Source organism: Pollutimonas bauzanensis (assembly GCF_900129885.1).
Classification (GTDB): Bacteria; Pseudomonadota; Gammaproteobacteria; order Burkholderiales; family Burkholderiaceae_B; genus Pollutimonas; species Pollutimonas bauzanensis.
The window spans coordinates 287,600-613,128 of sequence record NZ_FQXE01000002.1 but is presented as its reverse complement, the minus strand read 5'-3'; the positions used below and the strand labels follow the sequence as shown (position 1 = coordinate 613,128).

Sequence of the window (325,529 nt, the reverse complement as noted above, 5' to 3'; positions counted from 1 at the left end):
GGCTGCACCAAGTCGCGCATGGTGATGTCCTCGTACAGCAGCGCGCTGTAGCCCATGATGCGTATGCCCATGATCCGGTCCTGATCGGACTGGTGTTCCAGGAGGATCAGCAGATACAGCATGATGCCGTCGCGCCGCCGTACGCGCCAGACCAGATCGCCGCGCCGATCGCGCTGCCAGCCGCTGACGTAGTTGGTGGGTAGCGGCTCCAGGGTGTCCAGATCCAGCATGGCCAGCAAGGCGGGGGGCAGGATGCCCTGGAACAGGGCGCGGACCATGTGGGGGCTGCTGAACAGCTTGCGGTAGTACTGATCGTACAGATTCATGCGCGTGTCCCAATGAAAACGTATCAGGGACACTTACTTTATGCCGGATCATGGGCGATTTGTCTGGCGGTGCATGGTTTTGTTCACTAGGGGAAATACCGGCGCGAGGCCGGTAAAATAAGTCACACTGGCGTCCGCACCCGGCCGGATAGCCACGCGCCGCGGCTTCTGTTCCCGCCGAACAGGTTTTAACGGAAAATTCGATGTTTCATATTGTTCTGGTTTCGCCCGAGATACCCCCTAACACCGGGAACGTGATCCGCCTGGCGGCCAATAGCGGGGCGGCGCTGCACCTGGTGCGGCCGCTGGGGTTCGAGCTTGACGATAAAAAGCTCAAGAGGGCGGGGCTGGACTACCATGAGTGGGCGCCGATGCGGGTGCATGACACCCTGGCCGACGCCCTGACGGCCACCGGCGCCGGCGCCGCCCGCCGCTTTGCGTTGACGACCAAGGGGCGGCGCCTGATAGGCGATATGGCGTTCGCTCCAGGCGATGTGTTCGTGTTCGGCCGCGAGACGGCGGGGCTGACGCCGGAGCAGTCCGCGCTTTTCCCGCTGGAGCAGCATGTGCGCCTGCCCATGCGGCCGGGGCAGCGCAGCCTGAACCTGTCGAACGCCGTGGCGGTGACGGTGTACGAGGCCTGGCGCCAGGCGGGGTATGAGGGGAGCGTGTGAACGCCACAGAGTTGAAGCGCCGCACCGCAAACCCATGAAGCCATTTATCGACGCCCGCGGCCCGGGCTAGCGGGATTCCGTTACGGCCGCACGCATTCTTCATAGCCACGGCCCGAAATCTCAAAACCCGGCGACGTAATTTCCAAACTGCATGGCAATCGACAGTTATGGCTGCCAACCCGCGACTGCCCGTCGCGAGGGCCGGCCGGGAGCGTTAAACGGCCTTGCGGTTTCGTCGGCGGGACATTGATCCAGGACAGGGATTCTGAAAATAATAATCAAAATGTATCCGTTATATTTTACTATATACAACGATGCGTGGAGGCAAGTAACAACGCCAGTGTTTTACAGACGACGCCAGTGTCTTCAAGCCCCGCATGAATGGGTCCAGGCCGGTTCTACGGCGCCCCTGGCCTCTGCCATCAAAATGTACGGGTGACCGTGGCATTCCCTCGGCATCCGCAGGCCATTCTACAAATAATCATATGTCCTAGGGGAAGTCAATGTCAGGAAGGGTCTCGCGCCTTTGTATAGCGGCGTTCAAAAGAAAGAAACTCAGTCTCGCGATATCCGCCTTGCTTTGTCCGCCGCTGGTGGCGGCCGCGCCCTACGGCGGACAGGTCACCAGCGGGGCGGCGGCCATCAGCCAGGCCGGCGGCGTGACCGACATCCACCAGAGCACGCAGAAGGCGGCGATCAACTGGCAGGGCTTCTCGGTGGCGCCTTCGGAAACCGTCAACTTCAGGCAGCCCAACGCCTCGGCCATGACGCTCAACCGCGTGGTGGGCAATGAGCAGAGCGTGATCCAGGGCGCGATCAACGCCAACGGCAAGGTCTTTCTGATCAACTCCAACGGCGTGCTGTTCTCGCAGGGCTCGCGGGTCAATACGGGCGGGCTGGTGGCCAGCACGCTGGACATCAGCGACCGGGATTTCGAAAACGGCAACTATGTGTTCAAAGGCCGCGACGGCGGTGGCGGCTCGGTGGTGAACATGGGCACGCTCACGGCCGCCGACGGCGGCTACGTGGCCCTGCTGGGCGAGTCCGTCTCCAACCAGGGCGTGATCATGGCCACCCAGGGCACGGTCTCGCTCAATGGGGCCAAGCGGGTGACGCTCAACTTCAATGGCGATTCGCTGCTCAGCGTGAGCCTGGACGAAGGCGCGCTCGACGCGCTGGTGGAAAACAAGGGCGCGGTCTATGCCGACGGCGGCAAGGTCATCCTGACGGCCCGGGCGGCCGACGACGTGCTGGGCTCGCAGGTGAACAACAGCGGCATCGCGCAGGCGCGCACACTGGGCGAGCTGAAGGGCGACATCCTGGCCTACGCCTACGGCGGCACGGCCAATGTGGCGGGCACGCTGGACGCCAGCGCGCCCGACGGCGGCGATGGCGGCTTCATCGAGACCTCGGGCGACAGAGTCCGGATCGCCGAAACGGCGCAGATTCGGACCCGCTCGGCGCAGGGCAGAAATGGCACCTGGCTGATAGACCCGGTGGACTTCACGATTGCCGCGAGCGGTGGCGACATGACCGGGGCTTTCCTGAGCAACTACCTGAACACTCAGGGCGACTACGAGGTGCAGTCATCGATCGGCAGCAGCGGGACGAAGGGCGATATCAACGTCAACGACGCCGTGAACTGGGCGAGCGACAACACGCTGACGCTGACCGCCGCCCACGACATCAACATCAATGCGCCGATCACCGCCTCGGGCGCCGGCGCCGGGCTAATGCTGAACTACGGCGGCGAGTACAACGTCCGCACCAAGGCCAGCTATAGCGGCACGGTGCTGAACGCTGAAGGTATTCCGGTGGCGAAGCAGGATACCAGCGGCGGGGTGTATGGCAGCGTGACCTTCACGAATGCCGCCACTCAGACGAATATCGAGAACAAGACCGGACTGGTCATCAACGGGGTCGCCTACACGCTGATCCATAGCATGAACGATCTGGCGAGCATCAGCGGCGCGGACAAGTACGCGCTGGCGCAGGACATTGATGCGGCGGCCTGGAGCGCGGCCAATATGGGAAGGGCTTCGGTGGTTTCCACGCTGACCGGCACGCTGGCCGGGCTGGGGCACTCGCTCGACAACCTGACACTGAACGGATCGCTCTACGTCGGGCTTATCGGCACTGTCAATGGCGCCACCATCCGGGATATCGGAGTGGAACACGCCGATATCAGCGCAAATTCCTACGCTGGCGTATTGGCCGCCCGCATTAACGGCACCGCAGCGAACATTTCGAACAGCTATGCCACCGGGAAGTTGGCCCTCCGCGGTGCGCAGGGAGGCGGGCTGGTGGGCCTTGTCAACAGCACCGTCGGCAACCCGACCCGCATCACGAGTTCTTACGCGGACGTCGACATAACAGGGGCCACCGCAAATGCCGGCGGGCTGGTCGGTATTGTCAACCGCTCAAGCATTGTCATCGACAAGTCCCACGCCACGGGCAGCGTGACGGGCAAGGTAGCCGATGGCGACGAGACAACTCAGGATCTTGGCGGCCTGATCGGCTCTATCACCATAGTGGCCAGCAACCCGCCCAGTTCGATCGCGAATTCCTATGCCACGGGAGCCGTGACCGGCTCACAGTATCTGGGCGGGCTGATCGGGCGGATACCCGTAGGCAGCGCCGACGGCAATATGAAAGTGGCCAACAGTTTCGCCACGGGGGACGTGACCGCGACAGCGGCAGCGATCGATTACGGGGCCCAGTATGTCGGTGGGCTGATCGGCTACGCCGCCCGTACCGATATCGACAACAGCTACGCCGAGGGAGATGTCAGCATCTCGGGCCGTATAGCCCACAATGTTGGCGGACTGGCTGGTTGGCTGGAAGGAGCGATCACCAATTCTCATGCCACCGGCAATGTTTCTGCCACTGGAGACAGCAGCGATATGATCGGGGGCTTGGTCGGCACGCTGGGCACAGGGAGCAGCATCGCCAACTCGTATGCGACGGGCAATGTGAAGGGCAATGCCTCTTCTCAAGCCTTGGGAGGCTTGGTTGGGTTCGCCGGCGCCTCCTCCTCGATCTCGAAGTCCTGGGCCAGCGGGAACGTGATCGGCGGCCGGAACTTGGGCGGGCTGGTTGGCGTCGGTCATGGCGATATCTTCGGATCGTCGGCCTCGGGCGACGTCACAGCTCTGTCCTCGTACTATGGGACGGGAGCGGGGGGACTGGTCGGCGTCCTTTTTGATGGCTCCGTTACGGATTCAACGGCGACGGGCTCCGTGACGGGAGTGGACAATCTGGCGGCCCTGGTCGGAGAAACCACCGGAATCACCTCGATCACCAATTCCACGGCCAGCGGCCGCGTGACGGGAACCGGTAACAACGTGGGCGGGCTGGTCGGCTATGCCGGAGGAGTCAGCACAAGCATCAGCAGAAGCTATTGGAATATGGACTCCACGGGCCAGCGCAGGGCCATTGGCGGGCAGGCGGACGGCCTCCAGCTCGCCATGATAGACACGCAAGGCCTGACCGGCCAGCAATTCGAGGACGTCCGCTACTACCTCGACGGCACCATCGACCAGGTGCTGGCGGACAGGGCCGCGCAGGCGGCAGCCGACGAAGAGGAGGCGCGGCGGCGCGAGGCGGAACAGCGCGAGGCGGAACAGCGCGAGGAAGCGCAGCGCGAGGCTGCACAGCGTGAACTGGCACAGCGCGAGGCGGCGCAGCGGCAGGCGCGTTTCGATGGCGCCACGCAAGTGGCTGGCGGCGCCGTCGCCGGCGCTCGCCAGCAGGCGCTCTACACCCCGAACATGGAACTGGCGGGCAGCCTCATGGCCAGCCTGCCGACTTCGCTAGACCCGAACATCGTCTTCACCCCGGGGCGCTACTCGGCCGGCATCCAGAGCATAGAGGTGGACGGGCAGACCTACCAATTGGACAAAGATGAAAGCAAGGACAACGATGAAAGCAAGGACAAAGGCAGCAAGCTGTAAAGGGCAGGGGGCTTGATGAAAATTCGGCCCCTTGCCAAAAAAGCCTTGCACTTCACGGTGAAAGGCAATCCAGGGAATCGGCTGATTCCCACCTTCCAGGGCCTAAACGCCCACAATTGTAATTGAGGAGCTTCGCAATGAAAGTCAAATCCAAGCGACTTACCGTGCTGTCAGCAGCCATTTTGTGCAGCCTCGCCGCGCCGGCCAGTTGGGCCGCCGACACGGTGTGCCAATATGTAGACTCTTCCGGGCATTTCGCAGATGCCACTGCAGCGAATGTCGGCATCTACGGAGCACCCGACACGACGATCGCCGTCGCCTCCAATTTCTATGGGCCGGCGCTCGATCTGATCACGGATTTCCTGAACTCGCCTGGCGGCACATCCTACGGACTCATTGGCCTCTGCCATAATGCGACCGGGCATTTGATGGGAGAAATTCTCAAGGATCCAACCACGCATGTGAACCCGACGCACACGGCCATTACCCTGCATTCGGGAACTGTCTACAGCGCCCACCCGACGCCCGCAAGTGGAGCCGAGGCGCTTCCGCTCGCCATCGCTTACAAATATGGTCTGTTTGCGGCGGCGAACCAGGATGCGCCGGATGATCTGGTCTACGAGACATTGAACGCAACGCCTGCGCCATACTACACAATTGGATCCTCCCATATTTATGCAAACGGGATCCCGGTAATTTTCACCGATAGTACGTCGGCACCTCCCAACAGTTTAGTGACAGGTACGGCCTCGACTGGCACCTCGGACACCATTGCGACTACGGCATCGGGACATACCATCGTTCCCGCGGCTGGCGAGGTCGCTGTCGCGGACCCCGTTCCGGCGCCTTACGGCCTGGCCGCACAGAAAATCCTGACCGACATGGGCTATACGCCATGGCCTCCGTCGATTGTCCACACGCCGCTGTTTGGCAATATCGATGTGACTTACCAGGCCGTGTTCGATCCCGCCTACCCATCGATCAATTCCGGCTTCGTTGCGAAGGCCCAGATATGCAACGCCGGCTATTCCTACGTGGAGTTTACCAATGTTGCCTACAACGTGGCTCAATATGCCGTTTTGCTTGACACGGACGGCGATTCGGTGACGACGGGCGGCAATACGGCGGAACAAGCGGCCCTGGCGCTATGGACTTTCATGAACCTGTCCAATCCCAATGCCGCTAACGCTAATCTTGGGGGCGGGGCCGGTCAGACATGGAATCAGTGGCTCACTAACCACTGCTACTCCGTGATCTAAACGAGTTGCCCTGGCGGGCCGGAGACGGGCGCCGGGGCAACTCATTCCCCGATAGACCGAAGGCAGCCATCAAGTCGAAGTAGAAGGCCCCCACCGCTCCCGTCTGCATCGGCTTGGAACGGGGCTTCCAGGCCTCGTTCGTCTGGACGCCGGAGCGCTACGGCCACATGGTCGCGCAGACGCGGTTCAGATGACATGCCCATTCTGTTTGCTTTTCATTTTCAGTTCAAGGTGTAATCATGACGACAGTGTTGCGGCCGGACGACCGGCCGCGTACCCGCCTGCGCGGTTCCACGCTCTACAGGGCGCTGCGGTCAGGCGCGGCCCTGGCTGTGTTCTCTTGCCTGACGGCTCTCGCCATGGCCGCGGCCGCCAGCCCGGCGGCGCGCCAAGTGGAAAAACCTTCGCGACAGGCCGGTAAGGTGCCGGGCGCGGCGCAAGCGCGCGATGACGGCAGCCCGCCAGTGGCCCGCATGGGCTCGGCAACCATCACACAGGCCGAACTCCAGGACATGCTGCAGCAAATACCGCCGACGCAGCGCATGCAACTCGCGGCGCGCCGGGAGGCCCTGGAAGACCTGCTGTGGCAGCGCCTGGCCGAGCGGTACCTAGTGCGAGATGCGCGAAAGGCCAATTGGGCGCAGCAGCCGCAGGTCAAGGCGCAGATCGATGCGGCGGCGCGCGAACTGAGCGACCGGATCGTGGCGGCCACCTATTTGCAGCAGCAGGCCAAGGTGCCCGACGCGTATCCGTCGCAGGACGAGTTGAAGGCGGCCTACGCCAAGCTCGCGCCGCCGCCCTCGGCGCCGGCCACCTATGCCCTGGCGCAGATCTTCCTGAAGCGGCCGGCGCCGGGCGACAGTGATTCCACCAAGGCGATGGAGGCGCTGCGCGCCCAGGCCAAGGCACTGGCGGCGCAGGCGCGCGCGGCGGGCGGCGATTTCGCCCAACTTGCCAAGGCGCACTCGCAGGACGCGGCCAGCGCCGCGCAGGGCGGCGCGCTGTCACCGCAGCCGCAGCCATTGGCGCGTATGCGCCCGGCAGCGGCCAAGGCGGCCGGCACGCTGAATGTGGGCGAAGTGAGCGACCCGGTGGAAACGGCGCAGGGCTTGTTCATTTTCAAGCTGCTGGACAAGCAGGTCGAGCGCCCGATACCCCTGGCGGAATTGGAGCCCATGCTGCGCCAGGCCATGCGCGCGGATCTGGCCAGGCGGAATGAGCGGGCCTACCTGGAAAGCATCGCGGCGCGCGGCGACATGCATGTCGATGATGCCGCGCTTGCCGCCGCGGTGGAGCGCCTGCCTTGAAACAAGGCCATGGCGCAAGCCCGTGCCGCCGCGATTTCCCGGCGAATTGTTGATCTAGGACAGAGGTCTTTTTTAATCACGATTGAAATCCTCTCGATATATCCTACAATATATAACGGTGTATAGAGGCGGGTAACAACGGCGCCAGTATCTTCGGGCCTGCATCCCCTCGGCGCACCCGCAGGCCGTTCAACAATCATTATGTGTCCTAGGGGAATTTCAATGTCTGGAAGGGTCTCCCGCCTCTGTATAGCGGCGTTCGAAACGAAGAAGCCCGGCATCGCGGTATCCGCCTTGTCTTGTCCGCCGGCGGCGGCGCCCCATGGCGGGCAGGGCGGCAGCGGGGCGGCCATCAGCCAGGCGGGCGGCGGCAGCGGCCACCCCACAAGATACGGCCGGTAACGGTAAACCAAGGCAAAACCTCGCCGGACGCGCTTGGCGCGCGCCCGGTTCTCCATCCCTCTATCCGAGCGAGTCCCATGAAGCCATCTATCGATGCCCGCCGCGCAGGCCGGCCCTTGCGCGCGCCTGTCTGCGCGGCGCTGCTGTCCTTCCTCCCTGCTATGGGCATGGCCCAGACGCCGCCCGCGCCGCCCTACGGTATCGGCGACGCCATGAAAGAGGCGCAGCCCCGTCTTCCGCAGCGCCCCCCGCAAAAGACGCCCGCGCCGGCCATCATCCAACAGGAAGAAGCGCCGTTGCGCATGGGCAAGGGCGAGACGCTGTTCGTGCGCGAATTCAAGCTCGAAGGCGCCGAATTCATAGACCAGGCCGAACTGCAGGCCCAGCTTGAACCCTACAAGGGCCGGGCCCTGACGCTGTCCGAAATCCAGGAAGCCGCCGCCAAGCTGACGGTGCTGTACCGCAGCCGCGGCTACCTCGTGGCGCGCGCCTATGTGCCGCGCCAGGACGCCAGCAAGGGCACGCTGGTGATACGCATCCTGGTGGGCAAGTTCGGCCAGTTCCAGCTCAAGAACCAGTCGCTGGTGCGCGGCGGCCTGCTGCAAGGGGTGTTCGACGCGCTCAAGTCCGACCAGGCGGTATCGCAAGCCGCGCTGGAACGCGCCATGCTGCTGGTCGGCGACATGCCGGGCGCGCAGATGCCCAAGCTGACCATCTCCCCCGGCCAGGCGCCCGGCACGTCGGATTTCGATGTGGAGGTCGGCGCCGGCCCGCGCGCCGATTTCCATGTGCTAGCCGATAACCAGGGCTCGCGCTATACCGGCAAGAACCGGCTGGTCGCGGGCCTGGACCTCAATTCCCTGCTGGGCGCGGCCGACAAGCTGTCTGTCCAGGGACTGAGCTCGCAAGACAAGGGCCTGCTCAACGGCCGCCTGGCCTATGCCTTTCCGCTGACCGCCGGCGGCCTGCGCGGGGAACTGGCGGCCACGCGCACTACTTACGAGCTGGGCTCCGACTACAAAGACCTGGACGCCACCGGGGTGGCCCGCACGCTCGAAGGCACGCTTTCCTACCCGCTGATGCGTAGCCGCGAACAAAACCTCTACCTGAACCTGAATTTTGCCGCCAAGCGCATGCGCGACGAAATCGGCGCCTATGACATGGGCATAGACAAGAAAGCCCAGGTGAGCACGCTGAGCCTGCGGCGCGAAGCCTGGAGCACGCTGTTCGGGCGCAGCACCTATACCAATCTGGACGTGGGCGTGTCCTATGGCCATCTGGGCATCCCCGACAGCGCCGAGCGGGCCCTGAACAAGAGCGGCGCCGATACCGTGGGCAATTACGCGCGCCTGAACCTCGCCTTCACGGCCAGCCAGGAACTCACCAAGACGCTCAGCGCCAGCGCGACGGTAAGCGCGCAAAAGGCGCTGATGAACAAGAACCTGGACACCATCGAGCAGATGAACATTTCCGGGCCGGCCGGGGTCAAGGCCTATCGCGAAGTGGTCAGCGGCGACAACGGCTACCTGCTCAATGCCGAACTGCGCTATATGCTGCCCGCGGTCGGCGGGCTCACGCAGTTGATCGGGGTGTTCGCCGACACCGGCCGGGTCCACCTGCAGCAGGGCGACTATTCCGACATCAACGGCCAGCGGCTGTCGGACATAGGGCTGGGCTATTACGCCAGCTACAAATCGGTGGTATTCCAGGCGCAACTGGCGCGGGCCGTCGGGCCGCGCGGGGAAGCCGTGGCCGACCAGAGCAAGACCCGCCTGCTGGCCCAGGTCAGCTTGCTGTTCTGACCCGCAAAGGAGCATGACTATGATGCAAATGGATATGGAATGGCTGTCGGGCGCGATCGACTACGGCGTGATCGGGCTGCTGGCGGTGTTGAGCGTGCTCGTGGTGGCCATAGGCATAGAGCGCGCGCTGTTCTACCGCGGCATCGAACCGGGCCGGATCGGCGACATCAAGTCGCTCGAACTGGTGCTGACGCGGCGGCTTTTCGTCATCGCTTCGGTGGCGAGCAACGCGCCCTACCTGGGGCTGCTGGGCACGGTGTTCGGCATCATGCTCACCTTCTACAAGATGGGGCAGGACTCGGCCATCGATACCGGGCAGATCATGATGGGGCTGGCGCTCGCGCTCAAGGCGACCGCGGTGGGCCTGATCGTGGCGCTGGTGGCGGTGGTGCTCTACAACACGCTGCTCAGGAAGGCCAAGGTGTTGATGCTTGAATGGGAGATCGCCCGTGGACGAGAAACAGTTTGAAAGCATGAACATGATTCCCTTCATCGACATCATGCTGGTGCTGCTGACCATCGTGCTGACGACGTCCAGCTTCATCGCCGGCGGCCGGATAACGGTGAACCTGCCGCAAGCCTCGGCGAGCGCGGCGGATGCGAAGGAACTCGAAACCATAGAAATCGACGCCGCCGGGACGGTCTACTACGCCGGCGCGGCGATTGGCATCGAGCCGTTGAAGGCCAGGCTGGCGGCGCTAGACAGCAACACGCCCTTCCTGCTGCGCGCGGACAAGGCCGTGCCGCTGCAGCAGTTCATAGACGTGGCCGACGCGCTCAAGCAGCTGGGCTTTTCCCGGGTGGCGGTGCAGACCGAGGCAGGCAAGCGATGAACACCAAGGCGGCGCGGCGGGCGGGCGATGGCGGCATCCGCCCGCGCTTCACGCTGGCGCACGGCCTGGCCGTTTCCCTGCTGCTGCATGGGGCGCTGGGGCTGACGTGGCTGGCGGCGGGGCGCGCCGCGCCTCCGCCGCCGCAGCGCGCCCCGCTGATGGTCGAGCTGTTCGGCATGGTCAGCGACCGCCAGGTCCAGGAGCGGCAGGCCGGCAGCGAGGCGGACCGCCCGGCCGAGGCCCCGCAAGACGCCGTGCCGCCGGCGCCCGAGGAACCCATCCAGCAGGAAGTGGCGGTGGCCAAGGAGGAAACGCCCGAGGAAGAAGTGGCTGAAGAGCCCGAGGCCGAAAAGGAGGCGCCCGAAAAGCCGCCGGAATACACGGCGCCCAGCCCGGTGCAGGTGGAAAAGCCCAAGAAGGTCGCCAAGGCCAAGCCCCAGGCGCAGGCCCGCCCCGCAAGGCAGGCGGTCGCCCCTACGCCCCCGGCGAAGCGCGACCAGGAGGCGCGCATCCAGCAAACCATACAGGCGCGCGAAACCGAGGCCGATATGCTCCGCAGATACGTGTCCGAGGTGTCAAAGACCATCGCGGGCCATCTGGTCTATCCGCCCGCCGCCCTCAAGGCCGGCTACGTAGGCAACCCCATGATCCGCTTGACGATTACCGAGAGCGGCGACATCCAGCCCGGTTCGCTGGCGATAGAGAAAAGCAGCGGCTACGCCATGCTGGACGACAACGCGCTGCAGGCGGCGCAGGCCAGCGCCCCCTTCCCCCGGCCGCCGCGGCGGATACAGGTGAAGACCAGGCTGTTCTTCAGGGAAGACGGCTAGGGATCGGCGCTGTGGCGCGCTTTCAATCCAGCGACAAATTCAGCCGGTTGATCACTTCGTCCCAGCGCGCCTTCTCGGCCTTGATCATTGCGCTCAACTCGGCGGGCGATGACGGCGCGGGGGTGAAGTACAGCGCCGCCATCTTCTGCTTCACATCCGGCAAGGCCAGGATGCCGGTGATGGACTTGTTCAGGCGCGCGGCCACGTCGGCCGGCGTGCCGGCGGGCACGAAAATGGCGTCCCAGGAAATCGACTCGAAGCCGGGATAGCCCTGCGAGGCCATGGTCGGCAGACCGGGCAGCACGTCGCTGCTTTCCAGGCTGGTGATCGCCAGCGCCCTTACCTTGCCGGCCTTGACCTGCGGCATCGCCACGCCGGGCACCATGAAGCCGGCCTGGATGTCCCCGGCGATGATGGACGTGATGATCTGCGGGAACCCCGTATAGGGGATCTGCTGCAGCTTGATGCCCGCCTGGTGCTCGAGCATCGCCATGCCCAGGTGCGAAGAACTGCCCGGGCCCACCGAACCGTAATTCAGCGCGCCCGGCTGCTCCTTGGCCATGCGCACGAAGTCCTGGAGGTTCGCCGCCGGGGAACTTTGCGGCACCACGAGCACATTGGGGCTGGTCCCCACCAGGCTGATGGGGTCGAGATCCGTCATCGGGTCGTAGCCCAGGGTCTTCTTGTACAAGGCCGGCGCGGTCACGATGGGGCCGTTGATGGTCAGCAGCAGGGTATAGCCGTCCGGCTTGGCCCTGCTGGCGTAGCGCGTGCCGATATTGCCGCCGGCGCCCGGCTTGTTTTCCACCACCACAGGCTGGCCCAGGTCCTTGGCCAGCGGCTCGGCGATCGCCCGCGCCAGCGTGTCGGGCGAGGAGCCCGCGGGGAAGGGCACGACCAGCTGTATCGGCCGGTCCGGCCAGGCGGCGGCGCGGGCGGCGCCGCCAAGCAGCATGGCGCCGGCGGCGGCCAGGCCGAGAATGAATGAATGCAATGTGCGGCGAGCGGGGGAAAAACCGGTCATTGGGCTTCCTAGGTCAAAAGAGGTCGGCATGAAGATGTCCGTATGACGTGAACGCGCCATTCAGCGCGGCATGGAAGGGGCTTCGGCGCGCGGCTCGCGGGCCAGCAGGGTGGATACCGCCACGCGCGGCGCCAGGCCTTCGAACAGTACATTGCAGACGGCTTCGGTGATGGGCAGGTCCACGCCATGCTCGCGGCCCAGCGCCAGCGCCGCGCGCGCGCAGCGCACGCCCTCGGCGGTCATGCCGCCCGCCAGTATGCCGGCCAGCGCCTGCCCTTGCCCTATCGCCAGCCCGACTTGCCGGTTGCGCGACAGGGCGCCGGTCGCCGTCAGCACCAGGTCGCCCAGGCCGGCCAGGCCGGCGAAGGTCTCGGCCTGCCCGCCCAGGGCCAGCCCCAGGCGCTGCATTTCGGCCAGCCCGCGGGTGATCAGCGCCGCGCGGGCGTTGCTGCCCAGCCCCAGGCCATCGGATATGCCGCAAGCGATCGCCATGATGTTCTTCAAGGCGCCGCCCACTTCGACGCCGATGATGTCGGTGCTGGTGTAGATGCGCGCGTGGGCGCCATGCAGAGCCGCCAGGACGGCCTCCGCGGCCGGTGCCTGCCGCGTGGCGAGGGTGAGCGCCACCGGCAGCCCTTGCGCCACCTCGCGGGCGAAGGAGGGGCCGGACAGCACCCCCAGGCCGATGTCCGGCCAGCCGGCCAGGGCGGCCTGCGCGATCTGGTGGGGCAGCAGGCCGGTTTCGTGCTGGAAACCCTTGCAGGTCCAGACTATGTTCAATTTGGCGCCCAGGCCCGGCGCCAGGGCATGGGCCACTTGCGCGCAGATATCGGCCAGGCCGGCCACCGGCACGCCCAGGATGATCAGGCCCCGGCCGGCGTCCGCCGCGCACGCGTGGTCGACGGCCTCTTGCAGGCTGGCCGTGGCGCGCAGGGCGGGGGGCAGGGGGATGTCGGGCAGGTAGCGGGTATTGCGGTGTTCCTGGCCGATCAGGCGGGCGGCGGCAGGGTCGCGCGCCCAAAGCAGGGTATCGGCCTGCGAGCTTGCCAGCGCCGCCAGCGCTGTGCCCCAGCTTCCCGCGCCAAGGACCGCGACGCGGATACGCTGGCTGCAAGCACTCATTGGGCGCGCCCTTTTATTGGCGGGTCATGCCGGGAGGCAGGATCAGGCCCGAGTCTTCCTGGCCGCCTTGCTGTTCTTGCGACAACTGGGCGATGCGCTGTTCGTACAGGCCCTGGAAGTTGACTTCGGCCAGGTGCAGCGGCGGCAGCGAAGTGCGCGTGATGGCGTCGGCCACGTTGGCGCGCAGGTAGGGGTAGAGCATGGTCGGGCACACGATGCCGATCAATGGATCGAGCTGCTCGGCGGGAATGTTGGCCGCTTCGAAAATGCCGGCTTGCGTGGCTTCGACCAGGTACAGCACCTTGTCGCCGATGCGCGTGGTGACTGTGGCGGTGACGGTTGCCTCGTACACGGTATCGGCAAGGCGCTGGCCGCCGACGTTGATCGAGACTTCCACCGTGGGGCCTTCCTGTTCAAGAAAGATCTGGGGCGCATTGGGCATTTCCAGCGACAGATCCTTGATATAGGTGCGCTGCAGGCTGAAGCTGGGGTCCTGGCTGTCTTCTTGACTGCCTTGATTGCCTTGGCTGTTTTGTTTCTGGTCGGCCATAGTGTTTCCTGGAAAGGGGTGGGGGTTGAGCGAAGTATTGGGATCAGGCGGCCAGCAGGGGCAGCAGGCCGTTGGCGCGGTCGAGGGCGGCCAGGTCGTCGTAGCCGCCGACATGCGTGTCGCCGATATAGATCTGCGGCACCGTGCGCCGGCCGGTGCGTTCCATCATGATGGCGCGCTGTTCCGGGTTCAGGTCGATGCGGATTTTTTCGATTTCGGCCACGCCGCGCTGCTTGAGCAGCATTTCGGCGCGGACGCAATACGGGCACACGGCGGTGCTGTACATAGTTACGGTTGCCATGAAGATTCCTTGGTAGCAAAAAACGGGCGATCAGGTTTTCCGGGAGAGCGGCATGCCGTCCTTGGTCCAGCCCTGCAGGCCGCCGGCGAGGCTGACCGCCTCGTCGTAGCCCTGCTTGCGCAGCGAACCCGCCACGCGCGCGGAATCGCGGCCCTGATCGCATACAACGATAATAGGCTTGTTTTTGGGCAGGGTGCCCAGTTTGGATGTCAAATCCGCCACCGGCAAGTTGCGCGCCTGCGGTATGCTTCCGTTCTTGAAGGATTCATGGCTGCGCACGTCCAGGAAGAGGCCTTGCTTCTGGTTGGCCAGTTGCACGGCCTCCTGCACGCTGACCGTCTTGCCGCCGCCTTTCAGTATGTTGGGCAATAGCAGCATGACGCCGGACGCGAGGGCGACGAATAAAACAATGAGGTTGTTCTGATCTAGAAAAAAGTCCACGATATATCCCGAATATGCCCTTGGAAAAAGGGCAGAATCAGACGATTATAAAATGGACGGCGAATTTCAACTTTTGGGCGTTTTTTTATCATGCATAAACTTGTTCTGATGCGCCACGGCGAAAGCCAGTGGAACCTTGAAAACCGTTTCACCGGCTGGACCGACGTGGATCTGACCGATACCGGCCGCGAGCAGGCCAGGCTGGCCGGCGAACTGCTCAAGCAGAAGGGTTTCGAATTCGACCTGGCGTATTCATCGGTCTTGAAGCGCGCCATCCGCACGCTCTGGATCGCGCTGGACGCGATGGACGCCATGTACACGCCCACCGGGCTCAGCTGGCGCCTGAACGAGCGCCATTATGGCGCCCTGCAGGGCCTGAACAAGGCGGAAACCGCCCGGAAATTCGGCGAAGAGCAAGTCTTGATATGGCGCCGCGCCTATGCGATTGCGCCCGATCCCATCGCCGCGGACGATGCCCGCCATCCGCGCTTCGACCGCCGCTACGCCAAGATTTCCGCCGACAAGCTGCCCGCCACGGAGTGCCTGGCCGACACGGTGGAGCGCGTATTGCCGTTCTGGAACGAGTCCATCGCTCCCGCCGTCCGCGCCGGGCGCCGTGTGCTGGTTTCGGCGCACGGCAACAGCCTGCGCGCCCTCATCAAGCATCTGGACGGCATTTCCGATGAGGACATCGTGCACCTGAATATTCCCACCGGCCAGCCCCTGGTCTACGAACTGGACGATGACTTGCGTCCGATACGCCATTATTATCTGGGCGACCCGGCCGAGATCGAAGCGGCGATGGCCGCGGTCGCCAGCCAGGGCAAGGCCCATAAGGAATAGCATGCGGCGTGTGTCCGGTTTTGTCGTGCTGGCCCTATGGGCGGGCCTCGCCTGCGGCGCCGAGCCCACGCTTGCGCAAAGGCAGGCCGACGCAAGAAAGCAGCAGACCGAACTGCGCGAACGCATCCAGGCCCTGCAGAAAGAAATAGACAGCCAGGAATCGTCGCGCCGCGACGCGGCCCAGGACTTGAAGGCTTCCGAATCGGCCATTTCGTCCATCAACCTGCAACTGTCCGAGCTTGCCGCGCGCCAGCGCAAGACCGAGCATGAGCTCAAGGAGCTCGACGCGCAGATCGCCGGGCAAAAGCATGAACTCGGCCAGCGCCAGCAGGAACTGGGCGATCAGCTGCGCGCCCAGTACGCCAGCGGCCTGTCGCCCTGGACGGCATTGCTGTCGGGCGACGATCCGCAGGTCATAGGCCGCGACTTGAGCTACCTGGGCTATATCTCGCAAGCGCAGGCCGATGCGGTGCGCGGCGTTCGCCGCGCGCTCGACAGCCTGGCCGCGCTGCAGGCCCGCTCGCAGGCCAACCAGAAAGAATTGATCCAGCTCGCGCAGGAAACCGCCGGGCAGAAGGCGTCGCTGCAGGAGCAGAAGGCGGAGCGGCAGAAAGTGCTGGAACGCATCGAGAGCCTGCTGCATGAGCAGCGCAGCCAGGCGCAGCGCCTGGAACGCAATGACAAGCGCCTGGGCGACCTGGTCGGCGGCCTGGAAAAGGCGATAGCGAAGCAGGCCGAAGAAGCCCGCCTCGCCGAAGAAAGGCGCAAGGCGGAAGCGGCCCGCAGGGCCGAGCAGGCCAGGCTGGCCGCCCTGGAGCAGCGCCGCGCCCTGGAGCGCGAGCGCGCGGCCGCGCGCAAGGCGGAACAGGCGGCGCAGGCCGCCCAGGAACGCGCGCGGCGCCTGCGCGACGAAAAAGAAGCCGAAAAGGCCAGGCTGCAGGTCGAGGCCGCCCGGGCCCAGGCGCGCGCGGCCGAGGAGGCCGCCGCCCGCCCGCCCGCGCCCAGGCCTGAACCCGAGGCCGTGGAAGCGGAATCGATCAAGGGCTCGGTGCCGGGCGCCGGCCAGCCGCGCCTGGCTCCCGCGGGCGGCTTCGCCGGCCTGAAGAAGGGCGCGCCCTATCCGGTGCGCGGCGATGTGTTGGGGCGTTTCGGCGCGGAGCGGCCCGAAGGCGGCCTATGGCGCGGCATCGTGCTGCGCTCGCCCGAAGGCGCCAAAGTGCACGCCATCGCGCCGGGCCGGGTGGTTTACGCCAACTGGCTCAGCGGCTTCGGCAACATTGTGATCGTCGATCACGGGGCCAAATACCTTAGTGTGTATGCCTATAACCAGAGCCTATTGAAGCGCGTGGGCGACATCGTGGATACTGGCGATACCATCGCCACGGTGGGCGCCACGGGCGGCCAAGTGGACTCGGGTCTATACTTTGAAATTCGGCATCAGGGTACGCCCGTAAATCCTCTGCTTTGGTTAAGGCAGTAATTTCGGTACTATTTGCCTAACGCCATCCGCGCGCGTATGGCAAAATTGAATTTAATTTCGGGAATGTGCATGAGCACTCGCAGGTTTGGCGGTTTCGGTTTGGTGATGGCAGGCGCACTGGGCGGCGTATTGATAAGCCTGGGGATATCGGCGGCCGCGCAGCGCGGCGAGCCCTTGCCCCTCAAGGAACTGCAGCAGTTCGCCAATGTCTTTGCGGCCATCAAAAGCAGCTACGTCGAGCCCGTAGGCGACGAGCAGCTGATCAATGACGCCATCAAGGGCATGTTCAGCGATCTGGATCCACATTCCACCTACCTGGACGCCGACGCGTTCAAGGAAATGGAAGCCATTACGCAGGGCGGCTTCGGCGGGCTGGGCATAGAGATCGGCAGCGAAGAGGGCATGCCCAAGGTCATCTCGCCCATCGAAGACACCCCGGCGGCGCGCGCGGGCATCCTGGCCGGCGACATCATCACGCATATCGACGGCAAGCCAACCAAGGGCATGGCGCTCAACGACGCCATCAAGCTGATGCGCGGCGAGCCCAAAACGCCTATTGTGCTGACCATAGCCCGCCAGGGCCGCGACAAGCCCCTGGTCGTCCACATCGTGCGCGACCTGATCAAGGTGCGCAGCGTGCGCAGCAAAATGCTCGACAACAACATCGCCTACGTGCGCATAGCCCAGTTCCAGGAACGCACCGCGTCCGACCTGGCCACGCAGCTTACCGCGCTGGGCGCCAAAGCGCCTCCCAAGGCGCTGATCCTCGATTTGCGCAACGACCCGGGCGGCCTGCTCGACAGCGCCATAGGCGTGTCCTCGGCATTCCTCAAGCCCGATGTCCTGGTGGTCTCGACCAAGGGCCGCGTGCCCTCGTCCAACCGCGAATACTTCGCCAAGCCGTCCGACTACACGCGCAGCTATGCCAATGGCGGCAACGGTTCGCCCGATCAACTGTCGGGCATCGCCGGCTGGAGCAAAACGGTTCCCATGGTGGTGCTGGTGAATGTGGGCTCGGCCTCGGCCTCCGAAATCGTGGCGGGCGCCTTGCAGGATCACAAGCGCGCCAAGATCATCGGCAACCGCACCTTCGGCAAGGGCTCGGTGCAAAGCGTGCTGCCGCTCAGCGAAGACACCGGCATCAAACTGACCACGGCGCGCTACTACACGCCCGCGGGCCGCTCCATCCAGGTGACGGGGGTCGATCCGGACATCGCGGTCGATGATACCGCCCAGGGCAATCTGTTCCGCCTGCCGCGCGAGGTCGACCTGCAGCGGCATCTGGTCAACGCCGCGCTGGTCGAGGACGGCGCCGGCAGCGCCGACAGCAAGGATGACAAGATCGAGCCGAAAATGTTCGAGTTCGGCGGCGCCGACGACTATCAACTGAAGCAGGCCGTCAACTTCCTGGAAGGCCGGCCCGTCAAGAAAACCGACCCCAGCCTGGCGGTCAAGGCCGACAAGCCCGCCGCCAAAGCCGCGCTGCCCGGCGGCAAGGCCGTGCCGCCCGAGATCAAGGGCGCGCCGCCCGCCAGCAAGGCCGCGCCAGCGTCCGAAACGGAAAAAAAAAGCCCGTTGAATCCGAATGAACCCAAAACCGAGCGCTATCGGCTCACGCCGGAAGGGCTGATCAAGACGCCGTGATGGACGACCAGCAACTGCTGCGCTATGCGCGGCATATCCTGCTCGACGAATTCGGCATCGAGGCGCAGGAGCGCCTGCTGGCGGCCCGGGTCCTGATCGTCGGGGCCGGCGGGCTGGGGTCGCCGGCCGCCTTCTATCTGGCCTCCTCGGGGGTAGGGCATATCGTGCTGGCCGACGACGACGAGGTCGAACTCGGCAATCTGCAGCGGCAAATCCTGCACACCACTGATCGCATAGGCTGGGCCAAGGCCGAGTCGGGCCGGCATATGCTGGCGCAATTGAACCCCGAGGCGCGGGTCCAGGCGCTGGTTCGCCGCCTGGACGGCGAGGCGCTGGCCGAACAGGTGGCCCGGGCCGACCTGGTGCTGGATTGCTGCGACAATTTCGTCACCCGCCATGCCGTCAACCGCGCCTGCGTCGCGCAGCGCAAGCCGCTGGTGTCGGGCGCGGCCATACGCTTCGCCGGGCAGGTGAGCGTTTTCGACCTGCGCCTGGACGACGCGCCCTGCTACCACTGCCTGTTCCCGGAGGCCGACGACGTCGAGGAGCTGCGTTGCGCCACGACAGGGGTGCTGGCGCCGCTGGTGGGCATCGTGGGCAGCATGCAGGCGGCCGAGGCCATCAAGGTGCTGGCGGGCATAGGCGAGCCCCTGGTGGGCCGCATGCTGTGCCTGGACGCCCTGACCATGCAATGGAATACGGTGCGTTTTACCCGCGACCCGGCTTGCCCGGTGTGCGGCGGCCGCGATGGCCAAGGCCATGGCGGCCCGACAGCAGCTTGCCTACCGAATTGACGCGCACGTCGACATAATGGCAGCGGCCGTTATTCAGCGATGTAAAAGGCGTGCCCGGATGGAAAATATGCACGGTGCGCATGCCGGCCTGGCGCGCGCTCTTCAGGTTGCGCAGGGTGTCTTCCACCAGCACGACTTGGCTGGCCGGCACCCGCAGGCGGGCCAACACCTGCTTCATGAGCGCGGCCGAGGGCTTGGGGCGCATCTGCCCCTGTAGCGTCATGTGGTCTATGGCCCAGAGCCCCTCGAAATGATGCAGGATGCCCAGCGTCTTGAGGACTTCGCGCGCGTATTTGAGCGGCGCGTTGGTCAGCAGGATCTTGCGGCCCCGCAGCAGCTGCAGCTTGCGCCCCAGGCCGTTCTCGGAATGGACCAGCGGGGCCACTTCGAAGCCGTGGCTCAGTTCCAGGAAGGCATTGGCGTCCACGCCGTGGTGGCGCACCATGCCTATCACCGTGGCGCCGTAGCGCTTCCAGTAGGTCTGGCGCAGCGCATTGGCCGCGTCCATGTCGATGTCCAGCGTGGTGGCCACGGCGCCCGCCATCGCGCCGTCTATGGCCTTGAATATGGCCTTGGAACAATCGTGCAGGGTGTTGTCCAGGTCGAACAGCCACACGGTTTGCTCCAGCCCCGCCAGCCCCGCGAGGCGCCGCGGACGGTGCGAGGCGAGGGTGGTGCGCAAGGGCCGCATGGCCGTCAGTGCGAACTGATCATGGTGCCGACGCCACGGTCCGTGAGGATTTCCAGCAACAGGCAATGCGGCACGCGGCCGTCCACGATGTGCACCGAGGTGACGCCATTGCGCGCGGCGTCCAGCGCCGATGAGATCTTGGGCAGCATGCCGCCGGATATCGTGCCGTCTTCGAAGAGCTCGTCTATGGTTTGCGCCGACAGCTTGCGCAGCAGTTCGCCGTTTTTGTCCAGCACGCCGGGGGTGTTGGTCATCATGACGAGTTTTTCGGCGCCGAGCACTTCGGCCATTTTCCCGGCCACCAGGTCGGCGTTGATGTTGTAGGCGGTGCCGTCCTCGCCATAGCCGATGGAGGAAATGACCGGAATGAACTGGTCGTCCTGCAGCGCCTTGACGACGGCCGGCTCGATGCGGGTGATGTCGCCCACATAGCCGATGTCCAGCCACTGGCCGGGGTGGTCCTTGTCGGCCAGCATTTTCTTCTGGGCCTGGATCAGGCAGCCGTCCTTGCCGGTAAGGCCCACCGCTTTGCCGCCGGCCTCGTTGATCATCATGACGATGTCCTGCTGGACCTGGCCGCCCAGCACCCATTCAACCACTTCCATGGTTTCGGCGTCGGTTACCCGCATGCCTTGCAGGAAGGTGCCTTCCTTGCCTATGCGCTTGAGCGCCGCGTTGATTTGCGGGCCGCCGCCGTGCACCACCACGGGGTTCAGGCCCACCAGCTTGAGCAGCACGACATCGTGGGCGAAGCTGCGCTGCAGTTCTTCTTCGATCATGGCGTTGCCGCCGTATTTGATGACCACGGTCTTGCCGTGGAACCGGCGTATATACGGCAAGGCTTCCGACAGTACGTCCGCCTTGACGGTAGAGGAATGGGTTGTGGAGTCGCTGGAAGTGGTCATGTCCATTTTCAAGGTTTATCCCAGCGCCTTGTTCACGGTGCTGAGGAACGCGGTTTTGTCGTAATTGCCAAGGTAGCGCTTGATGATGTGGCCGTCCTTGTCGATGAGGAAGGCGGTGGGGGTGAGCTGGACGTCGCCGAAGGCCTTGGCGATGTCGCCCTGCGCGTCGATGGCGACGGTAAACGGCAGCTTGCGCGTGTCGGCGTAGTTCTTGACGTAATTGGGCGGGTCGTACTGCATGGCCACGGCTATGGTTTCAAAGCCCCTGGGCGACAGGTCTCTGTAGTTCTGGATGGTGTCGGGCATCTGCGCGATACAGGTGACGCAGCTGGTGGCCCAGAACTTGACCAGCACCACCTTGCCGCGCAGGTCCTTGGTGGTGATTTTCTGCCCGGTCAGGGAGGTGAAGGTAACGTCGGGCGCCGTCTTGGCCGCGCCCGCGAATTGCCAGATGCCGGCCCCTGCGAGGGCCAGCGCGACAACGATGCCTGTGAGAACTTTTTTCATTGCGACCTGCTGGTATGGCCGGCGCTCTGGACCGGACCGGTGACGACTAAGCCTGAAAAATGCCTTTTCATTGCACGGGCATGGTTTCTACGCCGCCAGAGCTCGCGGGCGCCGCAGCGGGGCTGCCGGAACCGGCGTCTTCGATGGGCGCCGGAACCTTCGGCGGGTTGAGGCTGGCCGCCGGGACGATCTGGAACAATTTTACTACTTTGTTGATGCCGCTCACGCCGGATGTGGCGGTGCCGGCCATCTGGCCTTCGTCGGCGGTGACCTTGCCCAGCAGGTAGACAATGCCGCGCTCGGTGGTGACGACGATGGTGCGGCTGGGCACGCCCTTGGTGTTGATCAGGGTGCTCCTGACCTTGGAGGTCAGCCAGGTGTCGTTGGTGCGCACGTTCAGGGGCGTGAGCGCGCCGACGCGAAGTTCGTTGACGACTTTCTTGACTTTCTCGACCTGCCTGGCGATGCTTTCGGCGCGCTGCTTGTCCTGTTCGGTGGGGACGTCGCCGGTCAGCAGCACCAGCCCGGCATAAGACGTGGCGTTGACGCGGCCCTTGTCATCGGCGAACAGCTTGCGCATTTCGCTGCCCACTTTGAGTTCGATGGCCTGGTCTTCGACCTGTTCGCCGGCCGTGCGGCGGTCGGTGGCGACGGTTGCCGTGGTGGCGGCCGTGCCGCCCACCACCAGCAGGCCGCAGCCGGCCAGGGAAAGCGCGCCGGCAAGGGCCAGGCCGGCGAGCAGGATGCGTTGCGCGCGTTGTCGTGTAGGCATTACAGCGTGTCTCCCAGTAGCAGTGCGTCGATGCCGTCGCACAGGGCGTGCAGCAGGACGATGTGCACTTCTTGTATGCGCATGGTCCGGTCTTGCGGGACGCACAGGTGAATATCCGTGTCCTGCAGGATTTCGGTGATTTTCCCGCCGCCTTTGCCGGTCAGCGCGATCACCGCCATTTCCCGGTCGTGGGCCGCCTCGATGGCGCGGATGACATTGGCCGAGTTGCCGCTGGTCGATATGGCGACCAGCACATCGCCGGGCTGCCCCAGGGCGGTGACCTGCCTTTCGAAGATGGCGTCGAAGCCGTAGTCGTTGCCGACGGCGGTGAGGATGGAAGTGTCGGTGTTGAGCGCCACGCCGCCCAGCGGCAGGCGGTCGCGCTCGAACCGGCCAACGAGCTCGGCGATGAAGTGCTGGGCGTCGGCGGCGGATCCGCCGTTGCCGCAAGCCAGTATCTTCCCGTTGTTGGCCAGCGACCCGAAGACCAGGTCGACGGCCGCCGACAGGGGCTCGGCCAGTTCGCGCGAACTGGTTTTGAGGGCATCGATCGCATCATTGAAATGCGAAGTCATGTGAGAGGTCATGTCCATGCCGGCAATTATCTCATGTTCGAATGAAAATGATGTCAACGGAGGTAACCTGGCGCAGCCGGCCGCGGCTTCATTCCCTGAAAGCGTCCTTGATCCAGGCCAGGCCTTGCGGCTCCACGGTGATGATGTCGAACCGGCAGGGGGGCGTCGCCCCGCCAAAATAGCGCCGCTTCAGGCCAGGCAGGAAATATTGCGCGGTCCTGATCAGCCGGCCTTGCTTGCCGCGGTTTACACTGGCGGCGGCGCCCCCGTATCGCCGCGAGCGCCGCTGGCGGACTTCGATGAACGCCAGGACGCCGCTGTCGGCGGCCACCAGGTCGATTTCGCCGGTTCTGCCGCGCAGATTGCGGGCCAGTATGATCAGGCCGCGCGCCTGCAGATAGCGCCGCGCGTGTTCTTCGGCGCGCCTGCCCGCCCGCTGGGCGGCGGACGGCGCCGCCGGTTCGCGCGCCGCCGCCCCGCGCTCGCGGGGAGCGGCCCGGGCCTTGCGGCGGCGCTTGCGCGCGGCGAGCCCTTGCGCGGCTCTTGCGGTTTCGTACAGCCTTTGGTCGTCCTCGGCCATGGTTCTCACCCTTACCTTGAAGGCTTGATTGCGTAGTATGAGTGAAACGCCCGACTTTTCAGACATCCCGGCGACATGGAAACGTCTCACCGAGCGTGTCGACGCCCAGCACTGGCCGGCCGCGACCTTGTACGTGGTGGCCACCCCCATAGGCAACCTGGGCGATCTGAGCCTGCGCGCCTGGCAGACGCTGGCCCGTTGCGACGTGATTGCCGCCGAGGACACCCGCGCCAGCCGCCCCCTGCTGGATGCCTGGGGGGTGGCCACGCCGCTGATAGCCGCCCACCGCCACAACGAAGCCGAGGCGGCGCAAGCGATCGTGGAGCGCCTGTCGCGCGGCGAACGGGTGGCGCTGGTGTCCGACGCCGGCGCTCCCGCCGTCAGCGACCCGGGCGCGCGCATAGTACGGGCGGCCCGCGCCGCCGGCTATGGCGTGGTCGCCATCCCCGGCGCCAGCGCGGTGATCGCGGCGCTGATGGCCAGCGGCGTCACGTCCGATGAAAACCCCGCTTTCGTATTCGCCGGCTTCATGCCCGCCAAGGCCGGCGCCCGCCAGAAGTGGCTGCAGCGCTGGTGCGCGCTGCCCGCGCCCATCGTGATGTTCGAGTCGCCGCATCGATTGGCCGCCGCCGTCAAGGATATGCTGCAGGTCTGCGGCCCGGCGCGCAGGCTGACCATAGCGCGCGAACTGACCAAGCGCTTCGAGCAGGTGGCCACCATGCCGCTGGGCGGCGCGGCGGCATGGCTGGCCGAAGATCCGCACCGCGGCCAGGGCGAGTTCGTCCTGATCGTGCACCAGGCCGAGGATGCCCGCGCCGACGAAGACATCGACGCGTCGAGTTCGGTATTGCTGGATGCCTTGCTGGAGACGCTGTCAGTGCGCGATGCGGCGCGCGTGGCGGCCAAGGTCACCGGATTGCCGCGCGATACCTTGTATGCCCTGGCGCTGGCGCGCCAGAACCCCGAGGCCTCAGCGTAGCGCTACGGCGGGCTGCAGCCCTGTCGCTTCCTGGATGCGCAGGGCGGCATTGACGGCGGCCGTGCGCGAGGGGTAGGGGCCTATCCGCACCCGGTACAGGCGGCTGCTGTTGTCCACCTGGGCCGGGCGGCTTTCGACGTGGGCGATCTGCCGGTTGAGCTTCTGCGCCAGCCCGTCGGCCGTCTGCACGACGCTGAAGGCGCCGAACTGAAGGTAGATCTGTCCCGGCGAGGCGGGCTCCCGTGATACTTGCTCTTGTGATGCTTGCGCCTGCCAGCTGCGCGGCTGCGGGACCGGCCCGGGCGGCGCGCTGCCGGCGGCGGCCGCGCTGGCCAGTTGCGGGCGGGCATCGAAGGCCCCGTCTTGCAGCACCTCCAGGGCATCGGGCGTGGCGGGGGCCGCCGCGGGCGGGGATGCGGCCCGGGCCGAGCGCACGATCTGCAAAGGCGGCGTTTCGGGGGCGGGAGCGGGTTCCAGGGGCGCCGCCTTGGGATTGCCATAGCGGTTGGCGCGGATGTCTTCGTTGGTGATGGCTTCGACGATGACCTGGCCGCTGCCGGGCCCCACCAGCCCGAGCTTGGCCGCCGCGACATAAGACAGGTCTATGATGCGCGAGCTGTGAAATGGGCCGCGGTCATTGATGCGCACGATGACCGATTTGCCGCTGCCGGCGTGGGTGACGCGCGCATAGCTGGGAATGGGCAGGGTGGGATGGGCGGCCGACATGGCGTACATGTCGTAGGTCTCGCCGTTGGCGGTCTTCTTGCCGTGGAATTTGCGGCCGTACCACGAGGCGGTGCCCTGCTGCCGATATGGCTTTTCGTCGCTGACGGGCTCATAGCGCTTGCCGAATACGAAATAAGGCCGGAAATTGGAAGGAGAGTGGGATTCCATGCGCGGAACGGCGTCGGGGATGGCGTCGATGTCGGGCGGTATGTTGGAGCCGGGCCCGTCGTCCAGATAGTAGCCTCCGCCGCCCCGTCCGCCGCCTGCTTTATGCGTGGTGGAGCAGCCTGCCAGAATGGCCAGGCCCAGGCATAAGAGGGCGGTGATCAGTATGCGGGGCTGGATCATGGCATGTCGGGCGGCGGGGGCTGGTTTCGGTGCCTTATCAAGAGGGGGGAATGGTCGGCGAAGCGCCGGGCAAGCTGCTCGGTGACATAAACCGAGCGGTGCTTGCCGCCGGTGCAGCCTATGGCCACGGTAAGGTAATTGCGCGTGTCCTGCATATAAAGGGGCAGCCAGCGCCGGATGAAGCCGGCAATGTCTTCAATCATGGTTTCCACGCTGCCGAATTGCGCCAGCCATTTGGCTACGGGTTCGTCCCGCCCCGTCAAGGGGCGCAAGGCGCGGTCGTAATGGGGATTGGGCAGACAGCGTACGTCGAAAACCAGGTCGGCGTCGCCCGGAACGCCGCGCTTGTAGGCGAACGATTCGAAGGTCAGCACCACGGGCGCCCGGTCGGCCTGGACCAGGTCGCGCACCCAGGCGCGCAACTGCCCGGGGGTCAGGTCGGAGGTGTCGATGACGTGCTCCTGCTCGCGCAGCGGCGCCAGGAGTTCGCGCTCGGTGTCTATGCATTCCTGCAAGGACGGCGATTTGCCGCCTTTCTGCAGGCGGTCGGTCAGGGGATGGCGGCGGCGCGATTCGGAATAGCGCTGTTGCAGGGTGTGGTCGTTGGCGTCCAGGAAAATGACCCGGAACGGGGTTCCCATGGCGCGCAGGCTGGTGATGACGTCCGGCAGCTCGGCCAGTTCGCCGGGGGAGCGCACGTCAATGGCGACGGCGACGCGTTCCAGGCCGCTCTCGCGCGTGCTGGCGATGAATTCGTGCAGGAAGCGCACCGGCAGGTTGTCGACGCAGGTGTAGCCGGCGTCTTCCAGCAGGCGCAGGGCGACCGACTTGCCGGAGCCGGAGATACCCGTGATAAGGACAATGTTCAGCATGACGATGGGGTTTTCCACGTTACAAGGATGCAATGAGAATCTTGCATCCCTTGAATTCTAAAGGATGGCCGCGCGTCGTTGCGTGCGTGTACTGCGTCGGGCGTCACTCCCGGCGGCTGCTCTCCATGATGGCCAGGGCCTGCCGTTCGATGAATTCGCCCATGGTGTCGATGCCGCGCAGCGCGAGAATGGTATTGCGCACGGCCGCCTCGACCAGCACGGCCAGGTTGCGGCCGGCGGCCACCTGCAGCATGACGCGGCGTATGGGTATGCCCAGGATGTCTTCGGTCTGGTCCTGCACCGGCAAGCGCTCGAAGGCGTCGGGCGTGGAGCGGATCAGGTGCACCAGCAGCTTGAGCTTCATTTTGCGGCGCACCGATGTTTCGCCGAAAATGGTGCGGATATCCAGCAGCCCCAGGCCGCGCACTTCGAGCAGGTTCTGCAGTAAAGCGGGGCAGTGGCCCTCGATCATGTTGGGCGCGGTGCGCGATAATTCGACGGCGTCGTCGGCCACCAGCCCGTGGCCGCGGGAAATCAGTTCGAGCGCCAATTCGCTTTTGCCCAGGCCGGATTCGCCGGTGATCAGCACTCCCACGCCGAGCACATCCATGAATACGCCATGGACGGTGGTCTTGGGCGCCAGCCGCTTGCCCAGGTAGATGCGCAGCAAATCGATCAGCTGGGCGGCGTCTATGGGCGTGGAAAGCAGGGGAATCTGCTGCTGATTGCAGAAATCGCGCAGATCGTCGGGCGCGGCCATGCCTTCGGCGATGAGGATGGCGGGCACGCCCCCCGTGACCAGGTCCTCGAGGTGGTGCACCCGGCGCTTGACTTCGAAACGGGTGTAGTACGAGAGTTCTTCGGCGCCGAATACCTGGATGCGGGATGGGTGGATGAGATTCAGGTGGCCGACCAGGTCGGCGCCCGACATGCCTACGTCGGGAATGAGCCGCTTGGCCGAGTCCGCCCCGGCGATCCAGGTGAACGGGATCTTGTCGGCGTTGTCACTGACGAGTTCATGGATGGTGAGCATGGCGATGGCCCTCGGTCAGGCCGGCGAGGTGGTCAGGAGCCGGTGCACGGCGGCCGGATCGGTCTCGGTGGATAGTGTCTGGCGCAGCTTGGGGTCGGACATGAGCTTGGCGATTTCGGCCAGCAGGTCCAGGTGGGTCTGGGTGGCGGTTTCGGGAACCAGCAAGATGAACAGCAGGCTGGCCATGCGGCCGTCGGTGGCGTCGAAGCGCACCGGGTCGGCCAGCCGGATGAAGGCGGCACAGGGTTCTTTCAGGTCCTTGATGCGGCCATGCGGCACCGCCACATGGTGGCCGAGCGCGGTGGAACCCAGCCGTTCGCGGGCGATGAGGCTCTGAAAAACTGCCGTGCGGGCTATTCCGTGGTGGTTTTCGAAAAGCAGACCGGCTTGTTCGAAGGCTCGTTTTTTGCTGGTGGCGGCCAGATCGAGCACGACATTCGACAGCGGCAGGATACGCGACATTAAGTTCATAGTGGACATTATATGGGCTTGGCCGCCGCGATACAAAAGCGGGATAAACCAAGGCCCCAATCACTGGACGGCGATTGAGGCCAGAATGCCAGGTTTTGCGCGGCGCTAGCCATGAGAAGCGCGGCGGGGCCGGCTCGGGAGCGGGCAAAACTGGAGGCGAGTGTTATTCCACGGCAGGGAGTTCTTGCCGCTTAACAGGCTCGTGGGCGTGATCTTGAACCTTGGATTTGTACTTGATGACTTGCCGATCGATTTTGTCGGCCAGCAGATCGATGGCCGCGTAGAGGTTTTCGTCGGTGGCTGCGCAGTGGATGTCCTTGCCACGCAGACGCATGGTGATTTCGGCAGTGTGTTTAAGGCGCTCGATCGAGAGTATGGCTTGGGTGTCTATCACGTTATCAAAATGTCGCGAAACACGCGCCAGTTTGTTCATTACATATTCGCGGATAGCGGGAGTGACTTCTAGATGACGACCAGTAATACTCAGGTTCATATGTGCTCTCCTTGCAAAAATTAAGAGTGCGCGGCATGCGCGGTCAGGATGGCGGTGTTCTCCTTGTAATGCGTTGGTAATGATTCCAGTGTATAGATTATGCAAAGTAAATCAAGTGCGCCGGAAGGCGTTTGGAAAATGCCCTCTACATCTTGAAGTTCTTGCCCAGGTAGACCTTGCGCACGGCTTCGTTGTCGATGATTTCGCTGGGGTGGCCGTTGGTCAGCACCTTGCCTTCGCTGATGATATAAGCGCGGTCGCATATGCCCAGGGTTTCGCGCACATTGTGGTCGGTGATCAGCACGCCGATATTGCGGTTTTTCAGGAAATGCACGATGCGCTGGATTTCGATGACGGCGATCGGATCCACGCCGGCAAAAGGCTCGTCAAGCAGGATGAAACGGGGGTGGGTGGCCAGGGCGCGGGCGATCTCCACCCGGCGGCGTTCGCCGCCCGACAGGGAAATGGCGGTGTTGCGGCGTATATGCCCGATCTGCAGTTCGTCGATCAGCGATTCCAGGTGCTCGCCGATAAGGGCCGAGGTCAGGGGCCGGCCGGCGTCGTCCAGCTGCAGCTCGAGCACGGCGCGTATGTTTTCCTCGACCGTCAGGCGCCGGAACACGGAAGCGTCCTGCGGCAGATAGGACAGCCCCATGCGCGCGCGCTTGTGCATGGGCATGCTGGTAATGGGCGTGCCGTCGATTTCGATGCGGCCGGCGTCGGTGGGGATGATGCCCACTATCATATAGAAGCTGGTGGTCTTGCCTGCGCCATTGGGGCCCAGCAGGCCCACGACTTCGCCGCTGTCGACCGACAGGGATACATCCTGCACGACCGTGCGCTTGCCGTAGGTTTTACGCAAGCCCGTGGCATGCAGGCTGCCGTGGGTGGCGCTGGGGGAGCGGCTTCCACCTGTGGCCGGCTTGTGGGAAGAAAACATAAAGGGCTACTTTCAGGAAACGGGTAAGGCAAAGGGGGCCAGGAGAGCGGGGGCGGGCTATTTGCGCGGCGCCGATTTCCGCTGGCATTCGGCGATCGCGGCATCGGCCTTAGCCTGGGGCCTGGCCAGCGAGCGCACGCGCCCCCCGGCGGCGGCCGAATCCGGGCCGCCGTAGGCTTCATAGGTGCCGTTCTTCTGGTGGTAGATGACGCGCTGGCCCTTGACGTTGTCAAAGGGTTTGCCGCAGATGTAGCGGGTGATGACGGCCCGGCCTATCATTTCCATGGTTTCCGCCTTGCCGTCGTATTCGGCGCGCACGCCTTGCGCCTCGAGAACCTCGAATTTCTCGGGGTTTTCTTCGCGGATCACGACCAGTTTGCCGGGCGCGACCGTGGCGGTGCCGTACTGAAAGCCCTCGGCGTCCTCGCGCATGGCCAGTTTGTCGGAATGCAGCGTCATCAGGCCGCGCGTCATGATGACATTGCCGGTGAAGACGCTTTCCTTTTTGATATCGTCGTAGTTGAGGGTGTCGGACAGGACCAGCGTGTCCGGTTCTTCCGCCGGGGCGGCCGCGCCGCCCGGGGCTTTCGCGCCGCCTTGCGCCGCCGCCGCGCCGCTTGCGGCGGACGGCTGTTGCTGGGAGGGCGCCTGGGCGTGAACCGCGCCGGCCGCACAGAGCAATACCGACGTTATCAGCCAGGCGGTGAAAGATAGGGGTCGCTTCAGATTCATGGTTTTTTTTCTGTCTTGTCAGGTTTGGCGGATTTGCCTGGCTTGGAGTCTTGACCAGAGATTTTTACGTCGGTAGCTGAAAACACTTGCAACTGGCGCGTATTGTTATCGTAACGCATGCCTTTGCCATTCATGGTGGAATTGCCGTTGACCACCAGCGCCGGCATGTCGGTGAACACCACGTTGTCGTCGGGCATGACGGTGAGCTGCTCGCTGGTGACGTCGAGCGCCGGCCTGTCCTGGTCGGGCACGCGGTGCACCCGGGCATTGCCGCTCATGACGACGCGGGAGCCGTTCTGGTCCATGATGGCCTTGTCCGAAGTGCCTATGGTGATCGGGGAATTCGGCTGCTGCCCTATGGCCTTGGGCTTGGTGATTTCGTAGGAGTCATTGTCGGGGTAGTGCTGCATGTGCCTGCCTTCCAGGCGATTGATGGCGACGCCGGCGATGTCGGTGCGCACCATGACGAAATCGCTGGCCCAGGAATCGGGCTCGTGCGTGATGCGGCGCGGCGGATCGACGAGTATGGCGCGCTGCGCATAGTCGGCCGCCCACCAGGTCCCCATGACCAGGGATAGCAGCAGCACTATGGCGATAAGGGCGGGAGCGCGTTCTTTCATGGGCTTATTGGACGGCGCCGCTCATGAGCAGGGCATTGGGGGCGAAGAAAGCGCTGAGGCGGCCCTGCGCGGCCAGGATCAGGTCGCAGCATTCGCGCACGGCGCCCGAGCCGCCGGGCTTGGAGGACACCCAGTGCGCTACCTGCGACACATAGGCGGGCGCATTGGGCACGCTGGCGGCGAAGCCCACGCGCTGCAGCGCGGCCAGGTCGATGATGTCGTCGCCCATATAGCCGACTTCGCTCAAGGGGCAGCCTTGTTCCTGCGCCAGGGCGATGATGGCCTGCGCCTTGTCGCGTATCCCCTGCTGGACCAGGGCGATGCCCAGCTCGGCCGCCCGGCGCGCCAGGATGGGGCCTTCGCGGCCGGTGATCAAGGCGACGACAATGCCGCTTTCGCGCATCAGGCGCAGGCCGTGGCCGTCCAGCGCGTTGAAGCGTTTCATCAGTTCGCCGTTTTCGCCGTACCACAGGCAGCCGTCGGTCAGCACGCCGTCGACATCGAAGGCCATGACGCGCACCTGGCGCGCGCGTTCGAGCACCGCTGGCGCGATTTTTGCCAGGATCAGGGCTTCGGCGGGATGGGAAATGCTGGGAAGTTTCATGTCGGCGGATTGGTTTCAGATGACCTTGGCGGCAAGCAGGTCGTGCATATGTAAAGCCCCTAATAATAGCCCGGTATCGTCGACCACGAGCATCTGGTTCAAACGGCCCGCGTCCATCAGCGTGGCGGCTTCGACGGCCAGCGCGCCGGGCGGCACGGTCTTGGGATGGCGGCTCATGCCATCGTCCACCGCAAGCGCGCGGATATCGCCGTGGCGGGCTATCAGCCGGCGCAGGTCGCCATCGGTGAATATGCCGACGGGCAGGCCCTGTCCGTCGACCACGATGGCCATGCCCATGCCTTTGGCGGACATTTCCACCAGCGCCTCCGGCACTTTGGTGCCGGCCTGCACGATGGGCAGGGCGCCGCCCTGGCGCATGACATCGCGCACGAAGGTCAGCAGGCGGCGGCCCAGCGCGCCGCCGGGATGCGACCGGGCGAAATCCTCGCGGCTGAAGCCGCGCGCTTCCAGGCAGGCCACCGCTAGCGCGTCGCCCAGCACCAGGGCCGCGGTGGTGCTGGCGGTAGGCGCCAGGTTCAGGGGGCAGGCTTCCTGCTCGACCTGGGCATTCAAGTGCAGGTCGGCATTGCGCGCCAGTTCCGAGCCGGGATGGCCGGTGACGGAAATCAGGCGGGCGCCCATACGTCTAACGACCGACAATATGGTCAGAAGTTCATGCCCCGCGCCGGAATACGAGATGGCGAGCACGATGTCCTGGCGGGTAAGCATGCCCAGATCGCCGTGTATGGCTTCGGCGCCGTGCATGAAGAATGCCGGCGTGCCGGTAGAGGCCAGCGTGGCGGCGATTTTCTTGGCGATATGGCCGGACTTGCCGATGCCGGTGACGACGACCCGCCCCTGGCAGCCCAGGAGCATGGCCGCGGCTTGCTCGAACGAGCCGTCCAGGCTGGCGTCCAGCGCTTGCAGCGCGGCGATCTCGGTCTTGAAGGTGCGATGGGCGGAGGCCAGCATTTCGCCCGGGGCGGGGGTGGGTGTATTTTCCATGCGATGATTTTAAACGCACGAATGGTTTCGTGGTTTATTTGTAACTGAGCGGATTGTGTAAAGCGGCCCAAGGGCTGGCCGCGTATAGTTACGGATTGCCCGGGCAGGAAGCCGCCGCCTGTGCGATCCTGGGCCGGCCCGGGCAATTTCTCCCTTTTTCTCCGCTGTTTTCAGTTTTGGCGATTTACATGCATATTGATCCTGCCGTCTACGTTCGCAACACGATTCGTAGCGTTCCCGATTGGCCCAGGCCTGGCGTGACTTTCCGCGATATTACCCCGGTGCTGCAAGACCCGCGTTCTTTTCGCGTGCTGATCGATTTATTTGTATACCGGTATATGCGGCAAAGGCTGGACCTGGTGGCCGGGGTCGACGCCCGCGGTTTTATTCTGGGGTCGGTGCTGGCCTACGAATTGAATCTCGGTTTCGTGCCTGTGCGCAAGAAGGGCAAGCTGCCGTTCCGGACCGTGGCGGAGGAATATTCGCTGGAATACGGCAACGCCACGGTGGAGATGCATACGGATTCGGTGCGCCCCGGGCAGCGCGTGCTGCTGATCGACGATTTGATCGCGACGGGCGGCACCATGGTCGCGGCGTCCAAGCTGCTGCAGCGGCTGGGCGCGAACGTGGTGGAGGCGGCGGCCATCATCGACCTGCCTGAGCTGGGCGGCTCGCAGGCCCTCAGGGAAACAGGCCTGGATATCTATACGGTGTGCAGCTTCAGCGAAAGCGCGCCCTGAGGGCGCGCTTTTCGCCGCATCAAACCAGCACGCGCTCTATGCCTCCCGCGTTGGCGTCGCGCACATAGTCCTGCATCCAGTCGGGGCCCAATATATGGCGGGCCATTTCGACGACGATGTAGTCGGCGTCCATGCCGGTATCGCCTTCGAAGCGCGACAGGCCCTGCAGGCATGAGGGACAGGAGGTCAGTATCTTGACCTCGCCGTCGAAGCCGTCCGAACGTATCGCGGCCGTGTTCTTGGCCAGTTCCTCTTCCTTGCGAAAGCGTATCTGGGTGGAAATGTCGGGGCGCGACACCGCCAGGGTGCCCGATTCCCCGCAGCAACGGTCCGTCTTGATGGCGCTGTCGCCCACCAGCGCCTTGACCGTCTTCATGGGTTCCTGCAGCTTCATGGGGGTGTGGCAAGGGTCGTGGTACATATAGCGCACGCCTTGGACGCCCTGGATCTGGATGCCTTTTTCCAGCAGGTATTCATGAATGTCGATCAGCCGGCAGCCGGGGAAGATTTTTTCGAACTCGTATCCCGCCAGCTGGTCGTAGCAGGTGCCGCAACTGACCACTACCGTCTTGATGTCCAGGTAGTTCAGCGTGGTGGCCATGCGATGGAACAGCACGCGGTTGTCGGTGATGATTTTCTCGGCCTTGTCGGTCATGCCGTTGCCGCGCTGGGGATAGCCGCAGCACAGGTAGCCGGGCGGCAGGACGGTTTGCACTCCTGCATGCCACAGCATGGCCTGGGTCGCCAGGCCCACCTGCGAAAACAGCCGCTCCGACCCGCAGCCCGGGAAGTAGAACACGGCCTCGGTCTCGGGCGTGGTGGCGGCCGGGTTGCGGATGATGGGCACGTAGTCGGCGTCTTCGATGTCCAGCAGCTTGCGCGCGGTCTGCTTGGGAAGGTTGCCGGGCATTTTCTTGTTGATGAAGTGGATGACCTGCTCGCGCATGGGCGCCTTGCCCAGGGTCGCGGGAGGCGCGGCCACCTGCTTGCGCGCGGCGCCGGCGAGGAAGTCGTGGGCGATGCGCTGCGCCTTGTAGCCGACGTCCATCATGGCCTTGCGGGTGGCCTTGATGACGCGGGGGTCCTTGGCATTGAGGAAAAACATGGCCGCCGTCGTGCCGGCGTTGAACGACTTCTTGCCCATGCCGCGCAGCAGCGCGCGCATTTCCATGGATACGTCGCCAAAGTCGATATCCACCGGACAGGGGTTGTAGCACTTGTGGCAGACGGTGCAATGGTCGGCGACGTCCTCGAATTCTTCCCAGTGCTTGAGGCTGACGCCGCGCCGGGTCTGCTCTTCGTACAGGAAGGCCTCGATCAGCAGCGAGGTGGCCAGGATCTTGTTGCGCGGCGAATACAGCAGGTTGGCGCGCGGCACGTGGGTGGCGCACACCGGCTTGCATTTGCCGCAGCGCAGGCAGTCCTTGATGGCGTTGGAGATGGAGCCGATTTCGCTGCGCTGCATGATCAGCGATTCATGTCCCAGCAGGTTGAAGCTGGGCGTCCAGGCATGGCGCAGGTCGGCGCCGGGCATCAGCTTGCCCTTGTTGAAGCGCCCGTCCGGGTCGATGCGCTGCTTGTAGTCCTGGAAGGGCTGGAGCTCTTCCTGCGTCAGGAACTCGTATTTGGTCAGGCCTATGCCGTGTTCGCCCGAGATCACGCCGTCCAGGTCGCGGGCGATCTGCATGATGCGCGCGACCGCCTCGTTGGCTTCGCGCAGCATTTCGTAGTCGTCCGAGTTGACCGGGATATTGGTGTGGACGTTGCCGTCGCCGGCGTGCATGTGCAGGGCCACGAAGACGCGCCCTTTGAGCACGCGGTCGTGTATCGCCTGGATTTCGGCCAGCACGGCGGCGCAGTCGGCTCCGGCGAAATGGCGCTCCATCAGGGCGCGCACTTCGGCCTTCCAGGAAACCCGTATGGTGTGGTCCTGGACCACATCGAACACCCGCGCATGAGCCTGTTCGGCCAGGCGTTGCGCCAGGGCCGCCGACAGCGCGCCGTCCAGGCCCAGGCCGTCGACGGTGCCCAGGCTCGGGGCGAGCGGAGCGTCGAGGTTTTCCAGCAGCCAGGTCCAGCGCCGGCGCACGGCCCGCAGGGCCTGCAGGGCATCCCGGGTGCGCTCGGCTAGCACTTCCTCGCGGGTGTGCTCGGCGTCGTCGTGGTCCTCGGATTTTCCGACAGGCAGGTCGCCGCCGAGGAAGTCTTCCAGCTTGTCCAGCAGGCGCAGCTTGTTGCGCGTGGAAAGCTCGATATTGATGCGTTCGATGTGATCGGTGTATTCGCCCATGCGGTTCAAGGGGATGACCACATCCTCGTTGATCTTGAACGCATTGGTATGGCGGGCGATGGCGGCGGTGCGCGAGCGGTCCAGCCAGAATTTCTTGCGGGCTTCGGGGCTGACCGCGACAAAGCCTTCGCCATGGCGGGTGTTGGCGATGCGCACCACTTCGCTGGCCGCCACGGCCACCGCATCGGCGTCGTCGCCGACGATGTCGCCGATGAGCACCATCTTGGGCAGGCCGCCGCGCTTGCTCTTGGTGGCGTAGCCGACGGCGCGCAGATAGCGTTCGTCCAGGTGTTCGAGGCCGGCGAGGATCGCGCCGCGTTCGCGGCCCGGGCCGTCGAGGTAATCCTTGACCTCGACGATGGACGGCACGGCGTCACGCGCCTGCCCGAAGAATTCCATGCAGACCGTGCGCGTGTGGGCCGGCATGCGGTGCAGGATCCAGCGCGCCGAGGTGATGAGGCCGTCGCAGCCTTCTTTCTGCACGCCGGGCAGGCCGGCCAGGAATTTGTCGGTGACGTCCTTGCCCAGGCCGGCCTTGCGAAAGCGCGAGCCGTCGATGACCAGGATTTCGCTGCGCAGGGGCCGCGCGCCGGGCAGGCCCTTGCCGTCGGACCAGCGCAGCTCGAAGCGCGCCTGGGCCGCATCGTGGATCTTGCCCAGGTTGTGGTCCAGGCGGGTGACGTCCAGCCAGTTGCCGTCGGGATCGACCATGCGCCATCCGGCCAGGTTGTCCAGCGCGGTGCCCCAGAGCACGGCTTTCTTGCCGCCGGCGTTCATGGCGACATTGCCGCCCGCACAGGAGGCGTCGGCCGAGGTCGGGTCCACCGCGAATACGTAGCCGGCCGCTTCGGCGGCCTCGGCGATGCGCCGGGTCACCACGCCCGCGCCGGTATGTATGGTGCGCACGGGCTCGGCCACGCCGGGCAGCGGCGTGATTTCCACGGCGCCCAGGGTGTCGAGCTTTTCGGTGTTGATGACGGCGCAGCGCCAGGTCAGGGGGATGGCGCCGCCGGTATAGCCCGTGCCGCCTCCGCGCGGGATGATGGTCAGCTCGAGTTCGATACAGGCGCGCACCAGGGCGGCCATTTCGTTTTCCGTGTCGGGTGTCAGGACGACGAAGGGGTATTCGACGCGCCAGTCGGTGGCGTCGGTGACGTGCGATACGCGCGACAGGCCGTCGAATTTGACGTTGTCCTTGGCGGTGATGCGCGACAGGGTGCGCACGATTTTCTTGCGCAGCTCGCGGGTCCGGCTGAATTCGTGCTCGAATTCGGCCACCGCCCTGCGCGCGGCCTCGAGCAGGCGCGCCACCTTGCCGTCGCGCGCGGCCGCGCTGCTGTCGCGCCGGTTGTCGATTTCGCCGAGCCGGTGATTGAGCGCCTGGATGAGCAGTTGCTGGCGCTTGGGGTTGTCCAGCAGATCGTCGAGCAGGTAGGGGTTGCGCCGCACCACCCAGATGTCGCCCAGCACTTCGAACAGCATGCGCGCCGATCGCCCGGTGCGGCGCTCGCCGCGCAGCTCGGAGAGCATTTGCCACGCTTCCTGCCCCAACAGGCGCAAAACGATTTCGCGGTCGGAATAAGACGTGTAGTTATAGGGAATTTCGCGCAAGCGTGGCGTAGCGGCGAGCGGAGCCTTGGCGGCAAGCAGATGACTGGCTAGGGGGGCGTTCATGTCTTGGAAAAAGGAGGGCCCTTAAAGACCTAGTGTAAGGGAGAATGGGGAGTTTAATCCAATTACACGCCCGGGAAGAACCAGAGGAGTGCCGCGGTCATGATGGCGTAGCGCAGGAATTTGCCCAGGGCCATGTAGAAGACGCTGGGCCCGAAGGGCAGGCGCAGCCAGCCGGCGACGGCGCACAGCAGGTCGCCGATGACGGGCACCCACGAGAAAAACAGGGCCGGGGGGCCCAGCCGGTGCAGCCAATAGCTGATGTAGTCATGCCAGCGCCCGCCGGCCTTCTTGTGGATTTTCTCGGGGTGCTTCTCGCGCCAGCGCTCGTAGGCTTTCTCGGCGCCCAGCCCCATGGCGTAGCTGATGGCGCCGCCTATGGTATTGCCCAGGGTGGCGACCAGGACGGCGGCCCAGAACATATGGGGGGCGATTTTCACGAAGCCGAAGACGGCGGGCTCGGACCCCAGCGGCAGCAGGGTCGCGGATATGAGGCTGACGATGAAAATGGCGCTCAGGCCTACGCGCGGCAGAGCCAGGGTAAGAAGTAGCCAGTGTATCGATGCGTGCATCCATGCTTCCATAGCGCGCTAGTGTATCGCTGAAATGCGGTGGCGCGCCCGGGTTTATGGCAGGTGGCCGCTATGGTATTCTGCTCGTTTACCTATCGAACCTTCTTCGTCCATGTCAACAGACTATCTTAAACGCATCCTTAACTCCAAGGTTTACGATGTCGCTGTCGAGTCAGCTCTGGAACTCGCCCCCCAGATTTCGGCCCGGATCAACAACAAGATTCTGTTGAAGCGCGAAGACACGCAGCCGGTTTTCAGTTTCAAGCTGCGCGGCGCCTATAACAAAATGGCCAACCTGAGCCCGGCCGACCTCAAGCGCGGCGTGATCGCGGCGTCGGCGGGCAACCATGCGCAGGGCGTGGCGCTGTCGGCCAAGCGCCTGGGGTGCAGGGCGGTCATCGTCATGCCGGTCACCACGCCGCAGGTCAAGATCGCCGCGGTGCGCCATCTGGGCGGCGAGGTCGTGCTGATGGGCGACAGTTTCTCGGACGCCTACGAGCACGCCAAGGAACTGGAAAAAAAGGAAAAGCTCACCTTCGTGCATCCCTTCGACGACCCCGATGTGATCGCCGGGCAAGGCACGGTGGGCATGGAAATTTTGCGCCAGCACACCGGCCCGATAGACGCCATTTTCGTGGCGGTGGGCGGCGGCGGCCTTATTTCGGGGGTGGCCGCCTACGTGAAGCAGCTGCGTCCGGAAATCAAGATTATCGGCGTGCAGACGGTGGATTCCGACGCCATGGTGCGCAGCGTCAAGGCGGGCCGGCGCGTCACGCTGCATGACGTGGGCCTGTTCTCGGACGGCACGGCGGTCAAGCAGGTGGGGGCGGAGACCTTCAGGCTGACCAGCCAGTATGTCGACGACTTTGTGCTCGTCGACACGGACGCCATTTGCGCCGGCATCAAGGATGTGTTCCAGGATACGCGCAGCGTGCTGGAGCCGGCCGGCGCCCTGGCCCTGGCGGGCGCCAAGCGCTATGCCGCCGAGCACAGGTGGAAGGGCAAGACCATAGTGGCCATCACCTGCGGCGCCAACATGAATTTCGACCGCTTGCGGTTCGTCGCCGAGCGCGCCGATGTGGGCGAAGCGCGCGAGGCGGTGTTCGCGCTGACCCTGCCGGAAAAGCGCGGCAGCTTTCTGCGGCTTTGCGAGGCGGTGGGCAACCGCAGCGTGACCGAATTCAATTACCGCATCTCGGACGCCGCCAAGGCCCATGTGTTCGTGGGCCTGCAGATCAACTCCGCGGCGGAGCCGGAAAAGCTGGCCAACAGCTTCCGCAAGAAGGGCTTTCCCACCCTGGACCTGACCGGCAATGAAATGGCCAAGACCCATTTGCGCTATATGGTCGGCGGCCGTTCGGCGCTGGCCGAGCACGAGATGCTGTTCCGCTTTGAATTCCCCGAGCGCCCCGGCGCGCTGATCAAGTTCCTGGGCGCCATGAGCCCCGACTGGAACATCAGCCTGTTCCATTACCGCAACCAGGGCGACGACTACGGCCGCATCCTGGTGGGCATACAGGTGCCGCCGGCCGACAAGAAGGCATTCAAGGGCTTCCTGGACGGCCTGGGCTACCCATACTGGAACGAATCCGACAACCCCGCCTACCAGCTGTTCCTCTAGCCGCTCCCGCCGCGGCGGGGCGCTAGCCCTCGAATAGCTGGCGCAAAGAGGCCAGGGACTGATGCAGGCGGCCGAATGCCTCTTCGCGCTGGCTGTCCAGCTGCTGGGCATGATCCAGCGTGGTTTCGACGAAACGCAAGGTCTCGCCGGGCATGCATTGCGCAATGACAGGCAGATCCACCGTGGCCACATGCGCGATCTTGGCGTAGCCGCCCGTGGTCTGCCTGTCGGCCATCAGGACGATGGGCTTGCCGTCCGGAGGGACTTGTATGCTGCCGAAGCTGGTGGCTTCCGACAATAGCTGGGTGGCGCTTTTCAATGACAGCCGGGCCCCTTCGAGCCGGTAGCCCATGCGCTCCGATTGCGGGCTTATGCGATAGTCGTCCGCGAAAAAGCCGGCTATCGACGATTCGGTGAACAGGCCGGTATGCGCGCCGCGCATGGCGCGTATGGCGGTCCTGGGCGCCAGGCCCAGAATGGCCGGCAGGTAGACCTTGATTTTCCAGAGTTCCTGTTCCAGTTCGGCCAGCCGGCCGCTGTCGGGCTGGCGGCGCATGGCCAGCACATCGCCCTTCCTGAGCGCGCGGCCGTGGAAACCGCCGAAGCCGCCGCGCAAATACGTGCTGCGGCTCGATAGCACGGTGGGCAGGTCTATGCCGCCGTTCCAGGCGATATAGGCGCGCAGGCCCGCCGTTCGCGGCCCGAAGGCCAGGACGTCGCCCGCGCGGACGACCAGGGGCCGGTTGTTGGGTACCGGCGCCTGGTTCAGGGTGGGGCTCAGCTGCGCGCCGCTGATGGCGATGCAGCCGGGCGCGTCGAAGCGCAGGGTCGGCCCCGCGAGCGTGATTTCCAGCGTGGCCTCGTCTTCCGGATTGCCGGCCAGCAGATTGGCCAGCCGATGGGCGCGGCTGTCCATCGCGCCGCCCACCGATACGCCCAGGTGCTGGTATCCGACCCGGCCCAGGTCCTGGAAGCTCGACAGCAGGCCCGGCTTGATGACGGTGATGCTCATGGGCGCCCGCGCTGCGCGGCGAGGAATTCATCGGGGCCGATGGGGACGAAGCTGACGGTGTCGCCGGGGGCCAGCAGCGCCGCGGGATCCTTGAAGGGATCGAACAGCACCAGCGGCGTGGCGCCGATGATATGCCAGCCGCCGGGCGAGGTGTTCGGGTAGATCATGGTTTGCAGATTGGCGATGGCGACCGATCCGGCCGGCACATTGGTGCGCGGAGTGCTGCGCCTGCCTATGGCCAGTTTCGGGTCGTGCACGCCGATATACGGCGCGCCGGGCGCGAAGCCCAGCATGAACACATAGGCCGGACTCTGGCTGTGCAGGCGCACGACCTCGGCTTCGGATAGCCGGCAGTGGGCGGCCACCTGGGCCAGGTCGGGCCCGTACGCGCCGCCGTAGCACACGGGTATGTCTATCTGCCGCGCCTGCGCGGTGGCCAGGCCTTGGGCCAGGGCCTGGCTCAGGACGTTTTCGATTTCGCCGGCCAGGCGCCGGAAGCTGGCGCCGGCGCTGAAAAGCCCGGGCTTATAGTGCAGGGCGACCGAGTTGAAGGCGGGGACGATGTCGCTGACCCCCTTGATCCGCGCCGCCCGCAGCGCCGCCGCCGCGGCGGCGCATCGATGCCCGGTTTCCATGCTGATCTCGCCCCCCAAGACCAGCAGCACGCTGCGGTCGCCCTGCGGCACGATTTCCCAGGGCGGGGCAGCGTCTTGCGGGGAGCGCGGCATGCGGGAGCGCGGCCTTATTTGGCGAACAGCGAATCGATATTCTTGAAAGCCTTGAATTCCAGGGCGTTGCCCGATGGATCCATGAAGAACATGGTGGCCTGTTCGCCGACTTCGCCCTTGAAGCGCACATAGGGCTCGATCACGAACTTGGTGCCGGCGTCCTGGAGCTTGCCGGCCAGCGCTTCCCAGGCGCCCATGTCGAGCACGGCGCCGAAGTGGCGCACGGGAACGTTATGGTCGTCGACCTTGCTGGTCTGCGCGCCGCCGCATTCGTCCGGCGACAGATGCGTCACGATCTGGTGGCCGAAGAAATTGAAGTCCACCCATTCATTGGAGGAGCGGCCCTCGGGACAGCCGAGCAGGTCGCCATAGAAGGCGCGGGCTTCGGCCAGATCGCGCACCGGGAAGGCGAGGTGAAAGGGAGGTAGGGTGGTTTGCGGCATGTGATATTTGCTCCGTGTGAACGGGCATTTTACGCCAGGCTGACCCGCGCCGGCGGAAAGACCAGGGAGAACAGGCTGCCCGCGCCGAAGCGGCTGTGTATGGTCAGGTCGGCGTTGTGGCGCATGGCGACATGCTTGGTGATGGCCAGGCCCAGTCCTGTTCCGCCGGTGGCGCGCGAACGGCCCCGGTCGACCCGGTAGAAGCGCTCGGTCAGGCGCGGGATGTCCTGCGAGGCGATGCCTATGCCGGTGTCCTGCACGGAATAGCAGGCGTGGCCGTCTTCGGTCAGGTACCAGCTGACGGTAATGGTGCCGTCTTTCGGGGTGTAGCGTATGGCGTTGGTCAGCAGGTTGGATACGGCCGAGGCCAGTTCGGTTTCCACGCCGGTGATGCACAGGTCTTCGGCAATGTTCTCGACGAAGACATGCTGGCCGTTGGACAGGATATGGCCCTGCTGCAGGGCGTTGCGGATGACGCTGCCCATGCGCACGGGCTCGCCGCCCGCCGTCGGGGACGATTCCAGCGTGGACAGGGTGAGCAGGTCGGCGACGATGGCCTGCATGCGCTGGGCCTGTTCCAGCATGAGGTTCTGGTAGCGGGCTTTCTGTTCGCCGCTCAGCGACTCGGCCGGCATGTCGCGCAGCGTTTCCAGGAAGCCCGACAGCACGGTCAGGGGGGTGCGCAGCTCGTGCGAGACATTGGCGACGAAGTCCTTGCGCGTGGTTTCCAGTTTTTCGACCTGCGTGACGTCGCGGGTGACGATCAGGAACTGGCCGACGCCGTAAGGGGTCAATTGCACCAGCAGGGATTTTTCCTGGCCATCGTTCTGCAGGTGCAGCAATACCGGGCCGGGCCAGGTGTTTTGCCTGGCATAGCGGGCGAATTCCGGGGCGCGCAGTATGTTGAAGATGCTGTGGCCGCGGTCGGTTTCCAGGTTCAGGCCGATATGGTCGCTGGCCGTCTGGTTGCACCATGTCAGCTGCATGGACTCGTTCAGGGTGATGGCGCCGTCGGGCAAGGCTTCCGCGGCGAGCATGATGCCGTTCACATGCTGGTTCAGCAGCGCTATGTCCTGCCTGTTCTTGCGCAGCTGTCGATAAATGGGAGCCAGCACCTCGTCCCAGGGGCCGACCGACGGCGGCGGCGGGGCGTCGATATTCTTGACCCAGCGCGAGATGCGCGAAAGCTGCAGGCCGCTGACCAGGATCATGGCGAGCAGGCCGAAGGTGAACAGCATCCATCCCGCGTTGGCCCCCAGCCACGGCGCGCACAGCCACCCCAACAACGCCCATATGCCTATCGAAATCAAAGTTTTAATCATGTCTGCGGGGTTTCATGGACAGTGGGCGGGCGGTATTCGGGCATGTCGAGGTCAAGGAAGCCTGGGCGGCAGGGCGGTGAACCGGTATCCGGCGCCGCGCACGGTTTCGATATGGTTTTCATGGCTGCTCGGTTCCAGGGCTTTGCGCAGGCGCCGGATGTGCACGTCTACCGTGCGCTCCTCGACGAACACATGATCGCCCCATACCTGGTCGAGCAATTGGGCGCGGGAAAACACCCTTTCGGTATGCGTCATGAAAAAGTGTAGCAGGCGGAATTCGGTCGGGCCGACGGTCAGGGGCACGTCGCCGCCCGCCACCCGGTGCGTCGCGGGGTCCAGGCGCAACGTGCCTATCTGGATCAGGTCGTCGGTGAGCTGCGGCGCGCGCCGGCGCAGCACGGCCTTGATGCGCGCGATCAGCTCTTTGGGCGAGAAGGGCTTGGTGATGTAGTCGTCGGCGCCGGCTTCCAGCCCTTCGATCTTGTCCTGCTCGGCGCCTTTGGCGGTAAGCATGATGACCGGGATCTGGCGGGTGCGCTCATCCGAGCGCAATTTCTTGGCCAGGGTGATGCCGGAGGCGCCCGGCAGCATCCAGTCGAGCAGTATGAGATCGGGCAGCTCGGCGCGGATGAGGGTCTGGGCCTGCTCGGCGTCGAAGGCGCGCAGCACCTTGTGGCCGGCAAAGGACAGGTTCACCGAGATAAGTTCCTGGATGGCTGGCTCATCTTCTACAACGAGTATGGTTGTGCTCATGGGGCCCGATAGAGATAAAGTAGGTCGTAGTTCGGAAAAAATCGCATGTGACAGATAATATGGCTTAAATATTTCAGGTTTGTGAAATTAAGAAAAGAGTTTTGCGCTTTTTCACTTGGCGCGCCCGAAGGGCGTCCGTATCGGCGCCCGCATAATGTTGTACGATTATCAAATCATGCAAAATACCCGTTCTTCCGCTCCAGAAACCGGCTCCTCCCATTCACAGCCCGCCGAGGCAAGCACGCATTTCGGCTTCAAGACTGTGGGCGAGAATGAAAAGGCCGGCAAGGTGGCCGAAGTCTTTCATTCGGTGGCCAGCCGCTACGACATCATGAACGATTTGATGTCGGGAGGGCTGCATCGTATCTGGAAAGCCTTCACCATAGGCCGCGCCGATGTCCGCCCGGGCATGAAAGTGCTGGATATCGCCGGCGGCACGGGCGACCTGGCCCGCGCCTTCGCCAAGCGGGCGGGCCCCGCGGGCGAAGTCTGGCTTACCGATATCAACGATTCCATGCTCAGGGTGGGGCGCGACCGCCTGACCGACAGCGGCTTGCTGATTCCGGCCGCCGTCTGCGACGCCGAGCAGCTGCCCTTCCCGGATGGCCATTTCGACCGCGTGAGCGTGGCCTTCGGCCTGCGCAACATGACCCACAAGGACCGCGCGCTGGCTGAAATGCGGCGCGTGCTCAAGCCGGGCGGCAAGCTGCTGGTGCTGGAGTTTTCCCGCGTGGCCAAGCCGCTTGCGCCGGCCTACGACTGGTATTCCTTCAATATCCTGCCCTGGCTGGGCAAGAAAGTGGCCGGCGACGAGGCAAGCTACCGCTACCTGGCCGAATCCATACGCATGCATCCCGACCAGGCCACCCTGGCGGGCATGCTCGAAGCGGCGGGCCTGTCGCGCGTGCGCTATTTCAACCTCAGCGCCGGGCTGGTAGCCCTGCACGAGGGCGTCAATCTGGGCTGAGCCCCCGCCTTCATGGCGCCCTGGCCACCCCGCATGCCGCGGGCGGCGGTTCATTCCGTCCGCGGTTGAACTTATTTTTCAGCGCGCAGTCTGACTTTATGCTAATGTTCAGCTTCCAGTAAGATGTCTGTCTTACCACTGAATTCATCAAACGAAATCCATATTTCGGCGGCGCTGCCAGCGTACCGCAAACAGGAGCACACTATATGTCCCATCGGTTTTCACGGCTTATCGCCATTGCCATGCTGGTTGTTTCGGCCGGAGCGATGCTATCGGTGTCCTTCGACGCCGAGGCGCGCCGCTTCGGCGGAGGCAAGAGCCTTGGTCGGCAATCGTCCAATGTAACGCAGCAGCGCCAGGCGGTCACGCCGCCTGCCGCCAGCAATAATATGTCCCGCGCCGCGGCGCCCGCGGCTGGCGCCGCGGCAGCCGGCACGGCCGCCAAAAGCGGCATGTCGCGCTTCCTGGGCCCGATCGCCGGCATAGCCGCCGGCCTGGGCATTGCCGCATTGCTTTCCAGCATGGGCCTGTCGGGCGCTTTCCTGGAAGCGATGTCCAGCATGCTGCTGATCGGCCTGCTGATCTTCGGCGTCATGTTCATCGTGCGCCGGCTGCGCGCCGGCGCCGCCCGTCCGGCCATGCAGCAGGCCGGCGCCAGCCATGGCCCCCTGCATCGCCAGAACGCGCAGTCTCAAGGCGCCCAGTCGCAGAACACCTGGCGCGAAGCCGGCCAGCCCGTGGCGGCGTCTTCCGCCGCCAATGCCGCGGCGATCGCCGCGGTGCCGGCCGCGCCCCTGAACGACAAATGGTTCATTCCTGGCGACTTCGACAGCTCCGCTTTCCTGGCCAACGCCAAATCGCAGTTCATCGAAATCCAGGCGGTATGGGATAGCGGCGATCTCGAAAAATTGCGCGACTACATGACCGACGACCTGATCGCCGAAGTCAAGCCTGAAATCCTGGCGCGCAGCGAAGGCACGCAGACCCAGGTGGTATTGCTCAATGCCGAGCTGCTGGGCATCGAAGCGGTGTCGGGCGGCCATCTGGCCAGCGTGCGTTATTCGGGCATGCTGCGCGAAGCCAGGGAAGCGGAAGCCTTCCGTTTCGAAGAAGTCTGGAATCTGTACAAGGCCGACGGCGCGGGCTGGCTGCTGGCCGGCATCCAGCAAATCCCGGTTGAATACGCCAGTTAAGCCCGCGGTCGGGGCGTAGCGCGGAAAAAGGGCACCTCGAAGGTGCCCTTTTCTAGTGGCGCCTTCTGCGGCGCCGAATGTCCGGCTTCGCGCTTGCCTGTGCGTAAAACCGTTAAACTTGAGCTCTTGCCTTATATGCTCACCTGAATCCGGCGCCGCCGCACAAGTCCAAACATGCTTTCTTTGCCTGCCTTTCTCGCCCCGACCGCGGTCTACGCGCGCGCGCTCAACAAGCTGCTGCGGCGCGAAGACTGGGCGCGCGAGCGCTTGAGCCGCCATTCGGGCAAGACGGCGCGGTTTGTCGTCGGCGGCCTGAAAATGAGCCTGACCGTGCAGGCCGCCGGCCTGGTCCAGCATTCCGACCCGGCCATCGTGCCGGATGTCATCCTCACCATCCCCGCCGGCAAGGTCGCCGCGCTGCCGGGCGCGCTGCGGGCGCGCGATCCGGCCCTGATCACCGAACTGATGCATATCGAGGGCGACGCCGGCCTGGCGCAGCTGGTTTCAGACCTGGCGCGCGACCTGCGCTGGGATGTCGAAGAGGACTTGTCCGGGCTGGTGGGCGACATGGCGGCGCGCCGCCTGCTGCAGGCGGGCAGGCTGCTCGCCGGCGGCATCCAGGCCTCGGCTGTCCGCCTGGCCGGCAATGTGAGCGAATTCCTGTCCGAGGAAAGCGGCATGATGGCAAGCCGTCCGGCCTTCGAGGCTGACGCCGCCCGCCTGCGCGGCATGCTCGCGAGGCTGGACCAGCTCGACGCGCGCGTGGCGCGCCTGGCCGGCGCCGGTCTGCGCAGCCCGATGCGCAAGGCCTGACCATGTTTACATTCTTCCGCCTGATCCATATCATCTTCGTGGCCTTGCGCTTCAGGCTCGATGAACTCGTCCTGTCGGGCATCAAGCATCCCGTCGCCTACGGCTTATTGCGCATCGTCCGCCTGGGCCGGGCGCCCCGGATGGCGCGCGGCGTCAGGCTGCGCGTCGCGCTGGAATCGCTGGGGCCGATTTTCGTCAAATTCGGGCAGGTGCTTTCGACGCGCCGCGACCTGATTCCGCTCGATATCGCCATCGAACTGGCGCTGCTGCAGGACCGCGTGCCGCCCTTTCCGTCGGACCAGTCCGCGGCCCTGATCGAAGCCGCCCTGGGCGCGTCGCCCCATACGCTGTTCAAGCAGTTCGACGCCGACCCGGTGGCGTCGGCATCGATCGCGCAAGTGCATTTCGCCGTCCTGCACGATGGCCGCCAGGTCGCCGTCAAGGTCTTGCGCCCCGGCATGCGCGAGATCATCGAGAAGGACCTGACCCTGCTGCGGGCGCTGGCCGGCCTGGTCGAGCGCCTGGCCGCCGATGCCCGGCGCCTGAAGCCGCGCCAGGTGGTGGCCGAATTCGACATCTACCTGCACGACGAACTGGACCTTATCCGCGAGGCGTCCAACTGCAGCCAGCTGCGGCGCAATTTCGGGCCGGGAACGGGGCGCAGCAATTTGCTGATGGTGCCCGAAGTGGTATGGGAGTACTGCGCCACGTCGGTGTTCACCATGGAGCGCATGCACGGCATACCGGTGAGCCAGATCGGCCGCCTGCAAGCCGCCAATATCGACATCAAGGACCTGGCGCGCACGGGCGTGGAAATTTTCTTCACGCAGGTGTTTACCGACGGTTTCTTCCATGCCGACATGCATCCGGGTAATATTTATGTATCGGATGCCCCTGAAACGCTGGGCCGCTATATCGCGCTGGACTTCGGCATCGTAGGTTCGCTGTCCGAGTTCGACAAAAACTACCTGGCGCAGAACTTCCTGGCCTTCTTCCAGCGCGATTACCGCCGGGTGGCGCAGCTGCATATCGAGTCCGGCTGGGTGCCGGCGAACACCCGCGAGGAAGACCTCGAAGGGGCGGTGCGGGCCGTTTGCGAGCCCTATTTCGACAGGCCTCTGTCCGAAATTTCCCTGGGCCAGGTATTGCTGCGCCTGTTCCAGACCTCGCGCCGGTTCAATGTCGAAATCCAGCCGCAATTGGTGCTGCTGCAGAAAACCCTGCTGAATGTGGAAGGAATGGGGCGCGAGCTGGACCCCAATCTGGATTTATGGAAAACCGCGAAGCCTTATCTGGAAAACTGGATGCACGAGCGCATAGGCCTGGCGGGCCTGCGCAAGCGCCTGGACAAGGAGGCAAGCCAATGGGCGCAGATTTTGCCGCAGATTCCAAGGCTGGTCTACGCCAACCTTAACAGGCCTGACACAGGGCCTAGGTTAAACTTGGAGCTTGAACGCCTGCGTCGTACGCAACAACAGACCAACCGGCTGCTGGCGGTGCTTGCGGCCGTCGTGGCGGTGGCCTTGGGTGTGGCCATTTGGGCGCTCACGCGCCATACTTAAGAGAGATTTCTATGCTTTATCCTGAATTGTTCAAATCGATGGAAGCGGTGCGCTGGAACATGGGCACCGATATTCCCTGGGACGAGTACGACGCCAGCAAGCTGACGGACGACCAGGCCTACACGATCAAAATGAACGCCATCACCGAATGGGCCGCGCTGCCGGCGACGGAAATGTTCCTGCGCGACAATCGCGACGACAGCGATTTCTGCGCCTTCATGTCGGTATGGTTTTTCGAAGAACAAAAGCATTCGCTGGCCCTCATCGAGTATCTGCGCCGCTTCCGCCCGGAACTGATGCCTACCGAAGAAGAACTGCACAAGGTGCGCTTCGAATTCGATCCGGCCCCGGCCATGGAAACCCTGATGCTGCATTTTTGCGGCGAAGTGCGGCTGAACCACTGGTACCGGCGCGCGTCGGACTGGCATAGCGAGCCTGTCATCAAGGCCATCTATAAAATCATTGCGCAAGACGAGGCGCGCCATGCGGGCGCCTACCTGCGCTACATGAAACGGGCCTTGATGCATCAAAGCAAGGAATTCGGCGCGAGCGCCCGCATCGCCTTCGCGAAGATCGGGGTGCTGATGGCGTCGGCGCACCGCACGCCGCAGGCCCTGCACCCGACCAACCTGCATGTCAACAAAGACATGTACCCGCTGGATACCGTGCAGTCCAAGCTGCCTTCGCCGGGCTGGCTCGAGAACTGGCTGGACAACCAGATCCATTTCGACAAGGAATGGGAAGGCAAGGTCAGTTCGCGGATTTTGCACAATATGTCGCTGTTGATGGAAACCAGCTTCAATACGGTGCAGGACCTGAACCGCTACCGCAAGGTGCTGCTCAAGGACGTGGCGCCGGCATAACATGGCGGCGCGTTTCGAGTCCAAGATACTGGCGCGGGAAGATTGCGTGGCGGCGCTGCGGGCCGGCGATTTCCCGCGCCCGCTGGTCTTCACCAATGGCGTATTCGACATATTGCACCGCGGCCATGCCAGCTATCTGGATGCGGCCGCGCAATTGGGGGCGACGCTGGTGGTGGCCCTGAACACCGATGAGTCGGTGCGGCGCCTGGGCAAGGGCGATGACCGGCCATTGAATACGCTGTGCGACCGCGCGGCGCTGATCGCGGCGCTGGCTTGCGTGACGGTGGTGACGGATTTCGACGAGGATACGCCCCAGGCCTTGATCGAGCAGTTGCGGCCGGATGTGATCGTGAAGGGCGGCGACTACGATATGGAGTCGCTGCCGGAGACGGCCAGCGTGAAGAGCTGGGGCGGGAAGGCGGTGGCGATTCCATTCGAATTCGAGCGTTCGACGACGCGGCTGCTCAAGAAGATCCGCGGCTGACTCCGCCGCCATTCCGACACGCCCTCAAGGTCAAAGGGCGCCATCCCGGGGCGCCTGTGATATATTCCGCAACGACAAAGGTGCTTTCGGAGTAGAACAACGCGGCCATTGCCTTATGCCGCGGCACGCTCTGCGAAAGTTAAACGGGAAACAGATGCGCACTTGCCCCAGGCAAGAACCATGCGCCCAAACTGTGCTGCCCCCGCAACGGTAAGCATGTCATCCATGCCAGCCCGACACCGGCCTTGATCACCCTTAGTCCATTCCCCGCCCCGGAATATCCCGGCGCCGCGACATGCGCGGCAAATTCCCCGGCCAGGAATGTTTTATTGCTTACAACGTGCGGGGACGCGCGTTTTCCAGGGTCTGCCATGCCTTCCACACTCAACCGGCAAACGCTTGCCGTACTTTCCTGTTTCATTTCCACAGCCGTCATCTCCACGACCGCCGCGGCCCAAGCACCGGCCCCGATTCCCAAGCTCGACCAGATCGTCGTCACCGCCAGCCGCACGGCGCAACTCGAAAAGAATGTGCTGGGCGACGTAACCGTCATCGATAAAAAAGAACTGCAGAAAGCCGGGCAGAACAGCGTCGCGGAGATCCTCGCGAAGCAGCCGGGGATGCAGTTCTACAGCAGCGGCGGCCCGCAGACCGCAACCGGCGTCTACCTGCGCGGGGCCAACCCTAGCCAGACCCTGGTGCTGGTGGACGGCATGCGCATCAACAGCTCCATCCAGGGCGGCGCCAACTGGAACGCCATCGATCCGGCCACCATCGAGCGCATCGAAATCGTCCGCGGCGCGGCCAGCAGCCTGTATGGTTCCGATGCCATCGGCGGCGTCGTCAACATCATCACCCAGAAGCCCGGTGAAGACCGGCCGCTGAGCGCGTGGGGCAATATCGGCTACGGCAGCTACGGCACCTTCAAGTCCAGCGCCGGCCTTTCCGGCGCGCAGGACGGCTGGGACTACGCCTTGTCGAGCAGCATGGCCGACAGCAGCGGGTTCAGCGCGACCAACGCCGCAAATACCCTCAGCTATCATCCCGACAGCGACGGCTATACCCAGCACAGCCTCTCCGGTTCGCTGGGCTACCGCTGGAAGCCCGGCCATCACATAGGCCTTACCGCCTACGACAGCTATATGAACGCCGACGAGGACGGCGGCAGATTCGCCGAGCCCGCCTATAGCCTCACGCGCCAGCAGGCCTACACGGCGACCAGCACCGATGACATCACCGGCTATTGGCAAAGCGTGCTGCGCTTCGGGCTCAGCAAGGAAGCCCTCGAGAACCGCACATGGGGCTCGCAATACAGCAGCCTGCAACGCTCGTACACATGGCAGAACAACTTCAAGCTGGCGCCGAACCAGCATGTTTCCGCCATCCTCGAGCGCCTCGAAGAGCGCGCGGTCCATTCCGGCAACTATACGGTGGACCGGCGCGACACCAATTCGGCCGGCCTGATCTACCGCGGCGATTTCGGCGCCAACCACGTGCAGGCCAATGTGCGCAATGACAATATCACCGGCTACGGCAACCAGGCCACCGGCGGCCTGGCCTACGACCTGGACCTGAACAAACAATGGACGGTCGGGGTCTCCGGCAACACCGGCTTCCGCGCCCCGACCTTTTCGGACATGTACTATCCCCTCGAACAGTACTACTACGATGGCTGGCCGGCCGGAAGCTTCCAGGGCAATCCCGACCTGAAACCCGAGAAATCGCGGAATATCGAGGCGCGGCTGCGCTATCAGACCGACACGACCCGCCTGGGCATCGTCGTCTACCAGAACAAGATCCGCAACCTGATCAATGGCTATGTCTGCGACGCCAACTTCGACTGCACGGCCGAGAATACCGACAGGGCCACCATACGCGGGCTGACGCTCACGGCCGAGCAGGATTACGGCAATACCACCCTGCGCGCCAGCGCCGACTTCATGAACCCGCGCAATGACAATCCGCGCGAAGGGGAATCGGGCAGCCGGCTCGTTCGCCGCGCCAAGCAAGTCTACATCCTGGGCGCCGGCCATCGCATCGATGCCTTGACGGTGGGGGCCGAGTACCAGTTCACCGGCAAGCGCTACGACGACGTCGCCAACACCAGGCTGATGGGCGGCTACAGCCTGCTCAACCTGACCGCCGCCTACGACTTCAGCAAAAACGTCGGCGTCCAGGTGCGCTGGAACAACCTGCTGGACAAGGATTACACCAGCGCATACGGCTACAACATGCCGGGTTCCAATGTGTTCGTGAATTTCGCTTTCCGGATGTAGCCGCATGCAGCCTGCCGTGCGCATGAGCCGGGCCGCCGGGCTTGCCGTCCGCGGCCTGGCCATCCTGGGGGCGCTGGCGCTAGTTCCGCCCGCGGCGCGGGCGCAGGCGGGCCCGGAGGCCCGGCAGGCGGCCGAATCCAGGCCTGCCGCGCGGGCCATTACCCTGGCTCCGCATATCACCGAACTGATCTTCGCGGCCGGCGCCGGCGATAAAATCGTCGCCACCGTCACCAGCAGCGACTATCCCCCCGCCGCGCTCGCCATCCCCAGGACCGGCGACGGCGTAAACATCAGCGTGGAGAAAACGCTGGCCCTGCGCCCCGACCTGGTGGTTGCGTGGCACCCCGCCGCGGCCGCCGCGACGCTGGCCCCCGCGCTAGCCCGGCTGGATATACCGCTGCGCTATTCCGCGCCCGACAGCCTGCGGGACATCCCCGCGGAAATCATCCGGTTCGGGAAAATCTTCGATACCGAAGCCATCGCCGGCCCCGCGGCCCAGGCGCTGGCGCAACGCCTGCAGACATTGAGCCGGCGCTACGCCTGGCGCAAGCCGGTCTCCGTCTTCATCGAAGTGGGCTCGTCGCCCCTGTACACCATAGGCGACGAGCCCGTGTTCAACGACGCCCTGCGCATCTGCGGCGGCGTCAATATCTACGCCGGCGCCACCGCCGCCGCCCCGCAGGTCAGCACCGAAGCCATACTCGTCGCCCAGCCGCAGGTGGTCATCACACCGGCCGCCGACGCGGCCCGCCTCGAAGCCGCCAGAAGCCGCTGGTCCCAGCTGCGCTTGCCCGCCGCCCTGCGGGGGCATATCTACGGCATAGACCCCGACAAGCTCTTCCGCCCAGGCCCCCGCCTGATCGACGCCGCCGAAGAACTCTGCGGCTACCTGGAACAAGCGCGTTGAATGCCGGGCCGGCCCCGCGCCTGATAGAATGAACTGCCAAACACGGGCGCCACAAATGGATTATGCTTTTCCTTTACATTGTCGCCGCCGCTTAAATACCCCGCATAAATCATGAATCAAGCTGACAGCTTTACCCTCGCAGGCCGCCGCTACACCTCGCGCCTACTCGTTGGCACGGGCAAATACAAAGATTTCGAAGAAACCCGCCTGGCCATCGAGGCCAGCGGCGCCCAGATCGTCACCGTCGCCATACGCCGCACCAATATCGGCCAGAACGCCGGCGAGCCCAATCTGCTGGACTTCCTGCCCCCTTCGAAATTCACCATCCTGCCCAACACCGCCGGCTGCTACAGCGCCGACGACGCCGTGCGCACCCTGCGCCTGGCGCGCGAACTGCTGGACGGCCACGACCTCGTCAAGCTCGAAGTGCTCGGCGACAAAGACAACCTCTTCCCCAACATGCCCGCCACGCTCGACGCCGCCAAGACCCTCGTCAAGGAGGGCTTCAAAGTCATGGTGTACTGCACCGACGATCCCATACAGTGCCGCATGCTCGAAGACATCGGCTGCGTCGCCATCATGCCGCTGGCATCCCTGATCGGCTCGGGCATGGGCATTTTGAATCCATGGAACCTGCGCCTGATCATCGACCAGGCGCGCGTCCCGGTATTGGTCGACGCCGGCGTTGGCACGGCGTCCGACGCCGCGGTCGCCATGGAGCTGGGCTGCGACGCCATCTTGATGAACACCGCCATCGCCGGCGCGAAAAACCCCGTCCTCATGGCCGGTGCCATGAACAAGGCCGTCCAGGCCGGCCGCGAAGCCTTTCTCGCGGGCCGCGTCCCGCGCAAGTTCTACAGCGCCGACCCCAGCTCTCCCACCGAAGGCTTGATCCAATCCAAGGCCTGATATCCGCATGATCCCCAATACGCTTACGATCGCCGGCGTCGACCCGTCGGGCGGTGCCGGCATACTGGCCGACATCAAGACCATGAGCGCGCTCGGCGCTTACGGCACCGCCGTGGTCGCAGCCCTCACCGCGCAGAATACCCGGACCGTCGCGGCCATCTCGCCCATACCGCCCGAATTCGTCGTCGCCCAGATCGACACCCTGTTCGCCGATGTGCGCATAGACGCCGTGAAAATCGGCATGCTCGGGCAGAAACTGGTAACGCGGGCGGTGGCCGATCGCCTGGCCCACTGGAAGCCGGCGCATCTGGTCCTGGACCCGGTCATGGTCGCCAAGAGCGGCGACCACCTGCTGGAACGCGCCGCGGTCAACGAAATGCGCGACAGCCTGTTGCCGCTGGCCACCATGCTCACGCCCAATCTTCCCGAAGCCGGGGTATTGCTGGGTTCGAGCGCGGTGGAAACGGTCAGGGAAATGCGGCGCGTCGCGGAAAAGCTGCGGCGCCTGCTCGATGACCGTGGCGAGCGCTGGATTTTCCTCAAGGGCGGGCATCTGCCCGGCAACGACACCATAGACATCCTGCACGATGGCGACCGCATGATAGAGCTTCCCGGCAGGCGCATCGAAACCGCCAACACCCATGGCACCGGCTGCACCCTGTCGGCCGCCCTGGCGGCGCTGCTGCCGCAGGTCAATGACGCGCCCGAGGCCGCCAGGCGCGCCAAAGCCTATCTGGTCGCCGCCATCGCGCGCTCCGGCGAACTCAGTGTGGGCACAGGGCATGGACCGGTGCAGCACTTTCATGCATGGTGGCCCGCGCCGGCAAATAAGCTATAGTACGTACGCTGCGGACATCGCGGCTATGGTGCTTGCCTGGCATCCATCGTACAATTTATTACCTCGTTTTTTCTTTGTAGAAGCTATGAACGTCACTGCGCTTTCAGAAATCGAACAAGCCCGATTCAACATGGTCGAACAGCAGATTCGCCCCTGGGAAGTGCTCGATCCCACCGTCTTGCAGGCGCTTTTCGAAGTCCAGCGCGAGCGCTACGTGCCCGCTTCCCTGCAAGGCATGGCTTTTTCCGATGTCGAACTGCCGCTCATCATCAATTCGGTCGATACCCGCGAAACCATGCTCACGCCCAAGGTCGAGGCCCGGCTGGCCCAGGAATTGCAGCTCCGGCCGACCGACTGCATTCTTGAGATCGGCACCGGCTCGGGCTACCAGGCCGCATTGCTGGCCCGGCTGGCCCAGCAGGTCACCAGCGTCGAGGTCGACAGCCGGCTGGCTGCCTTCGCCAAGCAAAACCTGCAGCGCAACCACGTCGACAACGTCAAGGTCGAGATCGGCGACGCCCACGCGGCCTGGGGCACCACCGAATACGACGCCATACTGCTGACCGGCTCGGTGCCTGTCGTGCCCGACGCCCTCAAGTATCAATTGCGCATAGGCGGGCGGCTGGTCGTGGTGGTGGGGCAAAACCCGGTCATGACGGCCTGTCGCATCACCCGCACCAGCGCCGCCAGCTTCGATACGAAAAGCCTCTTCGACACCGTCATCAAACCTTTGCGCGGCGCAACGGTTTCCCAGTTCAAGTTCTAGATGCCGATAGCCTCCGGATATGCGAGGCTATGCTTTGCGCTGGCCATCATCATGGGCGGCATGGCCCAGGCCTGCGCCCAGGACCTCCTTCAAATATGGCAGATGGCGCTGCAGCGCGATCCCATATACGCCGCGAACCGCGCCAGCCGCAATGCCGAGCAGGAAAAAGTCCCCCAGGCGCGGGCGCAACTGCTGCCATACAGCAGCGCCGACGGCATCGCCGAGGTGGACGACACCCGCCGCCTGCGGGGCCTGAACAACAGCTCCAGCCAGAGGCGCGCCCTGTGGGCGCTCACCCTCACCCAGCCTATCGTCAATATCGGCGCGTGGGGCGAACTCAAGCGGGCCGGCTACATTGCCAAATCGGCCGACGTGGCGCAGGCCGCGGCCTACCAGGACCTGGTCTTGCGGGTCGCGCAGGCCTATTTCGACGTCCTCGCCGCCCAGGACACGCTGCGCGCCCTGCAGGCGGAAAAAAATGCGGTCCAGAACCAGCTGCGCGCCGCCAAGCAAGGCTTCGAGCTCGGCAGCACCACCATCGCCGACACCTACGAGGCGCAGGCCCGCCTGGACCTGCTCAACGCCAGCGAGCTGCAGTCGCAGAATCTTCTGCAGGTCAGCGAGGACCTGCTGGCGAAGATCATCAACGAGCGCCCGGGCCAGCTCGCCGAACTCGCCCCGGGCACCATCCTGCCGGGCCCCAAGCCCGACCGCCTGGCCGACTGGACCATCCAGTCCTCGCACGCCAACCTGGCGGTGGCGCAGGCGGAGCTGTCCGCCAAGATCGTTGAAAAGCAGATCGACATCGCGAAAAGCGAGCACTATCCCACCTTGCGCCTGCAGGCGCAAACCGGCAGCGCCTCGGACAGCACGCTGTACAACACCGGCGGCGGCCCGCGCTCGCTCGATACCACCATAGGCCTGCAGCTTTCCATTCCCATCTTTACCGGCGGCGAGATTTCGTCCATCGTGCGCGAACAGACGTCGCGCCTGCAGCAAGCCCGCTACCAGCTGGAAGACGCCAAGCGCCAGGCCGTGCAGTCCACCCAGCAGCATTATTCCGGCGTGACCTCGGGCCTGGCGCAAATCGAGGCCCTCCAGGCCGCCGAGAAGTCCAGCCTCGCCTCCCTGCAGGCCAACCAGACCGGCTATGAAGTGGGCGTGCGCATCAGCATCGACGTCCTCAACGCCCAGCAGCAGTTGTACGCGACCCAGCGCAGCCTCTCGCGCGCCCGCTACGACACCTTGATGAACAGCCTCAGGCTCAAGGCCAGCAGCGGCATCCTCAGCGACCAGGACATCGTGGCCATCAACCAATTGCTGACCGACCGGGCCGACAAGCGCTGACAGTGTATTGTGCCGGTCAGCGGCCGGCTTGCGAGCCCCTGCCCAGATGCTTGACGAACAGCTTGGCGGCGGTGGGCAGCGCTTCGAAGGAACGCACGCAGATCTGCAATTCCCGCTTGGCCCATGGTTCGTCGATCGGGATGATGGCTATGTCGAACATCCGGGAATAACGCCGCGCGATGTCCAGGGGCAGCACGCCTATGCCCAGGCCCGAATCCACCATGAAGCACAGGCTGTCGAAGCCGGTCACCTGCACCTTGACGCTGACCGTGCGCTTGAGACTGTCGGCGGCGTTCGAAATAAGCTGGTTGATCGCGCTGCCGGTGTGCAAGCCGACGAAGTCGTATTCCAGCGCGTCGGCGAATCGCAAGCCTGGCCTGCCGATGAGCGGATGTCCCGAGGGCACGATCAGCGCCAGCGTATCCGTCTTGTAGGGCAGCACTTCGACATCATGGCCCAGGGTCGTGCCCGAGAATATGCCGATATCGGCCGAGTTCTCGTACACCGCCTTGATGATGGCCGGCGTGATTTTTTCTTCGAGGTGGACCTGGATATTCGGATAGTCGCTCAGGAAGGATTTGATGTCCTGCGGCAGAAACTGGGTGATGACCGAGATATTCGCGAAGATGCGGATGAAACCCCGCAGCCCGCTTGAATACTCCTTCATATGGACGGCGATTTCATCCAGCTCGCGCAGCGCGCGCCTTGCCATCGTCGACAGGGCGATGCCCGCCGTTGTCGGCTTGATCCCTTTATTGGTGCGCACCAGCAGCCTGGTCTTGAGCGTGGCCTCGAGTTCGCTGACCCGTTTGCTGACCGCCGCGGCGGCGATATGCTCGCGCTCGGCGGCGGCGGCTATCGTTCCCTCTTCGATCACGCTGATAAAGAGCCTTAACGAGGTGGGATCAAGATGCATAAGGGTAAAGACCGGATAGCGGCGCTATCGTCCAGGGTATGTCCACAAGCGCCCAGTATAGCGCCCCTAGGCCTTGCCATCGCGGTTCGCGATGGCGGCCTCATGATTGATAGGTTCAATTTCGGGCGCGAGGTTGCTAGACTAGCCCCCGGGATGAATCCGGAGGCGGGGGCGCAAGGCGCAAACCGCGAGCGAGTCCGGCCAGCCCGCCCGGGTAAACAGAAGCACTAGCGAGAAAACCATGTCTAAACCTCTGGACGGAATACGCGTCTTGGAACTGGGCCAATTGATTGCCGGCCCCTTCGCGGCGAAAATGTTGGCCGAATTCGGCGCCGAAGTCATCAAGATAGAGCCGCCCGTAAAAGGCGACCCCTTGAGAAAATGGCGCTTGATCCACAACGGCACGTCGGTGTGGTGGGAAGTCCAGTCGCGCAACAAGAAGTCGGTCACCCTGGACCTGCGCCAGCCCGAAGCGCAAGGCGTGGTGCGCAGCCTGGTCCAGGAAGTCGATGTCGTCGTCGAAAACTTCAAGCCCGGCACGATGGAAGGCTGGGGGCTGGGCTGGGAGGACCTCAAAGCCATCAATCCCAGGCTGGTGATGCTGCGCGTATCGGGCTATGGCCAGACCGGGCCCTACCGGGACCTGCCCGGCTTCGGCGTCATCGGCGAGGCCATGGGCGGCTTGCGCCACTTGAGCGGCGAGCCCGGAAGGACGCCGGTCAGGGTGGGGATATCGATAGGCGACTCCCTGTCCGCGCTGCATGGCGTCATCGGCATCCTGATGGCCTTGCGCGCCCGCGACCAGGAAGGCGGGGCCGGCCAGATGATAGATGTCGCGCTGTATGAGTCCGTATTCAATATGATGGAAAGCCTGTTGCCGGAATATTCGGTCTTCGGCGAAGTCCGCCAGGCCGCGGGGAGCAGCCTGCCGGGGATAGCCCCCAGCAATGCCTATCGCTGCAAAGGCAATAAATTCGTGCTTATCGCGGGCAACGGCGACAGCATTTTCAAGCGCCTGATGCAGGCGATCGGCAGGGACGACCTGGCGCAGGACCCGGCCCTGGAAAACAATATCGGCCGCGTAAAGCAGGTGGACAGGATAGATGACGCGATTTCGCAGTGGACCATCCAGTACGAGCTCGATGAAGTCCTGGACACGCTGAACGAAAATCACATTCCCGCCGGAAAAATCTACGACATCGCCGATATCGCCCATGACCCGCATTACCAGGCCCGCGGCATGATACTGGATTCCGTCCTGCCCGACGGCACGCCCATCAAGCTGCCCGGCATCGTCCCGAAGCTCGGCGGCACGCCCGGAGACGTCCGCAGCGCCGCGCCCAGCCTGGGCCAGCATACCGACGAGGTGCTGTCCCGCCTGGGCATAGACGAGGACACGCGCAAGGCGTGGCGCGAACGTGGGATTGTTTAACGCAATACAAATGGAAGGACGCACATGACAGACGGCAAGGCAAGATTGTTCATCCAGGAAGTCGCGCCGCGCGACGGCTTCCAGAACGAAAAGCAGTTTATCGACACGCGGGAAAAAATCGCTTTCATCGACCAGCTCTCGGATAGCGGCTTTGCGAAGATAGAAGTCACTTCTTTCACCTCGCCGCGGGCCATCCCGGCGCTGAAAGACGCCGACATGGTGATGCATGAAATCACCCGCAACCCGGGGGTGGTCTATACCGTGCTGGTGCCCAACGTCAGGGGCGCGGAGCGCGCCCTGGCGTGCAATGTGGACGAGGTCAACCTGGTGATGTCGGTCAGCGAAACCCATAACCAGGCCAATTTGCGCATGACGCGCGAGCAATCCTTCGCCCAGTTGAGCGATGTCATCGAGGTCGTGCGCGGCACCGACGTCGCGATCAATGTCTCTCTTTCGACCGCCTTCGGCTGTCCCATGGAAGGCGATATAAATGTCTATGAGGTTTTCGAGCTCGTGGACCGCTATGCCCAATTGGGAGTCAATGGCGTGACGCTTTGCGACACCACCGGCATGGCCTATCCCACGCAGGTGGGAAAGATGGCCAGGCAGGCCAGGGAGCGATTCAAGGGCCTGGAATTCACCATGCACTTCCATAACACGCGCGGCATGGCGCTGGCCAATACGCTGTCGGCCATCGGCGAGGGCATGGACCGGTTCGACGCCTCGCTGGGAGGCATAGGCGGCTGCCCCTACGCCCCGGGCGCGAGTGGCAATGCATGCACGGAAGAACTGGTGCATATGCTGGAGCTGATGGGCTACGACACCGGCGTGGACCTGGACAGGATACTGGGCATTTCCGGCCAGTTGCCCGGCATGATAGGCCACGATGTCCCCAGCCAGCTCCTGAAGGCCGGCCCCCGCGGCAGGCTGCATCCGGCGCCACGGCAGGATTGACGGCTGGTGTAAGCGGCGAATCTTGTATCAGATGATGGCCTCCAATCCTTTGTCGGCAATGACATTGAGCAGCTTGAGCGCGGGCCCGGCAGGATGGGTATCGCCTTGCTCCCACTTGCGCACAGTCGAGGCTGTGGTATGCAAGTGATGCGCAAATACCGGCTGACTGAATTTCAGCTTTTCGCGCAAGCGCTTGATGTCGGCAGCGCTAAACTCCCGCAGCGGCGGCGGGCTGATCGCGTCGAAATTGCGCATCGTCACCTTGCCGACCGCGCCGATATCGTGCAGTGCGGCCAGGTCGCTGCGCAGGGATTCAATGATCTTGCTTGTCACAACACACCTCCAGTAAAACGCCAGCCTGCAATGCCTTCGCCAAGTTTTCGGTCGATAGCGTCAGAAGCACCTTGCCGGCATATTGCAGCGCCTTCTTTTCCTCTTGCGTGATGTTCGCCTTGTCGTTTTTGGGGAACCCATGCAGGAATACATAGCGATCGCCGATCCAGGCCGACAACAGCGTTCGATAGCCACCGCTCTTGCCACCGCCCGGGCGGGCAACCCTCTTCTTGTAGAGGAAGCCGCCCAGGAGCGCATCAATTAGCCCGCATTTCCTTGACCGCCTTGCACAAGGCGGCATCGGACAGCTTCTCGCTCACCTGCCACCGCGCAAAGTCCTTGCGTTTGAGGACGATCATATGGATTCGACCTCAAACTATACCCGTAACGGGTATGGTTTTCCAGTAGGTCTCTTTCCAACCATGTAGGTCGTAGTCGATGGTGGACGCGGCCATGGGCATAGCCTTCAAAATAAGCATGAGAGGCTTACTTTAAAGAGTGCAGCCACGGGTGGATAGCCGCAGTTCGCACCGATGTCCATGTGGAAAGTACGTAATATGCCACCCAGACACCATCGGCAACATGAGCCCAGCTTATTTCCAGTCCAGCGGCCAGGCTCCCGAGCGCACGTTCTGCAGCCATAAGCTGCAGCTCAGCGTCTTGGCATCGGTGATGCCGCCGTTGCGGCATGCGGCCATCACGTCGTCCACCGTCATGGGGCACACTTCGAGGAACTCGTCCTTGTCCAGCTGCTGCGCGCCGGCAAGCAGCCCGCGCGCGAAAAGGATATGGATGATTTCCGTGGAGTAGGAGATGGCCAGGTGCAGCGCGCCCGCGTACGCCCATTGGGCGGCCGTATAGCCCGTTTCTTCGAGAAGCTCGCGTTTCGCGCAGGCCAGGGGGGCTTCTCCGGGGTCGAGCTTGCCCGCCGGGAACTCGGTCATCACCCTGCCTATCGGATAGCGGAACTGCCGCTCCAGCAATACGCGCTCGTTATCCAGCAGCGGAATGATGACGACCGCGCCGGGATGCACGATGTATTCGCGGCTGGCGCTGCCGCCGTCGGGCAGCCGCACGGTATCGCGGCGGGCTTTCAGGAAGCCGCCTTCGAACAGTGTCTGGCTTTCAATCAGGGTTTCGGTCAGGTGGGGGTCTGCGGAATCGGCCATGGCGATGTCGGGTAGTGGGTGGAGTCAGGCTTAGCTTAACATCGCTGTCGCCAATGCCGGCTGGCCGGCATTTCGCCAGCCGAACAAGCGAAGAGCTTGATTTTTATCGCTGCGGCTTCAATCCTGGCATAGGGGGACGAGGTATCTGGCCGCTGCGTCGAGCATGGGTTCGACCCCCAGGCCGGGACGGTCGGACAAGGTGACTTTGCCGTCGGCGACGGCAAAGCCGGGCTCGGCCAGCATCTCGCGCAATGGATTCGGATTGGAATCCACCTCGACATAGCCCTCGCCACCCAGCGCCGCCTTGAGATGCATGGACGCCATCAGGCCGATGCCGGCGCCCAGCCAGTGCGGGCAGAACCAGCGCCCATGCCGCTGCGCATATCGGCCCACCGGCAAACAGCCGCTGAAGCCTCCCCATTTGCCCAGGTCGGGCTGGATGACGCGCAATCCGCCTTCGTCGCCGGCCGCCTCGAACGCCGTTTCGCCGCGCAGGTTCTCGCCCCCGGCCAGCCTCGCCGACGTGCGCCCGGACAACGTTCGCCAAAGCGGCAGGGGAGTGTCGGCAGGAAGAGGCTCTTCGATCCACGCCAGATCATAAAGTTCCAGCCGGACGGCCATGTCGCTCGCCCGCGCAATATTCCATCCCTGATTCGCATCGATCATCAGCGTTCCGCTTGCGCCCAGGGCCGACCTCAGGGCGCGCACGTTGGCCTCATCGCGCTGGTCGTCGAAGCCCACCTTCAGCTTGAATGCGGTATATCCCTCTCTGGCCTTTGCTTCCATCACGCGCAGGGGGGCATCCGGATTGATGCCGGATGCGTACACCGCTACCGTATCGCCGCCGCCGAACAGCTTCCACAAAGCCTGTCCCGAGCGCTTCCCGATGATGTCCCACACGGCGATATCGATGCCCGCAATGGCCTGGGCCAGAGGGCCGGGCTCCCCGGATTGAATGGCCAGGATATGCACCTGGGCGTTCAGCGCATCGAAACAGGCGCGCGGCGAAGGCCACCTGCGCCCGCACAGCATCTGCTTCAGGATTTCCGTCACCAGCCGGGCCCGATGCTCGGCTCCCACGGAAGGGAAGTTGCACCACACTTCGCCCCACCCGGCCACCCCATCGCTATCGGTCAGCCGCAGCAGCAGGGCCGGCCGCTCATGCATGATGCCGAAAGAGGTGCGGACCGGCGGATTCGCCGGAGCGCGGAAAACAAACGCTTCAACCTTGCCGATCTCAAAGGAAATATCTTTTCCGCGCAGCACGCAGTGGTTCTCCAGAACAAGTGGGATCGAGCTCGAACCGCTTTCCCGGTGGAAATCGGATCAGCCGTGCAACAATACAAAAGGTAATGAAGTAAATAATACTATACTTTTGATAAGCCCCAGCCCCGCCGCATGCCGCGCAATGTCGCTTACACTGGCCGGCCCGGCCAATTGCCACCATTTCAATAGACGGCTCATCCCGATTTTTATGAATGCCCCCGAAGTCCCGAACCGGAAAAAGAAAGCCCGCAGCGCCTCCAAGAACGGCGGGCATAAAGCAATTCCATCGGGTCCCATTCCGCGCTACGTCATCATCGCGGACCGCCTGCGCCAACGCGTGGAAAGCGGCATCTGGCATGCCGGCGAAACGCTGCCGTCGCTGCATAGCCTCGCCAGCGAATTCGGAGTGGCGCGCCCAACCGCCCGGCAGGCGGTGCAGTTGCTGGTCAAAGAGGGCCTGCTATCGAGCCAGAGAGGGCAGGGGACTTTCGTGAGCGCGACCGCCACGCCCATCAAGACGACTCCCCTCGAGACATCGCTTTACGAACTCGCGCAGACCTATCGCGTCCTCGTCCCGCGCATCCTGGAGATCGACGAAGTCCCCCGCGCCCTGCCCAGCGCGATGGGCCAGCCGCCCCAATACATATACATGCGCCGGCTGCATTCTCTCGATGGCCGCCCCTACTGCGTGATTTCGCTTTACATCGCCGAACACATCTTCAAACTGGCGCCCGGGAAGTTCCGCAGCGAGCCCGTGATCCCGCTGATGGTGGCAAACAAATCGCTGGATATCGCCCAGGCCCGGCAAACCTTGAGCATCGGAACCGCCGACGCGGAAACCGCCACCCTGCTGGGCATACCCGTGGGCGCGCCCGTCGCCAATGTGATACGAACCTTCACCTCCAGCGACGGATCCGTTTTGTACTACGCGGAGGTCGCCTATCGGGGAGACGGCATAAGGCTGGAAATCGATTTGAAATCATGATCGGCTCCAGCGGAAAGCCGCCACCACATCGGCGGGCGATACAATAAGCCCTTCTTTTCGTATCGAACAGGCCCTCTGCATTCATTCCGGCGGCAACCCCCGCCATGCAGAGGCCGCAGGGCATGCGGCTTATATGCCTGTCCTGTTTACCGCCAGGTGGTCTCGTGTCTTATCCGTCCTTGCCTTATCCGCTTTCCTCCTACACCCATGGCGCCGAATTCGCGCGCCTGCTCGCCGAACGCATCCTCATCCTCGACGGGGCCATGGGCACCATGATCCAGCAATACAAACTGGGCGAAACGGATTTCCGCGGCACGCGCTTTGCGGACCATTTCAAGGACGTCAAAGGCAACAACGAACTATTGTCCCTCGTGCGCCCCGACATCATTTCCACGATCCATAGCCAGTACCTGGAAGCCGGCGCCGACGTCATCGAAACCAATACCTTCGGCGCCACTTCCATTGCGCAGGGCGATTATGGCCTGCCCGAGCTGGCCTATGAACTGAACCTCGAATCGGCCAGGCTCGCGCGCGCCGCCTGTGACGCCTTCAGCACCCCGCAGCGCCCGCGCTTCGCGGCCGGCGCTCTGGGGCCGCAGCCCAAAACCGCCTCCATCTCGCCCGACGTCAACGACCCGGCGGCGCGCAATGTCACCTTCGAGCAATTGCGCGTCGCCTACACCGAGCAGTTGCACGGCCTGCTTGACGGCGGCATAGACATCGTCCTGATCGAAACCATCTTCGATACCCTCAACGCCAAGGCCGCGATCTTCGCGGTCGAAACCGTGTTCGAAGAACGCGGCGCGCGCCTGCCGGTGATGATCTCGGGCACGGTGACCGACGCGTCCGGGCGGATACTGTCGGGCCAGACCGTCGAGGCATTCTGGAATTCGGTGCGCCACGCCCGGCCCATCACCATAGGCCTGAACTGCGCCCTGGGCGCCGCCCTGATGCGCCCCTATGTCGCCGAGCTGTCCAAGCTTTGCGATACCTATGTGTGCGTCTACCCCAATGCCGGGCTGCCCAACCCCATGGCCGACACGGGCTTCGACGAAACCCCCGCCGACACCTCCGCCCTGCTGGAAGAATTCGCGCGCTCCGGCCTGGTCAATATGGCCGGCGGTTGCTGCGGCACCACGCCCGAGCACATCAAGGCCATCGCCGACAAGGTGGCGAGCCTGCCCGTGCGCCAGGTGCCGACAGTGCCCGTCAAGACCCGCCTGTCGGGCCTGGAGGCGCTGAACATCGACGGCGACTCGCTGTTCGTGAACGTGGGCGAGCGCACCAACGTGACCGGCAGCAAAATGTTCCTGCGCCTGATACGCGAGGAAAAATACGATGAGGCCCTGACGGTGGCGCGCCAGCAGGTCGAGAACGGCGCGCAAATCATTGACATCAACATGGACGAGGCCATGCTGGATTCCGCCGCCTGCATGCACCGCTTCCTGAACATGGTGGCCTCCGAGCCGGACATCGCGCGGGTGCCCATCATGATAGACAGCTCCAAATGGGAAGTCATCGAAACCGGCCTGCGCTGCGTGCAGGGCAAGGCCGTGGTCAATTCCATTTCCATGAAGGAAGGCGAAGGCCCCTTCCTGGAGCACGCCCGCTTGTGCCGCAAATACGGCGCCGCCGCCGTGGTCATGGCTTTCGACGAAGAGGGCCAGGCCGACAACCTGGAAAAGCGCAAGGCGATCTGCCGCCGGGCCTACGACCTGCTGGTCAATGAGGTGGGCTTCCCGCCGGAAGACATCATTTTCGATCCCAACGTCTTCGCCATCGCCACCGGCATCGACGAGCACAACCACTATGCGGTCGACTTCATCGAAGCCACGCGCTGGATCACCGACAACCTGCCCCATGCCCGCGTGTCGGGCGGCATCTCCAATGTCAGCTTTTCCTTCCGCGGCAACGAAGCCATGCGCGAAGCCATCCATGCGGTCTTCCTGTACTACGCCATCCAGGAAGGCCTGACCATGGGCATCGTCAACGCCGGGCAACTGGGCGTGTACAGCGATCTGGACAAGGTCCTGCGCGACATGGTCGAGGACGTGGTGCTGGATCGTCCGCAGCCATTGGGCAAAACCGACCCCGCCGACGAACGCACACCCACAGAGCGCCTGGTCGAGCTGGCCGAGACGGTCAAGGGGTCAGGCGCCAGGAAGGAAGAAGATCTGGCCTGGCGCGACCAGTCGGTGGAGGCGCGGCTTTCCCATGCGCTGGTGCATGGCATCACCGCCTTCATCGTCGAGGACACCGAGGAAGTGCGCCAGAAAATCGCCGCCGCGGGCGGGCGGCCCATCCAGGTGATCGAAGGCCCGCTGATGGACGGCATGAATGTCGTGGGCGACCTGTTCGGCGCGGGAAAGATGTTCCTGCCGCAGGTGGTCAAGTCGGCGCGCGTCATGAAGCTGTCGGTCGCCCACCTGATTCCCTTCATCGAAGAAGAAAAGCTGCAGATCCAGGCGGCGGGCGGCGACGTGCGCGCCAAGGGCAAGATCGTGATCGCCACCGTCAAGGGGGACGTGCACGATATCGGCAAGAACATCGTCACGGTGGTCTTGCAGTGCAACAACTTTGAAGTGGTGAATATGGGCGTCATGGTGCCCTGCTCGCAGATTCTCGCCAAAGCCAAGGAAGAAAACGCCGATATTGTCGGGCTTTCGGGCCTGATCACGCCCAGCCTCGAAGAAATGGCCTATGTCGCCTCGGAAATGCAGCGCGACGACTATTTTCGCAGCCGCAAGCTGCCTTTGCTGGTGGGCGGGGCCACCACCAGCCGCGTGCATACGGCGGTAAAGATCGCGCCCAATTATGAAGGGCCGGTGATCTATGTGCCCGATGCCAGCCGTTCCGTGGGCGTGGCCACCCATTTGATGTCCGACGGGGCGGATGCCTGGCTGGCCGAGCTGGCCGAGGAGTACGAGGTGGTGCGCACTCGCCATGCCAACCGCAAGGCCACGCCCATGGTCAGCCTGGTCGACGCGCGCGCCGGCCGCCCGGCCATAGACTGGGCCAATTACACGCCGCCGCGCCCCAAGTTCATCGGCCGGCGCACCTTCAAGAACTACGATCTCACCGAGGTTTTGAAGTTCCTGGACTGGACGCCGTTCTTCCAGACCTGGAGCCTGTTCGGCCAGTATCCGGCCATCCTCGACGACAAGGTGGTGGGCGAGCAGGCGCGCAAGCTCCTGGAAGAAGGGCAGGCCATGATGAAAAAGGTCATAGACGGCCGCTGGCTGAGCGCCAACGGGGTGATCGCCTTCTATCCGGCCAATACCGTCAACGATGAAGACATCGAGGTATACCGCGACGAAACCCGCAGCGAAGTCCTGTTCACCTGGCGCAACCTGCGCCAGCAGCAGGAAAAGCGCGAAGGCGTGGATTACAAATGCCTGGCGGACTACATTGCGCCGAAATCCAGCGGCGTCGCCGACTACATCGGCCTGTTCGCGGTGACTGGCGGCCTGGGCATAGAAAAGCACGACAAGCGCTTCCTGGACGACAACGACGATTATTCCAGCATCATGCTCAAGGCGATCGCCGACCGGCTGGCCGAAGGTTTCGCCGAAACCCTGCACGCGCGGGTGCGCCGCGACCTGTGGGGCTATGTGCCGGACGAAAGCCTGCCCGACGCGGACATCATCGCCGAGAAGTATCAGGGCATACGCCCCGCGCCCGGCTATCCGGCCTGCCCCGAGCACGTGGTGAAAAAAGACATGTTCCGGGTCCTGGAATGCGAAGACATCGGCATGCAGTTGACCGACAGCTATGCCATGTACCCGGCGTCCAGTGTTTCGGGCTTTTATTTGAGCCACCCCATGTCGCAGTACTTCAATGTCGGTACCATAGGGGACGACCAGGTGAAGGACTATGCGCAGCGCAGCGGCCGCGACGAAGACGATGTGCGCCGCACTCTGGCCAGCGTTTTAAGATAAGCGCCGGGAATAGGGAGGTATATGCGCGACAAGGAAGCGGGAGCGCCGGCCGCCGGGACGCCGGCCGCCGGATCGCCGGCCGCCGGATCGCCGCCATCCGCGGAGCAGGTCAATTCCGCCCGGCGCAAGGCGCTGGGCGATTTCCTGCGCAGCGCGCGGGCGCGCGTGCAGCCTGGAACCGTTGGCCTGCCCGCCGGAGTCCGCCGCCGCACCCCGGGATTGCGTCGCGAAGAGGTCGCGCAGCTGTGCGATATCAGCGTCACCTGGTATACCTGGATAGAGCAGGGGCGCGATGTTTCGGTATCGCCCAGCGTCTGGGCCAGGCTGGCTTCGGTGCTGGGCCTGGCGCGCGCCGAACGCCATTATCTGTTCGATCTGGCCGAATGCACCGACCCCGAACACGGGCGCGGCCACGCGCATCCTTTGCCCACGGGGCTGGCCGCCTGCGTGCACAGCATCAGCGCGCCGGCCTATATCCTGGACCGCTGCTGGAACGTGCTGGCCCGCAACGACGCCTTGCTGTATCTGTTCGACGGCTGGCCCGACCGCGATGCCAGCCCCAATCTGCTGCGTTATATCTTCCAGGACCCGGCGGCGCGCGCGCTGGTCGTGGACTGGGAGCAGCGCGCCAGCCGCGTGGTGGCGGAGTTCCGGGCCGATGCCGCGGCGCACGCCGATGAGCCGGACGTGCGGGGCGTGCTCGATGACCTGCTGCAGTCCTCCGCCGTGTTCGCGCATTGGTGGACGCGCCATACCGTCGTCGACCGCGAGGGCGGGCTGCGCGAGTTCCTGCATCCTGTTTCGGGTGTACTGCGCTACCAGCAGATCACGTTCCGGCTGGCGACGCGGCCCGACTGCAAGCTGGTGATGCTGCTCGAAAACGCGGACGCCGCGCCTTCCTGATTTCATCGGCGCGCGGCCAGGGCCTCTCGCCTATCGGTTCTTGTGCAGGTTGTGGCCCGCATTGGCGGGAAGGCGGGTGAATGAGATCGCCGACGCCGCGGTGATCAGGCCGATGACCACAAACCCCCAGATGATGTCCGTCAGCGCCAGCTCCGTGCCGCCGCGCCAGGTCATGCTCAGGTTCAGGGTCACCGCGGCGCAGGCCACGCCCAGGCTGATGCCTAGCTGCTGGGCCATGGCGGCGAAGCTGCTGGCCCGGCTCATGTCATGCGCGCCCAGGTCCGCGTAGGTAAGCGCATTGACCGCCGTGAACTGCAGCGAGCGGAAGAAGCCCCCGATGATCAGGATGCCCGCCATGACCCATATGGGCGTGTCGGCCCGGAACAGCCCGCACAAGGCGATGAAGACGGCCGTCAATAGCGCGTTGATGGTCAGCACGCGCTTGAAGCCGAAGTACTGGATGATGGAAGTGGCCACGAATTTCATGATCATGGCTCCCACGGCGCTGGTGAATGTGATCATGCCCGCCGAGAACGGCGACAAGCCGAATCCCACCTGCAGCAGGATGGCCAGCAGGAAGGGGCTGGCGCCGACCGCGAAGCGGCACAGGTTGCCTCCCATTGTGGAAATCGCGAAAGTCGGGGTGCGCAGCAGGGACAGGTCGATGATGGGGTGTTCGACGCGCTTGGCGTGCCAGACATACAGCAGCCCGCAAGCCAGGCCTACGCCGACCAGCAGCAGCAACTCCACGAGGGGCATGGACTGATGGCCCATGGCTTCGAAGCCGGACACCAGCGTGGCCAGGCTGACGGCGCTGAGGATGAAGCCCAGCCAGTCCAGGCGCGGCGCGGTGACCGGGTAATCGTCGCGGATGTAGTACATCACCAGCGCGATGCCGAGGGCGCCCACGGGGATGTTGATCAGGAAAATCCAGTGCCACGAGGCGTAAGTGACCAGAAAGCCGCCCAGGGGCGGCCCGATGACCGGCCCCAGCAGCGCCGGCAGCGACAGGAAGGCCATCGCCTTGAGCAATTCGGTCTTGGGGATTTTGCGCAGCAGGATGATGCGGCCCACCGGGACCATCATGGCGCCGGCCATGCCTTGCACGATACGGGAGATGACCAGCTGGCCTACGCTTTGCGAGGCGGCACAGGCGATGGAGCTGAGCGTGAAAAGCAGGATCGCGGCAATGAAGACCCGTTTCGCCCCGAAACGGTCGGCGGCCCACCCGCTGATCGGCACGAACACCGCCACCGCCAGCAGATAGCTGGTAATGGCGACGTTCATGTGGACCACGGACGATCCCAGCGAAAGCGCCATGGCCGGCAGGGCGGTGGCCACCACGGTGGAATCCAGCATCTGCATGAACAAGGCGCATCCCACGATAAACGGTATCATGCGGATGGCGCGGCGTTCGCGCGCTGAAAGCGGGGGGGTGGCGGAACAGCGGGAGGTCGGTACGGCGGTGTCAGGCGGCATTGGGCACTCAGTTCTGCTCGAGTGAAGTAAACTTAAACTTCGTCGGTTAACCGGATTTGGTATACAAGTATTATGGCAAAGAATTTCGAATCGGAAATTACTCAATTTCTAAAAGAGTACAAAACGGAACATCCCGATACCGAGGCGCGCCAGCGCGAAGGCCGCGGGCGCCTGTGGGACAAGCACATCGACCCCGAGGTACAGGAAGGTTTCCGCGCTGTGCGCGTTCCGCAAAAACCGTACGTGTATCAAACGAATTAATAGGCTTTATGTCTTTGTCTAAGGCCGGAGCCGGGAGGCTCGACGCTTTGGTCCAGCCGGCCATAGACAGCACGCCCGACGTGGTCGACAGCGTGGCGCTGGCTCGCCTGTATGGCGAGCCTTTGTTCGCCATGCCGCAAGACCTGTACATCCCCCCCGATGCCCTGGAGGTTTTCCTGGAAACCTTCCAGGGGCCGCTGGACCTGCTGCTCTATCTCATCCGCAAGCAGAATTTCAATGTGCTCGACATTCCGATGGCCGAGGTCACCAAGCAGTATCTGTCGTATGTCGAACAGATACGCAAGCACAACCTGGAGCTGGCCGGCGAATACCTGCTCATGGCCGCGCTGCTCATCGAAATCAAGTCGCGCATGCTGCTGCCGGTCAAAAAGTCCGATACCGGCGAAGACGCCGACGATCCGCGGGCCGAACTGGTCAGGCGCCTGCTCGAATACGAACAAATGAAGCTGGCGGCGCGCATGCTGGACGCCTTGCCCCAGCTGGGGCGGGACTTCCAGCGCACGCATGTCTTCGCCGACCTGCAGGTCGAGCACGTGCTGCCCGAAGTCAGCCCCGATGACTTGCGCAGCGCCTGGCTGGACATCATGCGGCGCGCGCAGCTCAATGCCCATCACCGCATCACGCGCGAACAATTATCGGTGCGCGACCACATGAGCCAGATTTTGCGCCGCCTGAGCGACGTGCGCTTCATGGAATTCACCGAACTCTTCAGCGAACGTGTCGACCAGGGCGACGCCGTCGCCATCCTGGTCGTGCATTTCCTGGCCATGCTGGAGCTGGCGCGCGAGTCGCTGCTCGACATTACCCAGGCAGAACCCTATGCGCCTATTTATGTGCGCTTGTCCTATATCCGCGCCGCCGCCTGACATGGCGGGCACACCCCATTCCGAACGGAGATTTTCTTGAAAGTCGTTCACACCATTGAAGCATTGCGCGACCAGTTGCGCGGCCAGCTGCGCGTCGCCTTCGTGCCTACCATGGGAAATCTGCATCCGGGGCATTTGTCCCTGATGAAGCTCGCCCGCCAGCACGGCGATCCGGTGGTCGCGAGCATTTTCGTCAATCGCCTGCAGTTCGGCCCCAACGAGGATTTCGACCAGTATCCGCGCACGCTGGCCGCCGATATCGAAAAGCTGGAACGCGAGCGCGACGTGTATGTGCTGTTCGCGCCCAATGAGCGCGAAATGTATCCCGAACCGCAGAATTTCCAGATCCAGCCGCCGCCGGACCTCGGCGGCATACTGGAAGGCGAGTTCCGCCCCGGTTTTTTCACCGGCGTGAGCACGGTGGTGCTCAAGCTGTTTTCCTGTGTGCAGCCCAGCGTGGCGGTGTTCGGCAAGAAAGACTATCAACAATTGATGGTGGTGCGCAATATGTGCCGCCAGTTCCAGCTGCCGGTCAATATCCTGGCCCACGAAACCGTGCGCGACACCGACGGCCTGGCGCTGTCGTCGCGCAATATGTACCTGGAACCCGCGCAGCGCGCCGAAGCGCCGCAACTGTTCGCCACCTTGCAGGCCCTGAAGGCGCGTGTCGACCAGGGGCACAGCGACCCGGAGGCGCTGGAGCGCCAGGCGGTCGAACACCTGCGCGGCCGCGGCTGGAAAGTCGACTACGTGTCGCTGCGCCGCCAGCGCGATCTGCTGCCGCCGACGGTCGGCGAGATCCAGGCCCGCGAGCCGCTGGTGGTGCTGGCCGCCGCCAAGCTGGGCAGCACGCGCTTGATCGACAACCTGGAAATATAGCGGGCCGCGCGCCCCGGCGCCCAGCCCGCGCGCCGCATTCCGGTCCTCTGTAAGAATTGACAGCAGACCCGTGTAAGCCGCTATGACAGAATGTCGTAACCAATAATAACCGGGGATCTAGCATGGTAGAGGGTCTGAATGCGGGCGGTTCGCCGCTCTCGGTGCTGACGCCGCGCGAGCGCGATGTCATGGGCTATGTCGTGTCGGGCAAGCCCAACAAGGTCATCGCCGCCGAGCTGGGCGTGTCGCAGCGCACCGTCGAAGCCCACCGCGCCCGGATATTCCAGAAACTGCATGTCAGGAACGCGGTGGAACTCACGCGCTGCGTGTTGTCCCAGCGCGCTGTCTCGTAATGGGCCGGCGCGCGCCATCATGCGGGCCGCATGGGCCCCGCCTTACTTGCACTCGGGCGCGGGCTGGCCGGCGAGTTCATCGATGGGGTCGATGTCCTGCTGGCGGGTCAGGTGGTAGTCGAGCGTGGGCTTGATGTCGTTGATCATATTGATGCGCAGCACGTTGTCGTTGACGAAGCTCAGGTTGGCCTTGGTGGCGTCGTTGCCCGTCTGCAGCAGGATGCGCAGTGGCTGGCTGCCGATGACATTCCAGCAGCCTTGCTGGACGATATTATTCCTGGCGTCGGGGCTGTCGAGCATGACGGTGCGTGAACGCCATTGGCCGCCGGGCGCCAGGGTCAGCGTCACCCGCGTGGCCGAGCACGCGTTGCTGTTGACCAGGCAGGGCACGGTTCCCAGGAAGGTTTTCGCTTCGCTCAGGGGGCGCGCCTTGACTGCGCCGCTTTCAGCCGCCTGGGCCTGGGCCGCTTGCGCTTTCTTGCCGTCCTGGTCGGCGCCGAAGCCCAGCTGTATCTGCGCTGGCGCGCGCGCTACGCCGCGGCCCTGCGCCTGGATCTGGGCGTCGGACAAGGTGCTGTCGTGGGGGATGTCGTAATAACCTGAGGTCTTTTGCTGGGCGCAGCCGGCCATGGCCAGGGCCAACAGGGCGGCGCCGACAGGCTTGCTGAACAAGGGGCGGGTGAACAGGGCTAGGGAAGGCATGGCATTTTCCGTCATCAGAGGAGGCAGTGAGCATTCTACGCACTTATTGTCGGCGCGGTAAGTCGCCGTTGCGCCGTGGGCCCGGGCTGGCGGGCGAAGCGGCCGGGGCGGCCGGGGGGGCCGCGCATGGCGCTTGATCCCGTTTCGGTTTTTCATCACGCCGTCGGCATGTTGCCGCCTCTCGCGGCGGGGGCGGCGGCCGGCGTCTGCTGCGCGCGGGCCGCCCGTGGCTACGGCGCCGCGCTGGACGCGGGCGGCGAGCCGGATGCGGCGTGCATGCGGGCGGCCTGGCTCCATGCCCTGGGCCTGTCTCGTCCGGCTTCCACGGCTTCCACGGCTTCGGGCGTCGCCGCGCCAAGGCCGGCTTTGCCCGCGCCGCGCGAGTCGGCCGGCCTCGACGCCGCTTGCGCCGTCCTGATGGCGGCCTGCTTTGCCGCTATGCATGGCCTGCATGGCGGCACGCTGCGCTTCCTGGCCCTGGCGATGGCCGGCGTCCTGCTGTTGACGCTGGCCCTGATCGATGCCCGCAAGCGGCTCCTGCCCGATGCCCTCACTTTGCCTTTGTTGTGGCTGGGCCTGGGGCTGGCCTGGGCCGGCCAGGGGCCGGCGCTGCGCGACGCGGTCGCCGGCGCCATGCTGGGCTACGGCTTCCTGTGGCTGCTGTCCCGGCTTTTCAGCTGCCTGAGCCGGCGCGAAGGCATGGGCCATGGCGACGTCAAATTGCTGGCCGCCCTGGGCGCATGGCTGGGCTGGCGGCCGCTGGCCATGGTCCTGCTGGCGGCCTGCCTCGCCGGCCTGCTGTTCGCGATGGCGCATCAAAGAAGGCTCAGGCCCGCCGGCGCCTATCCCTTCGGTCCGTTTCTGGCGGCCAGCGGAATGGCTGCGCTGATGGCCGGGTCTGAGGTACATTGGCATTTTTGCTAGACCAAGGTTCACGAGCATGTACAAAATTGGCCTGACGGGCGGCATAGGCTCGGGCAAGAGCCGCGTCGCCGATTTCTTTGCCTCCTGGGGGGCGGCTGTCATTGACACCGACGTCATCGCCCACGAGCTTACCGCCCCGGGCGGGGCGGCTATCGAGCCGATACGCCAGCATTTCGGCCCCGATGTGATTTCCCCCACGGGCGCGCTGGACCGCGAGGCGATGCGCGAGCTGGTGTTCGCCAGCCCCGAGGCGCGGCAGCAGCTCGAAGCCATCATTCATCCCATGATAGGCGCGGTTACAAAACGAAGGGCCGATTCCGCCCAGGGATGTTATCTTCTTTTCGTCGTGCCATTGCTGGTCGAATCGGGCCGCTGGCGCGACAAGGTCGACCGCATTTGCGTGGTCGATTGCGATCCGGCAACCCAGATAGCGCGGGTCAAGGCCCGCAGCGGGCTGACGTCCGAGGCTATTGGGCGTATCATGTCCGCACAGGCGTCACGAGAGGCCCGCTTGGCCGCGGCCGACGATGTGGTGCTCAACGACGCGCACACCAGCGTCGAAGAACTTGAACACCGCGCCCATGATCTGCATCGCGCCTGGTGCATGCAGGCGCAGCAAGCATCGGGCCGGTTCGCAGGCAGTCGTCCCTAGCCATTAAGCAAGCAGTCATCCCTAGTCAATTAATAAGGTTCCTGGTCGCGTGATTCTTTATGAATATCCTTGCAATGAACGCGTTCGGTCTCTGCTGAGAGTCGAGCACCTGTTCGACAGGCTATTTTTCTTCGCCAAGGGCACGGACCCGCATTATCACCATATAGCGGTGGCTACTTTATTCGATCTGCTGGATATCTGCGATCGCACCGATCTGCGCGGCGCGGTCCTGCAGGATCTCGAACGCCAGCGCACCGCGCTGGGCGCGCTGCGCCAGCATCCCGGTGTGGATCCCGGCATGCTGGATACCTTGCTGGCCGAAATCCAGGCGGCCGCCGCCGAACTCAGCGCGCAAGGCCGTATCGGCCAGGAACTGCGCGATAACGAATGGCTGGCGAGCCTGCGCGGCCGGGTGTCGGTGCCGGGGGGGTCTTCGCAGGTCGATATGCCCTCGTATTTCTCGTGGCAGATCAAGCCGCCCGAAACCCGGTCCGATAACCTGCGCCAATGGATCATGCCTTTCATGCCCCTGTACAAGGGGCTTGCGCTTATCTTGCGCCTGCTGCGCGATTCGGGGGATGTGGTGGACGTGGTGGCCCGCCAGGGCGCATACCAGGAAATGCTGGGCGGCAAGATGTTCCAGCTCTTGCGGGTATGGGTCGATGCGGCCCTCAACGTATTCCCCGAGATGAGCGCGAACAAATATGTGATCTGGGTGCGGTTCGCCGTGCAGGACAGCGAATTGAAGCCCCAGCCGGTGACCACCGATGTGCCGTTCAAGCTGGCGCGCTGCAATGTGTAGCTTGATTGGCGCCGCTTTTCATTAAATTGTTGTTGCGTTGCATTTCAAATGCGGAATTTCGATGTCCGTCCCGGCTCCGATAGGTGAAAATGGCGGCTGTTTCGTTTGAACCGGAGAACTGTGCATGTCGGAATCAAGCTCCGAACCTTACCGCCCCAATCGCGGCCGCTGGCTGTGGGCCTTTGTCCTGGTGCTGGCCGTGGCCGGCGGCTATTGGCTTTACGCCAGGAATTCCGGATCGCAGGGGAGCAAGGGCAAGCCGGTTGCCGGCCGCGGCATGGCGGGAATGGCCGGGATGGCGGGCATGGCCGTGCCGGTCAAGGTGGCCGCGGTCGAGACCGGGCCGATAGACTATACGCTCAAGGCCATAGGCACGGTCACGGCGTTCAACACCGTAACCGTGCGCAGCCGCGTGGATGGCGAGCTGCAGAAGATCGCGTTTTCCGACGGCCAGAAGGTGCAGGAGGGCGATCTGCTGGCGCTGATCGATCCGCGCAATTATCAAGTCCAGCTGGACCAGGCGCTGGGCCAGCAGAGGCAGAATGAAGCGCAGCTGCAGAATGCGCAACGCGATTTGCAGCGCTACCAATTGCTCTTCAAGCAGAACTCCATCGCCAAGCAGCAGGTCGACGCGCAGGCGGCGCTGGTTCAACAGTACCTGGGCTCGCGCAAAAGCGACCAGGCGGCGGTCGACAGCGCCAAGCTGCAACTGAGCTTCACCAGGATCACCGCGCCTATCTCCGGGCGGCTGGGCCTGCGCAAGGTCGACCAAGGCAATATGGTCAATGCCTCGAACACCGACGGGCTGGTGGTCATCACCCAGACCCAGCCTATTTCCGTGATGTTCACGCTGCCCCAGGCGCAGCTGCCCGATGTGCTGGAGCAGATCCGCGCGGGCAGGACCCTGGCGGTCGATCTGTACGACCGCGACGATGTGCGCAAGATCGCCACCGGCGAATTGATGTCGCTGGACAACCAGATCGACATCGCCACGGGCACGGTCAAGTTCAAGGCGCGCTTCGGCAACGAAGACGAATCCCTCTTTCCCAATCAGTTCGTCAATGTGCGCTTGCGGGTCGGCACCTCGCAGGCGCTGGTGCTGCCGACCATGGGGGTGCAGCAGGGCTCGATAGGCGCGTTTGTCTATCTGGTCGGCGACGACAGCAAAGTGCACGTGCAGCCCATCGTCGTCGGCAGGGTGGACGAGAAGCGCGTCGCGGTGACGTCCGGGCTGGCCGCGGGCCAGCGGGTGGTCGTCGAAGGGGTGGACCGCCTGCGCGAAGGCGCGCAGGTGCAGGTCATGGCCGGCGCGCCGGGCGAACCGGCCGCGGCCCAGGATCCCGCCGCGCCGGCCGGCCCGCTGCCTAATACCGGGGTGCCGTCGTCCAACGCGCCGGGCGCACGTTAAGGGCGGGCCGTGAACCTCTCGCGTCTTTTCATTCTCCGGCCCGTCGCCACCACGCTGACGATGGTGGCGCTGTTCATCGCGGGCATCCTGGCGTATCGCCTGCTGCCGGTATCCGCCTTGCCGCAGGTGGATTACCCGACCATACAGGTAACCACGCTGTACCCCGGCGCCAGCCCCGATGTCATGACCGCGCTGGTCACCTCGCCACTGGAGCGCCAGTTCGGGCAGATGCCCGGCCTGACGCAAATGACCTCGTCGAGCTCGGGCGGCTCGTCGGTGATCACCCTGCAATTCGACCTGGACCTGGCCCTGGACGTGGGCGAGCAGGAGGTGCAGGCCGCCATCAACGCGGCCTCCAACCTGCTGCCCAATGATCTGCCCGCGCCGCCCATCTACAACAAGGTCAATCCGGCCGATACGCCGGTGATCAGCCTGGCGATTACCTCGCCCACTCTGCCTTTGTATGAAGTGCGCGACCTGATCGACATCCGCGTGGCGCAAAAGCTGTCGCAGATCTCCGGCGTAGGGCTGGTGAGCATTGCCGGCGGGCAGCGCCCGGCGGTGCGCATCCAGGCCAATCCGCAAGCCCTGGCCGCGCACAACCTGACCCTGGCCAGCTTGCGCGGCGCGATCGTGGGCGCCAACGTCAACCAGCCCAAGGGCAACCTGGACGGCCCGGAGCGCTCCACCACCATCAACGCCAACGACCAGCTGCGGTCCATACAGGACTACGAGCAGCTGATCGTGGCCTACGAGAATGGCGCGCCCCTGCGCCTGCGCGACATCGCGCAGGCGCAGCAGGATGCCGAGAACACGCGCCAGGCGGCATGGATAGGCGATACACCGGCGATACTGCTGAATATCCAGCGCCAGCCGGGGGCCAATGTGATCGAGGTGGTGGACAGGGTCAAGGCGCTGCTGCCATCGCTCCGGACGGCCTTGCCGGCCGGCGTGGACGTCGCCGTGGCCACCGACCGCACGCAGACCATACGCGATTCGATAGACCACGTGCAGATCGAAATGCTGCTGGCGATTGCGCTGGTGGTGCTGGTGACCTTCGTGTTCCTGCGCAGCTGGACGGCGACCTTCATCCCGAGCGTGGTGGTGCCGCTGTCGCTGGTCGGGACCTTCGGCATCATGTACCTGGCGGGTTTCAGCATCAACAACCTGACGCTGATGGCGCTGACGGTGGCGACCGGCTTCGTGGTCGATGACGCGATCGTCATGATAGAAAACATCGCGCGCCATATCGAGAAAGGCGAAAGCGCCATGCAGGCGGCCCTCAAGGGCGCCTCGCAGATCGGCTTCACGCTGGTGTCGCTGACCTTGTCGCTGATCGCGGTGCTGATTCCGCTGCTGTTCATGAGCGATGTCATCGGCCGCCTGTTCCGCGAATTCGCCATTACCCTGGCGGTGGCCATATTGCTGTCGCTGGCGATTTCGCTGACGCTGACGCCGATGATGTGCGCGCGCCTGCTCAAGCCCGAATCGGAAATGAAGGAGGGGCGCTTCCAGCGCTGGTCGGGAGCCAGCATGGACAAGCTCACCCACCGCTACGACCGCGGCCTGGTCTGGGTGCTGTCGCATCAGCGCCTGACGCTCTGGGTGGCGCTGGGCACGCTGGTCTTCACCGGCCTCTTGTATGTGCTGGTTCCCAAGGGCTTCTTTCCGCAGCAGGACACCGGCCTGATCCAGGCCATCAGCCAGGGTCCGCAAACGGTTTCCTTCGCCTCCATGGCGCAGCGCCAGCAGCAGGCGGTCGAGCGGATACTGCAGGATCCCGCCGTGGAGGCGGTGTCGTCCTTCATAGGAATAGACGGCACCAACGCCACATTGAACACCGGCCGCATGCAGATTGCCCTGAAGCCGGTTTCCGAGCGCAGCGACAACGCCCAGGCGATCATCCAGCGCCTCGGGCGCGCGCTGGAATCGCTCTCGGACATCGAGGTTTTCATGCAGCCGGTGCAGGACCTGACAGTGGACGACCGCGTCAGCCGCACGCAATACCAGATGACATTGTCCGAGCCGGATCACGCGGCGCTGCTGGAATGGACGCCCAGGCTGGTCGACGCCTTGCAGGCCTTGCCGCAGCTGGCCGACGTGGTCGACGACTTGCAGGGGGCCGGCCTGCAGACGGTGCTGACGATAGATCGCGATGCGGCGGCGCGCCTGGGCGTGAGCAACGCCACCATCGACGACGCCTTGTACGATGCTTTCGGGCAGCGCCTGATCTCCACGATCTTCACGCAGTCCACCCAGTACCGGGTGGTGCTCGAAGTGGCCTCGCAATTCCGCCAGGATCCGCAATCCCTGGCGCATATCTATGTCCCGACCGCGTCGGGTACGCCGGTGCCCATCAGCAGCCTGGCGCAAATCAGCCAAAGCAGTTCGCTCTTGTCCATAGAGCGGCTGGGGCAGTTCCCCGCGACCACGATTTCATTCAACCTGGCCCCGGGCGTGGCTTTGTCCGACGCGGTCGACGCCATCCGCCGCGCGCAGGAAGAGCTGGCCATGCCGGTGTCGCTCGAACTGAAATTCCAGGGAGCCGCCAAGGCATTCCAGGCCTCGCTGTCCTCGACCTTGTGGCTGCTGCTCGCCGCCGTAGCTACTATGTATATCGTGTTGGGGATACTGTACGAAAGCTACATCCATCCGGTCACGATACTCTCGACGCTGCCGTCGGCGGCCATAGGCGCGCTGCTGGCCCTGTTGATCACGGGCGCCGAGCTGGACATGATAGGCGTCATAGGCATCATCCTGCTCATCGGCATCGTCAAGAAGAACGCCATCATGATGATAGATTTCGCGCTGGATGCCGAGCGCGAGCGCGGCCTGAGCCCGCGCGCCGCCATACATGAAGCGGCCTTGCTGCGCTTTCGGCCCATCCTGATGACGACGCTGGCGGCGCTGTTCAGCGCCATACCGCTGATGCTGGCCAGCGGTTCGGGGTCCGAACTGCGGCAGCCGCTGGGCCTGGTCATGGTGGGCGGGCTGTTGTGCAGCCAGATCCTGACCTTGTTCACCACCCCGGTCATCTACCTGATGTTCGACCGCATCGCAAGGCGCTCCAAGGCCTGGCGCAAGGCGGGCGCAAGACGCCCGGAGCTGGCTCCATGAGGCTGTTTTCCCTGTTCATCATGCGCCCGGTGGCGACCACCCTGCTGTGCGTGGCCCTGGTGCTGACAGGGGGGCTGGCGTTTTTCTTCCTGCCGGTCGCGCCCCTGCCGCAGATGGACTTTCCCATGATCTCGGTGTCGGCCAGCATGGCGGGGGCCAGCCCCGAGACCATGGCTTCCAGCGTGGCCACGCCGCTCGAGCAGTCGCTGGGCGCGATTGCCGGCGTAAGCGAAATGAGTTCGCGCAGCTCGGAGGGGTCCACGCGCATTTCGCTGATGTTCGACATGGACAAGGATATCAATGGCGCCGCGCGCGACGTGCAGGCCGCCATCAACGCGGCGCGCAGCATGCTGCCGTCGAGCCTGCGCAGCAATCCCACCTATCACAAGGTCAACCCGGCGTCGTCGCCCGTCATGGTGCTGGCCCTGACTTCCAGGACCTCGACCCAGGGCCGCCTGTACGACCTGGCCTCGACGGTGCTGGGGCAGAAGGTGTCGCAAGTGCCGGGAGTGGGCGAGGTCCAGGTAGGCGGCAGTTCTCTGCCGGCCATACGCGTGAGCCTGAATCCGCAGGCCTTGAACAGCGCCGGGGTGTCGCTCGACGAGGTGCGCTCGGCCTTGTCCAGCGCCAACACCATGCGCCCCAACGGCGTGGTGGAAAACGATCTTTACCATTGGCAGGTCAGCTCGGGCCGGCAAATGAACAAGGCGGCGCAATACCGCCCGCTGATCGTGGCCTGGCGGGATGGCTCGCCGATACGCGTGCAGGACGTCGCCATCGTCGAGGATTCGGTCGAGGACCTTTTCAACACGGGCTTTTTCAACGACCAGCGGGCCGTATTGCTGGTCATCCGGCGCCAGGCCGACGCCAACATCATCGAGACGGTCGACGCCATACGCGACCAGTTGCCGGCCTTCGCGGCCATGCTGCCCGCCGATGTGGTGCTGACCGTGGCTCAGGACCGCACGCCCAGCATCCGCGCTTCCCTGCACGAGGCCGAGCTGACCCTGATGATCGCCGTCGTCCTGGTGGTGCTGGTCGTGCTGCTGTTCCTGCGCAATGTGCGCGCGGCGCTGATTCCGGCGATCGCGGTGCCGGCGTCGCTGATCACCACCTTCAGCCTGATGCTGTGGTTCGGCTACACCCTGAACACGATTTCGCTGATGGCGCTGATCGTCGCCACCGGCTTCGTGGTGGATGACGCCATCGTGGTGCTCGAGAACATCATGCGCCATATCGAGAAAGGCGCGCCGCCGCTGCGGGCCGCGATCCGCGGCGTCAGGGAAGTGGGCTTCACCGTGCTGGCCATGAGCCTGTCCCTGGTCGCCGTATTCATTCCCATGCTGCTGATGAGCGGCTTGCCGGGGCGCCTGTTCAGGGAATTCGCGGTCACGCTGTCGGTGTCCATCCTGGTGTCCCTGGTGCTGTCGGTCACGCTGACGCCGATGATGTGCGCGTATATATTGCGCGCCAGGGAAGTGTACAAGCCGCGCCGCTCCGGCGCGCTGACGCGGGCTTTCCAGGCCATGGGCGAAACGTTCTGGAGCGGCTACAAGCGTTCGCTGGCCTGGTCGCTGGCGCATGGCCGGACCATGATGCTGCTGCTGGCCGCCACGATAGGGCTCAATTTCTACTTGTACGCGGTCGTGCCCAAGGGCTTCTTCCCGCAGCAGGACACCGGCCAGCTGCTCGGCTTTTTCCGGGTCGACCAGGGCACTTCCTTTCACGCCATGCTGCCCAAGCTCGACCGCTTCAGGCAAACCCTGCTGCAGGACCCCGCCATTCAAAGCGTGAGCGGCTATGCCGGGGGGCGCGGCGGCAGCAATTCCAGTTTCATGCAGATCCAGCTCAAGCCCCTGGCCGAGCGCAAAGTCAGCGCCAACGAGGTGGTCAACCGTTTGCGCAGCAAGTTCCTGGGCGTGCCGGGCGCGCGCCTGACCCTGGTTCCGCAGCAGGATATTTTCGTGGGGCGCCAGAGCAGCGCGGGCACTTACGACTACACCATGATGGGCAGCGACCTGGCGCTGCTGAAAATCTGGCTGCCGCAAGTGCAGAGGGCGCTGGCGGCGCTGCCCGAGCTGGTCGATGTCGACACCGATGTGGAAGACAAGGGCAGGCGCGTGGAGCTGGTGATCGATCGCGACGCGGCGACCCGGCTGGGGGTGGACATGTCCCTGGTCGCCTCGGTGCTGAATAATTCCTTCAGCCAGCGGCAAGTGTCGGTGATATACGGGCCCTTGAATCAATACCATGTGGTGATGGGCGTGCAGGAGCAATACGCCCAGGATGCCGAATCCCTGAAACGGGTCGAGGTGGTGACCGCGGACGGCAGCCGCGTTCCCCTGTCGGCCTTCGCCCGCTTCGAGGTGGGCAGCGCGCCCCTCAGCGTGAACCACGAGGGCTTGTTCGCGGCCGAATCGATTTCCTTCAGCCTGGCGCCGGGAGTGTCCCTGGAGCAGGCGACCCGGGCGATCGACCTGGCGGTGGCCCGCGCGGGCCTGCCCACCCAGCAGATCCAGGCCGGCTTCCAGGGCACGGCGCAGGCCATGCAGGAGGCCATGAGCCAGCAGCCCTGGCTGATATTGGCGGCCTTGCTGACCATGTATATCGTGCTGGGGATACTGTATGAAAGCTATGTGCATCCCATCACCATCCTCTCGACGCTGCCGTCGGCGGGCATCGGCGCCTTGCTGGCGCTGATCATGCTGGGCGAGGAATTCACGCTGATCGCCCTGATCGGCGTGTTCCTGCTGATAGGCATCGTCAAGAAGAACGCCATCATGATGGTGGATTTCGCCTTGCAGGCCGAGCGCCGCGACGGGCTTTCTTCGCGCGAGGCGATCTACCAGGCCTGCCTGGTGCGCTTCCGCCCCATCATGATGACCACGGTTTCGGCCTTGTTCGGCGCGCTGCCGCTGGTGCTGGCCTCGGGCGCCGGCGTTGAAATGCGCCGGCCTCTGGGGCTGACCATAGTCGGCGGCCTGATCCTCAGCCAGATTCTTACGCTGTATACGACGCCGGTGGTCTATTTGTACCTGGATCGTTTCCGCCTGTGGGCCAAGCGCAAGCGCGGCGGCCTCAGACACGCTCATGGTTAAAGGGCATGCTCGACATATGAATATTCCTGCATTGATCAACTTCGTCGGCCGCGGGGCCGGCCTCAGGCCTTTGGCGGCTTGCGGCCTGCTGCTGCTGGGCGCCTGCGCGGTGGGGCCCGATTATGAACGGCCATCCATGGACGTGGGCGCCGGCTATAAAGAGGCAATGAGCGCGACCCAGGGCGGCGCCGCCGGGGGGCCGGGACCCGCGCCGGCGGCCGCGCCCGGCTGGCTGCCGGCGCGGCCCCGCGATGCGGCGCTGCGCGGGGACTGGTGGCAATTGTTCAACGACCCCGTCCTGGACGGCCTGATGGATACGCTGCAGAATTCCAATCTGGGCATTGCGCAGGCCGAGGCCCAATACCGGCAGGCGCAGGCGCTGCTGCAATCGGCCAGGTCGGGCTTCTTCCCGACCGTGGGCGCGTCGGCGTCGGCCACCCGTTCGGGCGGCGGCAATGGCGGCGGCAGCTCTGTGTCGGTGGGCGGCAATAGCACGGACAACCAATACACACTGAGCGGCAACGTCAGCTGGGAGGCCGACTTGTGGGGCAGGGTGCGCCGCACGGTCGAGTCCAGCCGCGCCGGCCTGCAAGCCAGCGCGGCCGACGTCGCCACCACGCGGCTGAGCATGCAATCCACCCTGGCGCAGACCTATTTCAACTTGCGCGTCATGGACGCGGAGCAGCGCCTGCTGCAGCAAACCGTCGACGCCTACGAAAGGTCGTTGACCATGACGCAGAACCGCTATCAGGCGGGCGTGGCGGCCCAGTCCGATGTGGCCGTATCGCGCACGCAGCTGGAAAACACGCGCACCCAGCTGCTGGCGCTGGACTGGCAGCGCGCCCAGCTCGAACATGCGATTGCCGTGCTGCTGGGGCAGACGCCGTCGAGCTTTGCGCTCAATACCGCGCAGATCCTGGGGACGGTGCCCGTGATTCCTGTCGGCCTGCCTTCGCAATTGCTGGAGCGGCGCCCCGACGTGGCCGCGGCCGAGCGCCGCGCCGCCGAGGCCAACGCCCAGATAGGCGTGGCGCAGGCGGCATGGTTTCCCGACCTGACCCTCAGCGCGCAAGGAGGCTTCCGCAGCGGGCAGTGGGCGCAGTGGCTGACGGCGCCGGCCCGCTTCTGGTCGCTGGGCCCGGCATTGGCCTTGACCCTGTTCGATGGCGGCGCCCGCCAGGCGCAGGTCGAGCAGGCCCGCGCCAGCTACGACGCCCAGGCGGCGGGCTATCGGCAGACCGTGCTGACGGCGCTGCGCGAAGTGGAGGACTATCTGGTGCAGTTGCACGTGCTGGGGCAGGAGCAGGTCACGCAAGGCCGCGCGCTGGCTTCGGCCCGCGAGTCCCTGCGCCTGACGCAGAACCAGTACGAGGCGGGGCTGATCGATTACCTGAGCGTGGTGCAGGTGGAGACCACGGCGCTGAGCACCGAGCGCGCGGCGCTGCAGCTGACGGCCGATCGCCTGGTCGCCAGCGTGCAGCTGATCGCCGCGCTGGGCGGGGGCTGGGAAGCTGGCCTCGCGGGCGTGGACGAAGGGGCCGCTTCAGGACAGTAGCGAGGCGACCCGTTGCCGGATCAAGGCGAACAGAGCCAGGGCCATGGCGGTGGGTTCCGCGTCCTTGAGCCGGATGATGGCCACCGCGGGCAAGGGTATTTTCGGCCTGACCTGCAGAATCGTCAGGCCCAGGCGCTGCGACAGGTAATGAGCGGCATCCGAGCGCAGGGCGCCCACCAGATTGGGCTGTTCCGCGATCAGCGCGCCGATTGCCGGGATAAAGCTTGTTTCCACCGCCGGGCTGGGAACAGGCAACTGGGCATCGAGCATGGCCTTGCGCAGGACGCCGCGTATCAAAGAGTCCTTCAAAGGCAGCACCCATGAGCAGGATTGCAGGTCCTTGAGTTGCAGGACTGGCGATTTATATTTGGTCTCTTTGTTGGTGATAATGCTCAGCTCGTCCGGGTACAGCACCTCGACATGCAGCAGCGCCGCTTCTTCGTCGGTGATGGGCTTGGCCGGCAGGCTGCCGATAATAAAATCGATTTCGCCGGTTTTCAGCAGCGTGAACAGGGTGTCGGCGATGCCATCGCTCATTTCCACCCTCAGTCCAGGATGCTGCGCAACCAGCTGGGCTATCGGTTTTGCCAGAAGCGATACGCCAGTATAAGAAGGGGAGCCCAGCCTCAAGACCTCGTCCTTGCCGTCGCGCTGCTGGCGGGTCTTGCTTTCCATCCGGGCGATCTGTTTGAGAACCAGCCGGGCATGGTGGACCAGGGACTGGCCGAAAGGCGTCAGCGCAACCCCTTCGCGCTTGCGCTGGAATATCGGTTCTCCCAGGGCGCTTTCCATTTCCCGGGCGATCTTGCTGATCGCGGGCTGGGACAGCGACATGCTTTCCGCCAGCATCCGGAATGAATATCCATCGGCGACGCCACAGAGCATCTCGAACTGTTTCAGCCGCAGGCGGTTTACCAGGCTGGCGCTGTTTTTCATCTTGGGTACTTAGCCAAAAGTTATAAGCATGTCATTTAAATTCACTATTCAGTTAAGTATATAGCACCTTATCCTGTCTTCTGCTTCGGCAAGACCGGACAGAAATAACGAGAGGAGATGAAGGTGAAAATATCCAGGATCTGCGGTGTGATGTTGCTGGCGGCGGCCTTGCCGCTGGCGGCCCAGGGGCAGGGCCAGCCATGGCCGAGCAAGCCGATTACCATCGTCGTGCCATTTCCGCCGGGGGGCGCGACCGATGTGATGGCCAGGCTGCTGGCGCCCAAGATCGAGCAGGCCGTCGGAAAGTCCGTCGTCGTCGAGAACAAGGTCGGGGCGGGAGGAACCATAGGCGCGCAATATGTGGCCCGGGCGAACAAGGACGGCTACACTTTTCTGTGGGGCACGGTGGCGACGCATGGGATAGGGCCGAATATTTACAAGAACCTGCCCTATGACGCCGCCAGGGATTTCATCCCCGTGGTGCATGTCGTCGATCAGCCATATGTATTGGTTGCGCATCCTTCGGCCGGGGTCTCGACGGTCGCCGAGCTGGTCGCCAAGGCGAAGTCGGACCCCGCCAGCGTTTCAGCGGCCTCCGCCGGCAAAGGCACCGGCGCTCATATGATTCTTGAAAAATTCCAGTCGGCGACGCACACGGAATTGCTGCATGTGCCATACAAGGGCGCCGGGCCCGCCATGACGGACCTGCTGGGCGGGCAGGTGCAGATAGCCTTCGACGTCATCCTTACCACGACGCCCTATATCGAGGCAAAGAAACTCGTTCCGCTGGCGGTGACGAGCGCGCAGCGCTCATTGGCGCTGCCCGAGGTGCCGACGCTGGACGAGGCCGGGATCAAAGGTTTCGACGCCGTCGGATGGAATGGCATTTTCGCGCCCGCCGGAACGCCCGCGGCCATCATTGCGAAAGTCAATGCGGCGGTGACGCAAGCGCTGCAGGCGCCGGAAATCCACGACCGTATCGTCAAGGAAGGCTCGATTCCCGTCGGCGGCTCGCCCGAGGAATTCGGCAAGTTCGTGCAGTCGGAATTGGCGAGCTGGGGCGAGGTGGCCAGGCAGTCGAATGTTGCTCTGGATTAATGGCGGTATCTATACATGAGAAGCAATGAATTGCCGGCGGCGCCGGATCCCGGCAAGAAGCCCAGGACATCGTCCGGCCCGCTGGCGGGCGTCAAGGTGCTCGATATTTCGACGGTGATAGCCGGACCCTTTTCATCCACGCTCCTGGCGGATTTCGGGGCGCAAGTGCTCAAGATCGAGATCCCCGGCGAGGGCGACCATATCCGGCAGCTTCCCCCCCATAAGGACGGCGAGTCCTTGTGGTCCAAGGTGGCCAACCGGAACAAGCGGGGCATCACGCTCGATTTGCGCCAGCCGGACGGGCTGCAACTGTTCGAACGGCTGCTGCCGCAATACGATGTGCTGGTGGAGAACTTCCGCCCCGGCACGCTGGACCGCTGGGGCCTGGGAATGGACAGGCTGACGGCATTGCGCCCCGACCTCATCGTCTTGCGCGTCACGGGTTTCGGGCAGACCGGGCCGTACCGGAACCGGCCTGGATTTGCCAGGATATTCGAAGCCATGTCGGGCTTTGTCAATCTGTGCGGCGAGAAAGACGGCCCTCCGGTATACCCCGGGTACCCGGTTTCGGACGCCTTGACCGGCGTCTTCGGGGCCTATTCGATCACCGCGGCATTGCTGCACAGGGAAAAGCACGGCGGCGGGCAGGAGATAGACCTGTCGGCGACCGAGGCCATGTTCCGGGTGCTGGATTTCCTGCCGGTCGAGTATGACCAGCTTGGGGTGGTGCGGGGCCGCCAGGGCAATCTCAACGCCTATTCCGCGCCCAGCGACGTCTACAAGACCAGGGACGGGAAATGGCTGGCGATGGCGGTAAGCGCCCCCACCGTGTTCAAGCGCCTGGCCATCGCCATAGGCCGCCCCGACCTTCTGGACAACGAGGCCTTCAGCACCAATGCCGCGCGCATCAAGAACCGGGACGGCATAGAGACCATCGTGAAGGACTGGTTCGCCGGCCGCGCCCAGGATGAGGCCGCCGCCATATTGCGGGCTCATGACGTCAGCTTCAGCCCGATCTACGACATCAGCGATGTCTTCGCCGATCCGCATTTCATAGAGCGCGAGATGATCATACCGGTCGAGGACGAGCATTTCGGCCAAATAAGAATGCAGAACATCGTGCCGCGGTTTTCCAGCACGCCTGGAAGCGTATGGCGCACCGGACCCGGAATAGGGCAGCACAACCAGGAAGTCTACGGCGGCGAGCTCGGGCTTTCCGAGGAACAGCAGGATGCTTTGCGCCGCCGGAATATTATCTGAAGCGGCCGGAAGGAGACAGGCATGGACGTCGTTTTGCCAGAGCGTTTCATCGCGAGCTTCAAGCTTGACGAGGCGCATTTGGGCCAGTACCTGGATGCCGTCGGCGGCGGGCACCCGGTGCATTCATCGGCCGCCGTTGCCCGCGCCGCGGGATTCAAGGGCGTGCCGCTGCCGGGCGTCCATGTTCTGGGAGCCGCCCTGGCCGAGTTCACCCGCCGTTGCGCCGGCATCCCCATACAGTTGCTCGATATCCAGTCGCGCTTCCTGCTTCCGGTGTATCCGGGCGATAGGCTGGGCGCAAATCTGGAGCTGGAACGCGGCTCGATACGAAGCACCGAGCGCTATCGGGCCGGACGGTATTCGGGCTTCTGCACTCTGGAGAATGGCCTGAAGGCGCTGGAAATCCATGTCGTCCTGCGCTTCATGGCAAAGAACCGGATGGATAAATAGCACAGGGGGGGCGGCGCCATCACGCCGCCGGACGCGCCGGTTTACCTGTTGACGTCGACGACGATGCGGCCCCGCACCTGCCCGGCCAGCAATTCGGCCGCTTTTTCCACGACCTGGTCCAGGCCTATGGTGGTGGCGTTGATCTGTGTCAGTTTGCCGATATCCAGGTCCTTGCCCAGCCGCCGCCAGGCTTCCTGCCGATCCGCAACGGGGCAATACACGCTGTCTATGCCTTGCAGTGTGATTCCGCGCAGGATAAAGGGCGCGACGCTCGCCGGGAAGTCCATGCCCTGGGCCAGGCCGCAGGCGGCGACCACGCCACGGTAGCGCATGCTGGCGCAGACATTGGCCAAGGTGTGGCTGCCTACGGAGTCCACCGCGGCGGCCCAGCGTTCTTTTGCCAGCGGCTTGCCCGGCTGGCTCAGCGTGCCGCGGTCGATGATCTCGGCGGCGCCCAGGTTTTTCAGGTAATCGGCTTCGTCCGGACGCCCGGTCGAGGCGACGACCCGGTAGCCCAGCTTGGCCAGTATGGAGATCGCCACGCTGCCGACGCCGCCCGCGGCCCCGGTGACCAGGATATCCCCTTTGTCGGGCGTTACGCCGTTGCGCTGCAAGGCCATGACGCACAGCATGGCGGTATAGCCCGCGGTGCCTATGGCCATTGCCTGGCTGGCGAGCATGCCCTCGGGCATGCGTATGAGCCATTCTCCATTGACCCTGGCCTTCTGGGCCAGCCCTCCCCAGTGCGCTTCGCCGACGCCCCAGCCATTCAATATGACCTGGTCTCCCGCCTTGAAATCCGCATGGGCGCTGTGCTCCACAGTGCCCGCCAGGTCTATCCCCGGCACCATGGGAAATTGGCGCACTACCGGGGCCTTGCCGGTAATGGCCAGGGCGTCTTTGTAGTTCAAGGTGGAGTAGGCCACCTTGATGGAGACATCGCCCTCGGGCAGAGCCGATTCTTCGACTTGCTTGAGCGAGGCGCGGTAAGCGGCGTCCTGTTTTTCTATCAGAATGGCATTGAACATCTGCTGCTCCTTTTCTTTATAGACCGATCGTCTATGAATGGCTGAAAAAAATCGACTCCTGGAAAATGGACCCTGCTATTCAGGCAGATTGTCCAGGAAAGTCCGCGAGAAAAGCACGAGCGCGGCGTCGCTGCGGGTCAGCCTGGCGCGCATGACGGCGCCTTCCCAGCCTATCCAGAAAAACGCGGCAAGCTGCGCGGTATCGGCCCGCGGCGCCAGCTGGCCGGCCTCTTTCGCTTCATCCAGGCAGCTGGCCAGGCGCCGCTGCCAATCCTGGAATGTCTTTTCGAGCTGGCCGGCGAAGGCCTCGTTCCCGGCGCCGAATTCCTGGCTCAAATTGCCGATCAGGCAGCCGCGGCGATAGCCGTGCCGGATCATGCCTTTGCGCGCGTCGTCGATAAACGCCGCGAGGCGCTCCAGCGGGGCGAGACTGGTGTCGGAGAACCAGCGGTCGAGCTTGCGCGCGAAGTAGGCGCCATAGGCGTCTATCACGGCCAGGCCGAATTCTTCCTTGCTGGCGAAATAGTGATAGAAAGACCCCTTGGGGATATCCAGGTGCTTGAGTATCTGGTCGATTCCGGTGCTGACGAAGCCCTGCTCCGTCAGCAGTTCGGTGCCATAGCGCACCAATGCCTGGCGGGTTTCCAGGCGGAATCGGGAAACCTTGGGAGGGCGGCCCCGGCGCGGGGCAACGGCGGTCGATATCGTCATGCCGCAATATTAGACCGACCGTCTAGAAAAATCAAAGCCTTTCCGCCGGCGGCTTCAATCCAGCAGGCGCCGTATGCCTGCGATGCCATGGGCGCCATGCCGCCGGGCCGTCTTGACGGTAGCGGCCGATTGGCCGCCGATGGCGAAGACGGGCAGGGAGGCCTGCCCGGCAAGCGCGGCGTAGCGTTCCCAGCCCATGCCGGGCCGGCCCGGGTGCGATGGCGTATCCAGCACATGGCCGAGCACGGCGAAATCGGCATTCAGGGCGCGGGCCGCAAGCAGGTCCTCGGCATCGTGGGCCGATACGCCGAGCAGGCCGGCGTGCGCGGGCGCGGGCGCGGGCAGGCCTGCCGCCCGCGCCCTGGCGTCGACGGCGCGCAGATGCACGCCGTCGGCCTGCGCCCACCAGCTTTGCGGGTGGCAACTGTTGACCAGGCAGCGCGCGCCGAATTCATGGCAGCGCCGCAGGACTTGTTGAAATGCCGCATGGAGGTCCGGGTCGGTCTGGCCGGCGGGCCAGTCGGGCTCGCGGAATTGCACCAGTCTTATGCCGCCTTCCAAAGCGCGCGTCAGTTTGTCCAGGAATACGGCAAGGCCGGCGGCGCCGCCGATGGAGGTCAGCAGATAGCGATCCGGCAGCCTCAGCCAGCGCAGCGGCGGCTCCGTGGCCGGCAGCAGCGGGCCGACCGCCAGCGTTTGCTGCGGGTCCACCCACTCCAGCCGCTGGCCCTCGATTCCTCTGGGCTCGCCCGTCCAGCCGGTGACGCGGCAAAATGCCAGGCGCACGATGTTCTTGGGATATTCGTGCGTATAGGTAACCCAGGGCGTCGCTTCCGTGACCTCGATGTCCAGCTCTTCTTTCAGTTCGCGCGCCAGCGCCTGCAGCACGCTTTCGCCCGCTTCTATCTTGCCGCCGGGCAATTCCCACCAGCCCGACCAGGGCTTGTCGGCCGGGCGCTCGGCCAGCAGCAGGGCGCCGTCGGCGCGCAGGATCAAGCCCGCGGCGACATCGATGAAAGGCTTAGACATGGGCGGCCGCCCGGCCGCCGCGGCCTGAACGATGGCGCCGGGTCGGGGCGGGCGCGCCGTCAAACATGGCGTGCCGCCCAGTCGCGCGCGAATTGCCTGGCCACGCGCCCCGAGCGCGAGCCGCGCTCCAGCGCCCATTGCAGCGCCTCGGTGCGCGAGCTTTCGATATCGGCGGGTTTGCAGCCGTGCTCCTTGAGCCAGTAGTAGACGATATCCAGGTAGTCATCCTGCTTGAACGGGTAGAACGACAGCCAAAGGCCGAAGCGTTCCGACAGCGATATCTTTTCCTCCACGGTTTCGCCGGGGTGGATTTCACCGTCGCTCTGGTGCCTGGCGCTCAGGTTCTCGCTCATGTATTCCGGCATCAGGTGCCGGCGGTTGGATGTCGCGTAGATCAGCACATTGTCGCCCGATGCGCTGACCGAGCCGTCCAGCACCGACTTCAGCGCCTTGTAGCCGGGTTCGCCTTCCTCGAAGGACAGGTCGTCGCAGAAAATGATGAAGCGTTCCCCGCGGCCGCTGACCAGGTCCACGATGTCGCCCAGGTCGCCCATATCCGCCTTGTCCACCTCGATCAGGCGCAAGCCCTGTCCGCCATAGGCGGCCAGCATGGCCTTGACCAGCGAGCTCTTGCCGGTGCCGCGGGCGCCCGTCATCAGCACATTGTTGGCCGGCTTGCTGTGCAGAAAGTGCTGGGTATTGCGGTCGATCACGGCCTTCTGGCGTTCAATATGCTGCAAGTCTTCCATGTTGATGGTCGATACATGGGCAACCGCGTCCAGCCAGCCGCGCGCGCCGCGCTTGCGCCACCGGAAGGCATGCGCCGACCAGTCGATTTCGGGCGGAGCCGGAGGAAGCCACGCTTCCAGTTGCGCCAGAACGCGTTCGGCGCGACCAATGAGCGTGCTCAGGTCTATGGCTGTCACAGATATCTCCTAGGACAAATCTCAAACAAAGCAGCATTATCGCCAATTTGGGAAGGCCTGTTGGCGTTTTCAGTTATTTTCCGTCACGTATAATCTTATCCTTGACTGGCCCGATCTTCCGATGCCATATCCATACCAACCTTAAGCCGGACCACGCCTTGAACCTTTCCGAGTTAACTGCCCCCATTGCGAACGACATGAAAGCGGTCGATGCGGTCATTCGCGCCCGCCTGGATTCCGACGTCGTCCTGATACGCACGATAGGCGACTATATCGTCGGCGCCGGAGGCAAGCGCATGCGCCCGGCCATGGTGCTCATGATGGCCAAGGCGCTGGGCTACGAAGGCGCCACCCATCACCTGCTGGCGGCGGTGGTCGAATTCATCCACACCGCCACCCTGCTGCACGATGACGTGGTCGACGAATCCGATATGCGGCGCGGGCGCAGCACCGCCAATGCGGTGTTCGGCAACGCCGCCAGCGTGCTGGTGGGCGACTACCTGTATTCGCGGTCCTTCGAAATGATGGTCGAATCGAATTCCATGCCGGCGATGTCGGTGCTGTCGGGGGCGACCACCGTCATCGCCGAGGGCGAGGTCCTGCAGCTCTTGAACGTGCACGACCCGGACGTGTCGCTCGAGCGCTACCTGCAAGTGGTGCGCTATAAAACCGCCAAGCTGTTCGAGGCCGCGGCGCAGGTGGGCGCCATTGTCGCCGGCGCCACGCCGCGGCAAGAGGCTGCGGCCGCGGCCTATGGCCGCCATATAGGCACCGCCTTCCAGCTGATCGACGATGTGCTGGATTACAACGGCGATGTCGACACCCTGGGCAAGAACGTGGGCGACGATTTGCGCGAAGGCAAGCCCACCATGCCGCTGATCCGCGTCATGGAAGTGGGCAGCAGCGCGCAGAAGCAACTGATACAGGACGCCATCCGCAGCGGCGTCGCGGATTTCTCTGCGGTAGCGCAAGCGATACACGATACCGAGGCGCTAAACTACACCCGCCAGGCAGCCGTCGCCGAAGCCGAACTCGCCCGGCAGGCCCTGGCCGAGTTTCCCATTTCCGTTCATCAGGAATCTTTGTTAGAATTTTGTTCTTTCGCGGTAGAACGCGATCACTGATAGAATCCCGTTGTTGCCTGGCAGCGATAGCTCGCTAAATCTGCCAGCCGGCAAGCTTCAAGTAAAAATCGGGGCGTAGCTCAGCCTGGTAGAGTACTGCGTTCGGGACGCAGGAGTCGCATGTTCGAATCATGTCGCCCCGACCATCACATTCAATAAAAAAGCCCTTGTTCATCAAGGGCTTTTTTATTTTGCGTCAATATTTGCCCAGTTCAGCGCAAGCATCGCGCATGATTCAAAAAACGGGCGCGGCCGCCACGGTCCCTTCATCTTCATATAAACGCATGGGCCGCCGCCTGCTTTGCCAGCCGGGGACACCGTCGGGTCAATGCAGAATGGCGAACCTCATATCACGCTGCGCCGTCCGGGAGGCGGCGGTTTTTTTTGGACTTTCGTTGTATTTAATCAAACATAACGAAATACATTTTTAGTTACCATGTGTTTATTTGTGTCGTAACACTTAACTAAAGCTGAATAAGCGGGCCGCAGCATCGATACATGGCTGAAATCGTTTCCTCCTCTTCTCCGTTAGCCGCGGCCGCGGCGCGCACGCTGCGGCTCGTCGCGCCGCTGCTGGCGCTGGCGGCGGCCCTGGCCGCGCTATCGCTTGGCGCCTATCCGGTGCCGGTGTGGGAGGTTGCAAAGTTCCTCCTCGCATGCGCGGGGCTCGCTACGATGGAGCCGGAGCGCTACGCCCTGCTGTACAACCTGATCATCGAAATCCGCCTGCCGCGTGTGCTGGCGGCGATCCTGGTCGGCGCCTCGCTGTCGGTTTCCGGAGCCGCCTACCAGGCGCTATTCCGCAACCCGCTGGTGTCGCCCGGGCTGCTGGGCGTATTGGCGGGGGCGTCCGCGGGCGCGGCAATCGGCATTCTGCTGAACGGCAACTGGCTGCTCGTGCAGGCCGGCGCTTTCATCATGGGGCTCGCGGCGGTCGGCATCGGGGTTGGCATCGGGCATCTATTTGGCGGCGGATCGATCATCATGCTGATCCTCGGGGGCATCCTCAGCGGCGCGCTGTTCACTTCGCTGCTGACGATAGTGAAGTACCTGGCCGACCCCTACAGTCAGTTGCCGGCGATCGTGTACTGGCTGATGGGCAGCCTGGGGCAGGCGAACGTCGACGACATGGCCTGGGCCGCGATTCCGATGCTGCTCGGCATCCTGTCGCTCTGTCTGATGGGGCGGGCATTGGACGCGCTGGCCATGGGGGACGACGAGGCGCGGGCGCTGGGCGTGCCGGTGACGGCGCTGCGGCTGGCGACGATCGTCACGGCCACGCTGATCTCGGCGCTGACGGTTTCGATTGCCGGCATGATAGGCTGGATCGGCCTGATCGTGCCGCATATCGCGCGCCTGCTGATGGGCCCGGGCAATGCCCGCCTGTTGCCGGCGGCGGCCTGCCTGGGGGCGGCTTTCCTGCTGTTCGCCGACGGTATTGCGCGCAATCTTTTCACGAGCGAATTGCCTATCGGCATTGTCACCGAATTGCTCGGCATTCCGGTCTTCCTGTTCGTGCTCCACCGTGTGCGGCAAGGATGGACATGATGCTCGCCGCGCGGGACATCCGTTACGCTTATCGCGGCCGCCCAGTGCTTTCCCGCGCCAGCCTGGCATTGCGGACCGGCGAGCTGGTCTGCCTGCTGGGCGTCAACGGCGCCGGCAAGAGCACGCTGCTCAGGATACTGCTGGGGCTGCAGCGGCCGGATCACGGCGCGGTGACGCTCGATGGCGCCCCGCTGGCGCAATGGGGCCGCCGGCAACTGGCGCGGCGCGTCGCCTACGTTCCGCAGATGCATATCGCGCCATTTCCCTACACGGTTCTACAGGTGGCATTGTTGGGACGCTTGCCCGCCAACGGCATGTTCAAGGCGCCCGGCGCCGCCGATCTCGACTGCGTGCGCGGCGTGCTCGAACAACTCGGTATTTCCCATTTGGCCGACCGCGTGTACACCCGGATTTCCGGCGGCGAACGGCAACTGACCCTGATTGCGCGCGCCCTTGCGCAGGAGGCGCGCCTCCTGGTGATGGACGAGCCGCTGGCCGGTCTCGATTATGGCAACCAGCTGCGCCTGCGGGACCGTCTGGAGCGGCTTGCGGCAGACGGCTACGGCGTACTGATGACCACCCATGATCCCGACCAGCCGCTGTCCGGATGCCAGCGAGTGGTGTTGCTGATCGATGGCGGCATTGCCGCGGAGGGCCCGCCCGCCGAGGTGCTGACGCCGGAGGCGATTTACCGCCTGTATGGCGTGCGCGTGGATCTGCTGCGCACATCCGACGGCCGCGGCATCGCCTTCCGGCCCAGCGAGTCCCAACAATCTTTGCTGTTTTCCGGGCTGCGGCGTCCAGTGATTGCCGCGGCGCAGGAACGGAAAACGGGTTTTTGTGTAGAGGAAAGGAGAATGAAATAATGCAACCCTGTTTGAAGCTGATCACGGTTTCGCTGCTTGTGCTGCCCGCGGTCTCGATGGCCAGGACCGACGGCGTGCAGACCTTGCCCCGGATAGAAGTCTCGCCGGGCACTTTCACCGAGAAGGAGCGTGAGACCGCCACCAGCAACTTCGTCATCGACAAAGAGGAAATCCAGAACTCTTCGGCGCAGAACCTCAGCGAACTGCTCATAGAGCAAGGCTTCGCGGTGGAGGCCACGCCGACAGACCACGGCGAGAACACGCTGCTGATCCGCGGTTTCCATACCGAACATTTGATGACGGAAGCCAACGGCAAGTTGCTGATCCTCATCGACGGCCGCCGCTCCGGCGTGGCCAACATCCGCCAGATCATGCTCGAGAATGTCGAACGGATCGAGGTCCTGCGCGGGCCGGAGATGTTCAAGTATTCGATGGGTTCTCCGGGGGGCGTCATCAACGTCATCACCCGGCGCGGCGGCCCGGAGCAGTTCGGCGGGTCGGTGCGTATGGGCTACGGCAGCTACAACGCCTCGCGGGTCGGCGTGGACCTCCATGGCCTGTCGAACAATTTCGATTACCTGCTGGGCTATGAGCACAGCGCAGCGCGCAGCGACTACAAGGATGGAAACGGCAATAAGGTGCACAACACGAAGACGGACGGGACCGAACGCTTCAACTTCAATCTTGGCTACACCTTCGACAATGGGCACCGGATCGGCGTTGACGGCTACCAGTACACCGTGGACAAGGCGCACATCCCATCCTACGTCGATGAAGAGGGCGATATCCGCGACAACAGCTACACCGACCGCGAAACCCAACTGCTGCACCTCAACTACGCGGGCGCCACCGCGGACGGGCGCTTTTCGTGGCTGGCGAGCGCCGGACAGGGCAAGGATACTTATGAAACCTACTCCGCCGAATCGAAGTATCCAAAAGGGCAGGAGGTCAAGACCGACCGGGCACAGGGCAGCCTGACCTACACTTCCAGCCACTTCGACCTCACCGGCGGCGTCGACTACATCAAGTACGATGTCAAGAATTCATCCTCGGCGCGAGGCACATTCCTGAGCGCAGGCGGGCGCGATCCGGTATGGGCGGGGCTCGGCTATCCCATGCACTCGACCAGCGATACCGCCCTATGGGGCGCGTACATGGTTGGCACGCTCAAACTCATGGAAGGCGCGCTGAACCTGTCCGGCGGCCTGCGCTACGAGCGCGCGAAGGCCAAAGACCTGGCGGTCGGGGATGAGTATTACGACCGGGTGCCGTATTTCACCAGCCGCGGCATCACGTCCCGTGACCAGCTGCCCACCCGGCGCACTTTCCACCACGTCTCGCCGACCTTGGGCGCAAGCTGGCTGCCGGCCGACTGGGTCAAGCTGCGGGCCAACTATACACAGGGCTGGCGCGCGCCATCCGGACGCCAGCTCTTCGCCAGCAGCTTCTATGAGGACTACGGCGCGCCGGGCGATCCGCGGCTCAAGCCCGAGCTCACCGATGCCTACGAGGCCGGCTTCGACATGGTGCGCCAGGACTGGAAGCTGTCGGCCACGTACTTCTACTATAAGGTCAAGGACAACGTCTACATCTACCCGGGTGTCCGCCCCGATGGAGCGGGCGTGCAAGGCCGCGTGGTGATGAACATCGACAAGCGCATCCAGGAAGGCATAGAGCTGCAGACCAGCGCGAATGTGGCGCCCATGCTTGGCTATAACAATTTCGAGCTGCGCCCGTACGTCAACATTACGCACATGATCCGCAAGAAAGAAGTGGTGGCCGAGGGGGGGCCCGGATTGCTGGGCACATGGTGGCCGATTGCCCGCATGCCGGACTCGACCGCGAGCTTCGGCATCCGTTTCCATCACCCGGCCTGGAAATTCTCCAGCAACCTGAACTTCAACTACTACGGCAAGCAATACGGCGGTCGCTCCAATGTGGGGGATGGTCCGCTGATCGGATTCGGAAAGTTCACCGTGACCAATCTCAGCATGAAGAAGCGGCTGTGGGAAGCCGGAAATGCCGGCAGTGTGGACCTGAAGCTGGACGTCAACAACCTGTTCAACAAGAACTATTCCTACCTCGGACGGATCCCGGAGGACGCGTATGCGTACCCAGGCCGGAATGTCTTCGCGACGCTGATCTACCAGTTCTAGCGCAACTGCGGGAAATCGCATGAAGGGAAACAGGAAAATGGATTTCCGGAAGCTGGCAATGGCGGCGTGCCTGTGGTGCGCATGCCTGGGAAGCGTGTTGGCGGGCGAGTCCGCGGAATGCGCGGCGGGCGATGCGCGGACGCGCAGCATTGTCGACATGGCCGGCCGCCGCGTCGTCTTGCCGAAGGATGTCCGCCGCATCGCAACCGTTGGCTCGGTGCCCGTGCTCAACGGCTATCTCTTCGCCCTGGGAGCCGGAGCGCGGATCGTGAACGGCTTGCCCTCGCGGTTCACCGCCACTGGCCGGTGGCGGCTGCACAACGCCATCGCGCCCCATCTGGCCGACCGGCCGGTGCTGCAGGGGCAGGCCACCAGCGAAGTGAGCATCGAGAAACTTATCCTGCTGGCTCCGGACGTCGTCCTCACGATGGATCCGCTGCGGGTGCGTATGCTGGAGGCGGCCAAGGCGCCCGTGGTGTATCTCGAATGGGGAAGCATGTCCGATATCCGCGCGAACATGCGGATCCTGGGCTGCATGCTGGGCTGCACACAGCAAAGCGAGGCATACCTGCGCTACTTCGAAGACACCATGGAGCGCGTGCGCCGTACGCTGGACACCGTGCCGCAGCAAGCGCGGCCGAAGGTCCTGTATTTCAATCCGCAAACGATGAGCACGCCGCTGCTGATCGCCAACTGGTGGATCGCCGCGGCGGGCGGATACAGCGTTACCGCCGGCATGGAGCCCGCAGGCAGCGCCCGCTACTCCCATGAGCGCGTGCTGGTGTGGAACCCCGACATCTTCATCGTCAACTCTCCCGAGCAGGCGGAGGCGGTGTACCGGGACGAACGCTTCTCGAGGATCAACGCGGTCCAGAACAGGCGAGTGTATGTAACGCCGATGGGCGCGCATTCGTGGGGCCAGCGCACGGTCGAGCAGCCGCTGACGGTGCTGTGGGCCGCCAAAGTCTTCCACCCGCAGCCCTTTGCGCAAATAGACATGGAGGACGAAATCCGCGATTTCTATCTCCGTTTCTTCAACTACGAACTGTCCGATGACGAAATCCGGGCAGTGCTGGAGGGCCGTTCCGGATAATGCGCGCCGCCGCGCCCGGCGGCCCCTCGAGCACGCCCGCCCCTGGAAGGCGAATCCCGCAGGGCGCCTTCCCTCGCATGGATTCATCCACCAAGGAGAACAAAGATGAATATGGAGCTACACCGAATCGATCCCGCCACCCTCGAAATACCAGCGGCCCTCGCCACAGTGCGCCGGCTGAACGACGGTTTCAAGAACTTCCAGGTTCTGCGCGCGGGATTCCGCAGCGGCCTGTTCGACTGGCTGGAACACAATGCTCCGGCCGAAAGGCCGGCGATCTCCGCCGCATTGAACCTGCGCGGCGCCCACCTAGCCGGCTTCCTGCAGGCGCTGGAGGATCTCGGCCTGCTGACGCGGCAAGGCGCCGCGTACAGCCTGGCGCCCGGCATGGACGCGGTGCTGCTTGCATCCAGTCCGTGGTGCCAGGCGGAGGTGGTCGACGATCTGTCGGCGCCGTCCAGCCGATGGTCGACTCTGGATCGCTTCCTATCCACCGAATGGACAGCCACGCCGCCGCCGATGCTGTCGCCGATGCGGCACCCCTACGCCGAAGAGGCCGAGCGGCTGGCCGAGTACCTCGATGCCCGGCTCAAGGGCAATCCGGTGCGCAGCATACTGTGCTTGGACGGCGGCGACGGCCTGTTCGCGGCGGCCGCATGCCGGCGTTTTCCTGAAGCGCGAATCAGCGTTATTGCGCCGGCCGAGGCGCAGCAGCGCTTACGGCAAACCCTTGCCGAGTGCGGGCTCGAAGATCGCTGCAGCATATTGCCGGGTACGCCGCTGGATACGCCGCCGGGAGAGCCTGTCGACCTCGCCGTGCTGTTCCATGCGCTCTATCCGGTGCGCCGGACAACCAATGACGCGCTGGCCGCCGTTGCTGCCCGCCTCGCGCCGGGCGGCGAACTGTACTGCGCGCACTGGTTCTGCCTGGAAGCATGCGAGACCGCCCCGGGCGGCCTGCGCGACCTCGACAAGGCAGTGCTGACCGACAGCCATCCGATGTGCCATGTCGAGACCTTCTGCCAGCGCTTCGGGAAAATCGGCCTGGTCGACGCCGGCCGCGATGACCTGATAGGCGAATACGGCGCCACCAAACTGCATTTCGCCCGCCGTCCGATCGGCCCATGCGATGCCGGCACCAGGCAGGACCACCGGCCGTAACTCAGCCGTCCTGGCTGGTTTTGCGCCTGGCTTCCCATTCTTCGAGCGGAATGGTCGGCATGCGCAAGGTGTCGGCCGTCCGGATATAGGTGTGGGCCTGCATCCGGCCGATGATCTCCAGGCGCGGCGTGTCGATCAGGCAATTCTCGCGGTCTAGCACTGCATTGTCGCGGATATGCATTGCCAGCACTTCGCCGAGGATCAGCGAACGCATGGGCCCAAGCTTGACGATTTGCATCAGCCGGCATTCGAGCGCCACGCGGCTCTCGGCGATGCTCGGTGTGCGGATGGCCGTCGACGGCGCGGGAGTCAGCCCGGCCTCGGCCAGCTCGTTGGTCTCCGGACCGAACTCAATCGCCGAGATATTCATCTGCCGCAGCGTGTCTTCGCTGACGAGATTGACGACGAACTCTTGCTGGTGCCGGATGTTTTCGCCGGTGTCTTTGCGATCGACGCTCGATCTGTGATTGATCGCAAAGCCGACCGTGGCGGGATCCTCGCCGAAAACATTGAAGAAAGAGAAGGGCGCGGCATTGGGCTGCCCGTCAGCCCCTATCGATGAAACCCAGGCTATAGGCCGCGGAGTGACAGTCGCCGACAACAGTTTGTAGCGCCGCTGCGGATCGAGTGAGGAGAAGTCAAAGTACACGGTTGTTTCCAGGAAGAGATGAGCGAGCGACGGGCGTCTGGCGCTTGCCGGCCCGTTTAAGGCCGCTATGCCATGATAATATATAATGCATTATAAAAGCCATTCCAACTTGGCATGAGCTTATGGAAAGTTCGCCCGATGGCAGGCGTCCGCGCTTTCATATGCTCTTCATCCGTCCAGCGCCCCGCGGCCAGGAACCTCTCATACGACCCCAAACGAAACAATGTTTAAACAGACCAGGCACGCCAATTATTGTATTAAAATAAAATATAAATTATATTATAGTGAAGCTCCGGTTCTTGGCTAAGCAAGAAGAACAGAGAAACTAGAGGACAAAATGGAAAGGCCGTTTGATGATGTGAATATCCTCGATATGACATATGGCATGGGCCGGTATGTCGGGCGCTTGTTCGCCGATCTGGGCGCTGTGGTGACGAGAATCGAACCTCCCGGCGGATTGCCTGACCGCGGGTCGCCGAGCTGTGACGGCGAGGCCATGCACGGGCCGGCGGTCTACGAATTCGAATTCCTGAACGCAAGCAAGGACAGCCGGGTCATCGATCTGCAGTCCGGCGAGGGGCGGTCTTTGTTTGCCGGGCTGGCGGAATCCGCGCAGGTGGTGCTGCTCGAGCGCGGCGGCCCTCTGTACGACGAGCTGGCATGGTTGTCATCGATCGCGCCATCGGCGGTGATCACCTCGATTTCGCCATTTGGGCGCACGGGACCCTGGGCGGATGCTCCGGCGACCGACCTTACATTGCAGGCAGCGGGCGGCATCGCATGGCTGTCCGGCAGGCTAGATAATGCGCCGCTGCGCCTGCCGGGTTCGCAGACCGCGATGATTACCGGCGTGTACGCGGGTGTGGCGACGTCTATCGCGCTATATGACTCGCTTGCCGCAGGCCGCGGCCACGTGGTCGATGTCTCGGCGCAGGAATGTATTGCGCATTCTTTACAGAACTCAATACAGATGTGGGATTTCGAAAAGAAAATCTCGATGCGCGGCGGCGAAGGAACGCGGGACGCGAGCGAGGACATGTTCGCCTGCAAGGACGGCCTGATTTTCCTCGCGGCGCCGCGCACCTTGGGCGTGTCATGGAATTCATTGGTCGCGTGGATATGTGAAACCGGACACCCGGCGGGAGCGGAGCTATCCACCGAGCGCTGGGCCGACCGTGTCTGGCGCCTGGGCGGCGAGGCGAAACGTATTCTGCGCGAAACGATCGAATCGTTCACTTGCCAGTACACGAAGCAAGAGCTGACTCAGGAAGCGATCAAACGCAAGGTCGTCATGGCGCCCGTCAATACCGTGCGCGACGTGCTCGACGATCCACAGCTTCAATATCGGAATTATTTCGAGCAGATGTCGCTTGCGCACTGCGGCGCCAGCGTCCAGTTCCCGGGCGCGCCCTATCGTTTATCCGAACCAGTGTGGTCGGTCTCTCCAAGTTCACCGCTAGGCGCGGCAACAGTTCCACGCTAGGAGCGTTTCATGCAGGCAGATTTTCTCAAAGGCATACGTTTTACCGACTTGACCTGGGCGGGCGCCGGCCCGTTCGGCACGAAGGTGTTCTCCGACTTCGGCGCGGAGGTGCTCAAGGTCGAAAGCATGACACGCCCCGATTCCGTGCGCACGGCCGGGCCTTTCAAGGACGGTGTGTCCGGCATCAACCGCAGCGGCTACTTCGCATCGCGCAACACCGGAAAAAAAAGCGTGGCGCTGAACCTGAAGACCGAGGAAGCGCGGCGCATCGTGCTGGACCTGGTAGCCGGATCGGACGTCGTCTCGAATAACTTCGGCCCCGGCGCCATGGACAGGCTGGGCTTCAGCTACGAAGCGCTGCGCGAGATCAAGCCCGATATCATTTACCTGTCGATGCCCATGTATGGCCAGGACGGGCCGCGCGCGGCATTGCTGGGTGTCGGCATGACGATCAGCGCGGTAACCAGCCTTATGTGGCAGACGGCATATGGCCCTGGCGACCTGGTGGGCCCCGGCACGCATTACCCCGATCATGCGGCCAACCCCTATCATGCGGCATTTGCCGTATTGGCGGCGCTTGCGCATCGGCGCAAGACCGGCCGCGGGATGAAGATCGACCTGTCTCAGGTTGAGTCCACCGCGAACTTCGTCGGCCCGGCGCTTGTCGAGGCGAGCGCCACTGGAGAGAATCCGCCGCAGACCGGCAATCGCAGCCGCCGCCATGCGCCCCATGGCATATTCCGCGCCCGCGGCGGCGATACATGGGTCGCGCTGGCTGTGACCAGCGACACACAGTGGCTCGCACTCGCCCAAGCCATGGGGCGCGCCGACCTGGCCGCCGACGCGAGCCTTGCGGATGCGGCCGGTCGGCTTGCGGCGCTCCAGCGCGTCGAGCAGGCCGTCGAGGCATGGACGCGAACACAGGACGCGCAGGACATCGTCGCGCTGTTGCGCCCGCAAGGCATACCGGTGGCCTCTGTCGCGAACTCGCGCGAACTCATCGAGACCGATCCGCAACTGGCGCATCGACGCTATTGGCAGCACATCGAGCATCCGGAAGTCGGGCCGGTGCTGCTCGGCTCGCTGCCGTTCACGGTGGACGGCGAACGGATCGATCTGCGGCGCCCGCCGCTGTTCGGCGAGCATACACGGCAGGTGCTGGGTGGCCTGCTCGGGCTGTCATCCGAGCGCATCGAGGCATTAAACGAACGAGGAATACTGTCATGAGCGGTACGGGAGCAACAACAAAATCGGCTTCGCCTCTGCGGCGGGCCGCGGCTGTGGTCGGCGTGGGCCATACAGACTGGACCGCGGATTGGCGGCGCGTGCGCGCGGGCGAAAGGCCCGCCGATAGCTATGGGTATGGCGCGATCGCATTCCGCGAGGCACTGGCCGATGCCGGCCTGGCCCGCGACGACATCGATGGCCTGATCGTCGGGCCGACCACCGCCTACGAACGCATGTCGGAAGTGCTCGGGATCGAACCGCGCTGGGGCGACCAGGCCGACGCTGTGCTGTCGGTCGTGCAGGCAGTCGCGGCGGTCGAAGCGGGGCTGGCCGAGACCATCGCGCTCGTCTATGGCAACGACCAGCGTTCGGCCAAGATCCAATATGGCGGCCCGCAAGCGATGGGCGGCGATGCCTTCCTGTCATATGTCTATCACGCGCCCTGGGGCCTGACGTCCCAGGGCGCGCTTTACGCCTTGACATTCCGCGCATACTGCGAAGAGCGCGGCTTCGATCCCCTGGACCTCGGGCAGGTCGCCGTCGCTCAGAGGGCGTGGTCGTCGATGAATCCGAATGCCGTGATGCGCAAGCGCATTACGCTCGACGACTATCGCCAGGCCCAGTATATCTGCGAACCTCTGCGCCTTTACGACTACTGCATGATCAATGACGGCGGCGTCGCGTTGATCATCACGACGGCCGAGCGCGCCGCGCGCCTCGCCAAGCCGGCGATCTATATCGAGGCCGTGGGCCGGCGCGACTTGAATCGCGGCGCAACCAGCCTCGAGCCGCGGCTTACCGACTTCTATCTGCCGGCGCAGCAGGACTGCGCGCGGCAGGTATACGATATGGCGGGATTCGGCCCCGAGGACATGGACTTGTTCCAGGTCTATGACAGCTTTTCGGTTCACGTGCCGCTCGCGCTCGAAGGATACGGCTATTGCCAGGTCGGGGACGCGGGGCGTTTTCTCAGGGAAGACGGCATCGGCCCGGGCGGAAAGCTGCCGACCAATACGAGCGGCGGCCACTTGTCGGAAACGTATATGCAGGGCTGGGCGCATCAGATCGAATGCGTGCGCCAGCTGCGCGGCGACTGCGGCGAGCGCCAGGTCGCCGATTGCCGCCACGCCCATTACACGTCGGATGTCGCCGGGAAGGCCGTCTCGATCATCTATAGCCGATAGGAAGGGACGCACCATGAGCCAAGAAACAGCATTATCCGCCATTCCCCCCACGCCTCAGCCTGTGATGGGCCTTTACGATGAGCCCATGTGGCAGAGCATAAGGGAAGGCGCGATGCGTTTGCAGTGCTGCAAGGGCTGCGGCCAATTCCAGTACCCGCCTGCCCCGGTCTGCGGGCATTGCCTGTCGTCGGAACTCGAATGGCAAGCGCTGTCGGGGCGCGGACGCGTGATCTCCTGGGTGATTTTCCACAAGAGCTATCTCGGCGCCTATCCGGCGCCCTACAATGTGGCGGCCGTGCGCCTCGAAGAGGGGCCTGTGCTGATTTCCAACCTGGAGCCGCCGGTTCCGGAAGGCAGCTGGATAGGCACGCTGGTAAAAATGACGTATATCACGATGGCGGATGGTTTCAGACTGCCGCGGTTCATCATGGATGGGGAAAGCCGAAAGCAGGCATGAAGGGCCGGCGGGGAAACCGTGCCGATGACTCCTGACGAGAATATTCTGCGGGCTGAGCGTATCCCGGCTCGGTCCCCTACAATATCGGGGCAATGCGCAGCCGAGGCGATGGCCGTACCATACAAGGATGCGGACAGCGGCGGGCGCGAACGGAGCGGCATGGATTATAACTACTGGGATACATATGATTTTTCTAACGAAGCTGGATCAGGTGGCGGAGCGGCTGCGCGAACGGATCATCTCGGGCGAATATGGGCGAGGCGACAAGTTGAAGCAGGCCGATATTGCGGCTGAACTGGGGGTATCGATCACGCCGGTGCGCGAAGCCCTGAAAGTGCTTGAAATGGAGGGTTTCGTTGCCAGCGTGCCGCACAAGGGCCTGTCGGTGCCCGATATCGATCCCGAGAATGCCCGGGAGATCTTCGAGTTGCGTGTTCTGCTGGAACGGGACCTGGTAGAGAGGGCCGTGGCGCGGATCACGAAGGCTCAGATCGAGGAATTGCGCGAGATGCATCGCCAACTGAGCAAGCTGGTCAAAGAGCGCGAAGTCTATCCCGTGCGGGTGGCCAATGTCCGGTTCCATTTTTACCTCTATGAAATCGCCGATCGCCCGCAGACGCTGCAGTTCGTGCGCGTATTGTGGGCCAAATACCCGTTCAATTTCCACGATGATCAAGCTGTCCGTTTCAAGCACCTTCAGCAGGAGCACGGCGAGATCATCCGCAAGCTCGAGGCCGGCGACAAGAAAGCGGCGGTCGCGGCAATGATCGATCATATTGAAACGGGCTGGGTCCGTGTTTCGAAAAATGTTCTGCCAGTTGCGCGGAAGTAGCGCCGGTTTTCGGCGCGCATTCATAAGGAAGATATCCGATGGAATCGTTGTCTACCCCTGTATGGTTTATTACGGGCTGTTCCAGCGGCTTCGGCAAGGAGCTGTCCAGGCTCGTGCTGGCGCGCGGCTGGCGCCTGGTCGCCACCGCGCGCGATAGCGCACGGATCGCCGATCTCGTGGCCGATGCGCCGGACCGCGCGCTGGCGCTGGACCTGGACGTCACCGACCCCGGCCAGATCGCCGCCGCCGTGGCGGCCGCCGAACAACGTTTTGGCCGGATCGACGTGCTGGTCAACAACGCGGGCTATGGCTACCAAGCTTCCGTGGAAGAGGGCGAGGAAGCGAAAATCCGCGCGCAATTCGATGTAAACGTGTTCGGCCTGTTCGCGGTGACCCGGGCAGTGCTGGCCGGCATGCGCGCGCGGCGCAAAGGGCACGTGATCAACATAACGTCGGTGGCCGGCTTTATCGGGTATCAGGGATCGGGCTATTACGCCGCCAGCAAGCATGCCATCGAAGGCTGGTCGGATGCGCTCGCGGCCGAGTGTAGGCCGCTAGGCATTGCAGTCACCTGCATCGAACCGGGGCCATTCCGCACGGACTGGGCGGGGCGGTCGCTGGTCCAGACGCCGAATCGCATCGAGGACTACGCCGCGACGGCCGGCGCCCGGATGCAAAGCGCCGTGCAGAACAGCGGTAAACAAGCGGGGGACCCCGCCCGCGCTGCCCAGGCTATCATCCAGGCCTACGAAAGCGACGATCCGCCGCGGCATTTCGTGCTTGGCGCGAGGGGCGTCGACGCGGTAACGCGCTCCCTGTCCACGCGCCTCGCCGAGGTCGAAGCCTGGAGAGACGCTGGAATTGCGGCGGACTTTCCTGCGGACTGAGCCGCCGGGCGCCAAGCCGATGCGCGGTTTGGCGCCTATCGCATCGGCGGCCGCCGATGCGAGCCCCTGGCCAGGCTCATCGAGCGGCAGGAACGGGGCTGCGTTGGTCGCCAGCCAGGCCGTAGAAGTCGGCGGCGGTGTCGTGAAACAACGAGGCGGTCTCCGTGGCCGAGGCGCCTGCCGCGAGGCGTTTGAAAGCGTTCCATAGAATGGAGTAATCGAAGCTGCCCTTGTCGACTGGAAAGTTGCTTTCGAACATACAGCGGCCGGCGCCGAACAACTCTAGGCAGGTTTCGGCATAAGGCCGTACGGCGGCGGCTATCTGTACCGAGCTGGGCGGGACTGGCAAGCGATGGAATTCGAACCCGAACAGCGGCATCCCGAATCCTCCTATTTTCATGAAGACGTTGGGGCAGCCGGCAAGTCTTTCCAAGGCGCCGCGCCACGCCATGAAGACATCCTGGCGTCGTCCCGTGTAGGGACCAATGGCGATAGGGCCGCCTAGATGGTTCAGCACGATAGGCGTACCGGGAAAATCGAGCGCCAGGGCGCGCAGTTCATCGAGCTGGGTATGGACCAGCCATGCGTCGAAGCTCAATCCCATGGGCGCCAGGTGGCGGAATCCCATTCGGAACATGGGGTCCGACAATACGCCGGCGGGCGGCCGGCTCGCCGATAATCGCAGCGATGGATCCGCATGCCAGACGGTGATATTGCGGATGCCGCGCAGCCGGCCGCCCGCGGCGGCTTGCTGGGCCTGAAGCGCGGGCACTACCGCCGCTCCCAGGCGCAAATCGGCGTATCCGACTATTCCCGCGCAAATATCGATGGCTCCCCCTGCGCGCTCTCCCTGCGAGCGCGCGAATTCGATTTCGCCGACAGGGCGTAGCGATTCCGCGCCGCTGGTCCGATAGCCGGTCTTGCACTCGATAAAGACCGTTGCGGTGATGTTGTGTCCCTGCCCTATATCCGCCAGCAGGTCGGAGCAGCCGTATGATTTCTCGGGAAACTCCCATAGGTGGTGGTGCGCGTCAATGATGGGCAGCCCGGGGTCGAGGATGTCTTCTCGTCGCAAGGCAAGCCAATCGGGGCGCACAGGGGTGTGAGGCGCCGGCGAAGGGTCAGGCTGGCGTGGCAAAAAATCAGGGGAAGCAATAACAGTCTCCGGGTAGGCAAGGTTGGGATGCGCAGTCTTCGCGTGTCGAATTTGCGCGGCCCCGGGTGTTGGCTGGCCGTCAAATTGTTCCGCCGCTGCGTTCATCCTGCGGGGCGTTGCATGGTCTGCAAGCGCCTTTATGGAAGGCCCTTATAATGGGCTGACAAAAGATAAAATATAATATAATTCAGATAAATACTAAAGGCATCCATTAGATATATGAATCCGACCGAAGGGCTCCAGAGCTTTGAGTTTGGCATGGACGGCGAACTGACTCGCGGGGGTGCGTTCAAGACCAAGGAAAATCAGGTTACCGAGTTTCTCCGGGAAGGCATTCTGGCCGGCTTCTTCCAGCGTGGACAAAAGCTGAGGCAGGCGGAAATCGCCAAAATGTTCAATCTTTCGATCACTCCCGTCAGAGAGGCCTTGAAACTTCTGGAGGCCGAGGGCTACGTGCATGGGGCTTCGCACCGTGGCGCGGTAGTCGCGCCTCTGGTGCTGGAGCAGGTCGAGGAATTGTACGAATTGCGCCTCGAACTCGAACTCCGGCTGGCGCGCATAGCGGCCAAGCGCATCACGGCGGAACACATAAAATCACTGGCCCGTATCAATGATGAAATGAAAGCGGCATTGAAGGCCAACGATATGCTCGCCCATCGCCGAAGCAATTTCCGCTTGCATTTTCGTTTGTATGAAATAGCCGATCAGCCTCAGACGCTGCATTTTGTCCGGATTGTATGGGCGAAATATCCTTTCGAAATGCTGGCGGCCATGCCTAATCGTCCTGCCGACGTGGTGGACGAGCATCAGATCATTCTCGACGCCTTGAAAACCGGCGATGCCAAAACGGTGGTACGGGCGCTCCAGGCTCACATCGAAAGCGGGCATCGCAAGTTCAAGAAGTGCTACGCCGACGAATTGCGCAAAAAGCTCAAGCAAGCCGGCAAGTAATTTTCAAATGACCCCCTGCTCTTGCAGGTCGGCGATCTCGGCTGCGGAGTACCCCAGCATCACGGATAATACGTGCTCGTTGTCTTCCCCATAACAAGGGGCGCCGCGGTCGATAGGGCCGCCGCTATATGCCGGCGTCTTGCTCAGCTTTACGGGAAATTCTATAACCGGCCAGCGGCCGATCTTGCTGCCGCTCACCTCGGTGAGCCATTCCAGGTGGGCCAGCTGGGGGTCGCGATCGCAGCGGTCGGCCGCGGTTTGGCAGACGCCGGCCGCCACTCCCGCCGCCTGCAGCTGATGCATGCAATGGAAAGCCTCTTGTCTTTCCGTCCAGGAACCAATCGCCGCGTCCAGGGCGTCCTGGTTTTCCAGCCGCGCCGCAAGCGTATTGAAACGCGGGTCGAAATTCAGTTCCGCCATGCCGGACACGCGCAGCAGGGCTGCCCAGTCCTCTTCGTCGAAGCAGGCGATCGCGATCCACCGGTCCTTGCCCGCGCAGCGATAGGCGCCATGCGGCGCGGCTGGCTTGTGCGGCGAACGATTGCCATAGCGCGTCCAGATGCGGTCATTGGCCGACCAGTCGAGTATGGCGGTCGCGGTTTGGAAAATCCCGGCTTCACACTGCGACGAGTCTATCCATTGGCCCTCGCCGGTGCGTTCGCGGTGATATAGCGCGCCCATCGCCGCGAGGGCGAAACCATAAGCCCCGACCCAGTCGAGATAGGAATAGCCCCATCCGGCCGGTGGCAGCGGATCGGGCAGTCCCGACATTTCCGTCGTCCCCGCGAACGACGCAGCCACCGGGCCGACCGTCCGGAAGCGTCCGTATTTTCCTATGCTGCCCATTCCCGACTGCTGCACGTAGATGATGTCGGGTTTTATGGACTTCAGGACGTCATAGCCGAGCCCCAGCCGCTGCAAGACCCCCGGCGAGAACCCTTCGGCCACGATGTCGGACTGACTTACCAGCGCTTTTGCGATCGCCAGCCCCTTGGGGTGGCGGATGTTGAGCGACATGCCGCGCTTGCCGGCGTTCTTGTTGTTGAACTGGCCGCCCATGTCCGGATCGGCGACGCCCGGAATGGGGCCCGTCGCGGCCTGCCTGGCGGCCCGCCCGCCAACGGGCGCCATGGCCGCCAGGCGGGTGTCCGGGTTTTCCTTCCATTCCACTTTGATGCTTTCCGCGCCCAGCGCCGCGAGAAAGCGAGTGCCTCCCGCCGATGCGAGAAACCAGGAGAAGTCGAGAATCCGGATTCCCTGCAGTGGAAACGGACGGCCGCGCGCGGACAGCTTGGGCGAGGGCGCGGCGGCCGCGGCTGGAAGCGCCTTGCCGGCTGCCGTCGTTTGGCCCCGGCCCGCCAATGCCTTCACTTCCTGTGTATGTTCGCCCAGCAATGGAGCGCGCTGGCCGACCTGCCATGCAGTCGCCGTACTCAGCCATTTGCTGGTCGGATAGCGGAAGCTGCGCCCGAGCTCCGGGTGCTCGATGTCGCTGAATGAATGGCGCAGCAGCCAGTGTTCGTCCTGCGCATTCTCGTGGGGCTTGCGTACGGGCGCCCACAGCAGGCCGGCGTCTTGCGCCTCGTGCCAGGGTAAATCCTTGTAGTCGTAAGACGCAATGAATTCCTGAATCACGTTCAGCGTATGCACCGATTCCTCGTCCATGGCGGCCGAGCCGGGAGTGTTGCGTGCAAGCATATCCGCGTTCTCGGGGGGCGCCTTGAGGTCGGAAGCCATGCCATAGCGATCGAGAAAGGGCACCAGCTTTGCCTTGTCGCGCGCGGATACGCCCCAGGCCATGTTCCAGCGCCCATCCCTGGTCGCGCTGATATTAGGCATTGGGTTGGGAGATTCGACGGCGTGGCGCGATGTCTGCCTGTAGAGTTCAGCATGGCGCATTACCCACGACATCAGATCGAGTTCAGTGTTCTTGGACACCGCTTCATGCACGGCGCAGGACAGATCCTGGCCTTCGCCGGTTTTTTGCCTGTGCATCAGCGCTGCCAGAATGCCGACCGCCGTTTGCTCGGCGGTTATGTGATAGGCGTGCCAGACTTGCGGGGCGATTGGCGGCAGCTCATAGTTTCCATCCGCGTCCATGTCATAGCCGCAGTTCATCATCACGCCGCCAAGCGCCAGATGAATCAGATCGGAGCTCTTGAAGTCCTTCCACGGCCCGCTGTCGCCAAAGGGGGTGATGCGCGCGCTTATCAATGATGGGAATAGCTCGTTCAGCGGCTGTTCGGGCTTGAGCTCAGACATGAGCCGCCCGCAAGTGCTGTCGAGCAATACATCGGCGCTGCCGACCAGCTGCATGAACACCCGCCTTCCCTCGTCGGTGTCCATTTCCAGGACGATAGAGCGCTTGCCCCGGTTGTACGCCCAGAAGAACAGCGATTTTTCCGGATCGCATTCATCGTCCGCGAACGGCCCGATCTTGCGGGTCGGGCTGCCGCTGGGCGATTCGACCTTTATTACCTCGGCGCCCAGGCCGCTGAGCAGCAAGCCGCAATATTCGCCGAGTTCGTCTGCGACTTCGATAACCCGGACTCCCGCCAGCATGCCTGGTTTGTTGGTGTCGACTGATTGAGCGGGATTGGATTCAGGGACGTGGGACATGGTTGCCTTTCAAGTGAGGATTTTCGGGCCAAGCGCAGGCTTCTTGAGCGCGTTCTGGGTAATAATTTATATATTATACAATGCATCAATTTAAAAATGAAAAGACAGGTTTTGCGGCCATGGCGATGGCGTTCTCAAGGTCCGCTGCCTCCGTGGACGGCATAGTCCGCCGATTTAATCGGTTGACTTTTATATAAAATATAAAATATCATGCATTATTCGTTTTTCACGAAGCATGTGCGGATATGGAAAACTACTGGAGACGAACGTAAATGAGCCCGGATTTCGAGATAATCAACTACCAGCGTTTCAGGCCCAGTCTTGTGGCGGCATCAAGGATAGAGCTGTTGCATTCGGGCATGCGCTGGGCGGAAGGCCCCGTTTATTTTGCCGATGGCGATTACCTGCTGTTCAGCGATATACCGAACAATTGCATTCTGCGCTGGGTCGAGGGCGGGGGCGTGACCACCTACCGCTACCCCTCTCATTTCTCGAACGGGAACACCCGCGATCGCCAGGGAAGACTCGTGACGTGCGAAAGCGGTTCGCGCCGCATCACGCGCACGGAATATGACGGCACCATTACCACGCTGGTCGACAGCTATGAAGGCAAGCGTCTGAATTCGCCCAATGACCTGGTGGTGCGTTCGGACGATACCATCTGGTTCACCGACCCGCCCTACGGCATTCTCAGCAACTACACCGGCGACAAGTCCGAAAGCGAACTCGGCGCCAACAATGTGTTTTGCTTCGACCCCGGAACCGGGGAGCTCAACATCGCCACAGGCGCAATGGTCAAGCCGAACGGCCTGGCGTTTTCGCCCGACGAGAAAATACTCTATGTGGCGGATACCGGGATTTCTCATCAGCAGGACGGGCCGCATCACATCATGGCGTGGGAAGTCGACGGCAAGCGGCTTAAGAATCCGCGGGTTTTCGCCGATATCGATCCGGGCGTTTCCGACGGCTTTCGTGTCGATACGGAAGGGCAGGTGTGGACGAGCGCGGGCGACGGCATTCATTGCTACGCCCCGGACGGCGAACTGATAGGAAAAATCCGCTTCCCCGAGGTGGTCAGCAACCTGACTTTTGGCGGCCGGAAAGGCAGCCGCCTGTTTGTGACGACGGCTTCCTGCCTGTACTCGGTGTTTGTCGGGCCAAGCGGCGCGCAGCTTCCTTGACCGCCGGAGCGGACTCGATTGAAAGCGTCAACCGTCACTGGATATGCAAAGGGCAAATATGAATGATTTCCGCGCGCTGAAAAACAAGATTGCCGTCGTGGGGGTGGGCAATACAAAATACGGCGACTTCCCCGATAAAAGCGACTATGGGCTCGGAGCTCAAGCCTTCAAGTCGGCAATCGCGGATTGCGGCCTGGACAAGAACCAGATCGATGGCCTGGTATGCTGCCGCGTTCCCTACTATGCGCGGATGGGCGAAGTCCTGGGCCTGAATCCTTCGTGGACCATCAGCCTGCCGGGGCATGGCCGCATGTCGGGCATGTCCATCATCGAGGCCATGATGGCGCTCGAGACCGGCGCCGCCAAGTATGTCGCGCTGATCTATACCAACATCGGCCGCTCGCGCAGGGTGAGCTATGGGGGCGAGGACAGCGCCAGCATATGGGACCCCTGGGGCTTTACGTCGCCCGGCGCCGCGCACGCCTTGATGTTCCGCATGCATATGCAGCGCTATGGCACGACGACGCGGCAGCTTGGCGAGGTGTCCGTGGCATTCCGCAATAATGCCATGCTCAATCCGGATGCGGTCATGCAAAAGCCGATCACGATCGATGACCATGAAACGGCCCGCCGCATTGTCGAGCCGTTCGGCTTGCTGGACTATTGCCTGATAAACGACGGAGCCGTCTGCATGATCATGACGACGGCGGAGCGCGCGCGCGATCTCGCAAAGCCCCCTGTATTGATTTCCGGGGTGGGCGCGCGCGATGGTTTCCAGCGCAGCTCAATATCGAATTTCGACGCGGATTTCTGGTACAGCGAAATCAGCGATGCGGGCGCGCAGGCGTATGGAATGGCGGGCTTGGGATGCAGCGATGTCGACGCCTTCATGTGCTACGACAACTTCAGCGCCACGGTGCTGTTCAGCCTCGAAGGGCTGGGCTATTGCGCAAGAGGCGAATCGGGCTCTTTTGTCGAAGGCGGGACGCTGGGGCTGAACGGCAAGCTGCCAACCAACACTGATGGCGGCCATCTTTCCAATTCCTATATGCAAGGCTGGGCGCTGAATGTCGAAGCGGTGCGGCAGATCCGCGGGGAATGCGGCGCCCGGCAGGTGCCCGGCTGCGAAGTGGTCCAGTATGTGGCGGCCACGCCTTGCACACGTTCCATTATTTATACGAAGGGCTGATTATGACGAGCATCCCCTATGACAAGCCTTTGCCAGTCCTGGATCCGCTGACCAAACCGTACTGGGATTTCGCATGGGCCCGCCAGTTGTCCGTCCAGCGCTGCCAAAGCTGCGGCGACCGCCATTTCCCGGCTTGCGAGGTATGTCCCGTATGCCTGTCCGACGACCAGCTTTGGGAAGTGGTGAGCGGGCGTGCGACGCTGGTTTCCTGGGTGCGTTTCCATCGCGCTTATTGGGATGGCTACCGCGCGGAGCTGCCCTACGACGTTTGCCTGGTCCAGCTGGAAGAGGGACCCCTCGTCTTGAGCAATTTCGGCTGCGATATTCCTGATGACGTGCATATGGGCCTGCCCATGCGCGCCGTATTCGAGCATGTAGCCGAGAGCGTGTCGCTGCTGCGCTTCGTGCCTGCATGACTGCGATGGAAATGCCTTTTTCCGAAGAACCATTGCTTCATCCGGGCGCGGTGATCGAGCGGCTCGAGGCGTCATGCCGGCGCGTTGCCACGCCTTGCGCCGGCGGGCAGATGACATGGCGCAGCTGGGGTTCGGGGCCGCTGCTGGTATTGCTGCACGGAGGCCATGGATCATGGCTGCATTGGATCCGCAGCATACCGGCCTTTGCCGCGACGCGCACGGTCCTCGTTCCGGATCTTCCCGGCTTGGGCGACTCCAGCGATTTCACCGGCGACGTGCCTGACGGCATCGCTGCCATCGTCGCCTCCGGGCTCGAACAACTGATTGTTGAAAGAACGCCATTCGATCTGGTGGGGTTTTCGTTCGGCGCGCTGGTGGCGGGGTATGTCGCGGCGCGGCTTGGGCCTCAGGTCCGTTCGCTCACCCTGGCCGGGCCCGGCGCGCTTGGCCTGGCCCGCCCCCGCATTGAACTCCTGGGCTGGACGCCGGATTTGCCTCCGGATCAATTGCGCGCGATACACAGGACCAACTTGCTGCGCTTGATGATCGCGCATCCCGAGAACCTCGACGCGCTGGCGCTGGAGATCCAGCAGAGGAACACGCTGCGGTCGCGCGTGCGCAGCCGCAAGGTCGCGAATACCGACGCGCTGGCCCGCGTGCTGCGGTCCTGTCCGCCCAAGCGGCTGAATGTCATCTGGGGAGAGCTGGACGCGGTGGCGTATCCGCATATCGAAGAGCGCGAGCGCTTTATCCGGTCTCTCTGCCCCGGGGCGACCTTCCACGTCGTGCCCGGCGCGGGGCATTGGGTGGCATACGAAGCGGCCAGGCAGTTCAACTCATTGCTTGCGCAGTATCTGGAATCCTCTCCGGAGAGCCGCTGATTTATCGGCTACCCGCGGCTCCAGGCCGGGAAGCAGGCCGCGGCTTTCGCGAGATCCAATCCTGGAACATAAAAATTATCGGAGTGGCGGATGGACCCTAGTTTGATCATTGTGGAAAATATTCTTCAGGCCCTTCTTACCGGAATTGTCGTCGGAGGGGTCTATGGCCTGCTTTGCGCGGGCCTGGGAATGATTTTCGGCGTAATGCGCGTCATCAATTTCGCCCAAGGGGAATTCCTGATGCTGGGGATGTACGCCTCCTTGTTCATCTTTACCCAGTTCGGCCTCAATGCGGCCATCGGTCCCGTGTTGGGGCCCGTCGTCAGCGCATTGCTGGCCGGCGTCCTGTTGTATGCGTTTGCGGCCATGCTTCATCCCCTGTTGCTGGCCAGGGTGACAGGCACGCGCGCCGCCGGCAGCGACGGTGATGGGCACTACCAGCAATTGACGCTGACATTGGGCTTGTCGCTGATCCTGCAAAACGGCGCGCTCATCCTGTTCGGCTCGGGCGCGAGGACCATCCAGACCTCGCTTACCTCGAGCGCCTGGGAAATCGGACCGCTGCTGGGCGACGATATCAGCGTCTTCCTGAACAAGGGGCGCACAGTCTCTTTTTTGGCGACCGTGGTGGTGGTCCTGGTGGTGGCGCTGTTCATCACCCGTTCGCGAACCGGGAAAATGTTGCGCGCCGCGGCCGACAACCCGGAGGCGGCCACATATATGGGCATTGACGTCGGAAAATCGCACCGTTACGCCTTTGGCCTGGGCGCGGCCATTACCGCCATCGGCGGGGGATTGATTGCCGTCAATTTTCCGTTTCATCCATATGTCGGCATCGAGTTCATCGTGATCATGTTCGCGGGCGTGGTGCTTGGCGGCATAGGCAGCATAGCCGGCGCATTCTGGGGGGGGCTCACGATCGGGCTGGTGCAGCAGCTGTCGGCCATCGTGCTGCCGGTGCAACTGCAGAACGCGGCGATTTTCGTCGTTTTTCTGCTCATTATTCTCTTGCGTCCCCAGGGGCTTTTCGGGAGGTCCGTAGATCGTGCTTAATGCAATTTTCTGGCGCGATAGAAGCGCGACCTTCCGAATCATTATCCTGGCGGCGCTGTATCTAGCCGTCTCCTTCTCGGTAAGCAATCCGTATTATCTTCTGATGCTCACGATCGTGCCGATCTGGGCCACGCTGGGCGTGTCATGGAATATCTTCAGCGGCTACTCCGGCCTGGTTTCGTTCGGGCACGCCGCATTTTTCGGGCTGGGCGCCTATACGGTGGCGCTGCTGTCCGAGAAGCTCGCCATTTCTCCATGGATGGGCATTCCGATAGCCACCGCGGTAGGGGCCATGGCCGGCGCATTGATCGGCGCGCTGACTTTCCGGCTCCGCGGCCATTATTTCGGCCTGGCCATGCTGGCCTATCCGCTGGCGCTGCTCTATGTGTTTGAATGGCTGGGCTATCAGGAGGTCGCGATTCCGATGCGGCGCGAGGCGCCGTGGGCCTATATGCAGTTTTCCGATACCCGCTGCTACGTTGTGCTGGCGATCGCGCTGCTGATCATTGCCCTGCTCATCAGCCTGCGCATCAGCAAGTCGCGTTTCGGCTTGTCGCTGCTGGCCATCAAACAGAACGAACTGGCCGCCGATGCTTCGGGGATCAATCCCTTCAATTGGAAGCTGATGGCGCTGGTGTTGTCCGCGGGCATAGCCGGCGCCGCGGGCGGCCTATATGCGGTGGTGCTGCTGATTGTTTCGCCGCCGGCGGTCTTTGGTCCGCTCATATCGGCGCAGGCAGTGATTTTCGCCTTGTTCGGCGGCGTGGGCACCGTTGCGGGCCCCGTGATCGGCGCCATTACGCTGGTGCCGATCAGCGAGTACCTGAGCGCCCAACTGGGTGACAAGCTGCCTGGCATACAAGGCGTCGTCTATGGCCTGGCCATCGTCCTCGTCGTCATCATGGCGCCCGAGGGGATATTGTTCAAGGCATTGGCCTTTTTCAAGCGCCAGCGGGGGGCCGGAACGACTTCCGATGCCCTCCCTCCCATGGCGCCGCCGGAAAAAGCGCTCAAGAGGACGGCATCGCCGCGCGGCAATGATATTGCCCTGTCGGCCAAGGGGGTGTCCAAATCGTTCGGCGGCCTCGCGGCGGTCCAGAATGTATCCTTCGACGTCTACCGGGGCGAGATCCTGGGCATCATAGGTCCCAATGGCGCCGGCAAGACCACATTGTTCAATTTGATAAATGGCATCATTCCGGTATCGGAAGGCAGCGTCATCCATGAGGGGCGGGATATTGTCGGCCTCCGGCCCCACGAGATCTGCAGAATCGGCATTGCCCGCACATTCCAGGTGGCGCGGCCCTTCGCCAATCTGAGCGTTCTGCAGAATGTGGTGGTGGGCGCATTCGCCGGCGAGCCGGGCGACGAGAAGGCTTATGCCTATGCGCGCGACGCGGTGGCCCGGGTAGGCCTCGAGGCCAATTCGGAATCGCTGGCAGGCGGTTTGTCGACCATACAGCTGCGCTTGATGGAACTGGCGCGCGCCCTGGCATCGCGGCCCAAGGTCCTGTTGCTCGATGAGATCCTGGCGGGACTCGGAGCCGACGAGGTCGAGCTCATGATGCATGCCATTCAGGGCATCCAGGACGAGGGCATAACAATCGTCATCATCGAACATACGATGCATGCCATGGTCCGCCTGGCCGATCGGCTTCTCGTGCTTGACCATGGAACCGTCCTGGCGATAGGCGATCCCGCCACTGTCACCAGCGAACAAGCCGTGATTGATGCCTATCTGGGCAAGAAATGGAGCGCTCATGCTAAGCGTTGAGAATTTATCCGTATCTTACGGCGGGCTCAAAGCGCTGCATCAGGTCAGCGCCAAAGTCGGCGAAAACCAGTTTGTCGCCGTCGTGGGCCCCAATGGGGCCGGCAAGACGACGTTGTTCAAGGCGATTTCCGGCACAGTGCCGATAGACTCGGGCAGGATCACCTTCCAGGGTCAGGATCTTGCCGATGTGCCGGCGTCGCGCCGCGCGCTTCTGGGCATTGCCCATGTGCCGGAGGGCCGGCAGGTATTCAAGAGCCTGACCGTGCTTGAAAACCTCGAAATGGGCGCTTGCAGCAAAGACGCCCGCGACAACTGGGCGCACAGCCTGGAGCAGATCTATGCGCTGTTTCCCCGGCTGTTCGAGCGGCGCGGGCAATTTGCGGGAACGCTGTCCGGCGGCGAGCAGCAAATGGTGGCGATAGGCCGGGGTTTGGCGGCAAGGCCCAAATTGCTGATGTTCGACGAACCGTCCATGGGGCTGGCGCCGGCCATCGCCGATGCAATCTTTGAAAAAATCGAAACGATTTACCGGGAAAACAAGATTTCGGTCTTGTTGGTGGAGCAGCGCGTGGCCGAGGCGCTTGAGAATTGCGACTATGGTTACGTGCTTCAGTCGGGAAGGGCGGTTCTCGAGGGCAAGCATAATGTGCTGATCAGCGATCCAACAGTCAAGCGCGCCTACCTCGGGATGTGATTCAAGCGTGCCGGCGCAGGCAAAACATTATGTCTAATAACTAACAGGAGATGATATGAGTTCCAAACGATTGTCAGGATTGCTCGGGCCGCTGAGCGCGGCACTGGCGGCGGCCGCGATGGCGGCGGCGCCCATGGCGGCATCCGCCGAACCCCAGGCGGTCAAGGTTGCGGTGATCGTGCCGTTGTCGGGGCCTTGGGCCCGCAGCGGAGAAGTGCATCTGATGGGGGCAAAGGCGGCCGTCGAGGACATCAATGCTTCGGGAGGCATCAAGGCGCTGGGCGGGGCGAAGATGGAACTGGTGGTGGCCGATGCGGGCGACAGTATTGAAAAGTCCAAGAACGCCGCGCAAAGACTGGTGGCGCAAGAGCCCGATCTGATTGGCGGCACCGGCGCTTTCCTGAGCTCATTTACCTTGGCGATCACTGAAGTCACCGAGCGGGCCAGTTTGCCTTGGCTGACCCTGTCGTATGCCGATTCGTTGACGAGCCGGGGCTATAAGTATGTCTTTCAGACTTCCGCGCCGGCCAGCGTGCAATCCGAAAGCATGCTTCCCATCATTACCAAGCTGGCGCAGCAAGTGACGGGAAAACCGGCGAAAACGGTCGGCATTGTCATGGACAATACGGCATCGCAGGTCAGCTTCACAAAGCCGATGCGCGAAGGCGGGCTGGAACGGGCGGGCCTGAAGCTGGTCACCGACGAAGTGTTCACACCGCCGCTGTCCGATGCAACATCACTCGTGCAAAAGCTGCGCAATACGCGACCCGACTTTGCGTTGATGATGCCCTCGACCGTGCCCGACGCGAAACTGCTGCTCGAAAAGGTCAGGGAAATGGGGCTGGGCAAGGGGCGCATTCCATTGATAGCCTCGGGCGGCAACATGGTAGTGCCCGAGCTGCTCAAGATCGTCGATAAAGAGACGCTCGAGGGCTTGATCGTCGCGGTGGCCAATTGGCCGGGAAAGGGCTCGGAGGCCTTGGTGGAGGCGTTCAAGAAACGCACTGGCGAGCCATGGATGACCCAGGACTCCCTGTCGACCTACGGCGACATATGGATATTCAAAGAGGCCTTGGAAAAAGCCGGCGTGGCCGATCGCAAGAAGGTCGCCGAGGCCATGCGGTCGATGGACACGGACACCGGCCCTTCAGCCTACTATCCGGGCGAGCGCTTGCGCTTTGATGAAAAAGGCAGGCGCGTAGGCGCCGAAGTGGTCCTGGTGCAGTGGCAGGATGGCCTGCCGGTCCCCGTGTATCCCCCCAACCTTGCGCTCGGCGAATTGAAGTGGCCTAAGCGGTAAATGCGGCGGACCCGATGAATCAAACGATACGTACGATACATGCGCACCATAGCGTGCGAAGCTATACCGATGCTCCGGTCGCCGAGGAAATGCTGGAGCAGGTGATCGAGGGGGGATATCGCTGCCCGACATCCTTCAATGCCCAGCATGTATCGGTGGTGGTGCTGCGTTCGCCCACAACGCGCGCCCGCATCGCGCAGCTCGGCGGCAACCAGGCGTGGATCGCGCGCGCTCCTGTATTCATCACCATGGTCGCGGACTTGAACAAGACCATGGCGGGCGTGAGGGCGGCCGGCGGGCAGCAGGTCGCCCATAAAAGTGTCGAACTGCTGGTTGCGTGCAGCATCGATGCGGGCATCGCGCTGGGCAACATGATGACGGCGGCGCGATCGCTGGGCCTGGGCGTCGTCCCTATCGGCGGAATTCGCCGCAATCCCCAGGCCATGATAGAACTGTTGAAGCTGCCGAGCCTGACTTTCCCCCTCTGTGGAATGTGCCTGGGCCATATCGACGAAGATGGCCCGCGCAAGCCCCGCCTGCCGATGGCCACTTTCCGGCATGACGAGTTTTATCGGCCGGAAGCCATCGAGGCAGCCATCGAGCCCTACGACAGGACACTGATGGAGCACTGGAAAGCCGTGGATCGCGCCGACGGCTCATCTTGGTCGGAAAATCTCGCCGAGCACTATACAAAAAACTATTTCCCCAATGTGAAGCCGGTAATCGAAGCGCAGGGCTTCACCCACGAAATGTAAGAGCCGGCGCCATATCCCGAAGCGCCGCTGCGGCGGCCCGGCGCTGGCAGCCCGGCCGGTCCGGTTTCGGCCGCGGCCGCGATCTTGCCGTCCGCCGAAAAAAAACATCACCGAAGGGCCGGCCGGCAAGTCCGCTACCGGCGAGCCCGAACCGCGGGCGGGCGGTTTAAGCACCATTTGTCCGGGGTTGACACTGCATTAGCGATCCGGTATCTTCCATTTATATAAAATGCATTGTGCATACTGCTTAATATAAAACAAGGAAAGAGCATGTTGAGGAAGACATTCAGGAAAGCAACATCGTTGACGAGAATCGTCGCGGTCACACTCAGTGGATGCTGCGCACTGGCGACTTTTTCGCCGGCCCGCGCTCAGGAGGAACTCAAGATAGGAATAATTGCCGCGCTCTCGGGCGGCGGCACCGCCTGGGGGCTCAGCCTGCAGCGCGGCGTGCAGATCGCATTGGATGAAGTCAATCAGCAGGGAGGGCTGAAGGTCGCGGGCAAAACCTACACGCTCAAATCGGTAGCCTATGATGATCAATACAATGCGGCGCAGGCGAGGACTGCCGCCGAGCGCCTGGTCAACCAGGAAAAAGTGAAGATCATCTTCGGTCCCGTCGGTTCGCCGGGGGCGCTGGGCTCTTTGCCGGTGACGCAGCCGGCAAAGGTGCTGCAGTTCGTCGATGGCTATGCGCCAGCCATCCTCAAGAATGAATGGAAGGGGGCTTACATCTTCCGCGTCGGCAACAGCAATCGCGAATTCGCCGAGCCCATCGTCAAATGGATAAAGCAAACCATGCCGGAGATCAAGAAGGTCGGCATGATAGTCCCCAACGATGCCACAGGGCAGGCGGCGGTCCCCATCCTTGCCGAGGCCTATAAGAAGCACGGCTACGAAGTCTGGACGGAATACTACGAGCGCGGATCCAAAGAATTCACGCCGCTGCTGGTGCGCATGATGTCCCAGAATGTCGACCTTTTCGAACTCAACAGCAATGCGCCTGGCGAAGCGGGTCTCCTGGTCAAGCAGGCCCGCCAAGTGGGCTTCAAAGGCACGATTCTGCAATCAGGCGGCGCCGGCATCGAAGAAGCGATAGAAATCGCGGGCCCCTTGGCAGAAGGTTTCTTGAAATATGACGTCATTGATTCAAGCCTGCCCCAAGTCAAGGCGTTTCTTGACGTCTACAACAAAAAATATAGCGGGATCATGGGCGGCCTGGCTCCTGTCTACTACAACGCCACGCATATAGTGCTGGAGGCCATCCGCCGCGCCGACTCCCTCGACACAAGCAAGATCCGCGACGAGATCGAGAAGCTCGGCGGCTACGAAGCTCCCATTTTCGGCAAAGTCATCTGGACCGGCAAGGACGACTACGGTGTGGATCATCAGTTATTTCATGCCTTCCTGATCAAGGAAGTGAAAGACGGCAAGGGCATTGTGAAAACTATTGTCACATCGCAATAGTCTCGCCCGCCGGGTCCCTCATCCCGCCGTCGGCAGGGGGCGGCCCGGCATCTGATCCGTAGTTCCATTCCAAGGGTTTACTCATGTTTTCGCAGACTGTCCTCGCGCAGGTCATCGTCAATGGCATAGGCCTAAGTTCGATCTACATTCTTGTGGCGCTGGGCTTTACACTGCTCTTCGGCATCATGCGTGTCGTCAATTTCGCCCATGGCGCCTTCGCCATGCTGGGCGGATATGCGCTGTATTTCGTTTACGGAGTCTGGGGCGTCCCCTACATCATCGCCGCCCCGGCCGCGGCATTGGCGGTCGCAACCAGCGCCCTGGTATTGGAACGGCTCGTCTACCGCCATTTCTACCAGAAGATGTTTCAAAGCATGATAGGTCTGCTCGGGCTGGACATGGTCCTGATGTTCACGGCCGTTTTGCTCTGGAACGCGCATGAGCGGTCGGTGCCGCCCGCGATCAGTGACATTCTGCAAATCGGCGGCGTCATAATCCCCGCCGATAAATTGCTCATCGCCGCCGTCGCGATGGCGACCCTTTTGGCTTTCTATCTGTTTACCCACTACACGCGCTACGGACTTGCCATGCGGGCCGCCGCCCAGGATGTCGAGATCGCCAAGGCTCAGGGAGTCAACACGGCAACCATTTATCGCCTGGCCTTTTTCATAGCGATTTTCATGGCGGCGCTTGCGGGAGGATTTTACGCGCAGACATATGCCCTGTCCCCCCTCATGGGCGAGCGTCCCCTGATGATGGCGTTCATCGTCGTGATATTGGGAGGCATGGGCAGCATACCGGGCGTCGCCCTCGGCGGCCTCCTGCTGGGCTTCTCGGAAAGCTTCCTTTCGACCTTCTACGGCGGATCCACATCCGTTTTTGTTTCCTTTGGCGTGGTGATCCTGTTATTGATCTTCCGGCCATGGGGCTTGCTAGGGACTCCAGAAGAATGAACACCCGCAACGCTACCGCGCAACCCATAGAAACACTTCCAGGGGCGACGTCGAGAACGCCTGCGCGCAAGCGCAACATAGTTGCCATCGCTGTTCTCGCCGGCCTGGCAGCCCTTCTGGTGCTGCCGCTCATCATTGTCGAGCGGTTTGCGCTGACCATCAGCATTATGGTTTTCATCACGGCCATAGCCGCGGCGTCCTTGCATCTCATCATACGGACCGGGCATATTTCACTTGGGCATGCCGCGTTCATGGGCATCGGGGCCTATGTATCCGCTTACACGACGATGAAGCTCGGGGTGCCCTTCGGACTGGCCATCGTGCTTGCCTTTGCGGCTCCCGCCGCGCTGGCGTTGATTATCGGTCCTCTGGTGCTGCGCCTTACCGGCAAGTATTTTGTCCTGGTGACCTTCCTGCTCGGCGAAATCATACGCATGATATTCGTTGAATGGGGAAGCGTGACCGGGGGCGGCAACGGCATATTCGGCGTGCCTGCGCCGTCTCCCGTCTTTCTCGAACCGATGGCCTTCTATTACCTTGCCCTCGGTTTTGCCATTCTCATCATCGGCTTCATCGCCAGGATACTCACTTCGGAGGTCGGCCGGACCATGGACGCCGTCCGGGAAAGCGAGCAGCTTGCGAAGTGCTCGGGCGTGCCCGTTCTGTGGCTCAAGGTCACCATATTTGCGTTGGGTTGCGGCCTGGCGGGAATCGCCGGGGCGCTTCAGGGCCATTTCCTGCGCTATATAGATCCCACCTCGTTTTCGATCATTCAATCCCTCAATCTCGTCGTCATGAATGTGATCGGCGGAATGTACACCCTGATCGGCCCCCTGATCGGAACCGTTTTCCTCGTCGTGCTGCCAGAGCTCCTGCGCGGCTATGTCGAGCTGCAGCGCATTCTCTTCGGCATCATCATTATCCTCGTGATGGCGTTTTTCCCAGGCGGCCTGGCGGACTTCGGCCGCAAGGCCGTTGCCGGATTAGGCAAACGTATGAAAGCCAGGGGGCAGCCATGACCCGATTGCTTCAAGTCTCGGCGCTTACCCGCCGTTTCGGCGGCCTTACCGCCGTGCAAGACCTCACATTCGATGTGGGCGAGCGCGAAATCCTTGGCATTATCGGGCCCAATGGCGCCGGCAAGACCACCGCGATCAACCTGGTCAGCGGCGTCATCCAGCCCAGCGGGGGGAAAGTCGTTTTCGGCGGCCAGACCATCACCGGCTTGCCCGCTTACCGGCTGGCCCGCAAGGGGCTGGTCCGCACATTCCAGTCCACCACCGTCTACGGCGAACGTTCCGTGCGTGAAAATGCCTTGCGTGGCGCCTATCTCAGTCTGTATCCGGGCTTCTTCAATACGGTTTTCAATTCGGCCAAGGCCAGAAAAATGCGCGCCCGGACCGAGGACATAGTCGACGAGCTGCTGGCATGGCTCAGCCTCACCAGCGTAGCGCACGCAGCCGCTGGCAGCCTGCCTTATGGCTATCAGAAGACTCTGGGCCTGGCTATCACCCTCGCATCGCGTCCACGGCTGGTCATGCTCGATGAGCCGGTCGCGGGACTCAGCGCCGAAGAAGCGGACCACATCCGCGACACCATCCTCAAGATCCGCAGCCGCGGCATTACGGTCATCGTAGTCGATCACAATATGCGTTTCATCAAAGGCCTGTGCGATCGGGTGCTGGTCATGAATCAAGGCCATGAACTCGCGATGGGCTCTCCGGCAGAAGTTCTCGCAAATCCCAAAGTCATCGAAGCTTATCTCGGGAGAGGCCATGCCGCTGCTCACACTAACTAATGTCCAGGTCCACTATGGGCAGATCAGAGGAACGCACGATGTCAGCCTTTCCGTCGAAGAAGGGGAGATCCTGGCTCTTGTCGGAAGCAACGGCGCTGGAAAAAGCAGCACCCTGAAGGCTATCCTGGGGATGGTGGCCTACCCCGTCGGAAGCATTATCTTCAATGGCGCGGATCTCCATAAGCTGCAGCCATCCGACATCGTCCGCCTTGGCGTGGGATACTCGCCCGAAGGGCGACGGGTCTTTCCTCAACTTACCGTCATCGAGAATCTCCGGATGGGGGCCTTCACGCGCCCCGCGCAGGAGCATGCGGAACGCATCGAACAAATGTATGCCTACTTCCCCCGCCTGCGCGAACGTTCCGGCCAGATGGCGGCCAGCCTGAGCGGCGGAGAGCAGCAGATGCTGGCCATAGGCCGGGCGCTCATGTCCCGGCCCAAGCTGTTCCTGCTGGACGAGCCCTCGCTAGGCCTGGCCCCGATCATTGTCGAGCGCATCGGCGACATCCTCGAAGAGATCCGCCAGACGGAGAAGCTGACGGTAATTCTGGCCGAACAAAATTCCCATTGGGCCATGCACCTGGCATCGCGCGCCGTGATCCTGGAACTCGGACGCAGCATCAAGACGGGACCGACGAGCGAACTCCTGCTCGACGAAAGCGTGCGCAGCGCCTATCTGGGCGTTTGAACCTGGGATAACGACGATGGCGACACGAATTTCCACTGAGGCAATATGAAGAAAATCCTGAACAATCCTTCGGATTATGTTGATGAAATGCTCGATGGGCTTTGCCTGGCGCATCCCGAATACTATGCCCGCCTCGGAGAGGCCGGCCGTGTGATTGCGCGAGCCGGCGGCCCCCGCCAAGGCAAAGTCGCCATTGTCTCCGGCGGGGGATCTGGCCATTTGCCGCTGTTCACCGGCTATGTGGGCGACGGCTTTATCGATGCCTGCGCCATCGGAAACGTTTTCGCAGGCCCGAGCATCGGCGATTGCGTGGCTGCCATGCGGGCGGCCGACGGCGGCGCGGGCGTGCTGCGCCTCTATGGCAATTACGGCGGCGACAGGATGAACTTCGACATGGCCGGCGAACTGCTGGAACTCGAAGCTATGGAAACCACCACGGTCCTGGTGGCCGACGATATCGCCAGCGCATCCAGGGCGGAACGGCATAAGCGGCGCGGTGTGGCCGGACTGGTCTATGTTTACAAGATCGCCGGCGCAAAAGCCGATCAATCCGGCGCGACTCTCGCGGAGGTATCGCGAGTCGCGCAAAAGGCCGCGCTGGCCTGCGGCTCCATAGGCGTGGCGTTGGCGCCCTGCGTAGTCCCCGAGGCAAGAAAGCCGACCTTCACGATAGACGACGATGAAATGGAAATGGGGATGGGCATTCATGGCGAGCCCGGAATATGGCGGGGGAAACTGGCCTCGGCCGACACCATGGCCGCCGAAATGCTGGAGCGGCTGTGCGCGGACATGGATATCGCCCGCGGCGAACGTGTCTCGGTGCTCATCAATTCACTGGGTGCGATTCCCCTCGAAGAACTCTACATCCTCTACCGCTATGTTGCGCGGGAGCTGGCCGCGAAGGGGCTCACGGTCGTCGCGCCCCTGGTCGGCCGCTATGCGACCTCGATGGAAATGTCGGGCGCGTCGATAACCTTGCTGCAGCTCGACAGCGAACTCGAGCAGCTTCTGGGCCGCCCTGCGAACTGCCCTTTCTGGAGGGTCTGATATGCCTCTGACCGTAGACATTCTCCGCTCCGCCCTGGAGCGCTGCGCCGCCAGGCTTGAAGAGACGGCCCCCGACCTGAACGAGCGCGACGGACAACTCGGCGACGGCGACCTCGGCGCCACATTGATGAAGTGCGCCGCGAACCTGCGGGCGGCGCTCCCGGAATTGGGAACCGACATGGGGCAGGCCTTCAAGATATGCGCGATGGCCTGCTCGCGGGCATCGGGCTCCAGCTTCGGCACCTTGCTCGCCATCGCTTTCCTGACGCTTGCCAAGCGCACGGAAAAGCAAAAGGACGTCCCATGGGCGGACCTGCCGGGCCTGTTGCAAGAGGCCCTGGACGCCATGTCCGCGCGAGGCGGCGCGGTCCTGGGGGACAAGACCGTGCTCGACGCGCTGGCCGCCGCCATCGAGGCCATGCGCAACCTCGATGATGCCCAGGCCCAATATGCGGCGGCGCGCGCCGCCGTCGCCGGCGCGCTCGACGACTTTCGCGGAAAACCCAACCGTATCGGGCGAGCCCGCATGTTCGCAGAACGGTCGGTCGGCATGGACGACCCCGGCATGATCGCCTTCCAATACATGCTGGAAAGCCTCCAGCCGGAACGGCCGGATTCCCCGGAGACAGGCTCCCATCGCAAGCCAGCCACATTTTGATACATCGATACGAAGGAATATGTCCATGAGCATCTTCATGAATGATCAGCCCGGCGGGCCAGGCCAATTCGGACGGATTTTCGCGCCCGACCAGCAATGGCTGAAAAGCCATCCGGCCGAAGCGATTCTCGATCCCGACCTGCCCATCATAGATACGCACCACCATCTCTGGGATCCCCCCGGCAACCGCTATCTGCTCGACGAACTCCTCGCCGACCTTCAAAGCGGACATAACGTAGTCTCGACCGTATTCGTCGAATGCAATGCGATGTATCGGCATAAGGGCCCCGTGGAAATGCAGCCCGTCGGAGAAACCGAATTCGTCGCGGGCATTGCCGCAATGAGCGACAGCGGCAACTATGGGCCCACCCGTATCGCCCAGGGCATCGTCGGGTTTGCCGATCTGAAGCTGGGAGACCGCGTAAGGCCCGTGCTCGATGCCCATATCGAGGCGGGCGGCGGCCGCTTCCGGGGCATACGCTACGCCACCGCCTGGAATGCCAGCGATATCATCGGAAACAGCCATTCCGCTATTGGCCCTGATAATCTGCGCCATCCCGACATCCGTGGCGGCCTCAAGCAATTGTCATCCCTGGGCCTGTCGTTCGATGCCTGGGTATTCCATAACCAGCTGGCGGATGTCGTCGACATCGCGGCAGCCTTTCCCGACTTGAATATCATTGCCGGCCACGTCGGCGGCCCGCTGGGCTACGGCCCTTACCTCGGCAAGCGCGACGAGGTCTTTGCAAGCTGGAAAGCATCGGTCACGGAACTGGCCAAGCGTCCCAATGTGTCCATGAAGCTGGGCGGCATGCTGATGCGGCTGGGCTCTTTCGACTATCTCGCGCGCCCGGCGCCCTTGTCGTCGAGCGAACTGGCGGCCCACTGGCGCCCCTACATGGAAATATGCATCGAACTGTTCGGGGCGGACCGGTGCCTGTTCGAGAGCAATTTCCCGGTCGAGAAAATGGGCACGAGCTATGCCTTGCTCTGGAACGCGTTCAAGCGTATAGCCGGCGATGCGTCGGAAAGCGAAAAGCAGGCGCTGTTCAACGGCACGGCACGGCGCGTTTATCGGCTGGATTGAAGGCCGGTTCATCGAACAACGATTGTTACGAATAATATAAATTATCTTATCCAACCGCCTCTTGGCGCGGGCCCCGCGCCAGAAGAGCATGGCATGCAAGGGACAGCAAATAATGGAAATGCATAAAAATTACGTCAATGGAAAATTCATCGCGCACGGCGGAGGCGACAGGATCGCCGTCCTGAATCCGGCGCGGGGCGACGTCGTGGGCGAAATCCCGGACACGTCGCAAGACATCGTGCAGCAGGCGATAGATGCGGCCAAAAGCGCGCAAATTCCCTGGGGCAAGCGCCCCCCGATCGAACGGGCGGGGCATCTGCGGCGCATCGCCGCGAAGATCCGGGAGAAAACCGAGGTGATTGCCACCGCGATCTCGCAAGAACAGGGCAAGGTGCTGGAGCTTGCGCGCGTGGAAGTGGCGTTTACGGCGGACTACCTCGACTACATGAGCGAGTGGGCGCGGCGGATGGAGGGCGAAATCATTCCCAGCGACCGCGCGGGCGAGAATATCTTCATGTTCCGCCAGCCCATCGGGGTGATCGGCGGCATCCTGCCCTGGAATTTCCCGTTTTTTCTGATCGCCCGGAAAATGGCGCCCGCGCTCATCACCGGCAATACCATCGTCATCAAGCCTAGCGAAGAAACGCCGAACAATGCCGCGATGTTCACTCAGTTGCTGGCTGAAACCGATCTGCCCGCCGGCGTATTCAATATGATCTACGGACGCGGCGCAACGGCAGGGCAGGCCCTGGCCGGCAGCCCCGATATCGGCATGATCAGCTTCACTGGCAGTGTCGAAACCGGATCCGCCATCATGGCCGCCGCCGCCAGAAATATCACGAAAGTCAATCTTGAATTAGGCGGCAAGGCGCCCGCCATCGTCATGGACGACGCCGATATCGATCTCGCCGTCAAGGCGATCACGGCCTCCCGCGTCATCAATAGCGGCCAAGTATGCAACTGCACCGAACGGGTCTATGTGCATAGCCAGGTGGCCGATGAATTCACGTCCAAGTTTGCCACCGCCATGCAGCGGACGAGCTATGGCGACCCTCTGGGGAAAAAGCCGGTGGACATGGGGCCGCTCATCAACGCGGCGGCCGCCCGCAAGGTCCAGGGCATGGTGGATCGCGCCATCGCAGGCGGGGCGCAAGCGGCGACCGGAGGCAGCATGATAGAACAGGATGGCGGCTTCTATTTCGAGCCGACGGTATTGGTCAACTGCCAGCAGGACATGGAGATCATGCACAAGGAAATCTTCGGTCCCGTCGCCCCTGTCCACATCATCCACGATCTGGACGAAGCCATAGCGAAGGCCAACGACTCGACCTATGGCCTGACATCATCGATCTATACGCGCAATCTGGGCAGCGCCATGCGGGCGGCAAACGAAATCCGCTGCGGCGAGACTTATATCAACCGCGAGAATTTCGAGGCGATGCAAGGCTTTCACGCCGGAACGGCGCGCTCGGGCATCGGTGGCGCGGATGGCAAGCATGGCCTCTATGAGCATACGCAGACTCACATGGTCTATATCCAGAACGAGTCCTGATCCGGGAACCTCCGCCGATTGCCGGGCGGCGCGGGCATGGGGAGCGGTCCAGTGGCTGCTCCCCATGCCCGCGCTTGAGCGCAAAGCGCAGGATCCTGTCAGGCGGTATTGAAATTCCAGCCACGGCCGGGCGCGGCGGCAAACAGAGTCCTGGTGTAGTCATGCCGGGGCGCGGCAAAGACATCGGCGGTAGCGCCGCATTCGACTATCTCGCCCCGGGACATGACGGCGATACGGTCGCATACCCTCGCTGCCACGCGCAGGTCGTGCGTGATGAACAGCATGGCGAGGTTCATGCGATCGCGGATTTCCTCGAACAGCGTCAAAACTTGCGCCTGTACCGAGACATCCAGCGCGGAGACCGCCTCGTCGGCGATGAGCAGTTCCGGTTCCATTGCCAGCGCGCGCGCTATGCAGATCCGTTGCCGCTGCCCGCCGGAGAACTCATGGGGAAACCGTGTCAGCACAGCCGGGTCCAGACGGACCAGTTCCATGAGCTCGCCCGCCCGGGTCCAGGCTTCGGAGCGCGGCATGCCGTAGTTCATCGGCCCTTCGATGATCGAATCTCCAACCCTCCTGCGCGGATTGAGCGACCTGTAAGGGTCCTGGAATACGATCTGGATCGAGCGGCGCAATGGCCGAATTTTCTTCGTCGAGAGCCAGGCCACGTCCTGGCCGTTAAGCAGGATGCTGCCCGCGTCGGGTGAAATCAGCCGCGCTATGCAGCGCGCCACGGTGGACTTGCCGGAGCCGGATTCGCCGACGATCCCCAGCGTTTCCCCGCGGCGGATTTCCAGCGTGACATTGCTGGCGGCCGGCACCCGGCTGCGCGGATAGGTCTTGCCCAGGCCTTGTGTGCGCAGCGTGACCTTGTCTTCCCGGATCGGCCTGCGCGGCCCGGGTATCAGGCTAGGCACGGCTGCAATCAAGGACTTGGTATAGTCGTGTCGCGGGTCGCTCAGCAAGGCCTTGGTCGGCCGGGATTCAACCATGTCGCCCAGCCTGAGCACGGCGACATGGTCGGTTATTTCAGCGACCACGCCAAAATCATGGGTAATGAACAGCACGCCCGTGCCATGCTCTTGCTGCAGTTCCCGGATGAGGCCAAGGATCTGCGCCTGTGTCGTCACGTCGAGCGCCGTGGTTGGCTCGTCGGCGATCAACAGCGCAGGCCCCAGGACCAGCGCCATGGCGATCATGATGCGCTGCCTCTGGCCGCCCGACAACTGATGGGGGTAGGCCCGGAATATGCGTTCCGGATCTGGCAGACGGACTTTTTCTATGATTTCAAGCACACGCCGGCGCCGGGCTCCCGGGGACATGGATGTGTGCGCGCGCAAGACCTCATCGATCTGGTCGCCGCAAGTCAATACCGGGTTCAGGGCGGTCATGGGCTCTTGAAAAATCATGGACATGCGGGTGCAGCGCAATTCCCGCAAGCGCGTCTGGCTGGCTCTGAGCACGTCTTCCCCGTTCAGCAGTATCTGGCCGTGGACCGCCGCCAGCCCTTTGGGCAGCAAGCCCATTACCGCATGGGCGACGGCCGACTTGCCGGAGCCGGACTCCCCCACGAGGCAGACGGTCTGGTGGGGGCTGACGGTGAAGCTGACACGTTCGACCGCGAACGGCCGGTCAGCCCCGTCGGGCAGCGCGATGCTCAAGTTGCGGACCTCGAGCGTGGGGCTGGACTGGTTTGGATGATTCATATTCTTTTCTTGATTCGCGGGTCGAGCGCATCGCGCAGGCCGTCGCCAAACATGTTTACCGCGAGCACGGTGAGCGCAAGGAAGATGCCTGGATAGAGGATGTTGTGCGGGAATATCCGGAACAAGGCTCGGCCTTCCGCCATGATATTGCCCCAGGTGGGGATCTCCGCGGGAATGCCGACGCCAAGAAAGCTCAGGGTCGCTTCAATCAGCATGGCGTGCGCCACGATATACGTAGCCTGTACGACCAGCGGCGATATGGTGTTGGGCACGACATGGCGAAAGATCAGCAGATAGGTCGGCGTGCCCACGGAAATCGCCGCTTCGACATACGGTTCTTCGCGTACCGAAAGCACGACGGAGCGCACGAGGCGCACGACGCGCGGGAGTTCCGTGATGGCAATGGCGAAGATCACGGTGGATAAGCCAGCCGAGAGCAGTGATACCAGCGAGAGCGCGAGCAGTATGGAGGGAATCGCCATCAGGCCGTCCATGATGCGCATGATGACATTGTCGAGCAGGCGGAAGAACCCCGCGAGCAAGCCGAGGACCAGGCCGGCCGCCACGCTCGCCGCCGCCACGCTGGCGCCGATGATCAAGGATACGCGGCTTCCGTAAAGGACGCGGCTATAGACATCCCGGCCCAGGGAGTCGGTGCCCATCCAATTGACGAAACTGGATTCGCCGCCGTCATCGAGCCGGATGGTGCTTTCATACCCGGGCGGCTTGTTGCGCTCGGATGGATTGATCTCGGCGGGGTCCATGGTGTGCAGGAAGGGAGCCGCCAGTCCGATCAGTGTCACCAACACCAGTATCAGCGCGCCGATCGCCACGCTAGGCATATACAGCAGCTTGCGCAGCGCGCTGGGGCGCGCAGATTTCTTTTCAGGCGGCGCGGGCGCGTCCATCGCGATGTTTTCGATAGAGTTCAATATCTTATCCTCGGATCGAGCACTATGTAGGAAAGGTCCACCAGAAGATTGACCCCGACGAAGACGAGGGAAAACAACAGCACGAGAGCCTGTACCGTGGGAAAGTCGCGCGCAAGCACGGCGTCCACGGTCAGTCTTCCGAGGCCGGGAATGCTGAAGACGCTTTCCGTCACCACGACCCCGCCGATCAGGAGGGCCAGCCCGAGGCCAATGACGGTGACGATAGGCACCGCCGCGGTGCGCAGTGCGTGCCGCATCAGCACGACGCGGTTGCTCAGCCCCTTGGCGCGGGCCGTGCGAATGTAGTCCTCATCGAGGACTTCCTGCACGCTGGTGCGTGTGATCCGCGCGATCAGGGCGCAGTACACGATGGACAAGGCCACGCTGGGCAGCATCAGATGCCGCAGCCATCCCCAGACGCCGTTGCCGATGCGCTGATAGCCCTGGACGGGTAGCCAATTGAGGTGAACGGCAAAGACCAGTATCAAGAGATAGCCGATGACGAACACGGGGATGGAGAATCCCAGCGCGGAGAAGCCCATCACCAGCCGGTCCACCCAGCCGCCGCTTTTGAACGCCGCCAGCACGCCGATCGGAACGGCGATCAGGACGGATATGACGATCGTGCACAGGGCGAGCGAGAGCGTTGGTTCGAGGCGATTGAGGATCAGCTCGGCGACCGGCTTCTTGAAGAAGAAAGACTCGCCCAGGTCGCCGGAAAGCGTGCGCATGGCCCATATGCCGAACTGCTTCACGATAGGCTGGTCCAGCCCCAGGTGGCTGCGGATCTGTTCGATCTGCGCGGAATTGCTATTCTCCCCGGCAATGACCGCTGCTGGATCGGTGGCGCCGAATCGCAACATCATGAAGACGAATATGGCCACTACGGTAATCACCGGAATCGTCGCAAGCAGCCGTTTGCATAAATAAATGAACATGTATCGTTCGCATTCGCTTAAATAGGATGGGTGGCAGAGTCCACGCGGCTGTCGGGCAGGCGCCGCCTGGCGCAGCAGGTCCGGACCGCCTTTAGCTGCCAGTCTTGGCGATATTCCAGAAAATCGGCACTGGCGTGCTCAGCAGGCCGGTAAGACTCTTTCTGGCCACCATGGGCTGGTACCATTGTCCGAGGGGGATATAGAGCGGGTTCTCGATTGCCCGCAGCTGCAGGGCCTCGGCGATCTCTTTCTGTTTCGCCGGGTCGGACTCGCGCGCATAGACGCTGCGCAACCGTTCGATTTCCTTGTCGCAGGGCCAGCCGAACGTGGCCTTCTCGCATGAGGCGTTCAGATAGCTCGATTCCAGCGGGTTCGCGGCGTTATTGGTCGATGTCAGCGAAATGCTCCACCCGCCTTCGGCCAAGGAGTTTTTCTTTGAGCGGCGCATCACGTTGGTTTGCCAATCCATGGACTGCATATCGACTTTCATGCCCGCGCGCTCCAGCAGCGACTTTGCGACCGGCGCAAGGTTGGCGTACACCTGGCGGTCGGTCGCGTGCAGCAGTACGATGGGTGTGCCGTCATAGCCGCCTTCCGCCAGCAGTTCGCGCGCTTTCTTGAAGTTGGAGCCCAGCAAGCCGTCCATGCCCTTTTCGGTGGCCAGCTGCGTCCCGCAGATGAAGATCGATTTGCATTCCTTGTAGTACTTCGGATCGCCGATGACCGCCTTGAGGAAATCCTTCTGGTTCAACGCGTACCACATCGCTTGCCTGACCTTCACGTTATCAAAAGGTTTTTGTACCGAATTGAAGCGGAATACATACTGATTGCCCAGGGAACTCCAATCGCCGGTCTGGATGTTGGGGTCGGCGGTGAGCATGGGCAGAAGGTCGTGAGACGGCTGTTCGATAAGATCGACTTCGCCATTGAGCAAGGCGCTCACGGCTGTCTGCTGGTCAGCGAGCGCCAACCACTCGACGCGGTCGACCTTGGCGACCTTGCCGCCCGCCATCCCGGATGGCGGTTCATCCCGCGGCTTGTATTCCTTGAATTTGACATATACGGCTTTGTTTCCAGGTGTCCATTCGTCTGCCTTGAAGATGAACGGGCCGGACCCGATGAATTCGGAAATCTGTTCTTGAGGATTGGTCTGCGCGATCCGTTTCGGCATCATGAAGGCCGGCCCGGTCGACCTGCCCAGGCCAAGCAGGACGAGGCCGGTGGGTTCGTTCACGGTGATGCGTATGGTTTTGTCGTCGACACTGGCGATGTCGGTGACGAAAGACATCATTTGCTGTCCGAGCACGTCGCGCGCCGCCCAGCGCTTTATGGATGCGACGCAGTCTTCCGCCGTTACCGGCTTTCCGTCATGCCATAAGAGCCCGTCGCGCAGCGTCATGGTATAGACGAGCTGGTCTTCGCTGAGAGTGTAGTGGTCCAGCATCTGCGGCTTGATGTCTTCCTTTTCGTCCGTGGCGAACAGGGTGTCGTAGATCATGTACCCATGGTTGCGCGTGATGTAGGCAGTGGTCCAGATCGGGTCAATGATTTTCAGGTCCGACTGCATGACCGCGCGCAAAGTGGTTTCGGCCTGCGCAGTGCCAACGATGCCGGCCATCAAGATGGCGCTGGCCAGTGAAAACTTCAATGTTTTTCGTAGCATGGCTTGTGTCTCCTTTGTTTTCCTGCCTGATCGAATCCCGTCTCTAACGGACGATTTTTCATCTGATAAAGCATTATATTTAATGCATTTAATTTTATATAAGGCCTATTTGTAGCACAGAACGGTCAATCCCTGAACAATTGGCGCCAGCGCTGCGTTTCGGATTGCATCCGCTTGTCCAGCGCCAGCGGCGTGGCGTCGGCGGGCTTCTCGGGTGTGGCGCCCAAGGCCGTGATCCGCTTGTCGAACTTCGCATCCACGACGGCTTCCTGAAGCGCGCCGGAAATTTTTTCTACGATCGCATCCGGCGTCCGCTGTGGCGCGTATAGGGCAAACCAGAGAGAAAGATCGAATGATTCATATCCCAACTCTTTAAAGGTCGGCACGTCGGGCAGGGTCGGAACTCTTTCCCTGGATGTCATCGCCAGGGCCGTCAGCTTGCCGCTTTCCAGATAGGCGTTGGTGCTGGCCGAGGAATCGCAGGTCAGGTCGACCTGCCCGCCAATGACATCGACCAAGGCGGGTCCCGATCCCTTGTAGGGGACCTCGATCAGGCCGCTCACACCAATGGCGCGCTGTATCAGCGTGCCGCACAAATGCGTGACTGAACCCGAGCCGTTATTGGCGATGCTGATTTTGTCGGAATTTTCCTTCAGATACTTGATCGCCGCAGCGGCATCCTTGGCTGGAAAGTTCCTATTGGACACGAGCATCATGGGTATATAGGCTACCGATCCGATAGAGGAAAAATCCTTCAGGGCATCATAGGAAAGCTTTTCGTTGAATACGTTGACAGTGGACTGCGACATGTTGTTGAGCAGCAGGGTATATCCGTCGGGTTTGGCTCTTGCGACTCTGGACGAGCCTATGGTGCCGCCAGCGCCGTTCTGGTTCTCGACAATGACTTGCTGGCCCAGCCGTTCGCTCAGATCGTCGGCCAGTATGCGGGCTACCGCATCGGCGGCGCCTCCTGGAGGGAAGGGCACGACCATCGAAATGGGCTTGACGGGGAATGACTCGGCTTGGACGCCAAAGGCTAATGCCGCGCTGATTGCGAGAAATAGCGCTTTAGCTGACTTCGTTTTCATGCTGTCTCCTTCTGGGGTAGTGTGAATGGTTTTTTGGGGAGGGGCTGGCGGCTGGTGTCCCCATTGTTCTCGCCGGATCGGATATCGCCCTTGACAGGCGATTCATTATCCAGAAAAACATTTTATTTAATGCATTTAATTTTATATGTTTTCCTTTGTAGCACAGTACTATTGCTGAGGCAATATCTTATGTCTGCAAGGGGACTGATCCGCGGCACTGGCGCTATACACTCCGCCCATGCCGGATGGAGGCGCGGGCGCGCCGCGCCGATCTCCCTGGCGCTGGGCAAGCGCGGGTCGGGCAGTTTATGGTTCGGCGATTTCCGGCGCGGCCTGGGAATAGCCCGGTGGTGGCGCTCGGGCAATGGCGCTCGGGCAATGGCGCTCAGGCAATGGCGCAAGGGAAGAGACAAGGCATCCGTGGATGCCTCTTGTCTTCAGCGCGCTGGTCGCTGCGTTATGGCCAGCGTTGTGGACGGCGCAAGCGCCGGGATGGCGGCGCCTAGGTTGTGGGTTGTCTACGCATATCGGCCGGCGTTGCCGGAGCCGTTAAAGCAGCTTGTCATCAATCTTTATCAAGGCGCGACAAGGACAGAATTGATCGCGACAAATAAACGTCGCTCATGGGCGCCGAACACGCAATCGGCGAATCATATGGACATTCGCCAGGCTGCGCTAATTCAGTTCAGCCAGCCGCTTGGCATGGCACATAAGTTCGTGGTCTTTCGACCGCCGCCCCAGAAGCTGCACTCCCAACGGCATATGCCCGACCGTGATCAGCGGCAGGCTCACCGCGGGAATGCCCAGAAAGCTTCCATAGACCGATAGCGTGCGGGACCCGGTGTTTTCGAGGCCCAGCGGAGCGATGCCCGAGGCTGCCGGCAGAACGAAGGCATCGTAGCGCGTGGACAAGGCCTCCAGGCGGGCCAGCAATTTCTCGCGATGCTCGATCAGAGACAGGTATCTCTCCGCGGAAATGTCCAGGCCTTGTTTCACCAGGCCATGAATTTTCTCGCCGGTTTCCGCCGGGAAGTTTTTGCAGTATTGCGAGTATGGCCAGCGCATATCACTGGCCACCATCTCCGTTGAAAGAGATGGCACGCCATCGAGTTCGCCGCAAAACGCCGCGAGTTCGGCATGCTCGTCGACCCCGGAGACCTGCACGCCAGACTGTCTCCAGCGGTTCATGCGCTCATCGAACGCCCCCAGCTCGCCTTCACTGAGCTCCTTATACCCCGCGGTTTTCAATACGGCGATTCTGGGAAGGGGATGGCCCTCCGCTCCGAGGGACGGCAGGGGGATCAGCGGCGCATTCTCCTTGGTCGGCCTGTATTTCATGATGCAATGCGCAAGCGCCCAGGCGACGTCGAGGCTTTGCGCTATGACTCCCAAATGGTCGTGGCTGTGCGAAACCGGGTGCACGCCGTGCAAAGGCAATACACCCCACGTAGGCTTGTACCCGACCACGCCGCAATAACTGGCGGGGCGAATGATCGAGCCTTGCGTCTGCGTTCCCAGCCCCGCGCAGATCATCCCGCTGGCGACCCCCGCGGCCGTACCGGAGGACGAGCCGCCGGGGGTGCGCTCGGCGTCGTGGGGGTTGGTCGTGATTGTCGCCCTGCCGATGGCGAACTCGGTGGTGCGCGTCTTTCCGAGAATGACCGCGCCGCCCGAGCGCAAGGCGTCGACGGCTTCGGCATCGGCCCGAGGCCTCCAGTCCCGGTAGATATCGCTGCCCATGCATGTGGGTAGCGAGGCCGTGTCGATGATGTCCTTGATTCCGATCGGCATTCCGTCGATCCCGGAAAGCGGAGCCTGGCGCCGGTATCTGTCTGTCGAGGCGTCGGCATGAAGTCGCGCCTGCTCGATATCCAGGCACGCGAAAGCTTTGATCCGGCCCTCTTTTTCCTGCACGGCGGCGATGAACTCCTCCAGATATTCGCGAGGCGTCATCGTGCCCTGACGGAACATTGCCAAAGCGTGCTCAAACTTCATTATTACTCTCCCCCTCAAACATTATCGGCGCCTCGTTTTCCTTACATTTCCAGGCCCTTGCTTTTGACGAGGGCGCCCCATTTATCGAGGTCTCCGGCAATTCGGGTCATGATCGCGCCGGGCTGCTGGCTGACTGGCCTCATTCCAAGGTCCTTCAGGCGTTTCTGGAACTCTTCATTCTGGGCAGCCTTGCCCAGGGCTGCGCGCAATTTCGACAATTCTTCGTCGGGCGTGCCCGCGGGCGCAAACAGCCCCATCCAGGTGGAAAACTCGAAGCCCGGAAGATTGGCGGCCTCCGCTATTGTCGGCAGATCCGGATAATCGTCATGCCGGGTGCCGCTGGCGATACCCAGCGGGACGACCTTCCCGGCCTGGATATGTTGCTTTGCCTGGGAAACCGCCTGGAATTGAACTTGCACTTCTCCAGCGAGCAGACCCATTACGGCCGGTGCCGTGCCTTTATATGGCACATGGGTCATTTCTATCCCCGTTTGCGAGCTGAACAGCTCCGTGCCCAGGTGATAGCTGCTGCCCTGTCCCGAAGTGGAATAATTCAGTTCGCCGGGCTTGCTGCGCGCGAGGGCTATCAAATCCTGCACGGTCTTGGCGGGAACCGATGGATTTACGACGAGCAGATTTTCATCGAGGGCAATCAGGTCGATCGGCGCGAAGTCCTTGAGCGGGTCAAAGCGAACCGATTTCAGGATAATCGGCGCCATCATCGTGCTGCTGCTTGCCAATAGCAGAGTATTGCCGTCAGGCTTGGCGTCCGCGGCTTGCTGGCTGCCGATCGCGCCTGTGGCGCCCGGCTTGTTTTCAACGATGACGGTTTTGCCCAGGGGCTCGGCCATATATTGGGCGGCGAGCCGGGCGACGACATCATTGGGGCCGCCGGCGGCGAACGGCACAATGATGCGCACCGTTGAACTGTTCTGGGCGAGACAGCCCAGGGATGTAACACCCAAAGCGGCGCAGGCGACGAATTTGCTCACTAGTTTCATTTTTTCATTTTTCCTATTGGTTGGTGTTGGAACGTTTCCCAAGAAGCCCATCACATTTCCGACAGTCGCGCGTAGGCGTTGACGACGTGATGCGACAGGAGCTCCGCGCAGTGGTGGGCGCTTGCTATGGATGCTGCGTCGCGCAGAGCGCGCACAATCTGTTTATGTTCGGCATTGGACTTCTTGCGGTGGTCCTTGGTGGACAGGTTCTTCACCCGCGCAAGATGCAATTTCTGGATAAGCTCGCGATAGTTCTTGGCGATCTCGCGATTGCCGGCGTACTCGATGAAGAGCCAGTGAAACTGCAGATTGGCGTTGTAGTACGCCTGGACATTGTCTTCGCTGATGGCCTGGTCCATTGCGGCGGCGCAGGGCTCGAGCTTCGCCACGAGCTCGCCGCGCCGCTCTTTGGGCAGGAGGGCCACCATTCGGCCCGCATGGTTGTCCATGAGCGCACGAAACTGATACAGGTCCCGGACCTCGTCTTCCGAGAGCTCGCGGATATACACACCCGAGTGCTTGCGCGACACCACGAGCCCCATGCTTTCGAGTTCACGCAAGGCTTCCCGCACCGGCGCGCGGGACACCTTCATCTGTTCGACGAGTTCGGGCTCGCGCAAGGCCTGGCCCGGGCTTAGCGCGCCCGACATAATCTGATTCAGAAGATAGTCGCGGACCAGCTTGCCCAACGACGTATTCTTGATTTCATCGAACTCCTCCTGCCTGACAACTGAATTCAACCATTCCATATATCTCGCCTCTTTCGTAGAATCGTATACGATTCTACGAAAGAAGAAGAATCCGGGTTTACCCTTGGGCGAGGCGGAAGTGGCGGCTTTTTCCTGAGGAAATGCGAAGGAGCAGGATGCCGGGCCGGCTTAATATTGCTGCAATGAGCACATTGGATACTGGGCGCTTCACCTTGCCATGCCATGGAGCAGCCCCATGCAAAACTATCGCACTCCCGATTCCGAAGATCTTCCGGCCAACACCTCGGAGAACGAACATTTCCAGCTCGTCGTCGAGCGAGCATGCAGCCGCCGCGGCTTTCTGAAGTCTGGCATCGGATTATCGGCCGCCGTATTCCTGGCCGGCCCCCTGGCTGTCCATGCCAAAAACAAGGGCGAAGGCAGCAATGAACAAGCGTCTTCCCTGCTAGGCTTCAGCGCCATCCCGATCTCGACGGACGACACGGTCAAAATCGCCGCCGGCTACACTGCCGCCGTCTTCGCCCCTTGGGGAACGCCGTTATTCGCCGACGCTCCCGCGTGGAAAACCGACGGCGGCGGCGACGCCGCGGCGCAGGCCCGCCAGGTCGGCGACAATCACGACGGCATTCATTTCTTCCCCATAGACGGCAGCAGCGCCGAAGGCCTGCTGGTGGTAAACCATGAGTACACGACCGTGGAGGGCGGCAACTATATATGGCTGTTCGGGGCCAAGGGCGGCAAGCCCTGGACGGCGGACAAAACCGCCAAGGCGATGAACGCCCACGGCGTCTCGGTGATCCACATTGCGCGCAACAGCGCCGGCAAATGGGAGATCAAGCCAGGCTCCCGCTACAACCGCCGCATCACCGCCTCGACTGAAATGGTTCTCACGGGCCCGGCCGCGGGCAATGATCTGCTGAAGACCAAAGCGGATCCCGGCGGAACCCGGGTGCTTGGCACATTGAACAATTGCGGGAACGGCTGGACGCCCTGGGATACCTACCTGACCTGTGAGGAAAACTTCAACAACTACTTCGGCACCACGTCGGGCAATGACTCCCGTACTGCGGCGCAAAAGCGCTATGGCCTGGCGGCCAAAAGCTCGGACTACCGCTGGGAAGAGTTCGTTGACCGATTCGACTACGCCAAGGAGCCGAATGAATCCAACCGCTACGGCTGGATCGTGGAAATCGATCCATTCGACCCTTCGTCCACGCCCAAGAAGCGCACGGCGCTTGGCCGCATCAAGCACGAAAACGCGGCCTGTGCCTTGTCTGCCGACAAGCGCGTCGTCATCTACATGGGCGACGACCAGCGCGATGATTACATTTACAAGTTCGTATCCGAGGGAATTTATCAGGAAGGCGGCGACAATTCCGCCCTGCTTGACGCCGGCAAACTGTACGTCGCCAGATTCGATGATGGCAGGGCCAGCGACGACTTCATGGGCGTAGGCGTATGGATCCCGCTGGACAAGACAGCAAACGCCACGCTTGCCGCCGATGCCCGTTTTGCCAGCCAGGCGGAAATCCTGGTCAACACGCGCCTGGCCGCGGACGCGGTGGGCGCCACCAAGATGGACCGCCCCGAATGGGTCAGCGTGCATCCGGCCAGCGGCGAAGTCTACGTTACCTTGACGAACAACGACAAGCGCGCGGCGCCTGACGCGGCCAACCCGCGCGCGGCCAATATCTACGGGCAAATCGTGCGATGGCGCGAAGCCGGCGGCGATGCCGCCGCAACGAGCTTCGAGTGGGATATCTTCGTGCTCGCCGGCAACCCGGTCAAATACACCGACCGCGGCGATCTGAAGTCGGGCTCGGCGAACATCACTGCCGGCAATACATTCAACAGTCCCGACGGCCTGGCCTTCGATAAAGCCGGCCGTTTGTGGATCCAGACCGATGGCAAGTACAGCAACTCGGGCGAATACGAGGGCCAGGGCAATAACCAGATGCTGTGCGCGGACCCCGCAAGCAAGGAAATACGCCGCTTCTTTGTCGGCCCCAGGGAATGCGAAGTCACAGGCATCACCTTCACTCCCGACAGCAAGACCATGTTCATCAATATCCAGCACCCGGGCGAAGAGGGCGACAGCCACTGGCCGGACGGCGGCGACTCGGTGCCGCGTTCATCGACCATCGTCATCACCAAGGATGACGGTGGGGTGATCGGGAGCTAGGTAGGCCAGGGGCCGCGAAAATACTGCTATGGCGAGGCTGGTTCAGCCAGGGTACGGAAGCCAGCGCCTATGGGGCCTCTTGCGGCGCCGCCATGCGCCAGAGCGAGTCAAAAAAGGAGCGGTTCAGCAAGCCCAGCTCCCGGCTCTCGATGACCAGGGCATAATTCTCCTTCTTGGACGAAACGTATGTCACAGTGTCATCATTGATGTACATCGTCATGCCAAGGTCCACGCCGCCAGGCGCGAAGCGCACCTCGCGCAGCGACTCGGAAGTCCATATGTTTTCCGTTTCACGCGAACGCGAGCGCAGGACATTCAGTTGTATGCCGCGTTTGACCCGCTCGGAAATGAAGCCCTCCATCCATTGCAGGCCGGGGACTTCGCGCAGTTCGTGCATCGAGAGCACCCCATACAGGGTCTTGCTTCGGCATTCCAGCGTGTCCCATAAAGCCCGTTCTATACCGGCGCGCCCTTCGTATAACCGGGTGCGGGGCCGGCTCGACGCCCCGCTGTATATGGAGCGAAGTTCGGGGACGAGTTCGTTGAGCATCATCCGCGTGCGTTCCCAATCGCGGATCAGTACCGCAGGATCTTCCGCCACGACCTTGCGCACGCCTTTCACCTCTTGCGTCTGGCTTAGCAGCCCGCGTCTTTCAAGCCGCTCCAGCAAGTCGTAGCCATTGGTGCGCGTGACGCCGGCGCGTACGGCGACGTCGGCCACGGGCGCCGCGCCCAGTTGCAGCGCTGCCAGGTAAAAGCGCTGTTCCTTGTCGTCCAGCCCCAGCGCCGCCAATTGTTCTATCATCGTCCGCTCCTTGTGTGTCGAGATATCTCGACAACAATATTAAGGTAAATATCAAATATATACAATGATGTATAGGTGTTTACGATAGCTTTCATGAAAATTCGTCGCAAAAAATTGACGACTATGGCGGCCCTACCTATACTGGCCGCAGTTCCACCATATTGGATAACGAAGGAGAAATGTCATGTTACGTACGGTCGCCGCCAGCTTGTCGCTGGCAATCGCTGCATGGGCTGCGTCATCTGTTGCCTATGCCGCTCCAATCAATATCGGGGTGGTGCTGCCGCTGAGCGGCGCCAACGCCCAGTTCGGCATCAACGCGCGTAATGGCATAGAAATGGCGCTCGAGGATTTCAAGAGCGGGCACGACATTGATGTAAACCTCGTCTATGCTGATGTGCCGCAGCCCAATGCCGCCGCGTCCGCGGTTCAGCGCCTCGTCAGCCGTGAAGGCGTGGTTGGCGTGGTGGGAGCGTTTGTCAGCTCGGTCACCCTTGCGGCGTCTGAAGTTACAGAGCGCACCGGCACACCGATGATCACGCACTCGTTCGCAGATCAAATAACCGGCCGGGGCTATCGCTACATTTTCCAGGTGACGCCCAAGGCGACGACTTTCGGCGAGAAGCAATTTCAGTATGCGATAGATGTTGCCGCGAAGGCCGGCAACGAGATTACCAAGGTCGCGCTCTTTTACGAGGATACCGCCTACGGCACCGCGCAGGCTGAAGGAATACGCAAGGCCGCCAAGAACGCCAATGTCGAAATCGTCATTGACGACGCGTATCCGCTAGGCATCACCGATGTCGCGCCATTGATCAACAAGCTGCGCCGATCGGACGCGCAACTGGTTTTCCCAGTCTCTTACTTTAATGATGCCTTGCTTATCATCCGCACGATGCGTCAGCAAAAAATTGACTTGCCTGTAATCGGCGGAGCCGCAGGCTACATCGTCCCCGACTTTCAAAAGGGCCTGGGCAAATTTGCCGAAGACGTGTATTCGATCGCGCCGGCCAACTACGATGCATTGCCCGATGTCGCCGAACGCTACAAGCAAAAGTACGGGGTCTTCATGGCGCACGAAGCGCTGATGTACGGTGCGGCGCTGCAGCACATGCTGCAGGCGATACTGAACGCCAAATCGACCGACTCCGAAAAAGTGCGTGACGCGATTGCGGCCCTCAGGAAATGCGACGGTTTTTCGGCTGGCATACCTGGTGGCTGCACCGCTTTCGGTGCGACGGGACTGAGCGCCACGGCTTATCCGATTTTTGTGCAATGGCGTGGCGATGGTTTGGTAACGGTCTTTCCGGACGCGGACGCCAAAGCTGCGCCCCGTTGGATAGGGAAGGAAGTGAAGTGACTTCTATCGTCTTAATGCAAAAAGGGGCCGGGTGACATGTCAGCGTTTATACAGACACTGGTTGACGGTATCTTGATTGGCGGCGTCTACGGCGTCATTGCCGTCGGGCTGTCGCTCGTCTTCGGCGTCCTCAAGATCGTCAATTTCGCACAGGCCGAATTCCTGATGGTGGGCATGTACGCCGCCTGGTTTGCCTGGTCCTATCTGGGCCTGGATCCGATTTTCGGCGCCTTCATTGCGCTAGGCGTGGGATTCTTGCTCGGCGCGCTGTGTCAGCGCTTGTTCGTCCAGTATATTCTGGACGCGTCGCCGGTGGCCCAGATTTTCCTTACGGTCGGCTTGCTTGCCGTGCTCGAAAATGGCGCCCTGCTGATTTTCGGCTCCGATTTCCGGTCGGTCAGAACTCCCTACCAGACCATGGCGTTCGAAATCGGCCCCATTTTCCTGTCTGTGCCATATGTGGTCGCTTTTGTATCGGCGCTGGCGATGTCGCTGCTGCTGGGCTGGCTGCTCAACCATACCTGGACAGGCCGGGCGATTCGGGCAACCTCGCAGAACCGCGACGCGGCGCAGCTGTTCGGCATCGACACGCGTTTTATATACACCATTGCATTCGGGCTGGGCACCGGGCTGACGGCGTTCGGGGGCGGCATCATCCTCTCGTATACGGCGGTCAGCCCCACGGCCGGCGCCCAGTTTGTCGTGCTCATGTTTACGGTGGTGGTTCTTGGAGGCCTCGGTAGCGTCCAGGGCGCGCTGGTAGGGGGCATTATCGTGGGCATCATCCAGTCAGTGTCTACACTGTTCATGCCCATACAACTACAGAATCTGGTCCTGTTCGTGGTATTCATTACGGTCCTGGCCTTCCGTCCCCAAGGGCTGCTGGGGAGGGTCGCACGATGAAGCGCTCATTATTATTGGTCCTGGCGATCTCCATAATCGCCGTCGTGCTGGCCAATGTGCTGGACCCACGCGGCTATGCGGCGCGCGTCGTATGCCTGGTGCTTCTGGCCGCGACGCTGGGCCAATGCTGGAATATCGTGGGTGGGCTGGCAAACCAGATATCTCTGGGCCACGCCGCCTTTTTTGGCATCGGGGCATATTCCTCCACGGTGTTGCAGGTGATGTGGGGGATTTCGCCATGGCTAGGTATTCTGGTCGGCATGGTGTTCGCGATGCTCGCGGCATTGCTGCTGTCCCTGCCTACCATGCGATTGAAAGGGCCTTACTTCGCCTTGGCCACGCTGGCATTCGGCGAGGCTTGCCGTATTCTGGCGACGTCAATGTCAAGCGTTACGGGCGGTCCGCAGGGGATTTCAGTTCCCTTTGTGGGCGATTCCTGGGCGATGATGCAGTTCCGCGGCGCGGGTAACTATATATACCTGTTCGTCGGCCTGTTCATCATCGTGTCGGGCGTATTTGCCTACCTGGCCTACGGCCGCATGGGTTACCTGTTGCGCGCCGTGCGTGAAAACGAGGAAGCCGCCGAGGTCTCGGGCGTCAACACCCTCAAGGTCAAGCTGATGGGCGCCCTCATTTCGGCGGCGCTCACCGCGGCGACCGGTACCTTGTTCGCGCAGTTCACTTTCTTTTTCGATCCCGAAAGCGTCTTCAGTGTTGCCCACATATCGATACGCGCCGCGCTGATTGCGATTGTGGGCGGGGTCGGCACATTGGCCGGGCCTATCATCGGGGCGTTGATCGTCGTTCCGCTGGAAGAGTTTCTGATTGGATACTTTTCGAACAATGCCGCAGGTATCGCCCCATTCATCTTTGGGGTGGCGCTGGTGGCGATCGTAGTGCTGCGGCCACGCGGGCTGGTGTCGATTTTCCAGCCGCGGCGCGGCAAGCAGCGGACAGAGGCCGATGGCAGCGCAAATGCGCTCGCCACGGCGCGGCAAAGCGCGGCGGGGAAATCATGACGATATTGCAAGCAAATCAGCTAACGGTCCGTTTCGGCGGGCTGGTGGCGGTGGATAAGGTCTCGTTCGCCGTTCAGCCGAAAGAGATCATCGGGTTGATCGGACCTAACGGCGCCGGCAAGACAACTCTGTTCAGCATGCTCGTGGGGCTGCACCGGCCGACTAGCGGGCATGTGCTTTTCGACGGGCAGCACGTCAGCGGAAAGCGTCCCCACGTTATTGCGCGTCAAGGCATGACAAAGACATTTCAAAACACGGCCTTGTTTCCGGAAATGTCATTGCTCGACAACGTGACCACCGCCGGCCTGCTACGCCATCCAGTGCGCGAGGCGCGTGCTTTGGCGCTGGACTGCCTCGATCGCGTTGGCCTGCGCAATATCGCGGACGTTGACGTGGACAGCCTTACCTTCCCTCAGCGCGCGCTTGGCGAAGTCGCCCGCGCCTTGGCAACACAGCCGCGCATTTTGCTGCTGGATGAAGTGATGGCCGCGTTGACGCCGCTCGAGATGGATACGGTCATCGCGACGTTGCGCGAGTTGCGCGATCGCGATGGGTTGACATTGATCGTTGTCGAACATCATATGCGGGCCATCATGCGCCTGTCGGAACGTCTGCTCGTATTGAACTTCGGCAAGTTGATTGCCGACGGCACCCCGGCCGAGGTGTCCGTCAACCCGGACGTTGTCGCGGCTTATCTGGGAGGCGAGCATGCTAGACATAATTAAGCTTTCGGGCGGCTATGGCCCGCGGCCGATACTGCACGACGTATCTTTGCACGTCAACGAAGGCGAGACCGTCGCGATACTGGGCGCAAATACTGCGGGAAAAACCAGCATCATCAAGGCGATTTGCGGGCTTCTGCCCCGTACGCAGGGGCGCATGACACTGCATGGCCAAGACCTTGCGCAAGTACCGGCGCACCGGCGGGTCGCCATGGGTATTGCCTGCGTTCCAGAAGGGCGCCACGTCTTTCCCGAGATGTCGGTATACGAGAACCTGCTTTTGGGCGGCTATCACCGCCGCAAGTCGGATCTCGAGGCAAGCATACAGCGTTGCTACGAGCTGTTCCCGCGTCTGCAAGAGCGCCGTGCTCAGGCGGCGGGCACACTGTCCGGCGGCGAGCAACAGATGGTGGCGATAGGGCGGGCGCTCATAGCGGATCCGCGCCTGCTGCTGCTTGACGAGCCCAGCCATGGACTGGCCCCGATGATGGTGGACGAGGTGCATAGCGCCATCATGAAAGTGAACCAGGAAGGAATTGCGGTTTTGCTTATCGAGCAGAACGTCGCCAGCGCGCTAAAGGTAGTGGGTCGAGCCTACGTGCTGGAAAGCGGGCGCATCGCCATGGAAGGCACCGCCGATCAGCTGGAATCCAACGACGAAATCCGTCGCACATATTTGGGAATTTAAGGAGTCGAATCAGATGTCGCAGTTTTTAGCAGCAGTAGTACAAGCCTCGCCCATAGCGGGAGACACGCAGGCCAGCGTCGAAAAGGCTGCCAAGCTTATCGCCGAGTGCGGACGCAAAGGCGTCGACGTCGCGGTGTTCCCCGAAGCGTTTATCGGCGGCTACCCCAAAGGCGCGAACTTCGAGATCGCCGTTGGCATGCGCACCGCCGCCGGCCGGGAAGAATTCCGCTGGTACTTTGAACAAGCCATCGCGGTGCCGGGTCCGGAAACCGAGATCTTGGCGCAAGCGGCACGCGACGCCGGCACGTTCGTGACCATGGGCGTCATCGAACGGGACGGCGGCACGCTTTACTGCACGGCCTTATTCTTTGGCAAAGACGGCGGGCTCATGGGTAAGCATCGCAAGCTTATGCCTACCGCCGCCGAGCGTCTGTGCTGGGGGTTTGGGGACGGATCGACCCTCACGGCCGTGCCGACTCCCTGGGGGAATATGGGCGCCGTCATCTGTTGGGAAAATTACATGCCCCTGTTGCGTACAGCAATGTATGACAAGCACGTGGCGATCTACTGCGCGCCGACCGCCGACGACCGGGACACCTGGGTTCCCACGATGCAGCATGTGGCGCTGGAAGGCCGCTGTTTTGTGCTTTCGGCGTGTCAGTACCTTAAACGCGGCGACGTTTCCGACGCGCTCAAGAACCACATCACGGATGCGCCAGGCGATGTCTTGATGCGCGGCGGCAGCGTCATTGTGGATCCTTACGGCAAAATCGTCGCAGGTCCCGATTTTTCGGGCGAGACCATACTGGTGGCTGAGCTCGATACCGCCGATCTGGCGCGCAGCAAGTTCGACTTCGACGTCGTGGGGCATTACGCCAGGCCGGACGTTTTCCGCCTGACCGTTGAAGACCGGCCTATGCTTGCGGTGCAGTCGGCATCCGCATCATCACAGTGAGACATTGACATGCCTTTTCACATCGAATACGAAAGAACAGTAGCGGCGCGCCGGCCCGAAGGCCACCAGCCAGCCGCGCCGCGCTATTCCTTGCGTTGGACGCGCCCAGTGCCCACGCTCGTCAGCGTCTATTTTGGTGTACAAGGAAAGTCATTGGAATGGCCTGCGGAGCAGGCCTTCTATGACTTGCTGAGACAAAAGCTGGATAGCGGCAGCGGCCCGGAATCCCTGGAAACCATGCGCTGCCATGACGATGCCGGCTACACCAATGGGATACTCGTCGCTTATTGGACGGATCCGACCCGGTATGCCAAATGGCTGATCGAGAGCGGCTTCAAGCAATGGCTGTCCGCCCAAGAGCGGCTCGAGGGCGAGTACGGCTATTGGTGCGAGGCGATAGTCGTGCCATACGACCGCCACGAAACGATTTATTCGGGGCCTGAATACCGCATCGGATTCAGCAGGACGGCGGATTCCGTCATTGTGCCCATCACCACCAACGGTTTTTTTGGCGCCGCGCGCGACCGTCTTCCGGTGTCGGCGATCGACCCCCTGGACAGCCCCTATGGGAAAAGTCCGATTCCGCGAACGGAGCCGGCTTCCCACGGCGCGCACTTGATGGTCCTGGTGCCGCATAACGTCACGATTCTGCGCTCCGGCCAGTATTGGGAGGGCGCCGGCCAGGCCCAGCTCGATGACTATATGGAAAGCCTGCAGCCAAAACTGCACCGGGGTATGAGCTACCTGGCCAATAACAAGCCTGATACGGGCTGCCTGTCGCTGCGCATCATGACGAACCTGAGCGAAGATGGCACAGCGCGCGCTGAAACTTCAGTGCTGGGCGCGTTTGTATCGTTGCAAAAGCTCGAGGAATGGGCCGCGACGCATGAAACGCATCTGGACATTTACCGCCATGCCATCGCCATGAATCGTCTTTATAAGGAAAAGCGCGAAGTCGTGACATGGCACGAGTTGTTCGTGTTGATGCAAGGCAATTGCTTCGAGTATGTAAACTGCCACCCGGCGACAGGGATGCTGCCATACGGTGAAGTCTGGCAAAGCCGCAAGGAGTAGGTCGGCGGTATTGTGTATCCTATAGACCATTTCATGGATACAGCATATGGTACATACGCCTACCGAAGTCATGTCCGACGGCGCGGCTCCCCTGCTCTTGACGCCGCTGAAGATACGCTCCCTGACGCTGCGCAATCGCATTGTCGCCTCGCCCATGTGCCAGTACGAATCGCAGGACGGCGCCCCCGGCGATTGGCAACTGGTCAACTTCGGCAAGTTCGCTGTCGGCGGCGCCGCGCTGGTGTTCGGAGAGGAAACTGCCATCGAAGCTGCGGGCCGCAAGAGCTACGCTTGCGCCGGCCTATGGAACGACTCCCACATCGCAAGCTACCGCCGCATCACGGATTTCATCAAGGCGCAAGGCGCCAGTCCCGGCGTCCAGCTGGGGCATGCGGGCGGAAGAGGCTCCTGTCATGATGCCGAGCACGATTGGCGGCGGCTGACGGACGAGGATGCGCATGCCGGCATGAAGCCATGGGAATGCCTCGTGCCCAGCGCGCTTCCTGCGCAGGGAGCGTGGCCCAAGGTCCGCGTCATGGACGCAAGCGACATCCGCGCGCATCTGCAATGCTGGCGCGACGCGACGCTGCGCGCGCTCGACGCCGGATATGAGGTTCTGGAGATCCACGGCGCCCACGGCTATCTGATTCATCAGTTTCTTTCACCCGTGATGAATCACAGAACCGACGGTTACGGTGGCAGCCGCGAGGCCAGGATGCGCATGGCTCTCGAGATCGCGGAAACGGTTCGCCGCGCCTGGCCGGCGACCCTGCCGCTATTCTTTCGGGTTTCAGCTGTCGATGGCAAGGGTGGCGCGTGGGGCATCGAGGACACCGTCGCGCTGGCCTGTGCGTTGCGCGAACGGGGTGTGGACGTGGTGGATTGCTCCTCGGGCGGCATCTCCGGCGATTCGTCCATGCCTATCGTGCGCCGTGTCCCCGGCTATCAGGTGGAGTTTGCCGCGCAGGTGCGCCGACAGGCGAATATCGCCACTATGGCGGTCGGGCTGATCACGCGCGCGAACCAGGCTGAGCAGATCCTCCGCGAAGGCCGGGCCGATCTGGTGGCGCTGGCTCGCGAATTGATCTGGGATCCCAACTGGCCGGCGCGCGCCGCCCGCGAACTGATGGGCGAGGACGGCTACCAGTTGCTGCCCGAGAGCCAGTCGAACCGGTTGATTCGAAGGGAAGTAGTGGCCCGGCTGCCGGTCAATAGCGGTATCGGCGTCGCATCCGCCGCCGATGACGAGTTGGCGCAGCGTATATAAATTCCGTTCTGCGGCGCCCGGCTGCTGTTCTTGCCACCGCTTGCAAGACCGGTCGAGCCGGCGGTTCGCATTCTTTTCCGGTTTGCGCGACAAATATCCTTGCATGAAATCTGTTCATCCATGGGGTGGCGTTTGAACGCCAGCCCTGCCCAATGCATGATTGGCAGTCATGCATTTTACAAAAATAATCAATTGAGAGGGGGCAGGGGAATCGGTAAGATGACCTGCATGCACTAAGCATATGGTGAATGCTTTGTCGTGGCTGATGGATTAAAAAAAGGATATGAGGATGGGACAGAATATTCACAACTTTGATGTGATAGTAGTGGGTTGCGGGGTGGCTGGGCTGAGCGCCGCGGTGGCGGCGGCCGAATCCGGAGCGAAAGTGGCGGTCCTGGAACGCTCGACCTATGATGAGCGCGGCGGCAATACGCGCTATACCGAGGCCTGCCTGCGCATGAAGAACGAGCAGGAAGTCTCCGGCGACTTCGAGACGCTGCTAATGGAGAACAGCGGCTACTACATCCAGCCCGATTTCCAGGCCGCCACGGTACTGGATTACGAGAACTGGCCCCCTTTGGTGCGAGCGCTGCCCTTCACTGATCCCGAGCTGATTTCCTTTTTCGTGGATTCGGTGCCCGATGTCATCGCCTGGCTCAAGAGCCACGGTATTCAGTTCGGCGGCACGGGTTTCTACGGGCTGATTCCGCGACCGTCGCCGCGCATCGCGGTGGTCGGCGGAGGCTTGCAACTGGTCGAGACCCTCACGGCATGCGCCGAAAAACTGGGGGTGCAGTTTTTCTACGAGATTACCGCCAAGGAGCTTATCCAGTCCGACTCGGGCGTGGTCTGCGGGTTGGTGGCCACGGACGTGCAAAACCAGCCTATCCGCTTTGAAGGCGGGCCGGTGATTCTGGCTTGCGGCGGCTTCCAGGGCAACCCCGAAATGGTGGTGCGCTATATCGGCGCCAAGGGCCGTTTCCTGCGGCCTATTTCGAGAGGCGGCTATTACAACAAGGGCGAAGGCATCCAAATGGCCTTGCGCGCCGGCGCCGCGCCGGCGGGCGACTATGCGGAGTATCACGGGCAGCCGATCGATCCGCGTTCCAGTGCATCGGAACCGCTGGTGATGGTCTACCCTTATGGGGTGCTGGTCAATCGGCAGGGCAAACGTTTCCTGGATGAGGCGCCCGGTCCGATCGATGCATGCTATGAGGAGGCCGTCCGCACGATTGCGGAGCAGAAGAAGGGCATTGCCTACTGCATCCTGGACGACAAGATCAACAGCATCAATAACTGGCGCCGCACGGTGCGCACGGATCAGCCGCCGGAAAGCGCAGCAGACATCAGGACGCTCGGTGACCGCCTCGGCTTCGATGGCGAGGCCGCGCAACGCACGGTCGATGAATATAACCGCTGCTGCCGGGATGGCACGTTCAATCCTGAAGCCATGGATGGGCTATCCACCGTCGGTTTGACCCCGCCGAAGTCGAACTACGCCGTGCCCCTGGATACGGCGCCCTTTCACGCGTACCCCGGCGCCCTTTCACGCGTACCCCATTACTTCGGCCAACACTTTTACCTTCGGGGGGCTCAAAGTCAATACCAATGCCCAGGTAGTGACGCAAGCCGGTTCCGCGCTCCCTGGCTTATATGCCGCCGGGGAAACGGCGGGGATTTATTACGGCCGATATCCGGGCGCCACGTCCGTGCTGCGTGGAGCGACCTTCGGTCGCCGTGCCGGAGAGCAGGCGGCCGCCCAGGTCAAGGGTTGAGCCGCGGCCACCCTATTCATATAACAAACAATCGAGGAGATTATCACATGAAGAAACTGAGTATGCTGGGGATGGTGGCCGGATTGGCCATCGGCCTGATGGCCGGCGGGGCGCAGGCGCAGAACTATCCCAACCACTCGATCAAGATCATCGTGCCATATAGCGTGGGCGGACCCACCGATACCGTGGCGCGCATCATGGCCGAAAAACTGTCCGAGCGGGTCGGGCAGTCCGTTGTGATCCAGACGCTTCTTGGCGGTGGCGGCATCGTGGGTACGGAGGCTGCTTCCCGCGCCAAGCCCGATGGCTACACGCTCTATTTCGGGGCGAACTCCATGGCTATCTATCCGCACGTGCGGCCGGCCGGCACCACTCTTTCATTCGACCCGCTGGATTTCGTCGCCGTCGGCGGTATCGCCAGATCCGCCCATGTGCTGCTCGCGTCCAAAAGCTCGGGCATCCACAGCGTGGCCGAGCTGGTCGGGAACGCCAAGAAGCAGCTCGATGAGACGGTGACATACGGTTCGGCCGGCGTGGGCGGGACGACGCACCTGCCGCTGGCATTCTTTGCGCGGGATGCGGGCATCACCTTGCTGCATGTGCCATACAAGGGCGCCGCGCCTGCGATGGTCGACCTGCTGGCCGGCCGCATTGATTTGTCGACACCAGGATATTCGGCGGCGCTGAACGAGCCGATAGATAGCGGCAAAGTCGTGGCGCTGGCGGTGACCTCGGCGCAGCGCTTGTCATTCCTGCCCAAGGTGCCTACTTTGGTCGAATCAGGCTATCCGAATATGGAATTTCCCATCTGGTACGCGCTGTTCGCGCCGAAGGGCACGCCCCAGGAGGTGGTCGATGTAATAAGCAAGGAGCTCAAGGTCATGGCTCAAGACGCCGAATATGTCAAGAAACTGGCAGACCAGGGAAACGAGGCCGCGTATGTGTCGCCTCAAGATTTGCACGACACCCTGGCGCAGCAGACCAAAGACGTGGGTGAGCGTATCCGCTCCCTCGGTCTGCAGTTCTAGGATAGGCGCCGATGACTGGGGAAAAGGTGACGCCGGCCGCCGGGGGCCTGACGGCCACGCTGGCGGCCCGGGCCGTGTCGCTGCGGTATGCGCAGCTGCCGGAAGAGGTGCGTACCGTGGCGCAGGACTGTTTGGTGGATTGGCTGGGATGTGCGCTGGGCGCCCTTGGCGAGCCCGTCAGCCAGATCGTGGCGGAGGTCGCGCTGGAAGAGGGCGGGCATGGCCAGGCGACCGTGATCGGGCGGGCCGAGCCGGCCACCCTGATGCAGGCGGCGTTGATCAACGGGGCGGTGTCTCACGCGCTGGACTACGACGATGTGAATCTGACGGTTCCGGGCCATATGTCAGTGGCCATCCTGCCGGCATTGCTGGCGCTGGCTGAACAGCGGAATGCCGGCGCTGCGGAGTTTCTGGCTGCTTTCGTGTCTGGCTATGAAACGGCCTGCCGGGTGGGGGCGCTGGTGGAACCAGCCCATTATGCCAATGGCTTTCATGCCACGGCCACTATCGGCAGCCTGGGGGCGGCGGTGGCCTGTGCCCATCTGCTGGGACTGGACGCGGAACAAACCGCTCACGCTCTGGGGGTGGCAGCCACGCAAGCCTCGGGGCTGAAGGCCATGTTCGGCACGATGGCTAAACCGCTGCATGCGGGGCTGGCTGCGCAGGCCGGCTTGCGCGCCGCCTCGCTTGCGCAGAAAGGGTTTGTCAGCCGCGCGGACGTGCTGGAATGCCCGCAAGGGTTCGCCCAGGTCCATGGCAGCGACTTTCACCCGGAGGCTGCATTGGCGCAGCCGCCGGGGGGCTTTCATCTGCTGGGCAACCTGTTCAAGTTCCATGCCGCATGCTACAGCACGCATTCGACGATCGAAGCAATAATGGCGCTGCGCGAACAGCATGGCTTACATGCCGCAAGCGTTCGAGGCATCCATGTGCTGGCGGGCGAAGGATGCCGCATTTGCAATATCCAGCAGCCGGCTACTGCGATGGAGGCCAAATTCAGTCTGCGGGCTACGGCTGCTTTTGCGGTGCTGGGTATGCCCACCCATGATCTGGATTGCTGGTCACGGGTGGCGGAGCCCGAGGTGGTGTCGATGCTCAACCGGGTGCACATCGAATTGGTGCCAGGCATGAGTCTCAGTGAATCGGTGGTGACGGTGACGCTGGAGGATGGCCGGGCGTTGCGCCAGGCATTCGATTGCGGCATCCCGATGGCCGACAAATCGGCGCAGTCCGCGCGTGTGCGGTCGAAATTCGCGGCTTTGGCCGAACCGGTATTGGGAATCGCGCGGCTGGATAGCGTGCTGGCTGCGCTTGCGCAATTGGAGCAGGCAGGAGGAATAGCTGCCCTCGCCCGGACATTACGGGTTCGCTTGGCGCAAGTCTGATGGCGCTTGCCCGGATCGGCTTGCGTTCCTGCCAGCCGTCGCGGAGGGAGGGGCCGGCTGGCGCGCGTTCGTCTGTTGAAGTGGTGTGGAGCAAATATGTCTGATGAATTGTTGGCCCTGGGTGAAATCGTCGCCGGTACGGATTGGGCTCAGGCCTCGCAACCGCAGCAATGCGCCGTCGACCAGGGAATACGGGCCTCGCTGCTGTGTGCCTTATTGGGAGTGGAGCGCGAGCAGGCGGTCTGGCCCTATCGGCCGCGAGCCGCCGATCCGGGGGTGTTTCCGGGCGATACCGCCGCTCTCCTGGGCGGACTCTTCGCCCCTTTTGATGGAATCGGCTATCTGGCAACGCTGGCGGGGGCGGCCGACCTGGATCCCATGGATCCGGGTCCGTCGCACACCGTGCTGCCAGCCACGCTGGCGGCATGCGTGGCGCGCAAAGCCATTTGCGGCGAGGCCGCGGGCGGCGCATGCGACGATGGCGACCTCGGGGCCGGGGTGCTCGCCGGTATAGAGGCCGGCTGGCGGGTCCGCCGCGCCATTACCGGCGCAAGGCCGGGGCTGGGATTTCACAGCCCGGGAGTCTTCGGCACGCTGGCCGCCGCCGCTGCGGCGGCGCGCGTGCTGCGCCTGGATGCGGCGCGATGCGGCGATGCCATGGCCATTGCCTTGACGCGCGCGTCGGGCCTGGCTGTCAATAGCGCCGCGTCCATGATAGGCATGACGCACTTCGGCTGGGGTACGCTGCATGGCCTGGAGGCGGCGCTGCTGGCCGCGCACGGCTGGTCGGCCTCGCCCGATGTGCAGCGAGCGCTGTCCACGCTGTTCGGTGAGGGCAATGCAAGCCTGGATCGCATTGTGGGCGGCGACACCAGCCTGGCGGCTGCCACGAACTTGGTTTTCAAGCATTACCCCTGCAATATTTACGCCAATCTGCTGGTGCAAATGCTGGAGCAGGTCAACGACTCTCCGTTGGAGCGCATACATATCCGGATGCCCTGGATACCGCACCTGGATTGTCCGGCGCCGCGCGATGTGCGTCAGGCGCGCAACAGCGTCCAGGCCGTGGCTGCGGTGGCCGGGGCGGGGGACACATCATATGCTGCATTCTCGGGCCCGCCCGGTCCATGGCAACCGGCGCAAGGGGTCAGACGCCTGCTGGCCAACATTGAACTGGAGATGGATAGAAATGCGCCGACCCAGCTAAATCAAGCGGTGCTGGCCGTGCGTGCCTGGCGGGGCAACCGGCTGGTACTCGACGCCCAGGGGGCCATGCGCGATCTCAAGGGATGGGGCAGCGAGCATGCCCGGCGGCTCATGCACGGGTCCGATCCACACGGCGGCGTGGATGCGCTCTACGCAGGCAGCTACCTGAGCGGGTACGCCCATGTGAAGGCTCGCTCGCTGGCCACTGGGTAATGGGGCAGGGCGCGCAGGATTACCCGCCTGCCGAACCCGGCGCCATCATTCCGGCTCGTTGTGCGTCTGGGGGATCTCATAGGCGGGCTTGTCTGCCTGTATCTCGGCCAGCAGCCATTGACGGAACGTCTCCAGGGCGCTGCTGCCCTCGTGCCGGGGCGAGGACAGCAAGTAATACGAACGGTCGGATAGTTCAGTGTTCGGAAACACTTGAGTCAGCAGGCCTTTGCGCAGGTCATCCTGGACCAGGAAGTTCTGGGCAATGGCAATCCCCAAGCCTTGCTGCGCCGCCAGGTAAGCCATGGCGGAAGATTCGAACTTCATGCCTTTGGCCGGGTTGATGTCGTGCACGCCCACGGACTTTAGCCAGACATTCCAGTCATCGGGCCGGGCCAGCGAGTGCAACAAGGTAACGTTGCGCAGATCGCCGGGGTGGTTCAGGGGCCACCTGGACAGGATTTCACGCGGCCCTCCCACTGCAATCAGCCATGAATTGAACAACTTGTCGGCACGGACGCCTTCCTTGAGATCGCCGGGAATGGTGCGTATGGCCGCGTGAATGTCGGATTGATCGAAGTCCAGGGGAGCCGTCGATGCGGTCAATCGCACATCGATCTCCGGATTGACGCTCAGGAATTTGGGCAGCCGCGGGATCAGCCAGTTCATGGCGAACGAGGTATACGCATGCAGATTGAGAACGTTCTGCTTGCCGGAGGAGCGCAACTTGCGGGTGGCCAGGTCGATGCGCGCAAATGCCCCCACCAGCTCATGCATATAGGTATGGCCTTCCGGTGTCAGCGTCACCATGCGGTGGCTGCGATAGAACAGCGGCATGCCGAACAGCTCTTCAAGGTTGCGGATATGCCGGCTTATGGCTGACTGGGTGAGAAAAAGCTCCTGCGCGGCTTTTGTGAAACTTTGATTGCGGGCTGCCGATTCGAAGGCGCGCAGGGCCGTCAAGGGTGGAAGCCGTGACATCTTTGCTCCATGTATGATTTTTACTCATGAATTGTAGCTCAAAAAGTTGATTGAACGCCTACGCTCGCGGTGTGACAATTGTGATTGAAGGCGGGAAGAATCCAGATTTTCCCGGCGCCACAGGCCGGCGGTGTACGGGACGCGAGCCTGGTCCGAGGCAGGTCTCAGGTCTGCTGCCATCGCCATAAACATAATTTCTGTTCAACTAACTGGGAAGCCAGATTCATGACCCGTTATCAACTTTTCATCAATAACGAATGGGTGGAACCGCACAGCGGGCGCTGGTTCGACTCGCTGGACCCGTTCACGGGCGAAGCCTGGGCGCAGATCCCTCGCTGTGACGCCACCGATGTCGACCGGGCTGTCAAGGCTGCCGCCGAGGCCTTTGAAGGCCCGTGGTCGAAACTGCCTGCAAGCGAACGGGGCATGATCCTGCATCGCCTGGGCGCCCTGATCGAACGGGATGCCGAGCATCTGGCCGCCATTGAAAGCCGTGACAATGGCAAGCTCAGAAACGATGTGCTGGGCCAGATCAAATACCTGGCCAAATATTTCTATTACTACGGCGGGCTGGCCGACAAGATCCAGGGGGCGGTCGTGCCCATCGACAAGCCCAAGGTCTTCAATTACATCAAATACGAGCCCATGGGCGTGGTGGCAAGCATCACGCCCTGGAACTCTTCTCTGCCACTGACAGGCTGGAAGATGGCCCCCGCGCTGTGCGCGGGCAACACGATGGTCTGCAAGCCATCGGAATTCACCTCGGCATCACTGTTTGAGTTGGCCAAGCTGGTGGCCGAAGCGGGGCTGCCGCCCGGCGTATTCAATATCGTGACGGGCTCGGGCGCCGAGGCTGGCGGCCCGCTGGTGGGCCATCCATTGGTGCGGCGCATAGCATTTACCGGCGGCGATGAGGCCGGGCGCAAAATCTACATGGCCGCCGCGGAGGGGTTGAAGCGGATATCGCTGGAACTGGGCGGCAAGTCGCCCAACATTGTCTTTGACGATGCCGATATGGAGAGCGCGGTCAACGGTGCGTTGACCGGAATCTTCTCGGCATCGGGGCAGACCTGCATAGCCGGCTCTCGCCTTCTTTTGCAGGCATCGATCCATGATGAATTTGTCCAGCGCATGCTCGACAAGATCCGGATGGCCAGGATCGGCGACCCTGCCGACCCCTCCATGGAACTTGGTCCCATCGCCACCAGGCCGCAGTTCGAGAAGGTGCTGCGCTATATCGACATTGCCCAGCAGGAGGGCGCGCGCTGTGTCGCCGGCGGGCATGCGCTCTCCGGTCCTGGTTACGGCTGCGGCCAGTTTATCGAGCCCACCGTGTTCGTCGATGTTCGCAACGACATGCGCATCGCACAGGAGGAAGTCTTCGGGCCAGTGCTGTCGGTAATCCGGTTTCAGGATGAAGAGGATGCCATTCGCATCGCCAACGACATTCGCTTCGGCCTGGGCGCCGGCGTCTGGACCAGAAGCCTGCACCGGGCGATGCTGATGGCCGATCGGATCAGGGCCGGAACAGTGTGGATCAACAATTACCGTTCCAGCAGTTACACGACGCCGTTCGGAGGGGTCAAGGATAGCGGCATCGGGCGGGAAGGCGGCATCGAGGCGGTCAAGGAATACATGGAGCCCAAAAGCGTCTGGATCTCCAGCGACTTGCCGATGCCCAGCCCTTTCTCGGGCAAGTAAACCTCTTGCCGAATATCACTTTCATAAAGTCTGCCATGGAACTCTCATTGATTGAACTCGAAACGTCGTCCGGCATTGCTACCCTTGCCTTGAATCGTCCGCAAAAGCGCAATGCCATAAGCGACGCCATGCGCGCCGAGCTGATAGAGGCGCTGGAACTGGTGGCGAACGACACCTCCATCCGCGCGCTGGTGATAACCGGGCGTGGAAATGGTTTTTGTGCCGGCGGTGACATCGCCGGCATGAAGCAGCGCCTGCAAGCGCCAGCCGGTCAGGTGGCTTTCAATGGCTGGGCCCGCCAGCAGGGCGTGCATCACGCTCAGACGCTGCTGTATGCCATGCCCAAACCCACCATCGCGGCGGTCAATGGCCCGGCCACAGGGCTGGGCGCCGACCTCGCTCTGGCCTGCGACTTCATCATGGCCAGCGATGCCGCAAGCTTCGCCTGGTCCTATATCCACCGCGGGCTGATTCCCGATGGCGGCGGCATGTACTTTCTGCCCCGCCGGGTGGGACTGTCTCTCGCCAAGGAACTGATATTCACCGGCCGCAAAGTCGCGGCGCAGGAAGCGGTGGACATCGGTCTGGTCGACCGCCAGGCCAATGCCGAAACGCTGCTGGCGCAAGCACAGGCTTGGGCCGCGGAGTTGAGCCACGGCTCGGCCCCTGCGCTGGCATTGGGCAAATCAATTCTGAATCAGTCCTTCCAATCGTCCGCGCAACAGATTTTTGCGTTGGGCAGCCAAGCGCAGGGCATGTGTTACACAAGCACCGAGCACCATCAAGCCGTGGCGGATTTTCTTGCCAGCACCGTCACCAAGGGATAAGTAGAATGGATGTACTCAAGAAATTGCTGCGGCCGCGCAGCGTGGCCATTATCGGGGCTTCCGCGGACACTGCCAAGACGGCATCGCGTCCGGTGACATATCTGGTCAAGCACGGCTACGCTGGCCGTATCTATCCCGTCAACCCCAAGGTCGCGCACATCGGTGGGCTGACCTGCTACCCCGACGTGGCGTCGCTGCCGGAAACGCCGGACGTCGCCATCGTATTGTTGGGCGTGGAACGGGCGCATTTGGCAGTGCGCGAACTGGCCCAGCGGGGCACCGCCGCCGCCATCGTGCTGGCCAGCGGCTACACCGAAGTGGGCGAGGACGGCAGCCGCCGTCAGCAACAACTGTTGGAAGCCGCCGGCTCCATGCGCATACTGGGCCCCAACACCATCGGACTGGTCAACCTGACCGACGGCATCGTGCTGTCAGCATCCGGCGCATTGGAGATGGACGAGTTTCCCGCCGGCATAATCGGGGTGGTTTCGCAAAGCGGCGGTATCCTGGGTTCATTGCTGTCGCGCGCGGCAGCGCGCGGCATCGGCTTATCCAAGCTGGTTTCCACCAGCAACGAAGCTGACTTGGAACTGGCCGACTTCATCGAATACCTTGCCGACGACGAGGCCACGCAGGTGATCGCGCTGTATGTAGAGTCGGTTCGCAACCCCAAGCGTTTCCACGCCGCCGCCCTGAAAGCCGCCCGGGCCGGCAAGCCCATCGTGGCCTTCAAGATTGGCCGCTCGGAAGCCGGCGCCCGGGCCGCTGTTTCGCACACAGGCGCCTTGGCGGGCGCTGATCGCATGTACGACGCCCTGTTTCAGCAAGTGGGCATTATCCGGGCCCAGACGTTCAGCGAGCTTATGGATATCCCGGCGGCGCTGGCGACCGGCCGGCGCCTGAAGGGCAAACGCGTCGCCATCCTCACATCAACGGGTGGCGCGGGGACTCTGGTTTCCGACAGTCTGGGCTTGGCCGGTTTTGAAGTCCCTCCGCCCGATGCTGAGACAGCCGCGGCTTTGCGCGCATTGCAAACCGGTGATTCAGCCGCGCTGGATCGCAACCCCATCGATGTCACCCTGGCCGGGCTGCAGCCGGCTCTGCTGCGCGCCGCCATACGGGCGTTGCTGGCCAGCCCGTCTTACGATGCCTTGATCATTGTCGTGGGCGCATCCAGCCTGGCGATGCCGGAACTCATGGCTGACGCTATTCGGGACTGCCTGCCTCTGTCGGATAAGCCTGTCATAGCCTTCGTGAGCCCGCACGCCCCGGAGGTCCTGGCCTTGCTCACGCGTCGCGGCGTGCCCGCTTACTTTTCGCCGGAGGGCTGCACCGCTGCCATGACCGGCCTGCTTTACGCCAGCGAGTGGCAAGCTTCCGAGCCGTCGCCCGCGATGGCGGCCCTCCAGATGCCGGCCTGCCATCCAGAAGGGGTGCAGGACGAGGCGCAGGCCAAGCAGCTCTTTGCGCATTTTGGCATTCCTTGCGTGCGCGAGAACATCGTGGCCGATAGCGCTCAGGCAGAGGCTGCCGCAAGGGCTATGGATGGTCCCGTGGTCCTCAAGGTGTTGAGCAGCGCAATCACTCACAAGAGCGAGGTCGGCGGCGTGGCGGTCAATGTGTTGCCGCAAGCCATCGGCCAGCGCCTGGCGGCGATGGCCGTCGAGGTGCAGGCCCGGTCAGGCATCCGGCCCGAGCGCTACCTGGTGCAGGAGATGGTTTCCGGCGGCGTCGAGCTCATCCTGGGCATGCACAGCGATGCCCTGGGCACCGCGATTCTGCTGGGGATAGGTGGCGTGACGGCGGAGCTTTTCCAGGATACCACCTTGTTTTTGCTGCAGCCCGGTAGCCCGCTCAGCCGCGAGGATGCCCTGTCCATGGTACATAAAATCAAGGCCTGGCCTTTGCTGGACGGGTTCAGGGGCGCTCCCAAGGCGGATATCGACGCCCTGGTCTCGGCCATCGTGGACTTCTCGAAGATGGTGCAGCAATTAGGCGACCAACTGCTGGAGGCCGAGATCAACCCGCTGTTCGTCCTGCCGGACGGGCTGGGTGTGCGGGCAGCCGACGGCATAGTGGTGATGGCCCCGGCCGTCGAAGCCAGCGGCGGCGCCGGTCTCGACCCTGTTCCTTCGGCGCTTTGCCTTTCTGGATCCTCTGCCTGATCAAGGCCTGGGCGCCGGAGGTGGGCGCTTGCCTTGCCCCAGGCTCACCAGCGCGGCATTCACTATCGCCTCGGCATCCACATTGAAGAACCGGCGCAGTTCGGCGCGCGTGTCGCTGCGTCCGAAGCCGTCGGTGCCCAGCGTGATGTATTCGCAGCCATCGGGGACATAGGCGCGTATGGACTCGGGAACCAGGCGCACATAGTCTGTTGCGGCAATGACTGGGCCGCGGCAGGCGGCCAGCAGCCCGGCGATGAAGGGCTGGCCTTGGCGGGGCTCGCCCGCAAGGCGCGCCGACAGGTGGCTGGCGCCGTCGCGCGCCAGTTCGCTCCAGCTGGTAATGCTCAGCACGTCGGCGGCGATTCCCATGGCGGCCAATTCCCGGGCGGCCTTGATGACTTCGGTCAGTATGGCGCCCGAGCCAAGCAGGGTGACGCCGCGGGCTGCGGGGCCGCCCGCGGCGCCGGCGGCTTCATGGCGCGCATACCGGTAGCCGCCGCGCAGGATGGCGTCGCTGACGTCCTCGGCCAGCGCGGTATGGGCGTAGTTTTCGTTCATGGTGGTGATGTAATAGAACACATCCTGCTGCTCGACCAGCATTTCGCGCATGCCGCGGTCGAGGATGACCGCCAGTTCGCAGGCGAAGGCGGGATCGTAGGCCTTGCAGTTGGGTATCGTGGCCGCCCACAGATGGCTGGTGCCATCCTGGTGCTGCAGGCCCTCGCCGGCCAGGGTAGTGCGCCCGGAGGTGGCGCCGATCAGGAAGCCGCGCGGGCGCTGGTCCGCGGCGGCCCAGATCAGGTCGCCGACCCGCTGGAAGCCGAACATGGAGTAATAAATATAGAAGGGCAGCATGGCGGCGCCGTGCACGCTATAGCTGGTGGCGGCCGCCACCCAGCTGGAGATGGCGCCCGCTTCGCTGATGCCTTCTTCCAGTATCTGCCCGTCCATGGCCTCGCGGTAATTCAATATGGAGCCGATGTCTTCGGGCTCGTAGCGTTGCCCCACGCTGGAATAGATGCCGACCTGCTTGAACAAATTGGCCATGCCGAATGTGCGGGCCTCGTCGGCCACGATGGGGACTATGCGCGGGCCCAGCGCGGCGTCTTTCAGCAAGGCGCCCAGCATGCGCACGAAAGCCATGGTGGTCGACATTTCGCGGCTGCCGTCGCTATGCGTCGCAAAGCGCCCATAGCTGGCGAGTTCCGGCACCGGCACGGCCGCCGCCCCGGTTTGCCGGGCCGGCAGGTAGCCGCCGAGCTTTTCGCGGCGCTCATGCAGATAGCGCATGGCGGGGCTGTCGCCGGGCGGCTTGTAGAATTCCAGCCCCTGGACCTGCGCATCGGTCAGGGGCAGCTTGAACCGGTCGCGAAACGCCAGCAGGTCGGCGTGATCGAATTTCTTCTGCGAATGCGTCGTCATGCGGCCCTGGCCGGCCTCGCCCATGCCGTAGCCCTTTTTCGTGTGCGCCAGGATAACGGTGGGCTGCCCCTGGTGCCTGGCCGCCGCGGCATAAGCCGCATGGATCTTCACCAGGTCGTGGCCGCCGCGCCTGAGCAGGTCTATCTGTTCGTCGCTCAGGCCCTCGGCCAGGCGCTCGAGGTCTTCGTTCTGGCCAAAAAAATGCTCGCGGTTGAACCGCCCGTCCTTGGCGGCGAAGGTCTGCATCTGGCCATCGACCGTATCCGACAGGGCATGGCTGAGGGCGCCGTTATAGTCGCGCGCGAACAGGCCGTCCCAATCGCTGCCCCATAGTGTCTTGATGACATTCCAGCCCGCTCCCAGGAACAGTTTTTCCAGTTCGTCGATGATGCGGCTGTTGCCGCGCACCGGGCCGTCCAGGCGCTGCAGATTGCAGTTCACGACCCATACCAGGTTGTCCAGGCCTTCGCGGGCGGCAAGCGTCAGGGCGCTCATGGATTCGGGCTCGTCCATTTCGCCGTCGCCGAATACCCCCCAGACTTTGCGGCGGCTGCAATCGACCAGGCCGCGGTGAGTCAGGTAGCGCATGAAGCGCGCCTGGTATATGGAACTGATCGGCCCTATGCCCATGGACCCGGTCGGGAATTGCCAGAAATCCGGCATGAGATAGGGGTGCGGGTAGCTGGACAGGCCGCGCGCGCCATGGCGCGGGCCGCGCAATTCCTGCCGATAATGCTCCAGGTCGGCCTGGTCCAGCCTGCCCTCCAGGAAGGCGCGCGCGTAGACGCCGGGAGCGCTATGGGGCTGGAAGAACACCAGGTCGCCGGCATGCCCGCCGCCAGTGGTGTCGCGGGCATGAAAGAAATGGTTGAAGCCGACCTCGAACAGGTCGGCCGCGCTGGCGTAGCTGGCGATATGGCCGCCCAGTTCGCCATAGGCGGCGTTGGCCCGCAGCACCATGGCCAGCGCGTTCCAGCGCATGATGGCGCCCAGGCTTTCTTCCAGCGCAAGATCGCCGGGAAAGGGCGCTTGTTGCCGCAGGGCAATGGTATTGACATAAGGCGTGCCCATGGGCGGCTTCCAGGCGATATGCGCCCGGGACGCAAGCCGGTGCAGTTCGTCCAGCATGAACCTGGCCCGTTGCGGTCCGTGGGCCTGCAGCAAGGACAGGAAGGCGTCACGCCATTCGCTGGTTTCCTGGGGATCGGCGTCGGCGTCGGCGTCGGCGTCTGCGCGAGTGGTGGTCCAGTGCTGCAAGGGGAGGGGTGCGTTCATGACAGGGGCTTCCCGCGTGGGTTGGAAGGGCAGTGTTTTTACTATTCTGGGCGATCGCGGCAAGAATGTGCTGTTAAAATCAGGCGTGAATCCCCATTGTTTCGGCATGAAATGCCGAAAAACAAATCAAATCGACGCAATGAAACTGGACACCATCGATCTCCGCATACTCGACGAGCTGCAGCGCGACGGCTCGCTGAGCAATGTCGAGCTGGCCCGGCGCGTGCATTTGTCGCCTTCGCCATGCTTGACGCGGGTCAAGGCGCTGGAAGCGCAGGGGATTATCGTTCGCTATGTGGCGCTGGCCGATGCGGCCGCCCTGGGCCTGGGACTGAACGTCTTCATTTCCATCAGCCTGAAGTCGCAGGACAAGCAGGCATTGGCAAACTTCGAGCAGCGCATCGTCGCGCATGACGAGGTCATGGAGTGTTATCTAATGACTGGCGATTCCGATTACCTGATACGCGTGGCGGTGGCCGATATCGCGGCGCTCGAGCGCTTTATCCTCGACCAGCTCACCCCTATCCCGGGCATCGACAAGATCCGTTCCAGTTTCGCGCTCAAGCAAGTGTCTTATAAAACCGCCCTGCCGCTGAAGATCGCGGGGTAATTCGCCGGCGCACTATCCTGGGAGCGCATGATGTTCGAGCTGTTTCGCCAGCGCCGAGTGGGGCGCTCGTGGCTGGTGGCGGCGCCCAACCGCTGGGATTGGGCGCTGTTGCCTCTGGTGCTGGCCGTGCTGGCGGCGCTCGCATTCGGCGCCGCGCAAATGGACCAGCCGTTCATCGCGGGCGCGGCCACCCCGATTTCGCTCTCCCCGATTTACTTGCCGTATTACCTGCTGCGCACCATTCTGCGCATGTTCATGGCGCTGGCCTGCTCGCTGCTGTTCTGCTTTGCGTACGCGGCGATCGCCGCCAAGTACCGCGCCGCCGAAAAACTGATGATTCCCCTGCTGGATATCCTGCAGTCGGTGCCGATACTCGGTTTCCAGGCAATCACGATCGCTCCCTTCATCGCCTTGTTTCCGGGCAGCTCGCTGGGCGTCGAATGCGCGGCCGTCTTCGCGATCTTCACTTCGCAGGCCTGGAACATGACTTTCAGCCTGTATGAGTCCATGCGCACCGTGCCCGAGGAGCTCAATGAAGCCGCGCGCGTGTTCCGCCTGTCCGGCTGGCAGCGTTTCTGGCGGCTGGAACTGCCTTTCGCCACGCCCGGGCTGCTATGGAACATGATGATGTCGATGTCGGGCGGCTGGTTCTTCCTGGTGGCGGCCGAGGCCATTTCGGTCGCCGGGCAGGATATCAAATTGCCCGGCATAGGCGCCTACATCGCGGTGGCCATCGCCGCCGAGAGCGGCCGGGCGATCGCCTGGGCCATCGGCGCCATGCTGATCGGCATCATGCTGTACGACCAGCTGTTCTTTCGCCCGCTGCTGGCGTGGGCCGACAAGTTCCGCTTTGAAGAAACCCAGGGCGAGACCGCGCAGCAATCCTGGCTGCTCGATTGGGGGCGGCGCAGCAGCTGGGTTCGCGCCTCGACGGAGCGCTTCTGGGCGATGCTGCGAGCGGCGCTGGGCTGGTTCAGCCTCGGTCCCGCGAGCGCCGCCGCGCCGCGCCTGGCCGCGCTTGGCCCCTTGCTGGCGCGCGCCTGGGAGGTTTTCCTGGTGCTGGCGGCGCTGGCGGCCGGCTGGCGGCTCGCGGTTTTCATCCATGTCGAGGTGGGCTGGCGCGAGGTAGTCCAGGTGGCGGGGCTGGGCCTGCTCACCCTGTTGCGGGTCGTATTGCTGATCGGGCTGGCGTCGCTCGTGTGGGTGCCGGTCGCCGTCTGGGTCGGCCTGCGCCCGCGTTATTCCCGGCGGGCGCAGGCCTGGGTCCAGTTCCTGGCGGCCTTTCCCGTGAATTTGATATTCCCCCTGGCGGTGTATGTGCTGCTCGCATTCAAGCTCAATGCCAATGTCTGGCTCAGTCCGCTGATGATCTTTGGCACCCAGTGGTATATCGTGTTCAATGTGGCGGCCGGCGCCTCCGCCATCCCGAACGACTTGCGCCTGGCCGCCGACAGCCTGGGCCTGCGCGGCTGGCTCCGGTGGAAGCGGGTCTACCTGCCCGCCGTGTTTCCCAGCTATGTGACCGGCGCGATCACGGCCAGCGGCGGTTCCTGGAACGCCAGCATCGTCGCCGAATACGTCAGCTGGGGCAAGACCACTTTGGTGGCCGACGGACTGGGGAGCTATATCAAGCAGATGACCGATGCCGGGGACTTCCATCGCATCGCGCTGGGTATCGGCATGATGTGCGTCTTCGTCATGGTATTGAACCGCTACTTCTGGCGCAGGCTGTATATATTGGCTGAAAATCGGGTCCGTTGAGGTGTCGAGGAAGAATCATGAGTACGAATGTGCTGCTGCAGCTGGATGGCGTCGCCAAGTCATTCCGGAGCGCCGACGGGGCGCCGCGCCCGGTCCTGGAGAATATCGATTTTTCCCTCGCCGAAGGAGAAATCGTCGCGCTGCTTGGCAAGTCCGGTTCCGGCAAGTCGACCCTGCTGCGGATCATGGCCGGCCTGCTGGCCGCGGATGCCGGCACGGCCAGCTACCGCGGCGCGGCGGTTCGTGGCCCGGTGCCGGGCATAGCCATGGTGTTCCAGTCATTTGCGCTGTTCCCCTGGCTGACCGTGCAGCAGAATGTCGAGCTGGGCCTCGAAGCGCAGGGCATGCCGCCGCGGGAGCGCGACGGGCGCTCGGGCGCGATGCTGGAGCTGATGGGCCTGGCGGGTTTCGGCGGCGCCTTGCCGCGCGAACTGTCGGGCGGCATGCGCCAGCGGGTGGGCATCGCCCGGGCCCTGGTGACGAATCCCGATGTATTGTTGATGGACGAAGCCTTCTCGGCGCTGGATGTGCTGACCGGCGAAACGCTGCGCGACGACATCCTGGATCTGTGGAATAGCCACCAGATTCCCACCAAGGGCATGCTGATCGTATCGCATAATATTGAAGAGGCCGTCATGATGGCCGACCGCATCATCATCCTGTCGAGCGCGCCCGGGCGGATACGCAATGAAATCAGGATAAGCCTGCAGCGGCCGCGCAGCGCGGATGCGGCTGAAGTCCGCGCGCTGGTGGACGAAGTGTATGGCTTGATGACGGCGCGTCCGGCGCAGGGAGCCGTCGCGGCCGCCGCCGTGCATCCGGGCTATCGCTTGCCTCGCAGCAATGTCAGCCACATGGCGGGCGTCATCGATTTGCTGGCGGGGGCGCCGTTCAACGGCCGCGCCGATCTGCCTCAGCTCGCCGACCAGGCGGAGCTGCCCGACGAGGAGCTGTTCCCTACCTACGAAGCGCTTGGCTTGCTGGGCCTGGCCTATGTCGAGAAGGGCGACATTGCATTGACTCCGCTAGGGCAGCGCTACGCCGCCGCGGAGCAGACGCTGCGCCAGGAAATCTTCGGCCAGCAGTTGTTGACGCATGTCGCGCTGGCCGGCCGCATCCGCCAGAAGCTGGAGCAGGAAGCTAGCGGCGCGCTGCCTGAAAAGCCGTTTCTCGACCTTCTGGAACAGTTCATGAAAGCGGACGAGGCCAAGCATGTGCTGGAAGTGGCCATAGAATGGGGACGCTACGGGGAAGTCTATGAGTACGACTTTCATAGCGGCCTGTTGAAGCTGCCGGATCAGGACGAGGAGTAATGCCCTGAAGGGCGGGGCTTGCGCTTGGGCTCGTGGTCAAACGCCGATGTCCTCGTTCCAGAGCTCGGGCTTGGCGGCGATGAAGGCGCGCATCAGTTCCAGGCAGTGGGAGTCCTGCAGCACTTCCACCTGCACGCCGCGCGAGCGCAGCAGCGCTTCCTCGCCCATGAAGGTCTGGTTTTCGCCAATGACGATGCGCGGAATGCCATACAGAAGAATGGCGCCGCTGCACATGGCGCAGGGCGACAAGGTGGTGTAGAGCACCGACTCGCGGTACACGCTGGCCGGCTGGCGCCCGGCGTCTTCGAAGGCGTCCATCTCGCCATGCAGGATGGCGCTGCCTTTCTGCACGCGCCGATTGTGTCCTCTGCCGATGATGCGGTTCTTGTGCACGATCACCGATCCGATCGGGATGCCGCCTTCGGCGAGGCCTAGCCTGGCTTGTTCGATTGCGGCTTGCAGGAAAAGGTCCATGGTAGCTCCTTGTTGTGTCGTCATGGCGGCCAGCCGCCGGTGCCGGGCAGGGGGCGCGCGGCGTTCATGAATTCCGTGTCCAGAGCCACTGGCGATCCGCGCCGGCGTTGCGCAGCGACGCGGAACCCAGGCACAGGTGGCGCACGAAATTCAGCGCGTTGGGCCAAAGCGGCGAGCCCTGCGGTTCGCCCTGGTCCCGCTCCAGGCGCCATTGCATGCCGCGTTCTATGCGAAAGGCGACGGCATAGGAAAACGGCACATCTTCTATCCATGGCATGTAGGCGGGCGGAGGGCGTTCTTCGGCCAGCACCACCAGCGCGGCGCGCGCGCCGCGGCGCAGAAGGAAGGCGGCTTCCATGAAGGCATACTCCAGGCCGTCCCGGTTGACCGACAGCGCGATGGATTCGGCCTTGCCGCCCCGCGCTTTCGACCACATGCCGGCAATGGCATTATGCACGGATAATCCGAAGGAGGTGGGCGACAGGCCTTCATGGCGCCCCATCGCCTGCAGCAGGGCGAAGCTGCGCGTGGTTTCGCCATGCTGCGAGGCAAAGACCAAGGGTATGGGCGGCCGGTTGTCGGCCAGCGGCCAGGCGCAGTCGAACACCATCCGTGCCATGGGGCTGAGGCGGCGTCTTTGCACAGGGGTCAGGAAATCCAGTGAGGGGGATTCGTGATCGCTCAGTGGACAATAAGGGTTATGGGCCCATTGCATCCAGCTTTCCGCATCGCGCATTTCCGGCGCCCATGCCCGCCATTGTCCGATCGAGAATGTCACCATAGCGCGGGATTATACCGGCCCCGGGCGGGCGGGATGGCGGCCCTCGCCGGCTGGGGCTAGTTTCCCGACACCTTGCCTATCTGCTTGATCAGCTTGGACCATTTGCCGACGTCTTCGCGTATATAGCTGTCGTATTCGGCGGGCGTGTTGACGACCACGCTGGCTCCCTGCTCGATGATTTTCTTCTGGAAGTCCGGGCTGGCGGAGGCCTGCCTGATGGCGCCATACAGGGCCTGGATCACCGGTTCGGGAGTGCCCTTGGGGGCAAGCAGGCCGAACATCGTGCCTATCTCGAAATCATCCAGGCCTTCTTCGGCGAAGGTGGGCACGTCGGGCAGCACGGGAAGGCGCTGCTTGCTGGCCACGGCCAGCGCCTTGAGCCTGTGGGCGCTGAGCATGGCCTGGGCCGAGACGTAAGTCGTGAAAGTCATCTGGACCTGTCCCGCCACGATATCGGTGATGGCGGGCGCCGCGCCGTTGTACGGGACGTGGGTCATGTCTATGCCCTTGCGTATCTTGAGCATTTCGCCCGCCAGGTGGGGCGCGCCGCCCGCGCCGCTGCTGGAGAAATTCAGCTCCCCCGGATGATCGAGGCCGTACTTGATCAGCGACGGCAGCGTATTGCCGGCGAAGTCGGGGCGGGTGATGAGCAGCATGGGCGCGAACGCCAGCATGGTCACGCCCGAGAAATCCTTGACGGGGTCATAGGGCACATGCTGGATGACCGACGGATTGAGCGTGAGATTGGTGCTGGTGAACAGCAGCGTGTAGCCGTCCGGCGCCGCCCGCGCGACGGCTTCCATGCCGATGTTGCCGCTGGCCCCGGCGCGGTTTTCCACCACGACCGGCTTCTTCAGGGCGGACCCGATGGTCGCGGCCGCCATGCGGGCCAGGATGTCCGTGCTGCCGCCCGCGGCAAAGGGAACGATGATGCGTATCGGCTTGTCCGGGTAGGGCGCCGCCCGGGCCTGCGCCGCCCCCAGGCAAAGAGACAGGGCGGCAAGGGAAAAGAGTGTGGCGAGCCAGCGCTTGGCCATGATGGTCTCCATTATGGAAATGATGTTATGCGGCTTATTCTGGCGGCGCCGGATGGCGCGATCAAGCGCCGCGGCCGAATGCTGCTTTTGAAAAAACCGAATATTTCCCGCCTTGCCGAGGCCGATCATTCAAGTTAAATGAATAGCTTCTTCGAGTTTTTCCAGTGTTCGCATCGCCTGGCAGCGTGCAGAATTCAAACCAGCATATCGTTCAGGAGAGATGTATGAAAGGCATTAAATCGGGACTGGCCGTGGCCTTGGCCTTGGTGTCGCTGGCCTCCATGGCCGCCGGCCAGACCGCCGGCTATCCGCAGAAGCCCATACGGCTGGTCGTGGGGTTTCCCGCAGGGGGGGCCTCGGACGTCGCCGCGCGCTCCATCGCCGAAGGCATGTCCTTGCAACTGGGCCAGCCCATCGTTGTCGAAAACAAGCCGGGCGCCGCAAGCAATATCGCCTCGGGCACCGTGGCCAAGGCCGCCCCCGATGGCTACACGGTCTTGTTCGGCACGATTTCGCTTGCGATCAATGGCAGCCTGTACAAGAACCCCGGCTACGACGCGGTGCGCGATTTCAGTCCGGTCACCCAGCTGTCGTCGGCGCCCTTCCTGCTGGTCGTCAATCCTTCGTCGCCGCTGCGGTCGGTGGGCGACCTGATCGCGGCCGGGAAGGCCGGCGGCGACCATCCCATCTACTATGCCAGCGCGGGCAACGGTTCGGGAGCGCACCTGTTCACCGAGTTGCTCGCCAGCCGCGCCGGCATCACGCTCACCCATGTGCCTTACCGCGGCGCCGCGCCGGCCATGGCGGACGTGCTGGGCGGACAAGTGCCGCTCACTTTCGACAACATCATGACGACTTTGCCCTTGGTCGAGGCCGGCAAGCTGCGCGCCCTTGCGGTAAGCAGCAAGCGGCGTTCGCCGGCGGCGCCGGACATACCGGCGCTGGACGAAGCGGGGGTGCCCGGCTATGACGCGACGTCGTGGTTCGGCCTGTTCGTGCCCGCCGGCACCCCGCCCGAAGTCATAGGCCGGCTGCGCGAGGCGGCCGCCGCCGCCCTCGAGACAGAGCAAGTCAGCGGCACGCTGCGCGGCGTCGGGGCGGAGCCGGTGGGGTCGCCGCCCGCCGAATTCCAGGCCTTTTTCAAGACGGAAATCGACAAATGGGCCCAGGTCGTGCGCCACGCCAAAGTCCAGATCAACTAAGGCCGGGAGCGGCCGCAATTCCTCAACTCAAAATTCGGTGTATTTATGAAAATTTGGCATCAAAGCTTTACGGTACTGGACGACCTGGGCGTCTATCATGACGCGCTCAAGGCGCATTTCGCGCGGGTGGCGCGGCCGGGCACCGAGATCGACCTGCATGGCATGCATCCGGGCACGTACCGCTCCAATTATCCGGGTTCGGATATCCGGCATGTGGCGCTTCAATATATACACGGGCTTCAGTTCGTAATGGCCGCCGTGGAGGCCGAACGCCAGGACTATGATGTCTACGCCATCAGCACCTTGCCGGAGCCCGCCTTGCGCGAGATACGCGGCCTGGTCGACATTCCCGTGGTGGCCTACGGCGAGTCGGCCATGCTGACGGCCTGCATGCTGGGGCGCAAGTTCGGCGTGCTGGTGTTCATCGACGACATGAACGAACTGATAGCCGAGAACGCCCACGGCCACGGGCTGGCCTCGCGTTTCGCGGGGGCGATGCCGGTCGGATTCTCCTTCAACGACGTGCTGAAGGGCTTCGACGACCCCAGCGAACTGATCGAACGCTTTCGCGACGCCGCGCGGTCATTGATAGCCAGAGGCGCCGAGGTGATCATTCCGGGGGAGGCGCCCATGAACATTCTGCTGGCGCAGAACGGCGTGTCGCAGGTCGATGGCGTGCCCGTCCTGGATTCGCTGGCGACATGGATCAAGCAGGCCGAGGCCATGGCCGACCTGCGCAAATTCTGCGGCACCAGAACCTGCAGGAAAGGGTATTACCACAAGCTGCCGGAGATGGACCGGGTCAACGAGATTTTTTCGTTTTACGGCCTGGACCCACTTCTACCAAAGTCTTGACGCTGGGCCGGCGGCGGGCATCGAAAACTTCCAGCAGGTAATCGATGAATGCCCTGACCTTGGGCGAGGTGAAGCGCGACTTCACGGTCACGGCGTGGAAAGTCCGCAGCTTCGTATCCCAGCCGGGGCACAGATCGACGAGCTTGCCCTCGTGGATCAGGTCCGCCACGAAAATATCCAGCACATAGATCAGGCCCACTTCCTGGAGCGCCGCCTGGATCAGCGCCTGGGTATTGTTGAAATTCAGCGCGCCCTGCGGGCGGATGACGACCTCGTCATCCGCCTGCTTGAAAAGCCAGGGAAAGGGCGTGGTGTGCCCCTCTTCGAACAGGCCCAGGCAGCGCCTGGGGTCGATGTCCCGCGGATGCGGCGCCTGCATGGCTGCGACCAGGGCCGGCGCGCCGCACACCACATGCCTGGCTTCGTAGACCGGGCGCCCGACCAGATCGGCGTCCTCGATGCGGTCCATGCGTATGGCCACGTCCGTGCCGCGCTCTATCAGCTTCTGCGGATGGTTGGTCAGGGTCACCGACACCGACAGGCCGGGATGAAGCTTGGTGAATTCGACCAGCGCGGGGCAGATCAGGCTCTGCCCGATGGCGAAGGGCGCTTCTATGCGCAGCGGCCCGGCGATGTCGCTGGCGCTGGTCTTGACGTCCGACTCGGCCTGGGCGACGGCTTTCAGGATCTCCTGGCAGCGCGGCAGAAACTGGCGGCCCTCTTCGGTAAGGTGCAGGTGCCGGGTGTTGCGCTGGATCAGCGTCACGCCCAGGTGTTTTTCGAGATTGCGCAGGCTGGAGGTCACCGTGGCGTTGGCCAGGTCCAGCGATTCGGCGGCGCGCGAAAAGCTGCCGCATTCCATGACGCGGATAAACACTTCCATCCCCCACAGCCTGTCCATAGGTCTCCTTTCACTTTTTTCTAATAGATCATTAGGCGCGAATGCCTAACTGAATTGGACGCCAGATCCTACACTCTTCAAGTGTACCGTGCGTTGCGGCAATGAATATTCTACAGGGTGGAGCAATGGAAAAGTCTTTTGATGTGGTGGTGGCGGGATGCGGCGTGGCTGGCTTGTCGGCGGCCGTGGCGGCGGCCGAGCGCGGCCTGAAAGTGGCGGTGCTCGAGCGCGCGTCCAGGCAGGAACGCGGCGGCCAAAGCCGGTACACCGAAGCCTATTTGAGGATGAAGGCGATAGACCAGGTGTCGGACGATTTCGAAACCCACCTCGCCGAGAATGTCGGTCCTTACGTCGATCCCGACATGACCGCGGAGATGGCGCAGGACCAGGCATCCTGGTCGCACATCACCCGCTCCCTGGCCCTGCCCGATTCAGACCTGATCGGCAGCTTTGCCGAACAGGTGCCGGGCACCATACGCTGGCTGCAGGGTATGGGCGTCAAGTTCGATTTCCTGCCGACGGCCTTCCTGACCAAGACCCAGCCCAGGCTCTTGCCGGTCGGCGGCGGCCAGGCGTTGGTCGATGCCTTGGCCGCCCGGGCCGAAGCACTGGGGGCGGAGTTCTTCTACAACACGACGGCGCGCCGCCTGCTGCTGGACGGGAACGCGCAAGTGGAAGGCCTGCTGGGCCGGCGGCAAGGCGCGGACAGCATACGCTTCAAGGGCGCCGTGGTGCTGGCGTCGGGCGGCTTCGAGGGCAACCCGGCGCTGCTGGCCAAGTACCTGGGCCCGCGTTCGGTATACCTGCGGCCGGTCTGCAAAGGCGGCTACTACAACCGCGGCGAAGGCATAGAGATGGCGCTGGAAGCCGGAGCGGCGCCCTGCGGCGAATTCGGCAGCTACCACGCGGAACCGGTGGATCCGCGGTCCGGGATCTCCGAACCGGCGGTGTTCATTTTCCCCTATGGAATACTGGTCAACAAGAGCGGCCGGCGCTTCGCCGACGAGGCGCCGGGGACGGTGGACGCCTGGTACGAGCGGGTCACGCGGCGCATCTATGAGCAGGAAGAAGGCATTGCCTACGTGATCCTGGACCAGGGCGTGAAGGAAGTGCCGAACTATCGCCTGGCCATACGCACGGACCAGCCCGCGATCGAAGGCGCCACGCTCGACGCCTTGGGGGAAAAGCTGGGCCTGCCGGCCGGGGCCCTGGCCGAAACCGTGGCGCGCTACAACGCCAGCTGCCCCGCCGACGGCAAATACGACCCGCTGCATCCCGACGGCCTGGCCACCCGGGACCTGGCTCCGCCGAAGTCCAACTGGGCGCGGCCGCTGGCGCGGGGGCCTTTTATTGCTTATCCTATTATTTCGTCCAATGTCTTCACTTTCGGCGGCTTGAAGATCAACGCGGCCGGCCAGGTGCTCGATACCGACGGCCTGCCCATGGCGAATCTGTACGCGGCCGGCGAGACCGTGGGCATGTACTACACCAATTACACGGGCGCGACTTCCGTGCTCAAGGGGCTGGTATTCGGCCGTCTGGCCGCCAATCATATCGCGGATTCGAAGTGAACGGATTCGAAGTGAAGGGCTGCGCCGGCCCCGGAGAAGAAATGGATATTTCCCTTAGCGCTGCAATAGTGCAAAGCCTGCTGCGCGCCCGCCAGCGAGGCCTGCCGCCCGCCGTGCTGGAAAGCACGCGCCTGCATATCGCCGATGCCCTGGGCATAGGCGCGGCGGCGCGTTCGACCGCGCTGGCCGGGCAGGTCATGGCGGCCCAGGGCCTGTTGTCGGGGGCCGGCTCTTGCCGGCTGATAGGCGGGGGCAAGGCGGCGCCCGCCGCCGCGGCCTATATCAATGCCGCGCTGATCCATATCCTGGATTACGACGATATCCACGATGTCGGTCGCCTGCACCCCGGCGCGGTGGTCTTGCCGGCGGCGCTGGCGGCCGCCGAGACGGCCGGCGCTTCGGACGAGGCATTGGTGGAGGCCGTGGCATTGGCCACCGAGCTGATCTGCCGTCTGGGCGTGGTCTGCGCCCCGCAGGGCGAGGGGCCGGGCTCGGAATGGTTCCTGACCCAGCTGTTCGGCTATGTGGCGGCCAGTGTCGCCGCCGGGCTGGCCCTGGGCCTGTCGCAGGACGCCCTGGTATCGGCCATAGGCCTGGCCTATATGCAGGCCGCGGGCGGCAAGCAGGCCGGGTTCGGCACCGGCGCCACGGCGCGCGCCGTCTATCCGGCTTTCGCCGCGCAAGGCGGCTTGCAGGCGGCCTTCCTGGCGCGAGCCGGCCTGACCGGGCCGGAAGGCGCGCTGGACGGCGCGGCGGGCCTGTTCCGCATCTACCTGGGCGGGCAATTGCAGCCCGAGCAGCGCGCCGCGCTGCTGGACTTTTCCGCATGGCATTGCGGCGCCGTGGACATCAAGCCCTGGCCCAGCTGCCGCCTGTCGCACCCTTATGTGGCGGTCGCGCTGGCCGCCCGCGCGGCGCAGCAGTCCGGCGCCATCCTGCGCGCGCGCGTGGCCGTCAATGCGTCGGCGGCGCGGCTTTGCCGCCCCCTGCCGCAGCGCCGGCGCCCGCTCACCTTGCAGGATGCGAAGTACAGCATTCCGTTCATGACGGCGTTCGCCCTGGTGCGCGGCGCGCCCTCGCTCGACGGGCTGGGCGAAGGCGCGATGCGGGACCCGCAGGTGCTGGATATGGCCGACCGCATCGGCGTCGAAGAAACCCTGCCGGACAATCCCGGCCATCCGCCGGCTGTGCTGACTCTGGAGCACGAGGGCGGCCGCGCCAGCACCTGGCGCTACGCGCCTGGAGACCTGCGCATGGACAGGGATTCCACAAGGGCGAAGTTTTTCGAATGCTACCGGTACGCGGGCCTCGAGTCCGCCGCCGGGGCGGCGTGGCAGGCGGCAATCGACGGCCATATCGGAAAGGCCATGCAACTGTAGGGCGGCGCGCCCGCCTGCCGCGGCGCAGGCATCCATCATCGGAGAGGAAAGGTTTTTTTTATGTACAGTACTGAGCTTTTGAGCGGGCGGGTGGCGCTCGTGACGGGCGGCGCGGGCGGGATAGGCCGGGCCGTATCCGAGGCCCTGGCCGGATGCGGCGCCCAAGTGGCGGCCGCCGACATCTCCGTGGCCGATGCTCCCGCCGCCGGCGGCGCCGCGCCGGCGCCCATAGAGCGCGTCGCGCTGGATGTCACCCGGCGCGCCGATGTGCTGCGCTGCGTCGACGATATCATCCAGCGCTTCGGGCGCCTGGACATCCTGGTCAACGTCGCCGGGGTGGTGTCCATGGGCAGCGCCGAGCATCTGGCCGAGCAGGAATGGGACAGGGTGATGGCGATCAACCTCAAGGGCACTTTTCTGTGCTGCCAGGCCGCCATGCCCCATATGCGGCGCCAGGGGTTCGGCCGCATCGTGAATCTGGGCTCCGTCATCGGCAAGAATGGCGGCAACCCCCGGCCGTGGCTGGACCCCCGCGAGCAGGAGCGCGCGAGCAATGTGGCTTATGGTGTGTCCAAGGCCGGCGTGCATATCATGACGGCTTTTCTTGCCAAGGAACTGGCCAGTTCCGGCGTCACGGTCAACGCGGTGGCGCCGGGTCCGGTCGCCTCGGCCATGACGAGCAATTTCCCGCAGTCATTGCGCGACCTGATCCCGGCCGGGCGCATGGGAAGCGCCGAGGAGGTCGCCGCGGCGGTGCTTTTCCTGGCGGCGCCGCAGTCCTCGTTCATTACCGGGGAAACGCTGGACGTCAACGGCGGCATCTGGTGCGATTGAAGTTTCTTTTTTTAACCAACCCATTGTGAGTATCAATATTATGCGACAGCCTCGTTCAATTTACCTGGTCCTGGATATGGAAAACGATCTGGTGCACGATGACGGTCCCAGCGCCAAAGGCCCTTTGGGCGAACAGGTGCGCCAGCGGCAAGTCGTCGCCAGGACGGCCGGCGCCATCCAGAAGGCGCGCCAGGCCGGCGTGCTGGTCGGCTTTGTGCGGGTGGGGTTCTCGCCCGACTATCACGAATGCCCGGCCGGCTCGCCGGTGTTCTCCGCTGCGCCCCAGCACGGCTTGTTCAAGCTGGGCTCATGGGGCACGGAAATCCATCCCGGCCTCGAGAAGCTGCCCGCCGACATCGATATGGTCAAGCATAGGGTCAGCCCGTTTTATTCCACGACGCTGCAGGCGCAGTTGCGGGCGCAAGGCGTGGAGCGCATTTATTGCTCCGGCGTTTCCACCCAGGCGGTGGTGCAGGCGGCGGTGCGCGAAGCCCACGACAGGGACTACGAAGTGATAGTGCTGGAAGACGCCTGCGCCGCCCACAGCGCCGAAGAGCACGCCAATTCCATCCAGAGCCTGGCGCGCTTCTGCAAGATCGAAACCACGGATAGCGTGGTCTTCGCGCATCCATAGCCTGCCGGGCAAGGGCGCGGCGTTTTACGCCGCGGCCGCCATCAATTGGTCATGGCCACGCCGGCTTCCTTGATGACGGCGCCCCAGCGCTTGAATTCCTGGCCGAAGAAGGCCTGGAATTCGGCCGGGCCGCCCATCACGGAAGGCACCACGGCGACATTCTCGAGCTGTTGCCTGACCTCCGGCCGGGCGATGGCTTTCTTGATGGCGGCGTCCACTCGCGCAAGGATTTCGGGCGGGGTGCCGGCGGGGGCGAATATGCCTACCCAATTGACGACATTGAAGCCGGGCAGTTCCTCCTGGGCCGTCGGGACACTGGCGAGAAAGCTCACGCGTTTTTCGCTGGTGACGGCAAGGGCGTTCAGGCGCCCGTCCTTGATCAGGGCATACAGAGGGGGCAGGTCCATGACGATGCCGTCGACATGCCCGGCCAGGGTATCGGTGACGGCCGGGCCGGCTCCCTTATAGGGCACATGGACTATATTGCCTTTGGACGCCTGCTTGAGCAATTCTATCGTCAGGTGGGGAAGGCCGCCGGCGCCCGAGGACGACATCGTCACCTGCTTGCCGCGCGCGAGGTCCAGCAGTTCCTTCAGGCTCTTTACCTTGAGGTTGGGGCCGACGGCGATCGCCTCGGGCGTCAGGCCCACCGTATTGATTGCGGCGAGGTCGGCCGTCGCGTTGAATGGCGGCTTGCTCATGGTCTGGGGAGACAGTACCACCGGGCTGGCGCTCGACAGAAGCAGGGTGTAGCCGTCGGGCTTGGCCTTGGCTACATGGCCCGCGCCTATCATGCCGTTGGCGCCGGCCTTGTTCTCCACCACGATCGTGGTTCCCAGCGCCTCGCCCAGCGCGGGCGCGACGAGGCGCGCCACGATATCGTTGGAGCCGCCGGGCGGATAGCCCACGATGATGGTGATGGGGTGGGCGGGAAAGTCCTGCGCCCATGCGGGCGTTGCCGCCGCGATGGGAGCCAGCGCGAGCATGGCGCAGGCCATGCGCCGCAGGGCGGCGCGGCGCGGCGTTGAAGGGTTCTTGTCCATTTGGCTGCCTCTCTCTCGGTAGATAATTATTGTGGGTATGCATGGTACGAACAGGGCGCGTTCCAGCAGTCAAAAAATTCTATAGCCCGGCCATGGCCGCGGCAATCGCCTGGCCTGAAAGCGCTATTCGAATTTTTCGAATACTCGGCCGGGCCGCCGCGGCCACGGCGGGGATCCCGGACCAGGCGCCGCTCAATGCGGCGCGCCGTCCCAGGCGCTTATCAACGCCGGCAGGAATTCCTGCCAGTCGGCGACCACGCCGATCTGCGCCGCCTGGAATATGCCGGCATCGGGATCCTTGTTGACGGCGATGATTCTGGTGTGGGGGGCGATGCCGGCCATATGCTGGGGAGTGCCGGAAATGCCGATGGCCAGGTAGATTTCCGGCGCCACATATTTGCCTGATTGGCCCACCTGCCGCGCGACGGGAGCCCAGCCGGCATCGATGGCGGGCAGGCTGGCGCCGACCGCGCCTTCGAGCCTGGCGGCCAATTCATACAAGGCCGCGAAGCCGTCCGCGCCGCCCATGCCCCGGCCGCCGGCCACCACCAGTTTTGCGCCGTCGAGACTGGCCTGCTGCTCGGCGCGCGCCGTGGCGCTGGCCGGGTAAGCCGGGCGCAGCGGCACGGCGGGGGAAATATGGCAAACGGCGGTGGCGTGGCTGTCCTGCGGCTGGCCTTGGGCGGCGTCGTCGAGCTTTCTGACTGCCGCCACGAAGGGGCCGCGCCGGCAGGCCAGGGTCATATCCAGGCGCCCGCCGAAAGCGGCCCGCTGGACAGACATGCGCCCCGCGGCGTCGAACTCGAAATGCTTGCACTTCCCCAGCGGCACCGCCTTCAGGCGCGCGGCCAGCCGGCCGGCGAGTTCTTCGCCGGCCGGACCCGCGGCCACGAGGAAAAGGCTGTCGGGCGCATGGCCCACCGGCCCTTCGCGCGCAAGGCTGGCCGCGAAGATATCGGCAAGCTGCTGCGATTGCAGCGGCTCGGGCGCGGCCCCGGCCGAGACCACCCATACCGTATCCAGGCCCAGTTCCCGGGCGCGGTCAATGGCGGCTTGCGGCGCCGCGCCGACCAGCAATGCATGGGCGCTGCCTTGGCAGCGCCGCGCCAGGGCGCTTGCGGTTTCCAGGGGCGCGTAGTCGGCGGCCGCCATGGCCGGGCCGGTGTGTATGAGGGCATAGATGGCGCGTGGCGATTCAGCTTGAGCTTGCATGGGATCCAGATGGGTTCTGCCAGGTTTTCAGGTAGGACGCCAAAGCCTGCGCCTGCTCGGTGGCCGAGCCCTGCAGCATCCGGCAGGGGGCCTGGCCGCGCGTGGCGGCCTGCGGCGGCTCGCAATGGGCCAGGACGGCGCCGGCATCCGCGTCGGGCGCCTGCGGCGTTATGACGGTGAACTGCTGCTGTTTGGCCCGCATGACGTTTTTCATCAGGGGATGGCGCAGGCGATTGTCCTTGTCGTTGCTGATGCTGGCGCACGCCGGCGCCGGCACGGCAATCGCTTCGCCCCCGTCGCTTGTGATGCGTTCGAACAGCAGCTTGCCGTCATCGCCGCGGCGGGCATGCAGGGCCAGGCTGACGAAAGGCCACTCCCAGCACTCGGCCAAGTACGCGGCGCTCATGCCGTCGTCCATATCGCCGTGTTCCCGCCCTATCAGGATGAGGTCGACGGGCTGGTCCGGCATCTGCATGGCCAGCATCGCTTGCGGCGCGAGCCATGCGGGGTTGCCGCGCTGCGCCGCCGGCGGGCGCAGGCCCAGGACCCTGTCGATGCGGTAGGCGGCCACGGAGCGCATCAGGGCGGGATCGCAGGAGCCATCGGTCACCAGCGCGGTAATGAGGGTGGCGGGGTCCCGGTCGCGGAATTTGAGGGCGGTCTCGAGGGCCGCTTCATCGAAGGGGCTGAGCTTGAAAGGCGTGGTGGGCGCGTCGACGATGTCGGCCCAGTCGCCGGAGCCGGGCCGGGCCAGCGGCTGTTTAGGGTCGGCGATGCCGGCGATCATTACGGCGATATGCATCAGGCAGCCTCGCGGCTTGCGGCGGCCATCGCCGTGCGGGCGGCGACGCGTCCGAAAATGGCGGCTTTGCCCAGCGCCGTCCCTGTCATGTAGGCCGCGCCGTGCAGGCCTCCCACGATTTCGCCGGCGGCGTACAGGCCTTCCAGCGCATCGCCGTAGACATCCAGCACGCGCATGCCAGGGTCTATGCACAAGCCGCAATAAGTGCCGAAAACCGCCGCGGTGGAAGGATAGGCGTAGAACGGCCCTTGCTCGATGCGCACCAGGTCGCCGTACTGGTGAACCAGGTGCTGGCGCCCGAATTCCGGGTCGCTGCCGGCGCTGACGTAGCCGTTGTAGGCGTTGACCGTGTCCAGCAGGGCCTGGGCGGGCACCTCGATCAGGGCGGCCAATTGCTCCAGCGTGTCCGCTTCTATCATCAGGCCTTCTTCCAGCCGGCGCTCCAGGTCGAGGATGCGCGTGAGGTTGTCGCCGCTTTCGAGTATTTTCCGGTCGAGAATCTGATAGGTGGCGCCATAGGGCTGGCGGATGCAGGCGTCGCCCAGCAATTTGTACGAGATCGATTCGTCGACGAATCGCCTGCCGTCCTGGTTCACGGCGATGGCGCCTTTGTACACCGCCAGGCAGCTGTGATGATTGGTTTCGTCGGTCGGATGCTTGCCGTAAGTGCCTTTTATATAAATCATGTCGCGGTTGTCCGCGCCTATCTGCCAGGCCATTTTCAGGCCATCGCCGACATTGCCTTCGCCGCCGATGAATACGGCCGCGTCATATTGCGGCGCATATCTGTGGACCAGCTCGGCATTGCGGCAGAAGCCGCCGCTGGCAAGCAGCACTCCCAAGCGGCCGCGCACGGAAAAGGCCTCGCCGTCCTGAAGCACCGTGACGCCTTCGACGCGCCCGCTTGCGGCGTTGCGTATCAAGCGCTGGGCGGCGGTCGACGCAAGCACCCTGACCTTGCCGGTTTCTCTTGCGCGGGCGGCGATGATGCGCACCGTGTCGGCCGGATCGACGTTGTGCACGCGCGGCACCGACTGGCCAGACGATGCCTCGATATGCCCGCCAAATTGGACGCCCGCCTGTTTCAGCCATTCATAGGTGTCGAGCTGCTTGTCCGCATATACGCGCACCAGCGCCTCATCGTTTTCGAACTGTCCCACTTCGCGCAGGTCGTTGAACAATAGCTCGCTGGAATCCTCGATCCCGTTCGCGCGCTGCAGGTCGGTGCCGGCGAACGCCAGGCAGCCGCCGCTCATCGCGGATGAACCGCCGGTTTCGGCCTGTTTCTCGAGCAGGATGACTTCGTGGCCGGCCCGGGCGGCCTCCAGGGCCGCGCAAAAGCCGGCCAGGCCGCCGCCGACGATCACGAGTTCTGTCTGTAAGTCCATGGTGCAGGTTTCCTGTTGCAAAATCGGATTCAAGCCGCGCGGTTGCCGGCCAGCGCGGCAGCGTGTCTGCCGGAGATCCGGCCCAATACCGAACCCGCCGTCAGCCCGACGCCGCCGGCATACTTCACATAATAAAGGCCGCCCACCATTTCGCCGGCGGCATAGAGGCCGGGCAGCGCCTGGTCGTCATCGTCCAGCACCTGCCCCTGGGTATTGACCTTTACCCCGGCATAGGTGCAGGTGATGCCGCAGGTGACGGCATAGGCCACGAAGGGGCCCGTGTCGATGGGGTTGGCCCAGTTGGATTTCGGGATGGACAAGCCGCGCGTCGATCGTCCGTCCTTGACCGCCGGGTTGAACGGCACGCTCTCGTCGATGGCCTGGTTGTATTCCTGCACGGTTTCCAGGAATGCCCGCTGGTTGATGCCGTCCATCCGGGCGGCAAGCTCTTGCAGCGTATCCGCCGCAAGGCGCGTCGCGTGCTTGACCCGGTATTCGTCGGGCAGCAGATCGATGCTCTTGGCATCGAATATCTGCCAGGCCACCGCGCCCGGCTGGGCCAATACGCGCGCGCCCATGCCGGAATATGTGTAATTGCGGAAGTCCACGCCTTCATCCACGAAGCGCTTGCCGTCCGCGTTGACCACGATGCCCAGCGTAAAGTAGTTTTTCTGCTGGTTCAGCAGGTTGATGTCGCCGAACGGCGGGGCGTTCAGATCGTAGAAAACCGCATGGCAGCCTGTCCAGTTGCCATGGGGCGCCGCGCCGGCGCCCAGCGCAAGGCTGATGCCGTCGCCGGTGTTGTAGCGCGAGCCGCGGACTTTGGCCAGGTCCCAGTTGGGGCCCAGGTATTTCGCGCGCCACAGCACATTGGCGTGATAGCCGCCGGTGGCCAGGATGACCGACTTGGCGCGCACGGACGCCTTGCCCGAGCCGCCTTCGGAGGCTATCGTCCAGCGGTCTCCGTCCCGCGCCAGGGCGCTGGCGCGCGCGCCGTAGCGCAGTTCGATATCGAGCTTTTCGGCCCTGGCGTAGAGCCTTTCCATCAAGCCCAGGCCGCCGCCGGAAACCTCGACCGTCAGGCCGCCCCAGAATTTCTGCTTGCCGTCTACCTTGAAGGACTGGCGGCCGTAGATGGGAACGAAGCGCACTCCCTGCCCGCGCAGCCACTGCATGGTGGGAAGGCTTTCCGATACCACGGTCTCCAGCACGTCCGCGTCGGCCCGGTAGCCGCTCATGGAAATCACTTCTTCGAAGAACTGGTTTTCCGTGTAGGTGCCGAAATCGCTGTTGCGGATTTCGTCGGGATGCAGGTCGGGGACCAGCGTCAGCAAGTCGTCCACGCCGCGGTAGGCAATGCGAAAGGCGCCGCCGGTGAAGGCGGAATTGCCGCCCCTGTGCGCTTTCGGCGCGCGTTCCAGCACCACGACCCTGGCTCCCGCTTCATGCGCGGCGATGGCGGCGCACAATGCCGCATTGCCGCCGCCGATTACTGCCACGTCATATGATTCCATATACTTTCCCCTGATTCCAGCCAGATGCGCGGCCACTGCAGGGAATCGTATAGGGGCGGGGAGCGGTCTTCCAGACCGGCGCGGCGAATTACCTTTTTAAGAAAATCGAAAAAGGCGCGAGCTTACTCGCCCACCACGCAATTGCGGCGCTGCTGTTTGGCCTGGTAGAGCCTGTCATCGGCGCGGCGCGCGACATCGTCGAAGGTTTCGCCTGCGCGAAAGCCCGCCACGCCTATGCTGACGGTAAAGGGAACTTTCTTGCCGTCGTGGTTATACACATGGGAAGTCTCGGCCTGCCTGCGGATGCGCTGCGCCACTTCCATGGCATCCTGGGGCGTCGAGCCCATCAGCACGGCCACGAACTCTTCACCGCCGTAGCGCGCGGCAAAGTCCGATTTGCGGACCTGCTGGCGCAAAATGGAGGCGAACTGGCGCAGCACCTGGTCGCCCACGGAATGGCCGTGGCTGTCGTTGATTTTCTTGAAATGGTCCATGTCCAGCATGAGCAGGGACATCGGCACCTGGTCAAGGACGCCTTCGAGCTGTTGCAGGTTATGGGCCAATGCGCCGCGGTTGAGCAGGCCGGTAAGCGAGTCGTGGGTCGCTTCGCGGTACAGCCGCAAAAGCAGGCCGAGGTGGAAATAATTGGCGGTCAGCGCCACCACCAGCAGGGCGGCCAGCAGCCAGACCTGCTCCCAGCCTTGCGGCGTCATCCAGGTGCCGGCCACATGCTGGGACAGGATATGCAGGCCCAGCAGCGTCAGCGCGGCCAGCGCGGATTCGGCCAGGGTGAAGGGGAAAATGCTGAGCGTGGCCACCAGCAGGAAGGGAATGAAGCTGTAGCCGACCAGATGGACGGCTTCGCCGGGCGGCAGGGTGATCAATACCAGGGCATAGAACGCCGCCGGCAGGGCGATCAGCAGGCCGGCGGCGATCCGTATGCGCGTGACGCGGGCGCGGCTGCGCCTGGCCAGCATGATGGTGGCGACCAGGCCGGCCATCAGGAAAAACCGGCCCGGGGTCGTATAGGCCAGCGTCGATTTGGGCAGCACGGCCGCGTCGATCGCGATCCAGAGCGGCGTGAGGATGGCGAAGATCATCCCCACCACCAGGACGCGGCTGCGCAGGTAGTCGCCGCGGGCGTAGGCAAAGTCTTTGGAGTGGCGGCGGCTGCTGAGCGTGTCCCGGATGGAACTGATGCCTATCGCCTTGATGCCGGCGAACGCGCCGGGCGCGTCGCCGATCGGGCGACGCCGTTCGTGTTGGCCATTGAGTGCAACCGGCCAGCGCTCGCCTGTGTTCGAAGAGGTTTCTGGATTCATCATGCTACACGAAAGGTCTGGTTAAGCGGCTCGCCGGGCTGATAACCATAGTCTCATGTAGGGCATTCCAAGCATTTGACTTGCATCAAGGCTTGGCGTCAGTCGCTGCTGATGATGACCTTCAGCGCTTTCTCCTTGGCGGCGTTGCCGAATACCTCATAGGCCTGCAGGAACTGCTCGAAGCCGAAGCGATGGGTGATCAGGTTTTCAGGCTGCAGCTTGCCGGACGCGACGGTTTTCAGCAACATGGGCGTGGTGTTGGTATTGACCAGGCCGGTGGTGATCGTGATGTTCTGGATCCAGAGTTTCTGGATTTCGAGGTCCACGCTGGTGCCATGCACGCCCACATTGGCCAGGTGGCCGCCGGGCCGCACGATATTCTGGCATATGTCGAAGGTCGGGGGCACGCCGACGGCTTCTATGGCCACGTCGACGCCGTCTTTGGTCTGGCCCAGCACCGCTTGCACCGCGTCGACCCTGGCGCTGTTGATGACCTCCGTGGCGCCGAACTTCTTTGCCATTTCAAGGCGGCCGTCGTCCATGTCTATCATGATGATTTTCGCGGGGGAATAGAACTGCGCGGTCAGCAGGGCCGCCATGCCCACCGGGCCGGCGCCCACGATGGCGACGATATCGCCCGGCTTGACCGCGCCGTACAGGACGCCGATCTCGAAGCCCGTCGGCAGGATATCGCTGAGCATGACCAGGGCTTCCTCGTCGCTGCCCGCCGGAATCGGGTAGAGGCTGTTGTCGGCGTGGGGAATGCGCACATACTCGGCCTGCGTGCCGTCTATCAGATGGCCGAGGATCCAGCCGCCGTCCTCGCAATGGGAATACATCTGCTTCTTGCAGTATTCGCACTTGCCGCAGGACGTGATGCAGGAAATGAGCACCCTGTCGCCTTTCTTGAAGTTGCTGACGGCATTGCCGGTTTCTTCGACGATGCCCACGCCTTCATGGCCCAGGATGCGGCCGCTGGTCACGGCCGGCACGTCGCCCTTGAGGATATGCAGGTCGGTGCCGCAGATGGTGGTCTTGACTATCCTGATGATGGCGTCGGTGGGCTGGGAAATGGTTGGAACGGGAACCGCGTCCCAGGTTTTCTGCCCGGGTCCGACATAGACGAGAGCCTTCATGGTCGCTGGTGAAGTCATGCGTATCTCCTTGTGTGCCGTGCCTGGGGGCAGAGAGCCTGCCCCGATGGCGATCATCTTCGCACCGCGGGCCCGGGCGGGGTTTGATTTGCATCAATGCGCGCTTGCCGCGTGGCGGGTCGCGGCGCCGCGGGCAGGGCAGCGGGTATGTTTCTTGCTGGCTAGGCGCGCCCATTCCCTCGGGCAGCACGGCAGGCGACCCCGCGGCCGCCATTCTTTGGACAGGAGGCAGCATGATTTACAGAGCGCAGTTCCCCCGCCATTTTTTCACCGAGCTCGACAGGCTGCAGCGCGACATGCAGCAGGCGTTCCTGAGTTCCTCGCCGAGCATACGCGGCCTGGGCAGGGGCGGTTATCCGGCGATGAATATCGGCCACACGCCCGGCTCGGTGGAAATCTATGTGTTCCTGCCCGGCATCGACCCCAAAGGAATCGAGGTGCACGTGGAAAAAGGCGTGCTGGTCATAGCCGGAGAGCGCAAGGCCGATGTCCCCGACGAGTCCGACAAGTCCATCGTGCATATCGACGAGCGGTTTGCGGGCCGCTTCAGGCGCGTCGTGGCCCTGCCGGACGATATCGATCCCGACCGGATCGAGGCGCGCTACCGCGACGGGGTCCTGCACATCTGCATACAGCGCCGCGCCACCACCCAGCCGCGGCAGATCGCCATCCAATAAAACCAGGAGCATGCCATGACAGACAATACCGTTATTGCCGGACAGCCGGATGAAAAGCCGCAAGGCGGGGACCGCGATCCGGCTCCCCTGATCCCGGCGGTCGACGTGTTCGAGGATGGATCGGGCATCACCCTGCGGGCGGACTTGCCGGGCGTGCCCAAGGACAAGCTCTCGCTGCAGATCAAGGACGATACCTTGACCATAGAAGGCGCGATTTCTCTTGGCATGCCGCAAGGCATGGAGGCCGTCCACGCGGAGATAAGCTCCGCGCGCTATGAGCGCGCCTTTACCTTGTCCAAGGAGCTCGACGCCGACAAGGTGACCGCCCAGTTCGAGGCTGGAGTGCTGACGCTGCGGATACCGAAGGCCGAGCACGCGCAGCCCAGGCGCATAGAGGTGCAGATCTCTTAGCCGCCGTCCTTGGGACCGGGCCGGCGGTCCTCGCAACAAGAACGTTCCCTTTCCAATTTAGCAAACCATTCCTGATCTGTCTTCCTTAAGATACCCAAAACAATACAAGCAATCACTGGGAGACAGTCTTGAATAATGCAGATACGCCCCTGGGCTTCATCGGCCTGGGTGTGATGGGCGAGTCCATGGCCTCGAATCTGGTTCGCAAGTCAGGATGCCTAGTTTATATCCATGACCTTCACGCCGAGCCCGTGCAGCGCGTAGCTGGCGCGGGAGGGCTGGCGTGCGGCTCGGTAGCCGAGGTGGCGCAGGCGGCAGAAATTGTTTTTCTATCCCTGCCGAGTATTGTCCAGGTGGAGCAGGTATGCCTGGGGCCCAATGGCCTGGTGGAGGCCAGCGGCAAAGTTCGCATCGTCGTCGATATGAGCACCAGCGATGTCGCCCGCACGCGTCAGCTGGCGCTGCGCTTGCGCGAGCACGGCATAACATTGATCGATGCGCCGGTGGCGCGGATGCGCCAGGCGGCCAAGGACGGCACGCTGATGATTACAGTAGGTGGCACTGACGAGGAGTTCCGGTCGGTGGAGCCCTACTTGCGCTGCATGGGGACAGACATTATCCATTGCGGCGCGACCGGCAACGGCCAGGTCGTCAAGATCATGAACAATATGGTGGTTTTCATGACCGTGCACGCCCTGGCGGAGGCTATAACCATAGGCCGCGCCGCGGGCGTCGATGGGGCGCTATTGCTGGATGCGCTCAGCAAGGGCTCGGCCGACAGCTTTGCCTTGCGCAATCCGGGGCAGAAGGCACTGGCGCCCGATACATTTCCGGAAAAGGCATTTCCCACTGAATATGCCATCAAGGACATCCTGCTGGCGCTCGAACTGGCCAGGCAGGGCGATGTCGATGCGCGTGCCGCCAAGCTTACTCATTCTCTGCTTGAACAGACCCGCGGCGCAGGCTTCGTCAAGGAATACTACCCGGTGATGGTCAAGCTTGTCGAAAAGGGTTATCAGTAGCGCTGCAAGCCATCATCAATAATCGTCACCCAATCAATAATACTGAGAGAGGCAACAATGAAATTCATTGCCAAGGCACTGCTGCGGGCCGCATTTGCCATACTGGCCGCGGTGCCCGCCGCACAGGCGGCCGGCTATCCCGCAAAGCCGATTACGCTGATTATCGGCTTTACCGCGGGAGGGCCTACCGATATCGTCGGCCGCTACCTGGCCAGCAATCTGGAAAAAGAACTGGGCCAGACCGTAGTGGTAGAAAACCGTGCTGGCGCTAATGGGGTGGTAGCCTTGCAAGCCGCCAAGCGGGCCGCGGCGGACGGCTATACGCTGATGCTGGGCAGTAGCGGAACGCTATCCATAGAGCCCGTATACAAAAAGCGGGTGGACTACGATGTCTTGAAGGACTTCACTCCGGTCGGCCTCGTGGCGAGCTATCCCTACTTGCTGGTCGTCCCGTACGATTCGCCCTTCACGAGCGTATCCGAATTGATACAGGGTGCCCGCGAGAAGGCGGAGGGCCTGTCCTTCGCTTCGGCCGGCAGCGGCGCGGTCAATCATCTGGCAGGCGAGTGGTTCAAAAGCGCCACCAAGACCGAGATCGTCCACGTTCCATATAAAGGCGATTCTGCCGCGATTGCCGACTTGGTGGGCGGGCGCGTCGACATGGCATTTCTTAGCGTTATCGCGGCCGACCCTCAAATCAAGGCTGGGAAGCTGCGTGCCCTGGCCATCGCCGCCAAGCAGCCGTTGTCCGTGGCACCGGGCGTGCCGACAGTCGAACATGAAGCGGGCATCAGCGGTTTTTCCGCCGAGCCCTGGAATGGCATCCTGGCCCCGGCTGGCCTGCCTGGCGATATTACCCGCAAGCTCAACGCAGCCATCAATAAGATCATGAGCACCGACGAGGCCAAGGCAAAATTACTGACTTTGGGTCAGTATCCGCTTACCGGGACGCCACAGGACTTCTCCAACCACATTGCAATGCAGGCGGCTCATTGGAGCCAGGTGATAGCAGCCGCCCACATCGAAAAAGCAGAGTAAACCATGACCTATCCCACATTAGCGCTACTGATCAATGGCCAGTGGCATATCGAGGGGAGGCAGACCCTGGACGTGCTGGAGCCTGCAACCGAAGAGGTCCTGGGGCGCTTGCCCATGGCGACGCCCGGCGACGTCGAGCAGGCGATCCAGGCGGCGCACGCGGCTTTCCCTTTATGGCGCCGCGTGCCGGCGCTGGAACGGGCCGGCATTTTGCGGCAGGCCGGCGCCATCTTGCGTGCGCGCAATGGCGAGCTTGCCCGGCTCATAAGCCGGGAGCTGGGCAAGCCGCTGGCCGAATCGGAAAAGGAAATTGTGACGGCGGCGGAAATGTTCGAATGGGCGGCCGAAGAGGCGCGCCGCACATATGGCCGCATCATTCCGGCCCGCGCGCCCGGCGTCCGGCAGATGGCGACGCTCGAACCGGTGGGCCCGGTAGCCGCCTTTTCCGGCTGGAATGCGCCGGCCATCACGCCGTCGCGCAAAATAGCCGGCGCTCTAGCGGCAGGCTGCACCGTCGTTATCAAGCCGGCGGAAGAAACGCCCGCCATTGCCCTGGAAATCGCGCGCGCCTTGCAGCAGGCAGGCTTGCCAGTCGGGGTGCTGAATATGGTGTTCGGCGACCCTGGCGCGATCTCCGCCCAACTGCTGGATTCTCCTCTGATTCGCGTATTGACGTTCACGGGGTCCACTTCTATCGGTCGCGCCTTGGCCGAGCGCGCGGCCAGGTCCCTGAAGCGGGTCACCCTAGAACTGGGCGGGCATGCGCCCGTCCTGGTGTTCGCCGATGCGGATATCGACGCCGCCGTGGCAGCGATCAGCGCGGCGAAGTTCCGCAACTCGGGGCAAATATGCACCTCGCCCACCCGCATGTATGTGCATGAGTCGCTGTACCGCGAGTTTACCGAGAGCCTGGTTCAGCGGGCGCGGGCCTTGCGGGTGGGCAACGGGCTGGATAGCGGCGTGCAAATGGGGCCCATGGCCAATCCGCGCCGGCTCGCCGCCATGCAATCACTTACGGAAGATGCCCGGGCCCATGGCGCCGGCATAGCAACCGGCGGCGAGCGCTTGAGCGGCAAAGGCTGGTTCTGGCCGCCCACGGTCATCACCGGCTTCGACCATGATTGCGCGGCGGCCAATACCGAACCATTCGGGCCCATGGCGCTGCTGCGCCCCTTCTCGACTTTCGACGAGGCTATCGCTCAAGCCAACCGCCTACCTTTCGGGCTGGCGTCTTATGTGTTCAGTCAGCGCGCCAAAACCATCAATGACGCCACCGACGCCATTGAAAGCGGCGTGGTGTGCGTGAACCATTGCCAGGCTTCGCTGCCCGAGACGCCCTTTGGCGGCATCAATGACAGCGGGCTGGGCCGTGAAGGAGGTCTGGAAGGCCTGCGCGAATTCATGCAGGTCAAATATATAAGCCAGCAAACACAATAATCCCGCAGGCATGGAAGGCGCGGACAGGAGACGTCATTATGAAAACTCAAGCGAAGTTCGCCATATTGGGTATGGCGGTATTACTAGCGGCGGGCTGGGCCCACGCTCAAGGCAAGATATCCGACGGCATCGTGAAGATCGGCGTGCTGACGGATCTCTCGGGCGCCTATTCGGGCAATGTCGGGCCTGGCTCGGTGCTGGCCAGCAAGATCGCGGTCGAAGAATTTGGCGGCAAAGTGCTGGGCAAACCGATTGAATTAGTGAGCTCTGACCACCTGAACAAGGCTGATGTCGCTGCCAGCCGCGCCCGGGAATGGATAGACCGCGACCAGGTGGATGTGGTGACCGAGTTGGGCAATAGCGCCGTCGCCTTGGCGGTTATGAATATAGCGGCCGAGAAACACCGCATGACCATGGTGACGGGCGCCGGCGCCACGCGCATTTCCAGCGAAAGCTGCACGCCCACCAATGTGCAATGGGTGTACGACACCTATGCCCTGGCCAAGGTCGGAACGCTGCCGCTGGTCGAGTCGGGGGTAAAAAGCTGGTACTTCATCACCGCCGACTATGCCTTCGGCCATTCCCTGGAAAATGACGGCATGCGCTTTATCAAGGAAGGCGGTGGAAAGGTGCTGGGATCGTCCCGCTATCCCTTTCCCGGCAACGACTTTGCCGCCTACTTGCTAGCGGCCCAAAGCAGCAAGGCCGACGGGGTGGCCTTTGCCAGCGCTGGCGCCGATTTGCAGAACGAGATCAAGCAGGCCAACCAGTTCGGGCTGACCGGAAAACAGAAAATAGTGGCCATGCTGATGAGCATCACGGACGTTCATGGCGTGGGCCTGGACGCCGCCAAGAATATGCATTTCGCTGAAAGTTTCTACTGGAACATGGACGATGAAACCCGCAAGTTCGCCCAGCGTTTCTACAAAGAAGCCGGCAAGATGCCTACCGCCCTGCAGGCTGGCCAGTATTCGGCGGTGCTCAATTACCTGCGCGCGGTGGAAAAGGCCGGCAGCGACGATGTGGCCGATGTCATGAAGGCGCTGCGCGCGATGCCCATTCACGACGCTTTCGCGCGCCACGCCAGCTTGCGCGCCGACGGCAAGCTCATCCACGATATGTATGTCGTATCGGTCAAGGCGCCGCAGCAATCCAAGGAGCCCTGGGATTACTACAATATTGTCAAAACAGTCCCTGGCGACCAGGCCTTCATGCCTTTGTCCGAGAGCAAATGTGCGCTGCTGAAACCATGATCGAAAAGAAGGAAAACTCATGACGCTGGAGGAGCGCATTCTGCTATTACTGCCCGAACGGGCCAACAGCAACGAGCATCTGCTATGGCGCGGCCGCCACCTGAGCGCGTCCGTATTGCTGCAGGTAGGCGCCCAGGACTACCTGCTGCGCATCAGGGAAGGGCGCGTCGCCGGCGTCGCGCGCGGTCCTTTCATCATGCCCAACTGGCAGTTTGCGCTGCGCGCCGACGAGCACAGCTGGACACAGTTCTGGCGCGCTTTGCCGCCGCCGGGCTATAACGACCTGTTCGCCATGGCGAAGGCCCAGCGCCTGCGTATCGAAGGCGATCTCTACCCCCTGATGTCTAATCTTTTATATTTCAAGGATCTGCTTGCATCGATCCGCTTGTCGGAAGGCGACCAATGAAATCACCGCTGGCCATTTTCGAGCCGATCGCGGGCCGTTACGCGCAATTGACCCTGCTGGGCAAGCCGCACCGCCTTTATATCGAAGAGGCGGGCGCCGGCATTCCGCTGTTATGCCTGCATACTGCCGGCTCCGACACCAGGCAGTATCGCGCCATTATGAACGACGCGGAAATCCTCAAGCGCTTCCGGGTGATTTCGTTCGACCTGCCATGGCATGGCAAGTCTTCGCCGCCCGAAGGTTGGCAGAATCAGCGCTACCAATTAACCTCCAGCGATTACGCCGATATCATTCTGGCGGTCTGCGATGCGCTGGGCCTGGAGCGGCCACTGGTCATGGGGTGTTCGATAGGCGGACGCATCGTCCTGCATCTGGCGCTCGAGCACGCCAGCCGTTTCCGCGGCGCCATCGGCTTGCAGTCGGGCGCCCATGTGGACCCCTATTACGACCTGGACTGGCTGCATCGCGGCGATGTGCACGGCGGCGAAGTCTGCGCAGGCATCGTCTCCGGACTGGTCGGCCCGCAAAGCCCGGAACTTCATCGGTGGGAAACGCTATGGCATTATATGCAAGGTGGACCTGGGGTGTTCAAGGGCGACCTGCACTTTTATACCGCCGACGGCGATATTCGCAAACGCGTGGCCCAGATCGATACGGGCAAATGCCCGTTGTGGCTGCTGACGGGCGAGTACGATTATTCATGCACGCCGCAAGACACCGAATTTCTGGGTCGCAGCATCCAGGGCTCACAGTGGCGGATCATGAAGGGCATGGGGCATTTTCCCATGAGCGAAGATCCCGAGCGTTTTCTCGGCTATCTGCGGCCGGTGCTGGAGCAGGCGGCCGCGGCTGAGGCCTGAGGGCTAGTCGGCCGCGCCGGGCTTCTTCATCTGTTGCGACCATTCCCAGGCGAAATCGCGCCGCAGGCTGGCGGTAAGGGCGGCGATGACCAGCATGGCGAGCAGCGCGCCCAGGGCCGCGAGGCCCATGTCTTTATGGGCGTCCCAGATATCGCCCTGGGTGCCCAGGTATTGCACGCCGAGGTCGCCGCCGAACAGGGTCGCGGCGGCCCATTCCACCAGCTCGTACAGCGCCGAAGTGCTCAAGGTGAAGTCCAGCGGCAGGAAGTAGGCCCAGAAGCCGCGAACCTCGACGATGCGCAGGAAGAACTCGCGTATGGGATAGGCCAGCAGCAGCCCGTACGAGAAATGCACCACGCGGTCATAATTGTTGCGCTGCCAGCCCAGTACGCTGTTCAAGGTGTGGCCGGTAAGCGATTGCCACCATTGGTCGTAAGGCACTTCGGAATAGGTATAGTGCGAGCCCAGCGTGTGCAGGGCAAGGAACAGCAATATCAGCATCAGGGAAGCGTTCGAGAAGCGGAACCAGCGGCGCATGCCGGCCAGCAGGCCGAAGAGCGCCAGGACCAGAACGTTTTCCAATAGCCAGTCGGAGCGGTCGTAGGGGTGGATGGCCAGCGCCAGCCACCATATGGCATAAGCCCCGGCGGCGAGCCGCAAGGCAGTCCTGCTCGATGGAAATCGCATCATGGTCATGGTTTCAGCGCATGAGCTTGCGCACCTGGTAAATAAGAATGCAGAGGGCGGCCGCGGCCAGCGCGCAAAACGCCAGGATGGCCGCGGTCATGCCCCACCGGTCCGCCAGCCGCCCGACGACGATGACGGGAATGGTGGCGCCCACATAGGCAATGGAGAAATAGGTGGCCATGTTGGCGCTGCGCCGGTGTTCGTCGGCATTCTGCGCGGCGATCATGGTGGCTGCCATGAAGCACAGGCCTTGGCCGACGCCGGCAAGCACCATGCAGGCGGTAAAGGCGGCGATGCTGCCGGTGGCTACGCCCACGCTGACGGCCCCCAGGAACAAGACCAGCATGGCCAGGCCCAGCGTCAGGCCTTTCACCGGCTTGAGATGGCGCTGCGAAAACTGCGTGGCGGCCGAGGCCAGGGACAGGATCAGGAAGGCCACGCCGGGGACGGCCGGGCCTTGCCAGGGCAGCAGATCGTACAGGAATGAAGGAATCAGGGACGCGAGCAGGCTGCCGGTGGAAAACATCAGGAAGGCGGCGATGCTGGCCAGCAGGAACGGCGTCCTGGTTTGCCGGCCGGGCAGCGCCAGCTTGGGGCTGATGGACAGGCGTGGCCGGGCGCCGGTTTGCTGACGCAGCGTATGGCGGCAGCGCCAGGCCAGATACAGGTTGGCCAGCGCCAGCGCGGCGACCACGAAGTAGGACAGGCGCAGGGGCGCGAAGCCCGTCTGCGCCAACAAGCCGCCCAGCAGCGGACCCATGCCGACCCCCAGGGCGATCGCCGCCGAGGTGGTGATGGAGGCGATGCGGCGGTCCTTGTAAGGATGCGCATCGACCAGGGCCAGGGTGCCGGCGGTGGTCAGCAAGCCGTTGGCGAATCCGATAATGAGCCGCGCCAGCAACAAGGTATTGATACTCGATGCTACGCCCGACATGATCAGCCCGGCCGTAATCATGCTCAGGGAAAGGCATAAGACGGCATATCTTCCTATGGTGTCCGACAGCCGCCCGAAGCAGAGCAGGGCGAACAGGACGCCGACCATGTAAAGCGCGTAGATATAGGTCAGGGCGCTGGGCGGCAGATGCCACTGGGCCTGGTATACGGGATACAGCGGGGTGGGCAGGGAACTCGTGGCAAAGCCCAGGCCCAGCGCCAGGCTGACGGCCAGGAAGCCGCCCCAGCGTTGCAGGCGGGGCGGGAGCTGGGCGGCTTCAGGATGCATCGTAATCAACTCGTTCAATCCTGTGGCATTCAGCGTCAATTCGACACGTGCGCTTACAGGCCGATGGGCGGGCCATGGTATAAAAAATTCAGGAGCAGGCGGCAAGCCTGGAACTTTAAAGGATTTTCCATGAAGCGTAATCTAATAGCACTAAGTGGCGTGGTCTTGTGTGCCGGTCTGGCGGCATGCGTCGCACCGAAAGACGCTCGGGAATTGTCGCAGAAAACGGTAGAGTACCGCTGTGGCGCCAGCGGCGAGCAGCCGCTGAGCGTGCAATACACCTTCCAGGGCACGGAACCCCTGGCGGCCAAGGTGGTTTACCAGAACCAGGCTGTCGACCTGACGCGGGCCACCGCCAGCAACGCCGACATGGTGGGCAACACCTTCCGCGGCAGCGGTTACACGTGGACCACCGACAAGTTCACCCTGGAGAATGTCGCCGCCGTGAACGGCAATATGCTCACGCAGGATGCGCCGCAGGCCGTGAATGGCCAGAACGCGGCGGTCAGCAACGTTCTGGTGAAAGACTGCAGGGTCGCCGGCGCTTCTTCTTAATTTCCGACGGCGGTTTTCTGCCGCCAGCCGCGCGCGCATCCCGGCCCTTGTCGCGATGCGCGCGCTGTCGTTCCTTGGGCGCAAAAAGTCCGTGTTCAGGTCATAATACGAATTTCAGGCGGACCGCCTTGCAGTCCGCGGCATTGCCGCGGCGGCGCCGCGCATGGCCTGGCATTTTCAGTAATGGATTCCAACATGGGTATTAAATTAGGCTGCATTGCCGACGATTTCACCGGCGCCACGGACCTGGCCAATAACCTGGTCCAGGCTGGCATGCGGGTATTGCAGGCCATGGGCGTGCCGCCCGGGCCATTGTCGGCCGATGTCGATGCCGTGGTCATTGCGCTCAAGTCGCGCACCGTGCCCAGCGCCGAAGCCGTCGAAGATAGCCTCGCCGCCTTGCGCTGGCTGCAGGAGCAGGGCGCGGGACAAATTTATTTCAAGTACTGCTCGACCTTCGACAGCACCAAAGACGGCAATATAGGCCCGGTGACCGAGGCGCTGATGGACGCCCTGGATACCGACTTCACCGTCGCCACGCCCGCTTTTCCAGAGAACAAGCGCACGGTGTTCAAGGGCTATCTGTTCGTGGGCGACGTTCTGTTGCACGAAAGCGGCATGCAGAACCATCCGCTCACGCCGATGACCGATCCCAACCTCGTCAGGGTAATGCAGTCGCAATGCCGGCGCAAAGTGGGGCTGATCGACTATTCCCATGTGCAGCAAGGGCCCGCGGCGGTCCGGCAACGCATCGCCGACCTGCGCCGCGCGGGCGTGGGCATAGCGATTGTCGATGCGCTGACCAATCACGACCTGGCCAGTATCGGCTCGGCCTTCAAGGATATGCCGCTGCTTACCGCCGGATCGGGCCTCGCCATCGGCCTGCCGCAAAACTTCGGCATCTCGCCCGGCAGCCAGGCAGCGGTCTTGCCGGCGCCGGGCGGCGCGCGCGCCGTGGTGTCGGGCAGCTGCTCGGTGATGACCAACGCCCAGGTCGCCGCATTCATAAAGAGCGGCCGTCCTGCCTTCGCCGTCGATCCGGCCAGGGTGGCCGCCGGCGAGGATGTGGCCAATGGCATTTTGTCGCAAGCGCTGCCCTTGCTGGATGGCGGCCCCGTGCTGGTCTATTCGACGGCCGACCCCGGCTCGGTAAAGGCGGTGCAGGAAAAGCTGGGCGCCGCCCAGGCGGGCGCCATGATAGAGCATGTGATTGCCGCGATAGCCCGCGGCCTGGTCGAGGGCGGCGTGGGGCAACTGATCGTGGCGGGGGGCGAAACGTCCGGCGCCTGCGTCCAGGCGCTGGGCATTTCGCAAATGCAGATCGGCGCGCAAATCGACCCCGGCGTGCCGTGGTGCCACGCGCATACCGATATCCCGGGGAACCAGGGCATACATATCGCGCTCAAGTCCGGCAATTTCGGCGGCGAGGATTTTTTCGAAAAGGCCTTCGCCGCTTCGGCGCTGTAAGGCGGGTTTCCGCCGTTCATTGGATGGCATGGGTTTTCAAGAGGATGCGATGCACGAAAACGAAGCGCGCGAGGAAATGTGCCGGGTCGGCAAAAGCCTGTTCGAGCGGGGCTATGTACACGCCAGCGCGGGCAATATCAGCATGCGGCTGGACGACGGCTTCCTGATCACGCCGACCGATGCCTGCCTGGGCTTCCTGGATCCGGCCGCCTTGGCCAGGCTGGATGCCAAGGGCAATCATGTCAGCGGCGACCGCCCCAGCAAAACCATCGTCCTGCATCAGCGCATATACGCGGCGGCCCGGGCCTTCGACGGCGATACCGCCTGCGTGATCCATACCCACAGCCACGCCTGCGTGGCGCTGTCGCTGGCCGCCGCCGATACGCCGGCCGATGGCGCCGGCCGTGAGCTGATGCCGGCACTGACGCCTTATTTTGTGATGAAAGTGGGGCATGTGCCGGTGATTCCCTACCGCAGGCCTGGCGCGGCGCAGGCCGCCGACCTGGTCGCGGCGGCCATAGGCGCCTACGGCGGGCGCGGCACGCCGATACGCAGCGTCATGCTCGAAAGGCTGGGCCCCAATGTATGGCACGACACGCCCGCCGCGGCCATGGCGACACTGGAGGAACTGGAAGAAACCGCCAGGCTGTGGCTGGGCTGCAGGCAGTCGCCGCGGGCGCCCGAGCCTTTGGACGAGGCGCAGCTATCCGAGTTGCGCGAGGTTTTTGGCGCCCGCTGGTAGGTATTGCCGGTTTTTTTTATGGCGCCCACTGCGCCGCGCTGCTGCGCAGTGCGCTGGCGGGGTAGTCCCAACGCATGGGCACGCCCTCCAGTTCGCAGGGCGGCTTGAGCCGCCTGGCCGGGCCCCAGTCCGTCATTTCCATTTCCGCGCCGTAGTCGGCATCGCATTCCGGCTCGAAAGGCGTGTGGCCGCCCGAGGCGCGCGCCGGCTTCCGGGCCTCTTGCGCGGCGCCCGGCTCATCCGCGCCTTGCGACGCCAGCAGCTCGCCCGTGCGCGCCAACGACAAGCGGCTGAACGAGCCCTGGCCGGTTTGCAGGCGCTGCGTCAACCCATGCAAAACGGCCGCCGCCATGAGGTAGCCGGTGGCTTGGTCCAGCGCCTGGACCGGCAGCGGGGTGGGCCGGTCGCGGCCGAAATGCGCCATGCCCGCACAGGCGATGCCATTGCTCATCTGCACCAGGCTGTCGAATCCCCGACGCGTATTCCATGGCCCGCTCCAGCCATAGGCGTCCAGGCATACGTCCACCAGGCCGGGGCGGATGGCGTGGCGCGCTTCCCGGCCCAGACCCAGGCGCTCCAGGGCATCGGCGCGATAGCCATGGACGATGACATCGGCCTGGGCAAGCAGCGCCTTCATTTGCCCGAGCTGCTGCGCCACCCGGAAATCCAGCATGGCGCAGCGCTTGCCCAGGGTCACTTCCGGAACCATGCCGGGCTCGGTCCAGGACGGCGGGTCGATGCGCAGCACTTGCGCCCCGTAGGCGGCCAGAAAGCGCGTCGAGACGGGGCCCGCCAGCACGCGGGTGAGGTCCAGTATCTTGATGCCCTTGAGCGGGCGCAGGCGCGTCCCCGCCGCGGCGCCGGCCGGGCCCGCGCCGCCTTCTTCAATGTGGAACAGGGGCTCGGCCCCGACCGCCCAGCCTTGCGGATGCGCGGCCCATTCTTGCCGCGTGCGCATCATCGCCGCGCAGCCGCCGGCCTGCACGATGGCGTTTTCGAGATCCATGGCCTGCCAGCCCGATATGGCCCGCGCGACCGCGTCATGGCTGGCGCCCGCGCCCAGCACCGAGAGCGCCGCCGCCTGGTGGTGGGGCGCGTTGGCGTGCACCCGGAGCCAGCCATCGCGGGCTTGATAATCGCCGGTGACCGGGTCTCTGACCGAAGGCAGCCGCCACCCTTGCGGCCTCAAGGAAGTGCCGAACCAGAACGAGGCCAGCCGGCGGTCTATCGCGACCGCCGGGCCGGCGCCGAATTGTTGCCGCATATAGCCGGCCAGGGCCTGCGCCGCCGTGCCGATGGCCGCCACCGCGAGGGCGGTGACGGGGAAGGCGCTGGGCAGTTCGCCCGCGCCCGTCACCTCGGGCATGCCCGAGCCGGGAACACCGGCCCCGTCGGCAGCCGGGCGCAGGGCCTGGAAAAAAGTGGCGATGATGGAGGAGTCGTTCATAGTGCCCGCCCTTGCTCGAAATATTCCACTATGTGCATGATACGTTTTCGCGCGCTCTATCCCGAATTGCGCAGGCCCGCCGCGATGCCGTTGATGGTCATGTGAATGGCGCGCTGCGTGCGGCTTTCGCCGTCGCCGCCGCGGCCGGGCCGCTGGTTCGCCGAGCGGTGGCGCCGCAACAGTTCGACCTGCAGGTGATTCAGGGGGTCGATATAGGCGAAGCGTTCGCCCAGCGCGGCTCCCAGCAATTCGTCCTCGGCCAGCAGTTCGCGCTGGGCGACGCGCTTGAACATCTCCAGCGTCAGGGCAAATTCCTGCTCTATGCGGCCAAATATATTGCCGCGCAGCTTCTTGTCCGGCACCAGGCCGGCATAGCGCCGGGCGATGTCCAGGTCGGTCTTGGCCAGCACTTGCTCCATATTGGACAGCAGGGTCCTGAAGAATGGCCAGATGCGCGCCATTTCCCGCAACTGCTCCAGGCGCTGAGCCGGGCTGTCCGGGCTGTGCTCGCAGCCATTTTCCACATACGCCAGCAAGGCGGTGCCCACGCCGTACCAGCCGGTCAGCATCACCCGGCATTGGGCCCAGGAAAAGCCCCAGGGGATGGCGCGCAAGTCCTCGATCTTCTGGCTGGGCTTGCGCGCCGCCGGGCGCGAGCCGATATTCAGGCCGGCGATTTCCAGTATCGGCGTCGAGGCGAAGAAATAGTCATCGAAGCCGGGCGTTTCATAGACCAGGGCGCGGTAGCTTTGCTGCGCCACGCCGGCCATGAAATCCAGCGCCGCGCCGAAATGGGCCATATTGTCGTCTTCGGTCTGCGCCGCCGACGGGTTGGGCGTGAGGCTGGCTTCCAGCGTCGCGGCGACGAAATTTTCCAGATGCCAGCGCCCGACTTCCGCGTCCTTGTACTTGCCTTGTATGACCTCGCCCTGTTCGGTAAGGCGTATCTGCCCATTGACGGTGCCGGGCGGCTGGGCCAGGATCGCGTCGAAGCTGGAGCCGCCGCCGCGGGCGACCGATCCGCCGCGGCCATGGAACAGCCGCAGGCGGGTCTTGCGTTTCTTGAAGACCTGCACCAGCTGCCGTTCGGCGCGGTACAGTGACCAGGTGGAGGTCAGGTAGCCGCCGTCCTTGTTGCTGTCGGAATAGCCCAGCATGACTTCCTGTATGCCGTCCTGCGCATGGCGCACCCGGGCGGCCACTTCGGGCAGATCCAGCCAGCCGGCCATGATTTCCGGCCCGCGCATCAAGTCGGGTATGGTTTCAAACAAGGGCACCACCATCAGCCCGGCATGCCGTTTATCGGCGGCATGGCGGGGGGCGGGCGAGATAAGCCCGGTCTCCTGCTGCAGCACCAGCACTTCCAGCAAGTCGCTGAGCGTTTCGGTGTGCGACACCACGACCTGCTTGATGGCTTTTTCGCCGTACTTCCGGCGGCAGGCGGCCGCCGCGCGCAAGATGGCCAGTTCCTTTTCGGTCTCGGCCGAATAGCTGATCCAGGGCGACACCAGGGGGCGGACCTGCTGGAATTCCTGGCGCAGCAGGCCGATGCGGTCCTCCTCGGACAGCGCGCTGTAATTGACGGCCTTGCCGTTGTAGCGGACTTCGGCGGCCTTGAAGAGCTCGGTCAGGACGCGTTCATGCACGTCGGAGCTTTGACGCAGGTCGAGCGTGGCCAGATGGAAGCCGAAAATACTGACCGCCTGCAGCAGGCCCGACAGGCGCAGGGCGGCGATCAGCGAGCCATGGTGCTGGTTGAGCGAGTCGGCGACGATCTGCAAGTCGTGCTGGAAGGCCTGCGGATCGGAATAAGGCGGGGCGTCGTAGGTGGGGCGCAGCGCCAGCTGGCGGCCGGTAAGCGCCAGCGATGTGGCCGCCATGCGCGCGTACAAATGGATGAAGACACGCCGATAGGGCTCGTCGAGGCGGTGCGGGGAAGGATCCTGGCTGGCCTGCGACAGGGCCAGCAATTCGGGGCTGGCCTTGCCCAGCGACTGCGAAATGGAAATCTCCGTGCCCAGGTCCTTGATTTCCAGCAGATAGTGCTGCAGCGCCCGCGTGGACTGCCTGAGCAAGGCCTGCTCCAGCGTCGATGCGTCGACATTGGGATTGCCGTCGCGGTCCCCGCCTATCCAGCTGCCCATTTGCAGGAAGGGCGGCAGCGGCGCGGTGCTCACGTCGAATACGGTGCGCCCGGGCCGGCGCAGGCGCGCCGACAAGTCCTGGTACAGGCGCGGTATCGCGGTCAGGAAAGTGCTGGTGTAGTACGTCAGGGCATTGTCGATTTCATCGAGCACGGTCAGCTTCTGCTGGCGCAGCATGCGCGTCTGCCACAGCGCGGCGACCAGCCCGGCGAGGCGTTGTTCGGTGAGCTGTTTTTCCGACGGTGTGAGCCTGTCGCCGCTGTGAGCCAGCTGCCGCGCGATTTCCCGGTGCAGGTCCAGGGTGCTCTTGCGCTGGACCTCGGTCGGGTGGGCGGTCAGCACGGGGACGATGCAGGCGTCCTCCAGGTAGCGCAGGATCTTGCGGCTGCCCACGCCTTTTTCTTTCAGCAGGTCGAGCGCGTGCTGCAGGCTGCCGCGCATCGGGCTGTCGGCATGCAGTTCGTGCTGGCGCTGGCGCCGGTTCTGGTCGCGGTCCTCGGCAATGTTGGACAGGTGCAGGAAATAACTGAAGGCCCGGGCCACCGAATTGGCCTCCCGGTCGGCCAGCTGGCCTATCTGCCGTTCGAGGATGGCGCTGTCGGCGGCGTTGCCTTCGCGGCGAAACTTGACGGCGGCGCGCCGTAGTTTCTCGACCACATTGTAGATGGCTTTGCCTTCGCAATCGTTGATGACTTCTCCCAGTGTCTTGCCTAGCAGCCGGATGTCGTTGCGCAGCGCGGCGTGCTCCGGCTCAATGGCGACCAATAAGGATGGTGTCTGGTTTTCTTTTGTCTGGGTCATGGTAAGCATGGGTTGTTGGGCGCAAGGCATGTCTCGTGCAGCGCTGTTTTCGTGGGCCGGCTAAGGGATTATCGCAGAACCCGCCCGGTGTGCGCGGCTAACACAAAACGGCGATCTGGTCCATACATTAAGTCGGGGCCATTTGAGATTTTCAAGCCCATTAGTACATAACGAATTTGAACTTTGAACTACTTTGCCGCATACGTATATTCGCCGATATATATCCGATATACATAGTTGGCAACGCATGCATTGCTTGTGCAGCCTGCCCTTTTTTTCCGCTAGGAGTACATGAATGGCCGCGGTTGGCATTACCCCTGAAAACGACAAGACCAACGGCTGGAGCCGCATCTTGCCGCCGCGCGCGCCCAAGCCCGGCCTGGAAAAAGATCTGGTGGTCGATTGGGTGGTGGTGGGCGGCGGCTTGGTGGGCCTGGCCGCGGCGCGGCGCCTGGCGCAGAACCGTCCGGATGATTCCATTGCCTTGATCGAGGCCGACCGGGTGGGCGAGGGCGCCCAAGGCAGGAATGCGGGTTTCGTGATTGATTCGCCTCATAACGTGGGCAGTTCCATGGGCGAAATGGATGCGGCGCGGGATCACGTCCGTTTGGCGCGGACCGCCATTGCCAGCCTTTCGGAGCAGGTCAGCCGGCATGATATCCAGTGCGGCTGGGACCCTTGCGGCAAGCTGCACACCGCGGTGTCCAGGGAAGGCATCGAAAAGGTGCTCAAGCCGACCGTCGCCGTCCTGCAGGCGCTTGGCGAACCCCACGAATGGCTGGAAGGGCGGGCATTGCACGAGCGCATAGGGTTCACGCATTTTTCGGCGGGCATCTATACGCCCGGCGCGGTACTGGTCAATCCGGCGGCGCTTACCCGCGGCCTGGCCGATAACCTTCCCGGCAATGTGACGCTGTACGAAGGCACGCCGGTGCTGGACGCGCAGTACGAGCCCGAGATCCGTCTGAAGACGCCGCGGGGCACGGTGCGCGCCGGGAAGCTTATCCTGGCGGTCAACGTATTTGCGGGCCAGTTCGGTTTCTTTCGCGACCGGCTGATACCGGTCGCCGCCTATGCCAGCCTGACGCGCCCCCTGGACGCGCGCGAGCAGGCGGCCTTGGGCGGGTTGAAAACCTGGGGCTTGACGCCGGCAAACGCCTTTGTGGGCGTCACCATGCGGCGCACGCGCGATCAGCGCATCTTGATCCGGCAGAATATGCGCTACGAACCGAGGTTGAGCCGCAGCGACGAGTCGCGCCGGCAGGCCCGCGCGGTTCATCAGCGTATTTTTGATGAACGCTTTCCGGGCCTCAAGGGTGTGACCATGGAGCACACCTGGACGGGCTTTATCTGTTTCTCTCGCAATGGCAGCCCCGGCTTCGGCCGGCTTGCGCCCAATGTGTACTCGGCGGTGTGCGATAACGGCCTGGGCCTGACCAAAGGCACGGTGTCCGGATTGCTGATCGCGGACAAGGCCAGCGGCGTCGATAACCCGCTGATCGCGGCCTACGAGTCGCTGGGACGGCCCAACCGCCTGCCTCCACGTCCATTCCTGGACGTCGGCGTGCGGGCGCGGTTTGGCTGGGAACTCTGGCGCCACCGCAACGAGGCGTGATTCATCATGATATTCCAGCAGTTGCTCAATGGCCTGGTCACGGGCAGCACCTATGCTTTGTTTGCATTGGGCTTCACCTTGATTTTTGGTGTCCTGCACGTGTTGAACCTGGCGCATGGCGCCGTCTTCATGGTGGGGGCTTTTGTCGGCCTGTATGCCGTGACTGTTGCCGGTCTTTCCTTGCCGCCGGCTTTATTGGCGGCCATGCTGGCCGGTGGCCTGGCAAGTGTGGCGGTCGACTGGCTGGCCCTGCGCCCTTTGCGCAGACGCGGCTCGTCGGAGTTCGCCGCTATCATTTCGTCCCTGGGTATTGCCCAGGTGTTGATGAGCGCCGGCCAGGCAGTGTCGCAAACGCAGATCATGCGTTTTCCATTCGGCACATTTCCCGTAGTCGTTTTTCAGTTTTGGGGCCTGCGCCTGTCGTTGCTGCAGATTGTGATCGTGGCGCTTTCCCTGATTCTTTCCCTGGCCTTGCTGGCATTTCTTTTCTGGAGCGGCTTCGGTCGGCAGATACGCGCGGTGGCCATTTCTGAAAAAACCTCGTCGCTGCTGGGTATTCGTCCCGGAGCGGTCTACTTCCAGACTTTTTTTATCTCGGGTGCGTTGGCGGGCGCGGCGGGCGTGGTGATCGGGCTGGCATTCAATTCCGTGCATTTCCTGATGGGGGAGCCTTATCTATTGCGCGCTTTTGTCGTGATCGTGCTGGGCGGGCTGGGCAGCATAGGCGGGGCCTTGATAGGCGGTCTGCTATTGGGCATAGTCCAGACCTTTACTGTCAGTTATCTGTCCTCGGCCTTGAGCGATGCCATTATCTATAGCCTGCTGTTCAGCATTCTGCTCGTCCGGCCGTCGGGCCTGTTTGGCAAGCTGCACATCGAAACCCGGGTGCGGCGGGCATGAGCAGCTTCTTGTCGGGTCAGTTGTCGTTATTCGAATTGGTGCTGGTCAATGGCGTGTTGGCCTACAGCCAGTACATTGCTTTGCGCGCGGGGGTATTTTCCCTGGCGACGGCGGGCTTTGCTTCGCTGGGCGCGTATGCCGCGGCCTTGCTGGCATTGCGTTTTGGCTTGCCCGCCGGGGCGGGCCTGCTGGCGGCCGCTTCGATAGGGGCGCTGGCCGGCGCCCTGCTGGCTTGGCCGCTGGCGCGCTTGCGCGGCGTATTCCAGGCCATCGCCACCTTGGCATTTGTACAAATTGTGATGTCGATAAGTTTGTACTGGGAGTCGTTGACAGGCGGCGCCTTGGGTTTGAATGGCATCCCCAATTTGGTGGGCCCTGGCCATTTGCTGGTGGTCGTCGCCATTGTGTTGTATTTGCTCAAGGCCTTGTCGGGGACAGGGATAGGGCGCGCTTTCGACACCATACGCCAGGACGAAACCGTGGCCGTATCGCTGGGGATCTCGGTGGTCAGGCATCAGCGCCTGGCGTTTGCCTTGAGCGGCGCCCTGGGCGGCCTGGGGGGCGGGCTTGTTGCCTACCGCAATTATTCCCTGGTGCCTGAAGACTTCGGCTTTCCCTTGATCATTGCGGCGCTTGGCTTCGTGGTGCTGGGAGGACGCAACGCCGTCCTGGGGCCTTTGGCGGGGGCCTTGATTTTGACGCTGCTGCCGGAAGTGGCGCGGCCATTGGCTGATTACCGTTTAGCGGTAAACGGCGCGCTGATGGTGCTGGCAATCATCTACTGGCCTTATGGCGTCGTCGATACGCTGGGCCTGCGCTGGCGGCGGCGCAAGGCGGAACGGCTTGCGGAGGCGCAGCCATGAGCGGGTTGAAGCTGGACAATGTCAGCCGTCGGTTCGGCGGCCTGAGCGCCGTCAGCGAGGTGACGCTGTCGGTATCGCCGGGGCGCATTACCGGCCTGATCGGCCCCAATGGGGCGGGAAAGACAACGCTGGTAAATCTGATCAGCGGCTTGCTGCGGCCTACGCAGGGGGTCATCAGCATCGATGGCGAAGATATTTCCGACATCGAGCCGGACCAGGTGGCGCGCCGTGGCATTGCCCGTACTTTCCAGACTATACGCTTGCTGAAAGAGGCCAGTGTGCTCGATAACGTCGTGGCGGGTTTTCATCGCCATGAGCGCAGTTCTGCGCTGTCGGCCTTGCTGGGCTTGCCGTCGGCGCGGCGCGAGACGGCTCGACTGCGCGAGCATGGCGCGGCCTTGCTGCAGCGTTTCGATATGCTGAAATACGCCAGGCAAGCGGCGGGCAATTTGTCCTACGGGCACCAGCGCAGGGTGGAAATGATGCGTGCCCTGGCCGCGCGGCCGCGGCTGTTGCTGCTGGATGAACCTGTGGCGGGCATGAACGATCGCGAAGCCTATGCGCTGGGCGGGATCTTTGCTTCACTGGCTGCTGATGGCCTGGCAGTCTTGCTGATCGAGCACAATATGCGTTTTGTCATGTCGCTATGCCAGGAGTTGCATGTCCTGGACGCCGGCCGGCTGATAGCCTCTGGCGAACCGCGCGCGCTGCGGGCGCAGGCCGCTGTTGTCGCTGCGTACCTGGGGGGCTGATTCATGCTGGAAATTGCATCGGCCGTGGTTTCTTATGGCCGTATCCAGGCGGTACGCGATGCGTCATTGCGGGTTTCCGAAGGGGAGCTGATCGCCTTGATCGGGCCCAATGGCGCGGGTAAAAGCACTTTGCTCAATGCGGCCAGCGGCCTGTTGCGCGCGCATAGCGGCAGTATCATGTTTGCCGGTCATCACATTGCTGGATGGCGGCCCGACAAAATAGCCCGCGCCGGCTTGCTGCAGGTCCCCGAGGGGCGGCAGGTGCTGGGGCCCTTGAGCGTCGAGGACAATTTATTGCTGGGCCGGCAGGCGGCGGCGGGCCGCCCGCCGCGGCATGCCCTGGACGACATCTACCGTTTGTTTCCCATTTTGCAAGAGCGCCGCCAGCAGAAAGCCGGAACGCTTAGCGGCGGCCAGCAGCAAATGCTGGCAATAGGCCGTGCATTGATGGGATGTCCCCGACTGCTGATGCTGGATGAACCCAGCCTGGGGCTGGCCCCCATTATCGTCAAGCAAGTGTTCGACGCCTTGCGCGACTTGCGTGAAACCGGCCTGACTATTTTGCTGGTCGAACAAAATGCCAGCCTGGCGCTGGCGATCAGCGATCGCGCCTACGTGATGGAGCATGGGCGCATCGTGCTGGGCGGACCCAGTGCCGAACTGCGCCACGACCCCAGAGTCATCGAGCATTACCTGCCTTCCATCGACGCGGACGCGTCCGGCGACGCGCCTGTTTTTCCTGAATGAACTTCGAAGCCCATGTCCGTCCTTTTGTCTTCTTCTTTTAGGTGAGCTGTAGATCATGAGAAAACTTTTGATATCCTTGATTTCGCTGGCGGCGCTGGCTGCCTCGGCGCTGGCCACGGCCCATGCGCATGAGGTCGTCGTGGGCGTGCCGGTTTCATCCTCCGGCATTTTTGCCTTCGCCAACCTGCCGGCGCGCAATGGCATCGAACTGGCGGCCGAAGAGGTCGCCCGGTCGGGCGAGTTGGGCGACGCCACGCTGAAACTGTTGATTGAAGATACCGCCAGCGACAAGAATCAGGCGGTCAACCTGGTCCATCGTTTTATCAATACGAACAATGCGGTACTGATACTGGGCCCCACGTCCACTGTCGAAGCGCAGGCTTATTTGCCGATTGCGCAAAGCAGGAAAATACCGGCGCTGACCCAGGCCTCGGGCGACGTGGCCCCGATAGGCGAGTGGATATTCAAGGCCAATGCGGCGCCCGCAAAAATCGTGGAAAGCCTGGCTTTGCGCTATGCCAGGGATTACCAGCCCAAGCGCGCCGCGTATATTTTCAATCGCGACAACGAGTCGTATCTACAGCAGAAAGATGGCATAAAGAGGCCGCTGGAACAGGCTGGCGTGAAAACCGTGATTGAAGAAACCATTGTGGGTTCCGATACGGACTTCAGCGCCATTGTGACCAAGGTGGTTGCGCGGGACATCGACACGCTGGTGGTGTCCACGACAGGCGAAGCCACGGCCAATATTGTCATACAGGCCAGGCAGGCGGGTTTGCCGTCTACGGTGCGTATCGTGGCGACGCCGTCGGCGGCATCGCACCAGTTCGTCAAGGTGGGCGGGCCGGCCGTGGAGGGTGTGATCTTCACTTCGGATTACTTTATCGGCAATCAGTCGGAATTGAACCAAAAGTTCGTTGCCGCCTACAAGAAGAAGTATGGCATCGAGCCCGATACCTTTGCCGCCATTGGCTATTCGAACCTGAAGACGGCCGCGGCGGCCGTCAAGAATGCCGGCCCGGACTACAGCCCCGAGTCCATACGCAGGGCGCTGGCAGGTATCAGGGATCTGCCCACCGTGCTGGGCAATGGCATTTTGACGCAGACGGCATCGCGCACGCCCATTTACGATGGCGTGGTGCTGACCATTCGCGACGGCAAGATTGTCCAGTTGTAATTGGCGTGTCTCGCGGGCGTGGCGGCCGGTCATCGCCGCCGCGTCCAGGCCAGGCGGCGGCGATCCGGCCGCGCTCCCAGGGGGAAACCGGGCTCCGCGCCAGCCTTGCCCAAGGAAGATTATGATTAGGCTTTTTAAGCGTTTAATCAGAGACAAGACATGCCGCAATATCGTTCACGCACCTCCACCCATGGCCGCAATATGGCTGGCGCGCGCGCCCTCTGGCGCGCCACCGGCATGCAGGATGGCGACTTCGAAAAGCCCATCATTGCCGTCGTCAATTCATTTACCCAATTCGTTCCCGGCCATGTGCACCTGAAAGACATGGGGCAATTGGTGGCGCGGCAGATCGAAGCCGCGGGCGGCGTGGCCAAGGAATTCAACACCATCGCGGTGGATGACGGCATCGCCATGGGCCACGGCGGCATGCTGTATTCGCTGCCTTCGCGCGAGCTCATCGCCGATTCGGTCGAATACATGGTGAACGCGCACTGCGCCGACGCGATGGTCTGTATTTCGAACTGCGACAAGATCACTCCCGGGATGCTGATGGCCGCGATGCGCCTGAATATTCCGGTGGTCTTCGTCTCCGGCGGCCCCATGGAGGCGGGCAAGGTGCTCGAGACCGGCACCCACAAGGTCCTGATGAAGCTGGACCTGGTCGACGCCATGATCAAGGCCGCCGATCCCGCCGTGACGGATGCCGAGGCGGCCGAGGCCGAGCGCAACGCCTGCCCGACCTGCGGCTCGTGTTCCGGCATGTTTACCGCCAATTCCATGAATTGCCTGACGGAGGCCCTGGGCCTGGCGTTGCCGGGCAACGGGACGGTGGTCGCCACGCATGCGCGGCGCAAAAGCCTGTTCGAAAACGCCGGCCGGCTGGTGGTCCAGCTGTGCAAACGCTATTACGAGCAGGACGATGCCTCGGTATTGCCGCGCAATGTGGCAACCTTCCAGGCTTTCGAGAACGCGATGACGCTGGACGTGGCGATGGGCGGGTCGACCAATACCGTCCTGCATCTGCTGGCCGCCGCCCAGGAAGCGGGCGTGGATTTCACCATGTCGGACATCGACCGCATTTCGCGCCGCGTGCCCTGCCTGTGCAAGGTGGCGCCGGCCACCGACAAATACCACGTCGAGGATGTGCACCGCGCCGGCGGCATTCTGGCGATACTGGGCGAGCTGGCGCGGGCGGATCTGCTGCACCTGGACGCGGGCAATATCCACAGCGGCACCCTGGGCCAGGCAATCGCCGCGTGGGACGTGAATGGCGCGGACCCCTCCCGGGAAGTGCAGGAGTTTTTCAAGGCCGCGCCGGGCGGCGTGCGCACCCAGGTGGCCTTCAGCCAGGAGCGCTATTTTCAGCATCTGGACCTGGATCGCGAGAAGGGCTGCATCCGTTCGAGGCAGCACGCTTATTCGCAGGACGGCGGCCTGGCGGTCCTGTATGGCAACCTCGCGCCCAAGGGCTGCATCGTCAAGACCGCGGGCGTGGACGAAAGCATACTGAAGTTCACTGGCGTGGCGCGCGTATACGAAAGCCAGGAAGACGCGGTCGAGGGCATCCTGGGCGATGCCGTCAAGCCCGGCGACGTGGTGATCATCCGCTACGAAGGCCCCAAGGGCGGCCCGGGCATGCAGGAAATGCTTTACCCCACGTCCTACCTGAAATCGAAAGGCCTGGGCAAGACCACGGCGCTGCTGACCGACGGCCGCTTTTCGGGCGGTTCGTCGGGGCTGGTGATAGGCCATGCCTCGCCCGAGGCCGCCGAAGGCGGCAACATCGGCCTGGTCAACGACGGGGACACGATACAAATCGACATTCCGAACCGCAAAATACATCTGGCCGTCAGCGACGGGGACCTCGCGGCGCGGCGCGCCGGGATGGAGGGGCGAGGCGCCAGGGCGTGGAAGCCGGTGAGCCGCGAGCGCGTGGTATCGCAGGCGCTGAAGGCCTATGCGGCGCTGGCGACATCGGCCGACCGCGGGGCCGTCAGGGATGTGTCGCAGCTGGGGTAGGGCAATGCTTACAAGCCGCCGGCGCACTGCACCACGGTGCCCGTGATATACGATGCGGCCGGCGACAGCAGCCAGACTATGGTTGCGGCGACCTCTTCGGGATGGGCCAGGCGCCCCAGGGGGATCTTGGGCGCGATGCGCGCCGGGCGATCGGGTTCACCCGCCGCGGCATGGATTCCGGTAAGCGTCGAGCCCGGCGCCACCGCGCAGACCCGGACCCCCGTTGCCGCCACTTCGCGCGCCAGGCCCAGGGTAAAGGCTTCGACAGCGGCTTTGCTGGCGGCATAGTGCACGTATTCGCCCGGGCTGCCTGTGCGGGCGGCCACGGAAGAAACGTTGACGATGACGCCGGCGGCGCCGCGCCGGGCGAAGCTTGCCAGCGCCGCGCGCGAACACTGCATGGTGCCGAATACATTGACCTGGAATACGCGCTCGATGGTGGCGTCGGTGGTCTTCGCGAACGGGCCGATGGGCCCGGTGATGCCGGAATTGTTGACCAGGGCCGTCAAGGGGCCGAGGCGCTGTTCGGCAAGTTCGAATATGCGCGGAATGTCTTCCGGATTGCCGACGTCGCCTTGTATGGCGACGGCCTTCCCGCCTAGCCGCAATATGGCCTGGACGACGCTCTGCGCCGCCTCCTGGTCCTTGAGGTAATTGACCGCCACGGCGTAGCCGTCGCGGGCGGCGGCGATGGCGGTCGCCGCGCCTATGCCCCGGCTGGCTCCGGTAATCAGAACGGTGTTGGTGACTGGTGCCATGCTGTCTCCCGTATCGAATGGTCGTCCAGGCACATTATGCGTCAATGCGGCGCCAGTCCGGCACTCGGCCCCCGGCTTTCAGGAATTTCCCGGCTCAGAACCTGTAGTTCACTCCCGCGGCGACGCTGCGTCCGTTGCCGGACAGGAAGGTGGGCATGGCCGCGGTGCCGGTATTGCGGATCACGTAGCTGCTGGCGTAGATCTTGTCCGACAGATTGTCCGCAACCAGGTAGGCGTTCCAGTGCTTGTCGTGCTGGTAGGCCAGCTTGAGCCCCCAGATCGCATAGGCGTCCTGTTCGGTGCCCGGAACATTGGCATGGTTGGTCGGGGTGTCGGACGGCAGCCAGCGCACATTCGGGCCAAAGCGCCAGCCGCCGATGCGATACAGCAACTCGGCGCTGACCATGTGCTTGGGCACGCCCGCGATCTGGTTGCCGTCGAATTCGCCGCCGCGGAAGCGGAAATCGCTGTATGTATAGGCGACCCGGTAGTCGAGGGCGCCGGCGCCGGGCGCGGGCAGCGAGCCGTTCAAGCCCGCTTCAATGCCCTGGTGGCGGGTGCGGCCGCGGTAATTGTAGGTGCCGGCCGAGGTGCCGTTGGCCGTGCTGACCGACATCAATTCATCCTCGACCCTGCTGCGGTACAGCGTGACGGCCCAGTTCGCGGCATATGCGCCCGCGCCCAGGCTGCCGTCGCCGCCGATTTCATAAGTGGTGGCGCGCTGCAGGTCGAGGCGGTTCATGGACGTTGCCGCGGAAAGCGGATTCAGGGGCTGCGCAACGTCGCCGTAGATGATTTCCCAGTAGGTCGGGGCTTCGTTGCTGCGGCTGACGTTGGCGAACCAGCGCAAGCTGTCCGCGGGCTTCCATATGATGCCTGCCTTGGGGCTGGCGTAGGACCAGTCCTGATCCAGCCTGGCGCCGCTGTCGCGGTCTTTGGAATCGCGTATCGCCTGGGTGTATTTCAGGTCGCCCACCAGGCTCCATTGCGGCGTCATATGCCATTCCAGGCCCAGCAGGGCGCTGCGGTTTTCCGCATGCAGGTCATAGTTGCCGAAGCGCTGCAGGCGGCTGCCGTTGTTCGGATTCACCACGTACAGCTCGCGATCCATGTCGCTGCTGGCCCAGTCCAGCGCCACGCGGTAGTCCAGCGTGCGCAGCTTGCCGGCCAGCTGCCATTGCGCGCCGTAGGTGTTGCCGTCGGTGGGCGAGGAGACCAGCGGGTTGGTGAAGGTGTCGTCGATATTCTGCCAATACACGCCGAAAGTCTGGTTCAGGTCTTCGCTGCCCCAGTAGGTCCGGTTGGCCAGGCGCAACTGCGTGGCTTCGCGATTGGGGTCGCGCTGGTAGATGTTGTTGGCCCTGTCGAATTGCTCGTTGTAGTCGCCCAGGACGCTTTTCGGGTCGCTGTACAGGCGGTCTTTGGGGATGACATTGGGGATGTCGAATTTCAGGTCCGTGTACGACAGGTAGGTGCGATTCTCGAAATTGTCGCCGCGCACCCCGAAATTGCCCTGCACGCTGGTGCGCTCGGAGCTCGAATGGTGGCGGTAGCCGTCGGATTTATCGTGGCTGACGCTCAGGCGCCCGTCCAGCTGCTCGCCCTGGAAGCCTTTGGCGGCATGCAGGCCCAGCCGGCCGAAGCTGCCGCCCTCTATGCCGATCTCGTCTTTCTGGGTGCCGGTCAGCGATTGGAAATCCAGTTCGCCGCCCAGCGTCGTGGCGCCGGCGGACAAGGCGTTGGCGCCGCGCCGCACGCTGATCAGCGAGCTGTTGCGCGGTTCCAGGAAGCCGATGACGAAGGAGCCGTCGGCTTCATTCAGGGGCAGGCCGTCCTGCAGGAGCAGCACGCCGCGGTTCACGGGGTTGCTTTGCACGCCCGAGCCGCGGATGTTCAGGCGCGGCTGGTCTATGCCGCCGAAGAATTCCTGCACCACGATGCCGGGCTGGTAGTCCAGCGCATCGCGCAGGGTCGCCAGGCGCGCTTCTTTTTGCGGCTCTATGAGATTGGTGCCGCCGGCCACGCGCTGCAGCCTGGCTTTTTCCTGCTTGATGCCGGGTTGCAGCGGCGAGGTATCGTCCTGGCCGGACACCACCACGGGCGCCAGTGTCGGGACTTCTTCGGCATGCGCGGCGGGCAGCCATAGCGAACTCAAGGCCACGCTTAGCGCGAGGCGTCGAAAGAGCGGTGTAGTTGACATATTGTTTTCTCGTCGAGGGGAAGGGATATGGATTACCAGTGCAGATAGAACATGGCTTTGGCCAGCAGGACGATGCCGACCATGTGGCAGAAGACGCTGAGGTGGATGCGCTGGAAGTGTATGGAGTGCAGCTTGCCTTTGCGGCGCAGCGTCATGGCCGTGAGGAAGTGGCCGAATACGCTGAGCGCCAGCACTATCTTGATGCTCAGCAGCAGGCCGAAGCTGCTCTCGAAAGGATGGGCCAGCGCCGCCCGGTGATGCCACGCCATGGCGATGCCGGCGCTGTACAGGACCAGCAGGACCCATGGCATGAGCTGGCGCGCGCGCACGCCGATCGCCATTTCAAGAGTGCGCATCATGTCGCGCGGCACATGCTTGCGCACGCTTTCCAGTATCAGCACTTCGAAGAACACCGTGCCGATGAAGACCAGCGCCGCAAATAGATGAATGATCAACAGCACGGGGTAGCTCATGGCGCTATGGTTTCCTGGTTGAGCAGCGTCTGGTGCAGGGAGTCGGCGGCCGCCGCGCGCGTCTGGCCGTTCATGGCGCTTTCGAAGTCGAAGGATTGCAGCTTGCCGTGGGCGATCAGCACGCAGCGGTCGACCATCTCGACGAGTTCATGGGGGTGGTGGCTGATGCACAGCAGCGCGGCTCCGGTGTCCTTGACGCATTCGTTGCATAGTTTGCTCAGCGCGGCGCGCAGGGCGGGGTCGAGCGCGCTGAAGGGTTCATCCAGCAACAGCAGGTCGGGCTGCATGGCAAAGGCGCGCGCCAGCGCGGCCCGCTGCGCCATGCCGCCGGAGAGTTCGCCCGGCCAGGCCTTGCCCACACCCGCCAGGTCCACGCGTTCCAGCCAATGGCCGGCGCGCGCACGGGCCTGCTCCCGGGAGCAGCCCGCCGCCAGCAGGGGAATTTCGATATTGTCCTGGATGCTGCGCCAAGGCAGCAGGCGCGGCTCCTGGAACACCAGCAGCGAATGCCGGTAGCTGTTGATGCAGGCGCCGCTGCTGGCCCTGAGCAGGCCGGCGGCCAGCCTGAGCAGGGTGCTTTTGCCGGCGCCGCTGGAGCCCAGCACGCCGACCCGCTCGCCCGGCGCCACGCGGAAATCGATGGCGTCGAGCACGCGCGATGCGCCGAAGCTCAGCGATACCTGGCGCATTTCAAGCATGGCTGGGCTCCTGCCATTGCGTGAGGCGGCGCTGCAGAGGCTGAAGCAAAACGAATTCCAGCGCGGCGACCAGGGCAAGGATCAGGATGACCCAGGCATAGAGTTCGCCGCTGTCGAAGGTGCTGCGGGCATTGGCCAGGGCAAAGCCGGCGCCGCTTTCGGCGCCCAGCACCTCGGCCATGACGACCAGGCGCACCCCGCCGCAAGTGGCGATCAGGAGGGCGGCGGTCAGGGGCGCGGCCAGCGCCGGCAAGTACAGATGACGCAAGCGCATCCAGGCGCCGAAACGGTAGACATGCGTCATTTCGATCAGCGACCTGTCGACCAGCAGCATGCCTTTGACGGTATTCACATACATGCCGGGCGCCATCATCAGCACGGTGATGAAAATCACCATGGACGAGCCCAGGCCGAACCACAGCATGGCAAGCACCACCACGACCACCGGCGGCATGGCCATCAGGAGCCAGCGCAGGGGTTCCAGCAGGCCGCGCAGCTTGGCGTTGTGCCCGGCCAGCACTCCCAGCGCGAAGCCGATGGCGCAGCCGGCGCCCACGCCTATGGCGATGCGGGCCAGGCTGGCATTGGCATTGCGCCAGAACGAGTCGCTGTTGACCAGGACGCCCAGGGCGCGCAGGGCCTGCAAAGGGGTCGCCATCAACATGGGACCCAGGTATTGGGCGGTCAGCTGCCAGCCGGCGAGCAGCAACAGCACGCCCAGCGCCGACCACAGCCTCGATGTGCGCCCCGACAGGCGTAGATTCGATGGCGTCATGGGCCGTAGAAGTCCGCGTCAGGCAGGCGGCCTCCGATGGCCTGCGGGTGCTGTTCGCCCAGAAGGCGGTACAGGGCTTCCAGCTGGGGGCGTATGGTGTTAGCCGGGCGGCTGTCCAGCCTGGTGACCTCGATGGCGTCTTCTATGGCGGCGACGGGCAAGTGGGGGATATGGCGGTGAACCAGCTCGGCGCAATCGCGCGGATGGCTGGAGCACCAGGCGGCCGAGTCGGCATAGGCCTGGTCGACGGCGCGGCTCAGCGCGATGTCGTGGGCCAGATGCGAATTGACCATGATGCCTGCCTGGGGCAGGTCGGCCTGGCCGGGAAAGCTGGCGCGCCAGGCCGCCTCCAGGCTTTGCGCCCGGTACAGCGGCGCGCCGCCTTGCTGCTGGTTGCGCCACATCAGCAGCGATGCGGTGGGCTCGACCAATAGGGCGTGCTGCCCCTGCCCGGTCAGCATCAGCGCGATGGCGTCCTGCGAGTCGCGCGTGCGGCGCAGGCGCACGGCTTTTTCGGGCGGCAAGGCCTGGGCCTGCAGCAGCGTATCGAGCAGCACCGCCGGCAGGTCGCGCTGAAAGGGAACCAGCAGTTCTTTGCCGGCCAGGTCGGCGAAGCCGTGCACGGCGGGGTCGCGGCTGACCAGCCACAAAATGCCCCACACCGATATGTTCAGGAGGCGCACCGGGTCGCCGCGATTGGCCATCAGGGCCGGCAGGTTGCTTGGCGCCGCGCTGAAATCGATTTCCTTCTTGGCCAGCAGCACGCGCAACTGGTCGGGATTCTGCCAGAGGCGAAATTCCAGTTTGTCGGTGTATTGCTTGAGCGCCTGGGTTTCGACCATATGCAGCAAGGGAAAGGTGACGACGGCCGTGGGGCCGGCCAGTGTCAGCTTCTCGTACCGGGCGGCGCGCGCGGGCAGGCTGGCCGCCGCCATGCAAAGCGCGCCCAGCAGTAACGCTTTGAGCAGAGGTCTGAACATAATATAAATGCGAATGATTATCAACTGCGTATAGTCGCACGATAGTCCTTGTGAATTCCATGATGCAAATCAAGTTTCCAAAAAAATTTTCCCCGATGCGAGCCGGCCCGGGATCCGCCGCGCAAACCTCGGGGCGGGCCTGCCCACGCCATCCCGGCGGGGAACGCAGCGACGCTGGCGCGCTTAGGGGGTAAACTCCTTTTTCGACTTACGCCACGCCCTTGTCGCGCATGGGCCCCAATTCAGCAAAGGAAAGAAATGAGCACATCCAAACGCCTGCGGTCTGCGAATATCACCCAGGGGGCCGCCCGGGCGCCCAACCGCTCCATGTATTACGCGCTGGGCTACAAAGAAGAAGACTTCGACAAGCCCATGGTTGGCGTGGCCAATGGCTACAGCACCATTACCCCGTGCAATAGCGGTTTGCAGAAGCTGGCCGATGCGGCGATCGACGCCATCGAAGCGTCGGGCGGCAACGCGCAGGTGTTCGGCACGCCGACCATTTCCGATGGCATGGCCATGGGCACCGAAGGCATGAAGTATTCGCTCGTGTCGCGCGAGGTCATTGCCGACTGCGTGGAAACCTGTGTGCAGGGCCAGTGGATGGACGGGGTGGTCGTCATCGGCGGATGCGACAAGAACATGCCGGGCGGCATGATGGGAATGCTGCGCGCCAATGTGCCGGCCATCTATGTGTATGGCGGCACCATCCTGCCCGGACGGCTGCACGGCAAGGACTTGAACATCGTCAGCGTCTTCGAAGCCGTGGGCGAAAACGCGGCGGGCCGCATGAGCGACCAGGAACTCAGGCAAATCGAGCTGCACGCCATTCCCGGGCCCGGTTCCTGCGGCGGCATGTACACGGCCAATACCATGAGCTCGGCCTTCGAGGCGCTGGGCATGAGTCTGCCTTATTCGTCCACCATGGCCAATGTGCACGACGAAAAAACCGAATCGGCCGCCGAGTCGGCCCGCGTGCTGCTGAAAGCCATCGAGCTGGACTTGAAGCCGCGCGATATCGTGACGCGCCAGTCCATCGAGAACGCGGTCAGCGTAGTGATGGCCACCGGCGGGTCGACCAACGCCGTGCTGCATATCCTGGCGATCGCCCACGCGGCGGGCGTCGAATGGACCATAGACGACTTCGAGCGGGTGCGCCGGCGCGTGCCGGTAATCTGCGACCTCAAGCCCAGCGGCCATTTCCTGGCGGTGGATTTCCACAAGGCCGGCGGGGTGCCGCAGGTCATGAAGATCTTGCTGGATGCGGGCCTGATCAACGGCGACTGCGTCACCATCAGCGGCCAGACTATCGCCGAAATCCTAAAGGACATACCCGGCACGCCGGGCGCCGATCAGAACGTGATCTTCCCCATAGCCAAGGCGCTGTACAAGGAAGGGCACCTGGCCATCCTCAAGGGCAACCTGTCGCCCGAAGGCGCGGTCGCCAAGATCACCGGCCTGAAGAATCCGGTCATGACCGGCCCGGCGCGCGTGTTCGAGGACGAGCAATCGGCCCTGAAGGCCATACTAGACGGCAAAATCAAGGCGGGCGATGTCATGGTCCTGCGCTACCTGGGGCCCAAGGGCGGGCCGGGCATGCCGGAAATGCTGGCCCCCACCGGCGCATTGATAGGCGCGGGCCTGGGCGATTCCGTGGGCCTGATCACCGACGGCCGCTTTTCGGGCGGAACCTGGGGCATGGTGGTGGGCCACGTCGCCCCCGAAGCCGCCGTGGGCGGGTGCATCGCCATCGTGCGCGAGGACGACTCGATAACCATCGACGCCCACAAGCAACTGCTGGAATTGAACGTGCCGGCCGATGAGATCGCCGCCCGCCTGGCCGCCTGGAAGGCGCCCGCGCCCCGCTATACCCGCGGCGTGCAGGCGAAATTCGCCTTCAATGCGTCCACCGCGAGCACCGGGGCGGTGCTGGACAACTTCTAGGCCAGGTCGAACAGCAGCACTTCGGCGCGCCGGCCCCCGGCCAGCGCAAGCTGGCTCTCGCCGGCGATTTTCACGCCGTCGCCCGCGGCCAGCGCCAGCCCGTTGAGCGTCAGTTCCCCGCGGGCGACATGCAGGTAGGCATGGCGCCCCGGGGCCACGGGGTGCTCGATGCGTTCGGCGCCGTCGAGCAAGGCCGCATACACCCTGGCGTCCTGCGCGATGCTCAAGGAACCGTCCGTGCCGTCGGGCGATGCCACCAGGCGCAGCCGGCCGCGTTTTTCGGCGTCTTCGTAGCGCTTTTCCTGGTAGCTGGGCTTGATGCCCGAAAACTTGGGCGTGATCCATATCTGCAGGAAATGCACCGGCTCGCTGCGCGAATGGTTGAATTCGCTGTGGTGCACGCCGGTGCCGGCGCTCATGAGCTGCACGTCGCCGGGGCGTATCACCGAGCCCGAGCCCATCGAGTCCTTGTGCTCCAGGGCGCCCTCCAGCACATAGGAAATGATTTCCATATCGCGGTGGCCGTGCGTGCCGAAGCCTTCGCCGGCCTGCACCGTATCTTCATTGATTACACGCAGCGTGCTCCAGCCCATTTGCCGCTGGTCGTAATATTGCGCAAAGGAAAACGTGTGGTGGCTGTCCAGCCAGCCGTGCTGGGCGTGGCCGCGATCGGCCGCCTTGCGAAGTTCCATCATGATCCGCTCCAGAAAAGAAGGAGGCTTGCTCCAATGGATGTATTTTAATATTCATTTATTGGATAGAATAGCGCAAAATACTACGTATATTGATCTATAAAATAGATATATCCAGCGGCCGGCCGGTCCCTGGATATTCACATTCACGGAGCCGGCATGCAGGTGCTCAAGACCACCCTGGAACAATGGCGCGTATTGCAGGCCGTAGTCGAGTATGGCGGCTACGCCCAGGCCGCCGCGGCCCTGCATCGCAGCCAGTCGGCCGTCAGCTATATGGTGGCCCGCCTGCAGGAGCAGGCGGGCGTCGAGCTGCTCGCCATCGAAGGCCGCAAGGCCAGGCTCACGGGCAATGGCAAGGCGCTGCTGGTCCAGGCCAGTGAGCTGTTGGCCGACGCCCACCGGCTGGAGCAGCTGGCCGCGCGCCTGGAACAAGGCTGGGAAGCCGAACTGCGGCTGGTGGTCGATGTCGCGTTTCCCACGCCTTTGCTGCTGCAGGCCTTGACGCAATTCACCCGCGCAGCGGGGCAGACCCGCATCCAATTGAGCGAAGTGGTGCTGTCGGGCGCCGACGAGGCCCTGCTCGCGCAGCGCGCGGATGTCCTGATAGGCACGCGGGTGCCGGCCGGCTATCTGGGCGATCTTCTGCTGGATGTGGATTTTGTCGCGGTGGCGCATCCGAGCCACCCCCTGCATCGCCTGGGGCGCGAACTGGACGCCGAAGACCTCAAGCGCGAGATGCAGATCGTGCTGCGCGATTCCGGCACGCTGCAGCCGCGCGACGAAGGCTGGCTGGGCTCCATGCTGCGCTGGACGGTGAGCAGCATGGAAACCTCGGCGGCGATGGTGGCCGATGGCCTGGGGTTTGCGTGGCTGCCGCGCCATCTGATCCAGAAGCGTCTGGAGGAAGGCAGCATCTGGCCCCTGCCCCTGGGCAAAGGGCAGAGCCGCCGGGTGCCGCTGTACTTGGTGTTTGGCGGCGCGGCCGGCCCGGGGCCCGCGGCGCGGCAGCTGGGCCAGGTGCTCAGGCAGGCGGCCGGGGCCATGCCCGGACTACTTGATGAAGGCGGCGCGATAGCGCAGGAGCAGCCACAGGCATAGCCCCGCCGGAACGATCAGCGAGGCATAAGCCAGGCTGTAGCTGCCGAAAACGGCGGCAATGAGGCCGAACAGCGGCGGGCCGACCACCACGCCCAGGAAGGTCATGGCCAGTGTGCCGCCGGTGGCCACGCTGGCTTGCCCGCGGGGCGCCTGCCGCGCCACCTCGGCCAGGTACACGCCGTTCCAGCCGACGGCGCTGCTGCCGAACAGGGACAGGACGATGATCACCAGCAATGGCGAATCGACATACTGGAGCAGGGCGGTGGCCAGGGAGCAGACGGCGATCAGCACGGCCAGCGCGGCCAGCATATTGGTCGGGCCCAGGAATTTGTCGGCCATATAGCCCCACAAAAGCCGGCCCGCCACGCCGGCCGCCTGGGCGACGGCCAGGGTGAAGCCCGCCACGATCAGGCCCATGCTCAAGTCCTCATGCAGGAAGGTCACCAAGTAGGTGGTCAGGGACAATTGCGTGATGGAAAACAGGAAGGACACCGCCGCCAGCACGGTCAGGCTGCGCTGGCTGAACACCAGCTTGAGCGGGCCGGCCAGCCCGTTGCCGAAGGATACGCGCTGCTTGACGTCCTTGTCGGCATCGAGCGATGCGCACAAGGGCTGGATGGCGGCCGCGCACAGCAGGCAGGCGATCGCCACCGCGACGAAGGCCCACTGCCAGCCGGCCAGCTCGGCCAGGGTGGGAATGATGACGCCGGCCAGCACGCCGCCCAGCGGCACGCCCGTCTGCTTGATGGAAAAAACCAGCGACATGCGGTGCGCGGGTGTGCTGCGCACCAGCAGGTGGGAACTGGCGGGTGTGATGGGCCCGTAGCCCAGGCCGACCAGCACCGCTCCCAGCGCCATGGCGGCCGGCGATTCTATGGCGCAGGCGGCGACGCCGGCGGCGCACAGCAGCAGCCCGATCTGGCTCAGGCGTATGGCGCCGAATCGCCTGACCGCCCCGCCCGCGAGCAGGCTGGCGGTCATGGCGCCGGCATAGGCCAGGGCGACGTACAGGCCTACATAGGCCGCCGAGATTCCAAGCGATTGCGCCACGGCTGGCGCCACTACCGGCAGTGTCAGCAAGGCCATCGCCGCGAGCGATTGCACGGTCAGCGTGGCGGCAAGTACAAAAGATGCCGATGGGGTGGAACGCATGGTCGACGGAAATCCTGTGTGGGGGTGGCGAAAAGGGCGCGGATCACGCTATTGTGTTCCCTGGGCCCGGCGTTACCTGGCGTATCATACCCTTCTGCGCCAGGGCGAACGCCCGCCTCCCCTTTGCAATGATGTGTCGAACCGGAAAGGAAAAATCGTGCTAACTCCCGAGCAACGCGCCACGCAGCGCGACATTATCACCGAGCTTTGTGTAGACAGCGTTTTCGATGCGCGGCAGGAAATCGAGCGCCGCGTGAACTTTATCGCCGATTATCTGGTGGCCAGCGGCGCGCGCGCCCTGGTCCTGGGCATAAGCGGCGGGGTCGATTCGCTGGTGGGCGGCTGCCTGTCGCAAAAGGCCGCGCAGGCGGCGCGCCAGCGCGGCCTTGCGGCAAGCTTCATCGCCATGCGCCTGCCCTACGGCGAGCAGCAGGACGAACACGATGCGCAGGCCTGCCTGGACGTGATCAAGCCGGACCAGACCGTCGCCGTGAACATCAAGCCCGCCAGCGACGCGATGCTGGACTCCCTGGTCCATGCCAAGGTGTCGTTTCGCGATGACCTCCACCAGGATTTCCTGCTCGGCAACATCAAGGCGCGCCAGCGCATGATCGCCCAGTACGCGGTGGCCGGCGCCCATGGCGGGCTGGTGGTCGGCACCGATCACGCCGCCGAAGCGCTGATGGGCTTCTTCACCAAGTTCGGCGATGGCGCGGCCGACCTGACGCCCCTGGCGGGCTTGAGCAAACGGCGTGTGCGCGCGCTGGCCAAGGAAATGGGAGCGCCGGACGCGCTGGTTTCCAAGGTGCCCACCGCCGATCTCGAAACCTTGGCGCCCCTCAAGCCCGACGAGGACGCCTTTGGCATAACCTATGGCGAAATCGACGACTTCCTTGAAGGCAAGGACGTCACGCAGCAGGTCTATGAAGTCATATTGCGCACCTACCGCAATTCCGCCCACAAGCGGTCCCTGCCGGCCTTTCCGCAAGGCCAGGCGGCCCGCTAGCCGGGGCCGGCCCCGGCGCGGCCGGCTGGATCACCGCTTCGATGCCAGCCGCCCTGGCCATGTGCACCCGGTCGAAAGCCGGGCCTGGCCCGGCCCCAGGTGCGGAGGCGTCGGAAGGGAACGGGGGGGAAGACAATGATTTTCCAGTTTAAGATGGCTACGCGGCCGAGCATGAACTCGACGAAAAGTCTCTCTCAATGGCACCCCCCCCCCATATGAAAAATACCCCTAAAAAAGTAGTCAGGTTCAACTTCTGGTCCGATGCCAGTTTCGAGGACATCCTGGGCGCCAGCCCGCAGGCCAGCCTGGAGGTATTGGATGTCCGCGGCGACGAGGAGCGCAACTGGGCGCATTTGGCGCAAGCCGACATCTATCATATTTCCTCGGCGAAAGATGAAGTGCCGCCCGCATGGCTGGTGACGCCCCAATTGATACAGCGCTGCCCCGCGCTGGTTTGCGTCTCCACCGCGGGGGCGGGCTACGACACGGTCGATGTGCAAGCCTGCACGCAGGCCGGCATCCTGGTGGTGAACCAGGCCGGCGGCAATGCCAATTCGGTCGCCGAGCACGCCATCGGCCTGATGCTCGCCGTGGCGCGGCGCATCGTCGAGTCGGATCACAGGCTCAGGACGGAAACCGGTTTTTCGCGCGAGGACCTGATGGGCCATGAGCTCAACGGCAAGGTGCTGGGCCTGGTGGGGCTGGGCCATACCGGCACGCGGACCGCCAGGCTCGGGGCCGCTTTCGGCATGCGGGTGCTGGCCTATGACCCCTACCTGGACGAAAACGCCATTGCCGCGCGCGGGGCGCAAGCCGCGACGCTGGAGCAGTTGCTGGAGGCCAGCGATATTGTCTCGCTCCACTGCCCGCGCACGCGCGAGACCTCGGGCATGCTCGGCGCGCAGGCCTTTGCGAAAATGAAGCGGCGGGCGCTGTTCATATCGACGGCGCGCGGCGGCATCCATGACGAGGCGGCCTTGCATGGCGCGCTGGCTTCCGGCCACCTGGGCGGGGCTGGACTGGACGTATGGCAGGTGGAGCCGCCGCGCGCCGACCATCCCCTGCTGTCGCTGCGCAACGTGGTCTCGACCTATCACACGGCGGGGGTCACCCATGAATGCCGCAGGAATGTGGCGACGATGGCCGCCGAGCAAATCCTGCAAGTGTGCCGGGGCGAGACGCCGGCCCGCATGGTCAACAGCGAAGTATTGCCCGATTTCCTGGCGCGGCTGCGCGCCGCGGCGGACTTTTTCGAATAGGCCGGCGCGCCGCCGGATGACGAGGCGCGGCGCTAGCGCGCGCCTTTTCTATCGACGACGGCGAATACGCCGCTGGCCCGGAATATTTTCTCGCCGTTCACGTACAGAAAACAGTCGGCGAAAGTCAGGCTCCGGCCCTGTTTCTGCACCGTCGCGCGCGCGACGAGCCAGTCGCCCACGTTCGCCGGCTTGAAGAATTCGCTGCTCAGGCTGACGGTGACTATGCCCACTTCGTTGCCGTAGGCCTGGGCGACCGCGTCGCCTATGGCGCTATCGGCGATGGTCACCAGCAGCCCGCCGTGCGTGATGCCGCGAAGATTGCTGTGTTTCCTGGAGATCCGCAGCGCAAGCTCGGTCTGCTGGCCGTTTTCTATCTTTTCGAAGAAGGGTCCGCATAAATCCGTGAAATCGCTGTTATAGCGCCGCTCGCGGTAGCCGTCTGGTATTGGTGTCATTGTTGCGCTTATGTTCGGGATGGGCTGTAAAGGCAGTCCCGATCATATCGCCATAGCGCCGCAAATGAAAATCGTGGCGGGCGGACACGGACCGGCGCGGGCCAGGTCAACTGGCCGCGCCGAGTGTCCAGCCGTTATTGCTGCGGTTTGGGCGTTGCGGCGGTGCTGCGCGGCAGGGTGGGGTATTCCACCTTGGGCTGTTCGCCGGTCAGGGTATTCAGGAAGGCGGTGATGGACTTCACCTCGTCGGCATTGAGCTCCTGGCCCAGCTGGCTCGAGCCCATGATGGCGACGGCCTGTTCGAGATCCCATACTTCGCCGCTATGAAAGTAAGGCGCGGTCAGGGCGATATTGCGCAAGGGGCCGGCGCGGAAGACATATTCGTCGGACGCCGTGTTGGTCACCGTAAAGCGGCCCTTGTCCTTCACCGGCAGCACCTCGGCGCCCGGTTTCTTCACCACGCCGAATGGGAAATACCCTTGGCCGCCGACATTGATGCCGGCATGGCACGCCACGCAGCCCTTGCTGATGAATAGGTTCAGGCCCTTCAATTCGGTGCCGTTGAGGGTTTCCTTGCCGGCCAGGTATTGGTCGAAGCGCGAATTGGGCGTGGTGAGCGTCGACTCGAAGGCTTCGATGGCTTTTGCCATGTTGTCGAAGGTGATGGCCTGCTTTTCGCCGGGGAATGCCTTGGCGAAGAATTCGACATACTCGGGAATGCTGCGCAGCGTGTCTTCGACGTGCTTGGGAGTGGCGTTCATTTCGACGCTGGCCTGCACGGGCCCCTTGGCCTGCTCCTGCAGGTCGGCCGCGCGGCCGTCCCAGAACTGGGCGATATTGAAGACCGCGTTGAATACCGTGGGCGAATTGCGCGGGCCATGCTGCCAGCCGTGGCCGATGGAGGTCGGTATATTGTCGGCCCCGCCCGTTCCCACGCTGTGACAGGTGTTGCAGCTGATGATGTGGCTTTTCGACAACCTGGGTTCAAAGAACAGCCATTTTCCCAGCTGTATCTGGTCGGGTGTCAGCTTTTTGTCGCGCACGACCACCTGCGCCTCGGGGATGGGCTGGAAAAGCTTGCTGGCGGTCGCCCGCAGTTCGGCGGACGAAGGTTGCGCGGCCATGGCGGGCGCGCCTAATGCCAGAGCGGCGGAAGCGCACAATGCGGCGGTAATGGTTTTGGACATGGTAATTCCCCGGTGTTGGATAATCACCACTATGACAACATGGTTATCCCTCTCCGGTTTTGATAAGAATCAAGATTTTGCCGTTTCGCCCGCCCCGCGCGCCGGCGCGCGGGGCGGGCTGCGCCTTCCTAATACTTGAAGTTCACGCTGGCCCAGATCGTGCGGCCGGGCTCGTTGATGGCGGTATTGGCGGCATAGCCGAATCCGGCGTTGCCGGCCAGGTTCAGATGTTCGCTATAGGTTTTGTTCAGGAGGTTGTCCACGCCAAAGGTGAAGCGCAGCCGCTTGTCGACCGCGTACCCGCCGTTCAGCGAAAAGACCCCGAAGCCGGCGCTGGGGCCGAAGTCTTTGCTGACCACATTGCCCTGGTCCAGCGCATAGCGCTTCTGCGCCGCCGCCACGCGCCACAGGGCGCCGGCGGACCAATGGCCGCTTTCATAGCTTGCGCTGAGGCGCGCTTCCAGCGGCGGGATCTGCGGCAGCGCCGAGCCGCCGCTGCGATTTTCACCCCAGGCATAGGCCAGGGTGCCGCCCACGGTCCAGTGCGCGGCCAGTTTGTACGAGGCGCCCAGCTCGCCACCCAGGATGCGCGCGTCGACATTGGCGGCCTGGGAGGTGGAGCTCATCATCGAGCTGCCCGAATAGTCGAACAGGATGAAGTCGTTCACATAGCCCGCGTATCCCGAGAACCAGGCGTCCAGCTTTTCGGTCTTGTATTGCGCGCCGAAGTCCAGCTGGGTGGTTTTTTCGGGCTTCACGCCCTGGAAGGCGTTCGCGGAGCCCGCGGGTCCGCGCGTCGGCGAAAACATCTCCCAGTAATCGGGGAAGCGCTCCACGTGGCCCAGGCCTACGTAGACCGTGGCGGGCAGCCCGTCCAGCTCGCGTTCATAGCGCAGAAAGCCGCTGGGCAGGGTGTCGCTGCGGCGCTTGCCCGCGCTGGGGTTGGGCATCTGCGCCATGCCGCTGCCCGTCGTCTTGCGGAAATCCTTGGCCGAGGCCCAGTCGACGCGCGCGCCGCCGATGACCTTGCCCGCCGCGCTGGCCTGCCAGGTCAATTCGCCGAACAGGCCCGTGTCGCTGAATTCCGCATCCTTCACCCATGGCTGGCTGTCATAGGATTGCGCCGCGGCTCCCATCGCGCTGCGCTTGCGGTGGCGGTTCTCCTGGTAGTCCATGCCGGCGACCAGGCTCAGTGTCTCGGCGAGGTCCAGAGTGCCCGCATAGCGGCCGCCCCAGGTGGCGCGGTCGACATTGGACGCCATGGGCATGCTCATGCTGCCCGAGGGCTTGAAAGGCCGCAGACTGTAGTTGTCCATGACGTGGTCGGCGTAGTTGTAATAGAGCTGCGCCTCGACTTTCTTGAGCATGCCGTCCATGTTGCGCTTTTCAAAGCGCAGGCCCAGGCTTTCGCGCTTGAACTGGCTGCCGTCCATGCCGCGCCCGGCATACCGCGCCTCGCCGTCGCCGGTTCCGGCGCTCAGCTCTATCAGGGTGTCGGCATCGGGCGTCAGCCCCAGCGCGACGTCGGTATTCCATTTGTCCCAGCGCGAGGCGACGATGTTGCCGTCGCCGTCTTTGTAATCTTGCGAATGGGAGTGGTTGGCCGTGACGCGCGCATAGAATTTTTCAGTGCCGGCGGCAAGGTCGGCGGCCTGGTCGTTGCGGCCGCGCGAGCCGCCGGTCAGGGTGCCGTCGAAAAGCACGCCGGGTTCGGTGAAGCCGGGCGCGTCGCGGTCGAACTTGATGGTGCCGGCCGAAGCGCCCGGGCCCCACAGCACGGTCTGCGGCCCCTTGATGACGGTCAGCCGGTCGAAGGTTTCCGGTGAAATATACGAAGTGGGGGCGTCCATGCGCGCCGGGCAGGCTCCCAGCATCATGGCGCCGTTGGTCAGGATATTCAGCCGCGAGCCGAACATGCCGCGCAGGACAGGGTCGCCGTTGCTGCCGCCGTTGCGGATGGCCGAGAAGCCCGGTATGGTTTTCAGGTAATCGGTGCCGTCGCTGGCCGGTATGGGCTGGCGCGGCTTCTTGGGATCGGTGACGAAGGTCAGCGGCGAGTCGGGAGAGACGCCGGTGATGACTACGGCGTCCAGCGTCGTGACGGAGGGCTCCCGGACGGCTTGCGGCCAGGCGGGAAACGAGGCGGCCAGCGTGGCAAGCAGCCAGGCCGGGCGGTTGAATACGTGCTTTTTTATCATGATGAGGCTTCTTCTGTGCTTGGATGGCCGCGGCGATGCAATGCGATGCGGGCCGCGGCTTGCGGCGCGCGCGAAGGCCTTGCGGAAAACGTCCGCGATGGCCGGATGACTGGGGGTGGATAGGCAAACGGGCCCGCCCTGGAGCGGCGGGCCTTGCCGTCAGCCTGGAAGCGAGGGCGGGGCGCGCGGCCCCAGGGGAGAGCCTTGCGCGTCCCGCGCCGGCAATCCGAGGTTGTCGAAGGGAAATGCCGGCGCCGAAAGGATGGCGGATGGCAGCGCGGCCAGCGCCGGCGCCGCGGGCGCGCCCAGCGCCTGGTGGATCAGTATGCCGAACGGGCAGTCCGTGCCGGACAAGGCGTTCTGGTGGTGTTCGTCGTGGTCGGCGAACAGGCCCGCGAAGGCCGGCGGCACGGCCGCGGCATCGCCGGCCAGGGTGCAGAAAGTGATCTCGATGCGGCCGTCGCGCAGGGCGCCGGTATGCGGCATGTAGCCGATGGGGATGAGGGAGCGCAGGGCCAGCGCGAACAGCAGCAGGCACAGCACGGCGTGTGCGCGCCAGTTTATTGCCTTGCTGCGTGAACCGATATCGACCATGGTGGCTGAATTGTAATTGGCGCGCGCGCCCGGCGTATTGTGATTTCTCAAAGACGCCGGCCTATAATCATCGGCTTTCGCATCGGGCGCGGTTGCGCCCTCAGACTTGGAAACAAATTGCATATCGGTATTCTGGCGCTGGTGGCTTTGTCCGTGCTCGGGACATCCTTTCTTTCCGGGGTTTTCGGCATGGCCGGCGGAATGGTGCTGATGGGTGTATTGATCGCCTACCTGCCGGTTTCGGCCGCCATGGTCCTGCATGGAACGGCGCAGATGACCTCCAATGGCTGGCGGGCGGTCATGTGGCGCCGCAATACCAATTACCGGATTTTCGCGCGCTATATCGCCGGCCTGCTGGCCGCGGCCGCCTTGTTCTCGTTCATAGGTTTCGTGCCCGACAAGGCCTTCGTGCTGATCGCCCTGGGCATCATCCCCTTCCTGGCGGTGCTGGTGCCGGCCAGGTTCGTGCCGCAGGCCGACGACCGGCTCGGCGCCGAGGCCTGCGGTTTCCTGAACACCTCCATGCAGTTCATGGCTGGCGTGTCGGGCCCTTTGCTGGATGTATTCTTCGTGCGCAACGAGATGGACCGCCGCTCCATCGTGGCGACCAAGGCGGCCTGCCAGACTTTCTCCCACATGGCCAAGCTGGCCTACTTCATCAATATCCTGGGCGACCAGGCGCGGGTCGATGAGTGGGCCATGGGGCTGGCGGTGGTCATGGCCGTCATGGGCACCAGCCTGAGCAGGTTCGTGCTGGAAAAATTGACCGACCACCAGTTCCGGAGCTGGACCCGCCGGATAGTCATGACGATAGGCGTGGTTTACCTGACTCAGGGGATTTATGTGTTGTGGACCCGCTAGCGGCGGGGGGCGCGTCGCCCCGGGCCTGGAAAGCCCGGGCGTAATCGAGGAATAACTTCAGGCTCGACATCTCGCGGTTCCTGCTCGACGCCATGACGATTCTGGATTCGGTGTCGGCATCGACTATGCCTTTGAATTGCACTCCTGGCGGCTTGGTATAAACATAGGTGCCGGGAACGATGGAAATGCCCAGCCCGGCGGCAACCAGCGCCAGCGTGGTGCTGTTTTCACGGACTTCCTGGACGATACGCGGCGCGAACCCGGCCCGGGCGGCGAGGGTGGTGATGTGCTCGAACAAGCCGCAGCCCAGCGCCTGCGGAAACAGGATGAAGTCTTCTTGCGCCAGTTCGCCCAGGCGCACCGTTGCGCCGCTGGCGGCGCCGCCATGGCCGTCGGCGACAGCCAGCACCAGCTCGTCGTGCCAGAGGTCGAATGCCGCTATCGACGATGGCGCCCGGAAATTGAGGGAAGGCCGCAGGAAGCCGACATCGATTTCGTTGGCGTTGAGGGCCAGCAGCTGTTCGCCGGTCGACAAATGCAGCAAATCCATTTCTATGCGCGGGTAGGCTTGGCGAAAGCCCTGTATCAGCCGCGGGAAGGCGGCAAAAATCGGCACCGAAGCGGTGAAGGCGATGCGCAACTTTCCAGCCCTGCCGTCGGAGGTCCAGGCGCACAATTCCTTGGCCGTGGCGTACTGTTCCAGGATCGCCAGCGCCTTGTCATAAAAAAGCGACCCCGCATGGGTCAGCTCGACCGAGCGCCGCGTGCGGTCGAACAAGGTCACGCCGAGGTCTTCTTCCAGCAATTTGATCTGCTGGCTGAGCGGCGGCTGGCTCATGTGCAGCCTGATGGCCGCGCGGCTGAAGCTGAGTTCCTGGGCCACGGCCACGAAGTAGTTGAGCTGCCTGAAATCCATGACTATTCGAAAATCGTATAAATGTGAGAGTTAAATAGTATTTGACCATATAAGTGCCCGACCCCCAAAATCCCCGGATCAAATCCGATATCGAAGGGCACGGGATAACATCATGAAGCTATTCACCTTACGCAGCATTTCTTTGCTGGCCGCCGCCGCGGCCGTCAGCGCCGCTCCATTCCAGTCCGCCACGGCGGCGGACTTCCCCGAGCATCCTGTCACGATCGTGGTGCCTTACTCGCCCGGCGGCGCGGTGGATATCGTGACGCGCCTGGTGACCAAGAAAATGTCGCAGGAACTGGGGCAGCCCTTCATCGTGGACAATCGCCCGGGCGCCGGCACCAATATCGGCATGGCCTATGTGGCCCGCGCCAAGGCGGACGGCTATACTTTGTATACTGCGTCCAATACTTTCACGACCAACAAGGCCTTGTATTCCAAGCTGGCCTTCGATCCCGCGACGGATTTCACAAGCGTCGGGAAGATAGGCGAGGCGCCGCTGGTCGTCGTGGTCAACAAGGACTCGCCGTTCCAGACGCTCAAGGAACTGGCCGAGTTCGGCCAGAAGAATCCCGCCGACCTGACCTACGGCACGGCGGGCGTGGGCAGCTCCGGCCACATGGCCAGCGAATTGTTGCTGCGCAGCGGCGACTTCAAGGCATTGCATATTCCCTACAAGGGCGGCTCTCCCGCCATCACCGACCTGCTGGGCGGCCGGCTGTCGTTCATGTCCATCAATCCGCTGGAAGTCATTTCGCACATCAAGGCCGGCAGCCTGCGTCCTTTGGCGGTGTTGAACAAGGCCGGCACGGTCTTGCTGCCTGAATTGGCGACCGCCGACAAGCAGGGCTTCCGCGACCTGGAAGCGACCGTCTGGTGGGGCATCGAAGCGCCGGCCGGCACGCCCGAGCCGGTGGTGCAGAAACTGAATGTCGCGCTGAATACGGCGCTGAAAGATCCCGAGGTCGTCAGCAGCCTGAACAAGCTGGGCGCCGCGCCCTTGCCCGGCACGCCCGCTGAATTCAAGTCCTTCCTGGACAAAGAGACGGCCGTGCTGACACAGGTCATCAAATCGGCCGATATCAAAGCCGACTGAGCATGCGGGCGACAAAGTTTTCAGGATCCATGTGATGAATCAAAAAAGCGCTCTTATTGTTAGTGCACACTCCGCCGACTTTGTCTGGCGGGCGGGCGGCGCGGCGGCCCTGTACGCCGAGCGGGGATGGCGGGTGCATATCCTGTGCCTGTCGTTCGGCGAGCGCGGCGAATCGGCCAAGCTGTGGAAACAGGCGGACATGTCGCTGGAAACCGTCAAGCGCATACGCCGCGACGAGTCCGAACAGGCGGCGGCGATACTTGGCGCCAGCATTTCCTTTCTCGACTGCGGCGACTACCCGCTGCGGGTGGGCGACGAGGCCCTGTTCAAGATCGTCGACGCCTATCGGCAGCTGAGGCCGGAATTCGTGCTTACGCATTCGTTCAAGGACCCCTACAATTTCGACCATCCCCTGGCGAATCACCTGGCGCTGGAGGCGCGCATCATTGCGCAGGCGCACGGCCACAATCCGGCCGAGCCGGTGATAGGCGCGCCGCCGGTATTCTTGTTCGAGCCTCATCAGCCCGAGCAGTGCGAATGGAAGCCCGAGACCTTCCTGGATATTTCCCCGGTCTGGGAAAAGAAATACCGCGCCTTCCAGATCATGGGGGCGCAGGAACATCTGTGGGAATACTACACGCGCGCCGGCTTGCAGCGCGGCGCGCAGGCCTCCCGCAATTCCAGCAAGAATATCAAATATGCCGAAGCGTTTCAGTGCGTTTATCCCCGCGTTGCCGACGACCTGCTCTGAGGGCGCGGCATGGCGGTTCTGAACAGAGGATGCAGGAATGATCAACAGCGCATTTAGCCGGACCACCGAAGAACAGGTCGCCCAGGCCTCGCAGATGGCCTGCTCCATCCTGGCCGATGTATCGGGCAGGCGCGGCTCGCTCGATGGGCGCATCAGGTCGCTGGCGCCCTCGATGCGGCTGTGCGGGCCGGCGCTGACCGTCGAGGTGCGCCCCGGCGACAACCTGATGATACATGCCGCCCTGGTCCTGGCGCAGCCGGGCGATGTGATTGTTGTCGACGGCAAGGCCAACACCACGTCGGCCCTGGTGGGCGAACTGATGTGCGCCCATGCCAGGGCGGCGGGTGTGGCCGGCCTGGTCATCGACGGGTCGGTGCGTGACGTCGGCGAACTCCGCTCGGGCAGCTTTCCCGTCTTCGCCTGCGCATCGAACCCCAACGGGCCGTCCAGGCAGCTTGCCGGGCGCATAGGCCATCCCATCTCGGTGGGCGGCGTGGCCGTCGAACCGGGCGACCTCATCGCCGGCGACGCCGATGGGGTGGTGGTGGTTCCCCGGGCCGGCGTCGCCCAGGCCTTGCTGGATGCGCGCAAGAAAATGGACAGCGAGCGCCAGCGCATGCGGGATATTGCCGAAGGCCGCCTGCTGTACGGCTGGCTCGAGGGCGCCTTGAGGGATGCCGGCGTGCTGCCGCGCGGCCTGAGCCTCGAGCAGCTGGCCGCGGAATTCGCCGCCGCCCGCGCAGGCGTTCATGCCAGCCGCGAAAAATAATACGGGATGCGTGCCAGCGCATACTGCGCGCTGGCCTCGCGAATGGCCGTCCGGTCGCCGGAAAAACGCCGGGTTTCGCTGAACATGCGCGGCGCGGCGGCGCTTCCGCCCATCTCGAAGGCCCAGGCGAAACACTGGGTGCCGGCCGGGATAGCGTCGTCGGTATCGTCGGTGACGCCCGTGTTGGCAACCGCCACGTTCGCGCGGCTGCCGCCCAGCGCCCCTTGGGCCATCTCGCGGGCGACCTCTTCGCTGGTCAGGTTGTAGCGCTCGAGGGTCTCCTGGCTGACTGACAGGCAGCGCTTCTTGGCCTCGGGGGAGTACACTACGAAGGCGCAGTCCAGCAGCTTGCCCGCGCCGGAAATGTCGGCAAGCGTAGCGGCGATCAATCCCGCCGTGCACGACTCCGCCGTCACCAGCAGCAAGGATTCGGTTCTCATGAACTGCGCTACGTCTTCTATGGTGGTCATGGCATGCGTCCCCTCAGCGCCGCGAACATGGTCTTCCTGCGGCGGGGCGCGCAGCAAGCGGCGTGCCCTGCCGCGATTCGAAACGGCTATTGTGTTTTCGGCCCTCGGGCTGGCTACCCCGCGACCGGCGTCGTGGCCTGTCCGGTATTGAAATAGCGGGTCAGGTTGTCGATGGCGTTGTCGATGGCCAGCGCGGCCATCCGCAGCCTGGTTTCGCGCGTCGCGCTGCCGATGTGCGGCGTCAGGATGACGTTGTCCAGGTCGCTCAACGGGCTGTCGACCAGGGGCTCCTGATCGAAAACATCCAGGGCCGCGCCCGAGATGGCCTTGCCTTTCAGCGCCTCGTACAGGTCTTGCTCGTCGACGACGCTGCCTCTGGATATGTTCACCAGCACCCCGGCGGGCCCGAGCGCGTTCAGCACCTGCGCATCGATGATCCGGTAGGTGTTCGGCCCGCCGGGGCAGCAGACAATCAGGATGTCCGCATACGAGGCCAGGCCCTTCAAGTCATCGAAGAAAGGCCAGTCGACCGCCTGCCGCCGCCGCCCGAAATAGGCAATTTCGAGATCAAAAGCCAGCAGGCGCCTGGCGATTTCCTTGCCTATTCTGCCCAGCCCCACGATGCCGACGCGCTTGCCGGCCAGCGAAGTCCCCAGGGGGAAAGCGGCGGCTTGCCATGCGCCGCTTCTTACGTAGCGGTCGGCTTGCGGCAGATGGCGCAGCATGGCCAGCAACAGGCCGATGGCGAGCTCGGCCACGGCTTGGTCGAGCACCTCGGGCGTGTTGGTGACGACGATGCCCCGGTTCCTGGCATAGGCCATGGGAATCCCGTCGTATCCGACGCCGTTGGTGGCGATGATGCGCAAATTGGGCAATTGCTCCAGCAGCTCTTCTGAAATACGGTAATTGGAGCGCGTGATTATCCCTTCGATCTCGCGGCGCAGCGGCGGCGTGGCGGCGAGCTCGTCGACGTCGACGAGCTGGAAAATCCGGCGCAGCTCGGCATCGATCGCATCGGGGAATACGCCGATCTTGAGCAGGGGAGGGAAACAGGAAGGAATGGTCATGGTCGGAGCCGGCGCCGGTGGAGGCATTCCAGGGGCGCCGGCCTGTCAGGCGTCGGCGTGCGCCAAGGCTTGCGGGTTGTTGATCTGGAATCCGATGCCGGACAGCTCGGCATCCAGTTGGCGGCTTTGCTCGCCGGTCAGCTCGACCAGGGGCGGGCGCACGACCGACCAGGCCGGATCCCCGGCCTGCGATGCGATGGCCGACTTCATGGCGGAAATGAGCGGCAGCTTCTGAAAGACGCCGCGCACCGTGTTGAGGTCGGCTTGCTGCGCATCGGCGCCGTCTTCCCGCCAAGTGGCGTGAAGGCGGGCAATGGCCGCCGCATTCACATTGCCGGTCGCCGTGATGCAGCCCGCGCCGCCATGGCGCAAGGTTTGCAGCAGGAAGGCTTCGCTGCCGGCGAAGACGTCGAAACCGGCCGGCTGGAACTGCTGCAGCATCGCCAGGGTGTTGTTCCAGTCGCCCGAGCTGTCCTTGATGCCGGCGATGGTCCCGGGATAGTCCTTGAGCAGTCGCTCGATCAGCGCAAGGCCGATGCCCACCTGGGATACCTGGGGAATATGGTAAAGATAGATTTTCAGCCGGGCGTCGCCTATGGCGTCGATGATGGTCGCGTAGTTCCGGTACAGGCCTTCATCGCCGACCCCCTTGTAATAAAAGGGCGGCAGCATCAAGACCCCGCCGCAGCCCAGTTCGACGGCATGCCTGGTCAGCTCGATCGAATCGCTGATGGCGCAGCAGCCTGTGCCGGGCATCATCTTGCCGGCAGGCAGGCCCTCGTCCGCCAGCAAGTCCAGGAGTTGCCTTTTTTCGCCGGTGGAAAGAGAATTGGCTTCCGAGTTCGTGCCGAACACGGCCAGGCCGACATCCTGGTCTATCAGCGAGCGGCAGTGCTTGAGGAAGCGCGGCTTGGAAATCGAATAGTCGGCATTGAAAGGGGTCAGGACGGGGGACAGGACCCCGCGTATTTTTGTGTTTGGCATATACAGTCTCCACTAGGGTGTTTTCAAGCCATTGAACCATGGAAGTATTGCTCATGGCGGGCGGAAATCAAAGTGGCTTTCGCTTGGTTCAGAAAATAGAATTTTTTTGCTTCTACATCGGCTACGATCGGACATCATGGACACAAAATACATGCAAAGCTTTGTCGCCGTGGTCGAGGCGGGCTCGTTCGCCGAGGCCGCGCGCCGGCTGGACTTGACCTCCGCGGCGATAGCCGCGCGCATCAAGGCGCTGGAGGACGACCTGGGCGTGGCGCTGGTGAAGCGTTCCGGGCGCTCGGTCAAGCCCACGGAAAGCGGCATCCGCATTCTGGAGGGCACCAGGGCCGTCATCCGCAATATCAGGGACCTGCGCGCCATGGCGGTCGATGGCGGCCAGCCGGGCGAGCTGCGGATAGGCTGTTTTGTGTCGGCCTTGACCAATGTCCTGCCGCCCATACTGAAACGGCTCTACGACGTATATCCAAACGCATCGATTTTCGTGACGCCGGGCGCCTCGATCGAGCTTTGCCGGAAAGTGGCCAGCGGCGAGCTGGACGCGGCCATCGTGGTGGAGCCCCAGTTCGCCGTGCCCAAGAACTGTATATGGCAGGCATTCATGGAAGAGCCGCTGGTGGTGGTGGCGCCCGACTTCCTGAAAGACGAGCCAGCCCATCACCTGCTGGCGACCCAGCCTTTCATCCGCTACGACCGGGCGGTCTATGGCGGCCAGTTGGCCGACCGCTACCTGAGGGACCACCAGATCCGCCCCAGGCAGCGGCTGGAGATCGATGGCATCCTGGCCATCGCCTCCCTGGTGCATGAAGGGCTGGGCGTTTCCCTGATACCGGACTGGTCGTCCATGTGGACCTCCCTGGCCATTGCCCGCGTGCCCCTGCCCGGCAGGGCGCCGGTCCGCAGGAACGGCCTGGTCTGGAATGCGCAGGGCCACCATGCCAGGATGGCCGCCTGTATCTATAGCGAGGCCAGGGCCGTCTTTGGCCCCATCCTGTAGGCCGGGCCGCCGCGCCGGCGCCCGGCGCGATTCATCGCGCCGCCGGGTCGCCGGGGCGGGCGGCGCGCAGGAAATCGAAGTCGACGCCCTGGTCCGCCTGCGTCACGGTTTCCAGGAACAGTTTTTTATATCCCCTGGCGGCGGTCGGGGGGCTGATGGGCTTGAGTTCCTGGCGGCGCCGCAGCTCGGCGTCGGACACCAGCAGCGAGATCTCCCGCCGGCTTACGCTCAGGCGGATGCGGTCGCCATTCTGCACATAGGCCAGCGGGCCGCCTATGGCCGATTCGGGCGTGACATGCAGGACTATGGTGCCGAAAGCGGTGCCGCTCATGCGGCCGTCGGAAATCCGCACGATGTCTTTCACGCCCTGGACGGCGAGTTTTTTCGGGATGGGGATATAGCCGGCCTCCGGCATGCCCGGCGCGCCTTTCGGGCCGATGTTCTTGAGCACGAGAATATCGTGCGCGGTGACGTCCAGGGCGTCGCTGTCTATCCTGTCGGCCAGGTCGGCGGCGTTTTCAAACACGACGGCCCGGCCCTCGTGTTCCATCAAGAGCGGGTCCGCCGACGATTGCTTGATGATGGCGCCGCCCGGCGACAGGTTTCCTTCCAGCACGGCGATGCCGCCTTGAGGGTAGACAGGGTCGTCCATGGTTTTGACGACGCTCTGGGCAAAGCCCGGCCCGGCCAGCTCCAGCTCCTGGCCCAGCGTCCTGCCGGTTACGGTCAATGCGTCCAGCTTCAGCAGCGGCTTGAGCTGGCGCAGCAGGGTGGCCATGCCGCCCGCCTTGTGGAAGTCTTCCATGTAGTGCTGGCCGGAGGGTTTGAGGTCCAGCAATACCGGCGTGTCGCGCCCCATGCGGTCCAGCGTCTTGAGGTCGATGTCCAGGCCCAGGCGCCCCGCGATCGCGGCAAGATGGATGATGCCATTGGTGGAGCCGCCTATGGCCAGCAGCACCCGCATGGCGTTTTCGAAGGCATCCGCCGTCAGGATCCTGTCTATGGTCAGGCCTTGCCGGGCCATGGCCACCGCCTGGGCGCCGGTCAGCTCGGCGATGCGCATCCGGTCCGCGGTAACGGCCGGCGGCGTCGCGCCGCCGGGCACTGTCATGCCCAGGGCTTCGGCTATGCAGGCCATCGTGCTTGCGGTCCCCATGACCGAGCAGGTCCCCACGCTGGCCACCAGTTGGTTGTTCACGTCGGAAATTTCCTGGTCGTCGATTTCCTCGGCGCGGTATTTCCCCCAATAGCGGCGGCAATCGGTGCAGGCGCCGACGCGCTCGGAGCGGTGCGAGCCGGTCAGCATGGAACCTGTAATGAGCTGTATTGCGGGTATCCCCGCCGATGCGGCGCCCATCAGTTGCGCCGGCACCGTCTTGTCGCATCCGCCTATCAGCACGACCGCATCCATGGGCTGCGCCAGTATCATTTCCTCGGTGTCCATGGACATCAGGTTGCGCAAATACATGCTTGTTGGATAGGCGAAGCTTTCATGTATGGATATCGTGGGGAAATCCATGGGCAGGCCGCCCGCGAGCATGATCCCGCGCTTGAGCGCCTCCAGCAGCTGCGGCACATTCCCATGACAGGGGTTGTAGGCGCTGCCCGTATTGGCGATGCCTATCACCGGCCGGTCCAGCGCCGCGTCGGAATAGCCGGCGCCTTTGATGAACGCCTTCCTCAGGAACAGGGAAAAGCCATTGTCGCCATAGCTGGTCAGGCCCTTGCGTAAACCGCTGGGGTCGAGGTCGGGCGCTGCCGGAGATTTCTTGGTCATGAACTGCTTCTTTCTCGGTTAATTAACGGTTATCTTGCCATCGTGTATGACTTTGGCCCATTGGTCGATTTCGGCCGTCAGCCGGACTTTCGATGCTTCGATGGCCAGCGGATCGGCATAGACGCCTTGCTGCAATAGCTGCTCTTTTATCTCGGGCCTGGCCAGGCCCGTCATCAAGGCCTTGTTGATTTTCTCCAGGACGGCCGCCGGAGTGCCGGCCGGCGCCATGACGCCGAACAGCGAACTGACATTGAACCCGCTGAACCCCTGTTCCTTGGCGGTAGGGATGTCCGGCAGCATGGAGACCCGCTCCGGCGTCAATACCGCCAAAGGGCGCAACTGGCCCGATTTGATGAAGCCTATGGCCGCGGGAACGGTCTCCGTCATGGTCTGGACCTGGCCTCCGACCAGATCCGTCATGGCCGGACCGCTGCCGCGATAGGCGACGTGCACGATGTCCACCCCGGCGATCTGCTTGAACAGCTCCATCGCCATGCGCTGCGGGGCGCCCGCCCCGGATGAGGCGAAATTGAGCTTTGCCGGATTCTTTTTGGCATAGTCGACCAGGTCGTTCAGGGACTTGACGGGCAGCGAGGGATTGACCACCGCCACCAGCGGTACGAAACCGACCACCCCCGCGGGCGTCAGGTCTTTCTGCAGATCGTACTGCAGTTTGCCCTTTTCCAGCGTGGCCATGACCGAATGGGAGGTCAGGGCGCCCATCAGCAATGTGTAGCCATCGGGCTTGGCCCGGGCGACTTCGGCCGCGCCGATGTTTCCGCCCGCGCCGCCGCGGTTTTCGATCACCACTTGATTGCCGATCTCGTCGCCCAGGGTCTTTCCCACGATGCGGCCGATGACGTCTGTCGCGCCGCCGGGAGGGTAGGGGATGATCAGGCGTATCGGCTTGTCGGGGTAAGCCTCGGCGGCATGCGCCGTCGCGCCGAGCGGCGCGGCCAGCGCCAGCATGGCCAGCGATGCGCCGAGCGCCAGTTTTTTGGATATGGGGCGGGGTGTCGTACGAAACATGGATGTCCCTTTAATAAGTCTTATGATGTTTCTCGAAAGGCTGCCCATCCATGTTCGCAAAGTTATGCCGGCCCAAAGCAAAAACTTTTTTTAATCAATGCAAAAAAATACGCTGCATGGCGGCAAGCGTCAAAAAAAGTAAATTCCTGTTCCCGCGCTTGCATACGGGCCGTTTTCGCTTCACCATACAGGCGGCAATCCGCCACTTACCCATGAGGTGACGCTATGACAGTTCTGGCCCGACTCTTATTGACCGCCACCGTCCTGGGCGGCCTGGCTGCGATGCCGGCCCACTCGGCGCAAACCGCCGCGGCGCCGGCCAAAGCCAAGACCGCGCAGCAAGAGCGCATGGTCACATGCAATCAGGACGCCAAGGGCAAGACCGGCGATGAGCGCAAAGCGTTCATGAGCAGCTGCCTGAAAGGGGAAACCAGCGCCTCCGGAAACGCGCTGTCGGCTTCGCAGCAACGCATGAAGAACTGTAATGCCGACGCCACGGCCAAGGCCCTGAAAGGCGACCAGCGCAAGGCATTCATGAGCACCTGCCTGAAGGCGAAATAAGGCCAGATCGGCTTCCTGCTTGAGTTCTGCGGTGATTTTCCCGCAGCGCGCCGGGTCCATGGGCCCTTGGCGCGCCGCGATGCCTATAATCATCCACTTCTCATCTAGGAATCACCATGACAATTTCCCTCTACGCCGCTTCGGTTCCCGTCTTCAAGCAAATGCTCAACAGCATGGACGCTTTCCTGGGCAAGGCGCAAGAGCATGCGCTGGCAAGGAAAATCGATCCCGATGCCTTGTTGCGGGCGCGCCTTTTCCCCGACATGTTTCCCTTGATCCGCCAGGTGCAGGTGGCCGCCGATTTCGCCCGCGGCGTGTCGGCCCGCCTGGCGGGAGCCGAAGTTCCCAAATACGAGGATGGCGAGCTAAGCTTCGACGATCTGCGCGGGCTGATAGGCAAAACGCTGGCCTTCATCGATGGCTTCGAGCCCGGCCAGATCGACGGCAATGAAGAGCGCGTCATCTTCACGCGCCAGGGCACTCCCAAGGAAAAGCGGTTCACGGGCCAGTCCTATCTGCTGACCTACGGCCTGCCGCAGTTCTTCTTTCATGTCACCACCGCCTACGCCATCCTGCGCCATAACGGCGTCGAAGTGGGCAAGCGCGATTTCATGGGCCAGTACTGAAGCCGCCGGCGCGCGCCTGCCGCATCCGGCTGGCGCGCGTAACCGATACCCAGGCGCTTTCCTGGACCAGCTTGGAGACGAGGTCCATGAAGCGCACCGATGCGTCGGGGGGAACGATGACGCCGGCCAATAGCGTCTTGAGGTCGACCAGCAAATGCATGCCCGACGGCTTGATGCTTGAGCACGTGGGGACCGCATGGGAAACCGCGATGGCGCACAGCCCGTCGGGGCGGACCGCCGGCCGGCGCGCCGCAGGGGGCGCGCCGGCCGCCGTCTTGCGCACGGCGCCCGGATGGCGCGCCGGTTCGATGAAGATGCTGGTCGTGTCGTCGGTGAATAGCGACTGTGCCAGGGCGCGGATGCTGGACACGATGCAGACGCGCGGCTGCGTGCTGGCGTGTTCGCCCCAGTCCGCGAGGTTTTCTTCCGCCGGTATGCTCCAGGACTGAAGCGTAATGGCGCCTTTTGTGGCGGGGCGGTGCCACTTTTCCGCCGCCTTGAGTATGCTCTGGCGCTGGGGGCGCTCGACGGGCGTAAAGAAGGCCTGGTTGAATTTCAAGAGCTCGATCAGATCATAGAAACTCATGTAATGGAGTATCCGCCTGTCCGGATCGAGGCTGTGATTGACTTGGATGTTCCCCATGCGCTGGCTCCTCCGCTGGCAACGATTAACGCCTGGGAACATGGTAGCCAAAAGCCGGGCGGGCAAACATTGCGCAAGCATTACCGCTAGGCAATGTATGCCGGGCGAGGGCGTCAGGCGGGCGCCTCCTGGGCCCGCATGGCGGGCGAAGCGAACGTCAGGCTGACGCTCAGTCCGGGCTCGGCATTGCGCAGTTCGAAGGACGCGTCGTGCAGCCGCGCGATGGCGATGACGGTGGCCAGGCCCAGGCCATGGCCCGGCACGTCGCGGTTCAGGCGGTAGAAACGCTCGCCTATGCGCTTGTGCTTGTCGGGCAGGATGCCCGGGCCGTTGTCGATGACGCTGATCATTGCCTGGCCGGCGCGCTGCGCAACCTCGACGCGTATACGGGCGGCGCCGCCGGCGTATTTGAGGGCGTTGTCGACCAGGCAGGCGATGGCCCCCGCCAGCAGGTCGGGATCGCCATGCACGCATACCGGACCGGCGCTGGAAAATCGCAGCGAGGCCTGCTTTTCTTCGGCCACCGCCTCGTATAGCTCGACGACATCGCGGGCGATGACGTCGATCCTGGCCGCCTCGAATTTCTTGCGTCTCGTGCCCGACTCCAGTTCGGCGATCTGCAGCAGCTTCTCGGACACCTTGGCCAGGTCCTCGATTTCGCTGGCCAGGAAGACAATGCTGTTCTTCAGTTCTTCATAGGAGCTGCCCGGACGCAGGGCGGAGCGCAGCCGCGCCAGTATCCGGGTCAGCGGGGTGCGCAGATGATGCGCCACCGCATCGGATACATGGCGCACGCCGTTCATCAGCAGCTCGATGCGGTCGAGCATGTTGTTGATATCGTGGGTCAGCAGCGCGAACTCGTCTTGCCGGTGCTGCACCGGTATGCGCTGCTTGAGCTGGCCGGCGCCGACTTGAGTGGCTGTGCGGCGGATGACTTCCACGCGCCGCTGCAGCGTGCGCCGGAACAGATAGGCCCCAAGCAGCACCAGCAGCGCCGTGACGCCGGTGGCGACCAGGCTGATGCGCTTGATCAGCTGGGTTATCTCGTGCAGATCGCGCAGATCGTGCCCGACGATCAGCTTGGAGCCGTCGGGCAGGTCGCGGGCCACCAGATAGCCGTGCGCCCCGCGCCCGCGCAGGATCACGGCATGATTCGTTCCCGCCTCTTTCAGGGAAAGCAGGACCGCATCGGGCTGGATGTTGCCGGCCAGCGCCTTTCCGCGCCGGTCGACCAGCAGGAACATCTCGGTATCGGAGTTCACATGGTCGGCCAGTTCCAGGTTGATCTCGTTGGTCAGGCCCGGCAGGCCGCCCTGGTCGAAATGGGCGCTCATCCTCTGCGCGGTGGTCGCCACCTGCCGGGAAAACTGGGATTCCAGTATGCCGACGGTCTGGTGATAGAAGAAAGCCAGCAATACCAGCGAAGTCGAAAGCGCGAACAGGCTGTAGTTGAGCGTCAGGCGGAATGCGACCGAGCCCCATACTTCATGCAGGGCCTCCAGCAGTTGGTTCTTCATGCCGGCGATGACGCCGGCGCGATGGCGCCGCCGGCCGAAATCATATAGCCCATGCCGCGCACGGTGTGTATCAGCGCCTGGTCGAAGGGGCCGTCTATCTTCTGGCGCAGCCTGCTGATCTGCACGTCGATGACATTGGTCTGCGGGTCGAAATGGTAGTCCCATACCGAAGCCAGCAGCATGGTGCGGGTCAGCACCTGGTCGGAATTCATCATCATATAGACCAGCAGCTTGAATTCGCGGGGCTGCAGCGGGATAGGCTTGCCGGCCCTGGCGACGCGGCGCCCGACCAGGTCCAGCTCCAGGTCGGCCAGTTGCAGCTGGCGCACTTCATTGTTGCTCGAGGAGCGCCGCACCAGCGCTTCGATACGGGCCGCCAATTCGGGGAAGGCGAAGGGCTTGGTCAGGTAATCGTCGCCGCCGGCCTTCAGGCCGCGCACGCGCTCGTCCAGGGCCGTCAGCGCGCTGAGCACCAGCACCGGCGTCTTCTTGCCCAGGGCGCGCAGCGTGGAGAGGATGGACAGCCCGTCGATATCGTTGGGCAGCATGCGGTCGAGAATGATCACGTCCCATTGTTCGCCGGTCGCCCGCTGCAGGCCGCTGGCCCCATCCTGGCAGATGGCCGCAAAATGGCCTTCCTCCTTCAGGCCGGTCGCGATGTACCGCGCATTGTCGGTGTCGTCTTCTATGATCAGGCAGCGCCACATTGTTCATCTTCCAGGGCAAACCGGGCAGGTTGTTGCGTTGCAGTCCGGCGCCCCGCGCGGCCCGGGGCTCGCTCGCCGGACGCCGTCTCTGTTGAACAGGGAATGTTAACGCTTAACGCGCCGCGCCGCCCGCCGCGGCGGCAAAACATTGCCGAACGGTAATGTTCCCGTAATGCCCCGCCCTACGGTTTGTCACTACCATTCCAGTCTGGCATTTTTTATGCCTGCACGCCGCCGTCATGCAAGACGATTCCGGGACGCGCCGGGGCGGCTTATCTGACAAGAATCTGGAGACAAGCATATGAGGGGTAGTAATGAGAATACGGTCTAAACAAGACCTTTGGTCGGGGGTCATGTTCCTTGGGACTGGACTGTTTTTCGCCGCGGTCGCAAGCGAGTACCAAATGGGAACGGCCGCGCGCATGGGGCCGGGCTATTTCCCTTTCTGGCTGGGCATGCTGCTGGCGCTGCTGGGCGCGGGCATCGCGCTGGGGGCGCTCTCGCCCAAGGCAGAGGAAACCGAAATCGACAAATTCGACTGGCGCATCGTCATTCTGATCGTCGGTTCCGTATCGCTTTACGGCGCTCTGCTGGAACCTTTGGGCGTATACCTCTCCACTTTCATACTGGTGATGCTGAGCAGCCTGGCGGGACATGATTTCAACTGGAAAGTCGCCGCCGCCAATGGCGTGTTCCTGGTGGTGTTTTCATATCTGGCATTCGTCAAAGGTCTGGGGCTCATCTTTCCCCTCTGGCCGTCCCTGGGCTTGAATTAAGGAACCGCCATGGAATTATTCGATCATCTGATGCTGGGGCTTTCGGTCGCCTTCACGCCGGAAAACCTGATGTACGCTTTTCTCGGCTGCCTGCTGGGCACGCTGATCGGCGTGCTGCCGGGCATCGGCCCCGTGCCGACCATCGCCATGCTGCTGCCCATCACCTATGTGCTGCCGCCCACCGCGGGCCTGATCATGCTGGCCGGCATTTATTACGGCGCGCAATACGGAGGCTCCACCACCGCCATCCTGGTGGCGCTGCCGGGCGAGACGTCAGCGGTGGTCACCGTCATCGACGGCCACCAGATGGCCCGCAACGGCCGCGCCGGGGCCGCCCTGGCCATCGCGGCGCTGGGCTCGTTCTTCGCCGGCTGCGTGGCCACGGTGCTGCTGGCGGCCTTCGCGCCGCCCCTGGCCGAGGTCGCCTTCAAGTTCGGCCCCGCCGAGTATTTCTCGCTGATGGTGCTGGGCCTGGTGGGCGCCGTGGTGCTGGCTTCGGGCTCGCTGCCCAAGGCCATCGCCATGATCATCCTGGGGCTGTTGCTGGGCATGGTGGGCACCGACGTCAATTCCGGCGTTGCGCGCTTCGACTTCGGCATTCCCGAGCTGCAGGATGGCATCGATTTCGCCATCGTGGCCATGGGCGTGTTCGGCTTCGCCGAGATCATGACCAACCTCGAGCAGAAGGAGAACCGCGTCGACATCACCGACAAGGTGGGCACGCTGTATCCCAACAAGCAGGAATTCAAGGAAGCCTGGCCCGCCGTGGTGCGCGGCACGGCCCTGGGCTCAGCGCTGGGCATTCTGCCCGGCGGCGGCGCGGTGCTGTCTTCATTCGCCTCGTATACGCTAGAGAAGAAAATCTCGAAGAATCCCGAGCGCTTCGGCAAGGGCCATCCGGCCGGCGTGGCCGGACCCGAGTCGGCCAACAACGCCGCGGCGCAGACCTCCTTCATTCCCTTGCTGACGCTGGGCATACCCGGCAACGCCGTGATGGCGCTGATGGTCGGCGCCATGACCATACACAACATCCAGCCCGGACCGCAGGTCATGAGCAGCCACCCCGAACTGTTCTGGGGCCTGATCGTTTCCATGTGGATAGGCAACCTGATGCTGCTGGTGCTCAACCTGCCGCTGATCGGCATCTGGATCAAGCTGCTGAAGGTGCCTTACCGCATCCTGTTCCCGGCCATCCTGGTGTTCTGCACGATAGGCGTGTATTCGCTCAACTACAATGTCTTCGACATTTTCCTCACGGCGATCTTCGGCTTGATCGGCTATGTGTGGTCCAAGCTGAGATGCGAAGGCGCGCCCTTGCTGCTGGGCCTGGTGCTGGGGCCCATGATGGAGGAAAACTTCCGGCGCGCGCTGCTGCTCGCCCGCGGAGACTACCTGACCTTCGCCACGCGGCCATTGTCGGCGTCGCTGCTGGTGGCCGCGGTATTGCTGGTCATCATCGTCGCCTTGCCGTCCATACGCAAGAAGCGCGAGGAAACCTTCGTCGAGGAAGGCTAGGGCCGGGGCGGGCGCGCGGAAACTGACAGAACTGTCATTTTCGCGTCAGCCTGGGGTACCCCGGGAGGGCGTAAATTCAATGGGTAAGCATGGCCGGGGATCGCGACGCATCGTGGCCTCCGGCCTTTCCCTTGGATTGTTATGGCCACTTCATCTTCCCCGCGGCGCTCCCGGCTGCTGACCGCTGTACTTTTGGCGCTGTTGCTGGGCGCCGTCCTGTCATGGTTCCTGGCAAGCCGCCAGCGCGGCGATATCGCCGCGCCGGCCGCGCCGCCGCCGATCACCGTCACGACGGTGCAGGTCGCGCAGCGGGACGTTCCCATCTATCTGGCCGGCGTGGGCACCGTCGTCGCCACGCAAAGCGTCACTGTCAAGGCCCGCATCGACGGGCAGCTGGACAAGATCGGCTTCGAGGAAGGACAGGAAGTCAGCGCCGGGCAGTTGATCGCGCAGCTGGATTCGCGCTCGCAGGACGCCCAATTGGCCCAGGCCGTGGCGCAGAAGGCCAAAGACCAGGCGCTGTTGCAGAATGCCAGGCTGGACCTGCGCCGCTATATCGAATTGATCAAGCAGAATGCGGCGCCGCGCCAGACACTGGACACCCAGCGCGCGCTGGTCGCGCAGCTGGAAGCGGCCGTGCAGCTGGATGAGGCGCAGGTCGCTTACGCCAGGACGCAGCTGAGCTTTACGCGGATCACGGCCCCGATAGGCGGGCGCGTGGGCGCGCGGCTGGTCGACCCTGGCAATATCGTGCATGCCGCCGATGCGAACGGCCTGGTGGTGATCAACCAGATCGATCCCATCTCGGTCGTGTTCACCCTGCCGGAGGAATCGTTCCAGGACATCAACCACGCCTTGCATACGGCGGCCCGGGCGCTAACGGTGGTGGCATATCCGCGCGGCGGCAAGCAGGCGCTGGGGCAGGGCAGCCTGGTCCTGCTGAACAACCAGATCGACACCAGCACCGGCACCGTGCAGCTCAAGGGCAGTTTCCCGAACCCGCGGCACGATCTGTGGCCCGGCCAGTACGTGAATGCCAGGCTGATACTGGGAGAGCGCAGGCAGGCCCTGACCATGCCCGCGTCGGTGGTGCAGCGCGGGCCCGACGGCACCTACGCGTATGTGGTGGACGCGGACGATGCCGTGCGCATCCAGCCGATACGCCTGATCGGCATCCAGGACGACACTGCGATCATAGCCGAGGGGCTGAGCGCCGGGCAGCGCGTGGTGCTGGACGGCCAATACAAGCTGCGCCCCGGCTTGCGCGTCGCTGAAACCGGCGCGCCGCCCGGCGCCGCCCGGGAACCTGCCATCCAGCGGAGCGCCAGGTGAATATCTCCGCCGCGTTCATCAAGCGCCCGATCGGCACGTCTTTGCTGGCGCTGGCGCTTTTGCTGCTGGGCGCCGCCGTGTGGCCCCTGCTGCCCGTGGCGCCTTTGCCGCAAGTCGATTTTCCGACGATACAGGTCACGGCCAAGCTGCCGGGCGGCAACCCGGAAATCATGGCGTCGAGCGTCGCGCAGCCGCTGGAACGGCAGTTCTCATTGATTTCGGGCATGACGCAGATGACCTCGGTCAGCGCCCTGGGCTCCACGCAGATCACCCTGCAGTTCGACCTGAACCGCGACATCGACGCCGCGGCGCTGGACGTGCAGGCGGCGATCAATGCCGCCACCGGGCAGCTGCCCGCCGACCTGCCCAGCCCGCCGACCTTCCGCAAGATCAATCCGGCCGATTCTTCCATCCTGATCCTGTCGGTGCAATCGGAGGCCCTGCCGCTGATCGAGGTCAACGACTATGCCGACAACTTCCTGGCGCAGCAGCTTTCACAGATAGAAGGCGTGGGGCTGGTCAATATCTTCGGCCAGCAGAAGCCCGCCATACGCATACAGGTGGATCCGGCCAAGCTGGCCGCCCTGGGCCTGAGCCTGGAGGAGATACGCGGCGTCATCGCCGAAACCACGGTGAATCAGCCCAAAGGCACCATAGACGGAAGCAGGCAGAGCTTCACGGTGTATACCAACGACCAGTTGCTGGATGCCGGTTCCTGGAACGACATGGTGCTGGCCTACCGCAACGGCTCGCCGATCCGGGTGCGCGATGTCGGCATCGCCGTGCCCGGGCCCGAAGACCTCAAGAAGGCCGCCTGGGCATTCGCCGGCAAGGCGGGCCACGCCGGCGACACGCCTGTCGACGGCCGTTCGCTCATCGTGGGCATCACCAAGCAGCCCGGCGCCAATGTGATCGAAACGGTGGAACGCATCAAGGCGGCGCTGCCGCACCTGCTGGCCTCGATTCCGCCCACGGTGCATGTCAGCACCCTGAGCGACCGCACCCAGAACATACGCGCTTCGGTCCACGAGGTCGAACTGACCTTGCTGCTTTCCATCGCCCTGGTGATAGGCGTGATATTCGTTTTCCTGCGCAGCGTGCCCGCGACCCTGATTCCCAGCGCCACGATTCCGCTGGCCCTGCTCGGCACCGCGGCCATCATGTATCTGGTCGGATTCAGCCTGGACAACCTGTCATTGATGGCGCTGACCGTGGCCGTGGGTTTCGTGGTGGACGACGCCATCGTGATGCTGGAGAACATCTACCGCCATGTCGAAGAGGGCATGTCGCCGATGGAGGCCGCCTACGCCGGGTCCAGGGAGATCGGCTTCACGATCATCTCGATTTCGATCTCCCTGATCGCGGTGTTCATCCCGCTGCTGCTGATGGGCGGCATCGTCGGCCGCCTGTTCCGCGAGTTCGCGGTCACGGTGACGCTGACCATCCTCGTATCGGTGCTGGTGTCGCTGACGCTCACGCCCATGCTGTGCTCGCGCTTCCTGAAAGCCCACCAGGGCGAATCGCACGGCCGCCTGTACCGCTGGTTCGGGCGCGGCTTCGACCTGATGCTCGATGGCTACCGCCGCGGCCTGCACCTGGTCCTGCGCCACCAGTTCATCACGCTGTGCAGCTTCCTGGCGACCCTGCTCGCCACGGTGGCGCTGTTCATCGTGATTCCCAAGGGCTTTTTCCCCCAGCAGGACACGGGCTTCATCTTCGGCTTCGCCGAGACGGCCCAGGATGCTTCTTTTTCATCGATGAACCGGCGCATGCAGGCATTGGCCGAGGTGGTCCGCGAAGATCCGGACATCGCCCAGTTCGGCATGAGCAGCGGCCAGACCACCTTCAACACCGGCACTTTCTTCATCAGCCTCAAGCCCAAGGACGAGGGGCGCACGGCCAGCGCCGACCAGGTCATTGCGCGCCTGCGCCCCAAGCTGTCCACGGTCGAAGGCATCACGCTGTTCATGCAGGCGGGACAGGACATCAACGTCGGCGGCCGGCTCTCGCGCACCCAGTACCAGTACACGGTCACCGACGCCAACCTGGACGAGCTCAACACCTGGGCGCCGCGGCTGCTGGCGCGCCTGGCCGAGCTGCCGGAACTGACCGATCTGGCCTCCGACCAGCAGAACGCCGCCGCCACCGCCACGCTCACCATAGACCGGGCGCGCGCTTCGAGCTTCGGCATTTCCCCGGCGCTGATCGACGCCACCATCTACGACGCCATAGGGCAGCGCCAGGTGGCGCAATACTTCACGCAGATCAACAGCTATCACGTCGTGCTGGAGGTGACGCCGCGCCTGCAGGAAGACCCCGGCCTGTTCAGCAAGCTGTATGTCACTTCGCCCCTCACGGGGCAGCAGGTGCCGCTGTCCAGCTTCGTCTCCATCGACACCGACAAGACGGGCTACCTGTCGATCAGCCATCAGAGCCAGTTCCCGGCCGTGACGCTTTCCTTCAACCTGGCGCCCGGCGTGGCGCTGGGCCAGGCCGTGACGGCGATCCGGCAGGCGCAGGCGGCGATGAATGTGCCGGCGGCGCTGATCGGGTCTTTCCAGGGCACGGCCAAGGCCTTCGGCGAATCGCTGGCGACGCAGCCCTACCTGATCCTGGCCGCGCTGGTGGCCGTCTACATCGTGCTGGGCCTGCTGTATGAAAGCTATATCCATCCCTTGACGATATTGTCGACCCTGCCTTCGGCGGGCGTGGGGGCATTGCTGATCCTGATGGTCAACGGCTATGACCTGAGCGTCATTGCGCTGATAGGCATCATCCTGCTGATAGGCATCGTCAAGAAAAACGGCATCATGATGATAGATTTCGCCCTGACCGCCGAGCGCGAGCATGGCCTGGAACCCCGCGAGGCGATCTACCAGGCCTGCCTCCTGCGCTTCCGTCCCATCATGATGACCACCATGTGCGCCTTGCTCAGCGGCCTGCCGCTGATGCTGGGCCAGGGGGCCGGCTCCGAACTGCGCCGGCCGCTGGGCTTCGCCATGGTCGGAGGCCTGATACTTTCGCAGGCCCTCACCCTGTTCACGACTCCGGTGATCTATCTGTACCTGGACCGCGCCCACTACTGGTATATGCGCCGCAAGAAAGCCAGCGCCGCGCGCAAGCTCAGGAAGGCGCGCAAGGGGGCCCGCGGCGCGCCCGCCGCCGGCGGCTCTTCTGAATGATCTACACTACGATGGAGTCGCAATGGTGTTTTCCATGAAAGTCCTGATCGTCGAAGACGAGCTGAAAACCGCCGACTATCTGCGCAAGGGGTTGACGGAGCAAGGCTGCGCGGTCGATGTGGCGCACGACGGCATCGACGGCCAGCATATGGCCATGCAGCATGATTACGACGTGATCGTGCTGGACGTCATGCTGCCCGGCCAGGACGGCTTCTCGCTGTTGCGCACGCTGCGCGCGGTCAAGCAGACCCCGGTGATCATGCTGACGGCGCGCGATCGCGTCGAAGACCGCATCAAAGGCCTGCACGAAGGCGCCGACGACTACCTGGTGAAACCTTTCTCCTTCCTGGAGCTGCTCGCGCGCCTGCAGGCCCTGAACCGGCGCGGCCGCAGCCAGGAGCCCGTGCAGCTGCGCATCGGCGACCTGCACATCGACCTGATCAGCCGCAAAGCCTACCGCGGCCGCACGCGCATCGACCTGACCGCCAAGGAATTCGCCTTGCTGGTGGTGCTGGCGCGCCGCCAGGGCGAGATCCTGACCAAGACCGCCATCGCCGAACTGGTCTGGGACATGAACTTCGACAGCAACACCAACGTGGTCGAGGTCGCCATCAAGCGCTTGCGCGCCAAAATCGATACCCCGTTCAGCCCCCGGCTGCTGCATACCATACGCGGCATGGGCTATGTGCTGGAACTGCGCAGCGAAGAGGCCGGCAGATGAAGCGCTCCATCACCCTGCGGCTGGTGACCATGTTCGCGCTGGCCACCCTGCTGGCGTTCTCGCTGATAGGCGCCGCGCTGTATGGAGTCCTGCAGCGCGAGCTGGCGCGCCACGAGCACGCGGAATTGCAGACCGCCTACCGCGACATGGAATACATGATCAAGCGCGCCGGGACCCCCGAACGCTGGTCGCACGCGCAGACCAAGATGGACACGCTGTCGCTGGCCAATGCCAGCATGCACTTCTGGGCCGACAGCGCGGACCCGCGCTACCGCTACGGCGACGACCTGGCCAGGATCGCCGCCATCAAGCCGGCCAGCGACGGCGTCGGCACGCTGGCCCTGCCGCGGCACGACTATCCGCTGTACACGCTGACCAGGACTATCGACGCCTACCAGGACCGGCCGGCAATAACGCTCACCGTGGGCATAGACTCCATGCCCTATGTGCATACGCTGCAGACTTTCCTGACCGCGCTGCTGGCTTTGTCGCTGGGCGCGGTGCTGCTGGTCGCCGTGCTGGGCTACTGGATCGCCCGGCTGGGCCTGCGGCCCTTGAGCCGGCTCTCGGGCGAAGCGCAGACCCTGAGCGCCAGGACGCTGTCGCAGCGCCTGCAAAGCTCGTCGCTGCCCGCGGAGCTGTCCGACCTGGCCACGGCGTTCAACGGCGCGCTGGGCCGGCTGGAGGCCGCCTACAAGCAGCTGGAGGCCTTCAATGCCGACGTGGCCCACGAGCTGCGCACGCCCTTGACCAATCTGATAGGCGAAACCCAGGTCGCCCTGTCGCGCCAAAGAACGGCGCCGCAGTTCCAGGAAGTGCTGCAATCCAACCTGGAGGACCTCGAACGCCTGCGCAGCATCGTCAACGACATGCTGTTCCTGGCGCGCGCCGACCAGGGCGAAGCCGCGACCGGCCGGGTGCAGAGCTCGATTGCGGCGGAAGTGGCGAAAACCATCGAGTTCCTGGAGTTCATACTGGACGAAAGCCACGAGACCATCAGCATCGACGGCGATATCGCGGCCGAGGCCATGATAGAAACCGCCCTGTTTCGCCGGGCCATGGCCAACCTGCTGCAAAACGCCATCGAGCATTCGCGCCCGGGCGCGCGCATCCGCGTCACCATCGAGCAGCGGCAGTCCCTGGTCCGGGTGGCGGTGTGCAACCCCGGCGAGCCGATCGCGCAAAACCATCTGCCGCTGCTGTTCGACCGCTTCTTCCGTGTCGACGCGGCGCGCCATAACGGCAAAATCCAGGGCCACGGCCTGGGCCTGGCCATCGTCAAGGCCATTGCCAGCATGCATGGCGGCGACGTCTTCGCCTCCAGCGCGGACGGCATTACGACCATAGGCCTGAGCGTGCGATCGGCATAGGGCCGGCGCGGCGTCAGGCGCCGGCATGCCCCTGGACCCACGCCAGGATGCCCGCCGCGCTCATCGCGCCCGCCTGGCGCGCCACTTCGCGTCCTCCCTTGAATAGCGCCAGGGTGGGAATGCTGCGTATGGCGTAGCCGGCCGCAAGTTCCTGGGCCTCTTCGGTATTCAGTTTGGCGACGCGCAGATTGGGTTCCAGCTGCTGAGCGGCCTGCGCATAGGCCGGCGCCATGCTCAGGCAGGGGCCGCACCACGGCGCCCAGAAATCCACGAGCACGGGGATGTCGTTGCGCGAAATATGCTGCGGAAAATTCTTGCCGCTGAGCTCCAGGGGCTGGCCCAGGAACATGTCTTTCCCGCACTTGCCGCAGGTGGGCTGGTCGCCCAGCCTGGCCTTGGGAATCCGGTTCACGGTATCGCAATGGGGACAGACGACATGTAGGGAATCGCTCATTATTGGCTCCTTGGTTTCCGGGCTTGCCTGGCGTCCGATGGTATCGGCGCTCGTTTAGAATAGCCTCTTGCCCTACCACCGTCCACCGAGGAAGCAAAGCATGGATGAATTCGACATAGTCGCCGGCGCGATCACATCGCGCCGCAGCGTGCGCGGCTTCTTGCCTGATCCTGTAAGCGTCGAGCTGATCAGCAAGATCCTGGCCACCGCCTCGTACGCGCCCAGCGGCAGCAATATCCAGCCATGGAATGTGCATGTCGTCATGGGCCCCAAGCGCGACGAGCTGTCCCGCCTGCTGCTCGACGCGCACCGCCAGAAGCTGCCCGAAGCGCGCGAATATGAATACTATCCGGTGCAATGGCGCAGCCCGTATATCGAGCGCCGCCGCGCAACGGGATGGGGGCTGTATGAAACCCTGGGCATACAAAAGGGCGACCGGCAGGCATCCGCCGCGCAGCACGGAAGAAACTACGCTTTCTTCGGCGCGCCGGTCGTGCTGGTCTTTGCGATAGACAAAGACCTGCGGCAGGGCAGCTGGCTGGATTACGGCATGTTTCTGCAGAACATCATGGTGTCGGCGCGGGGTTGCGGCCTGCATACCTGCCCGCAGGCGGCCATCGCCAATTACCCCGGCATCGTCAAGCGGCTCCTGGGCATAGGCGATGACCAGACGGTGATCTGCGCGATTTCCATGGGCTACGAGGACAGCAGCTGCCCGGCGAACCAGTTCAGGCCGCCCCGCATCGACCTCGACGAATTCGTCGTGTTCCATTCCTAGGCCGGCGCCGCAAGCCGGCGCAGCCTAGTGTCCTGTTTGGCTAATTCAAATACTCACCTTCGGCGCCCGGGCTCGCCATACTGCGTTGCAAATCCTCGCGATAGCCATTGCTATCGCTGCAGTTTGCGCCTTGTCTGACAAGCCCATGCATCCGAATGTGAGTGCACGAACTAAGCAAACAGGACACTAGTTAGCGACTATGCCGGCCGACTTGATGACCGCCGACCAGTGCTTGGTATCCGCCTCGACGGTTTTGCCGAGTTCTTGCGGCGACTGGTAGCGCACTTCGATGCCGGCGGCCCGGGCTTTCTCTATGGTTTCAGGCTTTGCCAGGCCGATTTCCAGCGCCCCGGCGAGTTTGTCGATGACGGCTTGCGGAGTCCCGGCCGGAGCGAACAGGGATACCCACGCATCCAGCTCGAAGTTGGCGAACCCCTGCTCGGCCGACGTCGGCACGTCGGGCAGCATGGGGTGGCGCGATGCGCTGGCCACGGCGATGGCGCGCAGCTTGCCTTGCTGGATATGGCCGATGACCGAAGGCGGGGTGGTGATGAACAATTGCACGCGGCCCGACAGCACGTCCTGGATGGCCGGCCCCGATCCCTTGTAGGGCACATGCACCATATCGGTGGCGGTCATCTGCTTGAGCAACTCGGTGCCCACATGCGGCACCGAGCCGCTGCCCTGGGACGCATAGTTGACCTCGCCGGGGTGGGCCTTGGCGTAGGCGACCAGTTCCTTCAGCGAATGCACGGGCAGGGAGGGATGAACCACCACGACATGCGGCGCCACCGCCACCATGGCGACCGGCGAGAAGGACTTGGCGTTCCAGCGCATGTCGGTAAACAGCGACGGGTTGCCGGCGTGGTACATGGAGTACGAAGCCAGCAGGGTATAGCCGTCGTGCGCGGCCTGGGCGACGTAGCCATAGGCAATGTTGCCGCTTGCGCCAGTGCGGTTGTCGACGACCACCGATTGGTGCAGGGCCTGGGTCAGCGGTTCGCTGGCCAGGCGCGCGGCCATGTCCACGATGCCGCCCGGCGGCACCGGCACGACGATGGTGATCGGGCGCGTGGGAAAGTCTTGCGCGGCCGCGCCTTGAATGAAGAAGGCCGACAGTGCGATGGCGAGTAGTTTGGTCATGGGGTGGCGAAGGCGAAAGTTGAGTGGTTCGGCGGTTGCGGAAAATGGCTAGCGGGACAGTTCGGCGCGAACGATGCGCGCGCCGTCGACCATGGCCTTCATCTTGCCGTAGGCGACATCGCGCGGCAGGTATTTCAGGCCGCAATCGGGCGCGATCACCAGGCGTTCGGCCGCCACGTGGGGCAGGGCGCGGCGGATGCGCTGAGCCACGAGTTCAGGGCTTTCGATATCCTGCGTGGACAAGTCCAGGACGCCCAGCATGATGGTCTTGGACGGAAGTTTTTCCAGAATGGCGCAGTCCAGGTTCGACTGCGCGGTTTCCACCGATATCTGGTCGGCCAGGCAGTCTTCCAGTTCCGCCAGGAAGGAATACCCGGCGGGGCGCTCATGGATGATGGCGGCGTAGCCAAAGCAGATATGCACCGCCGTGGTGCCGGTAACGCCTTCCAGGGCGCGGTTCAGCGTGCGCACGCCGTATTCGCGCGCTTTTTCGGAGCGGGCCTGCAGATAGGGCTCGTCGATCTGGACGACATCGGCGCCCGTGGCGAACAGATCCTTGATCTCTTCGTTGACGGCAGCGGCATAGTCGTAGGCCATCTCTTCTTCCGATTTGTAGAAATCGTTCTGCGCCTGTTGCGCCATGGTGAAGGGGCCTGGCACCGTGATCTTGATCTGGCGGTCGGTGTGGGCGCGAAGAAACTCGATATCGCGCACCTGCACCGAATGCATGCGCCGGATCTTGCCGACGATGCGCGGCACCGGATTGGGATGGCCGCTGCGATCGAGCGCCACGCCGGGGTTGTCGATGTCTACGCCCTCCAGGGCCGTGGCGAAACGATTGGAATAGCTTTCGCGGCGCGCTTCGCCATCGCTCAGTATGTCCACCCCGGCCTGTTCCTGGTCGTGGATGGCAAGCAGCGTCGCGTCGTCCTGCGCCTGCTCCAGCCATTCGGGCGCCACGCGCCAGAGTTCCCGGGCCCGGACGCGTGGAGGAAAACGCCCGCCCAGCTTGGCGCGGTCGATCAGCCAGTCGGGTTGGGTGTAGGAGCCGACCAGGGTCGTGGGTAGAAGTACGGGCATGATGCGTATCCAGGTGAATCGAGAGTCGTAAGATGATACCTGCTTCATGTCGTTTTTAGGCGGTAAATCAGCCCATATGGTTTTATGCCTGATTTTGTTGGTATTTTTTCACGCTAAGTTGAGGTTTATTCATTTAATACATGAAGCTTTCTTGTCTGGCCATGTTTCAGCGGCCATGAGCGCGCGAGGCTATTTTCCGGCCGGAATTGAGCTTTCGCATACCCGGCCATTGCGCATCCCCGCATGATCGCAGACAATCTGGCCAGAGGCAGGCATCATCATGACAGGAGCTGCATATGCGTCTTACCCGTCGAGAATGGCTGGCGGCAGCCGGTTCCAGCGCCGCATTGGCGATAGCGGGGGGCTTGCGCCAGGCTCGCGCCGCCGCCGGCGAACCTATATTCAAAACCATCCCCTCCTCGGGGGAACGCCTGCCTCCGGTGGGCGTGGGCACGGCGCGCCGCTACCAGGGGGCCGCGCAAGACGCGCTGGCCCAGCTGCGCGAGACCTTGCGCGTTTTCGCGGCTGCCGGCGGCAAGGTGATCGATACCGCGCCGTCATACGGCAACGCCGAAGAGGTGCTTGGCGGCCTGCTGGAATCGCTGGCCCTGCGCGATTCGCTATTCCTGGCCACCAAGGTGAGCAGCACGGGCCGCGAGGCCGGGCTGGCCCAGATCGAACAGTCTTTCCGCAAGCTGCGCAGCCGCCGCATCGATCTCATCGCGGTCCACAACCTCCAGGATGTGGACCGGCAACTGGCCACCCTGCGCGAACTCAAGGATGGCGGCCGCATACGCTATGTGGGCCTGACCACGTCGTTTTCCGCGCAGCACGACGAACTCGCCGCCTTGATCCGGCGCGAGAAGCCGGACTTCGTCCAGGTGGACTATGCGCTGGACAACCGCGCCGCCGCGTCCAGCGTGCTGCCTGCGGCGCAGGAGCACGGGGCGGCGGTCATGGTCAACCTGCCCTTCGGCCGCAGCAGCGTCTTTCGGGCCGTACAGGGCCGCGAGCTGCCGGCCTGGGCGGCGGACTTCGACGCCCGCAGCTGGGCCCAGTTCTTCCTCAAATACATTATTTCCCATGAGGCGGTCACCGTGGCGATCCCCGGCACGGCCACTCCCGGCTATGCGGCGGACAATACCGGCGCGGCGACAGGCCGGCTGCCCGATGCAGCGGCGCGCCGGCGCATGGAAGCGTTCATCGACACGCTGTGACAACGACACCCCCTTCTTCAGCCGCGGGCTGGCGGAAACTGGCCGGCGCGATAGATCTGCGCCCCGGCGAGGCAAAGCTGCTGGGGTGGGCGGGCCTGTACATTTTCTGCCTGATGTCGGCCTACTACGCCTTGCGGCCGCTGCGCGACACGATGGGCGTGGCCGGCGGCGTGGACAACCTGCCCTGGCTGTTCACCGGCACGCTGCTGGCCATGCTGGCGGCCAATCCGCTGTACGCCGCGCTGGTGCGCAGGCTGCCCAGCCGCCGCTTCATTCCGCTGGTCTATTTGTTCTTCATCGGCAATATCGCGGTGTTCGGCGTGTTGTTCGCGCTGGCCGGGGCGGGCTGGCAGGTCTGGATAGGGCGGGCCTTCTTCATCTGGCTGTCGGTGTTCAATCTTTTCGTCGTCTCGGTATTCTGGGCGCTGATGACGGACGTTTTCAGCCCCGCCCAGGCCAAGCGCCTGTTCGGCACACTGGCCGCGGCGGCGACGGTCGGGGCCATCGCCGGTTCGGGCGTAACGGCCTTCCTGGCCCGCCACCTGGCCACCGCCATGCTCCTGGTTCTGGCCGGCGCCTTGCTGGTGATCGCGATTGCCTGCGTATGGCGCGTGCTGGCCCTGGCGCCGGCGCGCGCGGCGGATCCGGCCGATCCGGCCGCCGCGGACGGCGGCCTGGAGGCGGTCGTCGGCGGCAGCATATTCGCGGGCATCACCCACACCTTGCGCTCGCCCTATCTGCTGAACATCGGCTTGTATATCCTGTTGTACACCATCACTTCGACCTTCCTGTATTTCGAGCAGGCGGCCATCGCGCGCGATGCCTTCCCGGACAATGCCTCCCGGACCGCCTTCTTCGCCACGGTGGACCTGATCGTCAATATACTGACCCTCGGAGTCCAGTTGTTCCTGACCGGGCGCATCCTGCGCTGGCTGGGCGTGGCCGTCGCCGCCGCCTTCCTGCCGGCCTTGACCCTCGTGGGCTTTGGCGTATTCGCGGCCTTCCCGACCATAGCCGTGCTGGTGGCGTTCCAGGTGCTGCGCCGGGTCGGCAATTTCGGCCTGGCCCGGCCCACCCGGGAGTTGCTGTTCACCGTGCTGCCGCGCGAGGATAAATACAAGGCCAAGAATGTCATCGATACCGTCATCTACAGGCTGGGCGACCAGGCCGGCAGCTGGTCGTATGCGCTGCTCGGCGCGCTCGGCCTGTCGGCCGCGGGTGTGGCCCTGGTCGCCTTGCCGCTGTCCCTGGCCTGGCTCGCCAATGGCCTGTGGCTGGGCCGCCGCCAGGAATCCATGGCGAAGCGGCGGCAGGCGGATGGCATTGAATGAAGCTTGAGGTTTAAAGTTTGAAGCTTGCGCCAGTCATTTTTTTCACTCTTACGGAGCGCGCCAATGATCGCTTTTCAACAAGTCCCCGAACCTCGCAATCCGGAACCGGTGCCGCCGGATTCGGAGCCTTCGGACCTGCCGGTGGAGCCCGATACCGACGAGCCGCAGAACCTTCCGCCCGTGCTGCGGGCCGCATATTCGGCGGCTATCAGCATGCATTGAGCCCCTGCGGCGTCGACGCCGCAGGGCTTGTTTTGGGGCTTGTTTTTTTTGTGCCGGCCCCTATTTTGTACAACGGGCGGGTAAGCATTTCCGCCCCGGGGGGCGCGGCGGCGTTCCGGTCCGATCCCGCCGGCGCTCCCGGTAAATATGGAAATATTCATATAGCGAGGTTGAAAAATGGCAAATAATCTGACTAGGTTCAATCCTTTCGGCGACTTGGCCCGTTTCGACGCGTTCCGCGATTTCGAAGACATGTTCAAAAACTTCCCCCTGGGAGGCGCCTCGGCCGGGCAGGCGGCGGTGCCGCGCATCAATCTGGACGTCAGCGAAAGCGATCAGGCTTATGTCGTCAAGGCTGAAGCGCCCGGCGCAAAGAAGGAAGACGTCAAGGTGACCGTCGACGGAAACGCCGTTACGATACGCATCGAGACCAGGCAGGAAAACCAGGAAAAACAAGGCGAAACCGTATTGCGCAGCGAGCGCTACTACGGCGTGCAGACGCGTCGATTCACCCTGGCGCACGACATCGACGATGCCAGGGCGGCCGCCCGCTACCAGGACGGCATACTGGAGCTGACGCTGCCCAAGAAAGCGGACGGCGGCGGCGCCAAGGTGCTGCAAATCACTTGACCGCCCAGCGCCCCGGCGGCGCCGGGGCGCCTGTCCTTTTCCGCGGTCGCGGCATCGAGGTCCGCGCCCGGCCCGCGCTCCATCATTCGATCCGCCATCGACACGGCGATCTCGCCGGCGAGATGATCTGGCAGCCTGATCTTCCTCCCGGACGCCATCCGCCGCTTATTTCACGCCGGCGCCGGACCTTGCGGGCGCGGCTCCCGGGGCGGACGAGCCGCCAGACGCGCCGGTGGCCGGACTGCCCGTGCTGTCGCCGCTCGCGGAGCGGTTGTTGCCGGCGCCGGCGCTGTCGTCGCCAGGCGTGGCTCCCGGCCTCCTGGCTGCGCCATCCGGCCGGGCGGGCGCCTGGTTCCTGTCGGCGTTGCCGCCCCTCGCGCCGCCGGTTCCGCCGGTATCGGTTCGAGCCCCGCTGCCGCCGGCGCGTCCGCGCTCACCGGCCGCGCCGTTTGCGCCGGCGCTGCCCGCCAGGCCGCTCGGGCTGGTGGAGCCGGACTGTGCGCCGGCATTGGCCGCGCCGGAACCGGAAGGACCTTTGCTGCCCTGGGCATATGCCGCCGGCGCCAGGGCGACAGGCAAGGAACAGAGGGCGATGGCGAGCAGTTTTTTCATGGCATTCTCCTGTCGGCTGCCGAAATGAGCCAGTCCGAGTCCAGCAAATGCTGTGCCGCGAAGGGGCCGCCCTTTTATGGCCGATCGCAAATCCCGATAGGCGCTGGCGGCATCCGTACGACGCGGAATAAGCCGAGGCGCGTCTATAATCCGCGGCATCCGCCTCCTTGCCTTACGAATGCCAGTGACTACCAAGACAGTGACGCTTCCCGCTTCGAAAAATGCCCAGTCGACCCTGCTGGCCGGCAAGCGCGTCATTTTCGCGATGGCCGCAAGCGCCGAATACGGGCGCTGCCTGGAAAAACTGTTTATTCCCCTGCTGACTGGCGTCGGGCCGGTGGAGGCCTCCATAGGCATGTCATCGGCGCTGGCGGGCCTCGCCCACGCGGCTGAGCTGCCCGACCTGGTTGTCTGCCTGGGTTCGGCGGGCTCGTGCACGCTCGAGCATGGGCGGGTATACCAGGTCGCGCAAGTGTCGTACCGGGATATGGATGCGACTGTCCTGGGCGTCCCGAAGGGAGTCACGCCGTTCCTGGATCAGCCCGCGGTCATGCCGCTGCCATACAGGATCCCCGGGATCGAAGAGGCCTCGCTGTCGACCGGCGGCGCGGTCATTTCGGGCGAGGCCTACCGCGGCATCGATGCCGACATGGTCGATATGGAGACTTACGCCATAATGCGCGCCTGCGGGCGCTTCGGCGTGCCGCTCATCGGGCTCAGAGGCATCTCCGACGGCGCCGCCGCGCTCACGAAAATCACCGACTGGACCGATTACCTGCATCTCGTCGACGAACAGCTGGCCATCGCCGTCGAGGCCTTGGCGCGGGCCATCCAGGATGGAACGCTAAAGTTGTAGTAATGAGAATTGTTTGCAATAATGCATGGTTTCGGACTGGGTCCCTTCCTGCGCCATGCCTTTCTCATACTTCCCAACCGCAAGTCGACGGCGCTTAGAAAGCGGCCGCGCGCGCATATCGGCGGTGATCGCAATGGGGCGCCGCTGGGGGCCTCTGGCCTCCCGGCTTGTCGCCGCGGTATTGGGCGGCTATGCCTTGGCAGCCTTGAGCAGCGTGGCGGCGCTCGCCCTGCCGATCGACAGATCCCAGGCGGTATTGACCGGCATGCTGCTCAGTTTCCTGGTCTATGCGCTGGCTGTCGTCTGGGTCTTTGCGGCGAGAAGCGCTGCGCGGGCGTGGGCCGGCATGGCGATCGCGGCGCTGCCCCTGGCGCTGGCGGCGTGGCCGGTATCGGGGCTTGCGTGGTAAGCGCCAGCGCCGCGGCGGCGCGAAAGGCGCCTCCCGCCGGTCTGCGGCAAAGCATGTCCAGGCTGCATATCTGGGCCGGCCTGCTTGCGGGCTGGCTGCTGTACGCCATGTTTCTGACTGGAACGGTAAGCTATTTCCGCGACGAAATTTCGCAGTGGATGCGCCCGGAACTGGCTCGGCAGACGCAGGCGCCCGACGCCGCCGTCGTCAGCCAGCGCATCGTCGACGCAATGACCCGGCTGGCGCCCGACAGCCCGCAGTGGGGCATAGACCTTCCCGACGACCGGAAAAACGTCTCCAGCGTTTTCTGGCGGAACACTGGAAAAGGCGGGCGCGCCTTCGCAAGCGCCAACCTCGATCCGCAGACGGGCGGGAAGCTGACCCTGCGCGATACGGCGGGAGGGGATTTCTTCTATCGTTTCCATTTCCAGTTCCACTACGTCTCGGTCCTGGCGGGCCGGTGGATCGCCGGCCTCTGCGCCATGTTCATGCTGGTCGCCATTATCAGCGGCATCATCACGCACAAGAAGATCTTCGTCGATTTCTTCACATTCCGCTGGGGCAAGGGCCAGCGATCCTGGCTGGATGCGCACAACGCGCTGTCCGTGCTGGGCCTGCCATTCCACTTGATGATCACCTACAGCGGCCTGGTCACATTGATGCTGATGTATATGCCGTGGGGCCTGCAAGCCGCGTTTCCCTCGGCCAGCCCGCGCGCCGCCCTGGCCGCGGAGACGACGGCATTCGTGCCGGTCGGGAAGGCCAGCGGCACGCGGGCCCCGCTGGCTCCGGTGGCGGACATGGTGCGCCAGGCCCAGGCGCGCTGGGGGGCGGGCAACGTGGGCGGGCTCGCGGTCAATCACGCGGGGGATGCCGCCGCCCGCGTGATTGTCATGCGCGGAGAAGCCGGCCGCGTTTCCACCAGCCCTCAATACATGATGTTCGAAGGAGCCAGCGGCAAGCTGCTGCAGGTCAAGGACCATGTGGGGGCGGCCGCCGAAACCCGGGGCGTCCTCTATGCGCTGCACCTGGGCCGCTATGCCGATGACTTCACCCGGGTGCTGTATTTCCTGCTCAGCCTCGCGGGCACGGCCATGGTGGGAACCGGGCTGGTATTGTGGACAGTCAAGCGCCGCCAGAAGCTGGCTGATCCGTCCCGGCCGCATTTCGGGTTCCGGCTGGTCGAACGGCTGAATATCGCCTCGATTGGCGGGCTGTCGGTCGCCATGACCGCCCTTTTATGGGGCAATCGGCTGCTGCCGGTCCAGCTTCCCGATCGCTCGGCCTGGGAGATCAATCTCTTTTTCATCGTCTGGGCGGCCATGCTGTTTTATGCCTGCGCGCGGCCCGCCCGCAAAGCATGGGTGGAGGTGCTGTCGCTCGCCGCCATCTTACTGGCGCTGACGCCAGTCCTGAACGCGATCACGACCGATCGCCATCTGCCCGCCAGCATACTGGCCGGCGACCGGGTGTTCGCCGGTTTCGACCTGGCCTTGATCGGCTTTGCCGCATTGCATGCCTGGCTGGCCATACGGACGGCGCGCCATGAGCCGCATGCGGCGCGCCATGAGCCGCATGCGGCGCGGCGCCGTCCCGCCGGCAGGCGGGAATCCCCGCCGCGGCCGCGCGCGCATGCCCAGGGTGGGGCCGGCGCCGGAGACGCGGCATGATGCCCGCCCCGGCCGATCTGTGGTCTCACGCGGCGGTATTGGGGCTGTCTATCGTGGCCTTCGCGCTGCTGGCCCTGGCCATGGAACGGCACCAGGAGGCGGTGTTCGGCCGGCGGCTTGGCGCCGCAGCCGGCGGCTGGAACCGCGCCGCCGGCTGGGCCGCCCTGGCGCTGGCGCTCGTCCTTGCCGTGGCGCTGCGAGGCTGGAGCCTGGGTCTGGTCGCGTTCAGCGGCCATGCCAGCCTGGCGGCGGGCATAGTCTATGGCATGCTGGTGTGGCAGGGGCGGCGAAAAGCGCCGCGGCGTCATGGCCCGTACCGGATGCGGGACTAGAGGCAAGCTGAAGTGGCAAGCGCTAGGGTAAAAGCGCCGGCTTGTTGACCTGCAGCCAGGCATGCACATGCGCGCGTAATGCAATGGCGTTCTCCAGGCAGGCATTGACAGCCGAGTCCGGCACAACGTCGCCTGAATAGTCTGCCAGGTTGCGTTGTTTGCGCAAGGCATCGAGCGGCCATATCTTCTCGGCGGGCCACTGCACCGTTTGTGCCAGCGTCTGGATTGCGGTTTGATGGCGCCCTGGCTTGCTGGTCAGCGTGCGATAGCCATTGGCATGTAACGCTAACATGGATAACTGCATGATGGCTTTGTAGGCGGCATCGTAGCGGTTTTCCGCGCTCAGTCCTGCCAATTGGGCTCGGCGATATTGCGGTCCGCGGCGGCCAATAGCTGGCTTGCCTGCGTCAGGTTGGGCGCTATGACTTCAAGGCTGATACCCAGCAAGTTCTGCAAGCTCATGCTCATCCCCTGTAAGGAATATCTTGGGTTTGTTTAGGACGTCACGCAAAAAGGGTTCAGTGGCGCGCGCCTTGAATTCACTGGCGCTGAATACTTTCGGGTTGATCTCTCGGCCTAGTTGGGTTTGCAAGGGCCAAGTCAGGTGGACGGCGTCGTTGAAGTTCATGTCGCCTATGAGCATCAGGTCGATATCACTGCCCGTGCTTTCGCGGCCTTGCGCGACAGAGCCAAAAATAAAGCCAATGCGCAGTTGCGAGGCCAGCGGTGCAAGCGCAGCCGCCAATACATCGGCAATGCCGGATGTCTTGCGCAATATGCTGGCCAACTCGGTGAAGATGGGACAGGCCGTATCGGCGCGATAGAGTTGCTGATTGCCGCGCTTTTCACGTAGTAACAATCCGACATCGGCGAGCCTGGCCAACTCACGGGTAACCGTGCCAGGAGACAAGCCCGTACGTCGGGCAATCTCCCGGCCATGCAATTGTTAAGCGCATGCAGTCTTATTTCACTGCATTCTGAATCTTGTTCCCCGCCGCCTGAATCTGATCCCCGGCGCTGCTCATGGTCTTGTCTACTTCCTTGCCGGCTTTTTCGGCCGGGCCTTCTTTCTGGCATCCGGCCAGGGCCAGAACCAGCATTCCCATTGCCACTGCGGCAACTGCCTTGCTTGCATAGTTGATCATTCGCTTCTCCATTAATTCGACAAGGCTACAGCATAGCCGCAAATGCCTCGGCCAGGCCGGGCTGCGTCAAAAACAGCTCATGCCGCGATCAACCGAGCGGTTTCAGCGAGCTGTCTCCGAATTGCGCAATATTACGTAAATGTACGTTGCCGTTCTAACACGGCCCACTGTTGTGCATCGTGTCCGAAAAAGATAGTCGCGCCGCTACGCTGGATGCGCTGTATTTCATCGAGTGATTTCAAGAATCCATCGCCATCCCATGTATTCCGCGGTACGGTTCGATTATCAAGATTGCTTCGTAGGCTAGCCGCATCGGATGCCATTAGAATCGCTCCGCTTTGGTCCAGAGTTACCAATGCGCCGAGGCTTCCCGGGGTATGGCCAGGCAAAGGAACCAGGACGATACGGCCATCTCCAAAGACATCATATTCGCTGTCTATCTCCTGGAATTGTGCATCGCTATCCCAGTCTACCGGGAAATAGCCTTGCCGCTCCGCATTCTGGCTGCGTGCTGCGGCAAGCTCACAGCGGTGGCACACGATTGTCGCCGAGGTAAAAAAAATATTGCAACCACAGTGGTCGGTATGGAAATGCGAATTGACGACCAAGTCAATGTCCTCGGGCCGTATCCCCAGGCTGCGCAAGCCTTCTATAACGTTTACGCCGGGTGGAGACGTGACCTCCATCGTCTTGGCCATGCCGCCAATTCGTTTAAAGGGAGCCGACGCGAGTTCCGGATGGCATCCGGTATCAAACAGAACATTTCCTTGCGGATGCTGGATCAGGAAGCATGACACGGGAAGTTCTATCATGGCATCTGGCGCCACGCCGGGAAAATATACGCTTTTCTTCATCCGCAACGTGCCACCGGATAGTGCATGAATCTTCATTGGTACATTATTCCTTGGATAAACATTGTATTAAGAAAGCTCTACGGCCCGGCGGCATCGCGCATGGTCAGGAGCTTTCCGAAGCCCGCAAAATCTGGTGGCGATAGCGCACCGGACTGGTTCCGGTCCATTGCCGAAACGCACGCGTAAATGCTCGCGTCTCGGAATACCCGAGGGACATGGCGATATCGCCAATGGATGCGTTTCCGCGCAACAGTTTGCGCAAGGCAGAATCGCGCCGGATATTTTCCTTGATTCCTCGATATGATGACGATTCATCTCTGAGCCGGCGCCGCAAAGTTTGTTCAGTCATGTGAAGATGGTCCGCCACGAGTCCGAAAGCGGGAAATTGCATTTCTTCGCCGTATTGCGAGACAAGAAAGGCACGGATTTTCCGCGTGTAGCTCTGGTCCTGATTCGGCATTGTCATGAAATTCAGCGGAGCAAAAGCAAGAAGCTCTTCTAATTCATATACATTGCGGATAATTGGCAGGCGTAAACTTTCTATCGGGAAGGAAATGCAAGTGTGTTTGACGTTGAAAACATGGCGGCACGGAAAGAGGTATTTGAATTCTTCCAGGTAATCCGTGGGACTTTCATAGGCAAATGCCGCCCAGTTCAACGGAACCGGCGAACCTGAAGCCCAGCCCAGGAACCGATGCCAGATAACAAGCCAGAATTCGAGAAAGTAGTGTGCTGGATCGAGATCTTTGCGCGTCATGTCCACCCTGAAGATGACTTCATTAGACACGTGTTCCACGCCCATGATAATGTCATCTGTAATCAGGTTGTAGAACCTTACGCCCAGTCTTAGCATTTCCTCGATGCAGGTGCAATGGAGCACGAGGCGCGCCATCATTTCAAATACGCCGCGTTTGATTCGTGTTTGTGTGAATCCCATGAATTCGTCATCGAGTTCCTTCCAGATGCATCGCACGAGGCTCGCCATCTGTTGTGCGCTGCCGCGTCCGAATGGATCCAGCACGCTGGCGGGAACGTCGGCCAAGTCCAGCAGCCTTTGTACATCGACGCCCTTGGACTGCGCGCCGCGCAAACAATTCCTGAAATAATGTGATCCGATTGTGGCCATAATATGTAGGGAGCATCACTTATGTGGGACTGACTGCAGCGCGACACGCGCGAGAGGCCGGGCCAAGCCCGGTACGTTGGTACGTATGCGGTAAATGCAGCCGCCGAGCGCTTCGGGCGCGCCCTGGGCGCCCGAGACAATATATAAAGACTTGTAATCGGCATCGCCGAAACATACGCTCGTCACCATGGGGGTCGAAAGCCTGATTCGGCAAATTTCCTTGCCGCGGGCGTCATACGCGACCACAAGTCCGGCGTGCACCAACGCGACCCAGACACTGCCGTCTTGTGCGACTGCCAGACCGTCCGGCATGCCCTCGGCCGGTGTGACGAAGTTGCGCCGGCCGGCCAGGGCGCCGTCTGGAGCGACGTCATAGACATAAACAGAATGTGCGATTGAGTCGGAGTGATAAAGTTGCGTGCCATCGGGCGAGAATCCGAGACCGTTAGAGAGGCGTATGCCTTGCGCGACTTCTTTGATCTCTCCGTTCAGATCGATGAGATACAGGCTGCCGGCCTCCGTGGATTCCAATTGCCCCAGCATCGGCACGAATGCCAGGGATCCAACATACAGCCGACCGCAATGATCCGTCACGAGATCGTTGTACCCTTGGTGCCCGTTGGCAGGATCGTTCTCCAGCAACACGATGGTGGGCTCGTCGGGCGCTTCGTCGATAAAGCGTTTGTATGCGACATTCCTGCCGCTGACGATTACGCCGCCCGATGCATGAATAGCCATGCCGCCGATGCCTCGGCGGTGGGGAACAAGCAGCTTTGGCGTGCGCAAGGCGTCAAACTGCCATACGCCGCCGATTTCCGCGTCCGTATAGAGCAGCCCGTGGTCCTGATCGAAGACCGGAGCTTCAAGCAGTCCATGGCCCTGCGAAATCATTTCTGGCGGTGTCGCTATCATATTCATCTTTAAACCTTCTTTCTACTGGCCCCTGAATCGCGGCGGCCGTTTTTCCCGGAATGCGGCAAGCGCCTCTTTGTGATCCAGACTTTGAGCAACCTTCCGCTTGAGATCTTCAAAATGTCTTTGTTGCTCGCCTTCCTGGCTTTGTATATGGGAGGTCGAGATAATGATTTCTTTCATGGCTTGCTGTGCCAGCGGAGCGCCCTGCAAGATATCTGTGCAGTAAGCCTGGACGGCATCTTCGGCAAGGATACGTGTTGCCAGTCCGCAATGCAGCGCTTCCGTAGCGGTGATGGTGCGTCCGGTAATGAACATTTCCATCGTTGCAGTCAGTCCGATGCGACGAATGAAGCGAGCGATACCTTCCTGTTCATAGACGAGCGAAAGCTTGGCGGGAGGCATCCTGAATGTGGCATGCGGCGATGCCAGCCTTAAGTCGCAGCATAGAAAAAGCTCCACCCCGCCGCCAATCAGCAATCCATCGCCGAACGCCACGGTCACTTGGCGCAGTCGTTCTAGATAGACATAAAGATCGTAGAGGGCGGCGGCGGGATCGCCAGCCGCGCCGCCCATGCAAGCGATGTCGAAGCCCGCGCAGAATACATTCCTGGCAGCCGATCGTATCAGCACGACATGCACTCTGTCATCGAGGCGGCTTTCCAATGTCGCCTTGATGATTCGGGCCATGTCAGGGGAAATTGCGTTGCGTTTGGAAGGACGGTCGAGAATGACGTGCAGGACGGTATCGTCATTGGAGTACTCGAACCGTACGTCATCTGATACTCTTGACGGTATCGAATTCGCTGTATTGGCCACTGTCAGCTCCTGGTCACGACGACACCGGCCTGCTCACGGTCCCAGGTTGCCTCGGTCCGGCCGCGCTCCTTGAGCACACTATGCTGAATTTTTTGGGTTCCGGTTTTTGGCAGTGACGCAGCGAACTCCACAAATCTGGGCACGGCGTAATACGCCAGCTTGCCTTCGCAGAATTTGATCAGGTCTTCAGGGGAAATGCATTTTCCTGGCTGCAGGACGACCACGGCCATGACTTCTTCTTCACCGACTTCGGACGGGACGCCGATAACCGCGGACTCAAGCACCTCTGGACAGGCGTCCAGGACTGCCTCTACTTCCCATGCGGAAATATTCTCGCCCCTGCGGCGAATCGCTAGCTTCGCCCGTCCGCGAAAGTAGAAAAAGCCTTCGTCATCCTGTTCGCCCAGATCGCCTGAATGAAACCAGCCGCCCTCATACGCTTTTCGCGTTGCATCGGGCAAGTTATGGTAGGAGGTTGCCTGCCCCGCGGGATGGCGAAACAATAATTCGCCGCATTGGCCGGCGGGAAGGGATTGGCCGTTTTCGTCTACCACCTTGAACTCCGCGCCTCCGACGGGTTTACCGACAGAGCCCACCCGGCCTTGGGTATTCAATAAGATTCCCGCGGCGTCGGACATTCCATACCATTCGAGGATTTTCACGGCGAATCGGGTTTCGAAGCCGCGCCACATGGCGGCGGGGGTACCCACCGATAATATGGTGCGCACCGGATTGTCCCGGTCGTCGGGCCTGGGAACTTGCTTCATCAGTATGGAGGTCATCGCGCCCAGCGTATTGACCTGAACGGCATCGAACTTGCGGCAATCATCCCAGAATTGGGACGCGCTGAAACGCTCCGCCAGGGCAAGTTTGGCATTGAGGCGGATTGATCCGATCGCGGAGATCAAAAGCGCATTGGCATGAAACAAGGGTAGACAGGCATACATCGTTTCTCCGGCCTTGACTCCCATGGCCGTCAATAAAGGAGTGAGTAGAGGCTCGTACTTGGCGGCCGCGATTCCTTTGGGCTGGCCTGTCGTTCCGGAGGTGTAGAGCAGCCCTACCGCAGCCACCGGGCGATCGACGGCCACTTTCGGTTCGGCATCTGGCGCGCCGAGAAGATCGGAAAAGTCGACGCTTTTATCGATGCTCTGGCCGGCATTGATAGTGATTAGGTAACGGAGACCGGGGGCTTGTGGGCGCGCATCCAGGATGAAGGGCAGAACATCGGGATCGCATGCAATCGCCACGACACCTGAATCCTTCAACATATGCTCCAGCGCAGGCCCCCGCTGCCAGCGGTTGAGCGGCACCACATCGGCGCCGATAAGAATCGCCCCAAAATACATCCAGAGGAATTCGGGCGAATTGCCAGCCATCAATGCAACCCTGTCCCGCGGCTGTATACCCAGGCTTAGCAGGCCATTGGCGGCGCGCTGGGCAAAAGAAAGCACTTCTTCCCAAGAATATTGAGAATCCTTGAATTTCAACCAGATTGCCGACGGGTCTTCGGCAACCCGCTGGCGGATAAGGCGCTCAATTTCCGATTGTGCACGCATTTGTATGCCCTCGCTCATTTAGACAGCGAAAAATCTTCGCCTTCATATGCGCCGTCGCGTGGTTTGCTGACCCGAATCAAGCCCCACATTTCAGTGTAGTCGGCATTCGTGGTCGTATGGTCCGTGGCGCTATACTTCGGATCACTGAAAACGACGCTATAGCCTGCCGGCACTGCGCTGCGTGTCTCAAGGATTTCTTTCAGCGTCTCGGCTTTCGTATTGCCTTTTTCTTTCATGGCGGTTTCGAACGCCCATTTGGCCATGTATACCGCATCATTGGCCAGCGCACTGTATGGAAGATTGTTGACCGGGCCTTCCAGTTTCAGGTCTTTGATAAATGCGCTTAATTCCGGGCGGGGCGTGCCGGTCCATGTCCCGACCCGGTAATTCACCGCCAGGAACTGGTCATGAACGCTTGCAGGAACCTGCTCCGTGAGGTCACCATAGAGAACGGCCGGCTCGCTGACCACCTTGGCCTTCCAGCCCAGCGTCTGCATTCCGGTCATGACAACCCGCACGCCTTCGCGCGCCCCGCTGTCAAACGCAATGGTGTCGGCGCCGGCGTCGCGCAAGCTCTGGAGTTGCGGCGCCAGATCTTTTGCTTCGACGCTGAATTGCTTGTAGCCGGCCACATCGATTCCATATTTCTTTGGAAGGTCGGCGGCGAGCGTGTCGCCCAGGGCAACTTGGGGAGGATTGGTGCTCACGAGAATGCCGACTTTCTTGGCGCCTACTTTCTTGAGCGCGGCGGCAACGGCTTCAGTCCGTTTGCTCGCCACGTCGGCTAGTTGAAAACTATAGGGAAACTTTTTTGGATCTCCTATCAGGGGGCTTGCCCCGCTGCTTATCGTAAGGATTTTTTTCTGAGTCGTGTAGGGAAGAACCGCCAGAGCCAGCCCGCTGATCACTTCAGGATAAATGACATCCACTTTTTCATCGGCCACTAACGACTTGGCGGCAAGAAGTGCGCGGCCGGGATTGCTGGCATCGTCGCGGATAATCAATTTGACCGGGCGCGAAAGAATGCCTCCATTGGCGTTGATGCGTTTCACCGCCACGTTCAACCCCTGTTCGATAAATTGTCCGTATTGAGAAAAAGCGCCGGTCTTTGAAAGAATGGCGCCGATACGGAATGGCTCGCCGCTGGGCGCCGTCTGGGCGGATGCAGCCGGAACGGCAGGCCCGAAAAACACCGCAAGCACCACGAAACCGGCACGGAGTGTCCTGAAGGACTGTGAATGAAGGCGACTGCGTCGGCCAACTGCATGATGCATGAACATTATTTTTCTCCTCGATCTAGTTATTTGTTTACAAGATTTTGTAGGGATCCCGTTGCGACCACTTTTCCCGAGTCAAGAAGATATCCTCGCTTGACCAGGCCAGTCAGCCATCCTGCCTGTTGTTCAACCACAATGACCGTCAAACCGTCCGCAGCGAGGTTGCGGATAGTGATGAATAATTCGCTTGCGACCGGCGGCGACAGTCCGGCTGACGGTTCGTCGAGCAGTAGAAGCCGCGGACGTGAAGCAAAAGCGGCCGCCAATGCGAGAGCTTGCCGCTGTCCGCCGCTAAGCAGACCCGCTTTGGTGTTACGCAGAGGTTCCAATATGGGAAACCATTGCCAGATTTCAGACAGAGCGCGTGGCGTTTGGCCTTTGATCCTGGCAAGCCGCTGGCCTAGTTCTATCATTTGCGCCACGGTCAGGGACGCCGGGAGCCGGCCGCCATCGCGAACTAGCGACAGGCCTTGCAGGGCGACGGCATGGGCCTTGAGCTTGCTGATGTCGTGGCCACCCATCTGGAGCGCACCCGTTGACTTTTCATGCAAGCGGGCCAACGTGCGCAGCAAGGTGGTCTTGCCCGCGCCATTACGGCCAAGAATACCCACCACTTCGCCGTCGGCGACATCCAGATCCACACCCCAGAGCACTTGCAGTTGGCCGTGCCATGCACACACATTTTTTACAGATAACGTCATGGGACACCTAGACAGTTCATGCGCATTTCGATTGTTCAGGCGCGTGGTTTAAATAATCGAGCAGCGTCGCCGGCAATGCTGCTGAAGTCGCCGCGTGGCAAGAAATCTGGCCAGCCTCCAACAAAGCCAAGTCGTCGCAAAACTGCATCACGAATGGCACGTTATGTTCGACAACCAGTATGGTTATGCCTCGTTTTTTCAAATTATTCAGTAAGTGCCCGAGTTGCAGCCGTTCTTCATCGTTCAGGCCGGCAGCAGGTTCATCCAGAAGCAACAGCGTTGGCTCCGCTACGACGGCACGTCCGATTTCGACAATGCGCTTCAAGCCCAGAGGCAGTTCGGCAACGGGGGTGGAAATGGCCGAAGCCGGAAGCCCGACTTCGGCAAGCATGGCGAGAGAGCGGTGCAAGTCATCATTTCCCTGCTGTACGAGCCGTGGCAACCTGAAAATAGATGCCAATATCCTGCCCGGGCGCTGGCCCAGCAGGCCCAAGGAAATGTTCTCGAGCGCGGTCGCGTCTTCGATTAACTGCGGTATCTGAAAGGTTCGGCCGATACCTGAAAGCGCTAGCTCGTGCACGGCCTTTCCCGACAGATCCTTGTCGCCGATGAAAATCCGCCCCTGTTGCGGCTGGATAAAGCCCGATATTGCATTTAGCAGCGTCGACTTCCCCGAACCATTAGGCCCCACGAGCCCGGTCAAGGCACCTTGCTTGAGGGTGAGGGTTACGCCGCTTAGAACCTGGTGAGCGCCGAATCGAACACTGATATCCTCGATGCGGACGACCATCTTCTGTTCTGTTGCATAGGCAGATTCCAGTTGCGTGACCTGGCCCGAGCGGTGGCTGTCTTGGGGCACATGCATGTCTGCCGCTGATCCCGCGGCAGTATCTTTTTTTATGCTGCCGCGCTTGAAGAGACGTCCGATGGACGGAATGAGCCCATCGGGGAAAACCAACGTGCCTATCAACAGGCCCAGCCCGAGCGTAATGGCATTGAACGGACTGAAGGGCCCCACCCAGAAACTGAGGGCAAGCAAGGGCACCATGCCGACGATCGGACCGAATAATGTTCCTGCGCCACCCAGGACCACACCAGTCAACAAGAGCAGGGTAAGGCTCATGCCGAAGGCATCAGGACTGATGAACTGCTCGGCATAAGCCAAATAGAATCCGGCCACAGCAGCGGGAATGCTGGACATGATATATACGGTCAAGCGCAGTTTCAGGGGATTGAGGCCTACCGCGCGCGCTCCCGACGGAGCATCACGCAAGGCGCGCAGCCGCGTGCCCCAGCCTGATCTCAGAAAATTCCATACTGCCAGAAGAACCAAGGCCAAGATCGCCAGGCTTAGTTCGAACATGGCGCCATCGGACAAGGGCTCGCCACCGAACTGAATAGGCAGTATCCCGGTCAAGCCATATTCTCCGCCGGTCCACGTCTCGCCAAGGACTATCAGCTGAGGCATGACAACGACCGAAAACAAGGTGATCAAGGCCAGATACCAACCGCGCACCCGCAGGCCTGAGCCCATGATCAAGAGGCCTGCGGCGGTTCCCGCCAAGATCGCACAGGGGAATGTCGCGGCGACGCCCCAGCCTTTATGGGCGCTCAGCATTCCCGCGGTGTAAGCGGACACCGCCATGATGGTCGGATAGCCCAGAATGAGTTCACCGCAATAGCCAAAAGCGATATTCATGCCGATCGCCACAACAATATATGCGATAGCGACTTCGTAGCGGCCAAGATCGAATGAGCCGCCTGAAACCAAAGGGATGGCCGCGAGCGCCAGGAATATTGCCACCACGCAGCCTGCTACGCGCAATTGCCGCCGCGCGCACCTGGCTTGCCAATTCCTGCCTTCGTCCGCGATCTCATCTACTTGCTGGATCGTCATAGCGATTTCCTTTTTTGTTGATTTGATGGTGAGTTTGCCGTCAAACCTCGCGAATCCGCGTAGAGCCGAACAAGCCAGCCGTTCCCCAGAGACCCGATGGCTTGACAAGCAGCACCACGACGACGACCAGCCAGATGAGAGGAAGCGCAAGATGCGGATTCGCCACTGCGGGCACTATCCCGCTGATGAGTCCGACGATCACGCTGCCGAAGAGCGCCCCCGCGAAACTGCCGAAACCGCTCAACGCCATGCCGGCAAAGCCATAGAACGTAAGCTCTTGCGCGGAATATGCCGATGCAGCGATCACGGGCGCAATCAGCAAGCCTGCCAAAGCCGACATGCCGCCCGCGATTCCAAAAGCGATTGCGATAATCTTTCCTGTATTGATGCCAAAAAGCTGGGCGCATTCCGGATCTTCGAGCGTGGCGCGGAAGATATGGCCCACTGAAGTACGCCTGACCACCCACTCGACCAGTATCGTTACCGCTATGCCAGTGGCGATCATCACCAGATAGATCGGCCGGATGGGAATAGAGAAAAGGAAAAGAGGATCATCTGAGACATAAGATGGAACGCGATGGGAGTCGCTGCCAAAGAGAATGGATACGGCCGAGTTCGCCGCGGTGGCCAAGCCGATAGTCGTGAGCATGGTCGTATGCGAGAAAGACCGCGTTCGTCCCATCGCGGGCAATACCGCGATGAAGTGCGTCAGCAGGCCGGCCACGATGCCGACGCCTGCCGTCGCGGCGGCGGTGATCAAAGGCGCCCAGCCCAAGTGCACACCCAGAATGAAGGCCAGGATCGTCCCCATCATCACGATGGTGCCTTGCGCGAAGTTGAATACGCCGCTGGCCGCCAGAATGATGGTGAAGCTCACGGATATCAGAATATAGATGCTTGCCAGGGCAAGCCCCGTCACTACGCCCAGCATAATCGTGGTTATCGTCATTGACGCGCTCCAGCTGTACTGTGATGAGATTGGGACTGGCCTTCCATGGCAGGCCCATTGACAACACCATTGTCGAACAGGCCTGATATTCGATCGTCTTCGTAACCGAAGCCGGCCAGGATGGCCCGAGTGTCTTGCCCGGGCAGCCGGGCAGGGTGCGGAACGGCCGATGCCGTGCGGCTGAACCGCGGGGAAGGGGCGGGCTGGACGACGCCGTCGATTTCGATCAGGGTTCGCCTGGCTTTGATGTGCGGATTATCCGCGACTTCCGCAAAGGCCAATACGGGTGCAAAACAGACCTCCGCGCTATCAAGCAGCGCACACCACTCATCGCGAGTTCGCTGCTTGAATAAGGCTGCCAGCTGTTCGCGGCGCACAGGCCACTGATCTTCATCGTATTGATCCAGCCAGCCGGGATCGTCGATCCCGAGGCGGGATAAGAACTCTGTATAGAATTTGGCTTCCAGCGGACCGACAGAAACATATTTCCGGTCCAGGGTTTCATAACAATTATAAAAATGCGCTCCCCCGTCCAGCAGATGGGTGCCGGGGTCCCCCTGAAATTTTCCTTGCGCGGAAAAGGTATAGCATTCGGCGAGCAGTGTGGACGCGCCATCGACCATTGCGCAATCGATTACCTGGCCCATGCCTGTGCGCTGGGCCTCCCACACTCCGGCCATCAAGCCATAGGCGAGCAGCATTCCGCCGCCGCCATAATCCCCTACGAGGTTCAGAGGATGTCGTGGCCGTTCGCCCGGCCGACTCATGGAGTGGGTAACGCCCGCCAGCGAAATGTAATTGATGTCGTGGCCGGCGGTTCGCGCCAACGGGCCTTCTTGCCCCCAGCCTGTCATGCGCCCATACACAAGACGGGGGTTCTGTTCGAGACATTTGTCGGGGCCCAGGCCTAAGCGCTCCATGACTCCGGGCCGAAAGCCTTCGATCAGAATATCTGCCTTTTCGATTAAATCGAGAACGAGATCTCGACCTTCGGGCTTTTTGGCGTCGATTACGATGGATTCGCGGTTTCGCAGCAGAACATTGTATTGGCTGTCTCGAGCTTCTTGGCGTTCTATACGAATCACGCGCGCGCCCAGATCGGCCAGCATCATCGCGCAAAAAGGCGCCGGGCCCAGCCCTGCCATTTCTATAACTGTCAGACCGCTCAACGTTCCCACTTGTTTTGTCTCCTTTCTTTTTTACTTTTTTGTATTGCATCGATTCTAACGCCGGGCCCATTAAGGAGCGAGGGCCAAAAACGACGCAAAAATGCACTGAATCGATCACGCGTAGCGCGCCGCAGGGCGCAGATTGTTGCAGCCACCATATCGATTCGGTGACTGCAGCCGCGCTTGAAGTGATGTTTGAATGAAATGGACGTAGCCGCGAAAGCGTGCGGGGCCCGTGTATGATCAATGCAAAGGACTATTTTTTTTCAGCCGATGCGTGGGCGCTTACACCGGCCAGACCCTTGGCGTAGCCTTTCTTCTTTTCGATATTCATTATTCGATGTATATGAATGCGTTGCGCCTGCGGCGAACCTGCGCCGTGCATTGATTCGGTCAGGTAGCCGACGGCGTTGCGTCCCAAAGTCATGTTTTCGATCAAGCGCAAAAGGCGGGCGCGATGTTCCACCGGAACATTGGAGCGGCCTTTAAGATATTTTTTGAGCAGCGGGCCTGTCACCTCGTTTTCGAAGTCCTGTTGTGAGGGCAGCGTGACCATGAGGCCGCCAGCAATGTCCTGGGCCAGGCGCGATAATTCATAAGGGAAGCGCGTTACGTTTTGCTTGCAAACATTGGCGAGCATTGCATCGTTCATGTAGATCCCCGATGCAAGCGGCTTGGCTTCGTAAGAAGAGGCTATTGCCGAAGAATAAATCGTCTCGTTGAGATGGGTCATTTCGACCAGCTTGTCCTTGATGTGCGAAGCATTCTCCACGCCGTTATACTCCGCAACGGTCGCGGCAGCCCCTATCAGCACGTCCCCCAAGCCGGTTTTACAGACATAGCTTGCCCGGTGGTAGGCGGTAAAGCGCGCCACCATTTCTTGAGCAAATTCGTATTCCCCATCCATCAGGACATGCTCCCATGGAATGAATACATTATCGAATACCACCAACGCCTCTTGCCCGCCGAATTTTGCATTGCCCTTGTCGACGTCGCCCGATTCCATCGCCCGCATGTCGCACGATTGCCGGCCATAGATGTATGTCAGGCCCGCCGCGTCAGCGGGCACAAGGCCGACTACTGCGTAGTCCCGATCGGTCTCGCTCAGGTTCATTGTCGGCATGACGCAAATCCAGTGCGAATTGAAGCCTCCGGTCATGTGCGCCTTGGCTCCCGTCACATACAGCCCGGTATCAGTGCGTCGCGTTACATGCATGAATAGGTCAGGATCGTCCTGCTCGCTCGGCCGCTTGCTTCGATCGCCCTTGGGATCTGTCATTCCTGCCCCAATGATGATGTTATTCGCTTGGGCCAGCTTCATGAATTCGATATAGCGATCATGATAGGACGTGCCGTGTTTCTGATCGATTTCGTATGTGATCGAATGGAGCACGCTGATTGTATCCAGGCCGGCACAGCGCTGAAAACAGGTACCGGTAATTTGTCCAAGGCGGCGCTGCATGCGGTTTTTCATCACGATGTCTTGAGCGGACTCGACAAGGTGCAGAAATCGGTTGACCCGGCGGCCAATCAACGGCGACTCTGCTGTTGCCAGTTCGGGATCTTCAGTGGCAAGATCATAGGTAGCCTTCAGCGCATTCATGGACGGCCGGATAATGGGGTGATCGACAGGATTCTCCACCAGCTCGCCAAAGAGATAGAGGTCAATGTCCCGATTTCTGAGGCTGTCGAGATAATCCTCGCCAGTCACTATTGGATGAAAGCGCGACCATCGTGCGCTTGCTGTTTCTTCGCGTTCCCGCAAGTCACTTGTTACTAGCATGACTATCCTCCGTAGCAGACACTCCTGGACAGCTGAAATTGCATTCCAAAGGCGGTGTCTCGGGCCATTCTATGGCTGGACGGCGAGCAGAACATAGGACGATAAATGACTTCTCTTGGCACCTTTTCCTTCAGTTGCCAGGGCAAAGCAAGGTTCTGTCGACTATCGGCGCGCATACGATGCGGCCAAAACCGGTATCCACAGTCTTCAAATAGATATATCACCTAGCCGGAAGCCATTATGCATACTTCTTCACTCCGTCCAGCTCAGCGACAGGAAGCTCATCGTGGCGGAACCTGGAAGGCCGGCCAGGAGAGCAGGATTACATCGTTCTCAAGGACTTCGCATTACCTTGGGGATTTTGCCATTCAGGAAGCGCCGAGCCTTCACCAAGCTCGTGGGCGTGACGCCGGCGGCGTATCGCAAAGCCCATGATTCAGCCGGAGCTGTCTCCAGATGACTTCTGGGTGCTTGCCTCTTATTTCCTCCTGTCGATTCGGCACGGCGCGACTTTTTTTATAGTGCGGCTTGATAATATGTTGCATATACATCATAATACTCGCCATGAAACAGATAAAGAATGCCACGAGCAGCCAGGAATTGGTTCGCGAGATTGAAAGCAAGTGTCTGCTTACACGGACACGCCGCATGTCGCGGATACTGACCAGCATCTACGATCAGGCGCTTCGGCCTTTCGGTGTCAATTCGCCCCAGTTCACCTTGCTTGTGCTGATCAGCCGCATCGGGCCGGCAAGCCGGGCCGACATTGGGCGTGAAAACCACCAGGAGCGATCGACGCTGACGCGCAACTTGCAAATCATGCTTGCGGAGGGCTGGATCGAAGAAGTCCCCACCCTGGTGCAAGGGCGAAGCAGGCCGGTGGCGGTGACGGCCGCGGGCCATGCCTTGCTGCAAAGCGCCGCGCCGGCTTGGCGTTCGGCCCAGAGCCAGGCAAATGAGGTTCTGGGAAAGCAGGGAGCGGCGGCGATTCTTGGAATCGCCCAGCATCTGGAGCCCTGAATTTTTTTTCATATTATGTTGTATATGCAATATGTGGGCGAGAAGGATTTCTTTTTTGACCGACGCGGTATCGCATACCGCGACCTTATCAATCTCTCAAGGATATATGCCATGACTATCGTCAAAGCCGCAGCCGTACAAATCAGCCCCGTGCTCTATAGCCGCCAGGGCACTGTGGACAAGGTGATCCAGAAAATTCTCGAGCTGGGCCGGCAGGGCGTTCAGTTCGCCACCTTCCCGGAAACCGTTGTGCCGTACTATCCCTATTTCTCCTTCGTTCAATCCGCCTACGACATCAAGGTCGGCAAGCAATTCCCCACCCTGCTGGATCAATCGGTTACGGTGCCGTCGGCAACGACGCACGCAATCGGGGAGGCCTGCAAGCAGGCCGCAATGGTCGTGTCCATCGGCGTGAACGAACGCGATGGCGGCACGCTCTATAACACCCAGCTGCTGTTCGATGCGGACGGCACGCTGATCCAGCGCCGCCGCAAGATCTCGCCCACCTTCCATGAGCGGATGATATGGGGCCAGGGCGATGGCTCGGGGCTGCGCGCCGTCGACAGCGCGGTCGGCCGTATCGGCCAATTGGCCTGCTGGGAGCACTACAACCCCTTGGCCCGCTACGCCCTTATGGCGGACGGCGAGCAGATACACTCGGCGATGTATCCCGGTTCATTCGCGGGAGATCTCTTTGCGGAGCAGATGCAGGTCAACATCCGCCAGCATGCGTTGGAATCCGCGTGTTTCGTCGTGAACGCCACCGCCTGGCTCGATGCCGGCCAGCAAGCGCGGATCATGGAAGACACGGGCTGCAATATCGGCCCGATTTCCAGCGGCTGCTTCACCGCCATTGTCTCGCCCGAAGGTCAATTGCTGGGCGAGCCATTGCGTTCGGGTGAAGGCGAGGTGATTGCAGACCTGGATTTCTCCCTGATCGGCCAGCGCAAGCAACTGATGGATTCCCGCGGCCACTATAGCCGCCCCGAATTGCTGAGCCTGCTGATCGACAGGACACCGGCCTCACATGTCCACGAACGTGCCGCGCATCCGCAAGCCGCCGCAGTCGAGGAAAAAGATGACCGGACGGCAGAGACCGTTTGACCGGTGCGCCGGGCATCCGAGGGCAGTAAGCGTCATCGGCTCATCTGCTCCCTTTGTGATCCAGGAAATAGCGGCCCGGCGATTTGCCGAGCGCCTTTTTGAACATGGTGACGAAACTGCCGCTGCTTTGATAGCCGAGGTCGGCGGCGACCGACTGCACGGACATGCCTTGTGAAAGCCATTTCAAGGCAAGAACGATATGAAGCTGCTGACGCCAGCGTCCGAAGCTCATCCCGGTCTCGCGCAGCAGAATGCGGCCCAGGGTGCGCTCGTTCACCGCGACGCGCCCGGCCCAGTCCTGCAGGGTGGCGCGGTCTGAGGGGTCGGCCATCAGCATCGCGGCGATCTTGCGCACCCGGGCATCCGCCGGCATCGGCAGATGCAGGCTCTCCACGGGCGCGGCGGCAAGCTCATCGAGCACCACGGTGACCAGATGCGACTCGGCGCCGCCCAGCGGATAGAGCAGGGGAAGCGCCGCGCAGCGGATCAGCAGTTCGCGCAGCAAGGGCGATATCGACACCGCGCAGCACGTCCGCGATGGCAGGGGCACCACGTCCGGTTCGGCGTACGCCATGTAGCCTTCAAATGTGCCCACGGCATTGACGTTGTGCGGCGTGCCGCCGGGAATCCAGATGCCGCATTGCGGCGGAACGATCCACAAGCCTTGTGATGCTTCGCACGTCACCGCGCCGCGCATGGCGAACAGCAACTGCGCCTTGCGGTGCTGATGGAAGGTGGACTCCATCCCATTGGTGACCCCGCTGAAGCCGATGAATGTCATGGGGCGCGGCACTTCGTCGGGATCCGCGTACGACTCGGGCACGCCTTCCAGGATAGGCATCGACAGCCCCTTTTGACGGTGAATGGCAATATGGCCAGATATCCGAATGTTATGTCATTTTTTCGTATTGTGGCCAGATTATGTGAATGATAATCTTTCTCAATACAGGCGGCCTAACCCTCGGTCGCGCCTTTCTTTTTATGGAGAACGAGCATGGATTCACTATCGACCGGCCGCGTGGCCGATGTTCTGGCAAGGCTTCATCGGGACGCCGAAGCCGCGGATCGCCAGCTCATTGAGGCCTACAGCAGCCAGGGCGCCACGCAAGAGCAGATGATTGGCCAGATACTGGAGCAAGAGGCAAAAGATCTGAAGGCGCTGTATGGGGGCCTGGCCGGCAATTTCCTGAACGTTACACCCGAGTTCGGGCGCTTTTGCTATATCGCCGCGCGCGCTTGCAAGGCGACACATATCGTCGAGTTCGGCACGTCTATGGGAATTTCCACGATCTATCTCGCCGCGGCCTTGCGCGACAATGGCGGCGGAACGTTGATCGGTACCGAACTGGAACCGGCGAAAGCGGCGCGGGCGCGCGAAAATCTTGAAGCTGCAGGCCTGGACGATCTGGCGGAGGTCCGTGTCGGTGACGCGCGCGAAACCCTCAAACAGGTCGATGGCGGTCTGGACCTGGTCTTGCTCGACGGCGCGTTCAGCCTTTATCTGGATGTGCTGAAACTGCTGGAGCCGCGGCTGAAGACCGGCGCGCTGATCGTTGGCGAAAATGCGTTCGAGCAGGCATCGGGCTATATCCAGTACGTCCGTGATCCGCGCAATGGCTATCTGTCCCAGCCCATGGCGCAAGATCCCGGGCGAGGCAATGAGCTAACCGTGGTGACGCGATGAGTCAGGTACCGAACCCATTTTCTCCCGTGACGGTGCCGGCTGCGGGAAAACGCGCGGGGATAGTGGAGTCCATGGTCATCAAACTGTTCACGCGCCAGGCGCGTGTCGAATCCGTTGAGATGGTCAATCCGAAATTCTCGATCGTCACACTGCAGCAACTGCATCGCGTCCTCAAGAAAATTGGCGCTTTACGATTGAAGCGCCAGACCAAGGCCTACTTCGCCCCGGCTGTGCCAAAGATCATCACGTGGCGGGAGCGTCGCGTTCGGGGATATCGGGCGAGGCCTTATATGGCGGCGTCACAAATCGGTCATAAATAAGATACATAAATGTATCTTGACGGATCGCTGAGCCAGACATTAAGATTCGCCAATGTATCTTAATGTCTGGAGACCAGTATGAATCGATTTGCCCTCATCCCTGCTTGCCCGGGCCGTTACCTGCAATGCGGCATTGTCTTTGCCATGTTCGGCCTTGCAACGGCGGGAGGCGCGCATGCCGCGGAAAGCGACCGGCTGAAGATAGGCGCGGGGGCGGCGGTCATTCCTCGCTTCGAGGGTTCGGACGAATATCGCGTACGGCCGGTCCCTTTGATCGATTTCCAGAAAGGGCGCTTTTTCGCCAGGACCGGCGACGGCATCGGCTTGAACATCGTCCAGACCTCTCGCTTCACGATGGGCGCGGGCGTGAACTGGATGAAGGGTTATCGGGATAGCGACGTGCCAGACGGTATCGGCAAGTTGTCCGACGCGCTGGGCGGGCGTCTTTTCGTTTCCACGCGGGTGGCGGGCGCGGTGGCCACGCTGTCCGCCACGCAGGCGATCACCAAGAGTGAGCGCGGCCTGGTCGCCAATGCGCGTGTGTCATATCCTTATACGTTGACTGAACGGCTGAAGCTCATTCCCAGCGTCTCCGTGAACTGGGCTAACGCCAAGTACATGGACAGCTACTTCGGCGTGAATGCGGGGCAGTCCGCCGCTTCCGGCCTGGCGCAGTACCGTCCCTCGGCAGGCTTCAAGGACGTCTCGCTGCGCCTCGCGGTCAATTACGAGCTGACCAAGGACTGGAGCGTGTCTGGCGCGGTCGGCGCCAGCCGCCTGCTGGGCGACGCGGCCGACAGTCCGCTGGTCGAGCGCAAGTCGCAGTTGCAGGCCATGGCCGGAGTGGCCTATACCTTTTGAATCACCCGGGCCTGCGCCGTTGCCGGTGGGTCCATGCCTTGCCGATTACCTCGGGCAACGCAAGCTCAACCGGTTCGAACCAGCGGCAAGAAGATCGCGTCGACCCAGGCTGCGCGCAAGTCCTTTGGCGGGGCGGACCTGTTCATCAAGATGTGATGCCGGATGAGGTCGTTCAAAAGCGTTTCGATAGGAGGCGAGAGCTTGGCAGGGTCGATCTCGTGGCGGTCCGCGGCGCGGCGCAGGATCAGGGCCAGGCTGTCCGTTCTGTCTCCATTCAAGGCCTGGCGCAACTCCTGGGGCGAAGCATAGGTCTCGCTGAAAGCCCCGTTCGATAGCAAAGAGAAGATCGCGCCGATGATCGCAGCGAGATCACTGACGCGATCCAGGTACTCCAGAAGCTCCGTCCGAAGATTGCCGCGATCGGGAACCGCCAGCGGGTGCTTGGCCAACTGGTGGCGGATCGCGGCGAGAGCAAGCGCGGCCTTGCCGTCCCAGCGCCGGGCCAGCACCGAGCGGCTCGTAAGGGCGCCAGCCGCTACCGCCTCCATGGTCAATCCGGCATATCCACGGTCGAGCAATTCGGCCCAGGCGACTTCAATGATCGCGCGTTCGAGATCGGCGCCACGGCGCCGGGTTTTGACAGTGCTAGATGTGCGCATACATCTCGATTCCAGGTAGCCTTTTTAGCAAGTGTACGCCAGCAGGATGCGGGATCGTATCTTAGAACCTCTGCCCAGGGTTCTCAACGACCGAGCCGCCAGTTTATCGCAAGAGGCATCGGACATCAGCCTGCGATGTTTCCGCGTATGCGCGGATGCACCGAATGATAATGCCGGTCGGGCCGTGCGGAGTGTGTGCTTGCACTCGCCAAGATTGCGAATGGCGGTCCGTGTCGGTGACGCGCGCGAAACGCTCAAGCAGGTCGATGGCGCGCCACGCTGCAGGGTGATGCATTGAACTTAGTGTCGAGCGACTTCCTTTCTTGATCTCCATCAATTCGCAAGACGCTGCGTCCGAACTCGCGCGCAAGAAGCCATTGCAATGCTGCATTCACAAGTGACAAAGCACACACGCAAGGTGGGGATGAAACTGAAATTGAGATGAGTATCGAAGCTTGAGTTATGCGTCTTTTGTGTTTAGTATCTGCGAGGGAGAGCAGGCAAGAATAAAAACAATCTCACCGTCCGTCGGGTGCGAGGAGCAAAGAGCATGAGCAGAAACACTTCATTGGCCACGGTCAGTGCTGCTTGGCAACATGTCATCGATACGGGTCGCGTTGACGAAACGATGGTGAGGCCCGAGGTAGCGCGGTCGTGGCTGCGCTGCCGCAGTCTGGGTATTGACCCGCGCGAGCCCAAGCTGCCGGTGATGCTCGATCAGCGGCGACTGGATGCGGTGCGCGAGGAAAACCGCAGCCTGATCGAAACCGCCCTGCCGTTCATGGAGTTTCTCAAGACGGCGGTCAAAGGAACCGGTTTTATCCTGGTACTGACTGAGCGCAGCGGGGTGGTGCTCGATGTCTTCGGTGATGAGGATATCCTTGCCATGGCGCGCGACAACAACTACGTGCCAGGGTGCTCGCGCGCCGAGGAGGTGGCGGGCACCAACGCCATCAGCCTTGCTTTGATCGAGAAGCATGCAGTGCAACTTACTGGCGCGGAACACTGGAACGTGCGCCATCATCTTTGGACCTGCGCTGCCGCGCCGGTGTTTTCGCCCGAGGGGATGCTGCTTGGAACAGTGACGTTGTCCGGCGAGACCACACAGGCTCATCGTCACACGCTGGGGATGGTGATTTCGGCGGCCGAGGCGATCCGTGAACGATTGCGCGAACGCGAAACTGCCGAGGAGAAACGTGGCATCAATGTCCTGCTCTCGTCGGTGCTGGGCAGTATTTCCGAGGCGATCATAACTATCGATGCGGCGGGCGTGGTGACCAACATCAATCCGGCCGCCTGCAAGAGCCTCTCCGTCATCCCCACCGAGATTCTAGGCAAGCCCATCGTCCGGCTCTTTCCCTCACATCCCGAACTCGCCAATCTGCTGCCCCTGCGGGGCGACAATGCTGCCTTCGAGGTGAGTTCGGAGCGGCCCGGCGGACGTGGCCACTTCGTCATCACGCCCTACCTGATGCACTCCGACGGTGATGTCGTGACGGGGGCGATTCTCGGACTGCGCGAGCGGCGCGAATTCCTCAACGGAGTGCGGGAGTTTTCCGGCCTCACTGCGGTTTTCACTTTCGATGATATCGTCGGCGAGTCGCCCGCGCTGCTGCGTCAAATCGAGTTCGCGCGCACTGCGGCGCGACAGAATACGCGCATCCTGATCCTGGGAGAGACAGGAACCGGCAAGGAGTTGTTCGCCCAGTCCATCCACAACTGCTCCCAGCGGCGCAACGGCCCCTTTGTTGCTCTCAACTGCGCGGCGATCCCGCGCGAGCTGATGGAGTCGGAGATTTTCGGCTATCGCAATGGCGCTTTCACCGGCGCGCGGAAGGGCGGGCAGGTCGGCAAGCTTGAACTGGCCGATGGCGGCACGATCTTTCTCGATGAGATCAACCAGATGCCGCTCGATCTGCAATCGAAGCTGCTGCGCGCGTTGCAGGAAGACACCATCACACGCCTGGGCGACACCAAGCCGATTCGCATCGACGTGCGTGTGATTGCTGCCGCCAACGAGGACCTGTACGCCAAGAGCCGTGCCGGCGAGTTCCGTCAGGATCTCTACTACCGCCTGAGTGTGGTGGAACTCAGTCTGCCTCCGCTGCGCGAGCGTAGCTGTGACATCCCGCTCATTGCTCTTCACCTGCTCGACAAGCTCGGCGAGAAGATCGGCAAGCCCGCCCTGTCGCTGTCGCCCGTTGCGATTGAGCTGCTGCGCCACTATCCCTGGCCAGGCAATGTGCGCGAGCTCGAGAACGTACTGGAAATGGGCGCCATCATGGCCGAGGGCAATGTCATCGAGCCTTCGCATCTCACATACCGCATGCGCGAGAAGCAATGTGTGGAGGCTGAGCGGCAAATGCCGGTGGCATCGAATGCCGATACGCGATCGATGCGGGACATAGAGCTGGAGCTGATCCGCAGTGCCATTGACGAGTTCAACGGCAATATCGATCTCGTCGCGCACAAGCTCGGACTCTCCCGCAGCACCGTGTATCGCCGCATGCAGCAGCACGGCATCGTCAAGTCGGTGACGGTCAGGAGAGAGACAGTCTCATATTGAGATGAATGTACGGCGCGTGATACGACCGTGTCGCGCGCCACAAACTTCATGTTCCGCTAAATTCCAATAAAAACAATGGATTGCATGATGTTCTGGACTGGCACAGGCTTTGCTTCTGTTAAGAGTGGAAACAATCCGGCATTTTGTGTCGGGTTGGATCGCATCTGAACGACTAACAGGAGGTACCTACGATGCATAACGTGCTGTTCACACCCGCCGAGCTTCGCGGCCTGACCCTCAAGAATCGCCTGGTTGTATCGCCGATGTGCCAGTACATCTCGGAGAATGGCTCGGCGAACGACTGGCACCTCATGCACCTTGGAGGGTTTTCGATTGGCGGATTCAGCCTTGTCATGACCGAGGCGACGAACGTCAATGCGGTCGGCAAAATCACCCACAAGTGTGCGACCCTATGCACCGATGACAACGAGGCGGCGCTGAAGCGGGTGATAGATTTCAACAAGAAATTCGGCGTTGCCGCCCAGGGCATCCAGCTTGCCCACGCGGGGCGCAAGGGCTCGACACAGCCGCCGGCTCTCGGTGGCCAAGCGCTGAAGCCGGAAGAGGGGGCATGGGAGACGGTGGCGCCTTCGGCGATTCCCTACGCCGCCGACTGGCATATTCCGCGCGCGCTGAACCGCATGGAAATCCGGCAAATCACGGATGATTTTGTTTCTTCAGTTCAACGTGCCCTTCGCGTCGGCTACGACCTCATCGAAATGCACGCCGGTCATGGCTACCTGGCGCATCAATTCCTGTCTCCGCTCGCCAACCAGCGTACCGATGAATATGGCGGCAGCCTGGAGAACCGCATGCGGTTCGCGCTCGAAACCTTTGAGGCGATGCGTGCCGCATGGCCGGCGGACAAACCCATGGGGGTGCGCGTTTCCGCTTGCGACTGGGTGGATGGCGGCTGGACCGTCGATGAGACTGCCATCTTCGCCAAGGAGCTCAAGAAGTTGGGATGTGACTACATCGACGTTTCGAGCGGCGGCCTTCATCCCACACAGGCGGTTCCGCTGGCTCCCGGCTACAACGCTGAAATTGCGCAGCGTATCCGGGCCGAAGCCGACATCAAGGTGATGGTCGTGGGTTTGATTGCCGACGAGCCTCTTGCCACCGGAATCATCGAATCGGAGCAGGCCGATTTCGTGTGCATGGGGCGTGGGGCGATGTGGGATCCCCGATTCCCGTGGCATGCGGCGGAAAGCCTTAGAGCCGAAGCGCCGTATCCGCCCCGTTCCATGCCGTGCCATCCCAAGTTGCGTCCGCAACTCTTCCCCGATCGTCAGGAGGCGACGGCCTAGCTACGACCAGCATAAGACATCGACATATCATCGAGGAGACACACATGAAATACAATCAACCGCATGCCACGGCGGGGTGGGGCACGATGGCCAAGGACTGGGAGCGTGCCATCGATTACCCGCGCATGGTGCGCGAGCGTTTCGAACGCGCCCAGGCGGCCGTGAAAGCGGCAGGCCTGGGAGGCGTGCTCTGCTTCAACGTCGACAACGTGCGTTATGTGACCGGCACGCATATCGGCGAATGGGCTCGCGACAAGTTCGACCGCTATGCACTCTGCCCGCGCGATGGCGAGCCCTATCTGTGGGACCCGGCGCCGCCGGCCAAGCGCATCAGCTCGCCGTGGATCGCCGAGCGCACCGCCGCACCGATCAGCAACATGCAGGGAGCCTTGCCGCCGAAGGTCGGGGCCCAACAGGATTTTGCGCGACAGATCAAGAAGATGCTCGTGCACTACGGTATCGACAAGGAGCCGCTGGGCATAGATCTGTTGGAACTGCCCATGCTGCGCGCCCTGGAGCAGGAAGGCATTGAGGTGGTCGATGGCCAGCAGGCAATGCTTGACGCCCGCGAGGTCAAGACTCCTGACGAGATCGAGTGCCTCAAGGTCGCCGCGTCGATGGTGGATGGCACCTACTATGATATTTGCAAGGCTATCAGGCCTGGCGCGCGGGAAAACGAACTCGTCGCGATTGCCAACGACCGGCTGTTCCGCCTCGGCTCCGAGCGCGTCGAGTGCGTGAATTCGGTCGCCGGTCCGCGCGGCACTCCCCATTCGCACACGTTCTCCGACCGCATCATCCAGCCCGGCGACATGATTTATCTGGACATCATGCACTCGTTCAACGGCTATCGGACATGCTACTACCGCACTTTTGTGTGTGGCGAGCCGAACAGGCACCAGATCGAGGCATATGAGACAGCCTCGAAATGGATCAGTGCCTCGATCGACGCCATCCGTCCGGGCGCGACCGTCGAGGAAGTGGCCAGCGTCTGGCCCGCGGCACATGAATTCGGCTATGCCAACGAGGACGAGGCATTCCTGCTGCAATACGGCCACGGTATTGGTTTGAGCCTGTGGGAGCGTCCAATCATCAGCCGCCGTTTCCAGGGCCAGAATACCGTGCTCAAGGAAGGCATGGTGTTTGCGGTCGAAACCTGGAAGGGCGCAGCGGATGGCTCTGGCGCAGCGCGGATCGAAGAGGAAGTGGTAGTGACGAAGAATGGCTGCGAGGTCATTACCAACTTCCCGTCGGACCGCTTGATTTCCTGCGGTCTGCCCGGTTGCGATGTCTTCTAGGATTCCCGGGCGGCGAAAGTTCGGAGGGTGTTCATCCGGACTGCGGGCGCGGCTTCGCCGTGTCCGCAGCGGGCATAGGCCTATGCGGCCGATCTCATATGCGAGGAAGTATGGCCCCCACTATTTCAACGTTTGATTTCACCAATGGCGCAGTGCTGCTCCGTGTCATCTGTGGTCTGTTTTTCTTTCCTCATATCTATTTCAAGATTGTGGGCGATCCGCCGCCGGCGCTGGGATTCTTCAGGGCAGCCGGATTCAGGCCGGCGGGAGCCTGGATGAGAATCGCAATGGTCGTCGAACTGGTGGCTGCAATAGGGCTGTTGTTCGGCATCTACACGCAATGGGCCGCGCTCGTCGCGGCGGCAAGTTTGATGGTAGCCGCGATCGCCGTGTGTTTCGCCAACAGCTGTGTGAAATGGCTGTGGAACCTCAATGGCATGGAGTTCCCTATTTTCTGGGCGCTGTCTTGCGTGGCGGTGGCGATGCTGCATTGGGGGCATGTGTGAACATGGCGCGCTTGCCTTGGCTGCTTGCCGTTCCTCAAGCTCCGCCGATTATTCTGGCACGCCCGGATTGCTGAACCTATAAAAAAAATCGGAGACAACGCAATGAATGCTTCAACCACGCTGGACGTTCGCGCCTTCATCAACGGGCGCAGCATGTCGGCGAATCAATGGGTCCTGGCTGTTCTTTGTTTCGCGATCGTCGCTATCGACGGAATGGACGTCGCGATCATGGGCTTTATCGCCCCGTCCATTCTGGCCGAGTGGAACGTTTCCAAGCCGGCTTTCGGCTTCGTCATGGGGGCCGCGCCGATTGGATTGGCAATTGGGGCACTCGCTGCCGGCTCTTCCTCCGATTGGTTTGGCCGCCGCCGGGTACTCCTCGTCTCGGTAGCATGTTTTGGCATCTGCACTGTATTCACTGCATACGCGACCAATCCGGAGCAGATGGCGTTTCTCAGGTTTTTGACGGGACTGGGGCTGGGCGCAGCCATGCCGAACACCTCGACGCTGCTCACCGAATATGTGCCCGAACGTTCCCGCTCGTTCCTCGTGGCAACCATGTTTACCGGATTCAACCTGGGCTCGGCGTTGATCGGCTTTGTCGCGGCTTACTTGATTCCGAACTACGGCTGGAAAGCGGTATTGGTGTTTGGCGGTGTCCTGCCATTGATCATGCTGCCGTTGTTGTATTTCTTTCTTCCTGAATCAGCCAGTTTTATGGCAGTCAAGAGATTCCGACCGGAGAGAATCGCCCGGGTTCTGGGGCGGGTGTGTGGCGAGAATCTCGGCCGCTACAATGAATTCGTCTGCCGGGAAAACGCGCCTCAGGGCAAGCAGCCGCTGGCCGTTCTGTTTGCCTCGGGTTATGCAGTGCGGACCTTCAGCCTGTGGATAACCTACTTCATGGGACTGCTGATTATCTACCTTGCCACAAGCTGGCTGCCGACCATGATGAAAGAAGCGGGCATGCCCATCGAACGTGCTGCGCAGGTGACCGCCATGTTCCAGCTGGCGGGCACGGTCGGGGCCATCCTCGTGGGATTGGCGATGGATCGCTCGCGCCCCAATCGGGTCATCGCCCTGGCGTATCTTGCCGGTGGCGTGTCGCTGGTCCTGCTCGGCATCAGCGGCGTCACCTCCGCCTGGATTGCGCTCCTCGTCGGCTTCGTTGGATTTTTCCTGAGCGGCGCTCAAACCGGTCTCAATGCTTACGCCCCGAGTTGCTATCCCACAATGGCCCGGGCCACCGGTGTGAGCTGGATGCTGGGGGTCGGCCGTCTCGGCAGCATCCTCGGCTCGTCCATCGGCGGGGTCTTGATGGGCCTGGGCTGGGGGTTCGAGAACATCTTCATGGCGCTGGCCGTACCTGCGGCCGTCGCCGCGATTGCCATCTTGATCAATCGGCCGGCAACGGCGAAGACCGGTGGTTGAGTCCGCCATCTGCAAGAATCTGATCCTCATGTGCCGCTTCACATGCGTGCCGAGCGCGGATATTCCTGAAGTGTACGAAATCATCCGCGATTTCAAATAGAACGCAGCGCCCGTACTGTTTTGGTATGGGCGGCGCGCTTAAAAAGGTATTACTCCGGTCCGATCACCCGGACAGATAGTTGATCAGGTTGTCAAGCACGGCAAGGAGAGTCGCGTGGCGAAAAAAAACATGGCAGAAGTTGAGCGGAACATTGCGGTGGTGGATCTGCGTTCGGCATTGGAACTGCTGGAGTCCTTGCCCGGCGAGCTCCTGAGCACCGACGTTGAAATCGATGCGAACGCCGAGATCTCCGGCGTCTATCGCCATGTCGGGGCGGGCGGCGCCTGCATGCGTCCCACGCGCAAGGGGCCGGCCATGCTCTTCAACAATGTCAAGGGATTTCCGGACTTCCGCGTGGCGATCGGACTATTGTCCACGCGCCAGCGCGTCGGATATCTGCTGGGGTGCAAGCCGGAGCGCTTGGGCTTTCTGCTCAAGGACGCGGTCCGGAATCCGGTGCCGCCGATCACGGTGGCGGGGGCGGACAAGGCGCTTTGCCAGGAAGTGGTGCATCTGGCAAGCGACCCTGGTTTCGATTTGCATACGCTCCTGCCCGCGCCGACCAATACTCCTGAGGATGCCGGCCCCTACATCACAATGGGCATGTGTTATGCCGCGGACCCGGAAACAGGGGAGTGCGATATCACGATTCATCGCCTCTGTGTGCAAGGCCGCGACGAACTTTCCATGTGGCTGACCCCTGGCCGGCATATTGAAGCCTTTCGCCAGAAAGCCGAAGCCGCAGGCGAGCCCCTGCCGATTTCCATCAGCATTGGCGTCGACCCGGCCATCGAGATCGCCGCTTGTTTTGAGCCTCCCACCACGCCGCAGGGATTCGACGAGCTGAACATCGCTGGCGCGATACGCGGGCGCGCGGTCGAACTTTCCGATTGCTTGACGATTGACGCCCGCGCGATTGCGCACGCCGAAATCGTGATCGAGGGCGAATTGCTGCCGGACCTGCGCGTGCGCGAAGACCAGAACACGAATACCGGCAAGGCCATGCCGGAGTTTCCGGGCTATACGGGAGAGGCGAAGGCCGAATTGCCGGTGATCAAGGTGCATGCCGTGACCCATCGCCGGAATCCGATTCTGCAGACGACGATCGGCGCCGGCGAGGAACACGTGAACATGGCGGGGATCCCGACCGAAGCCAGCATTCTCGATATGGTCGAACGCGCCATGCCGGGCCGCCTTCAGAACGTATATGCGCATTCCGCGGGCGGCGGCAAGTTCCTGGCGATCCTGCAGTTCAAGAAATCATCCGCGGCGGATGAAGGGCGTCAGCGCCAGGCTGCCCTGCTGGCATTCGCATCCTTCCCGGAACTCAAGCATGTGATCCTGGTGGATGAGGATGTGGATATCTTCGACACCGACGACGTGCTCTGGGCCATGCAAACACGTTATCAGGGAGACGTAAGCACTGTCTTCATACCGGGGGTGCGATGCCACCCGCTGGACCCGTCGCAGATCCCGGAATATAGCCCCAGCATTCTGACGATCGGGATGTCATGCAAGACAATCTTTGACTGCACCGTTCCATTTCATCTGAAAGCGCAATTCCAGCGATCCCGATTCCTGGATGTCGACGTCGGGCGCTTTCTTCCAGGCTGGACGCGCGAAGGGGCCAGTTCATGAGCAGGCGCCGCATCATTGTCGGGATCAGTGGCGCTTCAGGCTTCCAGTACGGGATGAAAGCGCTGGAGCTTCTCCGCGCCATGGATCTGGAAACCCATCTGGTCATGTCGAAAGGAGCCGAGCTGACGCGTTCGCTGGAAACTGGTATTTCACGCGAGGATGTCCTGGCTTGCGCCGATGTCGTGCATTCGATCTCCAATCCCGGCGCCGCCATATCGAGCGGCTCGTTCGCGTCGATCGGGATGCTGGTCGCACCTTGCTCGATGCGATCACTCGCGGCGATCGCGCATAGCCTGTCCGACAATCTGCTCACCCGCGCTGCGGATGTGACGCTCAAGGAGCGTCGGCGTTTGGTGCTGATGGCACGGGAGACTCCTCTCAACCTTGGTCATATTCGCAATATGGCGCTGGTGACCGAGATGGGCGGGGTGGTATTTCCACCTGTTCCTGCGCTGTATCAGCGGCCCGCCACCCTCGATGCGCTTATCACTCACAGCGTGGGACGGGCGCTTGATCTGTTCGGCCTGAACGTGCCCGGACTCGTTCGTTGGGAGGGCACGCATGGAGCAAGCGGGCCGGCCGCGGCGAACGCCGTCAGGAGCCTATACAACTGATTCGCACCAGGCCATGAACGATCCGCACCCACCGGAATTGCCGGACAGTATCCGAAAATTCCTATTGGCCAACCATGTCGTGGGGCTCGCGACCCTGTCGAAGGGCCAGCCTTGGGCGGCCAGTTGTTTCTATGCGTTGGATGAACAAAGCATCGCATTGATCATCCTGAGCGATGAGCATACGCGGCATGGCCAGGCCATGCTTGGCAATCGGAGCGTGGCCGGGACGATCGCGCGCCAGCCGGCATTGATTCGAAAGATTCGGGGCGTCCAGTTCGCCGCACATGCGCATCTATTGACGGGAGAAAGCAAGGAAGCAGCTCATAAGCTCTACAGCATGCGACACCCGATTGTCCGTCTCATGCGGAGTTCGGTGTGGCAGATACTGATCCAGGAGTTGAAGTTCACGGACAACGCGATGGGCGTCGGGAGAAAAACGCATTGGCGCAGGGACGGGTTTGGTTGCTGATCTTCCGTTGCCGGACATGCCTCGGTCAATGCTGAGTCGCAAGGTGAGACTAGTGTTTCAAGATGATGAGATCCGATTTTCCTGGGACCGTTTTATCGGCAAAATAGATTGTACTTTCACGTCAAATCAATAGGTTGCAGATATGCATGATTGGTGGCATGAATAATGCTTAGGTTGTTGACGTAGGTTGCGGACTGACCAACTTGTCCCGATGATTGCTGGGTACCCGAGGCGAGTCATGTGGCACTGCCAAATAGCACAGAGGAATGACATGGGTGAACCTAAGTTTGAATATCTCGTTCCGTACAGCATCGAGGAGGCGGTGGCGTTTCGCGGGAAGTATGGGAATGCCGCGCAGTTCATTAGCGGCGGAACGGAGATCGTTCCGATGATTACGCGGGGCAAGATTCAACAGGGTTTTTTGATTGAGTTGACGGCGCTTGCGGATCTGGCGGTTCTCGAACGACATGACGGGGGGCTACGCATCGGGGCTGCCGTTCCGCTTTCCCGGCTCGCGCAATCGACGCTGGTGCGCGAGCGGTGGTCTGCTCTCGCGGAAGCGTCTGCGTCGATCAGAGAGCCCCAGGTGAGGAACCGCGGCACGATTGGTGGAAACGTGGCTCATGGAGTGCCGTCGGCCGATCTCGTTCCTGCATTGCTTGCCTTTGGAGCCCGCGTCAAGGTGCAAGGTCCGAAGGCCGAGCGGGAGATGGATCTCGAGAAATTCCTGCTCGGGCCGTACAGGACGGCGCTCGAGGCCGATGAACTTGTCGTGGAGATACTGCTTCCCGAGCCGGAACAGGCGCTGGGGTCGGCTTTTTTCAAGCTCACGAAGTTCGGCGGCTCGGGCTTGTCGGTGGCGACGGTCGCCGCCGCTGTTTCAACGAGAGATGGCGTCGTCGCCAGCGCGAGGATCACGTTCGGATCGGCTGGTCCCATCCCTTGCCGGGTCCCTGCCGCGGAAGAGTTTCTCAAAGGCAAGCGGCCGGGCGATGAAGTGCTGGCGCAGGTAGGGGCGCTGGTGTCTGCCGCCGCCGAGCCCCGCGAGGGCTCCATCCGGGCCTCGCCTATGCACCGGCGCCGTGTCCTCAAGCCTCTGGCCGAGCGGGCGGTCGCCCTGGCCGTGAGACGTTCCAGCGGCCAATTCTAAGGAATGCTTCCAATGAAGATCTCGTTCAAAGTCAACGGAAAAGCCTATACGGAAGAGGCGCGTCCGGACATGACCCTGGTGATGTTCCTGCGGGACGTCCTGGGCCTTACCGGTACCAAGCACGGGTGCGATGGCGGCGAATGCGGGGCCTGCACGGTCCTTCTGGACGGCGTCCCGATGAATGGCTGCCTGGTGCTTGCTCCGGCCATCCGGGGCCGGGAAATCACGACCATCGAAGGGCTGGCGCAGGACGGCGAGCTCGATCCGCTGCAGCAGGCCTTCATCGACCATAGCGCCTTGCAGTGCGGATATTGCGGAAGCGGCATGCTGCTGGCCGCAAAGGCATTTCTGGAGGAAACGCCCAATCCGACACGGGAGCAAGTGAAGAAGGCGCTGAGCGGAAACCTCTGTCGTTGCACCGGATACCTCGGAATCATAGACGCGGTCATGACTGCAGCGAAGCGCATTCAAGGAGAAGTGCGATGAATAAACTCATCACGGAGCATGCACAGAAGGCAATCGGCCGCAGGGTGCCGCGCCACGATGCCGGCAAGCAGGTGACCGGCCAGATCTGCTATGCGGAGGATATCCGTTTGCCGGGCATGCTCCATGTCAAGTTTCTCCGCAGCCGCCACGCTCATGCCCGCATCCTGCGCATCGATACTTTGCGCGCCGCGGCGGCGCCGGGTGTCGCCGCCGTGATCACGGGCGATGATGTGCCCTTCAACCGCATGGGGGCTTTCATCCAGGATCAGCCTATTCTTGCGAATGAGCATGCCCGCTACCTGGGCGATCCCGTGGCGGCGGTGGCGGCGGCGACGCCGGAGGCCGCGGCCAGGGCGATAGAACTCATCGACGTGGAGTACGAGGTCCTGCCTGCAGTCTTCGACCCTTTTCAGGCGCTGCAGAAAGATGCGCCGATTCTGCATGGCGAAACCAATATTCTCGGAACATGGCGCCTGGATCATGGCGATGTCGATGCGGGGTTTGCGGCCTCGCATATGGTTGTGGAAGAGACCTATCGCACCCAGATCGTCGAGCAGTGCGCGCTCGAAACGCAAATTGCCGTGGTGGTTCCGAAAGAGGGCAAGGGCGTCACGGTTTATACGCCCGGCTCCAGACCATACGCCATGCGCGCGGACGTTGCGCGCGCCTTGATGGTGGATGTTTCCGACGTCCACATTCTTGCGACGCCCTCAGGCGGCGCTTTTGGCGGAAAGAGCGATGCGTGGGTGGAGCCCGCTTGCGCGGTCCTGGCGCTGAAGACCGGGAAACCGGTGCGGGCCATGTTTACCCGGGACGAGGAGTTTTTTGCCTCCACCGTTCGCCATCCGATCACGATGCGCTACCGCAGCGGCGTCAGCGCGGAGGGAAAGCTGCTCGCGCGGGAAGTGAATATGTATATGGACACTGGAGCCTATGCGGCGCTTGGCGAGGCCACGCTACGCAAAGGAACCCTTTTGAGCATCGGCCCCTATCGGGTGCCCAACGTCAGGGTCGAATCGCTGCTGATCTACACGAACAACACAGTGTCCAGCGCGATGCGTGGATTCGGCGTGCCGCAGGCCTGCTTCGCCTGGGAGAGCCACACGGAAACCATTGCCGAGCGCCTGGGGATGGATTCGTTTGAATTCCGCATGATCAACGGATATGACGAGAACGATGTGACGTCGTCCGGGCAGACCATAACCAGCGTCGCATTGAAGGAAACCATGCTGAAGGCAAAGCAAGCCTTCGGCTGGGAAAGGAGGATTTCGCAATGAAGAAACGCGGAGTGGGCATGGCAGTGATGTGGTACCCGGTAGGTCCGGGCGGCGACAATCCGAGCACCGCGCGCGTTCAAATGGATGGAAGCGCGAGGATGACCATATACGTCAGTTCGCCGGACGTCGGCCAGGGATCCTCGACGGCGCTGGCGCAGATTGCAGCGGACACCGTCGGCATTCCTCTCGAATGGATCGATGTCGTTGCCGGGGATTCCGACTATGCCCCCGAGATGGACTTCGGTTCGGTCGGGAGCCGCGTCACGTATGTGCAGGGCAATGCGGTCCGGCTTGCTGCCGTCGAGCTGCAAAAAGTGCTTGTGGCCGCGGCGCGAAAGCTCATGGGGATTGCCGAGGATCGCATCGAGATCGAACTCGGCGTGGCGTGGGACCGAAAGGGGCAGGCCGGGCCGGTCGACCTCTCTGTCGTGGCGGAACACGCGATGGGAGGCAAGGGCCCCTTGAGGGCCGAAGGCACCTTCCAGCCCGTGGGGATGAAAGACAATCGTCGCGATGGACAGGGCATCGTTTACCCGACCTTCGTCTATGCCACGCAAATGGTGGAGGTGGAAGTCGACACCGAAACGGGCGAGGTGACGCTCGAGCGGATGGTGGCTGCGCACGATTCCGGCAAGATCATCAACCCCATGCTGGTCGAAGGGCAGATCGCGGGCGGCATCGCGCAGGGGATAGGTATGGCATTGTCGGAGGAAGTCTTGCTGCGGGACGGAAAGACGTTGAACCCTTCGCTGTCGGACTACTTCCTGCCGACCAGCATGGATGTGCCCGATATCCAGTTCGTCCATGTCGAGGCCGAGGAGGAGACCGGGCCCTACGGCGCGAAGTGTGTGGGAGAGCCGGCATTGGTTCCCACGGCGCCGGCCATCCTCAATGCCATCTACGATGCGGTCGGGGTTCGTATCACATCGTTGCCCGCGACGCCGGAGAAAGTGCTCGAGGCGATTCACGAGAAATATGGAGGCGGCGGCGCGATTCCGTGGGGGAGGGGGCCAGAGCGGGCAGCCATGTTGCCGAATGGCGGCAGTCCCCCGAAGTCTGAAACTCGCCACTTTCCGGAGCGCGTCATGCACGGTTATTCGACCGAGTCTGAATTATTGCAGCGCCTTGAAGCCTGGCGTGCCGAAGGCCGCGGGGTGGCGCTCGCAACGGTGGTGAAGACCTGGGGTTCGTCGCCGCGGCCTGAGGGCAGCCACCTGGCGGTCGAAGAGGGCGGCGCCTTCGTCGGCTCGGTTTCCGGGGGCTGCGTCGAGGGTGCCGTGATCTCCGAGGCATTGGATGCGATCGCCGACGGCAAGCCCCGTCTGCTGGAGTTCGGCGTTTCGGACGAGCAGGCTTGGGAGGTCGGCCTCGCATGCGGCGGACGGGTGCAGGTGTTCGTGGAGCGGGTTGAATGAAGGCGGAACTGTTCGAGCGCCTGATCGCCTGCCGTGCAGCCAAGCTTGCAGTGTCTGTCGTGACCCGTCTCTCCGACGGCGCACAGGCGCTGGTTTGCGACCATGTCGTGAGCGGCGACCTCGAACTCGCCGAGGTACAGCGCCGGGAGCTTGGCGAGCGGCTGCGGGGCGAAAGGAGCGGCATGCTCGAGTCTTCCGACGGCGCGCTGTTCGCGCGTTGCTATGCCAAGGCGCCGCGACTGATAGTCGTGGGCGCCGTGCATATTACCCAGGCCCTCGCTCCGATGGCCGCGATCGCGGGTTTCGAGGTAGTCGTCGTGGACCCGCGGCGTGCCTTCGCAACCCCGGAAAGGCTGCCGAACGTCACGGTGACGACGGCGTGGCCCGACGAAGCGCTGGCGGGTCTCGGCCTCGATGCACGGACCGCCGTCGTGACGCTCTCGCACGACCCCAAGCTCGACGACCCGGCGCTGATCGCGGCCTTGCGCAGCCCCTGTTTCTATATTGGCGCGCTAGGGAGTACGCGGACCCACGCCAAACGCGTCGAGCGGCTGGCGCAGGCCGGATGCGCGGACGCGATCCCGCGCATCCATGCGCCAATCGGCCTGAGCCTGGGCGGACGCTCGCCGGCCGAAGTGGCCGTGGCGATCATTGCGCAGATCATCAAAGCCCGCTATGGGTGATGGCCGTGGCGCTGTTCTTGTTCCCATCGAAGAGGCGCAATCGCCATGCGCACGGCGAGTTGGCCATGCGCCCTTCGCGCGGCGCATGGGAGGCGGCATGATTTTCGGCGAGTTTCGTTGCGAGGAGGCGGAGGGCGTCATGCTCGCCCACACGATCAATCCGGGCGAAAGGAGGCTGAAGAAGGGTCATGTCCTCACTGCCGCCGACGTTGCCCTGCTCCGGCAGGCTGGTATTGCAGCCATTGCCGGCGCCCGCCTGGAAGCGGGCGACATCGACGAAAGCGCCGGCGCGGCGGAAATCGCCCAACTGCTGGTGGGGCCGAACACGGAAACGCGCCATTCCTACAACGGCCGCTGCAACGTGCATGCATCGGTGCGCGGGGTGTTTCGGGTCGATGCGCAGGCCATCGACAGCATCAATCAGCTCGACGAGGCCATAGCCATCGGCACCTTGCCGGACTATGCGCTGGCACGCCGGGGCCAGGCGATCGCCACGGTGAAGATCATCCCATTCGCCGTGACGCGCGATTTGATCGAGCGCTGCCGCGCGCTTGCGGCGGGAAGGCCGATACTGCAGCTGGCCGAAATCAAGCCGCGCCGGGTGGCGCTGATCATGGGCGAGTCGCCCGAGACGAAGGACGTCGCCTTGCATGCCGCCGCCACCCGCCGGCGGCTGGAGAGCCTAGGCAGCCGCCTGGCCTTCGCGCTGCGCTGCAGCCACGAACCGGGCGCATACGCGGCGAGCCTGCGCGAGGCGCTTGCCGCCGGCTGCGACCTGCTGCTGATTGCCGGGGCAACGGGAACCAAGGATCGTCTCGACATGGTGCCCGCCGCCGTCGTCGCCGCCGGCGGCAAGGTGGACCATTTCGGCATGCCCGTCGAGCCGGGCAATATGCTGTTGTTCGCGCATGTCGGCCCGGCGCCGGTGCTCGTGCTGCCCGGCTGTACCCGTTCGCTGCGCTCCAACGGTCTCGACTGCGTTTTGCAGCGCCTGCATGCCGGCTTGCCGCTAGGCCGCGCCGAGATCATGCGCATGGGCGTCGGCGGCCTGATCCGCAGCACTCCGGAGCCCGGGGACCCGACGGTGATCGAGGAATACGGCGGCACCCCTTCCGTGTCCACCGGCGCGCCCCAAGTCGCCGCGCTGGTGCTCGCGGCGGGCCGGTCTTCGCGCATGGGGGCGACGAACAAGCTGCTCGCGGATTACGGCGGCGTGCCCATGGCGCTGCGAGCGGTAAATGCCGCTCTGGCCTCGAGGGCGGCTTCGGTGACCGTCGTGCTCGGCTTCGATGCCGAGAACATGGAGGCTCTGCTTGCCGGGCGCGCGGTCGCTGTCGTCCGCAACGATGAATATACGGAAGGCATGTCCGCCTCGCTGCGCGCCGGGCTCGCGAATCTCCCGCCGGGAACCGCCGCGGTGGTGGTGCTACTTGCCGACATGCCGCGGGTGAATGCGTCGCACATCGACTGCCTGATCGAGGCCTTCGATCCCGCCCGGCCTTCGATCGTCGTGCCGCAATCGAACGGCAGGCGGGGCAATCCCATTCTCTGGCCACGCGAGTTCTTCGCGGCGATGCAGCGTGTGCGCGGTGACACGGGGGCGCGCGAACTGCTGGACCTCAACCGGGAGCGGATCCACACTGTTGAACTGGATGATGCCATCCATTGCGATGTGGACACGCCCGACGATCTGGCCTCGTTTGATAGGATTGGATAGCATCGGAACGACTAACAGGAGGTAGCCATGAGCGGGGAATCGGTGATGAATGCGGCAAGCGGCAAGCGGGTCGGCTGGATCGGCCTGGGCAAGATGGGTACGCCGATGGCCGCCAATCTACTGGCCGCCGGCCATCCGGTAATGGTCTACAACCGTTCCGCAGCACGCACCGAAGCCCTGGCCGGAAAGGGCGCCGCTGTGGCGCCATCGGTGCCGGCGCTGGCGCGCGACTGTGCGGTCGTCATTTCCATGGTCAGCGACGACCTCGCGCTGCAGAGCGTCACGCTGGATGCGGGCGGGCTGTTCGAGGCGGCCAGTCCGGGCATGGTGTTCATCGACATGAGCACCGTCTCGCCCATCCTGTCGGAGCGGGTCGCCGCGGCCGCTCAGGCGAAGGGCGTTCATTACCTGCGCGCCCCTGTTTCGGGAAGCACCACGACCGCGGCCGCCGGCACCCTTACTATCCTGGCGTCGGGGCCAAAGGACACCTACGACCGATGCTTGCCGCTGCTGCAGGCGATGGGCAAGAAGCTGTACTACCTCGGGCCGGCAGAACAGGCGAGGTACCTGAAAGTCGTCATCAACATGATGGCGGGCGTCACGGCGGCAATGCTGGGCGAGGCGCTGGCGCTGGGCGAGCGCGGCGGATTGGAGTGGGCCCAGATGATCGAGGTCATCAACAACAGCGTGGTCGGGTCGCCGCTGCTCGCCTACAAGGCGGACATGCTGACGAAGCGCAACTTCGCGCCTATGTTCACCGCTGCGCAGATGGCGAAGGACTTCGATCTCGCGCTGGAGGCGGGCCGCAACACCAACGTGCCCATGCCGCTCGCTGCGGTCTCGCGTCAGTTCCTGGGCGCGATGATCGCATCGGGCCGGGGCGAACTGGATTTCTTCGCCTACGTCGCCATGCTGGAAGAACTCGCCGGTCTTGGCCCCGCGGGCAGTCAGGAATAGGAGAAAGGATATGCTGAATCTGAAAGACGCTGCCCTGTTCCGGCAACAGTGCTACATCGACGGCGCTTGGCAGGATGCCGATAGCGGTGAGTCGCAATCGGTAAGCAATCCGTCGACCGGCGAGGTGCTCGGCACCACGCCTCGGATGGGCGCCGTCGAGACTCGCCGGGCCATCGCGGCGGCAGAGGCCGCCTGGCCGGCATGGCGAGCCAAGACCGCCAAGGAGCGCGCCGCGCTGCTGCGCAAGTGGTACGACTCGATGCTCGCCCATCAGGACGATCTTGCCGCGCTGCTGACCTCCGAACAGGGCAAGCCGTACGCCGAGGCGCGCGGCGAGATCCTTTATGGCGCATCCTTCATCGAGTGGTTTGCCGAGGAAGCCAAACGCATCTATGGCGACACGATTCCCGAACCCGTTGCGGGGCGGCGCCTGGTCGTCATCAAGCAGCCGGTGGGTGTGGTCGCGGCCATCACGCCATGGAATTTCCCCAATGCGATGATTACGCGCAAGGTTGGGCCGGCGCTGGCGGCCGGCTGCACCGTGGTCGTCAAGCCGGCGAGCCAGACACCTTATTCGGCGCTATCGCTGGCCGAGCTCGCCGAGCGCGCCGGAATACCGCGCGGCGTCTTCAACGTCGTCACGGGATCCGCGACGGCGATCGGGGGCGAACTCACGGCCAACCCCGTCGTACGCAAGCTTTCGTTCACCGGATCGACCGAGGTCGGCCGGGCGCTGATGGCGCAAAGTGCCGCAACGATCAAGAAGGTTTCGCTCGAACTCGGCGGCAATGCGCCATTCATCGTGTTCGACGATGCCGATCTCGACGCAGCCGTGTCAGGCGCCATCGCGTCGAAGTTTCGCAATACCGGACAGACCTGCGTGTGCACCAACCGGCTGCTGGTGCAGGCGGGCGTCTATGATGAATTCACGCGGCGGCTGAGCGACGCGGTGTCGCGGCTCAAAGTGGCCGACGGGTTCGACCCGGATGCGCAGCAGGGGCCGTTGATCGACCAGGCAGCAGTCGACAAGGTCGAGGCGCACATCGGCGACGCCGTCTCCAAGGGCGCGAGAGTGATGGTTGGCGGCAAACGCCATGTCCGCGGCGGGACCTTCTTCGAACCCACTGTTCTCGCCGACGTGACGCCAGGGATGGCGGTCGCACGGGAGGAAACCTTCGGTCCGGTGGCGCCGCTGTTCCGCTTCGAAACCGAGGAAGAGGCTGTCCGCATGGCCAACGACACGGAGTTCGGGCTGGCATCCTATTTCTACTCGCGCGACATCGGCAGGGTGTGGCGTGTCGCCGAGGCGCTGGAATACGGCATGGTGGGGATCAACGAAGGCCTGATTTCCACCGAGGTGGCGCCTTTCGGCGGCGTCAAGTATTCGGGCCTGGGGCGCGAAGGGTCGAAGTACGGGATCGACGAGTACCTCGAGGTGAAGTATCTATGCATGGGCGGAATCGGCGCCTGAAGCGCTGCCGCGCTGAAAGAAATGTCCCGCGATCTTGCTGGCCGGCCATTCCGCTGACGGGCGCCGGCGCCTCGCACATCGAGAAAATCATGACCAGAATTCCAGTAACCATCCTCACAGGCTTCCTCGGGAGCGGCAAGACCACGCTGCTGAACCGCGCCCTGCGTGATCCGCAATTGAAAGGGTCCGTCGTGATTGTCAACGAATTCGGCGAGATCGGCCTGGATCACGAGCTCATCGAGGCAAGCAGCGATTCTGTCGTCCTGCTGCGCAACGGCTGCCTGTGCTGTTCGGTGCGCGGCGACCTGGTCGAGACTCTGGTCGATCTGCATCGAAAGCGCCTGAAGGGCGAGATTTCGGCGTTCGACCATGTCGTGATCGAGACGTCCGGTCTTGCCGAACCCACGCCGGTCACCGAAGTTCTCGTCGCCGCGCCTGGGGTCAATTCGTGCTTCAGTCTGGCTGGGATCGTCGCGACCGTCGATGCCGTCAATGGACTGGTCACGCTCGACGCGCATGAACAGTCGGTGAAGCAGGTCGCGCTGGCCGATCGCATCGTGATGACGAAGTCCGACCTGCTGACCCGGCCCGACGAACTGCGGGAGCGCCTCGGTCGGCTCAATCCCGCGTGCGAGGTGCTGGACGCCCGCGACGTGGATGCCGGTGCCCTGATGCGCTTCCCCGCCGGCGACCGCCAGGAACCGGCATGGCGGAGTGTCGCCGCCTCGCATGGCGAACGGCAAGTAGGTGGCAGTGGCCCGCACGGCGAGGCGCACGGTCACGACGCGCGGATCAGGCGTTTCGCGATCGTCAGGGACGAGCCGTGGGATCTCGATACGCTCACGCTGCTGCTCGAAGCGCTGGCGACCAACGCGGGGCCGGCGCTGCTGCGCGTCAAGGGGCTCATCCACATGAAGGATTCGCCCGAACGCCCGGCGGTGATACACGGCGCGCAGGAACTTGTCCATAGCCTTTCCTGGCTCGATCGCTGGCCGAGCGAAGACCGCCGTACCCGGATCGTATTCATAACGATGGACCAGGGGGCCGAAGAAATCGGGGAACTGGTCGAGGACATCGAGCGCCTGTCGCAACGGACGCGCGCGGCGCGTTCGCGAGGCGGGCGGCAGGTGGAATTTTCGCCGGACGGGGAGAACCGATGAGTGCAATCGGCTACGCTGGCATGGAGCTGCGCGGACTTCTCCGCGGCGAGGCGTCGGATGCCGAGCTCGAAAGCGCGCGACGTGTACGGGCCGAACCGGCTCCTTTTATCTGGGACGTAATCGAATGACGCAAAAGGAAATCATCTACTTCGGCGACCCGATGTGTTCGTGGTGCTACGGATTCACGAACGTCATCCAGGAGCTGCGGGCCAAGTACCGCGACCGCGCAACTGTGACTCTGGTAATGGGCGGGCTGCGCCCGGACGGCACCCACATCGTCGACGATCGTTATCGCAACTTCCTCCGCAGGCACTGGCAGGAGATCGGCGAACGGACCGGCCAGCCGTTCGATCTCACGATTCTCGAAAATACCGGCTGGATCTACGACACGGAAAAGGCCTGCCGGGCGGTCGTGGTCGTGCGCAGGCTCAAGCCCGAAGTCGAGTGGGAGTATTTCGCCGCGGCCCAGCGCGGTTTCTACCACCACAATCACAACCCCAACGACCCGGAATCCTTCGCACGCATCGCCGAGACATTCGGCATCGACCGCGAGGTTTTCCTGGAGGCTTACTGTGATGCGACAAGTATTGAGGCCACGCGTGAAGATTTTCGCCGCGCAAAGAGCCTCGGCGTCTACAGCTTTCCGACTGTCCTCGTGCGCGACGAACGCGGACTGGCGGCCTTGACGATTGGCTATCGGCCGCTGCCGGCGCTCGTCGGCCCGCTAGAGCATTGGCTCGGACAGTGAAAGGCCTCGACGTGAGCAGCGGAAAGTCCAGTGTACAAGGTCCGTGCGCAGCTCACGGACATTTGGGCAGACTTTCCGTCAAGGATAAAATCGTTCTGCTTAGCCTCTTTTTCCTGGCGGCGCCGCGATTCACCCGCAGCGCCGCCCACGCGGTCGCCCTCCGGAGAGGAAGGTCAGAAGCGATAGCGCACGCCCGCCATGGTGCCCAACTGGGATTTCCCGGCGGCCGGCGCCGCGCCCGCGCCTCCACCCGACACGCCATAGGTGGCGTTGGTGCTGTTGTCGATATAGCCGGCGGTGAGATAGGCGGCGAGCTGGTCGTCGAACTTATATAGGCCGCGCACAGCGTAGAGGTTCGCGTGGCGGTCCTGGTCATCGTTGGCCACGCGGAACACGCTGCCGTCGATGGTCCATTTCGGAGTGAGGGCGTATTCGGCGGCCACCCACCAGGTGTCCTGGCGGACATCCGTCGCGCCGGCCTCCACCTTGCGGCCGAGCCAGCCGGCGCCGAGCTTGGCGGCCCCGAGCCGGACATAGCCGTTGGTGGTGATCCGGCGGTCTCCGTCGCCCGATGAGGCGATGGCGATCGGCGCACTGCCGTTGAAGAAGGCCGCCTGGGCGTCGGTGCCGCCGCGCTGCTTGTCGATGGCGACCGACACCCCGAACTTCGGGTCGTCGTAGCGGGCCATCGCCGACCAGCCGCGGCAGGCTGAGGCATCGGTCGCGTTCTCGCCGGCGCAGAAGCCCGAGGCCGGGACGGTGTTGTTCACCGTGTCGCGGCCGAAGGAGTAGTGGGCGCCGAGGGAGAGCTTGTCGAACTTGCCGCGCCACGCGACTGCGTTGTCCGCGCGGGCGTTGGGAATGTAGGCGTCGATCGAGCCCAGGCCGTAGATGTTGGGGCCGAGGATGTCGGCGCCGTGCAGGCCGAAGAAGAGCATCGAGTACTGGCGCCCGAAGGTGAGGCTGCCGTATGGCGTGTCGATCCCCACATAGAGCTGGCGGCCGAAAAGGCGGCTGCCCTGCCCGGACGAGCCGGTGTCGAGGAAGATGCCCATCTCGGCCTTGCCGATGGCGGCGACCGAGTCGGTCATGTTGCGCCGGAAGTCGAGCCCGACTATGCTCGGCCCGCTGCCAGTGGTGGAGGGAATGCGCCCGAGCGTCTTCCCGGAGGCGCCGACATGGGTGACGCGCTCGACGCCGCTGTCGAGTGAGCCGTAGAGCTTGAGCCCGCGGGGGAGCAGGTTGCCTTCGGCCGGCGCCGCGGCGGCCGCGGGCGTCGCCGGTTTCGCGGCGTGCGCCTGTTCCATCGATTCGAGCCTGGCCTGCAGGCTGAGGATCATGGCTCGCAGCTCCTCGATTTCGTCGTTGCTGCCGGCCGCCAGCGCGGACTGCGAGAAGGCGAGCCCTGGCGCGAGGAGCAGCGCAAGGGCGCGCTTGCGCAATGCCGATCGGTCTCGTTCTTGCTTGTTTTCTTTCATGCTTGTCTCCCTTTGTGGCCTGCACCGCCGGTGCAGTCGTGTTGTGCCGACGAAAAGTCGGCGTGAGCACCCCCCAGCCGTCCGCCGCGGCGGATTGCCGCCGTCGCGTGTCGCACGCGTGCAGGTCAGTGCCGCCGGTACTTCGCGACCGGCGCCGTAGCGGCATCGCAGAGCTTTCTGCCGTCGGTAGTCCCATGAACGGTACCGACGGGAAGATGAGGCGAATTGGCGTAGCCGATGGCATAGACGCCGGGTTCGCCGCTGCGGCACCACGCGGCGATGACGCGCTCGGTGCGGATCTCGATCTTCGCGCCCTTAGTGTCGATGACCGCGATGATGCCGTCGGCCTGTTTCTGCAGCGACACGACGGAGGAGGCCAGCAGCTTCATGCCCTGGCGTTCGAATGCCTTGTGGGCGAACGCCGATATTTCGGCGTCTTCGACGGGCAGGATGCGGTCGCGGACTTCAACCACCGTCACTTCGGCGCCGAGGGAGCGATAGAAGCTGGCGAACTCGATGCCGATCGCACCCGAACCGACGGCCAGCCGTCCGTCTGGTTCCACAGGCGCCATGGCGCGCGCGCCCGTGGCGAGAACGATGTGCGCCGCCCGGATCGCGGCCGCGTAGCCGCCGGGGCCGCCGCCCATCACGGCAAGGTCGAATTTTTCTTGGGTCATTGCGGCGCTCCCTATACCAGCAGGCCGAGAGGGGTTTCGAGCAGCGCCTTGAACGCGGCCAGGAATTCGGCAGCCACAGCGCCGTCGACGACGCGGTGGTCGACCGACAGCGTGCAGGTCATCACGGCCGCGGGCACGATCTCGCCATCGTCGACCACTGGCCGCTTCTCCGCCGCGCCGACCGCCAGAATGCACGCTTGCGGCGGGTTGATGATTGCCGCGAAGGCGCGCACGCCGTACATGCCGAGATTTGAGATCGTGAAGCCGCCGCCCTGGTATTCGTCGGGCCTCAGCTTGCCCTGGCGGGCGCGCTCGGCGAGGCCCTTCGCTTCGGCGGAAATCATGGCCACGCTCTTGGCGTCCGCCCGCCGGATGACGGGGGTGATGAGCCCATTCGAGGTGGCCACCGCCAGCGAGATGTCGATGTCGCGGTAACGGCGTATGCCTTCGTCGCTCCACGACGCGTTGCTTGCCGGAACCCGTTGCATCGCCGCAGCGACGGCCTTGATGATGAAATCGTTGATGGAGAGCTTGACGCCGGGGAGCGATCCGTTGACCTGCTGGCGAAGCGCGAGCAGCTTGTCCAGGCGGCAGTCTACTGTAAGGTAGAAATGAGGCATCTGCTGCTTCGATTCACTCAGGCGTTGTGCGATCACGCGTCGCATCGACGAATGAGGAACGAGTTCGTACCCGGCATCGATCGTCTGTGGAGTAGGCTGCGGCTGACCCGCGGGCGCATCGGTCACGATAGAAGAATTCGCTGCCGGATTTTGCGCTTCCATGGCCGCCTCGATGTCGCGCTTCAAGATACGCCCCTGCGGGCCGGAGCCGGCAATGGTGAAAAGGTCCAGGCCGTGCCGCAAAGCGAGACGGCGCGCAAGGGGGCTCGCAAAAATCCGCCTGTCATCGTGCGTGGCCGGTGCACATCCGGGCTGCTCGGCGGACGGGGTTTCGCCCGGCGCGAGCAGGGCGCCCATGGGGGCGCCAACCCTGATGGTGGCGCCGTCCGGGAAGAACGGCTTGAAAGTGCCGCCGGCTTCGGCTTCGACCTCGATCACCGCTTTGTCGGTTTCGATCTCGGCGATGATTTCGCCCTTTGCAACGGTATCCCCGTCCTTCTTGAGCCAGCGCGTCAGTATTACTTCGGTCGTCGACGACGATATCGACGGCATGATGATTGCTGTTGCCATGGTCTTTCCTGACTCGTTATTCCGTGATCGATTTGTCCACCGGCGGCTGCGCCGCCGGCAGGGGGCGGCCCATGCCGGCCATCATCCTGGTGAAGCCGGCGCGGATTTCCTCCTCTCCGACGAATGCGGCGCGCTCGAGCACCCTCGAAACGGACGGGCATGACTCTCCGCCATGGATACGTTGCACCGGCTGGTCGAGGTAGTCGAAGAAGCGCCGCTGGATCTCGTCGGTCAGCATCGCGCCGTAGGAAGCCGTCAGCGGTCCCTGTTCGAGCATGACTACGTTGTTCGTCTTGCGGATGCTTGCCCCTATAGTGGCCCAGTCGATACCGGCGCGGTCCAGAGAGCGCAGGTCGATGATTTCGGCGTCGAGCTCCATCTCATCAGCCATCTTGAGCGCAAGGGGAGTCATCGCCAGGTAGGCGAGGACCGTGAACGAGGAACCCTTGCGCACGACCTTGGCCTTGCCGAGTTCGATGCAGTAATCGAAGTCTTCCAGCGGCCCCTGGCCGGTCGCAGAGTAAAGGCCTGTGTGCTCGATGACCAGAACCGGATCCTCGCATTTGAGCGCACTGTTCATCAGGCCGACGTAGTCGAAAGGCGTGCTTGGCGCCACGATGCGCCAGCCGGGCCACATTGCGTAAACGCCGGCCGGGTCCATCGAGTGCTGTGAACCGTAGCCGGTGCCGATGGCGCACTTGGTCCGCAGCACCAGGGGCATCGCCGAGTCGCCGCCGAACATGTGACGCGCCTTGCCGATCTGGTTGAACAACTGATCGGCGGCAACCAGCGCGAAATCGGCGTACATCAATTCCACGACCGGCCGATAGCTGCCGTCCAGCGCCACGCCGCCGGCCAGGCCGACAAAGCCTTGTTCGGCGATCGGGGTTGGAACGATGCGGTCGGGAAAGCGCTCGGCCAGTCCCTTAGTGGCGCCGTTCGTGCCGCCCTTGAGCCGGTGTATATCCTCGCCCATGCAGAAGATGCGCTCGTCGGTCTCCATCCTGCGCCCCATGACCCTGGCCACGGCGTCGATGAATTTCACGTCGCCGGTCGGACCGGAGGCCGTTTCAACTTCCTCAAAGCGCGCATCCTTGAACTCGGACAGATCGCCGCGCAGGCCATGGTCGCGGAACTCGGGTTTTGGCCACAGTTCGGCGCGGATGCGGCGCTTGGAACCTTGGCCTTCGACAAGGCGCGCGATGACATCCCGCATGGCGTTCTCGCAGTGGCGGGAAATAGCCTCGTTTTCGTTCTCGGTCAAGCACTTGAGATTGATCATCTCCCGTGCCGTGCGCTTGAGAGGATCCTTGGCTATCCATGACGCTTCCTCGTCCTTTTTTCGATAGCCGAAGGCGCTGCCGGGCATGGATCCGCCGTGATGGAAATAGCGGTACAGTACCGCCTCGATGATCGTCGGCCCCTTGCCCGCGCGCATATGCTCGATGGCACTCTCGGAAGCAAGCCGTACCGCGACCGGATCCATGCCGTCCACGCGCCATGCGGGGATCGCATAGGCGCCGCCGCGCGACGATAGCCGGGTCTCCCGTGTTTCTTCCTCCAGCGTCGTGGACACGGCGTAGCCGTTGTTCTCGACGAAGAAGCAGATCGGCAGGCTCCACAGGGCCGCAAGATTCATCGATTCCGGTACAGCGCCTATATTCATGCCGCCGTCGCCGAAGTACGTGAAAGTCACTTCACCCTTGTTCCGCCGCTTTTGCGCCCATGCCAGCCCGTTGGCAATGGGCACGCCGCCACCGACGATCGCGTTCGTACCCATGGCCCCCGCCTCAGGCCAGCGCAGATGCATCGAGCCGCCGCGACCCTTGCAGAAGCCATCGGCGAGGCCAAGGATTTCGGCCAGAGTCCGGTAGAGGAAGGTCTGAACCGCGTCAGGCAATGGCGCCGTGCGCGGATCGTAGGAAGGAGAATCGATATGCCGCATCCCCTTTACGAGAAACTGGTGATGCCCGCGGTGCGAGCCGGTAATCATGTCGGCTGAATTGAGCAGCATCGCCGAGCCGACCGCCCCGCCTTCCTGGCCGATGCTGGAGTGCGCCGGGCCATGAACGAGGCCCAGCTTCTCCAGGTTCAGCACCGCCTCCTCGAAGGTCCGAATGATGTGGTGGTAATAAAGCATGCGCAGCAGTTCGGTCCTGCCCAGGCTCTTCCAGTCTTGCGGTGTCGAAGTGAGTTCTATCCACTGCTCTGCGTAGTCTAGTTTGTTGATTCCTGGCATCCTCGTTCCTCAGGGTGATGTGTAGTAACGACTCCCCCCGTGACTGGATTTACGGAAGATCTGGATTTCACCGGGGTGGCGGGTCTGGATACGCAAGATGCATGCCATTTGGCGGCATAGCGCAATGCATTGAAATAACGTAAGAAATTAAAGTTTCCACGGCGGCATCGGGCTCTGTTATTGAGACGTCAGTTGCATACTGGAATTGATTTCGCGGGAACGATGGGGCAGGCGCCGAGACGGGGCCGTTCACGATGCAGGCTCAAATTCCGGCTCAGGGGTGGGGGTTGCCGGCTCTGTCTCATGGCTGCTTGAGATGCGCTTCGCATATTGCGACGACCATGCTATTCCGACGCCTCGCCGCTGGATCCAAATTTAATGAAAAATCAATATAAAACAACGAATTACGAGAATAATCATAATATGGCACAACAATTGCCTAATGCAATGTAGCGAGATGCATCTGCAGGATGATCGCCGATGAACCAGGGGTGGAGACTGCTCCGCAGACCAAATCAAAACATGATGAGAACAAGAGGAGGAAAACAAGAATGAAGCAGACTCTCCTGAAAACAATTCTGTTCGGGGTGACTCATATCCTTCGACGGACGGCAAAGAAATATCCCTCCTTCAGGAAAGAAATGAAGCGGCGCAACTGTGTCGTCCAGATCAAGCTGAAGGATGGCAGCATCGGCCGCCATTACACATTCCAGCGCGGAACCGTCAAATCGCAAGCCGGCATCCACCCGAATCCGGATGTCAAGCTGATCTTCAAGGACCTGCCGACCGCCCTGTCGTTTCTCAAGCCTGGTGCCGACCAGGCCGAGATCCTCAACGCCGCCAAGAACTTCCGTGTCATGGTCGTCGGCCGCGACGAGCTGTGCGTATGGTTCATGCAGATGATGAACCAGCTGCAGACCGTCGGTCTCGAACTCGGCACGAAGATGCCCGACGGCACTGTGCGCTATACGACGAACACCAATGGCGGTCCGATGTTCGTCTATGTGAAGGATGGGCGCATCGTGCGCATGACGCCTATCGTGCTGGATGAGACGGACGCCCCGTCCTGGTCGATTCAGGCGCGCGGCAAGACCTTCACTCCATGGCGCAAGTCCACTTTGAGTCCGCATGCGTCGGCGCTGAAGTCGATGGTCTATTCGGACAAGCGGCTACTGTATCCGATGAAGCGCGTGGACTTCGATCCCGACGGCGAGCGTAATCCGCAGAACCGTGGCATCTCCGGTTACGAGCGAATCAGCTGGGACGAGGCTCTCGACACCGTGGCCAGCGAAATCAAGCGCATGAAGAAGGAGCATGGGCCGGGGGCGATCGCGATTCCCATGCCATCCCACCACCAGTGGGGCAACATCGGCTACTACCTGAGCGCGCTGCTGCGTTTCGGCAATCTCATCGGCTTCACCCGGGTCCATCCGAATCCTGACAGTTGGGAGGGCTGGTACTGGGGCGCCATGCATCATTTCGGCGGCTCCTTGCGGCTGGGCGTTCCGAGCTTCTACGGCACCGTCGAGGACTGCCTGCAGGAAGCGCAGCAGATTGTTTTCTGGTCGAGCGATCCGGAATCGACCAATGGCCTGTACGCCGGTTTCGAGGGTACGCAGCGACGCCTGTGGGCGAAGGAGCTCGGCATCGAGTTTGTCCACATCGACCCGCACCTCAATCCGACGGCGCAACTGCTGGGCGGCAAATGGATCTCGATCCGTCCCGCCACCGATGCCGCGCTCGCAACGGCCATCATGCACGTGTGGGTCGCGGAGGGGCTGTACGACAAGCAGTATGTCGCCGACCGCAGCACCGGATTCGACGAATGGCGCGACTACCTGCTCGGCAGCACGGACGGCGTGCCCAAGACGCCCGAGTGGCAGGAAGGCGAAACCGGTGTCCCGGCGCATGTGTGCCGCGCCCTGGCGAGGTCGTGGGGAAGCAAGAAGACCTACCTCTCCGCCGGGGGGCTCGGCGCCGGCTGGGGTGGCGCCTGCCGTTCGGCCACCGGCTCCCAATGGGCTCGCTGCATGATCCTCATGATGGCGATGCAGGGCTGGGGCAAACCCGGCATCAATTTCGGCAACCTGCAGTTCGGTGCGCCGCTCGATTACGAGTTTTATTTCCCCGGCTACGCCGAGGGCGGCATCTCCGGCGAACTGGCATTCACTGCTTCGGGCATCAACAACTACCAGCGGATGCCGCACCTGATCACCATGAACCCGGTGAAGCAGATGATTCCGCGCCAACGCCTGCCCGAGGCGATCGTCGAGGGCCATTCCAAGGGCTTCATGTGGGACGGTTCGTCGATGGAAGCGCAATTCGCGCCTTTCGAATACCCTATGCCGGGCTACTCGAAGATTCACATGCTGTACCGCTACGGCGGCTCATCGTTCGGCACGATCGCGAAATCGACCCGATTCGAGCAGTCCTATCGCCACCCCTCGATCGAATTCGTGGTGAACCAGTCGATCTGGTTCGAGGGCGACGCCAAGTATGCGGACATCATCCTCCCGGCATGCACCAGCTTCGAGCGCTGGGACATCAGCGAATGGGCCAACTGCGCCGGCTACATCCACCACAACAACGCCCAGTTGAACCACCGCATCGTCACGCTGCAGCACAAGGCCATCGAGCCGCTGGGCGAGTCGAAATCCGACTACCAGATCTACCTGGAAATTCTGCACCGCCTGGGTCTTGGGGCGATGTTCTCCGAAGGCTGCAGCGAACTCGACTGGTGCAAGCGCGTGTTCGATTCGACCGACCTGCCCAAGTACATCGGCTGGAAGGAGTTCGTGAAGAAGGGCTACTACGTCCTGCCCGCCGAGCCGGAAAAGACGCGCACCGCCGTCTCGATGCGCTGGTATGCCGAGGGCCGGCCTAAGGATATTCCCGAGCCGCATCCCCTGCCGTCGCAATTCACGGAGGAGTTCGGCAAGGGGCTGGAGACGCAGTCCGGCAAGCTGGAATTCGTCTCGTCCTCGCTCCTGCGCGGACAGGCCGACAATCCGGAGCGCCCGGCGCTCAACCGCTACATCCCCGCCTGGGAAGGGCCTCATGCGAAGGAACTGTTCGAGAAATATCCGCTGCAGATGATTTCCACCCATCCGCGCTACAGCTTCCACACCTACGGCGACGGCAAGGACAGCGTTCTGAACGACATCGATGACCACCGCATCTTCATCGACGGCTACTACTACTGGGTGATGAAGATCAACCCGGAAGATGCGGCGAAGCGGGGCATCCGTCATCACCAGCCGATTCGCGTCTTCAACGACCGCGGTTCGGTAATTTTCGTTGCGGATGTGTCGCCGCTCGTCGGTCGCGGGCTCATGAAGACTTTCGAGTCGAACGCAGACTTCGATCCGGTCCATACACACGGTACGGATGGCGTGTCGGATCGTTCCGGCTGCGCCAATGTGCTGACCTCGCCTCGCCCGCAACAGCAAGGCACCGAGGGCATGGCGGCGAACTCCTGTCTCGTGGAAATGCAGCCGTGGACGCCTCCCGCAGGCCTCAAGAGCCATGTCCAGATCAAAGGCATGCCGCCGTCGAACGAGCGTCCCGCCGCGGCCGCGAAGGCCGCGTAGGCCGTCCGGGCGCGGTGCGCTCCCGGACAAGTGACAAGATAGCCAGGATAAAGGAATTACTGCCGTGAAAAAGTGGAACCTCATTATTGACGTGGCCAAGTGCGAGAACTGCAACAACTGCATGCTGACCACACGCGACGAGCACGTCGGAAACGACTTCCCCGGATATGCCGCGCCGCAGCCGGTGCATGGTCATAACTGGATCAAGATCCACCGCAAGGTGCGCGGGCAGGACGGCATGGTCGACGCGGCCTACCGTCCGACGACCTGCAACCACTGTGATAATGCCCCGTGCATCAAGGCGGCGGGGGACGGGTCGGTGTACAAGCGCGCCGACGGCATCGTCATCATCGATCCGCAGAAAGCGCGGGGAAGAATGGACATCGTAAGCAGTTGTCCCTATAACGCCATCTTCTGGAATGAGGAGCTGCAACTCCCGCAGAAATGGATTTTTGACGCTCACTTGCTCGACCAGGGCTGGAAGCAGCCGCGCTGCCAGCAGTCCTGCCCGACCGGGGTGTATTGGGCTGTGCAGGTCGAGGATGCGGAAATGCAGGATCTGGTGAAGAAGCACAAGCTCGAAGTCCTGCGCCCCGAACTGAACACCAAGCCTCGCGTGTACTACAAGAATCTCTACCGGTTCAGCAAGTGTTTCATCGGGGGGAGCGTGGTGGCGGAGATCGACGGTATTCTCGACTGCATCCCCGGCGCGCGCATGATGCTGAAGCGCGCGGGCCAGGAGATTGCGTCAGCCCAATCGGATACCTTCGGCGACTTCAAGTTCGATGGCCTGGATCCGGACAGCGGCGATTACCAGGTAGAAGCAGTCCATCCGGACTTGGGGTCGGCGAAAGCTGCAGTGACCCTGGTGGATAGCCGCTACCTGGGGTTGCTCAGGTTGCAGCAAAGCGAATCATCTACTCGCGCCGCCGGTTGATACGGCCACTGGCGCTTTCAAGAGTGAACCAAAGTCATGACGAATAGCATGGTGGAACCGTCCCGCGCGATGGATCGAAACGAAGCCGATAGCGCGATGATCGCCGCGGAATCCAGCGGCATGCCTGGCATGCGCGGTACCGACCATATCGGCTTTACGGTGCCCAGCCTCGACGAGGCAATAGCGTTCTTTGTCGATGTCATCGGCTGCGAGCCCATCTATGAGCTCGGGCCATTTCACTCGACCGACGACTGGATGCATACGCATCTCAACGTCGATCCGAGCGCAGTAATGCGCCGCTTGCGCTTCTTGCGTTGCGCCCACGGTTCAAATTTCGAGGTCTTCGAGTACGAAGCTCCCGGGCAGCGGCTGGAACAACCGAAAAACAGCGATGTCGGCGGCCATCACCTTGCGTTTTACGTCGACGACATTGATGCGGCGGTCGCCTATCTGAAGTCCAAAGGGGTGCGCATACAGGGTGAGCCGACGCTGCGTGCCGCCGGTCCCAGCGCGGGGCAGACCTGGGTCTACTTTCTGGCCCCGTGGGGCATGCAGATGGAACTGGTGAGTTATCCAAAAGGCAAGGGATACGAAAAGGATACCGATAGGCGCCTGTGGCACCCGGCCTTTCCCGAAAGATGATTTTCCGTCCCGCCACCGGCATCGGCCGCTCATACCAGATTCCCCATCCGTTTGTAGGCACGACCGTATTCGAGAGCCTTCTTTACCGATAACCAGAGGAGACATCCATGAAACATGCATCAACCCTGCGGCGCGTGGGCGCCGCGCTGCTGACACTGGCTATGCTGCCGCCTGCGGCGGCAATGGCGCAGGGCAAGACGTTCAGGCTGACGATTGCCTCCAGCCACCCGACGACCCTGCCCTGGGTGGGGTTGATGTCGACCGTCTTCGTACCGGAAGTGACCAAGCGGGTAGAAGCCCTGGGCAAGGGCTATCGCGTCCAGTGGCAGGAGGCCTACGGCGGGCAGTTGTACAAGATGAATGCGACGCTGACGTCCGTCGAGCAGGGCGTGACGGACATCGGCTGGGTGTTCCACAACCTGGAAGCGGCGAAGATGCCGCTGGCGCAGTTCGGCACGGTCACGCCGTTCACCACGGACGACATCCGCGTGATTCTGGATGTGGCCAACGAACTGAATGAAACCATGCCCGCGCTGCGCGCCGAATGGGAGCGCAACAATACGGTATTCCTGGGGGCGACCGGGGTCGATACCTATCACCTGTTCACCAAGGCGCCCGTGAAGGCTTACGCGGATATCGCGGGCCGCCGCATCTCTGCGCCTGGGTCCATCGGCCTATGGCTGCGCGGCTCGAACGCCGTTGCCATCGACGGCAGCCTGACGTCGTACTACACGGATATCCAGACGGGTGTGTCCGACGGCGTTATCTCGATTGCCACCGGCATACTGCCCAACCGCATCTACGAGGTCGCGCCTTACGTCACTACCGTCGGGATCGGCGGGCTGTACATCGGCGGCATTGCCATCAACAAGGATACCTGGGACGGATTGCCGCCGGAGGTGCAGCAGATCGTCAAGGACGTGGGCAAGGAGTATTCGCGCGTGCTGGGCGAGACGCTGATGGAGCGCTATGAAGCGGCGCTCACGCAGATGGCCGAGCTGGGCGCGGCCCAGAACCCGCCGGTGGCGATCACGCCGCTGCCGCCGCAGGAACGCGAGGCGTGGATACGCACCATGCCGAACCTGGCGGCCGACTGGGTCAAGGCCAACGGACGGCAGGGAGCCGCGGCCAAGGACATCGTGATTGCCTACATGAACGCCTTGCGCAAGCGCGGCGTGACGCCGGCGCGCAATTGGGACCAGGAGCTTTGACACATTATGCCAGCCAAGACCAACATAGCCGAACCTGGCGGGCAGGGCGAGACGCTTGCCGGCCGGGTATTCGGGCTGATGGTGGACGGCATGAATGCCGTCGGCTCCATCCTGATCTTTTGCGTGATGTTCCTAATCTGCGCGGATGTCCTGACGCGCAACCTGCTCAACCAGCCGATCGACGGCGTGGCGGAACTGGTGTCGCTGTCGGTGATCGCATTCGTGTTCCTGCAGCTGGCCAGCACGCTGCGGCATGGGCGCATGAGCCGAGCGGACATGTTCATCGAGTCATTGCGCGCCGCCCGTCCGCGCCGCGCCGCCGGCCTGGAGGCGCTGTTCTCCCTGTGCGGCCTGCTGGTGTGCGCCGCCATCGGCTGGGCGTCCTGGCCGGGCTTCTGGCGCGCCTGGATGACCGATGAGTTTGTCGGCATCCAAGGCGTGTTTACCGCGCCCACCTGGCCGGTCAAGGGGATTGTCGTATTGGGGTTCGCCATAACCGCCGCACAGTACCTGATCCTGGTCGTGGATCAAGCCCGCACGGCGTGCGCACGCCCGGGTAGCCGGCCATGACCGGGATCGAAGTCGGCCTGTTGGCGATTGTCCTGCTGCTGGTGGCGATCTATATCGGCATGCACATCGGCATTGCGCTGATCCTGACGGCTCTGGTGGGCGTCGGCCTGCTGCGCGATCCCTGGGTTGCCATGCGCATGGCCAGCGCGGCCGCCAACGACAGCATCCGGGAGTATCTGTTCGGCGTGGTGCCGCTGTTCGTTCTGATGGGGCTGCTGGTCAGCGTATCGGGTATCGGACGCGATATCTTCGATGTGTTCGAGTGGCTGTTTCGCCGTGTGCGCGGCGGCCTTGGGGTATCGACGATCGGCGCCAATGCCGTGTTCTCGGCGATCACCGGCATCAGCATCGCCTCGGCATCGGTGTTCGCCAAGGTGGCGGTGCCTGAGATGATCCGGCATGGCTACACCCCCATGTACGCTACCGGCGCGGTGGCAGGCAGTTCCGTGCTGGGCATGCTGATTCCCCCCAGTCTGCTGATGATCATCTACGGCGTGCTGGCCGAGGAATCGATCGGACGCATGTTTCTGGCCGGCGTTATTCCCGGCATTGTCCTGGCGCTGGCATTCTGCCTGGCCACCATCGCGATGGCGCGGTTTACGCCGGACTTTATGTTCGTCAGGAACCACCAGAAGCTCGTCCACAGCGACGAGACCTGGCTCAGCGCGACGGCCAAGAGCCTGCCGATCGGCGGCCTGATTCTGCTGGTGCTGGGCGGCCTGTATGGCGGGCTGTTCACGCCCACGGAGGCGGGCGCGGTGGGGGCGCTGGGCGCGCTGGTCATTGCGCTCGGCCGTCGGCGGCTGGATCTGCCGAAATTCTGGCAGGTACTGGTGGAAACCGGGCATGTGTCGGTGTCGGTACTGTTCCTGATCATCGCCGCCAGCTTCTACAGCCGTATGCTGGCCATGACCGGCCTGCCGGGCGGGCTGACCCTGATGCTCCAGGAATGGGAGCTGGGGCCGTACGGGTTTCTGTTCGCCTACGTGCTGATCACGCTGGCGCTGGGCTGCATCATCGACTCGGTATCGATCATGCTGATCATGCTGCCCATCGCCCTGCCCATTGTGCGCGCGTTCGAGATGGACCTGATCTGGTTTGGCGTCATCACGGTGGTGGCCATCGAAGTGGGCCTGATCACGCCGCCGTTCGGCATCTCGGTCTATACGGTGCGTTCGGCGCTGGGAAAGACGGCCGCCGTCAATATCCGGCAGATCTTCATCGGCTGCATTCCGTTCATTTTGTGCATGCTGGTGCTGATCGCCCTGCTGATTGTGTTTCCCAACTGGTCGACATGGCTGGCCCGGCTATAGGCATTGTTTTCGTTTATCCGCGGGCTGCTGCAGGTGGCCGGCGAGCTTGCCTGGTTGGCGGGCGCGGGCTAGGTTTATGTCGATATCAGCACGATGCTGCGGCAGGCATCTTCGCAGGCCGCGGGCTGGTCTTCAAGGAGGCGCCGGTGGCGGAGATTCTTTCGCTGGAGGGGGTGAGCAAGTCCTTCGGTGTGCTCAAGGTCACCGAACTCATTTGCAGTTTCCCGGATATCAGGTTGAGACGAATGTTTGAAAAAGACGTTCACAAATCACCTGAATCGTGGTGCAGAGAGTCAGCTTCCTCAAAAATAGCGCCTAAAAACAGCGAACTGGATATGCACTCATTGCTGGCACGGTATTTGTTTACAAATGCTTGCACGCTGGGATTTCACCGGCGGACGACTGCCGCGGCACGTGCCAAGTTGTTGCGGCTTACCACAGCAAAGGAGGCAATGAATGAATTCAAAATTACTCGTCGCAGCGATTTGCGGTTTCTGCGCCGTATCTTCCGTTCACGCCAAGGAGGGCGGCGATCAGTACCCGAACGGCGCCGAAAACTGGTTTGCCGGGGCGGTGCCGCCGCCGGGCAACTACTTCCTGAATTATTTTGGCCATATGTCCGGAACGCTGCGCGACAACAACGGCCGCAAGGTGCTTGCGCCGAACGGCAAGGACGTCGAGATGAACGCAACCTTTAACGCGTTCCGCTTCGTCAAGGTAACTGATTTAAAGGTATTCGGCGCCAATTATGGTTGGGCGGCAATCCTTCCGGTCGTCGATCTGTCGATCAATGCGGCTGGCGCAAAAGATGGCCGCAGCGGCATCGGCGACGCCACCATCACGCCGATGATTCTCTCCTGGCATTCCCCCGAGTGGCACTACGCTCTGGGCCTCGACATCAACTTGCCGACCGGCGCGTATAGCAAGAATGGCCCACCCGGAAAGAACATCGGCGCCAACTATTACAGCATTGAGCCCATTTTTGGTGTTACCTACCTGAACAGGAACGGATGGGAGGTCTCCGGAAAGTTCATGTACAACTGGAAGACCAGGAACGACGATACCCACTATCAGTCCGGCGATGAATTCCATATGGATTACCTGGTCGGCAAGCATATTGGTCCGTGGTCGGTCGGCTTTAGCGGCTATTACCTCAAGCAGCTCACGGATGACAAGTTGCACGGGGCCAAGGTAGGGCCGGATGGCAACCGCGGCCAGGTATTTGCCATCGGTCCGAGCATCAAGTATGAAACGGCGGCAAAAACGCAGCTCATTTTCCAATGGCAGCACGAAAGCAATGTCAAGAACCGCTTCCAGGGCGACAAGTTCTGGTTCAAGTTGATTATGCCGCTCTAAGGGACTGGTTCGGTCATAACGACAGCACAAGCTGCGAGTTCTTGATTTTTTCGAAGGGTCTCCGTATTTCTGAAGTGCGGTCTCGCAACTGTCGTCGCAGTTTGTGACAAGTGTGTGAGACGACATCGTATCGCACCTGGCGAAAGGACGGGATTCTTGGGATAAACATGAGTAATTCATTGATATATAAGAAATATCATGTTCAGGATTGAGCATGGCATGGAACTTGCGTTTTGTTCATAGATCAGGGATTCATACAAAAACACCATGAGGAGGAAGATAGAGATGAATGACAAGCGTGTTGTGCATGGGCTTTCCGACCCGAAGCGTCGCCGCGTTATCAAAACTCTCAGCGCAACGGCCATGTCCGCTGGCTTGGGTAGCTTGGCGGGGTTCAGCCCGCCGGTTCTCGCCGCTGCGTCGCGCAAGGTCAAGATAGGGTTCGTGACGCCGTTGACCGGGCCGCTTGCGCCATTTGGCGAGGCGGACAAATTCGTCCTCGAAGGAATAAAGAAGGTATTCAAGAATGGGATCATGGTCGGCGACCGGATTCATCCCGTGGATGTTGTCGTCAAGAACAGCGAATCGAATTCCAATAAGGCCGGAGAAGCGGCCAGCAGCCTGATCCTCAGGGACAAGGTCGACCTGATGCTGGTCGCCTCCACCGTGGAGACGATAAATCCGGTGGCCGATCAGTGCGAACTCAACGGCGTTCCATGCATTTCTACCGTAAACCCGTGGCAGCCGTGGTTCTTCGGTCGGGGTGCCAAGCCCGAATCCGGCTTTGAGTGGACTTATCACTTCTTCTGGGGCCTCGAGGATGCTATCGGCGTCTTCCTCGACATGTGGAAGTCGCTTCCAACCAATAATGCGGTCGGCGGTCTATTTCCGAATGATGCGGATGGCAATGCATGGGGGGATGCCAAATTCGGATTGCCATCCGCGCTTGCCAAGGAGGGCTTCGATCTGACTGATCCGGGGCGCTACCAGGTGTTGAATGCGGATTTCAGCGCGCAGATCGCCGCATTCAAGAGAGCGGGTTGTGAGATTGTCACCGGCAACATGATTCCACCCGACGTCAAGACCTTTTGGACGCAGGCGCGCCAGCAGGGCTTCAAGCCCAAAGTCGCGTCCATCGCAAAGGGCGTGCTGTTCCCGTCCGCGGTCGAGGCCATGGGTGATTTGGCCGAGGGGATGTCGACCGAGCTGTGGTGGAGCCCGAACCACCCATTCAAATCGTCGCTCACCGGCGAGACGGCCGCCGAGTTTGCCGCGGCGTACGAGAACGCCACAAAGAAGCAGTGGACCCAGCCGCTCGGGTATTCCCACGCACTGTTCGAGGTAGCTGCGAGTGTTCTCAAACACACGAAAGACATCGACGACAGGGAGGGCGTCCGGGATGCCATCGCCACGACCGCCACCGAGACCATTGTAGGCCGGGTCGAGTGGGGGAAAGGCCCCGTCAAGAACGTCGCGAAGACGCCGCTGGTCGGCGGCCAGTGGGTCAAGGGCGGAAAATTCAAGTATGACCTTGTCATTGTCTCGAACAAGGCCGCGACACACATTCCGCTCGGCGGCAAGTTGGCGCTGATTGCCTGACCTTGGGCATTCCGGGAGGCGTCCTGCCTTCCGGTTTTACATAGACCGAAAAAATTGCAACGGAGGCGCCGGTGGGGGAGATTCTTTCGCTGGAGGGTGTGAGCAAGTCCTACGGTTTGCTCAAGGTCATCGACATGATCAGTTTTACGCTGGGCGACGGGCAAATGCTGGGCATCCTGGGCCCCAACGGCGCCGGCAAGACGACACTCTTCAATCTGATCAGTGGCGACGTGTGCGCCGACGAAGGGCGCGTGATATTCCGCGGCAAGGACATCGGCGCATTGCCACCGCAGCATCGCTGTCGCCTGGGCATAGGCCGTTCGTACCAGATCCCGCATCCGTTCGCGGGCATGACCGTGTTCGAGAACCTCCTCGTCGGCGCCACGTTCGGCGAAGGCATGGCGGAGCAGGATGCCGAACCCGTCTGCATTCAAATCCTCGAGAAGACTGGCCTGAAAAAGAAGGCGAATCAGTTGGCGGGATCGCTGACGCTGCTTGACCGCAAACGCCTTGAACTGGCTCGCGCGCTCGCCACCCGGCCCAAGCTCCTGCTGCTGGACGAAATTGCCGGTGGATTGACCGAGCAGGAAGCGAAGGAACTTGTAAGACTGATTCAGGAGATCAAGGCGCAGGGCGTATCGATGATCTGGATCGAGCACGTGGTGCGCGCTTTGCTCGCTGTTGCGGATCGTCTGTTGGTTGTGAACTTCGGATCCAAGCTTGCCGAGGGTGAGCCGGAGTCGGTGATGAACAACCCGGAAGTCAAGCGCGTATATATGGGTATCGAGGTATGAGCCAATTGCTTTCGACGCACGGCCTGAAGGCGTGGTACGGTGATTTCCAAGCCTTGTTCGGTATCGATTTTGAAATCCGGCCGCAAGAAATCGTCGCCATCATCGGGTCCAATGGCGCCGGAAAATCGACCTTCCTTAATACGGTTATGGGCGTGCTGGCGGCTGATCCCGCAAGCGTGCGGTTCAAGGACCAGCCAATTGGCGGCTGTAAAACCCACCGCATCGTGGCCGGCGGGATTGCCATGGTTCCGGAAGGCCGCAGGCTGTTTCCGAGCCTGTCGGTCGAGGAGAATCTGAGGATGGGCGCCTATACGAAGCGCCCCGGCCCGTGGGATCTGAAAAAGATCTACCGCCTGTTCCCGGTGCTGAAAGAAAAGCGGAGTGTCCCCGGGACGGCGATTTCCGGCGGTCAGCAGCAGATGGTGGCGATTGGCCGAGCGCTGATGAGCAATCCAGAGTTGCTGATCTGCGATGAAATCTCGCTGGGTCTCGCGCCCGCCGTCATCAAGGAGATATATGCCGCGCTGGCGGAAGTCGCACGCAACGGGCTTACCGCGATCATTGTCGAGCAGGATGTGTACACGGCGCAAAACATGTCGCAGCGGCTGTATTGCTTCCAGGAGGGAAGGGTGTCGCTTAGCGGGAATTCCTCCGATCTTACCCATGAGCAGATTTCCCATGCCTATTTTGGGGTTTGAACAATGCGCCGGCACGGAGACGAAACATGATAGTTTGGATTGATGCAATCATTCAGGGAATACTTGTCGGCGGTCTTTATGCATTGTTTGCGATGGGCCTTTCGCTGATGTTTGGCATCATGAGGCTGGTAAACGTTGCCCACGGCGACATGGTCATTCTGATGTCCTTTATCGGGCTGATGGCGGTGGAGAAACTGGGGCTGCAGCCATTCGCCGCGATGGCAGTGGTGGTGCCGGTTGCCTTCAGCATAGGCTATTTGCTCCAGCGCGGGATTCTGAATTTCACGATCGGCAAGGACCCCTTGCCTTCGCTGATTGTCACATTCGGCATATCCATCATGATCCAGAATCTGCTGCTGGAGTTCTTTTCCGCCGATACGCGCGCGATCAGCGCGAGCGGGCTCGAGTCGCGAAGCATAACGATCACCGATAACCTGGCGGCTGGTGTCCTGCCGTTGATCGTATTCGGTTCCGCAGTGCTCCTTACCATCGGGCTGCAGTGGCTTTTCGGCAATACATCCATGGGCCGCGCGTTCCGCGCGACCTCGGATGACCACGGCGCCGCAGTGCTGATGGGAATCAATAATGCGCATATCTACGCTTTGGCAACGGCCATCGCAGTCGGCATCCTCGGTATCGCCGGAATATTTCACGGCATGCGCACCACCTTTTCTCCTACCGATGGGCCGGCGCAGCTGATCTACGCCTTCGAGGCGGTCATCATCGGCGGTATAGGGTCGTTCTGGGGAACATTGGCCGGAGGAGTCCTTCTCGGCATTGCGCAATCTATCGGTTCCCGCCTCGATCCGGGTTGGGGGGTGCTGGTGGGCCATGTAGTGTTTGTCGCCATTCTGCTGTTCAAGCCAGATGGCTTCTTCCCCAGGACACGATAGCGCATAGAGAGAGGATCAAATGAACACAGCAGCGGAGTTGTCCAACGATTGTCCCGCCGACGGCCATAGCGGCAAGTATATCGTCGAGCGTTCAACACGAGCCGGCATTGCCACCATGGTCTTCTTTGCCGCATCGCTGGGCTTTTCGATTTCCATGCCCTTCTGGGCCGACGCAAGCTATCTGCGATGGCTGTCGGAGCTGGCATGCTATTTCGTCATGGCGCAAATGTGGAACCTGCTCGGCGGTTATGGGGGGCTTGTTTCGGTTGGTCAGCAGGCCTACATTGGCATAGGCGGCTATGCGCTGATCGTGCTGGCCAACATGGCAGGAATCAATCCCTTCTTCGCCGTGCTGTTGTGCGGGATTGTCGCGGCGCTGATTGCGATGCCGATATCGCAGATCGTTTTCCGCCTGCCCGGCGGAGCATTCGCCATCGGGACCTGGGCGGTGGCGGAGATTCTCCGGCTGCTTGTCGCGAATACAACAGAGCTGGGCGGTGGATCGGGCGCAAGCCTGATGGCCCTGAAGGGGTTCAGCCGCGGCTCCCGCGAGGCAATCACCTTCTGGATTTCGATTTCGGCGTCCTATGGATCGGTGCTTCTGGTGTACTTTCTGCTTCGTTCGAGATTCGGGCTGGCCCTCACGGCGATTCGCGATTCGGAAATCGCCTCGCAAAGCCAGGGTATCGATGTCAAGCGGATCAAGTTTCTGGTCTACGTGATATCCGCTTTTGGTTTCGGTATTGCCGGCGCGCTGTATTTTCTTGGTACTTTGCGCATCTCTCCGGATGCGGCATTTGGCGTGTCGTGGTCCCCGATGATTATTTTCATGGTAATCATCGGCGGTGTCGGCACAATCGAAGGACCTCTGTTCGGCGCCATTCTCTTCTTCGCTCTATCGAAGACATTTGAAGATTATGGAACCTGGTATTTGACCGTACTGGGTTTGCTGGCGGTCGTGGTGACGATCCGGTTCCCGAAAGGCGTGTGGGGATTCATCGCGGACCGGTTCGATCTGCATCTATTTCCCGTACAGCGTCGTTTGCGGTTGCACAAGCGCTCATAAAGGTTTTTCACGAGCCTCCGTGGGAATCATGCGGCGCTTACGCGTGCTCATGTTCCAAGGGCTGGAGCTCGGCGAGCACATCGGCCAAGGCGTCTTTGCGATAGTGACCAGCGGATGGAGCCTGGATTCCGGGATTGGATCATCTACCTGTCGGCGCTTTATCATAGCCTCTGCTACAGTGAACGTTCCCGCCAGCACACTATCGAGCCCGCCTTATGAAAACTCTGTTTGTGGCCAGCCTGCTTGCTTTCCTGGGCGCGCTGCTGATCACCAGCCTGTATAAACCGAAGCCTCTGGAAGCGCAACTGCTGCATCTGCAGGTCGAACAAGTCATGCCGGAAATGGCGAGCGAACTGAGCGGCGAGCCCGACGAGCTGCAGGCGCTTTTTCTTGCCTATGCAGAGGATCCGGTATTGCTTGCGAAGGCAAGGATCGCGCTTCTGCGCTATCCCGATATGGCCAGACCCATCTTCGCGATGCTCGGAGAAAGCCGGGAATTCCAGGATGTGCTTCGCAGCTACGGGGAAGATGTGACTCTGCCCATTCATTATTTCCTCACGCATGAAGTCTTCACGCTGGAGTTGATGCGCGGCATGAGCGAGACAGCCCGCTCGGCCCTGAACACTGTCCGGCGGCTGTGGAACGACAGTGCGCCCGCCGAGGCCGCAGAAGCCCCTGCGGCTCCCGAGGCCCCCGGGGCGGGGGCGGCGCTGTCGAGCGAAGAACGGGGCCGGTATGCCGTGCAATTCCTCAAGGCGGAAGGCTACGATTTCCTGGGCCAGTTCGTGATCAGCCCGGCGGGAGAGGTGGCCTGGGTCCAGACAGAACGCGTTCTCGAAGGTATCAACAGCTTCTTTGCCGGCGGCGTAAAGGGGCTGGAGACCAAGCTTCGCCGCGATGAGACGATAGCAGCGGGCGACTTAGGGTGGGCGGCCCTGGATGTGGCGATCGGTGTGAGCGCGCTCAAGGTGCTGCGCATGGGCAGGGCCGGCGCGGCGGGCGGCCGGTCCCTGACCTTTTCCGAGCGCTCGGCGGCGCTTGGGTCCGGCTTATGGCGCGGCAGCGCGGTTGGCGCAAGACTGGTGAAGTACGGCGCGCCGGCGGTGCTGGCCTATATTGCCATTCGGCACCCGAGCGTCATCAATTCCCTTCTCGGATCCGCGGCGGAAAAGCTGGGCCTGCCGGCAGGTCTGGTGCAGGTAGTGGGCTGGACTCTCGTCCTGCTTCCCATCCTGCTGCTGTTGCGGTTCATCCTGAGGCCGCTGGCCTGGGCGATGGCCGGACTCGCGGGCCTGCTTCGCTGGCTCGACAGGCTGCCGCGAAGGCGGAGGGCCGGTCCCGTATTCGCATCGGAACGGCGCGCCCCCTCGCGCGCCGCGTAAACGGCTTATGCAATATTTCACGACAAAAACACATTCCTCTCGGAGACAAACTCATGAAATCACTCGCGCTTCCGGCATTGGGCTTTTCCCTGATTGCCTATTGTGCAGGCGCTTACGCTGGCGCCGCAAACAGGGATGAATTCTTCTGGCTCGGGGAAATGAACAAGGCCTCGCTCGTCATCAATACCGACGAAGGCCTGATAGAAAAGGCGTCGGCGCCTGTTTTCGCGGAAGGCATCGACAAGGTGATCACGGCCGGCAATCAGAAAGGCGCCAAGAGGCCCTCGTCGGTCATTACCTTCGAACCGCT

At 62.9% G+C, this 325,529-nt stretch carries 297 protein-coding genes, 1 tRNA gene, 1 pseudogene and 1 riboswitch (1 of these 300 cut by a window edge); of the genes and pseudogenes, 184 read left to right on the top strand and 115 right to left on the bottom strand.

Annotated elements, in window-relative coordinates:
- Positions 1-326: Rpn family recombination-promoting nuclease/putative transposase (locus BUB23_RS05975; protein ID WP_143160889.1), on the bottom strand; the 326-nt coding region annotated here is incomplete at its 3' end.
- Between the two features lie 203 nt (positions 327-529).
- Between BUB23_RS05975 and BUB23_RS05970 the strand changes: the two genes are divergently transcribed.
- The 9 genes from BUB23_RS05970 to BUB23_RS05935 all read left to right on the top strand — a co-directional run bounded on the left by BUB23_RS05970 (position 530) and on the right by BUB23_RS05935 (position 11,386).
- Positions 530-1,000, top strand: a complete 471-nt coding sequence (locus BUB23_RS05970; protein ID WP_073102150.1) for a tRNA (cytidine(34)-2'-O)-methyltransferase — start codon at positions 530-532, stop codon at positions 998-1,000.
- A gap of 503 nt (positions 1,001-1,503) precedes the next feature.
- A complete protein-coding gene (locus BUB23_RS05965; RefSeq protein ID WP_084135791.1) occupies positions 1,504-4,953 on the top strand; it encodes a two-partner secretion domain-containing protein in 3,450 nt (1,149 codons plus the stop codon).
- Positions 4,954-5,090: 137 nt separating this feature from the next.
- Complete coding sequence (locus BUB23_RS05960) at positions 5,091-6,212, top strand: type 2 periplasmic-binding domain-containing protein (RefSeq protein WP_073102148.1); 1,122 nt, start codon at positions 5,091-5,093, stop codon at positions 6,210-6,212.
- A 239-nt stretch (positions 6,213-6,451) separates the two neighbouring features.
- Positions 6,452-7,519, top strand: a complete 1,068-nt coding sequence (locus BUB23_RS05955) for a peptidylprolyl isomerase (RefSeq protein WP_073102147.1) — start codon at positions 6,452-6,454, stop codon at positions 7,517-7,519.
- 222 nt (positions 7,520-7,741) lie between these two features.
- On the top strand, positions 7,742-7,921 hold the full coding sequence (locus BUB23_RS26975) for a hypothetical protein (protein WP_178372272.1): 180 nt from the start codon (positions 7,742-7,744) through the stop codon (positions 7,919-7,921).
- Between the two features lie 77 nt (positions 7,922-7,998).
- Positions 7,999-9,723 (top strand): ShlB/FhaC/HecB family hemolysin secretion/activation protein, encoded by a 1,725-nt coding sequence (locus BUB23_RS05950; RefSeq protein WP_073102146.1) that lies wholly within the window; start codon positions 7,999-8,001, stop codon positions 9,721-9,723.
- A gap of 19 nt (positions 9,724-9,742) precedes the next feature.
- Positions 9,743-10,192, top strand: a complete 450-nt coding sequence (exbB, locus tag BUB23_RS05945) for a TonB-system energizer ExbB (protein WP_218598875.1) — start codon at positions 9,743-9,745, stop codon at positions 10,190-10,192.
- The gene (locus BUB23_RS05940; RefSeq protein ID WP_073102145.1) at positions 10,173-10,556 is read left to right on the top strand and encodes an ExbD/TolR family protein; all 384 of its coding nucleotides are present in this window, start codon (positions 10,173-10,175) and stop codon (positions 10,554-10,556) included. Before exbB ends, BUB23_RS05940 begins: the two co-directional genes overlap by 20 nt.
- Positions 10,553-11,386, top strand: a complete 834-nt coding sequence (locus tag BUB23_RS05935) for an energy transducer TonB (protein ID WP_073102144.1) — start codon at positions 10,553-10,555, stop codon at positions 11,384-11,386. The genes BUB23_RS05940 and BUB23_RS05935 overlap by 4 nt, the downstream gene beginning before the upstream one ends.
- Before the next feature lie 22 nt (positions 11,387-11,408).
- On the opposite strand, the gene BUB23_RS05930 is transcribed toward BUB23_RS05935, so the two are convergent.
- The 5 genes from BUB23_RS05930 to BUB23_RS05910 are packed head-to-tail and all read right to left on the bottom strand — an operon-like array spanning position 11,409 to position 14,824.
- The gene (locus BUB23_RS05930) at positions 11,409-12,410 is read right to left on the bottom strand and encodes a Bug family tripartite tricarboxylate transporter substrate binding protein (RefSeq protein ID WP_073102143.1); all 1,002 of its coding nucleotides are present in this window, start codon (positions 12,408-12,410) and stop codon (positions 11,409-11,411) included.
- 60 nt (positions 12,411-12,470) lie between these two features.
- On the bottom strand, positions 12,471-13,532 hold the full coding sequence (locus tag BUB23_RS05925) for an NAD(P)H-dependent glycerol-3-phosphate dehydrogenase (RefSeq protein ID WP_073102142.1): 1,062 nt from the start codon (positions 13,530-13,532) through the stop codon (positions 12,471-12,473).
- Between the two features lie 13 nt (positions 13,533-13,545).
- The gene (gene secB, locus BUB23_RS05920; protein ID WP_073102141.1) at positions 13,546-14,082 is read right to left on the bottom strand and encodes a protein-export chaperone SecB; all 537 of its coding nucleotides are present in this window, start codon (positions 14,080-14,082) and stop codon (positions 13,546-13,548) included.
- Positions 14,083-14,125: 43 nt separating this feature from the next.
- Positions 14,126-14,383, bottom strand: coding sequence for a glutaredoxin 3 (gene grxC / locus BUB23_RS05915; protein ID WP_073102140.1), 258 nt, complete (start codon positions 14,381-14,383; stop codon positions 14,126-14,128).
- A 30-nt stretch (positions 14,384-14,413) separates the two neighbouring features.
- On the bottom strand, positions 14,414-14,824 hold the full coding sequence (locus tag BUB23_RS05910; RefSeq protein WP_073102139.1) for a rhodanese-like domain-containing protein: 411 nt from the start codon (positions 14,822-14,824) through the stop codon (positions 14,414-14,416).
- Between the two features lie 90 nt (positions 14,825-14,914).
- On the opposite strand from BUB23_RS05910, the gene gpmA reads away from it, so the two are divergent.
- From gpmA to BUB23_RS05890, 4 genes are all read left to right on the top strand, one after another.
- A complete protein-coding gene (gene gpmA, locus BUB23_RS05905; protein ID WP_073102138.1) occupies positions 14,915-15,667 on the top strand; it encodes a 2,3-diphosphoglycerate-dependent phosphoglycerate mutase in 753 nt (250 codons plus the stop codon).
- 1 nt (position 15,668) lies between these two features.
- Complete coding sequence (locus BUB23_RS05900) at positions 15,669-17,147, top strand: murein hydrolase activator EnvC family protein (protein WP_073102137.1); 1,479 nt, start codon at positions 15,669-15,671, stop codon at positions 17,145-17,147.
- A gap of 69 nt (positions 17,148-17,216) precedes the next feature.
- Positions 17,217-18,791, top strand: coding sequence for a S41 family peptidase (locus BUB23_RS05895; protein ID WP_073102136.1), 1,575 nt, complete (start codon positions 17,217-17,219; stop codon positions 18,789-18,791).
- The gene (locus BUB23_RS05890; RefSeq protein WP_073102135.1) at positions 18,791-19,585 is read left to right on the top strand and encodes a HesA/MoeB/ThiF family protein; all 795 of its coding nucleotides are present in this window, start codon (positions 18,791-18,793) and stop codon (positions 19,583-19,585) included. Before BUB23_RS05895 ends, BUB23_RS05890 begins: the two co-directional genes overlap by 1 nt.
- Here the strand turns inward: BUB23_RS05890 and BUB23_RS05885 are convergent.
- The 6 genes from BUB23_RS05885 to BUB23_RS05860 all read right to left on the bottom strand — a co-directional run bounded on the left by BUB23_RS05885 (position 19,500) and on the right by BUB23_RS05860 (position 23,615).
- A complete protein-coding gene (locus BUB23_RS05885) occupies positions 19,500-20,276 on the bottom strand; it encodes a pyrimidine 5'-nucleotidase (protein ID WP_084135789.1) in 777 nt (258 codons plus the stop codon). The two genes, BUB23_RS05890 and BUB23_RS05885, sit on opposite strands and share 86 nt — an antisense overlap.
- A gap of 5 nt (positions 20,277-20,281) precedes the next feature.
- On the bottom strand, positions 20,282-21,181 hold the full coding sequence (argB, locus tag BUB23_RS05880; protein ID WP_073102134.1) for an acetylglutamate kinase: 900 nt from the start codon (positions 21,179-21,181) through the stop codon (positions 20,282-20,284).
- A 15-nt stretch (positions 21,182-21,196) separates the two neighbouring features.
- Positions 21,197-21,688: a peroxiredoxin family protein gene (locus BUB23_RS05875; RefSeq protein WP_073102133.1), complete on the bottom strand. Its 492-nt coding sequence runs from the start codon at positions 21,686-21,688 to the stop codon at positions 21,197-21,199.
- A 67-nt stretch (positions 21,689-21,755) separates the two neighbouring features.
- A complete protein-coding gene (locus BUB23_RS05870; RefSeq protein ID WP_073102132.1) occupies positions 21,756-22,460 on the bottom strand; it encodes a BON domain-containing protein in 705 nt (234 codons plus the stop codon).
- Positions 22,460-23,053, bottom strand: a complete 594-nt coding sequence (locus BUB23_RS05865) for a phosphoheptose isomerase (protein ID WP_073102211.1) — start codon at positions 23,051-23,053, stop codon at positions 22,460-22,462. Before BUB23_RS05865 ends, BUB23_RS05870 begins: the two co-directional genes overlap by 1 nt.
- Positions 23,054-23,123: 70 nt before the next feature.
- A complete protein-coding gene (locus BUB23_RS05860) occupies positions 23,124-23,615 on the bottom strand; it encodes a YraN family protein (RefSeq protein WP_073102131.1) in 492 nt (163 codons plus the stop codon).
- Positions 23,616-23,652: 37 nt separating this feature from the next.
- Between BUB23_RS05860 and rsmI the strand changes: the two genes are divergently transcribed.
- On the top strand, positions 23,653-24,594 hold the full coding sequence (gene rsmI, locus BUB23_RS05855; RefSeq protein ID WP_073102130.1) for a 16S rRNA (cytidine(1402)-2'-O)-methyltransferase: 942 nt from the start codon (positions 23,653-23,655) through the stop codon (positions 24,592-24,594).
- Here rsmI and BUB23_RS05850 read toward each other — a convergent pair.
- The 10 genes from BUB23_RS05850 to BUB23_RS05805 form a co-directional block, all read right to left on the bottom strand.
- Complete coding sequence (locus tag BUB23_RS05850) at positions 24,586-25,668, bottom strand: septal ring lytic transglycosylase RlpA family protein (RefSeq protein WP_073102129.1); 1,083 nt, start codon at positions 25,666-25,668, stop codon at positions 24,586-24,588. The genes rsmI and BUB23_RS05850 overlap by 9 nt on opposite strands.
- Positions 25,665-26,540 carry an RNase adapter RapZ gene (gene rapZ, locus BUB23_RS05845; protein ID WP_073102128.1) on the bottom strand — a complete coding sequence of 292 codons (876 nt, stop codon included), beginning with the start codon at positions 26,538-26,540 and terminating at the stop codon, positions 25,665-25,667. Before rapZ ends, BUB23_RS05850 begins: the two co-directional genes overlap by 4 nt.
- Positions 26,541-26,643: 103 nt before the next feature.
- The gene (gene hprK, locus BUB23_RS05840; RefSeq protein ID WP_073102127.1) at positions 26,644-27,573 is read right to left on the bottom strand and encodes an HPr(Ser) kinase/phosphatase; all 930 of its coding nucleotides are present in this window, start codon (positions 27,571-27,573) and stop codon (positions 26,644-26,646) included.
- Between the two features lie 15 nt (positions 27,574-27,588).
- On the bottom strand, positions 27,589-28,044 hold the full coding sequence (locus BUB23_RS05835; RefSeq protein ID WP_073102126.1) for a PTS sugar transporter subunit IIA: 456 nt from the start codon (positions 28,042-28,044) through the stop codon (positions 27,589-27,591).
- A 163-nt stretch (positions 28,045-28,207) separates the two neighbouring features.
- Positions 28,208-28,537, bottom strand: coding sequence for a ribosome hibernation-promoting factor, HPF/YfiA family (gene hpf, locus BUB23_RS05830; protein WP_073102125.1), 330 nt, complete (start codon positions 28,535-28,537; stop codon positions 28,208-28,210).
- A 145-nt stretch (positions 28,538-28,682) separates the two neighbouring features.
- Positions 28,683-29,477 carry an LPS export ABC transporter ATP-binding protein gene (gene lptB, locus BUB23_RS05825; protein WP_073102124.1) on the bottom strand — a complete coding sequence of 265 codons (795 nt, stop codon included), beginning with the start codon at positions 29,475-29,477 and terminating at the stop codon, positions 28,683-28,685.
- 57 nt (positions 29,478-29,534) lie between these two features.
- Positions 29,535-30,209: a lipopolysaccharide transport periplasmic protein LptA gene (gene lptA / locus BUB23_RS05820; protein WP_073102123.1), complete on the bottom strand. Its 675-nt coding sequence runs from the start codon at positions 30,207-30,209 to the stop codon at positions 29,535-29,537.
- Complete coding sequence (lptC, locus tag BUB23_RS05815) at positions 30,206-30,829, bottom strand: LPS export ABC transporter periplasmic protein LptC (protein ID WP_073102122.1); 624 nt, start codon at positions 30,827-30,829, stop codon at positions 30,206-30,208. Before lptC ends, lptA begins: the two co-directional genes overlap by 4 nt.
- Before the next feature lie 4 nt (positions 30,830-30,833).
- Positions 30,834-31,433: a KdsC family phosphatase gene (locus tag BUB23_RS05810; RefSeq protein WP_073102121.1), complete on the bottom strand. Its 600-nt coding sequence runs from the start codon at positions 31,431-31,433 to the stop codon at positions 30,834-30,836.
- Between the two features lie 15 nt (positions 31,434-31,448).
- Complete coding sequence (locus BUB23_RS05805; RefSeq protein WP_073102120.1) at positions 31,449-32,438, bottom strand: KpsF/GutQ family sugar-phosphate isomerase; 990 nt, start codon at positions 32,436-32,438, stop codon at positions 31,449-31,451.
- A gap of 188 nt (positions 32,439-32,626) precedes the next feature.
- Between BUB23_RS05805 and BUB23_RS05800 the strand changes: the two genes are divergently transcribed.
- Positions 32,627-33,178, top strand: coding sequence for an adenine phosphoribosyltransferase (locus BUB23_RS05800; protein WP_073102119.1), 552 nt, complete (start codon positions 32,627-32,629; stop codon positions 33,176-33,178).
- Positions 33,179-33,197: 19 nt separating this feature from the next.
- Here BUB23_RS05800 and BUB23_RS05795 read toward each other — a convergent pair whose 3' ends face one another.
- Positions 33,198-37,142 (bottom strand): DUF3683 domain-containing protein, encoded by a 3,945-nt coding sequence (locus BUB23_RS05795; protein WP_073102118.1) that lies wholly within the window; start codon positions 37,140-37,142, stop codon positions 33,198-33,200.
- Between the two features lie 62 nt (positions 37,143-37,204).
- On the bottom strand, positions 37,205-37,723 hold the full coding sequence (locus BUB23_RS05790; RefSeq protein WP_073102117.1) for a YqaA family protein: 519 nt from the start codon (positions 37,721-37,723) through the stop codon (positions 37,205-37,207).
- A gap of 100 nt (positions 37,724-37,823) precedes the next feature.
- Between BUB23_RS05790 and ilvA the strand changes: the two genes are divergently transcribed.
- Positions 37,824-39,332, top strand: coding sequence for a threonine ammonia-lyase, biosynthetic (gene ilvA / locus BUB23_RS05785; protein WP_073102116.1), 1,509 nt, complete (start codon positions 37,824-37,826; stop codon positions 39,330-39,332).
- 22 nt (positions 39,333-39,354) lie between these two features.
- Here ilvA and BUB23_RS05780 read toward each other — a convergent pair whose 3' ends face one another.
- From BUB23_RS05780 to phoB, 5 genes are read right to left on the bottom strand one after another with little or no spacing between them, the layout of a single operon-like run.
- Entirely contained in the window at positions 39,355-40,344 is a 990-nt protein-coding gene (locus BUB23_RS05780) for a 5-oxoprolinase subunit C family protein (RefSeq protein WP_073102115.1), read from the bottom strand.
- Positions 40,341-41,072 carry a 5-oxoprolinase subunit PxpB gene (pxpB, locus tag BUB23_RS05775; RefSeq protein ID WP_073102114.1) on the bottom strand — a complete coding sequence of 244 codons (732 nt, stop codon included), beginning with the start codon at positions 41,070-41,072 and terminating at the stop codon, positions 40,341-40,343. Before pxpB ends, BUB23_RS05780 begins: the two co-directional genes overlap by 4 nt.
- Positions 41,073-41,086: 14 nt before the next feature.
- Positions 41,087-41,515, bottom strand: a complete 429-nt coding sequence (locus BUB23_RS05770; protein WP_073102113.1) for a VOC family protein — start codon at positions 41,513-41,515, stop codon at positions 41,087-41,089.
- Between the two features lie 29 nt (positions 41,516-41,544).
- On the bottom strand, positions 41,545-42,837 hold the full coding sequence (phoR, locus tag BUB23_RS05765; RefSeq protein WP_073102112.1) for a phosphate regulon sensor histidine kinase PhoR: 1,293 nt from the start codon (positions 42,835-42,837) through the stop codon (positions 41,545-41,547).
- Positions 42,838-42,888: 51 nt separating this feature from the next.
- A complete protein-coding gene (gene phoB / locus BUB23_RS05760; RefSeq protein WP_073102111.1) occupies positions 42,889-43,590 on the bottom strand; it encodes a phosphate regulon transcriptional regulator PhoB in 702 nt (233 codons plus the stop codon).
- A 175-nt stretch (positions 43,591-43,765) separates the two neighbouring features.
- On the opposite strand from phoB, the gene ubiE reads away from it, so the two are divergent.
- From ubiE to BUB23_RS05700, 12 genes are all read left to right on the top strand, one after another.
- Positions 43,766-44,557: a bifunctional demethylmenaquinone methyltransferase/2-methoxy-6-polyprenyl-1,4-benzoquinol methylase UbiE gene (gene ubiE, locus BUB23_RS05755; RefSeq protein ID WP_073102210.1), complete on the top strand. Its 792-nt coding sequence runs from the start codon at positions 43,766-43,768 to the stop codon at positions 44,555-44,557.
- A 206-nt stretch (positions 44,558-44,763) separates the two neighbouring features.
- Positions 44,764-45,750: a Tim44 domain-containing protein gene (locus BUB23_RS05750; protein ID WP_073102110.1), complete on the top strand. Its 987-nt coding sequence runs from the start codon at positions 44,764-44,766 to the stop codon at positions 45,748-45,750.
- Positions 45,751-45,924: 174 nt separating this feature from the next.
- Positions 45,925-46,563, top strand: a complete 639-nt coding sequence (locus BUB23_RS05745) for a ubiquinone biosynthesis accessory factor UbiJ (RefSeq protein WP_073102109.1) — start codon at positions 45,925-45,927, stop codon at positions 46,561-46,563.
- 2 nt (positions 46,564-46,565) lie between these two features.
- Complete coding sequence (gene ubiB / locus BUB23_RS05740; protein WP_073102108.1) at positions 46,566-48,125, top strand: ubiquinone biosynthesis regulatory protein kinase UbiB; 1,560 nt, start codon at positions 46,566-46,568, stop codon at positions 48,123-48,125.
- Positions 48,126-48,136: 11 nt separating this feature from the next.
- Complete coding sequence (locus tag BUB23_RS05735; RefSeq protein ID WP_073102107.1) at positions 48,137-48,988, top strand: ferritin family protein; 852 nt, start codon at positions 48,137-48,139, stop codon at positions 48,986-48,988.
- Position 48,989: 1 nt separating this feature from the next.
- On the top strand, positions 48,990-49,472 hold the full coding sequence (locus BUB23_RS05730) for an adenylyltransferase/cytidyltransferase family protein (RefSeq protein WP_073102106.1): 483 nt from the start codon (positions 48,990-48,992) through the stop codon (positions 49,470-49,472).
- A gap of 91 nt (positions 49,473-49,563) precedes the next feature.
- A riboswitch (cobalamin riboswitch) is annotated at positions 49,564-49,734 on the top strand.
- 109 nt (positions 49,735-49,843) lie between these two features.
- The gene (locus tag BUB23_RS05725) at positions 49,844-51,748 is read left to right on the top strand and encodes a TonB-dependent receptor domain-containing protein (protein ID WP_073102105.1); all 1,905 of its coding nucleotides are present in this window, start codon (positions 49,844-49,846) and stop codon (positions 51,746-51,748) included.
- Between the two features lie 4 nt (positions 51,749-51,752).
- The gene (locus tag BUB23_RS05720; RefSeq protein WP_084135788.1) at positions 51,753-52,655 is read left to right on the top strand and encodes an ABC transporter substrate-binding protein; all 903 of its coding nucleotides are present in this window, start codon (positions 51,753-51,755) and stop codon (positions 52,653-52,655) included.
- Between the two features lie 111 nt (positions 52,656-52,766).
- Complete coding sequence (locus BUB23_RS05715; RefSeq protein ID WP_073102104.1) at positions 52,767-53,564, top strand: thiazole synthase; 798 nt, start codon at positions 52,767-52,769, stop codon at positions 53,562-53,564.
- A gap of 7 nt (positions 53,565-53,571) precedes the next feature.
- Positions 53,572-54,402, top strand: coding sequence for a bifunctional hydroxymethylpyrimidine kinase/phosphomethylpyrimidine kinase (thiD, locus tag BUB23_RS05710; protein ID WP_073102103.1), 831 nt, complete (start codon positions 53,572-53,574; stop codon positions 54,400-54,402).
- Positions 54,403-54,487: 85 nt separating this feature from the next.
- Entirely contained in the window at positions 54,488-55,168 is a 681-nt protein-coding gene (locus BUB23_RS05705) for a protein-L-isoaspartate O-methyltransferase family protein (protein ID WP_073102102.1), read from the top strand.
- Positions 55,169-56,515: a TolC family outer membrane protein gene (locus tag BUB23_RS05700; RefSeq protein WP_073102101.1), complete on the top strand. Its 1,347-nt coding sequence runs from the start codon at positions 55,169-55,171 to the stop codon at positions 56,513-56,515.
- A gap of 16 nt (positions 56,516-56,531) precedes the next feature.
- Here BUB23_RS05700 and BUB23_RS05695 read toward each other — a convergent pair whose 3' ends face one another.
- The gene (locus tag BUB23_RS05695; protein WP_073102100.1) at positions 56,532-57,431 is read right to left on the bottom strand and encodes a LysR family transcriptional regulator; all 900 of its coding nucleotides are present in this window, start codon (positions 57,429-57,431) and stop codon (positions 56,532-56,534) included.
- Between the two features lie 241 nt (positions 57,432-57,672).
- Here BUB23_RS05695 and BUB23_RS05690 point away from each other — a divergent pair, with 241 nt between their 5' ends.
- Both BUB23_RS05690 and BUB23_RS05685 read left to right on the top strand, forming a co-directional pair.
- Positions 57,673-58,863 carry a CaiB/BaiF CoA transferase family protein gene (locus BUB23_RS05690; protein ID WP_073102099.1) on the top strand — a complete coding sequence of 397 codons (1,191 nt, stop codon included), beginning with the start codon at positions 57,673-57,675 and terminating at the stop codon, positions 58,861-58,863.
- Positions 58,864-58,887: 24 nt separating this feature from the next.
- Positions 58,888-59,817, top strand: a complete 930-nt coding sequence (locus tag BUB23_RS05685; protein ID WP_073102098.1) for a hydroxymethylglutaryl-CoA lyase — start codon at positions 58,888-58,890, stop codon at positions 59,815-59,817.
- 27 nt (positions 59,818-59,844) lie between these two features.
- On the opposite strand, the gene BUB23_RS05680 is transcribed toward BUB23_RS05685, so the two are convergent.
- The 4 genes and pseudogenes from BUB23_RS05680 to BUB23_RS05665 form a co-directional block, all read right to left on the bottom strand.
- Positions 59,845-60,150 (bottom strand): helix-turn-helix domain-containing protein, encoded by a 306-nt coding sequence (locus BUB23_RS05680; protein ID WP_073102097.1) that lies wholly within the window; start codon positions 60,148-60,150, stop codon positions 59,845-59,847.
- A pseudogene (locus tag BUB23_RS05675) lies at positions 60,131-60,509 on the bottom strand (type II toxin-antitoxin system RelE/ParE family toxin). Before BUB23_RS05675 ends, BUB23_RS05680 begins: the two are co-directional and overlap by 20 nt.
- Positions 60,510-60,743: 234 nt before the next feature.
- Complete coding sequence (locus BUB23_RS05670; protein ID WP_073102096.1) at positions 60,744-61,319, bottom strand: NUDIX domain-containing protein; 576 nt, start codon at positions 61,317-61,319, stop codon at positions 60,744-60,746.
- A gap of 117 nt (positions 61,320-61,436) precedes the next feature.
- On the bottom strand, positions 61,437-62,585 hold the full coding sequence (locus BUB23_RS05665; protein ID WP_245801173.1) for a mandelate racemase/muconate lactonizing enzyme family protein: 1,149 nt from the start codon (positions 62,583-62,585) through the stop codon (positions 61,437-61,439).
- Between the two features lie 208 nt (positions 62,586-62,793).
- Here BUB23_RS05665 and BUB23_RS05660 point away from each other — a divergent pair, with 208 nt between their 5' ends.
- The 3 genes from BUB23_RS05660 (at position 62,794) to BUB23_RS05650 (ending at position 68,411) form a co-directional block, all read left to right on the top strand.
- Positions 62,794-63,570 carry a GntR family transcriptional regulator gene (locus tag BUB23_RS05660; RefSeq protein ID WP_084135815.1) on the top strand — a complete coding sequence of 259 codons (777 nt, stop codon included), beginning with the start codon at positions 62,794-62,796 and terminating at the stop codon, positions 63,568-63,570.
- Between the two features lie 164 nt (positions 63,571-63,734).
- Positions 63,735-67,508: a methionine synthase gene (gene metH, locus BUB23_RS05655; protein WP_073102095.1), complete on the top strand. Its 3,774-nt coding sequence runs from the start codon at positions 63,735-63,737 to the stop codon at positions 67,506-67,508.
- Between the two features lie 21 nt (positions 67,509-67,529).
- Positions 67,530-68,411, top strand: a complete 882-nt coding sequence (locus tag BUB23_RS05650; RefSeq protein ID WP_084135785.1) for a helix-turn-helix transcriptional regulator — start codon at positions 67,530-67,532, stop codon at positions 68,409-68,411.
- Between the two features lie 30 nt (positions 68,412-68,441).
- On the opposite strand, the gene BUB23_RS05645 is transcribed toward BUB23_RS05650, so the two are convergent.
- On the bottom strand, positions 68,442-69,890 hold the full coding sequence (locus BUB23_RS05645) for a DHA2 family efflux MFS transporter permease subunit (RefSeq protein ID WP_073102094.1): 1,449 nt from the start codon (positions 69,888-69,890) through the stop codon (positions 68,442-68,444).
- A gap of 72 nt (positions 69,891-69,962) precedes the next feature.
- Between BUB23_RS05645 and BUB23_RS05640 the strand changes: the two genes are divergently transcribed.
- The 4 genes from BUB23_RS05640 (at position 69,963) to BUB23_RS05625 (ending at position 72,270) form a co-directional block, all read left to right on the top strand.
- Entirely contained in the window at positions 69,963-70,151 is a 189-nt protein-coding gene (locus tag BUB23_RS05640) for a DUF3460 family protein (RefSeq protein ID WP_073102093.1), read from the top strand.
- 8 nt (positions 70,152-70,159) lie between these two features.
- The gene (locus BUB23_RS05635; protein WP_073102092.1) at positions 70,160-71,038 is read left to right on the top strand and encodes a segregation and condensation protein A; all 879 of its coding nucleotides are present in this window, start codon (positions 70,160-70,162) and stop codon (positions 71,036-71,038) included.
- A 36-nt stretch (positions 71,039-71,074) separates the two neighbouring features.
- On the top strand, positions 71,075-71,917 hold the full coding sequence (gene panC, locus BUB23_RS05630) for a pantoate--beta-alanine ligase (RefSeq protein WP_073102091.1): 843 nt from the start codon (positions 71,075-71,077) through the stop codon (positions 71,915-71,917).
- Positions 71,918-72,039: 122 nt separating this feature from the next.
- Positions 72,040-72,270: a response regulator transcription factor gene (locus tag BUB23_RS05625; RefSeq protein WP_073102090.1), complete on the top strand. Its 231-nt coding sequence runs from the start codon at positions 72,040-72,042 to the stop codon at positions 72,268-72,270.
- 42 nt (positions 72,271-72,312) lie between these two features.
- Here BUB23_RS05625 and BUB23_RS05620 read toward each other — a convergent pair whose 3' ends face one another.
- A complete protein-coding gene (locus tag BUB23_RS05620) occupies positions 72,313-72,972 on the bottom strand; it encodes a copper resistance protein NlpE N-terminal domain-containing protein (RefSeq protein ID WP_073102089.1) in 660 nt (219 codons plus the stop codon).
- 126 nt (positions 72,973-73,098) lie between these two features.
- On the opposite strand from BUB23_RS05620, the gene BUB23_RS05615 reads away from it, so the two are divergent.
- The 7 genes from BUB23_RS05615 to BUB23_RS05585 all read left to right on the top strand — a co-directional run bounded on the left by BUB23_RS05615 (position 73,099) and on the right by BUB23_RS05585 (position 84,528).
- Complete coding sequence (locus tag BUB23_RS05615) at positions 73,099-73,896, top strand: prepilin peptidase (RefSeq protein ID WP_073102088.1); 798 nt, start codon at positions 73,099-73,101, stop codon at positions 73,894-73,896.
- Positions 73,897-73,912: 16 nt separating this feature from the next.
- Positions 73,913-74,548: a dephospho-CoA kinase gene (coaE, locus tag BUB23_RS05610; protein WP_073102087.1), complete on the top strand. Its 636-nt coding sequence runs from the start codon at positions 73,913-73,915 to the stop codon at positions 74,546-74,548.
- Positions 74,549-74,597: 49 nt separating this feature from the next.
- Positions 74,598-75,350: a cell division protein ZapD gene (gene zapD / locus BUB23_RS05605; RefSeq protein ID WP_073102086.1), complete on the top strand. Its 753-nt coding sequence runs from the start codon at positions 74,598-74,600 to the stop codon at positions 75,348-75,350.
- Between the two features lie 118 nt (positions 75,351-75,468).
- A complete protein-coding gene (locus BUB23_RS05600; protein WP_425439527.1) occupies positions 75,469-76,758 on the top strand; it encodes an MdtA/MuxA family multidrug efflux RND transporter periplasmic adaptor subunit in 1,290 nt (429 codons plus the stop codon).
- Positions 76,759-76,767: 9 nt separating this feature from the next.
- The gene (locus BUB23_RS05595) at positions 76,768-79,875 is read left to right on the top strand and encodes an MdtB/MuxB family multidrug efflux RND transporter permease subunit (RefSeq protein ID WP_073102084.1); all 3,108 of its coding nucleotides are present in this window, start codon (positions 76,768-76,770) and stop codon (positions 79,873-79,875) included.
- Positions 79,872-82,973: an efflux RND transporter permease subunit gene (locus tag BUB23_RS05590; RefSeq protein ID WP_073102083.1), complete on the top strand. Its 3,102-nt coding sequence runs from the start codon at positions 79,872-79,874 to the stop codon at positions 82,971-82,973. The genes BUB23_RS05595 and BUB23_RS05590 overlap by 4 nt, the downstream gene beginning before the upstream one ends.
- A 16-nt stretch (positions 82,974-82,989) precedes the next feature.
- On the top strand, positions 82,990-84,528 hold the full coding sequence (locus BUB23_RS05585) for an efflux transporter outer membrane subunit (RefSeq protein ID WP_073102082.1): 1,539 nt from the start codon (positions 82,990-82,992) through the stop codon (positions 84,526-84,528).
- Here the strand turns inward: BUB23_RS05585 and BUB23_RS05580 are convergent.
- Positions 84,517-85,464, bottom strand: coding sequence for a LysR family transcriptional regulator (locus BUB23_RS05580; protein ID WP_073102081.1), 948 nt, complete (start codon positions 85,462-85,464; stop codon positions 84,517-84,519). The genes BUB23_RS05585 and BUB23_RS05580 overlap by 12 nt on opposite strands.
- A 123-nt stretch (positions 85,465-85,587) precedes the next feature.
- Here BUB23_RS05580 and BUB23_RS05575 point away from each other — a divergent pair, with 123 nt between their 5' ends.
- Genes BUB23_RS05575 through BUB23_RS05565 form a run of 3 tightly spaced genes read left to right on the top strand, consistent with a single transcriptional unit; the run spans position 85,588 to position 88,272 of the window.
- On the top strand, positions 85,588-86,562 hold the full coding sequence (locus tag BUB23_RS05575; RefSeq protein WP_178372270.1) for a Bug family tripartite tricarboxylate transporter substrate binding protein: 975 nt from the start codon (positions 85,588-85,590) through the stop codon (positions 86,560-86,562).
- A gap of 15 nt (positions 86,563-86,577) precedes the next feature.
- Entirely contained in the window at positions 86,578-87,822 is a 1,245-nt protein-coding gene (locus BUB23_RS05570; protein ID WP_073102079.1) for a CaiB/BaiF CoA transferase family protein, read from the top strand.
- Between the two features lie 21 nt (positions 87,823-87,843).
- Positions 87,844-88,272: a MaoC family dehydratase gene (locus BUB23_RS05565; RefSeq protein ID WP_073102078.1), complete on the top strand. Its 429-nt coding sequence runs from the start codon at positions 87,844-87,846 to the stop codon at positions 88,270-88,272.
- Between the two features lie 41 nt (positions 88,273-88,313).
- Here the strand turns inward: BUB23_RS05565 and acuI are convergent, their stop codons facing one another.
- The 4 genes from acuI to BUB23_RS05545 form a co-directional block, all read right to left on the bottom strand.
- The gene (gene acuI / locus BUB23_RS05560; protein WP_073102077.1) at positions 88,314-89,300 is read right to left on the bottom strand and encodes an acrylyl-CoA reductase (NADPH); all 987 of its coding nucleotides are present in this window, start codon (positions 89,298-89,300) and stop codon (positions 88,314-88,316) included.
- A gap of 75 nt (positions 89,301-89,375) precedes the next feature.
- Positions 89,376-90,011, bottom strand: a complete 636-nt coding sequence (acuR, locus tag BUB23_RS05555; protein WP_073102076.1) for an acrylate utilization transcriptional regulator AcuR — start codon at positions 90,009-90,011, stop codon at positions 89,376-89,378.
- 54 nt (positions 90,012-90,065) lie between these two features.
- Positions 90,066-91,040, bottom strand: a complete 975-nt coding sequence (locus BUB23_RS05550) for a Nudix family hydrolase (protein WP_073102205.1) — start codon at positions 91,038-91,040, stop codon at positions 90,066-90,068.
- Between the two features lie 59 nt (positions 91,041-91,099).
- Complete coding sequence (locus BUB23_RS05545) at positions 91,100-91,966, bottom strand: ATP-binding protein (protein WP_073102075.1); 867 nt, start codon at positions 91,964-91,966, stop codon at positions 91,100-91,102.
- A gap of 158 nt (positions 91,967-92,124) precedes the next feature.
- On the opposite strand from BUB23_RS05545, the gene BUB23_RS05540 reads away from it, so the two are divergent.
- The 7 genes from BUB23_RS05540 (at position 92,125) to BUB23_RS05510 (ending at position 99,914) form a co-directional block, all read left to right on the top strand.
- Positions 92,125-93,090, top strand: a complete 966-nt coding sequence (locus BUB23_RS05540) for a polyprenyl synthetase family protein (RefSeq protein WP_073102074.1) — start codon at positions 92,125-92,127, stop codon at positions 93,088-93,090.
- A 69-nt stretch (positions 93,091-93,159) separates the two neighbouring features.
- Positions 93,160-93,236, top strand: a tRNA-Pro gene (locus BUB23_RS05535).
- Positions 93,237-93,588: 352 nt separating this feature from the next.
- Complete coding sequence (locus tag BUB23_RS05530) at positions 93,589-94,638, top strand: FecCD family ABC transporter permease (protein WP_084135781.1); 1,050 nt, start codon at positions 93,589-93,591, stop codon at positions 94,636-94,638.
- Positions 94,635-95,504, top strand: a complete 870-nt coding sequence (locus BUB23_RS05525) for an ABC transporter ATP-binding protein (protein WP_084135812.1) — start codon at positions 94,635-94,637, stop codon at positions 95,502-95,504. Before BUB23_RS05530 ends, BUB23_RS05525 begins: the two co-directional genes overlap by 4 nt.
- Positions 95,504-97,660 carry a TonB-dependent receptor gene (locus BUB23_RS05520; protein WP_073102073.1) on the top strand — a complete coding sequence of 719 codons (2,157 nt, stop codon included), beginning with the start codon at positions 95,504-95,506 and terminating at the stop codon, positions 97,658-97,660. Before BUB23_RS05525 ends, BUB23_RS05520 begins: the two co-directional genes overlap by 1 nt.
- 37 nt (positions 97,661-97,697) lie before the next feature.
- A complete protein-coding gene (locus BUB23_RS05515; protein WP_178372269.1) occupies positions 97,698-98,753 on the top strand; it encodes an ABC transporter substrate-binding protein in 1,056 nt (351 codons plus the stop codon).
- A gap of 105 nt (positions 98,754-98,858) precedes the next feature.
- Positions 98,859-99,914, top strand: a complete 1,056-nt coding sequence (locus BUB23_RS05510; protein WP_073102072.1) for a hypothetical protein — start codon at positions 98,859-98,861, stop codon at positions 99,912-99,914.
- A 1-nt stretch (position 99,915) separates the two neighbouring features.
- Here BUB23_RS05510 and BUB23_RS05505 read toward each other — a convergent pair whose 3' ends face one another.
- Positions 99,916-100,563 (bottom strand): flavin reductase family protein, encoded by a 648-nt coding sequence (locus tag BUB23_RS05505; RefSeq protein ID WP_073102071.1) that lies wholly within the window; start codon positions 100,561-100,563, stop codon positions 99,916-99,918.
- Positions 100,564-100,921: 358 nt separating this feature from the next.
- Here BUB23_RS05505 and BUB23_RS05500 point away from each other — a divergent pair, with 358 nt between their 5' ends.
- The 6 genes from BUB23_RS05500 to BUB23_RS05475 all read left to right on the top strand — a co-directional run bounded on the left by BUB23_RS05500 (position 100,922) and on the right by BUB23_RS05475 (position 106,633).
- Entirely contained in the window at positions 100,922-102,046 is a 1,125-nt protein-coding gene (locus BUB23_RS05500; protein WP_178372268.1) for a CoA transferase, read from the top strand.
- A gap of 9 nt (positions 102,047-102,055) precedes the next feature.
- The gene (locus BUB23_RS05495) at positions 102,056-103,273 is read left to right on the top strand and encodes a CaiB/BaiF CoA transferase family protein (protein WP_073102069.1); all 1,218 of its coding nucleotides are present in this window, start codon (positions 102,056-102,058) and stop codon (positions 103,271-103,273) included.
- Positions 103,270-104,457, top strand: a complete 1,188-nt coding sequence (locus BUB23_RS05490; protein WP_073102068.1) for a thiolase family protein — start codon at positions 103,270-103,272, stop codon at positions 104,455-104,457. The genes BUB23_RS05495 and BUB23_RS05490 overlap by 4 nt, the downstream gene beginning before the upstream one ends.
- A 13-nt stretch (positions 104,458-104,470) precedes the next feature.
- Complete coding sequence (locus BUB23_RS05485; RefSeq protein WP_245801172.1) at positions 104,471-104,914, top strand: Zn-ribbon domain-containing OB-fold protein; 444 nt, start codon at positions 104,471-104,473, stop codon at positions 104,912-104,914.
- A gap of 211 nt (positions 104,915-105,125) precedes the next feature.
- Positions 105,126-105,746, top strand: a complete 621-nt coding sequence (locus BUB23_RS05480) for a GntR family transcriptional regulator (RefSeq protein ID WP_245801171.1) — start codon at positions 105,126-105,128, stop codon at positions 105,744-105,746.
- Between the two features lie 38 nt (positions 105,747-105,784).
- Positions 105,785-106,633, top strand: coding sequence for an oxidoreductase (locus BUB23_RS05475; protein ID WP_073102065.1), 849 nt, complete (start codon positions 105,785-105,787; stop codon positions 106,631-106,633).
- A 76-nt stretch (positions 106,634-106,709) separates the two neighbouring features.
- Here the strand turns inward: BUB23_RS05475 and BUB23_RS05470 are convergent, their stop codons facing one another.
- Entirely contained in the window at positions 106,710-107,708 is a 999-nt protein-coding gene (locus BUB23_RS05470) for an amidohydrolase family protein (protein ID WP_245801170.1), read from the bottom strand.
- Positions 107,709-108,008: 300 nt separating this feature from the next.
- Between BUB23_RS05470 and BUB23_RS05465 the strand changes: the two genes are divergently transcribed.
- Positions 108,009-108,740: a GntR family transcriptional regulator gene (locus BUB23_RS05465; protein ID WP_084135775.1), complete on the top strand. Its 732-nt coding sequence runs from the start codon at positions 108,009-108,011 to the stop codon at positions 108,738-108,740.
- 3 nt (positions 108,741-108,743) lie between these two features.
- Here the strand turns inward: BUB23_RS05465 and BUB23_RS05460 are convergent, their stop codons facing one another.
- On the bottom strand, positions 108,744-111,359 hold the full coding sequence (locus tag BUB23_RS05460; RefSeq protein WP_245801169.1) for a CaiB/BaiF CoA transferase family protein: 2,616 nt from the start codon (positions 111,357-111,359) through the stop codon (positions 108,744-108,746).
- A gap of 272 nt (positions 111,360-111,631) precedes the next feature.
- Between BUB23_RS05460 and BUB23_RS05455 the strand changes: the two genes are divergently transcribed.
- The 18 genes from BUB23_RS05455 to aldA all read left to right on the top strand — a co-directional run bounded on the left by BUB23_RS05455 (position 111,632) and on the right by aldA (position 129,852).
- Positions 111,632-112,540 carry an SMP-30/gluconolactonase/LRE family protein gene (locus BUB23_RS05455; protein ID WP_073102062.1) on the top strand — a complete coding sequence of 303 codons (909 nt, stop codon included), beginning with the start codon at positions 111,632-111,634 and terminating at the stop codon, positions 112,538-112,540.
- 58 nt (positions 112,541-112,598) lie between these two features.
- Positions 112,599-113,729: a thiolase family protein gene (locus BUB23_RS05450; RefSeq protein ID WP_245801168.1), complete on the top strand. Its 1,131-nt coding sequence runs from the start codon at positions 112,599-112,601 to the stop codon at positions 113,727-113,729.
- A gap of 2 nt (positions 113,730-113,731) precedes the next feature.
- Positions 113,732-114,145, top strand: a complete 414-nt coding sequence (locus BUB23_RS05445) for a Zn-ribbon domain-containing OB-fold protein (RefSeq protein WP_073102060.1) — start codon at positions 113,732-113,734, stop codon at positions 114,143-114,145.
- 11 nt (positions 114,146-114,156) lie between these two features.
- Positions 114,157-115,026, top strand: a complete 870-nt coding sequence (locus BUB23_RS05440; RefSeq protein ID WP_073102201.1) for an alpha/beta fold hydrolase — start codon at positions 114,157-114,159, stop codon at positions 115,024-115,026.
- Positions 115,027-115,116: 90 nt separating this feature from the next.
- Positions 115,117-116,079: a branched-chain amino acid ABC transporter permease gene (locus tag BUB23_RS05435; protein WP_218598872.1), complete on the top strand. Its 963-nt coding sequence runs from the start codon at positions 115,117-115,119 to the stop codon at positions 116,077-116,079.
- A complete protein-coding gene (locus BUB23_RS05430) occupies positions 116,072-117,853 on the top strand; it encodes a branched-chain amino acid ABC transporter ATP-binding protein/permease (protein WP_245801167.1) in 1,782 nt (593 codons plus the stop codon). The genes BUB23_RS05435 and BUB23_RS05430 overlap by 8 nt, the downstream gene beginning before the upstream one ends.
- Entirely contained in the window at positions 117,840-118,547 is a 708-nt protein-coding gene (locus BUB23_RS05425) for an ABC transporter ATP-binding protein (protein WP_073102059.1), read from the top strand. Before BUB23_RS05430 ends, BUB23_RS05425 begins: the two co-directional genes overlap by 14 nt.
- A gap of 55 nt (positions 118,548-118,602) precedes the next feature.
- A complete protein-coding gene (locus BUB23_RS05420; RefSeq protein WP_073102058.1) occupies positions 118,603-119,847 on the top strand; it encodes an ABC transporter substrate-binding protein in 1,245 nt (414 codons plus the stop codon).
- A 14-nt stretch (positions 119,848-119,861) separates the two neighbouring features.
- The gene (locus BUB23_RS05415) at positions 119,862-120,602 is read left to right on the top strand and encodes an NADPH-dependent oxidoreductase (RefSeq protein WP_073102057.1); all 741 of its coding nucleotides are present in this window, start codon (positions 119,862-119,864) and stop codon (positions 120,600-120,602) included.
- 270 nt (positions 120,603-120,872) lie between these two features.
- Positions 120,873-122,069, top strand: coding sequence for an ABC transporter substrate-binding protein (locus BUB23_RS05410; RefSeq protein WP_084135770.1), 1,197 nt, complete (start codon positions 120,873-120,875; stop codon positions 122,067-122,069).
- Positions 122,070-122,152: 83 nt separating this feature from the next.
- Entirely contained in the window at positions 122,153-123,022 is an 870-nt protein-coding gene (locus tag BUB23_RS05405) for a branched-chain amino acid ABC transporter permease (protein WP_073102055.1), read from the top strand.
- A complete protein-coding gene (locus BUB23_RS05400) occupies positions 123,019-124,041 on the top strand; it encodes a branched-chain amino acid ABC transporter permease (RefSeq protein WP_073102054.1) in 1,023 nt (340 codons plus the stop codon). Before BUB23_RS05405 ends, BUB23_RS05400 begins: the two co-directional genes overlap by 4 nt.
- The gene (locus BUB23_RS05395; protein ID WP_073102053.1) at positions 124,038-124,820 is read left to right on the top strand and encodes an ABC transporter ATP-binding protein; all 783 of its coding nucleotides are present in this window, start codon (positions 124,038-124,040) and stop codon (positions 124,818-124,820) included. The genes BUB23_RS05400 and BUB23_RS05395 overlap by 4 nt, the downstream gene beginning before the upstream one ends.
- Positions 124,804-125,508, top strand: coding sequence for an ABC transporter ATP-binding protein (locus tag BUB23_RS05390; protein ID WP_342743825.1), 705 nt, complete (start codon positions 124,804-124,806; stop codon positions 125,506-125,508). The genes BUB23_RS05395 and BUB23_RS05390 overlap by 17 nt, the downstream gene beginning before the upstream one ends.
- A gap of 45 nt (positions 125,509-125,553) precedes the next feature.
- Positions 125,554-126,555, top strand: a complete 1,002-nt coding sequence (locus BUB23_RS05385) for a dihydroxyacetone kinase subunit DhaK (protein ID WP_073102051.1) — start codon at positions 125,554-125,556, stop codon at positions 126,553-126,555.
- Position 126,556: 1 nt separating this feature from the next.
- The gene (locus tag BUB23_RS05380; protein WP_073102050.1) at positions 126,557-127,213 is read left to right on the top strand and encodes a dihydroxyacetone kinase subunit L; all 657 of its coding nucleotides are present in this window, start codon (positions 126,557-126,559) and stop codon (positions 127,211-127,213) included.
- A 25-nt stretch (positions 127,214-127,238) separates the two neighbouring features.
- Positions 127,239-128,300, top strand: coding sequence for an amidohydrolase family protein (locus tag BUB23_RS05375; protein WP_143160887.1), 1,062 nt, complete (start codon positions 127,239-127,241; stop codon positions 128,298-128,300).
- Positions 128,301-128,412: 112 nt separating this feature from the next.
- On the top strand, positions 128,413-129,852 hold the full coding sequence (gene aldA / locus BUB23_RS05370; RefSeq protein WP_073102049.1) for an aldehyde dehydrogenase: 1,440 nt from the start codon (positions 128,413-128,415) through the stop codon (positions 129,850-129,852).
- Positions 129,853-129,950: 98 nt separating this feature from the next.
- Here aldA and BUB23_RS05365 read toward each other — a convergent pair whose 3' ends face one another.
- The 8 genes from BUB23_RS05365 to BUB23_RS05330 all read right to left on the bottom strand — a co-directional run bounded on the left by BUB23_RS05365 (position 129,951) and on the right by BUB23_RS05330 (position 139,924).
- Entirely contained in the window at positions 129,951-131,558 is a 1,608-nt protein-coding gene (locus BUB23_RS05365; RefSeq protein ID WP_073102048.1) for an ABC transporter ATP-binding protein, read from the bottom strand.
- On the bottom strand, positions 131,555-132,466 hold the full coding sequence (locus BUB23_RS05360; RefSeq protein WP_073102197.1) for an ABC transporter permease: 912 nt from the start codon (positions 132,464-132,466) through the stop codon (positions 131,555-131,557). Before BUB23_RS05360 ends, BUB23_RS05365 begins: the two co-directional genes overlap by 4 nt.
- A gap of 20 nt (positions 132,467-132,486) precedes the next feature.
- Complete coding sequence (locus tag BUB23_RS05355) at positions 132,487-133,428, bottom strand: ABC transporter permease (RefSeq protein ID WP_073102047.1); 942 nt, start codon at positions 133,426-133,428, stop codon at positions 132,487-132,489.
- A gap of 91 nt (positions 133,429-133,519) precedes the next feature.
- The gene (locus tag BUB23_RS05350) at positions 133,520-135,091 is read right to left on the bottom strand and encodes an ABC transporter substrate-binding protein (protein ID WP_073102046.1); all 1,572 of its coding nucleotides are present in this window, start codon (positions 135,089-135,091) and stop codon (positions 133,520-133,522) included.
- 125 nt (positions 135,092-135,216) lie between these two features.
- Positions 135,217-136,179 carry a Bug family tripartite tricarboxylate transporter substrate binding protein gene (locus BUB23_RS05345; protein ID WP_073102045.1) on the bottom strand — a complete coding sequence of 321 codons (963 nt, stop codon included), beginning with the start codon at positions 136,177-136,179 and terminating at the stop codon, positions 135,217-135,219.
- Between the two features lie 675 nt (positions 136,180-136,854).
- Positions 136,855-138,174, bottom strand: a complete 1,320-nt coding sequence (locus BUB23_RS05340) for an amidase (protein WP_084135765.1) — start codon at positions 138,172-138,174, stop codon at positions 136,855-136,857.
- 41 nt (positions 138,175-138,215) lie between these two features.
- Positions 138,216-139,175, bottom strand: coding sequence for a Bug family tripartite tricarboxylate transporter substrate binding protein (locus tag BUB23_RS05335; RefSeq protein ID WP_073102043.1), 960 nt, complete (start codon positions 139,173-139,175; stop codon positions 138,216-138,218).
- A gap of 50 nt (positions 139,176-139,225) precedes the next feature.
- Positions 139,226-139,924, bottom strand: coding sequence for a GntR family transcriptional regulator (locus BUB23_RS05330; protein ID WP_073102042.1), 699 nt, complete (start codon positions 139,922-139,924; stop codon positions 139,226-139,228).
- A gap of 196 nt (positions 139,925-140,120) precedes the next feature.
- On the opposite strand from BUB23_RS05330, the gene BUB23_RS05325 reads away from it, so the two are divergent.
- A complete protein-coding gene (locus BUB23_RS05325; RefSeq protein WP_073102041.1) occupies positions 140,121-142,067 on the top strand; it encodes a PhoX family protein in 1,947 nt (648 codons plus the stop codon).
- A 67-nt stretch (positions 142,068-142,134) separates the two neighbouring features.
- Here the strand turns inward: BUB23_RS05325 and BUB23_RS05320 are convergent, their stop codons facing one another.
- A complete protein-coding gene (locus BUB23_RS05320) occupies positions 142,135-142,872 on the bottom strand; it encodes a TrmB family transcriptional regulator (protein ID WP_073102040.1) in 738 nt (245 codons plus the stop codon).
- A gap of 184 nt (positions 142,873-143,056) precedes the next feature.
- On the opposite strand from BUB23_RS05320, the gene BUB23_RS05315 reads away from it, so the two are divergent.
- From BUB23_RS05315 to BUB23_RS05260, 11 genes are all read left to right on the top strand, one after another.
- A complete protein-coding gene (locus BUB23_RS05315; RefSeq protein WP_073102039.1) occupies positions 143,057-144,232 on the top strand; it encodes an ABC transporter substrate-binding protein in 1,176 nt (391 codons plus the stop codon).
- Positions 144,233-144,268: 36 nt separating this feature from the next.
- The gene (locus tag BUB23_RS05310; RefSeq protein WP_073102038.1) at positions 144,269-145,135 is read left to right on the top strand and encodes a branched-chain amino acid ABC transporter permease; all 867 of its coding nucleotides are present in this window, start codon (positions 144,269-144,271) and stop codon (positions 145,133-145,135) included.
- A complete protein-coding gene (locus BUB23_RS05305) occupies positions 145,132-146,154 on the top strand; it encodes a branched-chain amino acid ABC transporter permease (RefSeq protein ID WP_073102037.1) in 1,023 nt (340 codons plus the stop codon). The genes BUB23_RS05310 and BUB23_RS05305 overlap by 4 nt, the downstream gene beginning before the upstream one ends.
- Positions 146,151-146,879: an ABC transporter ATP-binding protein gene (locus BUB23_RS05300; protein ID WP_073102036.1), complete on the top strand. Its 729-nt coding sequence runs from the start codon at positions 146,151-146,153 to the stop codon at positions 146,877-146,879. The genes BUB23_RS05305 and BUB23_RS05300 overlap by 4 nt, the downstream gene beginning before the upstream one ends.
- Positions 146,863-147,564 carry an ABC transporter ATP-binding protein gene (locus BUB23_RS05295; RefSeq protein WP_073102035.1) on the top strand — a complete coding sequence of 234 codons (702 nt, stop codon included), beginning with the start codon at positions 146,863-146,865 and terminating at the stop codon, positions 147,562-147,564. The genes BUB23_RS05300 and BUB23_RS05295 overlap by 17 nt, the downstream gene beginning before the upstream one ends.
- Before the next feature lie 13 nt (positions 147,565-147,577).
- The gene (locus tag BUB23_RS05290; RefSeq protein ID WP_073102034.1) at positions 147,578-148,519 is read left to right on the top strand and encodes a carbon-nitrogen hydrolase family protein; all 942 of its coding nucleotides are present in this window, start codon (positions 147,578-147,580) and stop codon (positions 148,517-148,519) included.
- 9 nt (positions 148,520-148,528) lie between these two features.
- Positions 148,529-149,593, top strand: coding sequence for a phenylacetaldoxime dehydratase family protein (locus BUB23_RS05285; protein ID WP_073102033.1), 1,065 nt, complete (start codon positions 148,529-148,531; stop codon positions 149,591-149,593).
- A 46-nt stretch (positions 149,594-149,639) separates the two neighbouring features.
- The gene (locus BUB23_RS05280; RefSeq protein ID WP_143160886.1) at positions 149,640-150,860 is read left to right on the top strand and encodes an NADH:flavin oxidoreductase/NADH oxidase; all 1,221 of its coding nucleotides are present in this window, start codon (positions 149,640-149,642) and stop codon (positions 150,858-150,860) included.
- Between the two features lie 289 nt (positions 150,861-151,149).
- A complete protein-coding gene (locus BUB23_RS27780) occupies positions 151,150-153,663 on the top strand; it encodes a tripartite tricarboxylate transporter substrate-binding protein (RefSeq protein WP_425439524.1) in 2,514 nt (837 codons plus the stop codon).
- A gap of 11 nt (positions 153,664-153,674) precedes the next feature.
- Positions 153,675-155,048 (top strand): MmgE/PrpD family protein, encoded by a 1,374-nt coding sequence (locus BUB23_RS05265; protein WP_073102031.1) that lies wholly within the window; start codon positions 153,675-153,677, stop codon positions 155,046-155,048.
- 96 nt (positions 155,049-155,144) lie between these two features.
- Complete coding sequence (locus BUB23_RS05260; RefSeq protein WP_073102030.1) at positions 155,145-156,467, top strand: MmgE/PrpD family protein; 1,323 nt, start codon at positions 155,145-155,147, stop codon at positions 156,465-156,467.
- A 45-nt stretch (positions 156,468-156,512) separates the two neighbouring features.
- Here BUB23_RS05260 and gcvA read toward each other — a convergent pair whose 3' ends face one another.
- Positions 156,513-157,445, bottom strand: a complete 933-nt coding sequence (gcvA, locus tag BUB23_RS05255) for a transcriptional regulator GcvA (RefSeq protein WP_073102029.1) — start codon at positions 157,443-157,445, stop codon at positions 156,513-156,515.
- Between the two features lie 225 nt (positions 157,446-157,670).
- On the opposite strand from gcvA, the gene BUB23_RS05250 reads away from it, so the two are divergent.
- Genes BUB23_RS05250 through BUB23_RS05240 form a run of 3 tightly spaced genes read left to right on the top strand, consistent with a single transcriptional unit; the run spans position 157,671 to position 162,138 of the window.
- The gene (locus BUB23_RS05250; RefSeq protein WP_073102028.1) at positions 157,671-159,146 is read left to right on the top strand and encodes an aldehyde dehydrogenase; all 1,476 of its coding nucleotides are present in this window, start codon (positions 157,671-157,673) and stop codon (positions 159,144-159,146) included.
- A gap of 35 nt (positions 159,147-159,181) precedes the next feature.
- Positions 159,182-159,973 (top strand): enoyl-CoA hydratase/isomerase family protein, encoded by a 792-nt coding sequence (locus BUB23_RS05245; RefSeq protein WP_073102027.1) that lies wholly within the window; start codon positions 159,182-159,184, stop codon positions 159,971-159,973.
- Between the two features lie 5 nt (positions 159,974-159,978).
- Complete coding sequence (locus BUB23_RS05240; RefSeq protein ID WP_084135762.1) at positions 159,979-162,138, top strand: acetate--CoA ligase family protein; 2,160 nt, start codon at positions 159,979-159,981, stop codon at positions 162,136-162,138.
- Here the strand turns inward: BUB23_RS05240 and mdeB are convergent, their stop codons facing one another.
- Positions 162,139-164,835 (bottom strand): alpha-ketoglutarate dehydrogenase, encoded by a 2,697-nt coding sequence (gene mdeB / locus BUB23_RS05235; protein WP_073102026.1) that lies wholly within the window; start codon positions 164,833-164,835, stop codon positions 162,139-162,141. It lies immediately after the preceding gene.
- Positions 164,836-164,974: 139 nt separating this feature from the next.
- Here mdeB and BUB23_RS05230 point away from each other — a divergent pair, with 139 nt between their 5' ends.
- From BUB23_RS05230 to BUB23_RS05220, 3 genes are read left to right on the top strand one after another with little or no spacing between them, the layout of a single operon-like run.
- Positions 164,975-165,445, top strand: a complete 471-nt coding sequence (locus BUB23_RS05230) for an Lrp/AsnC family transcriptional regulator (RefSeq protein ID WP_073102025.1) — start codon at positions 164,975-164,977, stop codon at positions 165,443-165,445.
- 30 nt (positions 165,446-165,475) lie between these two features.
- The gene (locus tag BUB23_RS05225; protein WP_073102024.1) at positions 165,476-167,206 is read left to right on the top strand and encodes an ABC transporter permease; all 1,731 of its coding nucleotides are present in this window, start codon (positions 165,476-165,478) and stop codon (positions 167,204-167,206) included.
- 17 nt (positions 167,207-167,223) lie between these two features.
- Positions 167,224-168,519 (top strand): ABC transporter ATP-binding protein, encoded by a 1,296-nt coding sequence (locus BUB23_RS05220; RefSeq protein WP_073102023.1) that lies wholly within the window; start codon positions 167,224-167,226, stop codon positions 168,517-168,519.
- A gap of 36 nt (positions 168,520-168,555) precedes the next feature.
- Here BUB23_RS05220 and BUB23_RS05215 read toward each other — a convergent pair whose 3' ends face one another.
- From BUB23_RS05215 to BUB23_RS05205, 3 genes are all read right to left on the bottom strand, one after another.
- Positions 168,556-168,993 (bottom strand): nucleoside deaminase, encoded by a 438-nt coding sequence (locus tag BUB23_RS05215; RefSeq protein WP_073102022.1) that lies wholly within the window; start codon positions 168,991-168,993, stop codon positions 168,556-168,558.
- A 64-nt stretch (positions 168,994-169,057) separates the two neighbouring features.
- Complete coding sequence (locus BUB23_RS05210; RefSeq protein ID WP_245801165.1) at positions 169,058-169,708, bottom strand: beta-ketoacyl synthase chain length factor; 651 nt, start codon at positions 169,706-169,708, stop codon at positions 169,058-169,060.
- A 122-nt stretch (positions 169,709-169,830) separates the two neighbouring features.
- On the bottom strand, positions 169,831-170,811 hold the full coding sequence (locus BUB23_RS05205; protein ID WP_073102195.1) for a Bug family tripartite tricarboxylate transporter substrate binding protein: 981 nt from the start codon (positions 170,809-170,811) through the stop codon (positions 169,831-169,833).
- Positions 170,812-171,035: 224 nt separating this feature from the next.
- Between BUB23_RS05205 and BUB23_RS05200 the strand changes: the two genes are divergently transcribed.
- Complete coding sequence (locus BUB23_RS05200; protein WP_073102020.1) at positions 171,036-172,013, top strand: tripartite tricarboxylate transporter substrate binding protein; 978 nt, start codon at positions 171,036-171,038, stop codon at positions 172,011-172,013.
- Positions 172,014-172,058: 45 nt separating this feature from the next.
- Positions 172,059-172,868, top strand: a complete 810-nt coding sequence (locus BUB23_RS05195) for an aspartate/glutamate racemase family protein (RefSeq protein ID WP_073102019.1) — start codon at positions 172,059-172,061, stop codon at positions 172,866-172,868.
- On the opposite strand, the gene BUB23_RS05190 is transcribed toward BUB23_RS05195, so the two are convergent.
- Positions 172,816-173,769, bottom strand: coding sequence for a LysR family transcriptional regulator (locus tag BUB23_RS05190; RefSeq protein ID WP_073102018.1), 954 nt, complete (start codon positions 173,767-173,769; stop codon positions 172,816-172,818). The two genes, BUB23_RS05195 and BUB23_RS05190, sit on opposite strands and share 53 nt — an antisense overlap.
- 125 nt (positions 173,770-173,894) lie before the next feature.
- Between BUB23_RS05190 and BUB23_RS05185 the strand changes: the two genes are divergently transcribed.
- The 4 genes from BUB23_RS05185 to BUB23_RS05170 are packed head-to-tail and all read left to right on the top strand — an operon-like array spanning position 173,895 to position 178,187.
- Positions 173,895-175,340: an FAD-dependent oxidoreductase gene (locus tag BUB23_RS05185; RefSeq protein ID WP_073102017.1), complete on the top strand. Its 1,446-nt coding sequence runs from the start codon at positions 173,895-173,897 to the stop codon at positions 175,338-175,340.
- Between the two features lie 41 nt (positions 175,341-175,381).
- Complete coding sequence (locus BUB23_RS05180) at positions 175,382-176,719, top strand: MmgE/PrpD family protein (protein ID WP_143160885.1); 1,338 nt, start codon at positions 175,382-175,384, stop codon at positions 176,717-176,719.
- 60 nt (positions 176,720-176,779) lie between these two features.
- Complete coding sequence (locus tag BUB23_RS05175; protein WP_073102015.1) at positions 176,780-177,553, top strand: SDR family NAD(P)-dependent oxidoreductase; 774 nt, start codon at positions 176,780-176,782, stop codon at positions 177,551-177,553.
- A 40-nt stretch (positions 177,554-177,593) separates the two neighbouring features.
- Complete coding sequence (locus tag BUB23_RS05170; RefSeq protein WP_073102014.1) at positions 177,594-178,187, top strand: cysteine hydrolase family protein; 594 nt, start codon at positions 177,594-177,596, stop codon at positions 178,185-178,187.
- 41 nt (positions 178,188-178,228) lie between these two features.
- On the opposite strand, the gene BUB23_RS05165 is transcribed toward BUB23_RS05170, so the two are convergent.
- The 7 genes from BUB23_RS05165 to BUB23_RS05135 all read right to left on the bottom strand — a co-directional run bounded on the left by BUB23_RS05165 (position 178,229) and on the right by BUB23_RS05135 (position 186,604).
- Entirely contained in the window at positions 178,229-179,230 is a 1,002-nt protein-coding gene (locus BUB23_RS05165; protein ID WP_073102013.1) for a Bug family tripartite tricarboxylate transporter substrate binding protein, read from the bottom strand.
- 192 nt (positions 179,231-179,422) lie between these two features.
- Positions 179,423-180,442 carry an electron transfer flavoprotein subunit alpha/FixB family protein gene (locus tag BUB23_RS05160; RefSeq protein ID WP_084135759.1) on the bottom strand — a complete coding sequence of 340 codons (1,020 nt, stop codon included), beginning with the start codon at positions 180,440-180,442 and terminating at the stop codon, positions 179,423-179,425.
- A complete protein-coding gene (locus BUB23_RS05155; RefSeq protein ID WP_073102012.1) occupies positions 180,426-181,244 on the bottom strand; it encodes a hypothetical protein in 819 nt (272 codons plus the stop codon). Before BUB23_RS05155 ends, BUB23_RS05160 begins: the two co-directional genes overlap by 17 nt.
- Positions 181,244-182,632: an FAD-dependent oxidoreductase gene (locus BUB23_RS05150; protein ID WP_073102193.1), complete on the bottom strand. Its 1,389-nt coding sequence runs from the start codon at positions 182,630-182,632 to the stop codon at positions 181,244-181,246. Before BUB23_RS05150 ends, BUB23_RS05155 begins: the two co-directional genes overlap by 1 nt.
- A 29-nt stretch (positions 182,633-182,661) precedes the next feature.
- On the bottom strand, positions 182,662-184,146 hold the full coding sequence (gene tcuA, locus BUB23_RS05145; protein ID WP_073102011.1) for an FAD-dependent tricarballylate dehydrogenase TcuA: 1,485 nt from the start codon (positions 184,144-184,146) through the stop codon (positions 182,662-182,664).
- A 122-nt stretch (positions 184,147-184,268) separates the two neighbouring features.
- Complete coding sequence (locus tag BUB23_RS05140; protein ID WP_245801163.1) at positions 184,269-185,471, bottom strand: GGDEF domain-containing protein; 1,203 nt, start codon at positions 185,469-185,471, stop codon at positions 184,269-184,271.
- A 95-nt stretch (positions 185,472-185,566) separates the two neighbouring features.
- On the bottom strand, positions 185,567-186,604 hold the full coding sequence (locus BUB23_RS05135) for a zinc-dependent alcohol dehydrogenase family protein (protein WP_073102010.1): 1,038 nt from the start codon (positions 186,602-186,604) through the stop codon (positions 185,567-185,569).
- Positions 186,605-186,855: 251 nt separating this feature from the next.
- Between BUB23_RS05135 and BUB23_RS05130 the strand changes: the two genes are divergently transcribed.
- The 8 genes from BUB23_RS05130 (at position 186,856) to BUB23_RS05095 (ending at position 193,726) form a co-directional block, all read left to right on the top strand.
- Positions 186,856-187,299: an Hsp20/alpha crystallin family protein gene (locus BUB23_RS05130; protein ID WP_073102191.1), complete on the top strand. Its 444-nt coding sequence runs from the start codon at positions 186,856-186,858 to the stop codon at positions 187,297-187,299.
- Positions 187,300-187,314: 15 nt separating this feature from the next.
- On the top strand, positions 187,315-187,710 hold the full coding sequence (locus BUB23_RS05125) for an Hsp20/alpha crystallin family protein (RefSeq protein ID WP_073102009.1): 396 nt from the start codon (positions 187,315-187,317) through the stop codon (positions 187,708-187,710).
- A gap of 128 nt (positions 187,711-187,838) precedes the next feature.
- A complete protein-coding gene (locus BUB23_RS05120) occupies positions 187,839-188,732 on the top strand; it encodes an NAD(P)-dependent oxidoreductase (protein ID WP_073102008.1) in 894 nt (297 codons plus the stop codon).
- A 57-nt stretch (positions 188,733-188,789) separates the two neighbouring features.
- The gene (locus BUB23_RS26640; protein ID WP_073102007.1) at positions 188,790-189,770 is read left to right on the top strand and encodes a Bug family tripartite tricarboxylate transporter substrate binding protein; all 981 of its coding nucleotides are present in this window, start codon (positions 188,790-188,792) and stop codon (positions 189,768-189,770) included.
- A gap of 3 nt (positions 189,771-189,773) precedes the next feature.
- Positions 189,774-191,207 carry an NAD-dependent succinate-semialdehyde dehydrogenase gene (locus BUB23_RS26635; protein ID WP_073102006.1) on the top strand — a complete coding sequence of 478 codons (1,434 nt, stop codon included), beginning with the start codon at positions 189,774-189,776 and terminating at the stop codon, positions 191,205-191,207.
- A gap of 38 nt (positions 191,208-191,245) precedes the next feature.
- Positions 191,246-192,460 carry an ABC transporter substrate-binding protein gene (locus BUB23_RS05105; RefSeq protein WP_073102005.1) on the top strand — a complete coding sequence of 405 codons (1,215 nt, stop codon included), beginning with the start codon at positions 191,246-191,248 and terminating at the stop codon, positions 192,458-192,460.
- Positions 192,461-192,479: 19 nt separating this feature from the next.
- Positions 192,480-192,866, top strand: coding sequence for a hypothetical protein (locus tag BUB23_RS05100; RefSeq protein ID WP_073102004.1), 387 nt, complete (start codon positions 192,480-192,482; stop codon positions 192,864-192,866).
- Positions 192,863-193,726, top strand: coding sequence for an alpha/beta fold hydrolase (locus BUB23_RS05095; protein WP_073102003.1), 864 nt, complete (start codon positions 192,863-192,865; stop codon positions 193,724-193,726). Before BUB23_RS05100 ends, BUB23_RS05095 begins: the two co-directional genes overlap by 4 nt.
- 3 nt (positions 193,727-193,729) lie before the next feature.
- Here the strand turns inward: BUB23_RS05095 and BUB23_RS05090 are convergent, their stop codons facing one another.
- Positions 193,730-194,413, bottom strand: a complete 684-nt coding sequence (locus tag BUB23_RS05090; protein WP_143160899.1) for a DUF2238 domain-containing protein — start codon at positions 194,411-194,413, stop codon at positions 193,730-193,732.
- A gap of 13 nt (positions 194,414-194,426) precedes the next feature.
- Complete coding sequence (locus tag BUB23_RS05085) at positions 194,427-195,635, bottom strand: MFS transporter (RefSeq protein ID WP_073102001.1); 1,209 nt, start codon at positions 195,633-195,635, stop codon at positions 194,427-194,429.
- A gap of 129 nt (positions 195,636-195,764) precedes the next feature.
- Here BUB23_RS05085 and BUB23_RS05080 point away from each other — a divergent pair, with 129 nt between their 5' ends.
- From BUB23_RS05080 to BUB23_RS05070, 3 genes are all read left to right on the top strand, one after another.
- On the top strand, positions 195,765-196,190 hold the full coding sequence (locus BUB23_RS05080) for an ACP-like domain-containing protein (RefSeq protein WP_073102000.1): 426 nt from the start codon (positions 195,765-195,767) through the stop codon (positions 196,188-196,190).
- 195 nt (positions 196,191-196,385) lie between these two features.
- Positions 196,386-197,657: a 3-oxo-tetronate kinase gene (otnK, locus tag BUB23_RS05075; protein WP_073102190.1), complete on the top strand. Its 1,272-nt coding sequence runs from the start codon at positions 196,386-196,388 to the stop codon at positions 197,655-197,657.
- A 49-nt stretch (positions 197,658-197,706) separates the two neighbouring features.
- Entirely contained in the window at positions 197,707-198,399 is a 693-nt protein-coding gene (locus BUB23_RS05070) for a class II aldolase/adducin family protein (RefSeq protein ID WP_073102189.1), read from the top strand.
- Positions 198,400-198,415: 16 nt separating this feature from the next.
- Here the strand turns inward: BUB23_RS05070 and BUB23_RS05065 are convergent, their stop codons facing one another.
- A complete protein-coding gene (locus BUB23_RS05065; RefSeq protein ID WP_084135757.1) occupies positions 198,416-199,846 on the bottom strand; it encodes a CoA transferase in 1,431 nt (476 codons plus the stop codon).
- 56 nt (positions 199,847-199,902) lie between these two features.
- A complete protein-coding gene (gene ppc, locus BUB23_RS05060; protein WP_084135805.1) occupies positions 199,903-202,791 on the bottom strand; it encodes a phosphoenolpyruvate carboxylase in 2,889 nt (962 codons plus the stop codon).
- 295 nt (positions 202,792-203,086) lie between these two features.
- Here ppc and BUB23_RS05055 point away from each other — a divergent pair, with 295 nt between their 5' ends.
- The 7 genes from BUB23_RS05055 (at position 203,087) to ilvD (BUB23_RS05025) (ending at position 210,864) form a co-directional block, all read left to right on the top strand.
- Positions 203,087-204,406 carry an NAD(P)/FAD-dependent oxidoreductase gene (locus BUB23_RS05055; protein WP_073101999.1) on the top strand — a complete coding sequence of 440 codons (1,320 nt, stop codon included), beginning with the start codon at positions 203,087-203,089 and terminating at the stop codon, positions 204,404-204,406.
- 6 nt (positions 204,407-204,412) lie between these two features.
- A complete protein-coding gene (locus BUB23_RS05050) occupies positions 204,413-205,306 on the top strand; it encodes a branched-chain amino acid ABC transporter permease (protein ID WP_073101998.1) in 894 nt (297 codons plus the stop codon).
- Positions 205,303-206,169 carry a branched-chain amino acid ABC transporter permease gene (locus BUB23_RS05045; RefSeq protein ID WP_073101997.1) on the top strand — a complete coding sequence of 289 codons (867 nt, stop codon included), beginning with the start codon at positions 205,303-205,305 and terminating at the stop codon, positions 206,167-206,169. The genes BUB23_RS05050 and BUB23_RS05045 overlap by 4 nt, the downstream gene beginning before the upstream one ends.
- Positions 206,166-206,921 carry an ABC transporter ATP-binding protein gene (locus tag BUB23_RS05040; RefSeq protein ID WP_073101996.1) on the top strand — a complete coding sequence of 252 codons (756 nt, stop codon included), beginning with the start codon at positions 206,166-206,168 and terminating at the stop codon, positions 206,919-206,921. The genes BUB23_RS05045 and BUB23_RS05040 overlap by 4 nt, the downstream gene beginning before the upstream one ends.
- Before the next feature lie 3 nt (positions 206,922-206,924).
- On the top strand, positions 206,925-207,668 hold the full coding sequence (locus tag BUB23_RS05035) for an ABC transporter ATP-binding protein (RefSeq protein WP_073101995.1): 744 nt from the start codon (positions 206,925-206,927) through the stop codon (positions 207,666-207,668).
- Positions 207,669-207,723: 55 nt separating this feature from the next.
- Complete coding sequence (locus tag BUB23_RS05030; protein WP_073101994.1) at positions 207,724-208,845, top strand: ABC transporter substrate-binding protein; 1,122 nt, start codon at positions 207,724-207,726, stop codon at positions 208,843-208,845.
- 159 nt (positions 208,846-209,004) lie between these two features.
- A complete protein-coding gene (gene ilvD, locus BUB23_RS05025; protein WP_073101993.1) occupies positions 209,005-210,864 on the top strand; it encodes a dihydroxy-acid dehydratase in 1,860 nt (619 codons plus the stop codon).
- A gap of 8 nt (positions 210,865-210,872) precedes the next feature.
- Here the strand turns inward: ilvD (BUB23_RS05025) and BUB23_RS05020 are convergent, their stop codons facing one another.
- The 6 genes from BUB23_RS05020 to BUB23_RS04995 form a co-directional block, all read right to left on the bottom strand.
- The gene (locus BUB23_RS05020) at positions 210,873-211,622 is read right to left on the bottom strand and encodes an SDR family oxidoreductase (RefSeq protein WP_073101992.1); all 750 of its coding nucleotides are present in this window, start codon (positions 211,620-211,622) and stop codon (positions 210,873-210,875) included.
- A 94-nt stretch (positions 211,623-211,716) separates the two neighbouring features.
- Positions 211,717-213,822: a TonB-dependent receptor family protein gene (locus BUB23_RS05015; protein WP_073101991.1), complete on the bottom strand. Its 2,106-nt coding sequence runs from the start codon at positions 213,820-213,822 to the stop codon at positions 211,717-211,719.
- A 32-nt stretch (positions 213,823-213,854) separates the two neighbouring features.
- Positions 213,855-214,295 (bottom strand): CopD family copper resistance protein, encoded by a 441-nt coding sequence (locus BUB23_RS05010; protein WP_073101990.1) that lies wholly within the window; start codon positions 214,293-214,295, stop codon positions 213,855-213,857.
- Positions 214,292-214,993 carry an ABC transporter ATP-binding protein gene (locus tag BUB23_RS05005; RefSeq protein ID WP_073101989.1) on the bottom strand — a complete coding sequence of 234 codons (702 nt, stop codon included), beginning with the start codon at positions 214,991-214,993 and terminating at the stop codon, positions 214,292-214,294. The genes BUB23_RS05010 and BUB23_RS05005 overlap by 4 nt, the downstream gene beginning before the upstream one ends.
- Positions 214,986-215,768: an ABC transporter permease gene (locus BUB23_RS05000; protein ID WP_073101988.1), complete on the bottom strand. Its 783-nt coding sequence runs from the start codon at positions 215,766-215,768 to the stop codon at positions 214,986-214,988. Before BUB23_RS05000 ends, BUB23_RS05005 begins: the two co-directional genes overlap by 8 nt.
- Positions 215,765-216,748, bottom strand: a complete 984-nt coding sequence (locus BUB23_RS04995; protein ID WP_073102186.1) for an ABC transporter substrate-binding protein — start codon at positions 216,746-216,748, stop codon at positions 215,765-215,767. The genes BUB23_RS05000 and BUB23_RS04995 overlap by 4 nt, the downstream gene beginning before the upstream one ends.
- 258 nt (positions 216,749-217,006) lie before the next feature.
- Here BUB23_RS04995 and ilvD (BUB23_RS04990) point away from each other — a divergent pair, with 258 nt between their 5' ends.
- Positions 217,007-218,692, top strand: a complete 1,686-nt coding sequence (gene ilvD, locus BUB23_RS04990) for a dihydroxy-acid dehydratase (protein WP_073101987.1) — start codon at positions 217,007-217,009, stop codon at positions 218,690-218,692.
- Here ilvD (BUB23_RS04990) and BUB23_RS04985 read toward each other — a convergent pair.
- Positions 218,689-219,387, bottom strand: coding sequence for a pirin family protein (locus BUB23_RS04985; protein WP_073101986.1), 699 nt, complete (start codon positions 219,385-219,387; stop codon positions 218,689-218,691). The genes ilvD (BUB23_RS04990) and BUB23_RS04985 overlap by 4 nt on opposite strands.
- 156 nt (positions 219,388-219,543) lie before the next feature.
- Between BUB23_RS04985 and BUB23_RS04980 the strand changes: the two genes are divergently transcribed.
- A complete protein-coding gene (locus BUB23_RS04980) occupies positions 219,544-220,485 on the top strand; it encodes a LysR family transcriptional regulator (protein ID WP_073101985.1) in 942 nt (313 codons plus the stop codon).
- Here BUB23_RS04980 and BUB23_RS04975 read toward each other — a convergent pair.
- On the bottom strand, positions 220,438-221,637 hold the full coding sequence (locus BUB23_RS04975) for an MFS transporter (RefSeq protein WP_073101984.1): 1,200 nt from the start codon (positions 221,635-221,637) through the stop codon (positions 220,438-220,440). The genes BUB23_RS04980 and BUB23_RS04975 overlap by 48 nt on opposite strands.
- A gap of 157 nt (positions 221,638-221,794) precedes the next feature.
- On the opposite strand from BUB23_RS04975, the gene nadE reads away from it, so the two are divergent.
- Together nadE and BUB23_RS04965 are read left to right on the top strand one after the other, a co-directional pair.
- The gene (gene nadE, locus BUB23_RS04970; RefSeq protein ID WP_281255538.1) at positions 221,795-222,643 is read left to right on the top strand and encodes an ammonia-dependent NAD(+) synthetase; all 849 of its coding nucleotides are present in this window, start codon (positions 221,795-221,797) and stop codon (positions 222,641-222,643) included.
- 215 nt (positions 222,644-222,858) lie between these two features.
- Positions 222,859-223,902 carry a hydroxyacid dehydrogenase gene (locus BUB23_RS04965; protein ID WP_073101983.1) on the top strand — a complete coding sequence of 348 codons (1,044 nt, stop codon included), beginning with the start codon at positions 222,859-222,861 and terminating at the stop codon, positions 223,900-223,902.
- A 32-nt stretch (positions 223,903-223,934) separates the two neighbouring features.
- On the opposite strand, the gene BUB23_RS04960 is transcribed toward BUB23_RS04965, so the two are convergent.
- The 4 genes from BUB23_RS04960 to BUB23_RS04945 form a co-directional block, all read right to left on the bottom strand.
- Positions 223,935-224,357: a PaaI family thioesterase gene (locus tag BUB23_RS04960; protein WP_073101982.1), complete on the bottom strand. Its 423-nt coding sequence runs from the start codon at positions 224,355-224,357 to the stop codon at positions 223,935-223,937.
- 134 nt (positions 224,358-224,491) lie between these two features.
- On the bottom strand, positions 224,492-225,544 hold the full coding sequence (locus BUB23_RS04955) for a cytochrome-c peroxidase (RefSeq protein ID WP_084135754.1): 1,053 nt from the start codon (positions 225,542-225,544) through the stop codon (positions 224,492-224,494).
- A 128-nt stretch (positions 225,545-225,672) separates the two neighbouring features.
- Positions 225,673-227,742, bottom strand: a complete 2,070-nt coding sequence (locus BUB23_RS04950) for a TonB-dependent copper receptor (RefSeq protein ID WP_073101981.1) — start codon at positions 227,740-227,742, stop codon at positions 225,673-225,675.
- Between the two features lie 159 nt (positions 227,743-227,901).
- Positions 227,902-228,387 carry a DUF2946 family protein gene (locus BUB23_RS04945; protein WP_245801162.1) on the bottom strand — a complete coding sequence of 162 codons (486 nt, stop codon included), beginning with the start codon at positions 228,385-228,387 and terminating at the stop codon, positions 227,902-227,904.
- Between the two features lie 66 nt (positions 228,388-228,453).
- Between BUB23_RS04945 and BUB23_RS04940 the strand changes: the two genes are divergently transcribed.
- Positions 228,454-229,197, top strand: coding sequence for a TSUP family transporter (locus BUB23_RS04940; RefSeq protein ID WP_084135752.1), 744 nt, complete (start codon positions 228,454-228,456; stop codon positions 229,195-229,197).
- Here BUB23_RS04940 and BUB23_RS04935 read toward each other — a convergent pair.
- Complete coding sequence (locus tag BUB23_RS04935; protein ID WP_073101980.1) at positions 229,139-230,113, bottom strand: LysR family transcriptional regulator; 975 nt, start codon at positions 230,111-230,113, stop codon at positions 229,139-229,141. The genes BUB23_RS04940 and BUB23_RS04935 overlap by 59 nt on opposite strands.
- Before the next feature lie 112 nt (positions 230,114-230,225).
- Between BUB23_RS04935 and BUB23_RS04930 the strand changes: the two genes are divergently transcribed.
- From BUB23_RS04930 to BUB23_RS04920, 3 genes are read left to right on the top strand one after another with little or no spacing between them, the layout of a single operon-like run.
- Positions 230,226-231,209 carry a Bug family tripartite tricarboxylate transporter substrate binding protein gene (locus BUB23_RS04930; protein WP_073101979.1) on the top strand — a complete coding sequence of 328 codons (984 nt, stop codon included), beginning with the start codon at positions 230,226-230,228 and terminating at the stop codon, positions 231,207-231,209.
- Positions 231,210-231,243: 34 nt separating this feature from the next.
- Positions 231,244-231,960, top strand: coding sequence for a PIG-L deacetylase family protein (locus BUB23_RS04925; protein ID WP_073101978.1), 717 nt, complete (start codon positions 231,244-231,246; stop codon positions 231,958-231,960).
- Positions 231,961-231,997: 37 nt separating this feature from the next.
- The gene (locus BUB23_RS04920; RefSeq protein ID WP_073101977.1) at positions 231,998-232,729 is read left to right on the top strand and encodes an RraA family protein; all 732 of its coding nucleotides are present in this window, start codon (positions 231,998-232,000) and stop codon (positions 232,727-232,729) included.
- Here the strand turns inward: BUB23_RS04920 and BUB23_RS04915 are convergent.
- The 3 genes from BUB23_RS04915 to BUB23_RS04905 all read right to left on the bottom strand — a co-directional run bounded on the left by BUB23_RS04915 (position 232,708) and on the right by BUB23_RS04905 (position 235,250).
- Positions 232,708-233,199 (bottom strand): CinA family protein, encoded by a 492-nt coding sequence (locus tag BUB23_RS04915; RefSeq protein ID WP_073101976.1) that lies wholly within the window; start codon positions 233,197-233,199, stop codon positions 232,708-232,710. The two genes, BUB23_RS04920 and BUB23_RS04915, sit on opposite strands and share 22 nt — an antisense overlap.
- A 113-nt stretch (positions 233,200-233,312) precedes the next feature.
- Positions 233,313-234,266, bottom strand: coding sequence for a 2-hydroxyacid dehydrogenase (locus tag BUB23_RS04910; RefSeq protein WP_073101975.1), 954 nt, complete (start codon positions 234,264-234,266; stop codon positions 233,313-233,315).
- A 45-nt stretch (positions 234,267-234,311) separates the two neighbouring features.
- Positions 234,312-235,250: a dihydrodipicolinate synthase family protein gene (locus BUB23_RS04905; protein ID WP_073101974.1), complete on the bottom strand. Its 939-nt coding sequence runs from the start codon at positions 235,248-235,250 to the stop codon at positions 234,312-234,314.
- 136 nt (positions 235,251-235,386) lie between these two features.
- Between BUB23_RS04905 and BUB23_RS04900 the strand changes: the two genes are divergently transcribed.
- Complete coding sequence (locus tag BUB23_RS04900) at positions 235,387-236,262, top strand: LysR family transcriptional regulator (RefSeq protein ID WP_073101973.1); 876 nt, start codon at positions 235,387-235,389, stop codon at positions 236,260-236,262.
- Positions 236,263-236,293: 31 nt separating this feature from the next.
- On the opposite strand, the gene BUB23_RS04895 is transcribed toward BUB23_RS04900, so the two are convergent.
- Complete coding sequence (locus BUB23_RS04895; RefSeq protein WP_073101972.1) at positions 236,294-238,039, bottom strand: IlvD/Edd family dehydratase; 1,746 nt, start codon at positions 238,037-238,039, stop codon at positions 236,294-236,296.
- Positions 238,040-238,057: 18 nt separating this feature from the next.
- Positions 238,058-239,068: a Bug family tripartite tricarboxylate transporter substrate binding protein gene (locus tag BUB23_RS04890; RefSeq protein ID WP_073101971.1), complete on the bottom strand. Its 1,011-nt coding sequence runs from the start codon at positions 239,066-239,068 to the stop codon at positions 238,058-238,060.
- A gap of 282 nt (positions 239,069-239,350) precedes the next feature.
- Here BUB23_RS04890 and BUB23_RS04885 point away from each other — a divergent pair, with 282 nt between their 5' ends.
- Together BUB23_RS04885 and BUB23_RS04880 are read left to right on the top strand one after the other, a co-directional pair.
- On the top strand, positions 239,351-239,629 hold the full coding sequence (locus tag BUB23_RS04885) for a PsiF family protein (protein WP_245801176.1): 279 nt from the start codon (positions 239,351-239,353) through the stop codon (positions 239,627-239,629).
- Between the two features lie 116 nt (positions 239,630-239,745).
- Positions 239,746-240,255, top strand: coding sequence for a DUF1993 domain-containing protein (locus BUB23_RS04880; protein ID WP_073101969.1), 510 nt, complete (start codon positions 239,746-239,748; stop codon positions 240,253-240,255).
- Here BUB23_RS04880 and BUB23_RS04875 read toward each other — a convergent pair.
- From BUB23_RS04875 to BUB23_RS04865, 3 genes are all read right to left on the bottom strand, one after another.
- Positions 240,239-240,898, bottom strand: coding sequence for a hypothetical protein (locus BUB23_RS04875; RefSeq protein ID WP_073101968.1), 660 nt, complete (start codon positions 240,896-240,898; stop codon positions 240,239-240,241). The genes BUB23_RS04880 and BUB23_RS04875 overlap by 17 nt on opposite strands.
- Positions 240,899-241,011: 113 nt before the next feature.
- Entirely contained in the window at positions 241,012-242,415 is a 1,404-nt protein-coding gene (locus tag BUB23_RS04870) for a sensor histidine kinase (protein WP_073101967.1), read from the bottom strand.
- The gene (locus tag BUB23_RS04865) at positions 242,412-243,122 is read right to left on the bottom strand and encodes a winged helix-turn-helix domain-containing protein (RefSeq protein WP_073101966.1); all 711 of its coding nucleotides are present in this window, start codon (positions 243,120-243,122) and stop codon (positions 242,412-242,414) included. Before BUB23_RS04865 ends, BUB23_RS04870 begins: the two co-directional genes overlap by 4 nt.
- Positions 243,123-243,436: 314 nt before the next feature.
- Between BUB23_RS04865 and BUB23_RS04860 the strand changes: the two genes are divergently transcribed.
- The 6 genes from BUB23_RS04860 to BUB23_RS04835 all read left to right on the top strand — a co-directional run bounded on the left by BUB23_RS04860 (position 243,437) and on the right by BUB23_RS04835 (position 252,018).
- Entirely contained in the window at positions 243,437-243,898 is a 462-nt protein-coding gene (locus BUB23_RS04860) for a tripartite tricarboxylate transporter TctB family protein (protein WP_073101965.1), read from the top strand.
- Between the two features lie 9 nt (positions 243,899-243,907).
- The gene (locus BUB23_RS04855) at positions 243,908-245,413 is read left to right on the top strand and encodes a tripartite tricarboxylate transporter permease (protein ID WP_073101964.1); all 1,506 of its coding nucleotides are present in this window, start codon (positions 243,908-243,910) and stop codon (positions 245,411-245,413) included.
- Between the two features lie 141 nt (positions 245,414-245,554).
- Positions 245,555-246,745 (top strand): efflux RND transporter periplasmic adaptor subunit, encoded by a 1,191-nt coding sequence (locus tag BUB23_RS04850; protein WP_073101963.1) that lies wholly within the window; start codon positions 245,555-245,557, stop codon positions 246,743-246,745.
- The gene (locus BUB23_RS04845; protein ID WP_073101962.1) at positions 246,742-249,927 is read left to right on the top strand and encodes an efflux RND transporter permease subunit; all 3,186 of its coding nucleotides are present in this window, start codon (positions 246,742-246,744) and stop codon (positions 249,925-249,927) included. Before BUB23_RS04850 ends, BUB23_RS04845 begins: the two co-directional genes overlap by 4 nt.
- 34 nt (positions 249,928-249,961) lie before the next feature.
- Positions 249,962-250,648 (top strand): heavy metal response regulator transcription factor, encoded by a 687-nt coding sequence (locus BUB23_RS04840; RefSeq protein WP_073102181.1) that lies wholly within the window; start codon positions 249,962-249,964, stop codon positions 250,646-250,648.
- The gene (locus BUB23_RS04835) at positions 250,645-252,018 is read left to right on the top strand and encodes a heavy metal sensor histidine kinase (protein WP_073101961.1); all 1,374 of its coding nucleotides are present in this window, start codon (positions 250,645-250,647) and stop codon (positions 252,016-252,018) included. The genes BUB23_RS04840 and BUB23_RS04835 overlap by 4 nt, the downstream gene beginning before the upstream one ends.
- A 13-nt stretch (positions 252,019-252,031) precedes the next feature.
- On the opposite strand, the gene trxC is transcribed toward BUB23_RS04835, so the two are convergent.
- Entirely contained in the window at positions 252,032-252,472 is a 441-nt protein-coding gene (trxC, locus tag BUB23_RS04830) for a thioredoxin TrxC (protein WP_073101960.1), read from the bottom strand.
- Between the two features lie 100 nt (positions 252,473-252,572).
- Between trxC and BUB23_RS04825 the strand changes: the two genes are divergently transcribed.
- Positions 252,573-253,250: a nitroreductase gene (locus BUB23_RS04825; protein WP_073101959.1), complete on the top strand. Its 678-nt coding sequence runs from the start codon at positions 252,573-252,575 to the stop codon at positions 253,248-253,250.
- 186 nt (positions 253,251-253,436) lie between these two features.
- On the opposite strand, the gene BUB23_RS04820 is transcribed toward BUB23_RS04825, so the two are convergent.
- Both BUB23_RS04820 and BUB23_RS04815 read right to left on the bottom strand, forming a co-directional pair.
- Entirely contained in the window at positions 253,437-254,393 is a 957-nt protein-coding gene (locus tag BUB23_RS04820) for a Bug family tripartite tricarboxylate transporter substrate binding protein (RefSeq protein ID WP_073101958.1), read from the bottom strand.
- A 48-nt stretch (positions 254,394-254,441) separates the two neighbouring features.
- Positions 254,442-255,473 (bottom strand): uroporphyrinogen decarboxylase family protein, encoded by a 1,032-nt coding sequence (locus BUB23_RS04815; RefSeq protein ID WP_073101957.1) that lies wholly within the window; start codon positions 255,471-255,473, stop codon positions 254,442-254,444.
- Between the two features lie 296 nt (positions 255,474-255,769).
- On the opposite strand from BUB23_RS04815, the gene BUB23_RS04810 reads away from it, so the two are divergent.
- The 4 genes from BUB23_RS04810 (at position 255,770) to BUB23_RS04800 (ending at position 258,873) form a co-directional block, all read left to right on the top strand.
- Positions 255,770-256,690 (top strand): aldo/keto reductase, encoded by a 921-nt coding sequence (locus BUB23_RS04810; RefSeq protein ID WP_073101956.1) that lies wholly within the window; start codon positions 255,770-255,772, stop codon positions 256,688-256,690.
- The gene (locus BUB23_RS04805) at positions 256,687-258,021 is read left to right on the top strand and encodes an NTP/NDP exchange transporter (protein WP_073101955.1); all 1,335 of its coding nucleotides are present in this window, start codon (positions 256,687-256,689) and stop codon (positions 258,019-258,021) included. Before BUB23_RS04810 ends, BUB23_RS04805 begins: the two co-directional genes overlap by 4 nt.
- A 63-nt stretch (positions 258,022-258,084) precedes the next feature.
- Positions 258,085-258,243 carry a hypothetical protein gene (locus BUB23_RS26970; RefSeq protein ID WP_178372267.1) on the top strand — a complete coding sequence of 53 codons (159 nt, stop codon included), beginning with the start codon at positions 258,085-258,087 and terminating at the stop codon, positions 258,241-258,243.
- 177 nt (positions 258,244-258,420) lie between these two features.
- Complete coding sequence (locus BUB23_RS04800) at positions 258,421-258,873, top strand: Hsp20/alpha crystallin family protein (RefSeq protein WP_073101954.1); 453 nt, start codon at positions 258,421-258,423, stop codon at positions 258,871-258,873.
- A 165-nt stretch (positions 258,874-259,038) separates the two neighbouring features.
- On the opposite strand, the gene BUB23_RS04795 is transcribed toward BUB23_RS04800, so the two are convergent.
- The gene (locus BUB23_RS04795; protein WP_073101953.1) at positions 259,039-259,485 is read right to left on the bottom strand and encodes a hypothetical protein; all 447 of its coding nucleotides are present in this window, start codon (positions 259,483-259,485) and stop codon (positions 259,039-259,041) included.
- A gap of 184 nt (positions 259,486-259,669) precedes the next feature.
- Between BUB23_RS04795 and BUB23_RS04790 the strand changes: the two genes are divergently transcribed.
- From BUB23_RS04790 to BUB23_RS04775, 4 genes are all read left to right on the top strand, one after another.
- A complete protein-coding gene (locus tag BUB23_RS04790) occupies positions 259,670-260,341 on the top strand; it encodes a 5'-methylthioadenosine/S-adenosylhomocysteine nucleosidase (RefSeq protein ID WP_218598869.1) in 672 nt (223 codons plus the stop codon).
- Positions 260,342-260,474: 133 nt separating this feature from the next.
- Positions 260,475-260,750 (top strand): DUF3649 domain-containing protein, encoded by a 276-nt coding sequence (locus BUB23_RS04785; protein WP_073102179.1) that lies wholly within the window; start codon positions 260,475-260,477, stop codon positions 260,748-260,750.
- Between the two features lie 53 nt (positions 260,751-260,803).
- The gene (locus BUB23_RS04780; RefSeq protein ID WP_084135801.1) at positions 260,804-262,420 is read left to right on the top strand and encodes a PepSY-associated TM helix domain-containing protein; all 1,617 of its coding nucleotides are present in this window, start codon (positions 260,804-260,806) and stop codon (positions 262,418-262,420) included.
- The gene (locus tag BUB23_RS04775) at positions 262,417-262,752 is read left to right on the top strand and encodes a DUF3325 domain-containing protein (RefSeq protein WP_245801161.1); all 336 of its coding nucleotides are present in this window, start codon (positions 262,417-262,419) and stop codon (positions 262,750-262,752) included. Before BUB23_RS04780 ends, BUB23_RS04775 begins: the two co-directional genes overlap by 4 nt.
- Before the next feature lie 22 nt (positions 262,753-262,774).
- On the opposite strand, the gene BUB23_RS27310 is transcribed toward BUB23_RS04775, so the two are convergent.
- From BUB23_RS27310 to BUB23_RS04705, 14 genes are all read right to left on the bottom strand, one after another.
- Positions 262,775-263,044, bottom strand: a complete 270-nt coding sequence (locus BUB23_RS27310; RefSeq protein ID WP_245801160.1) for a hypothetical protein — start codon at positions 263,042-263,044, stop codon at positions 262,775-262,777.
- A gap of 135 nt (positions 263,045-263,179) precedes the next feature.
- Positions 263,180-263,662: a nucleotidyltransferase domain-containing protein gene (locus BUB23_RS04765; RefSeq protein ID WP_245801159.1), complete on the bottom strand. Its 483-nt coding sequence runs from the start codon at positions 263,660-263,662 to the stop codon at positions 263,180-263,182.
- A gap of 52 nt (positions 263,663-263,714) precedes the next feature.
- Positions 263,715-263,897: a hypothetical protein gene (locus BUB23_RS04760; protein WP_073101950.1), complete on the bottom strand. Its 183-nt coding sequence runs from the start codon at positions 263,895-263,897 to the stop codon at positions 263,715-263,717.
- Positions 263,898-264,028: 131 nt separating this feature from the next.
- The gene (locus tag BUB23_RS04755) at positions 264,029-264,787 is read right to left on the bottom strand and encodes an N-acyl homoserine lactonase family protein (RefSeq protein ID WP_073101949.1); all 759 of its coding nucleotides are present in this window, start codon (positions 264,785-264,787) and stop codon (positions 264,029-264,031) included.
- Between the two features lie 67 nt (positions 264,788-264,854).
- Positions 264,855-265,841 carry an AraC family transcriptional regulator gene (locus BUB23_RS04750; RefSeq protein ID WP_178372266.1) on the bottom strand — a complete coding sequence of 329 codons (987 nt, stop codon included), beginning with the start codon at positions 265,839-265,841 and terminating at the stop codon, positions 264,855-264,857.
- 51 nt (positions 265,842-265,892) lie between these two features.
- Positions 265,893-266,795, bottom strand: coding sequence for an SMP-30/gluconolactonase/LRE family protein (locus BUB23_RS04745; RefSeq protein WP_084135750.1), 903 nt, complete (start codon positions 266,793-266,795; stop codon positions 265,893-265,895).
- 15 nt (positions 266,796-266,810) lie between these two features.
- Complete coding sequence (locus BUB23_RS04740; RefSeq protein ID WP_073101946.1) at positions 266,811-267,608, bottom strand: enoyl-CoA hydratase/isomerase family protein; 798 nt, start codon at positions 267,606-267,608, stop codon at positions 266,811-266,813.
- Positions 267,609-267,610: 2 nt separating this feature from the next.
- Entirely contained in the window at positions 267,611-269,167 is a 1,557-nt protein-coding gene (locus BUB23_RS04735; protein WP_073102177.1) for an AMP-binding protein, read from the bottom strand.
- A 14-nt stretch (positions 269,168-269,181) separates the two neighbouring features.
- Positions 269,182-270,447, bottom strand: a complete 1,266-nt coding sequence (locus BUB23_RS04730) for an ABC transporter substrate-binding protein (protein ID WP_084135745.1) — start codon at positions 270,445-270,447, stop codon at positions 269,182-269,184.
- A gap of 20 nt (positions 270,448-270,467) precedes the next feature.
- A complete protein-coding gene (locus BUB23_RS04725; RefSeq protein ID WP_073101944.1) occupies positions 270,468-271,145 on the bottom strand; it encodes an ABC transporter ATP-binding protein in 678 nt (225 codons plus the stop codon).
- A 16-nt stretch (positions 271,146-271,161) separates the two neighbouring features.
- A complete protein-coding gene (locus tag BUB23_RS04720; RefSeq protein ID WP_073101943.1) occupies positions 271,162-273,042 on the bottom strand; it encodes a branched-chain amino acid ABC transporter ATP-binding protein/permease in 1,881 nt (626 codons plus the stop codon).
- 40 nt (positions 273,043-273,082) lie between these two features.
- Positions 273,083-273,991, bottom strand: a complete 909-nt coding sequence (locus BUB23_RS04715) for a branched-chain amino acid ABC transporter permease (RefSeq protein WP_073101942.1) — start codon at positions 273,989-273,991, stop codon at positions 273,083-273,085.
- Positions 273,988-275,169 (bottom strand): CaiB/BaiF CoA transferase family protein, encoded by a 1,182-nt coding sequence (locus tag BUB23_RS04710; RefSeq protein ID WP_084135743.1) that lies wholly within the window; start codon positions 275,167-275,169, stop codon positions 273,988-273,990. The genes BUB23_RS04715 and BUB23_RS04710 overlap by 4 nt, the downstream gene beginning before the upstream one ends.
- 247 nt (positions 275,170-275,416) lie before the next feature.
- Entirely contained in the window at positions 275,417-276,943 is a 1,527-nt protein-coding gene (locus BUB23_RS04705) for a 4-hydroxyphenylacetate 3-hydroxylase family protein (RefSeq protein WP_073101940.1), read from the bottom strand.
- A gap of 564 nt (positions 276,944-277,507) precedes the next feature.
- On the opposite strand from BUB23_RS04705, the gene BUB23_RS04700 reads away from it, so the two are divergent.
- Both BUB23_RS04700 and BUB23_RS04695 read left to right on the top strand, forming a co-directional pair.
- The gene (locus BUB23_RS04700; protein ID WP_073101939.1) at positions 277,508-277,963 is read left to right on the top strand and encodes a MarR family winged helix-turn-helix transcriptional regulator; all 456 of its coding nucleotides are present in this window, start codon (positions 277,508-277,510) and stop codon (positions 277,961-277,963) included.
- A 111-nt stretch (positions 277,964-278,074) separates the two neighbouring features.
- Positions 278,075-279,067: a nitrilase-related carbon-nitrogen hydrolase gene (locus tag BUB23_RS04695; protein WP_073102176.1), complete on the top strand. Its 993-nt coding sequence runs from the start codon at positions 278,075-278,077 to the stop codon at positions 279,065-279,067.
- A 40-nt stretch (positions 279,068-279,107) separates the two neighbouring features.
- On the opposite strand, the gene BUB23_RS04690 is transcribed toward BUB23_RS04695, so the two are convergent.
- Positions 279,108-279,908, bottom strand: coding sequence for an AraC family transcriptional regulator (locus BUB23_RS04690; protein WP_073101938.1), 801 nt, complete (start codon positions 279,906-279,908; stop codon positions 279,108-279,110).
- Between the two features lie 153 nt (positions 279,909-280,061).
- Here BUB23_RS04690 and BUB23_RS04685 point away from each other — a divergent pair, with 153 nt between their 5' ends.
- The 3 genes from BUB23_RS04685 (at position 280,062) to BUB23_RS04675 (ending at position 281,932) form a co-directional block, all read left to right on the top strand.
- Complete coding sequence (locus BUB23_RS04685) at positions 280,062-280,751, top strand: O-methyltransferase (RefSeq protein WP_073101937.1); 690 nt, start codon at positions 280,062-280,064, stop codon at positions 280,749-280,751.
- 71 nt (positions 280,752-280,822) lie between these two features.
- Complete coding sequence (locus BUB23_RS04680; protein ID WP_143160884.1) at positions 280,823-281,071, top strand: hypothetical protein; 249 nt, start codon at positions 280,823-280,825, stop codon at positions 281,069-281,071.
- 78 nt (positions 281,072-281,149) lie between these two features.
- Entirely contained in the window at positions 281,150-281,932 is a 783-nt protein-coding gene (locus BUB23_RS04675) for a MipA/OmpV family protein (RefSeq protein ID WP_084135741.1), read from the top strand.
- A gap of 65 nt (positions 281,933-281,997) precedes the next feature.
- Here BUB23_RS04675 and BUB23_RS04670 read toward each other — a convergent pair whose 3' ends face one another.
- Positions 281,998-282,591, bottom strand: coding sequence for a TetR/AcrR family transcriptional regulator (locus BUB23_RS04670; RefSeq protein WP_073101935.1), 594 nt, complete (start codon positions 282,589-282,591; stop codon positions 281,998-282,000).
- A 550-nt stretch (positions 282,592-283,141) separates the two neighbouring features.
- On the opposite strand from BUB23_RS04670, the gene BUB23_RS04665 reads away from it, so the two are divergent.
- The 18 genes from BUB23_RS04665 to BUB23_RS04580 all read left to right on the top strand — a co-directional run bounded on the left by BUB23_RS04665 (position 283,142) and on the right by BUB23_RS04580 (position 303,584).
- Positions 283,142-285,157, top strand: coding sequence for a sigma-54-dependent Fis family transcriptional regulator (locus tag BUB23_RS04665; RefSeq protein WP_073101934.1), 2,016 nt, complete (start codon positions 283,142-283,144; stop codon positions 285,155-285,157).
- Positions 285,158-285,348: 191 nt separating this feature from the next.
- Positions 285,349-286,464 carry an NADH:flavin oxidoreductase/NADH oxidase gene (locus tag BUB23_RS04660; RefSeq protein WP_073101933.1) on the top strand — a complete coding sequence of 372 codons (1,116 nt, stop codon included), beginning with the start codon at positions 285,349-285,351 and terminating at the stop codon, positions 286,462-286,464.
- 44 nt (positions 286,465-286,508) lie between these two features.
- Positions 286,509-287,762 carry a M24 family metallopeptidase gene (locus BUB23_RS04655; protein WP_073101932.1) on the top strand — a complete coding sequence of 418 codons (1,254 nt, stop codon included), beginning with the start codon at positions 286,509-286,511 and terminating at the stop codon, positions 287,760-287,762.
- A 110-nt stretch (positions 287,763-287,872) separates the two neighbouring features.
- Positions 287,873-288,268, top strand: a complete 396-nt coding sequence (locus tag BUB23_RS04650) for a DoxX family protein (RefSeq protein WP_073101931.1) — start codon at positions 287,873-287,875, stop codon at positions 288,266-288,268.
- Positions 288,269-288,370: 102 nt separating this feature from the next.
- The gene (locus BUB23_RS04645; protein ID WP_073101930.1) at positions 288,371-289,699 is read left to right on the top strand and encodes an MFS transporter; all 1,329 of its coding nucleotides are present in this window, start codon (positions 288,371-288,373) and stop codon (positions 289,697-289,699) included.
- 229 nt (positions 289,700-289,928) lie between these two features.
- On the top strand, positions 289,929-291,437 hold the full coding sequence (locus BUB23_RS04640; protein ID WP_073102174.1) for a UbiD family decarboxylase: 1,509 nt from the start codon (positions 289,929-289,931) through the stop codon (positions 291,435-291,437).
- Entirely contained in the window at positions 291,434-292,051 is a 618-nt protein-coding gene (locus tag BUB23_RS04635; RefSeq protein WP_073101929.1) for a UbiX family flavin prenyltransferase, read from the top strand. The genes BUB23_RS04640 and BUB23_RS04635 overlap by 4 nt, the downstream gene beginning before the upstream one ends.
- Before the next feature lie 13 nt (positions 292,052-292,064).
- Positions 292,065-292,520 (top strand): PNPOx family protein, encoded by a 456-nt coding sequence (locus BUB23_RS04630; RefSeq protein ID WP_073101928.1) that lies wholly within the window; start codon positions 292,065-292,067, stop codon positions 292,518-292,520.
- Positions 292,521-292,791: 271 nt separating this feature from the next.
- Entirely contained in the window at positions 292,792-293,670 is an 879-nt protein-coding gene (locus BUB23_RS04625; protein ID WP_073101927.1) for an FAD binding domain-containing protein, read from the top strand.
- Between the two features lie 12 nt (positions 293,671-293,682).
- A complete protein-coding gene (locus BUB23_RS04620; protein WP_245801158.1) occupies positions 293,683-294,156 on the top strand; it encodes a (2Fe-2S)-binding protein in 474 nt (157 codons plus the stop codon).
- On the top strand, positions 294,153-295,433 hold the full coding sequence (locus BUB23_RS27665) for a xanthine dehydrogenase family protein molybdopterin-binding subunit (RefSeq protein ID WP_073101925.1): 1,281 nt from the start codon (positions 294,153-294,155) through the stop codon (positions 295,431-295,433). The genes BUB23_RS04620 and BUB23_RS27665 overlap by 4 nt, the downstream gene beginning before the upstream one ends.
- The gene (locus BUB23_RS27660) at positions 295,430-296,848 is read left to right on the top strand and encodes a molybdopterin cofactor-binding domain-containing protein (RefSeq protein ID WP_073101924.1); all 1,419 of its coding nucleotides are present in this window, start codon (positions 295,430-295,432) and stop codon (positions 296,846-296,848) included. Before BUB23_RS27665 ends, BUB23_RS27660 begins: the two co-directional genes overlap by 4 nt.
- Entirely contained in the window at positions 296,845-297,531 is a 687-nt protein-coding gene (locus BUB23_RS04605) for an XdhC family protein (RefSeq protein WP_073101923.1), read from the top strand. Before BUB23_RS27660 ends, BUB23_RS04605 begins: the two co-directional genes overlap by 4 nt.
- 97 nt (positions 297,532-297,628) lie before the next feature.
- On the top strand, positions 297,629-299,248 hold the full coding sequence (locus tag BUB23_RS04600) for an NTP transferase domain-containing protein (RefSeq protein WP_073102173.1): 1,620 nt from the start codon (positions 297,629-297,631) through the stop codon (positions 299,246-299,248).
- A gap of 27 nt (positions 299,249-299,275) precedes the next feature.
- Entirely contained in the window at positions 299,276-300,205 is a 930-nt protein-coding gene (locus tag BUB23_RS04595) for an NAD(P)-dependent oxidoreductase (RefSeq protein WP_084135734.1), read from the top strand.
- Positions 300,206-300,215: 10 nt separating this feature from the next.
- Complete coding sequence (gene gabD, locus BUB23_RS04590; protein ID WP_073101922.1) at positions 300,216-301,676, top strand: NADP-dependent succinate-semialdehyde dehydrogenase; 1,461 nt, start codon at positions 300,216-300,218, stop codon at positions 301,674-301,676.
- Between the two features lie 89 nt (positions 301,677-301,765).
- Positions 301,766-302,836, top strand: coding sequence for a CobW family GTP-binding protein (locus BUB23_RS04585; protein WP_178372265.1), 1,071 nt, complete (start codon positions 301,766-301,768; stop codon positions 302,834-302,836).
- Between the two features lie 124 nt (positions 302,837-302,960).
- Positions 302,961-303,584 (top strand): DsbA family protein, encoded by a 624-nt coding sequence (locus BUB23_RS04580; RefSeq protein WP_073101920.1) that lies wholly within the window; start codon positions 302,961-302,963, stop codon positions 303,582-303,584.
- A 173-nt stretch (positions 303,585-303,757) separates the two neighbouring features.
- Here BUB23_RS04580 and BUB23_RS04575 read toward each other — a convergent pair whose 3' ends face one another.
- The 4 genes from BUB23_RS04575 to BUB23_RS04560 all read right to left on the bottom strand — a co-directional run bounded on the left by BUB23_RS04575 (position 303,758) and on the right by BUB23_RS04560 (position 309,168).
- On the bottom strand, positions 303,758-305,062 hold the full coding sequence (locus tag BUB23_RS04575; RefSeq protein WP_143160881.1) for a porin: 1,305 nt from the start codon (positions 305,060-305,062) through the stop codon (positions 303,758-303,760).
- Between the two features lie 125 nt (positions 305,063-305,187).
- A complete protein-coding gene (locus tag BUB23_RS04570) occupies positions 305,188-305,739 on the bottom strand; it encodes an FAD-dependent oxidoreductase (protein ID WP_073101919.1) in 552 nt (183 codons plus the stop codon).
- Positions 305,740-305,750: 11 nt separating this feature from the next.
- On the bottom strand, positions 305,751-306,929 hold the full coding sequence (locus BUB23_RS04565; RefSeq protein ID WP_073101918.1) for a dihydrolipoamide acetyltransferase family protein: 1,179 nt from the start codon (positions 306,927-306,929) through the stop codon (positions 305,751-305,753).
- A gap of 16 nt (positions 306,930-306,945) precedes the next feature.
- On the bottom strand, positions 306,946-309,168 hold the full coding sequence (locus BUB23_RS04560; RefSeq protein ID WP_073101917.1) for an alpha-ketoacid dehydrogenase subunit alpha/beta: 2,223 nt from the start codon (positions 309,166-309,168) through the stop codon (positions 306,946-306,948).
- 551 nt (positions 309,169-309,719) lie between these two features.
- Between BUB23_RS04560 and BUB23_RS04555 the strand changes: the two genes are divergently transcribed.
- From BUB23_RS04555 to BUB23_RS04490, 14 genes are all read left to right on the top strand, one after another.
- Positions 309,720-312,758, top strand: a complete 3,039-nt coding sequence (locus tag BUB23_RS04555) for a molybdopterin-dependent oxidoreductase (protein ID WP_073101916.1) — start codon at positions 309,720-309,722, stop codon at positions 312,756-312,758.
- Positions 312,759-312,822: 64 nt separating this feature from the next.
- On the top strand, positions 312,823-313,695 hold the full coding sequence (locus tag BUB23_RS04550; protein ID WP_073101915.1) for a 4Fe-4S dicluster domain-containing protein: 873 nt from the start codon (positions 312,823-312,825) through the stop codon (positions 313,693-313,695).
- A gap of 36 nt (positions 313,696-313,731) precedes the next feature.
- On the top strand, positions 313,732-314,337 hold the full coding sequence (locus BUB23_RS04545; RefSeq protein WP_218598867.1) for a VOC family protein: 606 nt from the start codon (positions 313,732-313,734) through the stop codon (positions 314,335-314,337).
- Between the two features lie 107 nt (positions 314,338-314,444).
- Positions 314,445-315,548 carry a C4-dicarboxylate TRAP transporter substrate-binding protein gene (locus BUB23_RS04540; RefSeq protein ID WP_073101913.1) on the top strand — a complete coding sequence of 368 codons (1,104 nt, stop codon included), beginning with the start codon at positions 314,445-314,447 and terminating at the stop codon, positions 315,546-315,548.
- 6 nt (positions 315,549-315,554) lie between these two features.
- Positions 315,555-316,118, top strand: coding sequence for a TRAP transporter small permease subunit (locus BUB23_RS04535; RefSeq protein WP_073101912.1), 564 nt, complete (start codon positions 315,555-315,557; stop codon positions 316,116-316,118).
- The gene (locus tag BUB23_RS04530) at positions 316,115-317,431 is read left to right on the top strand and encodes a TRAP transporter large permease (protein ID WP_073101911.1); all 1,317 of its coding nucleotides are present in this window, start codon (positions 316,115-316,117) and stop codon (positions 317,429-317,431) included. The genes BUB23_RS04535 and BUB23_RS04530 overlap by 4 nt, the downstream gene beginning before the upstream one ends.
- Positions 317,432-317,887: 456 nt before the next feature.
- Positions 317,888-318,787, top strand: a complete 900-nt coding sequence (locus BUB23_RS04525; protein WP_073101910.1) for a SphA family protein — start codon at positions 317,888-317,890, stop codon at positions 318,785-318,787.
- A 285-nt stretch (positions 318,788-319,072) separates the two neighbouring features.
- Positions 319,073-320,386 (top strand): ABC transporter substrate-binding protein, encoded by a 1,314-nt coding sequence (locus BUB23_RS04520; protein WP_073101909.1) that lies wholly within the window; start codon positions 319,073-319,075, stop codon positions 320,384-320,386.
- A gap of 98 nt (positions 320,387-320,484) precedes the next feature.
- Positions 320,485-321,180, top strand: a complete 696-nt coding sequence (locus BUB23_RS04515) for an ABC transporter ATP-binding protein (RefSeq protein ID WP_245801156.1) — start codon at positions 320,485-320,487, stop codon at positions 321,178-321,180.
- Positions 321,177-321,878 carry an ABC transporter ATP-binding protein gene (locus BUB23_RS04510; protein ID WP_084135733.1) on the top strand — a complete coding sequence of 234 codons (702 nt, stop codon included), beginning with the start codon at positions 321,177-321,179 and terminating at the stop codon, positions 321,876-321,878. Before BUB23_RS04515 ends, BUB23_RS04510 begins: the two co-directional genes overlap by 4 nt.
- Positions 321,875-322,771, top strand: a complete 897-nt coding sequence (locus tag BUB23_RS04505; protein WP_245801155.1) for a branched-chain amino acid ABC transporter permease — start codon at positions 321,875-321,877, stop codon at positions 322,769-322,771. Before BUB23_RS04510 ends, BUB23_RS04505 begins: the two co-directional genes overlap by 4 nt.
- 19 nt (positions 322,772-322,790) lie before the next feature.
- A complete protein-coding gene (locus BUB23_RS04500; protein ID WP_073101906.1) occupies positions 322,791-323,837 on the top strand; it encodes a branched-chain amino acid ABC transporter permease in 1,047 nt (348 codons plus the stop codon).
- A 215-nt stretch (positions 323,838-324,052) separates the two neighbouring features.
- Positions 324,053-325,219 (top strand): hypothetical protein, encoded by a 1,167-nt coding sequence (locus tag BUB23_RS04495; protein WP_073101905.1) that lies wholly within the window; start codon positions 324,053-324,055, stop codon positions 325,217-325,219.
- Between the two features lie 53 nt (positions 325,220-325,272).
- Positions 325,273-325,529 carry the beginning of an argininosuccinate lyase gene (locus BUB23_RS04490; RefSeq protein ID WP_073101903.1) on the top strand. Its footprint extends 1,246 nt past the window's final position, so the window shows 257 of its 1,503 coding nt (coding positions 1-257); it begins with the start codon at positions 325,273-325,275; its stop codon lies beyond the right edge, outside the window.

Coding starts and splice junctions, on each gene's coding strand:
- BUB23_RS05170 (WP_073102014.1), top strand. CDS start 177,594: ATGCGACAGCCTCGTTCAATTTACCTGGTCCTGGATATGGAAAACGAT.
- BUB23_RS05850 (WP_073102129.1), bottom strand. CDS start 25,668: ATGATCCAGCCCCGCATACTGATCACCGCCCTCTTATGCCTGGGCCTG.
- BUB23_RS05245 (WP_073102027.1), top strand. CDS start 159,182: ATGGAACTCTCATTGATTGAACTCGAAACGTCGTCCGGCATTGCTACC.
- BUB23_RS05310 (WP_073102038.1), top strand. CDS start 144,269: ATGTCAGCGTTTATACAGACACTGGTTGACGGTATCTTGATTGGCGGC.
- BUB23_RS04565 (WP_073101918.1), bottom strand. CDS start 306,929: ATGGCAACAGCAATCATCATGCCGTCGATATCGTCGTCGACGACCGAA.
- BUB23_RS04535 (WP_073101912.1), top strand. CDS start 315,555: ATGCCAGCCAAGACCAACATAGCCGAACCTGGCGGGCAGGGCGAGACG.
- BUB23_RS05040 (WP_073101996.1), top strand. CDS start 206,166: ATGAGCGGGTTGAAGCTGGACAATGTCAGCCGTCGGTTCGGCGGCCTG.
- BUB23_RS05325 (WP_073102041.1), top strand. CDS start 140,121: ATGCAAAACTATCGCACTCCCGATTCCGAAGATCTTCCGGCCAACACC.
- BUB23_RS05215 (WP_073102022.1), bottom strand. CDS start 168,993: ATGGACCTTTTCCTGCAAGCCGCAATCGAACAAGCCAGGCTAGGCCTC.
- BUB23_RS05090 (WP_143160899.1), bottom strand. CDS start 194,413: ATGCGATTTCCATCGAGCAGGACTGCCTTGCGGCTCGCCGCCGGGGCT.
- BUB23_RS05515 (WP_178372269.1), top strand. CDS start 97,698: ATGGATTTCCGGAAGCTGGCAATGGCGGCGTGCCTGTGGTGCGCATGC.
- BUB23_RS05365 (WP_073102048.1), bottom strand. CDS start 131,558: ATGAATCATCCAAACCAGTCCAGCCCCACGCTCGAGGTCCGCAACTTG.
- BUB23_RS04775 (WP_245801161.1), top strand. CDS start 262,417: ATGATGCCCGCCCCGGCCGATCTGTGGTCTCACGCGGCGGTATTGGGG.
- BUB23_RS05375 (WP_143160887.1), top strand. CDS start 127,239: ATGAGCATCTTCATGAATGATCAGCCCGGCGGGCCAGGCCAATTCGGA.
- BUB23_RS05010 (WP_073101990.1), bottom strand. CDS start 214,295: ATGAGCTACCCCGTGCTGTTGATCATTCATCTATTTGCGGCGCTGGTC.
- BUB23_RS04965 (WP_073101983.1), top strand. CDS start 222,859: ATGAAAAATACCCCTAAAAAAGTAGTCAGGTTCAACTTCTGGTCCGAT.
- BUB23_RS04685 (WP_073101937.1), top strand. CDS start 280,062: ATGGATTCACTATCGACCGGCCGCGTGGCCGATGTTCTGGCAAGGCTT.
- BUB23_RS05835 (WP_073102126.1), bottom strand. CDS start 28,044: ATGAACTTAATGTCGCGTATCCTGCCGCTGTCGAATGTCGTGCTCGAT.
- BUB23_RS05330 (WP_073102042.1), bottom strand. CDS start 139,924: ATGGAATGGTTGAATTCAGTTGTCAGGCAGGAGGAGTTCGATGAAATC.
- BUB23_RS05225 (WP_073102024.1), top strand. CDS start 165,476: ATGTTCGAGCTGTTTCGCCAGCGCCGAGTGGGGCGCTCGTGGCTGGTG.
- BUB23_RS05590 (WP_073102083.1), top strand. CDS start 79,872: ATGAGGCTGTTTTCCCTGTTCATCATGCGCCCGGTGGCGACCACCCTG.
- BUB23_RS27780 (WP_425439524.1), top strand. CDS start 151,150: ATGGGACAGAATATTCACAACTTTGATGTGATAGTAGTGGGTTGCGGG.
- BUB23_RS05220 (WP_073102023.1), top strand. CDS start 167,224: ATGAGTACGAATGTGCTGCTGCAGCTGGATGGCGTCGCCAAGTCATTC.
- BUB23_RS05640 (WP_073102093.1), top strand. CDS start 69,963: ATGGCAAAGAATTTCGAATCGGAAATTACTCAATTTCTAAAAGAGTAC.
- BUB23_RS04910 (WP_073101975.1), bottom strand. CDS start 234,266: ATGACCATTCCTTCCTGTTTCCCTCCCCTGCTCAAGATCGGCGTATTC.
- BUB23_RS05305 (WP_073102037.1), top strand. CDS start 145,132: ATGAAGCGCTCATTATTATTGGTCCTGGCGATCTCCATAATCGCCGTC.
- BUB23_RS05135 (WP_073102010.1), bottom strand. CDS start 186,604: ATGAAGGCTCTCGTCTATGTCGGACCCGGGCAGAAAACCTGGGACGCG.
- BUB23_RS05550 (WP_073102205.1), bottom strand. CDS start 91,040: ATGTCTAAGCCTTTCATCGATGTCGCCGCGGGCTTGATCCTGCGCGCC.
- BUB23_RS05300 (WP_073102036.1), top strand. CDS start 146,151: ATGACGATATTGCAAGCAAATCAGCTAACGGTCCGTTTCGGCGGGCTG.
- exbB (WP_218598875.1), top strand. CDS start 9,743: ATGATGCAAATGGATATGGAATGGCTGTCGGGCGCGATCGACTACGGC.
- BUB23_RS05730 (WP_073102106.1), top strand. CDS start 48,990: ATGGCGGCGCGTTTCGAGTCCAAGATACTGGCGCGGGAAGATTGCGTG.
- BUB23_RS05435 (WP_218598872.1), top strand. CDS start 115,117: ATGGACCCTAGTTTGATCATTGTGGAAAATATTCTTCAGGCCCTTCTT.
- BUB23_RS04555 (WP_073101916.1), top strand. CDS start 309,720: ATGAAGCAGACTCTCCTGAAAACAATTCTGTTCGGGGTGACTCATATC.
- BUB23_RS04720 (WP_073101943.1), bottom strand. CDS start 273,042: ATGACGATCCAGCAAGTAGATGAGATCGCGGACGAAGGCAGGAATTGG.
- BUB23_RS05510 (WP_073102072.1), top strand. CDS start 98,859: ATGAATATGGAGCTACACCGAATCGATCCCGCCACCCTCGAAATACCA.
- BUB23_RS04835 (WP_073101961.1), top strand. CDS start 250,645: ATGAAGCGCTCCATCACCCTGCGGCTGGTGACCATGTTCGCGCTGGCC.
- BUB23_RS05095 (WP_073102003.1), top strand. CDS start 192,863: ATGAAATCACCGCTGGCCATTTTCGAGCCGATCGCGGGCCGTTACGCG.
- BUB23_RS04675 (WP_084135741.1), top strand. CDS start 281,150: ATGAATCGATTTGCCCTCATCCCTGCTTGCCCGGGCCGTTACCTGCAA.
- BUB23_RS04995 (WP_073102186.1), bottom strand. CDS start 216,748: ATGTTCAGACCTCTGCTCAAAGCGTTACTGCTGGGCGCGCTTTGCATG.
- BUB23_RS05645 (WP_073102094.1), bottom strand. CDS start 69,890: ATGCCGCCTGACACCGCCGTACCGACCTCCCGCTGTTCCGCCACCCCC.
- BUB23_RS04540 (WP_073101913.1), top strand. CDS start 314,445: ATGAAACATGCATCAACCCTGCGGCGCGTGGGCGCCGCGCTGCTGACA.
- lptB (WP_073102124.1), bottom strand. CDS start 29,477: ATGTTTTCTTCCCACAAGCCGGCCACAGGTGGAAGCCGCTCCCCCAGC.
- BUB23_RS04715 (WP_073101942.1), bottom strand. CDS start 273,991: ATGACGATAACCACGATTATGCTGGGCGTAGTGACGGGGCTTGCCCTG.
- BUB23_RS05385 (WP_073102051.1), top strand. CDS start 125,554: ATGAAGAAAATCCTGAACAATCCTTCGGATTATGTTGATGAAATGCTC.
- BUB23_RS04855 (WP_073101964.1), top strand. CDS start 243,908: ATGGAATTATTCGATCATCTGATGCTGGGGCTTTCGGTCGCCTTCACG.
- BUB23_RS04680 (WP_143160884.1), top strand. CDS start 280,823: ATGGTCATCAAACTGTTCACGCGCCAGGCGCGTGTCGAATCCGTTGAG.
- BUB23_RS05735 (WP_073102107.1), top strand. CDS start 48,137: ATGCTTTATCCTGAATTGTTCAAATCGATGGAAGCGGTGCGCTGGAAC.
- BUB23_RS05290 (WP_073102034.1), top strand. CDS start 147,578: ATGTCGCAGTTTTTAGCAGCAGTAGTACAAGCCTCGCCCATAGCGGGA.
- BUB23_RS04700 (WP_073101939.1), top strand. CDS start 277,508: ATGAAACAGATAAAGAATGCCACGAGCAGCCAGGAATTGGTTCGCGAG.
- BUB23_RS05395 (WP_073102053.1), top strand. CDS start 124,038: ATGACCCGATTGCTTCAAGTCTCGGCGCTTACCCGCCGTTTCGGCGGC.
- BUB23_RS04980 (WP_073101985.1), top strand. CDS start 219,544: ATGCAGGTGCTCAAGACCACCCTGGAACAATGGCGCGTATTGCAGGCC.
- gcvA (WP_073102029.1), bottom strand. CDS start 157,445: ATGTCACGGCTTCCACCCTTGACGGCCCTGCGCGCCTTCGAATCGGCA.
- BUB23_RS04955 (WP_084135754.1), bottom strand. CDS start 225,544: ATGTCCAAAACCATTACCGCCGCATTGTGCGCTTCCGCCGCTCTGGCA.
- pxpB (WP_073102114.1), bottom strand. CDS start 41,072: ATGCCGCGCTCCCCGCAAGACGCTGCCCCGCCCTGGGAAATCGTGCCG.
- BUB23_RS05890 (WP_073102135.1), top strand. CDS start 18,791: ATGGACGACCAGCAACTGCTGCGCTATGCGCGGCATATCCTGCTCGAC.
- BUB23_RS05620 (WP_073102089.1), bottom strand. CDS start 72,972: ATGCCTTCCCTAGCCCTGTTCACCCGCCCCTTGTTCAGCAAGCCTGTC.
- BUB23_RS04895 (WP_073101972.1), bottom strand. CDS start 238,039: ATGACCAAGAAATCTCCGGCAGCGCCCGACCTCGACCCCAGCGGTTTA.
- BUB23_RS04500 (WP_073101906.1), top strand. CDS start 322,791: ATGAACACAGCAGCGGAGTTGTCCAACGATTGTCCCGCCGACGGCCAT.
- BUB23_RS04880 (WP_073101969.1), top strand. CDS start 239,746: ATGACAATTTCCCTCTACGCCGCTTCGGTTCCCGTCTTCAAGCAAATG.
- BUB23_RS05460 (WP_245801169.1), bottom strand. CDS start 111,359: ATGTCCCACGTCCCTGAATCCAATCCCGCTCAATCAGTCGACACCAAC.
- BUB23_RS05035 (WP_073101995.1), top strand. CDS start 206,925: ATGCTGGAAATTGCATCGGCCGTGGTTTCTTATGGCCGTATCCAGGCG.
- BUB23_RS04960 (WP_073101982.1), bottom strand. CDS start 224,357: ATGACACCAATACCAGACGGCTACCGCGAGCGGCGCTATAACAGCGAT.
- BUB23_RS04985 (WP_073101986.1), bottom strand. CDS start 219,387: ATGATGGAACTTCGCAAGGCGGCCGATCGCGGCCACGCCCAGCACGGC.
- ppc (WP_084135805.1), bottom strand. CDS start 202,791: ATGACCCAGACAAAAGAAAACCAGACACCATCCTTATTGGTCGCCATT.
- gabD (WP_073101922.1), top strand. CDS start 300,216: ATGCTGAATCTGAAAGACGCTGCCCTGTTCCGGCAACAGTGCTACATC.
- BUB23_RS04915 (WP_073101976.1), bottom strand. CDS start 233,199: ATGACCACCATAGAAGACGTAGCGCAGTTCATGAGAACCGAATCCTTG.
- BUB23_RS05790 (WP_073102117.1), bottom strand. CDS start 37,723: ATGGAAGCATGGATGCACGCATCGATACACTGGCTACTTCTTACCCTG.
- BUB23_RS05195 (WP_073102019.1), top strand. CDS start 172,059: ATGAAAATTTGGCATCAAAGCTTTACGGTACTGGACGACCTGGGCGTC.
- BUB23_RS05320 (WP_073102040.1), bottom strand. CDS start 142,872: ATGATAGAACAATTGGCGGCGCTGGGGCTGGACGACAAGGAACAGCGC.
- BUB23_RS04900 (WP_073101973.1), top strand. CDS start 235,387: ATGGACACAAAATACATGCAAAGCTTTGTCGCCGTGGTCGAGGCGGGC.
- BUB23_RS04595 (WP_084135734.1), top strand. CDS start 299,276: ATGAGCGGGGAATCGGTGATGAATGCGGCAAGCGGCAAGCGGGTCGGC.
- BUB23_RS05780 (WP_073102115.1), bottom strand. CDS start 40,344: ATGAGCATCACCGTCATCAAGCCGGGCCTGCTGTCGAGCTTCCAGGAC.
- BUB23_RS05200 (WP_073102020.1), top strand. CDS start 171,036: ATGAAAGGCATTAAATCGGGACTGGCCGTGGCCTTGGCCTTGGTGTCG.
- BUB23_RS05280 (WP_143160886.1), top strand. CDS start 149,640: ATGGTACATACGCCTACCGAAGTCATGTCCGACGGCGCGGCTCCCCTG.
- BUB23_RS04665 (WP_073101934.1), top strand. CDS start 283,142: ATGAGCAGAAACACTTCATTGGCCACGGTCAGTGCTGCTTGGCAACAT.
- BUB23_RS04755 (WP_073101949.1), bottom strand. CDS start 264,787: ATGAAGATTCATGCACTATCCGGTGGCACGTTGCGGATGAAGAAAAGC.
- BUB23_RS04860 (WP_073101965.1), top strand. CDS start 243,437: ATGAGAATACGGTCTAAACAAGACCTTTGGTCGGGGGTCATGTTCCTT.
- BUB23_RS04920 (WP_073101977.1), top strand. CDS start 231,998: ATGATCAACAGCGCATTTAGCCGGACCACCGAAGAACAGGTCGCCCAG.
- BUB23_RS05960 (WP_073102148.1), top strand. CDS start 5,091: ATGAAAGTCAAATCCAAGCGACTTACCGTGCTGTCAGCAGCCATTTTG.
- BUB23_RS05695 (WP_073102100.1), bottom strand. CDS start 57,431: ATGCATCTTGATCCCACCTCGTTAAGGCTCTTTATCAGCGTGATCGAA.
- BUB23_RS04725 (WP_073101944.1), bottom strand. CDS start 271,145: ATGACGTTATCTGTAAAAAATGTGTGTGCATGGCACGGCCAACTGCAA.
- BUB23_RS04925 (WP_073101978.1), top strand. CDS start 231,244: ATGAATCAAAAAAGCGCTCTTATTGTTAGTGCACACTCCGCCGACTTT.
- otnK (WP_073102190.1), top strand. CDS start 196,386: ATGGGTATTAAATTAGGCTGCATTGCCGACGATTTCACCGGCGCCACG.
- BUB23_RS04810 (WP_073101956.1), top strand. CDS start 255,770: ATGCGTCTTACCCGTCGAGAATGGCTGGCGGCAGCCGGTTCCAGCGCC.
- BUB23_RS05715 (WP_073102104.1), top strand. CDS start 52,767: ATGAATCAAGCTGACAGCTTTACCCTCGCAGGCCGCCGCTACACCTCG.
- BUB23_RS05495 (WP_073102069.1), top strand. CDS start 102,056: ATGCAGGCAGATTTTCTCAAAGGCATACGTTTTACCGACTTGACCTGG.
- lptC (WP_073102122.1), bottom strand. CDS start 30,829: ATGAAAGAACGCGCTCCCGCCCTTATCGCCATAGTGCTGCTGCTATCC.
- BUB23_RS04800 (WP_073101954.1), top strand. CDS start 258,421: ATGGCAAATAATCTGACTAGGTTCAATCCTTTCGGCGACTTGGCCCGT.
- BUB23_RS05360 (WP_073102197.1), bottom strand. CDS start 132,466: ATGGACGCGCCCGCGCCGCCTGAAAAGAAATCTGCGCGCCCCAGCGCG.
- BUB23_RS05400 (WP_073102054.1), top strand. CDS start 123,019: ATGAACACCCGCAACGCTACCGCGCAACCCATAGAAACACTTCCAGGG.
- BUB23_RS05800 (WP_073102119.1), top strand. CDS start 32,627: ATGCATATTGATCCTGCCGTCTACGTTCGCAACACGATTCGTAGCGTT.
- BUB23_RS05285 (WP_073102033.1), top strand. CDS start 148,529: ATGCCTTTTCACATCGAATACGAAAGAACAGTAGCGGCGCGCCGGCCC.
- BUB23_RS04635 (WP_073101929.1), top strand. CDS start 291,434: ATGAGCAGGCGCCGCATCATTGTCGGGATCAGTGGCGCTTCAGGCTTC.
- ubiB (WP_073102108.1), top strand. CDS start 46,566: ATGTTTACATTCTTCCGCCTGATCCATATCATCTTCGTGGCCTTGCGC.
- BUB23_RS04780 (WP_084135801.1), top strand. CDS start 260,804: ATGTCCAGGCTGCATATCTGGGCCGGCCTGCTTGCGGGCTGGCTGCTG.
- BUB23_RS05475 (WP_073102065.1), top strand. CDS start 105,785: ATGGAATCGTTGTCTACCCCTGTATGGTTTATTACGGGCTGTTCCAGC.
- secB (WP_073102141.1), bottom strand. CDS start 14,082: ATGGCCGACCAGAAACAAAACAGCCAAGGCAATCAAGGCAGTCAAGAA.
- BUB23_RS05690 (WP_073102099.1), top strand. CDS start 57,673: ATGTCTAAACCTCTGGACGGAATACGCGTCTTGGAACTGGGCCAATTG.
- BUB23_RS05080 (WP_073102000.1), top strand. CDS start 195,765: ATGAAGCGTAATCTAATAGCACTAAGTGGCGTGGTCTTGTGTGCCGGT.
- BUB23_RS04745 (WP_084135750.1), bottom strand. CDS start 266,795: ATGAATATGATAGCGACACCGCCAGAAATGATTTCGCAGGGCCATGGA.
- BUB23_RS05140 (WP_245801163.1), bottom strand. CDS start 185,471: ATGATGAATCCAGAAACCTCTTCGAACACAGGCGAGCGCTGGCCGGTT.
- BUB23_RS05950 (WP_073102146.1), top strand. CDS start 7,999: ATGAAGCCATCTATCGATGCCCGCCGCGCAGGCCGGCCCTTGCGCGCG.
- BUB23_RS05565 (WP_073102078.1), top strand. CDS start 87,844: ATGGACGTCGTTTTGCCAGAGCGTTTCATCGCGAGCTTCAAGCTTGAC.
- BUB23_RS04875 (WP_073101968.1), bottom strand. CDS start 240,898: ATGGGGAACATCCAAGTCAATCACAGCCTCGATCCGGACAGGCGGATA.
- BUB23_RS05685 (WP_073102098.1), top strand. CDS start 58,888: ATGACAGACGGCAAGGCAAGATTGTTCATCCAGGAAGTCGCGCCGCGC.
- BUB23_RS04930 (WP_073101979.1), top strand. CDS start 230,226: ATGAAGCTATTCACCTTACGCAGCATTTCTTTGCTGGCCGCCGCCGCG.
- BUB23_RS04690 (WP_073101938.1), bottom strand. CDS start 279,908: ATGCCTATCCTGGAAGGCGTGCCCGAGTCGTACGCGGATCCCGACGAA.
- BUB23_RS05150 (WP_073102193.1), bottom strand. CDS start 182,632: ATGGACTTACAGACAGAACTCGTGATCGTCGGCGGCGGCCTGGCCGGC.
- BUB23_RS05355 (WP_073102047.1), bottom strand. CDS start 133,428: ATGTTCATTTATTTATGCAAACGGCTGCTTGCGACGATTCCGGTGATT.
- BUB23_RS05725 (WP_073102105.1), top strand. CDS start 49,844: ATGCCTTCCACACTCAACCGGCAAACGCTTGCCGTACTTTCCTGTTTC.
- BUB23_RS04975 (WP_073101984.1), bottom strand. CDS start 221,637: ATGCGTTCCACCCCATCGGCATCTTTTGTACTTGCCGCCACGCTGACC.
- BUB23_RS05900 (WP_073102137.1), top strand. CDS start 15,669: ATGCGGCGTGTGTCCGGTTTTGTCGTGCTGGCCCTATGGGCGGGCCTC.
- BUB23_RS04950 (WP_073101981.1), bottom strand. CDS start 227,742: ATGATAAAAAAGCACGTATTCAACCGCCCGGCCTGGCTGCTTGCCACG.
- BUB23_RS26635 (WP_073102006.1), top strand. CDS start 189,774: ATGACCTATCCCACATTAGCGCTACTGATCAATGGCCAGTGGCATATC.
- BUB23_RS04760 (WP_073101950.1), bottom strand. CDS start 263,897: ATGATCAACTATGCAAGCAAGGCAGTTGCCGCAGTGGCAATGGGAATG.
- acuR (WP_073102076.1), bottom strand. CDS start 90,011: ATGACGATATCGACCGCCGTTGCCCCGCGCCGGGGCCGCCCTCCCAAG.
- BUB23_RS04645 (WP_073101930.1), top strand. CDS start 288,371: ATGAATGCTTCAACCACGCTGGACGTTCGCGCCTTCATCAACGGGCGC.
- BUB23_RS05030 (WP_073101994.1), top strand. CDS start 207,724: ATGAGAAAACTTTTGATATCCTTGATTTCGCTGGCGGCGCTGGCTGCC.
- BUB23_RS05450 (WP_245801168.1), top strand. CDS start 112,599: ATGAATGATTTCCGCGCGCTGAAAAACAAGATTGCCGTCGTGGGGGTG.
- BUB23_RS26970 (WP_178372267.1), top strand. CDS start 258,085: ATGATCGCTTTTCAACAAGTCCCCGAACCTCGCAATCCGGAACCGGTG.
- BUB23_RS04865 (WP_073101966.1), bottom strand. CDS start 243,122: ATGTGGCGCTGCCTGATCATAGAAGACGACACCGACAATGCGCGGTAC.
- BUB23_RS04525 (WP_073101910.1), top strand. CDS start 317,888: ATGAATTCAAAATTACTCGTCGCAGCGATTTGCGGTTTCTGCGCCGTA.
- thiD (WP_073102103.1), top strand. CDS start 53,572: ATGATCCCCAATACGCTTACGATCGCCGGCGTCGACCCGTCGGGCGGT.
- BUB23_RS04600 (WP_073102173.1), top strand. CDS start 297,629: ATGATTTTCGGCGAGTTTCGTTGCGAGGAGGCGGAGGGCGTCATGCTC.
- BUB23_RS05160 (WP_084135759.1), bottom strand. CDS start 180,442: ATGCAAGCTCAAGCTGAATCGCCACGCGCCATCTATGCCCTCATACAC.
- hprK (WP_073102127.1), bottom strand. CDS start 27,573: ATGCTCACCATCCATGAACTCGTCAGTGACAACGCCGACAAGATCCCG.
- BUB23_RS05410 (WP_084135770.1), top strand. CDS start 120,873: ATGTTGAGGAAGACATTCAGGAAAGCAACATCGTTGACGAGAATCGTC.
- BUB23_RS04905 (WP_073101974.1), bottom strand. CDS start 235,250: ATGCCAAACACAAAAATACGCGGGGTCCTGTCCCCCGTCCTGACCCCT.
- BUB23_RS04640 (WP_073102174.1), top strand. CDS start 289,929: ATGGCAGAAGTTGAGCGGAACATTGCGGTGGTGGATCTGCGTTCGGCA.
- BUB23_RS04850 (WP_073101963.1), top strand. CDS start 245,555: ATGGCCACTTCATCTTCCCCGCGGCGCTCCCGGCTGCTGACCGCTGTA.
- BUB23_RS04580 (WP_073101920.1), top strand. CDS start 302,961: ATGACGCAAAAGGAAATCATCTACTTCGGCGACCCGATGTGTTCGTGG.
- acuI (WP_073102077.1), bottom strand. CDS start 89,300: ATGTTCAATGCCATTCTGATAGAAAAACAGGACGCCGCTTACCGCGCC.
- BUB23_RS04815 (WP_073101957.1), bottom strand. CDS start 255,473: ATGCCCGTACTTCTACCCACGACCCTGGTCGGCTCCTACACCCAACCC.
- ilvA (WP_073102116.1), top strand. CDS start 37,824: ATGTCAACAGACTATCTTAAACGCATCCTTAACTCCAAGGTTTACGAT.
- phoR (WP_073102112.1), bottom strand. CDS start 42,837: ATGATTAAAACTTTGATTTCGATAGGCATATGGGCGTTGTTGGGGTGG.
- BUB23_RS05485 (WP_245801172.1), top strand. CDS start 104,471: ATGAGCCAAGAAACAGCATTATCCGCCATTCCCCCCACGCCTCAGCCT.
- BUB23_RS05970 (WP_073102150.1), top strand. CDS start 530: ATGTTTCATATTGTTCTGGTTTCGCCCGAGATACCCCCTAACACCGGG.
- coaE (WP_073102087.1), top strand. CDS start 73,913: ATGTACAAAATTGGCCTGACGGGCGGCATAGGCTCGGGCAAGAGCCGC.
- BUB23_RS05745 (WP_073102109.1), top strand. CDS start 45,925: ATGCTTTCTTTGCCTGCCTTTCTCGCCCCGACCGCGGTCTACGCGCGC.
- BUB23_RS05860 (WP_073102131.1), bottom strand. CDS start 23,615: ATGGCCGAGGACGACCAAAGGCTGTACGAAACCGCAAGAGCCGCGCAA.
- BUB23_RS05045 (WP_073101997.1), top strand. CDS start 205,303: ATGAGCAGCTTCTTGTCGGGTCAGTTGTCGTTATTCGAATTGGTGCTG.
- rapZ (WP_073102128.1), bottom strand. CDS start 26,540: ATGCTGAACATTGTCCTTATCACGGGTATCTCCGGCTCCGGCAAGTCG.
- BUB23_RS05885 (WP_084135789.1), bottom strand. CDS start 20,276: ATGCGGCCCTTGCGCACCACCCTCGCCTCGCACCGTCCGCGGCGCCTC.
- BUB23_RS05425 (WP_073102059.1), top strand. CDS start 117,840: ATGCTAAGCGTTGAGAATTTATCCGTATCTTACGGCGGGCTCAAAGCG.
- BUB23_RS04890 (WP_073101971.1), bottom strand. CDS start 239,068: ATGTTTCGTACGACACCCCGCCCCATATCCAAAAAACTGGCGCTCGGC.
- BUB23_RS27660 (WP_073101924.1), top strand. CDS start 295,430: ATGAAGAAACGCGGAGTGGGCATGGCAGTGATGTGGTACCCGGTAGGT.
- BUB23_RS04520 (WP_073101909.1), top strand. CDS start 319,073: ATGAATGACAAGCGTGTTGTGCATGGGCTTTCCGACCCGAAGCGTCGC.
- BUB23_RS05805 (WP_073102120.1), bottom strand. CDS start 32,438: ATGGAAAATACACCCACCCCCGCCCCGGGCGAAATGCTGGCCTCCGCC.
- BUB23_RS05875 (WP_073102133.1), bottom strand. CDS start 21,688: ATGAAAAAAGTTCTCACAGGCATCGTTGTCGCGCTGGCCCTCGCAGGG.
- BUB23_RS04660 (WP_073101933.1), top strand. CDS start 285,349: ATGCATAACGTGCTGTTCACACCCGCCGAGCTTCGCGGCCTGACCCTC.
- mdeB (WP_073102026.1), bottom strand. CDS start 164,835: ATGAACGCACCCCTCCCCTTGCAGCACTGGACCACCACTCGCGCAGAC.
- BUB23_RS05585 (WP_073102082.1), top strand. CDS start 82,990: ATGAATATTCCTGCATTGATCAACTTCGTCGGCCGCGGGGCCGGCCTC.
- BUB23_RS05175 (WP_073102015.1), top strand. CDS start 176,780: ATGTACAGTACTGAGCTTTTGAGCGGGCGGGTGGCGCTCGTGACGGGC.
- grxC (WP_073102140.1), bottom strand. CDS start 14,383: ATGGCAACCGTAACTATGTACAGCACCGCCGTGTGCCCGTATTGCGTC.
- BUB23_RS04655 (WP_073101932.1), top strand. CDS start 286,509: ATGAAATACAATCAACCGCATGCCACGGCGGGGTGGGGCACGATGGCC.
- rsmI (WP_073102130.1), top strand. CDS start 23,653: ATGAGTGAAACGCCCGACTTTTCAGACATCCCGGCGACATGGAAACGT.
- BUB23_RS04735 (WP_073102177.1), bottom strand. CDS start 269,167: ATGCGTGCACAATCGGAAATTGAGCGCCTTATCCGCCAGCGGGTTGCC.
- BUB23_RS04510 (WP_084135733.1), top strand. CDS start 321,177: ATGAGCCAATTGCTTTCGACGCACGGCCTGAAGGCGTGGTACGGTGAT.
- tcuA (WP_073102011.1), bottom strand. CDS start 184,146: ATGGAATCATATGACGTGGCAGTAATCGGCGGCGGCAATGCGGCATTG.
- BUB23_RS05750 (WP_073102110.1), top strand. CDS start 44,764: ATGTCCCATCGGTTTTCACGGCTTATCGCCATTGCCATGCTGGTTGTT.
- BUB23_RS05965 (WP_084135791.1), top strand. CDS start 1,504: ATGTCAGGAAGGGTCTCGCGCCTTTGTATAGCGGCGTTCAAAAGAAAG.
- BUB23_RS05335 (WP_073102043.1), bottom strand. CDS start 139,175: ATGAAACTAGTGAGCAAATTCGTCGCCTGCGCCGCTTTGGGTGTTACA.
- BUB23_RS05570 (WP_073102079.1), top strand. CDS start 86,578: ATGAGAAGCAATGAATTGCCGGCGGCGCCGGATCCCGGCAAGAAGCCC.
- BUB23_RS05660 (WP_084135815.1), top strand. CDS start 62,794: ATGAATGCCCCCGAAGTCCCGAACCGGAAAAAGAAAGCCCGCAGCGCC.
- BUB23_RS04560 (WP_073101917.1), bottom strand. CDS start 309,168: ATGCCAGGAATCAACAAACTAGACTACGCAGAGCAGTGGATAGAACTC.
- BUB23_RS05415 (WP_073102057.1), top strand. CDS start 119,862: ATGAATCAAACGATACGTACGATACATGCGCACCATAGCGTGCGAAGC.
- BUB23_RS05295 (WP_073102035.1), top strand. CDS start 146,863: ATGCTAGACATAATTAAGCTTTCGGGCGGCTATGGCCCGCGGCCGATA.
- BUB23_RS27665 (WP_073101925.1), top strand. CDS start 294,153: ATGAATAAACTCATCACGGAGCATGCACAGAAGGCAATCGGCCGCAGG.
- BUB23_RS26975 (WP_178372272.1), top strand. CDS start 7,742: ATGTCTGGAAGGGTCTCCCGCCTCTGTATAGCGGCGTTCGAAACGAAG.
- BUB23_RS05205 (WP_073102195.1), bottom strand. CDS start 170,811: ATGGCCAAGCGCTGGCTCGCCACACTCTTTTCCCTTGCCGCCCTGTCT.
- BUB23_RS05180 (WP_143160885.1), top strand. CDS start 175,382: ATGGATATTTCCCTTAGCGCTGCAATAGTGCAAAGCCTGCTGCGCGCC.
- lptA (WP_073102123.1), bottom strand. CDS start 30,209: ATGAATCTGAAGCGACCCCTATCTTTCACCGCCTGGCTGATAACGTCG.
- BUB23_RS05125 (WP_073102009.1), top strand. CDS start 187,315: ATGACAGACAATACCGTTATTGCCGGACAGCCGGATGAAAAGCCGCAA.
- BUB23_RS05230 (WP_073102025.1), top strand. CDS start 164,975: ATGAAACTGGACACCATCGATCTCCGCATACTCGACGAGCTGCAGCGC.
- BUB23_RS05810 (WP_073102121.1), bottom strand. CDS start 31,433: ATGAAACTTCCCAGCATTTCCCATCCCGCCGAAGCCCTGATCCTGGCA.
- BUB23_RS26640 (WP_073102007.1), top strand. CDS start 188,790: ATGAAATTCATTGCCAAGGCACTGCTGCGGGCCGCATTTGCCATACTG.
- BUB23_RS04935 (WP_073101980.1), bottom strand. CDS start 230,113: ATGGATTTCAGGCAGCTCAACTACTTCGTGGCCGTGGCCCAGGAACTC.
- BUB23_RS05155 (WP_073102012.1), bottom strand. CDS start 181,244: ATGCATATCGCCGTAATGATCGCCGGCATCGCCGACCCTAAACAGCCG.
- BUB23_RS05085 (WP_073102001.1), bottom strand. CDS start 195,635: ATGCATCCTGAAGCCGCCCAGCTCCCGCCCCGCCTGCAACGCTGGGGC.
- BUB23_RS04840 (WP_073102181.1), top strand. CDS start 249,962: ATGAAAGTCCTGATCGTCGAAGACGAGCTGAAAACCGCCGACTATCTG.
- BUB23_RS05530 (WP_084135781.1), top strand. CDS start 93,589: ATGGCTGAAATCGTTTCCTCCTCTTCTCCGTTAGCCGCGGCCGCGGCG.
- BUB23_RS04530 (WP_073101911.1), top strand. CDS start 316,115: ATGACCGGGATCGAAGTCGGCCTGTTGGCGATTGTCCTGCTGCTGGTG.
- BUB23_RS05185 (WP_073102017.1), top strand. CDS start 173,895: ATGGAAAAGTCTTTTGATGTGGTGGTGGCGGGATGCGGCGTGGCTGGC.
- BUB23_RS04795 (WP_073101953.1), bottom strand. CDS start 259,485: ATGAAAAAACTGCTCGCCATCGCCCTCTGTTCCTTGCCTGTCGCCCTG.
- BUB23_RS04820 (WP_073101958.1), bottom strand. CDS start 254,393: ATGACCAAACTACTCGCCATCGCACTGTCGGCCTTCTTCATTCAAGGC.
- BUB23_RS05455 (WP_073102062.1), top strand. CDS start 111,632: ATGAGCCCGGATTTCGAGATAATCAACTACCAGCGTTTCAGGCCCAGT.
- BUB23_RS05720 (WP_084135788.1), top strand. CDS start 51,753: ATGCAGCCTGCCGTGCGCATGAGCCGGGCCGCCGGGCTTGCCGTCCGC.
- BUB23_RS04495 (WP_073101905.1), top strand. CDS start 324,053: ATGAAAACTCTGTTTGTGGCCAGCCTGCTTGCTTTCCTGGGCGCGCTG.
- BUB23_RS05050 (WP_073101998.1), top strand. CDS start 204,413: ATGATATTCCAGCAGTTGCTCAATGGCCTGGTCACGGGCAGCACCTAT.
- BUB23_RS05420 (WP_073102058.1), top strand. CDS start 118,603: ATGAGTTCCAAACGATTGTCAGGATTGCTCGGGCCGCTGAGCGCGGCA.
- BUB23_RS04630 (WP_073101928.1), top strand. CDS start 292,065: ATGAACGATCCGCACCCACCGGAATTGCCGGACAGTATCCGAAAATTC.
- trxC (WP_073101960.1), bottom strand. CDS start 252,472: ATGAGCGATTCCCTACATGTCGTCTGTCCCCATTGCGATACCGTGAAC.
- BUB23_RS05005 (WP_073101989.1), bottom strand. CDS start 214,993: ATGCTTGAAATGCGCCAGGTATCGCTGAGCTTCGGCGCATCGCGCGTG.
- BUB23_RS05250 (WP_073102028.1), top strand. CDS start 157,671: ATGACCCGTTATCAACTTTTCATCAATAACGAATGGGTGGAACCGCAC.
- BUB23_RS05795 (WP_073102118.1), bottom strand. CDS start 37,142: ATGAACGCCCCCCTAGCCAGTCATCTGCTTGCCGCCAAGGCTCCGCTC.
- BUB23_RS05520 (WP_073102073.1), top strand. CDS start 95,504: ATGCAACCCTGTTTGAAGCTGATCACGGTTTCGCTGCTTGTGCTGCCC.
- BUB23_RS05240 (WP_084135762.1), top strand. CDS start 159,979: ATGGATGTACTCAAGAAATTGCTGCGGCCGCGCAGCGTGGCCATTATC.
- BUB23_RS04785 (WP_073102179.1), top strand. CDS start 260,475: ATGGGGCGCCGCTGGGGGCCTCTGGCCTCCCGGCTTGTCGCCGCGGTA.
- BUB23_RS05380 (WP_073102050.1), top strand. CDS start 126,557: ATGCCTCTGACCGTAGACATTCTCCGCTCCGCCCTGGAGCGCTGCGCC.
- BUB23_RS05265 (WP_073102031.1), top strand. CDS start 153,675: ATGACTGGGGAAAAGGTGACGCCGGCCGCCGGGGGCCTGACGGCCACG.
- BUB23_RS05870 (WP_073102132.1), bottom strand. CDS start 22,460: ATGCCTACACGACAACGCGCGCAACGCATCCTGCTCGCCGGCCTGGCC.
- BUB23_RS05935 (WP_073102144.1), top strand. CDS start 10,553: ATGAACACCAAGGCGGCGCGGCGGGCGGGCGATGGCGGCATCCGCCCG.
- ilvD (WP_073101987.1), top strand. CDS start 217,007: ATGAGCACATCCAAACGCCTGCGGTCTGCGAATATCACCCAGGGGGCC.
- BUB23_RS04885 (WP_245801176.1), top strand. CDS start 239,351: ATGCCGGCCCACTCGGCGCAAACCGCCGCGGCGCCGGCCAAAGCCAAG.
- BUB23_RS04605 (WP_073101923.1), top strand. CDS start 296,845: ATGAAGGCGGAACTGTTCGAGCGCCTGATCGCCTGCCGTGCAGCCAAG.
- hpf (WP_073102125.1), bottom strand. CDS start 28,537: ATGAACCTGAGTATTACTGGTCGTCATCTAGAAGTCACTCCCGCTATC.
- BUB23_RS05705 (WP_073102102.1), top strand. CDS start 54,488: ATGAACGTCACTGCGCTTTCAGAAATCGAACAAGCCCGATTCAACATG.
- BUB23_RS05525 (WP_084135812.1), top strand. CDS start 94,635: ATGATGCTCGCCGCGCGGGACATCCGTTACGCTTATCGCGGCCGCCCA.
- BUB23_RS05405 (WP_073102055.1), top strand. CDS start 122,153: ATGTTTTCGCAGACTGTCCTCGCGCAGGTCATCGTCAATGGCATAGGC.
- BUB23_RS05670 (WP_073102096.1), bottom strand. CDS start 61,319: ATGGCCGATTCCGCAGACCCCCACCTGACCGAAACCCTGATTGAAAGC.
- BUB23_RS04695 (WP_073102176.1), top strand. CDS start 278,075: ATGACTATCGTCAAAGCCGCAGCCGTACAAATCAGCCCCGTGCTCTAT.
- BUB23_RS04670 (WP_073101935.1), bottom strand. CDS start 282,591: ATGCGCACATCTAGCACTGTCAAAACCCGGCGCCGTGGCGCCGATCTC.
- BUB23_RS04705 (WP_073101940.1), bottom strand. CDS start 276,943: ATGCTAGTAACAAGTGACTTGCGGGAACGCGAAGAAACAGCAAGCGCA.
- BUB23_RS04730 (WP_084135745.1), bottom strand. CDS start 270,447: ATGTTCATGCATCATGCAGTTGGCCGACGCAGTCGCCTTCATTCACAG.
- BUB23_RS05625 (WP_073102090.1), top strand. CDS start 72,040: ATGGTAGAGGGTCTGAATGCGGGCGGTTCGCCGCTCTCGGTGCTGACG.
- BUB23_RS05105 (WP_073102005.1), top strand. CDS start 191,246: ATGAAAACTCAAGCGAAGTTCGCCATATTGGGTATGGCGGTATTACTA.
- BUB23_RS04620 (WP_245801158.1), top strand. CDS start 293,683: ATGAAGATCTCGTTCAAAGTCAACGGAAAAGCCTATACGGAAGAGGCG.
- BUB23_RS04545 (WP_218598867.1), top strand. CDS start 313,732: ATGACGAATAGCATGGTGGAACCGTCCCGCGCGATGGATCGAAACGAA.
- BUB23_RS05345 (WP_073102045.1), bottom strand. CDS start 136,179: ATGAAAACGAAGTCAGCTAAAGCGCTATTTCTCGCAATCAGCGCGGCA.
- BUB23_RS04870 (WP_073101967.1), bottom strand. CDS start 242,415: ATGAAGAACCAACTGCTGGAGGCCCTGCATGAAGTATGGGGCTCGGTC.
- BUB23_RS05000 (WP_073101988.1), bottom strand. CDS start 215,768: ATGACGCCATCGAATCTACGCCTGTCGGGGCGCACATCGAGGCTGTGG.
- BUB23_RS05315 (WP_073102039.1), top strand. CDS start 143,057: ATGTTACGTACGGTCGCCGCCAGCTTGTCGCTGGCAATCGCTGCATGG.
- aldA (WP_073102049.1), top strand. CDS start 128,413: ATGGAAATGCATAAAAATTACGTCAATGGAAAATTCATCGCGCACGGC.
- BUB23_RS05130 (WP_073102191.1), top strand. CDS start 186,856: ATGATTTACAGAGCGCAGTTCCCCCGCCATTTTTTCACCGAGCTCGAC.
- BUB23_RS05100 (WP_073102004.1), top strand. CDS start 192,480: ATGACGCTGGAGGAGCGCATTCTGCTATTACTGCCCGAACGGGCCAAC.
- BUB23_RS05955 (WP_073102147.1), top strand. CDS start 6,452: ATGACGACAGTGTTGCGGCCGGACGACCGGCCGCGTACCCGCCTGCGC.
- BUB23_RS27310 (WP_245801160.1), bottom strand. CDS start 263,044: ATGTTAGCGTTACATGCCAATGGCTATCGCACGCTGACCAGCAAGCCA.
- gpmA (WP_073102138.1), top strand. CDS start 14,915: ATGCATAAACTTGTTCTGATGCGCCACGGCGAAAGCCAGTGGAACCTT.
- BUB23_RS05260 (WP_073102030.1), top strand. CDS start 155,145: ATGTCTGATGAATTGTTGGCCCTGGGTGAAATCGTCGCCGGTACGGAT.
- BUB23_RS05445 (WP_073102060.1), top strand. CDS start 113,732: ATGACGAGCATCCCCTATGACAAGCCTTTGCCAGTCCTGGATCCGCTG.
- BUB23_RS05165 (WP_073102013.1), bottom strand. CDS start 179,230: ATGGACAAGAACCCTTCAACGCCGCGCCGCGCCGCCCTGCGGCGCATG.
- phoB (WP_073102111.1), bottom strand. CDS start 43,590: ATGAGCACAACCATACTCGTTGTAGAAGATGAGCCAGCCATCCAGGAA.
- BUB23_RS05065 (WP_084135757.1), bottom strand. CDS start 199,846: ATGAACGACTCCTCCATCATCGCCACTTTTTTCCAGGCCCTGCGCCCG.
- BUB23_RS05490 (WP_073102068.1), top strand. CDS start 103,270: ATGAGCGGTACGGGAGCAACAACAAAATCGGCTTCGCCTCTGCGGCGG.
- BUB23_RS05015 (WP_073101991.1), bottom strand. CDS start 213,822: ATGTCAACTACACCGCTCTTTCGACGCCTCGCGCTAAGCGTGGCCTTG.
- ubiE (WP_073102210.1), top strand. CDS start 43,766: ATGCAAAATACCCGTTCTTCCGCTCCAGAAACCGGCTCCTCCCATTCA.
- BUB23_RS04575 (WP_143160881.1), bottom strand. CDS start 305,062: ATGAAAGAAAACAAGCAAGAACGAGACCGATCGGCATTGCGCAAGCGC.
- BUB23_RS05350 (WP_073102046.1), bottom strand. CDS start 135,091: ATGCTACGAAAAACATTGAAGTTTTCACTGGCCAGCGCCATCTTGATG.
- BUB23_RS05895 (WP_073102136.1), top strand. CDS start 17,217: ATGAGCACTCGCAGGTTTGGCGGTTTCGGTTTGGTGATGGCAGGCGCA.
- BUB23_RS04825 (WP_073101959.1), top strand. CDS start 252,573: ATGGATGAATTCGACATAGTCGCCGGCGCGATCACATCGCGCCGCAGC.
- BUB23_RS05440 (WP_073102201.1), top strand. CDS start 114,157: ATGCCTTTTTCCGAAGAACCATTGCTTCATCCGGGCGCGGTGATCGAG.
- BUB23_RS05615 (WP_073102088.1), top strand. CDS start 73,099: ATGGCGCTTGATCCCGTTTCGGTTTTTCATCACGCCGTCGGCATGTTG.
- BUB23_RS05465 (WP_084135775.1), top strand. CDS start 108,009: ATGAATCCGACCGAAGGGCTCCAGAGCTTTGAGTTTGGCATGGACGGC.
- BUB23_RS05055 (WP_073101999.1), top strand. CDS start 203,087: ATGGCCGCGGTTGGCATTACCCCTGAAAACGACAAGACCAACGGCTGG.
- ilvD (WP_073101993.1), top strand. CDS start 209,005: ATGCCGCAATATCGTTCACGCACCTCCACCCATGGCCGCAATATGGCT.
- BUB23_RS04585 (WP_178372265.1), top strand. CDS start 301,766: ATGACCAGAATTCCAGTAACCATCCTCACAGGCTTCCTCGGGAGCGGC.
- BUB23_RS05865 (WP_073102211.1), bottom strand. CDS start 23,053: ATGGACATGACCTCTCACATGACTTCGCATTTCAATGATGCGATCGAT.
- BUB23_RS05650 (WP_084135785.1), top strand. CDS start 67,530: ATGCGCGACAAGGAAGCGGGAGCGCCGGCCGCCGGGACGCCGGCCGCC.
- BUB23_RS05190 (WP_073102018.1), bottom strand. CDS start 173,769: ATGGACAGGCTGTGGGGGATGGAAGTGTTTATCCGCGTCATGGAATGC.
- BUB23_RS05020 (WP_073101992.1), bottom strand. CDS start 211,622: ATGGCACCAGTCACCAACACCGTTCTGATTACCGGAGCCAGCCGGGGC.
- BUB23_RS04650 (WP_073101931.1), top strand. CDS start 287,873: ATGGCCCCCACTATTTCAACGTTTGATTTCACCAATGGCGCAGTGCTG.
- BUB23_RS05340 (WP_084135765.1), bottom strand. CDS start 138,174: ATGAAGTTTGAGCACGCTTTGGCAATGTTCCGTCAGGGCACGATGACG.
- BUB23_RS05770 (WP_073102113.1), bottom strand. CDS start 41,515: ATGCCGCAAACCACCCTACCTCCCTTTCACCTCGCCTTCCCGGTGCGC.
- BUB23_RS05930 (WP_073102143.1), bottom strand. CDS start 12,410: ATGACCGGTTTTTCCCCCGCTCGCCGCACATTGCATTCATTCATTCTC.
- argB (WP_073102134.1), bottom strand. CDS start 21,181: ATGACCACTTCCAGCGACTCCACAACCCATTCCTCTACCGTCAAGGCG.
- BUB23_RS04625 (WP_073101927.1), top strand. CDS start 292,792: ATGGGTGAACCTAAGTTTGAATATCTCGTTCCGTACAGCATCGAGGAG.
- BUB23_RS05580 (WP_073102081.1), bottom strand. CDS start 85,464: ATGAAAAACAGCGCCAGCCTGGTAAACCGCCTGCGGCTGAAACAGTTC.
- BUB23_RS05635 (WP_073102092.1), top strand. CDS start 70,160: ATGTCTTTGTCTAAGGCCGGAGCCGGGAGGCTCGACGCTTTGGTCCAG.
- BUB23_RS05700 (WP_073102101.1), top strand. CDS start 55,169: ATGCCGATAGCCTCCGGATATGCGAGGCTATGCTTTGCGCTGGCCATC.
- BUB23_RS04570 (WP_073101919.1), bottom strand. CDS start 305,739: ATGACCCAAGAAAAATTCGACCTTGCCGTGATGGGCGGCGGCCCCGGC.
- BUB23_RS05210 (WP_245801165.1), bottom strand. CDS start 169,708: ATGCAATGGGCCCATAACCCTTATTGTCCACTGAGCGATCACGAATCC.
- BUB23_RS05925 (WP_073102142.1), bottom strand. CDS start 13,532: ATGAGTGCTTGCAGCCAGCGTATCCGCGTCGCGGTCCTTGGCGCGGGA.
- BUB23_RS05070 (WP_073102189.1), top strand. CDS start 197,707: ATGCACGAAAACGAAGCGCGCGAGGAAATGTGCCGGGTCGGCAAAAGC.